Below are 461,373 nucleotides of genomic sequence, written 5' to 3'. Positions count from 1 at the left end.
AACTCGGACGGGTCGGCGTCGAAACCGGCCTGATCCAGCAGTTCCCGCAGTTCCGTCAGGTGCTCGTCGCGCATCTCCTTCTTGATGCAGTCGGCGCCGAGGGAGGCGACGGTGCCGCGCACGTAGATCCGGGCCTCGTACAGCGAGTCGCCGAGGGCTTCGCCGGCGTCGCCGAGGACGACGAGACGTCCGGCCTGACCCATGAACGCGGACATGTGCCCGATGTTGCCGCCGACGACGATGTCGACGCCCTTCATCGAGATGCCGCAGCGGGCGGCGGCGTTCCCGTCGATCACGAGCAGTCCGCCGTGGGCGGTGGCGCCCGCGGACTGCGACGCGTCGCCCTTGACGCGCACCGTCCCCGACATCATGTTCTCGGCGACCCCGACGCCGGCGTTGCCGGTCACGGTCACCGTGGCCTGCTGGTTCATGCCGGCACAGTAGTAGCCGACGTGGCCCTCGATCGTGACGTCGATGTCGGAGTCGAGGCCGCAGGCGAGAGCGTGCGCACCCTGCGGGCCGGTGACGGTGACCGTCCTCGGCGCCTCCGGGGAGGTGAGCCGCTCGTTGACGGTCCTGGTGCTCGACGACGCGAGGTCCAGGACAGTTGCTTCGGTGGTGGCTACCGGTGCCATACGTACACCTCTTCCGGTTCGGGCTCGAAGATTCGGGCGTTGTCGACGCCGGGCAGGTTCGCCAGGGCGCGGTATTCGGAGGCCATCGCGACCCACTGGTCGGTCTCGGCGATGACGGCGGGCTTGCAGGAGATGGCGTCGCGGACCACGGCGAACGAGTCGGCGGTCGAGACGAGCAGGGTGTAGAAACCGTCGAACGTCTCGTTGAGCATGAGCAGCGCCTTCTCGAGGTCGACGCCCTCGGCGAGTTGCTTGGCGACGAACCGCGCCCCGACCTCGGTGTCGTTGGCGCTGTCGAACACGACGCCGTCGCGCTCGAGTTGGTGCTTGATGCTCATGTGGTTCGAGAAGGACCCGTTGTGCACCAGGCACTCGTCGGGGCCGACGGAGAACGGGTGCGAACCCTCGGCGGTGACGGCGGATTCGGTGGCCATCCGGGTGTGGGCGACGCCCTGCCAGCCGGTGGCGGCGGGCAGCCCGAACCGGTTCGCCAGATCGACGGGGTTCCCGACGCCCTTGAGTACGGTGAGATCCTCGCCGAAGCCGATGACCCGGGCCGTGGGAACGAGGCTGCGCACGGCCGCCGCGAGGTCCTCCGCGCCGACCACGCCGTGCAGGATCGCGGTCGGGTTCAGGTCGAGCCCGGTGATCGTCGTGTCGAGGGTGGACGACAGCGTCGCGGCGAGATCCACTGCGGGGATGGGGCAGTCGAGCAGCGAGACCGTCGACTCCCCTTCCGGCGACCAGGTCCGGTCACCGTAGATGGCCATCCCGGCCGAGTCCGGTCCACGGTCGCACATCTGCGCGAGCATGTCGGTGAGCAGGGCGCCGAGTTGTGGGTAGAGGGACGGCTCACGCAGGTGAAGTCCGACGATTCCACACATGGATGTCTCCTTTCGGGAGGTCTGTCAGAACGCTGTCAGGTAGTGGTCGAGTTCCCAGGGGGAGACGGTGTTGTGCCAGGCGAAGAACTCCTCGCGTTTGAGTTTCGCGAAGTACTCGGCGACGCCGGGGCCCGCGACGTCCAGGGCGCCCGTCACGATCGGATCCGATTCCAGCGCGTCCATCGCGTGCAGCAGCGTCATCGGCAGCATGTCGCTGGGGCTGTCGCCGGATCCGGGGGTGCCGGGGTCGAGGTCGCGGGCGATGCCGTCCAGTCCGGCGGCGATGGCGGTGGCGGCCGCGAGGTACGGGTTGGCGGAGCCGTCGCCGCCGCGCAGTTCCACCCGGTTCTTGTCCGGCACCCGAAGGTAGTGGGTGCGGTCGTTGCCACCGTACGTGGCGTACCGCGGCGACCAGGTGGCGCCGCTGCTCGTGGAGGTGGCACCGGTTCGCTTGTAGGAGTTGACGGTCGGGGCGATCACACCCTGCAGGGCGCACGCATGCTCGAGAATGCCGGCGATGAACGCGTACGCGGTCTTCGACAGTCCCAGCCCCTTCGGGTCGTCACCGTCCGGGAACACCGAACCGCCGTCGTTCCACAGCGACAAGTGCAGGTGCATGCCCGACCCGGTGCGGTCGGAGAACGGCTTCGGCATGAACGTGGCCTTCATGCCCCGCTTCTCGGCGATCACCGACAACAGGTACCGGGCGGTGATCACCCGGTCCGAGGTGGTCATCGCGTCGGCATAGTCGAAGTTCTGCTCGAACTGCCCGTTGCCGTCCTCGTGGTCGTTGGCGTAGTTGCCCCACCCCAGCGTGTTCATGGCCTGCGACACCTCGGTCAGGTGGTCGTACATCCGGGTGACGTCGCGGGCGTCGTAACACGGCTGACGGCTGACGTCGTCGGTGTCCGCGGTGGTGAGGGGACCGTCGCCGGTCCGGTTGACGAGGAAGTACTCGATCTCCGCCCCGACGTTGACGGACAGGCCGAGTTCGGCCGCCTTCTTCAGCGTCTCCTTCAGGATCACCCGCGGCGCATACGGCCACGGTGCGCCCTCCACGTGGGGGTCGCAGTGCACGATCGCCAGGCCGGGCTTCACGAAGGGGATCGGCGTGAACGACGAGACGTCGGGCACGGCAACGAGATCGGAGTCCTTCGGCTCCTGCCCCATGTGCCCGGCCGCGTAGCCGGCGAAGCCCACGCCGTCGTCCTGAAGTTGCTCGACGGCCTCGATCGGGACGAGTTTGGCGCACGGTTTCCCGGACAGGGTGACGAACAGGGCGAGGATGAAGGTGGTTCCGGTGGCCCGGGCCACCTCGGACAAGGTCTGCGGTGGGGATGTCACGATGTTCTGCGCGGTGAACGCGTCAGCAGTGTCGACAGCCATGGGGAGCTCCTGAACTGGTGGTCTACGGGTGAGGTGGTCTGTGGGTCAGCGCATCTCGCCGGCGCCCTCGTAGGGGTGCAGGCTGAAGAGGAGATCGCCCTCCTCGAAGCGCGAGTAGCGGAAGTCGGACGGCTCGACGTTCGGGAGGGTGGTCTTGCCGTCGTCGAGCAGCATGTCGGCGACGAGGCGCCCGACCGCGGGTGAGATCTTGAAACCGTGACCGGAGAACCCGGTGGCCAGGAACAGTCCGTCGACGGGTGCGGGCCCGATGATCGGGTTGTAGTCGGGGGTGACGTCGTACGCCCCGACGTACGACGACGTGATGCGCGGGTCCGGCATGTCCGGCAGCCGGTTGCCCAGCTTCATGATGTTCTTCTCGATGGTGCTGTCGTCGGCGCGGTTGCTGTACTTGTCGGGGTCGATGTATTCGGGTGCGGCGTGGTCGCTGTTCCCGACGAGCAGTTCGCCGTTGGGTTCGCGGCAGATGTACTGCAGTCCGGCGAGGTCCGACAGCACCGGCACCTCCGGCGTCGGGACACCCTGGTCGATCAGAACGAGTTGCGCGCGTTGGGCTTTCACCGGGATGTCGACGCCGACTCCGGCACCGAGTTCGGGCGCCCACGGGCCGGTCGCGAGGATCACGTGCTCGGCGTGCACCTCGTCGCCGGTTCCCAGGGTGACCCCGTAGACGCGGCCGTAGGCGTTCTGCAGCAGCGACGCCACCGGCGTGCTCTGTCGGATCGTGACGCCCAGCTTGCGGGCGGACGCGCCGAACGCCATACCGGCCATGTACGCCTCGCCGCGGCCACCGAGTGGCTCGTACGCGAAGGCGGCGAAATCGTCGAGGTGCAGGCCCGGCCACAGCTCGGCCATCTTGTCGTGGCCGATGTAGTCGACGTCGATGCCGAGGCCCTGCATCATCGCGACGTTCGCCTTGAGCGGGTCGATGTTGTTCTCACCGACGCCGACGACGTACCCACACTGACGGAACGCCATGTCGTCGCCGAAGATCTCGGTGGCCCGGGTGAAGATGTCGACGCCGTACCAGGACATCGCCGCCAACGACGGCGTCCCGTAGTGGCACCGGACCACGCCGGACGACTTTCCGGTCATACCCGAGCACAAGGTGTCGCGCTCGAGGACCAGGACATCGGTCTCGCCTCGGTCCGCGAGCGACCACGCGATGGCGAGACCCTCGAGTCCTCCACCGACGATCACGAACTTTGCTGTCTCTGTCACGTTGCTTCCTTCATTCGGCCGGAGGGTCGGGCTCTGGTGGCTTCGGTAGCGGTTCGTTTCACCTCATGAATCGCTGTTGTTCACTATGAAACAGTTCTACTATGTCCATCGCGTTACGGCAATGTTGTGGCCGAATCACCAAAATCCGCCGCTCAGCTAAGCCTTCCGCGCGATAATGCGGTCCTGAACTGCGCACTTTCCGGAAAGCCGGCGAGATTTACGCCGTGGAAATATGCAATGTGGTTTCCTGTTGCTACCCCAAGTTTCACGAAGGGGATTCGCTCTTCAGCACCCTCATCGCCTCTCACAGGAGACTCCATGACCACGACCGACAAGCCCACCGCCGTTCCGTTCCGCGTCACCGCCGGATTCCACGAGAACCTGCCGCAGATGCCGGTTGCCGAGTACCCGGGCACCAAGGGATACATCGACGACGTCTTCGCCAACCCGGACGGCTCCGAGATGTCGGCCGGCTACTTCGAACTCCAGCGCACCGACGCCCCGCTCGACTACTACTACGCGTACGACGAGATGAAGGTCGTCCTCGAAGGCGAGTTCACCCTGGAGAACCTCGACACCGGCCAGGTCGAGGTGGCAAAGGCGAAGGATGCGATCTTCTTCCCCAAGGGGTCGCGCATCCGCTTCACCACGCCCGACCGCGCGCTGGCCTATTTCGTCGGCCACCGTTCCTTCGCGCCCTGATCCGCGATGGCCGTCTCGATGAGGTCGACGAGCGTCCCCCGATGGCGGTCCGATTACTCGGCCGTCGACGACCTGGCGGCCGGCGCTCGCGTCACCTGCTACGTGCTCGTCTCGGACGGTTCGGTCAGTGATCGAGCGCTGAGCGAACTGTCCGAGCGGGTCGCCCCGGTGCCGACTCGCACGTTCATCGTCGGAAAGGTCGGCGGGTCCGGGCTCGACGACCTGCTGTCCGAGGCGCGTATCGGATGGCGATTCGTGGTGGCGGGTTCCGAGCGGACGGTGGGGGCGGTGCGCTCCCACCTGATCTCCGCGGGTGCGTTGCCCGCGGAGATCGCCGCCGTGATCAGCGACGGGGACACGCGCGTGCGCGACGTGTACTGCGCGCACTGCCACACGACGTCGCCGAACGTCCCGGCGGCCGTCGGCGGGCAGACGCCGTGCACGGGGTGTTCCGAAGAGCTGACCGTCTATTACCACTTCTCCCGGCGCCACAGCGCGTACCTGGGTTACCGAGCCGACGCGGAGGAATTGCCATGACCATGGTGCTCGAAACGGTTGCGGGCGCGGGAGTTACCGGCACGCTCACCCTGACGGTGCGCGAGGCCCGACTACTGTGCCCGGGCGTCCGGCACGTCGTCCTCACGGACGAGGGCGGCCGCGCCCTGCCGACGTTCACCCCGGGCAGCCATATCGCGGTGAATTGGGCCGAGGGCCGGCACAACTCGTACTCGCTGACGGGGCCGTCGATCGAGCCGGACCACTACGCGATCTCGGTCCGGCTCGACGAGAACGGCCACGGCGGTTCGCGCTGGGTCCACGACCTGCAGCCGGGGCAGACCGTCCGGGTGAGCCGTCCGCGCAGCGCGTTCGCGCCGATTCTCAACGCCCGGCACCACATCCTGGTTGCGGGTGGGATCGGCGTCACCCCGATGCTGTCGCACGTGCGGGCCGCCCTCGAATGGGGTCGGTCGTTCGAGGTGATCTACTCCTTCCGCGACCGTCAGGGGGCGCATGCCGACGAACTGGCGGCGCTGTGCGGCGACCGGATCGTCACGGTGTCCACCCCCGAAGAACTGCGCGAAGCCCTGCTTCCCAAGCTGGGGGATCAGCCCCTCGGCACCCACGTCTACACGTGCGGACCCGCGCCGATGATCGCCGCGGTCGCGGAGTGGGCCCGCGAGTGCGGCTGGCCACCGGGCCGGGTGCACTCGGAGGCGTTCGGTGCAGGCCCGCTGCCCGAAGGAAACCCGTTCGCCGCCAAGCTCGGACGCACCGGGATGATCGTCCCCGTCCCGTCGGGCACCAGCCTTCTCGAAGCCTTGCTGGACAAGGGAATCACCGTCCCGAACCTGTGCCGTCAGGGCGTGTGCGGCGAATGCCGGCTGTCGGTCCGCGGCGGCGAGGTCGAGCACCGCGACCTGTTCCTCACCGACGAGGAGAAGGCGTCCGGAGATTCGATCATGCCGTGCGTGTCACGGGCCGTAGGAGACCGATTGGAGCTGGAACTGTGACCTCGACCGACTCGCGTATCGCGCGTTTTCCCTTCCCCTTTCCCCGCGACCAGTACCGCTACAGCACCAACGTCGAGCCCGCCGGGAACCCAGCTACGACCGTGGCGGGCCGTTGGGGCACCACGCACTTGGAGATCGATTCCCGGTACCACGAGGAACTCGCCGAGCGCGAACGAATCCTCACCGCTGACCCGTCGCGGCACCAGTGCCTGCCCCACATGGTCCCGGCCGCCTGGGACGCGATGCTCACCCTGATGCGCACCCTCGCCGCCGAATACCCCGACACCATGGCCCTCGATCGTCGTGGTGACAGCTGGTTCTGGCGGAACGACCTCCTCGGGATCGAGCACACCTTCGTGTTCGGCGACCTCGCCACGCTGCCGGCGCCGCCACTCGTGTACATCTGCGGCCAGATCCAGGAAGACGTCGTGCTGCTCGACCAGCGTGAGGGACAGCTGTGGGGCGACGCCGGACTGGTGACGTTCGCGGCGGACTGGTCCTTCGGATTCGACGTCGGGATGAGCTTCCTCGAGATCCACGGCCCCGTCCCGCGGGTCCACAGCGAGAAGATCATCACCCGCGCCCACAACTTCCTGATGCGGCTCGAACCCGGCCAGAGCTACCGGCGCACCAACTGGACGCTGACCGTCGACGGCAAACTCGACACGTCGACCGAGACCTATCCGGAGTGGGGGAAGGACCGTCGCACTCTCGCCGACGGACCGCTCGACGAGGTCGGCGACCGACTGTTCCTGAGAACCGAAGTGCAGCACCTGATCCGGCTCGCGCACTCCGGCGCCGTCATGTTCCTCATCCGCACCTACCTGTTGCCGCTCCGCGATGTCGCGTCGGTCCCGGAATGGGGTGCACGGCTGTACAAGGTCCTCGAGGACCTTCCGGTGGACATGGCCGAGTACAAAGGAATCAGCCGCACCCGCGAGCCCGGAATGAGATGGCTTGCCGCGCACGGGAACGTCGAGCCGTGACGCTCACCGACCGGCGACCGCGCACTGCGGCGCTCCCCGGCGATCCGGGGCTCTACACGGTCCTCGCGACAGTCTCCGTGATCGCCCGCGACGGCCTGCGCGGCCTGACCTTCCGGGCCGTCGCGGCGGAGGCGGGCATCACGGACGAGGCGGTCCGGCAGCGTTTCGCGTCGACGGACGCCCTCGTCGACGCCGCGCTCCGGTACGCGCTGGACAAGAGCGCGAGCGTCTTCGCCGACATCGCCGACGGGTCGTCACTCGACCACTTCGTCGAGCACCTCACGGACCTCGTCGCCCGCGACCCCGACCTGCAGGTCTTCCAATACGAACTGATGCTCGAATCCCGGCGGACACCACGCCTCGACCCACATGTGAAGTTGCTCTACGCCACGTACATCGAGGCGACGTCCCAGGCCCTGACCCGCCTGGGCATCACCGCCGACGAAGATCTGACCCTGCTGGTGTACTCGGCGATCGAGGGCTTCATCATGCACCAACTCATCGCGAAGGATCGCCCCGCCACCGAGCGCGCCATCGAGCGCCTGCGCCGGATTCTGTCGACGGCGAGGTGACTCCCCCAGGTGAGTGGCAAAGTGTGCTCCGGCACGCTTTGCCACTCACCTGGGGATCCGGGCGAGAACCCGTCCGTCATCGTCCGTCGACGCCGCTGTCGTGGTCGAGGTCGCCGGGCATCAGTTCGGATGCGATCTTGCGGGCCGCGGACAGGATTTCGTCGTCACTGGCGTCGATGGTGTTCGCGGCGATGCCGGCCATGTTCATCGACATCAGGGCGAGCCGGATGCGTAGTCGATCTTCCACCGTCGCATCGGTGGGGGTGAGGATGTCGTAGAGGTCGGCGAGGTGCCGGGTCATGCTGAGCTTGTCCGGGCCTGCTTCCTTGAACACCCGGTTGTTGGCGACCGCGAAGCGGAACAGTGCCAGGCCGCGCGCCTGCATGATGTCGTGCCATCGTGAGAGCACTTCCATCCGCAGGTCCGAGCCGCGCTGTTGCGTGCGGGCCCAGTCGACGAGTTCAACGATCTGCTCGAGCAGACCGGCCACCAGGACCCGGACGATGTCTTCCTTGCTGTCGAAGTGGTAGTACAGCGCCGCTTTGGTCATGTTCAGCTGCTCGGCGATCTCGCGCATCGAGGTCGCGTCGTAGCCCTTCTCCGCAAACAACTTCAATGCGACGGCAGGGATCCGCTCACGGGTGCCGGTCCGGCTGGAATCCTCCGGTGCATTCACAGTGACCTCCTCTCGCGTTCCCGGATCGGACCAGGGTTGCTGACCGATCGGTTAGTGAGTAGCGTGACTTACCGATCGGTTAGTGACCCGGGTTCAGGGTACTCGACCACATACACGTGATCCGGAAGGCCATCGACATGCCCGAGGCAACCGCAGCGCTGACGCCGCGTCAGATCATCACCGCCATGAGCGGACTGGTCATCGCGATGCTTCTGGCGATGCTCGACAATATGATCGTCTCCCCGGCCCTACCGACCATCGTCGGCGATCTGGGCGGGTTGGACCACCTGTCCTGGGTGGTGACCGGCTACATCCTCGCCTCGACGGTGGCCACCCCGATCTGGGGCAAGCTCGGCGACCTGTTCGGCCACAAGGCGACGTTCATGGCCTCGATCACGATCTTCCTGATCGGGTCCGCGTTGTGCGGGATGAGCCAGGACATGCTCCAGTTGATCCTGTTCCGGGCCATCCAGGGGCTCGGCGCGGGCGGTCTGATGGTCGGCATCATGTCGGTGATCGGACTGATGGTCTCGCCTCGTGAACGCGGCAAGTACCAGGGCATCATGATGGCCGTGATGCCGGCGGCGATGATCGGCGGACCGCTGATCGGCGGTTTCATCACCGACAACCTGTCCTGGCGGTGGGTGTTCTACGTCAACCTCCCCCTGGGTCTGCTGTCGTTGGTCGTGGTGTGGGCCACCCTGACCCTGCCGGGCGAGGTCACGAAGAAGGCCGCCCAACTGTCCATCGACTGGCTGGGCGCGAGCGTGCTCAGCGTGTGGATCACCGCGCTGGTCCTCACGGTCACCTGGGGTGGCAGCCAGTACGCGTGGGGCTCGTGGCAGATCATCGGACTCGCGGTCGTGGCCATCGCCGGTTTCGCCCTGTTCCTGATCGTCGAACGCCGGGCCGCGGAGCCGATCATCCCCCTGCAACTGTTCTCCAACAGAAACTTCTCCGTGGCCAGCGCCCTCGGCTTCGTGGTCGGGTTCGCCATGTTCGGTGGAGTCACCTTCCTGCCGCAATTCCAGCAATTCGTTCAGGGCCAATCCGCCACCAACAGCGGGCTGCTGCTGATGCCGATGATGATCTCGGCCATGGTCGTCTCACTCGCCGGCGGCCTGCTCATCACCAAGACCGGGCGTTACAAGGCGATCCCGATCGTCGGCGCCGCCATGCTGGTGGTGGGCCTGTGGCTGTTCTCCACCATGGACGCGAACACCTCGATCGCGCAGACCGGTCTCTACATGGTGGCACTCGGCGTCGGAATGGGCTGCCTGATGCAGACGACGAACCTGATCGCGCAGAACAGCGTGCCGATCCGAGACATGGGCACCGCGACCGGCACCGCCACCTTCGCCCGCAACATGGGCGGATCGATCGGAGTCGCCCTGCTCGGTGCGATCTACGCCAACCAGCTCACGTCGTCGCTGGGCGACACCGGCGGGCAGGGAACGCCCAGCGCATCCGGGATGACCCCGGCGGCCTTGCACCAACTTCCCGAGGCCGTGCAGATCGTGTTCAAACAGGCCGTCGTCAACGGCACCCACGCAATCTTCCTGTGGGGGGCCGTCATCGCCGCCGCCGCGTTCGTTCTCGCCTGGCTCATCAAGGAAGTGCCGCTCCGGGAGACCCTCACCCCGGACGACGTCGCCGAGCCCGCCGACAGCATCGGACACTGACCGCCGGCCGCCCAAATCTTGGGCGGCTGAAGTCGTGCTCTCGAGCTATGGGTTTGAGATGGTCGAGACGAAAGCACAGAAGCGACAACGACGTATGCTGCTGTTACCGTCGCACGCAGGGAGACGACCATGGGCATCGACCATGACCCCGGCGCGGAACTCCGTGCCCTGCCCGACGGTGCCTCCGTCGCCTCGGCGGTGCCCGCGCACGTCATGACGGAGTCGATCGCGCGGGCCCGGATCGAGACCACTGCAAGACAGGCGATTTTCGAGCATCCACATCTCGAAGCGAGCGATGTCGCCGATGTCCTGCGCTCCCGCGACAGCAACCGACACAGCCCCGCCAGCCGGTTACGCGAACGGGGCGACGTCGTCGGATACGAGATCGGCGGGCGCTACCTCTACCCCAGCTTCCAATTCGACACGGCGACCGCGAAGGTCCGGCCAGTCGTCGCGGAGATCAACCAACTCCTGAACGCCAAGCACGACCCCTGGGGAGTGAGTTCCTGGTGGATCAGCCCATCCGGGTGGCTCCCGGACGGGCGATCGCCCGCCGACCTCGCTCCGGAGGGCGGGCAGGACGATCGGATCCGCGCCATCGCCCACGACCTGCTGGCGGACTGAACCGGTCCTGCGGCTGGGCCGCGCGCCACCATCCACCCCGAGGTGAATCCCCCAGGTGAGTGCCAAAGTGTGCCCCGGCACGCTTTGGCGCTCACGTGGGGAGGATCTGGGCGAGCACGACCGACGCCGGGCCCGACAGGTGGACGGACCCCTGTTCGACGAGCAGGCAGTCGCCGGGTTCGAGCGGGCCGAGGTCCGTCGTGAGGCCTCCGCTCAGGACCAGGGCGAGGACGGCGACCCGCCCGTGGGCTGCTATCTCGTTTGCCGTTCCGATCTCGATGATGTCCACCGAGGCGGCGGTCGTGGACCGGTGGACCATGACGTTGAATGCCTCGGTCGCCCCGGCCGCCACACAGGCAGGGCCGTCCTCGCCGGCGAAGGGGGTCGGGCTGAGGCGCGGGATCACCATCGGGGCATTGCCGAAGTCGAGGGACACCGGATGGTCGCCGATCACCGTGAAGATGCGGTCCACCTCGGGGAACGCCGAGAACGTCGAACTCCCGTCGAGCGTCGCGACGCTGAACCGCCACCGGGACGCGGCACCGGCTGCGATCTCCGCGGTCGTCCCCGCACCGTTGGCCCACGGCGTGACGTGACGATCCGCGCGACGGACGATCCGTGCCTCGCGAGCTGTAGTCACCGATCCCCCTCAACCCCATCTCGTCTACTGTCACGATACCTGGTCTCCCAAAAGCACTCTTAACGCATTCGTCACGCAACGCACTATTCTCGCAATCTCAGCTTTGGTTCACTGTCGATAGACATTGATTCCCATCGGCGGACACTGCGAGTGTCCCGCCATCTTCGATCAAGGTGGACGACTATGAACGAAGCAGTCGCTGCGGCCGACACCGCCTGGATTCTGGCGGCCTTCACGGCGGTGAGCCTGATGGTGCCGGGCCTGGCCATGTTCTACGGCGGGATGGTCAGCGTGCGCAACACGCTCAACATGGCCATGATGACGTTCGGCGCGTTCGCCGTCGTCGGGGTGCTGTGGATCGTGTTCGGCTACTCGGCCGTGCTCGGCAATTCCCTCGGCGGCCTCGGCCTCCTGGGCGACCCACTCGAGTTCTTCGGCTCCAGTTCGCTGCTGGAGGCCCCCTCCGAACCCGGACTTCCACCCGCGCTGGTCTCCGGATTCCAGCTGCTGTTCGCCGCTATCACCGTGGCGCTCATCTCGGGTGCGCTGGCCGACCGGATGAAGTTCGGCGCATGGATGTTGTTCGCCGGACTGTGGGCGACGTTCGTCTACTTCCCCGTCGCTCACTGGGTCTTCGCGTTCGACTCGGCGGACGGATCGGTGATCGGCGGATGGATCGCCAACACCCTCGGCGCCATCGACTTCGCCGGCGGCACGGCGGTGCACATCAACGCCGGCATCGCCGCCCTCGCCGTCGTCCTGGTTCTCGGGACCCGCAAGACGTTCCCCGTCTCGCCGCGCCCGCACAGCCTTCCCCTGACAATGCTGGGCGCCGGCATCCTGCTGTTCGGCTGGTTCGGGTTCAACGGCGGCTCGGCACTGTCCGCCGGAAACAGCGCGTCGGTCGTCATCCTCAACACCGTCGCCGCGGCGTGCGCAGGCATCTGCGCGTGGCTGGCCGTCGAGAAGCTGCGAGAAGGCCGCGCCACGTCGCTCGGCGCGGCATCCGGGCTGATCGCCGCCCTGGTCGCCATCACGCCCGCCTGCGGCGCCGTCTCACCCCTCGGCGCACTGGCGGTCGGCGCCGCGGCCGGCGCGGTCTGCTGCTTCGCGGTCTCCTGGAAATACCGGCTCGGCTACGACGACGCGCTCGACGTCGTCGGCGTACACCTGGTCGGCGGCATCCTCGGCACCGTCCTCATCGGTTTCCTCGCGGATCCGGCCGCCCCCAACGGCGCAGCGGGACTCCTCTACGGCGGCGGCTTCGACGTGCTGTGGCGCCAATGCGTCGCCGTGGCAGCCGTTCTCGCCTACTGCTTCGTCGTCACCCTGGTGATCGTCCTGGCGCTGAAGAAGTTCATGGGCATCCGGGCCGACCAGGACAGCGAATACGACGGCCTCGACGTGTCCGTCCACGGCGAGACGGCATACGTGCTCGACGCCGTCGGCCTCACCGGCGCATCCAAGCACGGCGCGGACGCGGTGCTCGGCGCGGAAGCCATCACCGCCGAAGCGGTGGGAGACGCCGCGAAGGCCTGATCCAGCGCCCCAACGCAAACCGGGCCCTGTCCGCAGCATTCCGCGGGCAGGGCCCTGTTGCGGCGCCGACTACGTCAGGCTCTGAGCCAGACTCCGAAGCCGGTCGCTGTAGTTGTTCGGCTGGGCGGACAGGAACTGGGTCAGCACGATTCGATCGAATTCCTCCATCGCGGCCGAATCACCCGTTATTGCTGCATGATTCGCGACTTCGTGTTCGAGCAGTTCGACCGCCTCACGCCACCTGCACACAGCGGGGCTGCCGAGTTCCATCTGCGGCTCGAATCGCAGCGGTTGCTCGAGCGGGCTCCCGAGAATTTCCTGCAGGTGCTCCTCGAGGGTACGGCGCGCCAGTCGGACGATCAACTGAGAATGCCCTTCGTGCCACTCCATGGTCGCGGGGCGCCCCGGCGACAAAATCGACGCGATCGTCATGGTCGAGTCGAATTCTTCTGCACCGCACGTAATTCGGGCCGTGCCCGACAAGGGGATCTGAACGACGTAGAAGTCGCCGTGATCATCCGCATTCATCCGCGCATCGGTGCCGTAATCGAAATAGTAGAGACCGATCGCCCCCGCGGTGGCCAGGCTGACCGGCTCGGCGGGATCGAAGGGCAGCGCCGCTTTTCCGCCGGACGCTATCTGAACTGTCGCCAACATTGCTACCACGACCTTTCGACCACCCGCCACTCTACGCCCGGCACACGGCGTGGAGGAAGGACGAAATCGTGCGGGTCACCCCACCTGTCCGTGCCCTCGGCAGTCACCTCGTTTTCAGTGAAAGGCGCGCATGGTGCCGGTCGCGAGGTACCGCTGATGGAACGAGAACGCCTCCCCGAGCAGATGCGGCGTATGGCCGGCGGCCCCCGGAGCGGCCTGCGCCCGCTCGACGTAGTCGGTGAGCAGCGGCCGGAATTCGGGATGCGCGCAGCGCTCGATGATCACCCTGGAGCGGCGACGTGGCGACAACCCCCGCAAGTCGGCCAGGCCCTGCTCGGTCACCACTACCTGGGTGTCGTGCTCGGTGTGATCGACGTGCGGGGTCATCGGGACGATCGACGAGATCGCCCCGTTCTTCGCCGTGGACGGGCTCAGGAACATCGACAGATAGCCGTTGCGCGCAAAGTCCCCCGACCCGCCGATGCCGTTCATGATCTTGGTCCCCATCACGTGCGTCGAATTGACGTTTCCGTAGATGTCGGCCTCCAGCATCCCGTTCATCGCGATGATCCCCAGCCTGCGTACCACCTCGGGGTGGTTGCTGATCTCCTGCGGGCGGAGGCGGATGTGTTCGCGGTAGAAGTCGATGTTGGACGTCAACTCGGCGATCCCGGCCTCCGAGAGCGCCAGCGCCGTTGCCGACGCGAACCGGACGGTGCCGTGTTTGATCAGGTGCAGCATGCCGTCCTGGATCACCTCGGAATAGCAGGTCAATCCCCGATACGGGCCACGGTCGAGACCACCGAGGACGGCGTTGGCGACGTTCCCGATGCCGGCTTGCAGCGGCAGCAACGTGCTCTCGGGGAGGCGTCCACGCCGGACCTCGTGGTCGAAGAACTCCAGCACGTGGGCCGCGATCGCTTCGCTGACCGCGTCGGGGGCCGTCAGCGGGCTGGCGCTGTCGGGCGCATTCGTTTCCACGACCGCGATCACCTTGCCCGGGTCCACCCGGTAGTGGGGCTGACCGATACGGTCCTCGACGTCGGTGAGCTCGATCGGTCGGCGGTGCGGGGGCAGTGCGGTGCCGTAGTAGATGTCGTGAATGCCGTCCATCGCGTCCGGGACCCACGAGTTGACTTCGAGAATGACCTTCTCCGCGACATCGAGCCAGGTCTTGTTGTTTCCGACGGACGCGGACGGAATCAATTCGCCGGTCTCGGTGATGCCGGCGACCTCGACGACGGCGACGTCCACCGGGCCGTAGTAGCCTTCCCACACCTGCTGCGCCACGTGCGACAGATGTATGTCGACGTAGTCCATCCGCCCCGCGTTGATCTTCTGCCGAGCCGTGGATTCCGCTTGGTAGGGCATCCGCAGCGCGATTCCGTCGACCTCGGCAAGCATGCGCTCGGTCTCGGTCGAGACGGACGCCCCGGTCAGCAGGTCGATGGTGAAGTTCGAGCCGGCCGCGCGGGCAGCGTGAATTCGGCCGACCAATGCCGGGATGATCGCCTTCGGTGTGCCTGCACTGGCGAAGCCGCTCACCGCGACGGTGTCACCGTGACCGATGACCTTCACCGCCTCCTCCGCCACAGTCACCTTCTGCCGGAATACCGAGTTTCGAATCCGGCTCGACTGCGACGCGGGGGCACTGATCTGGATGTTCACGGCGGCCAGTGTAGGAGCGCGGGATGTGATGCGGACACCCCGAAAAGGGGGGATGTTCGCCAGGTCATAGGGGTAACGCGCCGGCGACGGCGACCCTCTACCGTTCGTCGCGAGCGGCGCGCCGCTCGTCGGCGGAGTCGGCACGCCCGTCGAAATAACGCTGAACGTCTCGCCGACGCGTGATCCTCGTCACCACCACGCCTCTCGGTGCCGCGAGCGGGGCGCACAACGATCCTCCCCCTTCTTCCGACGCTCGGTCACAAGCAGCAGCGCAGGCCGCCGTTCTGGTCGTCACTCCTCGTGATGGTCCGGATACGCGGTGACGGCGAGGAACCGGATGGGCAACCGCACGAGGTCGTTGGGACCGTGCAGGCCTTCGCCGTCGAGGAGCAGCGAGTCGCCCGGCCGCAGCGTGTACTCGGCCTCGCCGTGCCCGTAGACCATGACGCCTTCGAGCATGTACAGCAGTTCGGTGCCCGCGTGCTGGAACAGCGGAAACGTCTCGCTGGCGTCGGTGAGCGTGACCAGCACCGGTTCGAGTCGCTTGTGCTGCCCGCGGAGGGCGCCGAGAAGTTCGTAGTGGTGCCCCACCCGGGTGCCGCGTCCGACGATGACCGCACCGTGGCCCGCCTCGACGTACACGGCGTCGCGGGCGGTGTCGGCGCCCCGGAACAGGGAGGTCACCGGCACGTCGAGTCCGGCGGCGAGACGCGCCAGCGTCGACAGACTGCACGAGGTCTGCGAGTTCTCGATCTTCGACAGCATCGCCTTCGAGATCCCGACCTTGGCCGCCATGTCCCCGACGGATAGTCCGCTGGCCTTGCGGAGCGCCCGGACCTGCCTGGCGATCACCTTCTCCAGATCGGGCCCGGTCGGCGTGTCGGACGGCACCTCCCGCTCGACGGGCGCGGGGTCTCCCGTGTCGCGGTGAACCTCGGTCTCGGGTCGAGTCGTCACGTCCGCATCGTAACAGCGCTGTTTACTGCCAGGAAACCGCGACTCAGCGGCCCTGGACGGCGAATCGGTGCGCATACGAGCAACAACCATGCGCGTGCGTGCAAGACGGCGCCGCCCCCTCGCCCGCATGCTTGTGACAGCCATCACAACACCACCGGGAGAGTTGACGCCATGACCGCAGTACACGAGAACGTCAGTGCCACAGGGCTTCCTGATGGAACCGCCACGCAGCTGTTCATCGGCGGGCAGTGGCGTCCGGCCTCGGACGGCGGAACGTTCACGGACCTGAACCCGGCCACCGGCCGCCCCCTCGTCGACGTGGCCGCCGGAACCGGGCAGGACATCGACGACGCCGTCCGGGCCGCCCGCGCCCAGCTGAACGGTGAATGGGGATCACTGCCCGGCGCCGCCCGCGGACGGATCCTGAACAGGGTCGCCGATCTCATCGAGCGCGACGGCGAGATCCTGGCCCGGCTCGAGGCCCTCGACGTCGGCAAGCCCGTCGGCCAGCCCACCATGCTCGACATCCCGATGGCGGCGGGCACGTTCCGGCACTTCGCCGGCTGGGCCGACAAGATCACCGGCCAGTCCATCCCGACCGCCGGGTACTTCGGTCAGCCCACCCACTCGTACACCGTCCGGGAACCGGTCGGCGTGATCGGCGCGATCGTCCCGTGGAACACCCCGCTGATGATCTCGGCGTGGAAGATCGCCCCCGCCCTGGCCGCCGGGAACACCCTGGTGGTGAAGCCGCCGGAGGACGCACCGCTGTCGATCCTGCACCTCGCGACGCTGCTCGAGGAGGCCGGACTGCCGGCAGGCACCGTCAACATCGTGCCCGGCCTCGGCGAGATCGCCGGCGACGCACTCGCCGCTCACCCCGGCGTCGACAAGATCAGCTTCACCGGCAGCCCTCGCGTCGGCCGGATCATCGCCAAGCGCGCCGCGGACACGTTCAAGCGCACCACCCTCGAACTGGGCGGCAAGTCCCCGCAGATCATCCTCCCGGACGCCGACCTCGAGGCCGCCATCAACGGCACCGCCATGGGACTGTTCTTCAACCAGGGCGAGGTCTGCGCCGCGGGCACCCGCATCCTGGTGCACCGGTCGCTGTACTCGCAGGTCGTCGACGGTCTCGCCGCCGCCGCGTCCGCGCAGGTTCTCGGCGACCCGTTCGACCCGGCCACCACGATGGGCGCCCTGGTCAACGCGAAGCAGCGCGACACCGTCCTCGACTACATCGCGGCGGGACGCAGCGAGGGCGCTCGCGTCGCCGCCGGCGGTGGCCGCCCGGACGGGGACGGGTTCTTCGTCCAGCCGACCATCTTCGCCGACGCGAACAACGACATGAAGATCGCGCGGGAGGAGATCTTCGGACCCGTCGGCACCGTCATCGCGTTCGACACCACCGACGAGGCGATCGCGATCGCCAACGCCACCGACTACGGGCTCGCCGCCTCGATCTGGACGCGCGACGTCTCCCACGCCCACATCCTCGCCGGCAAGGTCCGGGCCGGAGCGGTGGCCGTGAACGGCTGGGCACCCATCGATCCCGCCCTGCCCTGGGGCGGCATGAAGACCAGCGGCACCGGACGCGAACTCGGCTGGGCCGGAATCGAAGCCAACACCGAGGAGAAGGTCGTCACCATCATCCTCTGATCCCGTACACCATCGACGTCGTCGGACAGGAGCAGTAAACATGAAGACCCAGGCCGCCGTACTGTGGGAGCCCGGTCAGCCGTGGCAGATCGAAGAACTGGAACTCGACCCGCCGAAGCACGGGGAGGTGCTGCTGCAGTTGGCGGCGTCGGGGATGTGCCATTCGGACGAACACGTCAGGGACGGCAGCCTGCCGCTCGAGTACTACCCGTTCATCGGTGGGCACGAGGGTGCCGGTGTCGTGCTCGAGGTCGGTCCCGGGGTCACCAGCGTCGAGAAGGGCGATCACGTCGCACTCGGATTCATCCCCGCGTGCGGGCGGTGCCGGCAGTGCGCGACCGGACAGTCCAGCATCTGCGATCTGGGTGCCCACCTGCTCGAGGGGTGGCAGATCTCGGACGGCACGGCGCGGCATCACGTTCGCGGCAAGGACGCTGCCATCCAGTGCCTGATCGGGACGTTCTCGCCGTACACGGTGGTCAACGAGGCGTCGTGCGTCAAGATCACGAAGGACATCCCGCTCGACAAGGCGGCGCTGGTCGGCTGCGGTGTCACGACCGGCTGGGGGTCGTCGGTGTACGCCGCCGGCGTCCAGGCCGGTGAGACCGTCGTGGTGATCGGCATGGGCGGCGTCGGGTGCGGGGCGGTTCAGGGCGCCGCGCTCGCCGGCGCCCGGCACGTCGTGGTCGTCGACCCCTCGGAGTTCAAGCGGGAACAGGCCAAGATCTTCGGCGCGACCCACACCGCGGCGAGCATCGACGAGGCACTCCCCCTCCTCCAGGACCTGACGTGGGGCCAACTCGCCGACAAGGTGCTCATCACCGTCGCGAATGCGAGTGGCCGCATCATCGCTCCGGCGATGAGCCTGGTGGCGAAGGGTGGCACGTGCGTCCACGTGTCGGTCGGCGACGTCACCCAGAACGACGTCGATCTGAACCTGTTCGATCTGACGGCGATGCGCAAGACCCTCAAGGGCGCATGGTTCGGGAACGCGAACATCCGGTTCGACATTCCGCATCTGCTCCGTCTGTACATGGAGGGTCAGCTGAAGCTGGACGAGATGATCACGAGGACATACACACTCGACCAGATCAACGACGGCTACGAGGCCATGCGGAAGGCCGAGAACGTCCGCGGCGTCATCATGTACTCGTAGGTGCTCGCACCGGGGGCGGTGGGGCGGCGTGCGCGCCGCCGCTCCCGGCGTGGTTCTCTGTCACGGACGCCCGATATGTCCGTTGATTCGTGATGGAGTGCCATGCCGTACGTGTTCCTGCTCGCCGCGATCGCCGCCGAGGTGTTCGGCACGAGCCTGCTGAAGTCCACCGAGGGTTTCACCCGGCTGTGGCCGACGGTCGGGTGCCTGGCCGGGTACGTCGTCGCGTTCCTGTTCCTGTCGCAGGCGGTCAAGACGGTGCCGGTCGGGATCGCCTACGCCCTGTGGTCGGGGCTCGGGACTGCGGCAATCGTCGCGATCGGGGCCGCATTCCTCGGTGAACCGCTGACCGCGACGAAGATCTTCGGACTGGGTCTCGTCGTCTCCGGAGTGGTCGTGCTCAATCTCGGCGGAGCTCATTGATACCGTGGTCGCATGATCGCTGGTGGGACAGGTACACGTCGTGCCTAAGCTCGTGGATCACGACGAACGTCGGCGAAGCATCACCGCCGCCGCCTGGCGGCTGATCGCGGCCCGCGGCATCGAGGCCGCGAACATGCGCGACATCGCCACCGAGGCCGGGTACACCAACGGCGCCCTGAGCCACTATTTCGCCGGCAAGGACGAGATCCTCCGGACGTCGTACGAGCACATCTCCGAGGCCACCGATCGCCGGATCACCGAGGCACTCGGCGACGCGACCGGCCTGGACGCCCTGCGCATCCTGTGCCGCGAGGTGATGCCGATCAACGAGGAGAAACTCCTCGAGGCCCGGATCGCCGCCTCCCTGTGGCCGCGGGCCATGTACGACGAGCAGATGGCCGCGACCAACCGGCGGACGATGGACCGCTGGCGTGAGCAGATGGCGATCTTCCTCGAACAGGCCCGCGAGGAGGGCACCGTCGGCGACATCGACGTCACCATCGTGGTCGAACAACTGCTCAACATGATGATGGGCATGCAGATTCTGGGTGTCCTCACGCCGGGCGAGACGTCGTCGGAGCGTCAGCTGGAGATGCTCGAGCGGTTCGTCACCACTCTCTGATTTTTCGTACGCTCGTCCAATTCCGTTGCTGCGGAGTCCGATAGCGCACCTTTGACCGGACGCCCAGTATGTCCGGATCCGAAATTCACTGTTTACACGAGGGCACCTCGGCTGTAACGTACGTCACTAAGCTTTTTATTCAACACCCGTAGAACCAAAGGATCGCGACATGCCCACCCTTTCCCCTGCGCGTATCGACCACCCGCTGTCGCTGCCGACCGTCGAAGAGATCGCATCGCTCCGCGAGATCCTCGAGGCCGCCGACGCGCTGACCGAGCAGACGCGATTCGTCTACGTCGGTCTCGAGGAACCGGACAAGTCGACGCTGTACCCGGCCGAGACCAACGAGACCGATCGCCGATTCCGCGTTCTGCTGCACGACATCTCGTCGCCGAACGCCGTGGACGTCGTGGTGTCCGTGACTCAGCGGTCGGTGATCAGCTCGGTCACCCTCGACGCCACCCGCGACGGTCAGATGCCGGTCCTGGACGAGGAATTCGAACTCGTCGAGCAGGTGCTGTCCGCCGACGAACGCTGGCTCGCCGCGCTCGCCGCCCGCGGACTCGACGTCGCCGACGTCCGGGTCGCTCCCCTCTCGGCCGGCGTCTTCGACTACCCCGGCGAGACCGGCAAGCGGATCCTCCGCGGGCTCGCGTTCCGCCAGGACCACCCGAAGGACCACGCCTGGGCCCACCCGATCGACGGGCTCGTCGGCTTCGTCGACGTCATGAACCGGACCGTCACCGACGTTCTCGACCTCGGCGCCGTCCCGATCCCCGAGGAGTCGGGCAACTTCGACGACCTCGCCGTCACCGGCCCGCTGCGCACCACTCAGAAGCCCATCGAGATCACCCAGCCCGAGGGCCCCAGCTTCGTCGTCGACGGCAACCGCGTCGACTGGGAGAAGTGGTCGTTCCGCGTCGGCTTCGACGCCCCGCGAGGGACTGGTCCTCCATCAGCTCGGATTCGCCGACGGCGACCACATCCGCCCGATCATCCACCGCGCGTCGATCGCCGAGATGGTCGTGCCCTACGGCGACCCCTCACCGGTCCGGTCGTGGCAGAACTACTTCGACACCGGCGAGTACATGGTGGGCCGCTACGCGAACGCCCTCGAACTCGGCTGCGACTGCGTCGGCGACATCACCTACTTCGACGCCGTCATCGCCGACGAGTTCGGCAGTCCCAAGACGCTGAAGAACGCGGTGTGCATGCACGAGGAGGACTTCGGCGTGCTGTGGAAGCACACCGACCTGTGGGCCGGCTCGGCCGAGACGCGCCGCCAGCGCCGCCTGGTCGTCTCCTTCTTCACCACGATCGGCAACTACGATTACGGCTTCTTCTGGTACCTCTACCTCGACGGCACCATCGAGTTCGAGGTCAAGGCCACCGGCGTCGTCTTCACGTCGGGTCACCCGGGCGGCGACTACCCGTACGCCTCGGAGATCGCCCCCGGCCTCGGCGCCCCGTACCACCAGCACCTGTTCAGCGCCCGCCTCGACATGATGATCGACGGCGACCGCAACTCCGTCGAGGAGGTGCAGACCAAGCGGGTGAAGATGGGCCCCGGGAACGTGCACGGCAATGCGTTTACCCTCGAGCGCACACCCCTGACGAAGGAATCCGAGGCACAGCGCCTCGCGGACAACAGCGTCGGACGGGTGTGGCACATCAGCAACCCGAACAAGCTGAACCGTCTGGGCAAGCCGGTGGCGTACGCGCTGCACCCGGAAGGGCAGCCGATCCTGCTGGCCGACGACGACTCGTCGATCGCGGCGCGGGCGACGTTCGCCACCAAGCACCTGTGGGTCACGCAGTTCGACGAGAAGGAACGTTACGCGGCAGGCGATTTCGTGAACCAGCACTCCGGTGGCGCCGGACTGCCCAGCTTCGTGGCCGGCGACCGCGATCTGGAGAACGAGGACCTCGTCGTGTGGCACACGTTCGGTCTCACCCACTTCCCGCGACCGGAGGACTGGCCGATCATGCCCGTCGACTACACCGGATTCACGTTGAAGCCCAACGGCTTCTTCGACCGCAACCCCTCCCTCGACGTGCCCCGTACGACGTCGAAGCACTGCTCGACCGGAGGCAGCAGCTGCCACTCGGACGGAGGCACTCATGTCTGACACCACCACGGGTTCCGGAGCCGGCAAGCTGCGCGGATCCATCGGCGTCGTCGGGATCGTCTTCCTCGTCATCGCCGCCGCCGCTCCCCTCACGGCGATCGGCGGCGCCCTGCCCGTCATGATCGCGATCGGTAACGGCGCGGGCGCCCCGACCGCCTATCTCATCGCCGCGCTGGTACTGCTCGTCTTCAGCGTCGGATACGCGGCGATGAGCAGCCACATGGTCGACACCGGCGCGTTCTACGCCTACGTCGCCAAGGGTCTCGGCGAATCCTGCGGACTCGGGGCCGCCGGCCTCGCGTTGCTGACCTACACCGCCATCCAGGCCGCCGTGTACGGCCTGGCCGCCGCGACCATTCAGGGACTGGTCGTCCAGTACGGCGGACCCGACCTGCCCTGGTGGATGTGGGCGCTGGTCCTCATCGCGCTGGTGGCCGTGCTCGGGTACCGCAGCATCGATCTCGGCGCCAAGGTGCTCGGCGTCCTCCTCGTCCTCGAGATCGGCATCATCCTCGCGCTGTCGTTCGGTGTCCTGGTGCGGGGCGGGGCCACGGGTATCGACTTCGCGTCGTTCACCCCGACGTCGTTCTTCAGCGGATCCCCCGGTGTCGCATTGATGTTCGCGATCGCGTCGTTCATCGGCTTCGAGGCGACCGCGATCTACGGCGAGGAGGCCCGCAACCCCCGGCGCACGATCCCGATCGCGACATACGCCGCCGTCATCGTCATCGGACTGGTGTACGCCCTGGCCAGCTGGGCCGTGGTGCTCGCGTTCGGCAGCGACAACGTCTCCGCGGCCGCCGCCGCCGACCCTGCCGGGCTGACATTCGCCGCCGCCGCGCAGTTCCTGGGCGGACCCGCCGCCGACGTCATGGCGATCATGCTGGTCACGAGCCTGTTCGCCGCGCTGCTCGCGTTCCACAACGCCATCTCTCGGTACGTGTTCGCCCTGGCCCGCAAGGGTGCGGCCCCGCGGGCACTGGCCCGCACCCACCCCAAGCACGGTTCCCCGCACGTCGGCTCGATCGCCCAGACGATCTCCGCGACCGTGGTCGTCGGTGTGTTCGCACTCGCCGGCGCAGACCCGGTGCTGCAACTGTTCACCTGGATGGCGGGTCTGGCCACCGTGAGCATCCTCGTGCTGATGGTGCTCACCAGCGTCGCGATCATCGCGTTCTTCGCCCGCACCCGGCTGGACACCCGGCTCTGGCACACCCGCATCGCCCCCGTGCTCGGATGTGTGGGCCTGGTGGCCGTCACCTGGTTGGTGCTCGACAACTTCACCACCCTGATCGGCGGGTCGGCACTGCTCGCGGACATCCTGCTCGCCGTGATCGCACTGTTCTTCGTCGCCGGACTGGTCGTCGCCCGGGTCACCCGGCAGAGCCGCGCCGACGTCGGGCAGCACCGCGAACTCACTCCCACGATCTGAGTCCGACGATGTTCGAGATCCCTGCCGTGCACGCGGCGATGTTCGTCGGAGCGGTCGGGGCCCTCGTCCCGATGTGGCGATCGCACGGAACCGACTGCCGGGTTCGGATCGCGCACGGCGCGATGGCGCTGTCCATGGTCGCGATGATGATCCCCGGCATGCCGGCAGGGATCCACCTGCTGGAGGGCGCCGTCCTCATCGGCCTCGCCGTATTCGTCACCGGTGAGACGATGCACCGCCGGACCGCGATTCCGTGCGCGGTCGACCTCACGGCCATGGGGGTGCTGCTGCTCCTGGCGCCGATGTCCGCTGCCACCCCGGCGGCGTCGGCGCCGGCACCCTCCGGCCACCACCACGGTGGCGCAGGAATCTCGACGGGCTGGCTTCCCCTCGTCGTGCTCGTGTGCTGGGCACTGTCGACCCTGTATCTCTTCCGCTCCACCCCGCGCCGCGAACGCTCCGGCGTCAAGACCGCGGCAGCGGGATCCGCACTGATGATCCTGGGCATGGCTCCGATGGCCGTCTGACCGCCCTCCCACCGACAGCACCCTGGAGGAACCGATGAGTTACGCCGATGCCGTCTACACCCGCGGCAAGGTCTTCACCGTCGACGAGGACTTCACGATCGCCACCGCCCTCGCGGTCCGTGACGGACTCGTCCATGCGGTGGGCACCGACGCGGAGATCGAGGCCCTGATCGGACCGGACACCGTGGTCACGGATCTCGAAGGGAAGACGATCCTCCCGGGGATCAACGATTCGCACCTGCACGCCATCGCCTACGGACTCGACACGCCGCCGCTGTCGCTCGACGTGTCGTTCCCGGCCGTCCGGTCGATCGCCGACGTCCGCGAACGCGTGCGGGAGGCCGCGTCGGCCGCCGAGGACGGCGCCTGGATCATCGGAACGGGCTGGGACGACGGCTATCTCGACGAATGCCTCGCCGAGGACGGGCGGACGCCGACCCGCTGGGACCTCGACGAGGTGTCCCCGAACAATCCCGTGTTCCTGCAGGACTTCTCCCGGCACACGTCGTGGGTGAACAGCGCGGCGCTCGCCCTCGCCGGCGTGGACGAGACGACCCCGTTGCCGCCCGGCAGTCTCATGCCCACCGGCGAGGACGGTCTGCTGACCGGCATCGTCATGGAGGGGGCGCAGGCCCTCGTACAGCGGGTTCTGCCGGCCCTCACCCGGGATCGCCGGGAGGAAGCACTCCGCTCGGCGATCTCGATCCTGCAGAGCGAAGGAATCACCAGCTTCACCGACCCCGCGATCGGCCCCGGCGGCGAAGCGCTCGCCGGCGGCGCGATGGGCGCGGAGGGCCTGTCGGTGTACGCCGACCTCGCCCGCCGCGGAGAACTGGGCGCCCGCGTCAACCTTCTCCTCCTGCCCACCGGAATGTCCGGTTCCGCCGAGGATTTCGGGAAGAACCTCGCCGGCATCGACGTCCCGGACACGGTGGACCCGCGAATGTTCCGGGTCCTCGGGGTGAAGGTGTTCGCCGACGGCATCCCGCCGAGCAAGACCGCGTGGATGCACGAGGAGTACGTCGGCGGCGGCTGCGGCTCCCTGTGCGTCGGCGGCGACACCGACGAACGGCAGGTGTACGAGGTGACCGAGATGGTCCGCATCGGCCACGATGCCGGCTACCAGATCGGCGTGCACGTCACCGGCGACCGCGCCATCGACACCGTCGCCGAGGCGATCATCGCCGCACAGAACGCGCACCCCCGCGCGGATGCCCGGCACTACCTGATCCACGGCGACTTCATCAGCGAAGCCACCCTGAAGCGACTGGCCGACAACGATATCGGCGTCAACATGAACCCGACGATCAAGTGGACGATCGCCGACCTCGAGGTCGGTGTGGTCGGAACCGAACGCGCCGCCTACGAATGGCCGTACCGCAGCGCCGTCGAATCCGGGGTGCACCTGATGAGCAGTTCCGATGCACCGGTCACACCGCCCGACTGGCGCCAGGGCATCTCGACGATGATCCTGCGGGAGAGCAAGGCCAGCGGCGCGGTGAGCGGACCCGACCAGACCATCGGACTCGCCGACGCCGTCCGAACCTACACGATCAACGCGGCCTGGCAGGACTTCGCCGAGGACTGGAAGGGGTCACTCGAGGCCGGCAAGGTGGCCGACCTGTGCATCCTCGACGGCGACCTCGAGACCATCGACCCGCACGACATCCCCGCGATGCAGGTCGTCACGACCGTGCTGGGTGGGAAGGTCGTGTTCGAGCGCGTCACGGAGAGTGTCGCGTAGGCCCGATACCGACGACATCCGAACGGCCGGTTCACCACTGCTGTAGGTGAACCGGCCGTTCGGCGTCCGGGCACGTCACTGCGCCCAGGCGGCCTCCGCGATCCAGTACTCGCTTCCGTCGGCGCTGATTCCGCGTTGCCAGTCGGTGGTCCGCCGCAGGTTCGGCTCGACGCGCGCGGTGGCCACGTCGGCGCCGTCCGGCCCGTCCTCCCGCACCTGCCAGTGCACCCAGTTCACTTCGTTGCCGTGCTCGTCGTGCACGAACAGGTCGACGTGATGCCAGCCGTAGCGGTGGGTGTCGGCGTAGCAGGTCAGGAACGTGCGATGGTGATGCGAATAGTCCACGAGGTACCTCCGGGGCCGCGGTGGTTTTCCCATAACGCTAGAACCGGATCGTGCTCAACGGAATCCAAGAAACCTTTACCCCGGCGAGTCGTGGCCGCTCAGAGGTTCGGGTCGACCGGCAGCGTGAACGTGAAGACCGCCCCGTGCGGATCGTTCTCGCGCGCGGTGATCGTCCCGCCCTGGCGGGTGATGATGCGGTGGCTCAGCGCAAGTCCGATTCCGTGACCCGTGGACTTCGACGTGAACGCGCCGTCGAAGATTCGGCCGTCCGGGACGTGCGAGAGACCCTTGCCGTGGTCCTCGACGCTCACGACGCCCTCCGTCGCGGTGGCCTCGGTGCGGACCGTCACGATGCGGTCGGCGGCCGGCCATTCCGCCATCTCGTCGATGGCGTTGAAACACAGGTTCAGGATGACCTGCCCGGTGAGCACCCGTTCGCACACGACGGCGACCGGTTCGGGCGCGCGGAGATACTCGACGTGAACGCCCTTCTGCCGCGCGCGGATGTCGGCGAAATACGCACATTCGTCGACGATGTCGTTGAGGTCGACGATCTGCTGGGACTCCTCGAGTTGCGTCACGTATTCGCGCAGGCTCCGGACGATCTGATTGGCCCGGTCGATCTGCTTGCGCGCCTCTCCGAGGCCCCAGCTCACCTCGTCGCGACTGCTCTGCCCGTCACCGAGGCGGCTCTGCGTTCCGGCGATGAAATTGGTGGCGGCCGCGAGCGGCTGGGCCAACTCGTGCGCGATGGCCATGGCCATGTCGCCCATCGCGTTGTAGCGGGCCAGATAGTTGAGGTATTGCGAGTCCCGTTCGTGCTCCTGTTCGGTGCGGACGTGCTCGGTGACGTCGTGGAAGAGCAGCAGGTGCCCGCTCAGATCATTCTCGATCGCAATGTGCTGGCAGCTTCCCGCGTGCCAGCGGCGCTCCTCGGCCGTCAGTTCCACCTCGTAGCGCAGGCTCTGCGAACCCCCGTCGGCGGTGGTGAGGTCCAGGGCCCGCCGCACGCTCTCCCGTGACTGCCCCGCCCGGCAGAACTCCGTGAAACGTTCGCCGACAAGCGATGCCACCGGGACCTTCAGGAGTTCCGACGCCGCCTCGCTCGCATACGTGATGCGGCTGTCGTCGTCGAGGACGAGGATGCCTTCGGCCATGTTCCGCAGGAACGCGGCCAGCCGGGCCTCGGTGCGGCTGAGGTCGGCCTCGGTGCGCGTGAGGTCGCGGCGCATCGACGTTTCCTGCTCGATGTCGCGGAACTGCACCATCACCACGGTCCGGGCGCTCAACTCGACCCGGATCGCGATCGCCTCCGTCAGGACCTCCCGCCCGCTCTTCGCCCGATACGCCCATTCGGTGACCGCCGCCCCGTTGTCGACGGCCTCCTGCAGCCACCGCCGTCCCACCGACCGCCGGTAGCGCTTCGCCGGGGAGCTCATGTCGGGGGCCTTGAGCGGTTTGAGTTCCTCGACCGTGAACTCGAGCAGTTCCGACGCAGCCCTGTTGGCCCAGAGGATGTCCTTGGTCGCCGCATCGTGGACCAGGACGCAGTAGCGGAGCGACTCGACGAGTTGTTCGTAGTCGGACGGCGCGAGATCGGACAATGCGGCCTCCTTGGGCTCACGTCGAGTCTACTGAGCGTGCAGACCGCGGACACGATAGGGAATTCCTTTACTCCGAGGCGACATCTCTGCACGTGTGCGGGAGGAAGCACCGATTGAGTGATGCCCGCCACCGCAATAGCGTGGAACTCGACACGAAACACGCCCCACCCCTTCTACTTCGCGTCGATCGGAGTATTTGATGACCACCACCGCACCGACCCTCGACACGACGGGCACCGCCGCGAACGGGACGCTGTCGTTCGAGGACGTCCTCGAGCACGTCGCACTGCGGCGGGAAGAGTTCGCACGCCAGAAGTTCGTGCCTCGCGACATGATCGACGAGTTCAAGCAGGTCGGCATCTACCGCGCCGCGACCCCCCGGCAGTTCGGCGGCGACGCACTGCCCCCGAGCGAGTTCCTGCGGATGATCGAACGAATCTCCGCGGTGGACGCGTCGGCGGGCTGGGTCGCGAGTTTCGGCTCCGCCCTGGTCTATCTGGCGGCGCTGCCCCTCGCGACGCAGGCCGAGTTGTACAAGGACAGCCCCGACCTCGTCTTCGCCGGCGGCCTGTTCCCGGTGCAACCCGCCGAACAGGTGCCGGGCGGCCTGAAGATCAGCGGGCAGTGGAAGTTCGCCAGCGGATGCAAGGGCGCCGACATCCTCGGCGTGGGCATCCGCGGCGGCGACTCCACCGCGGGCAAGCCCCGCACCGCCCTGCTGTGGCCGAAGGACGTCGAGATCGTCGAGAACTGGGACGTGGTCGGCCTCTCGGGTACCGGTAGCCACGAACTGAAGGTCGACGGCGTCGTCGTGCCCGAGGACTGGACGTTCATCCGCGGCGGAACCCCCACCGTCGACGAACCCCTCTACCGCTATCCCTCCATCGCGTACGCCGCGCAGGTGCTGGCCGTCGTCAATCTCGGAGTGGGACGCGCCGCGCTCGACTACGCGATCAAGGTCGGTGCGGGACGCACCGGAATCACCGGGGCGCCCAAGCTCGCCGACCGCGCCTACTACCGCATCGACCTGGCCAAGGCGGAGGCGACGCTGCGGTCCGCCCGCGCCTTCTTCTACGAGGTCACCGACGAGGCGTACGCCACGGTGGTCGCCGGCGATCCCGTCCCGGAAAAGCTTGCGGCCCTTCTCCGCCTGTCCTCGACCCACGTCGCGAAGGCGGGAGCGTCCGCCGTGCACACCGCATTCCAGTTGTCGGGCACCGGCGCCATCTACGACGGCAACGCCATGCAGCGGTACATGCGCGAGGCCCTGGTCCCGCCGCAGCACGCCTTCCTCGGCGACGGCATCTACGACAGCGCCGGTGCCGTGCTCATGGACATCCCGCCGTTCCCCGGCTTCATCTGAGCACCGACCGCACCCCGACCACCGACCCTTCAGGAGTACACCCATGACCGCACCACTGCGAGTGCTGTTCTGCATCGGCATCAACCAGAACTTCTTCGACCTCCCGACCGGCCAGGGCGGCCTGGTGTGGAAGGCGTTCTCCGGGATGATGGACGCGCTGGCCGAGACGCCCGGCGTCCGAGTGATCGGGGACATCGACGACGACAGCCACATGGTCGGACCGTCGGACGGCTGGCCGTGGACGTGCTACATCCTCGCCGACGTCGACACCCAGCAGACCGTCAAGGACGTCTGCAACCTGTTCCGCACCACCACGGTCGGCGAGTACACGCTGTGGCGTTACGCGAAGATCGAGGCCCGCATCGGCCGCGCGCTCACCGTCCGCGAAGACGTCGACCTCGGCGTGTGAGCGACATGCACCGTGCGAGCGCGACCGAGCGCATCGAGACGCGCGAGGCCGTTCACCGGGTGATGTGCCGCTACATGGAACTGTGTGACGTTCCGTCCGTGCAGTTCTCGGCCGAGGAACTCGGAGCCCTCTTCACTCCCGACGCGGTGTGGGAAGGCGTCGGCAGCGACTACGCGCACAAGTTCGGCAGGCGGCAGGGCCGCCGGGAGATCGTCGGAATGCTCACCGCGTACCTGCCACCGAGCTCCCATTTCCGGGGAAATGCGCACCTGCTCGGCAACGAGCAGATCGACGTGGACGGACCCACCGCGCAGGGGCGGTGGGTCATGCAACAGCTGTCGCGGTACGAGGACGAATCGGCCGAACTGCTCGTCGCCCGCATCACCGCCGAGTGCGAAGTCCGGGACGGCACCGCCCGGATCAGCCACTTCACGACCGAGAAGCTGTTCGCCACCCGCCTCGACGAGGCACCGCGACTGCTCGAATCGAATTGAAAGAGACACCATGACCACTTCACTGGATCCGACTTTGTCGGAGACCAACTTCGCGGACCTCGCCACCGACGACCGCGTGGACGGATCGCTGTACACCGACCCCGACATGTTCGAGGCCGAACTCGAGCGAATCTTCTATCGCACCTGGGTGTGGGTCGCCCACGAGAGCGAGATCCCCGAGGCCGGAAGCTTCAAGATGGCGACCATCGGCAGGCAGCCGGTGATCGTCAACCGCGACCGCAAAGGAAATTTCAACGTCCTGCTGAACCGATGCCGCCACCGCGGGGCCAGCGTCTGCGAGGTCCCCAAGGGCAAGGCTAACGGGTTCACCTGCCCGTATCACAGCTGGTCGTACGCCCTCGACGGGCGGCTGCGCGGAATCCCCTACCCCGACGGCTACGACGAGGACCTCGACAAGAAGGACCTCCCGCTGCAGAGCCTGCGGGTGGAGTCGTACGCGGGCATGATCTTCGCCAGCTTCAACCCCGACATCGAGCCCCTCGACGAGTTCCTCGGTGACGCGAAGGTGTGGATCGACCTGTTCATGAAGCAGGGCGCCGGCTACCCGATCAAGACCCAGGGCGAGCACTGCTTCCGCTTCCGCGGCAACTGGAAGATCCAGTTGGAGAACACCACCGACGGCTACCACTTCCCGATCGTGCACCGATCCTGGATGTCGTCCGTGGATGCCGAAACCGCCGACATGCTCTCCTTCATGACCGACGACAACGCCGTCACGCACGCGCTCGGCAACGGCCACAGCGTCGCCATCATGGTCCCCGAACACGTCGACCTGGACCACGACGACGGCACCGAGAAGATTCAGGCCCGCTTCGACCACATCGTCGAGGAACTGTCGAAGACGATGCCCGCCGACCAGGTCCGCCGCATCGTCCGGTCCATGCACGGCGCCGGGTTCAACCTCAACATCTTCCCCAACGTCGCGATGTCGATGTCGTTCTTCCGGGTACTGCGGCCGATCGCGGTCGACGAGACCGAGATCCGACACATCGCCCTCGGCATGGACGGCGGACCCGAGATCGTCAACCGCGAACGTCTCCGCATCCACGAACACTTCCAGGGCCCGTTCGGGTTCGGCAGCCCCGACGACTCCGAGGCCTGGGACCGGGTGCAGCGCGGCTCCCGCGGCGCACCCGGAATGCCGATCATGGTCAACCGCGGCCTGAACCGCGAAGCACTCGACAGCGACGGGCACCGCACCTCGCACGTCACCGACGAAACCGGAATGCGCGAGGCCTACGCAATGTGGAAGAGGATGATGACCGATGAGCACTGACCTCCTGACGATCGCACTGTCCGACACCCGGGTACTGCAGGCGATCGAACTCGTCTGGCACGAAGCGGCCCTGCTCGACGCCAAGGACTACCAGACCTGGGACGCCCTGTGGACCGACGAAGGCCGGTACGTCATTCCCATCGACCCCGACACCGACGACTTCGACGGATCGCTGAACATGGTCAACGACGACACCCGGATGCGGCGCATGCGGATCGAACGATTGACCTCGGGGTATTCGATGTCCGCGCTCGCCGCGGCCCGCACCGTTCGCACCGTCTCCCGCTTCACCGTCGAGGACCGCACCGAGGACTCGATCACGCTGAAGTCCGCGCAGATCCTCGTGGGCTTCAAACGCGACGACCAGCAGACCCTCGCCGCCGACGTCACGCACCGCATCCGCGACACCGAGGCCGGGCCGCGGCTGGACCTGAAGGTCATCCGGCTCGTCAACTCGCAGGCCGCGGTCAACGCCTCCGGCTACCTCCTCTGACCTTTCCACCCAGAAACAGGAGTTCGACATGGACCACGTCGCAGTAGTCACGGGCGCCGGACGCGGACTCGGTGCCGCCATCGCCCGCGCGTTGCACGACCGCGGATATCGTGTACTGGTCGCGGACATCGACGAAGCCGCCGCGAAAGAGACTGCGGTGAACTTGGATTCCTCCGGGAACACCGCCGTCGCCGCCGTCCTCGACGTTCGGAAGAGGACCGACTTCGAGTCCCTGCGCGACCGGGTCGTCGACCTCTGGGGCGGGGCGGACATCCTCGTCAACAATGCCGGCCGTTCCCAGACCGGCTCGTTGATGGACATCAGCCCGGAGGAATTCTCGGACATCGTCGAGATCAACCTCAACGGCGCGTTCCTCGGCTGCCAGGTGTTCGGGAGCCACTTCGCCGAACGCGGCTACGGCCGCATCGTCAACATCGCCTCGCTCGCCGGCCAGAACGGCGGGACGGCGACCGGAGCCCACTACGCGGCCGCGAAGGGCGGCGTCGGAACGCTGACCAAGGTCTTCGCCCGGGAACTCGCACCGTCGGGTGTCACCGTCAACGCGGTGTCCCCCGGACCGCTGGACCTGCCGGTGGTGCGCGAGACGGTGCCCGCGGACAAACTGGCCGCCATTCTCACCACCATCCCCGTCGGCACACTGGGGTCGCCCGAATTCATCGCCGAGACGGTCGCCCTCCTCGCATCCCCGGCCGCCGCGTCGGTGACCGGAGCCTGCTGGGACGTCAACGGCGGCCTGTACATGCGCTGACCCCGCTCGAGGGCGACGGGTCGCAGCACCGGAGGAAGAATCACCATGAGCATGTTCACTGTCAAGGTCGCGGAGATCGTCGAGGAAACGCCGGACATCAAGTCGTTCCGGCTCGTCCGCACGGACGGTTCACCGTTCGATCCGTACCCTGCGGGCGCCCACATCGACATCCTCGGACCCACCGAGGTCCTCACCCAGTACTCGCTGTGCAGCCCGCCGCACGAGTCCGAATCGTATGTCGTCGCCGTCAAACGCGAGACCGGTCCGCGCGGTGGCTCGGCGGCGCTACACGATCACGTGACGACCGGCAGCGAGTTGCGGATCAGCGGGCCGCGGACACTGCTCACGCTCGCCGAGGACGCCGATCGGCACATCCTCGTCGCGGCGGGGATCGGGCTGACGCCGATGCTGAGCCTGGCGTTCGCGTTGCATCGGCAGGGGCAGCGATTCGACCTGCACTATTTCGCGCGGACGCGTGAGCAGGCCGCGTTCGTCGACCTGCTGGAGAATTCGGACTTCCGGCAGGACGTGCACCAGTACTTCGGCCTCACGCGGGACGACCAGTTCTCGGCGCTCGAGAAGATCCTGGCGGACGCGTCCGCCTCCACCCACGTCTACACGTGCGGCCCCGAAGGTTTCATGGATCGGGTGCGCCTGCTGGCCGAACCGGCGGTCGGCGAGGACGCGGTCCACTTCGAGCACTTCGAGGCGGCGACGCCTGTCGCGACCGAGTCGGACACGGCGTTCGAGGTGGAACTCGACACGGGCGAGGTGTTCGAAGTGCCGGCCGGAAAATCCATCGCCGACGTACTCGAAGAGAACGACATCGACATCGACACCTCGTGCCGGGAAGGGATCTGCGGCACGTGCGTCCTGGACGTACTCGAGGGCGAACCCGACCACCGCGACAATTGCCTCACCAAGAGTGAGAGAAAGGCGGGAGACAGAGTTGCCGCCTGCGTGTCGCGCGCGAAATCCGCGCGACTCGTCGTCGAGCTTCCCTGAACACTGTCAGGTCACGGAGAGTCCGGCCTGCAGAATGTCGCGCACGAGTACCGCAATGCTTTCTGCTCCGGTCTTCTCCTTGATCCGCGTGCGATGCACGTCGACCGTCTTCACGCTGATACCCAGCTCTTTGGCGATGTTCTTGCTCGGCAACCCGTCGAGCACGAGTGCGAGAATTTCCCGTTCCCGCACCGTCAGCGCGTCGATCCGACCCTGCAATTCCGTTCGGTTGCGACGCTCGCCGAATCGTTGCCGCGCGACCCGGAGCGCATCCTGGATCACGTCGAGCATGTGCTGCGGATCGTAGGGCTTCTCGATGAACGTCAGCGCACCCCGCTGCAATGCCCGCACCGACATCTTGATGTCACCGTGCGCCGACACGAAGATGATCGGAATCGGGGATTCGTCGGCGAGGAGTGTCTCCTGGAGCTGGAATCCCCCGACCTCCGGCATCCGGACGTCCAGGACGAGGCAGGCCGGGATGTCGCGGCGGTACTCCTCGAGAAACGACTGCACCGAGAAGTAGTACTCCGACGTGATGTTGACCGAATCGAGTAGCCACGCAAGCGATGCGCACAACTCCTGATCGTCGTCGACGATGTAAACCCGTGTTTCCTGCTGCTCCATCGAATCCTGCCTCGCACAGATCGCTTGCTTCCCCGTCCAGTCAACACCGACCGTAACGGAAGCGACAGCCAACTGAAGAAATCCCCTAGCCGGGTACGCGACTTACTGCGAGAAAGTAGCGTCGCCGCCAATGTTCCAGCGCACGAGCGCGTCATATCCTTCTTTACAGGATCGCCGGCGCCACGTGGTGACACGACTTCCCGTTCCGACTCACGGAGGCTGAAATGCCCGAACTCACTCCCATGCAATTGAACTTCCGCACCGCCATGGCGAATCTGCCCGCCGCGGTCAACGTCGTGACCACCGACGGCCCCGCCGGGCGCTGCGGAATGACCGTCACCGCCGTCTGCTCGGTCACCGACTCCCCGCCCACGGCGCTCGTGTGCGTGAACCAGAACAGCGCGATGCACAACGTGTTCCGGGAGAACGGCCGCGTCGGCATCAACGTGCTGTCCGGCGACGACGAAGAACTGGCCATGCATTTCGCGGGCGCGACGAAAGTGGCGATGGCGGACCGCTTCCAGTGGGACATCTGGGAGGAGGACACCGGTGACGGTGTCCCGATCCTGCGCGCCGCCCACGTGGTGCTCGCGGGCCGGATCGCCGACATCAAGACAATGGGATCGCATTCGGTGATGTTCATCGAACTCGACCGCGTCCGGACCCGCGAACAGGGCGACAGCCTCGTCTACTTCCAGCGCAAGTTCCACCGTTTGTCGGTCCCGGTCGAGTCTCCCGACTGGCTGTTCTACGACGAATGGTCCGATCCGATCACCGTGACACCCGCCCTCGTTCCCGCCGCAGCCGGAGGTAGATAGACATGGACACCTCGTCACCACCCGAACGCCTCCCGCAGGATTCCGACCTGCAGGAGCTCGCAGATACCCGCGCCGCCCTGACGTTTCGTCTCAGCGCCCTGGTCCTCGCCCTGTTCCTGCCACTGCCGATTCTCGGCGGGTTCACCTCGCTGCTGGACGGCGTCGTGTTCAGCGGTGTCACCGTGGCGTGGCTCTACGCCGTCGCGCAATTCGCCGTCGCCATCGTCGTGGCCCGGTACTACATGGCGCGTGCCGCCGAACTCGATGCCCAAACCGAACCGCGGACGAAAGGATAACGCGCCGTGAACCTCGTCTCTGCGTCACTCTTCGCGGCGCTCGTCGCCGTCACCCTGATGATCACCGCGTGGGCGTCCAAGCGGAACAAGTCGGCGGCCGATCACTACGTCGCGGGCGGCAGCCTCACCGGTCGCCAGAACGGTGTCGCGATCGCCGGCGACTTCATCTCTGCCGCCTCGTTTCTCGGCGTCACCGGTGCGATCGCCCTCACCGGTTTCAACGGGTTCTACCTCGCGGTCTTCGTGCCCGTCGCGTTCGTACTCGCGATGCTGCTGATCGCCGAACCGCTGCGCAACCTCGGCCGCTTCACGCTGGCGGATGTCCTCGCCACCCGCTTCCCCGGCAAGGACGTGCGCTCGATGATGGCGCTCAGCACGGTGGTGATCAGCGTGGTCTACCTCGTGTCGCAGTTGGTCGGCGCCGCATTGCTCGTGTCGCTGCTGTTCGACCTCGACTACGCGGTGGCCGTGCTGATCATCGGAACACTCACCACCGCATACACGCTCGTCGGTGGGATGCTCGCCACCAGCTGGATCCAGATCATCAAGACCGGTCTGCTCATGGTGTGCGCCGTCGTCCTGTTCGTTCTCGTGCTGGTGCGCTTCGACTTCAACCCCTTCGGCCCGTTCAGCACCGCGCTCGCCGAGTTCGGTCAGTCGTTCGTCGCACCGCAGCGGACGTCGGGCACGGCGTCGTTCGACCAGTTGTCGCAGACCGTCGGACTCGTTCTCGGCGTCCTCGGCCTGCCGCACGTCATGATCCGATTCCTCACCGTCCCGGACGCGAAGCAGGCGAGAACGTCCGCCTACACGGCGATCTGGATCTTCTTCGCGTTCTACCTCCTCGTTCCCATACTCGGCTACGGCGCCGCCAAGCTGGTCGGGGTCGAGGTGATCAAGTCCGAGAACCGCGGCGGCAACCTCGCGGTCGCCCAACTCGCCGAAACCGTCGGCGGCGGCGTGCTGCTGGCATTCGTCGCGGCCGTGGCGTTCGTGACCATTCTCGCCGCACTGTCCGGCCTGGTGATCGCGACGTCGGGTGCGATCGCACACGATCTGTACGGGCAGGTGATCCGCAACGGATCGGTGTCCGCGAAGGCTCAGCACCGCGCGGCCCGGGTGGCCACCGTGGCGACCTGCGTCATCGGTGTCGCCATCGCGTTCGCGGCGCAGAAGCAGAACGTCGCGTTCCTCGCGTCGCTGGGAATGTCCATCGCCGCATGCGCGAACCTGCCTGCGCTGCTGCTGACCATGTACTGGAAGCGCATGACGGCACGCGCCGTCATCTCCGGCATCGTCGTCGGGCTGGTGCTGTCGATCACCGTCATCCTCCTCAGCCCCGTCGTCCAGGGGCCGGGCTCCATCCTCGGATTCTCGAACCCGGCACTCGCCGTGGCACCCCTCTCGCTGGCGGTGTCCGTCGTGGTCGCGCTGCTGTCGGCGCCGTCAGGAGAAACCAAGGCACGGGCCGACCGCCTCTTCTCGATGATGCGCACCCGGGCGCTCACCGGACAGACCGAGACGAAGAACGACGACACGATGGCGGCGATGCAATGAAGACGGAAGTGCAGTCTCCCAGCCCACTCCGGGACCTGACCGAGCAACTGGCGTCGGGCGGAACGACGCCGACCGCGGTGGCGGAGTCGGCGCTCGCGCGGATCGCGGATCTGGACCCGGCGATCCACGCCTGGGCCCACCTCGATCCCGACGCGGTGCGGTCTGCGGCCGCCCGGATCCAAACCAGCGATCCCGGCGGGGTGCTGTGGGGTGTTCCCGTCGGCGTCAAGGATCTCATCGACGTCGCCGGCATGCCGACGCGCTGCGGCAGTGAGCTGCGGAGCGCGGAACCGGCGTCGACGGACGCCGACTGCGTGGCCCGTGCGCGCGCACTCGGCGCACTCCCCGTCGGCAAGACCGTGACCACCGAGTTCGGGTACTTCAAGCCAGGGCCCACCCGCAATCCACGCGCCGTGGACCACACCCCCGGCGGGTCGTCGAGCGGTTCGGCGGCAGCGGTGGCCGCGGGCATGGTGCCGCTGGCGTTCGGCACGCAGACCGCGGGATCGCTGACCCGGCCTGCGTCGTTCTGCGGAGTCGCGGGTTTCGTCACCGCCCACGGCGAACTCCCGACCGCCGGCATCACCGGATTGAGTCCCCGTCTCGACACGGTGGGGCTGCTGGCACGCACGGTGTCCGATCTGCACTTCGCGTGGACGGCGCTGCGCGACGGCACCCGGGCGCCCGTACTCGAGCCTTCCACTCCGCGCCGGCTCCGCCTGTGGAGTGGGTTCGAACTCGGCGAGGTGTCCCCGGACATGACGGCGGCGCTCAGGACCACCGCGGGTACCGCGCAGTCCGCGGGTGTCCGGTGCCGTGAGGTCGATGCCGCCGCGGCCGTCGTGGCGCTGACGGAACACCACCACACGGTGATGGCGTACGACGCGGCCCGGGAACGCGCCGTCGAGGCGGCGCAGCCCGAGAAGATCAGTGCTCCCCTCGCCGAGTTGTTCGCGGCGGGGGCCCAGACCACCGAGGCGCAATACCGTGCCGCCCTGGCCGGAATCGCCGAGACCCGGCGGTTGCTGCTCGCGGCGCTGGACGAGGACGAGGCCATCCTGGGACCCGCCGCGCTCGGTGCCGCTCCCCGCGGCCACGACGCGACGGGGACGCCGGTGCTGAGCCGACCGTGGCAGGCGATGGGCCTGCCCGTGGTCACCATCCCCGGCAAGCGCGACAGCGCGGGCCTGCCCCTCGGATTGCAGCTGATCGGGCGCCCGGGCGCCGAACAACGCCTATTCGAGACGGCGGCGTGGCTGGAATCCGTTCTCTGACACCGCTCGCGGGTCGTCTGTGGGTGGCTCGCCGGGAACTCTGTCAGATGGTGTCGACACTCAGTAGGTGTTCGATACCGCGGAGATCATCCGCGTTGCGGGTGACGAGTCGGGCGTTGTTGGCGTGCGCGGTGGCGGCAATCATCAGATCGAGGGCTCTGGGCTGCGGTTTGCGGCCGTACGCTCGCACCGCCGCGGCCAGCTGTCCGTAACTTCGAGCGACACCTGCGTCGACGGGGAGTGGTTCGAAGCTGCGTTCCACGGCGATCAGCCGCTGCAACCGTTGAGCCCGTTGTTCCGCGGTGGCCGCGACCAGGAGTCCGAAATGCAGTTCTGCCAGGCTCACCGCACTGATTGCGATCTCCCCGTCAATGGAGGGGACATCGTTCGCGATCAGGACGCTCGTGTCGAGCACCGTTCTCACCGCGGGGTCCACGGGTCTGCGATCGGGTCGTCGATCAGATTGCAGTCGGCCTCCCACGTCGGATCGGTGTCCGTACGAAAGACGTCGGCGATCTCGTCGAAGGCACACCACGTCTTCCGACCGGCCGGGCCGAGGATCGCGCTCGGCCGCCCGGCGACCGTGATCAACATCGTCTCCCCAGCTTCGGCACGCTTCACATAGTCACTGGCGTGCTGGCGCAGTTCCTTCAAGCCGAGACGCTTCACATCGCCTATGGTAGCACTAATGCTACCTCGGTATCGGCGCGAAACCTCGACCGCCTGTCCTTCCGTGGTGCCCCGCGCGACCGAATTGTGCGCCGATCTCACACGCTGATCGGCAGGAGTTCCTGTTCGCGGAAGGCTCGCGGCGACACGCCGTACGTGTCTTTGAACAGCCGTGAGAAGTGCGAAGAGTTGACGAGACCGTGCCGGGCGCAGATGGTTCCGATGCTCTCGTCGCGGAAGCGGGCGTCCTTCAGATCGCGGCGACTCTTCTCGAGCCTGCGGTGACGGATCCACCCGGCCACCGTGTGCCCGTCGGCCTCGAACATCTTCTGCAGGTGCCGCGTCGACACGTGGTGGTGGGACGCCACGGTGGCGGTGTCGAGTGCAGGGTCGTGCAGGTGCGCGTCGATAAACGACTTCACCCGGAGCAGCAGTGTCGCGCCCGGAGCGGTGGCGTCGGCGGGTGCCTCGGCCTGCACGGCGGCACTGAGCAGGTCGACGACCGCGTCCTCGACGAGCGGGGTCGTCGGCATCGTGCCGGTCACGACGGAGTGGTGGAGGTTCGTCAGGAACGGTGAGACGAGCGCGCCCATCCCGCTGCTGCCGCGGATGCGGCGCGCCGACACGGTGCCCAGTTCCCGCGAGGCGATGCGCAGCATTTCGCGGGGAAACATCAGCACGAACATGCTGAAGTCGCCGGCGAAGTGCAGGTCGTACGGCTTGCTGGTGTCGTAGACGGCGAAATCACCGGGCCCGAGCACGGCCTCACGGTCGTCCTGGACGATGACGCCGCGGCCCGACAGTTGCAGACCCACCTTCACCAGGCCCGGGTCGGACCGCTTGATGGACGTGCGGGTCCGCCGGACGTCCACCGCCCGTCCCCCGACCTCGCTGAGCTGCAACCCGCCGAGCGCGGTGCTGCGCAGGGTCCCGGTGAACCTGGCCTCGCCGTCCTCGGCGGTGGACACCACGGCGAGCGGGACGAACGCCGTGGAGACGGCCTGCCGCCAGTGCTCGAACTGCCCGTCGTCGTCACGCGCGTGTTCACCACCGAGACGCACCTTCGATCACCTCACAGAGCGGAGCGGTTGTCGATCAGTCGCCGTGCCTTGCCGAGCGACCGCTCCAGTGCGCCGGACGCCACCACGTCCACCTTCACGCTCACTCCGATGCGGTTCTTGACCAGCTTCTGGAGTTCGGCGGCGGAACGGGGATGATCGGTGGCGGACGCGTCGGGGCGGGCTTCGACTCGTACGGTCAGTTCGTCCATCCTACCGGGGCGGTCGAGGATGCACTGGAACTGCGGGGCCAGCGCGGAGACGGTGAGGATCAGTTCCTCGATCTGGGTGGGGAACAGATTCACCCCGCGCAGGATGATCATGTCGTCGGTGCGCCCGGTGACCTTCTGCATCCGCCGCACCGACCGTGCCGTGCCCGGCAGCAGGCGGGTGAGGTCGCGGGTGCGGTAACGGATGATCGGCATAGCCTCCTTGGTGAGCGAGGTGAAGACGAGTTCGCCCTCCTCGCCGTCGGGCAGCACGGCACCGGTGACCGGGTCGATGATCTCCGGGTAGAAGTGGTCTTCCCAGATGTGCAGGCCGTCCTTGGTGTCGACGCATTCCATCGCCACACCGGGGCCCATCACCTCGGACAGCCCGTAGATGTCGACGGCGTCCATGTTCAGCTGCTTCTCGAGTTCGGTGCGCATCTCCTCGGTCCACGGTTCCGCCCCGAACACCCCGGTCCGCAGCGACGTCTTCGACGGGTCGATGCCCTTCTTGATCATCGCGTCGACGATCGTGAGCATGTACGACGGGGTCACCATGATCGCGTCGGGTTCGAAGTCCTCGATCAGCTGGATCTGGCGGTCGGTCATGCCCCCGGACATCGGGATCACCGTGCAGCCCAGCCGTTCGGCACCGTAGTGCGCGCCGAGGCCGCCGGTGAACAGGCCGTACCCGTACGCGACGTGCACCTTGTCGGAGGGCTTCACGCCACCGGCCCGCAGGCTCCGGGCGATCAGGTCTGCCCAGTTGCTGATGTCGTTGGCGGTGTACCCGACCACCGTCGGGCGGCCCGTGGTGCCGGACGAGGCGTGGATGCGGGAGACCTTCTCCTGCGGCACCGCGAACATCCCGAACGGGTAGTTGGCCCGCAGGTCCGCCTTCGCGGTGAACGGGAACTTCGCCAGATCGGACAGGTCCTTCAGGTCGCTCGGGTGAACACCCGCGTCGTCGAACGCCTTCCGGTAATGCGGAACGTTGGTGTACGCGTGGAGAAGTGACCACTGCAGACGTTCGAGTTGCAGCGTCGAGATCCGGTCGCGCGTGGCGAACTCGATGTCCTGCGAGGGCGTGGCGATACTGGTCATTCTAGTCTCCGGGGTGGGCGGGCTGGGTAAGGTCAGGCGTCGAAATCGACGGTCACGTTGTCGCTGACCGGGAAGGTCTGGCACGTCAGCACGAAGCCGGAGTCGACCTCGTAGTCCTCGAGCGCGTAGTTGCGGCGCATGTCCACGTCACCGCACGTGATCTTCGCGCGGCACGTTCCGCAGACGCCGCCCTTGCAGGCGAACGGAAGGTCGGAGCGGTACTTCTCGGCGGCGTCGAGGATCGACTCGTCCCGCGGCAACGTCGCGGTGGTCGAGCGGCCGTCCAGCACGAGGGTCACTTCGCTGCTCGGCCCGGTGACACCGGGTTCGCGGTGCTTCTCCATCGGCGGCGGGACGTCGTCGACGAAGAACAGTTCGTGGTGCACGCGGCTCTTGTCGATCTGCAGTTCACCGAGCACCGTCTCGGCGTCGGTGACCATCCCGAACGGGCCGCACAGCCAGAAGTGGTCGATGTCGGCGAGCGGCACGATGGACGTGAACAGGGCGCGCAACCGGTCGGCGTCGAGGCGCCCGGTGAAGAGTTCCACCTCGCGGGGCTCGCGGGACAGGACGTGCACCACGTCGAAGCGCGACCCGTACATGTCCTTGAGGTCGGCGATCTCCTCGGCGAACATCACCGTGCGGGTGCGCCGGTTTCCGTACAGGAGAACGACTTCGGCCTCGGGGTTGGCGAGCATCGACGCGGCGATCGACAGCATCGGCGTGATGCCCGATCCGGCGGCGATCAGCACATGGCGACCGCCGGCCTCGGGGTCGGCGACGAACGTTCCGCTCGGCCCCTGCACCTCGATCCGGTCGCCGGGCCGGACGTCGCGGACGAGCCACGTCGAGAACAGGCCGTCGGACACCTCGCGCACACCGACCCGCGGCGCGGAACCGGCAGGCGCGCAGATGGAGTACGAGCGGCGGTGCTCGACGCCGTCGATCGTGCGCCGCAGGGTGAGCGACTGGCCGGGGCCGAACGCGAACTCGTCGGCGAGGTCGGCGGGAACGTCGAACGTGACCGCGACCGCGTCGTCGCAGAGGGATTCGACGTCGGCGACGGTGAGCGTGTGGAACGCCCTGTTGCGCAACGCCGCACCGGGCTTCGGGGACACCGCTGTGGTCATGATCAGATTTCCTTCACGTGATCGAAGGGTTCGAGGCAGTCGAGGCACCGGTACAGGGCCTTGCACAGCGTCGCCCCGAATTCCGAGTCGAGACGGGTGTTGGCGGAGTGGCACACCGGGCACGTGACGGCCCGCGGCTTGACGGTGAGGGTCAGCGGGACGGGACCGGACGTGCGCAGAGGCGCGGGCCCCGGCGTCGAGTAGCCGTTCTCGCGCAGCTTGCGCCGGCCGTCGTCGCTGATCCAGTCGGTGCTCCACGGCGGCGTGAGGACGGTCCGGACCTCGACGCTGCCGAAGCCGGCGTCCTGCAGGGTGTGCTCGATGTCGTCGCGCATGGTGGCCATGGCGGGGCACCCGGAGTAGGTGGGGGTGATGGTGACGACCACCGATCCGTCGGCGTGTTCCTCGACGTCGCGGAGCACTCCCAGATCGGCGAGCGTGAGCATCGGCATCTCCGGGTCCAGGACGGACTCGGCGAGGCGGCGGGCGTCGGTGCGTACTGCGGTGGTCATGTCACCACACTCCTTCCGGATGGGCCCGGGCCACGCTCTGCATCTCGGCGAGCAGCAGTCCGAGGGCCTCGGTGTGCAGGCCCTGACGTCCGGCCCGGCCGCCGACGGTGCCGACGGTCCGGCCCTCGGGGGCGGTGAGTTCCGCCGCCTTCAGCACCTGGGCGAGCACGGTGTCGAACTCCTCACGGAGGTCCCGCGGGTCGACGCCGACACCCACACCCGCGAGGGCGAGTTCCTCGGCGGTCGGGGTGAAGAGTTCCTCGACGTACGGCCACACCCGGGCGAGGGCGTCCTCCATGCGTGACTTCGACTCCGCCGTACCGCAACCGAGCGTCACCACCCACCGGGCGGCGTAGTCGCGGTGGTAGGTGAGTTCCTTGACGCCCTTCACGGCGACCGCCGCGAGAACGGGGTCGCGGGAGGTGCGCAGGCGGTCGAACAGGGCCAGCCGCCACGTGGCGAAGACCAGCAGTCGCGTGACGGTCTGCGCGAAGTCGCCGTTGTCGAGTTCGGTGAGACGGGTGTTGCGGAACCGGTTCTCGTCGCGGAAGAACGCGAGCGCGTCCTCGGCGGGAATCGGGCTCGTGTCCGAAATGAACGGCACCACCGACGCGTCCGCGGCGGCCGCCCGGGCGAGCAGCAGCCGCGCCTGACCGAGCAGGTCGAGGCCGACGTTCGCGAGCGCCACCTCCTCCTCGAGTTCCGGTGCGCGCGTGCTCCACTCGGCGAGCCGCTGCGAGCTGATCAGCGCGTCGTCGCCGAGCATCAGGCAGTAGCCGGCCAGTGCGGCGAGGTCGACGTCACCCGGAACCGTGGTGTCGACGCCGGCCAAAGGGTCGTCGAAGCTGGTGCCGAAAGCCCACTGGCCGTGGCTGTCTTCGTCGACGAGGCCGTCGTAGGCGTTGTCGTGGTCGGTCATCGGTACATCCTCGGAATTCTCGTCGGCCTGCGAAACGGTCTGGGCCGGATCACATGTGGGGAACGTTGTCGGGGATCTCGTAGAACGTGGGGTGCCGGTACACCTTGTCGCCGCTCGGCGCGAAGAACGGGTCCTTCTCCGACGGACTGGACGCCACGATCGCACTGGACCGCACCACCCAGATGCTCACACCCTCGTTGCGGCGGGTGTAGACGTCCCGCGCGTGGCGGACGGCCATCTCGTCGTCCGCGGCGTGCAGGGATCCGACGTGGACGTGGTTGAGTCCGCGCTTGCCCCGCAGGAACACCTCGTACAGGGGCCAGTCCGCGCGCACCGCGGTGTCGTCCGTGCTCATCGTGCGTTCTCCTTGTTGCTCTCGCGGCGGGCGAAGGCCGTTGCGGCCTCCCGCACCCACGCCCCGTTCTCGTGTGCTGCCCGCCGGTTGGCGACGCGCTCGACGCTCGAGGCGCCGTTGCCCTTGATCACCTGCATAAATTCGCTCCAGTCGGGTTCCCCGAAGTCGTGGGCGCCGCGCTCGGCGTTCCACTTCAGGTCCGGGTCCGGGAACGTCACGCCGAGGACCTCGGCCTGCGGGATGGACATGTCGACGAACCGCTGACGGAGTTCGTCGTTGGTGTGCCGCTTGATGCGCCACTTCATGGACTGCTCGGAGTTCGGCGACTGGTCGTCCGGCGGTCCGAACATCATCAGCGCCGGCCACCACCACCGGTTCACCGACTCCTGCACCATCTCCCGCTGGGCGTCGCTGCCGCGCATCATCGTCATCAGCAGTTCGAAGCCCTGCCGCTGGTGGAAGGACTCCTCCTTGCAGACCCGGATCATCGCGCGGGCGTACGGCCCGAAGGAGCTGCGGCACAACGGCACCTGGTTGCAGATCGCGGCGCCGTCGACCAGCCAGCCGATGACGCCCACGTCGGCGTAGGTGAGCGTCGGGTAGTTGAAGATCGAGGAGTACTTCTGCTTGCCCTCGATCAGCTTCTCGGTGAGGTCGGCGCGGTCGGCTCCGAGCGTCTCGGCGGCCGAGTACAGGTACAGGCCGTGCCCGGCCTCGTCCTGGACCTTCGCCATGAGGATCGCCTTGCGACGCAGCGACGGCGCGCGGGTGAGCCAGTTGCCCTCCGGCTGCATGCCGATGATCTCCGAGTGCGCGTGCTGCGCGATCTGCCGGATCAGCGTCTTGCGGTAGCCGTCGGGCATCCAGTCCCGGGGCTCGACCCTCTGGTCGGCTGCGATGGTGTCGTCGAAGAGCGTTTGCAGCTCATCGGAAGCGTGTGACGTGGTCATATGTCCTACCTCTATTACCGAATGATCGGTTGGTATCAAGTATGCATGTCAGCCCCCTCCCACACAAGGGCGGGAGCCGAATTACGTCAGTGTCCTTCGAAGGTGGGCGCGGTTTTCGCGAGGAACGCGTCGACCGCACTGCGGTGATCCTTCGACTGTCCGAGCGCCTCCGCGGCCGCACGCTCCCGCTCGAGCGCCTCCGACAGCCCGGTGGACGCCGCCGAGACCAGCGACTTGACCTGCGCATACGCGGCCGTGGGACCGTCGGCGAGCTGCCGCGCCAGGGCGGCGGACGCGTCCCCGAGTTCGGCGTCGGGCACCACCCGGTGCACCAGCCCCCAGTCCAGCGCCTGCGCCGCGGTGAACCGGTCGCCGAGCATCATCAACCCCGTCGCACGGCTCGCCCCGAGCGCCTCGACGAGCGTGTGACTGAGCCCGGAGTCGCCTGCCAGGGCGATGCCGGTGAACGCGGTCGCGAACTTGGCGCCCTCCCCCGCGATCCGGATGTCCCCGGCGAGGGCGATGCCGAGTCCCGCCCCGACGCACGCCCCGTTGATCGCGACGATCACCGGCACCCGGACCCCGGCCAGGGCCCGGAGCAGCGGGTTGTAGTGCTCGGCGACGGTGTCCATCGCGTGTGCGGGATCGGCCTCGAGGCCGGCCACGTGCTCGGCCAGGTCCTGGCCGACGCAGAAGTTCTTCCCCTCCGCCGCCACCAGCAGGGCACGCACGCTGTCGTCGGCGGCCACCTTCTCGACCGCGGCGAGCAACTGTTCCTTCACCGCGCGGTCCAGCGCGTTGGACGCGCCCGCCCGGCGCAGGGTGATGGTGGCCAGTCCCGCGTCCACGGAAAGTCCGATCACGTCGTTACTGCTCATGAGAATGCGCCTCCTGCTGGTTGTGGTGGGGTGGCCTCTCAGGACCAGGTATAGAAGCCTTGGCCGGTCTTGCGGCCGAGTTCGCCGCGGGCGACCTTCTCGCGCAGCAGGGCGGGCGGCGCGAACCGCTCGCCGAGGGTCTTCGCGAGGTGCTCGGCGATCGCGAGCCGGACGTCGAGGCCGACGAGGTCGGTGGACCGCAGCGGCCCCATCGGATGCCGGTATCCCAGCTCCATGGCCCGGTCGATGGACTCGGCGTCGGCGACGCCCTCCTCGAGCATGCGGATGGCCTCGAGCCCGAGGCACACCCCGAGCCTGCTGGTGGCGAAGCCCGGGGAGTCGTTGACGAGCACCTCGGTCTTGCCGAGCAGGGACACCCACTCGCGCACCTTCTCGACCACCGCGGCATCGGTGGCGGGGGCCCGCACGATCTCCACGAGCGTCGACGCCGGGACCGGGTTGAAGAAGTGCATCCCGATCAGGCGGGCCGGATCGTTCAGCGCGGCACCGAGTTCGGCGATGGAGATCGAGCTCGTGTTGGTAGCGATCACGGTGGCGGGCGACACGGTCTTCTCGACCAGCGCCAGCACGCCGAGCTTGAGGTCGACCAGTTCCGGCACCGCCTCGACCACCAGATCGAGGGCGGACGGCAGCGCGTCGGGCGCCTCCACCGTCGACACCCGTCCGAGGATGGTCGCGGGGTCGGCGTCGCCGAGCTTGCCGCGTTCGTGCGCCCGGTCGAGTCCGTCGGACACCCGCTGCAGGGCCGCCTGCCGGTCGCCGCTCTCGGCGATGGTGACGGTGGAGCCGAGGGTGGCGAAGACCTGCGCGATGCCCGCGCCCATCCGGCCGCCGCCGACGACGCCGACGTTCTTCGGTGCTGTGTTCGTCATTTTTTCTTCTCCAGGAAGGCGGTCATGCGGTCGTGTTTGTCACTGCTCTCGAACAGCACCGCCTGGGCGATGTCGTCGGCGAACGGGTGCGAGCCCGGTGCGTCGACGATGATCTTGGTGAGCTTCAGGGCCAGCGGCGCCGAGCGGGTGATGCGGTCGATCGCCTTCTCGGCGGTGGCGACGTGCTCGCCGGCGGGGACGACGTCCATCACGAGTCCGTGCCGCAGCGCCGCGTCGGCGTCCAGGTTCCGGCCCCCGAGCAGGACCTGCTTGGCGACGGACTTGCCGACCAGTTCCGGCAGCCGGTAGCTCGCGCCCGCCGCGGCCATGATGCCCAGGCCGGGTTCGGGGTTCCCGAACACCGCGGTCTCGGTGGCGATGCGCAGGTCGCAGGCGTAGGACAGTTCGGCGCCGCCGCCGAGCGCGTATCCGCTGACCGCGGCGACGGTGGGCATCGGCAGCTTCGCGATGCGGTCGAACAGCGTGCGGTTGATGCCGGCGAACGCCTCGTCGCGGCCGCGCTCGCGCAGTTCGGCGATGTCGGCGCCACCGGCGAAGTGGTCGCCCTCGCCGGTCAGCAGCATCGGCTTGGGCGTCGCCTCCAACACGGCGCACACCTGGTGCAGTTCGGCGATCATCTCCGCGTTGATGGCGTTGCGCTGCGCGGGCCGGTGCAGCGTGACCACCATGCGGTCGTCGCGGTCCTCGACCTTCAGCGTGTTCACGGCGCCTCGATCAGCATCGCGACACCCTGGCCGACGCCCACGCACAGCGTGGCCAGCCCGCGGCGGGCGCCTTCGCGTTCCATCCGGCCGAGCAGCGTCAGCAGGATCCGCGCACCCGAGCAGCCCAGCGGGTGGCCGAGCGCGATGGCGCCGCCGTCGGCGTTGACGATCGACTCGTCCAGCTTCAGCTGCCGGATCACTCCGAGCGACTGCGCGGCGAAGGCCTCGTTGAGTTCGGCGGCGCCGAGGTCGGACACCGACCAGTTCGCCCGGGCCAGCGCCTTCCGCGTGGCCGGGACCGGGCCGAGACCCATGATGTTGGGGGCGATGCCCGCGCTCGCGCTGGTGACGATGCGGCCGCGGACGGTCAGGCCGTACCGCTCGACGGCGGCCTCGCTCGCGACGACGAGGGCCGCAGCGCCGTCCGACAGCGACGACGACGAACCGGCGGTGACGATGCCGTCCTTGCGGAAGACGGGTTTGAGCTTGCCCAGCTTCTCCAGGGTGGTTCCCCGGCGCGGGGTCTCGTCGGCGGTCAGTTCCCCGTCGCGCAGCGGCACGGGGACGATCTCGCGGTCGAACCGGCCTGCGTCGACGGCGGCGATCGCCCGCTCCTGGCTGCGCAGCGCGAACGCGTCGCTCTCGGCGCGGGTGATGCCCTCGAGCGCGGCGACCTCCTCGGCGGTCTCGCCCATCGACAACGTCACCTTGCGGACGTCCGGTCCGGCGCCGGCCGGAACGTCCGCGTCGGTGGCGGTGAATCGCGGGTTCGTGAAACGCCAGCCGAGCGAGGTGTCCGCCACCTCCCCCGGACGCGCCCACGGGGTGCCGGGCTTGGCCATCACCCAGGGTGCGCGGGTCATCGATTCGACGCCGCCGGCGATCACGAGGTCGGCCTCGCCGCTGCGGATGGTGTGCGCGGCCGACGCGACGGCGGTCAGACCGCTCGCGCACAGCCGGTTCACCGTGTAGCCGGGGACGCTGTCGGGCAGGCCGGCGAGCAGCACGGCCATGCGTGCGACGTCGCGGTTGTCCTCGCCGGCCTGGTTGGCGGCACCGAGGATCACCTCGTCGACGGCCTCGCCCGGGATTCCGGCTCGGCGGGCGGCCTCGGCCACGACGAGACCCGCAAGGTCGTCGGGGCGCACTCCTGCGAGCGCTCCGCCGTACCGACCCTGCGGGGTACGGGCTCCGTCCACCAGAAACACTTCGGCCACAGTCTTCTCCTTCACGGGGGTGCCGTCTATTAATAACCGAATCTTCGGTCGGTACGCAAGGGCAGGTCGCGATGGGAAACTTCACATCCGCCCTTGACAACCAGCGGCTAGAGCGACGATTGTGTTAACCGACCGAACGTACGGTGAAATGGAGTTGTCGTGAGCAAGTTACTGGAAAGCTACGCCGCCGGACGCTGGCACACCGCGCCGGACGAGGGAACCCCGCTGCTGAGCGCGGTCGACGGCTCCGAGGTGGCGCGCATCTCCGCGACCGGTCTCGACCTCGGCGAGATGGTGACCTACGCCCGCGAGGTCGGCGGACCGGCCCTGGCGAAGCTGACCTTCCACGAGCGCGCCGCCGCCCTCAAGGCGCTCGCCCTCACGCTCATGTCGGGCAAGGACGAGTTCTACGCCCTGTCCACCTCGACCGGCGCCACCAAACGCGACTCCGGCGTCGACATCGACGGCGGCTTCGGCACCCTCCTCAGCTACGCGAGCAAGGCCCGCCGCGAACTCCCCAACGACACCGTCTACCTCGACGGAGCGTTCGAACAGCTCGGCAAGAAGGGCACGTTCCTCGGCCAGCACGTCTACACGTCCCGCCGCGGCGTCGCCGTCCAGATCAACGCGTTCAACTTCCCCGTATGGGGCTTCCTCGAGAAGCTCGCCCCCGCGTTCATCGCCGGCGTCCCGTCGATCGTGAAGCCCGCGAGCCAGTCGGCGTACCTCACCGAACTCGTGTTCCGTCGCATCATCGAATCCGGGCTGCTGCCCGAGGGTTCCGTCCAGCTGCTGTCCGGGAGCGCCCGCGGGCTCCTCGACCACCTCGGCGGTCAGGACTCCGTCGCGTTCACCGGCTCCGCCGACACCGCCGCCACCCTGCGGGCGCACCCGAACGTCGTCGGTGAGGGCGTCCACTTCAACGCCGAAGCCGACTCGCTCAACGCGTCCATCCTCGGCGCCGACGTCGAACCGGGCAGCGAAGAATTCGACCTGTACGTCAAGCAACTCGTCACCGAGATGACCGTGAAGGCCGGCCAGAAGTGCACCGCGATCCGGCGCGCCCTCGTGCCGTCCGCGCTGATGGACGACGTCATCGCCGCGGTCGAGGCCCGGCTGTCCCGCGTTGTGGTCGGCGCCCCCGACGCCGAAGGTGTCACCATGGGTGCGCTCGCCAGCATCGAACAGCGCGACGAGGTGCTGAAGTCGCTCCGCGGACTCACCAAGTCGGCGCAGATCGTTTTCGGCGACCCGGAGAACTTCGACGTCGTCGGCGCCGACAAGACGACCGGCGCGTTCCTGCCGCCGATCCTGCTGCGCTCCGACGACAAGGACGCCACCGAACCCCACGACATCGAGGCCTTCGGCCCCGTCAGCACCGTCATCGGATACGACGGCACCGACGAGGTCATCGCACTCGCCGCCCGCGGCAAGGGCAGCCTCGTCGCCTCCCTCGTCACCCGCAACTCCGCACTCGCCCGCGACATCATCCTGGGCCTCGCCCCGTTCCACGGCCGCGTCCTCGTCCTCAACCGCGACGACGCCAAGGAATCCACCGGCCACGGCTCACCGCTGCCGGTCCTCGTCCACGGTGGACCCGGACGCGCAGGCGGCGGCGAGGAACTCGGCGGCATCCGCGGCATCCTGCACCACATGCAGCGCACCGCGGTCCAGGCCACCCCGGACATCCTCACCGCGGTCGGGAACAAGTGGGTGACCGGCTCGCAGCGCAACGACGACGGCATCCATCCGTTCCGGAAGAACCTCGCACAGTTGCGGATCGGCGACACCATCGTCGGCGGCCCCCGCCAGGTCACCCTCGCCGACATCGACCACTTCGCCGAGTTCACCGGTGACACGTTCTACGCGCACACCGACCCCGAGGCCGCCGCCGCCAACCCGCTGTTCGGTGGGATCGTCGCGCACGGGTACCTGGTGGTCTCCCTCGCCGCCGGCCTGTTCGTCGAACCGAATCCCGGTCCCGTCCTCGCCAACTTCGGCGTCGACAACCTGCGGTTCCTCACCCCCGTCAAGGCCGACGACAGCCTCACCGTCACCCTCACCGCGAAGCTCATCACCCCGCGCAGCAGCGCGGACTACGGTGAAGTCCGTTGGGATGCAGTCGTCGTCAACCAGGACGGCGACCCCGTCGCAACGTACGACGTTCTCACCCTCGTCGCCAAAGGAGAAGATGCATGAGCTTCAAGGTCGCCGTCTGTTACGGCCAGCCCGATGACCCCGACGCGTTCGACGCCTACTACCGCGACACCCACATGCCGCTGGCACGCAAGGTCCCCGGCCTGTCCGACTTCACCTGGGGCAAGTGCAGCGCCCTCGACGGCGGGAAGCCGCCGTACTACGCCGTCGCGAGCCTCGTCTTCCCCGACGCCGAGACCATGAAGTCCGGGCTGCAGTCCGAGGAGATGAAGCAGGCGGGCAAGGACGTCCGCAACTTCGCCACCGGCGGCGTCACCATGTACGTCCAAGAAGAAGAATCCGTCTACAACCAGTAGGAGAAACATGACTGTCGACGCGTCCGCGGAATGCCGTATCGCGCGGGAGATGTTCGAGGCAGACAACGCGTCCCGCGCGCTCGGCATCCAGATCCTCGAGCTGAGCCCCGGTCACGCGGTCGCGTCGATGGTCGTGGGTGAGACCATGGTCAACGGTCACGGCATCACCCACGGCGGCTTCGTGTTCACCCTCGCCGACACCGCATTCGCGCTGGCGTGCAACGGGTACGACACTGCCGCGGTCGCCGCCCGCGCCGACATCCGGTTCCTCGCGTCCACCCGCCTCGGCGACACCCTCGTCGCCGAGGCCGTGGAGCGGGCCCGCTACGGGCGCAACGGCCTCTACGATGTCACCGTCCGCCGCGGCGACGAGGTCATCGCCGAGTTCCGTGGCGACAGCCGATGCCTCCGGCCCGTGAGTACTTATTAACGTTCCGCGGTTAATAAGTACTCACGGGTGCGAAGCGCATACTCGCCCGATCTCCAGCGCAACCCAGACCGCGCCGTCCGGCCCCACGGCAAGTCCGTGTGGTTCCGAAGACGGTGTCGGCAGGTCGTATTCGGTGATCTCACCACCCGACCCGATGTGCCCGATCCGGTTTGCGCCCCATTCGGTGAACCAGCAACCGTCGTCGGGGGCGGCGACGACGGCGTGAGGTCGGGCCGAGCGGTCCGGTAGCGGGAACTCGTCGATCCGGCCGTCGACGGAGATCCGGCCGATCTGGCCGGCGCCGATCTCGACGAACCACAGTGCGTCGTCGGTTCCGCGGGTGATCCCCACGGGCCCGGCGGCGGGCGTCGGCAGAGAATGCACCGCGACGTTGCCGTCGACGTCGATGCGGCCGATCGCGTTCGCCTGGTTGAGGGTGAACCACAGCGCGTCGTCCGGGCCCGCCGTGATCGCCGAAGGGAACCCGCCGTCCGTGGGCAGCGGAAACTCGGCGATCTGGCCGTCGGTGGTGATCCGGCCGATCCGGTCGGCGCTGGTCTCGGTGAACCACAGGGCGCCGTCCGGGCCCGCGACCATGCCGAACGGGCCGCTGCCCGCGGTCGGGGTCGGGAACGACTCGGTGGTGCCGTCCAGCGTGATCCGCCCGATCCGGTGATCACGGAATCGCGTGAACCACAGGGCGCTGTCCGGGCCCGGCGTGATGATCGTGGGTCCACAATCGGCGGTGTCGAGCGGGTACGTGGACACGTCGCCCTCGACGGTGAGGCGCGCGATCCGGCCGGCGTGGACGAGCGTCAGCCAAAGGGCGCCGTCGGGTCCGCACGTGATTGCATACGGTCCCGACTTCTCGTCGGCGACGGGGAACTCCATTTGCCTACGGCCCGTGAGCACTTATTAACGTTCCGCGGTTAATAAGTACTCACGGGCGCGAAGCGCTTACGGGCGCAGCATGCTTCCCGCGCTCGGTGGCGGCCGCCGCGTCGCGCGCGGCGCGTTCGGTGGCGGCCGCCTCGATGGCCATCGCGTGATCGACCGCGTGCGGGGCGATGCCCAGGTTGTCCAGCGTCTCCCACAGGCTCGACAGGGCGGCCTTCGGGTCGAGGTAGTACTCCGATTCGCGGACGCGCCAGAAGGTCCAGCCGCACCGTTTGAGTTCCTGCTCGCGTTCGAGGTCCGCGATCCGTTGTTCCTGGGTGGTCGCGAAGGCGTCGCCGTCGCATTCGACGGCGAGTCTCATGGTGCCGCCGGTGACGACGAGGTCGATGCGCCGATTGTTCACCTCGACTTGGGAATTGACGTGGTAGCCGCGTTCGGCGATGTCGTTGAACACCCGCTGTTCGAGGAGGTTGTCGAACGGGGGGATCCGCACGTCGCGGTCGACGTCCTGCGGCATCGGGTCGGCCGGCGCCGGTGACGTCGACATCATGTAGCTGAGCAGGGAGTTGCGCAGGTCTGCCCGCTTGAGTTCGTCGACGGTCACGGAGTGGAACAGCCACAGCTGATCCTGTGCCCGTGTCGCCGCGACGTTGAACCGCCGCTTGTACTGGTTCGCGGTCAGCGGTGCGAAGTTCTGCTCGGGTCCCACGACCATCGACAGGAACACGACGCTCCGTTCGTCGCCCTGGAAGTCCGGCGGCGTCCCGACGCGCAGTCGCCGCTGCTCCCACTGTTCGATGCCGATGCGTTTGACGAGTTCGGTGCGGATGGCGTCAACCTGGGACTGCCCCTGCAGCACGACGATTCCGAACGTCTTGCCGTCGTAGCGGGGGTCGACGAGGCATTCGATGAGCTGATCGACGAGGGCGGCAGCCTCGACGTGGTTGGTCAGCGTCGCGTCCTTGCCCGATACGAAGGCCTCAGATACATACGTATGTTTCAGCGGCGGAAGCCGATCCGCGCCGAACTGCCGCACCGGGACCAGCGGCAGTTCGCCGTAGAACTGGGTGCTGGACCAGTTGATGATCTCGGGCATCGAGCGGAAGTGCTCACGGAGCCGGACCACCTGTCCGAAGCTGGTGCGCAGAATCGAGAACAGACTCGACCGTGGTGTGAGCGTCGCCTGGACGTACTCGGGGAGGTCGGGCAGGTACGCGTCGAGGCGGGTGAACACGTCGTCGAGGGTGCCGCTGGTGGGGATGTCGGCGGGGGCGCACTGCTTGTCGTCGCCGACGACGATGACCCGCGGTGCCAGCCACAGCAGGAACAGGTTGGTGATGTCGGCCTGGCTCGCCTCGTCGACGATGACGACGTCGAAGCTGCCCGGCACGGGCGGGATGGACGCGAGGACCTGCTGCAGCGGCATCACCCATGCGGGCACGGCACCCTGCGCCTCCCCCATCGCGGATCGTGCTGCGCTGCGGTACTTCTCGGCGTACTTTCCGGCGCCTGCGCCGATGCTCGAGATGTGCTCGCGGTACGTCTGCAGTGCCCGCACCTGGTCGGCCGTCAGATGTTCGAGGCAGTCGCGCCACGCGGTGGCCGCCGCGAGCCGCGCCGTCAGGTGCGCGAGATCCGCGTCGACGGCGTTGAGTTCGGCTTCGAGTTCCTGCTCACGACCGGCCCGGTGCTGTTCGGTGACCCATTGGCGGGCGCGGCGCCACGCCCAGGCCTCCGACATCTGCCAGCTCATCTCGTCCCACTCGGTGAGCGCCGCCGTCCTGCGCACCAGGTCGTACAGTGCCGGGGCGACGGGTGAGAGCCGGTCGGACAGCTCGTCGAAGAGCCGCTGATCCTGCTGTTCGACGCGGGCGATCGCGTACCGCGTGAGCGCCTCGGAGAGCGCAGCGTTGTCTGCCTGGTCGAGCGCCGCCACCAGGGCAGTTCCTTCCGGCGACGGTCCCGCGTCGACCTCGGTGGAGACGGCCGAGACGATGGCGTCGAGTTCCGCACGCGCACTGTCCACGTCGGCGCGGGTGGTGATGGCCTCCGCGGCCCCGGCCACCGCGGTGGCGTCCGCGAGGTTGCGGATCCGCGGCGCGTTCGGGGACAGCGCGAACAGTTCACGGGCCAGCGCATCGCGGGCGACGAGGAGGGCGCGCACGCGGGCCACCCGGCCGACGATCATGTTGAGGCTGTCGACCTGAACGGCACGAGACCCGTTCATGTCCACCGGAATCCGCAGATCGGCCAGCAGGGTGGCGGCGGTCTGCGCGGCGTCGTAGGCGCGCAGGTGCTCGGTCACCAGTCGCACCGTGGCGGCGGTCGTGGCAGGGACGCCGTCGACGGTGGCGTCGAGGCCGAGTTCCTCGACGGCCTTCTGCTCCTCGCTGCGACGGAAGCGGGCCTTCCATTCGACGGTGCCGGTTTCCATGGCGACGGCGAGCGCACCCACCGCCTGCAGGGCGGGTCGGGTCATGACGGCGCACTGGACGTCCTGCGCACCGATGTACCGGTCGGCGGCGGCGGCCGCCTCGACGATCGCGGGCAGCGCGTCCAGCCGACCCCACAGGTGGGTGGCCCGGCCGGACAGCACGGTGTCGGCGAGGCTCTGGAACTGACCGTCCAGGTCGAGGACGTCGTGCGCGCGGGCCTGCAGTTCCTTGCAGTGTCGGCGAATGGTGTACGCGGTCTCGGGCTCGACGCCACCGAGGACCTCGAGCAGATGCGCCGACTGCGGGGTGTCGATCGGGATGCTGGTCGACGCGCGCGAGCAGAGCCGTTCGAGTTCGGCCCGGTTCGGCAGCAGGGAATCCAGCGCGGGAAGCGTCTGGCGTGCACGCTGCGCGCGCTCGGGGGACGCGGTCACGCACAGCCGGCGCAGGGTCTCGACCTCGGTGCCGGTGAGGGGCGGTTGCTCGCTCAGCAACGGTCCGGGAAGCCACTCGAACGCGTCCTGCAGGCCCATGACCTTGCGGACGATGGTGGCGGCGGTGCCCTCGTAGCCGTCGGCCACGGCGTCGTGCTGGTAGGTCTCGGACTCGCGCAGCGCCTTCACCTGCTCGAGCACGACGGCCCGCTTCTGCACGGCCTCGTCCCGCTGGGCGCGGAGGTCGGCGATCTTCTGGCCCTCGCTGTGCGGGTTGAACGACGACTTGCGTTCGGCGATGGTCGCCACACTGCGGGTGAGCTCGTCCGAGCCGCCGCGGGACAAGTCGGTGATCGAGACGCACAGTTCCTGCATCTCGGGCGGGAGCTTGTCCCTCAGGACGCGGAGCGCCTGCGCCTTCTCGCTCGTGACGAGCACCCGCTGTCCGCGCGCGAGCAGCGCCGACACCAGGTTGGCGATCGTGTGGGTCTTGCCGGTCCCGGGTGGGCCCTCGACCACCACTCCGCTGTCGCCGCCGAGCCGCTCGATGATCTGCGACTGCTCGGCGTTGGCCGGAAGCGGGAACAGCGGGTCCTCGGCGAGGGTGGAGGACGTGGCGGCGCCGGTGCGCTCGAGCCACGACAGCCGGTCCGCCGGTTCGATCGCCTCGACCAGCTGGGCGAGCCCGAGCGGGACGGTCGCGCCGTCGCGGTCGAGGTGGGAGATCATCTGCTCGTAATACTCGACCAGGGCGAACGCGCTGCGCTTGCGCAATACCAGGGCGGGCGACAGCGTGACGGTGCCGTCCGCGTCTTCGGCCGGTTGCCGGACGTCGTCGCGCACGTCCACGTACGCGGTGAGCGATTTCGGCGCCCACTCCGTGAGCAGTGTGCGGACGCCGTCGCTCAGCGGCGACGTGGCGGTGTCCTGCAGTTGCTTCTGCAGCGGCATCGCGTGCGCGCTGTCGTAGACGTCCAGTCCGGTGAACAACTGGGAGTCTTCGAGCCGGGGCTGGGAGCCCGCGATCAGCCGCACCAGCAGGTCGCCGGTCCGCGGATCGCGGTGGATGCTCGCGGACTGGGTGACCAGGTGGGTTTGGACACCGTCGTCGGGGCCCGCACCGGCCAGGGTCAGCAGACCGGACGCGAGCACGAGTTCGATCGACTCGGGGCGGGCGTTCAGCTCCTGCAGCATCCGCTGCAGCGACTGGTACAGATCGGCGTGCGGGCGACGCTCCCGGTCCGCCTTCGCCCATGCCTGCCACCGCGGGACGTAGGCGTCGAACGCCTGCCGGACGTCGTACGCGCGGCGCACGTCGTATTCCTCGTCGGAGTCCTCGGCGTACGCGTCGGACGCGTTCAGCTCGAGGTCGGACCGCGAACTGTCGGCGCGGGCCGACGCGTCCACCCAGCCGGCCAGGACGGTGGGAAGGTCCGGCGGATCCTCGACGCCGATGAGGGGCACGCGCAGGACGATGTCGCCCTGCGCGGCGTCGGGATCGAGTTGGATCGTCCGGCCGTCCTGATGCAGCCATTCGACCTGTTCGTGCTGGTCGACGCGGAGAACCGGCTTCGTGCGAGCCCGGACGATCTCACGCAGGAACTGCAGCAGGCGCTGGACGCGGCCTGCGAGCTCGGCGTCGTTTTCGGGACTCGACAATGTAAACCTCTGCGAATTCTCGGTGATGACGTGCGCTTGCCCCCGCCGTGCACACTATCGGGTCGAGGGGGTGAAGTTCGAGGCGTCGTCCCCTGTCAGGGGGACTGGACGGTCGCTCGAGGCGCGAAACGAGCCTCCATTCGTACCGACTGGTCCCTACTATTCATTCATGACGGTGACGCGCATCACGAAGCTGGCCGCGGTGATCGCGACCGTCGCTCTGACGGCACTGGGAGGAGGATTCGTGTCGGCTGCCGCTCCCGCGCCCGGCGCCAGGGTCACGGCCTCGGCGGACGGGTTCGCACTCGACGGGCAACCGTGGTGGCCGACCGGGTTCAACGCGTACCAGTTGGCCACGAACTGGTCGGTCAATTGGGGTTGCGGCGCAATGGTCGACCTCGACTCCTACTTCTCCGCGCTGCCGCCGCACTCACTCACCCGTTTCAACCTCTTCCAGGCGCTGGCGACCAACCGCTTCACCGGACAACTGGACTTCGGGCCGATGGACGCCGTGTTCGCGGCGGCCGAGGCGCACGACCAGATGCTGATCCCGGTTCTCGCACCCCAGGACGGGGCGTGCGAGGACGGGGTGTTCAAGGGCAGGCAGTGGTACGTGGACGGCTGGACGACGATGACGCCGGGCGCGCCCCGCACGCTGATGAGCTTTCAGGAGTGGACGCGGACCGCCGTCGACCGCTTCCGTGGTTCGCCGTCGCTCGCGGCGTGGGAACTCGTCGGGGAGCCGGAGACGAGCACGTGCACCGACGCCGACTGCTCGTGGTGGACCCGGTCGTGTGAGCCCGGTGCGGCGCAGGTGCTGCGTGATTTCTTCGATGCCGCAGGCGCCGAGGTGCGGGCCCGCGATCCGCGCACGCTGATCACCGCGGGATTCACCGGCGGTGGCCAGTGCGGAACCCAGGGCGACGAGTACCAATTCGTTTCGGCGTCACCGTATGTCGACGTCGTGCAGTACCACGATTACGGCGCCGACGGGGTTCCGCTGCCCGGCGATCGGTGGAACGGACTCGGGCGGCGCCTCGAACAGGCTGCGGCACTCGGCAAACCGCTCCTGGTGGGCGAGATCGGCGAACTCGCCGGATCGTGCGCCGCCATCACGGACCGGGCGTCGCACATCGGCGCCAAGATCCAGGGGCAGCGGGACGCGGGGGCGGCCGGGGCGCTGCTGTGGGCGTTCGTGCCGGACCCCCGGCCCGCCGAGTGCACGTACGACATCGGCCCCACCGACCCGCTGTGGGGCGTCGTCGAGCAGTTCGGAAGCTGGGGTTCGGGCACCGCGCCGGCCGCCACGTAGACCATCCCTCGCGACGCTCCATGTACATGTAACTCCGAGTGCACTACACTTTCGCAAAACATTCGCTGATGCATGATTTGTGCCGAAAGTGCGTCACTCACGAGGAGCGTGAACATGGCAGCAGAGCTGGAGTCCCGGTGACGACCGAGCCGCGCACCCTGACCGTCCGGACACCGGAGCTGACCCTGCGGGCCCTCACGTGGGGTCCGGAGGACGGGCCGCTCGCACTGCTGCTGCACGGGTTTCCCGACTCCGCCACCACCTGGCGGCATCTCGGACCGCTGCTGGCCGCGCAGGGGTGGCGAGTGGTCGCGCCGTACAACCGCGGGTACGCCCCCTCCGACATTCCCGCCGACGGCAGCTATCAGCTCGGCGCCCTGATCGGTGACGTCGTCGACATCCACGACGCGCTCGGCGCCGACGGCCGCGCCGTCCTGATCGGGCACGACTGGGGCGCCGCGATCGCCAGCGGTGTATCGCACCATGCTCCGCAACGGTTTTCGTCGGTCGTCCTGCTCGCGGTTCCGCCGCTGCCCGCGGTCGTGTCGCTGTTCCGGACGCCGCGGCCGAAGAATTTGCCCCTGGTGTTGCGGCAGCTGCCCCGCAGCTGGTACATGAGCGTCGCGCAGATCCCCGTTCTCTCGCAGCTGTTCGGCGAACGCCTCATCCGCCTCCTGTGGGCGCTGTGGGCCCCGGGGTACGACTACCGGCAAGACTTGGACGCCGTCCTGAACTCGTTGCCGGACAAGGCACATCGCCGGGCCGCCCTGTCCTACTACCGGGCACTGTGGAACCCCCTGTACCGCCGCCGCAAGTACGCCGAGGAACAGCGTGCCGCGTTCGGCCGGGCGCGGGTGCGCACCCTCTGCGTGCACGGGGCCGCCGACACCTGCGGACTGGTCGACCTCGGCGCGCACGCGCTGGCCTTCCTCCCCGCCGAGAGCCGGGCGTGCGTCGTGCCCGGCACCGGACATTTCCTCCACCTCGAAGATCCCGACACCGTCAACCGGCACGTCCTCGAGTTCGTCGGCCCCGCGCCGACGGCACAGCCCGCATCCCCCAGGAGAATTCATGGCACTCACACGCCGTAAGAACACCCTGCCGCCCGACGCGGTCGATCCGGGCCCCGTCTCCCTGCGGGCGCGCAACGTGCAATTCGACCTGTCGCGCAGTCCGCTGCACTGGATACCGGGTCACCCCGTCGCCTCCCACGTCGTGAGCGCCTATCACATGCTCTTCCCCGAGGTGGAGCGCTTCTTCATCACGGCCTTCGAGGAGGCGCTGCCGTTGGTGGACGACGAGCGCCTCCGTGAGGACATCCTCGGATTCATCGGACAGGAGTCGATCCACGCCGACGCCCACGACCGGGCGGTACGCGACTTCCTCCTCGCACACGGCATCGACGCCTCCCCCGTGCTCGCCCAGGCACAGTGGATACTCCGGAAGTCGATGGGACCGCGGGACCTGAAAGACCCGGTGGCGCAGCGGCAGTACCTGATCGAACGGCTCGCCGTCGTCGCCGCACTCGAGAACTTCACCGCGTTCCTCGGCCACTACGCCCTCAACAGCACGTGGGAGGAGTACGGCGCCGACCCGAACGTCGCCGACCTGTTGCGGTGGCACGGTGCGGAGGAGATGGAGCACCGGAACGTGGCGCACGACGTCGCACTGTACTTCGATCCCACCTACCGGCGCCGGTTACGCGCGATGGCGGTGACGGTGCCCGTCACCGTGCTGTTGTCGGCCCGGTGCATGTGGTTCGTGATCAAATCCGATCCGCAGGCGCCACATTCACGGCTGCGGACCGTCCGCGACATTCTGCGCGGCGGCAAGGCAGGGCTGCTCCCGACGTGGCGGGAAGTGCTCGGTGCGATGACCGGCTACCTGAAGCCGTCGTACACCCCGGAGCAGACGGGGTCGATGGCGCAGGCCCTGGCCTACCTCGCCCGGGTCGATGCCCGGACGGTGACCCCGTGACCGCCGCCGGCACCATCCCACCCGACATGTGGGGGCGACGCAGACACGACCGCCTAGTGACGACGCTCGACCGCCTCTCCCTCCCGTACGTGCGGGTGTTGCGGCACCTCCACCTCCCGTCGCCTCGCCGGCAGGCCTCCGACGACTCCCTCCGAGTGGTGGTGACCGACCGGCGCATCGAGGCGGTCGACGAGAACGTCGTCAGCTTCCGGCTCGAACCGGCGGGCGGCGGCACCGTGCCGCCCTGGTACCCCGGCGCGCACCTCGACCTGCTGCTCCCCTCCGGCCGGCTGCGCCAGTACTCGATCTGCGGGGACCCGGCCGACCGTTCGCACTATCGGATCGCGGTCCGGCTGATCCCGGACGGCGGCGGCGGTTCCCGCGAGATTCACGAATCCCTGCACGTGGGAACGGAACTCACCATCCGGACGCCCCGCAACGCCTTCCCCCTCACGCTCGGCGGGCACAACACCCGACCGCAGACGGTCCGCTTCGTCGCCGGCGGCATCGGCATCACCCCGATCCTGCCGATGATCGCGGCGGCCGACCGCGTGGGAGTCGACTGGTCGCTGCTGTACTGCGGCCGGTCCCGCGAATCACTCGCGTTCACCGACCACCTCGCTGCCTTCGGCGACCGGGTGCGGCTGCGCCTCGACGACGAGCACGACGGACCACCGACCGCGGACGACCTTCTGGGAACCCTGCCGGACGACTCGAGCGTGTACTGCTGCGGGCCGGCGCCGATGATCGAGACGCTCCGGACGGCGCTCGGGCCGCGCCGGACGGTGGGCCTGCACTACGAACGTTTCGCACCGCCACCCATCGTCGACGGGACGGCATTCGAAATCGAACTCGCCACCGACGGCACGGTCCTCACGGTCGCCGCGGATCGCACTGCCCTCGACGCCATCCGGGACGTGCGCCGCGACGCCACCTACTCCTGCCGGCAGGGATTCTGCGGCAGTTGTCGCGTCACGCTTCTCGACGGCACACCCGACCACCGCGGCGGCGCGCTGTCCGAACGGGAGCGTGCGGACGGGCAATTCCTGCCCTGCGTGTCGCGGGCCGACGGCGGCCGACTCGTCGTCGACCTCTGACGCTCGCGGGCGCGGCGTTACCGGCTGTCGTGCGGTTCGAGTGTGGTGTCGATCAGTTCGGCCCACCGCTGCACGACGCCCTTGCGCCTGGCGCGGTCGTCGCCGAGGAAACTGGCCAGCCCGAGCCCACGGGCGGAGTCGAGGAAGGCCTGGATAGTGGTGCGTACCTTCGAATCCCGCGGATCGAGACCGAGCAGCTCGACGGCGGCGAAGTACACCTGCTTGCCCATCTGCTCCTCCATCGCAGCGACCTGCGGGCGCAGCACCGGGTCCGCGGAGGCCGCCACGCACAGCTGCAGGGTGGCACCGAACAGCTGCCCGAGGTGCAGATCGACAAACCCCTCGACGATCGCGAGCGTGCGGCCCTTCCCGGTCGGGAAGGACGAGGCCCGGCGGCGCAACTCCGCCAGCCGGGTGTCCGCGACGTGCTCGATGGCGGCGGCGAACAGTCCGTCGCGGTCGGTGAAGTAGTGCTGCACCGCCCCGCGGCTCACCCCCGCCCGCTTGGTGACGACGGTGACCGTGGTGTCGCGCCAGCCCAGTTCCGAGAGGCATTCGATGGCGGCGTCGAGGAGTTTCAGGCGCGTGGCGATACCGCGATCCTGCTGCGGCGCGCGTGCCTTCGTCGCGCTGATGGGCCGGTCCGTCGTCACAACGAACCACTGTGCATGGGCGGGACCCGGCAATCAAGTCGCCCGCGAGCACCGACACGTTCGATCACCCAGACCACGATAACCATGCACAAACGAATGGAAAGTTGTCCCATGACGTACACACAGGTGCTGTACACCGTGAATTCCGGAATCGCGACGGTGTCCATGAACCGGCCCGCCGCCCGCAACGGCTACACCATGACCATGGCGGACGAACTGTCGTCGGCACTGACCGAGGCCGATCAGGACCCGGACGTCCGGGTCGTGGTGCTCACCGGCGAGGGCACCGACTTCTGCGTCGGCGCCGACCTGTCCGGCGGCTCGACGACCGACGGCGTCGCAACCGATGGCAGCTGGCAGGAACCCGCCGGTCGCTGTTCGCGACGCATCTACGAGAGCAGCAAGCCGGTGATCGCAGCCATCCGCGGCGCCGCGGTCGGAGCCGGCTCGACCATCGTCCTGCCCGCGGACTACCGGCTCGCGGCAACGGATTCGAGGTTCGGTTTCGTCTTCACCCAGCGGGGATTCTTCCCCGAGGGCGGATCCGCCTGGTACCTGCCGCGCCTCGTCGGCATGGGCACGGCGTCCGACTGGATGATCTCGGGCCGGGTGTTCGGCGCCGAGGAGGCACTCGCGGCCGGGCTGGTGCACCGACTGTTTCCCGCCGACGAGGTGTATCCCGCGGCGATCGCCCTCGCCGAGGAACTGATCGCCACCACCGCACCGGTGTCGGTGGCCGTCACCCGGCAGATGCTGCTCCGGATGAGCGCGATGGATTCGCCGCACCCGGCACACGACCTCGATTCCCGGCTGATCGCCGGGATCTTCACCAGCCCCGACGCCGCGGAGGGCATCATGTCGTTTCTCGAACGACGCCCGCCGCGTTTTCCGGGGACGGTGCCGGCCGATCTCCCGGAATTTCTTCCGTGGTGATCCGGGAGACCCTGGTCCGTACACCCACTTCACCCTGGACGGATGACGCGGCCCACCGGTCCGGCCCTCGAGGATGGGGGTAGAACACTTCTCCTGGAGGGAGCTGAACGGATATGGCGCCGGACTTCTCCGATCGCACCGACTTCGACAACGCTGAGCGCGGCTTCATCGCCACGCTGGATCCGTTGACCATCACCGCTGCCGACGGACGAGTGGTGTTCGATATGACCGGATACCGCTACCTCGACGGTGAGCGGCCCGAGACGGTGCACCCGAGCCTGTTCCGCCAGGCCCAGCTCTGCTACAAGAACGGACTGTTCGAGGTCACCGACGGGATCTATCAGATCCGGGGCTTCGACATCTCCAACATGACCCTCGTCGAAGGTGATCGCGGCGTCCTCGTCATCGATCCGCTGATCTCGGCCGACTGCGCGGCCGCCGGCCTGGCGCTGTACCGCACACATCGCGGCGACCGACCGGTCACCGGCGTCATCTACACCCACTCCCACGGCGACCACTTCGGCGGCGTGATGGGCGTACTTCCCGACGGCGCCGGGGACGTCCCGATCATCGCCCCGACCGGGTTCCTCGAGCACGCGGTGTCCGAGAACGTCTACGCCGGCACCGCGATGGTCCGCCGCGCGGACTACATGTACGGGTCCACCCTCGACGTCGGCCCCCACGGCCACGTCAGCTCCGGGCTGGGCATCCGCACCTCGGCCGGATCGCTCGGCCTGCTGCCGCCCACCGTCGACATCACCCACACCGGGCAGGAGGAAACCGTCGACGGCATCCGGATCATCTTCCAACTCACCCCGGCACCGAGGCCCCGTCGGAGATGAACTTCCACTTCCCCGACCACCGCGCACTCTGCGCCGCCGAGAACGCCACCCACAACCTGCACAACCTGCTCACCCTCCGCGGGGCCCTGGTACGCGACCCCAGGATCTGGTCGCGCTACCTCGACGAGATGATCGAACTGTTCAGCACCGACAGTGACGTCGTGTTCGCCTCACACCACTGGCCCACCTGGGGAACCGCCAACATCGTCCGGTTCCTCTCCGAGCAGCGAGACCTCTACGCGTACCTGCACGACCAGACACTGCGCATGGTCAACACCGGAATGACCGGCACCGAGATCGCCGAGGAAATCACCCTCCCCCCAGCCCTCGACGACGCCTGGCACGCACGCGGCTACTACGGGTCGGTCAGCCACAACGTCAAAGCGATCTACCAGCGCTACATGGGCTGGTTCGACGGACATCCCAGTTCCCTCTGGCAGCACCCGCCACAGCAACTCGCCACCCGCTACGTCGACGTCATCGGTGGCGTCCCCGCCGTGCTGGACAAGGCCCGCGCCTACACCGAGGCGGGCGATCTGCGATTCGCCGCCGAACTGCTCAAACACGCCGTGTTCGCCGAGCCCGGCAACCAGGACGCCAAGAACGCCCTCGCCGACGTCTACACCCAACTCGGATACGGCGCGGAAAACCCGACCTGGCGCGGCTTCTACCTCACCGGGGCCAAAGAACTACGCGGCGAAATCCCACCACCCGCGATCGACACCGGATCCGGAATGGCCACCGCACTCACCGTCGAACAACTCCTCGACACACTCGCGATCCGCATCGACGGACCCCGAGCGGCCCGCGAAAAGCTGTGCATCGAACTCCGATTCACCGACTCCGACACCACGATCCGGCTCACCCTCACCAACGGCGCCCTCATCCAGACACCGAATCCGCGAACGGAAACCACCGCCGACCTCACCCTGAGCCTCACCAAACTGCAACTCCTCGGCATCCTCGCCGGCTCCGGACTCGACGACGTCGAGCACAGCGGAGACCCCAGCGCTGTCCAACGACTCCTCGCCCTGCTCGACGCTCCCAACCCCGCCTTCCCGATCGTCACCCCCTGACCACCCGATTTCTCTCATGCGGGTGCGGCGGCACCTCGGCGTGCGGTGCGCGGCCGGTACTCCACCACGGTCAAAGCCAATGAGACGTACCGTTCGATGAGCATGTCCTCGGTCAGTTCACCACCGGGGCGATACCACTGGGCGACTGCGTTGCACATGGCGATGACGGCACGGCGGGCATCGTCGGGGTAAGGGGTCTGGAACAGACCGATCTTGACGCCGGCTTCGATGACGTCCTTGAACTGCTGGCTGCCGCGGGCTTCGCTGCGCTCGTAGGCGGCCAGATCTCCGGCTCCAGACTGCGAGCCTCGGTTGCCACGATGCTGCTCCTGGCCGGGTGGCGGACCCGGAACCGGATCGATGCGGAGACCAGCGCTACGAGATGCTCGGCCGGGTCGTCACCGGCGTTGGCGAGCGCCTCGTCGCGATACTCGATCGACACTCTCCGTTGCCGAGACCAGCGCTCCCGACGAGTTCCGCCGAATCAGTCAGGTCGCGATTTCTCTGCCGCCGGTTCAGGCGTGCCGCACCGACATTCCCGGCGTCATCGCCACGAGGAGCGCGAAACTCCCTGAACACGGTGCCACGTATTTGACCCCCGACGCCGTTGCCGCCCTGGCGGATCGGCGCTACTCCGGGAACTTCGTGGAACTGCGGACAACACTGGCCTGCGCGGGTACACGCCGCCCGCGAACTCGGCATCAGCCGCTCGACCCTGCAGCGCAGGCTGAAAGCGTACCGAATCCAACCCTGATTTGTGCCGCAGAGTGCGGTCAGCGCCCGCCGCGGCGCAGGGTGACGCGATAGGTGTAGTGCTCGGGCAGGAAGTAGCTGACCGCCAACTCGACGGTCCGCCCGTCCGAATCGGAGTAGAGGCGGTCCACCCGCAGCATCGAGTGGCCCTCGGAACAGCCGAGTTCGCGGGCCACGTCCGCCGGCGCCGGCGCGACGGTGATCGATTGCGCGGCCTCGGTGATGGGGCTCCGCAGGTGCGGTTCGAGCAGACCGATGATCGTCTGCGAGGTGACGGCGCCCTCGGACATCTCGGGTGCGTCGGCGACGAACCGGGCGATCTCGTCGGGCAGGTAGACGGTGGTCAGCACGAACGGGGTGTCGTCGTGGCGCCGCCGGAACACGACCGTGTTGACGAGGTCGGTGTCGAGGCGGAGCCTGCTTGCGGCCTCGATGTCGACCCGCCGTCGCAGGGGCGTGACCACCTCCATGGTGGTGTCCGTGGACAGGTTCATCAGATCCTCGATCGACCCCAGCTGCCGCAGGTATCGGCCGTCGGACTCGGCGGCGAACGTGCCCCGGCCCGGGACCCGGTAGACGATGCCCTCTGCCACCAGGTCCTGGAATGCGCGACGAACGGTCTGCCGGCTGACACCGTACTGGTCCGCGAGCTCGAATTCGGTGGGCAGCTTGATCCCGCCGCTGTACTTGCCCGCAGCAATGTGCTCGCGGAGCTGCCTCGACACCAGCTGGTACGCCGGCTCCGTGTCTCGTTCTCTACCGTTCATCGCGCACCGATCCTACGTGCAGGTTGCCGACTAGATGCCGCCTCGCGACACCAACTGCGAGACGATGACGTTGCGCTGGATCTCGTTGGTGCCTTCGCCGACGATCATCAGCGGGGCGTCGCGGAAGTAGCGCTCCACGTCGTACTCGGTGGAATAGCCGTAGCCGCCGTGGATACGGACGGCGTTGAGGGCGATGTCCATCGCCACCTCGGACGCGTACAGCTTCGCCATGCCCGCTTCCATGTCGCACCGGTCGCCGCTGTCGTACTGCTCAGCCGCGTGCCAGGTGAGCTGCCGGGCCGCGGTCAGCTTGGTCGCCATGTCGGCGAGGTAGTTGCCGATCGACTGGTGCTTCCAGATCGGCTTGCCGAAGCTCTCGCGCTGCTGCGCGTAGGCGAGGGAGTCCTCGAGCGCCGCCGTGGCCACGCCCAGCGCACGGCAGGCCACCTGGATGCGCCCGGTCTCCAGGCCCTTCATCATCTGGCCGAACCCCTTGCCGGGGGTGCCGCCGAGGATCGCGGAGGCGGGGACGCGGTACCCGTCGAACGACAGCTCACACGTCTCGACGCCCTTGTAGCCGAGCTTCGGCAGATCCCGCGACACCGTCAGGCCGGGGCCGTGCTCGACGAGGACGATGGAGATGCCCTTGTGCTTGGGGGTCGCCTGCGGATCGGTCTTGCACAGCAGCGCGATCAGCCCGGACCGGCGCGCGTTGGAGATCCACGTCTTGGAACCGGTGATCACCAGATCGTCACCGTCCGCCTTGGCGTTGGTGGACATGGCCTGCAGATCCGAGCCACCGCCGGGCTCGGTCAACGCCATCGTCGCACGGATCTCGCCGGTCGCCATCTTCGGCAGGTACTGCTGCTTCTGCTCTTCCGTGCCGTACAGCGACAGCAGTTTCGCGACGACGGTGTGCCCGCCCATCGCACCGGCGAGGCTCATCCAGCCGCGGGCCAGTTCCTGCGTCACCTGCGCGTAGCAGGGCATCGACACCGGTGATCCGCCGTACTCCTCCGGGACCGCCAGACCGTAGATCCCGATCTGCTTCATCTGCTCGATCCACTTCTCGGGGTACTCGTTGGCGTGTTCCACCGCCTGCACGGTCGGCTTCACGTCGCGATCGATGAACGCGCGCACCGTCTCGACCAGGTACGACTCTTCCTCGTTCAGCTTGGCCATGAATCCACCTCACACTTTCCGCAACATTTGTACGGCCATAATCCGACATTGTCTGCCTAAAGTCAACGATCGGTCTTGACATGACCGCTGCGTCGCTGCCAGCATCAGCAGCGCAGCCGCATCAGGCTGGCCGTACATATCCAGCCCGACCCGGGCTCCCGGACCCTAGGAATGAAGCATCGTGCAGACCCTCACCCGCAGGCGCGCCGTTCTGGTGGCCCCCGGATCCGACGAGCGCAAAGCCGTCAAGGCGCTCCGGTCGACTGCCGACGAGGTGGTCCTCGACCTCGAAGACGCCGTCGCCTCCGCCAGGAAGGCCGAGGCCCGCGACCTCGTGCGTCGCCTCGTGCTCGAATCGGACGGCTCCCGGGCCGTCGCGGTCCGCATCAACGCGCTGACCACGCCGTGGGCCGAGGACGACCTCGCCCTGTGCGCCTCCCTCGGCGCCGCGCTCACGAGCATCGTGGTTCCCAAGGTGGAGACGGCGCAGGATCTGGTCCGCGCCGATCAGGCGCTCGCCGGTACCGGCATCGGGTTGCAAGCTCTCGTCGAAACCCCGGTCGGCGTGCAGAACATCGCCGACATCACCCGCGCCGTCGACCGGCTCGAGTCCGTCATCATCGGCTACGCGGATCTCGGGGCTGCCCTGGGCCGGTCCCGCTCCGCCCTCCCCGAGCACTGGCTCGCGATCCAGGACGGCATCCTCGTCGCCGCCCGCGCCGCCGGAATCCAGGCGATCGACGGCCCGTTCCTCGGCATCGCCGACGACGACGCCTTCCGCCACTCGGCCGCATGGACCAGCGCGCTCGGCTTCGACGGAAAATGGGTCATCCATCCCGCCCAGGTCGAGTCGGCTGCCACGGCCTTCACCCCCACCGACACCGCGGTCGAGGACGCACGACGCGTCATCGACGCACTCGCCGCCGCCGAGGCCGCGGGCGCCGGGGCGGCGCAACTCGACGGGCAGATGCTCGACGAGGCCGTCGCAGTCGCGGCACGCCGCGTTCTCGCCCAGGTAGGTGCACAGTGACGATCACGCAGACTTATGTCGGTGGACCGTACTTCGACGAACTCGAGGTCGGGCAGGCATTCGACACCGCCCCCGCCGTCACCCTCACCAGCGGTCTCGCCGCCGCCCATCAGGCCATCCTCGGTGACCGCCTGCGGCTGCCCCTCGACGCGCACCTGTCCCGGGCCGTCACCGGGTCCGCGGAGGCAGTCGCGAACCCCGGCCTCGTCACCGACGTCGCCATCGGACAATCCACGCTGGCTACCCACCACGTGAAGGCCAACCTGTTCTACCGCGGCCTCCGTTTCCACCACTTCCCCCATCTCGGCGACACGCTCTACACGCGCACCGAAGTGGTGGGACTGCGGGAGAACTCGGCGAAACCGGGGCGCAAACCCACCGGGCTGGCGGCACTGCGGATGACGTCCACCGACCAGGACGGCCGCACCGTCCTCGATTTCTACCGCTGCGCGATGCTCCCGTTGAGCGAGAACCCCGACGAGGACCGCGTCCGTAAGTCCGACGACCTGTCCGCGATCGGGCCGCAGTCCGAGCAGTCGTTCGCCGCCCCCGAGGGCTGGGACCTCGCCCGCTACCGCGACAAGGTTCCCGGACAGCACTTCTCGGCCGACCTCGCCGGATCCGTGCTGCGGAGCAGCGGCGACGTGGTCTCGAGCGCCCCCGAACTGGCGCGCCTCACCCTCAACATCGCGGCCACCCACCACGACGAACGGGTCGGCGCCGACGGACGACTCGTCTACGGCGGGCACACCATCGGCATCGCGCTCGGGCAGGCCACGCGCGCCCTGCCGAATCTCGTCACCGTCCTGGGCTGGAAGTCCTGCGACCACACCGGTCCCGTCCACGAAGGCGACACCCTCACCAGCGAACTCGAAATCGAGAGCGCCGAGGAGTTGCCCGGCGGCGGCGGAGTACTGCATCTGCGTTCACTGGTGTTCGCGCACAACGCCACAGCGTCCGACGTCCCCGTCCTCGACTGGCGCTTTACCGCCCTCATGGCCTGACCTCCACCATCAAGGAGCATCTCTCGTGACCGCCCACACTCCCCTTGCCGGACTTCGGATCGTCGAGGTCTCCAGCTTCATCGCGTCCCCCCTGTGCGGACTGACCCTGTCCCAGCTGGGGGCCGAGGTCATCCGGATCGACCCCATCGGCGGCGCCGCCGACTACAACCGCTGGCCGATCACGGGCGACGGCGAGAGCATCTACTGGACCGGACTCAACCGCGGCAAGCGGTCCGTGGCCGTCGACATGCGCAACCCGGAGGGGCAGCGGCTCGTCCAGCAACTGGTCGCGGCCCCCGGAACGGGCGGCGGAATTCTCGTCACGAACGCGGGAGGTCGTGACTGGCTCTCCCACGAGACGCTGAGCGCGCTCCGCTCCGATGTCATCACCCTCGAAATCCTCGGTGGCCGTGACGGTTCCCCCGGCGTCGACTACACGGTCAACGCCGGGCTCGGATTCCCGTCCATCACCGGTCCCGCCGATCACGCCGGCGTCGTCAACCACGTCCTCCCTGCCTGGGACGTGGCGTGCGGGCTGTACGCCGCGCTGGCCGTCGCGTCCGCGGCCCGTCACCGCGACGCCACCGGCGAGGGCACCCGCATCTCCCTGCCGCTCGAGGACGTCGCGCTCGCCACTGCCGGCACCCTGGGATACCTCACCGAGGTGCAGATCAACGGCACCGGCAGGCAAGGCACCGGCAACTCCGTCTACGGCACGTACGGAACGGATTTCACCACGAGCGACGGCGCCCGTTTCATGATCGTGGCCCTCACCCCGCGGCACTTCCGCGACCTCGTTGCCGTCACCGGAACCACCGCCCCGGTGGAGGCACTCGCCACCGCACTCGACGCCGACTTCGCGCGCGAAGCCGACCGCTTCACCCACCGCGACGTCCTCACCGCACTGTTCACACGCTGGTTCCGCGAACACACCGCAACCGAAGTGGCCGAGGCACTCTCGAAGACGTCCGTCCTCGCCGAGCGCTACCGCACGTTCGAGGAACTCGTCAAATCCGGCGAACTCGAGAACAACCCGATGTTCACCCCCCTCGACCAGCCGCGGGTCGGCACCTACCTCGCCTCCGGCCACCCGGCATCATTCGACGGACACCACGCCACCGTCGCACCCGCCTCCGCCGTCGGCGACGACACCGGCAGCGTCCTCCGCGACCTCCTCGGCAGCTCCGACTCCGACGTCGCCAAACTCCTCGACAGCGGCATCGTCGGGGGGAAGTGACCGTCGGGGGACCTTTCAGTCGTCGCAGCAGTCGCAGGTACGACCGCAGCCGGCGCCGGGGGTGGTGACCGGCGCCGGGCAGCAGGTGTCGCCCTGCCAGGCGTTGATGCCCTCCTTGACCGCGATCGCGGCGATGACCAGGGCTGCGATCGGGTCGGCCCAGGACCACCCCAGCAGGGAGTTGAGCAGCAGCCCGACCAGCAGGACGGCGGACAGGTAGGTGCACAGCAGGGCCTGTTTGGAATCGGCGACCGCCGAGAGGGACCCGAGTTCGCGTCCCGCGCGCCGCTGCGCCCACGACAGTACCGGCATGATCGCGAGACTGACTGCCGCCAGGGCGATCCCGACGATCGAGTGCTCGGCTTCGCCGATGCCGAAGAGGGAGCGGATCGCGTCGACCGTGACGTACACGGCCAATGCGAAGAACGAGAACGCGATGATCCGCAGCGTCACCCGCTCCCGCGATTCCGGGTCCTTCCCGGCGAACTGCCAGGCCACGGCCGCCGCGGAGGACACCTCGATGACCGAGTCGAGACCGAACCCGATCAGCGCGGTCGACGACACCCGGGCGCCCTCGCTCAGCGCGATGACCGCCTCGAGCACGTTGTAGCTGATCGTCGCGGCCACGAACCACCGGATCCGCCGCGCCAGGACCTGCCGGCGCCCCGCGGTGAGAGCCGGACGCGCGGCGGGCATTCCGAGTTCCGACGCCATCAGCAGCAGCCGTCGGTCTCGGCGTCCGGGCAGCAGGACGGATCGACGGCCAGCACCAGACCGATCAGGTCGTCCAGCGCGCGCCCGATCCGCGGATCCGCCAGTTCGTACCGCGTCCGCCGCCCCTCCGGCGCCGCGACGACGAGTCCGCAACCACGCAGGCAAGCCAGGTGATTCGACAGGATCTGGCGCGACACCCCGATCTGTTCGGCCAGCTCGGACGGATACCCGGGACCCGACCGCAGGCTCAGCAGGATCTGCGTGCGCGTCGTGTCCGACAGCGCGTAGCCGAACCTGGCCAGCGCGTCGCGATGGATCAACATCTCCATGGCCCGACGATACAGCGATTCCTGTATTCAGGAAACCCTGAACTCTTGATCCTGTCGTTGCGGCGGCTGGGCGGGCCGGTGCCGGCGCCCCATCGTCATCCGGCCGAGAATCCGGTCACGCAGGACGAACGTGTGGAACAGGATCGCGCACAGGTGCGCGGTGAACGCTGCGAAAAGTAGGTACCCGAGCACCGTGTGGGACTGCCGCAACACCGAGTACAGATCAGGATCGCGGGGAGCGATCGCGGGCAGACTCAGCTGCGCGGTGAGGGCGATCGGGAACCCGCCCGCCGACAGCATCGCCCACCCGGTGACCGGTTGCAGCACCAGGAGTCCGTAGAGCAGGCATTCCGACCCGGTCGCGACCATCCGCTCGGCGGGCCGCATCCCGGCAGACGGCGGCGGACGGTGGAGGACCCGGTTGCCGATCCGCACGACCGCGAGGACGAGAATCGCGAACCCCAGCGGTTGATGCACCGTCCGCAACAAATGGTAGGCGTCCAACGACGCCACCATCGCGACGCCGAGGAAGAGTTGTGCGATCACCAGGATCGCCATCACCCAGTGCAGCACCCGCGACGTGAACGCATACCGTGTCGGGCTATCGCTCATCGGGCACCTCCGAAACGTTGACTCGACTCGGCGATTTCGGCTCACCGGACCGCCGGTTGAACGATTCCGCGTAGACCGCGGACCGTGCACTGAGCAGTGGATCATCCGACGGCGCAATGCCATTCGGCAGTACGAGCGGATCGAAGTTGACGTCCCGCGCATTGTCCGGCGCTTCGGTGTCGATCGCATCGACGGTCAGCGTGCCGACGTCGAGGGACTTCCTGTCGGCCGGCCACGGTCTGGTTGCATCGTCCGTCGGGTCCCCCGCCTCCCCGATCGTGAGGATCATCCGCCAGCGCAGGGGTCCTCGCGTGACGTCCCGGACGAGTGCGTCGAACAGGTAGTCGCGGCCGGACGCCTCCTCGGCGCCGGGATGCCGGACGGGTTGCTCCGGCACCAGCTTCCAGCGCACCGGAACCGTGGCCCCGGACCGGTCGGCGCACCGAAAGGCATTGAGTCCGTGAAATGTGCTGTCCCCGAACCCGGAAGTGCGAGGCTGTCGCCGGATGATGTCCATCGCCGCCGCCGTCTCGGGATGGCGTGCCAGGAACGAGGCCATCGCGGCCGGCTCGGGTTTGCCGGTGTCCGGGATCTTCTTCGAGGCGAGCAGCCGATCACGGAAGCCGTCCGGCGTGCGGTCGGGAAACACCGGACTGTCGATCATCGCGGTCCGCCATTGCTCTCCCTCGGGCAACCGGAAGACCAATCCCAGACCGCGCACGGTGTCGGCGGCGTCGACGGCGTCGGGCAGCCCGCCCGACAACGAGAACCGCCCGGTGACGGGGTGGCGGCCGCCGGCCCGGAAGACGCTCGCCGTGGACACCGCGGACCCGGCGCCGGTCGGCGTGAACCACCCCGTGGCACTCACGCCCTTCGCGTGGTTCCGCCGGAACCCCTCGTGCCGACCGAAGACCTGCTCGAACCGATCGACGAACCGCGACGGGGTGACGGTGTGCGGGGTCAGCCGGCCGCCGGCGAACAGGAACCCACCGACGTCCACCGCGGCGATCGCACCGACCGCCGCCAGGCCGATCAGGGCGCTACGCCGGGTGACGCTTGCCCCTGACCGACCACCGACGGAGGGTTCGTGACCGTCACCCCTGCGCGGCATCGACCGTCACCACGTGCCACGTCCCCTTGACCCCGTCTCCGCTCGTCACTCCGGGGGCCGTGTCCTTGGCGAACCGGTAGAGAGGATGACCGTCGTAGGTCGCCTGCTCGACGCCGTCGGGACGCGTCGTGGTGCCCACCGTGCCCGGCACGACGGCGTCCGGGTGGGGCAACGGTGTGCCTTGTGTCGGCGGCCAGATCTCGGCACACGGGCCCACGCACTTCACCAGGTCGGCGGTGTCCTCGTCGAAGCGGTAGAGCGTGAAGCCGTCGCCGTCGGTCAGCACGGTGCCCAGCGCGGTCTCCCGCGTGCCGAGCGTCGCCGCAGCATCCGCTGCGCCGGTCGTCGGCGCTGCGTCTTGCATGCTGGTCGTCTGCGCATCCGCCGGGGCCTCGGTCGCCTGGCTGCAGCCCGACATCAGGGCAACCGCAGCGCCGGCGCAGGCCACCGCAAGAATCGCTCGCTTCGCGATCATCAGATCTCCGTTCTCTCCTCTGAAGCCGCCCGCCGATCGCGGACGACGCCGGGGAGTACGGACCGCCGGCCGGCCGCGTTCACGGCGGCCGCGAATTTTCACGAAGACGCTGGTGGAGAATCGACGGTGAACGCCGCGGCACTCCCGTCCGTACACCCTGGCGGACGTCGGGCGGGCCGACGACATTTCCGGTGTTGCAGGAGGTGAGGTCGTGCGGCTACGCATGGCGCGCAAGCGGGCGGAGGAGTCGGTCGGGAATTTGGCCGACAACGCTGTGTTGCGGACCGTCTACGACGATCACGCCGGCGAACTGTTCGCCCTCGCCTACCGCTCGCTCGGAGACCGGGGACGCGCGGAGGAAGTGGTGCAGGAGACGTTCCTCCGCGCCTGGCGCGGCGCGGACCGGTACGACCCGCAGCGTTCCACCGTCCGGACCTGGCTGTATGCCATCTGCCGCAACGTGGTGATCGACGCGAGCCGGGCGCGGGCCTCCCGGCCCCAGCTCGCCGACACCGAGCCGCCCGACGTTCCGGTGCCCGAGCGCCCGCTGGAACAGTTGCTGGTGGGACTGCAGGTCGAGGAGGCCTTGCGGCGACTGTCCGAACAGCATCGCGTCGTACTCGTCGAGATCCACTTGCGCGACCGGTCCACCAGCGAGGTCGCGGCGGAACTCGGCATCCCCGTGGGCACCGTGCGCAGTCGGGTGTACTACGGGCTGAAGGCGCTCAAACTCGTACTGGAAGAAATGGGGTGGCACGGTGACCAGTGATCGCTGCCGACAGATGCACACCTTGCTGGGCATGTATGCGCTCGGGCGCCTCGACGACCACGAAGCGGTGGCGGTACGCGCCCACCTGGACGGATGCGCGGACTGCCGGGCCGAGTTGAACCAGCTGACCCCGGTGGCCTCGGTCCTGGGGCAGGCGGACCCGGACCGGCTCCTCGAGCCACCGCCGGCGCCGTCCCCCGCGCTGCCCGGCACGATCCTCGCGACGCTCGACCGCGAACGCAGCCGGCAACGGCACCGCCGGGTCGCGGTCGTCGCCGCGGCCGCCGTCACCGCTCTCGGACTGCTCACCGGCGGATTCTTCCTCCGCACCCTCGTCCCGAGCACCCCGCCCGGACAGCCGGTGGCCTTCACCGCGCCCGCCGCGGGCGTGGAAGCGTCCGCTCGGGTGGAGAACCGCGCCTGGGGAACCGGAATCAGCCTCGACGTCACCGGACTCCCCGAGGGCAGCACCTACAACGTCTGGCTGCAACGACCCGACGGAAGTCGCATGAACGCGGGAAGTTTCATCGCCGGCGGCGACCGGAAGATGTCGATGAACCTCGCCGTGGCGCTACCGATGTCCGACGCCACCATGCTCGGCGTCAGCGCACCCGGGGACGACACCGCCATACTCCAGGCGCCGCTGCACTCGTGACGGTGCCGCGGCCGTGTGTCAGAAACTGGTGAGAGCAGCGATCTTCTGCTTCGCGGACCGTTCGACGAGCAGTGGAACGAAATCGCGCACCGCTCCCACGTCGAACGTCGCATGCACGTCGTGCACGATCTGCTCGACAGTGTGGCGTGGTACGCCGACGTGCTCCACGGCAAGCCGGTCGACGACCAACTCGACCTGGCGTCGTTCTTCGTCTACGGACATGATCGCCCTCCCCTGGGAATTCCGGGGCCACTCCATCTCGCGACCTCCGTGTCACTCGATCTTCACACGACTAAAGTTGAAAATTAAACTTAGGCGACTGTGAGATAGGCGACCCTCACCGGCGCGAGGCGCGCTTCGCGCCTCAGCTCGCCGCGTTCCAGGCGGCCGCCGCGGCGAGCAGTGCCCGGACCCCGGTCTCGAGGGTCGGGTCGATGACCGGGGCGAACTGCGGCGAGTGGTTGGTCGGCACTCCCTCGGGCAGTGCCAGGGCCGCCGTGGCGGTGAGGTCCAGGTGGGCGAACGCCGCGGGGTCGGCGCCGCCGAAATGCCAGAAGACGGAGGGACATCCGGCGGCGGTGGCGAAGACACCGAAGTCTTCGCTGCCGGCGAGTGGACGTGGCATCGGCAGTATCCGGTCCGAACCGAAGGTGTCGGCAAGTGCCGCGACGACCCGCTCGGTGGCGGCCTCGTCGTTGACCGTCAACGGGAAGTCGTTGAGCGGGTTGAACTCCGGCTCCTTCGGCGCCCCGGATGCGGCGGCTTCGGCGTTGACGACGCGGCGGATCGCGGGCAGCACCCGGTCCCGCACCTGCGGATCGAACGTGCGGACGTTGACCTTCAGTTCCGCCTCGTCGGGGATGATGTTCTCCTTGTGGCCGCTGTGGAACGAACCCACGGTGACCACCGCCGAATCACCCGCGGCCACCTCACGCGACACGACCGCCTGGAGTCGCCCCACCACGGCCGAGCCCATGACGATGGGATCGACGGTGTGCTCGGGCGCCGATCCGTGTCCGCCGCGCCCGAAGAGCCGGATCCGGAAACTGTCGGCGGCAGCCATCAATGTTCCGGGGCGGGTGACGATCACCCCGGCGGGGAACGGTCCGACGTGCTGGCCCAGGCACACGTCCGGTCGGGGGAAGCGCTCGATGAAGCCGTCGTCGACCATCGCCCGGGCGCCCTGCGCGGTCTCCTCGCCCGGCTGGAAGACCACCACGAGGGTGCCGCGCCACAGGGAGCGATCCGCGGCGTACAGCGCGGCGGCGCCGAGCAGGCAGGTGACGTGCACGTCGTGACCGCACGCGTGCATGACCGGCACCGTCACCCCGTCGGGATCGATCCCGGTGTCGGTGGAGGCGTAGTCGAGTCCGGTGTCCTCGCGGACCGGCAGTCCGTCCATGTCGGCGCGCAGCAGCACCACGGGGCCGTCGCCGTTGTGGAGCACCCCCACGACGCCGGTCCGGCCGACGCCCTCGGTGACGTCCCAGCCCTGTGCACGCAACACCGCCGCGACGATGTCCGCGGTCCTGTTCTCCTGCATGGACAATTCGGGGTGTGCGTGCAGATCGCGGTAGAGGTCGGTGAGCGCGGGCAGCAATACCTCCAGCCCGGCCTGGGCGGGAGTACCGGTCGGCAGAACGACGGTCTGGGAGAACTCGGTCATCGTGGGGTCCTTACATTGTCGTGGCTGGGTGAGTTCGGGCGTTGTGGCTCGCGGGACGCAAGGGCTGCACTGAAAGTCTTGGGACGCTGCGGTGTTCCCAGCGCGAACGCGCCGGCGAGGACGGCGCCGACGACGAGGAAGCCGAACGCGGCGGTGTAGGAATAGCGATCGACCAACGCGCCCATCACCATCGGGGTGATGAACCCGGCGGCCTGACCGCCGAAGTTGATCATCCCCGACCCGGTGCCGACCAGCCCGGCAGGCAGGGTGCGCAGGGGTATCGCGAAGATCGGCATATAGCACAGCGTGGCGGACGCGGTGGCCAGCGACAGGAGCGCGACGAATTCGGTCAGCGACGTCACCCGGTTCAGGAAGAGGATGCATACCGCGCAGACCGTCATCGCGGGAAAGACGATCACCCGGTGCCGGCCGCCGAGACGGTCGATGAGCTTGCCGCCGACGATGATCGCGACGCCACCGACCAGGGCGGGTATCGCGGACAGCAACCCGGACCCCGTGAGCGAAATGCCGCGCTCGGTCTGAAGATAGGACGGGATCCAGGAATTCAGGCCCCACACGATGATGCCGTAGCCGAAGAACATCAGCGTGAACCGCCACATGACGCCCGAGGCCAGAACGGTGCGCAATCCGCCCTGCGCGTCCGGGCGGGGTGAAGCGTCATCGGACTGCGGCAACGTGGCGGGCAGCCACAGTTGGATCGCCGCCCAGACCAGGACCCCGAGACCGGCGATCGCGAAGAACGACATCCGCCAGCCCCACACGGCAATGATCGGCGCGGCGATGAGCGGGGCGAGTACCGCGCCGAAGGCGTTCGAACTCTGCGCCCACCCGGTCGCCGTCATGCGCTGGCCCGGCGCGGTGCGCTCGGCGACCGCCTTCATGGCCGCCGCGGGATACACCCCCTGTCCCACCCCGAACACGAACCGAATCGCCAGCAGCACGGCGAACGCCCAGGCAGTCCCGGTCAAGGCAGTGAACAGGGACCAGATCAGCAGTGACCAGCAGACCACCCGTCGCGAACCGAACCGGTCGGCGAGCAGTCCGCCGGGGATCTGGCACAGCGCGTAGGAGAGGAAGAACGCGGAGATGACCATGCCCTGTTGAGCGTGGCCGAGACCGAACTCCGCACCGATCGAGGGCAGCGCGAGATTGATGGCGAGGCGATCGATGTAGTCGACGACCCACGCGGCGAACAGAAGAATCACCGTGATCCGCGCGGCCCGGTCCAGCGGGGTCCGATCGGCGGCGGTGCGGTGCGCTTCTGGTGGATGTTTCACAGTTTCTCCCGGATGACAGGGTCGGCGAGTCACCGACACACCAAGTCGACGCCTCGGCACAGGCCTCGCCGTGCCGGTTCTGACGATGCTGCGGACACCGCCTCCGACAACGGCCGCCGCGCACTGGGTGAAGACTAGGAACCATGAGGGTCACGAGAACGAATACGCAGGATTCCGTCACCACACCGTCCGACACGCAGGAATCCGACAGCCGCGGCGGCGACGAGGAATTGTCGACGGGTGGGCGTCCACCGTTCGACGAGCTGGACCTGGCCCTGATCGATGCCCTGCAGACCAGTCCACGCGCCCCCTGGTCGCAGGTCGGCACCGCGCTCGGCATCGGGGCGACCACCGCGGCCCGCCGCTGGCACCGCCTGACGGAACACGGGCTGTCCTGGGTCACCGCGTACCCGGCGCCGTCGGACGATCATTGCGTCGCGTACGTGGAAGTCCGCTGCAGCCCCGGCGCGATCGAGCCACTGATCGACCAGCTCGTCGCCGATCCACGGGTGTTCAGCCTCGAGCAGGTAGCGGGAGACTTCGATCTGTTCCTCAGCGTCGTGACGCGCGGACCTGCCGCGCTCGCACGCTTCCTCAGTCACGACCTCGGCGCGCACGACGGGGCGCTGTCGGTGAACACCCGGGTGTCTCTGCGCGGGTACCGGGAGGGCAGCAGTTGGCGCGTGCGCGCATTGGACAGGGACCAGCGCGCCCAACTCGGCACGCGTCCGGCGTGGACGCACCCGGATACGTCGTCGAGCCCGGACCTCGTCCTGCTCCGGGAACTCGGCGGTGACGGCCGCCGCAGTTACGCCGAACTCGCCGCCGTCACCGGCATCGCCGAGCCGACCGCGCGGCGCCGGCTACAGCGGATGATCCGCCAGGGCGAAATCCTCTTCCGTTGCGACTTCACCCAGCAACTCGCGGGCTGGCGGCTGCTCGCCACCTACCGGCTGAATGTGCCTGCCGAACGTCTCGACGACGCCGCCCGCGAGCTCTCCGCCCTCCCCGACGTGCGCCTGTGCGCCGCGGTGACCGGGAACTGCAACCTTCTCGTGTCCGTGTGGTCCCGCTCGGCGGAGGAGATCGCCCGGCTCGAGGGTCACTTCGGTGAGCGGATCCCGGGCCTGACCATCACCGCACGCACCGTGACCCTGCGCACCGTCAAACGCATGGGGCAGCTGCTCCACCCGGACGGCACCGCAGCCGAGCACATCCCGCTGGAGATGTAGACGCCGGGCTCACGACCGGACACCGGGAACCCCGCATAACCAATGCCAACGTTGCTAACCGGTCAACACATCGCAGTTCGCCCGAGCTTGTGAAAGTGCAATAATGGATATGACATCAATATCGGAGGATTTCGGGAAGGGACCGATTGTGGCTACTCGTCGGCCTCGCGACCGCAAGCAGCAAATCCTCGCTGCCGCGAGTGAACTGTTCCGCGAGCAGGGCTACCACAATGTATCGGTCGCCGACGTCACCACCAAGGTCGACATCGCGGCGTCCGCCCTGTACCGCCATTACCGGAACAAGCACGACCTGCTGTATTACGCCGTTCTCGCCGGCCTGGATTCCCTCCAGGAATCGGTGGACGGTGCGACGGACCTGGACTCGCTGTTGTCGACGCTGTCGGTGACGTCGACAGGACGCCGGGGTCTTCCCGTGCTGTGGCAGCGCGAGGCGCGCTACCTGGGGGACGAACCGCGGGCGGAGTTGCGTACCCGGCTGCGAGAGGTGACCTCCCGGGTGTCCCGGTTGGTTGCCGGCGACCGGGCGGACCTGTCCGCCGCCGACTGCGAGTTGCTCGGGGTGTCGGTCCTGGCCGTGTTCGGCAGTGTCTCGGGCCACCGCTTCACGTTGCCGCGCCGCCGCATGGAAGCGCTCCTGCTCGGACTGTCCGAACGCGTCGCACGGTGTCCCCTGGGCACCGGCGCACCGGATGCGGTCCGACCGGACGCGGGAATGGCGATTCCCTTGTCGCGGCGAGAACAACTGGTGACCGAAGCGACCCGGCTCTTCGACGAACGCGGCTATCACACCGTGAACAACGAGGACATCGGTGAGGCGTGCGGGATGAGCGGTCCCAACGTGTACAACCACTTCGACGCGAAGATCGATCTCCTCGTCACGGCGATCACCCGCGGTTTCGATCGCCGGGCCCTGGCCGCCCGCCAAGCCTTGACGCGTGCCGGCGACCCGCGGCAGGCGCTCACGTACCTATTGGGCGCACATATCGCCTTCGTGCTCGAGGACGATCATCTGATCGGCGTGATGGCCACCGAACTCAGCCACCTCCCGGACAACGTCCGCAGGGCCTGCGTGCAGGAGCAGCGTGACTACCTCGATCTGTGGGCGCGGGTCCTCGACGCGGTCCGCCCCGGACTGGACGAGGCGCAGGCGCTGATCACGATCAGCGCGGTGATGACCGTCGTCGCCAACGCCGCCCGAACCGGCCGTTTCCGCAGTCGCGCCGATCTGGCGGATCGGCTCGCCGAGATCGGCACGGCCATGTTGCTCGACACCTCGGCACCGGACGACTTTGCCGCCGTTACGGGACCAGCACAGGTGCCGGCGACGTAGTCGGTCGACGCGAACGGAGAAGCACCTCCTGGTTGACGGTGGCGACCAGGGCGCCGTCGCGGGTCCACACCTGAGCGGTGGTCAGTCCTCGGCCGTCACCGGAGGTCGGGCTGTGGTGGACGAACAGGAGCCAGTCGTCGGCGCGGCAGGGCCGGTGAAACCAGATCGCGTGATCGAGTGAGGCGAGGTACAGGGTCTGTGCCGGGGTGCCTGCCGTCCCGGTGGCGCGGAGGTGTCCGAGCGCGGCCGTGCGGGCCACCGTCAGATCGGAGCAGTACGTCAACGCCGCGGCATGCAGGGCGGGATCGTCCGGCAGGTCCGGGCGGATCCGGAACCACATGCGCCGGCGTTGCCCGCCGTGGTCGACGGTACCGATGTCGTCGTCGGTGTCTCCCTGGACGGGACGTACGTCCACCACTCGCCGGATCGGTGAGGAGGGGTCGATGCCGGACCACAACCGGTCCGCAGCCGCGCTGCGCGGGGGCAGCGTCGCCGGGTCGGGCGCCGGTGGCATTTGCACGTGCCGGTCCGTGTCTGTCTCCGGCGTCTTGAAGGATGCTGTGAGCGTGAATATTTCGTTTCCGTGCTGGCGTGCGCTCACCTGCCGCAACGCGTAGGTGCCGCCTTCGCGCACGGGGTGCACGTCGTACTGCACCGGTTCGCCGGGGCGCCCCATGCTGAGGAAGTAGCCGTGCAGTGAGTGCACGGCCCGGTCGGGTGCCACGGTGCGGTGCGCGGCGAGCAACGCCTGCGCCGCGATGTGCCCGCCGTAGGCCCGGCCGCGGCCGCCGGCGGAACAGATGCCGAGAAACGTGTTCGGGTGTGGATTGTCGAGGTGCAGGACGTCGTGCATGACGTGTCGTCTCCTACAGTCCGAGAGACTTGGCGATGATCGTTTTCATCACTTCGCTTGTGCCGCCGTAGATCCGCGATACCCGGGTGTCGGCATACAGGCGGGCGATCGGGTATTCGAGGATGTATCCGTAGCCGCCGTGCAGTTGCAGGCATTTGTCGATGACGCGGCCGGCCATCTCGGTGCTGAACAGTTTGCAGTGGGCGGCGTCGACGGCGGACAGTTGGTGCGCGTCGTCGAGTTCGATCGCCTGGTCGACCATGGACTGGGCTGCCTCGAGTTCGGCCGCGCATTCGGCGAGCACGAACTTGGTGTTCTGAAACGCGGCGACGGGTTTGCCGAACACCTGCCGGTCACGGGTGTACGCGAGGGTGTGCTCGATCGCAGCGCGGGCGGTGGCACACCCGCCCGCCGCGATGGCGAGGCGCTCGCGGGGCAGGTTGTTACCGAGGTAGGAGAACGCGGCGCCTTCCTCGCCGAGCAGATCGGACGCGGGAACCCGGACGTCGCTGAACGACACCTCACAGGTGTCGCTGAATTTCAGGCCGATCTTGTCGAGTCGGCGGCCGACCTCGAAACCGTCCGAAGTGGTGTCGACGACGAACAGGGACAGACCACCCCGCCGATCGTCGGCGTCCACGGGAGCGGTGCGCGCCACCACGACCATGAGGTCGGACTGGGATCCGTTGGTGATGAACGTTTTTGCACCGTTGAGGATGTAGTGGTCGCCGTCGCGCCGCGCGGTGGTGCGGATGGCGGCGAGGTCGGATCCGGTGCCGGGCTCGGTCATCGCCACCGCCAGCACCGTCTCGCCGGCGGCGCAGCCGGTCAGCCAGCGCCGCTTCTGCTCGTCGTCGGCCAACTTCAGCAGGTACGGCAGGACGATTCCGGTTGTGACGCCGTAGTTTCCGAGGGAGACACCGGCGAGGGCGGCTTCTTCGGTCATGATGGTGATGAATTTATAGCTGGTGGGCCCGGCTCCGCCGTACTCGACCGGGATGTCGAAACCCATCACGCCCAATGCCCCGAGCTTGCGGTAGAACTCGTGCGGTGCGAAACCCTGTTGCTCCCACTTGGGGAACTCGGGCACCACCTCCCGGTCCAGAAAATTCCGGAACATTCTTCGGAAGTCGTGATGCTCGTCGTTGAAAATTGTGCGCTTCATGGGAAAGCTCCTCGGCCGACGACGTCGGCTCCTCAGGTGTGGTGGTGGCGGAGTGCGCGCTTGTCGACCTTGCCGGTGGCGGTGGTGGCCAGTGCCTCGACGAGTTCGATGGTGCGCGGCGCTTTGAAGCCGGAGAGGCTGGTCTTGACGTGTGCACGGATGGCCTCGATCGTGACGCTCCGCCCGGGCGCCGGGACGATGATCGCGTGGACGCGCTCCCCCCATTGCTCGTCCGGAACGCCGATCACGGCGCAGCGCAGGACCGCAGGGTGGTGACAGATCGCGTTCTCGACCTCCGTCGAATAGACGTTCTCGCCACCGGTGATGATCATGTCCTTCGCCCGGTCGACGATGAAGAGGTAACCCTCGTCGTCCATGTAGGCGAGGTCGCCGGTGTGCAGCCATCCACCGCGCAACGCCGCCGCGGTTTCCCCGGGCCGGTTCCAATACCCGAGCATGATGTTGTCGCCGCGGGTGAGGATCTCCCCGACGGTCCCGCGGGGAACCTCGTGTCCCGCTTCGTCGCCGATGATGATCTGTGCGTGCAGCGTGGCGCGGCCGGCCGACTTCAGGCGGGGTCCCCCGACTCGGTGGTCGATACCGAGCAGTGAGGCGATGACGGCGGTTTCCGTCATCCCGTAGCCCTGCACGAACTGGGCGTTCGGGAAGGCCGCCATCGCCCGGGTGAGGACGGCTTCGGGCATCGGAGCCGCCCCGTAGACGATCGTGGAGATCGAAGTCGTGTCGGCGGTGGGGAAATCGGGGTGGGTGTGCAGCAGTTGCAGCATGCCCGGGGTCGAGGTCATGGTCGTGACACGGTGCCTACCGAGCAGTCGCAGCACTTCGCCCGGTTCGAACCGATTCGCGAACACCAGGGTGCCGCCGACGAGGGCCTGCGCCATCATGCCGAGCAGCGCCGCGATGTGGAACAGCGGGGCCATCACGAGTGTGGAGCCGTCCGGTTCGCTGGATCGGGCGTACCCCATGCTGCCGAGGATGGAGGTGGACAGTGAGCGGTGGGAATGCATGGCGGCTTTCGCTGTGCCGGTGGTGCCGCCGGTGTAGATGAGGGCGGCGAGGGTGTCGCCGTCGGCCCGCACGTCGTCCACCGCCGGGCCGGCCGCGATGAGATCCTCGTAGCCGACCGTGCCGGCGGGTGCCGGGCCGTCACCGACGTGGACGATCACGGGGCCTGTTTCCAGGCCGGCGATCAGCGGCATGCAGTCGTCGTCGACGAGGATGCAACGACTGCCCACATCGGCGACGGCATCGGCGACCTCTCGCGGGGACCAGCGGCAGTTGAGGAGGGTGACCACCCCACCGAGCCACCAGGTGGCCATCAGTGCCTCGAAGTAGCGGTCCGAGTTGAATGCGAGAATGCACACCCGGTCTCCCGGTTGCACCCCCTGCTCCCGCAACGCACCGGCCAGGTGCGCCACGCGCTCGGCGACCTGACCGGCGGTGCGTTCGCGTGCACCGTACACGGTCAGCGGTCGCCGGGGTTGTTGCTGAACCGCCTTGTGCAACAGGTGTGTCAGGTGCATGGATCACGTACTCCTCGGCAGTTGTGTCGGTGGGGTCGGGTGCGCGGCGCGAACCGTGGTCAGTCGAGCAGGAACTCTGCGTCGCCGACCAGTGCGTTCACACCGGTCTGACGTGCACAGGTCATCTCGATCCGCACCCGGCGTCCGTCCTCGGCATCGAAGACGTCGACGATCTTCGCCGAGCACGTCAGTTCGTCACCGGGCCAGACCTTCTCGGCGAATCGCACCTTGAATCGGCGCAGGTTCTCCACCCCCAGCCAGTCGGTGACGTAGCTGGCGAGCAGGCCCGCCTGCAGCATGCCGACCGAGAACACCGACGGGAAACCGGTCTCCAGTGCATAGGACTCGTCGTGGTGAAGCGGGTGGAAGTCGCCGGATGCACCCTGGTACTTGACGAAGTCGGTGCGGGTCAGCGGCGGGTACGTCAGCGGCGGGGCCTGGTGGCCGATCACCGGTGTGGTCGTCACGGTAGTCATCATTTGCTCCCTTCCGAGTTGCCCGTGGTAGCGGTCTGGATGATGGTGCTGTTCTGGGTGGCCACCAACCGGCCGCTGTCGTCCCGGAACTCGGTGATCATCTTCGCGAACGTCATCACCCCACCGCGTTTGCCGGGCTTTTCGAAGCTCTCGCCGATGCGGGTGTCGGCCGTCAGGGTCTGTCCCGCGCGGGGCAGCGGACCGTGGAATACGTACTCCTCCTCGCCGTGGAGGATCCGGCGGCGGTCGAATCCGAGTTTGACGAAGCCCGACTGCTCGGCCGGTTCCCAGATCATCCGGCCGCTGGTCAGCATCGTCGGCGGGATCACCGGTTCGGTGCCGGTGTGGGCTGCGTCGTCGGTCATGACCGCCCGCGCGAACTCACGGATCTTGCTGTAGTCGAGGGGAAATTCGTAGCTCATTTGGTTGCTCCTTGCACCGGGGGGATTCCCGCGCGACGGGTTTCGACGGACCGGGGGAACGTGTCCGAACCCAGGACCGTCGCGAATTCGTCGACGTCCCACTGCCGGTCCGCGCGGACCTCGTGCGCGATCGAGTAGCCGGCGTACAGCCCGACGTATCCGCCGTAGACGCCGAAGGTCTGACCGGTGAAGTCACAGGACTCGGTGGCCAGGTAGGCGACCAGCGGGGAGATGTTCTTCGGGTTGTAGCGGTCGAAGACGTCTTCGTCGACCGGCTCACCGACGAGTTCGCTGATGCCGGGAGTGGCGGCGACCGGTGCGGTACGCGCCACGGGTGCAATCGCATTGGCACGAACCCCGAACTTGCCCAGCTCGCGGGAGGCGTTCACGACCTGGATGGCGAGGCCGGCCTTGCACGCCGAATAGTTCCACTGCCCGAAGTTGCCGTGCAGGCCGGAGCCGGAACTGGTGTTGACGATCGAGCGGTCCGCCGTGACGCCTTCCTTCGACCGGGCGCGCCAATAGCGTGCAGCGGCCTGGGTGGCCGAGAACGTGCCCTTCAAGTGTACGTTGACCACGGCATCGAAATCGCGTTCGGTCATGTTCCAGATCATCGCGTCGCGAATGATGCCGGCGTTGTTGACCAGTACGTGCAGATCACCGAAGGAGTCGACCGCGGCGTCGGTGAGCGCAGCGCCGACGGCCATGTCGCCGATGTTGCCTTCGACCGCCACGGCCTGACCGCCGTTCGCGAGAATTTCGGCGACCGTGCTGTGGGCGTCGGCGAGGTCGTTGCAGACCACCTTCGCTCCTTCGGCTGCCATCAGCAGGGCGTGCTCGCGGCCGATGCCGGCACCGGCGCCGGTGACGATCGCCACGCGTCCGTCCAATTGTCCCATTGTCTTGCCTTTCAAAAGAGGGTGCGGAACTGACCGGGGCTGGTCAGGAAACCTTTTCGTAGAGGGTGACGACCCCGGCCCCACCGAGCCCGAGGTTGTGCTGCAGGGCCACGGTCACGTCGTCGACCTGACGGGCGTCGGCGGTACCGCGCAGCTGCCAGACCAGTTCGGCGCACTGCGCGAGCCCGGTCGCACCGAGGGGATGGCCCTTCGAGAGCAGCCCGCCGCTGGGGTTGACCACCACGCGGCCGCCGTAGGTGTTGTCGCCGTCGAGGATGAACTTCTCCGAGCCGCCCTCCTCGACCAGGCCCAGCGCCTCGTAGCAGAGCACCTCGTTGATCGAGAAGCAGTCGTGCAGTTCCACGACCTTGATGTCGCGGGGATCGACACCCGCGGTTTCGTACACCTGGGCGGCTGCCGCCTTGGTGATGTCGGCACCGACGACCTTGAGCATGTCGTCGGCGGTGAACAGGTCGGGGAAATCCGTCGACAGGGCCTGCGCCGCGATCGCGACGGTCGGCGTGATGCCGTGCTTGCGGGCGAACTCGTCACTGCACACGATCGCCGCGCCGGCCCCGCACGTGGGCGGGCACGCCTGAAGACGGGTGAGCCCGCCGTACAGTGCGGGCGAGTCGAGGACCTCCTGCTCGGTGACCGGGTCCCGGAACACCGCGTACGGGTTGTTGGCGGCGTGTTTGCGGGACTTGACCGAGATCTTCGCGAACAGGTCCGGGGAAACACCGTAGCGCTTGCAGTACTCCTGCGTCGCGCCGCCGAAGAATTGCATGGCGTTGGACGGGTTGTCCCGGTCGACGCCGTACGTGCGGTCGAGCACCTCGAGGTGCCTGCCCATCGGAACGGGCCGATCGCCCCACGCGTTGAGCAGCGGTCCGGGCCGCATCTGTTCGAATCCGACGGCCAGGACACACTCGGCGGCACCGGACTCGACGACCTGCCGTGCCAGCCACAGCGCCGAAGATCCACTCGCACAGTTGTTGTTGACGTTGACGATCGGGATGCCGGTCATTCCGACGTTGTAGATCGCGCGCTGCCCGCTGGTCGAATCGCCGTAGACGTACCCGGCGAAGGCCTGTTCGATCGTCTCGTAACCGAGACCTGCATCCGACAGGGCGGCGCGGATCGCCTTCTCGCCCATGTCGAAGTAGTCCTCACTTTTTCCCGGTTTGGCGAACGGCACCATGCCGACGCCTGCGACCAAGACTCTGCGACTCATTTCTGTACTCCAGTTCGTTGGGGAGGTAGGGGTTTCACGTGTCAGAGCAGTTCGAGGATGGTGGCGTTGGCCATGCCCCCGCCTTCACACATCGACTGCAACCCGTAACGGAGGCCTTCGGCGCGCATGTGGTGGACCATCGTCGTCATCAGCCGCGCACCGGATCCGCCGACCGGGTGCCCGATTGCCATGGCCCCGCCGTTGGGGTTCATGCGGGCGTAGTCCGCGCCGGTCTCGCGCAGCCACGCCAGCGACACCGACGCGAACGCTTCGTTGATCTCGAAGGTGCCGATCTCGTCGAGCGTCAACCCGGACTTCTTCAGTGCGAGGGCCGTCGCCGGGATGGGGCCTTTGAGGATGGTCACCGGGTCGGTACCGGTGACCACCGCGGTGTGGATGCGAGCCATCGGACGCCACCCGTGCCTGCGGGCGATCTCGCTGGTGGTGACGAGCAGTGCGGCCGAGCCGTCGGACACCTGCGACGCGTTGCCCGCGGTGATGTCACTGTCTTCGGCGAACGGGGACGGCAGCGTCGCGAGCTTATCGAGGGTGCCTCCGCGGCGGATCCCTTCGTCGGTGTCGAAGATCCGCGTGCTGCCGTCGGCGTCGACGACCTCGATCGGAGCGATCTGGCCGGTGAACCGGCCCGCGTCGGTCGCGGCGGCCGCCCGGGCATGCGAATCCAGGCCGTGCCGATCCATCTCGGTGCGGGTGATGCCGTACTCGTCGGCGATCATCTGGGCGCCGCGGCCCTGGTCGTAGCGGTCGATGTTGTAGCGGCCGAGAACCTGCGGTCCGTAGATGGGTCCGTAGTCACCGGCGCGGGCGGCAGCGCCGAGGGGAACGACGCTCATCATTTCGACCCCGCCCGCGACGGCGATGTCGTACTGGCCCGAGATCACCCCGGCGGCCGCCTGGTGTACGGCCTGCTGCGAGGAACCGCATTGCCGGTCGACGGTGACTCCGGGGACGTGCTCGGGCCATCCCGCCGCCAGCACGGCCGAGCGGGCGATGCATCCGGCCTGCATGCCGAGTGTTCCCACACAGCCCCAGATGACGTCGTCGACGAGACCGGGTTTCAGTCCGGTGCGTTCGGTGAGGGCGCCGAGCACGTGCGCGGACACCGCCACCGCGTGCATCCGTGACAGGGCCCCGTCGCGCTTGCCGACCGGTGTGCGCACCGCGTCGACGATCACTGCATCACGCATGAATCCTCCTGCGGGGAGCATGGTTCGGGGTCTACAGACCCAGGTCCTTGGCGATGATGGTCTTCATGACCTCGCTGGTACCGCCGAAGATGCGGTTGACCCGCGCATCGGCGTACAGGCGGGCGATCGGGTATTCGAGCATGTAGCCGTAACCGCCGTGCAACTGCAGGCACTTGTCGATCACACGCCCACTCATTTCGGTGCAGAACAGCTTGATGCGGGCAGCATCCGCCGGGGTGAGTGCACCGGCCTCGTCGAGATCGAGTCCCCGGTCCACCAGTGCCTGCCCGGCGGCGACCTCGGCGGCGCACTCGGCGAGCACGAACTTGGTGTTCTGAAAATGTGCGACCGGCTTGCCGAACACTTGCCGTTCCCGCACGTATTCGCGTGCGAAGTCGATCGCCGCCGTCGCGGTGGAGACGGCGCCGACGCCGATCGACAGCCGCTCGCGGGGCAAGTTCTGACCCAGATAGGAGAAACCCTGATCCTGCTTGCCGAGAAGGTTTTCCACGGGCACCAACACGTCGGTGAAGGAGATCTCGTTGGTGTCGCTGGCCTTCATGCCGATCTTGTCGAGCTTGCGTCCGAATTCGAAGCCGGGGCTGTCCGTCGGTACGACGAGCAGGCTCAGGCCGAACCGGCGGTCGTCGTTGGGTGCGGAGGTGCGGGCCGCGACGACGCACAGTTCGGAATTGCGGATTCCGGTGATGAACGTCTTGGCGCCGTTCAGGACGTAATGGGTGCCGTCCTCGGACAGCCGGGCGGTGGTGCGGATGCCTGCCAGGTCCGAACCGGTGCCCGGTTCGGTCATCGCGATGCACAGCACCGTCTCGCCGGTGGCGACACCGGGAAGCCAGCGCTTCTTCTGCTCCTCGTTCGCCAGGCGCAGCAGGTAGGGCAGCACGATGCCGGTACTCACGGTGAAATGCCCGAGAGTGACTGCGGCGCGGGCGGTCTCCTCCTGCATGACGGCCTGGAATTTGAAACTCGTGGGCCCGGGCCCGCCGTACTCCTCGGGAATGTCGAAGCTCATGGCGCCCAACGCTCCGAGTTTGTGGAACAGTTCACGCGGAGCCTGGTTCGCCTTCTCCCAGTCGGGGTAGTACGGCGACACCTCCTTGGCGATGAAGGTGCGGATGGTGTCGCGGAATGCTTCGTGCTCTTCGGTGTAAACGGTGCGCTTCATCGTCTCTCCTGACGGGTTGGGCTGTTGGTTCGGTGCGGGATCAGACGCGGCCGGCGTCGACCACGAGGCACTGGCTGTTGACGTAGTCGGATTCGGGGGTGCACAGCAGGTAGACCGCCCCGGCAGCTTCGGTCGGGGTGCCGCCGCGCCCGAACGGGATCATCCTCGACGACATCGCCATTCGATCGGCGTTGATACCGACGCGGATATCGCGGCCGTCGATGTTCAGGGTGGTGTCGGTGTCGGCGGCGACCTCGGTCATCCGGGTGAGGATGAGACCGAAGGCCACCGCGTTCACGTTGACCTTGTAGCGGCCCCACTCCTTGGCGAGGGTCTTGGTGAGCCCGAGCAGGCCGGCCTTTGCCGCGCCGTAATTCGCTTGGCCCGCATTGCCGTAGAACCCGGACACCGAGGAGATGTTGACGACCTTGCGGTGATAGTCGGTGGGCGCGGACTTGATGAACGGCTGTGCCGCCCGCAGGATCCGGAACGGCGCCTTCAGGTTGACGTCCAGGATGGTGTCCCACTGTTCGTCGGTCATCTTCTGGATCACCGAGTCCCACGTGTAGCCGGCGTTGTTGACGATGATGTCGAGACCGCCGAACGTGTCGACCGCGGTCTCGACGAATCGCTCGGCGAACCCGTCGTCGGACACCGATCCGGTGCAGGCAACGGCACGGCCGCCGGCCGCGGCGATCTCGTCCACCGTCTGCGCGGCCGGTTCCGGATCGAGGTCGTTGACCACCACCGCCGCGCCCTCGCGGGCCAGCTTCAGGGCGATCTCACGTCCGATGCCGCGTCCCGAACCCGATACGAGGGCGGTCTTGCCGCTGAGTGTTCCCATCGTGATGCCTTCCAAGAAGTCTGTCTGAATATTCCGACTCACGCTTGATCCGTTCGGCCATAAACCGGCTTCTTACTGGTGTTATGCCCAAGATAGGGATGCGGATCAATTCGATGTCTTCGGTTACTGATTATTCACATTGCCTCGGTTGTGCGCGCTTGTCAACCCCCGCACGGCGCGCTTGTCCCGTTCCGGGTTCGCGAAGACGAGAGCGCCGAGCGCGAAGACCAGCGCGACCACTCCGAAGACCTGGAACGCGGTCGCGTATCCCGCTGCCGGGCTGTCCGCCGCGTCGACGATCAGTCCGGTGATGTAAGGCCCCACCAGTCCGCCGATCCCCATCATCGCCATGAACACCCCGAGGGTGCCCGCCGTCTGGCGCGGCGGGCACAACTCCGTGATGGTCGCGATGATCAGCGGGTAACCCGAGGCGAGGAAGCCGTAGCCGACCGACACGATGAGAACGGCGAGTGCGGGCACACCGACGTAGGGCAGTGTCACCAGAATCGCCGCGCTGATCATCACGCCGGCCACGGGAATGATGATCCGCACCGTTCGGGACGTCGCGCCGCGGGAGGTCAGCCGGTCACCGGTTGCGCCCAGCACCAGCATGAGGGTCAGACCCGCGATGCTGGGGAACGCGAACATCGACCCGGCCTGCAACCTGCTGTAGCCCAGTGCTACCTCGAAATACGACGGGAGCCACGTCAGAACGATCGCGACCAACGCGTAGATGGCCATGATCAGCAGCACGCAACTGAGGAAGGTCGGGGTCCGGAAGATGCGGATCCACGGCACCGCGGGCTCGTCTGCAGCGGTGCCGGACTCGGTGCCGGCATGCCCATTCCCGCTTCGGATGTGGGGCCCCTCGGACCACGTCGACAACCACAGCACGCACCACAGCACTCCGAGGACGGCGAGGCAGACCAACGCGGCCCGCCAGCCCCAGGACACGGTGACGAAAGCCAATGCCGGCGCGACGACGATCTTCGCCAGCGAGGCGGAACCGGCGAGCAGAGCACCCGGCAAGGCCCGCTTCGCGGGTGGATGCCACGAGAAGGTCGCGGTGTGCGTCAGCGGGCCGCTCGGTCCTTCCGACAGTCCCAGTAGAAGTCGGCTGGCCAGCAGCACCGTGAAACTGGCAGTGAACACCATCGGCAGCATCGCCGCCGACCAGGCCAACGCCAGCACGGCAAGGGCCCACCGCAGCGACAGCAGCGTGTTCACCGCGCCGGAGAAGAAGCCGCCGATGGTGAAGGTGAAGAAGAACAGGCTGCCGACGAGACCGATCTGCGCCGCCGCCAGGTTCAACTCCTTGGCGAGCGGCTGCGCGATGATCCCGAGAACAGCCTTGTCGCTCCAGTTGACCACCGTCAGCAACACGAGCAGGGAGGTGAAACCCCAAGCCCGCATCGGACGATCGGAAGTGCTCGAATGTGTCGGCAATGGGTGTCGAGAAGTGTTCTCGCGTGTTGTCACCGTAAATCCCTTTCGGAAAATTGACGAGCATGCTTACGGGTTGAGACAGGAGTCGAGCCGAGCACGAAGGGCGTGACTGCACCGGCGTCGGTGCGCGGGAGCCCTGCATCCGACCGCACTCGGGGAACGCGTCCAGGACCGCTCCGACCGCGCAAGACTGCAGTCTTTGGTTGCCCGAAATTCTTGCGCCGGCGGCGTGGATACATGGTAATCCCAGATATATAGGCGATCTTGCGCACTTTCGGGTCGGGACGGCCGCGATCGTGTAGCTCGATGTAGTTATTGCAGATTCACATTCGATCATTTGGGGCAAAGTGTCAAGAGTCACTTCGCCCCGCTGTTGACGAGACCCTCCCGGGGACCGAAGTTCGCAGTCGTCAAATGACAAAAAGGCGTCGTCACATGGCAAGACTTCTGAGAGCTGCGCCACATACCGTTTGGGGTATCTCGACGAGCCGCCCTTCGAGCGGCGCACCAGGAACGGATGAGCCCATGCGCGCAGTTGTCATGCAGGACAGCGATCTCGACGTCACCGACATCCCGATACCGGAGCCCCACTCCGGGGAGGTTCTGGTCAAGACGCTGGCCAACGGAATCTGTGGATCGGATCTGCACTGCGTCAGTCATGGACCGGAGTTCGTGGCCGGCGTGAAGGCTGTCACCGGCAGTGATCTGCTGGATGTCAGCAGACCGGTCGTCCTCGGGCACGAGTTCTGCGCCGAGATCGTCGCGCACGGACCGGGCACCCAGGGGATCCTGGCGCCCGGCACCCGGGTGGTGTCTCCACCTCTACTGCTCCGCGAAGTCCCCACCCAGCTCGGCTTCGGTGGAATCGACACCCCGGGCGGCTATGCCGAGTACATGGTGCTGTCCGAGGCACTGCTGATGCCGGTGCCCGACGCCCTCGACACCGCCACGGCGTCGTTGACCGAGCCCCTCGCCGTGGCGCTGCACGCGGTCAATCGCGGCGCGGTCGGCGCCGACGACGTCCCCCTGGTGATCGGCTGCGGTCCGATCGGCCTCGCGACGATCGCGGTGCTGAAGATGCGCGGCGCCGGGCCGATCGTCGCTGCAGACTTCTCCCCGGCCCGCCGCGCTCTCGCCGCGAAACTCGGCGCCGACGTCGTGGTGGACCCGCGGGAGTCGTCACCGTACGAGTCGTGGCACCAGGTCGCGGCGACCTCCGACCCGGCGCGGGTCGGCCGCCGGACGGCACTGTTTCCCGAGCTGTCCGTGCGGCCCTCGGTCGTGTTCGAGTGCGTCGGCGTTCCCGGGGTCATCCAGCAGATCCTGGCCGGCGCGTCCGCGTGCTCGCGGGTCGTCGTCGCCGGATTGTGCATGCAGGAGGACCGCTTCCAGCCGACCTTCGGCGTGCTGAAGGAGATCGACCTGATCTTCTCGATCTATTACACGGTCGACGAATTCGCCGAAACCCTGGCATATCTCGCCGCCGGCGAGCTCCAGGTCGATCCGTTGATCACGCGCAGCGTCGGCCTCGGCGAGGTCCGGCAGGCGTACGCAGATCTGGCCGACCCGGAGAGGGACGCCAAGATCATCATCGACCCCACCCTGGGCTGACATCCCGCCCGACACCCCCGTTCCGGCGCACCCTCGCCGGAAACGTTCCGCCATCCGAACCCCATTCGGGGTCTCACATCGACAACAGGAGACTCGACATGACCGCCCAGCCCTTCACGAAGGCACCCGTGTTCTCACTCCCCCAGGACGAACTGCTCACCCTCAACGCCGCGGACATTCCCGTCATCAAGGACGCGCTCGCCCCCGGTGTCAACTACCAGCCGCTGTTCCTCGATCCCGAGGTCGGGATCTGGGTGGTGCTGGCGCATTTCGCCCCCGGCGCCGAACTGCCCGTGCACCTGCACACCGGCGCCGTGCACGGCTACACCCTGTCCGGTAAGTGGGCGTACCGCGAGTACCCCGATCAGCCGCAGACGGCGGGCAGCTACCTCTACGAGCCCGGGTCGTCGATCCACCAGTTCTACGCCCCCGAGGACAACACCGACGACACCGTCGTCCTGTTCATCGTCTACGGCGCGAACATCAACTTCACCCCGGAGGGCCAATTCCACTCCGTCCTCGACGCCATCACCATCAAGACACTGACCGAACAACTCTCGGAGGCGCAGGGCCTCGGCAAGGTCAACTACCTCACCGGCGGCAGCGCCCGCTACACCGCCAACTAGTTTCACCCCGAAACACGAAAGGGGTTGCCGGCATGACCGCAACCATCCCCCGCCCCGCACCGGCACTGCCGGGCAAGGTCTTCATCACCGGCGCAAACGGATTCATCGGCGCCGCCCTCGCGCGGCGGATGCGGGCACTCGGCGTCGAAGTCACCGGCGTCGACCTGACAGCCGACCCGGCCAACGGGATCGTCGCGGGAAACACCACCGACCCCGACTCCTGGTCCGCCGCCCTCCACGGCGTCGACGTGGTGATCCATACCGCGGCGCTCGTGTCGAATGTGGCCTCCCTCGAGGATGCGTGGACGGTCAACGTGCTGGGAACGCGGCGGGTGCTCGACGCCGCCATCGGTGCCGGCGTGCGCCGATTCGTCCACCTGTCGTCGATCGCCGCGTACGGCTTCGCCTACCCGGACGGGGTGGACGAGAAGTACCCGGTTCACGTCAACGGGCACAGTTACACCGACACGAAAGTGAACTCCGAGGCCGTCGTGCTGACCGCGCACGCCGCCGGCGAAATCGACTGCACCGTCATCCGGCCCGGGGATGTGTACGGGCCGGAGTCTCGCCCCTGGGTGATCCTCATCCTGCAGATGCTCGCCGCCCGGCAGCTGATCCTGCCGAACGGCGGAAAGGGAACGTTCACACCGGTCTACATCGACAACCTCGTCGACGGCATACTGCTGGCGATCGCCTCCGACGCCGCTGCCGGGCAGATCTTCAACATCACCGACGGCGACGGCATGAGCTGCGCGCAATACTTCGGCCGGCTGGCCCGGATGACCGGCGGTCCTGTCCGCACCCTGCCTGCCGGACTCGCCATCGCCCTTGCGAGCACCGTCGGTGCGATCCAGCGGCGGCTGGGCCGGCCCAGCGAGCTGAGCCCGGGAACCATGCTGATGCTCAACCGGCCCGGCGCCTACTCCATCGACAAGGCCCGCACGGTCCTCGGCTACGAACCGCTGGTGTCGTTCGACGAGGGAATGACGCGGGTCGAGGCCTGGGCCCGAGAGGAGGGCCTGATACCCGCCTGAAGTCACCCCCGCGCCGTCGAAAAGCAGCCGTGCACTTGACTGGGCGCGGCTACTTTTTGACAATTGACGACTATGGTCGACCTCATCCGAGCATCGGCGCTGGCGAACTTCGGGGATCTTGTCACCGACTTGGGCGGCGACCCCGACGCGGTGCTGCTCGCGCACGGGGTCGACCCTGTCGTCGCCGGCGACCACGAACGCTTCCTCACCTATACCGCGGTCGCCACCGTCATCGGCGGCGCAGCGAAAGAACTGGGCCACCCCGACTTCGGGTTGCAGCTGGCGCGCCGTCAGAGCATCGACATCCTCGGCCCCATCGCGGTCATCGCCCGCCACGCCGACACGGTGGCCGACGCGCTCGACGGTGTGTCCCGCTATCTGCACACCTACAGCCCCTCCATTGCCACCGAACTGCGGCGGGATGCGGCGGCCTCGGAGTTCACCTTCACCGTGTTGCTTCGCCAGCTACCGCACCGGGACCTGATGGTCGAACTCAGTCTCGGTATCGGACTCGGGGCACTCCGGCTGCTCGTCGCCCCGGACTTCGTACCACTCCGGGTCACCGTGCAGCACGCACGATCCGCAGAGCCGGAAGCCTACGAGAAGTTGTTCGGTTGCCCGATCGAGTTCGAGGGCACGCAGAACTGCCTGACATTGCCCAATAGTGCACTGAACCAGCGAATTCACGGTTCGGACTCCGCGGCCCGCGCTCTCGCCGAGAAATACCTGGCACCGATACGTCCCGATCTCGCCGTCGCCGACCACGTGCACGACCTGATCCAGCGGCTCCTGCCGCTCAACCAGGCGAGCCTCGTCCACGTCGCCCGGGAGATGTCGCTCCATCCCAGGGTGCTCCAACGCCGCCTCGCCGAATCGGACACCACATTCGAGGCCATCCTCGACGACATCCGACGCACCTCCGCACAACGCCTGTCCGCCACCGGGCTCCAGGTAGCCCAGATCGCACGCATGCTGGGCTACACCGAACAGAGTAGTTACACCCGCGCCTGTCAACGCTGGTTCGGGCAGTCCCCACGCCAACTGATCTCGGCCCTGACGCCCGGACCGTGACGCGGTCCAGACGCTCGGCCGTGAGTACCGGCTCGGCAATCACTGCTGCATCCCAACGCGACCCATCAGTCCGGCCGATCACTCGGGGAGGCATTTGGTCTTGGACGCATGCCCCGCGATCACCGAGTGTGAATGTACGTGCCACACGCGCGTCACGGACGATTCACAGGAGGAACAATGGGGCCGCTCGACGGAATCAACGTGCTCGATCTCGGCGGGGTACTGTCCGTCCCCTACGCGGCCACTCTGCTCGCCGAACTCGGAGCGGACGTGATCAAGGTCGAGAGTCGCGACGGCGACCAGCTTCGTGGAAATCATCCGATGCACTGTGGCATGTCTGCGATGTACTACAACGCCAATCGCGGCAAACGCGGAATCGTGCTCGACCTGAAATCGGACGAGGGTATCCGGGCCGTTCACGCTTTGATCGCGAAGGCCGATGTGGTGATGGAAAATTGGCGTCCAGGTGTCGCCGAACGGCTGGGCCTCGGATTCGACGAGCTTCGTGCCCGGCATCCGGCGCTGATCACAGCATCGGTGCGGGGCTTCGGGTCGGCGGGCCCCTATGCCGGACAACGCGTGTACGACCCGATCATTCAGGGTGTGTCGTCGATGGCCTCCACGCAGGACGAAGACACTCCCCAGCTGGTGACGAACCTTCTCCCCGACAAGCTGACATCGATGTCGCTGGCACAGGGCATCCTCGCGGCCCTCGTCCAGCGTGGCCGCACCGGCCGGGGCGACCACGTCGAAGTCACCATGCTGGACACCGCGATCTCCTTTCTCTGGCCGGACATGATGCAGGCCGACACATTCGTCGACGCACCGCCCCCCGCGGGTAAGGTCGAACGAAACACTCGGGTGGCGCAGATCCTGCGCGCCGGTGACGGCAAGTGGCTGATTTGCACGGCCACCACCAACTCGCAATGGGCACAGCTCTGTCGGACGATCGGGCAGCCGGAGTGGATCGAGAAGTTCCCCGGACTGGACGATCGCCGCGAAGCACGCACAACGATCAACGATCAGCTGACCGCGATGTTCCAGGATTCGACTCGCGACCAGGTGCTGACACTGTTTTCGGACGCCGACATTCCCTGCGGGCCGCTCAACACCGTCGAGGAGATGCTGACCGATCCCCAGGTGCAGGCCAACGACGTCATCCGTGAGGTCGAGCGACCGGGCCTGGGGATCGTGCGTGAACCCGCACCGCACGTCCGAATCGGGACGGAGCCTTGGCAACCGACCCGCCTCGGAGCACCACGTCTCGGCGAGCACACCGAGGAAGTGCTCGCCGAACTCGGGCTGAACGTCTCGTGACGGCCCCTGCCTCGAGCAGGGAAAGCCTCTCGACCGGATGCGGACGATCGTGACCGGTGGTCTCGATGTCGACGCGCGGACCACGCCGGATCACGCGTCCCCACGGAGACCTGCCTGGGTACTCCTGATCGCATCGTTCACGGCGTTCCTCGGCGGTTTCAACCAGAGCGCTCTGAACGTCGTGCTGCCGGTGATCGCCGGCGACCTCCGGCCGAGTGCGGTGGCGACCAGTTGGATCCTGCTGGCCTACCTGGTGACGATGTGCTCGTTGCTGGTGGTGTTCGGCCGGATCGGCGATCTGGTCGGCCGCCGGCGTCTCTTCCTGTCGGGAGTGGGCCTGTTCGCACTGTCGAGTGCGGTGTCGGCCGCGGCGCCGACGGCCGGAATACTGATCGTGGGACGCGGTTTTCAGGGCGCGGGCGCCGCGATGATGTTCGCCACCGGCGCCGCTCTCATCGCCTCCGCATATCCGCCGAAACAACTCGGCGGGGCAATGGGGGTGTACTTCGCGGTCAATTCGCTCGCTCAGTTCCTCGGACCCGTCATCGGTGGCGTCATCGCGGCGCAGCTGGGATGGCACTGGGTCCTGTGGCCGAATGTCGCGGTCGCCGTTTGCACCGTGGCCACCGGTTTCTTCGTGCTCCCACGCGATGCGCCGAAATCTTCCGGACAGCGGCTCGACCTGCTCGGCGCCGGACTGAGCATCGGCGCCATCACCACCGCCATCACGGCGCTGAGCCTCGGGAGCGGAACGGGCTGGACGGATCTGCGAATCGTCGGACTGTTCAGCGCCTCCGCGAGCAGCGCCGTTGCCTTCGTCTGGTGGGAACGGCGAGCGGAGTCTCCGCTGGTAGACCTCTCGTTGTTCGCCGAGCGGATATTTCGCTGGGCGAATGCATCGAGCTTCCTGAACTGCGCGGCGCGGTTCCCCCTTGTCCTGCTCATCGCACTGATGTTTCAGACCGTGCACTCCTCCGGTGCCGCGATCGGCGGCCTCGCGGTCGTGCCGGTCTCGATCGGCACAATGCTCGCCTCGCTGAGCTACCGCCTGCTCGAGCGTCGATTCGGCGCCTACCTGCTCGGAATCGTCGGCTCTCTCATGACCGGTCTCGGAATCCTGATCGTCCTGCTGTCCGTCACGGCTCACCCGTATGCGCTGTTCGCGGGGTGCGGTGGGCTGATTACGGGAGCAGGCGCCGGAATCCTTGTCGTTGCCAACGGCGCGACCATCCTGCGCCGCTGTGATCAGGCCGCGCTCGGTTCGGTCAGCGGCATCCGATCTCTCGTCCAGATGCTCGGCAACACGGTCGGAACCTCACTGTGTCTGGCGGTGGTGACGGCACCCCTCACGGGTGGCGACAGGTCCGCGATCTTCGGCGGCCACGCCGATTCGCTCGACCCGGCAGCCTTCGGAGACCTTCGTCAAGGCTTTCATGCCGCATTCGGCCTGCTCGCGGTTCTGGCTCTCGTCGGAGCCGTGGCCGCCGCGCGTGCGCGCGACGGCCACCGGAGGCGGAGGGCGAAATTCACGAGAAGCCCGGCCCGTGAGGACGGGCCGGGCACCCCACTCGGAATCGGTTGAACCTCCCGACCGAGGGTGCTCGACTGGCCAGGATTGCCACGAATCCGACGTTCGCGGACATCGGCAACGGATTCATCGGTCACGCTCGTCGGGAGGCGGTTCGCGGATCACGTCGGTCCTCGCAGCCGTCGCGAGCGTGACGAAAGCACGGGCAGCCGGTGACAGCGGACCCGAGCGGAAGACGAGACCGAAGTCATGGCCAAGCTCCGGCTCCGTTCGCACCACCCGCACCCCGCGCCGCTCGGAGCGCCGGGCTTCCGGCTCCGTGAGGAAGGCGGCACCGGCACCGGCCGCAACAAGGAGATACACGTTGTGCTCGTGCTCGACCTCCACTACCACCCGTGGCGTGAATCCTCTCTCGGCACAGACGCGTTCGACCTCGTCACGGACAGCGGTCCCCCTCGGACCCGCCACCAACGGCAGATCGGCGAGACCATCGATCGGGAAGTTCACGGACTGGGTGCGGGAAGCCTCTGGAGGCAGACCCAGCAGGAGACGGCGCCGGCCGAGGCCATACGTCGACAGCTTGTCGTCGTCAGCGGGGAGGTAGTCGACACCTACCTCGCATCGGGCGTTCCTCAGGAGGCTCTCGACGTCGGCGTTCGGCCCCGGATCGATCAGGTTCACCCACACTCCGGGATAACGCGCCCGAAAGCGCGCCACGAGTGAGACGAGCGGTTCGACCGCGAGGTCCGGCGGGCTCGCCACGTCGAGCCAGCCCTGTTCCAACGTGGCGATCCCCCGCACGACATTGTCCGCGTGCTGCGACGACTGCATGACCTGCCGGGCCGGCCCCAGAAGCGCCACACCGGCGTCGGTCAACTCCATTCCGCGCGGCACACGTCGGAACAGTTCGACACCCAGCTCGCTCTCCAGACCCCGCAGCGACTGCGACAAGGCCGGCTGGGCGACGAAGAGAACCTCAGCCGCCCTGGTGACGCTGCCGTGCTCGACCACTGCGAGGAAATACCGAAGCTGACGTGAGTCCACTGCCCGAGAGTAGCCAATGAATCCGGACGATAGGCTGGTGCACGCGAGAAGCACACGCGCTTCGCGTCCGGAGCGGTCGACCGTCCCGGGGGCCACGGCAGTGACGAGGTGGGCATGGAGTTCCGGCAGGCCGAGCACTTCCTCGCCGTGGTCGAGCACGGTGGTGTCGTCCGCGCCGCCGCCGCCCTCCACCTCGCGCAGCCGTCACTGTCCCAGTCCATCCGCGTCCTCGAACGTGAAATGGGCACGCCCCTTTTCCACCGGGTCGGCCGCGGGTTGGTCCCTACACCCGTCGGCGCTGCGCTGGTGGATCCGGCCCGGCAACTCCTCAGGGATGTGGCCACCGCGCAAGCCTCCGTCGCCGAACTCTCCGGGCTTCACGGCGGACACGTGGACCTCGGCGCCACCGCGGGCCCCTCCGAGTCGCCGCTTCCCCATCTGATCGGCGAACTCCGGCTCGCCTACCCCACCGTGAGCGTCCGCCTCAGCGAGTTCGAATCCGAGGCGGATGTCGCGCGCGCAGTCCGCGACGGTAGCGTCGAACTGGGTTTCGGCTACCTCGACGCCGCCGACACCGCCGAGAGGACCGCGTTCCGCCTCGAGTCCCACCAATTGCAAACGGACGAACTGTGTGTCGCGCTCCGACAGGAGACCGCCGACGCCTTGCCCGATCCTCTGCCCTTCGCACTTCTTCCCGATCTGCCGGTCATCGCCGTCACCAGCGGTGCGCTCGGTCGAGTCACCATCGAGGCCGCGTTGCGACGGGCTTCTCGGCGCACGAAACTGGGTGCGGTCACGGCGCACCGGCAGGCGGTGGTTCCGCTGGTCGCCGCGGGTGTCGGCATGGCGTGGACCACCGCCGCCGTCGTCGCCAACTCCGGGGAGCCCGGTGTCGTTCCCCGGGCGATGGAACCACCGGTACTCGTCGACCTGGCGATCATGCATCGACCGGGCGTGCTGTCGCCGGCGGCGCGTGCGCTCCTCGAGATTGCTTTACGGTGGCGTGACCGGCAGGTCTGAGGCCGCCGCACTCCGGTGTCAGTTGAAGGTCTTGCCTTCCTTCGCCAATCGCGTCAGCAGGGGTGCGGGTTCGATGCCCGCGTCGAACGTCCGCAGAGCGTCCTCGACCGTGGCGAGCCCGACGGTGTCGGCGTAGAACATCGGCCCGCCGCGATGCCGGGGGAAGCCGTATCCCGCCAGATACACCACGTCGATGTCGGAGGCGCGCAACGCGATTCCCTCGTCGAGAATTCTGGCGCCCTCGTCGACGAGCGCGAAGACCAGTCGTTGCACGATCTCCTCGGGAGAGAATTCCTGCCGCCGAGTGCCCTTCTCCCGGTGGTAGGCCTCGAGCACTTCCGCCACGACGGGGCTCGGGATGGCGTTACGACGACCGGGCTCGTAGTCGTACCATCCGGCTCCCGCCTTCTGCCCGAATCTTCCCATCTCGCACAGCCGGTCCGAAATCTCGTCTCGCGGCATGTCCGGGTTCTCGGCGTAGCGGCGCTTGCGGATCGCCCACCCGATGTCGCCGCCGGCCAGGTCGCCTACCCGGAACGGTCCCATCGCGTACCCGAAACCCTCGATGGCGGAGTCGATCTGTTCCGGGGACGCTCCCGCCTCGAGAAGAACGTTGGCGGCCCGCCGATACCGGGCCAGCATCCGATTGCCGATGAACCCGTCGCACACTCCGGACACGACCGTGACCTTGCCGATCCGCTGCCCGACGTCCGACGCGGTCGCGAGAACCTCGTCGGCGGTCTTGTCTGCGCGCACGATCTCGAGCAAGGTCATCACGTTCGCGGGGCTGAAGAAGTGCATCCCGACGACATCGGCAGGCCTGGACGTAAATTCGGCGATGGTGTCGACGTCGAGCGTCGACGTGTTGGACGCGAGAATCGCACCGGGCTTCAGCACCTGGTCCAGATTGGTGAATACCGCACGCTTGACGTCCATGTCCTCGAACACGGCCTCGATGGCCAGGTCGCAGTCCGCGAGATCGGCGTAGTCGACGGTGGGGCGGAGCAGCCCCATGCGCGTCTCCATGGCCTCGGGGGTCAGCTTCCCTTTGTCCACCTGTGCCTGATAGTTGCGGCGAATCGTGGCGAGACCGCGGTCGAGCGGTTCCTGCGCGGTCTCGAGCACGGTGACCGGGATACCTGCGTTGAGGAAGTTCATGGCGATGCCACCGCCCATGGTGCCGGCACCGACCACCGCCACCTTCTGCACCGGCCGGGCCGCCGTGTCGGCGGCAAGCCCCGGAATTTTCCGGGCGGTCCGTTCCGCGAAGAACGCATGCCGCAGCGCTGCCGACTGATCGCCGCCCACCAATTGGAGGAACGCGGTGTGCTCGGCGTCGAGGCCCTCGGCGAATGAGACGGAGCGTGCCTTCTCGACGAGGTCGAGCGCAACCAGCGGGGCGGCGAACCCGCGGCTCCGCTTGGTCAGCTGCGCGCGCAACGCTCCGAGGTCCTCGCTCCCGGCCACCTCGAGGTCCCGGATCCGCGGACGCTTACCCGACGGAACCGTCTCGTCGGCGAACTGCATTGCAGCGATTACGGTATCGGAATCGACCACACGATCGAACAACCGCTGACCCGGTTCGGCGGCCAGCGCACCGGCCGTGCGGGGCGATCCACCGGTGATCATGTCGGCCGCGGTCCGCACCTTCAACACCCGAGGCAGTCGCTGTGTGCCACCGGCGCCGGGCACCAACCCCAGCTTCACCTCCGGCAGGCCGACTTTCGCGGACTTCGCCGCGACCCGGTAGTGGGCGCCCAGCGCGAGTTCGAGACCACCGCCGAAACACGTCCCCTCCAGGGCCGCGACAACCGGTTTGGTCGAATCCTCCAGCGCCTCGATCACTGTGCGCAGCGACGGCTCTGTCGAGGACTTGGATGTGCCGAATTCCGAGATGTCGGCACCGGCGGAGAAGAACTTACCGTTGCCGGTCAACACGATCGACTCGACCTCGGGGGCGTCGAGAGCGCGCGTGAGGTCACGCAGGATCCCCTGCCTGGTCGAGAGTCCGAGTCCGTTCACCGGCGGATTGTCGAGGCGGATGATCGCGACGCTGCCGGCGACGCTGTACTGGGTGGACATGAAAACCTTTCGAGAAGAAGGAAACGGAGGGGGTATCGAGCAAGCGGGGCCTCGGCTCACAGGCCTTCCGGTCCGCGTCCGGAGTCCTCGTCGCGCGCCACCGCTAGCAGCTCCTCGTCCTCGGCCTCACCATCGGCGTTGGTCAGTGGATCGATCGCCGCAACTCGCGCACGATCGCGCTCCGGGTCGACCGTCAGGAACATCACCACGGCACCGGCGATCGCCACCACGCCGAAGATCTGGAAGGCCGTCGTGTACCCGTCGATCGGACTCGATGCCGCGTCCACGAGGTGGCCGGTGAGCCAGGGGGCCAGAATTCCGGAGGTCTGAAACAACGCGACGAACACACCCAGGGTCGACGCGACCTGGCGCTCCGGGCTGATGTGGGTAACGGCGACGAACATCAGGGGGAAGGTCGCCACGCCGACGCCGTAACCCGTGACCACCAGAACCACGGCGATCCAGGAACTGGTCGCGTACGGGATCGCGGCCAGGCAGGCACCACACACGAACAACGCGACAGCGGACACGAGACCGCGCGAGACACGCACCGTGGTACCTCGTCCGGCCAGACGGTCCGTGACGTAGGAGCTCAACAGCATCGCTGCCATGCTCGTGACGCTGGGCAGCGCGAAGAGCAGCCCGGAGTTGACCCTGCTGTAGCCGAGGCCCTGCTCGAAATACGACGGAAGCCAGGTCAGGATCACCGCGACCATGCCGTAGATGGCGAACATGCCGAGCACCCCGCCCCAGAAAGTCGGCAGCGCCGCGATCCGGAGGATGCTCACCCGCTTCACCCTGTCGGTGTCGGCCGCCTTCGCACGCTCACGGGCCGTGTTGACCGAGTAGGGGCCGTCCTTGCCGACCACCAGCCACACCGCCGCCCAGACCACGCCGACGACCATCATCGTGAAGAACGCCGACTTCCAGCCGTACGCGGCAACGACGAGCGTGAGTGCGGGCGCCATGAGAATCTTGGCCAGCGACGAACCGGACGTGACCACGGCGGAGGGCAGTCCGCGTTTGCTCTTCGGGAACCATCCGAACACCGCCACGTTCGCGAGCGACGAAGCCGGACCTTCGGCGGCACCCAGCAGTACCCGGCTGACGATCAACGCCCCGAACGTACCGACCAGCAGAATCGGGATCTGCACCAGCGACCAGAGCAGAGCCATCGCCAGGAGTATCCAGACGATCTTCACCCGATCGGCGATGAACCCTCCCAGCAGGCCGGTCACGACGAACAGAACGTAAAAGGTGCTGCCGAGCAACCCGATGTCGGCGTTCGACAGGCCCAGGTCCTCCGAAAGCGGGCGAGCGACGATGCCGAGCACCGCCTTGTCGGCGAAGTTCACCGTTTGCAGGATCATCACGAGAAACGTGATGCTCCACGCGGTACGTGCTGTTCGGGTTCCCACCGGATGGGTTGCCTCGGTCATTTCAACCTCGGATTTGCCCGCACGATTCGGGCCGTTGGTGACAGTCATGAGGAGATCTCCATCTCGGCGGCTGTGATTGCACTCATGAGAGTCAATTCAAATGGCATGGGTCACAGAGAGCAAAGACTGGACCCCTATTCCGGCAATCGACAGATCATATGCCTGGCAGTAGACAAGTGAACTTCCGAACGCGTCTGCCCATCAACGCATCTCACGACGAAGAATCTTTCCACTGGCTGTCTTCGGCAATTCCTCGAGCACCTCCACCGACCGTGGCGCCTTGTACGCGGCCAACCGCTCCCGGCAGAACGACATCACCTGTTCAGGCTCGACGGCCTGCCCCGGCCGCAGACTGACGAACGCCGCGACAGTTTCGCCGCGGTAGTCGTCCGGCACTCCGACGACGGCGGCCTCCCGCACCGCCGGATGCTGGTAGAGCACGTCCTCGACCTCACGCGGCCACACCTTGAACCCCGACGCGTTGATCATGTCCTTCTTGCGGTCCACGACGTACAACCAACCGTCCGCGTCCATGAAGCCCACGTCACCGGTATACAAACGGCCGTTCGGTATCGACTGCGACGTCGCGTCCGGCAGATTCCAGTACGCGGGCACCACCATCGGCCCCTCGACCGTGATCTCTCCGATCTCGCCGGGCCCCAGATCGTGACGATGCTCGTCCACGATCCGTACCAGCGCGGCCGGAAGCGGCAACCCGACGGACAGCGTGCCCGAGTCCGGATCGACCGGAGCTTCGCCTCCCAGGGGTACGACCGACGTCGCCGCGGTCGATTCGGTGAGGCCGTAGCCGTTGCGGAGGTAGAGCCCGGTCGCGTCCCGGAAACGTTCCACCACCGTGGGCGGCAAGGGGGCACCACCCGAGGCGACGGTCCGGAACGAGCTAAACGCGTCGCGCGAGAACGCTGGATGCGACATCAGGGCCATATAGGCGGTTGACGGTCCGACCATGTAGGCGGGACGCTCACGCCGCAGGACGTCGAGCACCACACCCGGCTCGAAGCGGTACGCCAGCACGAGTGGGCTCGCCAGATCGACCGCGTTCAGCAACTGACCGACCATGCCGGTGATGTGGAACAGCGGAGCCAACGCGAAGATCGGCGCACCGGAGGGAACACGGGACAGTAGGCGCAGGTTGGAACCATTGGCGGTGAGGTTCCCGTGCGTGTTCGTGGCCCCCTTGGAACGTCCGCTGGTCCCGGAGGTGTACGAGACGAGCGCAACGCTGCCGGGGTGCAGCCCCGGGTCGACGATCTTCCTGCCCGCCCGCGACGTCGCCACCTCCAGCAAGTCGGCGATACCCCGGCTGCGGATGCGTTCGCGGCCCGCGAACAACCGCGGGTCGTCCGTCGTCTGCAGATCGAGTTCGCTCGCGGTGAGAACTATCCGAACGCCCGCCTCCCCGGCGCGCAGGCCGACGCGGTCCGCCCACTCGCTCTCCCCGCAGACCAGCGCCGTCACCTCCGCATCGGCGAAGATGTGAACGAGTTCGTCCCGATACATCGGATTGAGAGGGACCACAACGCCGCCGGCCTTCCACGCCCCGAAGACGGCGAGCACGAACTGTGGGACGTTCTGCAGATACAGGCCCAGCCTGTCGCCGGGACGGAACCCCCGCTCACACAGGTAGTCGGCGATACCGTCGCTGAGTTCGTCGACATCCCGGTAGGTCAGGGTCGCCCCGAGATAGTTCACCGCCGGACCGTCCGGCGACGACGCCACCGCCTCTGAGAGCATCTGCGTCGTGGTACGCGGCGGCGCCACCGGCTGCGCGATATGGTCGTAGTGCTTCAACCACGGCCTGTCGTCGTACCAGCTCATCGCCCGCACCTGCTCTCTCGATCGATGCCGTCAATTGTGCCCGCTGTGCGGTAGACCGGAAATGCCCGGATCTGCGGCTGGACTCACTGTCGGTGCGGGCGAGGTTACCGGCTACCGAGGCAACCCCAGGACGCGCTCGCCGATGATGTTTCGCTGAATCTGATTCGACCCACGGGCAATCCGGCGGCCACGGCTCTCGAGGAACACGCGCTGCAGCGCATCGAGCGGGTAGCCGTCGCCCTCGGGACGAATCAGGGCGGACGCGCCGATAAGCTCGAGGGCCGTCGAACCGAAGGTGCAGTGGTATTCCGACCAGTTGACCTTGTCGATCGCCAGCAACTCCTCCACAGATTGCCCCACCGCGACTCGGGCACCGATCACGGAACCGACGGCGCGCATGAGCTCGACTTCGATCGCGAGTTCCGCGAGCCGCTGCCGGACGATCGCATCGCCGAGCCGACCGACTTTCTCGAGTTTCTCCACCAGCACACCGAGTTCGTGGCGATATCCGACGTACTGCGTCGCCGCCTGGCCCGCCCGTTCGGCGCCGAGTGTCGTCATCGCGACCTTCCAGCCGTTCCCGAGGCCGCCCACAACGTTGCTCAGTGGCGCGCGGGCGTCCGCGATCCGTTCCTGCGCGAACCCGCTGTCACCCGACGGCCTTTTGATGGGATCCACATCGATGCCGTTGTCCGTCATCGGAACGAGCACGTAGGAGATGCCTCGGTGCCTCGGCGCCTCCCGATCGGTGCGGCACAGGAGGAACATCATGTTTGCCTGGTCACCGTAGCTGGTCCAGATCTTCTCGCCGGTGATCCGCAGCTCGTCGCCGACCACGGTTCCACCGGTACGGAGCGAGGCCAGGTCGGATCCGCACTCGGGTTCGGAGAACCCCTGGCACCAGGTGTCCTGACCCGACAGAATGCGCGGCAGGAACCGTCGCTTCTGCTCCTCCGTCCCGTGCTCCAGCAACGCGGGCGCGAGCAGGCTCTCACCCATCCCGAGATGCGGCCGCCGGAGGCGCGCGCGGGCGAACTCCTCCTCCACGACCAGGTTCTCGACCGGCCCCAGCCCCCGGCCGCCGTGTTCCACCGGCCACGACAGGCACAGCCAACGGCCCTCGCGCAGCAGATCGATCCAGCGCCTCTCCGCATCGGAATCCTGGTGGCCGAACGGTTCCTGCGCATATTCGAGTGGCATGCCCTCGGCGTGGTGCTCGGCAAGCCAGGCCCGAACCTCGGCCCGCAGTTCCGCGAGTGGCGCGGGCTCGTCGGCACGCGCCGGCGCCTCGGCCCCAGTGTGCGTGGTCGCCAGAACTCCGTCGAGCAGACGCTCGCGGTGCCAGGTCGAGGACCCGAACATGAGTTGATCCGTCTTCGCCCGCTTGAGATGCAGGTGCGTCTCGTGTTCCCAGGTGAAGCCGATCGCGCCGTGCAGTTGAATGGATTCTCCGGCGATCTGCAGATACCGCTCACTTCCCGCGACGGACAGCAGGCTCACGAGTGCCGGCAGCTCCGAGGCTCGGGTATCGGCGGCGTGCGCGGCGACACCGACGGCAGCGGCGATCGGTTCGAGTGCACGGAACAGGTCCGCCAGTCCGTGCTTGACCGCTTGGTTCGCGCCGATTGGCCGGCCGAACTGACTGCGGGTCTTCGCATAATCGGTGGTCAGTTGGACGCACCGGCGAGCCCCACCGACCCTCTCCGCGGCCTGCACGACCAGTGACTTGTCCAGTGCGCCGGACAGCGCCTCGGACACGTCGGTGTCGCCGCTGATCCGATGCGCCTCGGCGCCGTCGAACGTGATGGTCGTGAGCGGGCGCGTCAGATCCAGCACCGGCTGCCTGGTCCGACGAACACCCCGGTCCGCTGGATCCACCAGAAACACGCCGATACCGTCGGCGGCGCGGGCCGCGACCACGACGAAGTCGGCGCAGTGACCGAAGATCACATGGTGGGCGCGACCGTCCAGCCGCCAGCTTGAACTGTCCCGGTGAGCGCGCACCGGCTCCGAGCCCTCGGTCCACCACCCGTCGGCGTCCGCGAACGCCAGGCAACCGATGCGAGCGCCCGACGCGAGGCCGGGCAGAAGCTCCGTGCGCCACTGCTCCTGGGCACAGTCCGCGATCGCCAGCGTGGTCAGCACCGAACTGGAGAAGAAGGGACTGCACGCCGCGAAACGGCCGAATTCCTCGGCCACCACGACGAGATCGCCGATGCCGGCGCCCGAACCGCCGTGCTTCTCGTCGACGAGCATCCCTTGCAGTTCGAGTTGCTCCGCCATCGTGGCCCACATCCCGGTCCGGTAACCGAGTTCGGTTTCCTGGACGGCCAGCACCTCGGCGGGTTCACTGGTCTCGGCGAGGAACTGCCGAACCGCGTCGCGGAGCGCACGATGTTCCGCCGTCGTCGTCAAGCTCATAGATCTTCTCCTTGTAGTATCAGCTGTAGCGCAGCATCATTCACGAATCTGGAATCTGTACCACCACACGCCCGACGACCGTTCGTTCACCGAGCCGGCGAACCGCCTTCGGGACACCGTCGAAGTCGACCGTGTCCACCAGCGGAGACACCAGCCCCCGAGAATGAAACTCGCACAGCGCGTCATGCACCTCACGGACGTACACCGGATCGTCCCGGAAGGGACGTGTACGGAACCCGACCACCGAATAGTTCTTCAGCAAAGCATGATTGACTGCGAACTGCGGAATGGTTCCGCCCGCGAAACCGACCACGAGCAGTCGACCCTCGACGGCGATGCACCGCCGGGATCGGTCGAACACATCCCCACCCACCGAGTCGTAGATCACGTCGGCGCCACGCCCGTCAGTCAGGTTCTTCACGGCCGCGACGAAATCTTCCTCCCGGTGGTCGACGACCTCGTCCGCGCCGAGCCCGCGGCACACCTCGGTCTTCGCGCGGCCGCCCGCGACGGCGATCACCCGCGCCCCGACCGCCTTGCCCAACTGCACGGCGGCGCTCCCGATCCCACCCGAAGCCCCGTGGACCAGTACCGTCTCGCCGCTACGCAACCCGGCTCGACGGAGCAGCGCCATGTACGACGTCTGGTAGGCGACGAAGAAAGCCGCCGCCTGCTCGAGCGGCATCCCGTCCGGCGCCGGGAGTATCCGATCCACCGGTACCACGAGCCGATCGGCCAGCGCGCCGCCGACAGTCTCCCCGGCAGTGACGATCACCCGGTCGCCCACGTCGACACCGTCTACATCCGGGCCGACCTCGACGACGGTGCCCGCCGCCTCCCCGCCGATGGTGAAGGGCAGCTCCGGCTTGTCGTGGTACTCGCCACGGCACAGCAGCAGATCGGGAAACCCCAACGCGGCAGCAGCCACCCGGACGGCGACCTCACCGGCCGCAGGCGCCCTGTCGGGGGACTCGACAAGTTCGAGGGCATCCTCGGGTTGCCCCAGCCGGGTGATCTGCCATGCACGCATCTGCGCTCCTTCGACGACGGAAATGGTGAGGTAGTACACCAATTCAAGAGCGGCAGCCGAGTACTGTCCAAGACGCCTTGTCGTACGTTGGAATAGGTCGCGACTATGGGCCGCACCTTCCAGCCGGTTCCGCACAGCGGATTCCGCCGTCACCCGACGCCCGTGACGGCCGTCGCCGACTCCGCCCGAAGAGCCGCTCGATCAGAGCAGCGGCGGAATCACGGCCTCGATGAGGTGTGGGCCGGGCTCGGCGAGCGCGGCGGAGAACTGCTCCGCCAACTCCTCTGCGGTGGTAGCACGCGAGGCCGGGACGCCGAGTCCTTCGGCGATCTTGACGTAGTCCATGTTCGGCGCAGACAGGTCGAGCATCGAATTGGCGGCGGCGCCTGCGCCTTCCGCCCCGACCCGTTGCAGTTCCATGCGCAGGATGGCGTACGCGCGATTGTTCAACAGGACCGTGGTGACGTCGAGCTGCTCGCGTGCCTGCGTCCACAACGCGCTGATCGTGTACATCGCGCTTCCGTCGGCCTGCAGGTTCACGACCGGGCGGTGCGGCGCCGCGACAGCGGCACCGGTGGCCACGGGGATTCCCTGCCCGATCGCGCCGCCGGTCAGCATCAGCACGTCGTGTCGTGGTGCCCCGGACAGTGCCGCCGCGAGGCCACCACCGGACGTATTCGATTCATCCGAGATGATCGCGTTGTCGGGGAGCAGCGCGCCGATGACGTCCGCCCAGTTCCGGACGTTCAGTGGACCACTCGGCAGCGGTGGGCGAAGCGGCGCCCGCACCGTCGGCTCCGCTCCCGGCGCAACCGCGTCGGCAACCGCCTCGAGGGCACCCGTCACGTCATCCCCGACCTCCGCGAGGGTCGTGACGGTGACACCCGCGGGCACCAGGTCACCGGGCCTGCCCGGATATGCGAAGAACGAGACCGGCGATACTGCGCCCGCCAGGATCAGGCGGGCAGCGCTCTGGAGTTGCCGGGTGGCCTGTTCGGCAAGATATCCCAATCTGTCGAACGCCGGCAGGCCGGCCCCTCGCTCGAGCCGGGCCGGGAAGGTCTCGACCAAAACCTCTGCGCCCGTTGCGTCCGCGATCCTGGCGGCGGCCCGGAGCCCGCGCTCGCGGCACGCCTCGCCACCGAGCAGTATCGTGGTGCGCCCGTCCGCGACGACATCCGCCGCGACCGCACGCACCGTCCCGGACGCGACACTCGGACGCGCAGAGCGCGCTGCCGGCGGGGAGGAGACACCACCCTCGCCCCACGACACGTCCGCGGGGAGGATCAGCGTCGCACAACGCCCCGGTGAATCCATCGCCGCAGCAACGGCATCTGCCGCATCCTTGCCCGCCGATTCCGTGTCGACCGCCCGGCGCGACCACCCCTCGAGCCAGCCCGCGAGTGCATCGATGTCCGATTCGAGGGGAGCGTCGAGCCGATGATGGTACGTGGCATGGTCACCGACGACGTTCACGATCGGCGTGTGTGCGCGACGTGCGTTGTGCAGGTTCGCCAACCCGTTGGCCATCCCCGGCCCGAGGTGCAGCAGCGTCGCTGCGGGCTTACCCGCGATTCGCGCATAACCGTCCGCCGCACCGGTCACGGCGCCTTCGAAAAGCCCCAGGATGCCCCGCATCGCGGGTACCGAATCGAGTGCGGCCACGAAATGCATCTCGGATGTTCCCGGGTTACCGAAACACACCTCCACCCCCGAGTCGACGAGCGTGCGGATCACGGACTGCGCACCGTTCATGTGCGGGCCACCTTTCGTCGATGCGGACCACCCTCACCGGCATTCACCTTCGCATGAATCCGGCGAAAGCCGCTTGCGCTTCCTCGGATTGCCGCCGCCTCCCGAAGTGTACGGCCTCGACGTCCAGCGTCTCGAGCACCGCATCTCGGATCGGCCGCCGCAGCAGCATCTTCGTCAGTTCCACGGATTCGGCGGGCGCCGCGGCGAGTCCGGCAGCCCGCTCGAGCGCGACCTCGAGGGCGTCGCCATCGGGGACGACACGGTTGATCACACCGGCTTCCGCCGCGTCATCGGCATCGAACTGATCGCCCAGCATCAGCAACTCGGTGGCCCGCTTCAGACCCGCGACCTGTGGAAGCAGGTAACTCGACCCGCCCTCGGGACACAGCCCCAACGGAACGAAGGGGAGCCGGAATCGGGTGGCCTTGCCGGCGAAGGCGAAATCGCAGTGCAGCAGCATCGTCGTTCCGATGCCGATCGCGAATCCCTCGACCGCGGCGATGATCGGCTTGCGCGCACACACCAGTGCACGGAGGAGAACCATCCCTGCGGCGCCGCCCTCGGTCCGCGACTCCTGGAAGTTCTCGATGTCGTTCCCGCTGGTGAAGACACCGCCGGCGCCGGTGACGACCACTGCGCGCACATCGGGATCGCTGTCTGCGTCTTCGATTGCCGCCGCGAGAGCCTGATAGTCGGTGGAATCGAGAGCATTGCGGCGGTGCGGGCGGTCCATCGTCAGCAGGCGGACGCCCTCGGATACGGTTTCGGTCCGAATGGTCATGTGTACCTTCGTGTCGTGCGGCACGGGGCCGGCTGTGTGTTGGAGTGCGCTGGTGCCCGACCTCAGGCGTGCTGGGTGTCGTGCGCCAGAATCGCGTGCTTCATGGCGGTTCCACCGCCGTCGGGGTAGGCCGCCATCTTCTCGGCGAGTTCCGTCGCCCTGGAAAGGACGTGCTCGTCCGGCTCCATCGCGTACGCGATTCCGCGGCGCAGGAGGTCCGGGCCGTATTGACGTTCACACGCCAACGTGAGTTGCAGGGCCTGATTCACGCCATATTTCGCGAGCAACCATCGCAGGTTGTTCGGAGCCGCGACACCCATCTCCGCCTCGCCGACCAGGAGGAATGACTTCTCGCCCACCACCAGCAGGTCACACGCCAGCGCGATCGCCGCAGCGCCGTTGACCGCGGCTCGTTCCAGCGCCCCGACCAAGGGCTTCTCGAGTGCCGCCAGACGCGCATGCAGTTCGGCAATCGCCGCCGAGATCGCAGGCTCACCCGGGCGGACCTCGGCGAGATCCAGTCCGGAGCTGAAGCATCCGCCTGCGCCGTGCAGCAGCACCGCAGTCACGGCGTCGTCGTCCTGGGCGTCACCGAGAGCGTTCGCGAGTTGGGTCACCATCGGGATCGTCAGGGCGTTCTTGCGGCCGGGACGGTTCAATTCGATTTCTATACGGCCACTCCCGTGGCGGCGGACGCGCACGACGTCTGTGCCCTCGGGTTGAGATGATGCGCTCATCGCGTTCCTTTCAGAATCGGTAACCGGCGCCGGGAGGGGCCTGGCTCCTCCCGGCGCCGTCGCACGAAGCGGTCCTCGATCAGGAGCCGACGAGGACGGCGTCACTCCCCGCACACAGACCGGCAAGGCGGCCCTGGATCAGGTCGGCGGCCTCCGCGACGATCCGGTCGACGAGTTCGGCAACCGTGGGGACGTCGTGAATGAGGCCCTGCGACATGCCCGCCGCCCAGATGCCGGCCTCGGGGTCGCCGAGTTCGTACACCTTCCTGCCGCGCGCACCGGCGACCAGGTCACGAACATCGTCGAACGCTCCTCCCGCGGAGAGCACGCTGACCACCTCACGGCTGACCGTATTGCTGGCGACGCGCGACGTGTTGCGCAGTTGCCGGAAGATCAGCTCGGTGTCGAGTTCGGACGCGTCGACGATCTGTTGTTTGACCGTCTCGTGGATCGGCGACTCGGCCGTGCACATGAACCGGGTGCCCATATTGACGCCCTCGGCGCCCAGTGCCAACGCTGCGGCCAGCCCGCGTCCGTCCGCGAATCCGCCCGACGCGATGAAGGGAATCTTCAGTGCCCGCGCCGCGGCGGGGATCAGGATGAGTCCCGGAACGTCGTCCTCACCGGGGTGTCCGGCGCATTCGAAGCCGTCGATGCTCAGCGCGTCGACGCCCACCGCCTCCGCTTTCAACGCGTGCCGGACGCTCGTGCACTTGTGCAGCACCTTCACGCCTGCCGCGCGGAAGGCCGGCATGTGCGGCTCCGGGTTGTTCCCGGCCGTCTCGACGATCTTCACACCCGACTCGATGATCGCATCGCGATACTCGGCATACGGCGGCGGGCTGATCGAGGGCAGGGTGGTGAGGTTGACGCCGAACGGTTTGTCCGTCATTTCACGGCAACGCGCGATCTCCACCGCCAGCGCGTCCGGGCTCGGTTGGGTCAACGCGGTGATGAATCCGAGCGCACCCGAATTCGCCACCGCGGCCACGAGCTCGGCCCGTCCCACCCACTGCATTCCGCCCTGCACGACAGGGTGCGTGACCCCGAACAGCTCGGTAAATCGTGTCTTCAGCATCAGCCCTCCTACAGACCCAGCGACTTGCTGACGATCGACTTGCACACCTCGGTGGTGCCCGCGAAGATCCGGGTGACGCGGGCGTCCGCGTACATTCGAGCGATCGGATACTCCATCATGAACCCGTAGCCGCCGTGCAGCTGCAGGCACCGGTCGATCACCCGGGCCTGCAATTCGGTGGTGTACACCTTGACCTTCGCCGCGTCCGCGGCCGTGAGCGTGCCCTCGTCGAGTTCTTCGAGCGCGCGGTCCACCATCGTTCGTCCGGCTTCGATTTCGATTGCGCACGAAGCCAATTCGAACTTGGTGTTCTGGAAGCTGCTGATCGTCGTGCCGAAGGCTTTTCGTTCCTTGACGTAGTCGACGGTCATGGCCAGTGCCGCCTCGGCGCTGGCCTGTGCGTTGATCGCGGTGGCCAGCCGTTCCTGCGGGAGGTTGAACCCCAGGTAGCCGAAGGCCTTGCCCTCCTCACCGAGCAGGTTCGTCACCGGAACCCGAACGTCGGTGAAGGACAACTCCGCTGTGTCCTGCGCTTTCAGCCCGAGCTTCTTCAGGTTGCGGCCGCGGTCGAAGCCCGGCATTCCGTCCTCGACGACCAACAGGGACAGCCCGTCCCGACGGTCCTCACCCTTGCCGGTGCGCGCGACCACCACGACGAGGTCGCAGTTGATCCCACCGGTGATGAAGGTCTTGGCGCCGTTCAGAACGTAGGCGTCGCCGTCACGCACCGCCGTGGTCGCCATGCCCGCCAGATCCGAACCGGTACCCGGTTCGGTCATCGCGATGGACCCGACGATGTGACCGGACACAATTCCCGGGAACCACCGCTTGCGCTGTTCCTCGGTCGCGTACTCCAGGAAGTATGGGAGCAGCACGTTCGTGTGCAGCATCAGCCCACCGAGGCTCGCGCCGGAGCGAACGAGTTCCTCGGTGACAACCGCGTTGAACTTGAAACTTTCGATGCCCCCGCCGCCGTACTCTTCGGGGATCTGCAGGCCGGTGATGCCGATCTCGCCGGCTTTGTGGAACACCGTCTTGTCCACGACACCCGCCTCGGCCCACGCCTCGTAGTGGGGTTCGACGTCCCGGGCCAGGAACTCATGGACGACCTTGCGGAAGGTCTCGTGGTCCTCGTTGAACACTGTTCGCTTCATGTCGAAATATCCTTCTGTTCAGTGGTCGTTCAGAGCAGTTCGAGGATCGTGGCGTTGGCCATGCCGCCGCCCTCGCACATCGTCTGCAGGCCGTATCGAATGCCGTTGTCCCGCATGTGGTGCACGAGCCGTGTCATGAGCACCGCGCCGGAACCGCCGAGCGGATGGCCGACCGCGATCGCGCCGCCCAGGGGATTCACGAGAGCCGGATCGGCTCCCGTCTCCGCGAGCCAGGCCAGTGGAACCGAAGCGAACGCCTCGTTGACCTCGAACGCGCCGATGTCGGAGATGGACAGGCCGGATCGTTCGAGCGCCTTCGCGGTCGCCGGGATGGGCCCGGTCAGCATGATCACCGGATCGTCGCCGGCCATCACTGCGGTGTGGATTCGGGCGATCGGGGTCAGACCGAGTTGGCGGGCCTTCTCACTCGTGGTCACCAGCAGCGCGCCGGAGCCGTCGGAGATCTGCGAGGCGTTTCCGGCGTGAATGACGCCGTCCTCCTTGAAGGACGTCTTCAGCCCGGCCAATGTGTCGACGGTGGTCCCGCGCCGAATTCCCTCGTCCGTGTCCAGCACACCGGGCAGCGACGCAATCTGGGCTGTCAACGCGCCCGAATCGACGGCGGCGGCGGCCTTCTCGTGGGAGCCAACGGCAAATTCGTCGAGTTGGCGGCGGGAGAAGGCCCACTTCTCGGCGATCATCTCCGCCCCGACGCCCTGATTGAACGTCTCGACACCGAACCGGTCCAGCACGGTGCGGCCGAACGGTTGCCCGGATTGGCGACTCGATCCCATCGGTACGCGCGACATCGACTCCACACCGCCTGCGACCGCCACGTCGTACTGACCGGCAATGACCCCGGCGGCCGCGAAGTGCAACGCCTGCTGACTCGAACCGCATTGCCGATCCACGGTCGTCGCCGGCACGGACGTGGGCCAGCCCGCGGCCAGCACCCCGCTTCGGCCGATGTTGTTCGCCTGATCCCCGACCTGTCCCACACAGCCCCACACGACGTCGTCGACCACTGCCGGATCGATGCCGGTCCGCTCGGCCAGCGCCTTCAGCACGTGCGCCGACAGGTCCGCCGGATGAATGTCCGCCAAGGATCCGTTGCGTCGGCCGACCGGAGTTCGTACCGCATCGACGATGACTGCATCCCGCATTTGTGGCTCCTTCGCGCCTCGGTTCAATTCACACTCAAATCAATCAGCGCGCGGCGTCGCGCACAAAGACGCGAATACGAACGGTGCGATCGGATGGGGCTATGGGTACTCGGACGGCCCGTCGCAAGGGGCCGCGGACCGACCCGTCAGACTGTGGCTTCCCGGACGGCATCCGGTTGTGCGACGATCCCGGCCTCGATCAGCGCATCGATCTCGGCACTATCCACGCCGGCGTCCCTCAGCACGGCACCGGAATGCTCGCCCAATTCGGGCGCGGGATCCGAGACCGAACGCGGCAACCCGCCGATGCTGTACGGCAGTCCGACGTATTTCCCGGTGCCGTCCGTGCGGAAGATGCCACTCGCGTGCACGTCGCCGGATTCGAGAACCTGCGCGTACCCGCGAACCGCACCCACGACGATGCCGTTGTCCGACAGCCACTTCACACAACTCTCGGTGCTCATGGCGGACAGCGCGTCGGAGAGAATCTGCAACAGCGTCGAACGATTTCGGACCCGAGACGGATTCGAGTCGAAGCGTGGATCGGTGAGCAGATCGGTGCGATCGATGAGGCGGCAGAGGGTGCTCCAGTGCTCATCCGTGTACGCGGACAGCACGATGTGCCCGTCGACCGTCCGGATCACATCGGCCGCGGGCGCCACCGTCGGCTGCCCGTTGCCCATCCGCATCGGTTCGCGACCGGTGCCGAGGTATTCCTCCCAGTTGGCTGCCTGAAGATGAATCGCCACCTCCAGCAGCGAGATTTCGATCTCGGCGCCTTCCCCGGTGCGTTCTCGACGAAACAGTGCGGCCAGGATGGCCTGAGCGAGCGAGCTTGCCGTCGAGGCATCCACGACCGGAAGCCCCACCCGAAGGGGATCGCCGTCCGCTTCGCCGGTCACCGACATGATCCCGCCTTCCGCCTGTGCCGCGATGTCGAGTCCCGCCCGATTACGGGACGGACCGTGCATGCCGAACCCGGTGACCGACGCGTAGATCGCCCGCGGGTTCACCTCTCGCACGGCCTCCGGCCCCAGACCCAGCCGCTCCATAGCACCGGGTCTCATGTTCTGCACCACCACATCCGCATCGGCCACCAACTGCAGAGCAAGTGTCCGTCCGCGTGCGTCGCGCAGGTCGATGGCGAGCGACCTCTTGCCTCGGTTGTACGCGCGGATCATCGCGTCCCCGAACGCCCCGACCCGGCGGGCCTGGTCGCCCTGCAGCGGTTCGACCTTGACGACCTCGGCGCCCAGTTCGGCGAGCACGGCCGTCGCAGCCGGTGCGGCGATGTACTGACCGAAGTCGATCACCTTGATGCCCTGGAGGGGGTGCCCTCCCTGGGTCGCGGGCCGCGTCGGGCGGATCTCCATGCTGCGTTTCTCCTCACTACGGACTGCCGCGGTCCCTCGTGGAATCCGCTCCCCCGATCGTTGTGCGCGGATGCTCACGGTGGAAGGTCCCATTTGCGATGGCAGCAATAGGTTCGGCCGATCAGTTGACTCACGTTCCGGCGGCCCCGACATCGACTACCGTTCCCCACCGGACAGAAGCACCTCGTCGTCGACGGATCCGTCTGCATGGGTCAGTGCGTCGAGGGCGGCGATCCGAGCCCGGTCCCGCTCGGGGTCGACGGTCAGTGCGATGAGCACGGCACCGACGATCGCGGTGATTCCGACTGTCTGGAATGCGGTCGCGTACCCCTCGGCGAGGGTGGGAGCGGCGTCGATGATGCGGCCGGCCAGCCACGGAGCGAGCAATCCCGATGCCTGGTAGATGGCTACGGACACGCCGACGGTCGAGGCCACCTGTCGCTCCGGGCAGATGTGGCTGACGGCGATCTGCATCAGCGGGAAGGTGGCCAGACCGACACCGTAGGCGGTGACCACGAGAAACACCGCGGTCCAGCTATTGGTCACGTAGGGCAGGACCAACAGCATGACACCGCAGAGTACGAACGCGACGACTGCGACGCCCCCGCGGGCGGCCCGAACCGAGCGACCGCGGCGGATCAGCCGGTCCGAGACAATGGAGGAAAAGAGCAGAGCACCGACTCCGGTGATACTGGGGAGTGCGAACAGGAACCCGGAGTTCAGTCGGCTGAATCCCAGACCCTGCTCGAAGTACGAGGGCAACCAGGTGAGAACCACCGCCACGAAGCCATAAATGGCGAGCATACCGAGCGAACCGCCCCAGAACGTCGGTCGAATAGCGATGCGCCAGAATGCGACCCGCGCGACCTTACCGGTCCCACTCGACGCCTGCGCGCGCTCGCGGGCCCGGCTGACCGAATACGGCCCGTCCTTGCCGACGACCAGCCACACCACCGACCACGCCAGACCTAGCGCACCCAGAGCGAGAAAGGCTGCCTTCCACCCGCATGCCGCGACGACGATCGCCAGGGCAGGGGCCAGCATGACCTTCGCCAGCGAGCCACCGGTGGTGACGATCGCAGCAGGCAGTGCGCGCTTGTCCTTCGGGAACCATCCGAAGACCGCGACGTTGTTGAGTGAGGCCGCCGGACCCTCGGCGGCGCCGAGCAGAATGCGGCAGACCAACAGCGCCCCGAAGGTGCCCATCAACACGATCGGAACCTGCAGCACCGACCACAACACCACCATGCCCAGCAGCATCCACACGATCTTGATGCGGTCGGCGACGAAGCCCCCGATCAGTCCCGTCACCGAGAACAGGATGAAGAAGGCGCTGCCGAGAAGTCCGATATCGGCGTGTGAGAGGCCGAGATCCTCTGACAGGGGCCGCGCGACGATGCCCAATACGGCTTTGTCTGCGTAATTGATCATCTGGAACAGCATCACCATGAACGTGATGCCCCAGGCGGTGCGCGCCACCCGGCGGGCACCGGCCCCGGATCCGCTCCCTGCGGCCCCGACTACCGCAGCCTTGGTCTCCGCTGTGCTCATGTCCGGCGTCTCCTTCTCAGACCTGAACCGACGAACGACGGGTCAATGCGGCGAGTGCGTCATCGGCTTCCCCGGTCAGGCGAGCGATCACGTCCGCGACCGTGGTCAACTCGTTGAAGAATCCGACGCTCTGACCGGCCTCGGACTTGAGCAGCGGTTCGATCTCGTGTCGTTCCACGGCCCCCAGGAAGTCTCCGACGAGGATGTCCTGATACGGCATCTTCAGTGGAGTCGGCGCGGTCGGGCGTTCCCACTCGTCACTCCATGCCGTCTTGATCTGACGCAGCGTTTTCCCGCTGTCCGCGCGCAACCGGGTCGTATCGCTCGACGAGGCCCGGATGAGTTTGTCGAGCACGACGGGATGCGTGGCATGTTCTTTCGTGAACAGCCACGCCGTCCCCAACCAGACTCCCACGGCTCCGAGAGCGAGAGCGGCCGCCACTTGCGACCCACAGCCGACACCGCCTGCCACGACCACCGGCACGTCGCCCGCCTGGGCGATGATCTGGGGCGCGAGGCTGAAGGTGCCGATCTCGCCGGTATGTGCGCCCGCGTCATAGCCCTGCGCCACCAGGATGTCTGCCCCCGACTCCACAGCGCTTCGTGCGTGCTTCGGGGCGCCGACAAGGGCGACGACGCATTTTCCACGGTCCTTCGCGCCCTGCACCGCCGCTGCGGGACTTCCGACGCCCATAGCCAGAATGGGCACCTCCGAATCGAGAACCGCCCGCAACTGCCTGTCTGCCATCTGCTGGGAACGTACGAAGCGGGACCGCGTGCCGGGCAGACCGTCGTCCGGAACGCCGTACTTGGCTCGCAGAGAAGCGACGAACGATGTGTGGTGGTTCGGGATCTGCGCCTCCAACGCCGCCCGGTCGTCCCGCTCGGGCATGCCCGAGGGAAGGACGAGATCGATCCCGAAGGGGGCGTCGCCCAGCCGATCCCGCAGCCAAGCGAGACCGTCGATTATCTCCTCCGGGGTGTTACGGGTGGCGCCCCAGATCCCGATTCCGCCTGCCTCCGTGACCGCGGCCACGACTTCGAGCGAGTGCGCGAACCCGAAGATGGGCACTTCGGCGCGGAAACGGTCACAGATTGTGGTGTGCAGAGCGAGATTCACAAGTTCCTCCAGTCGACGAGACGCTGGTCACAGCATGGCCCGACCGCAGCTTCGTGTTCTAGAGGCTGTCCTTGCAAAACTCCATACGGAACTCTTATGTTTACCGGATGCAGGAACGCCACCTGGAGCACTTCCTGGCGATTGTGGACGCCGGATCCATCTCGGGCGCCGCCATCCACCTCGGTCTGACCCAGCCCGGGCTGTCACAGTCGATCTCGGCGTTGGAACGTGACCTGGGTGTCGAATTGTTTCGGCGGTCCGCCCGGCACACCGCGCTGACCCCGGCGGGACGCGAATTCATGAACACTGCGCGCCGAGTAGTGCACGAACTCGCGCACAGTCGCTCGATGTTGATGCGGGTAACTCGCAATGAGGCAGGCACCTTGCGGGTGGCGTGTCCGTCCACGCTCGCCGTAGACCCACTGACGTATCTCTTCGGGGCGTTCCGACGACGGCATCCCCGGATCTGGCTCGAGATGCGGTCGGTTGCGGCGGGAATCGACGGCGCGGACCTGATCCGGGACGGTTCTGCGGATATCGCGCTCGACCTCGGCTCACCGTCAACCCAGGACATGTCCGTTACTCCGCTGGGCGACCGGGGGCTCTTGGCGGTGCTACCGGACACGGAAAGGAACGAAGACACCGGGGTGATCTCGATTCCGAACTTGCTCGAACGCGGACTCGTGACATCCCTGCGCGGCGGTTCCATTCGCCAAGCCCTCGAAACCATCTCCGGCGCAGACATAGTCGCCCGGTCCATCGCCGTCGAGACCGAACACGAGGAGTCCGTGTTGCCGCTCGTACTGGGTGGCGCCGGCGCCGCCGTACTTCCGGATCGTCAGGCACTCCTCGCACGAGACACGCTGGGGTTGAGGGTTGTTCGTTTGGACCCACCGATCACCCAGCCGTTGGTGCTGCTGCGGCCGCCGGATGCCGAATACGCATCGGCGCTCGCGTTCGTCGAGATCGCCCGGGATGCAATGACCGAACGGACTGCGACAGGGTTCGGGCATGGATAGCGCCGCGAGCCACACCCGCCTCTTCGAGGTATTCCTCGAGGTCCTCGACAGTGGCGGTGTCGGTGCGGCGGCCACACGACTCGGGTTGAGCCCGTCCGCGGTGTCCCAGGCGCTGCGCAGGCTGGAGGAAAGCCTGGGCGTCGAACTGTATCAACGGCACTCGAGGCCCCTTCGTTTGACAGAAACGGGCGAGACGATGGAACCGGTGATCCGAGCGGCTCTGAATTCTGTGGCACTCGTTCACGCGACCGCAGCGGACCTGCGCGGAGTGCTCGCCGGCGAACTGACCATTGCAGCACTTCCCACCCTGGCCGTCGAGCCGCTTGCCGGCTTGGTCGCCGAGTTCCGCACAGCACACCCTGGAGTCGTGGTTACAGTGGATCAACCACGAACACGCTCGATCAGAGGCGTCGCTGACTCCGTTCGGGAGGGGCGCGTAGACATCGGCATCACCGAACTCCCCTCAAGTTTTGGTGGCCTCGCGTCGCTGCACCTGGAGGAGCAAACGTTCTTTGCGGTGTTCCCCCCTGATGCCGAGGTCCACACATCCACCGTCCGCATCGAAGATCTGCTCGAATACGGACTGATCGTCGGGCCTTATTGGGAGGAATCCACGGTGTATCGCCAGTTACGTAAGCTCGATCAGCGCATCGACGACGCCATCACCGTGCGAACCGAACACCGCGAAACATTCATATACCTCGCCGCGCAGGGGCTCGGGGCGGCCATCGTCCTACCGGATCGGGCCCGAATCGCAGCTCAACTCGGTTGCCGCATTGCCCAGTTCGGCCCACCCATCGTGCGGCAAGCAGTAGTGATCAGTCAGTCGAACCGCCTCTCGCCCAGCGTGCGCGCCTTTCTGCGGATATGCAGAAGGCACGCCGCCCACAGTCACTGACGTCGAATTTCACTCGCCGGCTCGACTGCGGATTACCGCTTCGCTCGGACCAACCCGCCGCCACCACGATTCAGATGAGGGTGGCGAATATCTGCTGGGCGCCGTCGTCCGGACCGTCGAGGAAACTCGGCCCGCCGATCGCCAGGCCGAGCCCGGTGAGCACCATGCTTGCACCACACAGTGCAGCGAGCCAGAGCAACGCCCGCGCGAAGCCCGCACTCCCGCGCGTCTCGTGTGAATTTCACCGCCCCCCGAATACCCCCGATGAGTACGGAGGGCCGTACGTGTGCCGTGCTGCTCGGTCGAGTTTCATCTCCTCTGGGTGAATCGACCGACCGCGGTCGTCCGTAGCGTCGTGACTGTTCGCCTGTAGTCGATGCGCGAGACGGAGCGATGTATGTCTGGGATGGATCAGTTCAGCCGTTCGAAGATGACTGCCGAGTACGCCCGGTCGGTCGGCAGAGCCGCGTATTTATGGGGTTGGCCGCTGGTGAACCTGCACAACCGGCGAAACCTGATGGCGCAACTGCCGGAGCCCGGTCTGCTGGCGGGCATCGTTCCGGCGGGACCGCCGGGGACGATCGGGATGCTGCGCGACTACATCCGGCCGGAGGAGCGGGTGGTTGCGTGCCCCAACCAGGACGTCGCATACGGATTCGGTGTTCTCGATTCCGTTCGCGGGCCGTCGGTGGTCCAGGTTCCCGATTTCGGTGACCGCTTCTGGGTGTACCAGGTCGTCGACCAGCGCACCGACTCGTTCGTGCGGCTCGGCCAGATGTATGGAACGACGCCCGGCTTCTACCTGCTCGCACCCACCTCGTGGGACGGTGACGTGCCCGACGGCATCGCCGACGTGTTCCGGTACGACACCCGCGTCGGCGTCGTGATCCCCCGGGTGTTCATGGACGACACCGCGGAGGACCGGGAAGCGATCGCACCGCTCGTCGACCGCATCAGCGTGTATCCGTTGTCGGAGTTCGACGGCACGGTCAAGGTGAAGGACTGGGCGGAAGTCCCGTCCTTCGGCGGTGGTGATGCCACCGGCGATCAGGCCGAAACCCAATGGGTCGACCCCGAGAAGTACTTCGAGGTGTTCGGCGACGTGCTCGACGAGGTGCCTGCGTTGCCCGGCGAGGAGGCGATGTACGGGTGGTTCCGTTCGGTGCTCGCCGCCGCCGGCGACAACCCGAGTATCGCCGAAGCACTGCGACAGTCGGCCGTGGACACGGATGCCGTCGTCGGGGAACTGTTCGAGTTCCGCAACATCGGTATTCCGGTCGCGCACAACTGGACCACGCAACGCAACGGCGCCGCGTTCGGCACCGACTATCTGTCGCGCACCGCGATCGGCAAGTCGAACATCTTCGTCAACACACCGAACGAAACCGTCTACTACTACCAGGATCTCGACGACACGGGTGACCGCCTCCACGGTTCGCGCACCTACACCGTGGCGTTCCCGGCGGGTCAGCTGCCGCCGGTGCGCGGGTTCTGGTCATTGACGGTCTACAACAAGCACCACTTCTTCCACCCGAACGACCTCGACCGTTTCTCACTCGGCACCAAGAACCAGAACCTCACCTACGGAGACGACGGTTCGCTGACCCTGACCGTGGGCGGCGCGGCACCCACCGACCCGGCACGGCTGGCGAACTGGCTGCCGGCACCGGACGACGAGTTCACGATCTACCTGCGCGGGTACTGGCCGGATCAGGCAATCCTCGACGGGACGTGGGAGCCCCCTGCCGTCACACGGTCGAGTGCACAGGGCTGAAACGCATTACGCAGACGGTCAGACCTCTCGATTGCCCCTTCGGGCGTGGATTTCGTCGTCGGCGAGCAGCGCCGCCTCGAGTAGCGAAGCGCCGGATTCTTGATGCTCGGTGATCAGTCTGTTCCACTGCGCCAGGTCTGCGTGACTCTGGATCACGAAGCTCTTCGCTGCCGGATTCAGCGCTCCAGGGCGGTGAACGATACCGAACGGGGTGCGGATCGCCGGCCGCGTCTCCGATACGTGGGCGCCCAACCGGTGTGCTGCCGTGGCCATTCTCAAGGGAAGGAACGCGCTGGCCGAACCGTTGAGGACCAGCGTCAGCTGGGCGTGCCGGTTGGGCACCCGGGCGCTGATCCGGGGCACCACCGATTCGCGGCGCAATATCGTTGCGACGATGTCGTTTTCCCGCAGTGCCGCGCTGCTCGTCACGAGTGGGATCTGCTCGAGGCGTGCGAGATCGAACGGCGCCGCCTCGCCGTCGGCCTGCGTTCCCGGCGGCCTCACCAGGAGCAGCCGCTGGACACCGAGCTGGACGGTTTCGAGATTGTCGGTCGGCACGGGGAACGTCGTGAATCCCAACTCGCACTGACCGGTGAGCACCTCGTCGCACAGGTCCGCGGCACTCGCGTACTCCGACAGATCGATACGGATGTCGGGATGGAGACGGGTGAAGGTCCCGCTCCACGCCGCCACCGCCTCGCTCGACATCTCGGGCATCGTTCCGATGGTGATCGACCCGACGTGGAGTTCGCGAGCACCCCGCATGATGTCCTGGGCCGCGAGAAGGTCGTCGAGCACCTTGCGCGCGGGCTCGACCAGCAGCTGCCCGGCCGGGTTGAGGACGAGATTGCGGCCCGTGCGATGAAACAAGGTCAGCTTCAGCTCCCGTTCGAGCTGACGAATGCCTTGCGACAACGACGCCTGCGCCACATGGAGGTGTCCGGCCGCACGGTTGACGCCGCCGTGCTCGACCACGGCGAGGAAATACTCGAGTTGGCGGATGTCCATGTCCCCATCATTCCCCCGGCGGGCGGCCGGTAGGAGGATCTCCCTCCTCGAGTCAGACTCGGTACGAGTTCGGCAGCGTGCCGTCGGCCGACACCTGACGGATCATCGCCTTGGCCAGGTTTCGCTGGTGCACCGGTGACGAGCCCTCGTAGATGCGCAGGGCTCGCACGTCACGCCACATCCGCGGGACAGGGTGTGGTCCGACGATGCCCTCGCCGCCCAGCAGCTGGACGCAGCGGTCGGCGACTCGGCTCGCCATCTCGGAGTTGTACAGCTTGGCTGCGGCGATGCGGTGGCGCGGGATCTCGCCGCTGTCGAAGGTCCGTGCGCTGTCGACGGTGAGGGCGCGCCCCGCCTCGAGTTCCGCGAAGCTTTCGCCCAGCGTGGCCTGCACCGCGCCGAGTTCGGCGAGAGGAGCACCGAACTGCCTGCGGCCGTTGACATGTGCCACCGTCTCCTCGAGCATGCGGGTCGTCTGCCCGACGCAGGTCGCGGCGACGTGCAGGCGCGCGTGGTTGATGCCGCGCAACGCCATCGTCAGGCCCTGACCCTCGACCCCGCCGAGCAGATTCTCCGCGGGCACCTCCACACCGTCGAAGTAGATCTCGCCCACCGGCGCTTCCGCGTGCCCGTTCATGATGGTCGGCAACGCCGTCCGCACGCCCGGCGAGGCCGCGTCCACGATGAGCGCCGACACCCCGCCCGCGCCGGGGTCGGATGGGTCGGTGCGGGCGAAGACGATGAACGCGTCGGCCCATGCCGCGTTGGTGATGTACCGCTTGCTCCCGTTCAGCACGTAGACGTCGCCGCGGCGCTCGGCCGTGGTCTGCAGGTGCGCCGCGTCCGACCCGGCCTGGTCCTCGGTGAGCGCGAATGCGGTGACCAGTTCGCCCGCCGCCATGGCCGGCAGCATCCGCCGGCGCTGCTCGTCGGTGCCGTGGTCGAGGATTGCCTGGGAGCACAGGCCGATCACCGTCGAGAAGCGTGACCGGTAGACGCAGGAGGCGCGCGTGAACTCGAACGTGAGCTGGACCTGCTGCTCCATCGACCACTCCAGGCCGCCGAAGGCGCGCGGGATCGAGATGCCGAACAGTCCGAGAGATGCCATTCGTTCGAGGACGCGGGCTGGGACCTCACCGGCCTCGACCATCTCGTTCTCGGCGGGGACGAGTTCGTTCTCGGTGAACTCGGCGATCGTCTTCAGGTAGGTCGGGAAGTCGTAGCCGAGGATGTCCGGGTCGATCATGAGGAAGCCCTTTCCGGGGTGAGTGCGGGGTGGGAGGCGGTGACGACGCCGCTGTCGATCAGCGCGGTGATGTCGTCTTCCGGGAAGTCGAGGTCGCGAAGTATCGAGACGGTGTCCTGTCCGACCGCGGGCGCGGACGTGGACACGGTGCGGCGGTGGCCGTCGAGGGTGAAGGCCAGGCCAGGACTGGTGAACGACGCCCCGCCGGGGCCGGCGACGTCGACGAGGATCTCGGAGGCGAGGACGTCCTTGTCCTCGGCGATCTCGTCGAAAGAGCGGATCGCGCCGCACACGATGTGCGCGGACTGCAACAGGGCGACCGCCTCGTCCCGGGTCATATTCCCCAGCGCCTCGTCGAGGGCGGCCAGCATCTCGGTCCGGTGCGCTACCCGCGCAGGATTGTCGACGAACCGCGGGTCATCGATCATGTCGGGTCTGCCGACGAGATTGCAGAGCGCGGACCACTTTTCGGCCGTGTACGCGGAGAGCACGATCATTCCGTCGGTTACCCGGATGACGTCCGCCGCCGGAGCGGCGAGCGCCTGGCCGTTTCCCTTGCGCCGCGGCGCACGACCGGTGAGCGTGTACTCGCCCCACGACGCGGCCTGCATCGACAGCACCGCTTCCATCAGCGAGGTCTCCACGTGCGCGCCCCGGCCGGTCGACTCCCGCTCGTAGAGCGCCGCGAGAATCCCGGTCGCGAGGGCATTGGCCGCGGTGACGTCCGCGGCGGCAAGCCCGAGACGCTGTGGCTCGCCGTCGGTCTCGCCGGTGGCGTGCATCAACCCGAACTCCGCTTGGGCCGCGATGTCGAGGCCGGGCCGGTGCCGGGACGGTCCGCGGGATCCGAATCCGGTCACGTTGGCGTAGATCAGGCGCGGATACCGGCTGCGTAGGTCGTCGGGTCCGAGGCCGATCCGGTCGGCGGAGCCGGTCCGGAAGTTCTGCACCAGGACGTCGGTCTGTGCCAGCAACCGATGCAGAATCGTCTTCGCCTCGGGCCGGGCGAGATCGAGTCCGATGCTGCGCTTGTCGCGGTTGTAGGCGCGGACCATGGCCTCGCCGAACGTTCCGATGCCGCGGGCCTGATCACCGCGCAGGCTCTCGACCTTGATCACGTCCGCACCGAGATCCGCGAGGGTCTGGGCCGCGCTCGGACCGGCGATGTACTGGCCGAAGTCGAGAACCCGGATGCCCGAAAGCGGTCCACCCATCACACTCACCGTCCTTCCTTGCTCGCGTACTCGGCCGTCATGCGCTCGAGTTGGGTGCGGGCCTTCTCCGGATTCAGCATCACGCCACCGATGACGCCGAGGACGCACACCACGGCGCCGACGAACATGAAGCCGGTCGAATATCCGGCCGCGGCGGTGGCCGCGTGTTCGACGATGAGCCCCAGCGCATAGGGCGCGACGATCCCCGCGACGCTGTACGCAGCGATGATGCACCCGAAGAACGCCACCCGCTGGTGTGCGGGGAGAAAGTCCGACGCGCCGGCGAAGGCCACCGAGAAGGCCACACTGTTGACCGCGAACGCGCAGACCACGAACACCAACTGCACCGGTCCGGGCTCGAGTTGACTGAAGATGATCATGGAGAGACCGCCGAACAACAGGAACGCGCCAGTGAGGTAGCCGCGGGCCACCCGCGACGAGCGGCCTGCCCGCAGCAACCGGCCCGACAGCATGCCCGCGCTCAGCAGGAACACGACCGCGACGACGTACGGAATCGTCACCAGCGTTCCTACGGTGCTCGCGGAGTATCCGAGCCCTTCGTTCATGTAGGCGGGCAACCAGGACACCTTCAGCGAGGAGATCAGGTACCCGGCGAACGACAGCAACACCAGTCCCCAGAAGCTTCGCAGCATCAGCAGGCGGTGGAAGGGCACCACGATGTCACCGTTCGGGTCGTCGACCTTCGTGCCGTCGCCGGTCTTCGGCTCGGGCTTGCGGAACGGCAACCGGTCCGAGTACCAGAGCCAGCCGATCAGCCACAACACACCGGTCACCACGAGGACGGCGAAGGCGGCGTGCCACGACCACGTGAGGATCACCCATGTCAACGTGGGTGCGGCGATCAGCGGGCCGACCGAGGAACCGGCGTTGACGACGGCGCCGGCCGTCGCGCGCTTGTCCGGGGCGAATCGATCGGCGACGATCGACTGGCACAGCGCATGCGCGGGTCCTTCGAAGAACCCCAGCGCAATTCGGCAGGCGATGAGAACTCCGAACGAGGTCGGAATCGTCAGCGGGGCCATGCTCACGATCCACGTCACCATCAACAGGGCGGCGCCCCACGTGTACGAGATCTTCCGCAGAACGGCGGAGAGCGTGACCGCGCCGATCGCGAAGAGCCAGAAGAAGGCACTGCTGAGCAACCCGTACTGACTGGCCGTGAGACCTAGATCGGCACGAATCGGCTTGCTGGCCAATCCCACTGCCGCCTTGTCGGCGAAATTCAGAGTGAAGAAGAGGAACAGGAAGAGGACGATGCCCCAGGCGCGCCGATCGACGGCCCCCTTGGGGCGCTGCCCGATGCCGCGTTCTCGGGACTGCGTAGTCACCATGACGACCTCCGGGAATGTCTCGGCTGATTGAGGGGCACCACCGGTAGTGACTGGAACCACAGGGTGCATGCCCTCATCAGACCGGTTCGCCCGGTGCCGATCAACCAGCAGAACGCGGTCGGACCGTACGGATTTACCTATATCCGCAGGTCACGGTCGCGTCCCTTCGGGTCCGGCGCCTGTGTTTCTTCGGTGTCGAGGAGTTCCGCCAGCGCCGCGAGAGCCGGTAATGCGGCGCCGATCGCAGTACGGTGGTCCGCATCGAGGCGCCCGAACGCAGAAGAGATGCGGCGCTCGTTCGCCCGCATCCACGCGTCGAGGCGTTCGCGGCCTGCGTCGGTCAGTTCCACCTGCACGGCCCGGCGATCCCGGGGATCGGGTGAGCGAACAACGAGACCGGTCTCGACCATCTGCTGCACGAGGGTGCTGACGGTGTTGGTGGCCATTCGGTGCTTGCGTGCCAATTCGACGATCCGCAAACCTGATTCGGAGGAGAGTCGCTGGAGGAACTCGACCTGCGCCATCGGCAACGACTCCCAGGCGAACTCCTCCCGGACGCTCGACCGCAAGGCCCTCCGCAAGCGGGTGATGACCTCGGTGAGGGCCCATCCCTCCCCGCTCCCGGCCGCTCCGGCGGAGAGCGGAATCGCTCGACTGTCGTCCATCCGTTAACCTACTTCTGTTACAGAACTATCTGGTGTCAGATCATTATCTCATCGACACCGACCCCAACCTGCAGGGAACACTCATGAACAGTGACGTAGACCTTCCCCAGCGCCGTCCGGTCGCCGTCTACTCCGTGGGCGAAGAACCGGATGTCCGATTCTCGCTGGCCAACGAACGCACCGCACTGGCCTGGGTGCGCACTGCCCTGGCACTGGTCGCCGGCGGCGTCACCCTCACCACCTTGGCCAGCGTGACCGGCGCCGACCTGGTCGTCCATCTGGTCGCGATCCTCGCGTGCGGCACCGGCGGGGTTCTCGCGGCCGTCGCCCTGTGGTCGTGGAAGCGCAACGAGCGAGCCCTGCGACTACAGCAGCCCCTCCCCGCACCGATCCCCCTCGCCTGGCTGGCGGGAGGACTTGTCGTCCTCTCGATCGGATTGGCAGTGTTCGCCGTCGTCACCACCGTCAACTCGCGATGACGCACGACCCCGGTCTCCAACCACAGCGCACCGCACTGGCCTGGCAGCGCACCGGCCTGTCGGCGCTCGCGGCGTCCGCGGCGATCGGGTTCGCGGCGTACCGCCTGGGCGCACCGATGCTCGCGCTCGGCGCCGTCGTCAACAGCACGATCGTCGGCTATCTCGGCATCCGCCATTTCCCGAAGGGCACCGCACGGGAGACCTCGACGAACGACACCTGGCCCACGCTGCTGCGCACCGCGGCCGTCGTGGCGTTCACCGCCCTCCTCGCGGCCGGAGTCTCCGTCGCCGGGATGCTGCACGCGTAGCAACCCGCGGGGTTCCAACCCAGGTCCGGCCTCCTCGTCCGCGGCAGGCCGCTAGCTTTGCTTCATGGACCTGCGTCAGATGGAGTATTTCCTCGCCGTGGTCGATCACGGCGGCGTCAACCGTGCAGCGGCGGCACTGCGGGTTGCACAGCCGTCGCTGTCTCAGGCGGTGCGCAAACTCGAGAAGGATCTGGGCACCGAACTGTTCCACCGAGTGGGTCGCGGCCTCGTCCTCGCTCCCGCCGGGGAGGCGCTGATCGGACCGGCTCGCATGATCCTGCGGGAGACGGAGGCCGCGGAGAACGCCGTCCGAAGCGTCGGGCAGGTGCGCGGCGGACGGGTCGACATCGCCACCCTGTCGGACATGTCGATGGACCCGCTGTCGGTGTGGGTGGCGAGGTTTCGCACGCGTTTCCCCGACGTCCGGTTCCACATCGAGGAGCGCGACGACGCTTCGGACGTGGTCACCCTCGTCCGATCCGGCTCCTGCGAGGTCGGGTTCCTCGCGTCGCCACCGCCGGGCGAGGATCTGATCAGCGAGCATCTGGTCGAGCAGAAGTTCGTCCTGGTCTGCCCACCCGGAACGGAGGCGTACTGGCCGGACCTCGTTCCGATCGAGTCCCTGTCCCAGGTTCCATTCGTGATGGGTGAACACGGCACCGCGACCCGCGATTACATCGAGAAGTCACTGCGTGCACACGGAGTCGAACCGCGCATCGTGGTGGAAGTACCCCAGCGCGGGGCCGTCCTGCCGATCGTGCTGGCCGGGGGCGGAGCGGCCATCGTCCCGCTGCGAATCGGCCTCGACGCGCGACACCGCGGCGGGGTCGTGCGCGAACTGGTGCCGGGGCTCGCCCGCCCCCTCGAAGTGGTGTATCGGGAGGGCCGAATCACCCCGGCGACCACCGAGTTCCTGAATTACTCCAAGCGGTCCCTCCGTGCCTGGGTCCGTGCCATTGCCGGCCACCGGAGCGAGGGTCACTCGTTGGTGGAGGCGGCCGCGATGGCGGCGCTGGCGGCCGATCACCGAATCCGCGATCGCAGCCGCGTCGACACCGAGGTCCGCCCCAACCTATAGGCAATTACACTCAATTCGGGTGATTTCTGGACTTTGACGTAGTCATTCCTCACACCTTCAATGGAAGTGCGCCACCTCACAGGCGCAACCCATTCGAGGAGGACTTCATGACCGGTTGTGTCCACGTCACCGTCGACGATGCCGTCGCACACGTGGTGATCGACAACCCCGGTCGGCGCAACGCTGTGTCCCACAACGTCTTCGACGAACTCGGCTCCGCGATCACCGACCTGTCCTGCGCACCCGACGTACGCGTGGTGATCCTGGCGGGGCAGGGCACGGACTTCAGCGTCGGCGCCGATCTGGCCGCGCCCGCCGGTGCCCGCACCTTGCGCGGCGACTCGATCGCTGCCGACACCGCGCGACTGCGGCAGGTCAGCTCCACCCTGCACCGGTTCCACCATCTACCGCAGGTGACCATCGCGGCGATCGACGGCGCCTGCGCCGGAGCAGGGTTGTCGCTTGCGGCCGCCGCCGACTTCCGGATCGCCTCCGATCGTGCCGTGTTCAACACGGCCTTCGTGAACGCCGCCCTCTCCGGTGATCTCGGCGGTATCTGGCTGATCACCAAGCTGCTCGGTGGGGCCAAGGCCCGCGAATTGTTCTTGACGCCAGGCAAACTCACGGCACAGGACGCACTGGATCTCGGGTTGGTCACCACGGTGACCGGCACGGAGTCGCTGCACGCGGAAGCCCGGGACCTGGCCCACCGGCTCGCGTCGTCGGCTCCCCTCGCTCTGCGGGCGATGAAGCAGAACCTGCTCCAGGCGTCCACCACATCGCTGAGCGATTATCTGCTCGCCGAGGTGGACCGAATGGTGCAGTGCTTCCACTCCGGCGACGCGCGCGAGGCCGCCGACGCATTTCTGAACAAACGCGTGCCGTCGTTCACCGGCCGCTGACCCGACGCCACCCTGTCCACCTCGCCCGTTCGGAGCCCGCCCATGTCTGAAACACTCACGCGGAACACCGCGGCCGTCGCACCGCCGTCACGGTCGCGCGCCTGGCTCGTCACCACACTGCTGTTTGCGTTCCTGGTACTCAACTTCGCCGACAAGGCCGTGCTCGGCTTCGCGGGCCTCCACATCCAGAAGGATCTGGGCATCACCCCGCAGCAGTTCGGACTCGTCCAGAGCGCCTTCTTCTGGCTGTTCGCCGTCGGCGCGATCGTGCTCGGCGCCCTCTCCTCACGTATCGGGGTGCGCTGGCTGCTGGCAGTGCTGATGCTGATCTGGATCGTGACGATGGTGCCCCTGCTCGGACCGGTCAGCTTCGGCGTCCTGCTCGCCTGCCGGATCGTCCTCGGCTTCGCCGAGGGCCCGGCGTACGCGCTGGCCACGCACTCGGTGCACTCCTGGTTCCCGCCGGAGAAGCGGGCCCTGCCGGGCGGGATCGTGACCGCGGGCGCCTCGGTGGGGCCGCTCCTCGCAGCGCCGGTCCTCACCTGGGTGATCGTCACCTGGTCGTGGCACGCCGCGTTCGGCGTTCTCATCGTCCTGGGCGGGGCCTGGGCCGTGGTCTGGTTGATCTTCGGTAAGAATGCACCCGCGCACACCGCCGCAGCCGACGGCGCCGTGGAACTGGCCGACGCGTCGTATCGAACGCTGCTGACCACCGGAACCGTCGTCGGCATCGCCCTCCTGACCTTCTTCTCGTACTGGTCGACGACGTTGAAAGTGGCCTGGCTCCCTGTCTATCTCTCCGACGGATTGGGGTACGACACGATCACGGCAGGCCGGCTGATCATGCTGCCGTACGCTTTTGCCGCTGCAGGCGCGATCGGCGCCGGGTTTCTGTCGAACTGGCTCACCGTCCGGGGCGTGTCCCGGAGGGTCTCCCGGGGATTTCTGGCGGGCGGGCTGATCGTCGCGGCCGGCGTCTCGATGGTCGCATTCACGCTGTTGTCCGCCGGCCTGCCGCAGATGGTGTTCATCACGCTGGCGTTCTCCCTCAACACCGCTGCCTACGCGGTTGCGTTCACCGCGATCGCCGACATCGTGCACCCGAGCAAGCGCGGACCGATCCTCGGATTCCTGGTGGCGTTCTACAGCATGGCCGGGGTGCTCGCGCCCCTCGTACTCGGCTATTTCGTCGGCAACGCCTCCGACAAGATCACCGGCTACGGCCACGGCTTCGCACTGACCGGAATCCTCATGACCCTCGGCGGCGCCGCCGCCACCTTCCTGGTGCGTCCCGAACACGACGCCGCCAAGCTCAGCGCTCGAACGAAGGAGAATGCAGCATGACCGGACCGTTGAACGGCGTTCGCGTCGTCGATTTCGGACAGTTCATCGCCGCCCCGGCGGCCACCCAGATTCTGGTGGACCTCGGCGCCGACGTGATCAAAGTCGAACCGGTGCACGGCGAATCGTCGCGACTGATCGGCACCTACGGCGAAGCGATCCTGCGGAACTACAACCGCAACAAACGCTGCATCGCACTCGACCTGAAAGACGAGCGCGGACAGCAGATCGCCCGGGATCTGATCGCGTCGGCCGACATCGTCGTGCAGAACCTGCGCCCCGGAGTGATGGAATCGTTCGGACTCGGAGCCGAGGACGTCCGCACCGCGCATCCGAGCATCATCTACGCCACCGTGAGCGGATTCGGCTTGCAGGGACCATCGAAGTACCGTCCAGGACTCGACATCGCGGCGCAGGCCGAGAGCGGCATCATGTGGGTCACCGGCGAGGCGGACGGAGAGCCGCAGCGTGTCGGCTTCCCCGCCGTCGACGCCGCTGCCGGGCACGTGTTCGCCCAGGCCATCCTCGGCGCGTACATCCGACGCCTCCGCACGGGTGACGGCGACACCGTGGAGACCTCCCTCCTCGAGGTCGCCGTGCACCTGCAGGGACCGAACTGGGGCGAGTACCTGCTCACCGGCAACGAACCGATGCGCAAGGGCAACGGACAGCCCACCGTGGCGCCCGCCGCGGACGTGATGCCCACCCGGGACGGCGCCATCGTCGTATCCGCCTATTCGGTGGTACATTTCGCCCGGCTCTGCACCCTGCTCGGCCGACCCGAACTCGCCTCCGACCCACGATTCGCCACCAACGAAAGCCGGGTCCACCACCGCCCGGCGCTCCTGACCGCATTGCGAGCCGAGTTCGCCGAGATGACCAGCGACGACGCGATGGCACTGCTGACCCCGAACGGCGTGGTCGCGGGCCGGATCAGCTCCTACGGCGAGGTCCGCAAGAACCCCGATGTCGAGGCAACCGGCATCTTCATCGACGTCATCGACCCGGACGGCGTCGAGCACACCACGCTCGGCTCGCCCTGGCACCTCGGCAGCGTCCCCCGATTCTCGTCCGCCGGCGCTCCCGCGCTGGGCCAGCACACCACCGAAGTGCTCACCGAATTCGGCTACGCCACCTCCACCATCGACGCCCTCACCGACGCGGGCGTCGTCCACTGCCGATAGAACACGGCACTCGCGGCGCCTGGATGCGCGCCCGCTCGATCACTGCAAAGGATTGGTACAACCATGCAACGCAACATCTTCGACTCCGACCACGACGCCTTCCGGGATACGGTGAGGCAGTTCATCGGCAAGGAGGTCGTGCCCCACATCGGGGAGTGGGAGGCCGCCGGGCTCGTCCCCCGCGAGCTGTTCACCAAGACCGCCGAGATCGGGATCAACGGCCTCCAGGTACCCGAGGAGTTCGGCGGCGGCGGAATCGACAGTTTCCTGTTCAACGCGATCGTCATCGAGGAAATCGGATACGCCGCAGCCACACTCGGCGGCCTGCAGGTCCACCTCAGCACCGTGCTTCCGTACTTCTTCGAATACGCCGACGCCGATCAGAAGTCGAGGTGGTTCCCGGGATTCGCGGACGGCACCCTGGTGTCGTCGATCGCGATGACTGAACCCGGCACCGGATCGGATCTGGCCGGCATGGCAACCAGCGCCGTGCGAGACGGTGACGACTGGATCCTCAACGGAGCCAAGACGTTCATCACCGGCGGCATCAACGCCGACCTGATCATCGTCGTGGCCCGCACGAACCGCGACGTCGCCAACCGGCGTGACGGGCTGTCGCTGCTCGTGGTCGAGGCCGGTATGCACGGTTTCACCCGCGGCCGCAACCTCGACAAGCTCGGCCTCAAAGCCCAGGACACGGCCGAACTGCTGTTCGACAACGTCCGGGTCCCTGCCCGCAACCTGCTGGGCGAGGAAGGCGCCGCCTTCTCGATGCTCGCCCGCAACCTGCCCCAGGAGCGGCTGACGATCGCCGTGAACGCACAGGCCACGGCGACGGCCGCGCTGAACCTCGGCTCCGACTACGTCAAGGACCGCAAGGTCTTCGGGCAACGGGTCGCCGACTTCCAGAACACCAAATTCGTCCTCGCCGACTGCGCGACCGAACTCGAAGCCGGGCAGGCCCTCGTCGACCGAGCGCTCGTCGCCCTCGACGACGGCACCCTGTCGGTGGCCGACGCCGCGAAGGTGAAGCTGTTCTGCACGGAGATGCAGTCCCGGGTGATCGATCGATGCCTGCAACTGCACGGCGGATACGGCTACATGCGCGAGTACCCGATCACCCGGCTCTACGCCGACGCCCGGGTCACCCGAATCTTCGGTGGTACCAGCGAAGTGATGAAGAGCGTCATCTCCCGATCCCTGGGCCTGTGACCGTGGACATCAAGGGAATCAATGCCGTCGTCACCGGCGGAGCCTCCGGTCTCGGACTGGCCACCGCCACCCGCCTGATCGACGGCGGCGCCACCGTCACACTGGTCGATCTGCCCACCTCGGACGGTGCGGCCCGCGCCGAAGAACTCGGCCCCGGTGCCCGATTCGTCGCGGCAGATGTCGCAGACGCCGACAACGTGTCCGCGGCCTTCGCCGCCGCCACCGAGCAGGGACCGTTGCGGGCCGTCGTCCACTGCGCCGGACGTGGCCGTCCCATGCGGGTGCTGGACAAGTCGGGCACGGCCGCCGAGCTCGAGCCGTTCGAATCGGTGATCCGGCTGAACGTGATCGGCAGTTTCAACGTACTGCGGTTCGCCGCCCAGGCCATGGCAGGCAACGAGCCTCTCGACGGTGACCGCGGCGTGTGCGTACTCACCGCATCCGTCGCCGCGTTCGAGGGACAGATCGGCCAGATCAACTACGCCGCAGCCAAGGCCGCCGTCGTGGGGATGACGTTGCCCGCGGCACGGGACCTCGCCGGCGTGGGAATTCGGGTCTGCACCATCGCCCCCGGCACGTTCGACACTCCCCTGCTGGCGAGGGCACGCGACGATGTCCGGGCGTCGCTCGCGGCCTCGGTGCCGCATCCGCGCAGGCTGGGCGACCCCTCCGAGTTCGCCGCCCTGGCCGCGCACATCGTCGAAAACGGCATGCTCAACGGAGAAACCATTCGCCTCGACGGCGCCATCCGAATGGCTCCGCGATGAACACCGGTCCGGCGAGCCCGACCACCCACCGACCATCCAGTAAGGGCAACTGTCATGCGTGACGCAGTCATCGTCGAAGCCGTACGCACACCCGTCGGACGCCGCAACGGCGCCTTGAAGGACATCCATCCCGTGGACCTGTCCGCGATGGTGCTCACCGCGCTGGCCGAACGCACCGGACTCGACGTCGCTGCCGTCGACGACGTCGTGTGGGGATGTGTGGGCCAGGTCGGGGAACAATCGGCGAACATCGCCCGCAGCGCGGTCCTCGCCGCCGGCTGGCCGGAACAGGTTCCTGGCACCACCGTCGACCGTCAGTGCGGCTCGAGCCAGCAGGCGATCCACTTCGCGGCCGCCTCGGTCATCGCGGGCCACGCCGACGTGGTCGTCGCAGGCGGCGTCGAATCGATGTCCCGGGTGCCGATGGGCTCGGCCCGGAAGGCCGGACCGGGCGTCCCGTTCGGCCCCGCGGTGTCCCGTCGCTACGACAACGTCGATTTCAATCAGGGCACGGGCGCCGAAATCCTGGCGAAACGGTACGACCTCAGCCGCGCGCGACTCGACGAGTACAGCCTCGAATCACACCGTCGCGCAGGACAGGCCGTCGACGACGGCCGATTCGTCAAACAGATCACCCCGGTCGGGCTGCCCGACGGCACCACCCTCACGGTCGACGAGGGCATCCGGCGGGACTCCACCCTCGACGCACTCGGCTCCCTCTCACCCGCCTTCGCCGCCGACGGCCGCATCACCGCAGGCAACGCTTCCCAGATCTCCGACGGCGCCGCGGCACTGCTGGTCACCACCAGTGAGCGAGCACGACAACTCGGCTTGACTCCCCTGGCCCGCGTACACACCGCCACCGCCGTCGGCGACGACCCGATCGCCATGCTGGCCGGACCCATCCCGGCAACGCGGAAGGTGCTGGAGATGGCCGGACTGGATCTCGACGACATCGACGCGTTCGAGGTCAACGAGGCCTTCGCCAGCGTGGTCGAGGCCTGGCTCGCCGCGACCGGCGCCCGCCGCGAACGGGTCAACCCCCTCGGCGGCGCCATCGCCCTCGGGCATCCCCTCGGCGGTTCCGGTGCCCGGCTTGCCACCACTCTCGTGCACCACCTGCACACCGAGGGCCTGCGATACGGGTTGCAAACCATGTGCGAGGCCGGTGGCATGGCCAATGCCACCATCTTCGAATCTCTCCCGGCGTAACCGGCAACGCACCGCATCCGGGGCGGCGCCGTCCTCGATGGCACGGCGTCGCCCCGCGTTTCCCGACACTCGAGGAGAATTCCCTGTGACCTTGCCCCCGATCCTGCAAGACCGGCTCCGCCTGCCCGTCGTGGCATCGCCGATGTTCATCGTCTCCGGCCCCGACCTGGTCATCGCCCAATCCACCTCCGGCGTCGTCGGATCCTTCCCCTCCCTCAACGCCCGCCCCCAACCCGTGCTGCGCGAATGGCTCACCCGCATCACCGAAGAACTCGCCAAACACGACGCCAACAACCCCGAAACACCCTCCGCCCCCTACGCCGTCAACCTCATCGTCCACAAGAGCAACGACCGCCTCGACGAAGACCTCGCCACCATCGTCGAATTCCAGGTCCCCATCGTCATCACCTCCCTCGGCGCCCGCAGCGACGTCAACGACGCCGTCCACAGCTACGGCGGCATCGTCCTCCACGACGTCATCAACAACAAGTTCGCCAAAAAGGCCGTCGAGAAGGGCGCCGACGGACTCATCGCCGTCGCCGCAGGCGCCGGCGGACACGCAGGCACCCTCTCCCCCTTCGCCCTCCTCCAGGAAATCCGCGAATGGTTCGACGGACCGGTCCTGCTGTCCGGCTCCATCGCCCACGGCCGCTCCGTCCTCGCCGCCCAGGCCGCAGGCGCCGACCTCGCCTACATCGGCTCCGCGTTCATCGCCACCGAAGAAGCCACCGCCGACCAGCGCTACAAGCAGATGACCGTCGACTCCACCGCATCCGACATCGTGTACTCCAACCTCTTCACCGGAGTACACGGCAACTACCTGCGCGGCAGCATCGAAGCCGCCGGACTCGACCCCAACAACCTCGCCGTCTCCGACCCGACCGCCATGGACTTCGGCGTCGGCGAAGACGCCGACACGAGCACGAAAACGGAAGCCAAGCCCTGGCGCGACATCTGGGGCGCCGGACAGGGCATCGGCGCCGTCGACGCAATCGTCCCCGCAGCGCAGATCGTCGAACGCCTCGATCGCGAATACACCGACGCGCACCAACGCCTGCGCCGCATGTGAAGTCCCGCCGGTGCCACCATCACCGGGCTTCTCGCCGTCGGCCGGTTCATCCGCGCCGGGTGAGGCCACGGACGGTCGGTAACCGGCAGTATCGAAGACGGGCGAACACACGTGCCTGCCGTCGCACGGCGGCTCCGGACAGGAGTGGATTCGCGATGTTGGTTCCGGATACGCAACGGCGAACGTCGGCTGAGCTCGATGAGCGTTTCAACATGTTCACGGGTGACCGCGAGGCGAAGCGGTCCGCGTTCTGGGTGATGTTGACCCTGTCTGCGCTCATCGCGGTGTCCGGCGTCGTCGCGGACTCGACCGCCACGGTCATCGGTGCCATGATCGTCGCGCCGCTGTCGACACCGATCCTCGGTGTCGGGCTGGGCATCACCACCGGGCGGGCCTCGCTGATCGGGAAAAGTCTCCTCGTGGTGGCGCTCGGCGCGGTACTCGTCGTCGTCCTCGGGGCCGGGATCGTCCAGCTGGTGCCCAACACCACCGACGTGCTCACGAACTCGCAGGTGCTCGGGCGGACGTCACCGACACTGATGGACCTGACGGCCGCACTCGCCACGGGACTCGTCGGCGCCATCGCTGCGGCACGCCGGGACGTCGGCGACGTACTGCCCGGCGTCGCCATTGCGATCTCCCTGGTCCCGCCGCTGGCGGTGGTCGGGGTCTGTCTGGGCTCCGGTGCACCGGCCCTCGCGGCAGGCGCTGCGGTGCTGTTCGCGTCGAACGTCCTGGCGATGATCATCACCGCCAGCGTCGTGTTCGTCGCCGCGGGGTACGCGGCCGAGGCCGAGTCGACGGCCGGCAGCAGTCGGGTCAGGGCGTACACGGTACTCGCGGCGGCCTTGGTGGCCGTGGCCATCCCGATGGTCGTCAACTCACTGGCGTCGGTGTGGGCCGGGCAGATCACGACAGCGGCGCAGCAATGGCTCGAGGACGTACCCGGCGCCCAGGTGACCGACGTGTCCTGGCAGGGTCATACCGCGTCCGTCTCCGTCCTCGGCCCGGCCGAACTGCCCCCGATCAGCGCACTCGAGAACTCCGTCGACGCCCTCGTGCCCTGGCACCCCCGCCTGCTCGTCGTCCACACCGTGGGTGCGCGGATCTCCGCCGAATAGCGACCTCGCCTCCGCGGCTGGAGGGTCACATCCACCGCAGGTTACGGAACTCGATGCCGGGGTCGAGGTGCCGCTGAGCGGGAGAGCGAGACCACACGAACGAGTTGTGATCAGGGATCGGGTGCAGGATCCAGCGCCGGTGCGTATCGATTCCCCACCCGCTGTCGGCGGAGGCGGCATGGGGATCCGTTTCTGCCGCAACCGACGTCGCGACGAGCAGCGTTGACCGGACGGGCGAATCGAGGGCGGTGTCGGTGACGATCGCGGCAGTGCGGACCGCCGCGACCAGAGCAGCGAAGCCGACCGGGGCCGCTGTGGCGGCAGGGACGAAGACCGTGTAGCCGGCGGCGTTGACGGAGTCGATGGTGATTTCGCGGGTGTGGCGGTCCGAAACGAGCACGAGGACGCCCGCGTCTCGGCCGACGCCGACGAAATCCAGGTGGTCGGCGATGTCGTGTGCAGGGATTGCCTGGGTGAGGTTTTCGGGCACTGTGCTGTCGAGCATGTCCAGCTCCTGAACGTCCGGCGATTCGACATCGAGGCAGTACGCGCAGCGTCGGTCTATGGAAGAGGTGACGTGCGCGAGATCGGCTGATCGGATGCGGGCGCTACCGATCTCGTCGCACGTCACCCCCGTTGCGACGCCGGACGGCGAAGGAAAGATGGTTCACTTCGCCGCCCGGCGGGTTCGGGCTTACTTGCCGAATTCGGCGGTTCCCACGGTCCAGGCGCGGGCCTGGTCGCTGAGGGTGAAGCCGAGGCCGGGACGGTCGGACAGGTGCATGCGGCCGTCACGGATCTCGAGGTGTTCGTTGAACAGCGGATCGAGCCAGTCGAAGTGCTCGACCCACGGCTCGTAGGGGTAGACCGCGGCGAGGTGCAGGTGGATCTCCATCGCGAAGTGCGGCGCGAGCTGCAAATGCTTCTGCTCGGCGAGGGTGGCCAACTTCAGGAACTGGGTGATGCCACCGATGCGCGGTGCGTCGGGCTGGATGATGTCGACCGCACCGGCCTCGATCAGGCGCACGTGCTCGCCGACGCTGGCGAGCATCTCACCGGTGGCGATGGACGTGTCGAGGCTGCGTGCGAGGTGCGCATGGCCTTCGGCGTCGTAGGCGTCGAGGGGTTCCTCGATCCAGATCAGGTTGAACTTGTCGAAGATTCGACCCATCCGCATCGCGGTGGGGCGGTCCCACTGCTGGTTCGCGTCCACCATCAGCGGGACCTCGTCGCCGAGGTGCTCGCGGACCTTCTCCAGCCGGGCGATGTCCTGCTTCCAGTCGGGCTGGCCGACCTTGATCTTGATGCCGCCGATGCCGCTGGCCAGCGACGCCGAGGCGTTCTCGAGGACCTGCTCGATCGGGGTGTGGAGGAAACCACCGGACGTGTTGTAGGTCTGCACCGAATCACGATGGGAGCCGAGCAGTTTGGCGATCGGCAGACCGGCGCGCTTGGCCTTGAGGTCCCACAGTGCGATGTCGACGGCGGCGATGGCCTGGGTGGCGACGCCGCTGCGACCGACGGACGCTCCGGCCCAGACCAGTTTGGTCCAGATCTTGGCGATGTCGTTGGGGTCCTCACCGATCAGGACCGGCGCGATCTCCTGCGCGTGGGCGAACTGGGCGGGGCCGCCTGCTCGTTTGGAGTAGCTGAATCCGATGCCCTCGTGGCCCTGCTCGGTGCGGATCTCGGCAAACAGGAACGCGACCTCGGTCATCGGCTTCTGCCGGCCGGTGAGCACCTTGGCGTCGCTGATGGGGTTCTTCAACGGCAGGGTGATCGAGGACAGCTTCACCGACTCGATGCGGTCGAGCGTGGCCGCACCGGCCGCCAGTGCCTTGATCGCGGCGTCGGGTGCTGCCAGCGCGCTGGTCGGGCGGCTCGCGAGGGAATTGGTGGACATCGGTGATTCTCCTTCAAGGGGTGGCGTCGTTGCCGGGGTTGGGGAGCGTTCGGTCAGCTCTGCGTCACGGCGCCGTCGATGCGCCGCCAGATGCCGAGTGGGTTGTCGGTGCGCAGTTCGTCGGCGAGGAGTTCCTCGGGAACGTTCTGGTAGGCGACCGGGCGCAGGAAGCGTTCGATGGCACGGCTACCGACGGACGTCGTCGACGGCGCGGTGGTGGCGGGGAACGGCCCGCCGTGCACGATGGCGTGGCCGACCTCGACCCCGGTGGGCCACCCGTTGAACAGCACCCGGCCTGCGATGAGTTCGAGCCGGTCGACGAGGGCGCGCGCGTGCGCGTGATCGGTCGGGGCGGCCTGGATCGTGGCGGTCAGCTGCCCCTCCAGGCGGTCGATGATCGCGGTCAGTTGTGCCACGTCGGCGACTCGGACGATCACCGAAGCCGGGCCGAAGACCTCGTCCTGGAGCTGATGGTCGTCGAGGAATTGCTCGCCGGTGGTGACGAACAGGTGCGGCACCCCGGAGCACCCGGCCTGAGCGGGAGCGGTGTCGGCGACAGCGACTGTGTCGATGTTCTCGTTCGCCGTCAGTCGGCGGGCGCCGTCGGCGAACGACGTCGCGATTCCGGGGTAGAGCATCGGTGCCGGGCTGGCAGCGCGCACGGCGTCGGCGGCCGCCCGGACGAACTGGTCAGCGCCGGGAGCATCGACGAGGAAGACGAGGCCGGGGCTGGTGCAGAGCTGACCGACGCCGGTCGTCATCGACGCGATGAACTCCGAGCCGAGTTCTTCGGCCCGGTCGGCGAGGGCACCGGGCAGGACGAAGACCGGGTTGATGCTGGACATCTCGGCGTACACCGGGATGGGCACCGGACGCGCCGCCGCGGCTGCGGTGAGGGCGATCCCGGCCTGCTGGGACCCGGTGAATCCGACTGCGCGGATGCGCGGGTCGGTGACGAGTGCGATGCCGACGGTCTGACCCGAGCCGAACACGAGGGAGAAGGTGCCCTCGGGCAGGTTGTGAGCGCGAACCGCGTTGCGGATCGCCCGGCCGACCAGTTCCGACGTGCCGGGGTGCGCCGAATGCGCCTTCACGATCACCGGTGCCCCGGCGGCGAGCGCGGAGGCGGTGTCGCCGCCGGCGACCGAGAATGCGAGCGGGAAGTTGCTGGCGGCGAACACGGCGACCGGGCCGAGCGGCACCTTGCGCTGACGCAGGTCCGGCTTCGGCAACGGCGTGCGGTCGGGGTTCGGGGTGTCGAGGCGGGCGCCGGTCCAGCTGCCCTCCCGGACCACCGCGGCGAACAGTCGAAGCTGGCCGGTGGTGCGGGCGAGTTCACCTTGCACCCGCGCGGTGGGGATACCGGTTTCGGCGTGAACCCGGTCGATCAGCGCCGAACCCAGGTCGTCGAGTTCGGCTGCGATCGTGTCGAGGAACGCGGCCCGCTGCTCGAAGCTGGTGTGCCGGTAGCTGCCGAAGGCCTCCCAGGCGAGTTCGGCCGCCCTCGCGACAGCCGCCTCGTCGGCCTCGTGGTAGATCGGCCCGAGTGCGGCGCCCGTGGCCGGGTCGGTGGCCTGGAACGGGGACCGGGTGCCGGGAATGTCGTCCGCACCGATGAGCGAGGTACCGGTGAGTTCGATTGTGTGCGAGGCGGTCACGATCAGCTCACCTTCTTGATCAGGTCGGCGAGTTCGGCGAGTTCGACGTCATCGAGGTCGGTGAGCGGGCTGCGGACGGGGCCGGCAGGCCGACCGATGACCTTCATGCCTGCCTTGATGATGCTGACGGCGTATCCCTGCTTCTTGTTGCGCAGGTTGCAGTACGGGATCACGAACTCGTTGAGGGCGTTGATGACGAACGCGTTGTCCCCGCTGCGGAGGGCGTTGTAGAAGTCGAGTGCGAATTGCGGGACGAAGTTGTAGATCGCCGACGAATACGTCGTCACACCGAGTGCCAGATACGGCAGAGCGAACATCTCCGCGGTCGGCAACCCGCCGACGTAGGTGAGGCGGTCGCCGATGCCGGCGTAGATGCGGGTCATCTGCTCGATGTTGCCGACCCCGTCCTTGAATCCCACCAGGTTCGGGCAGCTGTCGACGAGTTCGGCGACGGCCGCCTCGGTGTAGACGGCGTTGGCGCGGGAGTAGATGGTGACACCGAGATCGGTGGCGGCGCAGACCTGCTTGACGTGCGCGACCAAACCGTCCTGGCTGGCCTCGGTCAGGTAGGGCGGAAGCAACAGGATTCCGTGCGCGCCTGCACGTTCGGCGGACCGGGCCATCTCGACCGCGGTCGCGGTGCCGTAGCCGGCGGGGGCGATCACCGGCAGACCTTCGGGAGCCTCCCGGACCGCGGCGGTGACGACCTGCTCGACCTCGGCCGGGGTGAGGGAGAAGAACTCGCCGGTGCCGCCGGCCGCGAACAGTCCCGACGCGTCGAACTGGCTGAGCCAGCCGATGTTCTCGCGGTAGGCCGCCTCGTCGAACGATCCGTCCTCGTGTAGGTGCGTGACCGGGAACGACAACAGACCGGAGCCGAGCTTGCGTGCGATCTCCTGGGGCGAGGCGGTGGTCATGGCGTGTGGGTCTCCTCATCGACAATCGTGCGCTTCGTGTGCACTGATCCACAAGGCTAGGAACTAGGTACTATTCAAGTCCAACACTTCTTTAGAATCATTTGATACAGGAAAGGTATCGGATGTTTTCTCTCAATCAGCTGACGCAATTCGTGGCCGTCGCCGAGGAAATGCACTTCGGGCGGGCCGCGAATCGGCTGCGCATGACACAGCCACCGCTGAGCCGGCAGATCCAGCTCCTCGAGAAGGACCTCGACGTCCTGCTCTTCGACCGCTCGAGCCGGGCGGTCAAACTCACTCCGGCGGGCAAGGCGTTCCTGGCCGATGCTCGCAGGCTGCTGCAGCAGTCCGAGCGCGTCGCGCTGTCGGTGCGCAAGACGTCCCAGGGCCGGACGGGCATTCTGCGGGTCGGATTCACGGGCGGCAGCGTCTACTCGGGCCTCGAGACCGTGCTGACTTCCGCCCAGGCGACCATCGAGGACGTCGAGGTCGAACTGCGGGAGTTGGTGACCATGGATCAGCTCGAGGCGCTGTCGGAGGGCTCGCTGGACCTCGGCCTGGTCCGTCCACCGGTGACGCGGCCCGACCTGGCCTCACACCCGCTGCTGCGTGAACCGCTCGTCGTCGCCATTCCCATCGAGCACGAGTTGGCCGCCCTGACCAGGCCCGTCGACGTCACCGACCTGCACGGGGTCGACGTCGTGATGTACACGCCCATCGAGTCGCGGTACTTCTTCGAACTGCTGTCCTCGGTGTTCCACGAGGCCTCGGTTGCCCCCGTCGTCGTCCAGTACATGCACCAGTTCCACAGCATGCTCGCCCTGGTCAACCTCGGCTGGGGTCTCGCCCTCGTGCCGGAATCGGCGAGCAAGATGCACTTCGACGGTGTCACGTACCGGCCGTTGACCACCCCACGCCCGGCCCAGGTGGAGTTGGACCTGGTGTGGCGGATCGACAACGAGAATCCGGCCCTGGCGCGCCTGCTCGCGAAGTTGGTTGCCGAGACGCCCGTGGACCCGGCGCCACGAGGCGCCGAGTCTGATACCTAACTTGGATGACTTGATGCGATTTCGGGCTTGGACGCGCATACGTCGGCGTCTGTACATTCGGTTCATTCGCGGATGTGACTCACGACACGGTCGATTCGCCGGCACCATTCTTCACGCCCCTCCGAAGGAGCCCTCAGTCATGACTCTCAGTCGATCGGTCGAACAGTCGACCATCGCCTCGACCTTGAAGATCGGCAAGGTCCGATACACGATCCTGGCGATGATCTTCGCGGTGACCGTGATCAACTACGCGGACCGCGCGACCATCTCGATTGCCGGCGACTCGATCCAGGACGAATTCGGTATCAGCTCGGTCACCCTCGGGTACATCTTCTCCGCCTTCGGGTGGGCGTACCTGATCGGGCAGATTCCGGGCGGCTGGCTTCTCGACCGCTACGGCGCGAAGAAGGTGTACGGCTGGGCGATCGTGACCTGGTCGACCTTCACCGTCCTGCAAGGATTCCTGGGCAGCTTCAGCATGGGCACCGCGGTGGGTCTGCTGGTCGGCCTCCGCTTCCTCGTCGGACTCACCGAATCCCCTGCCTTCCCCGGCAATTCCAAGATCGTCTCCGCCTGGTTCCCGGCCAAGGAGCGCGGCACCGCCGCCTCGATCTTCAACTCCGCGCAGTACTTCTCGACCGTCGTCTTCGCCCCGATCATGGGGTGGCTCGTCACCGCCATGGGCTGGGAGCACGTCTTCACCGTCATCGGCGGCATCGGCATCGCCCTCGGATTGATCTGGACGAAGGTCGTCTACAGCCCCCGCAGGCACCCGCGCCTGAAGCAGCCCGAATTCGAGTACATCGAAGCCGGTGGCGCGCTGGTCGACATGGACCAGCCGGGCCAGAAGCAGCAGGCCGGATCCGATCAGCTTCGCTATATGAAACTCCTGCTGACCAACCGGATGACGCTCGGCGTGTTCGTCGGCCAGTTCTTCATCACCACCATCACCTGGTTCTTCCTCACCTGGTTCCCGGTCTACCTCGTCCAGGAACGAGGCATGAGCATCCTCGAGGCGGGCTTCATCGCCGTCCTCCCCGCGATCTGCGGTTTCGTCGGCGGCATCAGCGGTGGCCTGATCTCCGATGCGCTGCTGCGCCTCGGCTGGTCCCTGACCAGGGCTCGCAAAACCCCGATCATCACCGGTCTGCTACTCGCCACCGCGATCATCGGCTGCAACTTCGTCGACGCCTCCTGGCTCGTCGTCGTCCTGATGTGCGTGTCCTTCTTCGGCAAGGGTCTCGGCGCGCTCGGCTGGGCCGTCATGGCCGACATCTCGCCGAAGGAAATCTCCGGCCTCGGCGGCGGCGTCTTCAACACCTTCGGATCGGTCGCCAGCATCACCACACCGATCGTCATCGGCTACATCGTCGACAGCTACGGCTCCTTCGAACTCGCCCTCGTCTACGTGGGTGTGTGCGCACTGCTGACCGTCGTCTCGTACATCTTCGTCGTCGGCCCGATCAAGCGCCTCGACCTCGCCGAAATGCAGGCCCGCGCCGACCGCAAGCGCGCCCAGCGTCAGCACTGACCCCGTTGCACCCCGTCGCGCGACGCGACGATGATGGGACGGTGATCATCGAACGCAGCTCGGTCGTCGGCGCGCCGATCGGGCAGGTGTGGGCGAGGGTCGTCGACCCGGAGGGGATCAACGACGAGATGCGTCCGTGGATGACGATGAGCATCCCGCGTGGTCAGGAGTCGATCAGCATCGACTCGGTCGCGGTCGGTGAACCGCTCGGGCGGGCGTGGCTGCGACTGTTCGGGCTGGTCCCGTTCGATTACGACGATCTGACCATCGCGGAGCTGGAACCGGGTCTGCGGTTCCACGAGAAGTCGACGATGCTCAGCATGCGCCGGTGGGAGCACGAACGCACGCTCCGGCCGTTCGACGACGGCAGCACCGGCGTCCACGACCGGATCACGTTCGAGCCGAGGCTTCCGCTGGTGCCGCTGACGCCGGTGCTCGCCCGCGTTCTGGGCGCGTTCTTCGGGCACCGGCACCGGCGTCTGGCGCGGCACTTCGGCTGACGGCGTCAGTGCGCCGTGTAACCACCGTCGACGACGAGTTCGGTGCCGGTGGTGAAGCCGGACTCGTCCGAGGCGAGGTAGAGCACCCCGTACGCGATCTCGTCCGGTTCGCCCTGCCGCGGAAGGGGGTTGCCCGAGACGAGTTGGCGGTAGTACTCCTCCGGCCCGAGCGCGCTGCCCTCCGCCGACCGCCGGCTCATCGCCGTTCGCATCGACCCGGGGTGGATCGAGTTGACGCGAATCCCGTCCGGCCCGTAGGTGACGGCGTCGGATTTGCTCAGCAGCCGCACCGCGCCCTTCGACGCGTGATACAGCGGGACGTTGGAGCCTCCGGTCAGCCCGTGGATCGACGAGAAGTTCACGATGCTGCCCTTCTTCCGGCCGATCATGTGGGGCACCACGTGTTTGGTCATCATCCAGACACCCTTGACGTTGACGTCGAAGATCTGGTCGAACTCGGCGACCGACGCCTCGTGTGACGGTGCGGGCCTGCCGATGATGCCGGCGCAGTTGACGAGAACGTCGGGGACGCCGACGGTCTCGACGATCGCCGCGACGGCGTCGGCGACGCTGGTCTCTTCGGTGACGTCGACGGCGAACGGCGTGATCGCCTCCGAATCCCAGGGTGCATCGGGGAGTTTCAGGTCGAGCGCGGCGACCCGCGCGCCCTCCTTGGCGAGCTTCCGGGCGGTCGCGCCGCCCAGATCGCCGTTCGCCCCGGTGACGACGGCGACCTTCCCTGCCACTCGACCTGTCATGACCTGCCTCCCACTGCTGCGACGGCCCACGGGCCGATCATCGGAATCCATTCGGTGATGTCGTACGACGCGACGTGCCCATGCTTTGTGAACGGGTCGCCCTCGACCACGTCGACGACGTCCTGCCGGTCCGCGGCCTCGTAGACCATCGCGGCACCGGGATCTTCTCCCGCCGCGAACGGTCCGGACCCGAGGATCAGTCCGCGGTCGGCGGCGGCCTGCAGGTGACTCTTGTGTTCGGGACGGTGTGTGTCCCGGCCGGCGGTGTCGCCGCTGTATGTGTAGCGGACGAGGTAGAACGGCACGTCAGACCTCTTCCAGGACAGTCGGTGTGGCGGATTCGCTGCGCAGCGACGCGAGGATCTCGGCGTCCCGGCCGATGGTGTATCCGAAGACGAGCGCGGGCCCGATGTTGGCGCCGTAGCCCGGGTAGCCGCCGCCGAAGATGCTGACGGCCGCGGAACCGGCCGCGAACAGACCGGGGATCGGCTGGTTGTCGTCGTCGAGGACCTGGCTGTGCCGGTCGACGGCGAGGCCGGAGTAGGCGCCGAGGTCGCCCATCTCGATCTTCGCCGCGTAGTACGGCCCCTTGTCCAGCGGCTCGAGGTTCGGGTTGGGCTGGTGCTCCATGTCGCCCTTGAAGTGGTGGAACCAGTTGGATCCGCGATTGAACTTCGGGTCCTCCCCCTTGGCGGCGCCCGAGTTGAACTCGGACAGGGTCTTCTTCAGCCCGGCGGCGTCGACACCGATCTTGCGGGCGAGTTCCTCGACCGTGTCGGCCTTGTGGAGGAATCCGGTCTTCTTGAAATAACCCTGCGGGATCGGCCACGGCTTCGCGTAGCCGATTCCGTACTTGTTCATGGCTTTCGAGTCGGCGATGATGTAGCCGAACGTCTCGTCCTGACCGGCGTTCTCCTGAATCATCGCCATCCCGAAGTCGTGGTACGAACTCGACTCGTTGGCGAAACGTTCACCCTTGCGGTTCACGGCGATCAGTCCCGGGAGCCCGAACGCCCGCAGGTGCGGGAAGATCCGCTGCTGTCCGCGCAGACCGGTGAACACCGTGACCGGCGCCCAGGCGGCCGGCTCGTGGACGTCGGTGTCGACGTGCCCGCCGAGCGGTGCGGCCAGCCGCACATTGTCACCGTCGTGCCCGACCGTCGGCGTGAAGTGGTTGTCGCCGTGCGGATCATGACCCCAGTACTCGGCGCGCAGGGCCGCGTCCGAGGAGTAGCCGCCTGCCGCGATGACGACACCGAGCCGCGCCTCCACCGTTCCCGCGTGCACGCCCCCGAGCACGGCGCCGGTGACCACCCCGCTCTCCGATTGCAGGATCTTCGTGACGGGTGTCTCGGTCCACATCCGAATGCCGAGCTTCGCGGCGGACGACACCATCCGCACCATCAGCGAATTGCCGTTGGTTCGGTCGAACGACCGGCGGCAGAGCACCGTCTCGACCCACGTCTTGAGGAGCTTCTTCGACACGTAGGCAAACGATTTCAACGACTGGTTGGCGTGCAGGAACTGCGCGATGTCGGGTCCGACCTCGGGCATGTAGCCGAAGACGGTGTACGTGTCGAGGTAGGGGCGCAACCGGAGCCGATTCTCGCCGAGGGTGCGCGCGTCGACGACCTTGCCGGAGATCGCGCGCCCCGACGGCTTCGCGCCCGGGGCGTCCATCTGGTAGTCCGGGGCCATTTCCGGATAGACGAATTCGACGTCGGTGTCGCGTTCGAGCCAGTCGATCGCCTCGGGGACCTCGTCGAGGAAGGTGTCGACCATCTCGGCCTTGTAGCAGTCCTTGGCGAGTGCCCGGATGTAGGTTTCGATCTCGTGACGGGTGTCGCCCTGCGCGACGCCCTGCTTGTTGCCCGGCACCCACGCCCAGCCGCCCGAGATGGCGGTGGTGCCGCCCAGCCACTGCGACTTCTCGGCGACAATGACGCTGTGGCCTTCGCTCGCGGCCTTGAGCGCGGCGGCCATGCCCGCGGCCCCGGACCCGATGACCAACAGGTCGCATTTGACGGATTTCGAGCTCATGTGTGGACCTTCCCTGGAGAGTCGGCACTCGATGGTGGTGCGCGAAGACGATGCTGTGCAGCATGTTTCGAGCCACAGTGCGCGATCGGTGACGGTGTGTTCGTGTCACCCACTCTGGTCGAGCCGAGACTCGGGTCACAGCCCGACTCCAATGGATGGAAAGGTTTCTGTCAGTGCCGCGATCCGCGCGTCATCGCCCGGGTGATGCCGCGCGACGCCGTCGTCAGCGCCGCCACCACCGACTGCGGGTTCGCCTGATCGTGCGGGATGACGACGGACAGCGCGGCGATCACCTTGCCACCGTCGCTGTCCCGCACGGGCACAGCGACTCCCGTCGCGCCCGGGGTGATGAGACCGGCGGCCACCGCGAAGTGCTGGTGCCGCACCTCGGCGAGGAGACGCCGCATCTGGTCGGGATCGGTGACGGTGGCGTCGGTGTACCGTTCGAGCGGCTGCGACAGCAAGTCGTCCTGCACGTCCCGGGAGGCGTTCGCCATCAGGACCAGGCCGGACGAGCAGGCGTGCACCGGCAGCCGTCCGGCGATCTTGGTGACGTTGACGACGGACCCGCGGGTGGAGAGCCGTTCGACGAACAGCACCTCGTTGCCGTCGAGGACGCCCAGCTGAGTGTGTTGTTTGATCGCGGCGTTCACGTCTTCCATGAACGGCATCGCGGCCTCGCGCAGGCTGAGCGTGTGCGAACCGCGGGACCCCAGCTCCCACATCCGGACCCCGATGCTGATCCGGGTGTCGTTGCGTTCGAGGAGGCGGAATTTCACGAGTTCGCCGACGATGCGGTGCGCCGTCGCGACGGGGAGGTCGGATCGGCGCGCGATGTCGGACACCGACAGGGACGGTGTGTCCGCGTCGAAGGAAGACAACACCCTCACGACGCGGGCAGTGACCGATTCTCCTGTCGGTGTCCGTGACATCGCCCTATTGTCCTCCGGCTACTCCCGCGAGGTCGACGGTAGCCCGAGTTCGGCCAGCGGCACCCGGTACGTCTCGCGGGCGGTGAAGGCGGCGACGGACGAGACCAGCATGCACAGCGCCGTGAACACCGCGACCGGGACCCACGCGTTCACCCCGGTGCCCAGCAGCGCCCAGCCGATCGCCCGGGGCGAAACCGGCGATGAGGAAACCGATCTGCGTGCCGACGGCGAAACCGGAATAGCGCACGGGCGCAGCGAACATCTCGGTGAAGAAGCTCGGCCACAGGCCGTTCACCATCGAGTAGAACAGCGTCATCGTGAGCAGAGCGGCGACGAAGATCAGCGGAACGGAGCCGACCGAGATGGCCCAGAAGTAGCCGAAGATCGTCACGGCGCATCCGAGAGTGCCGGTGATCCACACGGGGCGGCGTCCGACGCGGTCCGACAGCTTGGCGAGCAGAGGTATCGCGACGATGGAACCCGCGATCGACGCCGACGACGCCCACAGCATCGTGGTGCGGTCGATGCCGACGTCGGGTCCGGTGGCGTAGGCGAGCCCGAAGACGGTGAACACGGTCTGCCCGACCGCGAACAGGGAGCACAGGGCGATCCGCAGGACGTCCCGCCACTGGGTGGTCACGACCGTGACGACGGGCAGTTTCTGCACCTCCGCGTGCTCGCGCGACTCCTCGAACACCGGGGTCTCGTCGAGCTTGGTGCGCACGAAGTAGGCGACCACGAGCATCACGGTGCTGCACCAGAACGGGATTCGCCAGCCCCAGCTGTCGAGTTGCTCCTTCGGCAGCGCGGCCACCGGGATGAAGACGAGGGTCGCGAGCACCATCCCGGCCGCGTAGCCGGTCATCGTGAAACTGGTGAAGAACGCCCGCCGCCCCTCGGGTGAGTGTTCGAGCGTGAGCGTACTGGCGCCGGCCGCCTCACCGCCCGCGGAGAACCCCTGCGCGAGGCGGCACAGGACGAGCAGGATCGGGGCGGCGATGCCGATCTGCTCGTAGGTGGGCAGGAACCCGATCGCGAGACTCGACAGTCCCATGATGAGCAGCGTCAGCAGCAGAATCTTCTTGCGGCCCAGCTTGTCCCCGAAGTGGCCCAGCACGATTCCGCCGACCGGGCGGGCCACGTAGCCGACGCCGAACGTCGCGAGCGCGGCGACCGTGCCGATCGCGTCGTTGCCGGCCGGGAAGAACGTGTGCCCGAAGACGAGGGCGGCGGCGGACCCGTAGATGAAGAAGTCGTAGTACTCGAGCGCGCTCCCGAGGAACGACGCAAGCGCCGCCTTCTTCGGCGTCTTCGTGACTGTGGGCATCTCGGACGTCGGGCTGTCGTGCGTCACGGCGGATACGTTCATCGACTCTCCTGCGATCGGGCCTGGCGTGGTGTGACTCAACGTGCCAACCACGACCCCGCGTGCGCAACGTCACATCCATCCATTGGAAAGCCGGCGCTACGCCGGGGACAGCTCCCAGCCGGTGCTCATGTCGCGGGCGAGGTCGGGCAGTCGTCGCAGCACCCGCTGGCTTTCGACGAAGTCGCGGAACGGGATGGCGAGCAGGGCCCGCAATTCGCCCGGACGACCCTCGGCGAGCCGCTGGTAGGACGACGCGATGTCGCTGACGATGTACTGCCAGCGCGGTTCGCGGTCGGCCCAGTTGAAACCGGGCAGGGGTGTCCGCAGCCGGTAGTCCGAGCCGTTGACGTCGCCCGTCACCGACATCGGCGCGACCTGTCCCGGTGCCCGCGCGCCCGGGACCGAGGGTTGCGCCGCGAGGGTGGTGGCGTAGGTGAGCGCCCGGCCGACACCGTCGCGTGCCGCCGCCGTGACGTCCCACTGGTCGGCGATGATCTGATTCTGCTCACGCGACGCCATCCGGAACAAGGCGTCCGCGTATCCCGCCGGGGTGCCGGAGAAGATGCCGTCCCAGGCGATCTCGGCGTTCTCGTCGAGCAGTCCCGCGGCGGCCATCTCCTCGACGGCGCCCCTGCCGTCGTTCAGGTACGCCTCGTGCATCGGCACCATGTCGAAGTAGATGTGTTTCTGCATCATCAGCAGGCGCTTCTGATACCAGTCCAGGTCGCCCGCCGTCATCGCCGGACCGACGGTGGCGAGAGTTCTCGGGTCCGGGGGCAGGAGCGTCGTCGCCTCGCCGGGCAGTCCGCGGATCGTGGACGCGACGGTGTTGCCGAGCGTGTGGACGGCGTCGACTCCGAGCACGGTCCGGCCGAGGTCGAGGTCCCAGAAGCCGGCGGCGAACGAGCCTCCCGCAAGCCCGGCCATACCGGACCAGTAGAGCTCGGCTCGTTGGAGTTGATACCGGCCGTAGTTCTCGTAGACCCGGTCGACCACCTCCGCGTTGGCGATCAGCCCGGCGTTCGGATCCCATCCGGCGAGGTCGATGCCGGACGCCTCGGATCCTCGCGCCAGCCAATATTGCTGCAGCAGAGCGGAATACCTGGTCGGCGCGACACCGTCGGCGCGGGCGGCGGCCAGCGCCGCACCGAGTACGGCGGAGTCGGTGGGGAGCCGGGGGTCGAGCCCGCCGATCGACTCCGCCGCCGCGTTCGCGGGCGTGATGTCGAGGAGGCCCGCGTAGCCGGCGGCGTGCGCGACGTTCGGCGCCGGACCGGTCAACGCGAGGACCCCGAGCAACGCGACGAGCACCCCACGGATCGTCGTGTTGCGGACCCGAGGTGATTGGCAGTGCACAGCACCGGGCATGTCAGGTATTTAACAACATATATGTGATGGCGTCAGGGTTTTCCCTGGATTCCCCCACGTGAGTGCTAAAGCGTGCCCCGGCACACGACGCCACTCACGTGGGGTCGAGTTCACCCAGGACGGCCGAGAGAATGGTGTGCGCGCTGGCGATGACGGTCTCGATCGGCTGACGGTTCTCCGACAGCACCCACTGCTGGGCGATCATCAGCACCGCCCCGACCAGGCCGGTAGCGAGGGTGCGGAGGTGAAACTCCGGGAACGCGGCGCGGTCGACGGCCGGACCGATGACGACGAGCACCGCGTCCACGAACGACCGGGTGACGCGGCGGTAGGCGTTGTCGACCTCCGGGCCGACGCCGAGGACCTCCTGGAATGCGATCCGCGGGATCCGCGGGTCGTCGGCGACGGACCGGAAGAACGCGGTCAGCGCGCCGCGCACCCTGGCGTCCAGATCGGCGCCCCCGTCCCCCGCGCCGCGCAGGACGCTGTCCCGGAGACGGTCGGTCACGCTCGCGTACGCCGCCAGCAGCAAGGCCTCGCTGTCGTCGAACGACTCGTAGAAGTAGCGCTTGGTGAGCCCGGCGGTCGAGCAGATCTTCTCGACGGTCGCGGACCGGTATCCGCTGGTCCCGAACACCTCGACGGCGGCGTCGACGAGGCGCGCGCGGCGCTCCTCCTGACGTTGGCGAGGGCCCGCACCACGGTAGGTGCGGCCCGTCTCGTCGAGCCTGGGCGAACTCACTCCCCAATATTGACACCGCACAGTTCCAGATACAAACTGACACTGAACGGTGCCAGATCACACGCCAGGAGATCGCATGCCCACGCTCAGGAACAAAGTCGCGCTCGTCACCGGGGCCGCTCGGGGTATCGGAGCCGAAACGTCCCGCGCCCTTGCCCGCAAGGGCGTCAAACTGATCCTGATCGATCTGGACGCCGAACCGCTGAAGGCCCTCGCGACCGAACTCGGTGACGACGTCGCGCTCGCCGTGGCCGCGGACGTCTGCGATCTGCCCGCCATGCAGAAGGCCGTCAACTCCGGAGTCGCGAAGTTCGGGGGCATCGACTTCGTTCTCGCGAACGCCGGCATCGCCAGCTTCGGCTCGGTGATGCAGGTCGATCCCGCCACGTTCAAGCGGGTCATCGACATCAACATCCTCGGCGTCTTCCACACCGTCCGGGCCGCGCTACCGTCCGTGATCGAGCGGAAGGGCTACATCCTGGTCGTCTCGTCACTCGCCGCGTTCGCACCCGCAGCCGGTCTCACCGCCTACAACGCCAGCAAGGCCGGGGTCGAACATTTCGCCAACGCCCTCCGTCTCGAGGTCGCGCACCGCGGCGTGGCCGTCGGTTCGGCCCACATGTCGTGGATCGACACCCCGCTCGTGCAGGACGCGAAAGACGACCTCGCCTCGTTCAACCAATTCCTCGCCGCTCTGCCGGGACCGCTCGGCAAGACGACCTCGGTCGACGCGTGCGCCGCCGCGTTCGTCGACGGCCTTACGGGACGCAAGCGCCGGGTCTACGTGCCGCGGTGGGTCGGGATCTTCGCCTGGCTGAAGGCGGTGGTGACGTCGCGGATCGGGGATCGCACCCTGCTCCCCCCGGTCCCCCGGATCCTTCCGCTGATGGACGAGGAGGTCGTGAAACTCGGCCGCTCCACCAGCGCACGTAATGTCGCTCTCGACGACGTCGCCGTCGACCCGAAATAGCCACCCGTCCCACCCAGCGAGAGAGTGTCCATGTCACACACCGATACCGCCGCCGACACCACCGGCGCGAAGGCTCCCGTCGAACATCTCGACGTGCTGATCATCGGGGCCGGACTGTCCGGGATCGGTGCCGCGTACCACCTGCAGGACAGCTTCCCCGGCCGGACCTACGCGATCCTGGAGAGCCGCGAGTCGATCGGCGGCACGTGGGACCTGTTCCGCTACCCCGGCATTCGGTCCGATTCCGACATGTACACGCTGGGCTACCGCTTCCGGCCGTGGGAGAACGACAAGTCGATCGCCGACGGTCCCGCGATCCTCGAGTACGTCAAGGACACGGCGGCCGAGCACGGGATCGACCGGAACATCCGGTTCCGGCACAGGGTCGTTCGCGCCGAGTGGTCGACCCCGGACGCCTGTTGGACGATCGACGCCGAGCGCACCGACACCGGTGAGACGGTCCGGTTCACCGCAGATTTCCTGATGTCCTGCAGCGGGTACTACCGCTATGACGAGGGCTACACCCCCGAGTTCCCGGGCATCGACCGCTTCGCCGGGCAGGTCGTGCACCCGCAGACGTGGCCCGAGGACCTCGACTACGCGGGTAAGCGGGTGGTCATCATCGGCAGCGGGGCCACCGCGGTGACGCTGGCACCCTCGATGGCCGCCGAGGCGGCGCACGTGACCATGCTGCAGCGCTCACCCACGTACATCATCTCGATGCCTGCCAAGGACAAGCTGGCCAACAAGTTGCGGCGCCACCTGCCCACGCGGCTCGCCTACGCGCTGACACGACTCAAGAACGCGTCGGTGGCGACGGCGATCTACCAACTGTGCCAGCGGTACCCGGAATTCATGAAGGGCCGCATCCGGCAACTACAGGAGAAGTGGCTGCCGAAGGGCTACGACATCGACAAGCACTTCACGCCCCGGTACAACCCGTGGGATCAGCGACTGTGCCTCGTGCCCAACGGGGATCTGTTCCGCTCCATCCGCAACGACGAAGTGTCGATCGTGACCGATCACATCGACACCTTCACCGAAACCGGGATCACGCTGAAGTCCGGCGACGAGCTGCGCGCCGACGTCGTCGTCACCGCAACGGGTTTGAACCTGCTCGCGTTCGGCGGGATGACACTCGCCGTCGACGGCCACGACATCGACCTCACCGAGACCATGGCGTACAAGGGGATGATGCTCAGCGGGGTACCCAACTTCGCGTTCGTCATCGGCTACACCAACGCGTCCTGGACGCTGAAGGCCGACCTGGTGTGCGAATACGTCTGCCGACTGCTCGCGCACATGGACGCGAACGGATTCGCACAATGCTCCCCGGAGCGGGACAGTGAGGTCGACGAGGAGCCGTTCCTCGACTTCGCCGCCGGCTACGTGCTGCGGTCGGTGGAGTCGTTCCCCAAGCAGGGCTCGAAGGCACCGTGGCGGCTGCGGATGAACTACTTCCGCGACCTGGTCACACTGCGGCACGGCAAGATCGTCGACGACGCTATGCGCTTCGCGCCCGTGAGTACTTGTTAACCGCCGGCGGTTAACAAGTACTCACGGGCGGAGCCTTCCGACATTCGGAATCGGAGTTGGAAACGGGTGACCTGTCCGCCACGGTAGGTGAGTCGTGAGCCACATCACAGGCCATCTCCGAGGAAGAGCAGGTCCCGCGCATGCAATTCGACCTACGCGAACGCATCGACAGCAGTCCGATGACGCGCTACCAATGGGGCGCCATCGCCATCTGCGGTCTACTCAACGTGCTCGACGGCTTCGACGTCCTCGTCATGGCGTTCACCGCACAGTCGGTGTCGCAGGAGTGGGATCTGTCCGGCTCCGTCGTCGGCCTCCTGCTCAGCGCCGGACTGTTCGGCATGGCCGCGGGGTCGCTGTTCCTGGCGCCGTGGGCAGACACCATCGGTCGCCGCGCCATGATCCTGCTGTGCCTGGCGCTGGCGTCGTCCGGCATGCTGTTGTCGGCGGTCAGCCAGAACGCGCTGCAACTCGGTCTGCTCCGCGCGCTCACCGGCGTCGGTATCGGCGGAATCCTCGCCAGCAGCAACGTCATTGCCAGTGAGTACGCGTCGAACCGCTGGCGCGGGCTGGCCGTGAGTCTCAATTCCACCGGGTACGCCGTCGGCGCCACCCTCGGCGGCATCATCGCCGTCGTGCTGCAGAACTCGCTCGGCTGGCGCTCGGTGTTCCTGTTCGGCGGTCTGTGCACGGCCGTGATCATCCCCGTCGTCTACGCCCGGCTCCCCGAATCGATCGACTTCCTGCTCGTCCGTCGCCCGGCCAACGCCCTCGACCGGATCAACGCGTTCGCGCGACGGGCCGGACAGCCGCCCCTCGACGAACTGCCCGCACCGCGCGCCGCCGCCGCTGCGGACGCCGGATTCGCGGTGCGCGTGCTCCTCTCCCCGGAGCGGCGCCGCAGCACCCTGCTGGTGTGGTTCGCGTTCTTCATGGCGATGTTCGGCTTCTACTTCGTCACCAGCTGGACCCCGAAACTGCTGGTCGAGGCGGGCATGTCCGCGAACCAGGGCGTCACCGGCGGTGTGCTCCTCAACCTCGGTGGCATCTTCGGCGCCACCCTGCTCGGCGCACTGTCCGCCAGGTTCGCCCTGAAGCGGGTGCTCATCGCATACCTGGCGATCGCGGGCGTGCTCCTCGTCGTCTTCGTCCCCGCCACCGCATCCATCGTCGTCGCGTTCGGACTCGGCGCCCTCATCGGCGTCTTCGCCAACGGCTGCATCGCCGGGCTGTATGCGATCACCCCGTCGGTCTACTCGCCGGCCGTCCGCGCCACCGGAGTCGGCTGGGGCATCGGCATCGGACGCGTCGGCGCCATCGCGTCCCCGATCGTCGCGGGCGCCCTCCTCGACCGCGACTGGTCGCCCACGCAGCTGTACATCCTCGTCGCCGCATCCTTCGCCCTCGCCGGAATCGCCGTGTCGCGGCTACGGTTCGAGAAGACCGGCGGCTCCGCCACCCGTGAGCGGTTGACGAGTGCAGAGACTCGTTAACCACTCACGGGCCCGGAGGGCCTAGGCGTGCACGTGGAGAGGTTTGCCTGCCACCGCCAGCAGTGCCTCGCCGAGGGCCTCGCCCTGGGTGGGGTGGGCGTGCACGAACTTCGCGGCCTGGGCGGCGTCGACCTCGAAGTTGTACAGCAGCTGTGCCTCGCCGATCAGTTCGCCGACGCGGTCGCCGACCATGTGCACGCCGACCACGACGCCGTCCGGCGCCACGACGAGTTTGACCGCCCCCGACGTCTTGAGGATCTGACTCTTGCCGTTGCCGGCTAGGTCGTAGACGACCGTCCGGATGTCTTCGCCGAACTTCTCCCGCGCCGCGGTCTCGGTCAACCCGACCGACGCGACCTCGGGGTGGGAGTACGTGACGCGGGGAATGCCGGTCTCGTCGATGACGTCCGGACGGAGCCCGGCGATCTCCTCCGCCACGAAGATGCCCTGCTGGAAGCCGCGGTGCGCGAGCTGGAGTCCGGGCACGATGTCGCCGACCGCGTAGACGTTCGGCACGGTGGTACGCAGCCGGTCGCTGGTGACCACGAATCCCCGGTCGAGGACCACGCCGGTCTCCTCGTATCCCATCGAGGCGGTGTTCGGGCCGCGTCCCACCGCGACCAGCACGACGTCGGCGTCGAGCACGTCGCCGGAGTCGAGGGTGACGGTCACCGCGTCCTCGTCCTGCGCCACCTCGGTGACCCGTACCCCGGTCTTCGCGGCGATCTTGCGGCGACGGAACGCCCGCTCGAGGTACTTGGAGACCGTCTCGTCCTCGTTCGGGACCAGCCTCGGCATCGCCTCGACGATCGTCACCGACGCACCGAACGACGCCCACACACTGGCGAATTCGACGCCGATGACGCCGCCGCCGAGGATGATCGCCTTCTTCGGCACCGTCGGCAGCACCAGCGCCTGGTCGCTGGTGACGACCCTGCCGCCGATGCTGATGCCCGGCAACGTCTTCGGGGACGAGCCCGTCGCCAGAACGACGGCCGCACCGGTGATCAGCTCGCCGTCGACCTCGATACCGTTGGGCCCCACCAGCCGCCCGCGGCCGTTGACGACGGTGATGCCGTGGGAGTCGACGAGGCCCTGCAGGCCCTTGTGCAGGCGGGTGACGATGGTGTTCTGGTAGCTCAGCACCTTCTCGAGGTCGACGCCGCCGAACGTGACGTCGACCCCGAACTGTGCGGCCGTGCGGGCATTGTCGGCGACCTCGGCGGAATGCAGCAGCGCCTTGGTCGGGATGCACCCCTGGTGCAGGCAGGTGCCGCCGAGTTCGTTCTCTTCTATCAGAATGACCGAACGGCCCAGTTCGGCCGAGCGGATCGCGGCCGCGTAGCCGCCGGAACCGCCACCGAGGATGACGACATCTGCAGATCGGGACATGGGAACTCCTTGCTGGAACGGAAGTGGAAGAAAATCAGAGAGCGGCGACGGCTTGTGCGTGCAGGCGGCCCGCCCGGTAGGACGACCGGACGAGGGGTCCGGACAGGACGCCGAGGAATCCGATCTCGCGGGCCACCCCGTCGAGCATCACGAACTCCTCCGGTTTCGCCCACCGCTCCACCGGATGATGCCGGGCCGAGGGCCGCAGGTACTGCGTGATCGTGATCAACTGGCAACCGGCGTCGTGCAGGTCCCGGAGTGCCTGGATCACCTCGTCCGTGGTCTCCCCCATCCCGAGGATCAGGTTCGACTTGGTGATCAGACCGTCCTCCCGCGCGCGCGTGATCACGTCGAGGGAACGCTCGTAGGTGAACGCCGGCCGGATGCGACGGAAGATCCGGGGAACGGTCTCCACATTGTGCGCCAGTACCTCCGGCCGGGTGTCGAACACTTCGCGCAACTGTGCGGCGTCGGCATTGAAATCCGGGATCAGCAGTTCGACGCCGGTGCCCGGGCACAGTTCGTGAATCTGCCGGACCGTCTCGGCGTACAGCCAGGCGCCGCCGTCGGGCAGATCGTCACGTGCCACACCCGTGACAGTGGCGTACCGGAGGCCCATGGTCTGCACCGATTCCGCGACCCGCCGGGGTTCCCCCCGATCGAGGGCCGCGGGACGTCCGGTGTCGATCTGGCAGAAATCGCACCGCCGGGTGCACTGGCTGCCGCCGATGAGGAACGTGGCCTCGCGGTCCTCCCAGCATTCGAAGATGTTGGGACATCCGGCTTCCTGACACACGGTGTTCAGGTTCTCGCGCTCGACGAGGGCGGCGAGGTCCCGGTATTCGGGACCGGTCCGCATCTGCACCTTCATCCACGACGGTTTGCGTTCGACCGGCGTCTGGGCGTTGCGGACTTCGAGGCGGAGCAGGCGCCTGCCTGCCGGGGCGAGCGGAGCGACGGGGGATGGTGCCGGGGCGGCCGGAGATGTTTCAGAGGTTGTAGTCATGGAGGAACTCCTACGACCGGACGAGACCGATCGGTATGCGACGACCCCCGGCAGCGCGGCACGGGGGAAAGTGAAGGGGAAGGCGAGCACACGACGACAACCGTTGCACTCGAGGCTGTCTGGGCTCTCATCGATCGGCGTGTGCGGTCACGTCCGAGCGAGGATCAGTCGAGGATGCCAAATGACGAGGCGTTTTGGCAAGATCGTCGCCGCTTGGCGACCGCGAAGGAATCCGGGGGAGACAAACCCGCAACGCCTGTGTACTGTTTGGCCAACCACAACTGAAGACGCCGTTGACGCGCAGCGGGAGAACCTCCTTTTCGGAGGCGCCGTAGGAGCAACTTCCTCCCCGGGAATCTCTCAGGCCCCAGTACCGCAGCGTAGAGGCAACTCTGGAGAACAGAATCGGCCGTAAGGCCGGTACTTACCGAAGGTGAAGAGCACGCCGCGCAAGCGGTACGCCCAAACTCTCAGGTTTCAGGACAGAGCGGGGAGGTGCCCCCTGTCGATGTCCGGTGCGGTCCGGACTCAACGAAACCGGAGTCACCTCGTGTCAGTCGAATCCCGTCACGCGCATCGCAGCGCGCCCCTCACCAGCGATTTTCCGTCACGCCACATCGGCCCCGACGCTTCCGCCAGCCAGCGCATGCTCGGCGCTCTCGGTTACGACACGCTCGATCAGCTCATCGATGCCGCGGTGCCTGACCAGATCCGCAGCGCGGAGGCCATGGACCTGCCGGTGGCGCGGTCCGAGCAGCAGGTGCTCTCCGACCTGCGGACGCTGTCGGAGCGCAACGAGACCCGCGTCCAGATGATCGGCCTCGGGTACTACGACACCATCACGCCCGCGGTTCTGCGCCGCAACATGCTCGAGTCGCCGGCCTGGTACACCGCGTACACGCCGTACCAGCCGGAGATTTCCCAGGGCAGGCTCGAGGCGCTGCTGACGTTCCAGACGGTCATCGAAGACCTCACGGCCCTCCCCCTCGCCGGTGCGTCCCTGCTGGACGAGGCCACCGCGGTGATGGAGGCGGTGCTGCTGATGCGGCGCGCGAACAAGGCGAAGTCGGGGACGCCCCGCGTGGTCGTCGACGCGGACTGTCTGCCGCAGACCCTCGCGGTGGTGCGCGGCCGAGCCAAGTCGGTGGGCATCGACGTCGAGGTGGCGGACCTGACCGGCGGACTCCCGGACGGTGACCTGTTCGGCGTCGTGTTCCAGGCGCCCGGCGCCAGCGGGCACGTGCGCGATCTGGCCCCGCTCATCGCCGCCGCCCAGGAGCGCGGTGCCCTGACCACGGTCGCCGCCGATCTGCTGTCGCTGACGCTGCTGACGCCGCCCGGTGAGCAGGGTGCCGACATCGCGGTGGGATCCGCGCAGCGTTTCGGTGTGCCGCTGTTCTTCGGTGGGCCGCACGCCGGTTACATGGCCGTGCGCGGCGGGCTCGAGCGCATGCTCCCCGGCCGGCTCGTCGGCGTGTCCGTCGACGTCGACGGGAAGACCGCCTACCGGCTGGCACTGCAGACCCGCGAGCAGCACATCCGGCGCGACAAGGCGACCAGCAACATCTGCACCGCGCAGGCACTGCTCGCGAACGTCGCCGCCATGTACGCCGCCTATCACGGTCCGGAAGGGCTGCGCGCCATCGCGACTCGAGTCCACGGACATGCGACGGCCGTCGCGGGCGGCCTCCGCACGGCGGGACACTCGGTGGTCCACGACAGCTTCTTCGACACCGTGCTGGTGCACGTTCCGGCCGGGGCCCGCGACGTCGTCGACCGCGCCGACCGCGCCGGCATCAACCTGAGGCTGGTCGACGCGGACCACGTCGCGATCGCCTGCGACGAGTGCACCACCGACGAGATCGTCGACCGCGTCCTGTCCGCGTTCGGCGCGCGAGTCGAGAAGGCAACGGTCTCCGCGCTGCCGCAGTCACTGCTGCGCACGTCGAACTACCTGCAGCACAACGTGTTCCACGAGCACCGGTCCGAGACGGCGATGCTCCGCTTCCTGCGCGCGCTGTCGGACAAGGACCTCGCACTGGACCGCACCATGATCCCGCTCGGCTCGTGCACGATGAAGCTCAACTCCGCCGTGGAGATGGAGCCGATCAGCTGGCCCGGGTTCGCCTCCATCCACCCGTACGCCCCGGTCGAACAGACCAGCGGCTACCTGCAGCTCATCCGCGGCCTCGAGCGGTGGCTCGGTGAGATCACCGGATACGACCGGGTGTCGTTGCAGCCCAACGCCGGATCGCAGGGCGAGCTGGCCGGACTGCTGGCCATCAACGGCTACCACGAGAGCCTCGGTGACCACGGACGCGACATCTGCCTCATCCCGCAGTCCGCACACGGCACCAACGCCGCGTCCGCGGTGCTCGCCGGCATGCGGGTGGTGGTGGTCGCGACGGCGTCCAACGGCAACATCGACTTAGGCGACCTGCGCGCGAAGATCGCGGCACACGAAGGCAAGATCGCCGCGATCATGCTCACCTATCCGTCCACCCACGGCGTGTACGAGAACGACGTGCGGACGGTGTGCGATCTCGTGCACGAGGCCGGCGGCCAGGTGTACGTCGACGGCGCCAACCTCAACGCGCTCGTCGGCCTGGCCCAGCCCGGGAAGTTCGGCGGCGACGTGTCGCACCTGAACCTGCACAAGACGTTCTGCATCCCGCACGGCGGCGGCGGCCCCGGCGTCGGACCGGTCGCGGTGCGCAAGCATCTGGCGCCGTTCCTGCCCGGCAACCCGCTCGGCGGAGACCAACTCGGCACTCCGGTATCGGCGGCCAACTACGGCTCCGCCGGCATCCTGCCCATCACGTGGGCGTACATCGCGCTGATGGGCCCGGACGGACTGACGGAGGCCACCAAGTCCGCCGTGCTGGCCGCCAACTACGTCGCGAAGTCGCTCGACGCGCACTTCCCCGTCCTGTACACGGGACCGTCGGGTCTGGTGGCGCACGAGTGCATCCTGGACCTGCGTCCGGTCACGAAGGCGACCGGCGTGACCGCCGAGGACGTGGCAAAGCGGTTGATCGACTACGGTTTCCACGCTCCCACCCTGTCGTTCCCCGTCAGCGGCACGCTGATGGTGGAGCCCACCGAATCCGAGGATCTGGCCGAACTCGACCGCTTCATCGAGGCAATGATCTCGATCCGCCGCGAAATCGACCTGGTCGGCGAGGGTGTGTGGCCGCTCGAACGCAGCCCGCTGCGTCAGGCCCCGCACACCGCGGATCAGGTCACCGCCGACAACTGGGATCTGCCCTATCCGCGGCACCTGGCCGCCTTCCCGGTCGCGTCGCTGCGTGCCGGCAAGTACTGGCCGCCGGTTCGCCGCATCGACGGCGTCCACGGCGACCGCAACCTCGTGTGCTCGTGCCCCGCGCCCGAGGCCTTCGAGAACACCACCGACATCAATTCCCCGGCCTTCGCCGAGACCCCCGAGGAGGCCTTCGCATGACCCTCACCACGACGCCCACGTCCCCGCTGCTCGGCGAGCACAATTCTCTCGGAGCGCATTTCACCGACTTCGCCGGCTGGCAGATGCCGCTGAAGTACGACAGCGAACTCGCCGAGCACCACGCCGTCCGCACGTCCGCCGGACTGTTCGACCTCTCACACATGGGTGAGATCGCCGTCACCGGAACCGAATCCGGCGCACTGCTGGACTACGCTCTGGCCGGCGAGCTGTCGAAGATCGGCGTCGGCCGGGCCAAGTACTCGCTCCTGTGCAACGCGGACGGCGGCGTGATCGACGATCTCGTTGTCTACCGGCTCGCCAACGAGCACTTCCTGGTGGTCGCGAACGCGTCGAACGCCCCGGCCGTGTACCGCGAACTGGCGGCGCGCGCCGAAGGTTTCTCGGCGAAGGTCGACGACCAGTCCACGGAGACCGCGCTGATCGCGGTGCAGGGACCGGCAGCACAGGACATCGTGCAGTCCCTCGTTCCCGCCTCGCAGGTGGAGACCGTCGCGGAACTGAAGTACTACGCGGTCACTCGCGCGGTCGTCGCCGGCATCGACGTCCTCCTGGCCCGCACCGGTTACACCGGCGAGGACGGCTTCGAGCTGTACGTGCCGAATGAGCAGTCCGTGGCGTTGTGGCGCGCGCTCCTGGCCGCCACCGCGGCGCGTGGCGGCGTCCCCGCGGGTCTCGCGTGCCGCGACACGCTGCGGCTCGAGGCCGGGATGGCGCTCTACGGGCACGAACTGACGCTCGACACGAACCCGTACGAGGCCGGTCTCGGCAAGGTGGTCCGGCTGAACAAGGAGTTCGTCGGCCGCGACGCCCTGCAGGCGTTGTCGGAGCAGGCCCCAAAGCGGGTGCTCGTTGGCCTTGCAGGCACCGGGCGCCGCGCCGCCCGCGCCGACTACACCGTCCACGACGCGACCGGCGGAGCGCCCGTCGGCACGATCACGTCCGGCGCCCTGTCTCCGACACTGGGACATCCGATCGCGCTGGCATTCGTGGACATCGCGTTCCGCGAGCCCGGCACCGAGCTGACCGTCGACATCCGTGGCAAGAAGGAACCGTTCGTGGTCACCCCGTCGCCGTTCTACCGCCGTTCCTGAACCCTCCCCCTCCCTTCAGCCCCGAAAAAGGTACAACCATGTCTTCAGCAGCCTTTCCCGACGACCGCAGCTACACCGACGACCACGAATGGGTCCTGATCGCGCCGGGCGCCGAACTGCCCGACGAGCCCGTCCGCGTGGGCATCACGTCCGTCGCCGTCAACTCGCTCGGCGAACTCGTCTTCGTCGATCTGCCGGAGGTCGGGACGACCATCGTCGCCGGCGAATCGTGCGGCGAGGTCGAGTCCACCAAGACCGTCTCCGAGCTGTACCCGCCGGTGAGCGGCCGGGTGACCCTGATCAACACTGCCGCCGTCGACGACCCCGGCCTGGTGACGTCCGACCCGTACGGGGAGGGCTGGCTGTTCGCCGTCCAGCCGTCCGCCGCCGGAGAGCTCCTCACCGCCGCCGAGTACGCCGAGAAGAACGGAGCGAACGCATGAGCGTCCTGAACCGCGACCTCGCGGACTTCGACCCGGACATCGCCGCTCTGATCGGCAAGGAACTCGAGCGTCAGCGCACCGGCCTGGAGATGATCGCGTCGGAGAACCACGCGCCGCTCGCGGTCATGCAGGCGCAGGGCTCGGTGCTGACCAACAAGTACGCGGAGGGCTACCCCGGGCGCCGCTACTACGGCGGCTGCGAGCACGTCGACTCCATCGAGCAGCTCGCCATCGACCGCGTCAAGGCCCTCTTCGCCGCGGAATACGCCAACGTGCAACCCCATTCCGGCGCCACCGCGAACGCGTCGGTGATGCACGCGCTGATCAAGCCCGGCGACACCATCCTCGGCCTGTCCCTCGCCGACGGCGGCCACCTCACCCACGGCATGCGGCTGAACTTCTCCGGCAAGCTCTACAACGTGGCAGCGTACGGGGTGTCCGAGAAGGACTACCTCATCGACATGGACGAGGTCGCGAAGGCGGCGCGTGAACACCGGCCGCAACTGATCATCGCCGGCTGGTCGGCCTACCCGCGCCAGTTGGACTTCGCCCGGTTCCGGGAGATCGCGGACGAGGTCGGCGCCTACCTGATGGTCGACATGGCCCATTTCGCCGGCCTCGTCGCCACCGGGTACCACCCGTCCCCGGTGCCGCACGCGCACGTCGTGACGTCGACGACCCACAAGACGCTCGGCGGCCCCCGCGGCGGGATCATCCTGACGGGCGACGCGGCGATCGCGAAGAAGATCAACTCGGCAGTCTTCCCCGGCCAGCAGGGCGGGCCCCTCGAACACGTGATCGCCGGTAAGGCAACGGCATTCAAGATGGCCGCCGAACCCGAGTTCGCCGAACGCCAGGAACGCTGCCTCGACGGGGCGAAGGTCCTCGCCGAGCGCCTCAGCCGTCCCGACGTGAAGGAAGCCGGAATCAGCGTCCTCACCGGCGGCACGGATGTGCACCTCGTCCTCGTCGATCTCCGGGACGCCGATATCGACGGGCAGCAGGCCGAAGATCGCCTCGACGCGATCGGAATCACCGTTAATCGCAACGCCGTTCCGTTCGACCCGCGGCCGCCGATGGTGACGTCCGGCCTGCGGATCGGCACGCCGGCACTCGCGGCGCGCGGTTTCGGCCGGGACGACTTCGTGACGGTCGCCGACCTGATCGCGCAGGCCCTCGTCGCTGCCGAAGGTACCGACACGTCGGCACTCGCGGCCCAGGTCCGGGCTCTCGCCGACAAATACCCCCTCTACCCGGAGCTGTAGGGATGACCATCAGCGTCTTCGACCTCTTCTCCGTCGGCATCGGCCCCTCCAGTTCGCACACGGTCGGGCCGATGCGGGCGGCGGGGACGTTCGTCGACGACCTCGGCGCACTCGGCGTTCTCGGGGACGTCGCCGATGTCCGTGTCGACCTGTACGGTTCGCTCGCGGCCACCGGCGCCGGGCACGGAACCATGTCGGCGATCCTCCTCGGCCTCGAAGGGTATCGGCCGGAGACCATCGCCACCGAGGAGATGGAGACGCGGCTCGCGGCGGTGCGGGCGAGTCGGCGGATCCGCGTCGCCGGCACGGTCGAGATCCCGCTCGCCGAGGACGAGATGGTGCTGCATCCGTTGACGGTGCTGGATTTTCACCCCAACGGGATGACCCTCACCGCTACCGCCGTCGACGGTCGCGAACTGCACGCTCAGACGTACTTCTCGATCGGCGGCGGATTCGTCGTCACCGGCGCCGAACCGGCGGTGTCCTTCGGCGCCGGCGCGAACTCGCTGTCGTTCGGGTCGGCTCGCGAATTGCTCGAACTCAGTGAGCACTACGGGCTCGGCATCAGCGAGGTGATGCTCGAGCACGAACGGACCCTCCGGCCCGAGTCGGAGGTCCGGGAGCGACTGCTGCACATCCGGGACGTGATGGTCGAGTGTCAGCAACGCGGCATCAGCCGGGACGGGTATCTGCCCGGCAATCTGCAGGTGCGCCGACGCGCCCGCGGCTGGTACGAGCGACTGAACGCGGAAGACCCGCACCGCGATCCCGCGTTCGCCGAGGACTGGGTGAACCTGGTGGCCCTCGCCGTCAACGAGGAGAACGCGTCCGGGGGGCGGATCGTGACCGCCCCCACCAACGGCGCAGCCGGCATCATCCCGGCGGTACTGCACTTCGCGCTGCACTACACCCCGGCGGGGAAGGCGGATCCGGACGACACGTCGGTGCGATTCCTGTTGGCGGCAGGCGCAATCGGATCCCTCTACAAGGAGCGGGCCTCGATCTCCGGGGCCGAGGTGGGCTGCCAGGGCGAGGTCGGCTCCGCGGCGTCGATGGCCGCCGCCGGTCTCGCCGAGATCCTCGGCGGCACCCCCGCGCAGGTGGAGAACTCGGCGGAGATCGCGATGGAACACAGTCTCGGTCTGACGTGCGATCCCATCGGGGGGCTGGTGCAGATTCCGTGCATCGAGCGCAACGCCATCTCGGCGGGCAAGGCGATCAACGCCGCCCGGATGGCACTGCGCGGCGACGGCACCCACCGCGTCAGCCTCGATCAGGTGATCGAGACGATGCGGGCCACCGGCGCCGACATGAGCTCGAAGTACAAGGAGACGTCCACCGGTGGTCTGGCCGTCAACGTGTCGGTGAACCTCGTCGAATGCTGACGCGGGACCACCTCATGGACGCGATGCCGGGGATCCGATCGGGATCCCCGGCACCGCGGTCATGCGGGTGCGGGTTGCAATAGACCGATCCGGTCGAATCGCGCCGCACGTTCGGAGAGTCGCTGGGTGGTGTCCGCCGCATCGAGGAGCGCCAGCTCGCGGTGGAGCACCGCACCGACCCGGGTGCAGAATGCCGTGGATTCCTCGGCAGCGTCGGGGAATTCGGGGATCACCTCGTCCACGATGCCGCTCGCGAGGAGATCGGAGGACCGGATGCCCTGCCGGGCGGCCATGTCCGGCGCGTGCGCGATGTCGTGGTGCAGGATCGCGCTCGCACCCTCGGGCGGCAGGGGTGACAGCCAGCCGTGCTCGGCCGCGAGCACCCGGTCGGCCGGAATCAACGCGAGCGCGCCGCCGCCGGTGCCCTGCCCGAGCAGCAGGGAGATCGTGGGAACGTCGAGCGAGACCATGTCGGCGATGCAGCGCGCGATCTCGCCGGCGAGCCCGCCCTCCTCGGCCTCCTTCGACAATGCCGCTCCCGCGGTGTCGATGACGGTCACCAGCGGCAGGTTCAGTTCCGCCGCCAGCCGCATTCCCCTGCGCGCTTCCCGCAGGGCGGCCGGGCCGAGCGGCGACCGCGTAGTCTGCCCGCGGCGGTCCTGCCCGAGCAGGACGCAGGGCATGTCACCGAATCGGACGAGCGCGAGGATCAGACCCGGATCGATCTCCCCCTGACCGGTTCCGTTGAGCGGAAGCACATCCGAGGCGGAATGGAACATCACGTCGCGTACCCCGGGCCGGTCCTCACGTCGCGAAGCCAGCACCGACTCCCACGCGGGGACGTCCGGCAGACTCTCGCGCACGACGGGGTCGGCGGGCGCCGGCCGGCCACCGCGGCTGGACGTGATGATGCGCAGCGCGCGGTCGACGATCTCGGCGAGCTGTTCCGGCGGCCGCACCGCGTCGATGAGTCCGTGCGCGTGCAGGTTCTCCGCGGTCTGGACACCGGTGGGGAACGGCGCGTCGTACAGCGCCTCGTACACGCGCGGTCCGAGGAAGCCGACGAGCGCTCCCGGTTCCGCGATGGTGACGTGGCCCAGCGACCCCCAGGACGCGAACACCCCGCCGGTCGTGGGGCTCCGGAGGTAGACGAGATACGGCAGGTGCGCCTCCTTGTGCTTGATCACCGCCGCCGTGATCTTGACCATCTGCAGGAACGCGGTCGTCCCCTCCTGCATACGCGTCCCACCCGAGGTGGGGAGGGCGAGCAGCGGAAGCCGCTCGTGGGTGGCGCGGCGGATCGCGGCGACCAGACGCTCCCCCGCCGCCACGCCGATGGAGCCGCCGAGAAAACCGAACTCGCAGACGAGGATTGCGGTTCGACGGCCGCGGATGGTGGCGACTCCGGTGAGCACCGCCTCGTCGAGGCCGGTCTTCTCCTGCGCGCGGAGAAGCTCGTCGGCGTACTCGGAGTCCGCCGCGATCTGGATCGGCGGGGTGTCCCACGACTCCCATGTGCCGGCGTCGACCACCAGATCGAGCAGTTCGGGAGCGGTCAGGCGCGCCATCAGCTGCATTCCTTCAGCCACGACAGCACGCTCTCGTTGTCCGCGCCCAGGACCGGCGGTGCGGTGTGCCGGGTCTCGGTGACCTCGGTGCCGTCCGGTTCGAAGAACCGCAGTGGCGGGCCGGGCAGCGTGATGTTGCCGAGTGTGCGGTGGTCGACGTCGATGAGCAGCCCCTGCGACTTCGTCTGCTCCCATTCGTACACCTCGGAGATGGTTCGGACGCGTCCCGCAGGCACCCCGATCCGGTCGAGTTCGATCAGGAGTTCGTCGCTCGTGTACGCGCCGAACGCGTCCTCGACCAGTTCGAGGACCTGCTTGTGGTTCTCGACGCGTTCGGGATTGGTGGCCATGCCGGGGGCGTCGGGGTCCAGGTGGAAGCCCGCGCAGAACCGCTTCCACAGCCCTTCGCTGCCGACCGAGATCTGCACGGCGCCGTCGGCGGTGCGGAACAGTCCGTACGGGGAGATCGAGGGATGGTGGTTGCCCTGCGCCTCACCGACCTCGCCGGCGACGGTCCACTTCGTTCCCTGGAAGGCGTGCACGCCGACGACGCTGGCCAGCAACGACGTTCGCACGACCCGGCCCCGTCCGGTGCGTTCGCGTTCCTGCAACGCGGCGACGACGCCGAACGCCCCGTACATGCCGGCGAGCAGATCTGCGATGGGGACGCCGACACGCTGGACGTCGTCCGGATTCGGTCCGGTCAGCGACATCAGTCCGGCCTCGCCCTGTGCGATCTGGTCGTAGCCTGCGCGTCCACCTTCGGGTCCGTCGTGGCCGAAACCGCTGATGGACAGGACGACCAGGCGCGGGTTCAGTTCGGCGAGACGCTCGGTGGTGAACCCGAGCCGGTCGAGGACCCCGGTGCGGAAGTTCTCCATGAGGACGTCGGCTCGCCGGACGAGGGACTCGAGGGTGTCGCGTCCGTCTTCGGCCTTGAGGTCCAGGGTGATCGACTTCTTGTTCCGGTTCGTGGACAGGAAGTACGTCGATTCGCGCGGCGCGTCGGCGGGTTCGACGAACGGCGGCCCCCACCCGCGGGTGTCGTCGCCGCCGTGCGGGGTTTCGATCTTGATGACGTCCGCACCGAGGTCGCCGAGCATCATCGCCGCGTGGGGACCCGCCAGTGCGCGCGTCAGATCGACGACGACCACTCCTTGCAGCGGACCCGTGCGCTCCATCGTTTTCGTGGACATGTGAAACCACCGTTACTTCCTGGCGAGAGCCGCGAGAGCTGGACTGTTGGTGCAGTGACCTAGTGGACTAGCCAATTAAATGAAACATCTGATCCGACCGATGTCAAGAGCCGAGTTTTCGAGGTGGCGGGCCGGACGCCTACCCGCCGACGATCAGAGCCAGCCGGGCACCACGAGAATCGCCCAGGCCGCGAGTGGCCCGATGGCGACGACAAGGGCGCTGTACTTCAGGATCTGCTTGTAGAAGCGGTCTCGATCGACGTTCTGCGCGTTCGCGAGGACCAGCGCTCCGTTGGTCGAGAACGGGCTGACGTCGACGATGGTCGAGGAGATGGCGAGGGCCACGATGACGCCGACCGCACCCACCTCACCGGCGAGAAGGAACGGAACGGCAAGGGGAATCGTCGCTCCCAGGATCGCCGTGGACGAGGCGAAGGCGGAGACAATGGCCCCGATGTAGCAGAGGAGCAGGGCGACGAGAAGAGGCATGCCCAGGCTTGCCACGGCGTTGCCGACGTACTCGACGGTGCCCGCCTCCTGCAGGACGCCCACGAAGGTGAGGACGCCGCCGATGAGCAGCACCGTCGACCAGCTGATCTGCGCGATCGCACCCTTCTGCGCCTTCGGCGAGGCGAGCGCCAGGACGACGGCCACCGTCATCGAGATGAACCCCACGTCCAGATCGAGGATCAGCGAGAACACCGCGAGGGCGGCGAGACCCACCAGGGTGATGGCCTGATCGAACGTGACGCCGGAGCGCGCGGGTGAGCCCGCGACGGTCTGCGCCGGACGCACCTTGGTGGCGGTGGCCCCGCCCGACCCCGGGTCGCCGCCGGTCGTGGGCGCTCCCCCGCGCGAGCCGCCGGCACCCGTTCCCGCCGTGTCTTCGACACCGTCGTCGTGCACGCTGCGACCGATCAGGTCCCGTCCGCCGAGGAACACGAATAGGAGCACCCCGATCGCGGCATTGAACAAGAGACTTCCGAGAAAGAGCGTGAGCGGGCTGTTGGTCAGTCCCGCCTTGGACGCGATGTCGTTGACCGTGACGCCGTAGATGCTGATCGGCGAGAATCCGCCGGCCTGGGCTCCGTGCACGACCATCATGCCCATCAGGAGTGCGTTGATCTTGTACCGCGCGGCGAAGCCGAGGGCGATCGGCGCGACGATCGCCACGGCGGCGGGGCCGAGCGCGCCGATCGCGGTGAGGACCGCCGTGATCCCGAACATCACCCAGGGGATCAGGGCGACACGACCGCGGACGAGCCGGACCGCCCCGCGGACCATCAGGTCGACGGTGCCGTTGTTCTGGGCGATCGCGAAGAGGTAGGTGATGCCGACCAGCGTCAGGAACAGGCTGCTGGGGAATCCGGCGATGATGTCGTCGCTGCTCATGTGCAGCGACAGGGTGCCGACGAAGAAGGCGGCAACGAAGCCGAGGGCGCCCATGTTCACGGGCAGCACGGTCGCCGCCAGGAACATGACGGCGAGCGCGAGGATGGGGATCAACTCGGTCGACATGAAAGTCTCCGGTTCTGTGGCAGTGGCAACTGGTCTCAGCCGGCCCCGAGAATTGACTCAGTGGCAAATTGGCCTAGCCACTTCATCGAAGCAGTGTCGTGGCTCACTGTCAACAGCAACTGTGCGTGCGGTTACCTGCCTCCGGGAGATACCGTGGAGTAGTTTCAGTGGAATGGAGAGTGGGTGGCCCAGTGGCTGAGCAACTGCGTCCGGTAGCGCGACCGCGGCTGTACGAGGTGATCGTCGAACAACTCTGCGCCCACATCGCCGAACACGGGATGACGCCGGGCGACCGCCTCCCCGCCGAGCGTGAACTCGCAGCTCAACTGGGCGTGTCTCGCGCGTCCCTGAGCCAGGCGCTCGTCGCGCTCGAGGTGCAGGGCGTGGTGTCGGTGCGGCACGGCGACGGCGCCGTCCTCGTCCGGCAACCCATCGAGGAACGTGCGGTCAAGGCCCTGCGGGAACACGCCGACCGGCTCCCCGAGGTGATCGAGGCCCGCGAGGCACTCGAGGTCAAGCTGGCGGGGCTCGCCGCCGAGCGCCGGACCGACGCGGAGATGGCGGCGATCGATTCCGCACTCGCGACGATGGAATCCGAGATCGCCGCCGGTGATCGCGGCGTCGTCGGCGACGAACAGTTCCACGAGGCCATCACCGTCGCCGCGCACTCGTCACTGCTGGCCAAGCTGATGCACGAGATCTCCGGGCTGATCCGGGAGACCCGGATCGAATCCCTCTCCCAAGCCGAACGCCCGCGGGCCTCGCTCGAAGGGCACCGTCGCATTGCGACGGCGATTCGAGACCAGGACTCCGCGGGCGCCTCCCGTGCGATGGCCGATCACATCCGGATGGTGTCCGACGTCGCGCTGCTGCGCGAGGGCAGCTGACCGGATCCGGGACTACCCGCCTGCCATCGAGTGCGGGCGGTGGGCACCGACGATCGCGTCGGTGTCGGCGCCGAGCACCGGCGGCGCGGACGTCAGGTGCGGGCGTTCGCCGGAGAAGCTGACCGGGAACGCGATCTGCCGCAGGCTGCCGATCGTCGGGTGGTCGACCGTGCCGATCATGCCGAGCGCCGCGGTGTGCGGGTCGGCGTAGATCTCGTCGAGGTGCCGGATCGGTGACACGGGCACGGCGTGCGCGGCGAGCGTGTCGCACCAGTGCTCCACGGTGCCCGGTGCGAAGGCCGCCGACAGTTCCCGCTCGAGATCGCCGCGATTCGCCACCCGGTCCCGGTTGCGCTCGAACCGCGGATCGGCCGTCAGGTCGTCCCGCCCGATCGCCGAGCACAGGCTCGCCCATTGCGTGTCGTTGCCCACCGCGACGACGAAGTACCCGTCTCTCGCGGGGAACGCTTGATAGGGAGCGAGATTCGGGTGACCGGAGCCCAGCGCGCCGGGACGCTCCCCGGTGGCGAAGTAGTTCGTCGCCCAGTTCACGTGCAGCGCGAGTTGGCATTCGAACAGCGATGTCGTCACGTACTGCCCGCGGCCGGTCCGCGACCGCTCCACGAGGGCAGCGAGCACGCCGATCAGCCCGAACAGCGCCGCCCCCAGATCGCCCATCGCGAATCCGGCCTTCATCGGCGCCCCACCCGGCTCACCGGTGAGCGACATGAGGCCGCCGGCGGCCTGCGCGATCATGTCGTAGCCGGGTTCGTCCCGCAACGGACCCTCCTCCCCGAACGCGGAGATGTGCAGCACGACCAGGTGCGGGTACCGCTCGGACAGCGTCCGGTAGTCGAAAATCCGCTGCAACCCGCTGCCGGGTTTGAAGTTCTCGACGACGACGTCGGTCTCCTCCAGGATCCGGTGGATGAGGTCCTGTCCCTCTTCCGATTTGAGGTCGACGGTCACCGACTTCTTGCCCCGGTTGATCGCAAGGTAGTACGTGGCGTCGGCGCCGACGAACGGCGGCCCCCACGACCGGGTCGGGTCGCCGCCCTCGGGATGCTCGACCTTGGTGACGTCGGCGCCGAGGTCCGCGAGCGACATGGTGGCGTACGGTCCGGCGAGGATCTTGGACAGGTCCAGCACCCGCACCCCCGCGAGGGGTGCCGGTCCGGTGTGGGTGGCGCTCACAGCAGAACTCCTGTCGGAGAGTCGGATCGGGGTGCGGCGGCCTGCGCGACGTCCGCGGCGACATCGGTGCCGTCGACGACGGCCGCGAGGTGGCGGAGGGCGACGCCCGGGACGTCGCCGGAGTCGCTCGACAGGTACGCGTTGGCGACGAGCAGCGACCGGTAGCCGCGACCCGACGTGACGGCAACATCGGCGAGATCGTAGAGCAGGGTGGCCATCGTCGCGCGGGCCAGATCGTTGGCGTAGCGCGCGCACCCGGCCTGCGCGGTGTCCTCGTCTCCGGCGACCAGCAGGTCGCCCTCGTCGACGAGGTCGTCCCACCGTCGACGGAGCACGTCGGCGCCTGCGTCGCAGTCCGGTCCGAGCCCGGCGAGGATGCCGCGCATCGTGTCCGCCAGCTGACGGTGCGCACCGAGTTTGCGCATGCACCGCAGCACGTCGAGGGCGATGACGTTGCTCGATCCCTCCCAGATCGACCCCAGGTGGGCGTCGCGGACCAGGCGGGCGTGTGCCCATTCCTCGATGTAGCCGTTGCCGCCGCGGACCTCCATCGCCTCGCCCGTGACCACCCGGGCCCGCTTGCAGACGTAGTGCTTCGCGAGCGGGGTGAGGACCCGGATCAACCCCCGCGCGGATTCGTCTCCGGCGTCGGCGGCCTGCAGACACTGCGCGCTGTACGCCACCAGGGCGAGCGCCGCCTCGGCGTCGAGCGCGAGCGGCAGCAGGGTGGCGCGCATCAGCGGCTGGTCGAACAGGTTCTTGCCGAACACGACCCGCACCCGGGTGTGGTCGACGGCGTCGCGCACCGCCCGTCGCATCAGGGCGCTCGACCGCATCGCGTTCGACAGCCGCGAGGTGTTCACCATCTCGGCCATCTGCCGGAACCCGCGGTCCAGTTCGCCCACCTGCAGGGCGTACGCCCCGGCCAGCGACACCTCGCCGCTGGGCATCGAGCGGGTACCGAGCTTGTCCTTCAGCCGGTCGATCGTGTAACTGTTGCGCTCGCCGTCCGCGAGAACCTTGGGCACCATGAACATTCCGACGCCGCGGGTGGAGCCGTCGGCGCCGCCGGGGAACCGGGCGAGGGTCACGATGACGTCGGCGTCGGGATTGGACGCGAACCACTTCTTCCCGGTCAGCCGCCACGCGTCGCCGTCGCGTTCGGCCCGGGTCTCCGTGCGGGCAATGTCCGTGCCTGCCTGCGGCTCGGTCATGAACATCGCGCCGGTCATCGCACCCTCGGGGTCCGTCGAGGTCAGCGCGTCGATCCACGGCCCGAACACGTCCGGGTCACCGAACATGCGCAGCGTGCGGGCAGCGGCGTCCGTCATCGACACGGGGCACGCCAGCCCGAACTCGGCCTGCACGAAGACGTACGACGCAAGGTACTTCACCAGGTGCGGCGGGACCGCGTCCCAGCCGTGCAGGCCGCCGCGGTGCGACAGCGCGGACAGTCCGTATTCGCTGTAGGCGGCGCGGCACAACTCCTGGTAGGCCGGGTGGTACGTGATCCGGTCGATGCGTTCGCCGTCGCGGTCGAACTGCTCGAGCACGGGCGGATTCTTGTCCGCGGTGGCAGCGAGTGCGTCGAGTCGGCCGGCGGCGTCTGCGCCGAGCCGGCCGAGCAGGGCGTTCAGCGTGTCACGGTCCGACGGTGCGGTCCAGCGGTCGACGACGGCACGCAGGGCGGGATCGGTGTGAGCGAAATTCATGAGTGGGCAGCATCTTTCCGGGTCGAGGTGTGGGCGGGGAGGGGCTCGGTATCCGATTCTCGCCGGGCCTCACCCCTGCGGAGCAGCAGCGTCATGCAAGCGAGCGAGAGCACGACGTAGCCGAGTCCGAGGGCGACCACCGGCCAGATCGAGTCGGTACGGGTGAGCAGGAACTGGCACAGCATCGGGGCGGTTCCGGCGAAGATCGCCGTGGACAGCTGATACGACAGCGAGATTCCGGTGTAGCGGACATTGGTCGGGAAGACCTGGGCGAGGATGCCGGCGAGCGCCGCGTAGTACATCGCGTGCGGCGCGGTAGCGAGCACCATGCCGAGCATCGCCAGCGGCACCGACCCGGATTGGACCAGGAGAAACATCAACGGCAGCAACACGAGTTCGGGCAGCAGCATCCACCGGATCGCCCGCGACGGATCGATCTTCGTGGCCAGCACGGCGCCGAACGGCTGGACGAGTACCTGTGCGACGAGCGCGATCGTGATCACGAGGAGGAAGTCGCCGCGGTCGAAGCCGAGATCGGCGGTGGCCCAGGCGAGTGCGAACGTGGTCTTCACGTAGGTGATCGCGACACCCGCGACCACCGCGCCCACCCCGAGGAGGAGTTCGACGGGGTGCGAACGCAGCACCTCGACGAGCGGCATCCGGGTGCGCTCCTGCGCGACAACGGCCTTCTTCATTTCCGGGGTCTCGGAGATGCGCAGCCGGATGTACAGCGCGACGACGACGAGTGCGGCGGACGCGAGGAACGGCAGACGCCAGCCCCAGGATTCGAACACGCTGTCCGACAACAACGTCAGCGCGAGGAAGGCCAGGGTCGCGAGCAGGTTGCCGACGGGCGATCCCTGCTGCGCGAACGCGCCGTACAGCACCTTCTTGTTCGGTGGCGCGAATTCGGTGGCGATGAGCACGGCGCCGCCCCACTCACCGCCCATGGCGACACCCTGGACCACGCGGAGCGCGACGAGAAGCACCGGCGCCCAGATCCCGATCTGCGAGTAGGTGGGGAGGCAGCCGACGCCCACCGTTCCGATCCCCATCAGGATCAGCGTGATGATGACGGCGTTCTTGCGTCCGAACTTGTCACCGAAGTGACCGAACACGATCCCGCCGAGCGGGCGGGCCACGAAGCCGATCGCGAACGTCGCGAAGGCGGCGAGAGTGCCCACCGCGGGCGAGGCGTCGGGGAAGAACAACCGGCCCAGCACCAGCGCGGACGCGGTGCCGTAGATGTAGAAGTCGAACCACTCGATGGTGGTGCCGACGAAGGCGGTGACACCGGCCTTGCGGGCCTGCCGGGTGCTGTATTCGGGTGGTGCCGCGTCGCGGCCGGGATTCGGATTCACGGTTCTCCCTGACTTTCGTGCTCGGGGCGTCACACCGAGGTTGAGGTGGTGTGCATCACTATGGCCGGGATTCCGTGTAGAGTCCAAGACTTAATTCAGCTTGTTTAGGTGATCCAGACACATAGTCCCCGAGGAGCGTCATGGAACTCCGTCACCTGCACGCCTTCCTCGCGGTGGCCGAAGAACTGCACTTCGGGCGGGCCGCCGAGCGTCTGCATGTCGCGCAGTCCCCACTCAGCCAGACCGTGCGGGCTCTCGAACGGGAACTGGGCACCGACCTGTTCGTCCGCACCACCCGCTCCGTGCGCCTCACGGCCGCGGGCGAGGCACTGGTGGGTCCGGCCCGCACCATCGAGGCACAGATCGGGATCGTGCGGGGCATCGCGCAGGCGGCGGCCGCCGGGGAGACCGGCCGCGTGACCGTCGGGTTCGGCGGCGCGGGCGGCTACACGGTGCTGTCCATGCTCGCCCGCTCCCTCGCCGACACCTACCCCGGCATCGAACTCGACCTCCGCCCGCAGATGTACTCCGGCGAGGTCCTCGACGCCCTCTCCCGCGGAACCCTCGACATGGGCATCGTCGGACTGCCGGTCCCGCGGGGTTTCGCGACGCACACCGTGCTCGAGGAGGCACTGATGGTCGCGGTCCCGGCCGGCCACCGCCTCGTCGCGGCGGGCGCCGTCGTGCCGCAGGAACTGGCGAGCGAACGGTTCGTGATCTACCCCGCCGAACACGGTTCCGTGGTCCGCGACGCCACGCTCGCGCTGTGCGCGGCGGCAGGGTTCGCCCCTGTCGTCGCGCACGAAGCCCCCGACCCGTACAGCCTGCTCGCGATGGTCGGCGCCGGGGTCGGGGTGGCCGTCGTGGTCGATTCGACGGCACACCTGACGATGGACGGTGTCGAATACCTGCCCATCGCGGGTGACGCCCCGACCCTCCCGATCGCCATGGCCTGGCAGGACGCGAATCCGTCGCCCGCGGTGCAGACGGTCACCCGGGTGCTGCGCGACGTGATCGGAAATGTCGGCCACGTGGGGGCTTGACCGAATTTACTAACGCCTATAGTTTATTTCTCGTGAGACAAGTCACGCTCGATGTAGCGTTGTCTCACACCACGGACACGCGCTTCACCAGCCCGAGGAGGCCTGGGATGTCTTCACCGCCGATCGCCCGCCCACCGATCGACTCGACCCGGAGTCGGACCGCGGTCAGTTACCTTCGACGTCGACACCGACCAGGAACGCTCTGAGCATCTCGACGAACAGCGCCTCGTCGGCGTCCCGAACCGCGACGGACGTTCCCTCGGACGGTTCCACCGAACCGTTCGGCGGCAACTCCACGAGCGCGGGTCTGCCGGTCGCGGTGCACATCGCGGATCCCACCGTCATGCGGTGGGTGGCCTCGAGCAGAAACAGCTGACGGGACAACGGAACTCCCTGATCCCCCAACAGCCTCGAATACTGCGCGTACAACTTGTGCAGGAGGTTCTCGGGAAACCAGGTGAACACCACCGGAACGACATTCGGGTGGCGGAGCAACGAATTCCGGAACTCGAGGGACTCGGCGATCAACCAGTCCCGCCACTGCCCTGGTGCCGGGTCCGGAATCCGCGGAGTCTCCAGGACCACCGCACGCGCCACCTCCGACAGGATCTCGGTCTTGTCGGCGAAGTGGTTGTACAGGGAGGGTGCCCGCACATTGAGCGCCGTTGCGATCCGTTCGAGGCTGAATCCGTCCATGCCGTCGCGGTCGATGATCTCGATCGCGGCAGACACCACGGCGCTCCGCGTGATCGCCGGCTTGCGTCCCACTGATCCTCCTCAGGTCCGCGCGAATCGTACCCCCGACCGCGTCACCCCTTCTGCCCGCAGATCCCGCCCGCACACACCACCAGCCCACCACCCCGAGTCCTACAAGGAGCACGTCGATGCGTGACACCACCATTCTCCGCGCCATCCAGGCCTGGACGGTTCGCCAACCCGACGCACCGGCGTTGATCTGTCACGACCTCTCGCTGACCTGGAGCGAACTGAGCGTCGCGATGGATCGGGCCGCCGCGCATCTCGTGTCTTCGGGCGTGCGGCCCGGCGACCGGGTGGGGGTCCTCGGCGGCCTCTCCGTGGAGTGGGCGATCGCCGCTCTGGGGGCGATCCGGGCGGGAGCCCTGCTGTGCCCACTGAACGAGCGGCACAAGGCCGTCGAACTGGGCGAGGTTTATCAGAAGCTGACCCCGAGAGTCGTGGTCACCGCGGCGGCCAACCGCGAGACCGCGGAAGCGGCCTGCACCGGCATCACCGAGCCGCCCCGGATCCTCGATGCCCGGACGATGTACACCACCGATCTGGACGCGCCCCTGCCCGCTCCCTCGACCGATCCGGCCGACGCGGTGTGCATCATTCCGACGTCCGGGTCGACCGGACTGCCGAAGGGCGTCGTCTACACCCACGAATCGCTGCTCGGCGCGTTCTTCGAGTGGTCGCTGCAGGCGCCCGAACTCATGGGCGCGCGCACCCTGAACCTCAGCTCGATGTCGTTCGCCGCAGGCCTGCTCAACGGATTCCTCGCACCGCTGGTTCTCGGCGGCAGCATCGTGATGCTGCCCAAGTGGGATCCGCAGGTCGCGATGTCGCTCATCGCGTCCGAAGGTGTGGCGACGATGGCGGGCACCACCATCTTCTTCGAGCAGATGGCAGCGCTCCCATCGTTCGAGTCCACCGATCTCTCGTCGCTGAAGGTGGTGTTCATCGGCGGAAACCCGGTGACTCTCAGTCTCATCGAATCCTGGTCCGCGAAGGGAGTCGGCCTGCGCCAGGCGTACGGGCTCACCGAGTCGCTGTCGATGGTCACCTTCCCCACCGTCGAACTGTCCATTCGCAAACCGGAATCGGTCGGCTTCGGCGGCATCCTCACCGCCGTCGAGATCATGGGCCTCGACGGGACACCCTGCCCTGCGGGAACACCGGGTGAGATCTGGGTCTCCGGCCCCGGCGTCGCCCGAGGCTACTGGCAGGACGACGCGCTCACCGAGCAGACGTTCGCAGGGGGATGGCTGCGCACCGGCGACGTCGGCGTCAAGGACGACGAAGGCGCGATCCGGGTCGTGGGCCGCACCAAGGACGTCATCATCTCGGGCGGGATGAACATCTACGCCGCGGAACTCGAACGCGCCGTCCTCGAACTGCCTGCCGTGCTCGAGGCTGCGGTCATCGGCGTCTCCGACGACGAATTCGGTGAAACCCCGGCCATTCTGATTCGCACGGCCGGTGAGGTCCCCACCGGCGAGATCGTCGAACACTGCCGGAATCGGCTCTCGAACTACAAGGTGCCCCGTTATGTCGTGTTCCGGGACAGCCCGCTGCCGCGCACATCGAGCATGAAGATCGACAAACGGATCCTGCGAGCCGAATACGCCGACCTGTCCGAGCACCACGATCGCATCGGACGAACCGCGTCCTAGAGCCGCCTCGCACCACAAGTGTCCATCGCGAACGAGTTGGAGTTATTCATCATGACCATCGACAACGACATGCAGACCGTGCGGGACCGCGCACTGCGGAAGCTGCTGACGCACCTCAGCGATTCCGTCACCGACCAGTGGGACGAGATCGCACCGTTCCAGTCTTCCGACTACCACGATCCGGCGCTGGCCGAACTCGAACGGGACCGCATCTTCGGTGAAGTGCCGTTCATCGTCGCGCACAGCACCGAACTCGCCGGCAAGAACGATTTCATCTCCGTCGAACTGCCGCGCAACAAGGCCATCGTCATCCGGCAGAAGGATGGCAGCGTCAAAGCGTTCGTCAACGCGTGCCGGCATCGCGGCGCCGAACTGGTGACCGAGGAATCCGGCAAGTGCCGGATCTTCTCGTGCCCGTATCACCGGTGGTCGTACGATCCGGACGGCCGGCTGCGGAACGTGACCCTCGACAACACTTTCGGTGACTTCGACCGGTCCCGGTTCGGCCTCGTCGAGCTTCCCGTCGAGGAGCGTCACGGCTTCGTCTGGATCATCGACAACGCCCGACGGGAAATCGACGTCGCGGCGTGGCTCGGCCCCGAGATGGACGGGATTCTCGCCGGGTTCGGCATCGACCGTCTGGTCAGCATCGATCCGCACACCTATCGCCGCCCGACCAACTGGAAGATCATGCAGGACGGGTTCCTCGACAACTACCACGTCAAGTATGCGCATCCCAACACGGCAGGAAAGATGCTGCACACCAACGCCGTTGCCATGGAGGACTACGGCCGGCACTTCTGGTTCCTGACCAGCCGGAAGAGCATCGACCAGTTCATCGGCCAAGACGTGACGTGGGATCCGTCGATGGTGAACCACACCATCGAAAGTTGCTTTCTCGCACCGAACACCATGCTGCTCAAGCACGCGACCCACATCGAGCTTCTCACGTTCCGTCCGGTGGGGGCAGATCCGAACGAGTCCATCATGCAGATGCGGGTGATGGCCCCGACGGTCGAGGACAGCGGGCTGGCCGAGGAACACTGGGAGAAACGGTGGAAGAAGAATTGGGACATCCTCATCTCGATCCTCCACGACGAGGACTTCCCCATCCTCGACGGTTCGCAACGTGTGCTGTCGAGCATGGATGCGGGAACGATGTTGCTCGGCCGGAACGAACTGGCCAGCCACCTCTTCCGGCGGGAAGTGCGCCGGCTCGTCGAGACGGCGCCGGAGGTGTGAGGATGCCCGCCGCGTTCGAGGACACCGAGCCCGACCTGATCTCGCTCCGCAGCTACGACGGTCCCCCATCACAGGGCACCGCCCCTCTGTTCCGGGCGGCGCGCGACGCCGATGCGGAGATGGGATTCTCCGCACCGGACCAGTCCTTTTCGGGGTCCTCGGCGCGCTACCTGACCGCCGAGGTCCGCACCCTTCTGCATCGGTGGACAACCGCCGCGCCGAGTGCACCCGTGCTCGCCGCGGTGGTCACCGCGCGGGAACTGGGATCGTCGCTGTGGGCCGTGGACATCGTGGTCGACCCGCAATTCCGGTCGATGGGCGTCGCCACCGCCGTCTTCGAGACCGTCGGTGCCGACCTGTCGGGGCTGCCCGCACCGTTCGGGACCACCGACGGTGCAACGTTCGTCGGGTGCTCCTACGGCTCGCATCCGGCGTCCGGCCGGCTGGCGCGACGATTCGGCGCACAATTCGGGGGCCGGCGCGACAGGCTCCTCCTGCCGTCCCGTTCCGACTACGCCGCGTCCCGCATGGCCCGCGCCCCGCAACCGCCGTTCGTAGTGACTGCGGACGCCGGCCCCGACACCGGTACGCCGTCCGTGTGGCGGCACTTCGAGGAGGCCGACGCCACCGACACGAGGCTGTGCATCACCGACGCCGACGGGTCAGTCGCAGGCCACGTCCGGGTCGGCCTGACCGACGAACCGCATCGCGCCGGCCTACTTCGCCTCGACGTCGACGCCGACAGTCGGGACCGGTCGGTGGGCGTCGTCCGGACCGCGATCGAGCACCTCTGGGCACGCGGCTGTGTCTCCATCGAAACCAGCGTCGACGCAACCGATGCCACCACACTCGACGTGCTCAGGTCCGCCGCCTTCCAGCACGACCGGAGCGACGCCCTGTTCATACTCGGGTAGGCCGGCACAGCTGACCGCAGAAAGCGGTGCCCCGTCGCCGGGGCGCCGCTTCGTCAGCACGTTCGGTGGTTCAGGGTGGTCAGTAACTCGGCACCGAGGCGCCGATGGCTTCGGCCGCCGCGGCGACGGTGTCGCGCTGTGAACCGGCGACCATGAGCGACACGAGGTCGAACACCACGGTAGCGGCTGCGACACAGGTGATCTCGGCATGGTCGTAGGCCGGGGCCACCTCGACGACGTCGGCGCCGACGACGTTGAGCCCGGTCAGCTGACGCAGCATCCGGAGCAGTTCGCGGGATGTCAGGCCACCCGCTTCGGGTGTGCCGGTTCCGGGGGCGAACGCGGGGTCGAGGACGTCGATGTCGATCGACACGTACACCGGGACGTCACCGACGCGCCGGCGGACCACGTCGACGGCCGCCTCGATGCCCATCACGTCCAGATCGCCTGCGCGGATGATCCGGAATCCCATCCGCGCGTCGTCGTTCAGGTCGGCCTGGTCGTAGATCGGACCGCGGATTCCGACGTGAATGGAGTGGTCCTCGACCAGAAGACCCTCTTCGAACGCGCGCCGGAAGATCGTCCCGTGCGTCACCGGCTGACTGAAGTAGGTGTCCCAGGTGTCGAGGTGAGCGTCGAAGTGCACCAGGGCAATCGGTCCGTGCTTGGCGTGCAGCGCCCGCAGATTCGGCAGGGCGATCGTGTGGTCGCCGCCGATCGAGACGATCTTGCGGTCGCCGGCGCCGAGAATCTCGGCGGCGTGTGCCTCGATCTGCCGACAGGCCTCGCCGATGTCGTACGGCGTGACCGTCACGTCACCGGCGTCGACGACCTGCACTTCTTCGAGCGGTGCGACGCCGAGTTCGACGTGGTAGCCGGGACGGAGTGCCCGCGCCGCCTGCCGGACGGCCATGGGGCCGAACCGGGCGCCGGGCCGGTACGACGTGCCGCCGTCGAAGGGGACACCGAGGATCGCGATGTCGTAGTCGTCGACCTCGTGGATGTCGGCGATGCGGGCGAACGTGCCCTTGCCGGCGTAGCGGGGAACCTGGGTTGCGGGCAGTGCACCGACGAGGGATTCTCTGGGCTGGGGCATGGCTGTCTCTCCTGTACTCGGGAAGGTTCTTGTCAGGTCAGGCGCGGGTCACGGGCGCCGGGTCGGGATCGTCGGATTTCTCTACTTCTGACTCGGTTTTCGATGCGGTGTCCGTCAGCGACGCGCCGCGGGTTTCCGGTGCGAGGAAAATGGAGGCCACGAGCCCGATGAGCGTGACAACCGCTCCGATCATGAGTGCGCCGCTCGCGCCGAAGCTGATCAGCGCCATCGGCATCAGATAGGTGCCGGCGGCGGACCCGATTCGGCTGATCGCGGTGCCGACACCGACCGCAGTGGCTCGAACCTCGGTGGGGAACAACTCGTTCGGGTAGACCACCTCGAGGAAGCTCGAGGCACCGGAGCCGATCGCGAAGACTGCGAGGGCCAGGAAGAAGATCTCCGCCGGAACGTCCGGGATCAGGGCGGGGACGGCCAAAGTGACACCGATGACGGCGAACGACCCGATCAGCAGTTTGCGTCGTCCGATCTTCTCGACCAGCCACAGACCGGGTATGCCGCCGACCACGAACAGGACCGCGATGATGAGGGAACCGCCGTAGAGGTTGGCGTCGCCGTACAAACCGAAGGATTCGAGCAGGTCGGGGGCGAACGTGTACACCGCGAACAGGGGGATCACCTGGGCGGTCCAGAAGATCGCCACGAAGATGGTGCGCTCGAGGTACGGCTTCTGGAACACCCGCATGAACGACGTGCTCACCACTGGCTCTTCGGGCAGGTCCGCGACACCGTACTGCTCGCCGTAGACGAGCTTGATCGACTTGTCGGCCTCGGCCATGCGCCCCTTGCTCATCAGCCACCGCGGCGACTCGGGTGTACCCATCCGGGCGAGCAGCGTGATGACGGCGAAGATGGCGGGACTCGCGAGGAGGAAGCGCCAGGCATCCGGGCCGAGATCCTTCGCCAGGTAGCCGACGATGTAGGCAGCGGCGGCACCGACCGCCCACACCACGAACATGGCACCGAGCAGCCGGCCGCGCTGCCGTTTGGGCAGGAATTCCGCCAGCAGTGACGTGGCGATCGGGTAATCGGCGCCGATCGCGACACCGAGCAGGAAGCGCAGCAGAATGACCTGCCAGGCCTCACCGCAGAACGCGGAGAGGACGGAGAACACCGCGAGCGCGACCAGGTCGGCGATATACATGAAATGCCGGCCGATCTTGTCGGTCACGTAGCCGAACACTCCGCCGCCGACGAAGATCCCGACCAAACTTGCCGCACCGATCAATCCGATCTCGGTGGTGCTCAGGCTCATCGCCGGTTCCATGGTGATGAGCGCGACGCCGATGATCGACAACGCGAATCCGTCGATGAACGGCCCGCCGGAGGAGAACGCTGTCAGCTTCTTGTGGAAGGAGGTCAACGGTGCATCGTCTATGAGATGACCGGTACTAGTCATTGGGGCTCCTGGACTGGATGAAGTGCGGGTGTTGCCGTTTGTGACGTCCAACACAGAATGCCTGGCCGTTTGGGCGGAACACGAGTAGCCAATGCGCAAAACCAGTGGTTACGCTTTATTCGATCGCACAAACCTGATTGGGCATTGACGCAGAGGAGGCTCCGTGGCTGTCACGGTCGGTGAGCTGGTGGAGATCCCGCATCTGCGCCTGGAGGTGTATTCCGGGGCGTCCGGACTCGGTCGCGAGGTCACCTGGACCCACACCTCCGACCTGCCCGAACCGTGGCGATGGGTCACCGGCGGCGAGTTCCTGATGACCAACGGCATGTCGTTCCCGAAGTCGGCGAAGGAGCAGGCCGACCTGGTCCGGCACCTCGCGGACGCCGGTGTGGCCGGGCTGGGCATCGGCGAGAACATGTACTGCCCGCGACTGACGGCCGCGTTCACACGCACCAGCGACGAACTGGGCTTCCCGGTCCTGTGGATCCGGTATCCCCTCCCCTTCGTCGCCATTTCCCGGTCGGTGGCCGAAGCCACCCTCCTCGACCAGTCGCATCGCCTCGCTCGCACCGTCCGGATCTACGACCTGATCCGCAGGCACACCGCCCGCGGCGCGGCGCCCGCCGACCTTCTGTCCGCACTCGCACGCGAACTGGGTTGCGAGATCCAGGTGTGCGACCGCGCCACCGGGGAGCCCTGGTTTCCGGGCACGACCCCGCTGGACCCGACAATCAGCGACGCCGTGGTGGCGTTGTCCGAGGCGTCGAAGAACGTGGCGGGCGGCGCGTACGGACTTCCGTCGGTCGGCGACCGGGCGGCAATGCTCACCGACATCCCACGCCACGCCGGCGCCGCACTCGTCACGCTCAGCGATCCGCGGGTCGGTGTCGACCCGATCCAGCTTCAGCACGCTGCCACCGTCGTCGCCATCGAACTGTCCCAGACACAGTTGATGCTCGAACACGAACGCCGGTACGGTTCAGGGCTTCTCACCCAGATGCTCGAAGGGCGCATGGACATCGCCGGGGTCACCGCCCAACTCGCCGATCTCGGCTTGAAACCCGAATCCGCCGTGTTGGTGGCGGCGCGCAGCGAAGAGCCGGAGCGCATGCTCGAACTGCACAATTCGCTGTGGCGGCACACGCTCCCGTACCTGTGCCTGGTGCGTATGGGTACCGCGCACGTCCTGGTGCCCGACGGCCCGGGCACCGACTCGGTGCTGTCCCGCGCGCTGGGCCCGACCGCCCGCATCGGTATCAGCCGAACCGTCGGGTCCCTCGCGCGTTTTCAGGATGCGGCCCGGGAGGCCGCGTGGGCGCTGTCGATCGCCGAACGACGCGAGACGGTCGTGTCCCGGTACGGCAGCGCCGTCCCCTGGGTCGGGCTGTCGAGCGTGGCCGACGCACAAACCCTGGTGGACAGGATCCTGCGCCCGGTTCTGGACTACGACGAACAGCACAACTCGAGGCTCGTCGAAACGCTCGACGCGTTCCTGCAGAACCAGCGGTCGTGGCAGCAGACCGCGCAGGCAATGCACATTCACCGGCAGACGGTCATGTACCGCATCCGCAAGGTCGAGGCGCTGACGTCCCGCGACCTGGCGGACACCAATTCACTGTCGGAACTCTGGCTCGCCGTCCGCGCGGCGGAACTGCTCTACACCCGCGACAGCGACCGGTCGGAGTCCAAGCCGGCGACGTGACCAGCGCCTATTCTGTCAATACATACGTACGTATTGTCAGGCGAGCCGCACCCGCACCGGCACCGATTCCCACGACCGCAGTGTGTTGTTGAGGTGCCGGCGCACCGGCCCGGCGATCTCCAGCGACTCCACCCGGGATGCGAGCGCCGTCAGCAGCGCCTCCGATTCGAGGCGGGCGACGTGCTGGCCGACGCACTGGTGGATGCCCATCCCGTACCCGACGTGCCCGGACGGATTCCGGCCGAGATCGAACACGTCCGGATTGTCCCACCGGCGCGGATCGCGGTTCGCGGCGCCGAGGAACATCAGGATCTTCCTGCCGTCCGGGATCACCGTGCCGCCGATCTCGGTGTCACTCGTGGCTGTGCGGAAGAACGTCTGGACCGGCGACTCCCACCGGACGGCCTCGTCGAACGCCGTCCGGGCCAGCGTGCGATTCTCGCGCAGCCTCGCCCACTGCTCCGGATGCCGCGCGAACGCGTAGAGCACGGCCGCGAGCCCGTTGACCGTGGTGTCCACCCCTGCCGTCAGCAGCGAGCGCACGGCGAGGGGCGCCTGCTCGTACGTTATGTCGCCGCGGTCCGCCGCCGCCCAGATCTGCGCACCGAAGCCGTCGCCGGTGAGCGCGTCGCGCGCGCACTGCTCGCTGACCCAGCCGGACAGTTCGGCCACCCGGGGCGCACCCTTCTCCACCAGGCTGTTGACCGGACCGAACGCGTTGAAGGCGTGGTCGCCGTACGGCAGCAGGTTCTCCCTTCCGGTGCGGGAGATGCCGACGGCATCCGGGAAGACTCGCAGCGGAAACGCGGCAGCGAGGTCGGTGACCGCGTCGAATTCGGTTGCGTTCGAGAGCAACTGGTCGACGAGGACATCCGCGTCCTGAATCCACGACGCCCTGAGCTTCTGCAGTGCGCGCGGACCCAGGATCTTGCTCAGCACCGCCCGCGGGGCGTCGTGGTGCGGCGGGTCGGCCTCGAGCAGGATGCTCGGGGGACGCCACGGGGTCTCGTACCGGAAGTTGCTCAAACCGACACCGGCGGCGGATTGGAACGACTGCCAGTCGGTCAGCGCGGCATGAACCTGCTCGTAGCGGCCGAGCGCGAAGACGTCGTAGCGCCGCAGGTACACGACCGGGCCCGCATCCCGCAGGTCCGCCTGGAATTGCAGCGGATCCTGCAGGACGTCGAGGGCGAACGGGTCGGCGTCGCTGACGGGCAACGTGGGGGCGGGGGCGAACATCGTCACGGGAAATCCCTTCGCTGGGTGTGTCACGTCTGGGCGTGTCAGAGATCGAGCACGAGGCGGTCGGAGCACGACCGTGAGACGCAGATGAGCATGCAGTCGCCTGGGGATCGCTCGTCGTCGTCGAGGACGGAATCGCGGTGGTCGGGGGCGCCGGCGAGGACGGTCGTCTCACAGGTGCCGCACGTGCCCTCGCGGCACGAGGACAGGACGGTGACCCCGGCCGCCTGCACCGCATCGAGGACGCTGGCGCCGGGAGTCACCGTCACCGCGAGGCCGGAGCGCGCGAGTTCCACCTCGAACGATTCGTCGCGCAGCGGAGCGCCCCGGTCCTGCGGCACGAAACGCTCGGTCCGCAGCGAGCCCACACGCCATTCGGCGCAACATTTTTCGACGGCCGCGAGCAGCGGCCCGGGTCCGCACACGTAGACCTTCGCGTCGGCGGCGGCCGCGTCGGCGAGGTACGCAGGCAGGTCGGGATGGCCCTGCTCGTCGCGGGGCACGACGACCACCCGGTCGCCGTAACCGGCGAGTTCGTCCCGGAACGCCATGGACGTCCGGGTGCGGCCGCCGTACAGGAGTTGCCAGTCGATTCCCATCAGTTCCGCCTGGCGGATCATCGGCAGCAGCGGGGTGATTCCGATGCCGCCGGCGACGAACAGGTACCTCGGCGCGGGAACGAGCCGAAAGTTGTTGCGCGGACCACCGACCCCGACGAGATCGCCCTCGGCCAGTTCGTCGTGGACGTACGCGGACCCGCCGCGGCCTGCGGGTTCCCGCAGCACCCCGACCCGGTAGGTGTGCGCGTCCCAACGGTCACCGCACAGCGAGTACTGGCGGGTCAGCCCGTTCGGGAGCATCAGGTCGATGTGGGCGCCGGGCGCCCAGTCCGGCAGCCGCCGGCCGTCCGGATGCCGCAAGGTCAGCGCTACGACACCCTCCGCGACAACATGTTTGGCGACAACTCGCAGCGCCGCGTCCGCTGGCGTACCGGAAGAAACCGGGTTCTGTGGCATCTCGACTCCTCGATCTCGCGTTTGTTCGAGGATCTTCCGAGGGGGGTCCGAGCCGCCAGAGCATTTTCAATAGTTGAAAGTCGAGACCGTAATCAGGGTCACTTCCCCGGGCGAATTTCCGGTGCCGTCACACGCTCGAGCCCGTCCAGAACGAGATCGAGCCCGGTCTGCGTGACCGGACTCCCGTACCCGTTGCGCCTCGCCGGGTACGGCTTCCGCAGGCCCAAGGTCGCCGTTCCCGGGATGGACCTCGCCGGGCGCGTCGAGGCGGTCGGCGACGGCGTCAGCGGATTCCGGCCCGGCGACGACGTCTTCGGCATCGGCACCGGGACGTTCGCGGAGTACGCGTGCGCGCCCGCGGCCAAACTCGCACACAAGCCGGCCGACCTGACGTTCGTGCAGGCCGCGGCGATCGCGATCTCCGGCCTCCCGGCGCTGCAGGCGGTACGCGACCACGGCAAGATCGCGGCGGGGCAGTCGGTGCTGATCCTCGGCGCCTCCGGCGGCGTGGGCACGTTCGCCGTGCAGATCGCCAAGGCGTACGGCGCGGAGGTCACCGGCGTATGCAGCGCCGCGAAGGTCGACCTGGTCCGGTCGATCGGCGCCGACCACGTCGTCGACTACACCCGCGAAGACGTCACCCGGCTCGGGCGACGCTACGACGTCGTCCTCGACATCGGCGGCAACACGTCCCTGTCGCGGTTGCGCCGGGTCCTCACTCCGCGCGGGAGACTTGTCATCGTCGGCGGCGAGACGGACGGACGGTGGCTGGGCGGCACGGATCGCCAACTCCGCGCACTGGCGCTGTCCCCCTTCTCGCGTCGGACGCTGTGCGTGTTCGTCTCGAAGGAGGACGGCGCCGACGTGCGCGTGCTCCGTGACCTCGTCGAGTCGGGTGACGTCACACCGGTGGTCGAGCGGACCTACCCACTGGGCGAGGCCGCGACGGCCCTCCGCCGCCTCGTCGACGGGCAGGTGCGCGGAAAGGTCGTACTCTCGGTGTCTGCCGACTGACGTCCTAGGTGTGCGCCCGTCGGCTGATGTCCTTGTCGACCGCGGTGGCGATGTCGTGCACGAGCCGGGAGTGCCAGTGTTTGTGGGCCTCGAGATCCGCGGTGAGGGCGTGGCAGTCCGGGCATTCCAGCGGGTTGGGTTGTGCGGTGCTTTCCATGGCGCTGCGCTTTCCGGGAGAAGTGGTTCCGATTCCACCGTGGCACGGGCGGGTCGGATAGTCCACCGAGCCGGCGGGCTACTTCGACGCGGTCGCCATCACCCGGGTGATGCCCTTCGCCGCCGCCTGCAGCGCGGGGATCTGCGCGTACGCCTTCTCGTCGTTCGGCACGACGACCGACAGCGCGGCGACCACCTTGCCGGTGCCGTCCCGCACCGGAACCGCGACACCCGTCGTGTCCGGGTACAGGTGACCGGCACAGAGGATGTAGCCGTGCCTGCGCACGTCCGCCAGCACTCCGCGCAACTGTCGTGGGGTACGAATCGTCTTGTCGGTGAACACCTTCAACGGCTCCCCCAGGATCCGCTCCTGGAGCTCCGACGGTCCGTGCGCGAGCAGGATCAGCCCGGACGAGGAGACGTGCAGCGGCATCCGGCCGGCGATGCGCGTGTAGTTGACGACGGCTCCCGGCGCCGTGAGCCGCTCGATGAACAGCACCTCGTCGCCCTCGAGGACACCGAGCTGCGTGTGCTGCCCGACGACGGCGTGCAGGTCCTCCATGAACGGCATCGCCGCCTCCCGGAGCCCGAGGGTCGGGGACGCCCGCGACGCGACCTCCCACAGTCGGACCCCGATCCGCACCTTCCGGTCCTCACGCTCGAGCCAGCCGCACCCCACCAGTTCGTCGATCAGCCGCGACGTGGTGGAGATGTGGAGACCGGACCGCCGGGCGATCTCGGACACCGTGAGCAGCGAATCGTCCGAACGGAACGATTCGACGATCCGCACCGTCCGGGCCAGGACGGACTCGCCGGTGTGCACACGTGCCATGCCTTCAGTGTGCACACCGGCCGGGGCTCAGCGCAGATCGCGCCGCCGGAACGCCGCCACACCTACCGCGATCAGCGCGGCCGTGATCAGCAGCAGCCACCCGATCGGCGCCCATTCGAACTGGCCGCCCGGCAGCTTCGGGGCGTGGCTGAACGGCTCGAGATTCAGCACCGCCTGCGGGAACTGCGCGATCGACCCCACCATGAAGATCAGCAGGAACGCAACGAGCACTCCCCACGCCACCGGTGTGAACCGCGGAACGACACCGAACAGCAGGACCGTCACTCCGGCCAGCATCCAGATCGCGGGAAGCTGCACGAGCGCCGCCCCGACCACACGTGGCAGGGCCCCACCCACATCGCCGATGGATGCACCGTAGGTGAGTCCGGCGGCCACCCCGGCCACCACCATCGCGACCGCCGGACCCAGCAACGCGAACAGGATGTGGCTCGACGCCCACCGGACCCGGCCGACGGAACCGGCGGTCACGGGTTCGAGACGCTGGGCGTTCTCCTCCGAATACAGGCGCAGCGACGCGGAGATCGCGTAGGCCGCGGCCGCGATGGCGAGCATGGTGAACGCGTAGCCGATGAACGATTCCTCCAGCGACTGCGACCCACCCATCCGCAGGATGATGTCCCGGATCGTCTGACTGTTGCCGACCTGGCCGCCGACGCCCTTGGCGGCGCTGCCTATCAGCAGGCCGTACAGTCCGAGCCCGGCGGTCCAGGCCGCGAGCGTGCCGCGGTGCATCCGCCACGCCAGTCCCAGGGTTCCGGCGAGCGCAGGCGATGCGTCGGTGGGTCCGGGTCGTTCGGCGATCAGGCCGGCCCCGACATCGCGTCGGCGCAGGAGAGCGTATGCCGCCCAGGTGAGTACGGCCGCCGTGACGAGGCTGGGGATGACGACCCACCAGCGTTCGTCGGCGTACGGACGGATCTGCAGTGCCCAGCCGAGCGGCGAGAACCACGACAGGGTGCCGCTGCCGGCGTCACCGACCGCGCGCAACGCGAACGCGACGCCCAGCACCGTCAACGCGATGCCGCGCGCGACGCGGGCGCCGGTACTCACTTGCGCCGCAACGGCCGCCACCGCTGTGAACACCAGACCGGAGCAGGCCAGCGACGTCCCGAAGGCGACCGAGCCGCCCACCGGAAGGTCGCGGGCGAGTAGCGCTGCCGCACAGAGAATCCCGGTGACCACGGAGGCACCGCCGGCGAGGATCAACGCCGCGGTCAGACCCGAATACCGTCCGACGGCGGTGGAGTCGAGAAGCTCGGCCCGGCCGGTCTCCTCCTCGGCGCGGGTGTGCCGGATGACCGTCAGGATCACCACCAGCCCGATCAGCGTGTAGTAGATGCCGGCCTTCCAGACCCCCACCGAACCCAGGCTGGAGTTGAAAATCGGCCCGTACATGGCGATCTGCGCGGGGCTGGCCGCAGTGGTGGCCGCGAACTCCGCCAGGTCGGCCGGCGAGGTGTAGATGTCGGCGATGCTCGCGACGTACAGCGCGGGCGCGAACGCGAAGATCAGCACCCACAGGGGCAGCGCGATCCGGTCCCGGCGCAGGAACAGCCGCAGAAAGTGCAGCGTCCCCTTGAAATCCGAGGTAGATACCGGCGCCGGTTCCACGGGCCGGAACCGGGACACCGTTGCGGTAGTCATGCCCGCACCTTCTCCGCCGTGTCGGACGACGCCGTCGGGCCGTCGTCGATCTCGTAGTGCCGCAGGAAGAGTTCTTCGAGGGTCGGGGGCTTGCTGACGAGGCTCCGCACCCCGGTGTCGCCGAGCACCCGGATGAGTTCGCCGAGATGTTCGCTGTCGACCTGACAGTGCAGCGTCGACCCGTCGAACTGGATGTCCGCCACGCCGTCGATGCGACTCAGATCGCCGGGATCACCGAGAAGTTCGGCGGTGATCGACGTGCGGCTGAGGTGCCGCATCGACGCCAGCGTCCCCGATTCGACCGTCCGCCCCGACCTGATGATGGTGACCCGCTCGCACAGCGCCTCCACCTCGGACAGGATGTGACTGGACAGCAGCACGGTGACCCCGCGGTCGCGGGCCTCGCCGACGCACTCGCGGAACACCTGTTCCATCAACGGATCCAGCCCGGAAGTCGGTTCGTCGAGCAGCAGCAGGCGGGCGTCGGACGAGAACGCCGACACCAGGGCCACCTTCTGCCGATTGCCCTTCGAATACGCCCGCCCCTTCTTCCGCGGGTCGAGGTCGAAACGCTCGATCAGATCCTTCTTGCGGGTCTCGTCCAGTCCGCCGCGCATCCGCGCGAGGAGGTCGATGGTCTCGCCGCCGGACAACGACGGCCACAGTGTCACGTCGCCGGGGACGTACGCCATATCGAGGTGCAGGGCGACGGCGTCGCGCCACGGATCGCGGCCGAACACGGTGGCCTCACCGCTGTCGGCGTGCAGGCTTCCGAGGAGGACGCGGATGGTGGTGGACTTGCCTGCCCCGTTCGGCCCGAGGAACCCGTGCACTTCCCCTTCGCCGACCTCGAGGTCGAGTCCGTCGAGCGCCCGGGTTCGTCCGAACGTCTTCACCAGGTTGCGCACTTCGATGATCGCGCTCATAGCTGCTCCTAGTTCGGGGAGTCGGTATGTTCTGGGGCTGCCGCGCCCGCCTGCGCGGCGCCGTCTTCGGTGGCCAGATATGCCTCGAGCATCGACGAATCCGGCAGCAGACCCTCCGTGTACATCTCGAGGGCGGGCAGCGTGACGTCGGTGGCGAGGTCGCGGATGGCGGTTGCGTAATCGAGCGGAACTTCCTTGTCGGCGCGCATCTGCAGGTACAGCAGCATCGCGCCGACGTTGTAGAGCGTGAGGTAGCGGGCCCGCGCCGCCGGATTGCGGCTGGGCCGGACAGCCCCGGTCGCCACTCCCAGTTCGAGGTACTGGCTGGTGTCTTCCACCATGTGCTCGAAGAGGGATTCGCCGAGACCGCCGCCCGCCTGGAAACTCCGCACGATATACGCGACGAGTGGGGCGTATTGCTCGATGTCGGCGAGGGCCTGCATCGCTCCCGCGGGCCCGGGCGTCGATATGGCCTCCGCCTTCTGCTCCCGGATGATCCGCAGGACGTGCTCGTCGCATTCGGCGCGCAGGCCGTCCTTCGAACCGAAATGGTGGATGACCAGGCCGGGTGACACCCCGGCGGCGGTGGCGATCGCCCGCACTCCGGTGCCGAAACCGTGGTTGCCGAACACCGTGATGGCCGCGTCGCGCACTCGGGCGCGGGTGGTCATGTCGGGCTGCGGGACCCCGGAAGCGGCATTGGTTGAACGCATGTTTAATACGCTAAACGCGCGTTCAACCGGGCGCAAGGGGTGACGGCGTCAAGATTTCATCAAGGCGGACACAGCCGGGCGCCCGGTGAACACGACGCTCGGGCGGGGGAACCGGTTCCGGGCGCAGGCCTCGTCCAGGGCCTCGTCGACGGCCTCGCGCAGATCGACCCGATCCGCGTCGGCCAGGACCAGCTCCGTCAGGATCACCCCGTAGTCGCGGCGGACCCGTTCCATCAACCCGATCGCGTCGTCGATCGATCCCAAACGGGCGGGGCATCGGAATCCGACCAGCCGCGGTTGTGGCTGTTCCATCACCGCACGCAGCGCGTCCTCGATGCCCGGGCCGTCCGTGCCGAGGGCCGACAGGTCGAGCAGCGTGTTCTGCCGCGACTGTTCGTGGGCGAACTTGTGGGGAAGATGAAGCGTCATCGGAACCTCCTCGATCCCTCGGCGGCCGTGGGTGGGCCGACTCGGGATTCAGTTCCAGATCTACCCCCGTCGAACGAGGTTTCGACCGGTCTTGACACCGATCTGACTCCGGCGACCGCAATCCTGACGCGGTGTTGGCGCGGGCCCTATGCCGTGCCGGCTTTCGCGACCGCGTCCCGGGTGAGACCGGTCAGCTTGTCGACGTTCTCGGGGGTGGCCGGATAGCCGGCCGACGTCACCCCGACGACATATGCGCCGTCGAGTGCGCCGTACCCGATGTGCGTGTCTTCGCCCTGCGTGACGGAACCGGCGAACGCCTTGTCGCCCACATCGGCCGGCGCGGGCAGCGCCACGAATCCCGGGACGACTTCACTCTTGTCGATCGCCTGCTCGAATGCGGTGGAGGCCGCGTCCGGGCTGGGGTACTGATCCACCGAGATGGTGACCCTTCGCCCGTCTCCGTCTTCGTAGATCACCATTCTCGTCGCATCGGGGGCACCGGCCGCGGTGGAGTTCTCACTCGTCGCGGTCTGTCGCTCGATCTCCGGGAAGTAGTTCTGCACTCCGTCCAGCGCGACGACCACGTCCTCGGGCAAGAGGTTCGCCGCGGACGTCGTCTGGTCCTGCTGCGAGTCGCCATCGGACCCGGAGTCCTGCTGCCCGCACCCGGCCGCAAGCAGGACTCCTGCCAGGACGATCGAGAGGAAGGCAAGACCGCCACGCCAACGCACACCGTGCCGCTCCGTCGATTGCACCACGCCGGATACCCCTAACCGCTCGGGACGAACCACCCGTCGAGCCTAGTATGGAGAAGTTCGGAGTACCTGCAGTTTCGACGCCGCCCACCCAGTTTCGGCGTCCGGCCAACACTGTGAGGAGTCCACGTGACGAGCGAGGGAAGCATCCGGATCGGCAGCCGGACCATCACGTATCTCGAAGCCGGTGACCCGCGCGGTCCGCTCGTGCTGCACAACCACGGCGGACCGTCCAGCCGATGGGAGGCCGCGCTGTTCGATTCGTACGCGAAGGCCAACGGATTGCGATTCGTGTGCGCGGATCGGCCGGGCATCGGCGGGTCCGATCTCCAGCCGGGCCGCACCTTCGAAAGCTGGACCGACGACCTCCTGCTGCTCGCCGACTCGTTCGACGCCGACCGGTTCGCGTAACCGGGTGGTCCGAGGGCGGACCGTGGGCCCTGGCGGCGGCCGCGTATCTGGACCCGATGCGCCTCGCCAACGTCGTGTGCATCGCAGGCGGAAACTACGGAACGTTCGGCGCAAACTGGGCCGCGAAGTATCTGAGCAGTGTGGACGCACTGGACGGTCGCCTGGCGCTGCACTTCCACCCGGGTTTCACGCTCATGTACGAGCTGCTCGGCATGAGTGCCACACATTTCGAGGATCGCTACGGGCAGGCGATCACGAAGTCGGCGTGCGCGGCAGATCAGGAGGTACTGGCCGACGAAGACGTCCTCAACGCCTTTCTGAGGGCAAGCCGCGAGTGTTTTCGCCACGGCGCAGACGGACTCGTCGTCGACGCCACCATGCTCTACGAGGCATGGCCGTTCGACATGACCAAAGTGACACGCCCGGTGCACTTCTGGCAGGGCAGCGCAGACACCCTGGTCCCCGAGATCATCAACAAGACTGTGGCCGACAGGACCCCGGGCGCCGTCTGGCACCCGGTCAGCGATGGTGGTCATTTCATCGCCGTCAGCCACGCCGACGACATCCTGGCGCTGACAGCGAACGAGCTTGCGTCGGCATCCAACTGAATGCTCGGTCGCAAACTCCCACACCGGCGTCCAGGTCCGGCCGGGACCGAAATTCACTGGGCAATGGTCATGCTCCGAGTTACCTTGAGGGAATGCCACCCCGCTACCACGTCACCTCGGTGTTGAATCGTGCGTCCATTTCCCGATTCGGGTTGGACTGGACTCGGATGGGTGCGGCCCGCGGTATCGCAGGGAGCTACAGCCCCGAGCAGCAGGGCTGCTTCCTCGCGGCAGGCGAGTGGGAACGCGACTGGTTCGTGCGGATGAACAACACCGGTGGAGCGGTGGACGTGTGGGAGGTCCACGGCATCGACGACGCCGATCTGGTCCAGTCCCCGGAGGGCCACTTCTACTTCCCCGGTGTCATTGCGCCCTCGGAAATACTTTTGGTGCAACGCGACCTGCCGCCGGCCCGGAACTACTGACTGCACGGGCGTAAGAGGTGCCCAACCCGCACGCTCTGTAACGAATTCTTGTCTGCCGCCGAAATTCCAGGGGGCGAGGTACGTCTCGGGTCTCGGGGAATGAGGAAATGGGAGGGCTCATGAGCAACCAGTTGGGGCGCCGCGCATGCGCTGCGGTACTCACTGCTGCCGGGTTGGGAACCGCTGTCGTGGCAGGAGGGGGTGCGGTCGCACATGCTCAGCCCGCACCGCCGACGTCGACGACGATGACGTGCTCGAGCGCGAATCCCCTCGTCTGGGCACCGCCGTTCACGTGGACCGTCAACGCGTCGTCCGGGGAGTCGCTGCGACCGGGTGGGTCGGCGCTGGAGCCGGCGATCCTGCTCAGCGGTGGGAACGAACTGCCCGCGCCGCCCGGCGGTCTGATCCCGAGCATCGGAATCAACTGGTACGGCACGCGGGTGTCGGTCGACTGGCACAACACGACGACGGGCGCGACCGGCCACAGCGTCAGCGACGAGGCTGCGTTGCAGCAGAAGCCGGGAATCCCGATCAACCGGACCTGGACGGGAACCGGGACGGTGTCGTTCACCGTCACCGTCCAGACCGGCGCGGGATGGTGGTTCGTCAATTCTCAGAACGCCGTCTGCCAGGGAACGATCTCCGTCGTCCCCGGTCGGTAACTCGGAGCCGTCGGCGGCGTGGCACAGTGCGCGCCGCCGACAGTCCTCGGCTGTCAGGCGGGAGGTTGCCCGTCGTTCGCCTCGGCGAGTTCGGCAAGCCGGTCAGCGGACGCCAGTAGCCAGTCGGACGTGGTGATGCGGGCACGCTGTTGGCGTTTCGGGTCGGTCAGGCGCGACCAATCATAGGTATGCGTGACGCGAACGCGGTTCTCGTCGAGCGGCTCGAGCTCCCAGCGCCACAGATGCCCCGGCGGTGGATGGCCCTGCTCGGACGGCGTCCAGGCGATCAGCCACCCCTCCTCGAATTCCACCACGTGGTTGTCGCGGATGCCTGCGTTGGTCAGCGTCATGGTGAACACGTCACCCACGGCGCGCACCCGCTGTCCGGGGGCGGCCTCGGCCAGGTTGTCGTTGCCGTCCCAGCGCGGCTGTTGCGCCGGGTCGGCGATCAGTTCGAAGATCGCCCGCGCCGGAGCGGCGATGACACGACTTGCGGTCACGACGGTGGGAATCCCGTTCTCCTCGGTCATGACTCGATCAAACCACGAGGCATCACTCGTGGCGTGTTTCCGAGGTACCGTCAGGACCATTGACCGACAGCGATCTGGAGCACCATGTCTCTTCCTACGCTCGGCAAGTCGATCGCGATCACCGGACTGGTGCTGGCCGGATTGTTCGGTGCCGCCGCCCCGGCCGCGGCGGATCAGACCCAGGACAGGTGGGTGAACATTCCGGACACCGCGACCGTCGCTCACGGACTTGCCTGTGGCGGCCGGATCGGAGGAGTCACCGTTGCCACCGACGCGCTGCCCGGCCTGGTCTACGTTCGGCTGAACGGGACGTTCGTCGGTGTGTCGTCGACGCCGGGAGTGCTGTGCTCGGTATTCGCGACGCTGCACTGGCGCAACCTGGAAACCGGTGCTGCGGGTTCGTGGTCCGCCGAGGTCAGTGGCGGACTGCTCGACTTCCCGGCGGAACCGTGGGCCCACCTCGAGACGGGATCCGGCCGCGTCGAGGTCACGCTGACCACCGACCGCCCGCACATCCCCAGCACCACGCAGATCAACGTGTATTGAATACCGGACAACCGAGGAAAGGGCACAACATGCGCAACCTTCGACGTACGGCAGTGGCGGGGGCCATGATCACGGGACTGATGACCGCCGGAACGGCAATGGCGTCCGCCGCGCCGTTCGGATCCCTCGGCGACGGCCCCGATCTCGCGATCACCCAGGCGAATACCGAAGGCGTCAACGCGTGCGCCGTGCGCGTCACCAACGAGGGCGGCGGCACCGCCACCGGCGTCACCGTCCACACCCCGCTCGTGTACGAGAGCACGAACCTCGGCACGCTCGCTCCCGGCGAATCGAAAATCGCCCAGTACTTCGACTGCGGATTCTCCGACCGCATCTTCTACTTCGCCACGACCGCCGGCGAGACGAACTGGGCCGACAACTTCCTGTACCTCGAGCTCTGACCCCCCGCGGTCCCCCCGACCTCGACAATCGCGGATCCGATGAAGGTCGAGAGCGCCACGCCCACTCCCCCGCCACGGGTTCCCTGTTGACGACCGGCGGCAACAACTTTCGCCTATTCGCTATGAGAAGGGCCCTACCCTTGCGCAGCTCTCGGACATCACGGGAGAGAAAAGAAAATGCCGCGATGCGTCATACCGTTCGATGAAGTGTGAGGTTATGTCCCGCTTCATCGAGCCACTACCTTGCGGTGGTGGCGTTGAGTCCTGTGCGGACTCTTCCCGTGGCGGTGCGACTGCGGAGCGTGCGAGCACGCCCGTCTGACATCGCTTCCATCGGGCAGCTCCCGGCGCAACTCGCCGGTGTCGACCGCCAAAGCGGCCAAATTCCGGGCCGCGTTCTCATCCCGATCAAGGACGATCCCGCAGGCCAGGCACGCGAACACCCGCTCATTCAGGGGCAGCTTGGCTTTCGCTGTCCCGCACTCCGAGCACGTCTTGGAAGAAGCGAACCAACGGTCCGCCACCACGAGCCGGACCCCGGCCCGTTCGGTCTTGTAGGTGAGCTGACGGCGGATCTGCCCCCACGACACACCGGCGATGTGCCGGGCCAGACGCCGGTTCCGCAGCATCCCGGCCACGTGCAGGTCTTCGATCACGATCGTGTCGAACTCCCGCACCAGACGGGAAGTGAACTGGTGGGTGTCGTTGCGCCGCAGGTTCGCCACGCGGGTGTGGATGCGGTCGGCGCGGGCGCGGGCCTTCTTCCACCGGTTCGACGGCGCGGCACCGGTTCTGCGGTCCGGGCCGCGCCGGCGAGCGCAGGCCCGTTCGGCGCGGCGCAGGTTCGACAACTCGGCATCGAGGCGACGCTGGTTCGGCACCTGCTCACCGGTCGAGAGGGTAGCCAGATGCGCGATACCGAGATCGACGCCGACCACCCCGCCACCGGTGCGTTCTTCGGGTGCGGCGTCCGGGAGGTCAACGGAGAACGAGACATGCCAGCGGCCACGCTGGTACGACAGGGTGGCCGACCGGATACGCGCAGTGCCTGCTTCGATCTTGCGGGCCAGCTTGCGGGTCGACTCACCGGTGCGCACCACCCCGATCACGGGCAACTGCACGTGCCGGCGGTCGCGGACCAGACCGAATCGGCCGGTGGTGAACTTGCACGACATTCGCGCGGTCCGCTTGGACTTGAACCGGGGCATCTTCGCTCGGCCCGCCGTGCGGTTGGCGAGCGCGGCGGCGAGGTTGGCGCAGCCCGAGGCGTACGCCTCCTTGCTGTTCTGCTTCCACCACGGCGCCACCTCATCCTTGGCCGCGTTCCACGCCTTCCGAAGACTGTAGGCGGAAGAGGCCATCCATGGGGTGAGTTGATCACCGGTCAGGCCATAGGTCTGCTCCGCAGCACGCTGCGACCAGTTCGCCTTCACCTGGGCCAGGCACCAGTTGTAGGCGACCCGGGTGGCACCGCAGTGCGAGGCCATCGCGTCGGCTTGCGCCTCGGTCGGATCGAGGGCGAACAGATACGCCCGGATCACGTCGACTCCTCGGGCTCGGCTTGCGCTGCACGCACCCCCGCCACCGCCCTCCGAGAGGCGGAGCGACGGCCGTACAGGCGCGCGCACATCGAGGTCAGTACCTCGGTCATCTCGCGCACCAGGTCGTCGGCGACCCCAGAATCATCAACGACCTCGGAATCATCCAGCACGACAATGCGTCGCCCCTGCGCGGACAGCGCGGCTTCGAGGTACTCCACTCCGAAACGAGTCAGTCGGTCGCGGTGCTCGACCACGATCGTGGTCACGGCCGGGTCGGCGAGCAGCGTCCGCAGCTTCCCGGGCCGCCCGCCCTGCCCGGACCCGATTTCGGTGATGGTGCGGTCGATCGACAGCCCACGCTCCCCTGCGCCGGTCACGACCCGCCCGGCTTGGCGTTCGAGGTCCGGCTTCTGCTCGTGCGAGGAGACTCGGCAGTACGCCACCGTCACACCGGTTTCCCGAACGGGCGAGTCGATAAGGATCGTGCCGGTCGGGAGCTGCCGGGCGGGCACGGGGAGCTTTCCGGCGTGGAACCAATTCAGCGCAGTGCGGTACGAGACCCCCTGCTCCTTGGCCCACGCACTCAACTTCACGTGACTATTCTGACACAAAATGACATGTTCTTACAGATTTACGGCTTACAACCACGCGTGGAACGTCAGACTGCCTGCCGCCGCGCGCAGCTCCTCAACGGTCCCGGGCCCAGACCGGGCGCGGCGGCGACCCTGGGCGCGGACGATCTCGCGGCAGCATTCGACATCCTGCTCCGCCCGCACCACGCACTCGTCTCGACCGTCCTCCCCGGCATGCGGGAGCGCCGCTGGGGCCGGGTTCTGGCCATCGGCTCGTCCGGAGTTGCTGCGCCCCTGCCCAATTTGGCGATGTCCAACACCGGTCGCGCGGCTCTGGCGGGCTACCTCAAGACCCTCGCCGCCGAGGTCGCCCTCGACTGCGTCACCGTCAACCTGCTGCTGCCGGGTCGGATCGCCACCGACCGGGTGGCCGAACTGGACGCGGCCGCCGCCAAGCGTCGGGGTGTCACCGTCACCGACATCGAAATCGAATCGCGCAAGACGATCCCGGCCCGCCGCTACGGCGACCCCGACGAATTCGGCGCCGCCGCTGCGTTCCTGTGCAGCGCCCCGGCGTCGTACATCACCGGCGTCGCACTCCGCTGCGACGGCGGCCTGATCCGCAGCCTGTAGAACCCGAACCCTGCCCTCCACCTCCCGAGGAGACACGATGACCACGACCGTCACCGAGCCCACCGGCTCACCCGTCCGGAACGACGTCCCGACCGCACAGCACCTCGTGAACGGCGAATGGCTGGGTGGCGCCGACACCGAGCGCTGGAACCCGGCCCGCCCGCACGAACTCGCCGCCTACTCGCCGAGTGGTGGTACCGCCGAGGTGGACGCCGCCGTCACGGCCGCCGCCGCGGCACAGCCGGCCTGGGCCGCGCTCCCCGCACCGGCCCGGGGCGCCATCCTCATCGCGGCCGCAAACCTGCTGCAGGAACGGGGTTCCGCGGTGGCCGCGGACCTCGTCCGGGAAGAAGGCAAGACCCTCGCCGAGGCTCGGGGCGAAGTCACGCGCGCCGTGGACGTCCTGCGGTTCTTCGGGTCCCTCGGATGGGCGGCCACCGGCGAAGTGCTCCCCAGCGGGATGCCCGGAACCAGCATCACCACCCGCCGCGAGCCCCTGGGTGTTTTCGCGCTCATCACGCCGTGGAACTTTCCCATCGCCATCCCGGCGTGGAAGACGGCACCCGCGCTGATCTCGGGCAACACCGTGGTGCTCAAACCGGCCGAACTCACGCCCCTGTCGGCCACCCACCTCGCCCGCGCCCTCCACGACGCCGGGCTCCCCGCCGGGGTCTTCAACGTGGTCCACGGCAACGGACGGGTGGTCGGCGACGCGCTGGCCCGCGACCCCCGCGTCGCCGGGCTGTCGTTCACCGGCTCCACCACCGTCGGGTTGGGGCTGCAGGACATCCTGAACTCGCGCCGGGCCCGGGTCCAGCTGGAGATGGGCGGCAAGAACGCTGTGCTGGTGCTCGACGACGCCCGGAACGCCGCACAGGTGGTGGCCGCGGGCGCGTTCGGGCTCACCGGGCAGGCCTGCACGGCGACGTCCCGCGTGTATGTCACCCCCGGGATCCGTGATGCGTTTCTCGAGGCACTGGTCGAGGAGGCCGCGCGGTACGTTCCGGGTTACGGTTCGGCGGACACGACCCGTATGGGCGCGGTGGTGAGCCGCGCGCAGTTCGAGCAGGATCAGGCCGCGGTGCGCTCCGCAGTCGAGCGCGGCGCCACATTGCGGCACGGCGACTACGCCGGCGACCCGTCCGACGGGTTGTTCTTCCCGGCCACCGTGCTCACCGATCTGCCGCTCGACGATCCGGCGGTCACGGACGAGATCTTCGGGCCGGTGGTCGCGGTGCTGGAGGTCGCCGACTACGAGGCCGGGCTCGCCGCCGTCAACGACTCCCGCTACGGACTCACCGCGGGCATCTGCACCGACAGCCTGGTGCGCTCGACGGACTTCGCCGCCCGGGCGCAGGCCGGCGTCGTCAAGATCAACCGTCCGACGGCCGGGCTGGACCTGAACGTGCCGTTCGGCGGGGTGAAGGACTCGTCCACGAACACGTTCCGGGAGCAGGGCCGCAGCGCCGTGGACTTCTACACCTGGGGGAAGACCGTGTACACGGGCGTCTGATCGCGGTGTCCGTTTTGTGTGTGTGGCGGAAACGGTGACTGTGCTGTACAACTAAAACAGCGAGACCGGTTTGTGACATGAACCACACCTAAACGTTACTTTTACATACGGCAACACCGATATGAACGACAGTTCCGGGGGGAATCGGATCCGCGCAGGCAGATCCGGTTTCGGGAACAGTAAGGACACCACATGCTGTTCCCGATGGCGCCGACGGACTCGCTGTTTCTGCTCGGCGAGTCCCGCGAGCATCCGATGCACGTCGGCGGCCTGGCGGTGTTCACGCCGGCCGAGGGATCGTCCGCGGCCGACGTGCGAGCGATGTTCGATGCGGCGCTGGTCGGCGACCAGGTGGCGGCGCCCTTCCGGAAGCGGGCCCGTCGCTCGGTGACGTCGCTCGGCCAGTGGGGCTGGGACACCCTTCCGCACGACGAGGTCGATCTGGAGCATCACGTCCGCCGTGACGCCCTGCCCCAGCCGGGCGGAATGGCCGAGCTGATGACCCTGGTGTCACGGCTGCACGGCACCCTGCTCGACCGCAGCCGGCCGTTGTGGGAGATGCACCTGATCGAGGGACTCGCCGACGGCCGCTACGCGGTGTACACCAAGATCCACCACGCCCTCGCCGACGGTGCGTCCGCGATGCGACTGCTCCGCGACAGCATGAGCGAGGACCCGAACCGCCGGAACATGCCCACGCCCTGGCAGCCGCGGAACACGCTGTCGGCAGTGCCGGACGCGCGGATGGCCGTCACGAGCGGTCCCGGTTCCGCGCTTCCGGCGATGGCATGGGACGCCGCCCGCTCCGCGGCGGGCGAGGTGGCCGGACTGCTGCCCGCGGCATTGGGCACCGTGGACCGCGCCCTGCACGGCAGGGGTGGTGCGTTGTCGCTCACCGCGCCGCACACCCTGTTCAACGTGCCGATCAGCGGGGCCCGCCACGTCGCCGCCCGGTCGTTCCCGATCGAACGGATCCGGCTGCTGGCCAAGCATGCCGAGGCCACCATCAACGACATCGTGCTGACCATGTGCGCGGGCACCTTGCGGGCCTACCTGCACACCCGCGACGCATTGCCGGACAACCCACTGATCGCGATGGTCCCCGTGTCGCTGCGCGCGCCGGAGACCGGGACCGGCGACCGCGCGCCCGGAGGCAACCGGGTCGGGGTGCTCATGTGCAACCTGGCCACCCACCTGCCCGACCCCGCGCACCGCCTCGAGACCGTGCGCAACTGCATGAACGAGGGCAAGGCCGCGCTGCAGGCGATGAGCCCCGCCCAGGTGCTCGCGATGAGCGCCCTCGGTGCCGCCCCGCTCGGAGTCGAGATGTTCCTCGGTCGGCGGGGGCCGCTGCGTCCGCCGTTCAACGTCGTCATCTCGAATGTCGCCGGACCCCGAACCCCGTTGTACTGGAACGGTGCCCGCCTCGAATCCCTCTACCCGCTGTCGATCCCCACCACCGGGCAGGCCCTCAACATCACCTGCACCAGCAGCGACGACCAGATCGTCTTCGGCCTCACCGGCTGCCGCCGCACCGTCCCGGATCTGCACCCCATGCTCGACCACCTCGACGCCGAACTCGATCTCCTCGAAACCGCGGTCGGACTGTGAGGCGTAGTCCGTAAACTCTCACTGCCTTCCGGGGCGGGGGTGCCGCGGTGAGATACGAAGTCTCTTGGCCGGCTTACGATTTGCCTGTGGATTCAGCTGGGGCCGATCCTGACCGAATCGCCGATCCGATTCGGTCATCCCGCCCCAGACGCCGTAGGGTTCGCCGACGTCGAGCGCGTGGCGCAGGCATTCGTGCCGGACCGGGCAACTCCGGCAGAGTTCCTGCGCCTGCCTCTCCCGGCGAATTCGCGTTGCTCTGCTTTCGCTGTCCGGCCCGAAGAAGAGATCCGCCCGGGTGGTTCGGCAGAGCGCGCGGGTCTGCCAGTCCCACAGATCGGAGTGGGGTGTCAGCAGACGAACGGTGAGCGTCAAAGATGGCATGGGATAGTCGTTTCCGAGGCTTAGTGGTCGTCTTCGCCTCCGAGGCCTAGTGGTCGTCTTCGCCGATTCTGTGGACGTGGATCAGGTTGGTCGAGCCTACGGTGCCGGGCGGCGACCCCGCCACGATCACCACCAACTCACCCTTCTGATACCGGCCCAGCCCCAGCAACGCGTTGTCGACCTGCCGCACCATCGCATCCGTGCTGTCCACCGGATCGACGATGAACGTCTCCGTCCCCCACGTCAACGACAACTGCGACCGCACCTCCGGCAACGGCGTGAACGCCAGCAACGGCAACGGCGTGTGCAACCGCGCCAACCGGCGGACCGTGTCCCCGGACTGCGTGAACGCCACCAACGCCTTCGCATCCAACCGCTCCCCGATGTCGCGGGCCGCGTACGAGATCACCCCCCGCTTGGTGCGCGGCACATGCGTCAGCGGCGGCACCTGCGTGGACTCGTTCTCCACCGCCTCCACGATCCGCGCCATCGTCCGCACCGTCTCCATCACATACTTACCCACCGACGTCTCACCGGAGAGCATCACCGCATCCGCACCGTCGAGGACCGCGTTCGCCACATCCGAGGCCTCCGCACGCGTCGGCCGCGAATTCTCGATCATCGACTCCAGCATCTGCGTCGCCACGATCACCGGCTTCGCGTTCTCCCGCGCGATCTGAATCGCCCGCTTCTGCACCAGCGGCACCTGCTCGAGCGGCAACTCCACCCCCAGATCACCACGCGCGACCATCACCGCGTCGAACGCCAGCACGATCGCCTCGAGGTTGTCGATCGCCTCCGGCTTCTCCAGCTTCGCGATCACCGGGATCCGCCGCCCCACCCGGTCCATCACCGCGTGCACCAACTCCACATCCGCCGGCGACCGCACGAACGAGAGCGCGATGAAATCGACGCCCAACCCGAGCGCGAACTCCAGATCCGCGATGTCCTTCTCCGACAGCGCCGGGACCGACACGTTCATCCCCGGCAGCGACACACCCTTGTTATTGGACACCGGGCCGCCCTCGGTGACCCGGCAGATCACGTCGTTGCCCTCCACCCCGGAGACGACGAGACCGACCTTGCCGTCGTCGACCAGCAACCGGTCACCCGGCTTGGCGTCCTCGGCGAGCTGCTTGTACGTGGTCGAGACCCGGTCGTGGGTGCCCTCGCACTCGTCGACGGTGATCCGCACCTCCTCACCGTTGGCCCACGTGGTCCGCCCCTCCGCGAACCGGCCCAACCGGATCTTCGGGCCCTGCAGGTCGGCCAGGACACCGACCGCCTTACCCGTCGCGTCCGAGGCCGCCCTCACGCGTTTGTAGTTCTCCTCGTGGTCGGCGTGCTCGCCGTGGCTGAAATTCAGCCGCGCCACGTCCATACCGCTTTCGACGAGCTCGCGAATACGGTCACCGGTGGCGGTAGCAGGTCCAAGTGTGCATACGATCTTCGTGCGCCGCGACGTGTCGAGCAGACTGGGCTGTGCGGTGTGCGACGCGGACCGTTCGAGATCGATGGTGGTCATGTGACTCCTCGCGGTTGAGTTGAGAGTGGTTGTGTGACTCGGCAGGTTCATCACGACGGACTGTCCGCGGTCACCCGCAAGTGCGTCGGCGCGGGGCGGCTCCACTGGCTGTCGATCAGTCCGACGACCTGAGCGGTTGCCTCCTGGAGGAGTTCGGCGGTGTTGTCGAGCAATTCGTGGAGTTCCGCCGGTCCACGGGCGATGGAGAACGCGGCCGCGATCCGGGCGGCGCGAATCTCGGCTGCGGACAGGCGAACCGTACCGGCGATCACGATCACAGGGCACTCCGGCGGCGTCTGACGGACGACGCCCTGCACCACCTTCCCCTGCAGCGACTGCGCGTCGAACGCCCCCTCCCCCGTGATCACCAGGTCTGCGTCGGCGCACAGAGACCGCAGTCCCACCGTTTCCGTGACGAGGTCGCTGCCGGGCACCAGTTCCGCGGCGAGGATCGCGTTCAGGCAGGCCGCCATGCCGCCGGCCGCTCCCGCTCCGCGCAGGGCCAGAACGTCGGCGCCGTACGCCGTGCGGAGAGCGATCGCCAACTGTCCGAGTCCGGAATCCAATTCGCGGACCTGGTCGGCCGTCGCGCCCTTCTGCGGCCCGAACACCGCGGCCGCCCCGTTCTCCCCGCAGAGGGGATTGTCGACGTCGGTCGCGACGCGCCAGCGCACCGACCGCGCCCGGGGGTGCAGTTGCGACTCGTCGATGGCGACGATGTCACCGAGCCCGGTACCGCCGGGTTCCACGTCGCGACCGTCCTCGTCGAGGAATCGCACACCGAGTGCGCGGAGCATCCCGGTGCCGCCGTCGGTGGTTGCGCTGCCCCCGATGCACAGAAGGATTTCGTCGACGCCGTCTTCCAGTGCGCTCACGGCGATTTCGCCGACGCCGAAGGTATCCGCCCGCAACGGTGCCGGTGGAACGTCCGCGACGTGCGGCAGACCGTTCGCTTCCGCGGCCTCGATGATCGCGACCCTGCCGTCGTTGGACAGTCCGTAGCGGGCGTTCCGCGGGCGTCCGAGGGCATCGTGAGCGTGGATCACCCGGGGCTCGGCGTTGCCCGCCGAGAGGAAGGTCTGCAATGTTCCCTCACCGCCGTCCGCGAGGGGGCACTGCACGATCCGGACGTCGGCGCCGAGCACTGCGCGGACACCGGCGGCCATCGCGGCTGCGACGTCAACGGCGGAGAGGCTCCCCTTGAACGAGTCGGGAGCGAGGACAACGGTAGGTGTGCGCTTTCGCATGAATAGAGCGTAGGTCGCCCACGCTCCGCATCATATGTGCATTACACACAGATTCTTGCCCAATTCGGACCGCCAAATATGTGCACATTGTCGACGCCCTGGACTACTCGGCAGCGCTTCACGCTCCGGGGTACGGATCCTCCAGCGCCGCGGCCGCGAGGAGTGCCAGCCGCATGGCGACGGCGTGGTCGAAGGTGCGCAGGTTCAGTCCGGTCACGTGCTGGATCCGATCGAGTCGCTGGACCAGCGTGTTGCGGTGCACCTCGAGCGCGGTCGCCGTCGCCGCGATCGACAGATCGTGGTCGAGGAAGGCGCGAGCGGTCTCACGCAGGGTCGCGGACAGCGGCGTGAGGACACGCTCCACGGTGTCATGGGAAATCTCCCGGGACTGCTGTGCGACAGCTGTTTCGGGCACCAGCGCGAAGAGTTCCGTCTCCTCCCCCGCGGGCAGCAGGTGCGCCCGGGCCAGGAGGAGGCCCAGCCGGGCAGCGTCCACCGACAATTCACGAGACGAAGCGGCATGTCTGCCGGTGACGAGACGGACGTCGCCGGTACGCAGCCGCTGCCGGGTCGCGGCGAGGGTGCGGTCTGTCACCGAACCGCTCAGAACCCACACCGCGCCCTGCAATTCGGCCGCAACCACACCGGAAATCCCCTGGACCCGCCGAAGCAGGGCCACCGACGTGGATGAGGGAAGGGACCACGATCCACCGCCCGCAGCGGGGACGACCGCCGCGATGTTCCACGGCGGGGCCATCGGTGAACCGATGTGGCGCAACGCTTCCAGCAGGCCGTTCTCGGTGACGGTTCCGTTCACCAGGCCGAGGAGCAGTTCGCGCACGGCCGCTTCCCGCCATCGTGAACTGTCCCGGTGCTGCTCATTTCGCAGCAACAGTTCCACGGTCAGCGCGAGGACGTTGCACACCGACTCGACCTCCGCGGGTTCGCCCGTGACCCCCACGGCACCCACGATCCGCCCGTCGAGCGTCAGAGGAATATTGATCCCGGCTCGGACATCCGCAGATTCTTCGTCGGCGTCCACGAGGACTCGCCGGCCGTCGCGGATGGCCTGGAGCGCACCGGCGTGCACGGTACCGATACGCGTCCCGTCGACCGACCCGATGATTCGGCCGTTGCGGTCCATCAGATTGATGTTGTAGTCCAGGCGAGGGCTCACCTCGTCCACCACACGCTGAGCGAGTTCGCCGGTGAACACGTACGCGAATTCGTCCTCGTCGCCGTCCCGCACCGCCCAGGTCATGCAGCAAGACTAAACGTGCGCGGTCGCGCCGGGACTGCCTGAGCACCCGTAGTGAGTTCATCCGGCCGTATTTTCCGATCTTGATTGTACGTACAGTACGTATGAGCTAGACAATACGAACACATCGCTGTAATGTCCGTCACAGCGCTGGTGAGTCCGACAGACGGGCACAGACCGAACGGCGCAGAAGCGAGGAGGAAGCGACATGCGCGCAGTGGTGCTCGACGGGCGAGGGAATCATCAGCTGGTAGACACGTCCGCACCGGTGCCCCAGGTCGGCGAGGTCGTCATCGAACCGGCCGCGGTCGGTGTCTGCGGGACGGACCTGCACCTGGTGATCGGCGACTACCCGACCGGACGGTTCCCGGTGGTGCCCGGTCACGAGTTCGCGGGCCGCATCGTCGAGGTCGGGCCCGGTGTCGACAACCTGACGGTCGGGCAGCACGTTGCGGTCGATCCGAACGTGGCCTGCGGCAAGTGCGCGGACTGCCTGGCCGGCGCCCCGAACCTCTGCGACTACCTGGTGCCGATCGGCGTCACCTCGGACGGCGCGTGCGCCGACCTGGTGAGCGTGCCCGCCAAGGTGGTCTATCCCCTACCGGACGGCATGAGCATGGCCGCCGGGGCGCTGATCGAACCGCTGTCCTGCGTACTGCACGGCCTTTTCCGGTCCCCGTCGCTGACCGACCGCCGGATCACCGTTTTCGGCGCCGGGTCGATCGGACTGCTGGCGGTCGTCGTCGCCCGCGCCGCCGGTGCTCGCACGATTCACGTCGTCGAGCCCAGCCCGGCCCGCCGCAAGGCCGCCCTCGATCTCGGCGCCGACGCCGCGTTCGCACCGGACGAGAACCTGCCGGCCCGCAGCGCCGACATCGCGCTCGAGGCCAGCGGGCACCCGGCCGCGGTGTCCGCCGCGATCGACCTGCTCGACAAGCGCGGCACCCTGCTGCAGATGGGTGTGGTCAGCTCCGAGAAGACGATCCCCCTGCGGCCCTACGATCTGTTCGACCGCGAGCTGACGTTCGTCGGCTCACAGTCTGTCGCGAATTCCTTCGCCGACGCCGTCGCGATGATGCCGTCCATCACCGAGACCGCAGAAAAGCTTGTCACACACACATTTTCACTCGCCGAATACGGCGAAGCCATTGCCGCCGCACACAGCGACTCGGCCCTCAAAGTCCATATCCTGCCCCACTCCTGATCGGACATTTCGATGCAACATCAAATCTCCGAAGGCAGATTCGCCTCGTTCATCGAACGGATCGGCCTTCCCCCGACGCTGTTCCTCGGCTTCGTCGGCCTGCTGTTCTTCATGATCGGCGACGGCGTCGAATCCGGCTACATCGCACCGTATCTGGCCGACCACGGCGCAGGCAGCGACTCTCGGGCCGCGATCGTCATCAGCGTCTACGGCCTGATGGTGACCCTCGGATCCTGGCTGTCGGGGGCACTGTCGGAAACGTGGGGGCCCCGCCGGGTGATGTGGCTCGGTCTCGCGATCTGGGGCGTCTTCGAGGTACTGTTCCTCGCCGTCGCCCTGGGCACCGAGAACTACGTGCTGATGCTGATCTGCTACGGCATCCGCGGTCTGGGATACCCCCTGTTCGCATACGGCTTCCTGGTGTGGGTGCTCGCCGCCAGTCCCGCCCGCCGCCTCGGCTCGGCCGTCGGCTGGTTCTACTTCGCCTTCACCGGCGGCCTGCCCACCCTCGGTTCGCTGCTCGCCAGCGGCACCGAGCCCATCATCGGCGAATACACCACCCTGTGGCTGTCGTTCGGTATCGTGATCGCCGGCGGCCTGCTCGCCCTGCTCGGACTGCGCCGCGTCGCCGGCGGTGACCGGTTGGCCCCACACTCGACCACCACCGGTCAGAGCCTGGTCGCGAGCATCGCGATCGCCTTCCAGAACCCGCGGGTCGGGCTCGGCTGCGTCATCCGGATCATCAACACCGCACCACAATTCGGGTTCCTGGTGTTTCTGCCCAAGATCTTCTCCGACGAACTCGGCTTCGGCACCAGCGGCTGGCTGCGCCTGGTGTTCATCGTCGGCGCCTCCAACATCTTCGCCAACCTGATCTTCGGCATCGTCAGCGACAAGATCGGCTGGCACCGGACCCTCCGGATCTTCGGCTGCCTCGGCTGCGCGGTCAGCAGCCTGCTGCTGTACTTCCTGCCGCAGACCTTCGGGGCGTACTGGGTGGCCGCACTGTGCGCCGCACTGTTCGGCATCACCCTCGCCGGATTCACCCCCATCTCGGTGCTGATGTCCCTGATGGCCCCTGAGAAGAAGGGCAATGCGATCGCCGTGCTCAACCTCGGTGCCGGTGCCGCCACCTTCGTCGGCCCGCTGATCGTCGCGGTCTTCCTCGACCTGATCGGCGCCGGCGGTGTCACGATCGTCTTCGCCGCGCTGTACGTGGTCGCCGCCCTGTGCGTGCACTGGCTGACCCTGCCGCCCGAGTCGCAGGAGATCGTCGAGAAGGGACTGAGCCTGAGCGACCTGGACGTCGAAACGCACCACGTCATCGACCACCACGACAACAACACCGCGGTGACCGGCGACGCGAGCCGGTAACCACACCCGGTCCGCGGTCCCCCCCAGACAGCCGGGCCGCCTCCGCCCAGGGGGCGGCCCGGCATTCCACCCCACGACATCCCACCCGTGCCGCGCAGCGGCGCACCGCAGTACTCGATTTCGAAGGAGCCGCCGCAATGAAACGGCAGATCATCAACGATCCCGGCGCCGCCGTGACGGAGGCGCTGGAGGGCATGGAACTGTCCTTCCCCGACCTGGTGTCCTACGACACCGACCGTCAACTGATCGTGCGGGCCACTCCGGCCCGCGACAAAGTCGGACTCGTCTCCGGCGGCGGCTCCGGCCACGAACCGCTGCACGCCGGGTTCGTCGGCCGCGGCATGCTCGACGTCGCCGTCCCCGGCGCAGTCTTCGCCAGCCCCACCGCCCTGCAGGTCCACGAGGGCACCCTGGCCGCCGACAGCGGTCGAGGAGTTCTGCAGATCGTCAAGAACTACACCGGCGACGTCCTGAACTTCACCATCGCCGGCGAGCTGGCCGGCGATCATGCCGTCGACACCGAGATGGTGGTGGTCGACGAACGACCTCGCCACCGACACCGACACCGACGACGGGGACGGGGACGGGCCTGGCCGCCGCGGCACCGCGGCAGTGGTCGCGGTCGAGAAGATCGCCGGCGCCCGCGCCGAACTCGGCGGCTCGCTCACCGAGGTGGCCGACGCCGCTCGCCGCGTCGCTCGCACATCCCGCACGATGAGTCTCGCCCTGCAGGCGGGCACCCACCCCGGCCAGGACCGCCCGGCGTTCGACCTGGCCGCCGACGAGGTCGAACTCGGGGTGGGCATCCACGGCGAACGCGGCATCTCCCGCGCCCGGTACGCCTCCGCCGACGAACTGAGCGAAATGCTGGTCACCCCGCTGGTCCGGGATCTGGGGCTGGGGCGCGGCTCCGCCGTGCTGGCCATCGTCAACGGGCTCGGCGGCGCCTACCCACTGGAACTGTCGATCGCCGCCCGCGGCGTGCACCGACTCCTGACTGCGCAGGGCATCACCGTCGCGCGCACCCTCGTCGGCACGTACGTGACCTCACTCGACATGCACGGCTTCTCGGTCACCCTGACCCCCGCCGACCCCGATCTGCTGAAGCTGTGGGACGCACCGGTGCGGACCCCTGCGCTGAATTGGTAAGGAGCCCAACACATGACCTCGACGACAACGACGGCACTGCCGACGACTTTCGCGCCCCGCTGGGTGGCCGCGATGCTGACCACGGTGCTGGGCACCTCGGCCGGTGGCGGCGCTGCCACCTCCCTCGGTGAACTCGACCGCCAGGCCGGCGACGGCGATTTCGGCACCAACCTCACCTCCGCATTCACCCGGGTCCAGGACGAGATCGCCGCGACGTCGCCGCAGACGTTCACCGCCTGGCTCACCGCCGTCTCGCGCGGGTTCCTGGGCACCGGCGGCACCAGCGGCCCACTGTTCGGAATGTTCTTCCGGGACATCGCCCGATGCGCCGCCGGGGACTCCCCGACCCTGACCGAACTCGCCGACGGACTCACCGCGGCGGTGGCGACCGTGCAGCGGTACGGGAAGCCGCAGGTCGGGCACAAAACCATGGTCGACGCCCTGGTTCCCGCCGCGCAGAAGCTGAGCGAACAGGCGGCCGCCGGCGTGGACCCGGTCCGCGCCCTGAACGCCTCGGCCGAGGCCGCGCGAGCGGGTGCCCTGACCACCCGAGACATCGTGGCCCGCCGCGGCCGCGCGTCCTACGTCGGAGAGGTCGCCCGCGGCGTGCTCGATCCCGGCGCTGCCGCCGTCGCCCTCATGATCCAGTGCGCCGCGGCCGCGGTGGCCGGGCACGACGGACCCGTCGACACCGCCTGGACGCACTAACCGCTGTCGTACCTGAAAACCACTGTCGTACCTGCACACCACTCGAACCCACAAAGGAAAGTGAACTGACAATGAGCATGGAATACCGGATGCGCCGCACACTGCCGAACGACCGGGCGGCGATCATCATGCCCGTCGATCACGGACTGATCTTCGACCGCATCAAGGGCCTCGAAACCCCCTCGGCACCGTTCGCCGCCTGGGCCGACACCGACGTCACCGGCTTCATGATGACCCCCGGCCAGGTCAAGCAGACCGAAAAGTTCTTCGCCGAGCACCCGCACCTGAGCCGCGTGCTGACCATCGACACCTACTACGACGTCAGCACCCTCGACGGCGGCGGCTCCCACGAACTGATCACCACCGTCGACGAAGCCGTCCGGATGGGCGTCGACGCCGTGAAGATGCTGTTCCCGTGGAACATCTCCCGCAGCGAACGCGCCGCCATGTGCGCCCGCGTCGGCAAGGTCGTCACCGCCTGCGACGCCTGGGACATCCCCCTCGTCCTCGAACCGGTCATCATGGGCGCACCCCGCACCGACGACGTCGCCGTCGAAGAGGAGAAGGTCGCCCGCATCGCCTACGACCTCGGCGCCCACATCATCAAGATCGCCTTCCCCGGCGAGGAACGCACCGCCCGCCTCGTCGAAGAACTCGGCGTCCCCCTCGTCATCGCCGGCGGACCGCTGGCCGGCGACGTCACCGAGACCGTCGACGCGATCGGGCAGACCCTGCGCGCCGGCGCCCGCGGCATCATCGTCGGCCGCAACATCTGGCAGCGCGAACGCAGCGAAGGCGAGCGCGTGCTGAAGGAGATCGGCACCCTGACCCGGAAGGTGAGTTTCCCCGCCTGAGCGGGTACTCCGACGGCACGACGACGAGGACAGGACAGATGACACGAGACCGCAGCGGGCGCTCACCGGTGGTGTGCGGAGTCGATATCGGGAGCACGAACACGAAGGTCGTGGCGCTCACACCTCAGGGGGCGGTCGTCGCCAGGCGGCGGCGCACCACTCCCCGGGGTGCGGTCGACCTGTCCGTCGACGCACAGCATCTGCTGTTCGCGATCGAGGAGATGATCCTCGACATCTGCTCGGACACGTACCGGGTGCACGCGGTGAGCGTGGCCGGGGTCGGCGAGGACGGCGTGCTCGTCGACGACGCCCTGACCCCGCTCACCCCGGCGCTGGCCTGGTTCGACACCCGGCGCGCCGACGTGTTCGCCGACCTTGCGCCGCGGCTACGGCCGGACGCGGCGCTCTGCACCGCCGACGACGCCGCACGCACCCTCGTCGGATGGCGTTGGGCAACAGAGCAACCCGGTGCTGCACAGGCACGGTCCTGGGTCGCGCTCACCGACTACCCGTCGAGTGTGTGGACCGGCACGCCGTTCTTCAGTGACACCCTCGCCGCCCGCACCGCCGCGTGGGACGGTCACAGTCGGCGGTGGATCGAGGACCGGGTGGCCGCCGGCATCGGCACGGCCGCCCTGCTGCCGCCGATGCGCCGGGCCGGTGACGTCATCGGCGGATTCCTCTCCGACCGCCTCGTCACCGCGGGTGTCATCGACCCCGACGCCGTCGTCGTCGCCGGCGGCCACGACCACCCGATCGGCGGCTGGGGAGTACATGCCATGGATCCCGGCGCCGTCCTCGACTCGATGGGCACCGCCGAGGTCGTCGTCGCCCAGGCCCCCGAGGCGGGCATACCCCGCAGCGACGACCTCGATGTCGCACCCGGAATCCTTTCCGCCGGAACCACTGTGCTGTCCGTCGAGGAACTGGCCCGCAACGTCGAATGGGCGTCCCAGGACGCCGCCGTCGGCGCCCGCCTGCAGGAGATGATCTCCGGCGACACCCCACCCGACGACTACCTGCACGCGCCGGTGTTCGTCCCCGGCAGCCGAGGCGGCGCGCTGCCCCGCTACACCCCCGACGCCCCCACGTCACCGCTCTCGCGTGCCTCCGCGGTTCTCGGTGCCCTCGCGCGGATCGGTGCCCGCGCGCAGGACGCAGTCGCGGCATGCCTACCCGGGCAGCCGGCCATTTACGCCGCGGGCGGCTGGTCCCGATCCCCCGGATGGGTCGAGACCAAGAAGGCGGTCACCGGCCGCGACCTGACCGTCATCCCCGAACCCCAGGTCACCGCGACCGCGGCGGCACTGCTCGCGGCGACCGCCATCGGGTGGGACACCGATCCCGCCACCGCGATGGGCATGACGGCGCACCTCGACGACATCGGCGCACACGCGTAGGCGTCGGCGAACCGGGGGCCCCCGAGATTCAGTCACATGGAGCGAGAAAGGAATTCACATGGCCGCGTCGTTGTCGATTCCGGACGTGCGATCGTTCGACACGGTCACCGAGTGGTGGGACTGGCAGAAGAACGCCGCATGCCGCGGAATGCACTCCTCGATCTTCTTCCACCCCGACCGGGAGCGGGGACCGGCGCGTGAACGACGAATCCGAGTCGCGAAGTACATCTGCCGGCAGTGCCCGGTCCTGGACAACTGCCGCACGCACGCTCTCACCGTTGTCGAACCGTACGGAATCTGGGGCGGACTGTCCGAGGCCGAGCGGGCCGGCGGACCCTCCTGACCGAATCTACTTTGTGTTACAGGCGCTTTCGTTCGTCAGGAGAAACGTCGGGAGAGTGGTGAACACCGCTGAGAGTGATCGCCCGGCGCGCATGACTGTCCGGTCGGGACGCACGATCGCCGCGACGGCGTGCCCGCGGGCAAGCCACCGGCCGAGTTCGGACTCGGGTGCGGCCGTCACGACGACGGCTCCGCGTCGTTCGATCTCGTACCGCTGACCGGGGGTGGGCGGAGTCGACGTCACCACGAGAAACAGTCCGGGTGCCTGCGCGTCGAGTCGCCTACCGTCGACGTCGAGGACCGGGTTGGGGCACAGCGTGCCGGCCAGTCCCCGGCGCAGCCCGGGCTCGACGAAGCCGGAGGGCCGCAGTGGCGGCGTCACGCTGTCGGTGACCTTGGCGTTCAGACCGGGAATCCACCGTGCCATCGGGGCTACCCGCCTGCGCAGAACGTTGCCGAATTCGCCTCCCTCGGTCATCGCCCGTCCGACGCCGACCGCGAGCCGGATCATGGACTTCGCGTGCGACTTTCGTTCGCGCTGATACGTGTCCAGACAGGATTCGGGCAGGGTTCCGCCCAGGACGCCGGCCAGTTTCCAGGTCACGTTGCTCGCATCCCGCAGTCCGGCGCCCATGCCCTGGCCGATGAACGGTGGCGTCAGATGCGCCGCGTCGCCCAGCAGGAATACTCGCCGGTCGCGCCACCGGTCGGCGAGCTGCGCGCGGAAGGTGTAGTCCGCCACTCTGATCAGCTCGAGGTCGGTGTCGGCGACATTCGCCGTCCAGGGCGCGATCAGCGGCCGCAGGGTGTCGAGGTCGGCGTAGGTCGCCGCGCATTCGCCGGGACGCAGCCGAAACTCCCACCGGTAGCGGGTGTCACCGATCCGCATGTAGGTCGCCGCCCGCACCGGGTCGCACACCTGGTGCACGCCCTCCCACTGCGCGAGGTCCGCGTCGGTGGCGATGTCGACGACGAGCCAACGTTGCTCGAATCCCAGATCCTCCATGGCCGACCCGATCGAGGTTCGCACGGTGCTGTTGGCGCCGTCGCACCCCAGTACGTAGTCGGCGCGGACCGTCCGCTGTTCGCCGCTGACCCGGTCGGTGAAGTCGACCCGCACGTGGTCGCGGCCGTGCTCGACGCGCGTGACCACACTGTTGCCGCACATGCTGACACCGTCGTGGCGCGTGAGCCCCGCGCGGAGAAGTGTCTCGAGTTCGGGCTGATCGAACATGTTCGCCTGCGGGAAGCCGTGCGGATTTCGAGCGTTGTCGCGGCGGAACTCGGCCAGGATCGTCATGTCCCGGTCGACCAACCGCAGACCGCGGGCCGGACGCGAGATCTCCGCGAACTCTTCGGCCAGCCCGAGCCGGGCGAGGATGCGGTACACCTCGTCGTCGAGGTGGACGGCCCTCGGTTGCGGGTAGACACCGTCCCACCGATCCAGCACCAGGCACTCGACGCCGTACCGGGCCAGCAGTATCGCGGCCGTCAGTCCGGTGGGCCCGGCGCCGACGATGACGACCGGATAGTGCGGGGCGATCACGACGTCGTCCCGAGCCGCCAGGTCACCGGTAACCGGTCGAGCGCCGCCTTCACCCCGGTCGTGTCGCCGCCGGCACGTGCCGTGACGAGGACGACGACGGTGCCGCCCTCGACGACGGCGTGAACGCTCTTCTCCACGCCGGCCACGCCGACGACAGCGTCCTCGGCCACACGACGGGCCGCGTCGGCGCGGAGGGCGAGCTTGTACGGTTTGCCGACGTCGGTGACCGGCAGGGCATCGATCACGGTCACCGACTTCGGGGTGGCGGCCGACTCGACGACGTGTTCGGCGGCCCAGGAAAGCAGTTGCTGCTCGGTCACTTCGGCGCTCGCCGTCACCGTCACGTAGGCGACCGGCACCTCCCCGGAGTGGATGTCGGGGCTCGCGACGGCGGCCGCGCCGGTCACGGCAGGGTGTGCGAGCAGTGCGTCCTCGATCACTGCCGGGTCGATGTTGTGGCCACCGCGGATGATCAGATCCTTCGCGCGCCCCGTCAGGTGCACGAAGCCGTCGGGGTCGACGCGGCCGAGATCGCCGGTGTCGAGCCAGCCGTCGACGAGCGCACCCTTGCCGTCGAGCACGAACCCGTCCGCGTCCCGGCCGACGACGTAGCCGGCGAAGACGGTGGGACCGCTGATCGCGATCGTCCCGACCTCACCGTCGGGCAGGTCGACCCATCGGCCGTCCGGTGCGACCCGCACGGTCTTGATCTGCTGGTACGGCATCCGTTGCCCCACCGACCCCGGGCGGGGCGCCGTGGAAAAACTGCGGGCGCTGGCGCAGGTTGCCTCGGTCAGGCCGTACCCCTCCAGCAGCCGGACGCCGGTGTGGGACTCGAAGCCGTCACGCACCGCCGGGGGCAGCATCGACGCCCCCACCATGCACACGCGCAGACTCGAGATGTCCGCGTCGACGGGGCACTGCGCGAGCACCGAGTACACGGTGGGCACCGCGCTCATCGCCGCGAGGCTGTAGTGCTCGACGATCTTCCAGAATTCCCCGTAGAGTTCGGCGTCCCGGTACCCTGCCGGCCCGGCCCAGATCACGGACTGTCCCCGCAGCATCGGCGCGAGCACCGTGACGATCAGGGCGTTGACGTGGAACAGCGGCAGGGCGGCGAAGACGCGGGAATCGTCGTCGAGCACCGAGTTGGCCGCGATCATCCACGCGTCCGTCACCTCGTTCGTGTGCGTGTGAGCGGCCAGCTTCGGGGCGCCCGTGGTGCCGCCGGTGTGGAACAGTGCCGCCAGGTCGTGCCCCGTCGGGGCGACGCCGGCGAAACCGGTCGCGTCCCCGCCCGCCGCGTCGAGGTAGGAGACCCGGACCCCGTCGATGACCGGTGGGTCCGAAGACACACGGGTGCCGGTCGGGCGGAGCAACAGGAGGGTGTCGATCGCACCGGCAGCGGCGAGAGCTCTTGCGGTCGACCAGATCCGGGCATCGAGGTCCGGTCCGGCGGTGACCATCACGCGCGCTCCCGATCGGCGCAGCAACTCGGCGATCTGCCCGGTGGACAGGCCCGCGTTGATCGGCGCGGCGATCCCCGCGACCTGCGCCGCCAGGGTCGCGGTGATCAGTTCGTCGCAGTTCGGGGACATCAGCGCCACGGCGTCGCCTCGCCCGACACCGGCTTCATGAAGAGCGTTGGCGGCGCGGTGCACTTCCGCGAGGACCTGCGCGTACGTCCGGCTCACGGGTTCCCGCCAGCGCGCTCCGTCGGGGAGGACGGTCAGCGCGGTGCGCTCGGGCCACAGGCCCGCCGCCCGAACCAGCAGATCGTACGTGGAGGTGGGCAGTCCCCGGTCCTCGAGCGGAACCGTCTCAATCGCCGCGAGGTCGCTCGGGTGGTCGTAGGCCGGCCACAGCATGCGGTTGCTCACCGGGCGTACCTCACGACCGTGCGTTGGATGCCCAGATCCAGGGCTCCGTCGTCGGTGGCGATCGACAGTTCGACGACGTCGCCGTCCTGCAGGTACTTCGGATTCTTCGATTGGGACGCGAAGAAATTCTTCCACTTCACCGCCGGGGGCAGGAGTGAGCCGAGGATTTGGATCGGCTTGGCGGGAGCCTTCAGCGCGGTGCCGCCCGGGGTGCCGGTGAGCAGCAGGTCCCCGGCGTCCAGACGCTGGAACCTCGTGAGCGCCCGCAACGCCTCGACGGGACGGTAGATCATGTCCGACACCGTCATGTCCTGCCGGACAACTCCGTTCACCCGCAGCGTCAGCCGGAGATCCTCGAAGCGCTTGAACTCCCCCGCCTCCAGCAGCACCAGCGCCGGGCCGACCGGGGTGAAGGTCGGGTACGACTTCGCCTCGTAGAACTGAGTTTTCGGCAACTGGATGTCGCGGGCCGAGACGTCGTTGGTGACGACCAGACCGGCGACGACGTCGGCGACATTGTCCTCGTCGATCGCGGTACCCACCGGCACGGACCGGCCGAAGACCAGCCCGATCTCCACCTCATAGTCGAGGAACCGGACGTGGCCGGGTTTGATCACGTCGTCGTAGGGACCACTGATCGACCCGGATGATTTGCGGAAGAAGGTCAGCGGCACGGTGTCGGGGTTCATGCCCGAGTCCTTTACGTGCGAGACGAAATTGGTCATCTGCGCCACCACCCGGCACGGTACGGTGACGGGAGAGATGAGGTCGAGGGTTTCGACCGGGACCGTCCCGCCGGCGGCCGCAGCGGTCTCGATCGCAGCCCGGTCGGCCAGCAGTTGCGCCGTGGTGGTGGCAGCCGTGTCGATCTCGACCGCACCCGAAGGGGTCTGCACCCACCAGCCGGCGGAGGTACGGAGGACGGAAATACTCATGAGGAAGCCACTTTCAGCAGGCCGCGAAGGCGTTGGAAATCGAACTCGTTGTCCTCGCGGAGCGAGGTGATCATGGCGCGCAGTTCCCGCAGCGACGCCCGGTCGGGTGAGACGCCGAGAAAGTCCTTGGTCGCCGGCGGCCCCCATTGAGCCAGCCCGGACGCGCTCATCGGTGCCCACCCGGGTTCGAGAGAGCAGTCGAACAAGTCGCCGTCGCTGAAGTGCTCCACCAGGAATCCGTCCGGGTCGCGCCAGTAGTCGAAGATCTGGCTGCCCTGGATGTGACGTCCAATTCCCCACGAGCGGCGGTATCCCCGGTCGAGCAGGTATTCACCGCCCGCCGCGAGGGTGTCGAGGTCGCAGACCTGATACGCCGAATGCACGTACCGGTTGCTCGGACCGAGGGTCATCGCCACGGTGTGGTGGTCGCTCGGGGTGTCGCCGCGATCGCAGCGGATGAAGCTCATCACCGGGCCGCGCTCGCGCTGGTCCGGGTAGTACAGGAAGTCGCTGACGATCAGACCCAGGTTCTTCAGGTACCAGTTGAGGTTCTCCAGGTAGCGGGTGCTCTGCAGGACCACGTGTCCGAGTCGCTGCACGCGGGCCGGTTCCCGCGGTGGTCGCTGGGTGGCGTTCTCCCGGACCCGGTCGTGCCCGAAGTTGTAGGTGCGGGGCGACTGGGTGGGAAGCGCGGGGAGCTGATGCACGTCTGCGACCACTTGCACCGAGGCGCCGCTCGGATCGGTGAGATCGACCGCGACGCCGCCGAGGCTCTCCGGCAACCGCTCGACAGTACGGCCGGTCGCCTCCGCCAGCCGCAGGACGTCGGTGGCGTCCGCCGCGAGAAACGCCGCACCGGCGAACGCCGATCGCGGTCCCCGACGGATGATCACGCACGGCGCCCCGGCGTCGGTTCCCCGCAACTGCAGCTGGTCGGCGGTGCGCAGCGCGGTCGTGAAACCAAAGGCGTGCGCGAAGATCTCCGCTCGGTCGAGATCCGGCTTCCGGAACTCCAGCCACGCCAGATCCTGCACCTTCACGACCGGATTCGGCGCCCGGCCGGGGTGTTCACCGCGCAGCGCTCCGTGCTCGCTGTGCAGATTGCGGTGGGCGTCGGTGTGATGACTCGTCATGTGCCGCTCCTCACTAATTGACGATATCGTCACTCATGAGGGATAAGTCAGTCAAGAGTCTTGATGAAATCGTCACCACTGAGGGTGTGTGCTACGTTGGCTGCGCCGATCGACGGCTGAGAGGTGGTGCCCGAGGAGATGGCCACGCAAGAGCGTGCGGCGGAGAGCCGGCTCGAGCGCAGGAAGGCGCAGACTCGCGCGGCGTTGGTCCGGGCGGCACAGACGTTCATCGCCGACGGGAAGCTCAATGCGCCGGTCCTGGAGATCACCCAGGCGGCGGACGTGGGGATGGGCTCGTTCTACAACCACTTCGAGAGCAAGGACGACCTCTTCCGCGCGGCGGTCGACGACGCGCTGGAATCGCACGGCAATATGCTCGACAGGCTGACCGGGGATCTCGACGACCCCGCCGAGATCTTCGCGCAGAGCTTCCGGTTGACCGGCAGGTTGTTCCGGAACGAACCGGAGCTGAGCCTAGTCCTCCTCAACAACGGGCCCGCGCTGATCACCGCCGATCGCGGCCTGGCGCCCCGAGCCCAACGGGACATCGAAACAGCAGTCGCAGCAGGCCGTTTCACCGTTCGCGATCCCGAGTTGGCGCTCGTCCTCGCCGCCGGCGCCATCGTCGGCCTGGGCCAGCTCTTGCACGATCAACCGAATCGCGACGCCGCCGAAGCGACCGACCGGATCACCGAGGACATCCTTCGCACGTTCGGTCTCTCGGCCGCCGACGCACACGACGTCTGCACCCGGCCGCTTCCCGAACTCGACTAGGCGCGGTCGCGACTCAGTCGCGGTGCGCCGACAGCAGCCACGCAGGCAGCATGGCCCGGCCCTTGTCGTCGCGCTGCCAGTTCGCAGCCTCCTCCGGCCCGAACAGCGCGTGAATGAACGCCGGGCGAAGGTCGTCGATGGTCCAGTATTCGGCGACGGCCTCCCGTAGCTCGTCGTCGGTCACCGGGTTCGGGCCCTGGCCCTCGGGGAAGGCGCCCTTCGCGAACACCAGGATGTAGTAGGACGCGCCGGGCGCGGCCGCCCGGGCGACGGCCTGCAGGTAGTCGCGCCGCCGGTCCACGGGCAGCGAATGAAAGAGGGTGCTGTCGACGATCGTGGCGAATCGGCCGTCGAAACCCGTGAACGAGCTGATGTCCGCCACCTCGTACGTGGCCGTCGTCAGGCCACGATCGGCCGCTGCCGCCTGAGCTGCCGCGATGGCCGTCGGCGACAAGTCCAGACCGACCACCGTGTACCCCTGCGCCGCCAGCTGCAGGGATGTTTCGGCGTGTCCGCACCCCGCATCCAGCACGTCGCTGCGGAATTTGCCTTCCGCGATCAGCGCGGCGATCTCGGGCTGCGGCTCACCGATGTTCCACGGCACCGGCCCCGGAAATATCTCCGCATTGCCTCGATAGATGTCGTCCCACGGCGCAACCTGGTTGTCCTCGGTCATGACTTCGACCGTACGCCCGCGCACGCATCTGCATGCCGGTCCATCCGTCCGGTGTAACGATCCGGGCAGTTCCAGACACTGTTGCAATAGCGGCAGACGCTGGGTCTGCGGAACTCAGGAGGCGCTCTCTTTTGAAGAAATCGATACCCACGATGGACTGTGAGGAACTCGTCGAACTCGTCACCGTCTACCTCGAGGATGCGTTCGCCGCGCAGACCAAGGCCAGGTTCGAGACGCACGTGGGCGCATGCGGCGGCTGCGCCTGCTACGTCGACCAGATGAAACAGACGGTGCGCACCCTCGGAGAACTGTCGATCGAGGAACTGGACCCGGCCCTGCGGGACCGCATCCTCACCGACTTCCGGCGGCGATGCTGAGACAATCACGGGAAACCGTTTCGTGACAGAGCGATTCACCGATTCCGGGATATGGCCTCGCGGCGGCCCACGGCGGAGGGTGACATCCCGAACTCGTGGCTGAACGCGTACGGCGACGCGTAGCCGGGAGTCGCCGCGACCCGGGTCACCGGTTGCGAGCGCAACATCGGGATGGCCGCCAGCAAACGGGCCCGCAGCCGCCACGCTGCCGGACTGATACCTGTCTCGCGGACGAATTTTCTCGTGAAGGCACGTTCGCTCATCGACACCCGCCCCGCCCATTCGGCGTTCGTCACACGTGTCTCCGGTGTGCCGAGGTAGTCCGCGCACAGCGCGACCAGATCGGGCGACGCCGGCAGCGTGAGATGCAGCGGCAGCGACCCGAGGGTCGAAAGCTCGAACAGCAGCAGCGCCGCGATGGCGCCGTCGCGTCCACCCGGGTCGTACGCGGCGGGCAGATCCGCAGCGACGAGCAGCAATTCGCGGAGCAACGACGACACCTCGACGACAACGCACGACGGGGGCCACCACGGCACCGCGACCGGCTCGATGTACAGGCTGCTCGTGGTCGCGGCGAGCATCCGCACCCGATGCCGAGTGGCGGGCGGGATCATCACCCCATGAGCGGTGGGAACCGTCCACGTGCCCTCTGCCGTGTCGACGATCATCGTTCCGGTGGCGCCGTACAGGAACCGAGCACGGCGATGCTCGTGCCAGTTCGCCCAGCTCGACCAGCCGCGCACCGTCGCCGTACTCGTGTTGCACCGCCGCCGCGACCCGCATCGCCAGCCGCGTCTTGCCGACCCCGCCGATCCCGGTCAGCGTCACCAGCCGCGACCCGGCGAGCAGGTTCTTCGCCTCGGTGAGCTCGTGCCTGCGGCCCACGAAACTGGTCAGCTCCAGCGGGAGACTTCCCGTCGCGCCCAGCGTGGACGGGCCGTGCAAAGACCGTCCAGGATGCGAGGACGGTTGCTCGCCGTTGCCCTGCGCATCGGGTTCGGTGCGCAGAGCCATGTCGTCGACGGGGAGGTCGTGGCTACGTTGCAGTGCCCGCAGTTCCTCGCCGAAGTCGGCAACGGTCTTCGGTCGCTGATCGGGCTCGCGGGACATCGCCCGGGCGATCACGTCGGACACGTCGTCCGGGATTCCGCGCTCCCGCAGATCGGGCACCGGTTGGGTGGTGATCCGCAGGAACTGCGCGACCACCTGTTCCCCGCTGCGACGCTCGAACGCGGCATGACCGGTGAGGGCACTGAACAATGTGGCCCCGAGCCCGTAGACGTCGGCGGCCGGGCTCGGCGGGTCACCGGCGAGGACCTCCGGTGCGGTGTAGGCCGGGGATCCGGTGACGACGCCGGTGGCGGTCTCGAAGCCGCCGCTGATGTGCGCGATGCCGAAGTCCGTCAGCTCCGGTTCACCGTAATCGGAGAGCAGGATGTTCGCGGGTTTGATATCGCGGTGCAGGATCCCGAGCCGGTGCGCCGTCTCCACGGCGCCGGCCATCTTCACCCCCAGCCGCAGGGCCTCGGTCAGCGCAACGGCCCGCTGTGGCGGATGAGCGCGTCGAGAGAATCCTGCGGGTGATACGGCATCACGATGTAGGGAAGACCGCTCGCGGTCGCGCCGACCTGCAGGATGTTCACGATGTTGGGGTGACCGGTCATCCGGCCCATCGCCCGCTGCTCCCGGAAGAACCGGGCCTTGTTCTCCTCGTCGAGATCGACGGTGAGCACCTTCACCGCTACCGTGCGATCCAGGTCCGCCTGCGTGCAGCGGTAGACGACGCCGAAACCGCCGCGCCCGATCTCCCTGGCGTCGTCGAAGCCGGTGCCTGCCAGCTCCGCGGCCGGGGAGGGCGGGTACCGCTGCGTATCGACCGGGTCACCTTCACCCATCGGACGGTCTACTCACTCCGTCGGCTCGTACTGCCGTGCGCTGGTTCCGACGGCATGACCAGCGCGGATACAACCGTGGACTCACCTCTCGATGGCGTGCTCTCAAGGATATCGCTGACGCTGTCCGCTGCGAGCGATCCTGCGGTGGCCGATGTGAGCCTCCCCATTTAGACAACTAGATTGATCAATTTGGTTGTACGCTTCGCTCATGATCACCGAACAGGCCACCGCGCAGGTCCTTCGCGAAGCCCTGCGCCCGATCTGGCGACAGCTCACGTCGGGCAGGACGATCTCGGTGGGAAAGACAGGTGTGCTCGCGTACCTGTCGAAGCACGGACGAACGTCGGCCTCGACCCTCGCGTCGGCCGAAAAGATCACGCCCCAGGCGATCGCGACGGCCGTGCGCGAGCTCGAAGGCCTCGGCCTGGTGGCGCGCACCCCCGACGAGCAAGACCGGCGCCGCATCTGGATCGAACTCACCGATGCGGGGCGGGAGCGACTGGCCCGGGAGCGGTCGGAAGGTCTGGACTGGCTGAACCACGCCATCGCGGAGCGACTGACGGCCGACGAGAAGCGAACACTCGACTCCGTCGTCCCGATTTTGCGCAAGTTGGTGGACGATGCACCCGTCGACTGAATCCGTGACCCGTCCCCGGTTGCTGCCCGCCCTCGCCTATGCCGCCCTGACCACCGCGGTCGTCAGTTCGCTCGGCATGCTGCTGGTGCCCACGATCTCGCAGGACATGCACGTCGAGGTGAGCACGGGCCAGTGGATGCTCACCGTCAACCTCCTGGTCGGGGCGATCGCCACGCCGATCATGGGCCGGCTGAGCGACGGACCCCACAAGAAGCGCCTGCTCCTGTGCTCCCTGGCGACGATCCTCATCGGTTCGATCATCGCCGCGTCCGCTCCCAACTTCACCGTGTTCCTGATCGGACGCGCACTGCAGGGACTCACGTACGGGATCGTTCCGGTGACGATCGCGCTCGCCCGCCGCTATCTCCCCGACAGTCAGGCGCGCGTCGGCATCTCGAGCCTGTCGGTGACCGTGACCACCGGCCTCGGGCTCGGTTACCCCCTGACCGGCATCCTCGCCGACCTTCTCGGGTTCCGCTTCGCCTTCTGGTTCGCGGCCCTGTTCCTGATCACCACCATCGTCGTCGTCTGGCGGGTGATTCCCGCGGGACCGGACGAGCGGGCACCTCGCTGCACTCTCGACGTCCCCGGCGCGCTGCTGGTGGGAACGGGTCTCGCGGCACTGCTCGTCGGCGTCAGCGAGGGCTCGCGGTGGGGATGGACCTCGCCGTGGACCGTCGGATTCTTCGCCGCGGCGGCGATACTGCTGACGCTGTGGTGCGTCGTGGAACTGCGCACCGCGAATCCGCTGATCAACCTGCGGGTGCTGCGCAACGGCGACGTGCTGGTCGCGAACAGCACCGCGATCGGTCTCGGCGCCACGATGTACATCGGACTCTCGATCGGCAGTCTCATCGCCCAGGCGCCCGCCTCCACCGGATACGGCATCGCGCTGCCGCTGTTCTGGGCCGGATTCGTGATGCTTCCGCTGTCGGTGGCGAGTTTCAGCGCGAACCGACTCGTGCGCGTGCTCTCGCAGCGGGTGCGTATGCGGACGCTGCTGCTCTCCGGCGCGGGCCTCGTGACGGCCTCGAGCGTGCTCCTCTGGTTCGCCCACGACGAACTGTGGGAAATCCTGACCGGCATGTTCGGGTTCGGGTTGGGAATGGGTATGACGTACGCGGCGATGCCTGCCCTGATCGCCCGCAGTGTCGCGGACACCGAACTCGGCAGTGCCGTGAGCTTCAACCAGGTGCTGCGCACCGTCGGCGGCTCGTTCGGCAGCGCGGTCGCGGGCGCGGTGCTCGCCGCGAACCTGGCACCGGACCTGCACCCCACCGAGGGTGGGATCAAGACCGCTCTCGCCGTCGGCGCCGTCGGCTGCGCGGTCGTCTTCGCGGCGCTGCTCGTCAACAACGTGATGTCGCGTCCGCCGGCCCCGGCATCGGAGCCGGCGGACGCCCGGTTCAGCCGGGGTTAGACACCCTCGACGACGGCGGCCATTCCCTGCCCACCGCCGATGCACATGGTGACGAGCGCCTTGCCGCCGCCACGCCGCTTCAGCTCATGCAGCGCGGTGGTCGTCATCCGTGCGCCCGTGGCGCCGATCGGGTGCCCGAGCGAGATGCCGGACCCGTTGACGTTGAGGCGGTCCCGGTCTTCGAAACCCCACTCCTTCAGGACCCCGAGCACCTGACAGGCGAACGCCTCGTTCAGCTCGATCAGCGTGAAGTCGTCGAAACTCGCACCGGTGCGGCGGAACAGCTTCGACGCGGCGGCGACCGGGCCGAGTCCCATCAGTGCCGGTTCGCACCCGGCGGCGGCCCACCCGGTGAGGAAACCCATCGGCTCGAGCCCGAGTTCGTCGAGTTTGTCCTCGGCGACGACGAGCATCGACGACGCCGCGTCGTTCTGCTGACTCGCATTGCCCGCGGTGACGACACCGTCCTTGACGACACTGCGCAGCCGCGCCAGCGATTCGGCGGTGGTGTCGGGGCGGATGCCCTCGTCACGCGCCACCACGGAGACGTTGCCCTTGCGGTCGGTGATCTTCACTTCGATCACCTCGTCGTCGAACTTGCCTGCCTCCCACGCGGCGTGGGCCTTGGCGTGACTGTCGGCGGCGAACGCGTCGGACTCCTCGCGGCCGATTCCGCACCGTGTCGCGACGTTCTCGGCGGTCTCGATCATTCCGCTGATCTTCCCGAATCGCCATTCCGGCTGGGAGCGCTCCCGGCCGCGGTCCAGGCGGTCGTAGAGGTTCAGCGATCCGGCGCGGGTGCCCCAGCGGGCCCCGGTGGTGTAGTGCTCGATGTTGCTCATCGACTCGACACCGCCGGCGAGGACGACGTCCGCGGCGCCGGTCTGCACCATCATCGACGCGGTCACGAGGGCCTGCAGTCCGGTGCCGCAGCGGCGGTCGGTCTGCAGTCCGGCGACGGAGATCGGCAGTCCCGCTTCGAGTGCGGCCCACCGTCCGATGCACGGGGCCTCGGAGTTGGCGTACGACTGCCCCATCGCGACGTCCTCGATGAGTTCGGGGTCGATGCCCGACCGTGCGACGGTCTCCTTGATGACGGCCGCCGCGAGGCTCTCGGCGGGTACGTCGCGCAGTCCGCCGCCGAAGCGGCCGACGGCGGTGCGGACGGGGGCGACCAGTGCTGCTCTTCGCATGTTGTTCCTCGTTTCAGGCGACCAGGACGCGGACGGTCTCGGCGACGCACGCCGGCTTGTCCTCGCCCTTGATCTCGATGGTGTATTTGACGACGACCTGCGCGCCCTGCTTGGTGTGCTCGAACGCCGCGATCTCGCCGCCGACCCGGATCGACGCTCCCACCTTCACGGGCTTCGGGAAGCGAACCTTGTTGAGGCCGTAGTTGATCGTCAACTTGGTGCCCTCGACCCGCATCAGGTCGGCCCCGAGCTTCGGCAGCAACGACAGCGTGAGATAGCCGTGGGCGATGGGGGCGCCGAACGGGCCCTCGGCGGCCCGCTCGGGGTCGACGTGGATCCACTGGTGATCGCCGGTGGCGTCGGCGAACACGTTCACGCGGTCCTGCGTGATCTCGAACCAGTCACTGTGGCCGAGATGTTCACCGACTGCGGCTTCGACGTCGTCGATGTTCTGAAATACGCGCATGAGCTCTCTTCGGGTCGGCCCGGTACCGGGCAGGGTGGGGACGGTCAGATGTTCACGTTCTCGAATACGGCTGCGATACCCTGGCCGCCGCCGATACACATCGTCTCGATGCCGTAGCGGGCCTGGCGACGGTCGAGTTCGCGAACCAGGTTGGCCAGGATGCGGCCACCGGTGGCGCCGACGGGGTGACCGAGCGAGATACCGGATCCGTTGACGTTGAACCGGTCTCGCATGTCGGACTCGTCGAACTTCCACTCCCGCGCACACGCCAGCACCTGCGCCGCGAACGCCTCGTTGATCTCGAGGAGATCGATGTGATTCAGCGTGAGCTTCGCCCGGGTGAGCGCCTTGTCGACGGCCGGGACCGGGCCGATGCCCATCCGGTTCGGCTCGACGCCGGCGACGCCCCAGCTGACGAGCCGGGCGAACGGGCGCAGTCCGAGACGTTCGGCGTTCTCGGGGGTGGTGACGATCGCGGCTGCGGCGGCGTCGTTCTGGCCGCACGCGTTGCCGGCGGTGACGGTCGCCTCCGGGTCGACGCGCGACCGGATGGCCCGCAGCGCCGACAGCGATTCGACGGTGACGTCGCGGCGCGGGTGCTCGTCGGTGGTGTGGACGACGGGGTCCTTGCCGCGCTTGCCGGGCACCGTCACCGGGATCGTCTCGGCGTCGAACAGACCACCGTCCTGCGCGCGGATCGCACGGGCGTGGGATTCGGCGGCGTACGCGTCCTGCTCCTCGCGGGTGATCGAGTACTCGCGGCGGAGGTTCTCCGCGGTTTCGATCATGCCGCCCTCGACGGGGAAGTTCACACCGCCGGAGTTGGTGCGAGGCTTGGCGAGTCGATCATGGAACTCCACCGACGCGCCCTTGACGCCCCAGCGCATCCCGGTGCTGTAGAACTCGGTCTGGCTCATCGACTCGGCGCCGCCCGCGATCACCAGGTCGCTCATCCCGGTCTGCACCTGCATGGCCGCGTAGATCACGGCCTGGAGCCCGGAGCCGCATCGGCGGTCGAGCTGGATGCCGGGCACGGTGACGTCGAGACCGGCGTCGAGCGCAGCGATCCGGCCGATGGCCGCCGCCTCGCCGTTGGCGTAGCCCTGACCGAAGATGACGTCGTCGATGTCCTCGGACGTCAGCGACGTCCGCTCGATCAGGCCCTTCAGCACCGTCGACGCGAGGGTGGTGACGGGGACGTCGCGGTACATGCCGCCGAATCCCCCGACGGGGGTGCGGACGGGTTCACAGATCACTGCGTCGTACATGGGTCAGAGCGCTTTCTTGGCTTCGCGGACGAGGCCGCCGCCGATGATCAGGCGCTGGATCTCGCTGGTGCCCTCGTACAGGCGCAGCAGCCGGACCTCACGGTAGATCCGTTCCACCGGAACGTCTCTCATGTAGCCGGTTCCGCCGTGGACCTGCACCGCCAGATCGGCGACCTTACCGACCATCTCCGTGCAGTACAGCTTCGCGACGGACGGGGAGATCCGGCGGTCCTCGCCGCTGACGTACTTCTGCGCCGCGTCCCGGACCAGCGCGCGGCCCGTGGACACACCCACCTGCTGGTCGGCGAGCATGGCCTGCACCAGCTGGAAATCGCCGATCGGGGTGCCGCCCTGCTTCGTGACCGCCGCGAACGCGACGGACTCGTCGAGCGCACGCTGGGCGCTGCCCACCGAGAGCGCCGCGATGTGGACGCGACCGCGGGCGAGGGACGTCATGGCGGCGCGGTAGCCGGCTTCCTCACTGCCGCCGACCAGCGCGGATTCGCCGACGACGACGTCGTCGAACGCCACCTCGGACGTCCAGGCACCCTCCTGGCCCATCTTCTTGTCCTTCGGCCCGACCACCACACCGGCGGTGTCGGCGGGGACCAGGAACACCGCGATGCCGGTGCCGGTCTCGTCGGCGGGACGGGTGCGCGCGAACACGACGAACAGATCGGCCAGCGGCGCGTTGGTGATGAACCGCTTGGTGCCGTTGATCGTCCACTTGCCGTCCTTCAGGACGGCGCGCGTGGTCAGGCCCGCCGGGTTCGATCCGGCCTCCGGCTCGGTCAGCGCGAACGAGGCGACCACGTCGCCGGACGCGATGCGCTCGAGCCATTCCGACTTCTGCTCGTCCGTACCGAAGTTCACCAGCACCTGGCCGGCGATCCCGTTGTTGGTGCCGAACATCGACCGCAACGCCAGGCTCGTGTACCCGAACTCCATCGCCATTTCGACGTCCTGCGTGAGGTCGAGTCCGAGCCCGCCCCACTGCTGCGGGATGGCGTACCCGAACAGACCCATCTCCGCCGCCTTGCGGCGAATGTCGTCCGGAATCAGATCCTTTTCCGCGATTTCATTTTCCCTGGGAATTACTTCCTTCTGAATAAAGGTCCTCGTCTGCGCGAGAATGTCCTTGAAGTCTTCGTCACTCACTTCACGTTCAGCCATGAGGTGAATATCCAGCAACCGGGCCGCGCTGTCAAGCGCGCCCTCCGAACGAGAACTCGCAGCACAGAGGCTATTTATGACCCATAGGAAGAAGGCAACTGTCGGTTTCCCTCAGCGTCTTTGACCACGGCCGTCCGAGGCACTTGAATAGATGTCGACCGCCCGGATTTCATTTCGGGCATATTCGCGAACAAACAAACTCCCGGCGAGATGGAATTCGATATTCGACATGGTTGGCAGACCCGAGGATGCACTCCTCTACAAGGGCTACACCGTCGATCCGCAGGAACTCGAACAGTTGCTGCTGTCACGGCGGGGCGTCCTCGACGCCGTCGTGGTCGGCCGCTCCGTCCCCGGGGTCGGGGAGATGCCGGTCGCGTTCGTGGTGGCGGACACCGCGGCGCAGCCGACCGCCGAGGAACTGATCGAGTTCGTGGCGGCCGCGGTGCCGCCGTACAAGAAGGTGCGGGAAGTGGTGTTCGTCGACGAGTTGCCCCTGTCCCCGCGGGGTGCGGTCCTGCGGTCCGCGCTGCGCGACCGCCTGAACCCGCACGCCGAAGACGTTCGTACAACTGAGGAAGGAACACACACATGACACTTCTCGAGGGACGGGTCGCCGTCGTCACGGGCGCTGCCCAGGGCATCGGTTTCGAGATGGCCAGGAAGTTCGCGAGCGAGGGCGCATCGGTCGTCCTCGGCGACATGCACGCCGAGAACGTGAAGGGCGCCGCCGCCAAGCTCGAGGCCGACGGCTTCCAGGCCGTCGCCGTGGCCTGTGACGTGACCGATCCGGAGCAGATGCAGAACCTGGGCAAGACGGCGCTCGACAGTTTCGGCGCGATGGACGTGTGGGTCAACAACGCCGGCATCACCCGCGACGCGACGCTGCGCAAGATGTCGCTCGCCGATTTCCGCTCCGTCATCGACGTGCACCTGCAGGGCGCGTGGCTGGGCACCCAGATCGCGTCGATCGCGATGCGTGAGGCGGGCAAGGGCTCCATCGTGAACATCTCGTCGATCTCGGGCAAGGTCGGGATGGTCGGGCAGACCAACTACAGCGCCGCGAAGGCCGGCATGGTGGGCCTGACCAAGGCCGCCGCGAAGGAGGTCGCTCACCTCGGGGTCCGGGTCAACGCGATCCAGCCCGGCGTAGTGAACACCGACATGATCCGGGCCCTGCGCGCCGACATCATCGAGGCGAAGCTCAAGGAGGTCCCGATGGGCCGCGGCGCCGAGCCCGAGGAGATCGCGAACGTTGCACTGTTCCTCGCGTCCGACCTGTCCAGCTACATGACGGGCACCGTCCTCGAAGTCACCGGCGGACGTCACATCTGACAACCGGCGCGTCTCCGCGCAGTAGTCTTCACTGGTGGAGTCGCGTCACGTGGAGTACTTTCTCGCCACCGTCGACAACGACGGCCTTGCGCTCGCGGCCGAGGCCCTGGGCGTCACGAAGCCGTCGTTGTCGAAGGGGCTGCGCAATCTCGAGCGTGACCTCGGTGTCGACCTGTTCCATCGCGTCGGCCGCGGCCTGGTGCTGAGCGCGGCGGGAAAGGCGTTCGTCGGCCCTGCCCGGCAGATCGTGCGCGACCTGGTGGCCGCCGAGAGTTCGCTCGTCGACGTCTCGGGTCTGCCGCGCGGCCGCCTCGACATCTGCGCGTCGGCGCACGTCGCGGAAGGCCCTGTCACGGAACTGATCGGGTCCTTCCGCAAGCAGTATCCGGGTGTCGTCGTCCGGCTCGCCGACCTGCGTCCCGTCGACGTCGTCGCGTCGCTGATCCGGGACGGGCACTGCGAGATCGCCTTCAGTCATTTCCCTTTTTCCGCACCGGGATTGACGACGCGCGTCCTCGGAATCCACGAATACTGGCTGGTGGTTCCGCACGACGCCGAGATCGTGTGGCGAGATCCGTTCCCGCTCGGTGATCTTCCGGACATTCCCGTGGTGGGGTTACCCAAGGAATCGTCTTCGCGGACCGTCATCGAGAAGGCGCTGCAGGCCGCGGGGAGCCGGACGACGCTGTCGGCCGTCGTCGAGCAGCGGGAAGCCGTCGGCGCGTTCGTCGTCGAAGGTGTGGGAATGTCGTTCATGGAACGCACCCTTGCGGAGCGGGCCGCCGGCGGCGGCGCACGGATCTGCCCTCTCGACCCGCCGATCACCGTCCCGTACGGGGTGATCTACGACGAGGCCAGACTGTCGCCCGCCGGACGCGCGTTCCTCGGCACGCTTGCGCCGTGAGTCTCGTCGAGCGCAGTGATGAACGCCGCCGCTGCAGGCGGAAGCGGATCCGGCCGATGGACGAACCCGACGGTACGCACCTCGGGCGGCGCGAGCGAGCGGACCACGACACCCGGCAGTTCCTGCTCGGCGACGCGCCGCGGGAGCAGGGTCGCCCCCGCCCCCTGGACCACCAGTTCCCACATCGACTGGCGATGCGCACATTCGACGGCGATGTTGTTCACCGGCAGTCTTGGGCGCGAACCGATCTCGACGATCATCGGAATGTCGGCGAGCAGGCCGACGGGCACCGGATCGGGGAGTTCGATCGCCAGATCGGCGTGCAGTGCGAGCACGATCTCCTGGTCGCCCACTGTCCGGAACTCGAGGCCCTGCTGGTCGACGAGCAGTTCGGTGAGCCCGAGGTCGCACTCCCCCGACCGGACCGCGCGGCCGACGCCGTCGGGACCGTCCGCCGACACCGTGGACAGGACCACCCTCGGGAACTGCCGGTGGAACCGGCCGACGAGACGGGGAAGCGGATCGGCGGCAAGCGAATTGAGAACCGCGATCGTGAGCGTTCCGGACCGTAGTTCGGCGACGTCGTGCACGACGGCCCGCGCCCGCTCGACATCCGCGAGCACCTGGCGCGCCGCGTGCGCGAACGACGCGCCTGCCGGGGTGATCCGCAGTTTCCGTCCCCCGCGATCGAACAGTTCGACACCGAGATCGCGTTCGAGAGTGCGGATCGCCTGCGACAGCGACGGCTGCGCGATGAACAGCGCCCGCGCAGCCTCGGTGACGCTGCCGTGATCGGCAACGGCAACCAGGTATTCGGCGTCCCGGATGTCCATCACCCGAGTCTAGCGACCACGAGGTCCGGGACCTAGACGACCTGCCGTCCGTTGGCGCGGAGGCGGTTCCAGTCGTCGATGTCGTGATTGACCACCCACGCCGTCGCGACCATCGAGGAGGGAGCCGAACTCGCAAAGCAGTACACCAACGGTCAGGGCGCGGACGCCCTCGTCATCACCGTCGGTGTGCTCGAACCCGAGCACGTCGCCCAGGCACTCACCTCGGTGCGCAAGGCGGGCACCGTCGTCGTCACCGCGGTCGGTGAGCATTCCCGGATCGGTCTCCCGATTCCGGTCGCCGACCTCACCCTCTCGCAGAAGCGTCTGCAGGGCTGCGTCTTCGGCTCGACGAACGGCACGTGGGACGTGAACCGGCTGCTGAACATGTACAGGGCCGGACAGCTCAACCTCGACGACATGATCACGCGCACCTACCGGCTCGACGACATCAACCAGGGCTACCGGGACCTGAAGGACGGCAAGAACATCCGCGGCGTCATCCTGTTCGACTGACCACCCGCACACAAAGAAGGGCCGCCCGGGAACTCCCGAGCGGCCCTTCCTCGTCCCGCGCCTACTCGGTCGTGGCGAGCGCCGGGGCCGTCCGGCTCGACTCGCCGACGACCTGGTCTCGGGTGATGCGGGTGAGAGCGATCGCCGCGACGGCCGCGAGCACGAGAGGCACGATGACCGCGAGGTACATCGCCCGCGGAGTCATGACGCTGAGCGCGTACCCGGCGACGATCGGCGACAGAATCGCACCTCCGCGGGCCACACCCATCATCGCTCCGTAGCCCTTGGCGCGCGCGAGCACCGGGTACGCCGCCGTCGACGTGGAGGTGAACCCGGACATGGCCGCGAAGGTGCCTCCGCCGAGAAGTCCGGCCATGGCCAGTGCGAACGGTCCCTGCAGCGTGAGTGCGAACCCGGCAATTGCCACGGCGGACACGGCCGACGTGATCACCGCGATCTGCGCGCCGGGGAACCGCAACCCGAACGCGCCGAACAGGCATCCTCCGACCACCGCACCGAAGCTGATCATGATGCCGGCCAGCGCACCGCTCCCCGCGTCACCACTGGCGTCCTTGATCAGTTGCGGCGTCCAGGTGCCGACGAAGTAGTACCCGGCGGTGAGCATCGAGTATCCGAATGTCAGGAGGACTGTGCGCGATCGCAGTTCCCGGCCGAGCAGACGGACCTCGCTCTGCGGCGCGGGGATCGCCCGATCAGCTTCCGTCGTCGTTCCCTTGCGGGCCAGGAAGTCGTCCGATTCGCGGAGGAACGCAGCGGTCACCACGAACGATACGACGCCCAGCGCGGCGCCGATCCAGAACATGCCCTGCCACGCCCCGCCTGCCAGTGCCACGAGTCCGGCGCCCGCGAAACCCGCGAGCGTCGTGCCGAGCGGATAGCCGACCATGACCAGGCCGAGCGCCACACTTCGCCGATTGGCCGGGACGACCTCCTGGCACAGGACGATGATGACGACGCTGATCGTGCCGATCGCGATGCCGGTGACGAAGCGGGTCGCCAGGAGCATCGCGAAACCGTTCGAGAGCGCCGACGCAGTCAGGCCCAGGGTGTTGGCCGCGAGGCCGACCAGCAGGATGCGCCGCCTGCCGATGACGTCGGCGAAGCGGGCGAGGCCGATCGCGCCGACCGCCATCCCGGCGAGGGCGGCACTGATCAGGTAGCCCTTCTCCGGATTGGTCGCGAAGCCCTCCGGCAGGTGCGGCATCGCGAAACCCATCACGAGGACGTCGTATCCGTCCAGCATGTTCAGGAACATGCAGAAGACCACGGATGCAATCTGATACGGGCGCATTCCCACGCGCGACGCCCAATCCTTCGTTGTGCTCATCAGGTCCCTCTCGCTCGTCGCACCGACAGTCGGTGCGACACAGATCACACTCGGAGCAATATATGATGTGTCGTGGATTATGTCGACTTCGAATTGTGATCGACTCGACTCGCGAGATTGCGGCGGGAAGTACGAGCGCTTTCACGCCCGGGAATCGGCAATCTCCGGCCGCGGCTCCGGGCTGCGGTCGACCACGCGGGCGCGGATGGTACATTATGTCGAGTCTTTCGAATCCGGGAAGGTGCGACCGACGATGCCCCTGAATGACAGGTCAAGACGACAGCAACTGCCCGAGGAAGTTGCCACGTACGTCCGCGAGATGATCATCTCCGGCGAGGTGCGTGCCGGCGACTTCCTCCGCATCGAGCGGATCGCCGAAGCCGTCGGAGTCAGCACGACACCCGTCCGCGAAGGACTCCTCGCCCTTCGGAGCGAAGGCTTCGTGGAAATGGTCCCCCGGCGCGGCTTCGTCGTGGCCCCGTTCACGAAGCAGGACGTGCGTGATCTGTTCTGGGCCCAGGCTCAGCTGGCCGCCGAACTGGCCGCACGGGCCGCCAAGAACATCACGCCCCAGCAGATCGCCGAACTCGAGGGAATCCTGAAGGAGCACGAGGACGCCATCGCACAGGGCGACACGGAGCGAATTTCCTCCCTCGGGCACGCGTTCCACCGAAAGATCAACCTGATCGCGGACTCACCGCGCCTCGCCCGCCTCCTCGGTTCCGTCGTCACGAATCTTCCGAACCGCTTCTACGCCACCATCGAGGGTCACGTCACCACGACCCAGGAGGAACACCCCCTCCTGCTCGATGCGTTGAAGAAGCACGCAGGCAAGCGGGCGAAGACGATCATGGAGTCGCACATCCTGGACGGCGCGGATCACCTGATCGACGAACTCGAGCAGCGCGGGCTGTGGGACACCGACGCCGAGGCCAACGCGGGCTGATCGCCCACTTTCTCGCACCATTCAGCTGTTCACGACAGCCCGGCGCACCCGGCCGACGAAAAGGCCCCATTACTTCGAGCGCCGTAGCCGCTCATCTTGGTGCCGCCGAATGGCGCGTGACAATCTGCGCAGGACGAGGGTCGGGACTGCCCCGAGTCGCTCGAGACACGCTCGATGCCCCAGGAGTTTCGATGCCCACTCGCGGTGAATCGATGATCGAGCGGGTCGTCGAGGTGCTCGAGGCGTTCAAGGGGGCGGGCGGCGCCCTGACGGCGTCGGAGATCGCGCGCAGGACCGCGATCCCGATGCCGTCGGCGCATCGGATCGTGGCCGAACTCGTCGACGTGGGATTCCTCGAACGCGACCCCGACCGCAGGCTTCGCATCGGCACCCGACTGTGGGAGGTGGTGGCCCGGTCGTCGAGCGCCCTCACGCTCCGGGAGGTCGCCCTGCCGTACATGGAGGACCTGCGGTCGGCGGTGCAGGCCCCCACGCTGCTGTCGGTACTCGACCGCAACGACGTCCTCAACCTGGAAACGCTGACGACGCGGCAACCGGGTGTCACCAACGTGACTCAGCCGGGGGTGCGGCTTCCCGCGCTGGCGTCGTCCCCGGGGATCGCGCTGGTGGCGTTCTCTCCGCCGGAGGTGCGGGAGCACATCCTGGCGACCGGCAAGATCACCCGGTTCACCGAGCACACCGTCGTCGACCGGACCGAACTACTGCGGATCGTGAACGAGACCCGGCGCACCGGTTACGTCGTCGCCCGCCGCTGGATCTCCCCCGACTCGACGGCGGTCGCCGTGCCGATCCTCGCCGACGACGGCACCGCGATCGGCGCGCTGTCGGTCACCACCGCGTTCGGCGCCGATGCGCCGTCGACCCTGCTGCCCGCGTTGCACGCCACCGCTCTCGGCATCTCCCGCGCAACACGCACCGCCGACGGCCCACGGTTGACGCTGCTGAAGCAGCAGATCCGGCACGCGACCGAGGTGCCCTGACCGGACTCGCCTTCTCGGTAGGCGAGAATCCCCCTATCCCCGAGCCGGGACATACGCGACCTTCTGACATGAAGCGGAACGCCGACTTGCGTTGCCGACAGCGATATCTCGACGCGGAAGAGGGACGACATGACGAAGTTCGCGATCCAGAACTCGGAAGATCCGATGAGCACCCTGTGCCGGATGGCGGTGCAGACCGACTACGACGATCTCCCGGCCGAGGTCGTCCGGCATGCCAAGCACACCCTGCTGGACTGCATGGCCGTGATGATCGGCGGCTCCGGGATGGATGGGATTCCGGCGATCGTGGATCTGGTCAAGGACAAGGGCGGCGCACCGCAGTCGGTCCTGCCCTTCTACGGTGGCCACGTCCCCGCCGCCGAGGCGGCACTGGCGATCGGCCCGATGCCCCGCGCGATGGACTGCGGCGATCTTCACGAAGAAGCAGGGCACATCAGCGAATACATCGTGGCCAGCCTGCTGGCAGCCACCGGGCTGCGGCCGGACGTCACCGGGAAGGAATTCCTGACGGCACTGGTCGTCGGGCAGGAGACGCTGATCCGCGTGGGCTCGGCCTACAAGGTCATCAGTACCGCCGTGAAGTCCCACGATTGCGGCGGCCACTACATCTTCGGTGCTGTCGCGGCCGTCGGTAAACTCCTCGGCTTCTCCCAGGACCTGCTCGAGAATGCCCAGGGCATCGCCCGCACGATGACGCAGCCGCACACGATGGCGATCTACGCACCGCCCACCCTGATGGTCCGGGTGCACCACGGCCTCGTCTGCCAATCGGCGATCACCGCCTGCCTCCTCGCGGAGAAGGGCATCACCGGCCCCCGCCGGGAAGTGCTGACCGGCCCCAACGGATACCTGCGCACGGCCCGCTGGGAGACGGACCCCGCGCTGCTCACCCGGGATCTGGGTGAGCGCTGGGAGACGACGAACATCACCACCAAGGGGTACAGCGCCTGCTACTTCTCGCACTCCTCCATCGACGGCATCCTGGATCAGATGCGCACCCACGATTTCGGCCCCGACGACATCGCCACCGTCCACATCGACGTCTCCACGTCCGGCTGGCGCGCCGTGTGCGAACCGACCGACGTGAAGTGGCACCCGCGGACGGTCCCCGAATGTCAGTTCAGCCTCCCGTACGCCGTCGCGACCGCCGCGATCGACAAGAGCGTCTTCGTGCAGTCGTACACGGACGAGGCACGGCAACGTGAGGACGTCCGAGAGCTGATGTCCAGGATCTCCGCCGCCGAGGACCCGTCGGTGTCGGACTGGGGTGCACGGCTCACGACCACGCTGGGCGACGGCCGCACGATCACCACCGAACACGTCTACGTCAAGGGGCACCCGAACAACCCGTTCAGCGAGCAGGACTTCGTCGACAAGTTCCGCAAGTGCGTGCCGTACTCGGTGCATCCGCTGGACGAGCAGGTGGTCGACACGATGATTCACGACGTGCTGTACCTCGACAAGGTGGACGACGTCGTCGCCTCCCTGCTCCTGCCGCTGACACCCTGACCCTTCCCGGCGCCGGGTGCCGGGCCTGCGGCGTGAAGAGGTCGCGCAGTTGGCCCGAACCTCGTCCGGTTCATCTTCTTCGACCCGCACGCCGACGACGTGTTCCCGGAATGGAGCACCGCGGCGGACGACGCCGTGACCCTGCTGCGGGTGGAGGCCGCACACTCACCCCAGTCGACGGTCGTCACCGGACTCGTCGGCGAACTCGCCACGCGGAGCTAGGAATTCCGCACCCGCTGGGCCGCCCACAACGTGAAAGCCCATCGGCACGGTGCCAAACAGTTCCGGCATCCGGACGTCGGTGACCTGTCGCTGACCTACAACGTCTTCGACATCACGGGTGCGGGCGGATTGTCCCTCGTCGGGTACACCGCGGAACCGCAGTCACCGTCCGAGCAGGCCCTGCGCCTGCTCGCGATCGTGGCCGCGACCGATCACACCCCGACCGATACACCCTCCACGGCAACCGAATAGGCGGGGTCTCCGACGCTACCGGTCCTGCCAGCTGACGACCTCGTCGAGCGTCGCGCGTGCGGTCCGGTAGCTGTTCGCCGGGTGGTCGAGGTCGGCGTAGCCGAAGGAGATCCCCACCAGAATCTTGCGGTCGTCCGCGATGCCGAAATGCTCACGGATGAAGGGAGACTGGCTCGCCAGGGCGGCCTGCGGGATCGTGGCGATCCCCAGGCTCCGCGCCGCCAGCAGGAGGGTGCCGAGGTACAGCCCGGAATCCACCGCGCCGTACACGCCCTGCTCGGCATCGGTCGTGATGATCGCGACGTGCGGAGCGCCGAACAGGCGGAAGTTCTCGAACGACTGGCGCGCGGACGCGGCGCGGTCACCGCGTTCGACGCCCACGGCCTGATACAGCTGCCATCCGCTCGCCCGGCGCCGGTCTCGATAGACGTCGCGGTACTCCGCGGGCGGATCGATTTCGAACGCGGCACTGTGCTGCTGCGCGTACTCCGCGAGACCGTCGCGGAATCGCCCGGTTCCCGCACCGCTGGTCACGATGACCTGCCAGGGCTGCGTGTTGCACCACGACGCGGACCGCTGCGCCAGCGTGAACATGCGCTCGATGAGCGGTCGCGGAACGTCGCGCGGCTCGAACGCGCGGCAACTCCACCGTGTCGCCAGCAGGTTCTCCAGCACTGCGGACTCGTCGTCGACCGGACCCATCACGATCCCCTCGGTCGATACATCGGCAGACATCGATTGCTCACCCATCGTCGTTCGAATACGGAATATGTGCGCCTACGGAATATGTGTGCGTCGGGCGCGATCAGACTGAGGGTTCGACGAACAGAACGTCCGCCTGCACCAGATCGTCGATCTGCTCGGCGGAGTACACCTCCGAGGCGACGTCGCGGCTGTCGGCGCCGACCCGCGGCGCGGTGCCCGCTCGATCGGGGCGTTCGCCCGCGAACCGCCACGGCGGCCGGATCAGCGCCAGCCCGTCCTGCTGCCGTTCGACCAGTTCGAGCCATTCCACCTGCTCGTGCTCGACGAATCCGGTCATCGACAGCACCGGGGCGAACGGCACGTCCGCAGCGGAGAGGGCGTCCTCCCAATGCTGCAGCGACTGCTGCTCGAATTCGGCTTCGACGATCTTGGCCAGTTCGTGGTAGTTCGACTCCCGGGGGCGGTACTCGGCGAAGCGGGGATCCTCGGTGAGATCCATCCGGTTCATCGCCGTGCACAGCGAGCGCCAGAATTTCTGCGAGGACGACAGGTGGACCGCCAGGTACTCCCCGGAGACGGTCTTGACGCAGAAGTTCTGCGCCTGCGGGTGCCTGCTCTGCCTGCTCGGGTCGTATCCCAGTTCGAAGGACTGCGTGATCCCGTCGGTCGCCAGCACGCTGACGGCCTCCATGATCGACGTCTCCACGTGTTGCGGCGAGCCGGTACGCAGCCGTCCGACCAGCGCCGCGAGGACGCCCGTGGCCGTACTCAGACCGGTGATCAGGTCCGCACTCAGCCCGCCGGCCAGCTGTGGCCGGGCGTCGTCGCCGAACAGGGAGTAGAGACCGCCGAACGCATGCCCGATCGTGTCGTAGGCGGGGCGGCTGGCCAGCGGGCCTCCGGAGCCGAACCCGGTCACCGACCCGTAGACGAGGTCGGATCGCAGTGCGCGGCACTCGTCGGGCCCGAGGCCCAGCGCCGCCAACTTGCCGGGCCGCAGGTTCTCGAGGACCACGTCGAATTGCGGTACGAGGGCCTTGACCAGCGCAACGCCTTCGGGCCGCTTCAGGTCGATCGACAGGCTCCGCTTTCCGGTGTTGTACTGGCGGAAGTAGGGGCTGCCGTCGTTCTGGTGGCGGCGGAAGTCCTCCCCGACGACGGGCTTCTCCACCTTCACGACCTCTGCGCCGAGCGCGCACAGGATCGACGTGGCGAACGGAAGGGCGATGTACCCCCCGATCTCCAGGATGCGGATCCCGTCGAGCGGCTTGTGCTGCATGGGCATGCCTCCATGTGTCGCGAGTAACAATATAATACATTATCCACCATTCGATGGATGTCAAGGTGGGGTCGCCGACACCGCCGCCGAAACGACCGTCCGCCTCGACGCCGCCGGATAGGATTCTGGGCGCCGAGGAGGAATCCATGATGATCGGGCAAGCCCGCAGCACCCACCGTGAGGTTTCGCCGCTCGAGCTGTTCTTCGACCTCGTGTTCGTGCTGGCGATCGGTCAGCTCACGCACCATCTCGTCGACCACCTGACCTGGCACGGCGCCGCCGAAACCCTCGTGGCGCTCGTTGCGGTGTGCGGGGTCTGGGCATTCACCACGTTCGAGATCACCCTCCTTGACATCGAACGCACCGCCACCCGCGCCGTGACGATCACGGTGATGGGCCTCGGCCTGTTCATGAACGCCGGCATCGGACACGCGTTCGACGAAAGCCCTTGGCTCTTCGTCGTTCCCATGCTGCTGGCGTTGATCGGCCCCGCCGTCTACGCGGCGGCCACCGCCCCGACACCCCGCCTCCGCACGCATTTCCTGCACGTGCTGATCTGGTTCGCGGTCTCGGCGCCGTTCTGGGTGGCCGGCGCCGCACTCGACCCGGAATGGCGCCTGTGGCTGTGGGCGGTGGCCGCGCTCGTCGACCTCGTCGGCACCTGGAGCGCGCACCCGCTGCCGAGCGGACGCACACAGACGCAGCAACTTCCGTTCGACGCCGAGCACATGCTCGAGCGGATGCGACTGTTCCTCATCATCCTGCTGGGCGAGACGGTCCTGACCCTGGGACGCGTGATTGCCGCCCATCATTCCGACGCACTGACGCTGGCGCTGGCGGCGGGGTGCTTCGTCGCGCTCGTCTGCCTGTGGGCCGTCTACTTCGGGCGCGCCGAACAGATCGTGGAAAGTCATATCGCCGCCACCGAGAACCCGATCCGATCCGTGCACATCGGGATCAACGTGATCTACGGCGTCGTCACCGGCCTCGTCATGTTCGCCGCGGGCAGCGAGTTGGTGCTCGCCCACGCCGGCGACGACCGGGCGGGGTTGGGCGGCGTGCTGATGCTCGCGGGTCCGGCGATCTACCTGCTCTCGCACGCGATCTACTTCCGGCTCACCACCCACACCGGCTGGGTGCCGCGCGCCGTCGGCGCCGCCGTGCTCGCATCGGCCTCCGTCGCGGCGTACTGGCTGCCGTCCTACGCCGTCGTCCTCGCACTGGTCCTCATCCTCCTCGCGGTGGCCGTTGCCCTCACCAGAGACGTGTCTGCGAGCGAAACCTGAACTCACGGTAAACAATTGCCCGCTTCAGGAATGCTGATGTGCGGCGCTGTCGGTCGCGATCCAGCTGGACAGCAGGCGGAGGGCCTCCTCGGAGGAGGAACCCGCCGCCGCGGTGAATCCGTACAGGGTGAGACCGGCCGCGCTGGTCACCTCGAGCGCCTCGAAACGCAACGTCAGGTCGCCGACGGCCGGATGATGGAACCGCTTCGTTCCGCGCCGGTGCGCCTTGATGTCGTGAGCCGCCCAGCGAGTGCGGAACTCGTCGCTGCGGGTGGCGAGCTCGCCGACGAGACCGGTGACCGCCGCCGAGTACGGCGACCGCGCCGCCTCGACCCGCAGCATCGCGACGGCGTCGTCGGCCGCGTTGTTCCAGTCGGGGAACGTCTCGTCGGCGCGGCGATCGAGGAAGATGAACCGGGCCAGGTTGGGCGGGCCGTCCACGCGGTCGTACACGTCGGCGTACAGCGCGCGACCGAGCGCGTTGGCGCCAACGATGTCGAGGTGACCGTTCTGCACGACGGCGGGGGCGGTGATCATCGCATCGACGAGCGCCTGGACCGGCTCCGGCATCTCGACGCGCGCCCGGGCGGGCTTACGCCTGCGGGGCTTCGTGGCCGCGGCGCGGGCGAGGGTGAACAGATGCTTCGTCTCCTCGTCGTCGAGTCGCAGCGCCGTCGCGATGGCGTCCAGCACCTCGTCGGACACGCCCGACACGCCGCCGCGTTCGATCTGCACGTAGTACTCTGCGCTCACTCCGGCGAGCAGTGCGACCTCCTCGCGACGTAACCCGGCGACCCGACGTCGGCCGCCGGCGGGCAGGCCCACCTGGTCGGGCGTGATGCGTGCGCGACGGGTCGTCAGGAAGTCCTTGATCTCCTTGGCGATCTCCATACCTGCAGCCTAGGGACCTCCGACGGTCCAAGGGAGGGGCTGCCGGTACCCCCGATAACCGGCCTCTGGTAGGGCCCCGCGGATCGCAGCAGAGTGATGAGTGCGGGTCGAGGACATCGTTCACGACGCAGTGACATTCAGCGTCCACGACGCAGTGACATTCAGCGTCCACGACGCAGTGACATTCAGACCGTCGGGCTCCGGCGGACGACGAAGGGAAATCAATTCATGGCCACGGACAGGATCGAGACCGTCAGCGTCAAGACCCCGTACTGGGACATCGCGGCGGACATATACTTCCCGCCCGGATTCGACCAGACCAAGAAATACCCGGCCATCATCAGCGCACACCCGATCGGCAGCTGCAAGGAGCAGACCTCCGGCAACGTGTACGGCACCGCCCTCTCCGACGCCGGCTACGTCGTGATCGCGTTCGACGCCAGCTACCAGGGCGCCAGCGGGGGCGAACCCCGATTCATCGAAGACCCCGCGCAGCGAGTCCAGGACTTCAGCTACGTCGTCGACCACCTCGTCACCGTCCCCTACGTCGACGCCGACCGGATCGGTGTGCTCGGCATCTGCGGCGGCGGCGGATACTCCATCGCCGCCGCGAAGACCGACCGTCGCATCAAAGTCGTCGGCAGCGTCGTCGGCGTCAACTTCGGTCACCTGCTGCACGAGGCCTTCAGTGCCTACGACCCGATCGCCACACTGGACGCGATCGCCGCGCAGCGCACCGCAGAGGCCCGCGGCACCGAACCGAACGTCGAGAATCTGCTGCCGCCCACGGTGGACGCGGCAGCCGGGATGGGACTCGACGTGGCCGAGGCCACCGAGTACTACAAGACGTCCCGCGGGGAGAAGCCGAACGGCGCCACCCGCAGCCTGATCTCACGACGGGCCGCGGGATACGGATGGGACGCCTTCACCCACGCCGAAGTGCTTCTCACCCAACCGCTGTGCGTCGTCGTCGGCGACAAGCCCGGCGCGTTCGGCTCCTACCGCGACGGCCTCGAGATCTACCGCCGCGCCCGCTCCGAAAAGAAACAACTCGTCGTGGCCGAAGGCTTCTCGCACTACGACCTGTACGACCAGCCCGAGCCCGTCAAGATCGCCCTCGCAGCCCTGATCCCGTTCTACGACACCAACCTCTGACCACGCACCATCAGAAAGAGACACAGCAATGGACAGCATCACCTTCCCCAACGGCCCGATCGCCATGGCAGGCAACCTGTTTCTCCCCGACAACTTCGATCCGCAGAGCAGCTACGCGGCCGTCGTCACCGTGCACCCCGGCGGCGGTGTGAAGGAGCAGACCGCAGGTCTGTACGCCGCGAAGCTCGCCGAGGAAGGCTTCGTGACACTGGCGTACGACGCTTCCTTCCAGGGTGAGAGCGGCGGCGAACCCCACCACCTCGAGGACCCGGCAGCGCGAGTCGAGGACGTTCGCGCCGCCGTCGACTTCCTGCAGAGCCTGGGCTACGTGGATGCCGAGCGGATCGGTGTTCTCGGTGTCTGCGCCGGCGGCGGATACGCCGTGAACGCGGCCCTGACCGACTACCGGATCAAGGCTGTCACCACCGTCAGCGCCGTGAACATCGGCACCTCGTTCCGACGTGGTTGGTACGGAACCGATTCCGACGCGGCCGCGGTGCCCACACTGCAGGCAGTCGCGCAGCAGCGGACCGCCGAGGCGCAGGGCGCCGACCCGGCGTACATCCCGTACGTTCCGGAACAGCCGGACGACAGCACTCCGCGCGACCTGGTCGAGGCACACGACTACTACCTCACCCCGCGGGCGCAGCACCCGAACGCGAAGAACAAGCAGCTGTTCACCAAGAGCATCTCGCGGATCTTCACGTTCGACGCGTTCAACCTGGTCGAGGACCTGTTCACGGCACCGCTGCTGATCGTCGCGGGCAGTGAAGCCGGTTCGCTGTGGATGTCCACCGAATTGCACAGCCGGGTGCGCAGCCCCAAGAAGCTGGTGGTCGTCGACGGCGGCGCCCACATGGACTTCTACGACGTGCCGAAGTACGTCGATCACGCCGTGGCGGAGGCGACCCCGTTCTTCCGGGAGAACCTCGCCGCTCACCCCGACGAGAACTGATACACCGGCCGATCAGACCCACCCGAGCTCCTGGATCCCCAGGGGCTCGGGCGGTCTCGGCTCAACCCACGCTGACGGCCTGCCGGTTCCGGCTCCGGTCCTTCGCCGGATCCGCAATCACCACGGCGAGCAGCGCCAGAACCGCGCTGGCGGCGCCGATCAGCTGAAACGCCAGTTGGTATCCCGCGACCGGCGTGGCGGCCGCGTCCAAAATGATGCCGGTGGCCAACGGCCCGACGACGCCGCCGATCGACTGCATCGCGAGGAACGCCCCCAGGGTCCCGGCCAATTGCCGGGGCGGGCAGATCTCCGACATCGTGGCCGTGAAGAGCGGGAACACCGCGATGGTCAGGCCGTAGGCTAGGGAAATCGCGGTGACGGTCAGCATGCGCGACGGAATCGCCGGCAGCGCGAGCAACAGGCCTCCGGCGATTATGATGCCGATCGCGGGAGCGACGACCCGGACCGCGCGCACCGACCTGCCGCGTGCCACCGCACGGTCACTGAGGAACGAGCCGCCGATCAGTGCCGCGAAACCGACGAAGCTCGGGAACGCGAACATCCAGCCGGACTGGAGCTGCGAGTATCCGAGCCCCTTCTCGAAGTACGAGGGAAGCCACTGCAGGACAACGCTGATCAGCATGTACGCGGGAATCACCGCGAGGAGTCCACCGAGGAACGTGCGCGACAACACGATGCGGCGCCACGGCACCGCGGGTTCGGCGGTGCCCTGATCCGCACCGGGCTTGCCCACGCCGAGGTACGGGCCGGGACGCCACGTGAGCAGCCACGGAGCGACCCACAGCGCGGATGCCGCGGCGAGGACCAGGACGGTGGCCCGCCAGCCGTAGGCGTGCATGACGAATGCCAGCGCGGGGACGACGACGATCTTTGCGATGGTCGTGCCCGAGGTGATCATTGCGCCCGGTAGCCCGCGCTTGGCCGGGGCGTGCCACGAGTACGCGGCCGTGTGCTGCAGGGCCGAAGCCGGCCCCTCCGCCATTCCCAGCAGCGTGCGGCTGATCAGGAGCGCGACGAACGTGGCCCACACGATCAACGGCAGCAGCACCACGCTCCACAGGATCGCGATGAGCGCGATCGCCCACTTGAGGGTCAGCATCCGGTTCAGCGGTCCGGCGAGAAACCCGCCGAGCGAGTAGGCGAGAAAGAAGATGCTGCCGGTCATGCCGATCTGGGTTGCCGACAGGTGCAACTCCTCCCGGAGCGGCACCGTGATCAAGCCGAAGACGGCTTTGTCGGCCGAGCTGAGGACGTACAGGGTGACCAGGAGTCCGGTCAACCCCCATGCCCTACGACGAGATTCGGATCGGCTGCGCGCGCGCTGTGGCGATTCAGCCGCCGTCGATGGTGCCGTTGGTGACATGTCGGGTTCCAATCTGATCGTGTGCGGATCCGCACTTGCCGCAAGCTGCACATCGCGTGCGAGACCGGCTGTCCGGCGAGGTCGTTCGTCCGGAACAGCCGCGCGATAATTGTGTATCACACATAATCGATTTTATGAACTGGATCGCAGCGGCAGTACATTGAGACCAGCCTCACTCTTTGCCTCTCGGTGGCCGAGAAGCTACTTCGCCGGACACCGCCGGCAACAGCGTCGTGCTGATAGTCGACGAGAAGACACCGAGTTTCGCCCTCGAACTGGCGGCGATTCTGCGCGACGCGGGCCTGCCCGACGGGGTGCTCGACGTCGTCGTCGGCGACGGTCCGACTGTCGGTGAGCACCTCGTCAAGCATCTCGATGTGCGGCTCGTGTCCTTCACCTGATCGACCGCCACCCGCCGCCGGGTGATGGCGAATGCGGCCGACACGATCAAGCGCGTACTGCTGGAACTCGGACTTCGGACCGGTGCTGTCGATTATCGCCTACGACTCGGTGGACGAGGCCGTCAAGATCGCGAACGACACCGAATACGGCCTGGCCGTGGGAGTCTGGAGCCGGGACAACCGGAGCGCACTGGACGTCGCAGACCGACTCTAGGCCGGATCGGTATGGATCAACTACTAGCGCAACATGTCTCAGCACCTCCCGTTCGGTGGCTACAAGCAGAGCGGGATCGGTCGCGAGCTCGGCCCGGACGCACTCGCGGAGTTCACCCAGGAAAAATCCATCACCGTCGACATGTCCGGCGACCTGAGCCGTCGTGCCTACGGACTGGTTCTCGGGACACCGCCGAAGCACTGAACAACCGACAACCCATGCAGAACGAGAGAAGGGACAATCAGATGCCGAGACTCGAAGGAAGTGTCGCATTCGTCACGGGGGCGGCGCGCGGCCAGGGGCGGGCGGAAGCGCTTCGGCTGGCACAGGACGGAGCCGACATCATCGCCGTCGACGTCGCCGCACCCGTCGAGACCAATGGGCCCCGCCGTCGACACCAGGAGACCTCGAAGAGACCGAGCGGGGCGTGAAGGCGCTGGGCCGCAACGTCGTCACCGCTCAGGTCGACGGGCGTGACTACGACGCCCTGAAGCGTGCGCTCGACGAAGGATGTGCGGCGCCGCGATCCCGATCCTCGAGCGCCAGGGAACCGGCGGATCGCTGATCTTCACCAGTTCGACCATGGCGATCAAGGGGATGCAGAACCTGTCGCCGTACGTCGCCGCCAAGCACGGCGTCGTCGGGCTGATGAAGTCGCAGGCGCTGGAGTTGGCCCCGTTCGGGATCCGGGTCAACTGCGTCGCGCCGACGTGGGTCAACACGAAGCTGATCCACAATGCGCCGACGTACGCGTTGTTCGCGCCCGACATCCCCGAGGCGGAGCGCACCCCCGACAGCGTGGCGGACCGGTTCGCCACCATCCGCGTCATGGACGTGCCCTGGGTCGAGCCCGAGGACATCGCCAACGCGGTCGCGTTCCTCGCGTCGAAAGATGCGCGCTACGTGACCGGCCTCGAGAAAGGCGAAGCCTCGCATCCCACCGGATGCGAGGCTTCGCCGCGATCGGTGCGGGACGCGTCAGGCGTGGGCCATGACGGCTTCGGCCTGAGCGATGATGCCCTCGGCGGTCTTCACGTGGGCGATGTCGATGTGCTGGCCCTCGAAGTCGACGGCCGCGCTGCCGGCGGCCTCGGCCACCTTGAACGCCTCGATCATGCGGCGGTAGAAGTCGACCTGCTCGGGGGACGGCGTGAACACCTCGTTGGCGATGGCGATGTGCGACGGGTGGATGCACACCATGCCGCGGTAGCCGAGCTGCTTGTTGTCCAGGCAGAACTGACGGGCGCCGTCGAGGTCCTTGATGTCCTGCCACACGCCGGCGACGGGGTGGTGCAGGCCCGCCGCGCGGGCGGCGAGGACAAGTCGACTCCGCAGGTACAGGGTCTCCAGGCCGGCCGGGGTGAATTCGAAGCCCAGTTCGCGTCCCACGTCCGCGCTCGGGCCGGTCGCGCCCAGCAGGCTGGAGATGCGCGGGGTGGCGGCGGCGATCTCCTCGCAGTGCGCCATCGAGACCGCGGTCTCGTAGCTCACGATGAGTCCCACACTGCCCGCCTCGAGTCCCTGCCGGGCCTCGATGTGCGACACCACGGCGTCGATCCGCACGAGTTCCTCGGCGTCGAAGACCTTGGGCAGGAACAGACCGGTCAGCCCCGGCCGGATCACCGCCTCGAGGTCACTGCCCTGGATCCCGGTCACGAACGCATTCGGCCGCACCCACACGTCGGCGCGAACACCCTCGGCGTGCAGACGGTCGATGGTGGTGGCGGTGACGCCACGCGCCTCGTCCTTGTCGGCGACGGGAACCGAGTCCTCCAGGTCGAGGATCAGGGCGTCGGCGCCGGAGGCCAGCCCCTTGTCGGCCCAGGAAGGCTTGTGACCGGGCACGAACAGCATGGAACGGTACGGATTCATGAACTCTCCTCAGTAGTGAGTACGGGAAGTAGCGGGTGTGGGGAACGGTGGGTATGCGAAGTAGTGGGTCAGGACTCGTCGGCGTAGAGGACGCCGGACGCCAGCAGCTCGTCGATCTTCTCGGCGGGGAGCACCTCGCCCGCCACCGAACGGGTGTCGGCGCCGACCTTGGGAGCACGGTTACCGCGGTCCGGGCGCTCGCCGTCGAACGTCCACGGCGGCCGGATCAGGGCCAGGCCGTCGGATTGCCACTCGACCAGGTCCAGGTGCTCGACCTGCTCGTGTTCGAGGTAGCCGGTCATCGACAGCACTGGCGCGAACGGCACGTCGGCCTCGGTGAGGACCTTCTCCCAATGGTCCTTCGACTTCGTGGCGAACTCCGCCTCGACGATCGGCACCAGCTCGAAGTAGTTCGACTCCCGCGGGCGGTACTCGGCGAATCGGGGGTCCTCGGCCAGGTCCATGCGGTCCATAGCGCGGCACAGCGACCGCCAGAACTTCTGCGAGGACGACAGGTGGACGGCCAGGTACTCGCCGGTCGACGTCGGGACGCAGAAGTTCTGCGCCTGCGGATGCCGGCTCGTGCGGGCCGGGTTCCTGCCGAGTTCGAAGGACTGCGTGATGCCGTCGATGGTCAGTGCGCTGACGGCCTCCATGATCGACGTTTCCATCCGCTGCGGCTGACCCGTCTTCAGCCGCCCGACGAGGGCCGCCAGGACGCCGGTTGCGGTGCTCAGACCGGTGACGAGGTCCGCGCTCAGGCCACCCGCCAGTTGCGGGTGATCGCCGTCGCTGAACAGCGAGTACAGGCCGCCGAAGGCGTGGCCGATCGTGTCGTAGGCGGGACGGTTGGCCAGCGGGCCGCCGGCGCCGAATCCGGTGACGGACCCGTACACGATGTCGGGGCGCAGCGCGCGGCACTCCTCGGGGCCGAGCCCCATGGCCGCCACCTTGCCGGGGCGCAGGTTCTCGAGCACGACGTCGAAGTGCGGCACCAGCGCCTTGACCAGCGCGACGCCCTCGTCCGACTTCAGGTCGACCGACAGACTGCGCTTGCCGGTGTTGTACTGCCGGAAGTAGGGGCTGGCGTCGTTCTGGTGGCGGCGGAAGTCCTCCCCCACGACGGGTTTCTCCACCTTCACGACCTCTGCGCCGAGCGCGCACAGCATCGACGTCCCGAACGGGAGCGCGATGTACCCCCCGATTTCGAGGATCCGAATACCGTCGAGCGGCTTGTGCTGCATGTTGCCTCGCCTTCGTCTCAGCAAAATATTATATATCGTTTACAGTGGGGTCAAGCCCCGCCGGATCGGGGTACCCCATCGAGGCGACTCCCAGTCGGGTGGATCACGGCAAGGCACTTCCATGGAGCTATGCAACATTATATACTTTGCATGGTGCAGCTCACATATCGAGCAGAAGGCTCCGCCCACCAAGCCGGACACTTCGGTCCCGCCTGCGATCCGGACCACTTCCACCCCTTATCGACAGCAGAAGGAGCAGCACCGTGAGTGTGCAGACAAAAATTTGGCAGGGACAGTACGACAAGCTGTTCATCGGCGGACGGTGGGTACAGCCGGCCTCCGAGCACACCTTCGACGTGATCTCGCCGGCCACCGAAGAGCTCGTCGCGCGCGTCCCGGAAGGCGTCGAGGAAGACATCGACGCGGCTGTGAACGCGGCCCGCGAGGCGTTCGACAAGGGGCCCTGGCCCCGGATGGCACTCGAAGAGCGGATCGCGGTCCTCCGGAAGCTCAGCGCGGAACTCGCCGCGCGCGAGGCCGACGCCGCCAGACTCGTCAGCGCCGAGATGGGATGCCCGATCACGCTGTCCACGAAGATGCAGTCCATCGGACCGCGCCTGCTCCTGGACTCCTTCCTGGACCTCGCCCCCGCCTACCCGTGGGCCGACACGCGGTCGTCCGCGACCGGCAGTGCGCTGGTGACCCGCGAACCGGTCGGGGTCGTCGCCGGCATCGTGCCGTGGAACGCCCCGCTGCTCATCACCATGATCAAGCTCGCGCCGGCGCTGCTGGCGGGTTGCACCATGGTCATCAAGCCCTCCCCCGAGACCCCGCTCGACGCGTACCTGCTCGCCGACATGCTCGACGAGATCGGTCTCCCCGCCGGCGTCGTGAACATCGTCCCCGCGCAGCGCGAGGCCAGCGAATACCTCGTGCGGCACCGCGGCATCGACAAGGTCTCCTTCACCGGATCGACGGCCGCGGGCCGGCGGATCGCCTCACTCTGCGGCCAGGACCTGCGCCGCGTGACCCTGGAACTCGGCGGCAAGTCCGCCGCGGTCCTGCTCGACGACGCCGACCTCGACGCCGCGGTCGCCGCCATCCGCGCGGTCTCGCTGCGCAACAGCGGCCAGGTGTGCAGCAACAAGACCCGGATCGTGGTGGCGCGCTCGCGGCGCGACGAACTGCACGACCGGCTGGTGGACCTGATCGAGTCGATGCCCGTCGGCGACCCGTTCGACCCCGCCACCGAGATCGGCCCGATGGTCAGCGCCAACCAGCGGTCCCGGGTCGAGGGCTACATCGACGACGCGAAGGGATCCGGCGCCTCTCTGCTGGTGGGCGGCGGACGTCCCGACGGTCTCGACCGCGGCTGGTACGTCGAGCCCACGATCTTCACCGACGTCGACCCTGCCGCGAAAATCGCACAGGAGGAGATCTTCGGCCCGGTTCTCACGGTGCACACTTTCGACACCGAGGCCGAGGCGATCGACATCGCCAACAACTCGGAGTACGGCCTCAACGGATCGGTGTTCGCCGCCGACCCCGAGCACGCGCTGGCAGTGGCACGCCACATCCGCACCGGCACAATCGAAGTCAACGGAAACCCGGCCGGCTTCAGCGCCCCGATGGGCGGTTTCAAGAACAGCGGCATCGGCCGCGAGGCGGGCCTCGAGGGCTTCGACGCCTACGTCGAGCTCAAGTCCTACGGAATCCCGGGCGGCCTGCTCGGTTCGCTCTCCTGACCCAGATCTACCGAAAGGCAACACACATGGGCACCATTCCCCCCGTCGAAGAAGCTGCCGCCCGGCTCGTCACGGATCTGACCTTCGACTCCATCCCCGCCGACGCGCTCGCCGGTGCGCGCCGCCTGATGCAGGATCAGCTCGCCCTCCAGGTCGGAAGCGCCTCGCTGCCCTGGAGCAAGGCACTGCTCGAGCTGACGCGCGCGGCGCACGTTCCGGGCAAGGCACACGTCGCCGCGACAGGCGACGAGATGAGCGCCGCGGATGCGGCATTCGTCAACGCCTCCTTCGGCCACGGCTTCGAATACGACGACGCCCACCGCGCCAGCTCCTCGCACCCGGGCAGCTGCGTCGTGTCGGCCGCACTGGCGGTCGGTGAGGAACTCGGCGCCACGATGCGCGAGGTGATCACCGGCATCGTCGCCGGCTACGAGGTCTACACCCGCATCGGCAACCTGGCGGCGCCCCAACTGCTCGAGCGCGGCTTCCACCCGCACGGGTTGCTGTCGAATTTCGGTGCGGCAGCCGTCGTCGCGAAGATGCGCGGCTTCGACGTCGAAACGACCGTGCATGCGCTCGCCATCGCCCTCAGTCACGCCTCGGGCACCACCGAGTACACGTCGTCCGGTGGCTCGATCAAACGCATCCACTCCGGCATCGGCACCCGCAACGGGATCCGCGCCGCCGAGATGGCCGCCGCGGGCATCACCGGCCCGACGACGTTCCTCACCGGCGGGAAGGGCTTCTACCGCACGTTCGTCGGACGCCCCGTCGCCGACGACGCCACGGCCACGTTCGGCCTCGACAATACGTTCGAGATCACCCGCGTGTGGGTCAAGCCCTACTGCTGCTGCGGCATCAATCACGCCTACATCGACGGCGCCCGCCAACTCGCGGCCCGCGCCGCGGACGTCGACTCGGTGCTGCTGGGCATCCAGACCGGCGGCGACGTGGTGATCGGCAACAAGAACGCCAACGCCTACGCACCGAAGATCATCGAGCACCTGCAGTACAGCCTGCCGTTCCAGTTCTCGCTGTCGCTGCTCGGCAAGGGCAACGGCTTCCGCACTCACAACGAGTACATGGCCGGCCGGCTCGACCTCGGCTCCGGCAGCGACGTCGCCGCCCTCGCCCAGAAGGTGAAGATCGAGGTCAACCCCGAACTGGACACCGCCTACCCCGGCCGATGGGTCGGCGACATCACCGTCAACTACACGGACGGCACCAGCGAGAGCCTGTTCGTCGACAACCCCACCGGCACCGCCGAGAACCCGATGTCGCAGGAAGACCTGGACGCGAAGTTCCGCGACCTGACGGCGACCGCGATGGGCACCGAATCCAGCGAAGCCCTGCTGCACGCCATCCAGGACGGTGATCTCGACCAGCCCGCGTCCGACTTCGCAACCCTGCTGAAGGTCTGATTTCCGCTGGCCCCGACCCCACCGGCGCCTTCGGCCGATGACGAGAAAGGAAACTGATGGGCACCCGAACCACAGCCCGGCCCATCCCTGTCGAGTTCACAGGATCCGGTGGGGTCCGCCTTGTCGGTGATCGGTGGGAGACCGACGATCGGCCGACCGGTTCGACAAGGGGGACGGTCCTTTTCCTCCACGGCGGCGGCCAGACCAGGCACTCGTGGGATCGAACGGCGGCGCGACTGGCCGAGCACGGCTGGTGCACGGTCACTCTCGATGCGCGCGGCCACGGGGACAGCGAGTGGGCCGCCGAGTATTCGGCCGAGATTTTCGCGGCCGACCTCGAGGCGGTACTCGCCGAACTCGGCGGCCGGGTCGTCGTCGTAGGCGCCTCACTGGGTGGCAGAACGGGTATCGTCGTCGCGGGTGAAAGCGCACGTTCCCTCGCCGGGTTGGTGCTGGTCGATATCACGCATCGGATCGACCGCACCGGCCAGCGGAGAGTCCGCGACTTCCTGGGCGCGGCGCCCAACGGGTTCGCCTCGCTCGACGACGCGTCCGCGGCCATCGACGCCTTCCGCGGCACGCCACCCCGCCCTCGCCGCAGCGACGGGTTACGAAAGAACCTGCGTCTGCGCGGCGACGGCCGCTGGTACTGGCACTGGGACCCGGCGTTCGTCAGTTATGCGGACAATCGCGGCAATTCCGACGAACGACGACTTGCCGACCTTGCCACCCGAATCACCGTTCCCACCTTGATAGTTCACGGAACGCGATCGGAGATCGTCTCGCGGCAGGCGGTCGACGAGATGCTCACCCTGGTGCCGAACTCCGAGGCCGTCGAGGTGGACGCCGGGCACATGATCGCGGGCGACGACAATGAGGCGTTCGCCCTGCACCTCGAAGATTTCCTCGATCGGGCGCTCCCGCCGTGCTGAGGCCGAACGTCATGTCGTGCCCGCGACCATCACGGCGACCATCATCACTGGCTTGTCTGTGCGGTTGCTCCATGCATGCTTGATGCCGCGGTTGATCACCGTGTCACCCGGCCTGAGCAGGGTCTCCCCCGTCTCGTAGATGGCATAGATCTCCCCGTCGATGATAGTCGCGATATCGACAGTCTCGGTGGCGTCCCTTTCCTTCGATCACGACGACGCCCACGATGTGATGCGCGTCTCACTTGACAGGCTATCATATATAATGTTGCCAGACGCCTTGTGGCAGGCACGCAGGGCTGTCCAAGTAATTGGACACTTTCACCCCCGCTCCCGGGCCTACGTTCAGCGTGGCGAACTCGCCGAATCGAGGAACCACGGAGGTTGCATTGACGACTCGAAATCCACCGGCGACCGGACGAATGTGGTTGACCCGGCGAATGCTGCAAGCGCGAATACGCAGGACCGCCATAGCACTCGGCCTTGCCGCGGGCATGTCCGTCGGCACCACCATTTCACCCTCCGTAGGCACAGTCCTCGCTGATGACGTGGCGGGACCTAGCTACCTTTTGGTCGGTGGCACAGGCTCGTCGAACATAGGAGTGTTGCGCGAATCGAACGGCCGGTTGACGCCCGTCGGGCAGCCGGTGCCCACCGATACGGGCACGCTGTCGGTCGCGGTCACCCCGAACAGCCGATTCGCGTATGTCGCACACACTGTTTCGAGAACGCTGCAGGGATTCCGCGTCGGCGACGACGGCGCCCTCGTGCGTCTGGAAAACGCCCGGCTGTCTCCCGGGCAGCCGATCGTGGGTGCGGTCGTGAGCCCGGACGGGAAGTGGCTGTTCGCAACCGTCGGCTCGATCACCAACGAGGTGCAGACGTATGCCATCGCGTCGTCCGGAGCGTTGTCGCTGGTCGATTCGGTGACCATTCCGGGTGCGACGAGCGGCCTGTCCATTCCGGTGGTCTCACCCGATGGTCGATTCCTGTTCGCACCGAGCTTCATCGGCGCGACGATGGATTCCTACGCCATCGGAGCCGACGGGAGGCTGACGCCGACGGGACCGCAGGTGCCGACGGGCGACCGTCCGGCGCTGCCGTCCGTGACGCCGAACGGCAAGTACCTGTACATCACCAACGAGGGAACCAATGACGTCTCCGGCTACCGCATCGCCCCCGACGGCGCCCTGACCCCGATCGGTCGCTTCCCGACCAAGGCGATTCCGCACGGTATGGCGATCACTCCGGACGGCAGATTCCTCTACCTGCCCCAGACCGGTGGCCCCGGTGTGAACGGTTTCGAAATTCGGGACGACGGTGCACTGGTTCCCCTCCCGGGCGCCGACGCACCGGCCGCACCGGGACACTTCCCCGGCCGCGTCGTGCTGAGCCCGGACGCACAGCGGCTCTACGCCATCGACACGCTCACGACGACCGGAACCGCGAAGGTGTTCACGTACCGGGTGCAACCGAACGGCGCACTCGCGGCCACGGGAGAACCGCCGGTCGACACGGGCGTGACGTTCTCCGACGGCGCCACCGGCGTGTTCGCTTCTCCCGGTCCTGCATGAGCCACCCCCATCCCGCACTACCCCGAATGAATTCTGGAAAGGACATCGACATGGGACTACTCGACGGCAAGGTCGTCTTCATCACCGGCGCCGCACGAGGGCAGGGTCGAGCGCACGCGGTGACCGCGGCGAAGGAAGGGGCCGATGTCATCATCACCGACATCTGCTCGCCCGTCGACGGAATACGCTACGAACTGGCGAGCAAGGACGATCTGGCCAAGACGCAGGCGCTCGTCGAGCAAACCGGCCGGCGTGCAGTCAGCGCCATTGCCGACGTACGCGACCAGAGCGCACTCGACGCGGCCGTCGCACTCGGACTCGACACGTTCGGCCGCCTCGACGCGGTCATCGCCAACGCCGGACTGTGGGACCTCGGACCCAAGGCCTGGGAAATCACCGAGCAGATGTGGACGACGGTCACCGACGTCGTCCTCGGCGGAACGTTCCGGACCATCAAGGCCACCGCGCCGCACCTCGTCGAACAACGCAACGGTGCGATCGTATGTATTGCCTCGGTGGGCGGCCTCGAGGCTACCGCCGGCTACACCCACTACATCACCGCGAAGCATGGCGTTCTGGGCCTGATGAAGAACACCGCCTTGGAAATCGCGGACTACAACGTGCGATGCAACGCCGTCTGCCCCGGCGCGGTGGACGCGAAGATCTGGGACAACCCGATGGGCCACCAGTTGTTCGTCGCACCGGGCGAGAAGGCCGACCGCAGTGTGGCGATCGCCGCCACCTACGGCTACGCACCGCTGGCCGGCAGGCCCGCGCTTCCGCCGAACGCCACCAGCAACGCCGCGTGCTGGCTGCTCTCCGACTACGCCGAGCACATCACCGGTGTCGCCCTGCCTGTCGACGCCGGTCACCTCCTGCTGCCCGGTGTGAACTTCGCACCGCAAACCGAGGGCCCAGAAGCCGACCGCTACCGTTCACCGGCCCAGTCGCCCGACGATCTGTGACGGCCTGGCGACGCCGGCCCCGACCGCCGCACGCGGTCGGGGCCGGTGTCTGTGCGCCTCCCCTCACCCGTCCCTTGCCTCAAGGGCAACATATATTATATTGTGTTCTCGCTCACATGTGATGCGAGTCCGTCGTCATCGCAGCTGGCCCAAAGGTGGTGTCGGAGTGCTTGGTAGCTCAGCGCATTCCACGGTCGACGCTCGGCCGGAGATCGCGTCGTCATGGATGCGTTCGCAACTGTGTGGCGTCGACGGCGATACCGCGCCGAAGCTGGACCGGATCGACGTCGCATCGGACGGGTGTCTCCGACGCGCCGCGGCGCCAGTTCTGGATCGCGTCTGTCGCGAGTTCGAAGGTGCGCCACTGGTGTTCGTTCTCGCCGACCACGACGCCCGGATCCTGGATATCCGGCACGCCAGTCCGGCGGTCCGCGACGCGGTCGACTGGATGGGCATCGAGCCCGGGATCCGGCTGGCCGAGGACGAGGTGGGAACCAACGCAGTGGGCACCGTCCTGGAAGCCCGCCAACCGCTACTCGTCCACGGCCCCGAACACTTCATGTCCGCGTTCCACGAGTTCAGCTGCTTCGGCCAGCCGATCATTCATCCGATCACGCGACGACTCGAAGGCGTTCTCGACGTCGGAGGTGGCGCACGCGAGGATCACCGTTACTTCGCGCCGATCGCCCAGCGGTTGGTCGGGGAGATCGAGAACCGGCTGGCGCTGAGCACACCTGCCACGCAACGAAACCTGCTGGCGACCTTCCATTCTGCGGCACGGCGGACGAAACGGCCGGTAATGGTGCTCGGCGACGGGATGGTGCTCGCAACCCCGGAGGCCCTCGACCTCCTCGATCCCGCCGACCATGCGGCCGTCCGAGCCAGCGCCGACACCGCTCGCACGACTGCCGTCACCAATCGACTGACGCTCGAATCCGGCCGCGAAATGGAGATCACCTGCACTCCGGTCGAGGGCGGAAACGGTGTCCTGGTCGATTTCGCCACGGCGAGAACGAACCCGAAGCCGCAACTACGAACACCGGTCGAGGAATGGCCGCTCCTCGTCGTCGGAGAAACCGGCACCGGCCGGACGACCGAAGCGGTGCGCGTGGCCGGACCGGGCGGGGTTATCGTCGACGCCACGGACGTCGTGCACACGGGTGAGCAGGCCTGGGCCGTCGGGCTCGACCGGCTGCTCGAGCAGGATCGTGCCGTCGTCATCATCGAGAACGTCCACTTCCTCACCGATTCGATGGCCACCCTGGTTGCCCGCCTCATCCGGGGAACGCGGCGACACGTCGTTCTGACATCGACGAGCGCGGAGGACGACGCGGGAATCCACCCCGCCCTGGTGGGACTCTGCGCCGCACGACGTGAACTCGCTCCGCTCCGTCGGCGCCGCCACGAGATCCCCGGGCTGGCGCGTCAGATGCTGTCCGAGGAGGCCGCGACGTCCGACCTACGACTCACCTCGGCGACACTGCAGGTCCTGGCAGCACATTCGTGGCCCGGCAACCTTACCGAACTCCGGCGGGTGATTCACGCCCTGGCCCGGACCCGCTCGGCCGGAGACATTGTTCCGACCGACCTTCCCGCACCGTACCGGGAAGTCGGAACCCCCCTGTCACCCATACGACATGCCGAGCGGGAAGTAATCGTCGCGGCGATCGAAGCGGCGGGCGGAAACAAGCTCAAGGCCGCGCAGTCGCTCGGGGTGAGCCGGTCGACTCTGTACAACCGGCTCCGGGTCCTGAAGATCGCGTGACCCTCCCGCCAGTACATCCGTCGCATCAACGACGTCGGCGCCGGGCGCGTGATCAGCACGCACCCGGCACCAAGGTCTAATCGAGCTACTACCCTTCGAGGGACAGCGTTTTCAGGGCTGGATGCCCATCTCCGGGCCGATGTACTCCCGGACACTCACCGCCTTACCGTCACGCGCCTCGACGATCTGCACGAGGTGCAGCTTGACCGGCTGGCCGCCCATCTCCAGTTCGACTGACGCCTCGTTGAAGAAGCCCTTTTCGGTGAAAGTGATGCCCTCGGGACGGAAGTCCGGAACCGGGCCGTCCCCGGCGCGCTCATAGACCGCGGCAACGGCCTCGGACACCGAGACCCACTTGTCGTCGGCGCTGTGCCACACCGGGCAGTCCTCGACGCAGATCTCGAGGAAAAGGTCTATATTCGCCAGGGCTTTCACCCAGTTCTCGGAAAGTTCAATGGTTGCCTGGTCTGGGGTGCTGCTCATCTGTGATCGGGCCTTTCTGTCGGGGTTATTACGCGTGACCTGCATCACCCATGTTGCCCGCACGTGAGCCGATCGAATGTCCAGATATTTGGACACTGCGCGAAAGACTTTCACGCAGAGCCACTCCGTCAGGGCACCCGTTCGATGAGGTTCACTTTGACGTGGTCCGGTCGCGCAAGGGTGAGTTCGGGCACGAGTTCGACCACCGCCTTGACGCCCAGCGCCGACCGAACGCGCTGCTCGATCGACGACCGCAGTTCGTCCTGCTGCTCGGTACGGAGTCCGTCGGCGTATTCCACGACGAGCACGAGCGGCTTCTGGGTGGAGTGTCCCTCGAAGTCGACGCGGATACGCATCTCGCCGGTGGTGGCCGGCGCCAGCTCCGACACCAATTGTTTGACGGCGGACGGAAAGAGGTTGATTCCGCGCACGATCAGCATGTCGTCGGTCCGGCCGACGCACCGCACCTTGTACCCGGTGCGGCCACACGCGCAGTCGGTGCCGGTGACCACCACGTGGTCGCGGGTGCGGAACCTCAGCAACGGCGACGCCTGGCGGCGCAGGGCCGTGTACACCAACTCGCCCTGTGCACCAGCCACCGGCGCGACGACATCACCCGTCGACGGGTCGATCAGTTCGGCAACCATCAGGTCCGGGGAGAGGAAATGCATGCCGTCGACCTCCCCGCATTCGCCCCAGTAGATGCACGCGATGTCGGTGCCGCCGAGCATCTCCCGCGACGTCGCTCCCCACAACGACTCGAGCTTGCCGCGGACCGCGGGCAGACCGCCGCCGGGCTCGCCGCCCACGCTGATCGCCCGTACCCCCAGATCGCGGGCTGCCACGCCGAGGATGGCCGGGGCCTGCTCGGCCAGATACGCCAGGAAGTTCGGCGTGCCGATCAACGCGTCGGGTCGCTGATCGGCCTGCACTCGCAGGAGTCGCTCCGCTCCCGCCTCCGCGCCGATCGGGATGTCGACGATGCCCATGTACTGCGCCATCTGCACGACGGGGATTCCGCCGACGAAGCCCTTGCTCATCCCGAACCCGTGCAGCAGCCGGTCCCCGGGCCGGAACCCGTTGGCGTACAGGGCCCGCGCTCCGAGCTCGGACCAGACGTCGATGTCGCTGCGGGTCAATCCGACGTACGACGGGCTGCCAGTTGTACCTGACGACGCCTGGATCTGCACGATGTCTGCACGGTCGGCGGCGACGTGGCTGCCGAGCGGCGGCGTCGCCGCGAGACTGTCCCGCAGTTCCTGCTTCTCGGTGAACGGCAGCCCGGCGAGGTCCGCGACCGTCTTCACTCGGGTGACGTCGACGGAATGCTCGGCGAACTTTTTCCGGTAGAAGTCGCTGCGCGCCGCGAGATAGTCGAGTTGCTCACGCAGACGAGTGTTCTGCAGCGCCGCAGCATCGCCGGGTGCGAGCGACTCGACCTCGCTCCAATGCCGTGCCGAATGGGGAACAGCCACCGCACTCACCGTCCTTCTACTCGAATTCGGCGCGGATGGCGTCGGTGTGCGCGCCCAGTGCGGGCACCGAACCGTTGCGCACCGGCCACCCGTCCGCCACCGCGGGCGGCAGCAGCGCCGGCACCGGGCCGGACGGGGTGCCCACGTCGCGCCACCGTCCGCGCTCGACCAGTTGCGGGTGCTCGGCCAGGTCGCGCACGCTGTTGAGCCGCGCGTTGCCGATGCCCGCGGAGTCCGCCGTCTTCTGGATCTCCGCCAGCGTGTGCTCCGCGCACCACGCGGCCACGACCGCGTCCAGTTCGTCACGCGCCGCGACGCGAGTCTCGTTGTGCGCGAACCGCGGTTCGTCGGCGAGTTCGGGCCGGCCGATCATCTCGGCCAGGCGCCGCCACTCGCGGTCGTTGGTCGTCCCGAGCACGGCGGTCTGGCCGTCGGAGGTGGGATACGCGCCGTAGGGCGCGATCATCGGTGAGCCCATACCGACGGGCACCGGCTCGGTACCGGCGTGGATCACCTGGTTGAGGGCGAACCCCATCATCTCGGCGACGGTGTCGAGCATGGCGATCGGGATGACCGCTCCCCGGCCGGTCCGCTCCCGGTCGTAGAGTGCGGCGAGCACCGCGGAGTACGCGTACAGCGCCGTGCCGACGTCGGCCACCGGGATGCCCGGCTTGGCCGGCTGTCCCGGTGTGCCGGTGATGCTGCAGGAGCCGCCCTCCGACTGGATGAGCAGGTCGTAGGCCCGCTTGTGGTCGAGCGGACCACCCGTCCCGTATCCGGAGATGTCGACGACGATCAGGCGCGGGTAGGTCCGCGTCAGTTCGCCTGTGCCGATTCCCAGCCGATCGAGTGCGCCGGGCGCAAGGTTGCTGACGACGACGTCGGCGGTGGCCAGAATGTTCCGGAAGATGCTCATGTCGGATGCGGACTTGAGGTCCAGCGCCGCCGACTCCTTGCCGTGGTTCAGCCACGTGAAGTGCGCCGACATCCCGCCGACGACGGAGTCGTACGCGCGCGTCGAGTCGCCGTAGCCCGGGGCCTCCACCTTGATCACCCGGGCCCCGAGGTCCGCGAGGTGGCGCGTGCACAGCGGCGCCGAGATCGCCTGCTCCAGCCCGACCACGGTGATGCCGGCGAGCGGGCCCTGCGTTCGTTGTTCGGTTGCGGTCACGAGAACTTCGGCTCCCGCTTCTCACGGAACGAGGACACGCCCTCGACCACGTCCGGACCACCGAAGCCGAAGAACTCCAGGCCCAGCGACGCGTCGAAGATCGGCATGGCCTGCCGGTACCAGCCGTTGAGGGCCATCTTGGTGCCCTGGATCCCGGCCCGGGAGCCGGCAGCCAGCTTCCGCGCAATCTCCATCGCCCGGTCCTGCACCGCGTCGTCGTCGACGCACAGCGACACCATGCCGATCCGCTCGGCCTCCTCGCCGGTGAGCACCTCATTGGTCAGCAGGTGGTACTTGGCCTTCGCCATGCTCGTCAGCAGCGGCCAGCAGATCGCCGCGTGGTCGCCCGCGGCGACACCCAGCCGGACGTGACCGTCGACGATCTTGGCGCGGCGGCCCGCGACCGAGATGTCGGCCAGCAGCGCGGCCACCAGACCGGCGCCGGCAGCAGGTCCGTTGATCGCGGAGATGATCGGCTGCGGGACCTCGATGATGTTGCGCACCAGGTCGCGGGCCTCACGCATCACCCGCGACCTTGACGCGTAGTCGCCGATCATGTCCTCGACGAGGTCGAAGCTGCCGCCCGCCGAGAACGCCCGATCGCCTGCTCCGCGAATCACCACGGCGCGCACCGACGGGTCGAGTCCGATCACCGGCCAGATGTCGGCCAGTTCGCGGTGCGCGTCCGGGCCCACCGCGTTGAGGTTCGGCCCGTCCAGCACGATGCGGAGAATGCCGTCTTCGGGGCGGTCGACCTTCAGTGAGGTGAAGGCCTCGTAGCTGGTCACCATTACTTCCTTCCTGGAATTTCTCGGTTCGAGTGGTGCGACGGCGGCCTCGTCAGTCGCCGACGCCCCACCGAGACGCGACGTCCGCAGGCGCGACGGTGCCGACCCTCGGCGTCGCGGGTTCGCGCGCGGGTGTGCCGCTGAAACGCGGCGCGGGCATCGGATGCAGGACGCCGCCGACGGTCCGGTACACGCCCCGCTGGGTGTTGTGGGGGTCCACCGCGGCCTCGTCGAACGTGAGCACCGGGGTGACGCAGGCATCGGTACCGGCGAACACCTTCTCCCATTCGTCGCGGGTGCGGCGCTCGACGGCGTCGCCGATGAGCTTGCGCAGGTGCGGCCACGATTCGCGATCGTTCTGGTCGGGCCAGTCACCGGTGTCGGGGCCGAGGCGCGACGTGAATTCCCGATAGAAGTCGGGTTCGAGCGCTCCGACGGCGATGTACCCGCCGTCGGCGCACCGGTAGGTGTCGTAGAACGGTGCCCCGGAGTCGAGGAAGTTCGTCCCCGGGTCGTCCGAGTAGAGGCCGGCCGCGCGCAGGCCCTGCAGCTTGGCGGTCAGGGCCGCGACACCGTCGACCATGGCGGCGTCGATCACCTGGCCTCGCCCGGTGCGGGCGGCGGAGACGAGGGCGCACGCGATGCCGTACGCCCCCATGGCACCGCCTGCCGCGTAATCGCCGAGCAGGTTGATCGGCGGGCGGGGCGCGCTGTCGGACCGTGCCATGGCATGCAACGCGCCGGACTGCGCCACGTAGTTGATGTCGTGTCCGGCGTCCCGTGACCGGGGACCGGTCTGTCCGTAGCCGGTCAGCCGCACGTAGACGAGACGCTCGTTGCGGGCCATCACGTCGTCCGGTCCGAGACCGAGCCGCTCGGTCACTCCGGGGCGGTAGCCCTCGATGAAGATGTCCGCAGAAGCGGCCAGACGCAGCACACTCTCACGCCCGGCCGGGTCCTTGAGGTCGACGGCCACCGCGTCGACGCCGCGATTGACGACGTCGACTTCCTCGGTCAGACCGTCCGTCTGGCTGAGCGCGCGCGCCGACCGGTTGGGCGGTCGCACCACCCGCACCACGTCGGCTCCCATGTCGGCGAGCAGCATCGAGACGTACGGCACCGGGCCCATTCCCGCGAGCACCAGTGCCCGGACTCCAGCCAGCGGACCGGTCATCGTCACACTCCTTCGTCGGTGGGCTCAGTACGACCGCGGCAGGCCGAGGACCTGCTGCGAGACGTAGTTGCGCACCATCTCCTGCGAGAACGGCGCGTTGCGCAGGAGTCGCACCTCACGCCACAGCCGCTCGATGTGGTACTCCTTCGCGTACGCGTACCCACCCAGCGTCGAGAACACGCGGTCGCACGCTTCGAATCCGGCCTCGGCACCGAGGTACTTCGCCGCGGCGGCCTCGTGACCGCACTCCTGCTTGTCGTCGAACAGTTTCGCGGCGTGCATCGCCATGCGCTCGGCCGCCTCGAGACGAATCCACGAGTCCGCGAGCGGATGGGCGACGGCCTGGTTCTGGCCGATCGGGCGATCGAAGACCACGCGGTTCTTCGCGTACTCGGTGCCGATCTCGAGTGCCGCGCGGCCGAGGCCGATGCCTTCCATCGCGACCACGATGCGTTCCGGGTTCAGCCCGTCGATGATGTAGTAGAAGCCCTTGTCGACCTCGCCGACCACGTCTTCGTCGGACACGAACAGGTTGTCGATGAACAACTCGTTGGTGTCGATTGCCGCGCGTCCCAGCTTGTCGATCTCGCGGATGGTGACGTGCTTGCGGTCGAGTTCGGCGAAGAAGATCGTCATCCCGTGCAGCGGCTTGTCGTCGCGCCGCGGCGACGTGCGGGCCAGCAGCAGGATGCGGTGCGCGTTCTGGGCGTTGGTGATGAACACCTTCTGGCCGTTGATGACCCAGCCGCCGTCGACCTTGGTCGCCTTGGTCTTGATGCGCGACGTGTCCACGCCCGCAGTCGGTTCGGTGATGCCGAACGCGGTGAGCATCTCACCCGACGCCAGCTTGGGGAGATACTTCTTCTTCATCTCCTCCGAGCCGTACCGGACGATCGGCGCCGGCGGGAACACGTAGAAGTGGATCGCCGAGCCACCGCTCATACCGCCGCCGGAGGACGCGATCTCGCCCATCATCACCGCGGCCTCCTGGAGGCCCAGGCCGATTCCGCCGTACTCCTCGGGGATCATCGCGCCGAGCCAGCCGCCGTCCGCGAACGCCTTGATGAAATCCCAGGGGTATTCGTGCTTGCGGTCCTTGTCCAGCCAGTAGTCGTTGTCGAACTTCCGCGCCAGCTCGCGAGTCGCCTTGCGGACGATCTCGATGTTGCTCTCGGTATCGAAGTCTGCCATCTCAACTCTCCTAGTCTTCGCCCGCGTACACGGGGATGTCCTCGAGCGGCGTCGCCGGATCGAGCGACGACATGTCGCCGATCGGGCCACCGATGAACCGCGACCGGATGGCGCGGCGCATGATCTTTCCGTTCTTCGTCTTCGGCAGCGTCGGCACCGCATACACCTCGGGTGCAAAGGATTTGCCCGCGTTCGCCAGCGCCGTCGCCTGCAGGTCGTCGTTGTCGACGCCGTCGGCGCGCAGCACCGCGAACGCCACCGCCCGCTGACCGCGCATCTCGTCCGGCACGCCGATCACCGCGACCTCCGTAATCCGGTTGTCCCGCAACAGGGCGGCCTCGATCTCGGCCGGCCCCACGCGGCGTCCGGACAACTTGATGGTGTCGTCCGAGCGGCCGTGGATCCGCCACATGCCTGCGGTGTCGATGCTCGCCAGGTCGCCGTGTACCCAGATGCCGTCCCAGCGGCTCCAGTAGGTGTCCAGGTAGCGGTCCCGGTCCTGCCAGAAGGCGTGCGTCATCCCGGGGAACGTGTTGAGCACCGCCAGTTCGCCGATCTGACCGACCACGGGCCTGCCGTCGTCGTCGAGCACCGCGGCGTCGACACCGGGCAGCGGTCCGGTGAAAGCGGCGGGCGCGGCGGGCAGGAACGGGTAGCCGACGAGGATGCCGCCGCCGACCTCGGTGCCGCCGCTGTAGTTGACGATCGCGCGCTCTCGCCGGCCGACCTCCTCGAACAGCCAGAACCACGTCGGCTCGTCCCAGGCTTCACCGGTCGAGACGAACGTCTTCAGGGTCGGCATCTCCGGGGCGGTGCCGTCGCCCGCCGCCTTCAATGCGCGTGCCGCCGTCGGCGCGATGCCCTGCACGGTGACGCCGTTGCGGTTCACGATCTCCCACATACGATTCGGTGCAGGATGAGTGGGAAGACCCTCGATCATCACGATGGTCGCGCCGAGCTGCAGCGGACCGGTCATGAGCATCGGGCCGACGAGCCACCCGAGGTCGGTGATCCAGGAGACCACGTCGTCGGCGTGCACGTCGAAGCCGTAGGCGAAGTCGACCGCCGTCTTGGCCGCGAAACCGCCGTGCGAGTGCACGATTCCCTTCGGACGGCCCGTGGTGCCGGACGTGTAGACGATCGTCAGCGGGTCGTTCGACTCGGTGTCCGCCACATCGACGGGGGCCGGATCGGCGGGCAGTTCGTCGTAGTAGACGTCGCGGCCGGCCTGCATCGGCACGTCGGTGCCCACATGCCGGATCACCACGACGGAGCGGACCGACGGCGCCTGGGTCAGCGCGGCGTCCGCGGTCGCCTTCATCTCGACGACCTTGCCGCGACGGGTCGTGCCGTCGGCGGTCACCAGGAGCACGGCGTCCGAATCCTGCAGTCGCGTGGCCAGGGCGTCGGGCGCGTAACCACTGAACGTGGGTACCGCGACCGCGCCGATCATCGCGATGGCGAGGAAGGCCACAGCTGCCTCGGGCACGACCGGCATGAACAGCACCACGCGATCGCCGCGGTGCACGCCCAGCCCCGCGAGGTGCGCCGCGAACCGGCTCACCTCCGCCGCGAGTTCCGCGAAGGTCAGCGTGCGCCGCTGTCCCCCGTCGCCCTCGTAGACCACCGCGGGCTTGCCTGCGAGATCGCCGCGGGCATGCCGGAGGGCCGCCAGCTCGGCGACGTTGATCCGGCCGCCCGGGAACCATTTCGGGAACTCCCGGCCCTCGGACTCGTCGAGCACCCGGTCGAACGGCGCCGAGAACGCGACGTCCAGGTCGGCCAGCGCCTCACGCCAGAACCACTCGGGGTCGGCGACGGCGCGACGGCCCAGTTCGGCGACAGCGGTGGCATCGTCGCCGAAGCCCCAGCTCTTCATCGCCGCGAGCAGCCTCGCGCGCTCGCGCACCGCGGGGCCGGGAACCCAGGCCATCTCCTCGGGCTGGCTACTGATGCCCATTTCCGTGTTCTCCTCGTCTGGGGCTGTCGGTCGTCGGGTCGGGGTGAGCGGTCAGGCCTGCTCGCCGGCCGACTTCTTGAGCATCAGGCCGACGCGCGTTGCGTCGCAGACGATCTCGTCGCGCTGGTTGAGGCCGTAGTGACGGAACGTGACGATTCCGGAGTCGTTGCGGCTCTTGGACTCCCGGGCCGACACGATCTCGGTGCGCACGTGGATGGTGTCACCGTGGAACACCGGCTTCGGGAACTTGATCGAGTCGAAGCCTAGGTTTCCGAGGGTGGTGCCGTACGTGGTGTCGTGCATCGAGATCCCGGAGACGAGGCCCAGGAGAAACAGGCTGTTGACCAGGCGCTGCCCGTGAATGGAGTCCTTGCTGTATTCCGCGTCCAGGTGAAGCGGTGCCATGTTCAGGGTCATCGTGCTGAACAGGACGTTGTCGGTCTCGGTCACGGTCCGTCGGACCTCGTGATCGATGACCATTCCCGGTACGAATTCCTCGAAGTACAGACCCGGCATGTGACGTCCTTTCTCTCGAGCGACGACGAGTCCGATGCTCGGTCGCTGCAGTACGTGAGGCCCATTCTAGAATAAATATATTATGCATGCAAGGGATCACGTTTGATGTCTGATGTATCCGCCATCTCTTGCGAGTTGGAAAAATAGTATATGATGTATGCCACATGGTGCTGATGATGTGATCTCACGGACAAGACCGAAGGGCACCCTCACGTAAACAGGACGGGACGTCCTGGCGCTGTACCTCATGAACGCGTCCGACAAGGCAGCGTTCGGGCTCAGCGCCTCCCAGATCGGCTTCACCGGCAGCACGTCCTCTGATGACCGGTCGCGGTAGACGACCTCGTGCCGCCGGAACCAGTAGTTCTCCTCGTCGTGCTCACCCGGATGGCCTCCTACTTCGAGCAGGGCCTCGGGTACTCGTGCCTCGAATCGGGCACGCTGTTCGCCGCGCCGAACTGCCGGCGTCATCGGCGCGTTCTTCGCGATCCAGGCAATCGGCGGAATCGTCGGACCGTGGTCGATGGGGATCGCCGCGCTCGTCCTCGCCGACCCGGTGCGCGACCGCGAACGCTTCCTCGTCTCCCGCTGACCCGCAGGCTTGCCGCTGTGAAACGTACGCAGTAGGCCCAGCACTTCCGGCAACCGTCGGCAGTTCTGGGCACACGCCTGCTGTCCGGACAGCGATCGTTCCGGAGGTTGATCCACTTCCACACGATATATATTATGTTTTACACCCGGGCACGGGGCAATGACTCCTACGACGAACGATCGGAGCGCGTCCACATGACTGCATCACACGCCGTCCCGGATGTCAGCCCCGAAGAATGGCGACTGCGCGCACGTTGCCGCGGCATGGACATCACCGTCTTCTACCTCGATGACGACACTGCGAAGCCTCAACCGCAGCGCCTGCGCACCGCGAAGAATATTTGCCGACGATGCCCGGTGATCAATGAATGCCGCCAGTACGCCATCCATTTCGGCGAACAACACGGAGTGTGGGGCGGACTGACTCCAAGGGAACTCGGTGCTGCCAGAAAATGGAGCCGCTGGCAGCGGAAGCCTGGGTAAGTCTGTAACGAGTGCCTACACGAAGCCGCGCTGCTTTTGCCGTTGGAGTCTCCGGCAGAGCGGCGCAGTGGTTCGACCCGGTCGGCGACATGCCCTGCATCGAGAGCTTCCGGTCGTGACTGTCACGTCCGGCGGGGCATCGAAGGTGGCCGTTTGCCACAGCCTCGACTCCAATTTCGATTGGGCGGCGCCGATCAGGTCGAGCATCCACCGGACACGAATATCGATGTCGCCGAACCCAAGCGAGGCGCCGGTCGCGTCGTCGACCGCCGCGCACGGGCGGGTCGTGTACGAGAACCGGGTGGCACGATATATCCGCCCTCGGCCTCGGCAACGGTCATGTCGCTTCGCCGAGTAGAGGAGTCAGCGATGCGCGCGGTGCCTCGCTCTTCGGATAGCCACAACCTCCTGTTCCATCGCAAGGTCCAGCAGCTGCTCGACCGGGTGGCGCCGGCGTCGATTCACCGGTCCCGGTTGACTCCTCCAAGGTATCATGCATAATGTTCGATGTGATGTAGGTCGCAATTCAAATCGGCAACCTACGCAGCACACGTCGTCGCCCGCAGATGCAGCATGCTCGCACACTGCCCATTCCCCCGGAGGATTCCGTGCCCAGACCTCAGAGCCGACCCCGAAGCGGTTTGACTGTCCTGATTCTGTGCTTTCTCACGATCGTTGCCGACGGCTACGACATGGTCGTGTACGGGGCCGCGCTCCCCAAGATCCTGCACGAACCGGGCTGGAATCTCACCCCCGGCACTGCGGGTCTCATCGGCACCTGGACGCTGGGTGGCCTCATGGTCGGATTCGTGACCGCCGGCCCACTCACCGATCGGATCGGCCGCCGCAAGCTCATGCTCGTCGGAGTCGTGTGGATCTCGGCGGGCTCACTGCTCTCCGCGCTCGCGATGAACGTCGAGGTGTTCGGGCTCGCGAGGTTCCTCACAGGCGTCGGTATCGGCAGTGTCGTTCCCTCGGCGGTCGCGTTGACCATGGAATACGCACCGCGGAATCGGCGACTGCTGTACAACGGTGTGATGCTCACCGGCTTCTCCGTCGGTGGTGTCCTCGCCTCCTTGGCGGCGATCTGGCTTCTCCCCCATCATGACTGGCGAGTCCTGTTCGGTCTGGGCATCGTCTTCGTGCTGCTGATGCCGATCATGTACTTCCGGCTGCCCGAATCCGTGGACTACCTCGACGCGCGCGGTCGCGAAACCGAGGCACGTGCACTGGCCGAGGCCTACGGGCGAGACTACGACGCCATTGCCGCATCGGCCGCCAGCAACCGAATGGAGTCCGCGTCGAGCCCACAGGGAGTTCGTCGGTTGCTTGCACGTCCGTGGTTGCTCCCGCTCATCGTATTCGTCGTGATCAGCGTCTGCGTGAATGTTGTCGTCTACGGACTCAACACCTGGGCACCGGCGCTGATGCACGAGCAGGGCTATGCGCTCGGCTCGGCATTGACCTTCATGCTCGTGCTGCAGGCCGGGGGCGCAATCGGCTCCGTCGCCGGCTCGTACCTGGCTGATCGTGTCGGGTGTGCGCGGGTCGTCATGGTCCTGTTCGTCGTGGGCGCGGCCTCCCTGCTGGCTCTAAGCAACAAGCTCGACACCGGATGGCTCATGCTCGCGATCTTGGGCGCCGGGATCGGTGGCACCGGGACCAATTCGGTGCTCTACGGCTACGTCGCCAGCAACTTCCCGGTGGCCAACCGCGGGTCCGCAGTTGGTGTCGTGATGGGTCTCGGCCGTATCGGTGCACTGGTGGGGCCGGCGATGGCCGGCTGGATTCTCGACGCCGGTTTGGGTGCTCGGTGGAGCTTCTACTCCTTTGCCATTCCTGCGATCGTCGGTGCGGTGCTCGTCACCCTCGTTCCCGTGATCACCGCTTCCCGCCGCACGGAGGAAGAACCTGCCCTGACCACGGCGTAACGCGGCCCACCGCAGCCGGGGTTCCGGGGAGGATGATTGGGCTGGTGGGTGTGTGATGTGTCGGGTTGGGTACATCCCAACCCGACACACCGTGCCAGATGATTCCGCGAAAAGCGCGCCACTCGATCTCCCTTCTCGCAGCGCCTCGTTGCCACGGGTCGCGGGCTCAGCGGGTTCATACCCGTTGCGATGATTTGGTGTCGCAAAGGGCCCGGGTGGCTTTCGGGCAGGCCGTCTGCACCACCTGACGTGTCGGACGAGGCCGCCCGGCTTCGTCGAGAAGTAGCCGAATTACGCAGGGCCAATGAAATATTGAAGACCGCGAGGGCGTTTCGCGGCGGCGGAGGTCGTACCCGGCAAGCGGGAGGTGCCCCCACACCAACTGCGGTGATCGTCGACTAGGTCGACGCTCACCGCTCCCACTTCGGGGTCGACCCGATCTGTGCCGTGCTCACCGAACCCGGCATCCGGATCATCCAGCCGACAAACAGGATCTCGACGGGTGCCATCGGGTGACTGACCCAGCCGGTCGACATCTACTACCTTCGGCATACATCGATATAGTTGCGGTGCCGCACAGTTGACACCGGCGATCAGAATTCGATTACCGCCTTGCCTCCGGTTTGCAGATCGAAGTTTCGGTACGCGTCTACCGCGTCGTCCAGCCGCCAGTGGTCGGTGAACACTTTGTCGACCTCGACACCATGGCGCGCAATGAATTTCGCACAGTCGGCCTGGCCCACCGTGGAGAAGGTGTACGAGCCCATGATGGTCAGCTGCTTCCGAATCATGTCAGGGCTGACGTCCAGGGTAACCGTGCTACCTTCGCCGACGAACGCGACGCTGCCCCATTTCGCGGTGGATTTCACGGCCGCCGCGCGCGCGGCGGGCGCCCCCGAGCAGTCCAGCGCCTTGAGCACACCCTTGCCGCGTGTGAGTTCCTTGATCGCCACGACCGGGTCGGTCTCGGCCGAGTTGATGGTGTGTACCGCACCGAACTCCGGTGCCCGGGCCACCCGCGCGGCTGCAACGTCCACCGCGATCACCTCGGCGCCCATCGCGGAGGCGAGTTGCACCGCCGCCTGGCCGACCGGCCCCTGCCCGAATATAGCCAGCGAATCCTTCGCGTTCACGTTCAGCCGCACCAGCGCCCCGAAGGCGGTACCGGTGCCGCACGAGATGGCGGCGCCAGCCGCGAAACTCAGCTCATCGGGCAGCCTGATCAGGGTGCGAGCGGGCACTTTGATGTAGTCCGCGTGCCCGCCATGGGCGGTCGCGCCGTAAATCACGTTGCCGCGATCGCACAGTTGAGGCCATCCGGTGCGGCAGTTGTCGCAGAACCCGCACCCGTCATAGTGGTGCACCATCATCCGGTCACCGATACGGATCACGCTCGGATCGATGGCGGCACCGACCTCGACGACCACCCCGCACGGTTCGTGTCCCCCGATGAATCCGGCGTCGTCACCGGCCATCCCGAACGCGGCGAGCGCCTGCCCAGCGAGTGCCCGGTAGAAATGCAGGTCGCTGCCGCACATCCCGGATGCCTTCATCTCGAGCACCACCTCGTCGGGGCCGGGGTGGGGATCCGGGAAGTCCTGGATCTCGAGCACCCGCTCGCCTTTGAAGATCACTCCACGCATCTGGTACTCCTTCAAGTTCTGTAATGAATTGGTTTCTGTCACCGAAGTGATTGCCGGACTACCGCTAATGCGCTGCGGCGAACATCAGGCTCTCCTCGTCGGCCTCGTCCGGGGAGAATTCGGCCGCAATGCTGCCCCCACGGGCGACCAGCACGCGATCGGAGAGGGCCTGGATCTCTGGGATGTATGACGAAATCACGATCACGGCAACACCTTCGTCGGCAAGGGCACGGATCATGGCATGAATCTCGGGGATGGTACCCAGGTCCACACCGCGGGTCGGCTCGTCGATGATCGCCACCCGCGGCTTGCGCGTGAGCCCCTTGGCCAGCACGACTTTCTGCTGGTTTCCGCCGGAGAGCTCCTCAACCACGGCCTTGCTCGGAGCCAAGGTCCGGACTTCGAACTGCTCAACGAGTTTCTTCGCGATCGCCCGGCCCAACCGGGGACGGAACAGCAGCGGTAGGCGCAGCGCGCTGCACAGATGCCCGAGGAAGATGTTTTCCGAGATGGTCAGGTGACCGAAGAAGCCTGATGCCTTCCGATCCTCAGTGATGTACACGATCCCAGCTTTCCGAGCGTGCCGTGGGGTGCGGAAACGGACCCGCTGCCCACCCAGCCACACAGTGCCGCCACGCATGCGCCGCCGCTTCACCACACCGCTGATGATTTGCGCGACCTCCGAACGCCCTGCCCCGACCAGACCGTACAAGCCGAGGATCTCGCCGCCGTAGGCGGAGAAGGACATACTGCGAACCGCCGGGAGCAGGGTAAGGTCCTCGACCTGGAGGGCAGGAATGATGTCGGGCCTCCGGCTCGGTGACTTTCTGCCCATCTCGACGGTGCGGCCGACCATCATCTTCACAACCCGGTCGTGACCGAACTCTGAGCGATTCAGAGTGCCCTGGACCACCCCGTCCCGCAAGACGGTAATCCGGTCCGCCTGCTCGAATGCCTCATCCAACATGTGGGTGATGAAAACCACCCCGATGCCGCGTCGACGAAGACTCTGCATCGACATGAACAACTGCAGGCGTTCCTCCGGGGTCACCGAAGCGGTGGGCTCGTCCAGGATCACCACTTTGGCATTGCGGTGCACGGCCCGCGCGATCTCCACCATCTGCTTTTGGCCGATGCCCAGCGCACCGGCCTCTGCGTCCGGCCGGATGTGGAAGTTGTGCGATTCGAGCAGTTCGCGGGCGACCACATTCAAAGTCCCGAAGTCGTTGAATACCCGCTCGTCACCGAGGAACAGATTTTGCGCCACTGTCATGGATTCGACGAGCGAACCCTCCTGGTAGACCATCGCCACCCCGGCCTCGGTGGAGTCCCGCGGCGCGGCGAAGCGACGCTCGGCACCTTCGACTTCGAGAGTTCCCGCATCTTGGGTGATAGCTCCCGAGATGATCTTCACCATCGTGGACTTGCCGGCGCCGTTCTCACCCAGCAGCGCGTGGATCTCACCAGGCCGCACGTCGAAGTCGACACCCTGAACTGCGAAGGTTCCGCCGTAGCGTTTGCTGACACCGGTCAGTCGGATGACTGGGGTGATGTCGACACCAGTGCTGTGCTCCGTCATGAGCGCCCCTCCTGTGCAATCTCGTCGGTGTGCAGTCGCAGAACCGAGCCGTGACCCTGCAGTGCGGTCACGACCCGGCCGTCAGCGACGGCCACGCCGGTGACTCCGTGCCGCGGGCTGTCCACCCGGGCATGTGCGCTCTCCGCAATGCGCCCGGTGTCGTCGAGCCGGAACAGCACGCCGCAGGACCTCGCGGGTGCCCAGCTCTTGACCTGGCCGAACACCCGCAACTGCCCCATCTGCATCGCTTCGGTGAACAGATTCCCGCTGCGCAACTGCGGGACGAACCACTCCTCCCGATCGATCGTCTCGACCATCTCCGAAAGCAGTGACCGCTCATCGAGGAGCATCTCGGTGATCCGATTCCGCGGGTACGGCGCAACCACCCAGTGGCCATTCGGCACGGCGACGATTCGTCCGGGGTACACCGGTAGGTTGGTAGCTATGGATCGGACCGGCTCGCTCGGATCGTTCAGCGATCGGATCTCCAGGCGGTGAGTCAGGCTCGTTGCCACAATCACCTGACCATCGCCGCTGAGGGCAATTCCGGATGGCCAGGCCAACCCCTCGGCGACCACAGAGGCAGCGCCGTCCCGCACCCGCACGATCCGTCCCGACGCGTCGCCGGCGAGCAAGGCACGCGCCCAATCGCCGCGCACATCGGTGGTAGTGGAGCCGACCGTGACCAGCAGGTCACCTCCGGGTACGCCGGTCAGCGCGGTGACACCGCGTGCGACCGCTGGGTCGGCACACAGGGGGGTCACCGCTCCGCTCGCGTCGACCGTGACCAGACCGGTGCCTTCGACGGCCGCGACCACCGCGTTCCCGACCGTCGTGACCGCTGCGATGCGCGCGGCACACCGGGCGAACAACCGGATACCGCCTCGCTCCACACGCAGCAGCTCACATCCGCTGGAAAGTATGACGGTGCCGTCCGCGGTGACCGTGATGTCGTCCGGAGTGTGCACACCGGCGGCAAGCAACTCCTCGGCCTCGTCGAGACGCAGGTTCGGGCGGAGCCCGGTCTCCATCCGGGGCACAGAGCGATGCCGCACCTTGCCCGGATTGATCCACTCTCTGACGGTGTCCAGGATCGAACTCATGAGCCCACCTCCGCGGCGGTCCGGGTGCCGAACGTGCCGGGCACCAGGTTGGTGTCGATAGTGCCGACCTCGTCGGGGTCGAGCTCGAGTCGGCCCAACCGGTTGTTCGAAACGCCGGCGAAGTAGAGGTAGCCGTCCCGCTCGGTCGCGGCTGTCACCATCGGATAGTTCTTCAGGCTCTTGTCCCACTTGACGGCAATGATCTCTCCGTTGTCGGAGAACTTGACGATGCAGGAGACGTTGAGCTGCGGCACCATCCAGTTGTCCAGCGAGACCTCGCGCGTCATCCGCCGCCGCACCTCCGGATAGCGGTTGAGCAGATCCGACATCGGAGTCCGCAATGCCACCAGGGGCATCCAGTAATTTCCGTCCGACGAACGGTGGATGTTGTCCGGATAGCCCGGCAGATTCTCCAGGACCGGCTCGAGCTGGCCCTCCTTCGGGCCGGAGATCCACAGCCGATCGACCCGGCACAATCCCGTGCTGGAGACGAGAATCGATTCGCCGTCGTGCGCGGTGCATACACCGTTCGGGAACACAAAGTTCGAGGCCACGACCTCCGCCTTCCCGTTCGGAGCGATTTTGATCAACCGGCCGTTCGGGCGGAACTCCACCAGTTCCAGGAGGAAGTCGGTGGAATTGTTGCGGATAGAAAAGTCCGAGGCGTAGATCGCTCCGTCGGGTGCCACGTCCAGGTCGTCGACAGCACGCAGACCGGAGTCGTCGACCAACGACAACGGGCTCCGTGAGACTCGGTTCGCCACCATCTGCGGCTCCCCGTCAGCGTCGATGCGGTAGACGCCCATGCCGCCGACCGCCACCAGCATCCGTCCCTCCCGGTCCCATGCGTGCCCGCAAGGGAAGCCTCCGGTGCGCGAGAAGATCTCCCCCTCGGTGTCCTCCGGTCCCCGGAAGCGCCATATCCAGCCGCGCTGGTCACCGGCGTAGATGTTGCCCTCGGGGTCGACGGCACACGCCTCGGCGCCCCGGATTTTGCCAAGTCCCACAGGCGGTGCGTCGGTCAACGCGCAGTTCGGAGTCCAGACGGTGCCTGGCGCTGTGACATCGGTCAGCGGGCCGAGTCGCACGCGCGCCGGATCGATCTTGAGCTTCTCCACCGCACGTCGGCGGTACTTTCCCCACTGCAGGTCGAGGATGGTGAAGGCGAGCAGCGCTGCGGCGAGGATCACCGTGTAGTAGTTGAAATCGAGTCCTTCGGCGATGGTTGCCTGCCGGATGACGGCCACGACGATGACGCCGACGGTGGCACGCAGGACCGACCCGCGACCGCCCTTGAGGCTGACTCCGCCTAGTACGACCGCGGTAAGCACGATGAGTTCCCAACCGCGTCCGATCGCCGCATCCGTGCGACTCAGCCGGGCGGTGGTCAGGATGGCGGCGCTGCCTGCCATCGACCCGGAAAGCACGTAGGCCCAGAACGTCACCGCGCGCACGGGGATGCCGTTGCGGCGGGCGGACCGGCGGTCGGATCCGGTAGCGGTGACCCACCATCCCCAGCGCGAACGAGTGAGCATCACGTGTGCGACCACGAGCACGCACAGGAAAGTGAACCACGCTGTCGGGATGCCAATGATCTTGCCGTAGGGGATGGCGTCCCACACCAGCGCCGGGCGCGCGATCCCAATCCGAGTGGTGTGCGCGTTCTGCAGGGCCACTGCTGCACCACCGAATGCAATGAGCGTTACCAGGGTGGTGATGAACGGCCGCATACGCAGGAAGGCGATGAGATACCCGTTGACCGAACCGAGCAACGCACCGAGAATCACGGTTGCAGGGATCACCCATCCCGGCGGCCAGTACCAGACCCGGTCGGAGATCAGTGCGAACATCGAGCACAGACCGACTATGGAACCGATGGAAAGATCGATGCCGCCGGCGACCAGCACCACCGTCAGACCGATGGCGAGCAATCCCCATTCGGCGACGTCGTCGATGGCGAGCGGTGCGTTCGCGGTGCCTACATCGGTCGTGGCGATCACTGTGAAACACAGCAGCAGTGCCAGCACCAACGGCACTGCGCCCTCCATCCAGCGTTTCTCGAACAGATCGGATACGGCGCGGTAGCGGGCGATCCGATCGAAGGCCCGGCCCCCGGTCATCCGGTAGGCGTCGATTCCCCGGCGAAGCGGATTGGGTCCGCGGCGGAGTGTGGTCGTCGTCATTCGTCGACTCCTAGTTGGACCGGTAGCAGGCGATGGTCGTCTCGTCGGCGGTCTTGCCGTCCACCACGTGGTACGAGACGTAGCCCACGTCATGGCGGCTCCCCGCGGGCGCGCCGTTGATGAGGAGGTTCTGCACCGCCACCGCGCCTGCAGCCCCGATACCCTGAACGTCGTACGCCGCTGTGGCGGTAACCGTGCCGCGTTTGAGTTCCTCGCAGGTCGCCGAGTTCGCGTCCAGGGTGTACACCCCGATCGCGGCGGGCTGAATCTGCCCGCGGCTCTCGGCGGCCTTCACCGACTGTCCGACCGATACCGCGTTCAGGTCGAAGGTGACCAGGAAGCCGCACAGATCGTTGCCGTTCTGCTGCATCGCCGCCTCGGCCGCCGCCTGTGCCTTGGAATTGTCGAACTGCGAATGGCTGATCTGTACCTCGTAGCCCTCGTGCTCGGCGACATCCTTGATACCGGCGTTCCACAGCAGGGACGCCGGATCATTGCCCATGCCGTCGATGATCGACAGCTTCTTGGTGGTGCCGCGGGCGTTACAATCCGCGACGGCCCGCTTGGTGATCGCTTGGGCTGCACCGTATACATCGACGCCGACGAACGCGTCGCTGAGCCGGGTGGACATCATGTTCAACACCACGGTGTAGATACCTGCCTGCGCTGCACGTTCAATGACGTTGTCCAACAGTCCCTGCGCCGAACTCTGCAGCACCAGCACATCGGCCTGTTTCCGCGCGATTATGTCGTTGAGGATCGCCAGCATGCGATCGGGGTCGAAGTTCGGATCGTGGATGGTGACCTGGGCTCCGGAGGCCTCGAGCGAACGTGTGAGCGACGTGCCCCAGTTTTCGGTGAGCTGATACCCCTTGTAGAGCATCGGAACGAATGCAACCCGTTTGCCCTGCATGATGTCCTGTACTTTCTGCCGTGCCGGCAGCAACTCGACGTTGGCGCCGAAGCCCTGCCCGTCGCCTCGCTCACCGCCGGTTCCGGCTTCGGCGCCGGTGTTCACTGTGCAGCCGGCGATCATGCCGACTGCGAGCAGTACCGCACCGACACCTGTCCACTTCCTGTGTGATGACATGTGGTTCTCCTACGTTGGGATGATTTTCGGGGAGCGACGCCGGCGCGGCGTCAGAGCTCACCGGACTTGTCGGTCTCGTCGTTGCGTGGATGCAGCCAGGCGTCGAAGCCGATGGCGCCGAGCAGAACCGCTCCCCGGATGAGGTCCTGCACCGCGGTGGACAGTCCGTGCATGACCAGCAAGCTGTTCAATATGCCGACGAATAGCGCACCGGCCAGTACTCCGAGGACAGTTCCGCGACCACCCGACAACGAGACACCGCCGATCACCACCACCGTCAACGCGGTGAACAGGATCGGGTCGAACGAGCTGGATGTGGTCTGGATACTGCCCTGGATTGCGACGGTGACGAATCCGGCCAACGCGGCCAGGAGCGCGGACACTACGTAGGTGAGCACCTGCAGAGGACGTACCGGGGCGCCGGAGGACCGGGCAGTGGCGAAGTTGTCGCCCATCGCCCGGATGAGCCGGCCCGGTGTAGTAAAGGTGATGAACAGCCATGCCGCGAGGAAGATGATCGCCGCAATCAACACTGGCCGCGGAACCGACCAGAACGCGGTACCGCTCAGCTCGGCCAGCACAGAGTCCGCCGGAACTGAGTACACGTTCTGGTCGAGGATCAGTATCCCGATCCCCCCTATCGCCAGCATTCCGGTGGCCAGCGTGACGAACAACGCCGGAACCTCGACAAAAGCGATGATTACACCGTTGACCAATCCGATGAACGCCGCGAGCAAAATCATCGCCCCGACGGCCTCCCACTGTCCCCACCCCTGGTTCATCAGCGCGAGGGTGGCCTGGGCGCAGCCGAGACCGATTCCAGCGATCGACAGGTCGAGACCCTTTCCGATCACTACGATCGCCTGCCCGACTGCCATGATGCCGAACGCAGCGGAGAGATTGAGGATGGTGCTCAAGTTCCCTGTGGTAAGGAAGTTCTCGGTGGTGGCACCGCCGACAAGTACCAGTACCAAGGTGATCGCCAGGACCAGGTATGCCTGGTCGAACGACCCGATCCTGGCCCGGAGCGAGACCCGGGGTCGCTCGGTAAGGGCTGCGGTCATGTCATCTCCTGGTCTGTGGGTGGGGCGTGGCTCAGCGACAGCTGTTCATCGGTCATGTCCGTCTCCGAGTCCGGCGACGGCACACCCTTCGGGTTCTGGCGGGGAGTGCGCTGTGGCGGCCGGAGGGCCAAGTGGTGACAATCAGTGTGAAGCCAGACACATCGGGCGACATCTGCCGTGGGTTCGATCTTCAGTACGACCTACGGACGATGTTTTAGATCGCGTATAGTATATTATCTGTGATATGAAACACGCCCTGAGGCGACGTGGAGGCTGTGGTCATGCGATCGAGTGATAACCACCCCGTGCACGACGGCATACTGTCTCCGGACCTGTACGCAGAGGTCCGGTCAGTGGGCATGCACGCCGAAGCGGTCCTCGACCGCCCCTTCATCGAATACGGGGCGATGTCCACAGAGTCGGCGAAGCGAATACTCGATCGTGTGTGGACGGTCGCTCTCGGCGAGCTCACCCAGCTTCCGCCCACGACTACTCCTGGCCGAATTAGTTGCTTGACTTCACTGCTCGGCTCCGTCCGCAATCTCGAAAGCCGCGTCAACGAGTCGCGCGTGGCGGCGAGCGTCGAAGTGATGCGGTCGATCCACCGCTCCCTCGTACGATTACAGTCCGCCAAGACAGTCGACGAGTTACTCGGAAGCGCCGCTGAGGAAGTAATCACCATCGGTTTCGACCGCGCCCTGATCTCCACTGTGGAACGCGGGCGCTGGAATCTGCACACGATGGTAATCGAGAAGGACCCTCGCCTCGCCGACGAAATGGTGGCCGCCGGAAGAGAACATCCGCCGACCCTGGACGGCACTCTGGTGGAGTCGGACGTCGTTGACCGTGGTGAACCCGGTCTCGTCTACGACGTACAGGACAACCCCAGGGTGGATCGCACACTCGTGGCGATATCCGGGTGCACGTCCTACGGGGTCGCGCCGATCAACGTGGGCGGGCGGGTCATGGGTTTGGTCCATGCCGACGCTTACTATGCACGTCGTCCAGTCGACAACACCGATCAGTCAATCCTCAACCTTTTCGGCGAGGGTCTCGGCCACGCACTGGCCCGGGCTACCGTGCTGGAACGAGTGTCGGCGCTCACCACCACACTGTCCGACCTCACCGGAGGCGCAGTCTCGCCGACTGTACACAATTCCTCATACGGTCTGTCCGGCCGCGAAGTCGAAGTACTCGAGCGGATGGCAGCCGGCGACAGCAATCGCATGATCGCCCGCCGCCTGACGATCTCCGAAGGCACCGTCAAGACCCACATCACGCATATCCTGCGCAAGCTGGATGCCGGCAACCGCGCCGAAGCGGTGGCGTATTGGCTGCGACGCTGACGCGTGTGCACGGCTCCGAAGCATCCCGAACGACGGTGGAGGCGAGGTCGATCGCCCCCCGCCGCATCGTCACTTGGCGCGGAACAGGGTCTTGTACTCGAGATAGGCGTCGAGCGCCTGTGGGCCGAGCTCGCGCCCCATCCCGCTATTCTTCACCCCACCGAACGGGGTTTCGATCGGCAGTGTCGAGGTATTGATCCCCACGCTGCCGCTCACAATCCGCCGCGCCACCTCGGTGGCCTTCTCACGATCTGCGGAGAACACCCCACCGCCCAGGCCATACTCGGAATCGTTGGCGATCGCCACGGCTTCGTCGACCGTCTCGTACGACATCACTGCCAATACAGGGCCGAAAATCTCCTCACGCGCGATGCGCATGTTGTTGGTGACGTCGGTGAAAATGGTCGGCTCCACGAAATAGCCCCGCTCCAGACCTTCGGGTCGTCCACCACCCAAAACCACAGTGGCGCCCTCCGCGCGGCCGAGGGCAATGTACGACTCGACCCGTTCACGCTGGGGAGCATTGACCAACGGCCCGAACATGTTCACCGGATCGCTGGGATCGCCTTGAGGGATCGAGCTCAGCGTCTCCTTCAGCATTTCGACGATCTCATCGTGACGGGACGAGGGCACCAGCACTCTGGTCAGTGCGCGGCAGGTCTGGCCGGTGTTCGGCGAGCACGCCGACATTACGAGCGGCCGGAAAACATCGAGGTTGACATCATCCAGAAGAATTCCGGCGGACTTGCCGCCCAGTTCCAGAGTCACGCGCTTGAGTTGAGCTGCACATTCGGCGGCGATTGCCCGACCCGCGCGGGTGGAACCGGTGAATGCAATCTTTCGAACGCCTTGATCGGCAACCAAGGCCGCGCCCGTTTGTCGTCCTCCGGTGACGATGTTGACCACACCGTCGGGAACGTTCGCCTCGGTCAGAATCTGGGCGAGAATGAACGCATCGAGCGATGTCTCCTGCGCCGGCTTGATCACCACCGTGCAGCCCGCCGCCAATGCCGGACCCAGCTTCCAGGCGGTCAATGGCTGCGGACCGTTCCACGGGATGATCGCGCCGACCACGCCGACCGGCTCTCGCCGAACGATCGCATCACCACTGGCGGTTTCCACCAGTTCTTCTGGTTCGAAGGCGTCGGCGAGATCGGCGAAGTAGCGGTAAACCACGGGCACCTGGGACTGCATGGCTCGGGCGATCGAGATCGGCGTTCCGTTCTGCCTGGTGACCAGTGCCGAGATCTCATCCATCCGCAATTCGAAGGCATCGGCGATCGCCCGCAACACGGTCGCGCGTTCGGCGGGGCTCTTCGCCGCCCAGGCCGGGGCGGCCGCTTCGGCTTCTCCGACGGCTGCTGCGATGTCACTGCCGTCACCGTCGGCGATCACCCCGATGACCTCTTCCGTGGCCGGGTCGATCACTGTGATGCGACCAGCGGAGCGTGAGTCCACTAGCTTCCCACCGATAAAATGCTGATGGTGCTCGATCATCATGTGATAGTTACCTCATTCCGGTGAACAGAATCTGGGGTCGTAGCTGTGAAAATCATCGTCGGGCTGTTTGACAGTGAATCTCATCGCTGTGTTGCCGTGCATCTGCCGCTGCTCGTATTGCGCATCGTCCGAAAGGGGGAGTTTGCGCCCGCGCTTCGATGAAGTCAGACCCGCCGACGGCGCGTGCGTCGGCGGGTCTGACTCCTCGGAAGAATCCGCAGCCTGATCGGACTACACCCTTACCCCATCAACCGAGGTTGATGTAGACCGCTTGCGGATAGAGGTAGCTTTCGACATGCTCCTTGGCGCCCTTCCAGCCGTACCCGCTCATTTTTGTGCCGCCGAATCCGACGGCCGGATCGAGTACGCCGTAGCAGTTGACCCATACCGTGCCCGCATTGATTCCGCGTGAGACCTTATGCGCAGTAGCCAAGTTTTGCGTCCACACCCCACCCGCCAGTCCGAAGGGTGTGTCGTTGGCGATGCGCAGCGCGTCTTCGGGTTCGTCGAATGGGATCACCGATGCGACGGGACCGAAAATTTCTTCCTGCGCGATCGTCATCTCGTTGGACGCACCCGCGAATACGGTTGGCTCCACGAAGAAGCCGTTCGCAAGTGCTCCACCGAGTCGGCCACCGCCGCTGGCCAACTGAGCGCCTTCGCCTCCGCCGATGTCGATATAGTTCATGACGCGGTCGAGTTGCCGTTGTGAGATGAGTGGGCCGAGTTGCGTGTTCGGGTCCAGTCCATCTCCGACCTTGATCGTTTTCGTGAATTCTGTCATTCGCTCCACGAATTCGTCGTGGATCGAGCGCTGAACGAGTATGCGTGTGCCGGCGACGCATACCTGGCCGCTGTTGGTGTACACGCCCATGGACGCACCTGGAACGGCCTTGTCCAGATCGGCATCCGCGAAAATGATGTCCGGTGATTTGCCTCCCAGTTCCAACTGGAGACGCTTGAGGTTGCCTGCAGAGGCTCGGACGATCGACTGGGCTGTGCCGATGGACCCCGTGAACGCGATTCGGTCGATGTCCTTGTGTTCCGCCAATGCCTGTCCCGCGTCTCGACCGAATCCGGTCACAACGTTGATCACGCCGTCGGGTAGACCGGCTTCCGACATCAACTCCGCCACGCGTAGCACCGACAGTGATGCGTCTTCGGCGGGCTTGAGGACCGCGGTACAACCGGTGGCGAGCGCCGGCCCGAAGATCCACCACAGACCGATCAACGGCCCATTCCAGGGGATGATGCCACCCACCACACCTACAGGGGCAAGACTTCGCAGTGTGAGAAAATCACCTGGCAGCGAGTTCTCCGGAGTCGCTACGGTTCCGGCGCCACACTGTGAAGCGAAAAAGTGCAGAACTTGCGAGGTCCACTCTGCGAGCCCCTTCGTTCGCGACAGCGGAGCACCCATGTCGAGGGTTTCGATCAGAGCCAGTTCCTCGAAGTTCTCCAGAACGAGATCGTGAATCTTCAACATCAACTTGCGGCGCTGATGCGGAGTCCACCGGCTCCACTCACCTTCGAACGCCGACCGCGCCGCCGATACTGCGAGATCGATGTCGGTGCTGTCACTTGCTGCGATCTCGCACATCTTTCCGCCGGTAGCGGGATTGACGACATCTATTTTTCTTCCGGATGTAGCGTCGACCCACCTTCCACCGATCAGGTTCTTCTTTCTACCGGCGATGAAGTCGGGCCGGGGAGGTGAAAGCACTTCTTGTGTAGTCATAATGACTCCTTCTAGGTCTACCGCGTTCGCTCGTGATGTCACGTGAGTACGGACGGGACGTATCAGTCGAACTCGAAGACACCCTTGCCCGCGTCTTGCCTGTCGAACCACTCGTAGGCCTCGGCTGCCTGATCGATCGTCCAACGGTGCGAATACAGGTCGTCGACCGGCAGGTTGTGGGAGACCACGAAGTCGGCGCAGCGCGCTTGTTCGATGGACGACATGGTCCACGAGGTCATGACCGTCCACTGCTTCTTGTATACGGCCTGCGTCGTGAATTCCACGTCACCGGGCAATCCTGAGAAGCATGCCCGGCCGAATGTCCCCAGTACGCTGAAAGCGTCTTTGGTCGCCCGCCCAGACGTCTCCATCACGACATCAGCCAAACGCCCACCGGTGTAGTCACTGACAACGTCGAACAACGATTCCTCACGAGAGTTCACGACGACGTCCGCACCGAAGTGTTTCGCGCGCTCCAACCGCGTCGCATCGATGTCCACGCCGATTACGGTCGCACCCATGGACGACGCGAACATCGTGGCGGAAAGTCCGACTGGACCCTGGCCGATAACAACGGAGACGGTGTCACCGACTCCGCCGAGTCGCTTGATCGCACCCCAGGCAGTTCCTGTACCGCACCCGATCGCCGCGCCGGCTTTGAAGGACAGTTCGCTGGGCAGCGGCAGTATCGAAGTAACCGGTACGACTGCGAACGGTGCATGTCCCCCGTTGGCGTGGACAGCCATCGTCTTGCCTTGACCTGTTTCACACATCTGTGGCCAGCCTGCGCGACAGCGCCTGCACATACTGCAACCGAAGTAGTGGTGGATCATGACGCGGTCGCCGACGGTTGCGGCGGTGGGCGCGACACCTTCACCGATTGCGTAGATCTCTCCGCACGGCTCGTGTCCCTGGATTACAGAGTGGTCGAAATCGAAATTGCCGTGATAAAAGTGCAGATCCGATCCGCACATCCCCGAGGCCCGGATCTTGACGACCACCTCGCCAGGGCCGGGTGTCGGCTCCGGCACGTCCTCCAGCACGGTAGTGCCATCACCTGGAAAAAGTACGCTCTTCATCACTGTGCCTTTCCACGGAGCGCATCGGTACCGGCAACGTCGATCCGCAGACCTTCCGGGTCGTTGCGTGGGTCACCGACGACGACGACGCCGTATTGTGTTGCAGCAGCCTCGATGCTGACGTACTCGTTGCGTACGTCGGCCAGTACTCGTTCGGGGTCTCGAGCGAAGGGATCACCCCAACCCCCACCTCCGTTCGTCAAACAGCGCAGGATGGTGTTCGGTGCGGTCGTCCATACCTGCTGACGTGCGAAATAGTTGTACTCGCCGTTTTCGGGATCGAGCGCATGCGTCGACGGATCGAGAACGCCGGCGACCGGTTCGCTGTGTTCGTAGGCGCTGTCTGCGGTATCGACGAGGCCTTGCACCGGGGCATCGGTCGTCGGTGGAAATAGCCACATCGCCCCGTTCGGTCCTGCATCGCCCCCGTTGGCGCCGACACCACTCGGCTTCTTCGTCCGGAAAGGCGACAAATAGTGCTGGCCGGCAGTCAGCCATAAGGTGTCTTTCAGATTCGCCGCTCCACCTCGGAACGTACCCGCGCCACCCGTGTCGATCGCGTGCTCTTTCCGCAGAACGACGACCGGTGAGTCGTGTTCGATCGTTTCGGTTGCCGGGTCGAGGTTGTTGAGGGTCAGGAGCACGGTGTAGCTGTCGCCGTCACCGGCCTTCGATGCACCCCACGGGCCGTGCTCCCCTCCACATTGGGTCGCGCTCGTCCATGGTGTGCCGTCCGGCCGCACGCCCGAGGCATTGTGGGTATTGGTGGAACCGTAGTCTCCGCCCACACCCTGCACTCCGAGAACAGGATTGAGCGCATCGAAGATTGCCGATGCGATCGCGCCCGAAGCCTCCCAGAACATCATGATGCCGCCGTCCGGGGGCAGCGAGGAGACGATAGTCCCAGCGGGAGCGGCGATGTCGATGTTTCGCCAGGTTCCGGATGTGAACGGAACTTTCGGATCCAGCAGGATGGTCAAGGCGACACCCACCGCAGTCTTTGCATCGAGTACCCCGCAGTTAATGCATGTCCGCGCTTGAGCCGAGGTCCCTGACAGATCGACCTCGATATCATCTCCTCGTTTGCGCACCAGCACGCGGACCGTGTAGTCGAGGGTGTCGTCCAATCCGTCCGCATCGATCAGCGCAGACCCGGCGTAGTCGCCGTCGGGAACGCGTCCGATAGCGTCGCGCATCCGTTCGGCCGACGTGTCGCACGAATAGTCGAGTGTCCCGAGGTAGGAGTCGAGTCCGTAGCGGTCGATGTTTTCCAGGATCAACCGCTCCCCGAGCTTCAGTTGCTGATAGATGCTCTTGAAGTCCGGGAGCAGCATTCCCCCCCATCGGGTGTTGTCGAAGATCAGGCTGAAGGTGGATCGGACCGGCTTGTCTTCCGACCACAACAACATCGGTGGGATGACGAGGCCATTCTCGTAGACGTTCGACTTGGTGGCCGAAAATCCGCCCGGTACCGTGCCACCCATGTCCAACTGGTGGGCGCACAGGTTGACGTAGGACACGATCTTTCCGTCCACGAAGACCGGGCGCGTGAACGCGACATCGTTGACGTGCCTGCCTCCGCGGTACGGGTCGTTGCAGATCAGAACATCTCCGGGGCGCAGATTTTCGGGGCCGTACTCCTCGACGGCGTTGCGAACCGCGTCACCCATGGTTCCCAGGAAGACGACGAGGCTGTTGCTCACGACGGCCATCGGGTAGTCCCGGTCCGCCGGGCCACTGATGGTGCACGCGAAGTCGTACCAATCGCGGATGATCGGAGAGAACGCCTCTCGCATGAAACCGGTGGACATATGCTCTACGGCGTATCGCAGCCGGTTCAAGATTACGGATGCGCTGAAGCGGTCGCACCCGTAGGTGTCCTTGAATTCGCTGTCGCTGAGGTCGCGAAGTCGCCGAGTCGATTCCGGCGACACGGCCGGGACGGTCAGAGTGGACATAGCTATTTCCTCCGAATGATCAGTTCGCCGTACTCGCCGACGGTCGCCTGCTGGCCGGCGCCCACATGGGTGGTGGACAGTCCCTCGTCGATGATGATCGGGCCGGGAAGCACATCACCCGCGCGCAGCGTCGACCGCTCGTATACGTGGGCCTCCTGAGCGCCGTCGCCGTCACAATCGATGTCGCCGAGGAAACGCAGTGTGGTTGTGCGCACCGGCATCAGGGGCTCGTCGGCTCGGCGAACGGGGACATGTGGGAACTCGATTTTCGACGTCTCGACCACGGCGCGTATCCGAAATGTCACGCCTTCGACCGGCATGGCCTCGAAACGGTTGCCGGAACGACTCTCATACGTGTCGTGGAACGAGGTCACCATCGTCGCTACGGCGTCTGCGTCGATCACGCCGTCGGGTACCGGCACGAACGGTGTATCCCAACTTTGACCGACGAGATGCGCGTCCATGCTGCGGAGGAAGGTCACCGCGGTGGTATCACCTACCTGTTCGCGGAGCTGAGTCTCCATTTCGGTGAACACCGCGTCGATCGACGGTGCCTCGTCCGGCGACAGCAGCAGGTATGCGCTTCGGTTGACCGTGAACACCTGGTCGGCGGCCAGCAGACCGATAGCCGAGAACAGACCGGGATTCGGCGGCACGATCACCTGCTTGCAATGCACGGTGTCGAGAACGGCGGGTAACAACATCGGTCCGGCTGCACCGAAGGCGACGAGACTGTAGTCACGCGGGTCGACGCCGTTCTTGATGGCGACATTGAACACGCCTTCGGCCATGTTGTTGACCGCCATCTCGTACGCGTAGCGGACTCGCTGTGCGAGGCTGAAGTCGGTGTCGAGCCCTTCGAACGCACGCTCGGAGGCCGTGATGTCAAGATCGAGTTCACCGCCGGCAAAACCTTCCGGTTCGATGATTCCGATCATCAGACACGTGTCTGTGGTCGTGGGTACGGTACCGCCGCGCCCGTAGCACGCGGGGCCCGGCTGTGCCCGTGCACTGTCGGGACCAACCAGAATTTCCCCGGACTGGCCGATCGCGACGATGCTTCCGCCACCGGCGCCGATGCTGGAGATGTCGTTGGCGAGTGCGTTGACGACCAGATCGTGTTCCAGTTCGAAACTGGTGTTGACGAACGGAGCCCCGCCCGTTACTACGCTGATGTCGCACGAGGTTCCGCCGACATCGGCACACAGTAGGTCGGTTTCACCGATGAGGTCGCCGAAGTGAGCGCATGCGACTGTGCCTGCGGCCGGTCCCGAGAACACGATCCTGAACGGCAGGTCCATTGCGCGCGAGGCGGGAACGAGGGTTGCCGCGCAGTCTGCAAAGTTGAGTTGTCCGGTGAAGCCGAGTTCGGTCAACCCTTCTCCCAAGCTCGCCGAGTACTTGGTGTAAATGATTTTCATCAAGGTGTCGATAACGGTCGTCGATGCGCGTGCGTACTCTTTGGCGAGAGGCGACACCTCACTGGAGATGGAGCACGGGACGTCGCCGAGCACCTCGGTGACCAGCTCGCGTAGCCGGATTTCGTGGACGGGGTTGACGTACGCGTTGATGAGGCAGATCGCCACCCCGGTCACATCGCACCTGCGCAGAACTTCCAGCTCCGCACGGGCCTGCTCCTCGTCCAATTCGAAAAGCACGCTTCCATCGGAAGTGAGCCTTTCGCGGATGCCTCGGCGGAGGTAGCGATCGACGATCGGCCTCGATGCGTCGCCGAAACTGCGGCGCCAATGCGGATCGAGTATCGCTTCCGTGGGTCGCCAGACCCGTCCCATGTCGAGAATGTCGCGATGTCCCTCGGTGGTCAAGAAACCGATTTTGGGTAGCTTTCGAGTGATGACCGCGTTGAGGCCGTGGGTGCTGGCGTGGTTGAAGACGGCCGAGCCTTCGACTCCGAGCAGCTGCGCGCCCTTGAGCACCGGTCCTGCGACCTCGGTGTAGTCGGTAGACACCTTGGTGGTCAGAATCTTGCCGTCGCGCCATGCGACGACATCGGTGAAGGTGCCCCCTACGTCGACTGCAATCATATTGTCGTACTCCTCGATGGTTGGCGATTAAACGAGATCGGCGAGCAGCTGGATGTGTCCAAGACGCGACCACCGCTCACGCTCGACGGAATGGAGACAGTTCTGACACTTGACGACGTGGAGCCAGCCGGTCTCGGCGACGACGGGATACGCGCGCAGCTTCTCCTGCCCGCATCGGGGGCACGCCCCTTCTCTCGGGATCCTGTCGACTTCAAGCCGTGGGGCTTCGTGCGTGGGTTCTGACATTGATCGAGTCCTCCTGTGGCAGCGACGGTTTAGTCGCAGAACGCTGATTCACAACGTTAAGCAGGAGAGATGCGGGTCACAATCCTCAGAGCGAAGCCGCGGTGTCCACGATGCGAAGGTGGCGCATTCCGCTGGTAAGGCATAATATATTTATCAGGTGTGATACGGGTCACCACAGGAAGGAAGGGTCTTGCTACAGGTAGCAGCGGCGTCGAGCCTCCAAAAGTTTCGAACCGGCGATGCCGACGTCGCCCACCGACACGTAGCCACGACCTTCGCGAACCACGAGTTGGAATTGGACGATCGGCAGCCGGTCGACTTTCGTCTCGACACGATTTCGCCGGGACGCCTGACGCTGGGTCGCATGTCCTACGGGGCGGCGGCCATTCTCAACGGTCCGCCGATGCGATCCTGCTATCACGTCAACTTCTTGATAGAGGGCAGCAGTGTCGTCGAGCAGCGGGGCGTCCGGAGGAACTTGGATGCGAGGCGAGATGGCGTTGTCTTCGTACCCGATGCGCCCGTGATGATCAATTGGAGCGCGGACGCAACGCAATATCATCTGAAGCTGCCCATCGACACGCTGGAGACCCATGCGGGTACATTGCTCGGCCGACCGGAGAAGCAGGAAGTCAGCTTCGACTTGACCTTCGATACGGCTGCTGGAGCAGGTAGGTCGCTCCTCGCCGCCGTGAAGTTCCTCTACCGAGAACTCGCGCGTGAGGGAGGGATAGCCACGATGCCTCTCGCACGTCACGACTTCGAATCGTCGCTCATGACCCAACTGCTGCTCACCGTTCCGAATCAGCTGACAGAAGCACTGGTCGGGCCGTCCCCGCGCGCTGGGTCGCCAACGGTGCGCCACCTGATCGACTTCATCGACGCACACCCCGACGAGGCTATTACGACCGCCGACCTTGCCGCCAAGGCAGGCGTGACCGCACGGGCCTTGCAACTCGGATTTCAGCAGGCCGTTGGAATGCCGCCCAGTGAGTACGTACGTTCGGTGCGGCTCGATCGAGTCCGCACCGATTTGGCGACGGGTCGATCGGAATCGGTGAGCGCTTCTGCCGCACGGTGGGGGTTTTTCCACCTCGGCAGGTTCGCCCGGCAGTACCGCGAAAAGTTCGGCGAATTACCCTCCGAGACACTGAACCGCTCGAAAAGGTGATCGGAGAACGGAACGGCCGGAAGCACCCGCCGGCAGAGGGAGCCCGGGTGAAGACTGTAACGAGTGCCTGCACAGAACCGCGCCGCTCTCGCGGTCGAAATCTCCCACAAGAGCGGCGCAGTATTCCATCCGATCAGTCAGCGGAGTTGGGCTGCAGTCGGTTCAGGATCGTCGAGATGTCGTCGACGTTCTCGAGGTCGTATACGGCCTCGACGACGGCGGCCGCGTCTGCGTCGCTCACGACGCCGTCGACGTTGTGCCGGAATTTCGCGATCAGTTCGTCGTCGGTCATGTACGTGACCGGGTCGGGGGACGGACTTCCCTTGGGGTAGCCGCGTTCACCGGAGAACGTGGTGCCGCGCGCGTGGACCTCGACGCGCGAGCGGCGCGCGGCCGGGTTGCTCGCCAGCGCCGCCGTGTAGTCGGGGTGTTCCTGGAAGGTCGTCTTCGTGGTGAGCGCGAGGACGGACGGATCGAGGACCGCTTCCTGTGTCTGCCAGTCCTTTCCGGGCGGAATCCGGTGGGCGGCGAGGGCGAGGCCGTGGGTCATGCTGAACTGGGCGTCGCGCGGATTGCGGATGGTCTCGTTGACCCACACCGGCTGCATCACGAAGCTCTCACCCCAGGCGTCGATGGCGTCGATCTCGCCGGGCGCGAGGTCGTTGGCCTCGACGATCTCGGTGAGGGCGTCGAACAGCGCGTGCATCACCCGGCAGTGGGGATAGGGCTTGAACGACTGGAACGGGGTGAAGGTCCAGTCCGTCCCCAAGCCTGCCGTGATCGGCGCCGGCTCCCACCGCGAGGTCCCGATGAACCGGGGGAAGCCGTACTCGCGGTCGTCGAGCGTCTGGCGGTCGCCGGTGTGCCCGAGTTCGGCCAGGTTCGCGGCCGTCACCGCGGACAGGGCCATACCCCCTGCGAGCTGGTATTTGATGGTGGTGGACGGCGCGTGCATCATCCACGCGCGCTGGGTGTTGGTGGGCATCGTCGAGCCCATGATGCCGAGCGCATCGGCCAGCGTCTCGCCGGAGAATCCCTTGACGACGCCGATCGCGGCCGCGGCACCGAACAGCGTGCTGCTGTAGCCGATGACCTTGGGGATGGTGACCACGCCGTCTTTGATGTCGCGCAGATAGTCGGTGGCCTTGCCGATGCGGTACGACATCTCGTGCGCGACCGCTATCGCCGTGAGCAGCCGCTCACCCGAGGAGTGCAGGGCCTCGGCGGTCGCCAGCGCACCGGGGACGACGTACGGCGTCACGTGGCCGGGCGGCAGCACCGCGTCCTGGTCGAGCGCGTTGACCAGTTCGGCGTTGGCAAACGCCGCGCCTGGCACCGACGTCTTCGTGCCCGTCCCGAGGATCGACGCCGAGCCTTCCGAACCGCCCAGGAACCGGCCGTACTCGACCCCTCGTTGCGCACCCGCGTCGCCGAGCGACGCGACCGCGCAGCCGAGGGTGTCCAGCAGAATGCGCTTGGACTCGGAAACCACGTCCTCGGGAAGTGACCGCCCGTCGGCGGCGGCGGCGAAATCCGCGAGGTGTTCGACAATTGTTGGCATCAGGTTCGTCCTCTTCGTTTCTGTTGCTGGGTTCTTGACGTCGGTGCGGTTACAGGGGCCACTGGAGGTGTTTGACTTCGAAGAACTCGCGCAGGCCTTCCTCGCCGCCCTCGCGGCCGATGCCGCTGTGCCCGGGACCGCCCCACGGGGCGTCGGCCCGCATCCCACCGCCACCGTTGATGGTGACGGTCCCCGACCGCAGCCGACGCGCGAACGCCAACGCCTCCGCAGTCGGGCCCCACACGTTGGCGTTGAGGGCGTATCGGACACCGTTCGCCATCCGCACCGCCTCGTCCAGATCGGTGTACGGCATCACCACCGCGACCGGGGCGAACAGTTCCTCCTGCGCGATCTCCGCCTCGTTCGTCACCCCGGTCACCAGGGTCGGCTCCAGGAAGAATCCGTCGTCGAGACCGGCAGGCCGGCCGCCACCGACCGGCACCCGGGCACCGCGTTCCACGGCCCGCGCCAGGAACCCCTCCACGTTCATCCGATGCTCGGCGGTGATCAGCGGCCCCAGCACCGTGCCCGGCAGATGCGGATCACCGACCGTCAGGCTCTGCAGGAACTGCCCCGATCGTTCGACGTACTCGTCGAACACTGCGTGGGGCACCAGGGTGCGGGTCGTCGCCCCACACGCCTGACCACTGTTGCGGGTGAACCGCAACGCCGACGCCGGCACCGCCGCCGCGAGGTCGGTGCCCGGCAACACGATGTTCGGGGACTTGCCGCCGAGTTCGAGAACGACCTTCTTCAGCGTCGGAGCGGCAAGGGTGAGGATCTTGCTGCCGACGGCGGCGGACCCGGTGAACGTCACCATGTCGACCTCCGGGGCGGCGACCACCTGCGCGGTCACCTCCGGCGGGCCGAACACCAGATTGACCGCACCCGGCGGGAATCCCGCCTCCTCGATCAGCCGCACGATCGCCGCCGTGAGCAGCACCGCCTTCGGTGAGGTGACCAGGACCGTCGAGCACCCCGACGCCAGCGCGGGTCCGAGTTTGTAGGCGCACATCATCACCGGAACGTTGTAGGCGACGATCGCGGCGACCACCCCGGCCGGATCCCGCACCAGCAGGCTGCTCGAGGTGATCGGGTCGTGGTGCAGTGGCAGCGGCTGCTCGTAGCCTTCTCGCGGTCCGCGGGCGGCGGCATCGGCGAACCACCGGAAGAACCGCACCGGCAGATCCACGTGCAACGTCGCGGCGCTGCTGACCGGGGTGCCGATCTCGGTGGCGGCGAGGTCGACGATACGGTCCCGGTCCCGCTCGAGCAGATCCGCCAACCGGTGCAGCAGGACACCCCGTTCACCCGGTGTGAGGCGACTCCACGCGCCGCCGTCGAACGCCTCCCGCGCCGCGGACACCGCCGCCGCGACCTGCCTGCCGCTCGTCGCCGGGGTCAGCGCCAACTGCCGGCCCGTCGACGGGTCGACCGAGGCGAACGGCTCCCCCTCACCCGCCAGCCACCGCCCCCCGATGTGGCATTCGGCGTCGACTATCACTGCGGTCATGACAATGAACCTCTGTCTCTCGATCTCGCACGGCGTCTTGCACGGCTCGACGCCGGACAAGGACACACCATACTCAATATATTATGTTCTTACCTGTGTTTGCGCGGCTATCCCGCCATGTATCCGCCGTCGACGACGAACGAACCGCCGGTTGCGTAGCCGGCGCGATCGGAGAGGAGCCAGCACGCCATCTCGGCGATGTCGTCGGGCTGGGCGAGGGCGCCGAAGGGAATTCGGGCCATGATGGTGGCCCCGCTGCGGCGCTTGGCGTCCTTCATCAGATCGGTGTCGGTGTAGCCCGGGCACACCGCGTTGATCCTGATCGTCGGCGCGTATTCGATTGCGGCAGTCTTGGTCAGGCCGACGACGCCGTGTTTGGCCGCCGCATATCCAGCCGTGGTCTTGAAGCCGGTGAGGCCCGCGAGCGACGCCGTGTTCACGATGGCGCCCCCACCCTGCGCCACCATCTGCTTCAACTGCGCGCGCATACAGAGCCATACGCCCTTGAGGTTCACCGCGACCGCGCGGTCGAACGCCTCCTCGTCCCACTCGGCAACGGATCTGCCTCCCTGGCCTATCTGCCCGCCGCTTACCCCGGCGTTGTTGAACGCGCCGTCCAGGCGGCCGTAATGGTCCACGGCCGCGGCGACCATCGCGTCCACGGAGGCTCCGACCGTGAGGTCGGCGGGAAGCGCGATCGCCTCGCCGCCGGCAGCGCGCACGAGTTCTACCGTCGCCCCGACGCCCTTCTCGGACACGTCGGTCGCCGCGACCCAGGCGCCTTCCTTCGCCGCCAGCAGGGACGTCGCGCGCCCGATCCCTCCCGCAGCGCCGGTGACGAGTACTACTTTCCCGTCGAGTAATCCTGACATTTCCGTCCTTCTTCCGAGCAGATGAGGTGGTGGCGATCTATCCGACGCGGGATGCCGGCCAGTCGCGTGCCGGCGAACGCCACGCGGGCCAGTTGTCCTCCGGCTCCGGAACTGTCACCGACACGTGGTGAAAGCACTCCTGACACTTGACGACCATGCGGGGGCCGAGATGGTTCGCCACGGGGTAGCGGGCGAGACTCGTTGCGCCGCAGGACGGGCAAGCACCGTCGACGGCGGTGCGTTCGACGTAGACACGGTCGGTCTCGGGGCGGGGGAACAGTAGCCGGTCGACAGCCATGGGGTTTCCTTTCTCAGAGATTCCAGTTGCGGGGGTTGGCCACCGGCACACTCCAGCGGCCCTGTTCGCGCTCGGCGGCCAGCTGTGCGCGTCGTGCGGTGGTGGCGGCGGCGTCGATGTCACCGTTCGCGATCACGACACCGTGCGCGTCGGCCGCGAACTCGGGGCTGACGAGTCCGCTGCGGACGTCCTGCAGCACCTTCGCCGGGACGCGTTCCAGAGGGTCACCCCAGCCGCCGCCACCGCCGATGACGAAGCGGAGTGCGTCGCCTGCTTTGAGGATCAGCCCGGAGAACTTGCCGGTCTGATAGCGGGCACCGCGTCCGAACTCGCCGTTGTTCGGGTCCGGTCTGCCCTGTTCGTCGAACATGCCGAACAGCGGTTCGGCCCCACGCAGATCGAGGGGGTCGACGTGCTCGGCGAGATCGAAGTTTTCGATGTACCAGCCGAAGGCGGGCGAGCCTGCGCCACCTCCGTTCGAGCCCGGTGCGCCGAGGCGGACCCGGTCGGCGGTGATGGTGACCATCGTGTCGGACTCGGCGAAGATCGAGTAGACCGAGCCGAGACCGCCACGGAACTCGCCGGCGCCGGCGGTATCGATCACCATCTCGTGCTGGACGATGACGAGCGGGCTCTCGATCTCGACGTGCTCCTGTACCGACGTCCGGCAGTTGCCGATCGGGATCACGCAGAAGGAGACGCCGTCGTCCTTCCAGGTGCCGCCCCAGCCGCCGCCTGCGAGCGCGAACGCACCCCACGGCGTGCCTTCGTGGCCGGGCCTTGTGTCGATGCCGCCGAGGCTGACGACAACGGCAGTGCCTGTGTCACAGGCGAATGCCTCGTCCATGGCCTGGCTCAGCGCCTGCGTCACCACGTTGATGCCCCGCGCGCCGATGTCGGCGTGGTTGGAGCAACTCGACGGCGGCAGCACCTGCACCACGCTGCCCGAGGGCAGCAAGGTCTCGATCGGCCGCAGCGTGCCGCTGTTGACCGGGGTCGACGGGTCGACCATCAACTTGACCGCTTCGATGCAGCGGGAAGCCTCGCACCAGGCGGTGCCGCAGTTGCCCAGCGGCTGCCGACCCGAGCCGGAGAAATCGATCTCCATGGAATCGCCGCGCACCTTCACGGTCACGTTGACCGGAATCGGCTCGTCGGTGACGCCGTCCTCGTCGAGGAAGTCCTCGGCGGTGTAGTCGCCGTCCGGGATGCTCGCGATGCCGCGCCGCATGCTGGCCTCGGTGGCTTCGATGGCGTAACGACCGGCCGCGCGGACCTTTTCCAGTCCGCCGCGGGCGATCAGGGCCTGGAGCTGGCGCTCACCGACCACCAGGCAGCCGTGCAGGGCCCGCAGGTCCCCGAGCACGAGTTGCGGCACCCGGTTGTTCTCCAGGATGAAGTTGAACAGCGGCCGCACAGGAACGTCGTTGGCGTACAGCAGTGTCGGCGGCAGCTTCAGCTGCTCCTCGAAATGCGTCTGGGTGCCGTTGGAGAAGCCACCCGGGATCGCCCCGCCGAGGTCGACGAGGTGAGATGTCGAGTGCAGCAGGAATTCCACTCGGCCGTCGACGAATACGGGCCGGAGCAGATTGACGTCCGACTGGTGGATGGTGCCGCGCCACGGGTCGTTGACGAAGATGACGTCTCCGGGTTGCATGCTGTCGACGTCCCAGTCGTCCATCACGAAATTCGCGATGTGCGGGGCGGTGAACGCGTGCTGCATGCAGCCCTCCCACAGCGCGACGGTTTCCCAGCCGTCGTCGGTGCGCATGTGAATGGCGCTGGTGCAGTCCAGGATGTCGCGGCAGACCGGGGAGAAGGCGCTGCGCATCAGCGAGTCGAGCATTTCCCGGGCGACCTCGGTGAGGCCGTACCGGAGGATGTCGAGTTCGACGTCGACCGCGGGGCCTGCGTCGGGGGTGGTGATCGTCATGGTCTGCTCCTCAGCTCTGCGGCTCGATGATGAGATTCAGGTCGCCGTCCACGTAGGCCGTCCGGCCCGGAAGGACGAGGGTGGTCGCGAATTTCTCGGCGACGAGGGCGGGGCCCGGCACCCGCTGGAAGGGTTCGAGGCGCTCGCGGACGTGGATGGCGACCTCGACCTGCTCGGTCGTTCCCGGCAACGTGATCTCCGCCGTGCGGAGGAACGCCTCCCCGTCGTCGGGGGTGAGATCGGACTTGTGCTGTTCGCGCGGGATGATGGCCGTCACCTCCACCGTCGAGATCACCACGGGGATCTCGGTCGCCGCGAAACCGTAGGATTCCCGGTAGAAGTCGTGGAACTGCGGCACCAGATCGGTCACTGTGTCGGCGGTGAGAGCTCCTGTGTGGATGGGCATCCGGTTGTCCCACGTCTGGCCGCGGTACATCGCGAAAACCGCCCGCTCGAAGCGGATTCGATCCACGTCGGCACCCTGGCCGGCGAGTTCGCCGCGGATCCGATCCTGCAATGCGGCGAACGCGGCCTCGATCGCCTCGGCACTCTCCGGTGCGAGCGGGGTCATGATCGACTGCGCCCGGGTGACCATCAGGTCGCTGCGCAGCAGTCCCAGAGCCGAGAACTGGCCCGGATTGCGCGGCACGATCACCTTGTCCAGGCCGAGGATCTGCCCGACGCGGTCGGCGAGCATCGGGCCCGCCGAACCGGAGGGCTGCAAGGCGAACTCGCGGACGTCGAGACCTCGGTAGACCGAGATCGTGCGGACCTTCGCGGCGATGTCCTCACAGGCCACCTCGTAGGCGGCCGACGCGAGTTCGAGGGCCGTCATGCCCCACTGCTCGCCGGTCTTCCGCAGGGCCTCGAGCGACGCGTCGACGTCGAGTCGGATGGAGCCGTTGGCGAACAGGTCCGGTTGCAGGACCCCGAGCGCCGCGCACGCGTCGGTGAGGGTGGGTTCGACACCGCCGCGCTGGTAACACACCGGTCCGGGATTCGATCCGGCCGACGCCGGACCGACCGCCACGTTGCCGAGCGTGTTGGGCAGGATCAGGCTACCGGCGCCCGAACCGACACTTTCGACATCGACGAGCGGCATCGTCAGTGTGAGTCCGGTTTCCAGTGTCCACAGATCGGTGAGCGGCGTCTTGCCGTGCACGATGGCCGCGACGTCGGTGCTCGTGCCGCCGACGTCGATGGTCAGCAGGTTCGGCGAGCCGCTCTCGTTGGCGAGCTTGACGCTGCCGCTCACGCCGCCGACCGGACCGGAGACCAGCTGGAACACCGGGGCGCGGCCCGCGTCGGCGAACGTCGCGACGCCGCCGTTCATCATCATGATCCACAGCGTCCCGGCGTAATTGCGCTCGGACAGCTCGTTCATCAGACGGTCGAGGTAGCCGACCACTGCCGGGCCCACGTAGGCGTCGAGGGCCACCGTGGTGGTGCGCTCGTGCTCCTTGGTCACCGGGTAGAGCGCCGAGGTCTGAATGTAGGCGTCCGGCAACTCTTCTGCGACGATCTGGGCCGCTCGCCGCTCGTGGTCGGGGTTGGTGTACGAGTTCATCAGGCACACGGCCACCGACTTCGCGCCCTGGCCCGCGAGCGCACGTGCGGCCTCGCGAACGGCGTTCTCGTCCAACGGCAACAACTCGGAACCGTCGTACCGCAGTCGCTCCGGGATCCCGAAGCGCGACTCGCGCTGCACGATCGGTCGTTCCTGGTGCGGCCGCAGCCAGGTGGGGTCGTAGAACCGGTCACCGAACTCGCGGTGCATACGACCGATGTCCAGGAGATCCCGGTGACCGCGGGTCGCGATCAGGCCGGTGCGCTCGCCGGTCCGGCTGAGCAGGGCGTTGATGCCCACCGTGTGCCCGTGGACGATCTCGGCGACGTCCGGGATCTCGACGCCGATCGCCTCGATGCTCAGCAGCACCCCCTCCTCCTGCTGGAGGGTCGACAGCACCTTGCCGTCGCGGGTCTCACCCGTCTTACGGTTGAGCGCAATGATATCGGTGAAGGTGCCCCCGACGTCGATGCCGACTATCCAGTCGGCTGCCCGCTCACTCTGCGTCATATCTCGGCCTCCGTGCGGTGTGCTTCAGTGACGTGCGCAGTGGGTCTGCGCCACTCGTTTGTGTCGTGAGTCACTCTTCCGCACGGAGGGTGCGGGAACATCTGACGGAGGTCGTAGTTTCGTACGACTTTCGGCTGGTGTCAGCCTTGCGGTGCAGTGTGCGTGCGGTCGGCGTTGCGCAGCCAGATCGACACGGCCTCGGCCCGATTGGATGCGCCCAGCTTGCGCAGGATCCGGGTGATGTGGGTTTTGACGGTCCCCTCGGAGATGACCAGTCTCCGGGCGATCCTGCCGTTGGAGTCGCCGTCCGCCATGAGTCGGACGATCTGCACCTCCCGGCGAGTGAGGACGGAATCGTCGTCGCGTCCGAGCGCGACGGACTTCGCCACCCCCGGTGCGGTGGCCTTGTTCCAGCGTCCGAGCCCGTCCAGCTGCGTGCGCACGGCTGTAAGCCCCTCCAACACAGTGACTCTCGACAGGTTCTGACTCATTCCCTCCGCGAACGTCGATAACAGCGCCTGATCGACGGCCGTGAGATTGCGTTGCTGGTGATAGCAGTCGCCGTGCACCAGGCCGACGACGTCGCCTTCGACCACCAGCGGCGCGATGCCGTACGACGAAGACTTGGTGATCTCGGCGAGTGGGCGGTTGACGCGCGGGTTGTCCTGCACCTCGTGGACGAGCGTCGCGCGGGCGCCGGTCACCGTGTCGTTCTCGACGAGCGTGCGGTCGAGCACCGGCGGGTTCTCCCTGCCCACCGCGACGATCTCCTCCGCCCAGCGCGGGTCCCGGACGACATGCATCGAGTGCAACCGCCACGCCCCATCCACCGTCGACAGCAGCGCACGATCGAAGCCGAGGCTGCACACCGCCTCGGGAGCCCGCGCCAGCAGCGCGTCGACGGTCTGCGCGTCGCCGACCCGTGCCAGCGCCGACTGCACCCTGGCAAGCACTTCTGCGGGGTCGGTCGGCCCCCACCGTGCCACCGCCGCCTCCGCCTCGCGTATGCGGCCGAGCATCTCCGTCAGGGAAGTGAGGACGTCCGACGACGAGCCGCGATCGCCGATCGCGCGCAGCATCTCCGCGGTCACGAGGTCCCACAGCCGACCCAGCGTCTGCCGGTCGGAGCATGCGCCCGTCGGCTGCGGAGCGCTGAGATCGCGGTCCAGCAGCACGCCCACGTCGTGGGCGATCGCGGCGACCGCATCCTGCACCGCGGCACCGTTCTGCCGGCTCGACGAGTTGCGCATCTTCGACTCCCTCGGTGGCCTACGCTCGCTGTGCATCCTGGTGCGCCACGACAGTGTCCCCAATCGGCGCCGGGACCGGCGAGGTTGCGGGATCCAGGGCCTCCGCCGGTACGTTCGCGTCGCGTGTCAGCCGACGGGACTGATCGAACAGCCCGCCGCCGATCACCAGCACCGCGCACCCGATGATCAGCAGCGATACACCCCACGTCGAGTGCGTGGGCGACACGGTGACCATGGTCAACGCGAGAATCGGGGCCAGGCCTCCCGCGGCGGCGCCGCTGACCTCACGGCCCGTGCCGATGCCCGACGCGCGCAACTCGGTGGGGAACTGCCGGGCCATGTACGGGCTCGCCGCGACCATGATCATCGGTGCCAGGACACCCGTGGTCACGACCATGACACCCCAGATGAGCGGGGATCGGCCCGTGTCGAACAGCCAGAACGCCGGGAAGGCCATCAATGCGACCCCGATCGCGCCGCCGATCATGACCCTGCGGATGTCCACGCGGTCGGACAGTCGCCCGATGAGCGGACACGCGGCGATCGCCGCGATGCTCGCGAACGTCACCCCGAGGGCGCCGACGTTCTTCGCCACGCCCTGAAATTCCGCGAGGTAGGACAGCGAGAACGTCTTGAAGGTGTACGAGATGGCGGAGTACCCGCCGTACACGGCCGCGACCACGAGAAGGCCACGCCAGTTGCCGCGCAACAGATCTCGCAGGACGTCGAGGCCCTTGCGTTGCCGCGCCTCGGTTGCCACGCGTTCGAATTCCTCCGACTCGGGCATCGTTCGGCGAATCCAGTAGCCCACGATGACGATCGCGAAACTCGCGACGAACGGCACCCGCCATCCCCAGGTGTACAGGGCTTCGTCGTCGAGGCTCGTGATCCCCGCGACCGCGAGCGACGCCGCCAGCAGGCCGATCTGTGCGCCCATCACCGGGTACGCGGCGTATTTGCCCTTGCTCTTCTCGTCGGCATGCTCGTACACCGCCGTGATGGCACTGCCCAGTTCGGCGCTCGCACCGAAGCCTTGCAGGATCCGCAGGATGATCAGCAGCGCCGGCGCCGCCACACCGATCGCCGCGTATGAGGGCACGAGTCCGATGAGCCCCGACGCGATACCCATGATCAGCAGGCTGATCGACAGCACCGCCTTGCGACCGATGCGGTCACCCAGAATTCCGAACAGGACGCCACCCAACGGCCGGGCCAGGAATCCGACCGCGAACGTGGAGAACGCCGCGAGCGTGCTGGCCGACGAATTCGCCGACGGGAAGAACACTTTGCCGAACACCAGTGCCGCCATCGATGCGTACAGGTAGAAGTCGAACCACTCCAATGTGGTTCCGACGACGACGGCCGCTCCGACCTTCTTCGCACTCTTGGGGGTCCCCCGCCGAACGGGTAACTCGCGTTTCTGCGCCACAGTCAAGCCCTCTCCATCGCCACCTTGTCGCGCAAAACTATTATGTATTATCTTTAAAATCAAGTGGTGGGGGTCACGAGCGGATCCGAGTGAGACTCGGGACACCCGGCCATGGGATCGTTCGTCCGGGATCCTGCCGACACGCTCCGGCGGCATGCCCGACGCCTTACGCTGAATGGCATGGCCGCTCTTCGTGCGGAGTGGATCAGAATCTGGCGCAACCCGGCAGACACGCTCGCGACCGTTGTGTTCAATGCCGTCCTGATGATCGGGGCCTGGTTCCTGCTGCCGCGGAGCTGGTTGTTCGAGTGGACCGGGCCGTCGGGTTTCGCGTTGGCGCTGGCCGGCTGGATGTACGCCGACGTCACCGCCACCAACGTGCTGGCGCCGGATCGCGAGCGGGTTCTCGCCGCACTCGACGACCGGGACGCGCTGGGTGCGATGCTCGGCGCGAAGGCGGTGGCGCTGTGGATGCTGATCGCCCCGATCTGCGCGACCATCGCGATCGCGGTGGGTTTCGCCGACCAGGACTGGCTGTTCACCGCGGTCGTGGTGGTTGCGGTGGCGCTGTGCCCGTTCGGTGCGCTCGCCGGGTCGAGCCTGGTCGGGGTGTACTTCCCGTATCACCAGCGGCCGCTGCGGTGGCGATGGGAACAACGTGCCCGGTGGCGCACCGTCGTCGTCCGGTGGATGATCCTGCTGGTGGTGCCGTACGGGGTGTTCCCCGCGTTCTCGGCGGCCATCGCCGTCGTCCCGGTCGTGCTGTGGCACCTCGTGCGTCCGGACGACGTGCACACGCGGATGGGCACCGCGGACTTCGCGTTGTGCGTCGTCCTCGCCGTCGTCATCTCCGCGCTGATGTGGGTGGTGGCACGGCGAATCGCCCTGTCACGCATACAACGCCACGCACCGCTGGCTGCCTACCTGCGTGACCGGGACAGGGGCTGACCCGGATCTCCCGCGTACGTGAGTGGGAATGCGTGCCCGAGCACACTTTGCCACTCACCTGGGCAGGTGAGTGGGAAAGCGTGCCGGGGCATACTTTGCCACTCACGTCAGGAGAGGTGCTCCGGCTGGGGGTGCGACTTGTGGACCTGGTCCGATCCGACCTCGTCCTGACCCGCCCCGGGTGGGCATTCGGCGCTGTACTTGCCTGCATGCTCCAGGGAGACGACGACGGACTTCGAGGTGGGGCAGTTGCTGCCGGTCGCCGTGGAATCGAGCGGCACCAGCGGATTGGTCTCCGGGTAGTAGGCGGCGGCGGAGCCCCGGGGGGTGTCGTATTCGACGATCCGAAAGTCGTGGGCGCAGCGGACGCGGTCGTCGCCGTCCCAGTGGGTGAAGAGGTCGACCATGTCGCCGTCGTCGAACCCGAGGGCCGCGATGTCGTCGTGGTGCAGGAAGATCACGCGGCGCCCGCCCTCGATGCCGCGGTACCGATCGCTGAGCCCGTAGATCGTGGTGTTGAACTGGTCGTGGCTGCGGATCGTCTGCAGGATCACGTGCCGCGGGGGCACCTGCAGCACGTCGATCGGGGACACCGCGAATTCGGCGCGCCCCGAGTGGGTGGGGAACGTCCGGGAGTCGCGCGGCGGGTGCGGAAGGACGAACCCGCCCGGCTTGCGGACGTTCACCTCGTACCCTTCGCATCCGGGCACCACCCGCGAGATGTGCAGGCGGATGTTCGCGTAGTCGTCCCGCATCTTCTTCCACTCGATGCCGTAGCGGTCGCCGATCGTCGCCTCGGCGATGCGCGTGACAATACCCACCTCCGAATCGAGTTGGGGACTTGCGGGTTTCAGCGGACCCCGGGAGGCATGAACCGAGCACACCGAGTCCTCGACGGAAATGAACTGCGGCCCACCGGCCTGGACGTCCTGCTCGGTGCGTCCCCGCGTCGGCAGGATCAGGGCCGTGTCACCGCACACGAGATGCGAGCGGTTGATCTTCGTCGAGACGTGGACCGTCATCCGGGTCTTGCGCAGGGCGGCGGCGGTGACGTCGGTGTCCGGGGCCGCCTGGACGAAGTTGCCGCCCAGCCCGAGGAAGAAGTGGGCCTTGCCGTCGCGCATGGCCCGGATCGAATCGACGGTGTCGTAGCCGTTCTCGCGCGGCGGGTCGAAGTCGAACTCCTTCGCGAGCGCATCCAGGAAATGCCGCGGCGGACGCTCCCAGATCCCCATCGTGCGGTCGCCCTGCACGTTCGAGTGCCCGCGCACCGGCAGCAGCCCGGCGCCGGGTTTCCCGATGTTGCCCTGCGCGAAAGCGATATTGGCGACTTCCTTGACGATCGCCACCGAGTTGTGGTGCTGGGTGAGCCCCATCGCCCAGCAGAACACGGTGGCATCGGAATCCCGCAGCAGCAGGGCCGCGTCGGTGATCTGTTCCCGCGACAGTTCGGTCGTCCGGGTGACGACGTCCCAGTCGAGATCGGTGACGTGCTGCTTCCACAACTCGAACCCGATCGTGTGCCGGTCGATGAATTCGTGGTCGAGGGCGTCCCATTCGACGAGCAGTGATCCGAACGCCTGGAGGAGGGCGAGGTCGCCGTTCAGCGCGATGGGCAGATGCAGGTCGGACAGGTCGGTGCCGGGACCCACCATGCCGCGGGGTGTCTGCGGATTCTTGAAGTTGACGAGCCCCGCCTCGCGCAGCGGATTGATCGACAGGATCTTCGCGCCGTTCTGCTTGGCCTTCTCCAGCGCCGACAGCATCCGCGGATGGTTCGTTCCCGGGTTCTGACCCTGCAGGACAATCAGTTTCGCCTGATACACGTCGTCCATCGTGACGCTGGCCTTGCCGATGCCGATCGACTCCTGCAGCGCGATGCTGGTCGATTCGTGGCACATGTTGGAACAGTCGGGCAGATTGTTCGTCCCGAACGCGCGGACGAACAGCTGGTACGCGAACGCGGCCTCGTTGGACGCCCGGCCGGAGGTGTAGAAGATCGCCTCGTCGGGACTGTCCAGGGCGTTCAGCTGGTCGCCGATCAGCGCGAAGGCCTCGTCCCATTCGATGGGCTCGTAGTGGGTTTCGCCGGGCCGCTTCACCATCGGATGGGTGATCCGGCCCTGCTGCCCCAGCCAGTGCTCGCTGTGGCAGTCGAGTTCGGCGATACTGTGGCGGGCGAAGAATTCGGGGGTCGCCCGGTCCCGCGTCGCCTCCTCCGCCACCGCCTTGGCGCCGTTCTCGCAGAACTCCGCGGCGTGGCGGTGCCCCGGGTCGGGGTCGGGCCACGCGCAACTCATGCAGTCGAAGCCCTCGGCCTGGTTCAGCCGCAGCAACGTCTCGGCGGTGCGGACCACACCCATCTGTTCGAGCGCGCGTTTCATCGACACCGCGACAGCGGTCGGCCCGGCCGCATGATCCTTCGGGTGCCCGACCTCCAGGTCGGCCTCGTCGTAGTCGAGTTCCTCGTCCTTGTGACGCATCGTTCAGCCTTTCGTCACGATCTCCCCACCAGGCAGCCGAGGTAGTCGATGACGTCGTCGGTCGCGGTGGCCGGGGCGGTGAGCGCGACGTAACCGTCGGGGCGCACCACCACCAGCGTGCCACCGTGTGGCCCGTAGGCGCTACGCGCGAAACCGCGGTCGTCGACGACGTCCACGCCGGGGCCGCGGGAATCACCCACCACCACGTATTTCACGTCGTCGGGCGCGTCTTCGGCCAGGGTCTGCAGGGCGTGCCGGGGCCCGCCGTCGAACCCGAGAACCGTGAAGTGCGTCCCGCGGAAGACGTCGAACAGTCGCAGCGGGGTGCCGTCCGGGCTCAGGCACGGCGCGTCGGGTGCGCGGTCACCGGCACGGACGCCCGTCGTCACGTCCCCGTCCCGGGACAGCGAACTCCACGGGTAGCCGAAACCGAGTTGCTGGCCGTCCTCGGTGACCGCGACGCCCAGGCCCTGCGAGTCCTCCTGCCCGAGGCTGGCGGCCACCTTCTGCAGGCCCTCGCTGCTCACCCCGAGCGTCCAGCGGGCGAGCGGAAACCGCTCCTCCTGATACGTGTCGAGGAGCGACGGATCCGCGGACCCGGCCAGGACGAGCGCGAGTTTCCAGCCGAGGTTGTAGGCGTCCTGGATTCCGGTGTTCATCCCGAGCCCGCCGGCGGGTGGATGCACGTGCGCGGCGTCCCCGGCGAGGAACACCCGGCCGTCGCGGAAACGGTCCACCATGCGCACGTTCACATGCCAGGTGGACAGCCACGTCGGCGCGGACAGTCGCACGCCGGGATCGCAGGCGACGTCGTCGAGAACGCGCTGGAAGTAGTCCAGCGACGGCGCGGGCAGGTTCCCCTGCTCGTCGAAGTCCGCGAACGGCACCCCCTGGAACTGCCAGGAGTTGATGCCGCGGAACGGGCACAACGCGACGAATCCCTTCTCGGGGTGCGTCCACTGGTACCAGCGATCGGGGACCAGACCGTCGACGGCCACGTCGCCGAGAAGCATGCCCTCGATGCCGCCCGTTCCCTCGAACGACACTCCGAGCGCCTTGCGCACCGCGCTGCGCCCGCCGTCGCAGCCGACGAGGTAGCGCGCGATGATGGTCCCGCCGCCGGCGAGCCGGACCGTCACCTTGTCGGTGGTCTGCTCGAATCCGACCACCTCGACGCCACGCTCCACGTCGATCCCGAACTCCGAGAGCCGTTCTCGCAGAATCCGCTCGGTCTGCCACTGCGGGATCATCAGCCCGCTGTCGTAGGGCCGATCGGGCGTGGGGCTCAGGTCCGCGTGCGGGTCGCCGTCGCTCACCACCTGTCCGCGGACCGCGACCCGGCTGGGGAGGTGACGGAACCCGGCCGCTTCGACGTCGTCGACGATGCCGAGATCGTCCATCACCTCCTGGCTGCGCGCGGTCAATCCCTTTCCGCGCGAACCCGCGAACGGCTCGGGCGACTTGTCGAGGATCCGCACCTCGACGCCACGCCGCGCCAGTTCCAGAGCGAGCGTGAGACCGGTCGGCCCGGCCCCGGCCACCACTGCCTCGGTAGGGCTCATGGCGTCATCGTATTCTCGACGGCACCGATCCCGCGGGAAAGTCGCCGCACCCGCTCATCGGCTCTCGCTCAGAAGTTTCCGCGGGCGGCTTGTTCGCGTTCGATGGCTTCGAAGAGGGCTTTGAAGTTGCCGATGCCGAAGCCGAGGGAGCCGTGGCGTTCGATGAGTTCGAAGAACACGGTGGGCCGGTCGACGAGGGGTTTGGTGAAGATCTGCAGCAGGTAGCCGTCTTCGTCGCGGTCGACGAGGATGCCGCGTTTCTGCAGTTCCTCGATCGGGGCGCGGACGTTGCCGATCCGGGCCCGCAGTTCGGGGTCCTCGTAGTAGGAGTCGGGGGTGGCCAGGAATTCCACACCCTCGGCGGTGAGCCGGTCCACGGCGGTGAGGATGTCGTTGGTGGCCAAGGCCAGGTGCTGGGCGCCGGGGCCGCCGTAGAAGTCGAGGTATTCGTCGATCTGGGAGCGTTTCTTCGCGACCGCGGGCTCGTTGAGGGGGAACTTGACCCGGTGGTTGCCGTTGGAGACGACCTTCGACATCAGTGCGGAGTAGTCGGTGGCGATGTCCTCGCCGACGAATTCGGCCATGTTGGTGAAGCCCATGACCCGGTTGTAGAAGTCGACCCAGTGGTCCATCCGGCCGAGTTCGACGTTGCCGACGACGTGGTCGAGGGCCTGGAACAGCCGTTTGGGGGCGCCGTCGCGTCGGGTGTGGGTGGAGGTCCGCGGCTGGTAGCCGGGCAGGTAGGGGCCGGTGTAGCGGCTGCGGTCGACGAGGGTGTGGCGGGTGTCGCCGTAGGTGGCGATCGCGGCGAGGCGGACGGTGCCGTGCTCGTCGGTGACCTCGTGCGGTTCGTCGAGGACGGTGGCGCCCTGGGCGCGGGCGTGGGCGATGCACTTGTCGACGTCGGGGACGGCGAGGGCGATGTCGACGACGCCGTCGCCGTGGGTGCGGTGGTGTTCGATCAGCGGGCTCTGCGGGTCGACGGCGCCGTTGATGACGAAGCGGACGGCGCCGGATTCGAGGACGAAGCTGTGGTGGTCGCGGTTGCCGGTGGTCGGTCCGGAGTAGGCGACGAGGGTCATCCCGAATGCGGATTGGAAGTAGTGGGCGGTCTGGGTGGCGTTGCCGACCACCCAGACGACGGCGTCCCAGCCGCTGACCGGGAACGGGTCGCGGGTGCCGTCGTATTCGACGAGCCCGACCAGCTGTTCGAGCTGGCCGAGGTCGAGACCTGCCAGGCGTTCCTTGTCGGTGAGAGTCTGCTCGAGCGTCATCGGTGTCTTCCTGGTTCGGGGACGGGGACTTGGGCCTGTTGCCTGGGTCACTACGAAAACCCACCCTGCTCACGTAGGCAACCGAGCCAGCAGAACCTAGCCGCACTGCCACCTTCGGCGGCCTCCGAGTCACATTTCTTATACAGTCGGACTAGTTGAATTCGCTCGGAGAGGTCTGGCCATGAAGGACGCTGTGCAGTTGGACGAACTCGACTTCGCCCTCCTCGACGCCATGCACGACGACCCGAAGGCCGGCGTGCTGGAACTGTCGCGCCGGCTCAAGGTGGCGCGGGCCACCGTCCAGGCTCGGGTGCGCAAACTGGAGGAGTCGGGCGTGATCGCCGGATACGAGCCGCGCCTCGACATCGCCGCCGCGGGGTTCGACGTGCAGGCGTTCGTCACGCTGGAGACGGCGCAGGGCGCACTCGACTCGGTGACCTCGGAACTCGAATCGATCCCCGGGGTGCTCGAGGCGTTCGCGACCACCGGTTCCGGGGACATCCTGTGCCGTATCGCCGCCGGTTCCCATCTAGGGCTGCAGCAGACCCTGATCGACCTGAACAAGTCGAGCGTCGTCGCACGATCCACCAGCGTGATGGTGCTGTCGGTGATCGTCCCCTACCGGTCGATGCCCCTGCTGCGGACGCTGGACCGACCGCGTTCGGCGAAGGCCCCGGCCTACCGCACGACGCCCGCGGAACCGGATTAGCACCACGATCACCGGCTCTGCTGCACAAACTGAATAGAAAATTCTGGAACTTCTTTCCCGGTGGTGTTCACCGCGGCTACCTGCCGGCCGCCCGGTTGCGGCGCACGAGTGGCGGCCACCACAGTGATCGCCGTAACAGCGCGGGTACCGGCCGGATTCCGACCGGATCGCCCCGAGTCCGGCAGTCGAGAAACCGAGAGAAGCCATGAAGAATCTGCTCACCCGATTCGAAGAGAAGGCCCCCGAGATCGTCTTCGAGTGGCACGACACGGAGACCTCCGCCCGCGGGTGGACGGTGATCAACTCGCTACGCGGCGGCGCTGCCGGCGGCGGCACCCGGATGCGTCGCGGTCTCGATCGGCGCGAGGTGGAATCGCTCGCGAAGACCATGGAGGTCAAGTTCACCGTCTCGGGTCCTGCCATCGGCGGCGCGAAGTCGGGCATCGACTTCGACCCGACCGACCCGCGCAAGGACGAGGTGCTGCGCCGCTGGTTCAAGGCCGTGACCCCGCTGCTCAAGTCGTACTACGGCACCGGCGGCGACCTGAACGTCGACGAGATGGCCGAGGTCGTGCCGATCACCGAGAGCTACGGGCTGTGGCATCCGCAGGAAGGCGTCGTCAACGGGCACTTCGCGGCCAGCGACCGGGAGCGGGTGCAGCGGGTCGGGCAGCTGCGGCTGGGTGTCGCGAAGGTCGTCGAGGATGCGCGGTTCACGCCCGATCCGCAGGCCAAGTACACGGTGTCCGACCTGATCACCGGCTGGGGCGTCGCCGAATCGGTGCGGCACTACTACCGCGTGTACGGCGGAGAACTGGCAGGCAAGCGGGTCATCATGCAGGGCTGGGGCAACGTCGGCGCCGCGGCCGCGTACTACCTGGCGCAGTCGGGTGCCCGGATCGTCGGGATCCTCGACCGCAACGGCGGGCTGTCGAACACCGACGGCTACGACTTCGAACAGATCCGCGCGCTGTTCCTGGCGAAGGAGGGCAACGAACTCCGCGCCCCCGGCATGGTGCCGTTCGAGGAGATCGACGAGACGATCTGGGGTTCCGGCGCCGAGATCTTCCTGCCCTGCGCCGCGTCGCGTCTGGTGACCCGCGAGCAGGTCGACCGGTTGATCGAAGGTGGCCTCGAAGTGGTCGCGAGCGGCGCCAACGTGCCGTTCGCGGACGACGAGATCTTCTACGGCCCCACCTACGAGTACGCCGACAAGAGCGTCGCCGTCGTCCCCGACTTCATCGCCAACTGCGGCATGGCCCGGGCGTTCGCGCTGCTGATGGAGGGCGACGTCGAGGTGTCGGACGAGGCGATCTTCGGTGACGTCTCCGCCACCGTCGCGACGGCGCTCGAGCGCTGCTTCGCCCGTTCTTCGCAGCCGACCGGGATCGCCGGTACCGCGTTCGAGATCGCACTCGATCAGCTCGTCTGACGGCACGGGAGACCCCATGAACACAGTTCACGACCCACCACCCGCGTCCACCACGCGCCTGCAGCAGGCGATGAAACCGCGTCAGCTGGTGATGATGAGTCTGGGCGGTGCGATCGGTGCCGGACTGTTCGTCGGCTCCGGTGCGGGCATCGCCGTCGCTGGGCCCGCCGTCCTCGTCTCGTTCCTCATCGCCGGGTTCCTCGTCGTCCTCGTCATGCGGATGATGGGCGAGATGGTGGCCGCCGACCCCGACAGCGGCGCGTTCTCCGTGCACGCCGAGAAGGCGATGGGCCCGATCGCCGGCCGGACCATCGGCTGGCTCTACTGGGTGCAGGTCGTCATCGTCGTCGCCGCGGAAGCGACCGCGGCGGCGGCGATCACCGCCGCATCCATCCCGGCGGTGCCGCAATGGGTGGCGGCCCTGGCGTACATGAGTGTGCTGACCGCGGTGAACCTGGCGGGCGTCTCCCGGTTCGGTGAGTTCGAATTCTGGTTCGCCGCACTGAAGATCGTGGCGATCGTCGTGTTCCTGGCGGTCGGCTGCGCAATGATCCTCGGCTGGGTCCCGAGTTTCGGCACCCCGGGCCTGTCGAACCTCACCGGCCACGGCGGGTTCGCCCCCACCGGTGTCACCGGCATCGCGGCGGGCCTGCTGATCGTGGTCTTCGCGTTCGGCGGCACCGAGGTGATGGCCATCGCGGCCGCCGAGACGTCGGATCCGCGGCGCAACGTGAGCCGCGCGGTGCGGTCCATCGTGTGGCGGATCCTGGTGTTCTACATCGGTTCCGTCCTGATCATGGTGACGGTGCTGCCGTGGACCGCGGGCGAACTCGCGACGGGTCCGTTCGTCGCCGTCCTCAACGCCGCACACGTGCCGGGCGCCGGCGCCGTCATGACCGTCGTCGTGGTCATCGCGCTGCTGTCGTCGTTGAACGCCATGCTGTTCAGCGGTTCCCGGATGATCTACTCGCTGTCCGAACGCGGCGCCGCCGCGAAGGTGTTCGGCCGGGTGTCGGGCAACGGTGTTCCCCGTGTGGCGGTGCTGGCGTCGGTGGCGTTCGGTTTCGTCACCGTCGTCCTCAACTACCTCGCCCCCGATCGTGTTCTTCCGCTGCTGCTCAATGCGGTGGGCTCGACGATCCTGGTGTTGTGGACGTTCGTCGCCGTCTCGCAGATCGTGCTGCGGCGGCGCGCCGAGAAGTCGGGCCGGACGGATCTGCCGCTGAAGATGTGGGGTTTCCCGTACCTGTCGTACGTCGCCCTCGCGCTGCTGGCCGCGGTCGCGGTGCTCGCCCTGTTCGACGACGCGGCGCGCAACCAGCTGTTCGCGACGCTCACCTTTACGTGCGCGATCACGCTGGCCTGCTGGGTGCTCGGGCGCAGGCAACGCGGCGCGGCCACCGGTGCCGAGCCGGAGAAGACACCCGAGACCGTCGGCTGAGACGTCGCTCCGCGGTCTCACGGACGTCGAGGGGTCGTCCGTGAGGCTGCGGCGGTGTCTCCCGCTGAGCGGACACAATCCGGTCGTCGAACCGCCCCGTGACCTACCGTCGAGCGCACACGACGAAGGGCCGGAGAATGACCACACATCCAGACGTTTTCGCTCCGGCCACGTTGGGCCCCATCACGTTACGCAACCGCATCATCAAATCCGCCACGTTCGAGGGCCGCACGCCCGACGCCCTGGTCACCGACGAACTGATCGAGTTCCACCGCCGGCCCGCGGCCGGCGGCGTCGGGATGTCGACGGTGGCCTATTGCGCCGTCGCCCCCGAGGGCCGCACCGAACGCAGGCAGTTGTGGATGCGTCCGGACGCGGTACCCGGGCTGCGCAGACTCACCGACGCCATCCACGCCGAGGGTGCGGCCGCGTCCGCCCAACTCGGTCACGCCGGACCCGTCGCCAACGAGAAGTCCACCGGACTGCCCGCGCTCGCGCCCTCGCGATCCTTCAATCCGCTGAGTATGCGGATGATCCGCAGCGCCACGGCCGCCGACATCAGCAGGATCACCGCCGCCCACGGCACCGCGGCACGGCTGGCGGTCGAGTCCGGCTTCGACGCGGTCGAGATCCACTTCGGCCACAACTACTTCGCCAGTTCATTTCTCAGTCCGAAACTGAACCGTCGCAAAGATTCCTACGGCGGATCGCTCGAGAACCGGGCCCGGGTGGTGCGCGACGTCGCCCGCACCGTGCGCGACGCCGTCGGCGGCCGGGTCGCGATCCTCGCCAAACTCAACATGGACGACGGCGTCCCCGGCGGCTTCTGGCTCGACGAGGCCATCCAGGTGGCCATGATGCTGGAGCTCGACGGCAGCGTCGACGCCCTCGAACTCACCATGGGCAGTTCACTTCTCAATCCGATGTATTTGTTCAAGGGCGACGCGCCGGTCCGCGAGTTCGCGGACGCCATGCCGCAACCGGTCCGCCTCGGCGTCCAGTTGGCCGGGAAGTCGATGATCCACGCCTACCCCTACCGCGACCTGTTCATGCTCGAGCACGCCCGCCAGATCCGTGCTGCGGTGACGCTGCCGCTCGTCCTGCTCGGCGGGGTCACCGACCGGGCGGGGATGGACACCGCCATGGCGGAGGGCTTCGAATTCGTCGCCATGGCCCGGGCCCTGCTGCGCGAACCCGACCTGGTGAACCGCATCCGGTCCGAATCCGGCACCCGGTCACTGTGCATCCACTGCAACAAATGCATGCCCACCATCTTCAGCGGAGCCCGCTGCGTGCTGGTCGAATAGTCGGCGAACTACCAGCTCGTCTGCGCCAGAACTGCATCCAGTGCCGCGTAGCTTTCATTCATGCCGCTTTCCATGCCGGTCTGCAGCATGCCGTCGCGTTCTTCGGGGGTGTGGAACTGGCTGACGACGGACAGTTTGGTGCGTCCGTCGCCGAGGTCGGTGTAGGTGTTGTTCTCGACGATGACGTGTCCGGGCATGCCGTCCCATTCGAATGTGTACACCAGGCGCTCTTCCGGGGTGATCTCCCGGAACCTGCCCTCGAATCCGTGTGCGTCGCCGTCCGCGTGTTCGACGAAGCGCCAGTGCCCGCCGCGCTCGAATTCCCAGCGTTCGACGTCGAGTTCGTTTCCGCGACCCCACTACTGGGCGAGAAGTTCCGGTCTGGTGAAGGCGGCCCACACGCGGTCGCGTGGGGCGTTGAAGACGCGTTCGACGTGGATTTCCCGGTCCGTCGGCGTCGAGACGGTGGAGGTCGTGGGAGTCTGCGAGGTGCTCATGACGTGCCTTCCGTTCGGTTGAGGAATTCGTCCAGACGGTCCAGGCGCCCTTCGAGCGACAGCTGGTAGTCGCGGATCCAGGCCACCTCGCGTTCGAGGGAATTGGTCCCCAACATGCAGTACCGCACCCGGCCACGTTTCTCGGTCACGACCATCCCCGCGTCTTCGAGTAGCCGCACGTGCTTCTTGATGCCGGTGAGCGTCATCTCGAAGAGTTCGGCGAGGTCGCTGATCGAGCAGGCGCCGTCGCCGAGCCGGCGGAGGATCCCACGCCGTGTGGGGTCTGCCAAAGCGGCGAATGTGGCGTCGAGAACCGAATACTGAACCATACAGTTCAGTGTTGCACGTGTGCGGTGCTCCGTCAACGATTTTCGGTACGGATCGGTAGCGAATCCGGACACCCGCGTACCGCAGAGGTGGACGTCCTACCGACGCCGCCAGTGTCTAATCCGTCGGTGCACGTCCGCGCCGGAGAGAGGCGGGAATGACACCACACCTTTCCTCGAGGCCTGATGAGGTGTTCACCCATGGGCCTGTTGCGCTCACCTGTGTGCCCGCGGTCCGACTCGGACGCGGCGTTCTCACCCAGCGAGGTGCCGTGCTGGAACGGCTGACCACAAGGCTCGCCGGATGCCGGGTTGTACGCTTCGCGGGCCGCGATCATCTCACCTCGTTCGACCGATTCTTGGTCTCCTCGATGCGTTGCCGCTGCCGGACCCCGTATGCCGCCTCCTTGACGGCGGCGTCGTCCTCGAGACCCGACCCGAGGGCCCCACCGACGGTTGCGATGGACGCCAGCAGCCAGGTGAGCGTGAGGTAGTCGGAGAAGTTCACCGCGCGCCCGAGAACGGGGGACAGCAGTTCCGGGGGAAGAGCGAGGCACGTGGTGAACAGGAGCAGGCAGAACAGGGCCACGTGGAGGATGACGACGCCGATGACCAGGGTGGCCACGGTCGCGGTGTTGTACAGCACCGATCGATCGCGTTCCGTCGGCGACTTCGGCCGCTCCCAGAGTTCGTGGTCGAGGATCAGCCAGAGAATCATCGCCACGATCGACAGGATCGTCGCCGCACCCATACGCCATGGACCCATCGTGTCGGCGAACAACCAGATCGTGTCGGTGGCCAGGGCGATCGCACCCGTGGCGAACGCGCCGACGAGGACCTTCGACAGTCCGGTGACCAGTCGCCACGGCCGGTTGGCCCGCACCATTCCCGACAGCAGCCGCAGCCGCCGCAGCCCCGAGGGCGCGAAGTACCGGATACCGTCCTCAATCTGCGCGGACCGGAACCGTCGCGCCGCGCCGGGGGGGATGAGTTCCGGTTCACCGAGGACGCAGGCGATCGCGAGTTCGGTGACGGTGCGGACGCGGCGCTCGATGTAGACGCCGCCCACCCCGGGGACGGAGATGAGCGCGAAGAGGTGGTGGGCGCTGACGTCGGCCACCACCGGCAGGGTGTTCTCGCGGTGTGGTAGATCGGTGAGGTACACGACGATGTCCTCCGCCTCGGAGGACGGATCGACGGTGTCGATGACATCTGCGAAGTCTGCTTGCTCGTCGGGGAGGTACGGTTTTCGGCGCACGCACGTCGTCCACCGGCGCCCGGGGCGATCACGGCTCTGCAGGCGTTGCGGCAGGTACTCCGCGATGCGTTCCGCGAGAGCCGCAGGCGTGCCCGGATCCGCGATGAACAGCACCGAGACCTGCTCACCCGCGGCACTGGATTGCACTCCCTGCAGGTGCTCGTTCACCGCCTTCGCGTACCCGCTCGGTCTGCCCCCAAACTCCAGCCAGTGCGTGCGAGTCCACTACAGCGCCGCCGCGGATCTCCGCCGCCTCTATCCCGTAGACACCATGAGCGGCCGAGGATGCATCGTCGACACGACTACAATCGGCTAGCCAACGCAACGCGCCGGGCCGCAGCACCGATTCCGTCCACGCGCGTTTCGGTCGCGCTTGGAATCGTCGTTCAGCCGGCGGGGCGGTCTGTCACGGTAACCGAGATCTGCTGGGTCTCGCCACCGCGGAGCACGGTCAGTTCGACTCGATCGCCGGGGTCGACGGCACGGATCGCCGCGATGAAGTCCTCCGCCGACTCGGTGTCGTGGCCGTTGACCGCGGTGATGACATCGCCGGGGCGGATACCCGCGGTCGCTGCCGGACCGAGCGGGACGACATCGAGGACGACGACACCGCTGGTGCGGTCGACTGCCAGTTGTTCGCCGATCTGCGGGGTCAGTGTGCCGGGCTGAATGCCGACGTACGCATGCTGGGCGGTTCCGGAGGCCAGCAGCTGGTCCGCGATGTCGACGACGTTCGCCGCGGGGATGGCGAAGCCCAGAGCCACCGCACCCGCCGACGGGGGAATGTAGGCCTGGCTCATCCCCACGACCCGGCCTTGGCCGTCGATCAGCGCACCCCCGGAGTTACCCGGCGAGATCGCGGCGTCGGTCTGGATCAGGTCTACCAGCGGCGCCCCGGTGGAGGCCGACCCGGGGATCCGGCGGTGCAGTCCTGAGATGATGCCCGAGGTGACCGTGGCTTCGAACCCCAGCGGACTGCCCACGACTACGGCGAGCGCGCCGACCTCTGGCAGCGCTGTCTCGAACGTCGCCGCAGTCAGATCCGTGCGGTTCACTTGAAGGACCGCGACGTCGGTCACGCGATCGACGGCCCGCACGTTCGCGGACACCTGTTGCCCGTCCGCGAAGGCCACACTCACCTGCCGGGCACCCTCGATCACGTGGGCGTTGGTGACGATGGCGCCGTCGGTCTTGTAGACGATGCCGCTGCCCACGCCGGACTCGGTGAGCACGGTGACGACCGAGGCCTCCACCTGCCGGACCAGTGCCGGCAGGTCTACGGCGGGCCCGGCTGAGGGCGTCGAGGTGGTGGGAGCCGAGGCGCCGCATCCTGTGAGGAGGAGGGCCACGATCGCGACCAGCGGCACCCAGATCGAGGAACGTACGGTCGACGGAACGCGCATCAGCGACCGGTCCCGTACGACATCGGTCTACTACATGCACCTACTGCGAGTGGGCCCACCCGATCAACATACCCCTGCCTCCTCCCGTGGTCCGCGACTCCCGACCCGCGTCACATACCCAATAGAAATCTACATCGACGATTACAGTGGCGTTTCTCAACTGCGACGGCGACGAGTCGTATATTGTTGTACTACTTTCACTTTCAAACCAGATCCCCCGTTTAGGCCACGTTTAGGCCCGATTCGGTTGCCGTACAGAGAAATCAGAGTTTGTTGACTCCACCGAATGGGCTGATCCAACAGCTGAAAAGTAGATTTCGCCGCTGTTCGATTCTGCGCCAAGTAATTAGAGCCCACCGTCGGGGGCCTGATCCTCTACGTGAGGATGAAGCAGCTGTCTTTTCACGATTCCGGAGACTGTCCTGCTAGGATGGAATCGCCGTCCTACTTTGGACTTACCGGAACCTTGTGACACAACGTGTCGGCTGCGAGAATGCTCTGTATCGGGAGTTTTGTTCGCGCCCGCACCGGACTGGGTGTGGTCGCCACCGACCCCCGGTTTTTTCGTATGCCCACAGGCGGATGAAGATTCTCATTGCGGATGAGCCGTCCGTGAGCTCGACCCGTTGACCGACCGACCGGAGCCGAACCGGTACCCGCGGGCTCGGCGCACCCCACATCATCGACGCCCAGGGGGCGTGATGTCAGAGTCCAGTGGCGGAACCTCCGCCGTAAGTCCACACCAACCTGCACGCCAGGTAATTGCAACGTTCGACAACTACGCCGACGCTGAAAGCGCCGTCGACTATCTCTCCGACCAACATTTCACGGTAGACAATCTGGCCATCGTCGGTCGCGATATCGAGCTGGTCGAGCAGATCGTCGGCCGATTGAACTACGGCTGGGCCGCTCTGCGCGGCGCCGCCGCGGGCGCGCTGACGGGTGCGCTGTTCGGCTGGATCTTCGGGTTACTCGACTGGGTCCAGCCTCTGCTCACGGGCCTCGCGCTCGCCTTCTACGGGTTGGTATTCGGTGCCGTTGTCGGCGCTCTACTCGGCCTGCTCATGTATGCGCTGCAGGGCGGCCGGCGCGACTTCACCTCAATCCAGTCATTACAACCACGTCACTACGAAGTCCTCGCCGATGTCGAGGTCGCGGACGAAGCCGTCCGCTTGCTCACCGGCCGGACCGATCGAAAGGAATGAGTCATGGCGACTGCTGTGGGGATAGACCTGGGCACCACCAACTCGGTCATCGCAAGCTGGCAAGGCGGCGAGCCGGTGGTGATCTCCAACGTCGAGGGAGCGCGGACGACGCCGTCGGTGGTGGCGTTCACCGAGAGCGGCGAGCGCCTGGTGGGTCAGCTTGCCCGACGGCAGGCGATCTTGAATCCGAAGGGCACGATCTATTCGGCGAAACGCTTCATCGGACGTCATTACGACGAGATCTCCGAGGAGGCCAAAGCGGTCAGCTTCGACGTCGTGCCGGGTGACAACGGTGAGGCCCGATTCGACGTGCGGGGAAAGAAGTACGCGCCGGAGGAGATCAGTGCCCTCGTGCTGCGCAAGCTCGTCGACGACGCGAGCAAGTTCCTCGGTGAGAAGGTCAAGGAAGCGGTCATCACCGTTCCGGCCTACTTCAACGACGCGCAGCGCAACGCCACCAAAGACGCCGGCCGGATCGCAGGCCTCGAGGTTCTGCGGATTATCAACGAACCGACCGCTGCGGCACTGGCGTACGGCATGGACAAGCAGACCCACGAAACCGTACTGGTCTTCGACCTCGGCGGCGGCACCTTCGATGTGAGCCTGCTCGATGTCGGCGAGGGAGTGGTCGAGGTTCGTTCCACGGCCGGCGATTCCCACCTCGGCGGCGACGACTTCGACCGACGCCTGGTGGACTACCTCGCCGACGAATTCCAGCGTGCGGAGAATATCGATCTGCGCAAGGATGCGCAGGCGTTGCAGCGCCTCTTCGAGGCCGCGGAGAAAGCCAAGGTCGAGTTGTCCTCGGTCACCCAGGCCCAGGTCAACTTGCCCTTCGTCACCGCAGACGCGAACGGTCCCAAGCACCTCACCACCACGATCATGCGATCGAAGTTCGAGGATCTGACGGCGGATCTGGTGGAACGCTGCCTCGACCCCGTGAAGCAGGCGATGAGTGACGCCAAGGTCACCGCCAACGACATCGACGAGGTGATCCTGGTCGGTGGTTCGACACGTATTCCGGCGGTGCAGGCGCTGGTTCGCCGGCTCACCGGCGGTAAGGACCCCCACATGGGCGTCAACCCGGACGAGGTCGTGGCGCTCGGTGCCGCAGTCCAGGCGGGCGTGCTCAAGGGCGAGGTCTCCGATGTGCTGTTACTCGATGTCACCCCGCTGTCCCTCGGCGTCGAGACGCAGGGCGGGGTGATGACCAAGATCATCGAGCGCAACACGACGATCCCGGCCCGGCGCAGCGAAGTGTTCTCCACGGCGGAAGACAATCAGTCCGCCGTGGACGTCGTGGTGCTGCAGGGCGAACGCGAACGGGCCGCCGACAACCGGGTGCTCGGCCGGTTCCGGCTGGAAGACATCCGTCCCGCGCCACGCGGCGAGGCCCAAGTTGAAGTCACTTTCGATATCGACGCCAACGGCATCCTCAACGTCACCGCCCGCGACAAGGACACCGGCAAGGAGCAGAGCATCACGATCAGTGAGCAGGGCAACCTTGACCAGAGTGAGGTCGAACGCATGCTCGCCGAGGCCGAACAGAATCGGGGTGAGGACGAGGCGCTGCGCAAGGCGGTCGACGCACGCAACGCGCTCGATTCGGTTGCATATCAAGTGGAACGGCGACTCGCCGAACTCGGTGACAGTGCGCCACCGCACGACAAGGCGCGGGCCGAGATGCTGATCGCCGACGCCAGGAAGGCCGTGAAAGACGGTGCTTCACCCGCGGAGGTAGAGCCACTGACCTCGGAGCTCCAGCAGTTGCTCTACGGGCTCGCGCCGGTCCAGGACGGCGGCGACGGACACCAGGCCGGCGGCGCAGACGCTGCGTCGTCGGATGACGACGACGTGATCGACGCCGAATTCGATCGAAGCTGAGGCACACGATGGAAAGGTCTGCAGATCATTCGACGACCGAGCCCGCTACCGACGCTACCGACGGGGATCAGACCGAGACGGCGCCGGATCGCACCGACACGGGGGCCGAGTTGGCTCAACTCGAGGACCGCTGGCGCAGGGCCCTCGCAGATCTGGACAACCTGCGCAAGCGGTATGCCAAGGATCTGGATCGTGAACGCGCCGCGGAGGTGGCGAAGGTTTCCGCGGCGTGGCTGCCGGTACTGGACAATTTGGAGCTTGCGCTGGCCCATGCGGGCAGCGATCCTCAGACCGTCGTCGAGGGTGTGAAGGCGATCCGGGATCAGGCGGTGCAGGTGCTGTCACGGTTCGGCTTCGAGCGCCACGACGAGGTCGGTGTGCCGTTCTCCCCGGAGCTCCACGAAGTGGTCAGTGTGGTGGCCCAACCCGACGTTCCCTCCGGGACCGTGATCGAGGTCTTGCGCCCGGGCTATGGAGAGGACGGGCGGCAGTTGCGTCCCGCCGCGGTGGTAGTCAGCCGCCCCGAGGGGTGAGCACCGATGGCGCGTGACTACTACGAAGTGCTCGGGGTCCCGCGGGGCGCCGGCACCGACGAAATCCAGCAGGCCTACCGCAAGCTGGCCCGCAAGTACCACCCCGACGTGAACAAGGACCCCACTGCGGAGGACAAGTTCAAGGAGGCCAACGAGGCCTACCAGGTGTTGTCCGACCCGGACACCCGGAAACGCTACGACCGATTCGGTGACGACTTCCGGCGTGTGCCCGAGGACTACGACGAACGGGTCCGGGCAAGCGCCGGTGGGTACGGCGGCGGTGGGTACGGCGGCGGTGGCGGAGGCAGAAGGGTGCACTTCGGTCAAGGATTCGGTGGCGAGGGCGCCGTCGACTTCGAGGACCTCTTCGGGCAGATGTTCGGCGGCGGTGGCGGGTACGGGCCGATTCCCGGCGCCGATCAGGAAGCGGAACTGGAATTGACCCTGGAAGAGGCGTATCGGGGTGGCAAACGCACTCTCCGATTGGACGGACGCCAGTACGACGTCGACATTCCGGCCGGTGTCCTGGACGGCCAGAGAATCCGGCTGGCCGGGCAAGGTGGCCGGAGCAACGGCGACGCGCCGCACGGGGATCTGTACCTCGTGGTGCGGATCAAGCCGCATTCCCGGTTCCGGGTACGAGGCCGGGACATCTACGTCGATCTGCCCGTATCGCCGTGGGAGGCGGCACTGGGGGCGAGCGTCGTCGTTCCCACCCCGGGTGGCGAGGCGAAAGTCAAAGTGGTACCAGGCTCGTCGACGGGAAGGAAGCTGCGACTGCGCGGGGAGGGAATGCCCAATCCGCGGGGCGCCAACGGCAACCTCTACGCCGAGATCAAGGTGATGGTGCCGTCGAAACCGACAGCACGCGAACGCGAGCTGTTCGAGCAGTTGGCCGCCGAATCGAACTTCGATCCGAGGAAAGAGAAATGAGCACCCCGACCCCGGTCACCCAGTACGTATTGGTTCGCCGTACCGGGTTGTCGCCCGATGCCTTCGCACAACGTACCGGTCTGCACCCGGATCTGGCACGAAAGCTTGTGGCTCTCGGCCTGCTCGACGCACGCCGCGACGCCGGCGGCGAGATGTCGTTCGAACCATCCGAAGTGGCCCACGCCGCCCGTATCCAACGGCTGCGGACCGGTCTGGGCCTGAACTACTCGGCAATCGGGCTCGTGCTCGATCTGCTGGATCGAATCGAGAAACTCGAAGCAGCTTCCCGCAGAAGGAGGACACCCCCATGGACACCGGCAGCCTGACTGAAAAGTCACGAGAAGCCCTGCAGGAAGCCCAGAACGTCGCGACCAGAATGGGTCACACCGAGGTCGACGGAGAGCACCTGCTGCTCGCGTTGGTCGATCAGCAGGAAGGGTTGGTCCCCCGACTGCTTGAGCAGGCCGGCGCGAACGTCGATGCCCTGCGATCCGACCTGGAACGTGAACTGTCGCGCAGGCCGAAGGTCAGCGGCCCCGGCGCGACGCCCGGTCAGGTGATGATCACCCAGCGTTTGGCCAAGCTGCTCGACGCCGCGGAGCGGGAGGCGAAGCGACTCAAGGATTCCTACGTGTCGGTGGAGCATCTCGTGATGGCCCTCTCCGAGGAGGGGTCGGCCAGTGCGGCGGGGCGGGTCCTCGCCAGTCATGGGGTCACACGAGAGGCCTTCCTCACGGCGCTGACGAAAGTGCGCGGCAATCAACGCGTCACCTCGGCGACCCCGGAGGGGGCGTACGAGGCTCTGGAGAAGTACGGACGCGACCTCGTCTCCGAGGGTCGGGCAGGCAAACTCGATCCGGTCATCGGCCGAGATGCCGAGATCCGCAGGGTAACGCAGATCCTGAGCCGGAAGACGAAGAACAATCCGGTGCTGATCGGCGACCCCGGCGTCGGCAAGACCGCGATCGTCGAGGGCCTCGCCCAGCGGATCGTCCGCGGCGACGTGCCCGAGGGCCTGCGCGACAAGACGATCTTCTCGCTCGACATGGGTTCCCTGGTGGCCGGCGCGAAGTACCGCGGCGAGTTCGAGGAGCGACTGCAGGCGGTGCTGTCCGAGGTAAAGGCGGCCGAGGGGCACATCCTGTTGTTCGTCGACGAGTTACACACAGTGGTCGGTGCGGGATCAGTCGGCGGCGAGGGATCTCTCGACGCCGGCAACATGCTCAAGCCGATGCTCGCCCGCGGCGAACTGCACATGATCGGTGCCACCACTCTCGACGAGTATCGCAAGCACATCGAATCCGATGCCGCACTGGAGCGTCGCTTCCAGACCGTTCTCGTCGACGAGCCCAGCGCCGAGGATGCGATCTCGATTCTGCGCGGACTTCGAGAACGCCTCGAGGTGTTTCACGGCGTGAAGATTCAGGACGGCGCACTGGTGGCCGCCGTGACCCTCTCGCACCGGTACATCACCGACCGCTTCCTTCCGGACAAGGCGATCGATCTGGTGGACGAGGCGTGTGCCCGGCTACGCACCGAAATCGATTCGATGCCCGCCGAACTCGACGAGCTCACCCGGAAGGTGACCCGGCTGGAGATCGAAGAGGCCGCGCTGTCCAAGGAAACGGACGCGGCCAGCAAGACGCGCCTCGACGAGCTGCGTAAGGAGCTGGCCGATCTACGGGCCGAGGCCGACGCCCGGCACGCTCAGTGGGAGGCGGAGCGGCAGGCGATCCGGCGGGTGCAGGAGCTGCGGGGAGAGCTGGAACGATTGCGCCACGAGGCCGAGGAGGCGGAGCGTAACTACGACCTCAATCGGGCCGCCGAGTTGCGATACGGCGAGATCACCGAGTTGGAACGCAGGCTCGCGGCGGCGGAGGAGCAACTGGCCACCAGGCAGGGACAGAATCCGTTGCTGCGTGAAGTGGTCACCGAAGACGAGATCGCAGAGATCGTGGCCGCATGGACGGGTATCCCGGTCGCCCGGCTGCAGGAAGGCGAGCGGGAGAAGCTGTTGAAGCTCGACGAGATTCTGCACGAGAGGGTCGTCGGTCAGGACGAGGCCGTGCAACTGGTCGCAGACGCGGTGATCCGGGCGAGGTCCGGTATCCGTGATCCGCGCCGGCCGATCGGTTCGTTCATCTTCCTGGGCCCGACGGGCGTGGGAAAGACCGAGCTCGCAAAGACGCTGGCCAGTGCCCTCTTCGACAGCGAAGACAACATGGTGCGCCTGGACATGAGCGAATACCAGGAGCGGCACACGGTGAGCAGGCTCATCGGTGCGCCCCCCGGGTACGTCGGGTACGACGAGGGCGGCCAGCTCACCGAGGCGGTACGCCGCAAGCCGTACTCCGTGGTGCTCTTCGACGAGATCGAGAAGGCCCACGCCGACGTCTTCAATACCCTGCTGCAGGTGCTCGATGATGGCCGGATCACCGATTCTCAGGGGAGACAAGTCGATTTCCGGAACACGGTGATCATCATGACCTCCAACATCGGATCCCAGCATCTCCTCGACGGAGTCACAGCCGACGGCGAGATCAAGCCGGACGCCCGGGAGCGGGTGCTGGCGGAGCTGCGCGGGCACTTCCGTCCCGAGTTCCTCAACCGGGTCGATGACATCGTGTTGTTCACTCCGCTCACGCTGCCCCAGATCGAGCACATCGTCGAGCTGCAGCTCACCGATCTTCGGAACAGGTTGTCGGAGCGCCAGATACACCTGGATATCACCCCGGAAGCACGCCGGCTCATCGCCGAACACGGTTTCGACCCGGTCTACGGTGCGCGGCCGCTACGGCGGTACATCGCCCACGAGGTCGAAACGAAGATCGGTCGCGCGCTGTTGCGCGGCGAGATCGAACCAGGTGGCACCATCGCTGTCACGGTGGACGGCGGCGAGCTCGCCGTCGCGTACGCCGAACCCGCCGTCGCGGCGGCCTGAGAAGAGGTGTCTGGTCATGGGATCCGTCAAGGTGAGGTGCCCGAACTGCGGCAAGGTCAACAAGGTGCCGGCGGTCGGGGAAGGACGACCGCGCTGCGGGAACTGCCACGAGCCGCTGCCGTGGATCGCCTCGGCAGGGGACGACGACTTCGCAGAGGTCGCCGAGAAGTCCTCGGTGCCTGTGCTCGTCGACCTGTGGGCGACGTGGTGCGGCCCGTGCCGCATGGTCAGTCCGGCGCTCGAGCAGCTCGCCAGGGAACGCGCAGGTCAGATCAAGCTGGTCAAGGTCGACGTGGATGTTGCTCCCCAGACGGCCGAACGGTTCACCGTCCGCGCCGTGCCGACTCTGCTGGTGATGGACCGGGGTGAGGTCCTCGCTCGGCAGGCGGGCGCAGCTCCGGTACCCCAGCTGCGCACGTGGCTCGATCAGGCACTCTCGGAAAATGCAGGCAAGGAGGCGAAGTCATGACCTTTGTCCATGCGGATCCGCACGTGACCGCGATCCGGGCCGTGGTGCCCCGGACCCCGCAGGGTTGCGAGGAATGTCTTCGCCTCGGCACCCCGTGGGTGCATCTGAGGCTCTGCCTGACGTGCGGACACGTCGGTTGCTGCGACTCCTCGCCGGGCAAGCACGCGAGCGCGCACGCTCACACCATCGGCCATCCGATCGTCCAGTCGATGGAACCCGGTGAAGATTGGCGCTGGTGTTATGTCGACCAGAACTTCGTCTGAGGACGCCACACCCGTCGGCGACGTTCCGTCGGTCGACGACGAGACTCCGGATGCGGTCGGAGCATTCCCGCGGCTGACGGACGACCAGGTCGCAACGCTCGAGACCGGTGGCACGCGTCGATCGGTTCGCGCCGGCGAGGTTCTGATCCGAGAGGGCGAGCACAGCAACGACTTCTTCGTCATCCTTTCCGGCAAGGTCGCGGTCGTCGACGAGGGCGCCGGGGACGGCGAACGCCGGATACTGCGACTGCACGGTCCCGGCCGCTTCCTGGGCGAGCTCGGACTGCTGGAAGGCCAGGTGGCGTTCTTCACCGCCGAGGCGATCGAAGACGGCGAGGTGCTCGTCGTCCCAGCCGAGCGGGTGCGCGAACTCGTTGCCCACGATCCCGTGCTCAGCGATCTGATCCTGCGCGCCTACCTGGTGCGCCGGCACCTGCTGATCGGGCTCGGTTCGGGGTTCCGGATCATCGGCTCCTGCTATTCCCCGGACACGTTGCGGCTTCGCGAGTTCGCGATGCGAAACCGACTGCCCCACAGATGGATCGATCTGGAGCAGGATGAACGGGCGGAGCAGCTGCTACGCAGCCTGGACGTCGCCCCCGAGGACACTCCCGTCGTGATCTGGCACGGCGAGAAGGTGCTGCGCAATCCGACGAATGCCGAACTCGCCCGCATCGTCGGGCTTCCGGTCCCGGACTCGGTCCCCGACGCAGCCCAGGACGTATGCGATCTCGTCGTGGTAGGTGCGGGACCGGCCGGTCTGGCCGCGTCCGTGTACGGCGCCTCCGACGGGTTGAACACGGTGACGCTGGAGTCGATCGCCTCCGGCGGCCAGGCGAGTACCTCCTCCCGGATCGAGAACTACCTGGGCTTTCCGGCCGGGATCTCCGGCTCCGAATTGGCCGAGCGGGCCGTGCTCCAGGCCGGGAAGTTCGGCGCCCGCATCCTGGTGTCGGCGGAGGTGACCGGTCTGGGATCCGAGGACGGGAACCATGTGCTCCGGCTGGCGGACGGCGGCGCGGTCCACGGCCGGGCCGTCGTGCTCGCCACCGGGGCGCGGTATCGCAAGTTGACGGTTCCGGGGATCGAGGCACTGGAGGGGACGAGCGTGTACTACGCCGCGACCCATCAGGAAGCGCGGATGTGCGGCACCGACCCGGTGGCAATCGTCGGTGGCGGAAACTCCGCCGGACAGGCCACCGTTTTTCTCGCGGACCATGTTTCCCACGTTCACCTGCTCATCCGCGGCGGTGACCTCGGAAAGAGCATGTCCCGGTACCTGGTCGACCAGATCGAGCGCCATCCCCGGGTGACCGTGCACCGGCACACCGAGATCCGCGAAGTTCACGGTGAGAAGTACCTCGAAGAGATTGTGGTCGAGGACAATCACACGGGGGAACAGGGCACGATCCGGGTGCACGCCCTGTTCGTCTTCATCGGGGCGATGCCGCACACCGGGTGGCTGGCCGACGCGATCGCGCTCGACGACCACGGCTTCGTCCTCACGGGCGTGGACGCGGTCCACGCCCGAGGGGACGGCAACCGGCGGCGGATCGGCGCCCAGGTGTCGAGGACGCTCGAAACCAGCCGGCCGGGTCTGTTCGCGGCGGGCGACGTCCGCAGCGGCTCGGTGAAACGGGTCGCATCCGCTGTCGGTGAAGGAGCGATGGCGGTCCGCCAAATCCATGAATACTTCGAGAGGAGCTGACGACATGCCAGTGATGGGCACCGTGAAATTCCAGCGGTTCTTCCGGGCAGCGGCCGGCCTGCAGGTCGACCGGAACGATCTCAAGCGCTATACCGATTTCATCGACGACAAGATCTACGACTTGATCCTCATCGGCAAGGCCTCGGCAAAGGCAAACTTGCGGGACGTGATCGAACCGTGGGACCTGCCGATCACCAAAGGACTGCAGGAGAGCATTCACCGGTTCGAGAAACTGGACGAGGAGATCGAACTACAACCTCTGCTCGATCAACTGACGGCCCGGCCACCGTTGGACATGGCCCTCTCCGAGCAGACCGAGCAGCGACTGCCGCTGATCGCCGGAGGCCTGAGCGTGGCGCTGGCACATACCTTCGTCACGGTCGAGCCGGACCGTAAGAACCCCGGCACCGCCGAATGGAACGTCGCCTTCGACATCTTCCATCTACTGCTCTGACCCCGGACCGGCGGTCCGGGGTCAGAACAGTAGATCGCCGGGACGCGAAAGGACTCGTCCGAGGTCACGTATTGCCGGTCGTCGACCACCACACCGTGTGATCGTACGGTGCAGATTTCCATAGATGATTGAGCATCAGCGGCCACCGCGCTGTCTGTCCTTCCTCGTTCTGGACGCTTCCGGTCATGGTTGCGGGGTCCGTTCGGGGGCGTGGTGGTCACAACACCGTGAACCGTGCCGGATTCTTGTCGTGTCGGAACGACCCAAAGGGCGCTATCGGACCTCGTCCACGTGGAGGCGGCGGTGGCGGGGCCGGGCTGGTCGATGATCGTGTGGAACACGCCGGCGACCATATTGGCGTGCGACTTCAAACCCCACCACTCCACGGGACGCCTCCCCCGGCTCTGCAGGATGTTCTCCTCCGGCTAGATCGACTCCCGCGCCACCCTCTGATACTCACCCTGCGACACTCGCAACAAGTGCTGCAACAGGCCGCCGCCCAGCAGGTGCACCGCTTTGGGGCCATTGTCGACGAGCGGCCGCCGGACGGTTGTCAGGCCGACGACTCGCGCGCGTCATCAGGACAGTGTGAATGCCTTGTACCCGGCCGCGACGTTTTCCTCCCAGTGGTCGAAGTAGGAAGGTAGGCCGCCGGAGTAGTTGAGCATCTGGCTCGGTTTACCGGGAATATTTGCCCCGTGATACCAAGACTTGGCCCGCGGAAAGAGCGACATGTGGAAGACTTCCTCCACGTGCGCCGTCCATGATTGCTCAGCGTCCTCGCTGGTCTCGAACCGCTGGTATCCGCCGTCGCGAACGTGGGTCAGGAAGTCGACAACGATCTCTCCCTGTACCTCCGCGCACGTGGGCCCGTTGCAGAATCCGGCTGGGCTCTGCGGGCCGTACACGAACATCAGGTTGGGGAATCCCGCAGTGGTGAGTCCCATGAAGGTATCGAGCCGCTCGGACCACTTGTGGCTCAAAAGTTGATCATTGGTTCCTCGGATATCGATCGACGTGATGCCACCGCGGTTCGCGTCGAAACCAGTCGCGAACACCAGGATGTCGAACTCGTGCAGACCGGACTTGGTCTGGACACCCGCCGGGGTGATCCGCTCGATCGGATCCTCGTTCACATCGACGATGTCGACGTTGTCCTGGTTCACCACATCATAGAAGTTCTGCTCCAGCGAGGGTCGCTTCGTCCCGAACGGATGGGGCGGATCCATCGGGGCAAGCTTCTCAGCCTTGACCGGATCGGTGACGCGCTGACGGACCTTGTTGCGCCAGAAGTCGTACATGATGCGGTTCGCGCGTTCATCGAGCAAGATGTCTTGATAGTTGGCGAGCCACAGTTCGAAACCGCCGGTAGCCCACATCCGTTCGTAGGTGTCAGCTCGCTCCTCGTCCGAGACTTCGAACACGCTCTTCGGGATGAAGTCCATGTCGAACCCGGCAAACGACCTCCGGCGCTGGGCGAATCGCTCGGGAAGGTTTTCCTTCAGCTTCTCTTTGAGCTGGCCTGTCAACTGTTGCTGCCGCATCGGAAGCGCAAGGTTGGGTGTCCGCTGGAAGATGGTGATCTGTTCGGCGTCCGCGGCGGCCTCCTGGGTGACCTGAACGCCGCTCGACCCGGTGCCGATGATCCCCACGCGTTTGCCGGCCATGTCCAGACCTTCTTGGGGCCACAACGCGGTGTGGTGGGATTCGCCTGCAAAGCTGTTGAGCCCGTTGATGCTGGGAATGTGCGGCTTGGCGCCGAATCCAGTGCAGATCACTACAGACCTGGCACGCAGCATCCGGCCCGTGTCGGTGCGCACTGTCCATTGGTTTCGCTCGCCGTCGAAGTCCGCAGACGTCACCCGGGTACTGAAGATGATGTCTCGAGACAGATCGAGCTTGCGGTCGACATAGGCAAAATAGTCGCGCACACCGGACCATGACGGGTAAAGCTCGTCGTAACTCCAGTCCTTCCAGAGGTCCTCGCGTGAGTACTGATAGATCTGCCCGGTGCTGTCGGTTCGAGCGCCCGGGTAGCAATTCCAGTACCAGATGCCCCCAAGCGAGTCACCGGCTTCAACGACCTTCACCGAAAATCCGCGTGAACGAAGTTGATCGAGTTGATACAGACCAGCGAAGCCGCCTCCGACTACGAGAACGTCCAAGACGCCGTTCGTCTCGTCGAGCTCCCTCGGATCGATCGATGCCGTGGTCATGCTGCCTCCTTGAGTGAAATGCCTGGGACCCGCGCCGAGGAGCAGATCGATGTGTGCCAAACCGGTCCGTTCGTATGACCGACATCACATACGCTAGGGCCGTTCGAGAACCCGGGACTGTCCGATATCGATCCACCGGACACGCGACGGGCGGCGGGCACACGTGCACGCATGCCTCGCGTGGCGAACGGTCAGTTCATCACCGGCATCCACCATTCAACTGCAGCAACATTTGTTGACCGGAAGAACGGCCTGTAGGAGTCCGGTTACTCCTGCACAACTCTGCACGTTGAGCGTGGCGCCCGGCTCCGGTGTCGGCATCCGCGCCGACGGCGTGGCACCGTCCCCCTGTCCTACGCACAGTGAGGAGCAGAACAGCGTCGGCTCCCGAGGTTATGGAGTGGCGAGGTGCTCGCTGCGATCCGATGTGAAGGGCTTCTTCCACCTGATGACGTACTCGCAACACGAGCGACTCGGGTGCGCCATCGGCAACCTCGACCGCGCAGCGCAGACCCTCGACGAGACCGTGGTATAAATCAAGAACCACAAAGCTTTTGGTCATTCGATCGGTCAGTTTCAGCACAATGGGTTGCCCCTCGCCGATCTCGTTACTCGGATCGAAGTCGCCCGAGCATTCATCGATCAGTACGCAATTGCCCACGTGGGCGCTGAGTTGACGCCAATTGACGCTGCCAATGCCAATGCCGAATCGTGTTTCTCGCAGGTGCAGAACGACGTGATCGCCCACTGCGTCGAAGTCCGAGGCGGCAGGGCTATATGAACGAGTACCGGTTTCTTCCACCTGCGCAGCCGTCGTTCAGTTGGCCGGCCGTGCAGGTGCGGTGATGATCTCGGCGGGCACCCCCCGAACCAGCACCCTCGACCGCAAGAGAGAAGCGCCGGGTTCACGCGGCCATCGGACTGCGAACTGTCCCGATCACACCGATTGGCCAACCGTGGGCTCGTCGACACTGATGGGATTTCATTGGCCGGTAGGCAGTGACGATGAAAGGTGCTACCCGTATTCCGCGAGTGGACATCACAGCTATGTCTCAGCGACGCTACCGCTCTATCCAGTCGGTGTAGAAGTCAGGAAGGTCGGTTGATACGCGCCCCTCGAACTCGGGCTTCCTCTTCTCTCGGAATGCTTGGACACCTTCTCTTCCATCTCCGATACTGGTGTAGAACATTGCGAGTGAATCGATGCGGTGAGCCTCGGCGGGGTGATCGAGAAGCGCGTTGCGGTACATCATCTGCCGGGTCAGGGCGGTCGCGACACGCGACCGCCCGCGAGTGAAGCGATGTGCCAGTGCAAGCGCGGCATCGAGAAGTTCGTCCGGCGAGTGGACCGAGCGAACCAGGCCAATGTCGGCCGCGTCGGCCGCGCCGAGGATGTCGGCGGAGTACACGAGGTCGAGCGCGGTGTCGAGTCCGACGATCCTCGTCAGGAACCAGGTCGAGGCTGCTTCGGGTGTGATCCCGAGGCGGCCGAAGACAAACCCGAATCGTGCTGCTGTGGAGGCGAGTCGGGCGTCCATGGACAAGGTCAGGGTGGCTCCGATGCCCACGGCGGGACCGTTGACGGCGGCGATCACGGGTTTGAGGCAATCGAACACCGCAAGTGTGACCCGACCGCCGGTGTCGCGGACGCCGCGGGCAATGACCGGGTCCTGCAAGTCCCCCATATCGTGGAGGGTCGGCTCCAATGTCTCGTCGAGGCCGAACACGTTGCCGTCGGTCGTGAGATCCATACCGGCGCAAAAGGCACGGCCCGAGCCGGTCACCACCACGGCGTTGACATCGTCGTCGTCATTGACGGCCCGGAAGAGGTGCTCGAGCTCATCAGCCGTGGTGATGGTGAAGGCGTTGAGCGACTCCGGTCGATTCAGCGTCACGATGAGCACGCCGTCGCGCAGCTCGACGGCGATCGTCTCGTACTCGGCATCCACGGTGCGGATCATCGGATGGCACCCGTAAGTTGGGGAAGTCTGTTCACGATCAGATCATGGGCCTGGCTGACCGTGCTGGTCACGATCTCCTCGCAGGTGAGGATCTCGTCGATCAGTCCCTGTGATTGCCCGGCCCACCACAAGCCGGCATCCACGTCACCGCCGGCCAGAACCTTCTGGCGACCGCGCACCCCGGAAGCCAGATCGGCGACGTCGTCGAATGTTGCGTTCGGAAGCGCGGAGATCTCGGAGATTCTCTCCGAGATGGAGTTGCGGGCGACGCGGGCGGTGTTGTTGAACTCTCGGAACACCAGTTGCGTAGATCGTTCGTCGTTGACGGTGATCTGGCGTTTGACGTTCTCGTGGACCGTCGCCTCTGTGCTGGCGACGAATCTGGTTCCCATGTTGATTGCGCTGGCCCCCAATGCCAGAGCCGCCGCCAGGCCGGCACCGTCGGCGAATCCACCGCTGGCGATGACGGGGATCGACAACTTGCGGGTGGCGGCAGGGATCAGGACGAGACCGGGAACGTCGTCGTTTCCGGGATGGCCTGCACATTCGAACCCGTCGATGCTGACCGCGTCGACTCCAAGCTTCTCCGCCTTCAGCGCGTGGCGCACGGAGACGGCCTTGTGGATTACCTTGATGCCGGCGGCGGCGAAGGCGTGCAGATGGGGGGCGGGGTTGCTACCCGCCGTTTCGACGACGCCCACGCCGGAGTCGATGATGGCAGCGCGATAGTCTTCGTAGGGAACAGGTTTGAGGGTTGGCAGGATCGTCAGGTTGACACCGAAGGGTCGGTCGGTCATGGACCGACATCTTGCGATCTCCTCGGCCAAGGCTTCGGGTGTCGGCTGGGAGAGAGCGGAAAGGAATCCGAGAGCACCCGCGTTTGCGACGGCGGCGATGAGGTCGGCAGTGCCGACCGCAGTCATGCCGCCACAAACGACGGGATGCTCCACGTCGAAGATCCGTGTGAAGGAGGTAGTGAACACCCCGGGGCTCCTTGGTCAGTTGAAATGTGAGAACAACGCCGGACCCGCTGTGGGAGACGGTTCCGCCGCGGGATCCGGAGGGTCAGGGGCGGCCGGCGTGTGGTACGTCCACTTCGGTGGCGAGCATGCGCCCCAGCCGGGTTGCGGTGCGTTCGGTCTCGTCGAAATTCGGTGCGACGCACAAGAACAGGGTGCGCCCGTCGTCGCCGCCGAGCGCGACGGCGAACACCCCGTCGGGTGCGGTGCTGACCTCGTCGAGGATTTCGCCGCCCTTGGCGATCCGCACCGCTCGGTTGTTCCCGGCATCGGCAATCCACACGGCGCCTTCGGCGTCCAGGGTCAGACCGTCGGGCACGATCGTGGCGGCCTCGAGTCGTGTGCCGACGTCCGGCTCGGCACCGAGATCTCCGTAGCCGGCCCATTCGATTCGCTCGCCGAGCGTGCCGTCCGGGTGGATGTCGAATGCCGAGATCCGATTGCCGAACAATTCGTTGACCAGCAGGGTTGAACCATCGGGAGTGATGACCATGCCGTTGGGGAATGACAGTCCGTCGGCGACGATCGAGGCGCTTCCGTCGGTGTCGACGAGGACGACAGTTGTGTGCTCGTGTGGCGCCCCACCCATGAGGTCGAATCCGAAGTTGCCCACGTAGGCCCTTCCCTGGGCGTCCACGACCATGTCGTTGGCGTGGCCACCGCATAGGTTGCGGATGTCGGCATGCTCGACGAGTGTGCCGTCCGACTCTTGACGCAGCACCTTGCGGTCCTTCATCGACACGATCAGCAGCCGCCCGTCCGGCAGCCAACCGAGCCCAGAGGGTTGGTGCGGGACCGTCGCGACAAGTTCGATGCTGCCGTCGGCGTTCACGGCATTCACGGTGTGGGTGTAGAAGTCCGCAAACCAGAGACGTCCGTCATGCCAGCGGGGGCCCTCGAGGTACGAGTAGCCGTCGACAATGGTTCGCAGCGTGTATTCGGTCATGGTTGTGCCCCTTTAGATTTGGAGTCGTTTCGGGCTCGGCATTTCAAACCCGCGGTTTCCACCACTGTTGTCGGCTGAGTGATCAAACGGATGTCCGAAAATGCAACACCACGTTGGGGCAAGGGATGACTCGTTATAGGACACCTTGTGCCTGACGGGGGGTACAGGATCGGCCTATTACGTGGTCGCAGAGTTGGCATCCATCGAGGACCCGACTTGGAGCGATCTGATGAAAGGCGGTAGGACCGGTGGATGGGCTCATGATGAGTAGTCAATTGTCGGTGGCGAGGCTGCTGTGGCGCGCCGAGAACGTGAATGGCGCTCGGATCAACACGGCCTGGACTTCGGACGGGGTTCGCAGTTTCACATACCGGGACCTGGTCTCCGACGTGAGGGATCTGGCCGGTGCGCTCGCATCGATCGGCGTGAAACGCGGGTCCCGAATCGCAACCATGGCGTGGAATACCCGTCAGCACCTGGCGGCATACTTCGCGGTCCCAGCGCTCGGGGCCGTCCTGCACACGGTAAATCACCGCATGCCGGTCGAACACATGGCCTATACGATCAACCATGTTTCAGATGAGGTTCTGATCGTCGACGAGGATCTTCTCCCGTTGGTAGAGGCGATGCGTGGTCGGATTCCCACGGTTCGGCACCTCGTCGTTGTGGGCCAACCCGGTGCGATCGATGGCTTCGACCAGGTCATTCCCTATGATCAGTTCGTTTCACGTGCATGCACCCTCGGGTCCTTCCAGGAGGTCGACGAAAACACTGCGGCGTCGATCTGCTTCACCTCGGGCACGACCGGGTTGCCCAAGGGCGTCGTCTACAGCCACCGGAGCATCGTGCTCCACGCCATGGCGATCAGCACCAAGGGCGGAGTCGAGATCGACGCGGAGCGGGCCTACCTGCTCGCCACCCAGATGTCGCACGTCAACGGCTGGGGTGTCCCCTACGCGGCGGCGCTCCAGGGCGCACGTCTGGTGCTGCCCGGACCGCACCCCACACCCGAGCGGTTCCTGGACTTGATCCATGGCGAACGGCCCGACACCTTCGTCGGCTCGCCGACGGTCGCCGCCCTCATGCGCGACGAGCACCTACGCCGTAACTGTGGCTACGACCTCTCGGAGCTGAAGACGATGTGGCTCGGAGGGCAGGTGCCGCCGGTCGCGCTGGCGCGGTGGTGGGCTGAGCAAGGCGCCCGCGTCGTAAATGGATGGGGAATGACCGAGACATCTCCGATGGGCACGTTCTCCCCCGGCGGCTCGATGCAGGGCAGGCCACTGCCGTTGTTCGAGCTCCGCGTCGTGGACGAATCCGGCTCACCGCAACACTGGGATGGTCAGACCGTCGGCGAACTGGAAGTACGTTCGCCGTGGGTCGCCCGGGAATACCTGGACGATCCACGAACGCCGGACAGCTTTCGAGACGGCTGGCTGCGCACCGGCGATGTGGCGACCGTTCACCCAGATGCCGGCCTGCAGATCAAAGACCGCGAAAAGGACCTCGTCAAGAGCGGTGGGGAATGGATTTCCTCGGTGGACCTCGAGAATGCGCTCATGCTTCATCCTGCTGTCTCGGAGGCCGCCGTCATCGCCGTGCCGGACGACACATGGCAGGAACGCCCCCTCGCGTGGCTCCGGCTGGACGCCGACGTGACCGACGAGGAGCTTCGGACGTTCCTGGCGACAACCCTCCCCCGGTTCTGGCTGCCCGATCGTTTCGTGAGAGTCGATGAGATCCCCAAGACTGCAATGGGCAAGATCGACAAAGCCGACATCAGACGACGGCATCGGGAAAACACAGGTCAGCCCGCATCGACAGACCAGGCGAGCACAGTCTCCGATGGTGTCGACCACAACGTTGCAGTCATTCCCACCAGGTCCGGTACAGCGAGCGGACTGTAGCAAAACGGGACACACCCAAAGATGTGAGCCAGGTTACATTTGGGGGAGGGTCAGCTCGGAAAATCCCCTGACCAGTGATGTAAGGTGGCTATGAGTATCGACAAGGCGGGCCGCGAGCCATTGAACGAACGTGAACGATTCTGGATATCAGCGCCATCACGAGAGAGCCAGGAGTTGAGCACCCTCCGACCCGAGATCGAGGCGTCATGGCGGCGGTGTGAAGTTATCGGCGTCTCGGCCGGCGACGGCGACCTTCCCTACACGCCGGACGTGGATCGTGACAGCCGGTTGAGGAGAGCCGCCGATCCCGTGATCGACAACCTCGTCCTACACCTGCAGGACGCGCCCGCGACCATCCTGCTGGCCGATTCCGCCGCTCAGATCGTCGACCGCAGGGCGGGCGACGCAGGGTTGCGAGCGCGTTTGGACCGCGCCTACGTGGCACCCGGCTTCCGCTATGCCGAGGAGGACACCGGCACCAACGGGATCGGCACCGCGTTGGAGGAGCGACGACCGTTCCAAGTCAGCGGTGGTGAGCACTTCCGTGAGGCGCTGCAAAGCCTGGCGTGCGTCGGTGTTCCTATCATCCATCCGATCACCCGCACAGTGGAGGGGATCCTCGACATCACTTCCAACCTGTCGGACTCCAACGCGCTGATGGGTGCCCTGGCGCAATCAGCCGTTCGCGAAATTCAGTCGCGTCTCTACGCCGAGTCCTCCGATCGCGAGCAACTGCTTCTCCAGTCCTTCCTGCAGGCCTCTCGACGCGGCTCCTCTGCAGTGGTGTCCTTGAATCAAGATGTCATCATGACCACTCCGATGGCCGCGCAGATCATCGACACGTCCGACCAGGCGCTCTTGTGGGATTGGGCATGCCGAATGCTGGCCGGCCGCGACGAGTTCATCGGGGAAGTCAGACTCGCCGACAACGTCACGGTTTCCGCAACTGCACGCAGAGTCGGAGACTCCCGAACGCCGGCGGGCATCGTCATCGAGATGCGGCCACATCCCCGCGATACGAAGAAGTCGCCCGCCCGTCAATTGGCGTCGGCCTCCACCGTCGAAAGACGCACGGAGACTGTCAAGGTTCCCGGCCGCAGTTTGTCGACGAAGCGACTGCAGACCGAACTCGAGCGACTCGTCGCGATCGACGCACCTGTGCTCGTCACCGGAGAACCCGGCGCCGGCAAGTTCTTTGCCGCGAGCGCCCTCCACCGGATGCAGGATGCCGACGGCCATTTCACCGTGTTCGACGCTGGTACCGCCTCCGTCGACCCCGTCGCGTGGATTGCCGGACTGGTCAATTGGAACAAGGTCGACGGAGCCCTCATCATCCGGCATCTCGATCTCCTGCCGGAACAACTGGTCTCCAACGTCTGCGCGATCCTCAGCGAGGCCGTCGACAATCGCGCTCACATCATTGCCACCGCCGGCGAAGGGATCCGTCAAGGCCCCGCCGGTCGACTGTGCGATCACTTCATGCGCCGCATAGAGATCGATCCACTGCGACATCGGTCCGAAGATATCGCCGACATCAGTGTCGCCCTACTACGTAAGCACTCCCCGGACCGCACCGGCCTGCGACTGCAACCCACTGCTCTGCAACTGCTGGTCGCGCGGGACTGGCCGGGAAATGTCAGAGAGCTCGAATCGGTTCTGGCGTCCTCGCTCCTGCGTTCGATGGGCTCCGACATCGGAGTGCAGCATCTGCCCGACGGATACCGCGACGGTGATCTACGCCGCCGAAATGCCTCGACCTCACTCGAATTGGCGGAGCGTGACGCGTTGCTCAGGGCACTCGTCGAGACCGACGGCAACAAACTACTGGCTGCGCAACGCCTGGGGGTAGCTCGCTCCACCCTCTACCGCAAAATGCGTGCCCTGGGAATCGACGGAAGCCGGTTCCTTCCGCAGTAGTGCCAGTCGAGGAGGGGACCGTGCCGATCGAGACAGAGTGTCAATCACTGGCTCGCGCCCAGGCCTCGAGCATGCGCCTCGCAATCGAGACTGCGCCGGGCAACAACACGTGCGCATCCGCCGAGCTCGTCCAATCCCCTGCAGCCAGAGCCTCCCGTACCTCCGCGCGGGTGCACCAGTGAGCTTCGCCGATCTCGCCATCCATGAAGACGAGCTCGTCTCGGGGATCTGCCGTGGCATGGAATCCGAGCATGAGGGAGCGCGGGAAGGGCCAGGGCTGACTTCCGACGTAGACCACGTCGGAGACGAGGAGACCGACCTCCTCCGCAACTTCCCGTGCCACACAGCTTTCCAGAGACTCGCCCGCCTCGACGAAGCCCGCCAGCGTCGAGAAGTTCCGTGCCGGCCAGTTCGCCTGACGCGCCAGCAGTACTCGGTCTGCCCCGTCGTGCACCAGACAAATGATCGCGGGATCGGTACGCGGATATTCCTCCCGGCCGCACGCCGTGCACACGCCCATCCAACCACCCGAGGTGATCGTTGTCGGCGCCCCATCCCGCGCGCAGAAATGGGCGTCGTCCTGCCACGTCAGCAATGCCAACGCTGTGACATACCGGTCGGCGTCAGCAGCATCGAGGAGTGCTCCGTGTGAGCGCAGGTCACCGAGTTCGACCTTGGTTCCCGCAGAGGAATTGTCAGCGAGGAACTCGTCCCGCACCGCCCACTCGTGAACCGTGCCACAGACGCCGAGCAGCACGGCGCGCGCGGGAGGCTCGGAGTAGAGGTCGGCGGCCGGTTCCAGCATCAGTTGTCTGTCGACAAGCCGGACCTGACCGCGACCGTTCACGCGAAGTATTCGGGCATCCGGCCACGCCTCCACCCACGCAGCCGCGTCGTCACGCACCGAGACGGGACGGCTCAGGGCACCACGTGACGGGGCCTGCCCGGTGTGTTCGACACTCACCACTGGATCACAACTTTCGGAAACGAGCGACACTGTCGACCGGACCGTCGTTCGACGAACGACGGTCCGGTCGCGCCTATCGCGAGGCGAATTCGATCTGAACGGACGAATACGATTCGGCCATCACCGAGATGAATTCCTGGACGAGGCGCACATGATCGGGATGTGCCAGGTATGTGCGAAAGTCGGGAACGTCTTCGAAGGTCGCGGAGATTGCGTAGTCGCCGCTGCCGGGCTTGAGGGCCAGATCCCTTCCGTAACGGTATTCCACGACCTCCGGAATCTTCTCCGAGACTGCGCTCAGAGCTTCGTGAAAGGACTCAATGTGCTCGTCACTGACGTCCTGCTTCCATTTGAATGTCACAACGTGATTCAACATGGTGAGAATCCTCCCTGGATTCGTGATTCGAACGTGGCATGGTCGGAACCCGGATTGCGTTCCCGGTCAGATCAGTACAGAGATTGCTCCGACAACGCCACCGTCTCCGGAGCGTTCTCCACCATGGGGTAGTGCCCGGCTTTGCCCCGAACGGTCTTCAGGTTCCCGTTCTTCAAGGCCGCCAACGTGTCCCCGAGGTACTCGGCGGTGACGAACGGGTCGCTCTCACCCACGATCAGGGTGGTAGGCCCTTCGTAGGTGCCCATCTGGTCGAGGAAGTCGGGACTGGTCCAGTTCTTCAGGTAGGACTCCCAGGTTGCCTGGTCCATCGTCGAGCGGTTGCGGTCGACGAGGTTCTTCAGATCTGTCTCGTCGATGTGTGGTGCCAGTGCGCCACGGATGGCTGCACCCGGGTCTGCCCAGGCCCCGGCGAAGGAACCGTAGGTCGCTTCGTCGAGAGGGGTACCTGCCGGGGAGACGGGCGTCAGTGCGACGACCGAGGTCACGCGTTCAGGTGCGAGGGTCGCCACCCGAAGCGCTGTGGTGCCCCCCATCGAATGTCCGAGAACGGAAAAGGTCGACCATCCGAGCTGATCGGCGGCGTCGAGGGCGACCGCGGCCATCCCGTCGATTCCGTCGGCCGGTGCTTCGGGCCGGTTGACCCCGTATCCTGGAAAGTCGAGGTACGCGTAGGTGAAGCGGGACTGATCCGTCCGGGCTCGGGCGGTGAGCCATACGCTGCTGTCCAGCGCCCAGCCGTGCAACACCAGGACCCGATGGTCACCGCTTCCTTCGATCGCTGCAATCGCGTTCACTGCCGTTCCTCTCTGTCGGCGACGCTGAAATTCCAGCCGTCTGTTGATCACTCCGAATCAAACTAGAACCGCAGGGCGTCGGCGTGTCCGATTGTGAAACACACGCCTGTAACACCGGGGGGCGGATGCGTGTGTGATTTTCGGACACTCCCCGCGCCGAACGCACCCATAGTGTGGCTCCACCTGCCGGCTGAACAGACTTGCTCATGACATGAAGGAGAACACCATGGCACTCGATCCTGCGGTCAAGAATTTGATAGATACTTTGAACGAGCAGGGACTGAAGTCGTTCGAGCAGATGAGCATTGCTGAAGTCCGTGAGGTCGTCGAGTCCTTCAGCGGCCTCCAGGCACCGAAGGCGGACGTCGCTCGTGTCGTCGACACGGTCTACCCCGGCCCCGGTGGCGACCAGGCAGTGCGTCTCTACATCCCGGAGTCCGAAACACCTCTGCCGATCGTGGTGTACATCCACGGCGGTGGCTGGGTCGCCGGCAGCCTCGACGTCACCGAGCAGCCATGTCGCGCACTCGCCGCCGATGCGAAAGTCGTCGTGGCTGCACTGAGTTACCGGCTGGCTCCCGAGCACAAGTTTCCTGCCGCACCCGAAGATGCGTTCGCCGGACTGAACTGGGTCGTCGAGCACGCAGCCGACTTCGGTGGCGACGGCACGCGCGTAGCCGTCATGGGTGACAGCGCCGGAGGCAACCTGGCCGCGGTCACAGCCCTCCGGGCACGCGACACCGGCGCCCCGGCACTGCGCGCTCAGGTATTGATCTATCCGGTCATCGACGGCACGGCACGATTCCCGTCGCGCGAGGAGAACGCCGAGGGGTACTTGGTCACCACGGCAGCCATCGACTGGTTCTGGGAGCAGTACCTGGCCACCCCGGAAGACGCCGAGAATCCGTATGCCTCCCCGGCCAAGGCCGCGGATCTGTCCGGGCTTCCCTCCACTCTGCTGTTGCTCAACGAATACGAGGTCACTCGGGACGAGGGCGTGGACTACGGCCGGAGGTTGGCCGACCAGGGCGTCCCCGTGCAGGTCGAACTGTATGAAGGCCTTGTCCATGCCGTGTACTGGATGACCGGTGCCATTCCGCGCAGCGCTGAACTGCACGGTGCCGTCGTCGAATTCCTCGGCAAGCAGTTCTCCGGCTGACCACGGTGCCCCGGGTCGGCTGCATTACGGTCGTACGCTGCGATCGGACCAACTCCGGGCACCTTGCTCCAAGAGCGCGACCAGCCTGTCGCGTTCCTTCGTGATCACGGTGTGTGGTGCGATGACACCGACGGCGGCGACGGTCTTGCCGTTCTCACGAACCGCGACCGAGACACCGTCGCCGTCCGTCGACTCGTTGGGGGAGGCGCAGATTCCGGTCTGTTCGATCTCCGGCAGGGCAGCGAAGAACCGCTCGACAGTGTCGCGATCCTCGTCGGGCAGAGACTGGATGTACGCCCAGAGGTCACGCTTCTCCATCCCGGCAAGCAGTATCCAGCCGCCGGAGGTACGGATGAGCGATCGCCTCACGTAGTTCTCGGCGAGGTACGCGAACCGTGGGTCGGAAGAGCAGTAGTCGACGTAGAAGATGTTCGGACCGACGGCGATCGACAGCACGGTCGTCAAGCCGGAACTCGCGTGGACGTCTTCGAGGTCGGCGTGCGTGACCGTCGAGACGGGCTGCCGCCCAGCGAGGCGGTTGAGTAGATACGGGGCACTGCCGAGCGAGTACCGTCGCTCGTGCTCCTCGAGATAACCCGTCGCAACGAGGCCGTTGACGAGACCTTGCGTCGAACTGATCGGCGCGTCGAGCTCTTTGGCCATCCCACTCAAGGTGAGTCCGGTGCGGGATCGGGCTACGAGCTCGAGAATCGCAGCAATGCGGTCCACGGTTCGATGGCGACTGCGGCCTCGAACATTGAGGGCGTCCTCTGGTTGCATCACGGCACATTCTCCCTACGGGCACTGCTCCATCCGAGCGGTCACCACCACTCTATCTTACTTATATATGTATTCAACTCTTTTATTGCGGAAACCTGCTCCGGCTGACATAGTCCTTGAAGTGCTTCCTGTCTGGTGAACAACCCCCGCTACGCCTCGGTGGACGACCGCCACACCCGCATGGGCGAACTTCTCTCGGCGATCCGTGAGGCCGTCCCCAGCCGGACCACGCGGGTTGGTTGGACTTGTGTCAGACACAGGGAATTCCCGCGTCCGACCTACTCGATCTCGCCCACGCACACGAGAACGCCTACGTCCTGGACCAGGGATTGATCACCAAGCGTGAACACCCCACCGAAGGCGAGTATCACGCCACCCGCACTCCGTTCGCGATGTCGCGCACACCGATTTCGCTCAGCCGACACCCTCCCCTGCTCGGTGAGGACACCTTCACGATCCTCGAAGATCTCGGTTACTCCGCCGACCGCGTCCATGCGCTGGCCGATGCATCCGTCGTGACGGCGACCTCGCCTCAGGCCACCTCCTCCTGAATGGAAGAACCATCATGACCAACCTCAGACTGGTGCCCCCGGTCTCCAGTGACCCACACGCCATGGACGACTTGCGGACCGAAGTCCGTGAGTTTCTTGCCGAGCAACTCAGTGAAGGCAAGATCGGCCGACAGGTCGACTCCTGGTTGACCGGCTGGGACGAAGACTTCACACGTGCATTGGCCGCCCGCGGATGGCTCGGCATGACCGTGCCGGCCGAGTACGGCGGCCACGGCCGCCGCCACCTCGAACGGTTCGTCGTCACCGAAGAGTTGCTCGCCGCTGGCGCCCCCGTCGCCGCCCACTGGATCGCCGACCGGCAGATCGTCCCGTCGCTGCTGAAGTACGGCACCGAAGTCCAGAAGCACAAATTCTTGCCGGCGATCACGCGCGGAGAATGCTATTTCGGTATCGGTATGAGCGAGCCGGATTCCGGGTCCGATTTGGCCAGTGTGCGCACAAAGGCCACCCGCGTGGCCGGAGGGTGGTCCATTACCGGAGTCAAGGTCTGGACCTCCGGTGCTCATCGCGCTGACGCGTTCATCTGCCTTGCCCGCACCGCCCCACTCGATCCGGCGCACCGGCACGACGGCCTCAGCCAGTTCATCGTCGATCTGCGCGCCCCCGGAGTCGGCATCAGACCGATCGTGTCGATGAACGGGCAGCACCACTTCAACGAGGTCCTCCTCGACGAGGTCCTCGTCGTGGACGAGATGGTCTTCGGCACCATCAACAACGGGTGGCAGCAGGTCACCTCGGAACTCAGCTTCGAACGCAGCGGCCCGGAGCGATTCCTGTCGACATTCGTCCTGCGCGCCGAGACGGCCGAACAGATGAAGCAGGGAACCTTGCCGCGGCATTCGAATCTGGGCCGGTATCTCGGACGGATCGCCGGGCTGCACCACATGTCGACTGCAGTGGCGGGCGCACTCGAGTGCCACGAACCCGCCGACACCGCCGCCGCCGTGGTCAAGGTCCTCGGGACGTCCACCGAAGGCGACGTAGCCGACTTTGCCGACCTCCTCACCGATGAATCTTCGCCTACTCGTTACGCCTCGATGCTCGAGGACGCCATCGTCCAACGCCCGGGATTTACTCTCCGGGGCGGCACCAACGAAGTTCTGCGCGGCGTGATCGCGCGGGGATTGGGGATGCGCTGATGCACGCACCAACCACGGTCGACGCGAACCTGACCGACATGATGTCCGCAGTCTTTTCCGATCACCGGGAACGGAACGGGCCCGAGAACGGTATCGCCACGTGCGATCTTGCACTGTGGGCACAACTCGACGAACTGGGTCTCGCCCGGCTGACCGGCCGCGAAGAGACCGGCGGCAGCGGCGCAGGTTGGTACGAGGCAGCGCAACTCTTGCGCGCCGCGGCGTCGCACCGAGTCCGGATTCCCCTCGCCGAACACGACCTGCTCGCCGGTTGGCTCCTCGAAGAGGCCGGTCTACCGATGGACAATGCGCGCCTCACCGCATGCGTACTCGACGAGAACGGCGTCGCCCGCGGCGTGCCGTGGGCGTCCCAGGTAGACAAGATCGTCACGGTCTGGCGGAAGAACGACACGTACGTCGTCGCCGACCTCGAGACAACAGTCTTCGACATCACCTCCGGGTCCAACCTCGCCGACGAACCCCGCGACGTCGTATCCGCTGACACGATCGCATTGTCGGGCACCGCAGTGTCGGACTCGGTGATCCGACAACTTTTTCTACGGGGCGCCCTCATCCGGGCGCTGCAGGCGTGTGCCGCCCTCGACCGCATCCTCGATCTCTCCGTCGCCCACACCACCGAACGAGTGCAATTCGGACGCCCCCTGGCCAGGTTTCAAGCCGTGCAGAACCTGGTGGCCGATATGGCCGCCGAAGGTTCCCTCGCCCGAACAGCGACCGAAGCAGCACTGACGGAAGCGGTCCGCACACAGTGGTCGAGTGAGAACCTCGAACTCCCGATTGCCGTCGCCCGGTCGTGCGTCGGACACGCGGCATCGGTCATCGTCCGTAACGCCCACCAGGTACACGGGGCGATCGGCACCACCCGCGAGCACAGGCTGCACGAATTCACCAAACCCGCACTGGCGTGGCGCTCGGAATTCGGATCCGTCCACTACTGGGACGAGATCTTGACCACCGCCGCACTCGAAGCAGGATGCGAAAATATCTGGGGCCTCATCACCCGCTGAAGTGCCAGGCGCTACCAGAACTAACACCAGTTTCGCGAGCAGAACTGAAGGGAGAACTCCGTGGAAGCATCAATTCGCATCCACGGAGTTCTTCGGTTCTCGGGCACGTCACTCGCCGGTGAAGGCGGCAGTTCTCTTCTCCATGAAGGCGTTGACCGCCTCGGTGTGATCGGTCGTCTGCTGAACCAGCGCCTGCATGGCAGCGGACAATTCGAGGAGACTGTCGAGGCTTTGGTGCTGCCCCTCGCGGAGGAGCCTCTTGGCCATCCGTACCGTGTGTGGCGGATTGGCGGCCACCCGGCCGGCGAGCGCGCGAGCTTCGTCGAGCAGCGTCTCCGGCGCAACGACACTGGAGACCAATCCCCACTCGAGTGTCTTCATCGCGTCGACACGGTCGCCCGTCAATATCACCTCTGCGGCCCGCGCCATCCCGACGGCCTTGGGTAGCAGCCACGCGCCACCGTCACCCGGGATGATTCCGAGCTTGACGAAGCTCTCTGCAAAGAATGCCGTTTCGCTGGCAATGCGGAGGTCGCACATGAGGGCGAGGTCGCATCCGGCACCGATTGCGGGACCGTTCACCGCTGCGATGAGAGGCACGTCGCAGTTGTACATGATTCGCGGAATCCGTTGTATCCCAGCTCTGTAGCCATCCCGTTGTTCGTGAGGCTTCCCCCCGAACAATCCGCGACGATTCGCCATGTCCTTGACGTTGCCGCCGGCGGAAAACGTCGCTCCGGCGCCGGTGACGATGACAGCTCGCGCGCCGTAGTCGGCGTTGACGGCATCGACGCAGGCGACCAATGCGTCCACAACGTCCATCCCGGAAATGGGATTGCTCTGCGCGGGTCGATTAATCGTCCATGCCTCGATGAACCCGTCGCGTTGGACGAGGATTGGACCATCCATGGGTGTATCTCCCTCGCTTCACTGCGGATCGATCGTTCGACTGGTGCCCGACCGACACGCGAACGAACTCGTCGTCGGTCCAGACCCGTGTAGACCGCCGCCGACGAACACCTTCACCTCCTGCCGCCGAGCACCTTCGCGTTCATACGCACGCTGCGTATGGCAGAGTTCAGACGAGACCCAACTTGGGTCGCAGCCACCGGGCAATCCGGCTCAACGCGTGATCGGCCTCGGGCGCCCGCCCCGCGTTGAAGTGAAATACATGCTGTTGCTCATCGACCACGTCGAGCACGACCTCGCCGCTCACCTTCTCGATCAATTCGGCCAACCGACGTGAGTCGTCCAGCAGCGTCTCATAGCCTCCGACCGATACGTACACCGGAGGGAAATCGGTGAAGTCGTTGAGCAGTGGGTTCGCCCGCGGGTCCGTTGCATCTGCGGGTTCTGAGAGAAACATCTCCCGCATCATTTCCAGAACCGCCCTCTTGGCCAATACGTCGACCGCGTCGTTCGATTCGACCGTCAACCCCTTGATCTCCATATCCAGCCACGGCGAAAGCGTGACGACGGCAGCCGGAGTGGGAAGTTCCAAGCTCGCGAGTTCGAACGCTGTCGAGATCGCGAGGTTGGCACCCGCCGAGTCGCCGACAGTCGCCGTGTACTCCGCCTTGTAACCTTGCGTGCGGAGCCACTTGTGGACGGCCATGCAGTCTTCGAGTTGGGCCGGGTGCTTGTGCTCCGGCGCGAGCCGATAGTCCACGATCAGGGCGTGAACACCCGCCAGTTTGGCGAGGTGTGCCGCGAGCTTGCGGTGTGAGAACCGTGAACCTGTCACGAACCCGCCACCGTGGGTAAAGACGATCACGCGGTCCTCGGCGGCCCCCAGAGGCTTCGCCCAAGTTGCCGGCACACCGTTGGCTGTCACTTCCTCATAGGTGACGTCGATGGGTTCGATGGTCGGAAGATGCCACTCTTCGAACATATCTCGCTGACTGGCGAGGTCCATTCCTTCGGACCGGGTAAGCCACGAAGCGTACAGGTCGTTGAGGAACAGGGATTCTTTGCTCACGGACACGTGTTGCTCACTTTCATCACTAATCGAGGGAGGCAAATTGACTGTTCAGGAAAGCGTGAAGCCCTTGTATCCCGCACACACGATCTCGTCCCACTTGGCCAGGTAGAGGGGAAGACCACCGGGGTAGTTCAGCAACTGCCGCGGTTTACCCGGGACGTTGGCACCCATGTACCAGGAGTCGGCTTTGTCGTAGAGCGCCGCGGTCGTCAGCTCGGCGACGTGATCGGACCAGGCAGCATCCGCGTCCGCCTCGGACTCGATACGGTTCAATCCGTTGTCCCGCATGTAGTCGATGGTGTCGACGATGAGGTCACCTTGGATCTCGGCGCAGCTTGGCCCGTTGCAGAAGCCCGACGGGCTCAGTGGTCCGTAGAGGAACAGCAGGTTGGGGAATCCTGCCGTTGCGACCCCGAGGTTTGCCCGCACACCGTTCGACCACTTGTCCCTGAGCAACGTACCGTCGGTGCCGCGAATGTCGATGGCGGTCAGGCCACCGGTGACGGCATCGAAGCCCGTTGCATAGACGATGATGTCGAACTCGTGCTCTTCCGATGTGGTCTTCAGTCCGGTGGGCGTGATCGTCTCGATCGGGTCCTCGTGCAGATCGACGAGACGCACGTTGTCCTGGTTGAAGATGTCGTAGTACGTCTGCTCCAGCGAGGGGCGCTTCACGCCGAAGGGGTACGCCTTCGTCGTCGGCGCCAGCTTCTCGGCGATGACCGGGTCCTTGATCCGGGCACGCGTCCGGTCCCGCCAGAACTCGTAGGCCGTGTCGTTTGCGTCATCGTCGACGAAGACGTCTTGGTACGTTCCGAGCCAGAACTCGAAACCGTACTCCCACAGTCGCTCGTAAGTGGTGGTTCGCTCCTCGTCGCTCACCTCGAGGGCTGACTTGGGAATGAAGTCGAAGTCGAAGCCGGAGAATGACGCCGCACGACGACTGAATCTGTCCGCCAGATCGGACTTGATCTTCGCGTTGTCCTCGTCGGTGAGCTGGCGCTGTCGCATCGGGAGCGCCTGAACGGGGGTGCGCTGGAAGATGGTCAGCTGTGCGGCTTCCTTCGACGCCTCCTGAGCGACCTGCACACCGCTGGCGCCGGTACCGATGATGGCGATTCGCTTTCCTGCGAAATCGATTCCGCCTTCGGGCCACAAACCGGTGTGGTGGTTGATCCCTGCGAAGCTGTCCATTCCCGGGAGCTTCGGGAAGATCGGCTTTGCCGCGAATCCGGTGCAGAGAACGAAGTACTTGCAGACGAAAGTGCTTCCGTTCTCCGCGGTCACGATCCAGGTGTTCGTCTTATCGTTGAACTCGGCGGAATCGACCCGGGTGTTGTAGTAGATGTCCTTGCTCAGATCGAGCTTCGCGTCGACGTACTTGAAGTAGCGGCGCAGTTCGTCGCCTCCGGGGTAGAGCTCGGAGAACGCGAATTCATCCCATAGGTCGGGGCGCGTGAACTGGTAGATGGGACCTTCGCTGTCCACTCGGGCGCCCGGGTAGCGGTTCCAGTGCCAGATTCCGCCCAGGTCCTCACCCGCCTCGACTACTTTCACCGAGTACCCTCGACTCCGCAGATTTTCGAGCTGGTACAGCCCGGCGAATCCTGCTCCTACGACGAGAACGTCGAGTACTTCGGTCACGGCTGGTGCGGCAGTGCTCACTGTTGTCTCCTTTGATACCGAGTGTTGCTTGGGGTTTGTTGATTGCGCTCTGTGTCGCAGACTGTGATGAGCTGATTACGGGAAGGCCGTCCGGCCTGGCTTCTAGGTCCAGCGGACATACGCGGTCTTGGTGGTTGTGAAGAAGGTACGTGCGGCCTTTCCCTGTTCTCTGCTCATGCTGCTCGAGCCTTTGAGCCCCCCGAACGGCACATGTGGCTCGACACTGCTGGTCTCGCGATTGATGTGCACCAACCCCGATTGTGTGCGCCGGATGAAGGTCATCGCGGTCGCGATGTCTCTGGTGAACACTCCGGAGGACAAGCCGTAGTCCGTGTCGTTCGCGACCTTCAGCGCATCATCGAATCCGTCGACTTCCTGCACGGTCACGACTGGTCCGAAGATCTCCTCCCGGACGAGCCTGCTCTTCTCCGACACTCCGGTCAGGATGGTGGGTGCGATATAGCAAGTGTCGGAATCGAACTCCCTGCCCGTCAGGAACTCGGCGTTCTCGTCGCGGGCGAGTTGCAGGTATCCGGCCACCGTGTCCCGTTGCTCCACCGAGGCAAGGGGCCCGACGTCGGTGGCTTCGTCGTACGCATCACCGACGACGAGCGCATCGGCGTGCTTCACCAGCAGTTCTCGCAGCCTGGGAGCGACGGTGCGGTCCGCGTAGACCCGGCTCGTCGCTGTGCAGCGCTGTCCGGTGTGGAGCATCGCGCTCTTCACGATATGTAGCGCTGCATCCTCGACATCGGCGTCGGCAAGAACGATGGACGGGTTCTTGCCGCCCAGCTCGAGCTGGACCTTGACGTTGCGATCGGCGACGGCCTGACGTAGTCGCGACCCGACTGCACCCGAACCGGTGAAGGTCAAGGCTGCGAGTTGCGCGTTCCCGGTGAGTGCCGCCGAAAGCTTTCTACCGCTGCCCGTCACCAGATTGAGGACCCCCGCTGGCAACCCGGCTTCTGCGAGAATCCGCGTCAGGAACACGGCGGATCCGCAGGCCGGTTCGGCGGGCTTCCACACAACTGCGTTCCCGAAACCTATTGCCGCCGCGATCTTCCACGCCGGAAGCGCGAAGGGGAAGTTCCACGGTGTGATTGCACAAACGACACCGAGCGGCTCCTCTACCGTCATCAGCATCGTGTGTGAATCAGCACTGGGGTATGTCTCTCCACTGGGCTGCAGGATCTCACCCGCGTAGTAGCGGAGAATGGCGACACCTCGCAGGACCTCGGCGCGTGCGTCGCGGATCGCCTTCCCCATGTCCGCAGTGATCGTCAGGGCAGCGTCGTCAACGCGGCTTTCCAGAAGGTCAGCGGCAGAACGAAGAAAGTCCGACCGCTGAATCGCCGTTGTCTCGGACCACGCTGGTTGAGCACCGGCGGCGGCCGCATACGCACTCTCGACATTGCCGGGAGTTGCCGAAGCGTAGATTCCCGTCACGCGGCGGAGATCGGAGGGATCTACACGCTCGAAAGTGTCGGTGGCAGTACTCCATCGACCTGCGATAAACAACGTTCTCCCGTCGGCGATCGACGACGACAATGCTGGGTGGTCCACGTTTATGGACATCTTTGTTCCCCGATCTGTGTAGGCGCAGAATTGGTTTGGAAGTTCACCACCCGGCGCGGAGTTGACTTGCCTGATCAGTCGTCCGCGCTGTGCGGCAGGCGTGCCAGTACGAAAACCGTTCTCGGCAGTTCTGTAGTCGAGAGGAATTGGGAAAATTCGCTCTCTGGTCCTCAAAAGTCCTGCACTCATCGCGTTTTGAAGACTTACAGGCATCAGACTCGCTGCTGACTGACGCCTTTGGCCGGCACCCCGGACTGACATCGCCCACCCAGCGACTCGACCTTCACGACATCCGCTCCCTGTTCGCAAATCTACTGCGGCGTAGGGAATCGAATCGCTGCGATGGCGATGGCGATGGCCAGCGGGCCGTCCGACGGTCCGGCCACCTTGCAACCCACTTCAGAAACGACTACCCAAAGTGACCTGGAACACCTCGCAGGGCAAGCATGACACCCAAACTCTAAAACCACAATAGAGTAATAGTTTGCTTATATAAGCAAATTCGGGCTTGTGTCGAGCGAGAAAATGCACGACACAACCTAGCGGGATCGAGGTGATGGGCGGCGTAGATGGTCGACCTGACGGCATACCCGGGCTCCCCTTACAACCTTGCGTAACATATCCCTGGGGACGCACGCGCGCCAATCTGCCTTGACCGCAGAGACTTCGAAGTCTGGACTTCACATGCAGGCATGCCCGTCACCGCAGTTCCGACGTCGTTTGTCAAGCGGGAAGGGTGCGGGTTGGCAGCGGTCACCTTCGCGGGAGCTACAGCACAAGTCGGGAGCGTGGGTTGAGAGATCAACCGTCATAGAAGTATGAGGTAACTTTACTGCCGCGGCTTGAAACTCACTGTTCGCAGTTGAACGCAATCGTGCTTGTGTGGACCACATATCGCAGATTCAGGCCCTGGATCGGACCACACCGACGCTGTCGATGCGGATCGCTCGGGCGGGAAGCACACTCACGACTACGCCCGACACCGCACCTTCACCCTGTTCTCCGTCCCGGACATCACCACCGGCACGGTCACCGAGCTGCGCAGCCCGCGACTTCACCGTCAGGTTTCCTCGTCCTCAAACACATCGCCGGCGCCCGGCCGAAGCGAGAGCTGCATCTGGTGACGGACAACTACGCCACCCACGAGAAGTTCGAAGTCCGGGCGTGGCCGGCCGAAAGTCTTCGTATTCATGGCATCTCACCCCCGCCCCGGCATCATGGATGGGGCTTGTGGAGGTGTTGGTTCGGAATAAGAACGGCAGGCCATCCACCGCGGACTTTGCGGCTCCGTCACGGAGCTGAACACCGAGATCCGCGCCTTCATCAACGGATGGAGCACCCGCTGTGCGCCGTTCGTCTAGACCAACACCGCCAACCAAGTACTTACCGAAGGAAAACCGTGAAGATACCTCGACAACGAGCCACCAAGGACTGAGCGGGCCGCATTGTCATTAGATGCCGACGAGAGGGCCTATGACTGGATTCCATTGGTAAATGCGCTGCTCTACGACCACACCCTGCTTGACGTAAGGATCCTCCGCAAGCAAGGAACGCAAAGCGTCTTCGCCGGCCGCTTGGAATACCAGTAGGGCTCCGGCGCCGTCGGCCCAGGCGCCGGCCTCCTGCAGCATGCCTCGGGCAGCGGCATCCTTGACGAAAATCAGGTGTTCGGCATGCGCAGCCTCTTTGACAGAGGCATCGGTGGTATACGACCAGATCACAGCAAACAAGGCCATGGTCACTCCTCGAGCGGGGGAAAGAAACGGTTCCGAACATGCACACGGATTGCGCACCTGCGAAGGTTAGAAGTACGGATGAGGTGACTCGTGTCCCATTTCGCAACACTAGGTCTTCTTGAAGATGATTTTTAAATCGGAATCGGATCTGACCGGCGTGTCGTAAACCAATGAAGGCGGCCATCGCATGACTCTTCGAGAGACCTGCCGAAGTCGCCCAGCCCACGGAGATAGCTGGCCGGGACGCCGTAAGACCAGTCCCCATCCCCCGCCCAGCGGCGGACGGGTCAGCGTGAGGCGGGCGCGCAGGTCATCGAGGACTCGCCGGACGGAGGGCTGGCAGTGGGCTCCAAAAGGGAAGGCATGTGGGGTAGTCACGGCGTGGTTCCCTACGAAGTGAGGCAAGGTGCCGTCAGCCCTGTTGGCTGCGACTCGACCACCTTGGCACCGGCCGGCGGTGAGCAGACTGTGTCGCTCGGTAGTAGGGGAATACGGCCCAGCTGTGAGCAAGCCAGTTCCCCGGCAGACCTGGGATCGACACAAGACAACTCCCGCAGCCGGACCCCACAAGATTTTGTCAGCACGTCTTGAAAGATCACGAATCCCGTCTGCGCGGCGACCGGACCGATCGCATTCCGGGCTCCAGCAATCTGAGCTTCTCGGATGCTTTGCGGCGCCTCGTGCAGTGGAAACGTTTATGTTACGCGCCGTACGATGCGTAACTTCGAGAGCAACGACATTTGGATCTCGTGCATAGGCGCCGATTAAGATTCTGCGGCAGAGCGCCGAACTATCTTGTATCGTTTCTATGCGGGTCGCATTCTGCCGGCCCCGAGAAGCCTGAGGAGAACCGACAGTGGCTGCGCCTGTGCGATTGATCATCGATACAGATCCAGGAATCGACGATGCGCTGGCGCTGGCGCTGGCGGTGACGAGCCCGGAGGTCGATCTGCTTGCCGTCACCACGGTCGCGGGAAACGCTCCGGTCGAGGAAGCGACCGACAACGCGCTGCGGCTGCTGCGCGCACTCGGGAGGGAAGACGTTCCGGTCGCGGCAGGCGCAACGCGCGCGCTCGTTCGCATCGGGATGCACAACCAGCCGTCACCGCACGGCGAGAACGGGCTGGGCGGCGTCGAACTTCCTGCGCCGACCCGATCGTTGTCCGAGGAACACGCCGTCGGACTCCTCGCGTCGGTGCTCCGTGAGGCCGCACCCCGGTCCGTGACGATCGCGGCGATCGGTCCGTTGACCAACATCGCCCTGCTCGTCGCCATGCACCCCGAGTTGATCGACCGGATCGACAAGCTGGTGATCATGGGAGGGAGCACCGGCCGGGGCAACATCACGCCGGTTGCGGAATTCAACATCTGGTCCGACCCCGAGGCAGCGCAACGTGTCTTCGCATGTTCACACCTCGAAACCTGGCTGCTGGGACTCGATGTCACGCGACGTTCGACCCTGGACGAGACAGCGCTCGCAATACTCGAGGCGCGGTCACATACCGGGTCACTCCTCGCAACGATGATCCGAGGCTACGGCGACATTCAGCCGGACGGCTGGCCCATGCACGACGCCTTGGTGATCGCAGCGATCGTCGACCCGGCGATCGTTCGATTGCAGACCGCGGTAGTCGAAGTAGAGACCGGTGTCGGTGTCGGTCGCGGACAGACGGTGTGCACGCTGTCAAGCTCCCTCACCGCGTCCGTAGGGAGTGCCGCGCCGGGTACCCGTCTGGCTGTCGATCTAGATGTCGGCCGATTCCGTGACCTCGTGCTCACCCGCGTTGCGGGTCTCGCTGTGGCACAAGCCTGACGAGGCCGAACGGCGGCGCAGCGGACACCGCAAAAGGCTGCCGTTAGGCAGTGCGTTAGTGCGAACTCACAATTCTACGAGCGCACCCGCGACATCTGCGGGCGGACGGAGATGCCGCGGTCGTGTGGGGTAGCCGATCGCCACGGCGCCGAGCGGCTTCCAGTTCGACGGCACACCCAATTCGGTGCGGACGATCTCCGGCGCAAAGATGGTGGATCCGATCCAACAACTGCCCACTTCCCTTGCGGCGAGGGAAACCAGGAGCCCTTGCACCGCCGCGCCGACGGCCACGGTGAACATCGTCGACTCAGCGCACCGACGGTGGGCGTCCGGGTAGTCGTGGGCGCCGTCCGGTACACAGAAGGGGACGATAACTTCCGGGGCGCCGAACAAAATGTCGCCGCGGGCGATCCGCCGCTCCAACTGTTCCGGGGGTAAGCCGTCGACGGTCAGATCGATCCGCCACTGCTCACGCATCGCGGCGAGGAGTCGCGTGCGTACCTCACGCGACCGCAGCCATACAAATCGCACGGGACGTGTGTGGTGCGGGGTTGGTGCCGTCAGGGATTCGGCGACCGCCTGCGTGATCAGCTCTGGGTGAACCGGCCTGCCGCTGAAAGCGCGGACCGAATGTCGCAGCAATTGAGCCTCACGGCGGCCCTGTGCCAGCGCCTCAGCGGTGCCGAGCCAGAACAAGTCCTCTTGACCGGAACGCAGTAGATCGGCTGCACCTGACCCGTCGTCGTATGATTTCAGTCCCCGAACTACAGCGACGGGGATTCCCGCCACCTTGCCTTTGACCAGATCGCGGCAGCCGCGAGTTCGTCGGCCACTGCTACCTCGGTTACCTCCAGCACGTTGCCCTGCGCGTCCCCGGTGCCGGCGTAGCCGTGGAGGACCGCGATCCCTGCGCTGCCGATCGCTGCGTCGGTTTGCCCCCGGCGCCACGCGCGGCCCATCGTGTCCGTGATGATCACCGCCACGCTGACACCGAGCAGTTGCTGCAACCCTGTTCGAATCGACTGCGCGCTCTCATCGGGGTTCGTTGGCAGTAGTGCTAATTCGTGTGTGAAGACGTTGGAGCCATCGATTCCCGAAGCGGCCTGCACGATCCCCAGACGGTTCTCGGTGATGACGGTTGGCCCCTTGCGGGCAACGACGCGAACGGCCTCCTGCTCGACCAGAAGCGCCCGGAACGCCTCACGATCCTGAGCTCCTGTTGGCGCATCGACGATTCGGCCCTCCGACTTGGATACAATCTTGCTCGTGATCACGACGATGTCGTTGTCAACCAACCAAGGCGCCTGATGCGCGATCTGTTCGGCAACGTCGTCGCCCGGCCGGAACTCCGGAAGACCTGTCACTGGAAGGACACGGAGTCCGCTGACAGAACCGTGGTCGGGGAGGTCCGGGTCTTCCGAAGCCTGAGGGGCCGACTTCATCGCTGGTTCTGCAATCGAGGAGTTCGGATAATCCGAGCCTCTTCGGCAAGTCGCAGCTTCGCCTGTTGCAGTAGTTCTTGCCGCTGACTCTCCGCGAGTTCAGGAGTCACGTTCGACGACAACAGTGTGGTCAATTGCTTGAAGTATGGGCACGGAGGCACGCCGAAGGTAATGAATATGTCATCAGCGGTTCCGCCACCGAAGGGCTGCCAGCGGCGGGCGAAGTCGATCATCGCGGCCTCGTGTTTGTCCAAGAATGCGAACTCGCGCGCCGATCCCAGAGTAGCCATACGTGCGCCGAGCCCCAATCCCCGGACCGTGCGCAGGTCGGAAGCGGTGTCCACGTCCGACCTCAGCGAAGGCCATTCACCCTTGAGAACTATGGCACCCGACGCCTGGTGAGCGAGCGCCGAATCGATGCCGAAGGCCGGGAAGAGCCCTTCGCCCGCCGCCGATAGCAGCAACGTGGTGCCCTGTCCATCCCGGTCGGCACAGAATGCACGCCTGCCGGCGGCAGCGGAGATGAATGAGGACAATTCGCGATGTCGAAGCGCCGGAAGATCTGCGGGCAACGCCCCTACCACTCGAGCCGGGCGTTCCCGCTCCAAGAGGGCCGCGCCGTGGTTCAATGCCGCGTTTACTCCCCCGGCTGGCTCGTTTCCCAGTACGCGTGCACCCAGGCGTTCGACGCTGCGGGCTACGACAGGGTCCGCGGTGACGACGAGCACCGAGTCGACCGCTCGTGCCCGCAGCGCAGCGCAGACTGTGTCCAGCACGATCGCCAAGACCAGCCTCTTGTGCGCGTTCATCTTTCCGGTACCGCCGTCGGCCGCGCCCCGGAGTCGTGTTTTCGCCTCGGAGAGTAACTTGACCGGAATTATCAGGTCGATTGGATGCGGGTTCGTCATTATAAGACTCGGATTCTCGGGTGTGTCTTTCACATCGTCAGTTAGCGCGCCGAGGCGCTGAGGTCTTCGCAGCTGGACAGCCGGCTCGCTGCGGCGGCGTCCAGGAACACCCGAGTCGCGCGCGAACCCAGCGCCCCCGCTGCCGGAAGTTGCTGAGGGGTCAACCCCTCCTCCATCAGTGTCGCGACTGCAGACGCCTTGGTTTCGCCGGTAGTCATCAGCCACACTTCGCGGGAGCGCGTGATCGCCGACAGAGTCAGCGAAATGCGGGTGCTCGGCGGCTTCGGGCAGTTGTACACCGCCACCACTTCACGTTGCTCGTCCAGCACTGCCGGTGAGTCCGGGAAGATCGACGCGACGTGACCTTCCTCGCCCATCCCGAGGAGGCAGATGTCGAACAGAGGTGTTCTGTCCAGGCGCCCGTACGCGCACAGTAGCGCCTGGTAGGCGTTTGCCACTGCGGTGGCGTCGTTGCCGAAGCCGCCGTCGGAGGGCGCCATGACGTGCACACGGCTCGGGTCCACGGGCAGGTGGTCCAGCAGGGCCTCGCGCGCCTGCTTCTCGTTACGGTCGGGGTGATGTCGGGCGACGAAGCGCTCGTCGCCCCAGAAGAAGTTCACTCGGTGCCAGTTGACGAAGTCACGCTTCGGGTCGGTGCGTAGTCGCTCGAGCACCGCTGTCCCGGTTCGTCCTCCGGTGAGCACCAACGATGCGTAGGCGCGCTCGTCCTGTGCCTGGGCAAGAGTCGAAAGCAACCTCGACGCGACCTCACCGGCGAGCTGCTCGTCGTTGTCGTAGATATAGGGGATCGGCTTCGAGAGAGTGGAAGCGCTTCTTGTTGTGGTCATCTGAGGATCACCTCTGGTGAGTGTGTGGGCGCACCGTGCAGGGCGAGCTGGTGGGTGGGAGGCGTCATGTAGTTGGTCGTGCGCTGTCGCAGGCGGCGGCCGATTCCCTGCACCACCGCGTCCAGGTCTGTCTCGTCGAGCTGCTGGCCGTGGGCTGCGCCGGCGGCGCGGCTGATGTTCTCGTCCATCAACGTCCCGCCGATGTCGTTCACTCCGGCCTGGAGCAGTTGGCGAACCCCGTCGAGTCCGAGCTTGACCCACGACGCCTGCACGTTGTCGATGAGCCCGTCGTAGACGATTCGCGCAATCGCGTGGACCAGCACTACTTCTCGCCAGGTCGGCCCGCGGCGTGCACCACGCTTGAGGTAGAGCGGAGCCGCCATGTGCACGAACGGAAGACCGACGAACTCGGTGAACCCGCCCGTCTCACGCTGGAGTTCTCGGGTGCGGAGGAAGTGCCGCGCCCAGTGCACGGGCTCCTCGACGGTTCCGAACATCATCGTCACGTTCGACGTCAGGCCCATCGAGTGGGCGACGCGGTGACATTCGAGCCACTCCTCGGTGTCGATCTTGTCCGGGCAGAGGATTGCCCGGACGTCGTCGTCGAGAATTTCGGCGGCGGTGCCCGGTAGCGACTTCAGTCCTGCGTCGACTAATCGCTGTAGGTATTTGTCGAGGGGCTCCCCGAGCCGTTTGGCTCCTTCGGTGACCTCGAGGGCAGTGAAGCCGTGCACGTGGATGTCGGGCGCTGCTTCCTTCGCCGCGCGGCAGACGTCGATGTAGTAGTCGCCGTCGAAGGACGGATGGATGCCGCCCTGCAGGCAGACCTCGGTACACCCGAGATCCCACGCCTCCCGAACACGGCCGGCGACTTCCTGCAGCGTCAGCAGATAGGGCTTGCCTCGCAGGTTCAGCGACAACGGCCCCTTGGAGAACCCACAGAAGGTGCACTTGAAGGTACAGACATTGGTGTAGTTGATGTTTCGGTTCCGCACGAATGTCACGTCGTCACCGACCGCCTTGGAGCGGAGGTGATCGGCGAACTCGCCGATCTCGGCGACCTCTCCCCCGCGAGCTCGGAACAACGTGACGATCTCGTCCACTCCCGGTTCCTGCCCTGAGGTGATTCCGTCGAGGACATCCGTGACGGGGCCGCCGACCCCTCGCGTGCGGCTCGGCACCAGATCGGTGGGCGCGAACTCCGATCCGGAGCTCCAGACGGTCGAGCGTCGACCGATCTGGACGACTTCCGCCCCGGTGCCGACGTTCTTCGCGTCGGCGTGGCTCTCGGGGAACATCGCACCTGGGTCGTCGCGGCCGAGCGACTCGGCATCCGACCGGTCCATGATCGCGAAGCGGAGACCGGGGTCGATCCAGTGGTCGGGGCGGCGTGCGAACTCGGGGTACACGGTGAGGCGGGGTGTGAGGAATTTGCCGTCACGTTCGGTCACCTCGCGGAGCCGGTCCAGCGAGGGCCACGGTCGTTCCGGGTTGACGTGGTCAACGGTCACCGGGGACACACCACCGAAGTCGTCGATCCCCGCATCGAGCAGCGCACCGACGTCTTCCGACAGGTTGGGGGGTGCCTGCAGGTGCACATCCGGCGGCAGGATCAACCGCGCCATCGCGATTGTGCGCAGGAAGTCGTCCTGCGGGCAGGCGGGTTCGTTGCGCATCACGGTGTCCGGTTTGGGCATGAAGTTCTGCACGATCACTTCTTGGACGTGCCCGTAACGTCTGTGCAGGTCAGCGATGGCGTGCAGCGCCCTGACCCGGTCCTGCGGGGACTCTCCGATGCCGACGAGGATCCCGGTGGTGAAGGGAATCGCGAGTTCGCCCGCGGCTTCCAGCGTGGCCAGCCGGCGTTCCGGTGTCTTGTCGGGCGCACCGCGGTGGGCCATCAGCGCTGGGTTCAACGACTCGATCATCATGCCCTGGCCGGGGCTGACCGTTCGCAGCAGCGACAGAGCATCCGGCGCGAGAGCTCCGGCGTTGGAGTGCGCCAGCAATCCCGTCTCCGCGGTCACGAGCCGGCACATGGCGGCCAGGTATTCGACGGTGGAGCCGTAACCCTGATCGGCCAGCCATTCGGCCGCGACGTCGTATCGGTCTTCGGGCTGTTCCCCCAGTGTGAACAGCGCCTCGTGACACCCTGCCTGAGCACCCTGCACCGCGATCGCGAGCACCTGATCGGGCGTGAGGTAAGGCGCCTCCGCGCGTGCGGGTGAGCGGGAGAACGTGCAGTAACCACACCCGTCGCGGCACAGTGAGGTCAACGGAATGAAGACCTTCGGTGAGTACGTCACCCTCGTGCCGAAGAGCGAGTCGCGTAACGCGGCTGCCCGTTCCATCAGCTCCGGGAGTGAAGGGGTGAGAACGGCCGCGTCATCGACGGGCTGTGCATCGAGGCCGTTCCTCGTGGTGCCGAGCTGGTGGATTGTTGACTTCGTACCTATATCGAGACTCATGGTGGGATGCTCTCTACGCCTCTACCGGTGTGACGAGAACCCCCGAGCGCGGCTCGGCGGCTCCCACTTCTATCGATCAGAACAACTGGTACTCACTGCCGAATACTTCGCTGACGGATCCGCCTCGGAAGACCTGGCTGATCGAGTCGGCGAGGACGCTGGCGCAGGACAGCACGCGCACGTTGGCCGGTGCCTGGGGCGACAGTGCGATCGTGTCGGTCACGACGATCTCTTCGAACGGCGATGCGGCGAGGTTGTCGTAGGCGTGGCCGCTGAACACTGGGTGGGTGGCTGCAGCGAACACCCTCGACGCTCCTGCCCTCATCACCATCTCCCCCGCAGCGCGGAGGGTGCCGGCGGTGTCGATCATGTCGTCGACGACGATCGCGGTCTTGCCCCGAACATCTCCGATCACGTGTCCTATCTCGGCGACCTGATGTCTCGGGCGTTCCTTGTCGAGAATCGCGAGATCGGCGCCGACGCACTTGGCGAAACTCTTGTTCAGTTTCACTCGGCCGGCGTCGGGTGCAACTACCACGAGATCTTCCATCTCGAGATCGATAAAGTATTGAGCGAGCAACCTCATTGCCGTCATGTGGTCCACCGGGATCTTGAACATGCCCTGGAGCTGGCCGGCATGCAGATCCATCGTCAGGAGACGGTCTGCTCCGGCCGATTCGAGCATTCGGGCGACCATCCGCGCGGAAATCGGCTCACGCGGGGCGCTCTGCTTGTCCTGCCTCGAGTACCCATACCACGGAGTCACGGCGATGACGCGGTGTGCACTGGCCGCGACCGCGGCGTCGATCATCACCATCAGCTCCATCAACGCGTCATTGGTGGTGACTCCGGTCTCGGGATTGGTACATGTCGGCTGAACGATGAAGACGTCGGCGTCGCGGATCGATTCTTCGAATCGGCAATACACCTCACCGTTCGAGAAGGTCTTCAGCACAACCGGACTCAGACCCACGTCCAGATCGGCGCCGATCGCCTTCGCGATGTCGGGATTAGCTCGACCGGAAAACAGTTTCAACCGCTTGCCGTAATTCATCGGCATGCTCGTGGCGGTACCCGCGGACGTAGCGCTGTCCGCACCACTACGTGTCGGGATGCTTCTCAAGGCGGCCACCGTTCATGGACCTCACTGTCGTATTGGTGGAAGGTAGTACTGGTGCGCCTGTCTTCGACGAGCGGCGGCGGTCAGAGCAGTCCGCGGCCGAGGACGTATGCACCGCGGAGATCTGACCCCTCGTACTCGATCGTCGCAAGCTCACGGACCCGCGCGCTCGCATTGACGGCCACCGTATTCGGAAGCTTGCCGAACAGCGGGATGTCGGACGTGGAGTCGCCGTAAGCAACGCAGTCCCCTTCGGCGAGCCCGTACTCCGCAAGTAATTTGCTGACAATCGCGACCTTGTCTTCGGCACTGAGGAGGCACTCAGGGCCGACCTCGCTCCTCAAGGCCACCTGCGCGCCGAACGCCGAATCAGCGCCCAAACCGGTCAGGCGTTCTACGAAGAACTGGGGTGACTGAGAGATGACGGTGCTGAATTCGCCACGGTTGCGGATGTCGGCGAAGACTTCGACTACACCGCCGATCCACGGGGAGGCGGTGAACGCCTCATCGATGTCTGCCTCGCTGAGTCCTTCCCATAGTGGGAGGCAGAGTTCCCAGAAACGCACATCGCTGATCTCCCCCTTGAGCCAGGATTGCTCGATGAGCTCGCCTGCAGCGAGTTCTCCGACCGCTCTCGAGATCTCGATCGAAGCAGTGGACTGGAGGAGTGTGCCGTCCATGTCGAAGACGTGCAGCTTAGTCATCGTGCTGTGAACCTAACTGTGTGTGGAACGAGTTACAAGCCTGCCCGGGGAGGCCGGCGACCAGGACGCGGTAACCACGCCGGTCGCCGGCAGCTCTCAGGACAGCGCGAGTTCGGCGTCGTTGTGCAGGGGTGCGATGGCGTCGGAGTAATAGCTCGCCGGCACCTCTTGCTCACTACGCTCGATCAGCTCGGTGAAGTCCCATTTCCGCAGCAACTTGCCGTTTCGGAACACCGGCTGCAGGATGTTCTCCTCCTGCGAGATCGACTCCCGCGGCACCGTCTGATATTCACCCTGCGACAGTCGCAATCCGAGTCGGCCGCGCTTGGACGCCTTCATCGCATCCCCGGTCGGCGCCTTCGCAATGCCCCGCCACTCACCGTTGACACACACCGCGGACGCCTTCTGCCCGAAGTTCATCGTGTCCCGGTTGCAGTGCTGCAACAGGCCCCCACCCATCCCGAAGATCGCGTTCTCCGCCGAGAAACCGCGGCGTTCGAGTTCGGCATACACCAGCGGGAGACTGACACGGTTCACCCCGTCACCCTGGACGACCCGCACATAGTCGGGTAGCACCTTGAAACCCTTGCTGTTGGTGGTGAACCCGAAACTGTCCATCAACCACTCGGTCGTATCCGCGGTCACCTGCACCACATCACCCGAGTCGGGACGTACCCCGACCAATCCGGGAAAGTTCCGGACCACGTCGGCAAGCTCGCGTCCGATGATGTTCTTGACCGCGTTCTCATGGTCGTACGTATCAGTCAGCAGCAACGCCACCCCACTCTGCGCGTGCACCTCGAGCATGTTGCGCATCGCCGCGGCCTCGTTTTCCCGGCCCCACGCACAGAAGCTCGCATGCTCGGAGTTCGGGCCTGAATTCGACGGCGACACCGCGTTGTAATACTCTTTCGCCGCGAGAATACCTGGCACAGTGTCACTCTGGTCGAAGTTGACCAGATGCGCCAATCCGCCGAGCGCGGCCGACTGCTGCGAACTTACCCCGCGGGCACCGTAGTCGTGCAGACAGTGCCGCAGAACTTCCGGATGATCGGAGGTCCGGCCCAACGCCTCCTTGATGACCTGCTTCGCCAACCAGCTGATGGTGCCAACCGTGGTCGGGTACCACACACCCCGCAGCAGGGCAGTCTCGAAGAAACTCGTCACCCAGAAGTACTTTGGGTCGGTGTTGATGATCTGCACGAGCACGTTGCGGGTCGGCATCACCAAGCCCTCGGGCACCGCCTCGATCTCCACCGGCAAGTACCCACCGTGGTCGTTGAGGATCCCGAGCCAATTCTCCCGATTGAAGTGCATCCCCTGTTCACGGCTGATGCACTCCGCCTGATCGATGTCCTCGAGCGTGATCGGGTGCAGCAGGTATTCCCTGATGAAGGCCTGCAGCCCCACGAACATCGTCACCGGGAATTCCCCGCCCCGAGACTCGATGTAACTGGACACATACTCCGTCCCCGCCGGATACAACGGGTAATGGCAATGCTTGTAACTGTCGGTGTTGATGATGATGTTGTCGTAACTCCGGCCCAGTGCCATCGCAATTTCGCCTTTTCTCGTGGTGGGTGATCGTTGCTACTTCTCTGTTGTCTGGATTTTCCAACTCCAGGAGAGTTGCCGCGAATGCGGTCGAACCTTCGCCTTCGAGGTGCTGCGTCGGATTCAGTACTAGATCCTGTACGACGTTGGTTACCAACATGTTTCGGACCATTACGTCTAGCGAGCAGGGACCCGTCATACGGGCGACACGCAGCGGGTACGCCGTCTCAGTGCGCTGCATCACACCTACTATTAACGTTTATAGTCTCGCAGTCAAGAGGTTCGCGGAGAACAATTCTCCGCTCGCATCCTTTGCTCAGGAATCCGGCTCGCGGAGCCTTCTAGGCTGGTCAATCCCCGTCAACTACCGGCACGTCCATATCCCGCTTCCGTGCTCGGCCTACGGGCACCGCCGAACCCAAAGACCCGATAGAAATGCCAGAAATTAGAAACGGTTCTACTCCTGGTCACGGATGCCTGAGCTACCGGCAAACACCCTGCCGACCGGCCGCGTGACAAATCGAACCAGGCAATGAAACATATACCTGGACAGACGAATGCGGTCATTCACACCTGTGAATGACCGCATTTTCGCAGCCGAAGCCGAGGGGATCGTGGGGCCGAACGCCGGCACGGCGACGCGACCGGTCGGTGCCGACTCGACGAAGCGACCATGCGATTCTCCCGCTTGTTTGCGGGACGGTCGCCCTATCTACCCCAATCCCGGGGCTGCTTGTCTGCGCTCCGAAACTTGCCGTTGGCGTCAGAGTGATCACGTTGCGGTATCCGACCCGCAACCCCACAACATTCGGTTAGGTCTTATGCACCCCTTCTAGGAAGCACTAACGGGAGTGGAATTCTTGCGGTAGGTGTCCTTACGCCTGATGCGGTCGCCTTCGAACTCGAACACGTCGCAGGCAAGTGTTTGCAGAACGGTCCCGTCCTCCCGCCTCTGGGTGGTAGTCCACCGGGTTACCGCAAAATTCATACTTACAAGCGGCTTCTCCATCACGGTTTCAGTCGCCGAACCGCTTGGTCGAAGATACATTTCGAATCCGCGACGAACATCGGTACGGCCTTCGAACCGGACTCCCGGATCGGGGCCGACCGAAGAGTGGAAGGTGCAATTGTCGGTCATCAGGTTCATCAGTGCGTCGACATCCTTGGTGTTCCAGGCGTAGATGAACTGGTCGATCAACGTTGCACGGTCGTCAATAGTCATGGTTGCTCCATATGCTCCGGTTCGGGAAGCCTCCGGTTGCGCCGATGATCGCCGCGCAGGGGCCTCGAAGGGGGTTACGCCCGGCTGCCGGCCTCGATGTCCGTGGCGCGAGGCATCCCTGCGCGGGCCCCGACGTGGGCAACAGACAGCGCGGCGGCAACATTCGCGGCTCGGGCAGCGTCGTCGAGTTCGTCTCCGCCTGCTAGCCGGGTGATTAGAACGCCATTGAAGGTATCGCCTGCGCCGGTGGTATCGCGTGCGACGGTCGGCCGTGGCCGAACGTGGTCGATGTTCCCGTCAGGCCGGAGTACCAGGGCACCGTCATCTCCCAGAGTGACCACGACCGGCGCTCCGGTGCGTGCCATGATCGCGGCGGCAGCCTCGCGGGCATCGGTGTGCTCGTCACCCAGCATCTTGGCGAGTTCGACACACTCACCCGCATTGGGCGTCAGGATCGGCCCGTACCCGAGGAGATCGGCAACCCCGGGAATGGGAGGGGCCGGATTCAGGACACAGCGTGCACCCGCCGAAGCGGCAGCGACCACTGCGGCCTCCACCGCGGCATCGGGTATTTCCGTGCTGACCAGCACTGAATCCGAGGGTCTCAGGACGGAAGCGAGGGCCCGCGTCACGTATGCGGCGCTCAGAGCTGCATTGGCTCCCGCACCGACTGCGATCTGGTTTTCGGCGCGGGGGTCGACGACGATCAACGCGACCCCGGTGGCTTCGTGCTCGAGAACGGTGACACCGTCTACCCAGATGCCTTCAGCGGTCAGTTCATCGAGCGCCTGGGTGCCGTTGGCGTCCGCTCCTACCGCCCCGACGAGGTGCACTTCCGCGCCTGCTCGCGCGGCCGCGACCGCGGCGTTGGCGCCTTTGCCGCCGCCATACCGTTCGACGCGGGTTCCTACGACGGTCTCACCCGGACCGGGCAGTCTCTCAGCGGCGACGACCAGGTCGACGTTGATCGCTCCGACGACGATCACTCGCCCCCGGCTGGTACCCGCGTTCAGCGACGTACTCATGAGCTACCTAAGGGTGTGGCCACGGAATCTCTTATCTGTAGCAGGGCCGGGAATGGCTCGGGAGCGGGCACGTCGACCTTGTCGTCGATGAGTTCGAACAGCAGGTTTGCCGCTCGTTCCCCCATGTCCCGAGCCGGTTGGCGGACGGTGGTCAATCTCGGCGTGAGGAGCGAGACCAGCGGTAGGTCGTCGAAGCCGACGACGCTGAGCTCTTCGGGCACGCTGATACCCTCGGATCGGCAGTACTCGAGCACTCCGATGGCCATCAAGTCGTTCGCGCACAACAACGCTGTCGGGCGCTCCGCCGGTGGCCCGGACAATGCCTTCGCCGCGAGTTCCGTACCTGACTCCTGCCGGTAGCTTCCCCCGAAGACCGGAACGGCATCGGGTTCGATTCCTGCAGCTGCCAACGCTTCCCGATATCCGGCGAGTCGTTGCTGCGACGTCCACAGACCCTCGGGACCGCCGATGACGGCGATCTTGCGATGGCCTGCTTCGAGCACATGTTGAGCGACTTGCCGGGCGCCGCGACGGTTGTCCGACACGATGGCTGGCAGGTCGAATCCGGGGACCTGCTCGTCGACCAGAACGATCGGTCCGAGTCGCATGAGTTCGAGGAGCGACGTAGGCGACGTCGACGCCCCCGACAGATAGATGATCCCATTCAGCCTCTGGCTTCGGAGCAGCCGCCCGTTGAGCGACTCTCCTCCGTCGGTGGCTTCAGGGGCGCACAACACGACGAGCACTCCACGAGCAGCTGCGGCCTGTTCGACGCCTTCCACGAGGAGTGCGAAGAACTGATTCGACAGTTCGGGGACCACGAGTCCGATCGTGGGCGCCGAACGTCTCTTCAACCCCCGCGCAGCCTCGTTGGGTGCGTAGTTGAGGACCCGCACAGCGTCGAGGACGCGGGCTCGGCGTGCGGGCGCAACCGATCCACTGTCGTTCAAGACGTAGCTGACCGTGCTCACGGACACACCCGCGTGCCGGGCCACGTCTTTCATCGTCGGGGGCTGACCATTGCTCATAAAATTCTCAATCTACCGCAGCAATTGCGTGCACCGGCGACGGAAGGCGCGTGTCGCGGCCCGCAGCCCAGTTCACGATCGACGTCCACAGCGCCTGATAATGCTGCCACTGCACGAATTCCGGTGGCGCCCAATGGGGAGCCAAATCGGACGCGAAGGCCACCGTGCGGCCGACGCCGGCGGTTCCGACGACCAGCAGCGGGTCTTCGCCGAAGCGCGCGACAACCGTCGCGTCGGACTTGGCGGTGACCCGGTTGTAGCCGAGAAGCATCGGCCATTCCGCGGGGGTCCCGCCGAGGATCTCGTGATTGGGCTCGTCGAATGTGGCGTCGAGCCCTTCGGGAACTTCGATACGGTCGTCGTAGTCGAGCATGGTGACCGGAAGTACTGGTGCAAGCGGACTCATCCCGTAGCGGGCTTTGCCGTCGATGCCCGCGAACGACATGTAGCCGCCCACCATGATCAGGCCTCCGCCGGCTTCGGTGAAGTCCGCGAGCAGCGACAAACGGTTGACGCTGCGTTCGGATCGCAGAAACGTCTCGTCGGCCAGCAGGAAGGAGTTCGCTCCGATGTCGCTGAGGACCACGACGTCGAACTGCTGCAACTCTTCGAGCGTCTTCGGGAACTGCCCTGATATTTCGTGGGCGCGCATGTATGTCACGTCGATGCCGGATGCCTCCAGCGAGTCCAGGAAGACACCGCCGCCTTCCTCGTACTCGACGGTGCGGAATTCGTCGAAGCCCTTGATGTGCACTGTGTGTTTGATCCATGATTCGCCGACCACGAGCACCCGGGTGGCGCCGTCCTTAGTCGAAGTCATACCTACTCCAAATTTCAAAGAATGTGTGTGTGCAACTCGAGCCGTCGCCCGCGGTCGTCCTTGTCGGGAAACAGGCGGACCGGCGTCTCCGTCAGCGACGAGGCGATGCCGGTCCGCCGTGATCTGCGGCGATGACCGGATCGGTCAGCGCGTGGGCAGCGGCCGGTCTCCCACAAAGTCCGGCAGCACACGAGCTTCCGGAACCTGCGGCATCGTCGTCTCACGTGAATCCCAGCCGATCATCTTGTCCGGCACCAGTTCCAGGTAGCGGCGGTCGGCGAAGTCACCGAACTCGAAGTACTGCTCGGCGTAGGGGTGACCCGTGCCGAAGTACTTCTCGAAGACTTTGTCCTGGAGCTTCTTCACGAGAACCTCGTCTGTGGCTTCGACCAGCGTTCCCAGGATGCGCACACCACTGACGGTGGCGTACTCGTCGCCCGAATCGACCAGCGCGGCGATATTCCGGCCCTCCTGCGAGTTCGCACCGTGGCGGCTGCCGGCGTCGATCGGGAGGAAGATCCTCTTGTCGTCGACGACGAACCACAGGGGAGTCAGGTAGATGCTCCCGTCGGCATTCACACTCGCTACACGGATGCTCTTGGCCCTGTCGAGGTAACCCCACCTCTTGTCGCCCCGCAGGGGGGCGGTCTGGCTTGCGGTCACGGCCATTGCTCTCTCACTTCCTCAGTTCTTGGAGGGTCTTGTGGTAATCCGGCACCTCGACGAGTCCCACGCGGGGAGACGGGCCGCTGGTCCAGAAAAAGACGGTCCGCACACCGGTGTTCTCGAGGGTGTAGGTGTATCCGGCCGGGAGGTAGATATGCTCTCCCGGGCCGGCTTCGAGTACGACCTCTCGGTCATTCGCATCCTTGACCCGCAGCTTGATGTGCCCCTCGAGGCAGTAGTGCGTCTCGTCGAAGTTGGGCTGCTCCCAGTTGTAGGGGGCGTGGTCGGGTTCCTGGTAGCAGTAGCCCTGGCGGAAGTAGCGTGCGTCGTCGCGCTCCCGCGACAGGAAGATCGCGGTGTCGATGCCGGTGTTGAATTGCAAACGCGGCATGCTGCTGATCTCGCCTTCGGTGATCACCCGCGGGTAACGTCGCGCGTTCGGCGCTGACGGATCGAAGTCGGCCATCCGGGTCTTCCCTTCATTTGGAGTCGGTCCGGAAGCATCCACGACGGTGGCCGGGCAGCCTGAGCGCAGTGGACTCGTGCTGGATCTGCGGGTGATTCCCGTGACGACCACCGCGATTGCTATCCGGTGTGAATCGTTTCCACTTTGGAGATCTAATCTGGCATTCGACCTGTAGTAATGCCGACTGGATTCGTTTCTAATCTACAAGAGCAGTTGTGGAGCGTCAAGCGTTCTGGAGGATTCTCGCGTGCCTGTCGCCGACGCCGCCCCACGCCCGGGACCTGCACACCGCACAGTGGCGTGGCCCGTCCTTCTTGCTCAGCGCACGGCGGCACCGTCTCGGTCTCCGCCGGGCCGCGGCCGCACCCGCCGGGCCGCGGCCGTCCGGTACATCGAGACCAGGGAGTTCGTCGATTCATCGTGACCGGGCGCGGGCGGCTCGTCCTGAGAGAGCTCGTCGAAGATGCGGTGGGCGAGCACTTTCCCCAGCTCCACACCCCATTGATCGAACGAGTTGATTCCCCACAGAACCCCCTGGGTGAACACCTTGTGTTCGTACAGCGCCACCAGCTGACCGAGCACGAACGGGTTCAATCTGCCTGCCAGCAGCGTGTTCGTCGGTCGGTCCCCCGCGAAACTTCGGTGCGGGACCAGGTCGGCCCGCACCCCGGCAGCCGCCACCTCCTCCTCGCTGCGACCGAAGGCGAGTGCCTCGGTCTGAGCGAAGAAGTTCGCCATCAACAGATCGTGGTGCTCGTCAGGACCGTCGACGGGACGAAGAAAGCCGATGAAGTCGCAGGGGACCAGGTGGGTCCCTTGATGCAGCAGCTGATAGAAGGCGTGCTGGCCGTTCGTGCCGGGTTCGCCCCACACGACCGGGCCGGTACGGACCCGGACCAGCCGTCCCTCGGTGTCCACTGATTTGCCGTTGCTCTCCATGTCGAGCTGCTGCAGGTACGCCGGAAAGCGTGCGAGGTACGTGCTGTACGGGAGGATGGCATGGGTCTGAGCGTCGTGAAAATTGTTGTACCAGAGTCCGATCAGTGCGAGGAGCACGGGCATGTTGTGGGCGAGCGGCGCCTCGCGGAAGTGGGTGTCCATCGCACGGAAGCCGTCGGTCATCGAGGCGAAGTTCTCGGGCCCGATCGCGATCATCAACGACAGTCCGACCGCCGACTCGACGGAGTACCTACCGCCGACCCAGTCCCAGAAACCGAACATGTTCTCGGTCTCGATCCCGAAGTGACGCACCTGTTTCGCATTGGTGGAGACGGCGACGAAGTGTCTGCGAACCGCATCCTCGTTGCCGAGTGCGTCCACCAGAAGCCGGCGTGCGGTGCGCGCATTGGTCAGTGTCTCGACAGTGGTGAACGTCTTCGAGACGACGACGTACAGGGTTTCGCTCTGATCGAGACCTCGGAGCGCCGACACGATGTCCGAGCCGTCGACATTGGAGACGAACCGGACGTTCAGTCCCGGATCCGAGTAGGCCGACAGCGCCTCGGCGGCCATCACGGGACCGAGATCCGACCCGCCGATCCCGATATTCACCACGTTCTTGATGGCTTTGCCTGTGTATCCCAGCCACGCTCCCGACCGGATCCGGGTTGCGAAGGCCCCCATCTCGTCGAGTACGTGGTGCACCCTTGGGACGACATTCTCTCCGTCGATCACCATTCGCTGATCGCGCGCGGCGCGCAGTGCGACGTGTGCCGCGGCGCGATCTTCGGTCGTATTGATTCGCTCCCCCTCGAACATCGCCTCGATCCGCCGGTGCACCCCGGTGGCGTAGGCGAGGTCGACCAACGCGCCCATCACCTCGGCGTCGATGAGGTTCTTCGAGTAGTCCAATAGCAGTCCGTCGACGCCGAGGGTGAACTCGGAAGCACGACCCGGATTTTCGGCGAACAGTCGGCGAAGCGATACTCCGTCGAGGCGTGCTCGGTGTTCCGCGAGCGCGGCCCACTGCGGCCGCTGATCGACCGGGGTCTGAAGGAGTTCCATCATCGCCTCACACTTCTCGAGTCTGGACCGCCGATACGGGGAACGGCGGCGGTATCTGTGCTGGGGTTATGAAATCGGTCGACCCGCGCGCGGGCGTCGTCGAGAAGCAGCGCGACGGTCGAGGTGAGTTCGTTCCAGGCGACCTCGAACTTCTGCAGTCCCTCCACTTCGAGCACACGGACGACGTCGTCGTAATCGACTCCGGCGAGTGCGAGCCTCTCGAGGACCGTGCGCGAGGTGTCATATGTTCCGGAGATGCTGTCGCCGTCCACGACGCCATGATCGGCCACGGCGTGCAGCGTCTCCTCCGGCATCGTGTTCACCGTTCGGGCGGCGATCAACTCGGTGACGTACCGGGTGTCGAAGTACGCGGGGTCCTTCACGCCGGTGGAGGCCCACAAGAGACGCTGAGGGTGGGCGCCGCCGGCCTCGAGCGCGCGCCATCGAGGAATGCGCAGCATCGTCTCGAACTTCTCGTAGGCGAGCCTGGCGTTTGCTGTCGCCGCCGTCCCGCGCAGGTAGTCGCGAGCGTCCTCGCCGAGGCGCCGGTCTACTTCTGCGTCCACTCGGGAGATGAAAAATGATGCCACAGATTGGATGCCGGCCAGGTCGTGACCGTTCGCCCGGGCCTGCTCGAGACCGGCCATGAACGCGTCCTGGACGGCTTCGTAACGTTCGAGAGAGAAGATCAGCGTCACGTTGACGCCGATGCCGGCCGCGAGCGTCTGCGTAATGGCGGGAAGGCACTCGGCCGTCGCCGGAATTTTGATCAGGACGTTGCGGCGACCGATCAGCCGAAAGAGGTCGCGGGCCTCGGCGACGGTGCCCGGCACGTTGCGCGACAGGTACGGGTCCACCTCGATCGAGACATAGCCGTCGGCGCCGCCGGATCGTTCGTACGTCTCCCGCAGAATCTCGCAGGCCCAGCGAACATCGGTGGTGGTCAACGCTCGTACAGCCTCGGCGGCATCCGCCCCTGCGATCGCCAGGTCACGGATCTGCTCACCGTAGGCAGCCTCGCCCGACCGCAGGGCGTTCTCGAAGATCGACGGGTTGGTGGTCACGCCGCACACGGGCCAGTTCTGCACGAGTGCGGCGAGGCTCCCTGACGCCAGGCGGTGACGAGACAAATCGTCGAGCCACACTGCTACGCCGGCGGCGGACAGCCGCTGGAGCGGGCCGGACGCGGCCGGGGATTGCGAGGAGTTGCGCTCCTCCCCCGCCGGCCCTTCGTTGGTGTCGAGGTACTCGTGGGGGCGAACAGTGCGCCCTCGATCGTTTCTCATTCGAAGTCTCCTTGACCGTTCCGGCGTAGCCACTTATTGTCATGTAAACGTTTCTATTCGGGAGGTCATCCCATCACATGCCGAATGCCCTTGACAACCTCATCACCCACGATTCCCCCAGGACCTCGATCGGCCTGATCGCCGCGATGACGCTCCGGCTCGGACACCCCCGCGAGCCGGCCGGACGCACCACACTCACTCTGATGCCTTCACACTCCATCAACGCAGGTGAAAGACCTGCAATCCCCCGTTCGACTCCCTCCATGCCCCAGGTCAGGTGACCATGTCCAACACCCCCGCGTCTGCAACCCTCCTCGAGGACGCCGCGACACTGTTCATCGATGGCGAGTGGTGCACCTCGGAACAGACATATAATCGATTCGAACCTTATGAGACAGGTCATTTGTCGGGCATCTTCGCGTCGGCGACGCCCGCTCACGTCCGCCGCGCCTACGACGCGGCTGAGAAGGCCCAGCCGGGTTGGGCCGCCATACCTGCCGTCCAACGCGCCGACGTCCTGCGCCGAGCAGCCGACCTGCTCGAGGCCAGGGTCGAGACAGCCGCTCGGCGGCTCACCGCCGACATGGGCAAGGCCATCCGCGACGCCCGCGGCGAGGTGCTGCGCAGCGCTGCGATCCTGCGCTACTACGCCGGCGATCTGCTGCAGCCTTCGGGCGAGACCTACCCGAGCGCAGACCCCGAGACCGTTCTGCTCACCGTCGAGCAACCCCTCGGGATCGTCTGCGCCATCACGCCGTGGAACTTTCCGTTCGCGATTCCGACGTGGAAAATCGCTCCCGCAGTCGCATTCGGCAACTCCGTGGTGTGGAAGCCGGCCGAAGGGGCCTCAGGCAGCGCGGTATTGCTCACCGAGATTTTCGCCGAGGCGGGTTTGCCGACCGGTGTGCTCAATCTGATCACCGGTAAGGGCCGTTCCCTGTCCGGTTCGTTGACCGGGGACAACCGCTTGGCGGCGTTGACCTTCACCGGATCCAACGGTGTCGGTGTTCGCCTCCGGGAGGCGGTCGCAGACCGTAACGTCAAGGTGCAACTCGAACTCGGCGGCAAGAACCCCGCCATCGTGCTGGCGGACGCCGAACTCGAGGATGCGGCCGTGCAGGTCGTTCGCGGAGCCATGCTGGCGGCCGGACAGCGGTGCACGGCCACCAGTCGCGTCTACGTTCAGCGCCAGGTGGCAACGGAATTCCGCGAACTGCTGCTGGCCCAGGTGAACCGACTGGTGGTGGGCAACCCGTACGACGAGGCCACCGATATCGGGCCGATGTCCTCACCGGAGCAACGCGACACCGTCGTCGAGTACCTTCGGCTCGCGCACGAGGAGGGTGCGGACATCCTTCTCGGCGGCAAGGCAGACGGTGAGGGTTGCTTCCTCGAACCGACGGTGCTGACCGGTGTGGCCCCGTCCAGCCGACTCGTGCGGGAGGAAATCTTCGGCCCGGTGCTCGTCCTGACCGAGGTCGAGGATTTCGACGAAGCGCTGGCCGCGGCGAACGACACCGTGTTCGGCCTGTCGGCCTCGCTGTTCACATCGAACATCTCCAAAGCCATGCAGTTCGTGCGCCGGATCAATTCCGGCCTGGTGCATGTCAATCGGGAGACGGCGAGTGTGGAGCCACACGTCCCGTTCGGCGGAGTCAAGGCCTCGAGCAGCATGAATCGCGAGCAGGGAAAGGCTGCCCGCACGTTCTTCACAACCACCAAAACGGTCTATCTCAGATCGCCGAACTGACGGGGGCGATCGCACATTTTCGAGATCAATCGCTTGGCCCCAGCACTTTTCAGCACCACCAACGCTTCGACGGAGGAAAATAATGGACCACACTCAGAAGTTCTACATCGGCGGCGCCTGGGTAGGCCCGATCGGCTCGAAGACGCTCGAGGTGATCAACCCGGCGACGGAGAAGCCGATCGCCACCATCGCGATGGGCAACGAACAGGACGTTGACCTCGCAGTCACCGCCGCACGCACGGCGTTCGACAGCTTCGCGTCGACCACCCCGGCCGAGCGCATCGCCCTGCTGGAGAAGATCATCGAGGTGTACAAGCGGCGTATGAAGGACCTCGCGGCCGCCGTCACCAGCGAGATGGGAGCGCCCACCGGCCTCGCGGAGGCCGCTCAGGCACCGGCAGGTCTCGGGCACTTCATGGCGACGCTCGACGCCCTCGAGAACTTCACGTTCGAGGAAAAGATCGACACCACGACCGTGGTGCGCGAGCCGGTCGGCGTCTGCGCCTTCATCACCCCATGGAACTGGCCGCTCAACCAGATCGTCGCCAAGGTGGCACCCGCCCTGGCAGCCGGATGCACGATGGTGCTCAAACCGTCGGAGATCGCGCCCCTCAACGCAATCATCTTCGCCGAGATCCTGGACGAAGCCGGTGTTCCCGCAGGCGTCTTCAACCTCGTCAACGGTGATGGCCTGACCGTGGGAACGGCACTGTCCGCGCACCCCGAAGTCGACATGGTCTCGTTCACCGGGTCGACGCGGGCCGGCATCGAGGTCGCCAAGAACGCGGCCCCGACGGTCAAGCGCGTCGCCCAGGAACTCGGCGGCAAGTCGGCGAACATCGTGCTCGACGACGCCGACTTCGAAGACGTCATCACTCGCGACGTCACCGGCATGGTGGTGAACTCGGGCCAGTCCTGCAACGCCGGATCCCGCATCCTCATCCCCACTGATCGCATGGACGAGGCTGTGGAGATCGCGAAGAAGGCCGCGGCCACCATCGTCGTCGGAGCTCCGGATGCGGAGGGCACGACCGTCGGTCCCGTGGTGTCGCAGGCACAGTTCGACAAGATCCAGGGACTCATCCAAAAGGGCATCGACGAGGGCGGCACGCTCGTCGTCGGTGGCACCGGCCGCCCGGACGGGCTGCAGGAGGGTTACTTCGTCAAGCCCACCGTCTTCGCCGACGTCACCAATGACATGACGATCGCGCAGGAGGAGATCTTCGGGCCTGTGATGATGTTCATCGGCTACGAAGACGAGGACGACGCGGTGCGCATCGCCAACGACACGCAATACGGGCTCGCCGGCATGGTGTCTTCCGGAAACCCCGAACGTGCTCGGAAGGTCGCTCGGCGGATGCGGACCGGAATGGTGCACCTCAACGGTGCCCCGCTGGCCGCCAATGCGCCGTTCGGTGGATACAAGCAGTCCGGCAACGGGCGTGAATTCGGCAAGTTCGGTTTGGAGGACTTCCTCGAGGTGAAGGCCATCTTCGGGGACAACCAGAACTGACACACCCACGGGGGGGCGAGCACGCGTGCCCACGGGGCTCGGCCTCCCCCACCGGTTGTGCTCTGTCGATTCGGAAAGGCTCCACGCTATGCAGATCGGGCTTATCGGGCTGGGAAAGATGGGCTTCAACATGTGCGAACGGCTCCGCCGTTCGGGCACCGAAGTTCTCGGTTACGACCCGCACGTCAACAGCTCCGACGTCTCGTCCATCGACGCGCTCGTCGAGGCACTTCCCCCACCGCGCATCGTCTGGGTGATGGTTCCGGCGGGTGTGCCGACGCAGGAGACGATCACGCACCTGTCACAGGCGCTTTCTCCGGGCGACCTCGTCATCGAAGGAGGCAACTCCCGCTTCAGCGAGGACATCCACCACGCGAAGGCGCTCGACGCGCGAGGGATCGGGTACATCGACTGCGGTGTGTCCGGTGGAATCTGGGGTCTCGAGAACGGCTACGCGTTGATGGTGGGCGGATCCGAGGAACACGTCGACAGGGCGATGCCGCTCTTCGACGCCCTCCGCCCGGAAGGCCCGCGTGGCGAAGGATTTGTACACGCGGGACCCATTGGAGCAGGCCACTATTCAAAAATGGTGCACAACGGAATCGAGTACGGCCTCATGCAGGCGTACGCTGAGGGCTTCGAGCTGCTCGAGGCCACGGAACTCGTCGAGAACGTCCCGGCAGTGATCGAGGCCTGGAGCCGTGGCACCGTGGTGCGATCGTGGCTCCTCGACCTCCTCGTGCGCGCCCTCAAAGACGATCCCGAGCTGTCCGGGATCTCCGGCTGGACCCAAGACTCCGGAGAAGGCCGGTGGACCGTCGAAGAGGCCATCCGCAATGCCGTTCCGGTACCGGTCATCTCGGCTGCACTTTTCGCCCGGTTCGCCAGCAGGCAAGAGACCTCACCGTCGATGAAAGCGATCTCCGCCCTGCGGAATCAGTTCGGTGGACACTCCACGAGCAGGGCAGACGCTGCACTCGATCAGGTGAAGGCAGCGGCCCGATGACAGTGAGCCGCCGGGAGAAGCCGGACCGCAATCTCGCCCTCGAACTGGTCCGTGTAACGGAAGCAGCCGCGATGGCCGCTGGACGCTGGGTGGGACGGGGCGACAAGATCGGCGGCGACGGCGCCGCAGTCGACGCAATCCGGCAGCTCATCAACTCCGTGACCATGCGCGGAGTCGTCGTGATCGGCGAGGGCGAGAAGGACAACGCCCCCATGCTCTACAACGGCGAGTGCGTCGGCACCGGTGACGGTCCCGAGTGCGATGTCGCGGTCGACCCGGTGGACGGCACGACGATGATGTCCAAGGGAATGTCCAATGCCATCGCCGTGCTCGCGGTATCCGAGCGCGGAACGATGTTCGATCCGTCCGCGGTGTTCTACATGGAGAAGATCGCAGTCGGTCCCGATGCCGCCGACGTCATCGACATCACCGCGCCGGTCCACGAGAACATCCGACGTGTGGCACGAGCGAAGAAGTCGTCGGTCTCGGACGTGACAGTGGCCGTACTCGACCGGCTCCGCCACGGCGACCTCATCAATACCGTGCGAGACGCCGGAGCCAGGGTCCAACTGCTGGCGGACGGAGACGTCGCCGGTGCCATCGCAGCCGCGGATCCACGTTCGGCACCGGACATGCTGCTGGGGATCGGCGGCACCCCCGAGGGCGTGATCGCAGCAGCGGCACTGCGATGCATGGGAGGCGCGATCCAGGGCCGGCTCGCCCCCACCAACGATGCCGAACGCCGGCGAGCGATCGACGCGGGCCACAACCTCGACCGGGTGCTTCATACAGAGGATCTCGTTTCCGGAGACAACGTGTTCTTCTGCGCGACGGGTGTCACCGACGGTGACCTGCTCCGCGGGGTGCGATACGCCGCCGGCGGAGCCACCACCCAGTCGATCGTCATGCGATCAAAGTCCGGCACGGTCCGGATGATCGACGGACGACACAGTCTGAACAAACTCCGTGAGTACTCCGCGGTGGACTTCCACGGCTGACGACCCACTTCGTACACACACAGAAAAGCAGGAAACGCACATGACCGCAGAACTCAAGCTCGGGTACAAGGCGTCGGCGGAACAGTTCGGCCCACGTGAACTGGTCGAACTCTCAGTGCTCGCCGAAAGTCATGGACTCGACAGCGCCATGGTGAGCGACCACTTCCAGCCGTGGCGGCACAAGGGTGGCCACGCCCCGTTCTCCCTGGCGTGGATGACGGCCGTCGGTGAGCGGACCACGAGGATCCAGCTCGGCACTTCGGTTCTGACACCGACATTCCGGTACAACCCCGCAGTCATCGCTCAGGCGTTCGCCACGATGGGCTTGCTCTATCCCGGACGGGTGATGCTCGGGGTCGGCACCGGTGAGGCGCTCAACGAGATCGCGACGGGGTTCGAAGGCGATTGGCCCGATTTCAAGGAACGCTTTGCCCGCCTGCGCGAATCCGTGCAACTCATGCGCGAACTGTGGAAGGGTGGCCGGGTCGACTTCGAAGGTCAGTACTACCGCGCCACCGGGGCCTCGATCTATGACGTTCCCGTAGAGGGCCTTCCGGTGTACATCGCGGCAGGCGGTCCGGTCGTCGCCCGCTACGCCGGTCGTGCAGGTGACGGATTCATCTGTACCTCCGGTAAGGGCATGGAGCTCTACAACGACAAGTTGATGCCAGCCGTCGCCGAGGGCGCACAGAAGGCCGAACGGAAGCTCGAGGACATCGATCGTCTGATCGAGATCAAGATTTCCTACGACACCGATCCCGCACAGGCACTGGAGAACACCCGATTCTGGGCGCCGCTGTCCCTGACACCCGAGCAGAAACATGACATCACCGACCCGATCGAGATGGAGGCCGCCGCGGATGCGCTCCCCATCGAGCAGGTCGCGAAGCGGTGGATCGTGGGCGCCGACCCGGACGAAGTGGTCGAGGCGATCAAGCCCTACATCGACGCAGGGCTGAACCATCTGGTCTTCCACGCTCCCGGTCACGATCAGAAGCGCTTCCTCGAGTTGTTCGAGCGTGACCTGGCACCCCGGCTTCGCAGGCTCGGCTAACTCACCCCAACCCGTCACCGCACCGTCCAGCCAGACACCGCGGTGACCGTCACCACACACGTCCAGCCATAGACAGTGTGATGACCGTCTGCGGCGCACCAGGTGTTCGGCCCTACGATGTGGCTGGAAATTCCCACCACTCACCCGGGCCGTTCGCCATCGCCTGGTGCGCCGCCGTACGACTTTTCACCGGGCACCCAACTACTCTGCCCGAGAGCCGATCCAGTCGCTCGACCAGCCTGATGCCCAAGGAGATCACGTGAAGAAGGTGGGCGTCATCGGCGGCGGAATAATGGGGAAGGGATGGCGGAAGTAGTTGCACGAGCCGGTGTTTCAGCGACCATTTTCGAGCGCGACATCACCTCGGCCAATGCCGCAACGGACCGTACCCAGTCGTCCCTCGCCCGTGCCGTCAAGTCTGGACGACTCGACAGCAATGCCAGCACAGCCCGCCGCCGTTGTTACACCGCATGGTCGATGCCGGTCGTCTGACTGAGAAGACCGGCCAGGGATTCTACTCCTACACATAGTCCAGACCGCCCGTCGAGAAATGGACGGCCAGAATCAGTCCCGGCACCGGCCGCGATCGAGTGCCCATATTTCCCACCCCGCAATAGGAGACTTCTGCCCGTGTCGATCACAGACGACATCCACGTCCTCACGCAACCGGTTCATCCCGCCGACTGGACCGAACTGGACACCAAGGCCGTCGACACCATCCGGGTGCTCGCCGCCGATGCAGTGCAGAAGGTGGGCAACGGCCACCCCGGCACGGCCATGAGCCTCGCTCCCCTCGCCTACACCCTCTTCCAGCGCGTCATGCGTCACGATCCCACGGACGCCGACTGGATCGGCCGCGACCGGTTCGTGCTGTCCTGTGGACACTCCAGCCTCACCCTCTACATCCAGCTGTACCTCGCCGGCTACGGGCTCGAACTGGAAGACCTGGAAGCGCTGCGCACCTGGGGCTCGAAGACCCCCGGCCACCCCGAGCACGGCCACACCCGCGGCGTCGAGATCACCACCGGTCCGCTGGGTCAGGGTCTGGCCTCCGCCGTCGGCATGGCCATGGCCGCCCGCCGTGAGCGCGGCCTGTTCGACCCCGAGCCCGCGCTCGGCGAGAGCCCGTTCGATCACCACATCTACGTGATCGCCTCCGACGGCGACATCGAGGAGGGCGTCACCTCCGAGGCGTCGTCGATCGCCGGTGTGCAGCAGCTCGGCAACCTGACGCTGATCTACGACGACAACAAGATCTCCATCGAGGACGACACCGCCATCGCGCTGTCCGAGGACACCGCCGCCCGCTACGAGGCGTACGGCTGGCACGTGCAGATCGTCGAGGGCGGCGAGAACGTCGTCGCCATCGAAGAGGCCCTGAACAAGGCCCGCGAGGTCACCGACAAGCCGTCGCTGATCCTGCTCCGCACGATCATCGGCTTCCCCGCCCCGACCAAGATGAACACGGGCGCGGCGCACGGCGCCGCCCTCGGTGCCGACGAGGTCGCGGCCGTGAAGAAGGCGCTCGGTTTCGATCCGGACAAGACGTTCGAGGTCGCCGACGACGTCATCGCGCACACCCGCAAGGTCGTCGAGCGCGGCGCGCAGGCGCACAAGGAATGGCAGGCCCAGTACGACGAGTGGACGCAGCGCGCCCCCGAGGGCAAGAAGCTGCTCGACCGCCTGATCGGGCGCGACCTGCCCGCCTGCTGGGCCGACGTCCTCCCGACGTGGGAGCCCGATGCGAAGGGTCTCGCCACCCGTAAGGCGTCCGCCGCCGTGCTGAACGCCGTCGGACCGGTGCTGCCCGAGCTGTGGGGTGGCTCCGCCGACCTCGCGGAGAGCAACAACACCACCATCAAGGGCGCCGACTCGTTCGGTCCCAAGTCCATTTCCACCAGCATGTGGAACGCCCAGCCGTACGGTCGCACCCTGCACTTCGGGGTCCGCGAACACGCGATGGGCTCGATCCTCAACGGCATCGCCCTGCACGGGCCGACCCGCCCCTACGGCGGCACGTTCCTCGTCTTCAGCGACTACATGCGTCCCGCCGTGCGGCTGGCCGCGATCATGAAGACCGCGGTCACCTACGTGTGGACGCACGACTCCATCGGACTCGGCGAGGACGGTCCCACCCACCAGCCGATCGAGCACCTCGCCGCGCTGCGCGCGATCCCCGGCCTGTACGTCGTGCGGCCCGGCGACGCCAACGAGACCGCGCACGCGTGGCGCGCCGTCCTCGAAAAGGGCGCCGACGAGGCCACCCGCGCTCCCGCCGGTCTCGCCCTGACCCGCCAGGACCTGCCGGTCCTCGAGGGCACCAGCTACGAGGGTGTCTCCCGCGGCGGGTACGTCCTCGCCGACGCGTCCACGGGGGCACCGGAGGTCGTGCTGATCGGCACCGGCTCCGAGCTGCAGCTGGCGGTCGCCGCCCGCGAGGCCCTCGAGGCCGACGGCATCCCCACCCGGGTCGTGTCCATGCCCTGCGTCGAGTGGTTCGACGCCCAGGACCAGGCCTACCGCGACGGTGTGCTCCCCCCGACGGTCAAGGCGCGGGTCGCCGTCGAGGCCGGCATCTCCATGCCGTGGTACCGCTTCGTCGGTGACGCAGGGGAGATCATCTCCATCGAGCATTTCGGCGCCTCCGCCGACCACAAGACCCTGTTCCGCGAGTTCGGCTTCACCGCCGAAGCCGTCACCGCCGCCGCACAGCGCTCACTCGCACACGCCAAGCGCTCTCTGCACGCTCCGCCTCCGCTGACGCGCAGTTCTACCGCAGCGACCGGAGCGAACTGACTACGCACACAGCGCCTGACTCCACACGCAAACCTCTCAGTTCTGGTCCGTTCCGTCGTGAATGTGACTTGGTGGAGCGGGGCTCCATCGAGATGCTCGGGGCGGAATCAGAGGTGATGAAGGGCCCTCGAGCGTGACTACCTGCCCGTTCAGTTCGTGGAGGTACCAAGGACCACATCATCGCTCGCCATAGGGTGAACACCCCTCGCACTGGTTCCGGACCCGCCGGGAACCCGGGAAGGCCGGCCCGTTGTTCCGTACCCTTCGCGCACCGTCAGGAATACCCTGGCAAGTACACCCCCATGCACCTCCCGGAATCCGCACCGCCCGGAATCGGACCGCCATGAACGATCGCCCGCCGAGTGATTCGACGGTCGCGTCTGGGCCGCCCGCCGAACTGGGTCAGGACACCCAGCTGCCGCTGTCGACGACGTCGGGCGCCGAATCGGTGTTCGTCGTGGAAAGCGGGGTCGAGCGCCTGGTCGCGGATTGGGAGTCTTCCGGTTCGCCGGCCGAGCTCACCGAATATCTCCCCGACACGGCTGCTATCAGGCGGGCCGCGCTGATCGAGCTGATCAAGGTCGACCTCGACTACCGGTGGCTGCGGTCGGGGAGCCCGAAGCGCATCGCCGACTACTGCCTCGAATTCCCGGAGCTGCTCGCGGAACCACTGCCACCGGAACTCGTCTATCTGGAGTACCGGGTCCGCCGTCAGAGTGGCGCCGACGTCGATCCCGCCGAGTACGTCGCCGAGTATCCGCACCAGGCGGCCCGGTTCGAGACCCTCCTCGAACACGACCGCCGCATGGACCGGAGGACCATCACCGCGGAACTCGGTCCGGGCGACGACCTCGACGTCGGTGAGCGCCTCGACGATTTCGACCTGATGATGGAACTCGGTCACGGCGCGTTCGCGCGGGTGTTCCTCGCACGGCAGCGTTCGATGCAGCGGTGGGTGGCGTTGAAGATCTCCCGGAACATCGGCAACGAGCCGCAGACCCTGGCGCAGCTCGACCACCCGTACATCGTCCGCGTCTACGACCAGCGGGTGCTGGAGGACCGCCGGCTGCGGGTGCTGTTCATGGAATATGTGCCCGGCGGCACGCTCCTCGACGTGGTGCGGCTGGTCCGCAAGACCCCGCCGGAGCAGCGATCCGGACAGCTGCTGCTCGATTCGGTCGACCGGATCCTTGAGGAGAGAGGCGAGATCCGGCCCGAGTATTCGAGTGTTCGAGACGAGATCGCCGCGCTGTCGTGGCCGGAGACGGTCGCGTGGATCGGGTTGCGGCTCGCCGACGCGCTCGACGACGCCCGAAAGCACGGCGTCCTGCACCGCGACATCAAACCGGCGAACGTGCTGCTGGGGCTCGAAGGAATCCCCAAACTGGCCGATTTCAACGTCAGTTCGAGCGACAGCGTCGAGAATCGCGGAGCCGGCGGATTCATCGGCGGATCCGTCGCCTACATGTCGCCCGAACAGCTCGAGGTGATCGACCCGAGCATCCACCGGACCGCCTCCGACCTCGACACCCGCAGCGACATCTTCGCGTTGGGCGTCATGCTGTGGGAACTGCTGACCGGGGCGCGGCCCTTCCCGGACGACGACGGGACCACGTCACCGCCGACGCCTCAGGCTCTTCTCGAGTCCCGACGCCGGGGCGTGGACCCGGAACGATCCGCGCTTCCCGAGGACTGTCCCGCCGCACTGCGGCGCATCCTGGTGAAATCGCTCGCGCCCGACCGCGACGACCGGTGGTCGAGCGGCCGGAAGCTGACGCGGCAGTTCGCGCTGTGCCTCGACCCGCACGCCCGCGATCTCGTCGACCCGGCACCGGGAAGCGTGCGGTCCACGATGTGGCGGTGGGCGCTTCCGATCGTGATCGCCGCCGTCGGCATGCCGAACCTACTGGCAGCCGGATACAACTACTACTACAACAAAGTGCTGATCATCGCGACGCTGCCCGTCGAGGCGCAGCAGGATCTCGAGTTCGTGCACCTGGTGATCGGCGGGATCGCATTTCCGCTGGGCGCAGTGCTCATCGTCTACTGGTGTCGACTCGCGCTCACGGTGCCGCGAGGTCTCCGAAACGGCAGAACCTACAGTTCCGAGGTGCTGGAGAAGGCACGAGCCACGACGCTCGGACTCGGCCATCGCGCGGTCGTGGTCAGCTTCGGGTTGTGGGTCGTCGCCGGCGTCGCCTACCCGGTCGCCCTGGAGATCACCGCCGGCGGGATTTCGTTGGGCGCATACACGCAACTCCTCGCGTCCCTCGCCGTGTGCGGGGCGGTCGCGCTCGCCTACCCCTTCTTCATCCTGACGTTCTACGCGGTGCGGTGCCTCTACCCGATCCTGCTGTCGCACGGCGAGTTGCGCGGAAGCGACGGCCGCAACATCCGGGCCCTCGGCCGAAGCATGCCGCGGTACCTCGCCGTCGCGGCGGCCGTCCCGTTGATCGGGGTCGCCGGACTCAGCTTCGTCGGTGGAACCACCGGCGACGCCGTGAACGCGACGGTGCGCGCGCTGTGTCTGGGCGGCATCTTCGCCTTCATCGCCGTGTACCAGTTGTTCCGGCGGATCGAGAGCGATCTGCGTGCGCTCGAAAGGGTCGTGTGGCTGGAGGTGCCGGGTCGCCGACCGAGCGGCGGCGGTAGGAACGCAAAAAGAAGGCCCCTGACGCTGCCGGGTCGGGGTCCGACAGCGCCATGGGCTCACTAGGTATTTCTCCCGAAGCCCCCTCCGCGTTACACCGCGCGTGTCGCGTGCCCGGCGAGGCCGCCCATCGTCATGTCGTAGAGGACGGTGGCCAGCTCGTTTCGCCGGTCGCGGAGGTCGCGGCGGAGGTATTCGAGGCTCACCTCCCGGTAACTGACGGTGAGCACCAGCAGCAGCGCGTCGAGGTCGACCCCCGGACCGATCGCGGACGGATTCAACGTCACATACGTACGCAACAGGTCGCGGCACCGTTCCTCGATGCGGACCGAACGGTGAGCGGTGAGGGCCAGGTGCGGCGCGTCGTTGAGCAGCGAACCGAGGATGTCGCGATACCTGTCCAAGACGGCGAGAAGCTGGGACTGAAGCGCCGCGTCCTTCAGGAACGTGCCCTTCGCGACGGCCTGCTCGAGCTGCGTCCCGAACGTGGCGGTGGTTTCTTCCATGATCTTGTCGATCAGGACCTCGATGATCTCGTCCTTGTTCGCGAAGTACTGGTACACCGATCCCTTCGAGATGCCGGCGGCCTCCGCGATGGCGTTCGTGCTGCAGCCGGTGTACCCCTTGGCCCGCAAAACCTGACCAGTTGCCGACAGGATGCGCGCGACCGTCTCCTGCGACCGCTGCTGGGAGGGGTCTTTCCGCTGGCCAGTGCCCATTCGCTGAACCCTCCCGATCTGCCTCACAATGCGACTTGTACCCGTCCGATCAGGTGGGGTGAACTGTAACTCACAGCCCCTCCACCGGGGGCTGAGGCACAAAGACGCCCCCTTCTCGACTACCGAATCGAGTGCACCGCAATGACAGAAACCCAGTCCCGGGAGTCGGCGCCCGGCTTCTCCGACTTCACGCCGCCGCGGCGGTTCGACATGGACTCGGAGTGGGGTCGCCGCTCGATGCGGACGCTGTCGCGATTCGTGCACGGCGACCCGACGCCCACCCCGGCGGAGCGGGAACTTCACGCCCGTGCGGTGGTCCGTCAGGACGAGATCGGTGCCGCACTGGCGCGGGCCGTCCTCGTCGACAAGACCGTGACGATGGCCCAGTTCTCCCGGGCACTCTCCGACGGCATCGACAGCGTGCCCGACGCCGCGACGCCGCTGGTCGCCTTCTTCGACGCAGTGGACAGTCGGCCGTCGTGGGTCGACGACCGCCGCCTCGAGCACGGGGCCGCCGTCTGCCTCCGCAGCGGCATGACCGGACTCGACCTGCTCGCGACCGGTTCCCTCATGAACGGCTACCGCAGCGCCGCCACCTCCCGCCAACTCGTGGCCACCGGCAGGCTGGTCGGGGAGGGCGCCGGTCAGCGCGTGGCCGAGACCGTTCGGTGGTGGTACGAGTGTGTCCTGCCCGGCGGCATGGATCGCGACCGCCGGGGCTGGCAGTTGTCCGTCCACGTGCGGTTGATGCACGCGTTCGTCAATCTGACCCTGCTGCAGGACGAGAGCTGGGACGTGTCCGACTGGGGCATGCCGATCAACCAGTCGGATCAGGCCGGGACGCTCGCCCTCTTCTCGACGACGTTCCTCGTCGGACTTCGATCGCTGGGGGTGTGGGTCTCCGCCGACGAGGGCCGCGACGTCATGCATCTGTGGCGGTACATCGGCTGGCTGATGGGCATCGACGAGCACTGGCTGGTCGACGACGAGAACACCGGACGCCGCACCATGTGCCAGATCGGGATGTTCGCTCCCGGCCCCGACGAGAACTCGAGGGTGCTGGCCGACTCACTGCAGAAGTCGTGGGCCACGTTCCACTACCCGCACGCACAGTCCCTGCGCCGCCGGCTCAACCGCCAGCGCCTGCTCAGCATCCAGCGGATGTTCTCCGGCAAGCGCGGCATGCGAGAACTCGGGTTGCCGGTCGTGCCCGCCTGGTTCGCTCCGCTGGCGCTGGTGCGGAACGGGACGCTGCACGGTGCGGCCCGAGTGAGTCCGGCCGTCCGCGAACGCGTCGGCCGACGCTCCCGGCGGCGAGTGGAGGCGTGGCTCGCCGCCAACGAGACGTCGTCGCGGGTTCAGCGGCGCTCGTAGATGCCGCGGACGTACGCCGCCTGCCCGGCATGCTGCAGATCGTCGGAGACGACGCTGATCAACCGGACACCGAGAGTGACTGGCGGATCCCAGTTCTCGTCGACGATCCGGTCGAGGTCGTCCGGCCCGATCGTCTGGACGTAGTCGACGGTGCGGTCGTGTACGGCATCGTGATACTCCCGCAGGAGGTCGGTGCCGGTCCGCACCTTCGCGACCTCGTCCGCGGAGTGCCCGTAGCCGATGTCGGCAACCGGGAACGGGAGGTCGAGGCGCTCCACCCACCCGCCGGACGTCCACACCTGCGCGGTGCCCGCGACACCGGCGACGTGGTCGTCCTGCACTCGCGTCAGATGCCAGATCAGCCAGGCGATCGTGTTCGCCTTCGCGTCCACCCGAAACGTGAGGGCGTCGGCGGGGAGATCGGCAAGCGTGGAATGCACGGTCTCCTGAATGCGATCGAAGGCGTCGGTCAACAGCGCGCTATGGTCCACGATCTTCCTTTCGTCGTGTTCACATCACGTTCCACTATGACCCCCGCGGGCTCACAGAACCGGCACGACATGTCCCCAGTACCCCGTGCGGCCGCTGACCACCACGGCCGGGCTACACCGGTGACGACCGCCGAGCGTCACGGCTTCCGGAGATCGCGGTATGCGTGAACTCGGGTACTGATCGTCTCGGTCAGGTCGGTGACCGTGGCCGCGGGTATCCCGTCATGTTCGTCGATGCCATCCACGTCAAGATCCGCGACGGTCAGGTCGCCAACCGGCCTTTCTATGTCGCGATCGGCGTCACCACCGCCGGAGAACGCGAGATCCGCCCCCGCGAGCGGGAGGTACCCGCAGGATTGTGGGCCGGAGTTTCGTGCTGCTGCCTGAGGTTTTCCCACTGATCGGCGTGTCGTTGATCTTCGACGTGTAAGCCCGCTGTCGCCGTGTCCGCGGGGGTCGATGTGCAGATCCCGAAGGCAACCCCGGCACCGGGTGTGGTGACGTGGTGTCGGCGATCGATGTCGCGGCTGCCGCGGTGGTGGATCGGTTCGGTGTGGGCGGAGGTGTGAGGGTGTCGGCCTGTGGTCGGCTTCTGTGTTCGGCCTCGAGTAGGGAGCTGAAGGCTCGGCTGCGGAAGAGATCGTGGCGGTTCCGTTTTCATGACACGGACCTTGCGATCACGGCGTCGAGGTACCGGCTCGCGGCGTCCTCGACGCGGGCGCCCTCGGCGACTATCGGCCACGCACCGTCCATGCCGCCGAGAATGGCCGCGCGGGAGAGGAACCCCTCCCAGAACGCCGGTGCTCCGAACTCGCCGCGCCACTGCAGGGCGGGAAGGGTGACCCGGTGCAGGGTGTGCTCGTGGGTGGTCCCGATCGCGCCGTGCACCTGGTGGACGTTGCGCACCGCCACGGCCAGGGCCTGCGAAACGACGCTGCGCGCGACCGCAACGCGGAACTGGGACAGCTCGCCGTCGAGGTCGTCGGTGAGGGCGTCGGCGAGCGCGGTGTCCACGGCAGCGCGGGCCAGCACAAACTCGGCGGCGATGTCGACGACGAGGTTCTGCACGGACTGGAATTTCGCCAGGGCGCGACCGAACTGGCTGCGGGCGGTGGTGTGCTCAATCGCCGAGGCGAGCATGCCGTCCATCGCGCCGACGCACTGCAGTGCGCGGGCGAGCGCGCCGCGCAGGACGTACGCCTCGACGGCCGCGGCGGATACGGGTGACCAGGAGATGCCCTCACCGACGGTGACAGAGCCGGTCGGCACTGCCGAGATGCCCTCAATGGTAGTGATCGTCAACCGGTCGGTTGGCACGTCCGCGAGCTCGTGGGTATCGCCGGCGGGGCGCACGCACACGACGGTGGCGGTGGCACCGGCCCACGGGACACCGTGCGCGGTCCCCGAGGAATCGAGCAGCGCGACGGTGGCGGTGGAGTCGGACGAGTCGTCGATCCCGGCGGCGCGCCGGAGCGGCCCGGCCAGCAGGTCAGTCTCGGCGTACGGGACGGCCACACCGGCGGCAGCCGCGGTGCGCAGGAGCGCGGCGGCTTCGGCCCACCCGGCTCCGCTGCCCCCGGCGTCCTCGGGTGCGGTGAGCCGGGCGACGCCGACCTCCCGCAGAGTCGACCACACGGCGTCGGCGTCGTGCCGGACGTCGGGGCCCGAGAACCCGGAGACGACGTCGGAGAGCATCGTCTGCAGGTCCTCGTCGACGGAGAGGTCGACGGTCGTGGCGGTGGTCATCAGCGCATCCCCAGTCCCCGCGCGATGACGCCGCGCAGAATCTCGTTGGTGCCGCCGCGGAGCGTGAAGCCCGGGCGCTGGTGGAGGCCCGCGCGCAGCAGGCCGTGGATCTCGGCGACCGCGGCGGTGCCGTTCGTGCCGGCGAAACCGGGTGCAAGCTCGTCGCCGAGCCGGGTGGAGACGGTGTCGACGATGTCACCCTCGGTGGCGGTGCCGAGCAGCTTGACGAGGGCTGCCGGGGTGTCGGCGGGTTCACCGCGCTGCAGCGCGCCGGCGATGTTCTGGCTGAGGTTGTGCAGTCCGGCCATCCGGGCCACGGTCCGGCCGAGGTCGCTGCGCTCGGGCAGGGCTCCGGTGGAGATCGCACCGATCTCCGCGGCGAGCAGGCGGAACGAGGAGAGGAACCGTTCAGGGCCGCTGCGCTCGAAGGCGAGCTCGGAGTTGACCTGTTCCCAACCGTTTCCGAGGGTGCCGAAGACCATTGAGTCCGCCACGAAAACGTCCTCGAGCACGACCTCGTTGAAGTGGTGATCCCCCGAGAGGGAGACGATCGGCCGGATGGTGACGCCCTCGCTGCGCAGGTCGACGATGAACTGACTCAGACCCGCGTGACGGTACGAGGTGTCGAGCGGTTCGGTGCGGCACAGCGCGATGAAGGCCTCCGCGTGCTGGGCCCCGGAGGTCCACACCTTGGTCCCGGTGATCCGCCAGCCGCCGTCGACCTGAACGCCCTTGGTGCGGACACTGGCCAGGTCGGAGCCGGAGTCCGGTTCGGACATGCCGATGCCGAAGCAGCACTCGCCGGCGGCGATGCGGGGCAGGTACTCGTGCTTCTGCTCCTCGGTACCGTAGCGAAGCAGGGACGGGGCGATCTGTCGGTCGGCGACCCACTGCGCGGCGACAGGGGCGCCCACGGAGAGCAGTTCCTCGGTGACGACGAAGCGCTCGAGGTGGGTTCGGCCGCGGCCACCGAACTCAGTGGGGATCGTCATCCCGACCCAGCCGCGTTCGGCGAGGCGTCGGGTGAAGTCCTCGTCCCAGCGGGTGAGCCAGGTGTCGATCCAGGGTATGAGCCGCCCGGCGTCGACCTCCTCGGCGAGAAACGCGCGCACTTCGGCACGCAGGGCGTTCATCTCATCGGTCGCCACCGTGGTCGGTGGCGCGAGAGTCGAACTCATGGGGCCTCCTGATGAGTCCTGCCCGGGCGGCGCCCGGGCGATCGGGGGTCGACGGTGCCGCTGTTCGGAGAGTGCGCACAGTCAGATCAAGGGTCAGTCCAGACCGCGGGGTCGCCCTGCCGCGGAGGACGCCCCGCATCACTTGGCAAGTGTCACAGAAACACCCTAGATACACAATAGTGAAGCAGATTACGTATATACGCTATCTGTTGAGCGCGGAGGCCGTTGCTACGCTTTCGCAATGACGGAAACTTCTCCGGCCGCCGGAGCCGTACCTTTCGAGCAGGTCCCCGAGCGCCCCCGCCATCGCATGATCGACCGGGTCGCGGCAATCCTCGAACTCGTCGCCCGGTCCGGTGCCGGTCTCACCCTCACAGCCGTGGCAAAGGCTCTCAACGCCCCGGTGAGTTCGGTGCATGGGCTGCTCAACGGTCTCGTCGCCGTCGGCTACCTCGACGAGCGCGACCGTATCTACACCCTCGGTACAGCTCCCTACCTGCTCAACGTCATCGCCGGACGCCCCCCTGTCACGTCGATAAGTCACGAACAACTCCAGCAAGTGCACGCCGAGGCCGGACTGACCATCGCGCTGTCCACCTCGGTGGGCGACGACCTGTTCTACGTTGACCACGTCTCCTCTGAACCGGAGTACGCGTACCTGGCAGAGAACCGCCTGCGGCGCTCCCTGCTGCGCACGTCCGCGGGGTGGCTGCTACTGGCCGACCGCGAGCAGCGCGACATCTGGGCCTACCTCAACTCCCGCCCAGTGGCCGACGCCGATTACATCGAGCAGTTCCTCTACGCCCTAGAGGCACTACGGGCCACCGGCGTGTGTGCAGCCCCGGGCGTGGCTGTCGAACGCGGTGACGGCGTGTCGGTGGCTCTCCGGGAACGCGGCCGAACCATCGCCACACTCGGTGTGGTCGGCGTTCGCGAGACGATCATAGAGCGACGCGACGAGCTCGCTGAGATATGTCTCCGGCACGCCGAGGAGTGGGGCTTTCGCTGACCTCTAGGCGCGCGACTCCGTGCAAATGCCGAGTGCACGAACGTTCTCACAGATGTAGGACGAACGCGATCTCCCGTGTCAACGCCCCTGATACTTGTTGGCGCGTTTGCCCGCGAACGCCGCCAGCGCCTCACGGTGAACCTCGGTGTGATGCGCGAGCGCCCACAGAGCGGCCGACAGCTCGAGAGCAGTGACTCCAACGGCTGGTGCTGGGACTCCCGCAACAGGAGAGCTTCGTGCCACTGGGGTCGTTCCCGGTGCGGCGAAGAACGCGCGGGGCGAGGCGAGCCGCAGGTTAGTCGAGCACGGAGTCGCAGGTCCGCGCGGGCGGGGATGCGGTGGTGCGCTCGCACTCCAGCGAGGTCCTGTGGGCCGACCTGGCCGGGACGCACTAGGCGCTGGGGTTCGATGAGATCGGCGATGAGACATTCAAAGTCGCTAGACTAGTGTGCGCCCGACTGATCGAGCCGAATAGCAAACTCGACACGACCGGGCGCTCCAAGACATCGGCGTCCAGGCACCCCCCCAAAACACGATCAACGCCAACCCGCGGGGCTGTCGTTCATCGTCGCCTCCCGAAACTCCAAGGCCCCCAAGGAACTCGAGGATCACTTCGGCCGCTGCGGTAACACTATCGCCGAAGGTGACACCGCGGAGCCGACCCGCTCGATGGGCCAGGGCCCTGACCGGCGCGACCGCAGGGTGGTGTGGCACTGAAGTGGCAGCGCGCCCAACGCGACCGGCGCACCACTAACGCGCAGATCGACCGCACCCAGCGCGTAGGCGACCGGGCAGAACCACTACGAAGGTAACGATCCGTCGAGGTCACCGGACAGAGCGTCATCCTGGATGAGGCATCAATCGAGCGGGCCCGCCAGTCCGCCGGCCACAAGGGCTACGTCACCGACATCGAGCCGACCTCGATGGTCGGAAAGGCGGTCGTGGCCGCCTATCACAACCTGCAGACAGTCGAGCAGTTCTTCCGCCTCGCCAAGTCCGAACTGGAGGCCTGACCGGTCTTCCACCGCACCCGCGAGTCGATCGAGGCGTACCCGACCATCGTGCTCGCCGCTCCAGCCATCGCCCGCCCGCACCGCGCGGCCAACGCAGCGAAACACTACTGAAGCGCCCGTGTTTTACGTAATTATGAATTATTCTCTTTAGTTGCGGACTTGAAGCCTGAAGCCTATGGTGTACACCACATCCCAAGCGAGACTCGGTCGCAGTCACACAGGTTCCAGGTCTCGCTCCCCTCCAGCTCGTTCGGCCCTCTAATCACCTCTGATCAGAGGGCTACAGCGAGCGGCAACCCTGCCCCATCTCAGCGTTCGAAAGGTCCAAATCGATGACCGCAATCCACGCTCCAAAGAACGACCCGGCACAGTCTGCAGAAACACCTACCTATGACGTCATCGTTGTCGGTGGTGGTTTCGGTGGCATCTATCAGCTACGCCATCTTCGGGACCGGGGATTCTCTGTGATCCTCCTTGAAGCCAGTGGCGGTTTCGGCGGGGCATGGAGTCTCAATCGCTATCCGGGAGCAAGGGTGGACAGCCACGCACCGGTATATCAGTTCACTGACGAATACCTCTGGAAGGATTGGGACTTCTCGCAGATGTACCCCGATCATGAGGAAATGCGTAGCTATTTCAATTATGTTGATTCCAAACTGGACCTGAGCAAGGACAGTCGATTCAACACTAAGGTCGTGGGCGCGACGTTCGACGAAGAGCAGCGGATGTGGAACCTCGAAACACAGGACGGAGCCACTTTCCGGGCAAGGTTTGTGGTGTTCGCGACAGGGTCGACCACGGAACCCTACACACCATCCATCCCAGATATGGATACGTACCAAGGAGAACTGGTTCATACCGCCCGATGGCGTTCCGATCTGGACATGACGGGAAAGCGCGTCGCGATTATCGGAACTGGCGCAAGCGCTGTTCAGGTAGTGCAGGAAGCAGGCCCAGTAGTCGAAAACCTCACGGTTTTCCAGCGCACTCCGAATATTTCGTTGCCTATGCAACAGAAGTACTTGGATGATGAGGAACAAGCTGCCCTCAAGAGCAAAATGCCCCATGTTGCCGCGAAATGTCGCGAAACCCACGCAGCGATCGACTACGACTTTGACCCCCGGAGCGGTGTCGAAACCCCAGAGGACGAGCGCAATGCTGTCTTTGAGCGCCTATGGAATCAGGGCGGATTCGCATTCTGGCTGGGAAATTTCTCGGACTATCTATTCAATGACGAAACAAATGCGCTGACATATGAGTTCTGGAAGAACAAGATCAAGCCCCAGATCAAAGACCCAGTCAAAGCAGAGCTGTTGGTCCCAGAAATCGCCCCTCATCCCTTCGGAGCCAAGCGGCCGGCCCTCCATCAAAACTATTATGAGGTGATGAATCAGACGAACGTCGCTCTTGTCTCCACCAAAGAGACCCCGATCGTCGGATTCACCGAAACTGGGATTCGCACAGCCGACGGAGTCGAGCACGGCGAGTTTGACATTATCGTTCTCGCCACAGGCTTCAACAACAACACCGGCGCACTAACCTCGATCGACGTTCAGAACGCGAATGGCGTCACTTTACGTGACAAATGGAGCCAGGGCGTAGACGCGTACCTCGGAGCAGTCACAGCCGGGTTCCCGAACGCCATTTTCGTCTACGGTCCCCAGAGTCCTGCTGCATTTGCGAACGGGTCCACGAACGCCGAGCTTCAGGGCGAGGTCATGGTCGACTTTTTCGAATTTCTTCGGACAAACGGACTCACCCGTTTCGAATCGACAGTTGAAGCGGACAAAGCTTGGACCGCGCACATCAACGAGACCGACGACACGGCGCTATTCAATCGGGCGAAGTCTTGGTACAACGGGGGCAACATTCCGGGCAAGAAAATGCAGATGCTGCAGTATCTAAACGGCGTGCCGACATACTTGCAGTTCTGGCAGAAGGAAAAGGAGTCCGGATATACCGATGGGCTGACCGTGTCATGACTTTTCATCACTTGGTCGCTATATCATGGACCCGGTCGATCGATGACTCGAATATATCGGCTTTCGCAATTGCGCTTGATCAGCTGTCCGCCGAATGTACAGAACTGCTACATGCCTACGCTCATGGAAGAGACATCAGTTCGCGCGACGTGAGCAGCGACTACGGGATTTCCGCTGCGTTTCATGATCCAACAGGCTATGCCGAGTACGACGTGCATCCTGCTCATATTCGCGCAAAGGAGCTGCTCTCCAAGTTCGCGGCGAAATACACCGTAGTGCAATTTGAGGCGTGACTAGCGCCTAGGATGCGTTAACCCGAAGCTGCAATCGCCATATCTACCACCGAAAGGGCAGGCAATGAAGAACCATTCACTGCAGACAATATCCAGTGGGCATGGCTACCTCGAAGCACCACGCTGGCACGATGGTCGACTATGGGCCAGCGACTTTTTTGGCAAGCACGTCCTACATTTCGAAGAGGACGGCAGCCACACTGCATTCGCGACGCTCGAAGAGTCACCGTCTGGGCTCGGTTTCCTACAGGATGGATCGGTCTTAGTGGTCCTCTTGGATCCGACGAAGAAGAAAGTTGTGCGAATCGCGTCCGACGGATCCGTCAGCGAGTACGCCGATATCGCGCATATCGCCCGCGGAATGGCAAACGACATGCTGGTATCGCCGTCCGGACATGCCTACATTGGTAACTTTGGCTTTGACCTCGGGGCTGAGGATCCGAAGGCAACAACTTTGGCCCACGTAACACCCGAGGGCAACGTAAGCAGAGTTGAAGGCGATGCGATATTCCCGAACGGAGCTGCTCTTAGTGCGGACGGTCGAACTTTGCTCCTCGCAGAGACTTTCGGTCACCGGATTGATGCTTTTGACGTAAACGCCGATGGTTCCTTGACTAATTTCCGAGTGTGGGCACAACTCGACGAGAGCATGCACCCTGACGGGATTGCACTGGACACCGAAGGTGGCGTCTGGTTCGGCAATGGCCTGACCAACGGTCCGGAGAGCGGCTTCTATCGCGTTGAGGAGAACGGCGAGATCACCGATTCCGTTCTCGTGCCTGACGCCTGGGCTGTTGCGTGCACGTTCGGCGGATCAGACCTGGATGTGCTGTACATGTTTTGCAATGCGACCACTCTCGAGCAGTTCGGTGAAGGTAAGTCACAAGGCACCGTCCGCACCGCGCAGGTGAATCGACGTGGCGTCGCACAGTAGGCCGGCCTGATCTCCCTAGATGTGGGTCGTCCGTACGGAGTTCGATCGGGCCCGAGACGGCCCGATCGGTACGGTGCCGAGCAGTCATCTAGTCATTCGCTTCGACTGTAGACGCTCCAGCGCTTTGCCCTTCGTTTTGGCTGCGGCAGCGTATTGACCGTAATCGTCTTTCGTAAGCAACCTTGGAAGACAAGGTATATAACCACTTCAGAGAGGTTACATTATGCCCCCAGCCGGTGGCGCCGACCGCAGACAGTTTTATATTAACGGGCAGTGGCGAGAGGCTGTCGACCCAGAATTATTTACTATTGTAGAAGCAGCAACCGAGCGGCCGCTGGGCGTTGCCGCAATGGGTGGTTCTTCGGAGATTGACGAAGCTGTTTTGGCCGCGCGGGCGGCACTCGACAACGGCCCCTGGGGGCGTTCCACCCCGCACGAACGGGCCGAGACTATGCGGCGGTTCGCCGATAGCCTCGAGCGCCGAGGAGAATCCACCGCGCGCTTGGTCAGTCAGCAGAATGGCATGATTAGGCCTTTATCGATTATCAGTAACGCTGCGGCCCCGGTAGCGATACTGCGTTCGATGGCTGAGCTCGCCGAGGCACGGACTTTTGAGACTCGCCGCCCCAGCAAGAAGGGGCACACCATTGTGCGGCAAGAGCCAGTCGGTGTTGTTGGTGCAATCGTTGCGTGGAACTATCCTCAGTTGCTGGCTATGGCCAAGATCGCTCCTGCTCTCGCCGCTGGGTGCACTATCGTTTTGAAACCAGCCCCCGAAACTGCGCTTGACGCCTACGTGCTCGGGGAAGCGGCGGAAGATGCAGGTCTGCCGCCTGGAGTCCTCAACATTGTTGCTGGTGGCGTTCGCGCGGGCGAGGCCCTTGTGGCCCATCCGGGTGTGGACAAGATTGCATTTACCGGGTCAACGGCTGCAGGGCAGGCGATAGGCGAGGCGGCAGGCCGGTCCCTCAAAAGGGTATCGCTCGAGCTCGGTGGCAAGTCGGCGGCCGTTGTGCTCTCTGATGCGGATCTGGATGTCTTCGCTAGGAGCCTGGACGACGCTGTGTTCAAGAACGGGGGACAGACGTGCACCACAAACTCCCGTATCTTGGTTCCCCACGGTCGTTCCCGGGAAGTTCTAGATGTCCTGGCTGCCTACGTGGATGATCTGGCGATGGGGGACCCACTTGACGACGCGGTCACTTTGGGCCCTATGGTGAGCGATCAACACCGAGAGCGAGTTAGAAACTATATCCGGCTCGGGGAGTCTGAGGGATTCCAGCTTGTCCGTGGCGGCGCCGAGCCGCCTGATGGGCTGACGCGAGGGTGGTTTGTTTCGCCTACTATTTTTGGAGGCGTGGACAATGACAGTCGACTGGCACAGGAGGAGATATTCGGTCCTGTCATCTCCGTTATCCCGTACGGGTCGGAGGATGAGGCCGTTCGTATCGCAAATGACACCGTCTTCGGTTTGGGCGGGGTCGTCTTTACTGAGGATCACGAGCATGGCCTAGATATCGCGTCACGTATCAGATCTGGCACAATGGGGATCAATTATTTTTCGATAGACATGGGCTCCCCCTTCGGTGGCGTGAAGCACAGCGGAATTGGGCGGGAATTCGGCCCTGAGGCGCTGGATTACTATCTTGAATACAGGTCCATCTATGTCTAGTCGCCTCGGAGCCTTCCGACCCCACTCCCTGTTCAATTGGATGCCTAGAGGCTTCATGATTTACCTTCCCCCTCGGCCGGCCCGACCCCGTCAATACCCACCAGAATGAGCAGCCATGACCAACTCGACAATCAACGCCCTTTCGGCCGACGCCTGGGACGCCTCTTCCAATTCAGCCGCGCTGCCTCCGCGGACTGGCGCGCTCACAGACATTCGCGTCGTCGACCTGTCGCGGGTGCTCGCCGGACCACTGTGCGGGCAGATGCTCGCCGACCACGGTGCGGACGTAACGAAAGTAGAGCCACCAGCTGGCGACGAAACCCGCGGTTGGGGCCCGCCGTTCGTCAGAGAAAACCACAGCACGTACTTCGACGGGCTCAACCGCAACAAGCGCAACATCAGCGTCGACCTACGAATCGAGGAAGGACAGCAACTCCTGCGCCGAATGCTCGCCGAGGCCGACGTCGTGATCGAGAATTTCAAGGCCGGGACGCTCGAGAGGTGGGGCCTGGGCGACGACGTACTCGCCGCGGAGTTCCCGCGCCTCATACACTGCCGGATCACCGGGTACGGCACCGACGGGCCGCTTGGTGGCGCGCCCGGCTACGACGCAGTGCTTCAGGCACTGTCCGGGCTGATGAGTATCAACGGCGAAGCTGACGGCGAGGCGATGCGGATCGGGATCCCGCTGGTGGATATCATCACCGGCCTCAATGCAATGAACGGCATCCTCATGGCGCTGCACGTGCGGCGAGAGACCGGGCGCGGGCAGCTTGTCGACCTCGCGCTGCTCGACAGCGCGGTGTCGATCCTGCACCCACACGCCGGCAAATGGTTCGCTACCGGCGTCGCGCCGGAACGCACCGGCGTCGCCCATCCCACCATCTGTCCTTACGAGACGTTCGTCTGCAGTGACGGACCGTTCTTCATTGGTGCCGGCAACGACCGGCAATTCCGCTCGCTCGCCAAGGCGTTGGACGCGCCCGGGCTCGCCGAGGACCCGCGGTTCAGGACGAATACCGATCGTATGGCGAACGCAGTACAGCTGCGGAAGGTCCTCGGCGGACTCATCGGCGGTTGGCAGCGCGAGGCCCTGGCCACCGCACTTCGACTGGCCGGTGTTCCCTCGGGGGCCGTGAACAACGTCGGGGAGGCACTCAACCTTCCCCAGGTGCGGCACCGAAAAATGGTGATCGAATGCGACGGGTACCGAGGCGTCGGCGTACCGGTAAAGCTGTCCGAGTCCCCCGGTTCGGTGCGATTCGGCCCTCGCCACCGCGGCGCCGACACCGATGATGTTCTCGCCGAGCTCGGATTTTCCGAGAACGAGGTTGCGTGTCTACGCGGCTCCGGGGTATTGCCGGAGTAGCGGGGCCGCGACACCCGTGAATTCCGTCATTCAGGAGCGTTCCGAGGACGGAATACCGATTGCAGCACAGTGGATACGAACTCCGGTCCGTTGTCCATCCGCAGCACCAGCGGCGGTCCACCCCACAGCGCGAACGCCTTGTCCAACTCGATCCAAGCGAGCCATCGAACCGGTCTGGAAGTAAGCGATCATTGAAACCTTCGTCGTTCCACACTGCCATTCGTGGTCCCCGTCCAAGACACCGAGCAGCACCGCATACTCGGGAGGCTCGAAGTAGCGGCCGGAGTACGGTTCCAGCAGCACATGCTTCTCCGTGAGACGGACCTGCCCGAGCCCGTCGACTCGCAGAAGTCGCGCCGTCGGCCACCCCTCCCGCAGCTTCTCGGCGTCGTCTCGCAGTGCGGCGGGGCGGTCGAGGCCACCACGCGACGCCGGGCCAGTCGTGATCGAGTTCGATCATAGAGTCACGCCCAATCTCGTAATGGTGCTTCACAATTGCTCAGACGACTCATGTTCGTACCCGCGCGCTTTAGCCCCTGGCACCGTACTACCGGCGTCATCAACGCGGTTATTCCACAGATGATCTTATCTACAATGAAAAATGGCTGTCTGAAACTTACTTGACTGCAAGCTAAGTGACACGGCAAACCAACTTTGTATCATCATATTCGTTGCACCCCAACCTTTTTAATCGATACCCAAGACTGTTACCCTTGGCCGTGGCACGGTTCTCGCCGATCAACTGATCTCGATTAGCGAAGTGGCTTGTCGAGTGCCTTTCCCCATCAAAAAACCCTCGAGGAGCACGCTATGCCGCTGTTGCATGTGACCCAGACCCCCGGCCAATCCGCCGAAGCGAAGCGTGAGCTATTGAAAAAGCTGACTGCTGCATACGTGGACGCGACAGGAGCGAAACCGGCAAGTGTCTGGGTGACGATCGAAGAAGTGTCGAAGGACGATTGGGCCATCGGCGGTGAGACTCTGACCGAACGAGCCTTGAAGCCGGCCTGACCGACTTTCGGCGAGCGACTCCGACTTCTCGTTCGGCCACCTCGGTCGCGCGAGAGGCCGGAACCCACCCTCGGTTCTCACCGAACGTCGGCGCCCTCGACCAACTGGACGTGGTGCCCTCCGCTCACCTGCTGAGCGGAGGGCACCACGTCGAGAAACTCGTCGATGCCATCAAATGTTGCGGAAACGGCGTAGTCGGCGTTGCCGTCCTTGATTCCGAGATCTCGGCCGTGGCGATACTGAACAACCTGCGGACTGCAGCCGAAGTCGGGACCGACAACTATAAGTCAGTCATCATGACTGATTGACCCTCACACAAGGAGCAACTTTCATGGATGATCCCGTTCTCGTCCAGCGCGACGGTGTTATCGAGACCTGGACAATCAATCTGCCCGAAGAACGCAACCCGATCTCCGGCGAGGACGTGATCGACGCGCTCGTAGCGTGCGTGGCCGCTGTCAATGCCAGCCATGAGACCAGAGCAGTCATCGTGACGGGCGCCGGTTCCGCGTTCTCGTCCGGCGGTAACGTGAAGGACATGGCGGAAGGCCGCGGGCTCTTCGGAGGCAAGCCTCACCAGCAGCGCGAGGGGTATCGGAAGGGAATTCAACGTATACCTCGGGCCATGTACAACTGCGACGTCCCCCTGATTGCGGCAGTGAACGGCCCCGCAGTCGGCGCCGGCTGCGATCTCGCGCTCATGTGTGACATGCGGATCGCCTCCGACACGGCCTTTTTCGCAGAAAGCTTCGTCAAGCTGGGTATTATTCCCGGGGACGGTGGAGCGTGGTTGCTGCCACGCGCGATCGGCGCGGCCCGCGCCGCCGAGATGACGTTGACCGGGGACCGCGTCAACGCGGCGACTGCACTGGAATGGGGGCTGGTCTCCCGGGTCGTCGCCCCGGAGCAGCTGCTCGACGAGGCGCGCGGGCTGGCGGAGCGCGTAGCGGTCAATCCGCCGAACTCGGTGCGGATGGCCAAGAAGCTTTTGCGTGAATCACAGCATCTGAGTCTCGATAGTTTGCTCGAGTTGTCTGCTGCCATGCAAGCGCTGTCCCATCACACCGCCGACCACCGGGAGGCCGTTAGCGCGTTCATGGAGAAGCGTCCGGGTTCCTTCACAGGTAAGTAGCAACTGAATCGCTCGAGGCTGGGTCGGTATTACCGGAGAATGACCGCTCAGCCGCCCGCGAGCTCAGTACGAGAACCACGAACGAGCAGATCTATCACCGCCTGACCCACTGACATGCGCTGGCCGTGGAGGCAGTCGTTCACGGGCGTTCACGTGCGCGCCGCCCAAGTCGCCCCACCGGCCCGCGAACCCGCGGATAGACAGCGCAGTGAAACCGTGGCTACATCACGGGGGTGGAACGGATACCGGCACCCGAGCAGCGTCTCGACGAGTGGGTGATGCTCGCCTACCGGATCCCCCGTGAGCCGTCGACACCGCGAATAGCGTTGTGGCGCAAGCTCCGCAAGTACGGGGTGTTCCAGCTCGCCGACGGGGTGGTCGTGCTACCCGCCTCTCCGCGCACCCGGGAGCAGTTCGACTGGGTCGCCGAGGAAGTCGTCGAGGCGGGCGGTCAGGCGGAGGTGTGGACCGCCGCCCCCACCACCCAGAACCAGCAGGACCGGATGCGGGCGCAGCTGTCGGCGGACCGCGCCGCCGAATACGACGAGCTCACCGACGCCGCCGAAGCGGCACGATCGCTGCCCGACACCGACGGACGGACCAGGAAGCTCACCCAGCTGCGCCGCCGGATGCGGGAGATCGACAAGCGCTCCTTCTTCCCGACCGCGCAGCGGGACGGTGCGGAGGCCGCGCTTAAGGAATTAGCCGGCCGGCCCGCGGAAACGCAGGTGCCGCAATGAGGTGGGCGACCCGCGCCGGGATCCACATCGACCGCGACGCGTGTGCGTGGTTGATCCGCCGCAACATCGACCCGGATGCCGAGTTCGTGTGGGTGGCCGATCCGGCGGACGTCCCGGACGATGCGGCCGCGTTCGACATGCGCGGGGTGGAATTGTCGCATCACCACGGGGATTGCAGCTTCGAGACGATCCTGCGCCGCTACGAACTCACCGACCCGGTGCTGTGGGCGCTCGCCGAAATCGTCCACGAGGCCGACATCGACGACGGCCGCTACGACGCCCCCGAAGCCCCCGGACTGGACTCGGTGCTGCGCGGGCTGTCGTTGACCGGCACCGACGATCAGACACTCGCGGTGGCGACCCGCATCTTCGACGGGCTCTACGAATTCCATCGCCAACGTGTCCTGTCCGGCCGCGAACCGTCCTGACCCCGAGTGCGGCCCGACCACCCTGCCCCGCCCTGACTTTCATGTTTCGGAGACCGACGTGAGCAGTAGCGAACCCACCACCGACACGCCCGCGACCGGCCCGTCGCGCCGCCGGGATCTGATCCCGTTGCGGAAGGCGAGCTGGGCGTGGTTCCTGATCTCCCTGCAGACCTTCGGCGGACCGGCCGGGCAGATCGCCGTCATGCAACGCACCCTCGTCGACGAGAAACGTTGGATCGGGCAGAAACGGTTCCTGCACGCCCTGAACTACTGCATGCTGCTGCCCGGCCCGGAAGCCCAGCAGCTCGCAATTTACACCGGCTGGCTGCTCAACGGCACCATCGGCGGCCTGATCGCCGGGGTGCTGTTCGTGCTGCCCGGGATGATCGCAATGCTCGGACTGGCCGCGATCTACGTCGCGTTCGGCATCACCACCGTCGTGCTGGCCATCTCCGCCGGCATCGCCCCCGCCGTCCTCGCCGTGGTCGTCCAGGCCGTCACCCGCGTCTCGAAACGGGCGCTGACCCGGCCCGCCCACTGGGCGATCGCGGTCTGCGCCTTCCTCGCGCTGGCCTTGTTCGCGGTCCCGTTCCCGATCGTCATCACCGTGGCCGGGTTCGCAGGCTGGCTCATCGGCCGACGCACGCATGGCGCCGACACCAGCAGCAAACCCGAGAAGGACACCGACGAGACGCCGCCGCTGATCGCCGACGACGCCCTGCACGCCGACGCCCCCAGCCTGCGACGCACGGTCCTCGTCCTCGGTGTCGGCCTGATCGCGTGGGCAGTTCCGATGGTCGCCGTCGTGGTGTTCACCGGCCGGCACAGTGTGTTCACCGAACAGGGTCTGTTCTTCTCCGGCACCGCGTTGGTCACCTTCGGCGGCGCCTACGCCGTCCTCGCCTACGTCGCGCAGAAGGCAGTGGAAACCTACGGCTGGCTCACCCCCGGCGAGATGGTCCGCGGTCTCGGGCTGGCCGAGACCACCCCCGGGCCGCTGATCATGGTGGTGCAGTTCGTCGCGTTCCTCGGCGCCTACCGCAACCCGGGTGATCTCGACCCCTGGGTCGCCGCGACGCTCGGCGCGCTTCTGACCACGTGGGTGACGTTCGTGCCGTGCTTCGTGTTCATCTTCCTCGGCGCTCCCTATGTCGAGCGGCTCCGCACCAACACCCACGTGACCGCGCTGAACGGCATCACCGCATCGGTGGTCGGAGTGATAGCGAACCTGGCCCTGTACTTCGTCATCCACACCCTCTTCGCCGACGCCTCCCTGCTGCACTGGGGCCCGATCCACCTGCTGGCCCGACCTGAGCACGATCCGCCCGGTCGCCCTGGTCATCGGCGTTCTCGCCGCGGTGATGGTTTACCGATTGAACTGGTCCGTGCTGCGCACCCTCGAGGGCTGCGCCCTCCTCGGCCTCACGGCCGGCCTGGTCGGGCTCCCCGTCGCCTGACCCTGCGTCCGAAAGGTATTTGTGTTGATAGCTTTCTCGTCCACCGTGCTGCTCGCCGTCCCCGCCGGGGCATCGGATGAGGGCGAGTTCCCCCTGTTCGTGGTGCTCGCGATCCTCGCCCCCCCTCGCGGGCATGGCCGTCGTCGCCGCACACCACCGCGCCGACAACCCCGACGAGTCTCCAACTCGAACCGACACGAAACCCCAGCCGGAATCGCTCGGGCCACCCCCTCGATCGAATCGACACCTACTGACCGGCGATCCGGGGGCGTGGGCGGCGGTGGGCCTTGAGTGAACCCGGTGGGTATCGGGGGCTTGCACACCGAACCCGCACGAGTTCATCGTCATGTATGACCAGAATCCGGGAACTCGCACGCATTTGACGACCGGTGACACGGTGATGCTGCACCCGCAAGGGGTCTCGAAGTTCAAATCCTCTACATCGATGAGGATGGTCATGCGCTCATCGAATCCTTGTTGGACAACCCGGGCACCTACCCGTACAACGTCCAGGTGAAGTTTCTCGTGCCGGCCGCCTAGCGTCAGTACCCCTCGCCGGATTTACCTCATCGCTTCCCGTCGCGCTCTTGGATGATCCGATCGGCCAGCCGATACACCGCGCGCACGCCGGGGGAGATACGTCGGGTACGGCTCGGCCTGCGGCAGCAGTGTCGGAATCCCCAGGGACATCCCCCTCCAGCACGACATACCAATCCCGAGCTATCACATCTGGCCTGCCCAGATGTAGCTACGCCGACCTTGTTCCACCGCAGGAACCCATACCGCGGATAGCACTCCCCGCCCGGGCCGCAGCGACTCGCAATGGACCCAGGTCTCTGAAGGTTTAGGACTGTATTCCGAAGGCGGCCGGCCCACATTGCCGGCCGTGGCGGGGCCACATGACGTCAGCTCAGCATCATTACGCAGGGCGTTCGCGCGGGCACCGGAGTTCGAGTCAACAACCAGGTATGCGGACGAGTCGGGAAATGAACCGTAGTACTTGGCGTACACGATGGTGTCGTCCTCCGTCAGGTGCAGGCCCAGGTCTGTAGCCAGCTCCGCGGCGGCCTTCTCGTCCGATCGTGCGCCGTACCAGTGGTAGAGCCGAGGGCCACCGAACCAGAGAACCAGCGCTCCGATCACGACAACCGCAACAACGATGCCAGTCCACATTCGCCGTGATGGTTTCGGGAAGAACGTCATTCCTTGATACGACCACAACCGCCACCTCGTCAGGGATACCGACCATGGTGGCGCATTCGCGGGCCGAGATGAACACCGTACCTGCGGCGCCGTCATCCAGCGCGCGGTCCCGGGTACAGGAAGCGGCGCCGTACGTCCGCGAGGCCCTCGTGGTGACACCCTCATATCCCGAGATCGCCGAAGCGTTGACAGCGGCATTCTGCGGCCGCGGACGCATCGTTCTCGACGGCGAGGTCGTCGTACTCGATCACAGCAAGCACTCGTTCGGCCTGCTCCAGCGGCGCATGGGGATTGCACACGCGACGAAGCCGTCACAACGACGAATCCCTGTGACATTCTCACCCTTTGACGTCCTGGCGTTCGACGACCTGGACCTCATGAGCGCGTCACACCTGGATCGGCGGGCGGAGCTTGCTGAGCTGGATTCGGTCATCCAGAACGTTGGCGGCCTGCCCATCACCGTTTCCCGCATTGGGAAAATCAGAGCAGCAGAATCATGCTGAATGCCTCGAAAAGTGCTGAATGGAACGAGTTTTGACCAAACGGTCGACATCAATCTTCGGTTATTCATCACGCCGCCGACCCGATCGTGCCGATGGCATCGGGGTATTCAAAAGAGCATTCATCGAGCACGCAACAAGCTCGTCGGGGAACTCGGCGTGTCGTGAAAGGTGCGGAATACGGACAAGATCGTTGAGTGCTGTGCGAACCGCATTGACCAGCGCGAGTGCGTCTGCCTCGGTGACTTCGGAACGCGAGACTCGTAGCCATTTGACCCATTCGGCGAGGTCGTCCTGGCGGATTCGGCGATCACGCTCGGCAGCACTAGCGGGGAGGTTGAGGGCTTCGGTAACTGACACCGCGAACAGATCCGTTGCTTCGGTTGCAATACGAACATAACCTCTCACAAGGCCTTCGATGACCAGTTCATCGGAGGCGCTGTGATGCAAAGATGTTTCGGTAATAGGGTGAGCACTGATCATAAGGAAAGGCCGGTGTGGTCGAGGAAGCCGTGGCACAGGTCGTAGTTCGAGCCGATCCGGGTCAGGCCGGCCTCGGTCGCGATGCGGACCTCGTCGAGGATGTCGGGGCAAAGGTTGGCGAGTTCGGTGGATTTCATGTTGCCCCAGACTTGTTCGATGGGGTTGAGCTCAGGCGCATACGCAGGGAGGCGTTCGACGTGGAGCCAGTCGCGTTGGGTGGCCAGCCACGCGGTCATCGCCTTGGATCGGTGGGCCATGAGCCCGTCCCAGATCAGGATGACCTTCTCGCCGGCGAAGTGGGTGCGTAGCTCGGTGAGGAATTCGATGAGCTTGTCGGTGTTGTAGGCGCCGTCGGTCATGGAGAACACGAACGCGCTGCGGCTGCGGTCAGGGCGATAGGCCAGGACCCCGGCCATGGACATCCGTTTCCAGGAGAATCGGTGATGCAGAACCGGTGTCATACCTTTGGGCGCCCAGGTTGCACGGACCACCGGGAGTAGCGACACACCACTTTCGTCCTGGAAGCAGATCCATGCACCTCGGCGCCGCGCTATTTTTTTATCCGCGGCCACTCGTTCTCGCGCCAGGCGACGATGGCGTCCTCGTCGCGTTCGACTGCCCGACGTGCGGGCCGCTGTCGGCTCCACCCGAGCCGGGTCCGCAGGATCGTCCACGTCTGGGTGGGTCCGTAGGTCACGCCGGTGAGCCGCTCGATGACGATCGCGACCCGGCCCAGGGTCCACACCCCGGTCGCGAAGCCATGCGCTTGCGGTCCTTTGAGCAGTTCCTCTCGGATCGCCTCGATCTGGGCGTCATCGAGCCGGGGCCGGCGCCCCGCGCGACCGGCACCTTCCAACGACTCACTGCCTCCTTCGGTCCACTGTCGATGCCAGCGTGAGGCGGTCTGCTGGGAGACTTCCAACTCGACCGCGACATCGATCTGCCGCCGACCTGCGGCGAACATCTCCGCCGCCCGCATCCGCCTGTCACGCAACGCACCGAGATCACGGCGAGTACCGCGCTGCTTGACTTTCCGGGCGTCGGGCTCCTCGCCGGAACCGGTTTCCTTACCTGCCATTCATCAATGATCCAGCAGCACAGTGGGAATCCCGTGCAATGACACACCCTATTACCGAACCATCTTTAATCGAGCCAGGCTCGGCTGCGCGACCATGAGCGAACAGGCAGGCATCACGCTTGCGGCATTCGCCGAGCGCGCTCACATACGACTCGAATCCAATTCCGGCTCCGCAGAGACGTTCTCGTCGGGTTCCGATGCCGACGCGAGCTTGCTCGGCCACCAGATCTTCGGCCCGATGTCGACGGCGAGGGCGGGCACGAGGAGTGACCGCACGAGGAGTGCGTCGAGGAGAACACCGAAGGCGACGATGAATGCGATCTGTGCGAGGAAGATGAGCGGAATGACGGCGAGCGCCGAGAACGTCGCCGCCAGAACCACTCCCGCCGACGTGATCACACCACCGGTGACGGTCAGACCGCGCAGCACGCCGCGGCGGGTGCCGATGCGCTGGGCTTCTTCCCGGACGCGGGTCATGAGGAAGATGTTGTAGTCGATTCCGAGGGCGACGAGGAACACGAACGCGAACAGCGGGACGACGGGGTCGGCGCCCGGGAATCCGAAGATGTGCTCGAAGACCAGGGACGAGATGCCCAGGGTCGCAGCGAAGGACAGCACCACCGTCCCCATCAGCAGCAGCGGTGCGAGCAGCGACCGCAGCAGCAGGCACAGGATCGCGAACACCACGAGGATGACGACGGGGATGATCAGGGTGCGGTCCCGCGTCGACGTCGTCTTCGTGTCGAGATCGGTGGCGGTGTTGCCCCCGACGAGGGCGTCGGCGCCGTCGATGGGGTGGACGGCGTCGCGGAGCGCGACGACGGTGTCTTCCGCCTCGAGGGAGTCGGCGGGATCGGTCAGGGTGGCTTCGATCGCCACCCGGCCGTCCACCACCAGCGGGTCCCGGGTGCCGGGGGCGGTCAGCACGGTGAGGTCGCCGACGCCGTCGACCCGGCCGGCGTCGAGTACCGCGTCGAGAGCGCCCTCGTTCGCGATGATCACGGCAGGCGAACCGGAGCCGGCGTCGAAGTGGTCGCCGAGGACCTGCTGGCCCGCAACGGAATCGACGTCGAGCAGGAACGTCTCGGACTCCGCGACGCCGCTGGCCTTGAACTGAGGGATCAGGAGCGCGAAGAGCACCAGCACCAGGCTGGACGCCACCCAGAATCGGCGCGGATGTGCGCCGATCCGCGCCGCGAGCGCGGCCCAGAACCTGTGGTCGGCGGCCTCGTCCTTCTCGGCGTGCTGTGCGTCGAAGGCGGGTCTGCTCGGCCAGTACGCCGCCCGGCCGAGGAGCACGAGCACCGCGGGGAGGTAGGTCATGGAGGCGACGAACGACGCCGCGATGCCGATGGCCGCGACCGGTCCGAGACCGCGGTTGGAGTTGAGATCGGACAGCAGCAGGCAGAGCACACCGGCGATGACGGTGCCCGCGGAGGCTGCGACCGGTTCGAGTGTCGCCCGCCAGGCGGTCCGCATGGCGCGGTACTTGTCCTGCTCGATCCGCAGTTCCTCGCGGTAGCGGGACACGAGCAGCAGGGCGTAGTCGGTGGCGGCGCCGAACACCAGGATGAAAAGGATCCCCTGACTCTGGCCGTTCAGCGCGATCACGCCGGCATCGGCGAGCACGTACACGAGCAGACTCGACAGTCCGAGCGCGAAGACCGCGGACGTGATCACGGCGAACGGGAGGATCGGGCTGCGGTAGACGACGATGAGGATGAGGATCACCACGACGCCCGCCACCAGGAGCAGCAGTCCGTCGATGCCGGCGAACGCCGCCGACAGATCCGCGACCTGCCCGGCGGGCCCGGTGACGAGGACGGTGAGCCCGTCCGGTGCGGCGCCGAGCGCGTCGCGGAGTTCGGTGACGCTGTCGCCGACCTCCCCGGTGCTGTCGACGGGCACGAACATCTGCAGCGCCTGCCCGTCCTCGGACGGGATCGGCGGGGACACCTCGTCGCCGAATCCCTCCGACCCGGCGAAGGAGGCCGCGGTGCCTGCGAGGAATTCGGTGTCGGCGGCGGTGATCCCCGACGTCCGTTCGGCGACGACGATCGCGGGCACGAACCGGGTGTCGGTGAAGCCCTTCTGCAGCGCCGACACCTCGGTGGCCTCGGCCGACGCGGGCAGGAAGGACGTGCTGTCGTTCTGCTGGACTGCGGAGAGTTTGCCGGCGAACGGGCCGCCGAACCCGCCGACGGCCAGCCAGACGATCACCAGCAGGGCTGGCAGAATCCATCGCAGTCGACGAATCGGGCGTGGGCGGGCGGTTGTGGTCACGTGCTCTCCAATGCGGGACGATTCGACGACCGGATGTCCGGATTGCGACGTTCCTATTTTGTTCAGCATGCTGAGCAAATTGCAAATGGAGGCGAAGAAATGACGAGCGACGGCATGGACCAGTGGCCTACCGGACGCCTGCTGTCGACGGCTGCGCGACTGGTCGAGCACTCGTGGGAGGACATTCTCCGGTCGCAGAACATGACCCATGCGGGACTCATCTCACTGCACACGATCGCCGACCGGCCAGCCTCGCAACGGGACATCGCGAAGGCCTCGCGCGTGACGGACCAGACCATCAGCCGCACCATCGACCGTCTCGAGCGCGGCGGGTACGTCACCCGGGAGACCGATCCGAACGACGAGCGCCGCAAACGGGTCGCGATCACCGAGTCGGGCCGCGCGATCTACCGGCACCTGCTGACCCTGGAGAAGGAGGACGCGGCCCTCACCGCCGCCGTCGGCGATGTTGGGCCGCTGCGTGAGCAACTCCTCCACCTCGTCCGGTCGCTGGGACTTCCGCCCCGGGACGAGGACTGATCCCCCGTCACACATTCGCGGGCAGGGCGATGACGACCTCCTGCTCGTTCCCCGGCAGATAGTGGACCGTCACCACCCTGCCGACCTGGACGTACCCGACGGTGCGCGGCGGCATGAACTTCTCGACGCGGGTGGTGAACGTCGTGCCGTCGGGCCGGGTGACCGCCAGCCCGAGTTCCACCTTCGAATTCCCGTTGCGGATCTCCCCGGGCACACTGAGCGACTGCACCACCGCCTGCGCGGGGATGCCGCGGGCCGCGATGTCGAGCTTGCCCGGGGTGGTGACTCCCTGCCGAATCATGGATCGGTTCAACGCCTCCTGCGCCGACGCCGCGTCTCCCGAGCGGTCGATCTCGACCTTGTCGGTGCGGCCGGGAAGGTAGCGGACGGGGAGCACGACACCCGGGCGGAGAAGCGCCAACTCGGTCAGCGGCACGATCATCCTGGCGTGCGACTCGAACATCTTGCCGTCGTCGCCCTCCACGGCGAGGTCGATTCGCACCTCCGGTTGGTCGTTGAGTGTCATGCCCGTCTGATGCACCGACCGCACCGTTCCGATCCCGACGGCTCCGTCGCGGAACGCGGCACTGTTGCGCCCCGTGAACGCCGCCAGCACGCTGTCGCCGGTGACGGCGAAACACACCACGACCACGCTGACCGCGACGATCGGCCAGATCATCTGCGGGCCGACCCACGACAGCGCGTCGATTCCGTAGTTCGTCCGGCCCCGATCGCCGAGGCCGTACCAGAGGTAGTAGCCGACCGAGCCGACGAGAAACACCAGGGCGGCGGTACGCACGATCTTCTTCACGAGATGTCCTTTCCGTGCCTGAACTGGGGGTGAGATGGGACGCGCGCGAACTCCGGGTGCGGTGACTCCGCGCGCGTCCCGGGGTGGGCCGGGCTCAGCCGCCCACGACGGTCGAGCATGCGAACGTGATGTCGAACTTCGCCGAACTCGGCGCGGTCGGGTTGCTCATGTCGGGCGCCCCGACGCCTTCGCCGGTGACCGTGTAGGTGTCGCCGTCCTTGACAACCTTCGCGGAGCCGCCGGGCATGCCCTGCCCGAAGCCGAGGGCGTACGGGAGGCCGTTCGACCCGCCCTTGCTGCCGGCGATCCCGACCGCCTGCACGGTGTCGGTGCCGGTGATCGTCGCGGAGACCGCCAGGTCGCCGTATGTCGCGTTACCGGTGTCCGCGAGCGCCAGGGCCAGGGTGTCGCCCTGCTTGGCGCAGGTCGCGTCGAAGTTCGCGTCCAGCGCCTTGCCGTCGACCGCGGCCGCCGACGCACCCGCCGGGCTCGCCGCGGTCTGGTCGGAGCTTCCGCCGCCGGAGTTGTCGCCGGTGTCGCTGCAGCCCGAGACCAGCAGGGCGACGGCGGCCGCCGCGACGATGCCTGCGGTGTAGACGCGCTTCTGAGTCCGAATGATCTTGTTCATGATCCGTCCTTCACGTTTCGTGAGGGGCGCTCGGCGCCCATCGTCGATTCCTTCGGCTCGCGGTCTGGAGCCGATGTGAGAAAGGTAGGAACGTCTCGCGCCCTACCGATCCCAGATTTCTCGCGGCGTCGATAGGCCGCGCCTGCGGTAACCTGCTCGAATGCGGACGGGACCGAGGGGCTCAGCGCCTGCTCGGCGACCGCGCGCGATGGTCCTCGACGAGGTGTGGCGCGAACTGGACGGCGTCGAACCGCTCAGCGGGCCCGACGGCGGGCCCCTGAGCCGTACGGTGAAGCTGATCCTCGATCCGCTGGTCATCCGCCCGGTGCAGAACCCACTGTGCGCCGGTCCGATCGTCACGGCCGACGGGGCGCAACTGCTCGCCACCCGGGTGCACGCCTCCGCCGACGTACTGCGGGCCACCGCGGCCTGGTTCACGCTGCTCAAACGGATCCGCCGGGCGCTGCGCATCACGGAGGGCAACCCGCAGGACCTGTACTTCCAGCGGTGTTTCGAACTCGCGACCGGGTCGGGCGCACCCGATCCGCTCCGCGACGAGTCCGTCGCCGCGGACACGCTGCGCGACGTGCACGATGTCGCCGCCGGCCGCACCACGCAGGCGTTGAAGGTCCACGTCACCGACCCGGCCCGGGCGCGGGAACTGACCGCTCTCATCGACCTCGCGTGGGGGCGGCGACCGCTGTCGGGCGCCGCGACGGGCGACCACACCGCCGCCGTGACCGTGGTCCTCGACGCCTGCCCCGGCGCACGACTCGAGCAGGACGGCGACGACGGACGGCACGCCCTCGACGGCCTGGTCGCCGGCCACGCGGGGACTCACCACGGAATTGCGTTGTGGACGAACGAGGTCTCGGCTCACCGGTTCGGCCTGACGGTGCATCCCCTCCCCGCGCCACCGCGCCTGGGGACGTCGGCGTCCACCTCGGCGCTCGGGCTCCCCTTCGACCGGTCCGTCCACGAACGCGTCTTCACGGTGCTCCGCGCGTCGACCGACCGTGCGGAGCTACCGCCGATCCACGAACTGGTCACCACCGAGATCGCCCGAAGTTGCTCGCCCTGGGCACTTCTCGACGAGTCGTTACGGGTCGCGGCGACGACGGGTGCCGCACTCGCGACCGGTCTCCGCCCGATCGGGACGGCCTCCTCCCCCGCTGCCACGGACACGACCGCCGTCCGAGTGATCAACGGTCGCTGGCAACGCGAGGCGTACGTCCTGCAGGCGCGGCGCCTCACCGTGAACGCCGACGCGGCGACGCTGCCCGACGCGAATCCGCTGGCGATCATCGCCGCCGAACTCCGCGAGCCGTGGCGGCCCTACCTCCGCCGCCTGTGGGTCCGCCTGCACGGCCGCGACGTCCGCGAGTTCTCCGTCCACGAACCAGGCGAACTGTGGGATCTCCTGGACGGGGTGGCGCGGTCGGTCATCCTCGACCACCGGATGCGGGTCAAGCAGGCGCTCAGCGCAATTCCGCTCGCGGACGCGGCGGATGCTCCCGAATCGAGGGCGAGTTGACCACCGGCACCGTGCGGATCGACCGCGCCCCCGACGGTGTCTGGATCATCGCCCCCGGGAACGCACCGAGCGTCCTCGACGACGCAGCAGGCATCGACGTGGCCGTGCTGGAGGTGCTCGGTGGGCACCTGTCGTGGAGTGTGCTCGCCGAACACGCCGTCCCGGTCGCGGTGATCGACGACGTCGACTCGGCGCAGAACTGGGTGTGGGCGGTGTTCGGCGAGGAGGTGGCGCTCGCCGTGGCCGCCGGCGATTCCGGGAGCGACGTCGCGGTCGAACCGGCGCGGCCGCGGGTGGCCGCGGGCGCTCGACGCCTCGCGTTCGCGCACTGGGCGGCGCGGTGGTGGCCGACGTCGACGGTCGACGGTATCCCGGCGCTCGACGCGGGATTGTTGAACCGCGAGATCGCGGCACTCGTCGAGGACTGCGATCTGCTCGTCGACGGGGACGACGCGCTCGCACCGACCGGACCCACACTCGCCGACCGTCCCGGGCGGGCCGGCGACTACGCGCTCGCCGCCGGCGCCGCGACCGCGACGCTGCCGAGCACCCTCGTGCTGGCGCGCGGTGTCACGGGATCCAACTGGCGCCGATACCCGCCCGGTCTCGTCGACTGTTCCGAGCGCGCGGTGTCCTGGGAGGTGGTGCGCACCTCCGGGAGCACCGCGGTGCGCGTGAGTGTCGTTGCGGCACCCGATATCTCCGGACCCGTCCCCGAGCACGTCCGCCCCCGTGCACTCGTCGGCACCGCATCGGGCGCCGCCGACGTCGCGCTGCACCTGTCGGGAGACGTCTGGTTCGGCGAGTCGGACGCACCACCCGGTGCGGAAGCGGGGGTGTCGGTGGACGTGTATCTGCCCGGGTTCGGTGTGAACGGCTCCGCGGACGGTTTGGCGGACGTCGGAGGTCCGGACGTCCGGGAGCGGGTTCGGGCCCTGGCCCGCCTGCGGCTGCGACGTGCCGCAGAGCCGACTCCGGACGACGGGCCTGACGCGCCGCTACTCGCCGAGATAGACGCGGCCGTCTCGGATTCGGACTTCTGACGTGGACGACCAGACCGGCCGCGACCTCCTCGCCGCGGGAGCCGTGGCCTACTCGCGGGGCGACGTCGCCGAGGCGCTCCGGACGTTCGAGCAGGTCGCCTCGGCGGCCACCGGCGATCTCCGGACGAGCGCGATCATCAACGCGGCCAGCATGTCCGACGAGCTGGGCGAGCACGCGAAGGCCGTCGACCTGTACCGGGAGGCCCTCGCGGTGATGCCGGCCGACGCGATCCGGATGCGTCCGGCGGCGCTGGTCAACCTGTCGCAGGCACTGCAGCACATCGGCGACCTCGACAGCGCCCAGGACGCGCTCGAGCAGGCACGGGAACTGCTCGCGGCCGGCGGCGCAGACCAGGGCGATCTGCGGGTCGCATGCCTGTTGTCGCTCACCGCGGTCGCGATGCACCGGCAGCAGTGGGCGCACGCGGCCGACGTGGCCACCGAGTCCCTGGACGCGGCAGTGCGTTTCGCCCCGGGTCTCGCGGGCCATCCGTTGATGAATCTCGCTGCCATCCACTTCGAGACCGGGCGTTTCGACCTCTCCGACGACTTCGCCGGGCAGGCGCTCGCCGCATTCGAGACGGCGGGCGACGTCAACGCGGTCGCCGAGACGCAGCAGAACCTGGGCATCATGCGTGTCCGCACGGGGCGCCTCGACGATGCGGAACCGCTGCTGCTGTCGAGCCAGACGTATTTCGAGCGGTCCGGGATCGGTCACCGGGCGGGCATCGGATCGAAGGTGCTGGCGTTCCTCGCCGAGGGCCGCGGCGATGCCGAACGCGCGTCGGCGCTCTACCGCCGCAGCCTCGACTACTTCCGGGGGTCCGGAGCGGTGCTCGACGTCGCGGACGTCGAGACGCGCCTCGCCACCGTCTCCTTCGCCGAGGGCCGACCGGACGAGGGCGAAGGGCTGCTCGCCGCCGCGTTCGCCACGTACCGCGGCCTGGGGCTCGGACTGCACTGCGCGCAGGTCGACTTCTGGCACGCCACCCTCCTCGACTCCGCGCTCACCGCCTCCGGCACACCGGATGATGCGGCGCAGGCACGGGCCACCGCGCTCGCCGTGCCCGCGGCGATCGCCATCGACGCCGTGCGATACACACTCCCCAACGGCCGGCAGCGCGAGCAGTGGAACCGCGAGATCGCCGATCCCGCGATGCAATTGGCGTTCCGCCTCGCCTACGCGTCCGGCGAGGCCCGGCTGGTAGCCGATCTCGTCGAGGCACAGTGCGCGGGAACGACGGTGGACATCGGCCGCGCCGGGCACGGCGCCGCGCCGCGGCTGCCCCTGCAGTTGCCCGACCCTCCCCCGGTCGGCGCGGCCGACCACGACGGCTCCTTCCTGCTCGGCGCCGCTCTGGCCGGAGTCGCGGCCGGCGCCGGTCTGCCGGTGCCCCTCCCCCCGCGGCTCGCCGTGACGGCGGACGGGCGGATCGTGCTGGGCTCCGCGATCGCGGCCGCCGAGGAACGCTACGGGCGCGAGGTCCGCGGCAGCCGCGTCGTGCCCGCCTGGTGATCCCGCTTTCCGTTCCCTGCGAGGAGATTCAGGGCCGCAGGGTGTCACGGTCGTCACACCGCACGTCCGGCGACCACCCCGGGCCCCTTGGGTGAATGTCCGCACTGACCTGCAACGCGTCCGATTCGGCGGTCATTGATAGCCCCATCCAATCTATGGAATAGGTCTCATAGATTGGACCTATTCCAATCTGCTGGATAGCCTCGTCGCTGTCGGCTTCCAGTCTTACGAATAGAGGTTCCAATGGCCCTGATCAACACGCAGATCAAGCCCTTCGCGGCGTCCGCTTTCAAGGACGGCGCGTTCATCACCGTCTCCGCGGACGACATCAAGGACAAGTGGGCGGTCTTCTACTTCTACCCGGCCGACTTCACCTTCGTCTGCCCGACCGAGCTCGGCGACCTCGCCGATCACCACGAGGAACTGCAGCGTCTCGGCGTCGAGGTCTTCTCGGTGTCCACCGACACCCACTTCACGCACAAGGCGTGGCACGGATCCTCCGACACCATCGGCAAGATCAAGTACGCCATGATCGGTGACCCGACGCAGGAGATCAGCAAGAACTTCGAGGTTCTGCGCGAGAACGAGGGACTGGCCGATCGCGGCACCTTCCTCGTCGACCCCGACGGTGTCATCCAGTTCACCGAGGTCACCGCGGAAGGCATCGGCCGCAACGCCGCCGAGCTGGTCCGCAAGGTCAAGGCCGCTCAGTACGTCCGGTCGCACCCGGGCGAGGTCTGCCCGGCCAAGTGGGAAGAGGGCGAAGAGACCCTCGCTCCGTCGCTCGATCTCGTGGGCAAGATCTGACGTAGCCCAGTCGACCGTAGGCACGGGCTCAGATCTTCTGAGCCCGTGCGCGCGGTTCCCGGTGCTCCGCTCCCGTGGGGGGCAATCGGTGTCGCACCAACACTTTCCGGACCGCCCAGAGCTGGTTTCCGGTTTCCGATCCCTTTCCTCCCCGATCGATGGAGTAGATCCGCATGCTCGAAGCCTCGCTCGCCGGCCAACTGAAGTCCCTGCTCGAACGGCTGACCCTGCCGATCGAGCTCGTCTCCTCACTCGATGACGGCCCCAAGTCCACCGAACTCGCCGAACTGCTCACCGAGATCGCGGCGATGTCGGACAAGGTCACCTACGAACGCCGCGACGACGACGCGCGACGCCCGTCCTTCGCCGTCCGCCGCAGTGGCACCGACACCGAGGTCCGCTTCGCCGGGATCCCGCTCGGCCACGAATTCACCTCGCTCGCACTCGCTTTGCTCCAGGTCGGCGGTTACCCGTCGAAGGAGTCCCCCGAACTGCTCGAGCAGATCCGCGACCTCGACGGCGACTTCCACTTCGAGACCTACTTCTCGCTGTCCTGCCAGAACTGCCCCGACGTGGTGCAGGCGCTGAACCTGATGTCCGTGCTCAATCCACGCATCAGCCACGTCGCGATCGACGGCGCGCTGTTCCAGGACGAGGTCGACGGCCGCCAGATCATGGCCGTGCCGACCGTGTTCGTCAACGGCGAACTCTTCGGCTCCGGCCGGATGGGCCTCGAGGAGATCATCGGCAAGCTCGACGTCGGCGCCGCCGACCGCGCCGCCACCGCTATCGCGCAGAAGGACCCGTTCGACGTGCTCGTCGTCGGCGGGGGCCCGTCCGGCGCCGCGGCCGCGGTGTACGCCGCGCGCAAGGGAATTCGCACCGGCATCGCCGCCGAACGCTTCGGCGGCCAGGTGCTCGACACCATGGCGATCGAGAACTTCATCTCCGTCCCCTACACGGAGGGCCCCCAGTTCGGGTCTGCGCTCGAGAATCACGTCCGCCAGTATGGCGTCGACATCATGAACACTCAGAAGGCCGCGAAGCTCGTGCCCGCCGCCACCGAGAACGGTCTCGTCGAGATCGAACTGGAAAGCGGTGCTTCCCTTCTCGCGCGGACCGTCATCCTGTCGACGGGTGCGCGGTGGCGCTCGATGAACGTGCCCGGCGAGGACCAGTACCGGAACAAGGGCGTCACCTACTGCCCGCACTGCGACGGACCGCTGTTCAAGGGCAAGCGCGTCGCCGTGATCGGTGGCGGCAACTCCGGAGTGGAGGCCGCGATCGATCTCGCCGGACTCGTCGAGCACGTCACGCTCATCGAGTTCGACTCGGTGCTCCGCGCCGACGAGGTGCTGCAGCGCAAACTGCGCAGCCTCCCCAACGCGGACATCCTCCTGAGCACGCTCACGACGGAGGTCGTCGGGGACGGCAACAAGGTCACCGGTCTGGCATACAAGGACCGCACGACCGATGCCGCGCACACGCTCGACGTCGAGGGTGTCTTCGTCCAGATCGGTCTCCTGCCCAACACCGAGTGGCTGACCGGCAGCGTCGAATTGTCCGATCGCGGCGAGATCGCGATCGACGACCGCGGCCAGACGTCGGTCCCCGGCGTGTTCGCCGCCGGCGACTGCACCACCGTGCCGTACAAGCAGATCGTCATCGCCGCCGGTGCCGGCGCCACGGCAGCGCTGAGCGCATTCGACCGGCTCATCCGCACGGGCGTGCCTGCCGAGGATTCCGCCGCCGCAACCGTCGGCTAGTTCGGACGCCCTCCGCTGAACCCCTGCCCACCCGGGTGCGTGGCACACACGCCACCGCCCGGGTGGGTAGGGAATGCTGGGTCGGTGCCGACCCACCTGTCCCACCCGCCGACCTCGCACGAGCAGCCCACCGCGATCGTGCGGATGGCCGACGCCGGCGACCTGTATACGTCGTGGCGGTGGACCCAAGACTCTCACCCCGGCGGTGTCGGTGTCGCCCCCGCCGCGCAGGTGGACGACGCCGTCGCCGCGCTGGCCCGGGCCCTGCCCGACCTCACCGACCCGCAGGGGTTGCACCGTTCACTGACCACGGGCGCGTTCTCCGGCTACGAGTCCGAACACGATCTGGCTCAACTCCTCTCGCGCACGTTTCTCCCGTTCGGCCTCGCCCGGCAGTTGCACGAACTGTTCACCCGCGGCGTGCGCCCCCACCTCCGGATCCAGCCGTCACCCCGAGTCGCGCAGGTGCCGTGGGAACTGATCGCCCCCGACGCCGGGCTACGTCTCGTCGACATCGCGGATGTCAGCCTGCTGGCCCCGCTCAGCATCGTGCACTCGCCCGGCCGTCCGGTCCGAACCTGGACGGACTGCCACCGGCTCCCCGTCGTCGCGGTCCTCGACCCCCGGGTGCCGGGCTTCCGCGCCGATTCGGTTCTCGGTTCCGTCCTGGGTCGGATGGCCGAGGACAGTCCGCTGTCGCAGCGGTTCGCGACGTACACCGACGACGACCGGTTGCTTCCCGCCGTGGACCGGCCGCTGGACGTGTTCCGCCGCGAAGACGTCGACCGGGCATGGCTCGGCGCAGCGTTGCGCGAGGGCGCGGGCCGGCTGGTGTACGTCGGGCACGTCACGGCGGCGGCACCCGAATCCGGCCAGAGCGAGCACGCCGAATTGCACCTCGCCTGCGCCGCCGACGCCGTCGGGTTCGCGGAGCCGACGCGCGCGCACCGGCCGTTGTCCGCGAAGGACCTCCTGCTGGGGACGCACACGCTCACCGAGGAACCGATCCGCGGCGCCGACCTGTGGCCGATCCCGAGCCGGGTTGCGCTCATCGCCTGCGAGAGCGGCGGCGATCTGCGGTTCAGCGAGGCCCTCGGACTGGTCTCCGCGATGATCGCCGGCGGGGCGGAACTCGTCACCGCGAGCCGCTGGGCCCTTCCCACGGACCTCGCGTTCCAACACATCGCCGGCGCCGCGCCGCACGCGCGCCCACTGCAGGACGCCATCTGTTCGATCGACGCGGCACACGAACTGCCCGACGCGGTCGGCGCGCTCTGCGCGTGGCAACGCGACCGGGTCGCCGCATGGCGGGACGAGAGGACGATCGAGCATTCACCGGTCCTGTGGGCAGCGTTCGCAACCGTCGCGGTGCCCTGAAACAGCTGGTGCTCTGAAACACCGGGTGCCCCGATTCACCTGGTGCCCCGATTCACCTGGTGCACTGTCGAGGTTTCCGTTCCCCACATCGTGTCGGTCGGTCGTTGTACCGTCGTTGCTGTCGGTTCCGGCACCTAGAAGGAGCATGCCCCATGACCTCTCGTCTCAACCCCTACATCAGCTTCGACGGCAACGCGCGGCAGGCAATGGAGTTCTACAAGGACGTCTTCGGTGGCACCCTGGCGGTGAGCACGTTCGGTGAGTTCGGTGCCCCGGACGCCGAGGGAGCCGACAAGATCATGCACGCCATGCTCGAATCCGACAACGGGTTCACGCTCATGGGGGCAGACACGCCGCCCGGCATGGAACACAACCCGGGCACCAACATCGCGGTGAGCCTGAGCGGCGACGACGGCGACCTGCTCCGCGGGTACTGGGCCAAGCTCTCCGACGCCGGCTCGGTGTCGGTGCCCCTCGAAAAGCAGATGTGGGGAGACGAATTCGGTGCCTGTACCGACCAATTCGGCATCTCATGGATGGTCAACATTGCCGGGACGCCCAGCTGATCGCAGCGCCGGGTAGTCCTGCAGGTCGATGCCGGTAGCGAAGAAGTCGGTCAGCTTCATCATCAGGCCGAACAGGGCCCTGGACTTGAACGTCCAATTCCGCATCCTGATGCGAGTCGCCGACTTCGGCGCGAGAAACGGTCCGGCGCTGCCCTTGCGGGCAATCTTCGCATACCGGTGCATCTGCTCGTTGTAGCGTCCGAACGCCACGCGGTAGTCGCCACCGGCGGCGGCGAGTTCGCCCGCCAGCACATATGCACCGACGAGGGCGAGACCGGTCCCGAAGCCGCCCAGCGTGTTTCCGTACGCGGCATCGCCGAGTAGGGCCACGCGTCCCGCGGTGTAGGTATCGGTCTCGACCCGTGCGATCGAGTCGAGGTAGAAGTCGGGCGCGTCGTCCAGGTGCGCGAGCAACTGGGGCACTCGCCAGCCTGCACCTGCGTACGCGGCGGCCAGCAGTCGCTTCTGCTCGGCGATGTCGCCACGGTCGTAGTCGATGGGGTCGGACGCGAAGACGAACAACTCGGGAGCCTTCGGCCCACCGACGACGGCCATCCGTCCCGGTTCGTTGTACATCCAACCCGTCGCGCGTTCCCTGTCGGGCGACTCCGCGGTCACCGCGTCCGTGGTGCCGACGACAGCGTAGTAGTACCCGAGGAATCGGACGAAGTTCTCCTCCGGCCCGAATCGGTGTCTGCGCACGGCCGAGTGGATGCCGTCGGCGCCGAATACGAGATCGAACCGGCGTGCGTGCGACTTCTCGAACGTGACCTCGACACCGGCCTCCGTGTCGGTGAGCGCGGTGACGGAGTCACCGAACAGGTACTCGCATGAATCCGCGGTCCGTTCGTAGAGGATCTCGGTCAGGTCGCCCCGCAGGATCTCGACGTCGCCGCCGATGAATTCACCGGGCATCGTCGCCAGGTGTTTGTCGTGTTCGTCGACGATCCGGAGGTCGGTCTTTCCCGTCTGCCTGCGGTGCACCTCGTCGAGGATCCCCATCTTCTCCAGCACCTGCCGGTGCACCTCCCCCTTGAAGTCGACGGCCTGACCGCCGCGCCGAAGGGCCGGCGCCTTCTCGACGACGGTGACGGCGTATCCGCTGCGAGCGAGCCAGAACGCCAGGGCGGGCCCGGCGATGCTCGCACCGGAGATCAGGACGGTTTCGTTCGACATGGAACTCCTCCGAGAATTAATTGTGTCTGACGGACACAATTCAGTGTATGGTAGACACTATTCCGGATCAAGAGTCGGCCGGAGGAGCGCAAAGATGGTCACCCAGCCCCGTACCGCCGAGCTGCTCTGGGGATCTCCGGACAGACCGAAGCGCGGTCCGAAGCCGGCGCTGAGCCTCGAGCAGATCGTCGCCACCGCCATCTCCATGGCCGATGCGGAGGGCCTCGCCACGCTGTCGATGCAGCGCCTCGCGGAGGACCTCGGGTTCACCAAGATGTCCCTCTACCGCTACACCCCCGGGAAGGCCGAGCTGACCGCGCTCATGCTCGATGCCGCTCTCGGACCCGCACCCGACCTGTCCGAGATCGACGGCGGCTGGCGCGCAGCGCTCCACGAGTGGGCACTGCGCATGTGGGCGGGTCTGCGACGGCATCCGTGGGTCGTGGACGTCGCCGTCGGCCCGCGTGTGATGGGACCGAACGAACTGGGCTGGCTCGAAATCGGCCTCTCGGCGCTGAGCGGCACCGGACTCACCGGCGGGGAACGACTGGATTCGGTCGTCCTGATCACCGGCCACGTCCGCAGCCTCGCTCAGCAGTCGACGGCCCCCGGCGCCGAAACCGACACACCCGAGAAGGCCCTGAGCGCGATCATGACGGGAATCCTCACCGACAACGCCGAACGCTATCCCGAGGCGGCGGCGGCCTTCGCGTCGGCGAGTTCGTCTTCCAGGCAGGACGATGCGCTCGAATTCGGCCTGTCCCGGATCTTCGACGGCCTCGCCGCACTCGTCGCGGAACGCGCCGAATAGCGGAGCCGCGGACCGATCAGGTGGATCGAGGCCTCAGCACCACGGCGATTGTCACAGCCAAGACGCTACCGCACAGAAGCCCGGCAAGCGCTGTGGCCCAACGCTGTCCCATCGATGCATCCGTGGAAGTCAGCGCGCACGCCAGCATCGTCGCCGCACCCGTCAATGACAGGGTGACATTCCAGCTCAGAAGCTGACTGGTTCCCGTGTGGAATCGCAGAAGGGACGGGGGGATCAGTACGTTGGAGACAATCAGAAGCACAATGCCGGGGTAGAGCAGAGCGTTCATTGCTGTCCTATCACAGAGCGGTGGACGGTGGGGACGAGTTCATATCGTGCGGATCGGTCACAGACCCTCCATCTCCACTACCCTCAGTGCGAGCGCGACATCCAGGCGCAGAATGGGATCCGTCGTGAACGGGCCGACGATGCTCTCCAACTTGCCGATCCGGTAACGCAGCGTGTTGTAGTGGAAATGCAGTACGCGTGCAGTCTCAGCCACGTTGCAGTTGGTGTCCAGGAGTGCCTGCATCGTCTGGCGGAGGTCGATCGCCTCGTCCGCGTCGCCCGCCAGCGAACCGAGGATCTCGGTGGCGAACGATCGGAGTTCGGCGCTGTCGTCGACCAGGGAGAGCAGTCTGTGGACGCCCAGGCTGTCGAAGTGTGCGACAGAACCGTGCCCGCGCATGCGCCGCCCCACCGCCACTGCCCTACGTGCCTGGTCGTACGCCTGCGGAAGGTCGGCAGCCGAGCCGATGACCCGGCTCACGCCGGTGCAGAACGAATGCCTGCCGCCTCCCCGGTCACCGGTGACGGCCGCAATCAGATCGTCGACAACAATTCTCGAGTTCTCGTCACCGACCGGCATCAGCACCACCACCTCATGGCTGAACCCGACCACCGGTGCGTACCGGTCCCTGCGCCGGACCACTTGTTTCCAGGCAGCGGTCAGTCTCTGTTGCGGCATACGTCCGGGAACCGGCAGCCGTCGCGCAGGGCCGGCGGCCGAGCGAGCGGGGTCCGGGTCGAGCTCCGCAACGACGACCACCATGGCGCGGTTCACGTCCCATTCGAGCTGCGCGCAGTGCTCCGTAATCTGTTCAACCGTACCGGCATTCCCGTTGAGTACGTCGCGCAGGAAGTCGCCGTGAAACTTTGATTCGACCGCCGACACGGCGAGTTGCTTGGTCACCGCCAGCGCGACCACGGTTGCGGCTCGCTCCAGCGCCTGCACGGTGACGGGACCCAATGCGCCGTCTCCCACGAAGGCGAGGATGACGCCGTGGTCGGTCCCGCCGGCATGAACCCGGGCAACGGCGATCTGGCCGGCATCCGTGCCCGGCGCCGGCTGCAGGCCGTGGTGCAGGCGCTCGGTGCGAAGCCGGCCGGACGGGTCGAACAGCGGCAAGTCTTCCAACGCCTGCAGATTGGCCGGCGAACCCGCTGTCGCGTTGACCCGCCCGTCCGGTGTGCAGATCAGCACCGAAGCGTCGAACAGCGCGGCGACCTCGTCCGCGATCTGCGGCAGGTCGCCACCTTCGAGGACGATCTTCGTCAAGGCACGGTGCATGCGATCGGCGACGTCGAGGGCGAACGCCTGCCGATCGACGAGGTGTGTGAACACCTCCGACATCACCTCGTCGAAACCGATGTCGTGCGGAATGAGAAACAGCGGAATGTCGAGACGGTCCGATGCCTCGAGCATCGCGGCAGGGAGATCGCCGAGGTACCGGCCCTCCTTGACACCGAGTGCGGCCGCGCCGCACCGGGCGAGGCCCTCGACGAGTTCGACCAGCGCGCGGGGGTCGAACGGCTCACCCGAATCTGCATGTCGCAGAGGGAACCCCGTGGTGATCAACAGTTCGTTGGGTTTCACCCACGGCAGGATGTCCGGTACCTCGATGACGTTGACTCGCAGAACGGTCTGGTCCAGTCCGCCCGCCCCCGCGAGGAGCGTGGAGCCGGCCAAGCTGGGGAGAGTCAGCGCCTCCCGAATCGTCAACGCGTAACCGGCAGGTGACGGCAGATCGACCGCGTCCACGTGCAGCTCAGCTCGGGAGGAGTGCCGGCGGAAGCACGCGCTGCGTCCACTTCGTCTTCTGCTCGTACGCGTGGGCGAGTTGGAGGACGGCTCGGTCGGCGCCGTGTCGTCCGATTATCTGAATTCCCATCGGGAGCCCCCGGTCGTCGAAACCGACCGGCATCGCGGCGACCGGGAGGCTCGTCATCGTCCACGGTGCGACGGTCTCCATCCACCGGTGATAGGTATCCATGGGCCGGCCGTCGATCTCGGTGGGCCAGTGTGTGGACTTGTCGAACGGGAACACCTGAGCGCTGGGCGCGAGGATGTAGTCATACGTTTCGAACATCTTCGTGAGGGCAGCCTGCCAGTCGTTGCGGGCCGCCGCAGCCTTCGTGACGTCGAGCGCGGACAGTGCGATTCCGTGCTCCATCTCCCACACGAATTCGGGCTTCATCTGCTCGCGTGTCTGTGGGTCGTCGTAGAGGTCGACCAAGCCGAGCTGTGCCCACCAGCGCCATCTCAGGAACAGCTGCCAGATGTCTTCGGGCTTGTAGTCGGGGAGCGCCGCCTCGATGCGGCAGCCGATGTTCCGGAATGCGTCGAACGAGGACTCGCACAGCTCGAGAACTCCGGGTTCCGTCGCCAGGTACCCGTCCCAGTCACCCACCCACGCGATCCGCGTTCCGTGGAAGTCCCGCTCGAGGTTCCGTGTGAATACCTCGGGGTCCTCGTCGATGCCGAGCGGGGCGCCGGCGTCGGGCCCGGCCATCGTCGACAAGAGCTGCGCCACATCGGCCACCGACCGTCCGATCGGGCCGACCACCGCGCCCTGAGCGATGAAGCCTGCCTCCGGGATGCGTCCCCAGGACGGGCGAAATCCCACAACGTTGTTGAAGGCTGGTGGATTTCGCAGTGACCCCATGTAGTCGCTGCCGTCGGCAACCGGGACCATCCGCAGTGCCAGGGCCGCGGCGGCGCCGCCACTGCTTCCACCTGCGGTGCGTGATGTGTCGTACGGTGTCGCCGTCGTGCCGTACACCGGGTTGTACGTCTGGGATCCGAGTCCGAATTCGGGCGTGTTCGTCTTGCCGATGACAATGGCACCCGCTGCCTTGATCCGCGCGACGAACAGGTCGTCCGCGTCGGCGATCCGGTCGGCGAAGATGGGTGATCCGGAGGTGAACGGAAGCCCCTTGGCCGCGGAGAGATCCTTGACGGCGTGCGGGAACCCGTGCATCCAGCCGAGGTAGTGCCCGTCGGCAAGCTGATGGTCCCGCTCGCGCGCTTCGGCCAGCAACTCGTCCCGGTCCCGCAGGGCAACGATGGCGTTGACACTGCGATTGTGCCGTTCGATGTGGTCGAGATAGGCGGTCATGACGTCGACGCACGACACCTCGCGGGTCTTGATCAAACCGCTGAGCGTGAGCGCGTCACACATGACGAGATCTTCGTATCCTCCTGGCCCGCCCAAAGGTTCGACGTCAGTCAGGGGCGAATCACCTGCGTCGACGGGATCGATGACGTGTGACACTTGTGAACCTCTCCACGGTTTCGGATGCGATTGCCGGCGATCGAGGGTGCGCAGCGCCCGGTGGCGGCCACGCACCCTCGTTCACGGTGCGACCAGGAACTATTGACCGAGGTCGACGATGGCGGCGACGGGGCCGCCACCCTCCGGGCCCTGGTGCGCGGCCGACACGGACACGAACACCGCCGGGTCACCGGTGACCGACGCCGCGACACCGCCTACGCACGACTTGATCTGGCGGTGCCAGTGCACGTCCGAGTCGTCGAGCATCGCGTTGCGGCGGCCGCGCACCGTCCCGTCCTGACTCGCCTCACACTTGAGGAAGACATTGACGAGCCGGCCGTCCAGGTCGCTCGTGTGGGGCCGCTCGGGCAGTTCGAGTCCCGCATCCCGGATCGCCGACCAGATGCCGTCCTGATCGAGCGGATCCGTCATCACGCTGTGCCCGATCCGGTAGCGGCCGCCGACACCGCGTGCGTTGCCCACCACCACGATCTGAGCCCGGTCCAACTCGACACCCGAGGAGCAGGATGCGACCGACGAGTAGAGGTCCCGGCTGTGCATGACATCGTCATCGCCGGGCATCTCGATCTCGCCGAGGGCGACGGCAATCCCCAGTGCCGTACCACCGTTCGACAGGTCCATCGACTCGTGCGTCTGCTCGGTCCACACCGTCTCGCCGCGGCTCTTGGCGTCCCGGATGGTGTGGATCGTCAGCAACGGCGTCTTCGTCTGCACGTAGTGCACGTCGGCGGGGTCGGTGATGCCGGCGTTGTCCATCGCCATCTTCACCGCCGCTGCCACCTTGGTGATCATCGCCGTGCGACCGATGTCTTCGGGGAGAAGCTGCTCACTCATCGCGACACCGACGGTCAGTCGCGGCTCGTCGGTCTTCACCGCCTTCTCCGCGGGCACAGTTGCGAAGATCGTTGCGTGCGGGCTGATCACACCGTCGGTACCGCCGGACCAGACGATGGGCACCCCGGCCACCTCGTCCGCGCTTCGGCTGCCCTTGGCAGAGAGGACCTCACGGAAAGCCCGATCCGCGATGATGCGCGTGTAGTCGTTGACGCCGCCGTTGCCCTCGGTCTTGCCGATGACTGCGATGACGCGGTCCGCTTCGAGCACACCGTCGTCGATGAGCTTCGCCAGCTCGCCGGCGTCGGACACGCTGTGCAGGGGAACCTTGCGGACCTCGATTGCTTCGGGCATTGACATCTCCTCTATACGTGGCTTGCGGGGTAGTCGAGATCAGCTTTTGGCGATCGGAACTCCAACGCAGCCCACGCTATGAGGACGAGCACGTTCGGACATTGGCAAAGTTTGCCCAAACCAGAACTCACATTGGGCAGAGTTGACCAGTGCCGCTGGCGACAGCGTGCCGACTCGACCCCGGCACGCGGGATCAGAGGGTGCTTGTCTGAGCTACCTGGCTGGTCACGTGATCGGAGTGACCGGCGCCGAGGGGGTCGGGCCACCCCGACCACGTGTCGGGGCCGGACTCGATTTCCGCGGTGGTGAGGAGACAGATGTCGAGCTGATGCCGAAGTACGTCGGCGTCGATGCCCTGGCCGATGAAGACGAGTTCCTGTCGGCAGTCACCGACCGGTTCTTCCCATTTGTCGAGGATTCCCTGGCGGCGATAATCGTCTTCCGGCCAGTAGTTGTCCGGGAGGAACTTCCACCACCGTCCGACGTACCGGTGCCGGATCACGTGACCGGCTTGGGAGATGCTGCCGATCTCGGTGAACCGGCCGGCGTTCCAGAAGTACCCCTTGGCGCGGAGAAGTCTGCCGTTCGTCCATTCGCCGGTGAGGAACTGGTGTAGCCGCCCCGGGTGGAAGGGGGCGCGTTCGCGGTAGACGACCGAACCGATTCCGTACTCCTCGGTCTCGGGGGTGTGCTCGCCCTGGAGTTCCTGCAGCCAGCCGGGTGCCTGGGCTGCCCTGTCGAAGGAGAACAGGCCGGTATCCATGATGGCGTCGAGTGGGACGTGGCCGTGAGATATCGCGTGGATGTCCGCGGTCTTGTTCAGCGATCGAATCAGCGCGGTCAGTTCGGCGAGGTGCTCGGCGGAGATGAGGTCGGCCTTGCTGATCAGGACCACGTCGGCGAATTCGATCTGATCGACCAGAAGATCGGAGATGTCGCGTTCGTCGTCGGGAGCGTCGGCCTCGACGGGGCCGCCGGACCGGTAGTCCCGGAGGAAACTGTGACCGTCGACGACGGTCACCATGGTGTCCAATCGCGCGATGTCGGCCAGCGCATGCCCGTCGGTGTCGATGAAGGTGAATGTTTCGGCGACGGGCAGGGGCTCGGAGATGCCGGACGATTCGATCAGGAGGTAGTCGAACCGTCCGTCGGCGGCCAGGGTTCTGATCTCGTCGAGAAGATCCTCCCGCAACGTGCAGCAGATGCACCCGTTGGTCATCTCGACGAGCTTTTCCTGCGATCGGCTCAGCGAGATCTCTCGTTCGACCTCGGCACTGTCGATGTTGATCTCGCTCATGTCGTTGACGATCACCGCAACACGCCGGCCTTCACGGTTGCGCAGGATCTGGTTCAGGAGTGTCGTCTTTCCTGCACCGAGGAATCCCGACAGCACGGTGACGGGGAGGCGCGTGTCATTCATTGGTCAGTTCCTTCCGGAGAACCTTGTTGTACTCGACGACAGACCGGCGGCGGAGGCACGGATTTCCGGGCAGGGTTTCCACCGCCGGTCTGTGTTCATCGTGTCGGATGCGCTCAGGCGGCTACCTTTTCGAGGTATCCCTCGAAGAGGTCGACCACGACACTGCCGGCGTCGGTGTTCTCGCCGAAGAGGTCTTCCGCCGCGAACTGGACGTGATAGGTGGGTTCCGCACCGGCGTCGTCGCGCCCGTGGCCTATCGCGTCGGGGAACGGCCAATTCTCGGTGGTACGGTGGGTGATCGTTCCGACCCGGCCGCGGCAGTATGCCGGCATCCGGATGTGCCCGGGCACGTGCTCGTCGCGGACCCGAACGCGCTCACCCACCTCGAAGGTGATGTCCTCCGTCCGCGCCGGCCTGCCTTCCGACTCGGCAGGAAGGGACAGCGGGAACGGGCCGCCGGCGAGGGCCTCCAGTTCGTCGTGGGTCAGGATTCCCTTCTCCACCATCAGGGTTGCGACTCCGATGACGTACCGCTCGTAGTACGGCGTCATCATGTAGTGGCGTGGTTCCATTCGTTCGACGACGTGCCGGACTTCGTCGACACTGAACGCCCCCAGGTCTGCGGCGCCGAGGAACAGCAGACTGTAGGGAAGGTGCTCCCACTCCGCGTGAAAGGGTCCGCCGATGTCGGCGTCGACGGTGTGCGGGACCTTACCGAACCCCTGGACACCGGCGAGATCGTGTACTCCATCCATGGATCTGTTCCTTCTCTTCGGTTGCTCAGGCGCTCGGAACCTGCGGGATCGCGACCCCGATCAGGCAATCTTTGGTGACGATCTGCTGGAGTTGCTCGCGGCTCCATCCTTCGGTGCCTGCCGGCCGTTGGGGCAGGACGATGTAGCGCGTTTCCGCGGTGGTGTCGTACACCCGGATCTCGACGCCCTCCGGAATGTCGGTGCCCATCTCGGACAGCACTTTCCGCGGTTCCCGAACCACGCGGGCCCGGTACTCGAAGCTCTTGTACCAGGTCGGCGGCAGTCCCAGGATGGGCCAGGCGGTGCACGAGCACAGCGAGCACACGATCACGTTCTTGAGTGTGGGCGTGTCCTCGAGCGCCACGATGTATTCACCCTGCGGCCCCAGGTACCCGTACCTGCCGACAGCTTCGGTGCCGTCGGTGAGCAGAAGTTGCCGGAACTCGTCGTCGGTCCATGCCCGGGCGACCAGTTCTGCGCCGCGGTGGGGGCTGAAGTCCTCTTCGAAGGTCTTCTTCCAGCCTTCGACGTATCCCTCGGGAACCAATCCCTTTCCGTCCAGCGCCCGGAACAGCGCCCAGGCGCGGTCGGCGGCCGGTGCCTGTGCGGGAGTCGCGTTCTCTGGTGTGTGTTCGATCGTTACCGACATTCTTCACCTTCTCTGTAGGGGCTGAAAACTGCGAATAGCTCTACTGCGGCGGCTGCGCGTCACGCAGCATGCCGGTCTGCGGATGGCAATTGATGTACTCGTATCGCTGGTCGCGCGCGTCGAATACCGAGACTTCATGGTAAAGGCGAAGTTTCGACAGGCTGGCGGCGACGCGGAAGAAGGTGGTGAAGATTCGCAGGTGCGTGGGATGAGATTCCGCCCAGCGCTCGAGCTGGTCCAGCGAACCCCAGTGGCCGATGTTGTAACTCAGGTCGAGAAAGTTTCCGTCCAGATCGATGTTGCGAACGAATCTGTTGCTGTAGCAGCCCACCGATTGTCCGTTGTCGCGCAGAAAGTCCATGCCGTCCTGCAGCGTCGGCAGGATCTCGTCGAGGTACAGGTTGCGTTCCGCCGTTTCGGCGTCGGCCCAGTCCTGCCCGGAGCGGATCAGTGCGATGTTGTCGTGACCCTGAACGATCACGCGGCCACCTGCGGCGGGATCGCCGCTGAGTACGCGCAATTCACCGGACGGCTGCATCCAGTCGGTCTGGGAAATCGGGAAGCGTTCGCGCATCGAGCCCCAATAGCCGTGCTCGTTGATCTCGCCACTGATACCGCCCATGACGGCACCGACCCCCGGAAGGGCATCCTGGAACGCGTACAGCGTTTCGAACTGCTCGGCGCGCGGGGCCACGATCTCACGGAAGTACCCCAGCCCCTCCGACAGCCGTTCGTCCGATGCCCACCAGTCGGCCACCGTCGGCAACTGGAGCCAACGGTGATGGGCAGCAATATCTTTCCAGTATCCCACGATCATCAAATTCTCATGACCCTGATTGTCGACGTGATGGGTCAGGTCATAGTGCAGCGGGCCGTCGGGCAGATCGAAACCGGCCACCATGTCGCGCATGGCGCGCAACGCGGCCGGGCGTTGCGCGTCACCGCGGAACTGCACACCGAGGTATCCCATCACCACCTGCTGCACTTCTTCGTCGGCACGTCCCACCCACATGGGAAAAGGTGGCTGGTAGCCATCCGGGACACGTCGGGTCAACGTGCGGGGGCATTTTAGGTGATCACTGATTGCAGATTCCATGAGGACTCCTGGTTCTGGTACATCGCGTGCGGGCTGCCTCTTCGGCGGTTGAAGATCCCGGCAACGCAAAAGTTACCTCCCCGATCGACGGCAAATCTGACGGAGAAGGACAGGTATTTGGACGAGAGGGACAACTCGAGTTGCGTCCCGACGTCAGGTTGCTGCCGCCGTCGCCCGGTACTGGCGCGGGCTCATCCCGTATTCGCTCTTGAACGTGCGGCTGAACAGCGAGGGGTCGGCGAAACCCCAACGGCGAGAGATCTGGCCGAGCGAGCGATCCGTGGTCGTGCTCAGCGCCATGTCGCGGCGACACTGCTCGAGTCGCCGCACGCGGATGACGCGTGACACCGTCGTGTCCTGCTCGGCGAATACCCGGTGCAGGTGCCGGGTGGAAATGCCGAGGGCCGAAGCGATCACGGACGGCGAGAGCGATGGGTCTCCGAGGCTCTCGTCGATCATCGCCATCGCTGCGCGGTAGGTGCTCGAACGTGGCGCACCGAGCGGCCGGCCAACGGCCCGCAGGACGGCACCGACCAGGTCGCCGACCTCGTCCACGATCGCGTTCCCGGCCCCGGCATCGGATGCGATCCGGCTCGTCACGATGTCGTGAAGAAACCGGCCCAGGAGCCCGCTGGCTCCGGCGCGGCCGTCGAAGGTTATTGCGGTGAGGTCGTGAATCTCCGCTTCGGTGAACGAAAGTGAGCCCCTCGGCCACGTGAAGACCTCGAGCACCCAGGAACCGTCATCCGGATGCCCGTCGAACCGCCACTCGAACGGGCGAGTGGTGTCGTACAGGACGAAGTCGTCGTGGTCGAGTACGCACTCCCGGTCATCCTGGGTGACCACGGCACGCCCACGACGGATCCGCCCGATCTGGAGGTAGTCGGCACGGTCGGCTCGGGCGAGGCTGCCGCTGCGGGCGATCCGTTGTTCGGTCGATTGGACTGTGGACACCTTGAGATGAGCAAGTTCGGAGGACCGCACTGCACCGGTGAACCGGGGGCCGTCCTCGATGTCCGAGACGCTGAGGGCAACGAAGTGCTCGCGCAGCATGTCCTCCCAATCGGAGGCCCGTGTCGTCCGCACGGGTAATGCAAACCCGGACCTGACAAGCATGGCTACCTCTCTTCGGTCTGATTGCGCAACGCTCCCCCGGGAACGGTTCGGCTACCGGTGCAATTCTCGGTACCTGCTCGGGCTGACGCCGTAGCGGGCGGCGAACGCTCGGCTGAACACCGACAGATCGATGAATCCGAACTGCGCGGCGATATCGGTCAGCGAACGGGAGGCGTTGCGGGGTGACAGCATCGCGTCACGGCAGACCTCGAGCCGGTGCGCCCGGATCGTGGCTGCCACAGTGTTTCCGAATCGAGCGAACACTCTGTGCACGGTTCTCGTGGAGATGAAGAACGCGTGGGCGATGCGCTGCGGGGACAGGTCCGGGTCGTCGAGATTCCGCTCGATATACCGCAGCATGTTCGCGTACAGATCGCGTGCGGTGACATCGGGATCGTCCGGCTCACCCTCTTCCTGTGCGGCTGTGATTGCCAGGTCTGCGATTCCGTCCGCCAGCCGCATCGCACCGCCCGGCGACGGGTCCTTCTCGACTGCGAGAAGTCCGGCGAGCATCGGCGACAGCAGCTGTCCTACTGCCGAATTGGACCGCACGGTCCGTGCCGTCAATTTCTGCGACTCCCCCTCGGTCAGCGAGACGGCACCACGCGGCCACGTGAAGACCTGAAGGTGCCATTCCGGTCGCAGGTTCCAGGTGAACGGGCGGGAGGATTCGTAGATGGCGAAGTCGCCCGGCCGCAGTGTGCAGGTTCGCCCGTCCTGGACGAGTTGTCCCTCACCGGCGACGACCATGCCGATCTGCATGAGGTCGAGCGGATGCCGGTCGGTCAGCTGCGGCGTCCGGTGAAAAGTCTGAGGTGTGGCCAGGACGTCGGCCGCCAGCAGATGCGCGAATCGCCGGGTGTGGACCGCCCCCGCGAAGCGATCGGATTCGCCCGGGCTGATCTTCAATGCCACGAAGGTCTCGCTGATCACCTCGACCCAGTCGCGGAGGGCAGCAGTCCGGATCACCTCGGTGCGGCGGTGCTCGCCACCCGGAGCGAGCGACAACGGCATGAGCAGCCCCTTTCCCTCGCCTGCACGTCACGCTATGAGCACTCCGGCGTAACTGTCAATGACAGCTGACCACTGTTTCCGCTGAAAACATGCCTCGGCGGCGAGGTTGGCGCTGAGCGCAAAGCGGGCTGTCACTCTGAGACAAACGCTGCGGTTCGCCTGCTTCTACGGTTCGTAGAACACCGGGAAATGCCGGCGGGTCCCGCGTTGCATCCGGACCGGCAGCCGGCCCTCGACCAGGTGCCCGCGGGCGCCATCGTACAGCTGAGGAGCGCACCTTCATGACTTCGTTGCCTGCACCCGATTCCGCCCGATTGGCGGCGTTGAACGAGCATTTCCGATTCGGGTTGTCCGCCGCCGACCTCGACGAGTTCGCCCCCGCGGTCGAGGCCACTCTCACGGCACCGATCGCGGTCGAGCAGCTCTATCGGCGTGCGGCGCCACCGGCCCCCGAGCGGTCCTGGGCGCCGCCGGCACCGGAGCACAACCGTCTTGGAGCGTGGTACGTCACCACCTCGATCGACGGTTCCCCCGGCGGTCCGCTGGCCGGCCGCACCGTGGCGGTCAAGGACAACGTCGCGGTCGCTGGGGTTCCGATGATGAACGGATCGCGCACCCTGGAGGGGTTCGTCCCGCGGCAGGACGCCACGGTCGTTCGCAGGCTGCTCGACGCCGGTGCCACGATCGCAGGAAAATCGGTATGTGAGGATCTGTGTTTCTCGGGCGGGAGTTTCACGTCGCAGCCGGGACCGGTGCGCAATCCGTGGGATACGACCCGCAATTCGGGTGGATCTTCCAGTGGCTCCGGCGCTTTGGTCGCCAGCGGTGAGGTCGACCTGGCCGTCGGCGGAGATCAGGGCGGCTCCATCCGCATTCCGGCCGCATTCTGCGGGATCGTGGGTCACAAACCGACGCACGGGCTGGTCCCCTACACCGGCGCGTTTCCGATCGAGAGGACCATCGACCATCTCGGCCCGATGGCCCGGACCGTCGCCGACGCAGCCACCATGCTGAGTGTGCTCGCCGGCACGGACGGGGCCGATCCGCGGCAATCACGTCAGGTCGAGCCGGTCGACTATCTGGCTGCGCTCACCGAACCGGCCTCCGGGCTGCGAGTCGGTGTCGTGACCGAGGGCTTCGGCACCGCAGTGTCCGATCCGGAGGTCGACGCCGCCGTCCACGCTGCGGTCGACGTGCTGCGCAGCGCCGGACTCACGGCGGAGCAGGTGTCGATTCCGTGGCACCTCGACGCGATGCACGTCTGGAACGTGATCGCGACCGAGGGCACCGCGTACCAGATGCTCGACGGCAACGCCTACGGCATGAACACCGACGGGTTCTACGACCCGGAACTGATCGCGCATTTCGCCGCTCAGCGCCTCGAGCGCGGTCACGAATTGTCCAAGACGGTCAAGCTGGTGGGGCTGTCGGGCCGGTACACCTTCGAGGTCGGCGGCGGAAAGTACTACGCAATGGCGCGCCAACTCGTCCCGGAACTGCGCGCGGCCTACGACGCCGCGCTCACCGACTACGACGTGCTGGTCATGCCCACGGTCCCCTACACCGCGAAGAAGATCCCGCCTGCCGATGTGGCATTGGGCGACTACCTCGACGTCGCGCTGTCGATGGTCGGCAACACCGCCCCGTTCGACGTCACCGGTCACCCCGCCTGCTCGGTTCCCGCGGGACTCGTCGACGGCCTGCCGACCGGGCTGATGATCGTCGGCAACACGTTCGACGACGCCACGGTTCTGCGCGTGGCACACACCTATGAACAGGCCGTCGGCGGTTTCCCCACCCCGCCGGCCCTGATGAGTTCCGCGCGATGACAGCACCACGGTTGTCTCTGGACGACGAGATTCTCGATCTCGCCGTCATGTGGCTTCCCATCGGGGATCCACCGGCCGACAAGATCAAGCGCGACTTCGGCGTCGAACCGGCCGAATATCGCGTGCGCCTGGCCCGCGCCATCGACCGTTACCTGCAGACGTCGAACGCGGGAGCCGTCGCACGACTCGACCGATTCTTCGAGACGTCGATGCTGACAGCCCTGAGACCGAAGTAGTCACCAACAGGCGACGAACGGTCCAGTCGCAAATTGGGTCAGAGGGGTGGTGGTCAGCCACTTGACGCTCGTAGCGTCGTAGGTGGGTGTACGAGAGTCGGAACGAACGAGGAGGAGACATCGTGACGATCGACAGAGGAATTCTGGCACTGCTCGAGGCCAAGCCGGGCAAGGGCGAGGAACTGGCTGCGTTCCTGGAGCAGGGACGCGCCCTGGCGGCGGCCGAGGAAGGCACCGTCACCTGGTACGCGTTCAAGGTCAGCGACACCACGTACGGCATCTTCGACACGTTCGAGAACGAGGAAGGTCGGCAGGCGCACCTGAGCGGAGCCATCCCCGCCGCTCTGGCCAACGTCGGCCCCGACCTGCTCGCGAGGGACCCCGACATCCGTCCGGTCGACGTGGTCGCTGTCAAGTAGGGCGCCCGCCGGGTTTCCTACCGTACGGTCAGTCGAATCCTGCCCGTAAACCTACCCGATCGGGTAGGGCCCCGACCGACCGTTGCACGGCATACTTGCCCGGCTCGGGGGTTTCCGAACACGATACGGAGAAACTGATGCTCGACCGGCTGTACGCCGCTGTCCTCGCCGTCGCCGGCCTCGGCTACGGCGGTTACATCCTCCTCGACGAACTGACCGGAGGGTCGGACACCCCAGGCGAGGACGACCATCATCTCCACGAAGTCCCCTCGGGAGCAGATGCCCACGCTGCGACGTCCTTGTAGCACTGACGTCAGGTTGGCGAAGCGCAAGGGATGCGGGGACTAGCGGCTCACGAGTTTGATCGCCGCGGCCTCGATGGTGTCCTCGGACAGCAGCACCTCGAGCGCGGCGTCGCCGAGTGGGATGAAGCTGTTCTCGCTCGTCACCCGCGCGAGCGGCCCGGTGAAGCCCTCGTCGACCAGTGCGGCGACCACCCCCTCGGACACACCCCCGGACTTGCGGGTCTCGTCGACCACGAGCACCCGGCCGGTGGCGTGCGCCTCCCGGACGACGTCCTGCACCGGCAGCGGTGCGAGCCAGCGCAGGTCCACCACCCGGGCTGCGATGTGCGCCCGCTCGAGCCTTCGCGCGACCCGCAGGCTCATCCGCACACCGTTGCCGTAGGTGACGATCGTCAGGTCGGTGCCGCCGCCGTAGGTGCGGGCCGAGCCGATCGGCACGTGACTCTCGGCCTGCGTCGCGGGATCCGGATACGGTGCCAGCCACAGGCCGTCGCCGTCGTCGTACAGATCCCGGATGTGGTACAGCGCAATCGGTTCCAGGTACACGCACACCGCGCCGGCGGTCCGCGCGGCCGCCACACAGGTGTGCATCATGGCGGCGGCGTCATCGGGGCGGGACGGCGACGCCACCACCACACCGGGGATGTCGCGCAGTGCGGCGACGGCGTTGTCGTTGTGGAAATGCCCGCCGAAGCCCTTCTGATACCCGTACCCGGCAACCCGCACCACCATCGGGTTGCGGTACTGCCGGTCGGAGAAGAACTGCAACGTCGCACCCTCCCCGCGGATCTGGTCGGCCGCATTGTGCAGATACGCCAGGTACTGGATCTCCGGGATCGGCAGCAACCCGGTCACCCCCGCTCCCAGCGCGAGACCCAGGATCGCCTGCTCGTCGAGCAGGGTGTCGAATACGCGCGCCGACCCGGCCTTCTTCATCAGACCCCGGGTCACCCCGTACACCCCGCCCTTGCGGGCCACGTCCTCACCGAACACCAGCGCCTCCGGGCAGCGGGCGAGCACGTCGAGCAGGGCACGGTTGATCGCCAGGGCGAGGGTCAGCCTGCCTTCTTCCTCCGGGAGCGGGGATCCGAGAAATTCCGCGCGCTCGGCCGGGTCGACGCGCTCCGGCACCGCCGCGGCGGCCTGCTCGGCGGTGTCGGTGAGGGGCCTCATCACCGCCGCGGGACTGTCCAGTTGAGGTAGCTCGGCGACTTCCCGGGCGAGTCCGAGGATCTCCGCGCGTGTGTCCTCGTACCGCGCGAGGACCTCGGTGGGACTCAGGTGTCCGCCGCCGATCAGAAGACTTGCGGTGCACAGCACCGGGTCCCGGTCGAAGTCGGCGGTGATCTCGGTGGACGTCCGGTACGCGGACTCCAGATCGGATCCGGCGTGACCCATCAGCCGGACGGTCCGCAGGTGCAGGAACGCCGGCTTGCGGTGACTGCGCACCCAGTCGGCGGCGCGCTTCGCGGTGGCGTACGCCGCAGGCAGGTCGGAACCGTCCGCCTCGAAGTACTCCAGACCCGCCCGCTCACCGAAATTCGCGGCGATCCACCCCGTCGGAGTCCTGGTGCTGATCCCGATCCCGTTGTCCTCGCAGACGAACAGCAACGGGAGCGGCAACCCCTGGTAGGCCGAGTGGACGGCGGTGTTGATCGCACCGACCGCGGTCGAGTGGTTCGCGGACGCATCCCCGAAACTGCACACCGCCACCGCGTCGGCCGGCCACGGCGAGACCAGGTGGAGCTTGTGGGCGCGGGCGATCGAGAACGCGACACCGACCGCGCGCGGCAGATGCGAAGCAACGGTGGAGGTCTGGGGAATGATGCAAAGATCGTGGCGGCCGAACACCTTGTGCCGGCCACCCGAGATCGGCTCCTCCGTCGCGGCCACGACACCGAGGAGGACGTCGCGCAACGGATCCGTGCCGTGCACCTGCTGCGCCCGCGCGAGGAAGAATCCGCCGGAACGATAGTGCAGCAGAGCGGGATCGGTCGGACGCAGCGCCGCCGCGACCGCGGCATTGCCCTCGTGCCCGGAGGAGCCGATCGTGTAGAACCCCTTACCCTGCGACCGCAACCACCGGGCCGCCAGATCGAGATGCCTGCTGCCGAGTTGGGCGTCGAAGAGGTCCAGCGCGCCCTGCACCGACAACGGGGACGGCGGCCGGATCGGGTCCTCCGGACGAACACTCGAGCGGCCGCGCTCCAGCGCCGATACCACGGAGGTGAAGTAGTCGTCGATCTGTTCGGCCATCACCCGATCATCCTGTGACGCCGGGCGGCGGGCAAGGGTCGCGTGCTCCACTCACCTTCTCGACCAGTGTCCGGTCTTATCCGGACAGGAACGTGTTTCGGCGTCAGAATGTCAGGACGGAGGTGGGGCCATGGAGTTGGACGTGACCGGGGTGCCGGAACGGGTCTCGACGGGAGCTCTGCCCGGCTGGGACGATGTCGAGTCGCTACTGCACGGCGCGTACGAGCGCGCTGCCGCCGCGACGGGCGGAGTCGTGGCCGATTACATCCCGATTCTCGCGGCAGTCGACCCCGACCTGTTCGGGATCTGCGTCGCCGAGGTCGACGGGGGTGTGCACGCCGTCGGCGACTCGTCGCACGAGTTCTCGATCCAGTCCATTTCCAAGGCCTTCACGTACGCGCTCGTCTGCCAGGAGATCGGCCACGAGGTGGTGGGCGAACGGATCGGGGTGAACAACACCGGCCTGGCGTTCAATTCCGTCGTGGCCCTCGAACTCAACGACGGCCACCCGATGAATCCCATGGTCAACGCCGGCGCCATCGCGACGACCGCACTCGTTCCCGGGGTCACCCCCACCGCGAAGTGGGAGTTCGTCCAGGACGGTCTCTCCCGCTTCGCCGGGCGCCGGTTGGCGCTCGACGTCACCGTCTACGAATCGGAGGCGGCGACGAACCTGCGCAACCGCGGAATCGCCCAGCTTCTCGAAAGCTACGGCCGCCTGGACGTCGACCCGCTGGACGCCGTCGACGTCTACACCAAACAATGCTCACTCCGGGTGAACACCCGGGATCTCGCAATCATGGGCGCCACTCTCGCCGACGGCGGCGTCAACCCGGTGACGGGAGAACGAGTCGTCGACGAGTCGATCTGCCGCGACACGCTGTCGGTGCTGGCCGCCACCGGATTCTACGAACGTTCCGGGGAATGGCTGTTCGAGATCGGTGTGCCCGGAAAGAGCGGAGTGTCCGGCGGCATCGTCACGATCGCCCCGGGCAAGGCCGGGCTGGCCACGTTCTCCCCGCGACTCGATTCCGCGGGCAACAGCGTTCGGGGGCAGCGGGCGACTGCCTACCTGTCCCGGACTCTCGGATTGAACGTCTTCGCGTCCGGGCCCCACCCTCCGCGTGAAAGCAGGTCAGCATGACGATCCCCGCCGATACGTCCCGCCCGCGTGATCCCAGCGAGCAGGTGAAGGCGTCGTGGCGTCCGATGATCGGACTCGCCCTGGCGCAGGTGCTCATGTCCTTCAACGTCGCGGCGCTGCCGGTTTCGCTGGGCGGCATGGTCGAGGATTTCGGTGTTCCCCCGACGACGGTGAGCACCGCGATCGTCACCTACGGTCTGGTGGTCGCGGCGCTGGTGATGGTCGGCGCGAAGCTGGGACAACGAGTCGGCTGGGTGCTGATCTTCCGCGTCATGGTCGCCGTGTTCGCGGTCGCGGAACTGATGATGGTTCTCTCGCCGAGTATCGGCTGGGTGATCGCGGCGCAAGCGCTCGCAGGGGCGGCGGCAGCGATCATCGTGCCCGCCCTCGTCGCCCTCATCGCCGAGAACTATCGCGACGCCCAGCAGGCGACCGCGATCGGATCACTCGGATCGGCGAGGGCCTTCTCCGGGCTGTCCGCGTTCCTGATCGGTGGTGCACTGGGAACTCTCGTCGGCTGGCGGCCCGTGTTCGCCATCCTCATCGTCGTCGCCGTCGCAGTGTTCCTGCTGAGCTTCACGCTTCGCTCCGATCGCGGCAACGACGCCATCAGCATCGACATCGTCGGCGCGTTCATCATCGGTATCGCCGTCATGTCCCTGACGCTGGGTTTCAACAATCTGAACTCGTGGGGTCTGCTGACGGCATCGCCCACCGCACCCTTCAGCGTGCTCGGCGTCTCCGGCGCCCCGGTCCTGATCGTGCTGGGAATCATCCTGGGGCAGGCGTTCTTCGTCTGGACCCGACGGCGCGCCGACAGCGGCCGAGTTCCCCTGATCAGCCTCGAGGTGGTGTCGGCGTCCACCGAGCGCGCGGCCGTGTATGCGATGTTCGTCGTCGTCGCACTCGAAGCGGCCCTGAACTTCACCGTGCCCCTCTACATTCAAATCGTCCAGGGCCGAACCCCGTTCGACACCTCGCTGGCGATGATGCCGTTCAACATCACCGTGTTCGTCACCGCCATGCTCGTCGTCCGCTTCTACGGCCGGTTCAGCCCCCGCGTCATCGCCCGCTTCTCCTTCGCGCTGACCACCGGCGCCTTGATCTGGCTCTCGTTCGTGGTGACCAACAACTGGGAGACCGTCCCGACCATCCTCGGGCTCATCGTCTTCGGCATCGGACAGGGCGCCCTCGTCACCCTCGTCTTCAACGTGCTGGTCACAGCCGCCCCGAAGGAACTCGCGGGCGACGTCGGGTCGGTACGCGGCACCACCCAGAACCTCGCGTCCGCCGTCGGCACGGCCTTCGCAGGCGCGCTCCTGGTGACGCTGCTGTCGATCGGCGTCGGACAGGCAGTCGCCAGTCACGTCGACCTACCCGAAGACCTCGTCGCACAGGTCGACCTCGACAACATCAACTTCATCAGCAACGACCGGCTCGAGGAGATCCTCGACACCACCACCGCCTCCGATGTGCAGGTCGACGCCGCCGTGCAGATCAACATCGACGCCCGACTCGACGCCCTCAAGATCGGGCTGCTCACCCTGGCCGGGCTCAGCGCCATCGCCATGGTGCCGGCGAGCAGGCTCCCCAACTACCGCAGGGACGAGATCCCCGACCCCTCCCCTCACGAGGACTAGACCCGCCCCGCATCGGGGTTGTCCCCCGATCGGGGGACAACGCATTCACCCTCGAGAAGGCCCCGTCGGCGGACAGACGTCCGAGCGGCGAGAAGCCATTGTTGTCCTATGCCGCACACACCCGGACGGCAGACAACGAGGGAGCACCATGCAGAACACCCGCAAGTTCTACATCGACGGCGAGTGGGTCGAGCCGATCGGCACCGACACACTCGACGTCGTCAACCCTGCGACGGAGAAGGCCATCGCCTCCATCGCGCTGGGCGACGAGAAGGACGTCGACCGAGCCGTCACGGCCGCACGCACAGCCTTCGACAGTTACGCGTCGACGACACGCGCCGACCGAATCGAGTTGCTGAGCAGGGTCATCGAGGTCTACGGGCGGCGAATGAACGACCTCGCCACGACCATCACCCGGGAGATGGGCGCACCGGCGGGACTCGCCGCGACCGCTCAGGCGCCGTGCGGCATGGCACACCTCGCCGCGGCCCTCGATGCGCTCCGCGGGTACGAATTCGAGGAGAAGGTCGGCACCACAACCGTCGTGCACGAACCGGTCGGCGTGTGCGCGTTCATCACACCGTGGAATTGGCCCGTCAATCAGATTGCCGCGAAAGTCGCACCCGCGCTGGCGGCCGGCTGCACGATGGTGCTGAAGCCGTCCGAGATCGCGCCACTCAATGCGATCATCTTCGCCGAGATCCTTCACGAAGCGGGTGTCCCGGCCGGTGTGTTCAACCTTGTTCACGGTGACGGACCTACCGTCGGCGCCGCCCTGTCGAGGCACCCGGACGTCGACATGGTGTCGTTCACCGGATCGACCCGCGCCGGTGTCGACGTCGCGCGGAATGCCGCACCGACCGTGAAACGTGTCGCGCAGGAACTCGGCGGCAAGTCGGCGAACATCGTGCTGGTCGACGCGGACTTCGACGAGGTCATCACCCGGGACGTGATGGGCGTGGTCGTCAATGCGGGCCAGTCCTGTAACGCGGGCTCTCGGATCCTGGTCCCGTCGGACCGCATGAACGAAGCCTGCGCGATCGCGAAGGCGGCTGCCGAGAATATCGTCGTCGGGCCTCCCGACGCCGAGGGAACGACCGTGGGTCCCCTTGTGTCACAAGCACAATTCGACAAGGTTCAGCGTCTGATCCAGACGGGCATCGACGAGGGCGCAACGCTCGTCGCAGGCGGTGTCGGCCGCCCGGACGGACTCTCCGCCGGATACTTCGTCCGGCCCACCGTCTTTGCGAACGTCACGAACGACATGACCATCGCACGGGAGGAGATCTTCGGTCCCGTGATGATGTTGATCGGCTACGAGGACGAGGCCGACGCAATCCGCATCGCGAACGACACCACGTACGGGCTCTCGGGCATGGTCTCCTCGCGCGATCCACAGCGCGCACGGAACGTCGCCCGGAAACTGCGAACCGGGATGGTCCACGTCAACGGGGCACCGCTGGCCTTCGATGCGCCCTTCGGCGGCTACAAACAATCGGGGAACGGCCGCGAGTTCGGCAAATTCGGCCTCGCCGAGTACCTCGAAGCCAAGGCCATCTTCGGCGACAACGAGGACTGAGCGGGAGCGTTCCGAATTCGGCACGACAGATGCACTGGAGGGACGGATCGTGAATCCGATCATGTGGATGGGCATCGCCGGGATAATCGGCACGGCTGTCTCACCGTGGATCGCGGAACGCCTGCGCAGCAAGAATGCGCGGAAAGACCAGCTCATGAAACTGCGGCTCGCCATCTATGCAGAACTGCTGCGAGCGACGTCCCGCCTCGCAGCACAAGCACATTCGGGGGCTCCGAATCTCGCTGCGGAGGTGGAGGCAATCGGAACCGAGGAATTGGACGGCCTGCTCAGCCAGGCGAAGGTCGTCGCGGGCCCGGACGTGTTGCGACAACTCGAGGAGCTGTCGCAACACACCGAGTCGTTCAACCGAAGCGCAGATCTCGCCGCGATGGCGGGCAGCATCGCTGCGACTCGCGGGAAGGTCCAGGACGCCATCCGGAGCGAGATGATGCGCTGACACTCATCGGAGCACCATCGATCACGTCCGCGGGGAGCCGTCGCGGATTGCCCGGTACCACTGCACGATCGATTCGGTGGAACTGTCCACTCCCTCGGCGACCCCGTCCCCACCGACTGCCCGGTGTAGTTGCAGGGCTTGATCCTTGCCGAGTTCGACGCCCCACTGGTCGAACGAATTGATGTTGGCCAGCACACCTTCGGTGAAGACCTGGTGCTCGTAGAGCGCGATCAGCTGGCCGAGCACGCCGGGACTCAGCTCGGGCGCGAGAATTGTGGTCGACGGACGGTTCCCCGCCATCACCTTGTGGGGAATCAGGTCTTCGCGGACCCCGTCGGCGGCGAGATCCGCGGGGGTACGGCCGAATGCGAGTACTCTGCGCTGGGCGAGCAGGTTACTGACCAGAACGTCATGCATGCTGCCGCTGCCGTCGCTCAGCGGCAGATCGCCGGCCGGTTCGGCGAATCCGAGGAAGTCGACCGGGACCAGGCGGGTGCCCTGGTGCAGGAGCTGGTAGAAGGCGTGCTGCCCGTTGGTGCCGGGCTCACCCCACCAGATCGCCCCGGTGGAGACGTCGGTCGGCGTTCCGTTCAGCTGCACGGACTTGCCGTTCGATTCCATCGCGAGTTGCTGCAGATACGCGGGCAGGGCTGCGAGGTCGTTGGCGTAGGGCAGGACCGCCCGGGTCTCGGCGACGAAGAAGTTCGAATACCAGAAGCCCAGCAGAGCGAGCAGAACCGGTGCGTTCGACTCGAGCGGCGTCGTCGCGAAATGCCGGTCCACGGTGTGCATGCCGGCGAGGAAGTCGCCGAACGCACCTCGTCCGATCGCGAGCATCACCGGCAGGCCGATTGCCGAGCCGATCGAGTAGCGGCCGCCGACCCAGTCCCAGAACTCGAACATGTTGGCCGGGTCGATGCCGAACTCGGCCACCTTCGCCGCGTTGGTGGACACGGCGACGAAATGCCGGTCGACCGCATCCTCCCCGAGCGCGCCGGTGACCCAGGACCGGGCCGCAGTGGCATTGGTAAGGGTCTCGATCGTCGTGAAGGTCTTCGACGCGACGACGAACAGGGTGGTCGCGGGGTCGAGGCCGTCGAGGGCAGCCAGCAGGTCTGCCGGATCGACGTTGGAGACGAACCGCACCGACAGATCGGGGTGGGAGTAGGGGCGCAGCGCCTGGCACACCATCCGCGGGCCGAGGTCGGAGCCGCCGATTCCGATGTTGACGACGGTGGTGATGCGCCGGCCGGTGGCACCCCGCCACCGGCCGCTGCGCACCCGGTCGGTGAAGTCGGCCATCCGGTCGAGCACCCGATGCACGTCGGCGACGACGTCGCGCCCATCCACAGACAGTTCCGCAGATGGCGGCAGCCGCAACGCGGTGTGCAGGGCGGGCCGGTTCTCCGTGGTGTTGACCTGGTTTCCGCGAAGCATGCAGTCGCGGTGGTCCTCGAGGCCGGCGGCACGAGCCAGCGCGGCGAGCAGCGGCACCGTGTCGCGGTCGATGCGGCTCATGCTGTAGTCGATGAACAGATCACCGGCGGTGACCGTCAGATCCGCGCCGCGCCGGGGGTCGGTGCCGAACAATTCCCTCAGATGCACCGAGGCGATGTCACTGTAGTGGTCCTGCAGCCGTTGCCATTCGAGAAACGCTGTGATGCTCGGTGATACGGACGTCGCGGTCACGGGTCACGCGACCTCGACAGGCTCGGCGCTGCGGACGGCGTGCCCACCGAACTGCCGGCGCAGCGCGGAGACCGCCTTCATCGCCGGGGAGTCGTCCTGACGGGACGCGAACCGGGAGAACAGTGCCGCGGTGATCACGGGGGCGGGGACGGCGTGGGCGATCGCCTCCTCGACGGTCCACCGGCCCTCACCCGAGTCCTCGGTGTACCCGGAGATCGAGCTCAGCCCCGGGTCTTCGGACAGGGCCTGGACGAGGAGGTCCAACAGCCAGGAGCGCACCACGGTGCCCTGCGACCAGGCCCGCAGCACCGCCGGGACGTCGGCGATGGATTCTTCGGCCGCGAGGAGTTCGTAGCCTTCGGCGTACGCCTGCATGAGCCCGTATTCGATCCCGTTGTGCACCATCTTCGCGTAGTGCCCGGCGCCGATGCCGCCGGCATGGACGAACGAGTCCGCACGGTCCCCGTCGGGACGGAGGGCGTCGAAAATCGGTAGCAGCCTTGTGATGTCCTCTTCGTGGCCACCGGCCATCAGGGCATACCCGTTCTGACGTCCCCAGACGCCGCCGGAGACGCCGCAGTCGACGTAGCGGACGTCGTATTCGGCGAGCAGGGCTGCGTTCACCTTGTCGTCGGTGAACCGGGAGTTGCCGCCGTCGACGACCACGTCGCCGGGGGCGAGGAGCCGGGAGAGGTGCTCGATCACCTGACGGGTGGGCGCGCCGGCAGGCACCATCACCCACACAGCCCGGGGTTCGGGAAGGGCCTCGACGAGTTCCTCGAGGCTGCGGACGTCGCTGACGTCGGGATTCGGATCGTAGCCGAGGACGTCGTGCCCCTTCTCACGCAGACGTTCGCGCATGTTCGATCCCATCCGACCGAGCCCTACCAAACCGAGTTTCATCGTCACCGTTTCACTTTCGCCGTCGATCCGTCGAGTACCTGCTCTATGTGTAGTACCGTGCGACGCCCGGTTCACCTGACCGGATGGGGAGCCGCTACTGGTCGCCCGGCCAAGTGCTTTCGCGGCTCGCCGCTCCGACACTGATAGCCGACGCATTGTCTGAATGCGCCTGTCGAGGAGCGAATGTACGGAGTGCAGCAGAAGTGACCGTGTCTGAAGTGCAGCAGAGCGTCCCGCTCGCAAGCGAGGTCGGTGGCCGCGTCGGCGGGGAACTGGTGATCGGTGACATCGGCCCCGTGGCCGACTTGTCTTCGCTGGTGATCTTCGGCATCACCGGTGATCTGGCCCGCAAGAAACTGGTTCCCGCCATCTACGATCTCGCTCATTGTGGTCAGCTACCCGCGGGGTTCGACCTCGTCGGATTCGCCCGCGACACCTCGCGGAGCGAGCCGGTGTTGCGGGAGTCGGTGATCGCTCACGCGCGGCGGCCGTTCGACCCCGCGGTCTGGCAGGCCCTGACGCAGCGGATCCATCTGGTCGAGGGGTCGTTCGACGATCCGGGCGCATTCACGCGGCTGGCTTCGCTGTTGACCGTCCTCGATCAGCGCCGCGGCAAGCCGGACAATTACGCCTTTTACCTGTCGGTCCCGCCCTCCGCGTTCGCCACCGTGTGCGGCCAGCTTGCGGTCGTCGGGTTGAACCGGCCCACACACGGGTGGCGACGGGTGGTGGTCGAGAAGCCGTTCGGTCACGACCTGCCGAGCTCCCGGGCGCTCGAGGTCGTACTGGCCCAGCATTTTCCGCCGTCGTCGATCTACCGCATCGACCACTACCTGGGCAAGGAAACGGTACAGAACATCCTCGCGCTGCGGTTCGCGAACGGGATGTTCGAACCGCTGTGGAACAACCGGCACATCGACCACGTGCAGATCACGATGGCCGAGAGTGTCGGCGTGACCGGACGGGCCGGCTATTACGACGGCGTCGGCGCCGCCCGCGACGTCATCCAGAACCACCTGCTCCAGTTGCTGGCGTTGATCGCGATGGAGGAACCCGTCGGCTTCGACGCCGACAGCATCGCCGCCGAGAAGGTCAAGATCCTTTCCGCCACCGAGCTACTCGGCCCCCTGGATGAGACGTCGGCCCGCGGCCAGTACGGGCCCGGCATCGACGACACCGTTCTGGTTCCGGGTCTGACGGAGGAGGACGGGTTCCCTGCCGACTCGGCGACCGAAACCTTCGCCGCCCTGACCGTCGGGATCACCACCCGCCGCTGGGCGGGGGTGCCGTTCTACATCCGCACCGGAAAACGGCTGGCGCGCAGGACCACCGAGATTGCGGTCACGTTCACGCCGCCCGCTCACGGGTCGCCCGCGGCCCGCGCCGCCGGGGTCTCGAACGTGCTGGTCTTCCGCGTCCAACCCGACGACGGGATCGAATTGCACATCGGCGCCAAGCGCCCGGGCGGTGGCATGCAGATCCAGCCGGTGAGCTTGGGCATGGACTTCCGGTCGGTGTTCGATCCGGCGCCGGAGGCATATGAGCGGCTGATCGGTGACGTCCTCCGCGGGGACGGAACACTGTTCCCCCGCCGCGCGGAAGTCGAGCACTCCTGGCGGATCATCGACCCCCTGCTGCAGCACTGGGCCACGCACGGCGGGCCGGATACCTACCCGGCGGGCACCTCGGGCCCCGCTTCCGCCGACGACATCCTGAGCCGCTCCGGCCGGGTGTGGCGCACGCTCTAGGTTTCAGCGCACTGGTCCGGTCGACCCGATGAGGGTCGACCGGACCTTGTGCGCCCCACGTGCGTGGCAAAGTGTGCCCCGGCACGCTTTGCCGCTCACCTGTCTTTTGTCGTTCCCGGACACGCGAAATACCCTGAGCAGCGATCCTGCTCAGGGTATTTCGGGTGTCGGAAGACTACTTGGTGAGTGCGTCCTTGAGTGCCTTCGCTGCAGCGGCCGGGTCGGCAGCGCTGTAGATGGCGCCACCGGCGACGGCGACATCGGCACCTGCATCGCGCACGGCCTTGATGGTGTCGACCTTCACGCCACCGGCGACCGAGAACGGGACGCCGGCGATCTTGCCGTCGTCGAGCAGGGTCTGGATGGAGTAGCCGGGCTGGGCCTGCTCGTCGAGACCGGCGTGGATCTCGACGAACGCGACACCGAGCTTGGCGATCTCGCGGGCCCGCTCGACACGGTTCTCGACACCGATCAGGTCGGCGACGACCTTCTTGCCGTGCTTCTGACCGGCCTCGACAGCACCCTTGATGGTGGCATCACCAGCGGCACCGAGGACGGTGACCAGGTCGGCACCGGCGGAGAACGCGAGGTCGGCCTCCAGGAAACCGGCGTCGGCGGTCTTGAGGTCGGCGAAGACCTCCTTGTCCGGGTGCGCAGCCTTGATCGCGCTGATGGCACTGAGGCCGGCGCTCTTGATCAGCGGGGTGCCCAGTTCGATGATGTCGACGTACGGGGCGACCTTGTTGGTCAGGGCCAGCGCGTCGGCGGTGGTGAGAAGGTCGACTGCTACCTGCAGCTTCGTCATGTATTTCTCCTGTTTCTTTCTTTGGGGGTTCAGAGGGTGGTGCTGGTTCAGCCGATGTTGGCGTGGCGTTCCCACAGCCGTTCGGCGGTCTGGTCCGCGTGCGACCACAGCGCCTGGAACAGCGCGTCGAAGGCGAGGAGGACGGACTGCTCGAACAGGCTGCCCGCGTACTGCGCGGTGATGGCGGCGCTGTGGTCCTGCTTGTCGGCCGCCGGGAGCACGAGGATCTCGTCGGCCCGCTGCGCGAGCGGCGACTCGGCGGCGGTGGTGACCGCGACGACGGAGGCGCCGACCTTCCGGGCGGTGTCGGCGGCGCCGATGACCGAGGCGGTGGTCCCGGACCCCGACACGGCAATCAGGACGTCGCCCGATCCGACGGCGGGGGCGGTGACCTCACCGGCCACGTGGACGCGCAGGCCGAGGTGCATCAGGCGCATCGCGGCCATCTGCACGGCCAGGCCGCTGCGTCCGTTGCCGATCACGAACACCGCGCTGGCAGAGGTGATCAGCGCGCCGGCACGGTCCCACTGTTCGGCGGCAACGGAATTGAGCAGCCGCTCGTTCTCGTTCAGCACGATGCGACGCCCATCGTCGAACCGTGTTCGAGTGTCTTCGATGGTGACGGTCATGATCCTCCTCGGTATAGCGGGTCCGGTCGTGGAGACAAGATTGCCGAGCCCGCACCGCGACGGCACCCGGTCGCTCGACGAGTGCGCGCTGGCCGGATGGCCAGTGCCGCCGCACACCGATCGGCCCTACGGTGGATCCCGTGGTAAGCGTCGAGGACACCGATCGGAAGCAAGCGCAGTCGTGGGCGGACATGCGCGCGGTGATCACGGGCCCGCTGCCGGACATCGCGGCGCGCTTCTCCCGGTATCTGACCTCGCTGTGGTCCCATGAGGCGCTGGTGATCTTCACGTGTGAATGCACCGGGCGACCACGGAAGGTCGCCGGGAACCGGGAGATCGTCGACCGCGTCACCATCGACGAACTCGACGCCCTGAAGAAGTCGACCGACCTCGGCACGGTTGTCGACGGGGTCCACATTCTCGGAGGGGCCCGGCGCCCGCTCTGGGTGGTGCGCGATGCCACCGACACCTTGCTGGTCATCGTGCCGAAGAGGGTGCAACCGGAACCGCCCGACCCGGACCTGATCGTCGCCCTGTTCGGGTTCGTCGCCACCTCGATCCGTCAGCAGGTCGCGCAGGCCAGCCCCGACTACCTCGCCGAGTCCCGCGCCGCGTCCAGTGAACGGGCCCGCACCATCGCCGAACTCACCGAAATTCACGACGCCACCCTGTCCTCGATCCTGGGGACACTGCGATCCAACGACCTCGACGATCGCCGCTCCCGCATCACCGCGAGTGAGACGGCGTCGGCGGCGTTGATCGCGCTGCGGTCGGCGGGCGACGCCGACCGCGCCCTCTCCGAGGAGGCGGTGACCACCGCGTTCGCCCGGTTACAGGGAGAGCTACGTCCGCTGCTGCGGCATTGCGAGGTCGAGATCGACTACGTCGAGCCCCCGGCGGACGGGCGACCGCTCCCGGGCGAGATCGCGCATGCGGCCAGGGCCATGGTCCGCACCATCGTCCTGGCGTTCGGGGCGCAACCGGTGCTGGCCCGGCTACGGGTCGCATGGGACTGCGACGGCGACAACGTGCTGCTCGAAGTTCGCGACCAGGGCTCCGGAGCGATCGACGGCAGCGCCCTCACCAGGCAACTGGCCGGGCGACTACACACCCTGCGCGGCCGCGTCGACATCGAGAGCATCGCCGGGTGGGGTAGTCGGGTGTCGCTCGTGATTCCGCTGGATCCCCCGGCCGCTCGCCCGGACGAGCACCTGTTGTCCACCCTCAATCCCCGGGAACTCGAAGTCCTCGCGCACCTGACGGTCGGCAAACGCAACAAGGCCATCGCCTCCGAACTGGGCATCAGCGAGAGCACGGTCAAGTTTCACGTCGCCAGCGTGCTGCAGAAACTCGACGTCACCAACCGCGGCGAGGCCGGTGCGATCGGAATTCGCGCCGGCATTTCGCCCGACGCGACGATGGTCACCGGCGCGCGCCGCTAGGCGACGCGTCAGCGTAGATCGCGGTGAGGGTGTCGATCAGCGCGGCGAGCCCGGTGGGTGGCAGAGGCGTCGGATTCAGTTGGCCACCGACGCAACCAGATAGCTCGGCGGCGCGATTCCGTCCAGCGCCAGTGCGACCGCGGCCCGGGCGGCGACGGGCCCGACCAGGTTGCCGGTTCCGTTGTACCCTCCGACCGCGAAGACGCCGGAACGCACCTCGCAGCACAGGGGACGACCGTCGGGAGTGAAGCCGACGGACGCCGCCCATCTCCGTGTCACCGACACCGGTCGGCCGGCCATCCGTTCGGCCACCCTCTCGATGTGGGACTGCACCGGCCGGGTCGGCTCCGTGTCGGACGTCCACTCGGCGTCGGCAAACAGGTCGCGGCCACCGCCGACCAGCAGTCGGCCGTCGGCGGATTGCTGGGCGTAGTCGTATCCCCACCGCCCGTACACAGGGCACGGCAGCCGCGGCGGCAGTCCGGGTGCGGTGCCGAGCATCTGCAGTCGCGCGGTGCGGACTCGGCCGGCTAGTTCCGGAAGTACCTGCTCGAGCCTCCCGTCCACGGCCACCAGAATCACCGGTGCGCTCACCGTGCCGTGCGCGGTGTGCACGACTCCGGGCTCGAGTGCGGTGACCGGCGAATTCTCGTACAGACTGGCCGAATTCCGCAGTATCGATGCGAGACCCAGTACTCGGCGCGACGGGTTCGTCGCCGCGTCGTCGGGCAGGAATATCCCCTGCCCCAGTTCCCCGTCGTAGGTTTCGACTGCGATGTCATTGTCCCGCAGTGCCTGTGCGAGGTTGGCGCAGTCCTTCAGTTCTGCTGCCCGCTCGGCGGCCTCGGCGTCGTCGACGGGATCGCCGGGGAGTCCGGCCAGCCGGATCGACCCGGTTCGCGTGATCACGTCGGGGCCCAGGACGTCGGCGAGGTGGTCGAGTTCGGCGAGCGTCGCCCGGTACAGGTCCACCGACGCCGCACCCCACTCGGCGACCGACGAATGCAGGAACACCGCCGGACCACCCAGCAGGAATCCGCCGTTCCGTCCGGCCGCGCCCGAGGCAACGCGACCGGAATCGAGGCCGACGACCGTGAGTCCGCGGGCCGTCAGTTCCTCGACGGCGGCGAGACCGGAACCACCGAGCCCGACGACGCACGCATCCGCGGTCACGCGTGATTCCAACCGCGGCAACCCGGCCCACGCCGCCACGACCGGGTCATCGTCCCACGCGCACCGTGAATCCACGACGGACACGGCAGCTTTCAGTCGGTGAGGTCGAGGGCGGCGCGGACGATGCTGTCGGTGTCGATACCGTGATACCGGTACACCTCGTCGAGGGACCCGACCTGCCCGAACCTGCTGACCCCCAGCGCCGCCCCGGGCACCTGGTTGATGCCGGTCAGGAACGCCAAAGTGTGCGGGTGCCCGTCCAGAACGGTCACCATCGGCGCCGCCCGCCCCGCCGGGAACACCTGATCCAAAATCCACGACGACCCCTCGGTCAGACCACGCCGCGCCTGCACCGCCTCGAACAACAGTCCCGCACTGGTCACACACACCACATCCGCAGCAATGCCCTGCTCCGCCAACCGGTCCGCCGCAATCAGGGTTTCGGTGATCACCGCACCCATCCCCACCAACGTCACCACCGGCCGCTCCGCATGCCGCAGGCTGTACGCCCCCGCCACCACCTGCCGGCGGCGACGCTCCCGCGCCGCCGGATCCGACGGCACATTCGCCAGGGTCTGATCCACCGGCCGGGTCGAGAGCCGCAGATACGACGACGACCCATCCGGGCGACCCAACCGGCCAATACCGTCGAGCAACGTCCATTCGGTGTCGATCGCGAACGCCGGCTCGAAACTCACACACCCCGGCTGCTCGAGCCCGATCGACGGCGTCTTGATCGACTGATGCGCCCCACCCTCCGCGGCCAGGGTCACACCGGAGGGGGTGCCGACCAGGATCGACTGCCCGCCCGCATAAATCCCGTACGACCACGGTTCGAGGGCCCGTTCGACGAACGGGTCGTACATCACCCCGATCGGGAACAGCGGCTGCCCCCACCGGCTCCAGGTGGCGCCGAGCTCGCCCATCAACCCGACCAGGTTGGTCTCGGCGATCCCCAACTCCATGTGCTGCCCGGTCGGCTTCTCCCGCCAGTGCATGATCGTCTCGGCGTCGTCGTCGAACCAGTTGCGCCGCTCGTTCGGTGACCACACCCCGACCTTGTTCAGCCAGCCCGCCAGGTTCGTCGTCGACGACACGTCCGGGCTGACCGTGACCACCCGCTTCGCCGCGTCCGGGGCCTGACGGGACAGATCCAGCAGCGCCCGCCCCAGCGCCGCCTGCGTCGTGGACGTCCCCGACGGGGTGCGCCCGATGTCCGCGGGGACCGACGGCGGGGTGGCGAGTTCGACCTTCTTGCGCGTCAACGTCTCCGCGGTGGCCGCGCACACCCGACCGGGCACACTATCGGCGGCGAACCGCGCCCACGGATCGTTCGGGTCCATCCCCAACTCGGCCGCCAACTGCTGGTATTGCTCCACCGTCAGCAGCGACGAGTGATTCTGCGGATGCCCCTGCGTCGGCAGGGCGCGGCCCTTGATGGTGTAGGCGATGATCACCGTCGGGCGGGTGTCGTCGATCCGCGCGTACGCCGCCCGGAGGGCGTCGAGATCGTGCCCGCCGAGGTTGCGGATCGCCCGCAGCAGGGTGTCGTCATCCAACTCGGCGATCAGGGCCGCGATCGCCGAAGCGTCAATGCCGTCGCCGGGCAAACGACGGCGCAGTTCCTCGGCGCCGCAGCGCAGCAGCCGCTGATACTCCGGGTTCGGCATATCCAAAATCCGCGACCGCAGCGCCGGACCACCCGCCCGGGTGAACAACGACTCCAGCAGCGTCCCGAACTTCACGGTCAGCACCTGCCACCCGGCGGCGGAGAACATCGCCTCGAGCCGGCCGGCGGCGATGTTGGGGACCACCCGGTCCAGCGACTGCCGGTTCAAATCGACGATCCACACGATCTCCCCGAGTTCGGCGACCGAGGTGTCGAGGATCGCCTCCCACACCGCGCCCTCGTCCAGTTCCGCGTCCCCGACCAGGGAGTACTGCCGGCCCGTGCCGGCGCCGCCGATGGTGGTGTCGACGTACCGTCGGGCGATGGCACCCCAGATCGGGGCCGTCGCACCGATCCCGACGGAGCCGGTCGAATAGTCCACCGGATCCGGATCTTTCGCCCGCGACGGGTAGGACTGCAGGCCACCGAACTCCCGCAACGTCGTCAGGTACTTCTCATCCAACTCCCCCAGCAGGTAGTTGATGGAGTGCAGCACCGGCGATGCGTGCGGTTTCACCGACACCCGGTCCCCCGGCCGGAGTTGTTCGAACCACAGCGAGGTCATGATCGTCGCGATCGACGCACACGACGCCTGATGCCCACCGACCTTCAGCCCGGTCGGGTTCGGGCGAACCCGGTTGGCGTGGTGGATCATCGACGTCGCCAACCACAACACCCGCTGCTCGATCTCGACGAGTGCTTCCGGAGTGATCGAGCGCGGGGCGAGTTGGTTCGTGTGGGCATCGATCGTGCGGGCGTCGTTCATGGTTTCGTCCTTGCCTGTGAGTTCCTGGCACCGGATCCGATCCTCCTCGGCCCAGTTCGTGAGCGAGGCGGATCGGCGGTGACGGGCAGGCGGACCTGTGGGAACCAACCTCACCGCATCTTCGAGGTCCTGTGTGCAGATCTCTCACAACAGTCGAACATCGGAACGCACTTTGAGCAATACCAATGCTCAAGTTTGAGCATCCTGCGCATTTTCGGAGCCGACGCCGCGGCCGACGGTTGGCAAAATGCCCAGCACGACCGCCGTCGATACCGCCCGGCGCTACCCTGACCGGGAGGGCTGTTCACCGCGCACACCAACTCAGGGGGATCGATTTGACCACCACACCAGACCGCGTTCGCACGGCGTTCCCGGACATCAGTTCGCGCGCGTGGGAGCACCCCGCGGACCGGGCGGCGCTTGTCACCCTGCGCACGCTGAAGGGGTTCGACACCGTCTTCCGGACCATCTCGGGTCTGCTGCAGGAACGTCAGCACCGGCTGATGTACCTGGCCACGTCGGTGCGCGTCGACGAACGGCAGTTCAGCGATCTCCACGACCTCCGCAGCGACTGTGTGCGGATCCTCGGTGCCGACGAGACCCCTGAGCTGTTCGTGCTGCAGACCCCGGTGGTGAATGCCTTCACCATCGGCATGGACCGGCCGTTCATCGTGGTCACCACCGGGTTGCTCGACGCGATGAACTACGAAGAGCAGCGGTTCGTCATCGGTCACGAACTCGGTCACGCGCTGTCCGGGCACGCGGTGTATCGCACGATCCTCATGCATCTGATGCGGCTGGCCGGGACCATCGGCTGGATGCCCATCGGCGGGTGGGCGTTGCGCGCGATCATCGCCGCGCTCATGGAATGGCAGCGTAAGTCCGAACTGTCCGGCGACCGTGCCGGATTGCTGTGCGGGCAGGACGTCCACACCGCACTCCGCGTGCAGCTGAAGCTGGCCGGCGGTTCCCGGGTGAGTGAGATCGACACCGACGCGTTCCTGGCCCAGGCCGCCGAATACGAGGCCAGCGGTGACCTCCGCGACGGCGTCCTCAAGCTCCTCAACATCGAACTGCTCGCCCACCCGTTCTCGGTGCTGCGGGCCGCCGAGTTGAAGAAGTGGGTGGACAGCGGCGCCTACGCGGCGATCCTGCGCGGCGAATATCCGCGCCGGCACGAGGACGACGACGCCAAGATCAGCGAAGAGTTCCGCAAGGCAGCGAAGACGTACAAGCAGAATTTCGACGCGTCCAACGACCCGCTGATCCGCATGCTTCGCGAGATCGGCAGCGGACTGGGCACCACCGTCGACGCCGTCGGCAACGGTGTCGGCGACGTCGCGGCCGATATCAAGGATCGGTTCACCCACTGGCGCCGGAACTCCGACGGCAAGAGGGACTCCGAGGGCAACAACGACAGCGACAACTGACCGGAAGCCGCCGGTCGGCCGGGCGCGATTAGTGCGCGCCCGGCCGACCCCTCAGTCGGCCATCGCCTCCGCCAGTTCCTCGACCTCCTGGATGACCGGTTCGGGCACCCGCACCGGTCCGGGGGTGTAGGTGACCGACTGCAGTCGGCCGGTGAACCGGAACGTCCCGCGCCGTTCCCGCAGATCCCACACCACCGGTCCGCGGGCGTCGACACCCACCGAGATCCCGGTCCACGGCGCCATGCCGACGAGCTGAAACTGGTCGTCGAGGGTGGCGACGTCGGTGGTCACCCCGGCCGCGTCGGTGAGCGCGACGGTGAAGTTCCACCGAACGGATTCGGTGGCCTCGGCCCGCACCTGCACGCCGACCACACCCTCGCCCAGGGGCGCCGACGTGTACGCGATGCGGCCGTAGCTGTTGACCGCGAACACGATTCGACCGTCCTCGACGTAGAGCACGTAACCGCCGTGCGGATCGCCGTGCGCGACGAGCACACCCTCGTCGCCTGCGGCGATCTCGTGGGTGGCGACGTCGATGGTGAAGTCGCGGTACTGGACCAGCACACTGGACCGGTAGCGTTCCAGCGTGGGTGTGCCCGCGAGGATCTTCACCGGTTCCGCGAGCCGGCGCTCGTCGGGCCGGCGCTGCACGGCCTTGCGGTCGTTGAGGATCGGGAACACGGTGTTGTGCCAGGCCGCGCGATCCCACGCCTCGGCGAGTTCCTGCACCTTCTCGGGGAAGAGGTGCGCGACGTCCGTGGTCTCGGCGGGGTCGGATTCGACGTCGAACAGTTGCCACTGCGGATCGTCGACCCGGGTCGGATCCGTGTGCAGCGACAGCAGTTTCCAGCCGTCCCGGTAGAACCCGCGGTGACCGCCGAACTCGGCGTACTGCTCCGTGTGCGGGGTCGGCTGCGCGGCGTCCCGGAGGATCTCGGCGATGCTGACGCCGTCCCGCTCCTGGGCGGGAAGCCCGTTCCGGTGGGTCGGCGTCTCCAGTCCGGCGAGGTCCAGGAGGGTCGGGGTGATGTCGGTGACGTACGAGTAGTGCTTGCGCAGCCCGGTGTCGCCCTCGTCGCGCCGGAGCCCGGCAGGCCAGGACAGCAGGAACGGCACCCGCACACCGCCGGCGAACGTCTGGCCCTTGTAGAACCGGAACGGCGTGTTCGACGCCTGACCCCAGCCGCGCGGGTAGTGGACGCCGATCTTCTCCGAGCCGATCAGTTCCTCGTCGTGCGGGACGTCACGCACCCAGTCATTTGGTACCGGCCCGTGCACGAATTGACTGAAGTACGAACGGGTCCCCGCCGCACCACCTTCGGCGGTGCCGCCGTTGTCGGAGGTGAACACGATGATGGTGTTGTCGGTTTCACCGAGTTCGTCGAGGGTGTCGAGGACCCGGCCCACGCTCTGGTCGATGCTGTCGACCATGGCGGCGTAGACCTCCTGGTACCGGACGAACCGTGACTGCTCCTCTTCGGTGAGTTCGTCCCACGGCGGGGCGTCGTAGCCGGGTTCGGTGTTCCGCTCGGCGATCGGCGTTCCGGGAGGGAAGAATCCGGCCTCGACCTGCGCGTCGAACCGGTTGCGTCGCACGGCGTCCCAGCCCTCGGTGTAGCGGCCGCGATACTTCGCGAGGTCTTCGGGCTTGGCCTGGTGCGGCCCGTGCATGGCGATGTGCGAGAAGTACAGGAAGAACGGCTTGTCGGCGTCGTGGGCGCGCAGGCTCTTGATGCGGGCGACGGCCTTGTCCGTGATGTCGTCGGTGACGTAGTAGTCCGACGGATATTCCTCGACGTCGACCACCGAGTTGTCGGAGATCAGCTCGTTCGGGTAGTAGAACGAATTCATCCCTTCGAGCGACCCGTAGTAGCTGTCGAATCCGCGCTGCAGCGGCCAGGAGTCGCGGGTGCGTCCCGGCGCGAGGTTGGTGTCGCGCGCGAGATGCCACTTCCCGACCGCATGCGTGGCGTACCCGTTCGCGCGCAGAATCTCGGCGAGGCTGAGCGCGTCGTCGGCCAGTTCCATCCGCAGTCCGGGGAAGCCGGGGTCGAAGTTCGCGACGCTGCCGTACCCGGCACGGTGCGGGTTCAGGCCGGTGAGCAGCGCGGCGCGGGCCGGTGAGCAGACCGAGGTGGTGTGATAGTTCGACAGCCGGTAGCCGCTGTCGGCGAGACGGTTGAGGTTGGGGGTGTCGATCTCGGAGCCGAACGGCCCGATGTCCGAGTATCCCATGTCGTCAATGAGGATCACCACGATGTTCGGCGCGCCGGCCGGGGCCTTCGCCTCCGGCTTCCACCACGGCGTCGACTCCGCACTGGTCCGCCCGACGTGTCCGCCGAATCCGTCGTACCCTCGCGCGCCCGACGGGATCTGCTGTTCGCCGGAACCCTGCCTGTTTCCGATCGCTGTCGAATCCGTCACAATCACAATCCCTTTCACTACCCGGGGCGTGTTTCCCCAGAGAATCGGAGAAATATTTCCCCGTTCAATCCGGGAAATACTACGGTCGCTCGCGGGCCCGTCGAGTACTTAGAATCATGAAGATTTCAACCACTGTGCGAGCTTGGTCGCGCGTCCGGGCCGGTGCTAGCTTCGATCCCATGGGTACTCCGACCAGCTGTGACCGCGCCTGCGTGCGGTGTCGCTGCCGTAGCTGAACGTCCCCTCACGCCTCTCGTCGTCCGGACTTCTCGGTCCGGGGTGTTCACGGGTCCCGCGTATCCCTGCCTTTCCATTTCCCTTCGGGTGACCCTTAGGACACAGCTATGTCTTCTCGTTTCCCCACGTCGACCGCGCGCCGGCGGCGAGGCGTTCTCGTCACGGCGGTGGTCGCCGCGCTCGTCGTGCTGGCCTCGGGCTGCACCTCGGCGGTCGGCCTGCAGCGGTCGGGTACGGCAGCGGAACTCCAACCGGGACAGGACGTGCCCACCGGCGGGACGGCGCGGATCGGTGTCGGCGCCGACCTGATCCCCGCGACGTTCCTGTCGCTGGGCAACAACCCGACCAACGGCGGGGTGTCGGCCAACGTCTTCGACACCCTGGTCCAGTACCCGCACGACAGTCTCGATCCGGAGCCCCGGCTGGCCACGTCGTGGCAGTTGTCGGACGACGGACGCCGGCTGGAGTTGGCGCTGCGTGACGATGTCCGTTTCCACAACGGCAAGGAGTTCACGTCGAGGGACGTCGAATTCACGTTGCGGACCTACACCGATCCCAGTTGGAACGCGCAGTTCCGGCGCACCGCCGCAACGATCACCGGGTTCGACACCAGCGACCCCCACCGCATCGTGCTCACCCTGTCCCAGCCGACCGGGAACATCTTCGACCTGCTGGCCGTCGCGCCGATCCTCGACGGCGACACCGTCGACGGCCTGAAGGAGGGGCGGGTGTTCAACGGCACCGGGCCGTTCACGTTCGTCTCCTGGCAGCCGAAGGTCGCGCTGTCGCTGGCCCGCAACGCCGACTACTGGGGTGGTCCGCCCCACCTGGACGGTGTGACGTTCGCCGTCGTGTCCGACGATCAGGCGCTGGTGACCAAGTTGCGGACCGGTCAGATCGACGCCGCCTACGGCCTGCCCTCCCTCGACGCCGAACTCGCCGTCTCCCGCGGCGGATTCCGGTCCCACGTGCTGGAGGGGGCCGAGTCCGATCAGTACATCGGGATCAACGTCTCCGCACCGCCACTGAACGACGTCCGGGTCCGGCAGGCGATCGCCTACGCGATCGACCGGGATCGCATTCTCACCGACGTCTATCGCGGGAAGGGTTACGCGTCCAGCCTGCCGTGGCCGCGGACCTCGCCCGCCTACGACGACCAGACCGCGAACACGTACGGCCGCGACGTGGACCGGGCGCGCGCACTCGTCGCCGAGATCGGTGACGTCCCGGCCATCCCGCTGAACTACCCCGCCGACCGCACGTCGCGGATCATCGCGGAGATCATCCAGGCGAACCTGCGCGACGTGGGTATCGACGTCGACCTGATCCCCACTGACACGGCCCAGATGACCAGTCTGCTGGTGGCAGGGCAGTTCCCGGGGCTGTGGGTCACCCAGCACGGATTCGCACAGATGACCCCGTCCACACTGGCCGTCGCCGCGTTCCCGTTCAACGCGGTCAAGAACGCCTCCAACTTCCTCGACCCGGACTACCAGGCGCACGCGGTGGCGGCGTGGCAACAGCAGGACCCCACGTCACCCGAGGCGATCGCCGCCTACCGGGAGTTGAACGCCGACCTGCTCGATTCGCTGTTCCTGGTGGAGATCGGGGTGGTGCAGACCGAGGTCGTGGTGTCCACGAACCTCGGCGGGTTCGACTGGTCCCGCACCAACGATCCGCGCTTCGACTCCACCTACCTGCTCCGCACGTGATCCGACGACCGCCCGCACACCCACCGACCCAGGACTCGACATCATGGTGACCTATCTGGCCAGGCGGCTCCCGTCGGCCGTCCTCGTGCTCTTCCTCGCTTCACTCCTCATCTTCGCCATCCTCCGCCTGGTGCCCGGCAGCCCGGAGGAGACACTCGCCGGTGCGGACGCCTCGCCGGAACAGTTGGCGGCGGTACGTGCCGATCTCGGTCTCGACCGGCCGCTGGTCGCGCAGTACCTGTCGTGGCTCGGATCCCTGTTCCGCTTCGACCTCGGCAAGTCCTACATCGTCGGCGGCTCGATCGGTGACCTGATCGCCTACGGCGCCCGGAACACGGTGGTGCTGGCGGCGTCCGCCCTGCTGATCGCGGTGGTGTACGCGCTCGTCGTCGGCACCGCGTCGGTGATCTTCCGCAACCGGGTACTCGACGCCGTTGTGACGGTCAACAACTCGATCGCGGCGGCGCTGCCCATCTTCATCACTGGGACGCTGCTGGTGCTGCTGTTCGGGATCCTGTGGCCGATCCTGCCGTCGGGCGGCACCCCACCGGACGGGTTCCTGACCCGGCCCGACATCGCCGCGCAGTACCTGCTCCTCCCGGCGGTCACCCTGGCGATTCCGGCCGGCGCCGCCCTGACCCGATTTCTGGTGGAGTCGTTGCACACCGAACTGCGGCAACCGTATGTCGTGACGGCCCGGTCGATCGGCGTCAGCCGTCGCCGCGTCGTGCTGGCGCACGCGCTGCCGAATGCCCTGCCGTCGGTGCTGACCGTGCTCGGGCTCACCGTGGGCGGTCTGCTCGGCGGGGCCGTGCTCGTGGAATCGATCTTCGTGTGGCCCGGGCTCGGACTGCTCACCGAGGAAGCGATCAACAGCCGCGACTACCCGCTCGTGCAGGTGTTGCTGGTTCTGTCCGTCGCGGTGTTCGTGGTGCTGCAGTTGCTCACCGACGTGGCCCACGCGTGGCTGGATCCGCGTATTCGTCTGGGAGGACAGGCATGAGCGAGTTGGTCGATCGTGACGTGACGGCACCGGCGGTGCCGCCATCCGAGGGTCCCGCGGACCTTCTGCCCGGTCTGGTCCCGGAAACCGCGGCCGATCGGGATCCACGCCGCAGCACCGAGTCGCTGTGGCGCAGTGTGACACACGGCCGAGGGCTGGCCGGCGCAATCCTCGTCGGGATCGTGGTGCTCCTCGGGGCGCTCGCCCCGGTGCTCGCGCCGTTCGCACCGGACGAGCAGTTGGACGCGTCGTTCCTCCTCGGCCCGAGTTCCGCGCACTGGCTGGGCACCGACGACGTGAACCGTGACGTGTTGTCCCGGGTGTTGTTCGGGATCCGCGCCGACCTGCTGATCGTGTTCGTCGCGGTGCCCGTCGGTGCGATCCTCGGATCGGTGATCGGTCTGATCGCCGGCACCCGCGGCTACACCGATGTTCTCGCCCAGCGGGTGTTCGACGTGATCCTCGCGTTCCCGGCGCTCGTTCTGGCGATTGCGCTGACCGCCGTGCTCGGGCCGGGCGTCCAGGCGGTCGTGCTGGTGATCGTCCTCGCCGAGATACCCGTGTTCGGCCGGCTCATACGTACGTCCGTATTGAAGGTGCGCGAACTGCCCTACGTCGAGGCCGCCGTGGTCTCGGGCGCGAGCACCGGCTGGATTCTGCGGAGGCACGTGTTGCCGAACTCGGTCGAACCACTAGGAGTGCAACTGGCACTGTCGATGTCGATCGCCGTGTTCATCGAGGGCGCGATGAGCTTCCTCGGCATCGGCGTGGTTCCGCCGACTCCGTCGCTCGGCTCCATCCTCAGCGACGGCAACCGCTACCTCGAGACCAACCCGCTGTTCGCCGTCGGACCCCTGGTGGTCGTGTCCCTGCTGACCCT

At 66.7% G+C, this 461,373-nt stretch carries 399 protein-coding genes, 17 pseudogenes and 1 riboswitch (2 of these 417 running past the window's edge); of the genes and pseudogenes, 195 read left to right on the top strand and 221 right to left on the bottom strand.

Going from position 1 to position 461,373, the window contains the following annotated elements; translation table 11 throughout:
- The 4 genes in view from JWS13_RS30045 to JWS13_RS30030 are tightly spaced (at most 45 nt apart) and all read right to left on the bottom strand, a layout consistent with a single transcriptional unit that may run on beyond the window.
- Positions 1 to 635 carry the 5' portion of a GltB/FmdC/FwdC-like GXGXG domain-containing protein gene (locus JWS13_RS30045; RefSeq protein WP_206009016.1) on the bottom strand. The gene continues 64 nt to the left of window position 1, outside the view, so the window shows 635 of its 699 coding nt (coding positions 1–635); its start codon is at positions 633 to 635; its stop codon lies off the left edge, out of view.
- The gene (locus JWS13_RS30040; RefSeq protein WP_206009015.1) at positions 623 to 1,519 is read right to left on the bottom strand and encodes a class II glutamine amidotransferase; all 897 of its coding nucleotides are present in this window, start codon (positions 1,517 to 1,519) and stop codon (positions 623 to 625) included. Before JWS13_RS30040 ends, JWS13_RS30045 begins: the two co-directional genes overlap by 13 nt.
- Before the next feature lie 24 nt (positions 1,520 to 1,543).
- Positions 1,544 to 2,905: a type III glutamate--ammonia ligase gene (gene glnT, locus JWS13_RS30035; protein WP_206009014.1), complete on the bottom strand. Its 1,362-nt coding sequence runs from the start codon at positions 2,903 to 2,905 to the stop codon at positions 1,544 to 1,546.
- Between the two features lie 45 nt (positions 2,906 to 2,950).
- Positions 2,951 to 4,144, bottom strand: coding sequence for an NAD(P)/FAD-dependent oxidoreductase (locus JWS13_RS30030; protein ID WP_206009013.1), 1,194 nt, complete (start codon positions 4,142 to 4,144; stop codon positions 2,951 to 2,953).
- Positions 4,145 to 4,462: 318 nt separating this feature from the next.
- Here JWS13_RS30030 and JWS13_RS30025 point away from each other — a divergent pair, with 318 nt between their 5' ends.
- The 5 genes from JWS13_RS30025 to JWS13_RS30005 are packed head-to-tail and all read left to right on the top strand — an operon-like array spanning position 4,463 to position 7,915.
- Entirely contained in the window at positions 4,463 to 4,846 is a 384-nt protein-coding gene (locus JWS13_RS30025) for a cupin domain-containing protein (protein WP_072937021.1), read from the top strand.
- Between the two features lie 18 nt (positions 4,847 to 4,864).
- Complete coding sequence (locus JWS13_RS30020) at positions 4,865 to 5,383, top strand: dimethylamine monooxygenase subunit DmmA family protein (protein WP_241032394.1); 519 nt, start codon at positions 4,865 to 4,867, stop codon at positions 5,381 to 5,383.
- Positions 5,380 to 6,357: a PDR/VanB family oxidoreductase gene (locus JWS13_RS30015; RefSeq protein ID WP_206009011.1), complete on the top strand. Its 978-nt coding sequence runs from the start codon at positions 5,380 to 5,382 to the stop codon at positions 6,355 to 6,357. Before JWS13_RS30020 ends, JWS13_RS30015 begins: the two co-directional genes overlap by 4 nt.
- On the top strand, positions 6,354 to 7,343 hold the full coding sequence (locus JWS13_RS30010; RefSeq protein WP_206009010.1) for a heme-dependent oxidative N-demethylase family protein: 990 nt from the start codon (positions 6,354 to 6,356) through the stop codon (positions 7,341 to 7,343). Before JWS13_RS30015 ends, JWS13_RS30010 begins: the two co-directional genes overlap by 4 nt.
- Positions 7,340 to 7,915, top strand: a complete 576-nt coding sequence (locus JWS13_RS30005) for a TetR/AcrR family transcriptional regulator (protein WP_206009009.1) — start codon at positions 7,340 to 7,342, stop codon at positions 7,913 to 7,915. The genes JWS13_RS30010 and JWS13_RS30005 overlap by 4 nt, the downstream gene beginning before the upstream one ends.
- Before the next feature lie 76 nt (positions 7,916 to 7,991).
- Here JWS13_RS30005 and JWS13_RS30000 read toward each other — a convergent pair whose 3' ends face one another.
- Positions 7,992 to 8,591 (bottom strand): TetR/AcrR family transcriptional regulator, encoded by a 600-nt coding sequence (locus JWS13_RS30000; RefSeq protein WP_206009008.1) that lies wholly within the window; start codon positions 8,589 to 8,591, stop codon positions 7,992 to 7,994.
- Positions 8,592 to 8,728: 137 nt separating this feature from the next.
- Here JWS13_RS30000 and JWS13_RS29995 point away from each other — a divergent pair, with 137 nt between their 5' ends.
- A complete protein-coding gene (locus JWS13_RS29995; protein ID WP_206009007.1) occupies positions 8,729 to 10,273 on the top strand; it encodes an MDR family MFS transporter in 1,545 nt (514 codons plus the stop codon).
- Between the two features lie 129 nt (positions 10,274 to 10,402).
- On the top strand, positions 10,403 to 10,897 hold the full coding sequence (locus JWS13_RS29990; RefSeq protein ID WP_206009006.1) for a hypothetical protein: 495 nt from the start codon (positions 10,403 to 10,405) through the stop codon (positions 10,895 to 10,897).
- A gap of 91 nt (positions 10,898 to 10,988) precedes the next feature.
- Here JWS13_RS29990 and JWS13_RS29985 read toward each other — a convergent pair whose 3' ends face one another.
- Positions 10,989 to 11,537, bottom strand: coding sequence for a HutD/Ves family protein (locus JWS13_RS29985; RefSeq protein WP_206009005.1), 549 nt, complete (start codon positions 11,535 to 11,537; stop codon positions 10,989 to 10,991).
- Between the two features lie 183 nt (positions 11,538 to 11,720).
- On the opposite strand from JWS13_RS29985, the gene JWS13_RS29980 reads away from it, so the two are divergent.
- Positions 11,721 to 13,076: an ammonium transporter gene (locus tag JWS13_RS29980; protein WP_206009004.1), complete on the top strand. Its 1,356-nt coding sequence runs from the start codon at positions 11,721 to 11,723 to the stop codon at positions 13,074 to 13,076.
- Positions 13,077 to 13,145: 69 nt separating this feature from the next.
- On the opposite strand, the gene JWS13_RS29975 is transcribed toward JWS13_RS29980, so the two are convergent.
- The 3 genes from JWS13_RS29975 to JWS13_RS29965 all read right to left on the bottom strand — a co-directional run bounded on the left by JWS13_RS29975 (position 13,146) and on the right by JWS13_RS29965 (position 16,358).
- Positions 13,146 to 13,733: a cupin domain-containing protein gene (locus tag JWS13_RS29975; RefSeq protein ID WP_206009003.1), complete on the bottom strand. Its 588-nt coding sequence runs from the start codon at positions 13,731 to 13,733 to the stop codon at positions 13,146 to 13,148.
- 114 nt (positions 13,734 to 13,847) lie between these two features.
- The gene (locus JWS13_RS29970) at positions 13,848 to 15,410 is read right to left on the bottom strand and encodes an acetyl-CoA hydrolase/transferase family protein (RefSeq protein ID WP_420855056.1); all 1,563 of its coding nucleotides are present in this window, start codon (positions 15,408 to 15,410) and stop codon (positions 13,848 to 13,850) included.
- Between the two features lie 282 nt (positions 15,411 to 15,692).
- Positions 15,693 to 16,358 carry a helix-turn-helix domain-containing protein gene (locus JWS13_RS29965; protein WP_012689757.1) on the bottom strand — a complete coding sequence of 222 codons (666 nt, stop codon included), beginning with the start codon at positions 16,356 to 16,358 and terminating at the stop codon, positions 15,693 to 15,695.
- A gap of 171 nt (positions 16,359 to 16,529) precedes the next feature.
- On the opposite strand from JWS13_RS29965, the gene styD reads away from it, so the two are divergent.
- The 8 genes and pseudogenes from styD (at position 16,530) to JWS13_RS29925 (ending at position 26,050) form a co-directional block, all read left to right on the top strand.
- Positions 16,530 to 18,017 carry a phenylacetaldehyde dehydrogenase StyD gene (gene styD, locus JWS13_RS29960; RefSeq protein WP_206009001.1) on the top strand — a complete coding sequence of 496 codons (1,488 nt, stop codon included), beginning with the start codon at positions 16,530 to 16,532 and terminating at the stop codon, positions 18,015 to 18,017.
- A gap of 40 nt (positions 18,018 to 18,057) precedes the next feature.
- Positions 18,058 to 19,173, top strand: a complete 1,116-nt coding sequence (locus tag JWS13_RS29955) for an NDMA-dependent alcohol dehydrogenase (RefSeq protein WP_009475608.1) — start codon at positions 18,058 to 18,060, stop codon at positions 19,171 to 19,173.
- 102 nt (positions 19,174 to 19,275) lie between these two features.
- A complete protein-coding gene (locus JWS13_RS29950) occupies positions 19,276 to 19,596 on the top strand; it encodes a DMT family transporter (RefSeq protein WP_206009000.1) in 321 nt (106 codons plus the stop codon).
- A 52-nt stretch (positions 19,597 to 19,648) separates the two neighbouring features.
- On the top strand, positions 19,649 to 20,218 hold the full coding sequence (locus JWS13_RS29945; protein WP_087559832.1) for a TetR/AcrR family transcriptional regulator: 570 nt from the start codon (positions 19,649 to 19,651) through the stop codon (positions 20,216 to 20,218).
- A gap of 169 nt (positions 20,219 to 20,387) precedes the next feature.
- A pseudogene (locus JWS13_RS29940) lies at positions 20,388 to 22,347 on the top strand (primary-amine oxidase).
- Positions 22,340 to 23,779 carry an APC family permease gene (locus JWS13_RS29935; RefSeq protein WP_206008999.1) on the top strand — a complete coding sequence of 480 codons (1,440 nt, stop codon included), beginning with the start codon at positions 22,340 to 22,342 and terminating at the stop codon, positions 23,777 to 23,779. Before JWS13_RS29940 ends, JWS13_RS29935 begins: the two are co-directional and overlap by 8 nt.
- 8 nt (positions 23,780 to 23,787) lie before the next feature.
- Positions 23,788 to 24,306 carry a DUF5134 domain-containing protein gene (locus JWS13_RS29930; protein WP_206008998.1) on the top strand — a complete coding sequence of 173 codons (519 nt, stop codon included), beginning with the start codon at positions 23,788 to 23,790 and terminating at the stop codon, positions 24,304 to 24,306.
- 34 nt (positions 24,307 to 24,340) lie between these two features.
- Positions 24,341 to 26,050, top strand: coding sequence for an amidohydrolase (locus JWS13_RS29925; RefSeq protein WP_206008997.1), 1,710 nt, complete (start codon positions 24,341 to 24,343; stop codon positions 26,048 to 26,050).
- A 75-nt stretch (positions 26,051 to 26,125) separates the two neighbouring features.
- Here JWS13_RS29925 and JWS13_RS29920 read toward each other — a convergent pair whose 3' ends face one another.
- Both JWS13_RS29920 and JWS13_RS29915 read right to left on the bottom strand, forming a co-directional pair.
- A complete protein-coding gene (locus tag JWS13_RS29920; protein WP_083395744.1) occupies positions 26,126 to 26,395 on the bottom strand; it encodes a hypothetical protein in 270 nt (89 codons plus the stop codon).
- Positions 26,396 to 26,493: 98 nt separating this feature from the next.
- On the bottom strand, positions 26,494 to 27,999 hold the full coding sequence (locus tag JWS13_RS29915) for a PAS domain-containing sensor histidine kinase (RefSeq protein WP_206008996.1): 1,506 nt from the start codon (positions 27,997 to 27,999) through the stop codon (positions 26,494 to 26,496).
- Positions 28,000 to 28,198: 199 nt separating this feature from the next.
- Here JWS13_RS29915 and JWS13_RS29910 point away from each other — a divergent pair, with 199 nt between their 5' ends.
- The 7 genes from JWS13_RS29910 to JWS13_RS29880 are packed head-to-tail and all read left to right on the top strand — an operon-like array spanning position 28,199 to position 33,829.
- A complete protein-coding gene (locus tag JWS13_RS29910) occupies positions 28,199 to 29,362 on the top strand; it encodes an acyl-CoA dehydrogenase family protein (RefSeq protein ID WP_206008995.1) in 1,164 nt (387 codons plus the stop codon).
- Positions 29,363 to 29,405: 43 nt separating this feature from the next.
- A complete protein-coding gene (locus JWS13_RS29905) occupies positions 29,406 to 29,771 on the top strand; it encodes a hypothetical protein (protein ID WP_072937004.1) in 366 nt (121 codons plus the stop codon).
- Between the two features lie 5 nt (positions 29,772 to 29,776).
- A complete protein-coding gene (locus JWS13_RS29900; RefSeq protein WP_206011791.1) occupies positions 29,777 to 30,265 on the top strand; it encodes a nuclear transport factor 2 family protein in 489 nt (162 codons plus the stop codon).
- 10 nt (positions 30,266 to 30,275) lie between these two features.
- Positions 30,276 to 31,562: an aromatic ring-hydroxylating oxygenase subunit alpha gene (locus JWS13_RS29895; RefSeq protein ID WP_206008994.1), complete on the top strand. Its 1,287-nt coding sequence runs from the start codon at positions 30,276 to 30,278 to the stop codon at positions 31,560 to 31,562.
- Entirely contained in the window at positions 31,552 to 32,055 is a 504-nt protein-coding gene (locus tag JWS13_RS29890) for an aromatic-ring-hydroxylating dioxygenase subunit beta (protein ID WP_206008993.1), read from the top strand. Before JWS13_RS29895 ends, JWS13_RS29890 begins: the two co-directional genes overlap by 11 nt.
- Before the next feature lie 28 nt (positions 32,056 to 32,083).
- Positions 32,084 to 32,824 (top strand): SDR family NAD(P)-dependent oxidoreductase, encoded by a 741-nt coding sequence (locus tag JWS13_RS29885; RefSeq protein WP_206008992.1) that lies wholly within the window; start codon positions 32,084 to 32,086, stop codon positions 32,822 to 32,824.
- A gap of 45 nt (positions 32,825 to 32,869) precedes the next feature.
- Positions 32,870 to 33,829: a PDR/VanB family oxidoreductase gene (locus tag JWS13_RS29880; protein WP_206008991.1), complete on the top strand. Its 960-nt coding sequence runs from the start codon at positions 32,870 to 32,872 to the stop codon at positions 33,827 to 33,829.
- 6 nt (positions 33,830 to 33,835) lie between these two features.
- On the opposite strand, the gene JWS13_RS29875 is transcribed toward JWS13_RS29880, so the two are convergent.
- Positions 33,836 to 34,456 (bottom strand): response regulator transcription factor, encoded by a 621-nt coding sequence (locus JWS13_RS29875; RefSeq protein WP_072936999.1) that lies wholly within the window; start codon positions 34,454 to 34,456, stop codon positions 33,836 to 33,838.
- Between the two features lie 224 nt (positions 34,457 to 34,680).
- Between JWS13_RS29875 and JWS13_RS29870 the strand changes: the two genes are divergently transcribed.
- From JWS13_RS29870 to JWS13_RS29855, 4 genes are read left to right on the top strand one after another with little or no spacing between them, the layout of a single operon-like run.
- Positions 34,681 to 35,274, top strand: a complete 594-nt coding sequence (locus JWS13_RS29870; protein ID WP_160094675.1) for a flavin reductase — start codon at positions 34,681 to 34,683, stop codon at positions 35,272 to 35,274.
- Between the two features lie 2 nt (positions 35,275 to 35,276).
- Entirely contained in the window at positions 35,277 to 35,570 is a 294-nt protein-coding gene (locus tag JWS13_RS29865) for a DUF485 domain-containing protein (RefSeq protein WP_206008990.1), read from the top strand.
- Between the two features lie 6 nt (positions 35,571 to 35,576).
- The gene (locus JWS13_RS29860; RefSeq protein ID WP_206008989.1) at positions 35,577 to 37,127 is read left to right on the top strand and encodes a solute symporter family protein; all 1,551 of its coding nucleotides are present in this window, start codon (positions 35,577 to 35,579) and stop codon (positions 37,125 to 37,127) included.
- A complete protein-coding gene (locus JWS13_RS29855) occupies positions 37,124 to 38,401 on the top strand; it encodes an amidase (protein WP_206008988.1) in 1,278 nt (425 codons plus the stop codon). The genes JWS13_RS29860 and JWS13_RS29855 overlap by 4 nt, the downstream gene beginning before the upstream one ends.
- A 43-nt stretch (positions 38,402 to 38,444) precedes the next feature.
- On the opposite strand, the gene JWS13_RS29850 is transcribed toward JWS13_RS29855, so the two are convergent.
- The 13 genes from JWS13_RS29850 to JWS13_RS29790 all read right to left on the bottom strand — a co-directional run bounded on the left by JWS13_RS29850 (position 38,445) and on the right by JWS13_RS29790 (position 49,020).
- A complete protein-coding gene (locus tag JWS13_RS29850; protein ID WP_241032393.1) occupies positions 38,445 to 38,816 on the bottom strand; it encodes a type II toxin-antitoxin system VapC family toxin in 372 nt (123 codons plus the stop codon).
- A 5-nt stretch (positions 38,817 to 38,821) separates the two neighbouring features.
- Positions 38,822 to 39,070 (bottom strand): type II toxin-antitoxin system Phd/YefM family antitoxin, encoded by a 249-nt coding sequence (locus tag JWS13_RS29845; RefSeq protein ID WP_241032392.1) that lies wholly within the window; start codon positions 39,068 to 39,070, stop codon positions 38,822 to 38,824.
- A 98-nt stretch (positions 39,071 to 39,168) separates the two neighbouring features.
- Positions 39,169 to 40,131, bottom strand: coding sequence for an AraC-like ligand-binding domain-containing protein (locus JWS13_RS29840; RefSeq protein ID WP_206008986.1), 963 nt, complete (start codon positions 40,129 to 40,131; stop codon positions 39,169 to 39,171).
- An 11-nt stretch (positions 40,132 to 40,142) separates the two neighbouring features.
- Positions 40,143 to 41,441 (bottom strand): phenylacetate--CoA ligase PaaK, encoded by a 1,299-nt coding sequence (gene paaK / locus JWS13_RS29835; RefSeq protein WP_206008985.1) that lies wholly within the window; start codon positions 41,439 to 41,441, stop codon positions 40,143 to 40,145.
- A gap of 32 nt (positions 41,442 to 41,473) precedes the next feature.
- Complete coding sequence (gene paaE, locus JWS13_RS29830; protein ID WP_206008984.1) at positions 41,474 to 42,571, bottom strand: 1,2-phenylacetyl-CoA epoxidase subunit PaaE; 1,098 nt, start codon at positions 42,569 to 42,571, stop codon at positions 41,474 to 41,476.
- A 2-nt stretch (positions 42,572 to 42,573) separates the two neighbouring features.
- The gene (gene paaD / locus JWS13_RS29825; protein ID WP_160094681.1) at positions 42,574 to 43,083 is read right to left on the bottom strand and encodes a 1,2-phenylacetyl-CoA epoxidase subunit PaaD; all 510 of its coding nucleotides are present in this window, start codon (positions 43,081 to 43,083) and stop codon (positions 42,574 to 42,576) included.
- 1 nt (position 43,084) lies between these two features.
- The gene (paaC, locus tag JWS13_RS29820; RefSeq protein WP_206008983.1) at positions 43,085 to 44,002 is read right to left on the bottom strand and encodes a 1,2-phenylacetyl-CoA epoxidase subunit PaaC; all 918 of its coding nucleotides are present in this window, start codon (positions 44,000 to 44,002) and stop codon (positions 43,085 to 43,087) included.
- 49 nt (positions 44,003 to 44,051) lie between these two features.
- Positions 44,052 to 44,357 carry a 1,2-phenylacetyl-CoA epoxidase subunit PaaB gene (gene paaB, locus JWS13_RS29815; RefSeq protein WP_073362060.1) on the bottom strand — a complete coding sequence of 102 codons (306 nt, stop codon included), beginning with the start codon at positions 44,355 to 44,357 and terminating at the stop codon, positions 44,052 to 44,054.
- Entirely contained in the window at positions 44,354 to 45,307 is a 954-nt protein-coding gene (gene paaA, locus JWS13_RS29810; protein WP_087559856.1) for a 1,2-phenylacetyl-CoA epoxidase subunit PaaA, read from the bottom strand. The genes paaB and paaA overlap by 4 nt, the downstream gene beginning before the upstream one ends.
- 86 nt (positions 45,308 to 45,393) lie before the next feature.
- Positions 45,394 to 46,185 carry an enoyl-CoA hydratase-related protein gene (locus JWS13_RS29805; protein ID WP_206008982.1) on the bottom strand — a complete coding sequence of 264 codons (792 nt, stop codon included), beginning with the start codon at positions 46,183 to 46,185 and terminating at the stop codon, positions 45,394 to 45,396.
- A 38-nt stretch (positions 46,186 to 46,223) separates the two neighbouring features.
- Positions 46,224 to 47,078: a 3-hydroxyacyl-CoA dehydrogenase family protein gene (locus JWS13_RS29800; RefSeq protein ID WP_206008981.1), complete on the bottom strand. Its 855-nt coding sequence runs from the start codon at positions 47,076 to 47,078 to the stop codon at positions 46,224 to 46,226.
- Positions 47,075 to 47,803, bottom strand: a complete 729-nt coding sequence (locus JWS13_RS29795) for an enoyl-CoA hydratase/isomerase family protein (RefSeq protein ID WP_206008980.1) — start codon at positions 47,801 to 47,803, stop codon at positions 47,075 to 47,077. The genes JWS13_RS29800 and JWS13_RS29795 overlap by 4 nt, the downstream gene beginning before the upstream one ends.
- On the bottom strand, positions 47,800 to 49,020 hold the full coding sequence (locus JWS13_RS29790) for a thiolase family protein (RefSeq protein ID WP_206008979.1): 1,221 nt from the start codon (positions 49,018 to 49,020) through the stop codon (positions 47,800 to 47,802). The genes JWS13_RS29795 and JWS13_RS29790 overlap by 4 nt, the downstream gene beginning before the upstream one ends.
- A 159-nt stretch (positions 49,021 to 49,179) precedes the next feature.
- Here JWS13_RS29790 and paaZ point away from each other — a divergent pair, with 159 nt between their 5' ends.
- The 3 genes from paaZ to paaI are packed head-to-tail and all read left to right on the top strand — an operon-like array spanning position 49,180 to position 51,963.
- Positions 49,180 to 51,219, top strand: coding sequence for a phenylacetic acid degradation bifunctional protein PaaZ (paaZ, locus tag JWS13_RS29785; RefSeq protein WP_206008978.1), 2,040 nt, complete (start codon positions 49,180 to 49,182; stop codon positions 51,217 to 51,219).
- Positions 51,216 to 51,533 carry an EthD family reductase gene (locus tag JWS13_RS29780; RefSeq protein ID WP_072936983.1) on the top strand — a complete coding sequence of 106 codons (318 nt, stop codon included), beginning with the start codon at positions 51,216 to 51,218 and terminating at the stop codon, positions 51,531 to 51,533. Before paaZ ends, JWS13_RS29780 begins: the two co-directional genes overlap by 4 nt.
- 7 nt (positions 51,534 to 51,540) lie before the next feature.
- Positions 51,541 to 51,963, top strand: a complete 423-nt coding sequence (gene paaI / locus JWS13_RS29775) for a hydroxyphenylacetyl-CoA thioesterase PaaI (protein ID WP_206008977.1) — start codon at positions 51,541 to 51,543, stop codon at positions 51,961 to 51,963.
- 21 nt (positions 51,964 to 51,984) lie between these two features.
- On the opposite strand, the gene JWS13_RS29770 is transcribed toward paaI, so the two are convergent.
- Positions 51,985 to 52,854 carry a Vgb family protein gene (locus JWS13_RS29770; protein WP_206008976.1) on the bottom strand — a complete coding sequence of 290 codons (870 nt, stop codon included), beginning with the start codon at positions 52,852 to 52,854 and terminating at the stop codon, positions 51,985 to 51,987.
- Between the two features lie 49 nt (positions 52,855 to 52,903).
- Positions 52,904 to 57,388 carry an AAA domain-containing protein gene (locus JWS13_RS29765; protein WP_206008975.1) on the bottom strand — a complete coding sequence of 1,495 codons (4,485 nt, stop codon included), beginning with the start codon at positions 57,386 to 57,388 and terminating at the stop codon, positions 52,904 to 52,906.
- A 169-nt stretch (positions 57,389 to 57,557) separates the two neighbouring features.
- Here JWS13_RS29765 and JWS13_RS29760 point away from each other — a divergent pair, with 169 nt between their 5' ends.
- The 4 genes from JWS13_RS29760 to JWS13_RS29745 all read left to right on the top strand — a co-directional run bounded on the left by JWS13_RS29760 (position 57,558) and on the right by JWS13_RS29745 (position 61,774).
- Positions 57,558 to 58,700: a beta-mannosidase gene (locus JWS13_RS29760; RefSeq protein WP_206008974.1), complete on the top strand. Its 1,143-nt coding sequence runs from the start codon at positions 57,558 to 57,560 to the stop codon at positions 58,698 to 58,700.
- A 137-nt stretch (positions 58,701 to 58,837) separates the two neighbouring features.
- Positions 58,838 to 59,791 carry an alpha/beta fold hydrolase gene (locus JWS13_RS29755; protein ID WP_206008973.1) on the top strand — a complete coding sequence of 318 codons (954 nt, stop codon included), beginning with the start codon at positions 58,838 to 58,840 and terminating at the stop codon, positions 59,789 to 59,791.
- Positions 59,772 to 60,677: a metal-dependent hydrolase gene (locus JWS13_RS29750; RefSeq protein WP_206008972.1), complete on the top strand. Its 906-nt coding sequence runs from the start codon at positions 59,772 to 59,774 to the stop codon at positions 60,675 to 60,677. The genes JWS13_RS29755 and JWS13_RS29750 overlap by 20 nt, the downstream gene beginning before the upstream one ends.
- Before the next feature lie 26 nt (positions 60,678 to 60,703).
- Positions 60,704 to 61,774, top strand: coding sequence for a PDR/VanB family oxidoreductase (locus tag JWS13_RS29745; protein WP_206011789.1), 1,071 nt, complete (start codon positions 60,704 to 60,706; stop codon positions 61,772 to 61,774).
- Between the two features lie 17 nt (positions 61,775 to 61,791).
- Here the strand turns inward: JWS13_RS29745 and JWS13_RS29740 are convergent, their stop codons facing one another.
- Positions 61,792 to 62,427 carry a TetR/AcrR family transcriptional regulator gene (locus JWS13_RS29740; protein ID WP_241032391.1) on the bottom strand — a complete coding sequence of 212 codons (636 nt, stop codon included), beginning with the start codon at positions 62,425 to 62,427 and terminating at the stop codon, positions 61,792 to 61,794.
- Positions 62,428 to 62,538: 111 nt separating this feature from the next.
- Here JWS13_RS29740 and JWS13_RS29735 point away from each other — a divergent pair, with 111 nt between their 5' ends.
- A complete protein-coding gene (locus tag JWS13_RS29735; protein ID WP_206008971.1) occupies positions 62,539 to 63,360 on the top strand; it encodes an enoyl-CoA hydratase-related protein in 822 nt (273 codons plus the stop codon).
- A gap of 113 nt (positions 63,361 to 63,473) precedes the next feature.
- A pseudogene (locus JWS13_RS29730) lies at positions 63,474 to 65,278 on the top strand (alkyl/aryl-sulfatase).
- A gap of 14 nt (positions 65,279 to 65,292) precedes the next feature.
- Here JWS13_RS29730 and JWS13_RS45640 read toward each other — a convergent pair.
- A complete protein-coding gene (locus JWS13_RS45640; protein WP_259375296.1) occupies positions 65,293 to 65,562 on the bottom strand; it encodes a TetR-type transcription factor C-terminal domain-containing protein in 270 nt (89 codons plus the stop codon).
- Positions 65,563 to 65,885: 323 nt separating this feature from the next.
- Between JWS13_RS45640 and JWS13_RS46525 the strand changes: the two genes are divergently transcribed.
- Complete coding sequence (locus JWS13_RS46525; protein ID WP_206008970.1) at positions 65,886 to 66,032, top strand: helix-turn-helix domain-containing protein; 147 nt, start codon at positions 65,886 to 65,888, stop codon at positions 66,030 to 66,032.
- A gap of 19 nt (positions 66,033 to 66,051) precedes the next feature.
- Here JWS13_RS46525 and JWS13_RS29715 read toward each other — a convergent pair whose 3' ends face one another.
- A complete protein-coding gene (locus tag JWS13_RS29715; RefSeq protein ID WP_206008969.1) occupies positions 66,052 to 66,798 on the bottom strand; it encodes a GntR family transcriptional regulator in 747 nt (248 codons plus the stop codon).
- A 30-nt stretch (positions 66,799 to 66,828) separates the two neighbouring features.
- Complete coding sequence (locus JWS13_RS29710; protein ID WP_160094691.1) at positions 66,829 to 67,980, bottom strand: acyl-CoA dehydrogenase family protein; 1,152 nt, start codon at positions 67,978 to 67,980, stop codon at positions 66,829 to 66,831.
- A 181-nt stretch (positions 67,981 to 68,161) separates the two neighbouring features.
- On the opposite strand from JWS13_RS29710, the gene JWS13_RS29705 reads away from it, so the two are divergent.
- Genes JWS13_RS29705 through JWS13_RS29695 form a run of 3 tightly spaced genes read left to right on the top strand, consistent with a single transcriptional unit; the run spans position 68,162 to position 71,251 of the window.
- The gene (locus JWS13_RS29705) at positions 68,162 to 69,010 is read left to right on the top strand and encodes an HpcH/HpaI aldolase/citrate lyase family protein (protein WP_087559867.1); all 849 of its coding nucleotides are present in this window, start codon (positions 68,162 to 68,164) and stop codon (positions 69,008 to 69,010) included.
- Entirely contained in the window at positions 69,007 to 70,014 is a 1,008-nt protein-coding gene (locus JWS13_RS29700) for a MaoC family dehydratase (protein WP_206008968.1), read from the top strand. The genes JWS13_RS29705 and JWS13_RS29700 overlap by 4 nt, the downstream gene beginning before the upstream one ends.
- 25 nt (positions 70,015 to 70,039) lie before the next feature.
- Positions 70,040 to 71,251 carry a CoA transferase gene (locus tag JWS13_RS29695; RefSeq protein ID WP_206008967.1) on the top strand — a complete coding sequence of 404 codons (1,212 nt, stop codon included), beginning with the start codon at positions 70,040 to 70,042 and terminating at the stop codon, positions 71,249 to 71,251.
- Between the two features lie 15 nt (positions 71,252 to 71,266).
- Here JWS13_RS29695 and JWS13_RS29690 read toward each other — a convergent pair whose 3' ends face one another.
- The 5 genes from JWS13_RS29690 to JWS13_RS29670 are packed head-to-tail and all read right to left on the bottom strand — an operon-like array spanning position 71,267 to position 74,492.
- On the bottom strand, positions 71,267 to 71,965 hold the full coding sequence (locus JWS13_RS29690; RefSeq protein ID WP_206008966.1) for a cation efflux transmembrane domain-containing protein: 699 nt from the start codon (positions 71,963 to 71,965) through the stop codon (positions 71,267 to 71,269).
- Positions 71,965 to 72,294, bottom strand: coding sequence for an ArsR/SmtB family transcription factor (locus JWS13_RS29685; RefSeq protein WP_160094696.1), 330 nt, complete (start codon positions 72,292 to 72,294; stop codon positions 71,965 to 71,967). The genes JWS13_RS29690 and JWS13_RS29685 overlap by 1 nt, the downstream gene beginning before the upstream one ends.
- A gap of 27 nt (positions 72,295 to 72,321) precedes the next feature.
- Positions 72,322 to 72,906 carry a cytochrome b gene (locus JWS13_RS29680; RefSeq protein WP_206008965.1) on the bottom strand — a complete coding sequence of 195 codons (585 nt, stop codon included), beginning with the start codon at positions 72,904 to 72,906 and terminating at the stop codon, positions 72,322 to 72,324.
- Positions 72,896 to 74,017: a catalase family peroxidase gene (locus tag JWS13_RS29675; RefSeq protein ID WP_206008964.1), complete on the bottom strand. Its 1,122-nt coding sequence runs from the start codon at positions 74,015 to 74,017 to the stop codon at positions 72,896 to 72,898. Before JWS13_RS29675 ends, JWS13_RS29680 begins: the two co-directional genes overlap by 11 nt.
- Entirely contained in the window at positions 74,001 to 74,492 is a 492-nt protein-coding gene (locus JWS13_RS29670; RefSeq protein ID WP_241032390.1) for a COG4315 family predicted lipoprotein, read from the bottom strand. The genes JWS13_RS29675 and JWS13_RS29670 overlap by 17 nt, the downstream gene beginning before the upstream one ends.
- 211 nt (positions 74,493 to 74,703) lie before the next feature.
- Here JWS13_RS29670 and JWS13_RS29665 point away from each other — a divergent pair, with 211 nt between their 5' ends.
- Positions 74,704 to 75,261: a sigma-70 family RNA polymerase sigma factor gene (locus JWS13_RS29665; RefSeq protein ID WP_241032389.1), complete on the top strand. Its 558-nt coding sequence runs from the start codon at positions 74,704 to 74,706 to the stop codon at positions 75,259 to 75,261.
- Complete coding sequence (locus JWS13_RS29660) at positions 75,251 to 75,916, top strand: zf-HC2 domain-containing protein (protein ID WP_241032388.1); 666 nt, start codon at positions 75,251 to 75,253, stop codon at positions 75,914 to 75,916. The genes JWS13_RS29665 and JWS13_RS29660 overlap by 11 nt, the downstream gene beginning before the upstream one ends.
- Positions 75,917 to 75,934: 18 nt before the next feature.
- Here JWS13_RS29660 and JWS13_RS29655 read toward each other — a convergent pair whose 3' ends face one another.
- The 3 genes from JWS13_RS29655 to JWS13_RS29645 all read right to left on the bottom strand — a co-directional run bounded on the left by JWS13_RS29655 (position 75,935) and on the right by JWS13_RS29645 (position 78,880).
- On the bottom strand, positions 75,935 to 76,138 hold the full coding sequence (locus JWS13_RS29655) for a three-helix bundle dimerization domain-containing protein (protein WP_206008963.1): 204 nt from the start codon (positions 76,136 to 76,138) through the stop codon (positions 75,935 to 75,937).
- Between the two features lie 142 nt (positions 76,139 to 76,280).
- A complete protein-coding gene (locus tag JWS13_RS29650; protein ID WP_241032387.1) occupies positions 76,281 to 77,582 on the bottom strand; it encodes an amidohydrolase in 1,302 nt (433 codons plus the stop codon).
- A complete protein-coding gene (locus JWS13_RS29645) occupies positions 77,579 to 78,880 on the bottom strand; it encodes an MFS transporter (RefSeq protein ID WP_206008962.1) in 1,302 nt (433 codons plus the stop codon). Before JWS13_RS29645 ends, JWS13_RS29650 begins: the two co-directional genes overlap by 4 nt.
- Positions 78,881 to 79,023: 143 nt before the next feature.
- On the opposite strand from JWS13_RS29645, the gene JWS13_RS29640 reads away from it, so the two are divergent.
- Positions 79,024 to 80,112 (top strand): Lrp/AsnC family transcriptional regulator, encoded by a 1,089-nt coding sequence (locus JWS13_RS29640; RefSeq protein WP_206008961.1) that lies wholly within the window; start codon positions 79,024 to 79,026, stop codon positions 80,110 to 80,112.
- Positions 80,113 to 80,260: 148 nt separating this feature from the next.
- Positions 80,261 to 81,463, top strand: a complete 1,203-nt coding sequence (locus JWS13_RS29635) for a TetR/AcrR family transcriptional regulator (RefSeq protein WP_241032386.1) — start codon at positions 80,261 to 80,263, stop codon at positions 81,461 to 81,463.
- Here JWS13_RS29635 and JWS13_RS29630 read toward each other — a convergent pair.
- The 11 genes from JWS13_RS29630 to JWS13_RS29580 form a co-directional block, all read right to left on the bottom strand.
- Positions 81,432 to 82,316, bottom strand: a complete 885-nt coding sequence (locus tag JWS13_RS29630; protein ID WP_206008960.1) for an acyl-CoA thioesterase — start codon at positions 82,314 to 82,316, stop codon at positions 81,432 to 81,434. The two genes, JWS13_RS29635 and JWS13_RS29630, sit on opposite strands and share 32 nt — an antisense overlap.
- A 13-nt stretch (positions 82,317 to 82,329) precedes the next feature.
- Entirely contained in the window at positions 82,330 to 83,481 is a 1,152-nt protein-coding gene (locus JWS13_RS29625) for an acyl-CoA dehydrogenase family protein (protein WP_206008959.1), read from the bottom strand.
- 32 nt (positions 83,482 to 83,513) lie between these two features.
- Positions 83,514 to 85,025, bottom strand: coding sequence for an AMP-binding protein (locus JWS13_RS29620; protein WP_206008958.1), 1,512 nt, complete (start codon positions 85,023 to 85,025; stop codon positions 83,514 to 83,516).
- A 59-nt stretch (positions 85,026 to 85,084) separates the two neighbouring features.
- Complete coding sequence (locus JWS13_RS29615) at positions 85,085 to 85,501, bottom strand: MaoC/PaaZ C-terminal domain-containing protein (protein ID WP_206008957.1); 417 nt, start codon at positions 85,499 to 85,501, stop codon at positions 85,085 to 85,087.
- Positions 85,501 to 85,923, bottom strand: a complete 423-nt coding sequence (locus JWS13_RS29610) for an FAS1-like dehydratase domain-containing protein (protein WP_206008956.1) — start codon at positions 85,921 to 85,923, stop codon at positions 85,501 to 85,503. The genes JWS13_RS29615 and JWS13_RS29610 overlap by 1 nt, the downstream gene beginning before the upstream one ends.
- Positions 85,920 to 86,822: an SDR family NAD(P)-dependent oxidoreductase gene (locus JWS13_RS29605; protein ID WP_206008955.1), complete on the bottom strand. Its 903-nt coding sequence runs from the start codon at positions 86,820 to 86,822 to the stop codon at positions 85,920 to 85,922. Before JWS13_RS29605 ends, JWS13_RS29610 begins: the two co-directional genes overlap by 4 nt.
- 43 nt (positions 86,823 to 86,865) lie before the next feature.
- On the bottom strand, positions 86,866 to 88,056 hold the full coding sequence (locus JWS13_RS29600) for a lipid-transfer protein (protein WP_206008954.1): 1,191 nt from the start codon (positions 88,054 to 88,056) through the stop codon (positions 86,866 to 86,868).
- Positions 88,057 to 88,097: 41 nt separating this feature from the next.
- Positions 88,098 to 89,264, bottom strand: a complete 1,167-nt coding sequence (locus tag JWS13_RS29595) for a thiolase family protein (RefSeq protein WP_206008953.1) — start codon at positions 89,262 to 89,264, stop codon at positions 88,098 to 88,100.
- Positions 89,265 to 89,295: 31 nt separating this feature from the next.
- Positions 89,296 to 90,450, bottom strand: coding sequence for an acyl-CoA dehydrogenase family protein (locus JWS13_RS29590; RefSeq protein WP_206008952.1), 1,155 nt, complete (start codon positions 90,448 to 90,450; stop codon positions 89,296 to 89,298).
- A gap of 40 nt (positions 90,451 to 90,490) precedes the next feature.
- Positions 90,491 to 91,294, bottom strand: coding sequence for an SDR family NAD(P)-dependent oxidoreductase (locus tag JWS13_RS29585; protein ID WP_206008951.1), 804 nt, complete (start codon positions 91,292 to 91,294; stop codon positions 90,491 to 90,493).
- A gap of 123 nt (positions 91,295 to 91,417) precedes the next feature.
- Positions 91,418 to 92,707 (bottom strand): MFS transporter, encoded by a 1,290-nt coding sequence (locus tag JWS13_RS29580; RefSeq protein ID WP_206008950.1) that lies wholly within the window; start codon positions 92,705 to 92,707, stop codon positions 91,418 to 91,420.
- A 558-nt stretch (positions 92,708 to 93,265) separates the two neighbouring features.
- Here JWS13_RS29580 and JWS13_RS29575 point away from each other — a divergent pair.
- From JWS13_RS29575 to JWS13_RS29550, 6 genes are all read left to right on the top strand, one after another.
- Positions 93,266 to 94,351: a zinc-binding dehydrogenase gene (locus JWS13_RS29575; RefSeq protein WP_206008949.1), complete on the top strand. Its 1,086-nt coding sequence runs from the start codon at positions 93,266 to 93,268 to the stop codon at positions 94,349 to 94,351.
- A 98-nt stretch (positions 94,352 to 94,449) separates the two neighbouring features.
- Positions 94,450 to 94,977, top strand: coding sequence for a 2,4'-dihydroxyacetophenone dioxygenase family protein (locus tag JWS13_RS29570; protein ID WP_206008948.1), 528 nt, complete (start codon positions 94,450 to 94,452; stop codon positions 94,975 to 94,977).
- 32 nt (positions 94,978 to 95,009) lie between these two features.
- Positions 95,010 to 96,011 (top strand): NAD-dependent epimerase/dehydratase family protein, encoded by a 1,002-nt coding sequence (locus tag JWS13_RS29565; protein WP_206008947.1) that lies wholly within the window; start codon positions 95,010 to 95,012, stop codon positions 96,009 to 96,011.
- A gap of 72 nt (positions 96,012 to 96,083) precedes the next feature.
- Positions 96,084 to 97,082 carry an AraC family transcriptional regulator gene (locus JWS13_RS29560; RefSeq protein WP_206008946.1) on the top strand — a complete coding sequence of 333 codons (999 nt, stop codon included), beginning with the start codon at positions 96,084 to 96,086 and terminating at the stop codon, positions 97,080 to 97,082.
- A 177-nt stretch (positions 97,083 to 97,259) separates the two neighbouring features.
- Positions 97,260 to 98,399: a CaiB/BaiF CoA transferase family protein gene (locus tag JWS13_RS29555; RefSeq protein WP_206008945.1), complete on the top strand. Its 1,140-nt coding sequence runs from the start codon at positions 97,260 to 97,262 to the stop codon at positions 98,397 to 98,399.
- A 37-nt stretch (positions 98,400 to 98,436) separates the two neighbouring features.
- Complete coding sequence (locus JWS13_RS29550) at positions 98,437 to 99,981, top strand: MFS transporter (protein ID WP_206008944.1); 1,545 nt, start codon at positions 98,437 to 98,439, stop codon at positions 99,979 to 99,981.
- Positions 99,982 to 100,053: 72 nt separating this feature from the next.
- On the opposite strand, the gene JWS13_RS29545 is transcribed toward JWS13_RS29550, so the two are convergent.
- Positions 100,054 to 101,130: a LysR family transcriptional regulator gene (locus JWS13_RS29545; protein ID WP_206008943.1), complete on the bottom strand. Its 1,077-nt coding sequence runs from the start codon at positions 101,128 to 101,130 to the stop codon at positions 100,054 to 100,056.
- On the opposite strand from JWS13_RS29545, the gene JWS13_RS29540 reads away from it, so the two are divergent.
- Positions 101,086 to 101,991 (top strand): LysR family transcriptional regulator, encoded by a 906-nt coding sequence (locus JWS13_RS29540; RefSeq protein WP_241032385.1) that lies wholly within the window; start codon positions 101,086 to 101,088, stop codon positions 101,989 to 101,991. The genes JWS13_RS29545 and JWS13_RS29540 overlap by 45 nt on opposite strands.
- A gap of 18 nt (positions 101,992 to 102,009) precedes the next feature.
- Here JWS13_RS29540 and JWS13_RS29535 read toward each other — a convergent pair whose 3' ends face one another.
- The 14 genes from JWS13_RS29535 to JWS13_RS29470 all read right to left on the bottom strand — a co-directional run bounded on the left by JWS13_RS29535 (position 102,010) and on the right by JWS13_RS29470 (position 121,514).
- Positions 102,010 to 104,073: a 3-hydroxyacyl-CoA dehydrogenase NAD-binding domain-containing protein gene (locus JWS13_RS29535; RefSeq protein WP_206008941.1), complete on the bottom strand. Its 2,064-nt coding sequence runs from the start codon at positions 104,071 to 104,073 to the stop codon at positions 102,010 to 102,012.
- Positions 104,074 to 104,129: 56 nt separating this feature from the next.
- A complete protein-coding gene (locus tag JWS13_RS29530) occupies positions 104,130 to 105,560 on the bottom strand; it encodes an MFS transporter (protein WP_206008940.1) in 1,431 nt (476 codons plus the stop codon).
- A 153-nt stretch (positions 105,561 to 105,713) separates the two neighbouring features.
- Positions 105,714 to 107,351 carry an AMP-binding protein gene (locus JWS13_RS29525; protein ID WP_206008939.1) on the bottom strand — a complete coding sequence of 546 codons (1,638 nt, stop codon included), beginning with the start codon at positions 107,349 to 107,351 and terminating at the stop codon, positions 105,714 to 105,716.
- A gap of 111 nt (positions 107,352 to 107,462) precedes the next feature.
- Positions 107,463 to 109,772, bottom strand: coding sequence for an acyl-CoA dehydrogenase family protein (locus tag JWS13_RS29520; protein WP_206008938.1), 2,310 nt, complete (start codon positions 109,770 to 109,772; stop codon positions 107,463 to 107,465).
- Positions 109,773 to 109,812: 40 nt separating this feature from the next.
- The gene (locus JWS13_RS29515) at positions 109,813 to 110,802 is read right to left on the bottom strand and encodes an NADPH:quinone oxidoreductase family protein (protein ID WP_206008937.1); all 990 of its coding nucleotides are present in this window, start codon (positions 110,800 to 110,802) and stop codon (positions 109,813 to 109,815) included.
- Positions 110,803 to 111,003: 201 nt separating this feature from the next.
- Entirely contained in the window at positions 111,004 to 112,557 is a 1,554-nt protein-coding gene (locus tag JWS13_RS29510) for an acetolactate synthase large subunit (protein WP_206008936.1), read from the bottom strand.
- Between the two features lie 43 nt (positions 112,558 to 112,600).
- Positions 112,601 to 113,338 (bottom strand): enoyl-CoA hydratase-related protein, encoded by a 738-nt coding sequence (locus JWS13_RS29505; RefSeq protein WP_206008935.1) that lies wholly within the window; start codon positions 113,336 to 113,338, stop codon positions 112,601 to 112,603.
- A 62-nt stretch (positions 113,339 to 113,400) separates the two neighbouring features.
- Positions 113,401 to 114,075 (bottom strand): enoyl-CoA hydratase/isomerase family protein, encoded by a 675-nt coding sequence (locus JWS13_RS29500; protein WP_206008934.1) that lies wholly within the window; start codon positions 114,073 to 114,075, stop codon positions 113,401 to 113,403.
- Positions 114,076 to 114,154: 79 nt separating this feature from the next.
- The gene (locus JWS13_RS29495) at positions 114,155 to 115,153 is read right to left on the bottom strand and encodes an NAD(P)H-dependent flavin oxidoreductase (protein WP_206008933.1); all 999 of its coding nucleotides are present in this window, start codon (positions 115,151 to 115,153) and stop codon (positions 114,155 to 114,157) included.
- An 8-nt stretch (positions 115,154 to 115,161) separates the two neighbouring features.
- Entirely contained in the window at positions 115,162 to 116,307 is a 1,146-nt protein-coding gene (locus JWS13_RS29490) for an acyl-CoA dehydrogenase family protein (protein ID WP_206008932.1), read from the bottom strand.
- 29 nt (positions 116,308 to 116,336) lie between these two features.
- Complete coding sequence (locus JWS13_RS29485; RefSeq protein ID WP_206008931.1) at positions 116,337 to 117,470, bottom strand: thiolase family protein; 1,134 nt, start codon at positions 117,468 to 117,470, stop codon at positions 116,337 to 116,339.
- A gap of 146 nt (positions 117,471 to 117,616) precedes the next feature.
- Positions 117,617 to 118,843 (bottom strand): CaiB/BaiF CoA transferase family protein, encoded by a 1,227-nt coding sequence (locus JWS13_RS29480; protein WP_206008930.1) that lies wholly within the window; start codon positions 118,841 to 118,843, stop codon positions 117,617 to 117,619.
- Positions 118,844 to 118,999: 156 nt separating this feature from the next.
- Entirely contained in the window at positions 119,000 to 120,394 is a 1,395-nt protein-coding gene (locus JWS13_RS29475) for an MFS transporter (protein WP_206008929.1), read from the bottom strand.
- 16 nt (positions 120,395 to 120,410) lie between these two features.
- The gene (locus JWS13_RS29470) at positions 120,411 to 121,514 is read right to left on the bottom strand and encodes an NAD(P)H-dependent flavin oxidoreductase (protein WP_206008928.1); all 1,104 of its coding nucleotides are present in this window, start codon (positions 121,512 to 121,514) and stop codon (positions 120,411 to 120,413) included.
- Between the two features lie 107 nt (positions 121,515 to 121,621).
- On the opposite strand from JWS13_RS29470, the gene JWS13_RS29465 reads away from it, so the two are divergent.
- From JWS13_RS29465 to JWS13_RS29450, 3 genes are all read left to right on the top strand, one after another.
- Entirely contained in the window at positions 121,622 to 122,533 is a 912-nt protein-coding gene (locus tag JWS13_RS29465) for a LysR family transcriptional regulator (RefSeq protein ID WP_206008927.1), read from the top strand.
- Positions 122,526 to 123,431 (top strand): LysR family transcriptional regulator, encoded by a 906-nt coding sequence (locus JWS13_RS29460; protein ID WP_206008926.1) that lies wholly within the window; start codon positions 122,526 to 122,528, stop codon positions 123,429 to 123,431. Before JWS13_RS29465 ends, JWS13_RS29460 begins: the two co-directional genes overlap by 8 nt.
- A gap of 397 nt (positions 123,432 to 123,828) precedes the next feature.
- Positions 123,829 to 125,205: a DUF1214 domain-containing protein gene (locus JWS13_RS29450; protein ID WP_241032384.1), complete on the top strand. Its 1,377-nt coding sequence runs from the start codon at positions 123,829 to 123,831 to the stop codon at positions 125,203 to 125,205.
- An 18-nt stretch (positions 125,206 to 125,223) separates the two neighbouring features.
- Here the strand turns inward: JWS13_RS29450 and JWS13_RS29445 are convergent, their stop codons facing one another.
- The 5 genes from JWS13_RS29445 to JWS13_RS29425 all read right to left on the bottom strand — a co-directional run bounded on the left by JWS13_RS29445 (position 125,224) and on the right by JWS13_RS29425 (position 130,690).
- On the bottom strand, positions 125,224 to 126,213 hold the full coding sequence (locus JWS13_RS29445; RefSeq protein WP_206008925.1) for a LysR family transcriptional regulator: 990 nt from the start codon (positions 126,211 to 126,213) through the stop codon (positions 125,224 to 125,226).
- Between the two features lie 52 nt (positions 126,214 to 126,265).
- On the bottom strand, positions 126,266 to 127,459 hold the full coding sequence (locus tag JWS13_RS29440; protein ID WP_206008924.1) for an acyl-CoA dehydrogenase family protein: 1,194 nt from the start codon (positions 127,457 to 127,459) through the stop codon (positions 126,266 to 126,268).
- Complete coding sequence (locus tag JWS13_RS29435) at positions 127,456 to 128,673, bottom strand: CaiB/BaiF CoA transferase family protein (protein WP_241032604.1); 1,218 nt, start codon at positions 128,671 to 128,673, stop codon at positions 127,456 to 127,458. Before JWS13_RS29435 ends, JWS13_RS29440 begins: the two co-directional genes overlap by 4 nt.
- A 5-nt stretch (positions 128,674 to 128,678) precedes the next feature.
- Positions 128,679 to 130,025 (bottom strand): MFS transporter, encoded by a 1,347-nt coding sequence (locus JWS13_RS29430; RefSeq protein WP_206008922.1) that lies wholly within the window; start codon positions 130,023 to 130,025, stop codon positions 128,679 to 128,681.
- 137 nt (positions 130,026 to 130,162) lie between these two features.
- Positions 130,163 to 130,690 (bottom strand): MarR family winged helix-turn-helix transcriptional regulator, encoded by a 528-nt coding sequence (locus tag JWS13_RS29425; protein WP_241032383.1) that lies wholly within the window; start codon positions 130,688 to 130,690, stop codon positions 130,163 to 130,165.
- 83 nt (positions 130,691 to 130,773) lie between these two features.
- On the opposite strand from JWS13_RS29425, the gene JWS13_RS29420 reads away from it, so the two are divergent.
- The 11 genes from JWS13_RS29420 (at position 130,774) to JWS13_RS29370 (ending at position 141,363) form a co-directional block, all read left to right on the top strand.
- Entirely contained in the window at positions 130,774 to 131,169 is a 396-nt protein-coding gene (locus tag JWS13_RS29420) for a YidH family protein (RefSeq protein ID WP_206008921.1), read from the top strand.
- Positions 131,166 to 131,477 carry a DUF202 domain-containing protein gene (locus JWS13_RS29415; RefSeq protein WP_206008920.1) on the top strand — a complete coding sequence of 104 codons (312 nt, stop codon included), beginning with the start codon at positions 131,166 to 131,168 and terminating at the stop codon, positions 131,475 to 131,477. Before JWS13_RS29420 ends, JWS13_RS29415 begins: the two co-directional genes overlap by 4 nt.
- Before the next feature lie 64 nt (positions 131,478 to 131,541).
- Entirely contained in the window at positions 131,542 to 132,555 is a 1,014-nt protein-coding gene (locus JWS13_RS29410) for a LysR family transcriptional regulator (protein ID WP_241032382.1), read from the top strand.
- Positions 132,556 to 132,662: 107 nt separating this feature from the next.
- The gene (locus tag JWS13_RS29405; RefSeq protein WP_206008919.1) at positions 132,663 to 133,457 is read left to right on the top strand and encodes an enoyl-CoA hydratase/isomerase family protein; all 795 of its coding nucleotides are present in this window, start codon (positions 132,663 to 132,665) and stop codon (positions 133,455 to 133,457) included.
- A gap of 42 nt (positions 133,458 to 133,499) precedes the next feature.
- Positions 133,500 to 134,801 carry an MFS transporter gene (locus JWS13_RS29400; RefSeq protein ID WP_206008918.1) on the top strand — a complete coding sequence of 434 codons (1,302 nt, stop codon included), beginning with the start codon at positions 133,500 to 133,502 and terminating at the stop codon, positions 134,799 to 134,801.
- Entirely contained in the window at positions 134,798 to 135,982 is a 1,185-nt protein-coding gene (locus JWS13_RS29395) for a CaiB/BaiF CoA transferase family protein (protein WP_206008917.1), read from the top strand. Before JWS13_RS29400 ends, JWS13_RS29395 begins: the two co-directional genes overlap by 4 nt.
- A gap of 63 nt (positions 135,983 to 136,045) precedes the next feature.
- On the top strand, positions 136,046 to 137,194 hold the full coding sequence (locus tag JWS13_RS29390) for an acyl-CoA dehydrogenase family protein (protein ID WP_206008916.1): 1,149 nt from the start codon (positions 136,046 to 136,048) through the stop codon (positions 137,192 to 137,194).
- 2 nt (positions 137,195 to 137,196) lie between these two features.
- A complete protein-coding gene (locus tag JWS13_RS29385) occupies positions 137,197 to 137,961 on the top strand; it encodes an SDR family NAD(P)-dependent oxidoreductase (RefSeq protein WP_206011779.1) in 765 nt (254 codons plus the stop codon).
- A gap of 54 nt (positions 137,962 to 138,015) precedes the next feature.
- The gene (locus JWS13_RS29380; RefSeq protein ID WP_206008915.1) at positions 138,016 to 139,173 is read left to right on the top strand and encodes a thiolase family protein; all 1,158 of its coding nucleotides are present in this window, start codon (positions 138,016 to 138,018) and stop codon (positions 139,171 to 139,173) included.
- A gap of 85 nt (positions 139,174 to 139,258) precedes the next feature.
- A complete protein-coding gene (locus tag JWS13_RS29375; protein ID WP_206008914.1) occupies positions 139,259 to 140,242 on the top strand; it encodes an NAD(P)H-dependent flavin oxidoreductase in 984 nt (327 codons plus the stop codon).
- 212 nt (positions 140,243 to 140,454) lie between these two features.
- Positions 140,455 to 141,363 (top strand): DUF389 domain-containing protein, encoded by a 909-nt coding sequence (locus JWS13_RS29370; RefSeq protein WP_241032381.1) that lies wholly within the window; start codon positions 140,455 to 140,457, stop codon positions 141,361 to 141,363.
- 25 nt (positions 141,364 to 141,388) lie between these two features.
- Here the strand turns inward: JWS13_RS29370 and JWS13_RS29365 are convergent, their stop codons facing one another.
- From JWS13_RS29365 to kdgD, 4 genes are all read right to left on the bottom strand, one after another.
- Positions 141,389 to 141,868 (bottom strand): hypothetical protein, encoded by a 480-nt coding sequence (locus JWS13_RS29365; protein WP_206008912.1) that lies wholly within the window; start codon positions 141,866 to 141,868, stop codon positions 141,389 to 141,391.
- Positions 141,869 to 142,057: 189 nt separating this feature from the next.
- Positions 142,058 to 143,266 carry an L-talarate/galactarate dehydratase gene (locus tag JWS13_RS29360; RefSeq protein ID WP_206008911.1) on the bottom strand — a complete coding sequence of 403 codons (1,209 nt, stop codon included), beginning with the start codon at positions 143,264 to 143,266 and terminating at the stop codon, positions 142,058 to 142,060.
- A 53-nt stretch (positions 143,267 to 143,319) separates the two neighbouring features.
- Positions 143,320 to 144,924 (bottom strand): aldehyde dehydrogenase (NADP(+)), encoded by a 1,605-nt coding sequence (locus JWS13_RS29355; RefSeq protein WP_206008910.1) that lies wholly within the window; start codon positions 144,922 to 144,924, stop codon positions 143,320 to 143,322.
- A 2-nt stretch (positions 144,925 to 144,926) separates the two neighbouring features.
- Entirely contained in the window at positions 144,927 to 145,841 is a 915-nt protein-coding gene (gene kdgD / locus JWS13_RS29350) for a 5-dehydro-4-deoxyglucarate dehydratase (protein ID WP_206008909.1), read from the bottom strand.
- A 122-nt stretch (positions 145,842 to 145,963) separates the two neighbouring features.
- Here kdgD and JWS13_RS29345 point away from each other — a divergent pair, with 122 nt between their 5' ends.
- From JWS13_RS29345 to JWS13_RS29335, 3 genes are all read left to right on the top strand, one after another.
- On the top strand, positions 145,964 to 146,890 hold the full coding sequence (locus JWS13_RS29345; protein WP_206008908.1) for a LysR family transcriptional regulator: 927 nt from the start codon (positions 145,964 to 145,966) through the stop codon (positions 146,888 to 146,890).
- A 139-nt stretch (positions 146,891 to 147,029) separates the two neighbouring features.
- Entirely contained in the window at positions 147,030 to 148,421 is a 1,392-nt protein-coding gene (locus JWS13_RS29340; RefSeq protein WP_206008907.1) for an MFS transporter, read from the top strand.
- A 41-nt stretch (positions 148,422 to 148,462) separates the two neighbouring features.
- On the top strand, positions 148,463 to 148,921 hold the full coding sequence (locus JWS13_RS29335; protein WP_087559920.1) for an SRPBCC family protein: 459 nt from the start codon (positions 148,463 to 148,465) through the stop codon (positions 148,919 to 148,921).
- A gap of 5 nt (positions 148,922 to 148,926) precedes the next feature.
- On the opposite strand, the gene JWS13_RS29330 is transcribed toward JWS13_RS29335, so the two are convergent.
- The 7 genes and pseudogenes from JWS13_RS29330 to JWS13_RS29300 all read right to left on the bottom strand — a co-directional run bounded on the left by JWS13_RS29330 (position 148,927) and on the right by JWS13_RS29300 (position 156,130).
- Complete coding sequence (locus JWS13_RS29330) at positions 148,927 to 149,679, bottom strand: SDR family NAD(P)-dependent oxidoreductase (protein WP_206008906.1); 753 nt, start codon at positions 149,677 to 149,679, stop codon at positions 148,927 to 148,929.
- A complete protein-coding gene (locus JWS13_RS29325; RefSeq protein WP_206008905.1) occupies positions 149,676 to 149,984 on the bottom strand; it encodes a YciI family protein in 309 nt (102 codons plus the stop codon). Before JWS13_RS29325 ends, JWS13_RS29330 begins: the two co-directional genes overlap by 4 nt.
- Before the next feature lies 1 nt (position 149,985).
- Entirely contained in the window at positions 149,986 to 151,719 is a 1,734-nt protein-coding gene (gene chcC2, locus JWS13_RS29320) for a 4-oxocyclohex-2-ene-1-carboxylate 5-dehydrogenase (protein ID WP_206008904.1), read from the bottom strand.
- 170 nt (positions 151,720 to 151,889) lie between these two features.
- Positions 151,890 to 152,651 carry an IclR family transcriptional regulator gene (locus JWS13_RS29315; RefSeq protein ID WP_206008903.1) on the bottom strand — a complete coding sequence of 254 codons (762 nt, stop codon included), beginning with the start codon at positions 152,649 to 152,651 and terminating at the stop codon, positions 151,890 to 151,892.
- Positions 152,652 to 152,669: 18 nt separating this feature from the next.
- Positions 152,670 to 154,020 (bottom strand): annotated as a pseudogene (locus JWS13_RS29310) (MFS transporter).
- 96 nt (positions 154,021 to 154,116) lie between these two features.
- Positions 154,117 to 155,388 carry a hypothetical protein gene (locus tag JWS13_RS29305; RefSeq protein ID WP_206008902.1) on the bottom strand — a complete coding sequence of 424 codons (1,272 nt, stop codon included), beginning with the start codon at positions 155,386 to 155,388 and terminating at the stop codon, positions 154,117 to 154,119.
- A 94-nt stretch (positions 155,389 to 155,482) separates the two neighbouring features.
- Positions 155,483 to 156,130 carry a TetR/AcrR family transcriptional regulator gene (locus JWS13_RS29300; RefSeq protein ID WP_206008901.1) on the bottom strand — a complete coding sequence of 216 codons (648 nt, stop codon included), beginning with the start codon at positions 156,128 to 156,130 and terminating at the stop codon, positions 155,483 to 155,485.
- Positions 156,131 to 156,206: 76 nt separating this feature from the next.
- Between JWS13_RS29300 and JWS13_RS29295 the strand changes: the two genes are divergently transcribed.
- From JWS13_RS29295 to JWS13_RS29285, 3 genes are all read left to right on the top strand, one after another.
- Positions 156,207 to 157,100: an SDR family oxidoreductase gene (locus JWS13_RS29295; RefSeq protein WP_206008900.1), complete on the top strand. Its 894-nt coding sequence runs from the start codon at positions 156,207 to 156,209 to the stop codon at positions 157,098 to 157,100.
- A 30-nt stretch (positions 157,101 to 157,130) separates the two neighbouring features.
- Positions 157,131 to 158,636 carry a flavin-containing monooxygenase gene (locus JWS13_RS29290; RefSeq protein WP_206008899.1) on the top strand — a complete coding sequence of 502 codons (1,506 nt, stop codon included), beginning with the start codon at positions 157,131 to 157,133 and terminating at the stop codon, positions 158,634 to 158,636.
- A gap of 140 nt (positions 158,637 to 158,776) precedes the next feature.
- Positions 158,777 to 160,129, top strand: a complete 1,353-nt coding sequence (locus JWS13_RS29285; RefSeq protein WP_206008898.1) for an MFS transporter — start codon at positions 158,777 to 158,779, stop codon at positions 160,127 to 160,129.
- Between the two features lie 21 nt (positions 160,130 to 160,150).
- On the opposite strand, the gene lpdA is transcribed toward JWS13_RS29285, so the two are convergent.
- Positions 160,151 to 161,521: a dihydrolipoyl dehydrogenase gene (gene lpdA, locus JWS13_RS29280; protein ID WP_206008897.1), complete on the bottom strand. Its 1,371-nt coding sequence runs from the start codon at positions 161,519 to 161,521 to the stop codon at positions 160,151 to 160,153.
- A gap of 34 nt (positions 161,522 to 161,555) precedes the next feature.
- A complete protein-coding gene (gene lipA, locus JWS13_RS29275; protein WP_206008896.1) occupies positions 161,556 to 162,527 on the bottom strand; it encodes a lipoyl synthase in 972 nt (323 codons plus the stop codon).
- A gap of 294 nt (positions 162,528 to 162,821) precedes the next feature.
- A riboswitch (glycine riboswitch) is annotated at positions 162,822 to 162,913 on the top strand.
- A 122-nt stretch (positions 162,914 to 163,035) separates the two neighbouring features.
- Between lipA and gcvP the strand changes: the two genes are divergently transcribed.
- Genes gcvP through JWS13_RS29250 form a run of 5 tightly spaced genes read left to right on the top strand, consistent with a single transcriptional unit; the run spans position 163,036 to position 170,195 of the window.
- Positions 163,036 to 165,990 carry an aminomethyl-transferring glycine dehydrogenase gene (gene gcvP, locus JWS13_RS29270; RefSeq protein WP_241032380.1) on the top strand — a complete coding sequence of 985 codons (2,955 nt, stop codon included), beginning with the start codon at positions 163,036 to 163,038 and terminating at the stop codon, positions 165,988 to 165,990.
- Positions 165,987 to 167,102, top strand: a complete 1,116-nt coding sequence (gene gcvT / locus JWS13_RS29265; protein WP_206008894.1) for a glycine cleavage system aminomethyltransferase GcvT — start codon at positions 165,987 to 165,989, stop codon at positions 167,100 to 167,102. The genes gcvP and gcvT overlap by 4 nt, the downstream gene beginning before the upstream one ends.
- Positions 167,103 to 167,140: 38 nt before the next feature.
- Entirely contained in the window at positions 167,141 to 167,545 is a 405-nt protein-coding gene (gene gcvH / locus JWS13_RS29260; protein WP_124394764.1) for a glycine cleavage system protein GcvH, read from the top strand.
- Positions 167,542 to 168,810 (top strand): serine hydroxymethyltransferase, encoded by a 1,269-nt coding sequence (glyA, locus tag JWS13_RS29255; protein ID WP_206008893.1) that lies wholly within the window; start codon positions 167,542 to 167,544, stop codon positions 168,808 to 168,810. Before gcvH ends, glyA begins: the two co-directional genes overlap by 4 nt.
- 2 nt (positions 168,811 to 168,812) lie before the next feature.
- Complete coding sequence (locus tag JWS13_RS29250) at positions 168,813 to 170,195, top strand: L-serine ammonia-lyase (RefSeq protein ID WP_206008892.1); 1,383 nt, start codon at positions 168,813 to 168,815, stop codon at positions 170,193 to 170,195.
- Positions 170,196 to 170,254: 59 nt separating this feature from the next.
- On the opposite strand, the gene JWS13_RS29245 is transcribed toward JWS13_RS29250, so the two are convergent.
- The 3 genes from JWS13_RS29245 to JWS13_RS29235 all read right to left on the bottom strand — a co-directional run bounded on the left by JWS13_RS29245 (position 170,255) and on the right by JWS13_RS29235 (position 174,477).
- Positions 170,255 to 171,763 carry a carboxyl transferase domain-containing protein gene (locus JWS13_RS29245; RefSeq protein ID WP_206011778.1) on the bottom strand — a complete coding sequence of 503 codons (1,509 nt, stop codon included), beginning with the start codon at positions 171,761 to 171,763 and terminating at the stop codon, positions 170,255 to 170,257.
- The gene (locus JWS13_RS29240) at positions 171,763 to 172,959 is read right to left on the bottom strand and encodes a CaiB/BaiF CoA transferase family protein (RefSeq protein WP_206008891.1); all 1,197 of its coding nucleotides are present in this window, start codon (positions 172,957 to 172,959) and stop codon (positions 171,763 to 171,765) included. Before JWS13_RS29240 ends, JWS13_RS29245 begins: the two co-directional genes overlap by 1 nt.
- A 153-nt stretch (positions 172,960 to 173,112) precedes the next feature.
- The gene (locus JWS13_RS29235; RefSeq protein WP_206008890.1) at positions 173,113 to 174,477 is read right to left on the bottom strand and encodes an SLC13 family permease; all 1,365 of its coding nucleotides are present in this window, start codon (positions 174,475 to 174,477) and stop codon (positions 173,113 to 173,115) included.
- 191 nt (positions 174,478 to 174,668) lie between these two features.
- Here JWS13_RS29235 and JWS13_RS29230 point away from each other — a divergent pair, with 191 nt between their 5' ends.
- Positions 174,669 to 175,364, top strand: a complete 696-nt coding sequence (locus tag JWS13_RS29230; protein WP_206008889.1) for a FadR/GntR family transcriptional regulator — start codon at positions 174,669 to 174,671, stop codon at positions 175,362 to 175,364.
- 12 nt (positions 175,365 to 175,376) lie between these two features.
- On the opposite strand, the gene JWS13_RS29225 is transcribed toward JWS13_RS29230, so the two are convergent.
- From JWS13_RS29225 to JWS13_RS29215, 3 genes are read right to left on the bottom strand one after another with little or no spacing between them, the layout of a single operon-like run.
- Positions 175,377 to 176,558 (bottom strand): CaiB/BaiF CoA transferase family protein, encoded by a 1,182-nt coding sequence (locus tag JWS13_RS29225; protein ID WP_206008888.1) that lies wholly within the window; start codon positions 176,556 to 176,558, stop codon positions 175,377 to 175,379.
- A complete protein-coding gene (locus tag JWS13_RS29220) occupies positions 176,555 to 178,270 on the bottom strand; it encodes an acyl-CoA dehydrogenase family protein (protein ID WP_206008887.1) in 1,716 nt (571 codons plus the stop codon). Before JWS13_RS29220 ends, JWS13_RS29225 begins: the two co-directional genes overlap by 4 nt.
- On the bottom strand, positions 178,267 to 179,631 hold the full coding sequence (locus tag JWS13_RS29215; protein ID WP_206008886.1) for an MFS transporter: 1,365 nt from the start codon (positions 179,629 to 179,631) through the stop codon (positions 178,267 to 178,269). Before JWS13_RS29215 ends, JWS13_RS29220 begins: the two co-directional genes overlap by 4 nt.
- Positions 179,632 to 179,771: 140 nt before the next feature.
- On the opposite strand from JWS13_RS29215, the gene JWS13_RS29210 reads away from it, so the two are divergent.
- Complete coding sequence (locus tag JWS13_RS29210) at positions 179,772 to 180,674, top strand: LysR family transcriptional regulator (protein ID WP_206008885.1); 903 nt, start codon at positions 179,772 to 179,774, stop codon at positions 180,672 to 180,674.
- Between the two features lie 165 nt (positions 180,675 to 180,839).
- On the opposite strand, the gene JWS13_RS29205 is transcribed toward JWS13_RS29210, so the two are convergent.
- Positions 180,840 to 181,442: a TetR family transcriptional regulator gene (locus tag JWS13_RS29205; protein WP_206008884.1), complete on the bottom strand. Its 603-nt coding sequence runs from the start codon at positions 181,440 to 181,442 to the stop codon at positions 180,840 to 180,842.
- 116 nt (positions 181,443 to 181,558) lie between these two features.
- Here JWS13_RS29205 and JWS13_RS29200 point away from each other — a divergent pair, with 116 nt between their 5' ends.
- From JWS13_RS29200 to JWS13_RS29190, 3 genes are read left to right on the top strand one after another with little or no spacing between them, the layout of a single operon-like run.
- The gene (locus JWS13_RS29200) at positions 181,559 to 183,088 is read left to right on the top strand and encodes a class I adenylate-forming enzyme family protein (protein ID WP_206008883.1); all 1,530 of its coding nucleotides are present in this window, start codon (positions 181,559 to 181,561) and stop codon (positions 183,086 to 183,088) included.
- A 51-nt stretch (positions 183,089 to 183,139) separates the two neighbouring features.
- Positions 183,140 to 184,330, top strand: a complete 1,191-nt coding sequence (locus JWS13_RS29195) for an aromatic ring-hydroxylating oxygenase subunit alpha (protein ID WP_241032379.1) — start codon at positions 183,140 to 183,142, stop codon at positions 184,328 to 184,330.
- A 2-nt stretch (positions 184,331 to 184,332) separates the two neighbouring features.
- The gene (locus JWS13_RS29190) at positions 184,333 to 185,244 is read left to right on the top strand and encodes a GNAT family N-acetyltransferase (RefSeq protein WP_206008882.1); all 912 of its coding nucleotides are present in this window, start codon (positions 184,333 to 184,335) and stop codon (positions 185,242 to 185,244) included.
- A 79-nt stretch (positions 185,245 to 185,323) separates the two neighbouring features.
- Here the strand turns inward: JWS13_RS29190 and speB are convergent, their stop codons facing one another.
- Both speB and JWS13_RS29180 read right to left on the bottom strand, forming a co-directional pair.
- Complete coding sequence (speB, locus tag JWS13_RS29185; protein WP_206008881.1) at positions 185,324 to 186,340, bottom strand: agmatinase; 1,017 nt, start codon at positions 186,338 to 186,340, stop codon at positions 185,324 to 185,326.
- 37 nt (positions 186,341 to 186,377) lie between these two features.
- Positions 186,378 to 187,757 (bottom strand): MFS transporter, encoded by a 1,380-nt coding sequence (locus JWS13_RS29180; RefSeq protein ID WP_206008880.1) that lies wholly within the window; start codon positions 187,755 to 187,757, stop codon positions 186,378 to 186,380.
- 163 nt (positions 187,758 to 187,920) lie between these two features.
- Between JWS13_RS29180 and JWS13_RS29175 the strand changes: the two genes are divergently transcribed.
- Entirely contained in the window at positions 187,921 to 189,459 is a 1,539-nt protein-coding gene (locus JWS13_RS29175; RefSeq protein ID WP_206008879.1) for a PucR family transcriptional regulator, read from the top strand.
- 36 nt (positions 189,460 to 189,495) lie between these two features.
- Here the strand turns inward: JWS13_RS29175 and JWS13_RS29170 are convergent, their stop codons facing one another.
- Positions 189,496 to 190,698: a cytochrome P450 gene (locus JWS13_RS29170; RefSeq protein ID WP_206011776.1), complete on the bottom strand. Its 1,203-nt coding sequence runs from the start codon at positions 190,696 to 190,698 to the stop codon at positions 189,496 to 189,498.
- Positions 190,699 to 190,742: 44 nt separating this feature from the next.
- The gene (locus JWS13_RS29165; RefSeq protein WP_206008878.1) at positions 190,743 to 191,717 is read right to left on the bottom strand and encodes a PDR/VanB family oxidoreductase; all 975 of its coding nucleotides are present in this window, start codon (positions 191,715 to 191,717) and stop codon (positions 190,743 to 190,745) included.
- A gap of 171 nt (positions 191,718 to 191,888) precedes the next feature.
- On the opposite strand from JWS13_RS29165, the gene JWS13_RS29160 reads away from it, so the two are divergent.
- Positions 191,889 to 192,731, top strand: a complete 843-nt coding sequence (locus JWS13_RS29160) for an NAD(P)-dependent alcohol dehydrogenase (RefSeq protein ID WP_241032378.1) — start codon at positions 191,889 to 191,891, stop codon at positions 192,729 to 192,731.
- A 4-nt stretch (positions 192,732 to 192,735) separates the two neighbouring features.
- Here the strand turns inward: JWS13_RS29160 and JWS13_RS29155 are convergent, their stop codons facing one another.
- From JWS13_RS29155 to JWS13_RS29125, 7 genes are all read right to left on the bottom strand, one after another.
- A complete protein-coding gene (locus tag JWS13_RS29155; protein ID WP_206008877.1) occupies positions 192,736 to 192,888 on the bottom strand; it encodes a hypothetical protein in 153 nt (50 codons plus the stop codon).
- 78 nt (positions 192,889 to 192,966) lie between these two features.
- The gene (locus tag JWS13_RS29150; protein WP_206008876.1) at positions 192,967 to 193,719 is read right to left on the bottom strand and encodes an IclR family transcriptional regulator; all 753 of its coding nucleotides are present in this window, start codon (positions 193,717 to 193,719) and stop codon (positions 192,967 to 192,969) included.
- A 27-nt stretch (positions 193,720 to 193,746) separates the two neighbouring features.
- Positions 193,747 to 195,384 carry an ABC transporter permease gene (locus tag JWS13_RS29145; RefSeq protein WP_206008875.1) on the bottom strand — a complete coding sequence of 546 codons (1,638 nt, stop codon included), beginning with the start codon at positions 195,382 to 195,384 and terminating at the stop codon, positions 193,747 to 193,749.
- Positions 195,381 to 196,310, bottom strand: a complete 930-nt coding sequence (locus JWS13_RS29140; RefSeq protein ID WP_206008874.1) for an ABC transporter ATP-binding protein — start codon at positions 196,308 to 196,310, stop codon at positions 195,381 to 195,383. The genes JWS13_RS29145 and JWS13_RS29140 overlap by 4 nt, the downstream gene beginning before the upstream one ends.
- Positions 196,311 to 196,318: 8 nt before the next feature.
- Positions 196,319 to 197,023 (bottom strand): TetR/AcrR family transcriptional regulator, encoded by a 705-nt coding sequence (locus JWS13_RS29135; RefSeq protein WP_206008873.1) that lies wholly within the window; start codon positions 197,021 to 197,023, stop codon positions 196,319 to 196,321.
- Between the two features lie 48 nt (positions 197,024 to 197,071).
- Positions 197,072 to 197,452: a decarboxylase gene (locus JWS13_RS29130; RefSeq protein WP_206008872.1), complete on the bottom strand. Its 381-nt coding sequence runs from the start codon at positions 197,450 to 197,452 to the stop codon at positions 197,072 to 197,074.
- Positions 197,453 to 197,598: 146 nt separating this feature from the next.
- Positions 197,599 to 198,210 (bottom strand): hypothetical protein, encoded by a 612-nt coding sequence (locus JWS13_RS29125; protein ID WP_206008871.1) that lies wholly within the window; start codon positions 198,208 to 198,210, stop codon positions 197,599 to 197,601.
- Between the two features lie 126 nt (positions 198,211 to 198,336).
- Here JWS13_RS29125 and JWS13_RS46225 point away from each other — a divergent pair.
- The 3 genes and pseudogenes from JWS13_RS46225 to JWS13_RS29110 all read left to right on the top strand — a co-directional run bounded on the left by JWS13_RS46225 (position 198,337) and on the right by JWS13_RS29110 (position 200,313).
- Positions 198,337 to 199,226, top strand: a pseudogene (locus JWS13_RS46225) (alpha/beta fold hydrolase).
- A 92-nt stretch (positions 199,227 to 199,318) separates the two neighbouring features.
- A complete protein-coding gene (locus JWS13_RS29115) occupies positions 199,319 to 199,651 on the top strand; it encodes a hypothetical protein (RefSeq protein WP_241032375.1) in 333 nt (110 codons plus the stop codon).
- A 119-nt stretch (positions 199,652 to 199,770) separates the two neighbouring features.
- Positions 199,771 to 200,313, top strand: coding sequence for a hypothetical protein (locus JWS13_RS29110; protein ID WP_206008870.1), 543 nt, complete (start codon positions 199,771 to 199,773; stop codon positions 200,311 to 200,313).
- A gap of 53 nt (positions 200,314 to 200,366) precedes the next feature.
- Here JWS13_RS29110 and JWS13_RS29105 read toward each other — a convergent pair whose 3' ends face one another.
- Complete coding sequence (locus tag JWS13_RS29105; protein WP_206008869.1) at positions 200,367 to 200,843, bottom strand: SRPBCC family protein; 477 nt, start codon at positions 200,841 to 200,843, stop codon at positions 200,367 to 200,369.
- A gap of 84 nt (positions 200,844 to 200,927) precedes the next feature.
- On the opposite strand from JWS13_RS29105, the gene JWS13_RS29100 reads away from it, so the two are divergent.
- Positions 200,928 to 201,389: a hypothetical protein gene (locus tag JWS13_RS29100; protein ID WP_206008868.1), complete on the top strand. Its 462-nt coding sequence runs from the start codon at positions 200,928 to 200,930 to the stop codon at positions 201,387 to 201,389.
- A 29-nt stretch (positions 201,390 to 201,418) separates the two neighbouring features.
- Positions 201,419 to 201,790 carry a hypothetical protein gene (locus tag JWS13_RS29095; RefSeq protein ID WP_206008867.1) on the top strand — a complete coding sequence of 124 codons (372 nt, stop codon included), beginning with the start codon at positions 201,419 to 201,421 and terminating at the stop codon, positions 201,788 to 201,790.
- 227 nt (positions 201,791 to 202,017) lie between these two features.
- Here JWS13_RS29095 and tnpB read toward each other — a convergent pair whose 3' ends face one another.
- Together tnpB and JWS13_RS29085 are read right to left on the bottom strand one after the other, a co-directional pair.
- Entirely contained in the window at positions 202,018 to 203,331 is a 1,314-nt protein-coding gene (gene tnpB, locus JWS13_RS29090) for an IS607 family element RNA-guided endonuclease TnpB (RefSeq protein ID WP_206008866.1), read from the bottom strand.
- Positions 203,328 to 203,924 carry an IS607 family transposase gene (locus tag JWS13_RS29085; RefSeq protein WP_206008865.1) on the bottom strand — a complete coding sequence of 199 codons (597 nt, stop codon included), beginning with the start codon at positions 203,922 to 203,924 and terminating at the stop codon, positions 203,328 to 203,330. Before JWS13_RS29085 ends, tnpB begins: the two co-directional genes overlap by 4 nt.
- A gap of 57 nt (positions 203,925 to 203,981) precedes the next feature.
- Between JWS13_RS29085 and JWS13_RS29080 the strand changes: the two genes are divergently transcribed.
- The 3 genes from JWS13_RS29080 to JWS13_RS29070 all read left to right on the top strand — a co-directional run bounded on the left by JWS13_RS29080 (position 203,982) and on the right by JWS13_RS29070 (position 207,660).
- Positions 203,982 to 204,536: an SDR family oxidoreductase gene (locus JWS13_RS29080; protein ID WP_241032374.1), complete on the top strand. Its 555-nt coding sequence runs from the start codon at positions 203,982 to 203,984 to the stop codon at positions 204,534 to 204,536.
- Between the two features lie 37 nt (positions 204,537 to 204,573).
- Entirely contained in the window at positions 204,574 to 206,049 is a 1,476-nt protein-coding gene (locus JWS13_RS29075; protein ID WP_206008864.1) for an aldehyde dehydrogenase family protein, read from the top strand.
- Between the two features lie 192 nt (positions 206,050 to 206,241).
- Positions 206,242 to 207,660 carry a WS/DGAT/MGAT family O-acyltransferase gene (locus JWS13_RS29070; RefSeq protein ID WP_206008863.1) on the top strand — a complete coding sequence of 473 codons (1,419 nt, stop codon included), beginning with the start codon at positions 206,242 to 206,244 and terminating at the stop codon, positions 207,658 to 207,660.
- A gap of 18 nt (positions 207,661 to 207,678) precedes the next feature.
- On the opposite strand, the gene JWS13_RS29065 is transcribed toward JWS13_RS29070, so the two are convergent.
- The 4 genes from JWS13_RS29065 to JWS13_RS29050 form a co-directional block, all read right to left on the bottom strand.
- The gene (locus JWS13_RS29065; RefSeq protein ID WP_206008862.1) at positions 207,679 to 208,041 is read right to left on the bottom strand and encodes a WhiB family transcriptional regulator; all 363 of its coding nucleotides are present in this window, start codon (positions 208,039 to 208,041) and stop codon (positions 207,679 to 207,681) included.
- A gap of 46 nt (positions 208,042 to 208,087) precedes the next feature.
- Positions 208,088 to 209,566, bottom strand: coding sequence for a pyruvate kinase (pyk, locus tag JWS13_RS29060; protein WP_225929450.1), 1,479 nt, complete (start codon positions 209,564 to 209,566; stop codon positions 208,088 to 208,090).
- A 50-nt stretch (positions 209,567 to 209,616) separates the two neighbouring features.
- Entirely contained in the window at positions 209,617 to 210,813 is a 1,197-nt protein-coding gene (locus JWS13_RS29055; protein WP_206008861.1) for a glycerate kinase, read from the bottom strand.
- 118 nt (positions 210,814 to 210,931) lie between these two features.
- A complete protein-coding gene (locus tag JWS13_RS29050) occupies positions 210,932 to 212,074 on the bottom strand; it encodes a sugar diacid recognition domain-containing protein (protein ID WP_206008860.1) in 1,143 nt (380 codons plus the stop codon).
- Positions 212,075 to 212,279: 205 nt separating this feature from the next.
- On the opposite strand from JWS13_RS29050, the gene JWS13_RS29045 reads away from it, so the two are divergent.
- The 8 genes and pseudogenes from JWS13_RS29045 to JWS13_RS29015 all read left to right on the top strand — a co-directional run bounded on the left by JWS13_RS29045 (position 212,280) and on the right by JWS13_RS29015 (position 219,103).
- Positions 212,280 to 213,275 carry an alcohol dehydrogenase catalytic domain-containing protein gene (locus JWS13_RS29045; protein ID WP_206008859.1) on the top strand — a complete coding sequence of 332 codons (996 nt, stop codon included), beginning with the start codon at positions 212,280 to 212,282 and terminating at the stop codon, positions 213,273 to 213,275.
- A gap of 12 nt (positions 213,276 to 213,287) precedes the next feature.
- Complete coding sequence (locus JWS13_RS29040) at positions 213,288 to 214,649, top strand: MFS transporter (protein ID WP_206008858.1); 1,362 nt, start codon at positions 213,288 to 213,290, stop codon at positions 214,647 to 214,649.
- Between the two features lie 137 nt (positions 214,650 to 214,786).
- Positions 214,787 to 215,140, top strand: a pseudogene (locus JWS13_RS46035) (dihydroxyacetone kinase subunit DhaK); the annotation flags it as partial.
- Between the two features lie 16 nt (positions 215,141 to 215,156).
- On the top strand, positions 215,157 to 215,798 hold the full coding sequence (locus tag JWS13_RS45625) for a dihydroxyacetone kinase subunit DhaK (protein WP_241032373.1): 642 nt from the start codon (positions 215,157 to 215,159) through the stop codon (positions 215,796 to 215,798).
- A gap of 12 nt (positions 215,799 to 215,810) precedes the next feature.
- A complete protein-coding gene (gene dhaL, locus JWS13_RS29030; protein ID WP_206008857.1) occupies positions 215,811 to 216,506 on the top strand; it encodes a dihydroxyacetone kinase subunit DhaL in 696 nt (231 codons plus the stop codon).
- Positions 216,507 to 216,577: 71 nt separating this feature from the next.
- Positions 216,578 to 217,360: a class I fructose-bisphosphate aldolase gene (locus JWS13_RS29025; protein ID WP_206008856.1), complete on the top strand. Its 783-nt coding sequence runs from the start codon at positions 216,578 to 216,580 to the stop codon at positions 217,358 to 217,360.
- A gap of 38 nt (positions 217,361 to 217,398) precedes the next feature.
- Entirely contained in the window at positions 217,399 to 218,760 is a 1,362-nt protein-coding gene (locus JWS13_RS29020; RefSeq protein ID WP_206008855.1) for an FGGY family carbohydrate kinase, read from the top strand.
- A 58-nt stretch (positions 218,761 to 218,818) separates the two neighbouring features.
- A complete protein-coding gene (locus JWS13_RS29015; protein ID WP_206008854.1) occupies positions 218,819 to 219,103 on the top strand; it encodes a WhiB family transcriptional regulator in 285 nt (94 codons plus the stop codon).
- 6 nt (positions 219,104 to 219,109) lie between these two features.
- Here the strand turns inward: JWS13_RS29015 and mhpA are convergent, their stop codons facing one another.
- The 4 genes from mhpA to JWS13_RS28995 are packed head-to-tail and all read right to left on the bottom strand — an operon-like array spanning position 219,110 to position 224,596.
- The gene (mhpA, locus tag JWS13_RS29010; protein WP_206008853.1) at positions 219,110 to 220,648 is read right to left on the bottom strand and encodes a bifunctional 3-(3-hydroxy-phenyl)propionate/3-hydroxycinnamic acid hydroxylase MhpA; all 1,539 of its coding nucleotides are present in this window, start codon (positions 220,646 to 220,648) and stop codon (positions 219,110 to 219,112) included.
- Complete coding sequence (locus tag JWS13_RS29005) at positions 220,645 to 222,516, bottom strand: acyl-CoA synthetase (protein WP_206011773.1); 1,872 nt, start codon at positions 222,514 to 222,516, stop codon at positions 220,645 to 220,647. The genes mhpA and JWS13_RS29005 overlap by 4 nt, the downstream gene beginning before the upstream one ends.
- Positions 222,517 to 222,524: 8 nt before the next feature.
- Complete coding sequence (locus JWS13_RS29000; RefSeq protein ID WP_206008852.1) at positions 222,525 to 223,463, bottom strand: fumarylacetoacetate hydrolase family protein; 939 nt, start codon at positions 223,461 to 223,463, stop codon at positions 222,525 to 222,527.
- Positions 223,460 to 224,596, bottom strand: a complete 1,137-nt coding sequence (locus JWS13_RS28995) for a VOC family protein (protein ID WP_206008851.1) — start codon at positions 224,594 to 224,596, stop codon at positions 223,460 to 223,462. Before JWS13_RS28995 ends, JWS13_RS29000 begins: the two co-directional genes overlap by 4 nt.
- Before the next feature lie 138 nt (positions 224,597 to 224,734).
- On the opposite strand from JWS13_RS28995, the gene JWS13_RS28990 reads away from it, so the two are divergent.
- The gene (locus JWS13_RS28990) at positions 224,735 to 225,370 is read left to right on the top strand and encodes a TetR/AcrR family transcriptional regulator (RefSeq protein ID WP_206008850.1); all 636 of its coding nucleotides are present in this window, start codon (positions 224,735 to 224,737) and stop codon (positions 225,368 to 225,370) included.
- A 13-nt stretch (positions 225,371 to 225,383) separates the two neighbouring features.
- Here JWS13_RS28990 and JWS13_RS28985 read toward each other — a convergent pair whose 3' ends face one another.
- Positions 225,384 to 226,046 (bottom strand): class I SAM-dependent methyltransferase, encoded by a 663-nt coding sequence (locus JWS13_RS28985; protein WP_206008849.1) that lies wholly within the window; start codon positions 226,044 to 226,046, stop codon positions 225,384 to 225,386.
- A gap of 152 nt (positions 226,047 to 226,198) precedes the next feature.
- Here JWS13_RS28985 and JWS13_RS28980 point away from each other — a divergent pair, with 152 nt between their 5' ends.
- Entirely contained in the window at positions 226,199 to 226,423 is a 225-nt protein-coding gene (locus JWS13_RS28980; RefSeq protein WP_206011772.1) for an anti-sigma factor family protein, read from the top strand.
- Between the two features lie 35 nt (positions 226,424 to 226,458).
- Here the strand turns inward: JWS13_RS28980 and JWS13_RS28975 are convergent.
- Positions 226,459 to 227,142, bottom strand: a pseudogene (locus JWS13_RS28975) (AraC family transcriptional regulator); the annotation flags it as partial.
- Positions 227,126 to 228,318: pseudogene (locus tag JWS13_RS28970) on the bottom strand (serine/threonine-protein kinase); the annotation flags it as partial. The pseudogenes JWS13_RS28970 and JWS13_RS28975, both read right to left, overlap by 17 nt.
- Positions 228,319 to 228,526: 208 nt before the next feature.
- Between JWS13_RS28970 and JWS13_RS28965 the strand changes: the two are divergent.
- Entirely contained in the window at positions 228,527 to 228,955 is a 429-nt protein-coding gene (locus JWS13_RS28965) for a MarR family winged helix-turn-helix transcriptional regulator (RefSeq protein WP_206008848.1), read from the top strand.
- Positions 228,939 to 230,375 carry an MFS transporter gene (locus tag JWS13_RS28960; RefSeq protein ID WP_206008847.1) on the top strand — a complete coding sequence of 479 codons (1,437 nt, stop codon included), beginning with the start codon at positions 228,939 to 228,941 and terminating at the stop codon, positions 230,373 to 230,375. The genes JWS13_RS28965 and JWS13_RS28960 overlap by 17 nt, the downstream gene beginning before the upstream one ends.
- Here JWS13_RS28960 and JWS13_RS28955 read toward each other — a convergent pair.
- Genes JWS13_RS28955 through JWS13_RS28940 form a run of 4 tightly spaced genes read right to left on the bottom strand, consistent with a single transcriptional unit; the run spans position 230,372 to position 234,475 of the window.
- Positions 230,372 to 231,568 carry an acetyl-CoA C-acetyltransferase gene (locus JWS13_RS28955; RefSeq protein ID WP_160097446.1) on the bottom strand — a complete coding sequence of 399 codons (1,197 nt, stop codon included), beginning with the start codon at positions 231,566 to 231,568 and terminating at the stop codon, positions 230,372 to 230,374. The genes JWS13_RS28960 and JWS13_RS28955 overlap by 4 nt on opposite strands.
- A 13-nt stretch (positions 231,569 to 231,581) precedes the next feature.
- Positions 231,582 to 232,034 carry a MaoC family dehydratase gene (locus JWS13_RS28950; RefSeq protein WP_206008846.1) on the bottom strand — a complete coding sequence of 151 codons (453 nt, stop codon included), beginning with the start codon at positions 232,032 to 232,034 and terminating at the stop codon, positions 231,582 to 231,584.
- A 44-nt stretch (positions 232,035 to 232,078) separates the two neighbouring features.
- Positions 232,079 to 233,302 carry an acetyl-CoA C-acetyltransferase gene (locus JWS13_RS28945; protein WP_206008845.1) on the bottom strand — a complete coding sequence of 408 codons (1,224 nt, stop codon included), beginning with the start codon at positions 233,300 to 233,302 and terminating at the stop codon, positions 232,079 to 232,081.
- A gap of 3 nt (positions 233,303 to 233,305) precedes the next feature.
- The gene (locus tag JWS13_RS28940; RefSeq protein ID WP_087559374.1) at positions 233,306 to 234,475 is read right to left on the bottom strand and encodes an acyl-CoA dehydrogenase family protein; all 1,170 of its coding nucleotides are present in this window, start codon (positions 234,473 to 234,475) and stop codon (positions 233,306 to 233,308) included.
- Positions 234,476 to 234,704: 229 nt separating this feature from the next.
- Here JWS13_RS28940 and JWS13_RS28935 point away from each other — a divergent pair, with 229 nt between their 5' ends.
- The 3 genes from JWS13_RS28935 to JWS13_RS28925 are packed head-to-tail and all read left to right on the top strand — an operon-like array spanning position 234,705 to position 236,714.
- On the top strand, positions 234,705 to 235,070 hold the full coding sequence (locus JWS13_RS28935; RefSeq protein ID WP_087559373.1) for an AMP-binding enzyme: 366 nt from the start codon (positions 234,705 to 234,707) through the stop codon (positions 235,068 to 235,070).
- A complete protein-coding gene (gene fabG / locus JWS13_RS28930; protein WP_087559372.1) occupies positions 235,067 to 235,810 on the top strand; it encodes a 3-oxoacyl-ACP reductase FabG in 744 nt (247 codons plus the stop codon). The genes JWS13_RS28935 and fabG overlap by 4 nt, the downstream gene beginning before the upstream one ends.
- Before the next feature lie 34 nt (positions 235,811 to 235,844).
- Entirely contained in the window at positions 235,845 to 236,714 is an 870-nt protein-coding gene (locus JWS13_RS28925) for a LysR family transcriptional regulator (protein WP_206008844.1), read from the top strand.
- Here JWS13_RS28925 and JWS13_RS28920 read toward each other — a convergent pair.
- Positions 236,654 to 237,547: a LysR family transcriptional regulator gene (locus JWS13_RS28920; protein ID WP_206008843.1), complete on the bottom strand. Its 894-nt coding sequence runs from the start codon at positions 237,545 to 237,547 to the stop codon at positions 236,654 to 236,656. The two genes, JWS13_RS28925 and JWS13_RS28920, sit on opposite strands and share 61 nt — an antisense overlap.
- Positions 237,548 to 237,634: 87 nt before the next feature.
- Here JWS13_RS28920 and JWS13_RS28915 point away from each other — a divergent pair, with 87 nt between their 5' ends.
- Positions 237,635 to 238,060: a zinc-binding dehydrogenase gene (locus JWS13_RS28915; RefSeq protein ID WP_241032372.1), complete on the top strand. Its 426-nt coding sequence runs from the start codon at positions 237,635 to 237,637 to the stop codon at positions 238,058 to 238,060.
- Between the two features lie 61 nt (positions 238,061 to 238,121).
- On the opposite strand, the gene JWS13_RS28910 is transcribed toward JWS13_RS28915, so the two are convergent.
- Positions 238,122 to 239,408, bottom strand: coding sequence for an MFS transporter (locus tag JWS13_RS28910; protein WP_206008842.1), 1,287 nt, complete (start codon positions 239,406 to 239,408; stop codon positions 238,122 to 238,124).
- A gap of 253 nt (positions 239,409 to 239,661) precedes the next feature.
- Between JWS13_RS28910 and JWS13_RS28905 the strand changes: the two genes are divergently transcribed.
- The 4 genes and pseudogenes from JWS13_RS28905 to JWS13_RS28890 all read left to right on the top strand — a co-directional run.
- Entirely contained in the window at positions 239,662 to 240,354 is a 693-nt protein-coding gene (locus JWS13_RS28905) for a GntR family transcriptional regulator (protein ID WP_206008841.1), read from the top strand.
- A 191-nt stretch (positions 240,355 to 240,545) separates the two neighbouring features.
- Positions 240,546 to 241,355, top strand: coding sequence for an IclR family transcriptional regulator (locus JWS13_RS28900; protein WP_241032371.1), 810 nt, complete (start codon positions 240,546 to 240,548; stop codon positions 241,353 to 241,355).
- Between the two features lie 129 nt (positions 241,356 to 241,484).
- A complete protein-coding gene (locus JWS13_RS28895; protein WP_206008840.1) occupies positions 241,485 to 242,885 on the top strand; it encodes an MmgE/PrpD family protein in 1,401 nt (466 codons plus the stop codon).
- A 63-nt stretch (positions 242,886 to 242,948) separates the two neighbouring features.
- A pseudogene (locus tag JWS13_RS28890) lies at positions 242,949 to 243,359 on the top strand (MmyB family transcriptional regulator); the annotation flags it as partial.
- A 15-nt stretch (positions 243,360 to 243,374) separates the two neighbouring features.
- On the opposite strand, the gene JWS13_RS28885 reads toward JWS13_RS28890, so the two are convergent.
- Both JWS13_RS28885 and JWS13_RS28880 read right to left on the bottom strand, forming a co-directional pair.
- Positions 243,375 to 244,094, bottom strand: a complete 720-nt coding sequence (locus JWS13_RS28885) for a nitroreductase (RefSeq protein WP_241032370.1) — start codon at positions 244,092 to 244,094, stop codon at positions 243,375 to 243,377.
- Positions 244,095 to 244,164: 70 nt separating this feature from the next.
- On the bottom strand, positions 244,165 to 245,343 hold the full coding sequence (locus JWS13_RS28880) for a CaiB/BaiF CoA transferase family protein (RefSeq protein ID WP_206008839.1): 1,179 nt from the start codon (positions 245,341 to 245,343) through the stop codon (positions 244,165 to 244,167).
- A gap of 53 nt (positions 245,344 to 245,396) precedes the next feature.
- On the opposite strand from JWS13_RS28880, the gene JWS13_RS28875 reads away from it, so the two are divergent.
- Entirely contained in the window at positions 245,397 to 246,629 is a 1,233-nt protein-coding gene (locus tag JWS13_RS28875; protein ID WP_241032369.1) for a low temperature requirement protein A, read from the top strand.
- Positions 246,630 to 246,653: 24 nt separating this feature from the next.
- Here JWS13_RS28875 and JWS13_RS28870 read toward each other — a convergent pair whose 3' ends face one another.
- A complete protein-coding gene (locus JWS13_RS28870; RefSeq protein WP_206008838.1) occupies positions 246,654 to 247,520 on the bottom strand; it encodes a helix-turn-helix domain-containing protein in 867 nt (288 codons plus the stop codon).
- A 228-nt stretch (positions 247,521 to 247,748) separates the two neighbouring features.
- Between JWS13_RS28870 and JWS13_RS28865 the strand changes: the two genes are divergently transcribed.
- Positions 247,749 to 248,675, top strand: coding sequence for an alpha/beta hydrolase (locus JWS13_RS28865; RefSeq protein WP_206008837.1), 927 nt, complete (start codon positions 247,749 to 247,751; stop codon positions 248,673 to 248,675).
- A gap of 28 nt (positions 248,676 to 248,703) precedes the next feature.
- Positions 248,704 to 249,630 (top strand): alpha/beta hydrolase, encoded by a 927-nt coding sequence (locus tag JWS13_RS28860; RefSeq protein ID WP_206008836.1) that lies wholly within the window; start codon positions 248,704 to 248,706, stop codon positions 249,628 to 249,630.
- 61 nt (positions 249,631 to 249,691) lie between these two features.
- On the opposite strand, the gene JWS13_RS28855 is transcribed toward JWS13_RS28860, so the two are convergent.
- Complete coding sequence (locus tag JWS13_RS28855; protein WP_206008834.1) at positions 249,692 to 251,014, bottom strand: MFS transporter; 1,323 nt, start codon at positions 251,012 to 251,014, stop codon at positions 249,692 to 249,694.
- A 221-nt stretch (positions 251,015 to 251,235) separates the two neighbouring features.
- On the opposite strand from JWS13_RS28855, the pseudogene JWS13_RS46520 reads away from it, so the two are divergent.
- Both JWS13_RS46520 and JWS13_RS28845 read left to right on the top strand, forming a co-directional pair.
- A pseudogene (locus JWS13_RS46520) lies at positions 251,236 to 251,833 on the top strand (aldehyde dehydrogenase family protein); the annotation flags it as partial.
- Between the two features lie 41 nt (positions 251,834 to 251,874).
- Positions 251,875 to 252,544: pseudogene (locus JWS13_RS28845) on the top strand (SDR family oxidoreductase); the annotation flags it as partial.
- Positions 252,545 to 252,607: 63 nt separating this feature from the next.
- On the opposite strand, the gene JWS13_RS28840 reads toward JWS13_RS28845, so the two are convergent.
- Entirely contained in the window at positions 252,608 to 253,501 is an 894-nt protein-coding gene (locus JWS13_RS28840; RefSeq protein WP_206008833.1) for an HpcH/HpaI aldolase/citrate lyase family protein, read from the bottom strand.
- Positions 253,502 to 253,569: 68 nt separating this feature from the next.
- Positions 253,570 to 254,745, bottom strand: coding sequence for a CaiB/BaiF CoA transferase family protein (locus tag JWS13_RS28835; protein ID WP_206008832.1), 1,176 nt, complete (start codon positions 254,743 to 254,745; stop codon positions 253,570 to 253,572).
- A gap of 263 nt (positions 254,746 to 255,008) precedes the next feature.
- Between JWS13_RS28835 and JWS13_RS28830 the strand changes: the two genes are divergently transcribed.
- The 3 genes from JWS13_RS28830 to JWS13_RS28820 are packed head-to-tail and all read left to right on the top strand — an operon-like array spanning position 255,009 to position 258,843.
- On the top strand, positions 255,009 to 256,490 hold the full coding sequence (locus JWS13_RS28830) for an aldehyde dehydrogenase (RefSeq protein ID WP_206008831.1): 1,482 nt from the start codon (positions 255,009 to 255,011) through the stop codon (positions 256,488 to 256,490).
- 26 nt (positions 256,491 to 256,516) lie between these two features.
- A complete protein-coding gene (locus JWS13_RS28825; protein WP_206008830.1) occupies positions 256,517 to 257,911 on the top strand; it encodes an MmgE/PrpD family protein in 1,395 nt (464 codons plus the stop codon).
- 56 nt (positions 257,912 to 257,967) lie between these two features.
- Positions 257,968 to 258,843 carry an alpha/beta fold hydrolase gene (locus tag JWS13_RS28820; RefSeq protein WP_206008828.1) on the top strand — a complete coding sequence of 292 codons (876 nt, stop codon included), beginning with the start codon at positions 257,968 to 257,970 and terminating at the stop codon, positions 258,841 to 258,843.
- Positions 258,844 to 258,852: 9 nt separating this feature from the next.
- On the opposite strand, the gene JWS13_RS46220 is transcribed toward JWS13_RS28820, so the two are convergent.
- The gene (locus JWS13_RS46220; protein ID WP_338050760.1) at positions 258,853 to 259,008 is read right to left on the bottom strand and encodes a cupin domain-containing protein; all 156 of its coding nucleotides are present in this window, start codon (positions 259,006 to 259,008) and stop codon (positions 258,853 to 258,855) included.
- 437 nt (positions 259,009 to 259,445) lie between these two features.
- On the opposite strand from JWS13_RS46220, the gene JWS13_RS28815 reads away from it, so the two are divergent.
- From JWS13_RS28815 to JWS13_RS28805, 3 genes are all read left to right on the top strand, one after another.
- On the top strand, positions 259,446 to 260,414 hold the full coding sequence (locus JWS13_RS28815; protein WP_206008827.1) for a lactonase family protein: 969 nt from the start codon (positions 259,446 to 259,448) through the stop codon (positions 260,412 to 260,414).
- 26 nt (positions 260,415 to 260,440) lie between these two features.
- Positions 260,441 to 261,379, top strand: a complete 939-nt coding sequence (locus JWS13_RS28810; protein ID WP_241032366.1) for a mycofactocin-coupled SDR family oxidoreductase — start codon at positions 260,441 to 260,443, stop codon at positions 261,377 to 261,379.
- Between the two features lie 166 nt (positions 261,380 to 261,545).
- Positions 261,546 to 263,144 (top strand): sigma-54-dependent Fis family transcriptional regulator, encoded by a 1,599-nt coding sequence (locus JWS13_RS28805; RefSeq protein WP_206008826.1) that lies wholly within the window; start codon positions 261,546 to 261,548, stop codon positions 263,142 to 263,144.
- Positions 263,145 to 263,255: 111 nt separating this feature from the next.
- On the opposite strand, the gene JWS13_RS28800 is transcribed toward JWS13_RS28805, so the two are convergent.
- From JWS13_RS28800 to JWS13_RS28760, 9 genes are all read right to left on the bottom strand, one after another.
- Complete coding sequence (locus JWS13_RS28800) at positions 263,256 to 263,723, bottom strand: nuclear transport factor 2 family protein (protein WP_241032365.1); 468 nt, start codon at positions 263,721 to 263,723, stop codon at positions 263,256 to 263,258.
- Between the two features lie 32 nt (positions 263,724 to 263,755).
- Complete coding sequence (locus tag JWS13_RS28795) at positions 263,756 to 265,102, bottom strand: phenylacetate--CoA ligase family protein (protein ID WP_206008823.1); 1,347 nt, start codon at positions 265,100 to 265,102, stop codon at positions 263,756 to 263,758.
- Positions 265,103 to 265,118: 16 nt separating this feature from the next.
- Complete coding sequence (locus tag JWS13_RS28790; protein WP_206008821.1) at positions 265,119 to 266,273, bottom strand: CaiB/BaiF CoA transferase family protein; 1,155 nt, start codon at positions 266,271 to 266,273, stop codon at positions 265,119 to 265,121.
- Positions 266,270 to 267,064 (bottom strand): enoyl-CoA hydratase/isomerase family protein, encoded by a 795-nt coding sequence (locus tag JWS13_RS28785; RefSeq protein WP_241032364.1) that lies wholly within the window; start codon positions 267,062 to 267,064, stop codon positions 266,270 to 266,272. Before JWS13_RS28785 ends, JWS13_RS28790 begins: the two co-directional genes overlap by 4 nt.
- A gap of 49 nt (positions 267,065 to 267,113) precedes the next feature.
- Entirely contained in the window at positions 267,114 to 268,235 is a 1,122-nt protein-coding gene (locus tag JWS13_RS28780) for a CaiB/BaiF CoA transferase family protein (RefSeq protein WP_206008819.1), read from the bottom strand.
- Between the two features lie 24 nt (positions 268,236 to 268,259).
- A complete protein-coding gene (locus tag JWS13_RS28775; protein ID WP_087559347.1) occupies positions 268,260 to 269,426 on the bottom strand; it encodes an acyl-CoA dehydrogenase family protein in 1,167 nt (388 codons plus the stop codon).
- A 10-nt stretch (positions 269,427 to 269,436) separates the two neighbouring features.
- Complete coding sequence (locus tag JWS13_RS28770; RefSeq protein ID WP_206008818.1) at positions 269,437 to 271,386, bottom strand: AMP-binding protein; 1,950 nt, start codon at positions 271,384 to 271,386, stop codon at positions 269,437 to 269,439.
- Positions 271,387 to 271,437: 51 nt separating this feature from the next.
- Positions 271,438 to 271,902 (bottom strand): MaoC family dehydratase, encoded by a 465-nt coding sequence (locus JWS13_RS28765; RefSeq protein ID WP_160095292.1) that lies wholly within the window; start codon positions 271,900 to 271,902, stop codon positions 271,438 to 271,440.
- 96 nt (positions 271,903 to 271,998) lie between these two features.
- Positions 271,999 to 272,616: a hypothetical protein gene (locus tag JWS13_RS28760; RefSeq protein ID WP_206008816.1), complete on the bottom strand. Its 618-nt coding sequence runs from the start codon at positions 272,614 to 272,616 to the stop codon at positions 271,999 to 272,001.
- Positions 272,617 to 272,628: 12 nt separating this feature from the next.
- On the opposite strand from JWS13_RS28760, the gene JWS13_RS46215 reads away from it, so the two are divergent.
- The 3 genes and pseudogenes from JWS13_RS46215 to JWS13_RS46515 all read left to right on the top strand — a co-directional run.
- Positions 272,629 to 272,976: a WhiB family transcriptional regulator gene (locus JWS13_RS46215; RefSeq protein ID WP_338050681.1), complete on the top strand. Its 348-nt coding sequence runs from the start codon at positions 272,629 to 272,631 to the stop codon at positions 272,974 to 272,976.
- 641 nt (positions 272,977 to 273,617) lie between these two features.
- A complete protein-coding gene (locus JWS13_RS28750) occupies positions 273,618 to 274,907 on the top strand; it encodes an MFS transporter (protein ID WP_225929001.1) in 1,290 nt (429 codons plus the stop codon).
- Positions 274,908 to 275,129: 222 nt separating this feature from the next.
- Positions 275,130 to 275,393, top strand: a pseudogene (locus tag JWS13_RS46515) (IS3 family transposase); the annotation flags it as partial.
- A gap of 107 nt (positions 275,394 to 275,500) precedes the next feature.
- Here the strand turns inward: JWS13_RS46515 and JWS13_RS28745 are convergent.
- From JWS13_RS28745 to JWS13_RS28720, 6 genes are all read right to left on the bottom strand, one after another.
- Complete coding sequence (locus JWS13_RS28745) at positions 275,501 to 276,550, bottom strand: zinc-dependent alcohol dehydrogenase family protein (protein WP_206008812.1); 1,050 nt, start codon at positions 276,548 to 276,550, stop codon at positions 275,501 to 275,503.
- A 64-nt stretch (positions 276,551 to 276,614) separates the two neighbouring features.
- Complete coding sequence (locus tag JWS13_RS28740) at positions 276,615 to 278,129, bottom strand: sugar ABC transporter ATP-binding protein (RefSeq protein WP_206008811.1); 1,515 nt, start codon at positions 278,127 to 278,129, stop codon at positions 276,615 to 276,617.
- Positions 278,126 to 279,232 carry a hypothetical protein gene (locus tag JWS13_RS28735; protein WP_206008810.1) on the bottom strand — a complete coding sequence of 369 codons (1,107 nt, stop codon included), beginning with the start codon at positions 279,230 to 279,232 and terminating at the stop codon, positions 278,126 to 278,128. The genes JWS13_RS28740 and JWS13_RS28735 overlap by 4 nt, the downstream gene beginning before the upstream one ends.
- Complete coding sequence (locus JWS13_RS28730; RefSeq protein ID WP_206008809.1) at positions 279,229 to 281,415, bottom strand: ABC transporter permease; 2,187 nt, start codon at positions 281,413 to 281,415, stop codon at positions 279,229 to 279,231. Before JWS13_RS28730 ends, JWS13_RS28735 begins: the two co-directional genes overlap by 4 nt.
- A 10-nt stretch (positions 281,416 to 281,425) precedes the next feature.
- Complete coding sequence (locus tag JWS13_RS28725; RefSeq protein ID WP_206008808.1) at positions 281,426 to 282,505, bottom strand: sugar ABC transporter substrate-binding protein; 1,080 nt, start codon at positions 282,503 to 282,505, stop codon at positions 281,426 to 281,428.
- A gap of 50 nt (positions 282,506 to 282,555) precedes the next feature.
- A complete protein-coding gene (locus JWS13_RS28720; protein ID WP_206008807.1) occupies positions 282,556 to 283,569 on the bottom strand; it encodes an ABC transporter permease in 1,014 nt (337 codons plus the stop codon).
- 512 nt (positions 283,570 to 284,081) lie between these two features.
- Between JWS13_RS28720 and JWS13_RS28715 the strand changes: the two genes are divergently transcribed.
- Complete coding sequence (locus JWS13_RS28715) at positions 284,082 to 284,915, top strand: LuxR C-terminal-related transcriptional regulator (RefSeq protein WP_206008805.1); 834 nt, start codon at positions 284,082 to 284,084, stop codon at positions 284,913 to 284,915.
- A 69-nt stretch (positions 284,916 to 284,984) separates the two neighbouring features.
- Here JWS13_RS28715 and JWS13_RS28710 read toward each other — a convergent pair whose 3' ends face one another.
- The 5 genes from JWS13_RS28710 to JWS13_RS28690 form a co-directional block, all read right to left on the bottom strand.
- Positions 284,985 to 286,412: an aldehyde dehydrogenase gene (locus tag JWS13_RS28710; RefSeq protein ID WP_420855055.1), complete on the bottom strand. Its 1,428-nt coding sequence runs from the start codon at positions 286,410 to 286,412 to the stop codon at positions 284,985 to 284,987.
- A gap of 250 nt (positions 286,413 to 286,662) precedes the next feature.
- Positions 286,663 to 288,153, bottom strand: coding sequence for an aldehyde dehydrogenase family protein (locus JWS13_RS28705; RefSeq protein ID WP_206008801.1), 1,491 nt, complete (start codon positions 288,151 to 288,153; stop codon positions 286,663 to 286,665).
- 62 nt (positions 288,154 to 288,215) lie between these two features.
- On the bottom strand, positions 288,216 to 289,232 hold the full coding sequence (locus tag JWS13_RS28700) for an alcohol dehydrogenase catalytic domain-containing protein (protein WP_206008799.1): 1,017 nt from the start codon (positions 289,230 to 289,232) through the stop codon (positions 288,216 to 288,218).
- Positions 289,232 to 291,190, bottom strand: coding sequence for a hydantoinase B/oxoprolinase family protein (locus JWS13_RS28695; RefSeq protein ID WP_206008798.1), 1,959 nt, complete (start codon positions 291,188 to 291,190; stop codon positions 289,232 to 289,234). Before JWS13_RS28695 ends, JWS13_RS28700 begins: the two co-directional genes overlap by 1 nt.
- A gap of 2 nt (positions 291,191 to 291,192) precedes the next feature.
- Complete coding sequence (locus tag JWS13_RS28690; RefSeq protein ID WP_206008797.1) at positions 291,193 to 293,235, bottom strand: hydantoinase/oxoprolinase family protein; 2,043 nt, start codon at positions 293,233 to 293,235, stop codon at positions 291,193 to 291,195.
- Between the two features lie 436 nt (positions 293,236 to 293,671).
- Here JWS13_RS28690 and JWS13_RS28685 point away from each other — a divergent pair, with 436 nt between their 5' ends.
- Positions 293,672 to 294,652, top strand: coding sequence for an AraC family transcriptional regulator (locus JWS13_RS28685; RefSeq protein WP_206008796.1), 981 nt, complete (start codon positions 293,672 to 293,674; stop codon positions 294,650 to 294,652).
- 133 nt (positions 294,653 to 294,785) lie between these two features.
- Here JWS13_RS28685 and JWS13_RS28680 read toward each other — a convergent pair whose 3' ends face one another.
- The 8 genes from JWS13_RS28680 to JWS13_RS28645 all read right to left on the bottom strand — a co-directional run bounded on the left by JWS13_RS28680 (position 294,786) and on the right by JWS13_RS28645 (position 305,585).
- A complete protein-coding gene (locus tag JWS13_RS28680) occupies positions 294,786 to 296,213 on the bottom strand; it encodes an MmgE/PrpD family protein (protein ID WP_206008795.1) in 1,428 nt (475 codons plus the stop codon).
- 49 nt (positions 296,214 to 296,262) lie between these two features.
- Complete coding sequence (locus JWS13_RS28675) at positions 296,263 to 297,726, bottom strand: aldehyde dehydrogenase family protein (RefSeq protein WP_206008794.1); 1,464 nt, start codon at positions 297,724 to 297,726, stop codon at positions 296,263 to 296,265.
- Between the two features lie 107 nt (positions 297,727 to 297,833).
- Positions 297,834 to 298,598, bottom strand: coding sequence for an SDR family NAD(P)-dependent oxidoreductase (locus tag JWS13_RS28670; RefSeq protein WP_206008793.1), 765 nt, complete (start codon positions 298,596 to 298,598; stop codon positions 297,834 to 297,836).
- A gap of 37 nt (positions 298,599 to 298,635) precedes the next feature.
- Positions 298,636 to 298,896, bottom strand: coding sequence for a hypothetical protein (locus JWS13_RS28665; RefSeq protein WP_206008792.1), 261 nt, complete (start codon positions 298,894 to 298,896; stop codon positions 298,636 to 298,638).
- A 13-nt stretch (positions 298,897 to 298,909) separates the two neighbouring features.
- Complete coding sequence (locus JWS13_RS28660; RefSeq protein ID WP_206008791.1) at positions 298,910 to 300,829, bottom strand: hydantoinase B/oxoprolinase family protein; 1,920 nt, start codon at positions 300,827 to 300,829, stop codon at positions 298,910 to 298,912.
- A gap of 10 nt (positions 300,830 to 300,839) precedes the next feature.
- Positions 300,840 to 302,906, bottom strand: coding sequence for a hydantoinase/oxoprolinase family protein (locus JWS13_RS28655; protein WP_206008790.1), 2,067 nt, complete (start codon positions 302,904 to 302,906; stop codon positions 300,840 to 300,842).
- A 140-nt stretch (positions 302,907 to 303,046) separates the two neighbouring features.
- Positions 303,047 to 304,156 carry a LuxR C-terminal-related transcriptional regulator gene (locus JWS13_RS28650; RefSeq protein ID WP_206008789.1) on the bottom strand — a complete coding sequence of 370 codons (1,110 nt, stop codon included), beginning with the start codon at positions 304,154 to 304,156 and terminating at the stop codon, positions 303,047 to 303,049.
- A 19-nt stretch (positions 304,157 to 304,175) separates the two neighbouring features.
- On the bottom strand, positions 304,176 to 305,585 hold the full coding sequence (locus JWS13_RS28645; RefSeq protein WP_241032602.1) for an MFS transporter: 1,410 nt from the start codon (positions 305,583 to 305,585) through the stop codon (positions 304,176 to 304,178).
- Positions 305,586 to 305,765: 180 nt separating this feature from the next.
- Here JWS13_RS28645 and JWS13_RS28640 point away from each other — a divergent pair, with 180 nt between their 5' ends.
- On the top strand, positions 305,766 to 306,533 hold the full coding sequence (locus JWS13_RS28640) for a hypothetical protein (RefSeq protein ID WP_206008788.1): 768 nt from the start codon (positions 305,766 to 305,768) through the stop codon (positions 306,531 to 306,533).
- 107 nt (positions 306,534 to 306,640) lie between these two features.
- Here the strand turns inward: JWS13_RS28640 and JWS13_RS28635 are convergent, their stop codons facing one another.
- The 3 genes from JWS13_RS28635 to hppD form a co-directional block, all read right to left on the bottom strand.
- Complete coding sequence (locus tag JWS13_RS28635) at positions 306,641 to 309,016, bottom strand: FdhF/YdeP family oxidoreductase (RefSeq protein ID WP_206008787.1); 2,376 nt, start codon at positions 309,014 to 309,016, stop codon at positions 306,641 to 306,643.
- 14 nt (positions 309,017 to 309,030) lie between these two features.
- Complete coding sequence (locus JWS13_RS28630; protein WP_206008786.1) at positions 309,031 to 310,578, bottom strand: FAD-dependent oxidoreductase; 1,548 nt, start codon at positions 310,576 to 310,578, stop codon at positions 309,031 to 309,033.
- A gap of 68 nt (positions 310,579 to 310,646) precedes the next feature.
- Positions 310,647 to 311,852 (bottom strand): 4-hydroxyphenylpyruvate dioxygenase, encoded by a 1,206-nt coding sequence (hppD, locus tag JWS13_RS28625; RefSeq protein WP_206008785.1) that lies wholly within the window; start codon positions 311,850 to 311,852, stop codon positions 310,647 to 310,649.
- 181 nt (positions 311,853 to 312,033) lie between these two features.
- Here hppD and JWS13_RS28620 point away from each other — a divergent pair, with 181 nt between their 5' ends.
- The 4 genes from JWS13_RS28620 (at position 312,034) to JWS13_RS28605 (ending at position 316,741) form a co-directional block, all read left to right on the top strand.
- The gene (locus JWS13_RS28620) at positions 312,034 to 312,561 is read left to right on the top strand and encodes an Lrp/AsnC family transcriptional regulator (RefSeq protein ID WP_206008784.1); all 528 of its coding nucleotides are present in this window, start codon (positions 312,034 to 312,036) and stop codon (positions 312,559 to 312,561) included.
- Between the two features lie 205 nt (positions 312,562 to 312,766).
- A complete protein-coding gene (locus JWS13_RS28615; RefSeq protein WP_206008783.1) occupies positions 312,767 to 313,993 on the top strand; it encodes a Glu/Leu/Phe/Val dehydrogenase in 1,227 nt (408 codons plus the stop codon).
- Between the two features lie 16 nt (positions 313,994 to 314,009).
- Complete coding sequence (locus JWS13_RS28610) at positions 314,010 to 315,434, top strand: amino acid permease (protein ID WP_206008782.1); 1,425 nt, start codon at positions 314,010 to 314,012, stop codon at positions 315,432 to 315,434.
- A gap of 137 nt (positions 315,435 to 315,571) precedes the next feature.
- Complete coding sequence (locus tag JWS13_RS28605; RefSeq protein WP_206008781.1) at positions 315,572 to 316,741, top strand: NADH:flavin oxidoreductase; 1,170 nt, start codon at positions 315,572 to 315,574, stop codon at positions 316,739 to 316,741.
- A gap of 8 nt (positions 316,742 to 316,749) precedes the next feature.
- Here the strand turns inward: JWS13_RS28605 and JWS13_RS28600 are convergent.
- The 4 genes and pseudogenes from JWS13_RS28600 to JWS13_RS28585 form a co-directional block, all read right to left on the bottom strand.
- Positions 316,750 to 317,238: pseudogene (locus JWS13_RS28600) on the bottom strand (SRPBCC family protein).
- Entirely contained in the window at positions 317,235 to 317,567 is a 333-nt protein-coding gene (locus JWS13_RS28595; protein ID WP_206008780.1) for an ArsR/SmtB family transcription factor, read from the bottom strand. Before JWS13_RS28595 ends, JWS13_RS28600 begins: the two are co-directional and overlap by 4 nt.
- A gap of 331 nt (positions 317,568 to 317,898) precedes the next feature.
- Positions 317,899 to 318,990, bottom strand: a complete 1,092-nt coding sequence (locus JWS13_RS28590) for a hypothetical protein (RefSeq protein ID WP_206008779.1) — start codon at positions 318,988 to 318,990, stop codon at positions 317,899 to 317,901.
- 218 nt (positions 318,991 to 319,208) lie between these two features.
- Positions 319,209 to 320,225 carry a S1C family serine protease gene (locus JWS13_RS28585; RefSeq protein WP_206008778.1) on the bottom strand — a complete coding sequence of 339 codons (1,017 nt, stop codon included), beginning with the start codon at positions 320,223 to 320,225 and terminating at the stop codon, positions 319,209 to 319,211.
- Positions 320,226 to 320,926: 701 nt separating this feature from the next.
- Here JWS13_RS28585 and JWS13_RS28580 point away from each other — a divergent pair.
- The 10 genes from JWS13_RS28580 to JWS13_RS28535 are packed head-to-tail and all read left to right on the top strand — an operon-like array spanning position 320,927 to position 330,615.
- The gene (locus tag JWS13_RS28580; RefSeq protein WP_206008777.1) at positions 320,927 to 321,430 is read left to right on the top strand and encodes a YflT domain-containing protein; all 504 of its coding nucleotides are present in this window, start codon (positions 320,927 to 320,929) and stop codon (positions 321,428 to 321,430) included.
- Between the two features lie 3 nt (positions 321,431 to 321,433).
- Positions 321,434 to 323,314 carry a molecular chaperone DnaK gene (dnaK, locus tag JWS13_RS28575; protein ID WP_005571962.1) on the top strand — a complete coding sequence of 627 codons (1,881 nt, stop codon included), beginning with the start codon at positions 321,434 to 321,436 and terminating at the stop codon, positions 323,312 to 323,314.
- An 8-nt stretch (positions 323,315 to 323,322) separates the two neighbouring features.
- Positions 323,323 to 323,847, top strand: coding sequence for a nucleotide exchange factor GrpE (locus JWS13_RS28570; RefSeq protein ID WP_206008776.1), 525 nt, complete (start codon positions 323,323 to 323,325; stop codon positions 323,845 to 323,847).
- A 6-nt stretch (positions 323,848 to 323,853) separates the two neighbouring features.
- Positions 323,854 to 324,780: a DnaJ C-terminal domain-containing protein gene (locus tag JWS13_RS28565; protein WP_206008775.1), complete on the top strand. Its 927-nt coding sequence runs from the start codon at positions 323,854 to 323,856 to the stop codon at positions 324,778 to 324,780.
- Positions 324,777 to 325,106 (top strand): chaperone modulator CbpM, encoded by a 330-nt coding sequence (locus tag JWS13_RS28560; RefSeq protein WP_087555154.1) that lies wholly within the window; start codon positions 324,777 to 324,779, stop codon positions 325,104 to 325,106. The genes JWS13_RS28565 and JWS13_RS28560 overlap by 4 nt, the downstream gene beginning before the upstream one ends.
- Positions 325,088 to 327,721, top strand: a complete 2,634-nt coding sequence (gene clpB, locus JWS13_RS28555) for an ATP-dependent chaperone ClpB (protein ID WP_160094394.1) — start codon at positions 325,088 to 325,090, stop codon at positions 327,719 to 327,721. The genes JWS13_RS28560 and clpB overlap by 19 nt, the downstream gene beginning before the upstream one ends.
- Positions 327,722 to 327,737: 16 nt before the next feature.
- A complete protein-coding gene (gene trxA / locus JWS13_RS28550) occupies positions 327,738 to 328,190 on the top strand; it encodes a thioredoxin (protein WP_206008774.1) in 453 nt (150 codons plus the stop codon).
- A complete protein-coding gene (locus tag JWS13_RS28545) occupies positions 328,187 to 328,453 on the top strand; it encodes a UBP-type zinc finger domain-containing protein (RefSeq protein WP_087555151.1) in 267 nt (88 codons plus the stop codon). The genes trxA and JWS13_RS28545 overlap by 4 nt, the downstream gene beginning before the upstream one ends.
- Positions 328,431 to 330,161, top strand: a complete 1,731-nt coding sequence (locus tag JWS13_RS28540) for an FAD-dependent oxidoreductase (RefSeq protein ID WP_206008773.1) — start codon at positions 328,431 to 328,433, stop codon at positions 330,159 to 330,161. Before JWS13_RS28545 ends, JWS13_RS28540 begins: the two co-directional genes overlap by 23 nt.
- A gap of 13 nt (positions 330,162 to 330,174) precedes the next feature.
- Entirely contained in the window at positions 330,175 to 330,615 is a 441-nt protein-coding gene (locus tag JWS13_RS28535) for a DUF1931 family protein (protein WP_179220082.1), read from the top strand.
- A 578-nt stretch (positions 330,616 to 331,193) separates the two neighbouring features.
- Here JWS13_RS28535 and JWS13_RS28530 read toward each other — a convergent pair.
- The 5 genes from JWS13_RS28530 to JWS13_RS28510 form a co-directional block, all read right to left on the bottom strand.
- Positions 331,194 to 332,831 carry a flavin-containing monooxygenase gene (locus JWS13_RS28530; protein ID WP_206008772.1) on the bottom strand — a complete coding sequence of 546 codons (1,638 nt, stop codon included), beginning with the start codon at positions 332,829 to 332,831 and terminating at the stop codon, positions 331,194 to 331,196.
- Positions 332,832 to 333,030: 199 nt separating this feature from the next.
- Positions 333,031 to 333,633: a hypothetical protein gene (locus tag JWS13_RS46625; RefSeq protein WP_241032362.1), complete on the bottom strand. Its 603-nt coding sequence runs from the start codon at positions 333,631 to 333,633 to the stop codon at positions 333,031 to 333,033.
- A gap of 259 nt (positions 333,634 to 333,892) precedes the next feature.
- Positions 333,893 to 334,792: a crotonase/enoyl-CoA hydratase family protein gene (locus tag JWS13_RS28520; protein ID WP_206008771.1), complete on the bottom strand. Its 900-nt coding sequence runs from the start codon at positions 334,790 to 334,792 to the stop codon at positions 333,893 to 333,895.
- On the bottom strand, positions 334,789 to 335,775 hold the full coding sequence (locus JWS13_RS28515; protein ID WP_206008770.1) for an NAD(P)H-dependent flavin oxidoreductase: 987 nt from the start codon (positions 335,773 to 335,775) through the stop codon (positions 334,789 to 334,791). The genes JWS13_RS28520 and JWS13_RS28515 overlap by 4 nt, the downstream gene beginning before the upstream one ends.
- Positions 335,776 to 335,857: 82 nt before the next feature.
- On the bottom strand, positions 335,858 to 336,757 hold the full coding sequence (locus JWS13_RS28510) for an SMP-30/gluconolactonase/LRE family protein (protein ID WP_206008769.1): 900 nt from the start codon (positions 336,755 to 336,757) through the stop codon (positions 335,858 to 335,860).
- Between the two features lie 260 nt (positions 336,758 to 337,017).
- On the opposite strand from JWS13_RS28510, the gene JWS13_RS28505 reads away from it, so the two are divergent.
- Positions 337,018 to 338,664 (top strand): long-chain fatty acid--CoA ligase, encoded by a 1,647-nt coding sequence (locus JWS13_RS28505; RefSeq protein ID WP_206008768.1) that lies wholly within the window; start codon positions 337,018 to 337,020, stop codon positions 338,662 to 338,664.
- Between the two features lie 174 nt (positions 338,665 to 338,838).
- Positions 338,839 to 340,581, top strand: a complete 1,743-nt coding sequence (locus JWS13_RS28500; RefSeq protein WP_241032361.1) for a sigma-54-dependent Fis family transcriptional regulator — start codon at positions 338,839 to 338,841, stop codon at positions 340,579 to 340,581.
- Between the two features lie 40 nt (positions 340,582 to 340,621).
- Here JWS13_RS28500 and nudC read toward each other — a convergent pair whose 3' ends face one another.
- The 3 genes from nudC to JWS13_RS28485 all read right to left on the bottom strand — a co-directional run bounded on the left by nudC (position 340,622) and on the right by JWS13_RS28485 (position 342,739).
- Positions 340,622 to 341,548 (bottom strand): NAD(+) diphosphatase, encoded by a 927-nt coding sequence (gene nudC, locus JWS13_RS28495; protein ID WP_206008767.1) that lies wholly within the window; start codon positions 341,546 to 341,548, stop codon positions 340,622 to 340,624.
- Positions 341,549 to 341,621: 73 nt separating this feature from the next.
- Positions 341,622 to 341,924: a Dabb family protein gene (locus JWS13_RS28490; protein ID WP_206008766.1), complete on the bottom strand. Its 303-nt coding sequence runs from the start codon at positions 341,922 to 341,924 to the stop codon at positions 341,622 to 341,624.
- A gap of 71 nt (positions 341,925 to 341,995) precedes the next feature.
- Positions 341,996 to 342,739 carry an alpha/beta fold hydrolase gene (locus JWS13_RS28485; protein WP_206008765.1) on the bottom strand — a complete coding sequence of 248 codons (744 nt, stop codon included), beginning with the start codon at positions 342,737 to 342,739 and terminating at the stop codon, positions 341,996 to 341,998.
- A gap of 226 nt (positions 342,740 to 342,965) precedes the next feature.
- Here JWS13_RS28485 and JWS13_RS28480 point away from each other — a divergent pair, with 226 nt between their 5' ends.
- Complete coding sequence (locus JWS13_RS28480; RefSeq protein WP_206008764.1) at positions 342,966 to 343,898, top strand: alpha/beta hydrolase; 933 nt, start codon at positions 342,966 to 342,968, stop codon at positions 343,896 to 343,898.
- Between the two features lie 24 nt (positions 343,899 to 343,922).
- On the opposite strand, the gene JWS13_RS28475 is transcribed toward JWS13_RS28480, so the two are convergent.
- The gene (locus JWS13_RS28475; RefSeq protein WP_206011763.1) at positions 343,923 to 344,678 is read right to left on the bottom strand and encodes an IclR family transcriptional regulator; all 756 of its coding nucleotides are present in this window, start codon (positions 344,676 to 344,678) and stop codon (positions 343,923 to 343,925) included.
- Between the two features lie 245 nt (positions 344,679 to 344,923).
- Here JWS13_RS28475 and JWS13_RS28470 point away from each other — a divergent pair, with 245 nt between their 5' ends.
- From JWS13_RS28470 to JWS13_RS28460, 3 genes are read left to right on the top strand one after another with little or no spacing between them, the layout of a single operon-like run.
- Positions 344,924 to 345,229 carry a CoA transferase gene (locus JWS13_RS28470; protein ID WP_241032360.1) on the top strand — a complete coding sequence of 102 codons (306 nt, stop codon included), beginning with the start codon at positions 344,924 to 344,926 and terminating at the stop codon, positions 345,227 to 345,229.
- A 14-nt stretch (positions 345,230 to 345,243) separates the two neighbouring features.
- A complete protein-coding gene (locus tag JWS13_RS28465; RefSeq protein ID WP_206008763.1) occupies positions 345,244 to 346,389 on the top strand; it encodes an acyl-CoA dehydrogenase family protein in 1,146 nt (381 codons plus the stop codon).
- Complete coding sequence (locus JWS13_RS28460; RefSeq protein ID WP_206008762.1) at positions 346,389 to 347,417, top strand: acyl-CoA dehydrogenase family protein; 1,029 nt, start codon at positions 346,389 to 346,391, stop codon at positions 347,415 to 347,417. The genes JWS13_RS28465 and JWS13_RS28460 overlap by 1 nt, the downstream gene beginning before the upstream one ends.
- A gap of 108 nt (positions 347,418 to 347,525) precedes the next feature.
- Here JWS13_RS28460 and JWS13_RS28455 read toward each other — a convergent pair whose 3' ends face one another.
- From JWS13_RS28455 to JWS13_RS28435, 5 genes are all read right to left on the bottom strand, one after another.
- Positions 347,526 to 348,326 carry a crotonase/enoyl-CoA hydratase family protein gene (locus tag JWS13_RS28455; RefSeq protein ID WP_206008761.1) on the bottom strand — a complete coding sequence of 267 codons (801 nt, stop codon included), beginning with the start codon at positions 348,324 to 348,326 and terminating at the stop codon, positions 347,526 to 347,528.
- Positions 348,327 to 348,495: 169 nt separating this feature from the next.
- Entirely contained in the window at positions 348,496 to 349,401 is a 906-nt protein-coding gene (locus JWS13_RS28450) for an alpha/beta hydrolase (protein WP_206008760.1), read from the bottom strand.
- A gap of 45 nt (positions 349,402 to 349,446) precedes the next feature.
- Positions 349,447 to 351,063 carry a flavin-containing monooxygenase gene (locus JWS13_RS28445; RefSeq protein ID WP_206008759.1) on the bottom strand — a complete coding sequence of 539 codons (1,617 nt, stop codon included), beginning with the start codon at positions 351,061 to 351,063 and terminating at the stop codon, positions 349,447 to 349,449.
- A gap of 102 nt (positions 351,064 to 351,165) precedes the next feature.
- A complete protein-coding gene (locus JWS13_RS28440) occupies positions 351,166 to 352,638 on the bottom strand; it encodes an aldehyde dehydrogenase family protein (protein WP_206011762.1) in 1,473 nt (490 codons plus the stop codon).
- A gap of 1,451 nt (positions 352,639 to 354,089) precedes the next feature.
- Positions 354,090 to 354,374 (bottom strand): YciI family protein, encoded by a 285-nt coding sequence (locus tag JWS13_RS28435; RefSeq protein WP_043787215.1) that lies wholly within the window; start codon positions 354,372 to 354,374, stop codon positions 354,090 to 354,092.
- 856 nt (positions 354,375 to 355,230) lie between these two features.
- Here JWS13_RS28435 and JWS13_RS28430 point away from each other — a divergent pair.
- Positions 355,231 to 356,187 carry a nucleoside hydrolase gene (locus JWS13_RS28430; RefSeq protein WP_241032358.1) on the top strand — a complete coding sequence of 319 codons (957 nt, stop codon included), beginning with the start codon at positions 355,231 to 355,233 and terminating at the stop codon, positions 356,185 to 356,187.
- 66 nt (positions 356,188 to 356,253) lie between these two features.
- Here the strand turns inward: JWS13_RS28430 and JWS13_RS28425 are convergent.
- The 15 genes and pseudogenes from JWS13_RS28425 to tal form a co-directional block, all read right to left on the bottom strand.
- A pseudogene (locus JWS13_RS28425) lies at positions 356,254 to 357,629 on the bottom strand (coenzyme F420-0:L-glutamate ligase).
- Positions 357,626 to 358,537 (bottom strand): 2-phospho-L-lactate guanylyltransferase, encoded by a 912-nt coding sequence (gene cofC, locus JWS13_RS28420; protein WP_241032357.1) that lies wholly within the window; start codon positions 358,535 to 358,537, stop codon positions 357,626 to 357,628. The pseudogene JWS13_RS28425 and the gene cofC overlap by 4 nt, the downstream one beginning before the upstream one ends.
- 41 nt (positions 358,538 to 358,578) lie before the next feature.
- Positions 358,579 to 359,385, bottom strand: coding sequence for a 6-phosphogluconolactonase (gene pgl, locus JWS13_RS28415; RefSeq protein ID WP_206008758.1), 807 nt, complete (start codon positions 359,383 to 359,385; stop codon positions 358,579 to 358,581).
- Positions 359,382 to 361,853, bottom strand: coding sequence for a 5-amino-6-(D-ribitylamino)uracil--L-tyrosine 4-hydroxyphenyl transferase CofH (cofH, locus tag JWS13_RS28410; RefSeq protein WP_206008757.1), 2,472 nt, complete (start codon positions 361,851 to 361,853; stop codon positions 359,382 to 359,384). Before cofH ends, pgl begins: the two co-directional genes overlap by 4 nt.
- 76 nt (positions 361,854 to 361,929) lie before the next feature.
- Positions 361,930 to 362,907 (bottom strand): ribose-phosphate diphosphokinase, encoded by a 978-nt coding sequence (locus tag JWS13_RS28405; RefSeq protein WP_206011760.1) that lies wholly within the window; start codon positions 362,905 to 362,907, stop codon positions 361,930 to 361,932.
- A gap of 149 nt (positions 362,908 to 363,056) precedes the next feature.
- Entirely contained in the window at positions 363,057 to 363,653 is a 597-nt protein-coding gene (locus JWS13_RS28400) for an HAD family hydrolase (RefSeq protein ID WP_241032355.1), read from the bottom strand.
- A 120-nt stretch (positions 363,654 to 363,773) separates the two neighbouring features.
- Positions 363,774 to 365,231, bottom strand: coding sequence for a nicotinate phosphoribosyltransferase (locus JWS13_RS28395; protein ID WP_206008755.1), 1,458 nt, complete (start codon positions 365,229 to 365,231; stop codon positions 363,774 to 363,776).
- Positions 365,232 to 366,063: 832 nt separating this feature from the next.
- Entirely contained in the window at positions 366,064 to 366,453 is a 390-nt protein-coding gene (locus JWS13_RS28390; protein WP_206008754.1) for a nuclear transport factor 2 family protein, read from the bottom strand.
- A 74-nt stretch (positions 366,454 to 366,527) separates the two neighbouring features.
- The gene (locus JWS13_RS28385; RefSeq protein ID WP_206008753.1) at positions 366,528 to 367,478 is read right to left on the bottom strand and encodes a PfkB family carbohydrate kinase; all 951 of its coding nucleotides are present in this window, start codon (positions 367,476 to 367,478) and stop codon (positions 366,528 to 366,530) included.
- Positions 367,475 to 368,506 carry a LacI family DNA-binding transcriptional regulator gene (locus tag JWS13_RS28380; protein WP_241032354.1) on the bottom strand — a complete coding sequence of 344 codons (1,032 nt, stop codon included), beginning with the start codon at positions 368,504 to 368,506 and terminating at the stop codon, positions 367,475 to 367,477. The genes JWS13_RS28385 and JWS13_RS28380 overlap by 4 nt, the downstream gene beginning before the upstream one ends.
- Positions 368,507 to 368,513: 7 nt before the next feature.
- Positions 368,514 to 369,326 carry a glutamine amidotransferase gene (locus JWS13_RS28375; protein WP_206008752.1) on the bottom strand — a complete coding sequence of 271 codons (813 nt, stop codon included), beginning with the start codon at positions 369,324 to 369,326 and terminating at the stop codon, positions 368,514 to 368,516.
- A gap of 144 nt (positions 369,327 to 369,470) precedes the next feature.
- On the bottom strand, positions 369,471 to 369,995 hold the full coding sequence (locus JWS13_RS28370) for a pyridoxamine 5'-phosphate oxidase family protein (protein WP_206008751.1): 525 nt from the start codon (positions 369,993 to 369,995) through the stop codon (positions 369,471 to 369,473).
- Positions 369,996 to 370,002: 7 nt separating this feature from the next.
- Positions 370,003 to 370,458, bottom strand: coding sequence for a hypothetical protein (locus tag JWS13_RS28365; RefSeq protein ID WP_005561314.1), 456 nt, complete (start codon positions 370,456 to 370,458; stop codon positions 370,003 to 370,005).
- Between the two features lie 318 nt (positions 370,459 to 370,776).
- Entirely contained in the window at positions 370,777 to 372,465 is a 1,689-nt protein-coding gene (gene pgi / locus JWS13_RS28360) for a glucose-6-phosphate isomerase (protein WP_206008750.1), read from the bottom strand.
- Positions 372,462 to 373,748, bottom strand: coding sequence for a transaldolase (gene tal / locus JWS13_RS28355; protein ID WP_241032353.1), 1,287 nt, complete (start codon positions 373,746 to 373,748; stop codon positions 372,462 to 372,464). Before tal ends, pgi (JWS13_RS28360) begins: the two co-directional genes overlap by 4 nt.
- A 283-nt stretch (positions 373,749 to 374,031) precedes the next feature.
- Between tal and JWS13_RS28350 the strand changes: the two genes are divergently transcribed.
- The 8 genes and pseudogenes from JWS13_RS28350 to JWS13_RS28310 all read left to right on the top strand — a co-directional run bounded on the left by JWS13_RS28350 (position 374,032) and on the right by JWS13_RS28310 (position 385,581).
- Positions 374,032 to 375,498: an aldehyde dehydrogenase family protein gene (locus tag JWS13_RS28350; protein WP_206008749.1), complete on the top strand. Its 1,467-nt coding sequence runs from the start codon at positions 374,032 to 374,034 to the stop codon at positions 375,496 to 375,498.
- Positions 375,499 to 375,580: 82 nt separating this feature from the next.
- Positions 375,581 to 377,011, top strand: a complete 1,431-nt coding sequence (locus JWS13_RS28345) for an aldehyde dehydrogenase family protein (protein ID WP_206008748.1) — start codon at positions 375,581 to 375,583, stop codon at positions 377,009 to 377,011.
- Positions 377,012 to 377,066: 55 nt separating this feature from the next.
- Positions 377,067 to 378,017, top strand: coding sequence for a phosphogluconate dehydrogenase (NAD(+)-dependent, decarboxylating) (gene gnd, locus JWS13_RS28340; RefSeq protein WP_259375295.1), 951 nt, complete (start codon positions 377,067 to 377,069; stop codon positions 378,015 to 378,017).
- Entirely contained in the window at positions 378,014 to 379,015 is a 1,002-nt protein-coding gene (gene glpX, locus JWS13_RS28335; RefSeq protein WP_144288611.1) for a class II fructose-bisphosphatase, read from the top strand. Before gnd (JWS13_RS28340) ends, glpX begins: the two co-directional genes overlap by 4 nt.
- A 40-nt stretch (positions 379,016 to 379,055) precedes the next feature.
- A complete protein-coding gene (fgd, locus tag JWS13_RS28330; RefSeq protein ID WP_206008746.1) occupies positions 379,056 to 380,069 on the top strand; it encodes a glucose-6-phosphate dehydrogenase (coenzyme-F420) in 1,014 nt (337 codons plus the stop codon).
- A 446-nt stretch (positions 380,070 to 380,515) separates the two neighbouring features.
- Positions 380,516 to 380,599: pseudogene (locus JWS13_RS28320) on the top strand (3-hydroxyacyl-CoA dehydrogenase family protein); the annotation flags it as partial.
- Between the two features lie 100 nt (positions 380,600 to 380,699).
- The gene (tkt, locus tag JWS13_RS28315; RefSeq protein WP_206008745.1) at positions 380,700 to 382,865 is read left to right on the top strand and encodes a transketolase; all 2,166 of its coding nucleotides are present in this window, start codon (positions 380,700 to 380,702) and stop codon (positions 382,863 to 382,865) included.
- 343 nt (positions 382,866 to 383,208) lie between these two features.
- The gene (locus tag JWS13_RS28310) at positions 383,209 to 385,581 is read left to right on the top strand and encodes a serine/threonine-protein kinase (RefSeq protein ID WP_206008744.1); all 2,373 of its coding nucleotides are present in this window, start codon (positions 383,209 to 383,211) and stop codon (positions 385,579 to 385,581) included.
- A 26-nt stretch (positions 385,582 to 385,607) separates the two neighbouring features.
- Here JWS13_RS28310 and JWS13_RS28305 read toward each other — a convergent pair whose 3' ends face one another.
- The gene (locus tag JWS13_RS28305; RefSeq protein ID WP_206008743.1) at positions 385,608 to 386,234 is read right to left on the bottom strand and encodes a TetR/AcrR family transcriptional regulator; all 627 of its coding nucleotides are present in this window, start codon (positions 386,232 to 386,234) and stop codon (positions 385,608 to 385,610) included.
- 141 nt (positions 386,235 to 386,375) lie between these two features.
- Here JWS13_RS28305 and JWS13_RS28300 point away from each other — a divergent pair, with 141 nt between their 5' ends.
- Entirely contained in the window at positions 386,376 to 387,608 is a 1,233-nt protein-coding gene (locus JWS13_RS28300) for an oxygenase MpaB family protein (protein ID WP_206008742.1), read from the top strand.
- Here JWS13_RS28300 and JWS13_RS28295 read toward each other — a convergent pair.
- Complete coding sequence (locus JWS13_RS28295) at positions 387,593 to 388,099, bottom strand: mycothiol transferase (protein ID WP_206008741.1); 507 nt, start codon at positions 388,097 to 388,099, stop codon at positions 387,593 to 387,595. The genes JWS13_RS28300 and JWS13_RS28295 overlap by 16 nt on opposite strands.
- Before the next feature lie 215 nt (positions 388,100 to 388,314).
- Between JWS13_RS28295 and JWS13_RS28290 the strand changes: the two are divergent.
- Positions 388,315 to 388,467, top strand: a pseudogene (locus JWS13_RS28290) (transposase); the annotation flags it as partial.
- Positions 388,468 to 388,756: 289 nt separating this feature from the next.
- On the opposite strand, the gene JWS13_RS28285 reads toward JWS13_RS28290, so the two are convergent.
- Both JWS13_RS28285 and JWS13_RS28280 read right to left on the bottom strand, forming a co-directional pair.
- Entirely contained in the window at positions 388,757 to 389,845 is a 1,089-nt protein-coding gene (locus JWS13_RS28285) for an acyl-CoA dehydrogenase family protein (RefSeq protein ID WP_206008740.1), read from the bottom strand.
- Positions 389,845 to 391,023 (bottom strand): acyl-CoA dehydrogenase family protein, encoded by a 1,179-nt coding sequence (locus tag JWS13_RS28280; protein WP_206008739.1) that lies wholly within the window; start codon positions 391,021 to 391,023, stop codon positions 389,845 to 389,847. The genes JWS13_RS28285 and JWS13_RS28280 overlap by 1 nt, the downstream gene beginning before the upstream one ends.
- Before the next feature lie 241 nt (positions 391,024 to 391,264).
- On the opposite strand from JWS13_RS28280, the gene JWS13_RS28275 reads away from it, so the two are divergent.
- From JWS13_RS28275 to chrA, 12 genes and pseudogenes are all read left to right on the top strand, one after another.
- Entirely contained in the window at positions 391,265 to 392,032 is a 768-nt protein-coding gene (locus JWS13_RS28275) for an IclR family transcriptional regulator (RefSeq protein ID WP_087556177.1), read from the top strand.
- 543 nt (positions 392,033 to 392,575) lie between these two features.
- Positions 392,576 to 393,120 (top strand): annotated as a pseudogene (locus JWS13_RS46500) (IS1634 family transposase); the annotation flags it as partial.
- 257 nt (positions 393,121 to 393,377) lie between these two features.
- A complete protein-coding gene (locus JWS13_RS28270) occupies positions 393,378 to 395,027 on the top strand; it encodes a flavin-containing monooxygenase (protein WP_206008734.1) in 1,650 nt (549 codons plus the stop codon).
- The gene (locus JWS13_RS28265; protein ID WP_083849750.1) at positions 395,024 to 395,320 is read left to right on the top strand and encodes a Dabb family protein; all 297 of its coding nucleotides are present in this window, start codon (positions 395,024 to 395,026) and stop codon (positions 395,318 to 395,320) included. Before JWS13_RS28270 ends, JWS13_RS28265 begins: the two co-directional genes overlap by 4 nt.
- A gap of 64 nt (positions 395,321 to 395,384) precedes the next feature.
- On the top strand, positions 395,385 to 396,254 hold the full coding sequence (locus JWS13_RS28260) for an SMP-30/gluconolactonase/LRE family protein (RefSeq protein WP_206008732.1): 870 nt from the start codon (positions 395,385 to 395,387) through the stop codon (positions 396,252 to 396,254).
- Between the two features lie 223 nt (positions 396,255 to 396,477).
- Positions 396,478 to 397,926: an aldehyde dehydrogenase gene (locus JWS13_RS28255; RefSeq protein ID WP_206008730.1), complete on the top strand. Its 1,449-nt coding sequence runs from the start codon at positions 396,478 to 396,480 to the stop codon at positions 397,924 to 397,926.
- Between the two features lie 115 nt (positions 397,927 to 398,041).
- Positions 398,042 to 399,295 carry a CaiB/BaiF CoA transferase family protein gene (locus JWS13_RS28250; protein ID WP_206008728.1) on the top strand — a complete coding sequence of 418 codons (1,254 nt, stop codon included), beginning with the start codon at positions 398,042 to 398,044 and terminating at the stop codon, positions 399,293 to 399,295.
- Positions 399,296 to 400,105: 810 nt separating this feature from the next.
- Complete coding sequence (locus JWS13_RS28245; RefSeq protein WP_087556168.1) at positions 400,106 to 400,306, top strand: tautomerase family protein; 201 nt, start codon at positions 400,106 to 400,108, stop codon at positions 400,304 to 400,306.
- 331 nt (positions 400,307 to 400,637) lie between these two features.
- Complete coding sequence (locus tag JWS13_RS28240) at positions 400,638 to 401,438, top strand: crotonase/enoyl-CoA hydratase family protein (protein WP_206008726.1); 801 nt, start codon at positions 400,638 to 400,640, stop codon at positions 401,436 to 401,438.
- A 233-nt stretch (positions 401,439 to 401,671) separates the two neighbouring features.
- Positions 401,672 to 402,178, top strand: a complete 507-nt coding sequence (locus JWS13_RS28235) for a Chromate resistance protein ChrB (RefSeq protein WP_206008724.1) — start codon at positions 401,672 to 401,674, stop codon at positions 402,176 to 402,178.
- A complete protein-coding gene (locus JWS13_RS28230; protein ID WP_206008723.1) occupies positions 402,175 to 402,606 on the top strand; it encodes a chromate resistance protein ChrB domain-containing protein in 432 nt (143 codons plus the stop codon). Before JWS13_RS28235 ends, JWS13_RS28230 begins: the two co-directional genes overlap by 4 nt.
- Before the next feature lie 58 nt (positions 402,607 to 402,664).
- A pseudogene (chrA, locus tag JWS13_RS28225) lies at positions 402,665 to 404,063 on the top strand (chromate efflux transporter).
- 723 nt (positions 404,064 to 404,786) lie between these two features.
- Here chrA and JWS13_RS28220 read toward each other — a convergent pair.
- Positions 404,787 to 405,266: a hypothetical protein gene (locus JWS13_RS28220; RefSeq protein ID WP_206008722.1), complete on the bottom strand. Its 480-nt coding sequence runs from the start codon at positions 405,264 to 405,266 to the stop codon at positions 404,787 to 404,789.
- Between the two features lie 44 nt (positions 405,267 to 405,310).
- On the opposite strand from JWS13_RS28220, the gene JWS13_RS28215 reads away from it, so the two are divergent.
- Entirely contained in the window at positions 405,311 to 405,769 is a 459-nt protein-coding gene (locus JWS13_RS28215) for an ATP-dependent DNA ligase (protein WP_241032351.1), read from the top strand.
- Positions 405,770 to 405,829: 60 nt separating this feature from the next.
- Here the strand turns inward: JWS13_RS28215 and JWS13_RS28210 are convergent, their stop codons facing one another.
- The 4 genes from JWS13_RS28210 to JWS13_RS28195 form a co-directional block, all read right to left on the bottom strand.
- A complete protein-coding gene (locus tag JWS13_RS28210) occupies positions 405,830 to 406,249 on the bottom strand; it encodes a hypothetical protein (RefSeq protein WP_241032350.1) in 420 nt (139 codons plus the stop codon).
- The gene (locus JWS13_RS28205; RefSeq protein WP_206005831.1) at positions 406,246 to 406,821 is read right to left on the bottom strand and encodes an IS630 family transposase; all 576 of its coding nucleotides are present in this window, start codon (positions 406,819 to 406,821) and stop codon (positions 406,246 to 406,248) included. Before JWS13_RS28205 ends, JWS13_RS28210 begins: the two co-directional genes overlap by 4 nt.
- The gene (locus JWS13_RS28200) at positions 406,800 to 407,327 is read right to left on the bottom strand and encodes a winged helix-turn-helix domain-containing protein (RefSeq protein ID WP_206005830.1); all 528 of its coding nucleotides are present in this window, start codon (positions 407,325 to 407,327) and stop codon (positions 406,800 to 406,802) included. The genes JWS13_RS28205 and JWS13_RS28200 overlap by 22 nt, the downstream gene beginning before the upstream one ends.
- A gap of 141 nt (positions 407,328 to 407,468) precedes the next feature.
- Positions 407,469 to 409,610 (bottom strand): MMPL family transporter, encoded by a 2,142-nt coding sequence (locus tag JWS13_RS28195; RefSeq protein WP_206008721.1) that lies wholly within the window; start codon positions 409,608 to 409,610, stop codon positions 407,469 to 407,471.
- Positions 409,611 to 409,709: 99 nt separating this feature from the next.
- On the opposite strand from JWS13_RS28195, the gene JWS13_RS28190 reads away from it, so the two are divergent.
- Positions 409,710 to 410,150, top strand: coding sequence for a MarR family winged helix-turn-helix transcriptional regulator (locus tag JWS13_RS28190; protein WP_206008720.1), 441 nt, complete (start codon positions 409,710 to 409,712; stop codon positions 410,148 to 410,150).
- 7 nt (positions 410,151 to 410,157) lie between these two features.
- On the opposite strand, the gene JWS13_RS28185 is transcribed toward JWS13_RS28190, so the two are convergent.
- Together JWS13_RS28185 and JWS13_RS28180 are read right to left on the bottom strand one after the other, a co-directional pair.
- Positions 410,158 to 410,961 (bottom strand): hypothetical protein, encoded by an 804-nt coding sequence (locus JWS13_RS28185; RefSeq protein WP_206008719.1) that lies wholly within the window; start codon positions 410,959 to 410,961, stop codon positions 410,158 to 410,160.
- Positions 410,962 to 411,055: 94 nt separating this feature from the next.
- Positions 411,056 to 411,589, bottom strand: a complete 534-nt coding sequence (locus JWS13_RS28180; protein WP_206008717.1) for a lipoprotein LpqH — start codon at positions 411,587 to 411,589, stop codon at positions 411,056 to 411,058.
- Positions 411,590 to 411,797: 208 nt separating this feature from the next.
- Between JWS13_RS28180 and JWS13_RS28175 the strand changes: the two genes are divergently transcribed.
- The 7 genes from JWS13_RS28175 (at position 411,798) to JWS13_RS28145 (ending at position 420,198) form a co-directional block, all read left to right on the top strand.
- A complete protein-coding gene (locus JWS13_RS28175; protein WP_206011757.1) occupies positions 411,798 to 413,123 on the top strand; it encodes a hypothetical protein in 1,326 nt (441 codons plus the stop codon).
- Entirely contained in the window at positions 413,120 to 414,166 is a 1,047-nt protein-coding gene (locus tag JWS13_RS28170; protein WP_206008716.1) for a hypothetical protein, read from the top strand. The genes JWS13_RS28175 and JWS13_RS28170 overlap by 4 nt, the downstream gene beginning before the upstream one ends.
- A gap of 1 nt (position 414,167) precedes the next feature.
- Entirely contained in the window at positions 414,168 to 415,682 is a 1,515-nt protein-coding gene (locus JWS13_RS28165) for a tetratricopeptide repeat protein (RefSeq protein WP_206008715.1), read from the top strand.
- 243 nt (positions 415,683 to 415,925) lie between these two features.
- Positions 415,926 to 416,489: an alkyl hydroperoxide reductase subunit C gene (gene ahpC, locus JWS13_RS28160; RefSeq protein WP_072944388.1), complete on the top strand. Its 564-nt coding sequence runs from the start codon at positions 415,926 to 415,928 to the stop codon at positions 416,487 to 416,489.
- Positions 416,490 to 416,662: 173 nt separating this feature from the next.
- Entirely contained in the window at positions 416,663 to 418,255 is a 1,593-nt protein-coding gene (gene ahpF / locus JWS13_RS28155) for an alkyl hydroperoxide reductase subunit F (protein ID WP_206008714.1), read from the top strand.
- 84 nt (positions 418,256 to 418,339) lie between these two features.
- A complete protein-coding gene (locus JWS13_RS28150; RefSeq protein ID WP_420855024.1) occupies positions 418,340 to 419,632 on the top strand; it encodes a CHAT domain-containing protein in 1,293 nt (430 codons plus the stop codon).
- A 152-nt stretch (positions 419,633 to 419,784) separates the two neighbouring features.
- Entirely contained in the window at positions 419,785 to 420,198 is a 414-nt protein-coding gene (locus JWS13_RS28145) for a VOC family protein (RefSeq protein WP_087556144.1), read from the top strand.
- Here JWS13_RS28145 and JWS13_RS28140 read toward each other — a convergent pair.
- On the bottom strand, positions 420,163 to 421,374 hold the full coding sequence (locus JWS13_RS28140) for an FAD-dependent monooxygenase (RefSeq protein WP_206008712.1): 1,212 nt from the start codon (positions 421,372 to 421,374) through the stop codon (positions 420,163 to 420,165). The two genes, JWS13_RS28145 and JWS13_RS28140, sit on opposite strands and share 36 nt — an antisense overlap.
- Positions 421,375 to 421,468: 94 nt before the next feature.
- Between JWS13_RS28140 and JWS13_RS28135 the strand changes: the two genes are divergently transcribed.
- Positions 421,469 to 422,185 carry a TetR/AcrR family transcriptional regulator gene (locus tag JWS13_RS28135; protein ID WP_206008710.1) on the top strand — a complete coding sequence of 239 codons (717 nt, stop codon included), beginning with the start codon at positions 421,469 to 421,471 and terminating at the stop codon, positions 422,183 to 422,185.
- Positions 422,186 to 422,531: 346 nt separating this feature from the next.
- Here the strand turns inward: JWS13_RS28135 and JWS13_RS28130 are convergent, their stop codons facing one another.
- The 9 genes from JWS13_RS28130 to JWS13_RS28090 form a co-directional block, all read right to left on the bottom strand.
- Positions 422,532 to 424,226 (bottom strand): PucR family transcriptional regulator, encoded by a 1,695-nt coding sequence (locus JWS13_RS28130; protein ID WP_206008709.1) that lies wholly within the window; start codon positions 424,224 to 424,226, stop codon positions 422,532 to 422,534.
- 7 nt (positions 424,227 to 424,233) lie between these two features.
- Positions 424,234 to 425,739 carry an amidase gene (locus tag JWS13_RS28125; protein WP_420855023.1) on the bottom strand — a complete coding sequence of 502 codons (1,506 nt, stop codon included), beginning with the start codon at positions 425,737 to 425,739 and terminating at the stop codon, positions 424,234 to 424,236.
- Between the two features lie 99 nt (positions 425,740 to 425,838).
- On the bottom strand, positions 425,839 to 426,948 hold the full coding sequence (bar, locus tag JWS13_RS28120) for a barbiturase (protein WP_206008705.1): 1,110 nt from the start codon (positions 426,946 to 426,948) through the stop codon (positions 425,839 to 425,841).
- A gap of 193 nt (positions 426,949 to 427,141) precedes the next feature.
- Positions 427,142 to 428,368: a GTP-binding protein gene (locus JWS13_RS28115; protein WP_206008704.1), complete on the bottom strand. Its 1,227-nt coding sequence runs from the start codon at positions 428,366 to 428,368 to the stop codon at positions 427,142 to 427,144.
- Between the two features lie 113 nt (positions 428,369 to 428,481).
- The gene (nthB, locus tag JWS13_RS28110) at positions 428,482 to 429,123 is read right to left on the bottom strand and encodes a nitrile hydratase subunit beta (RefSeq protein WP_206008703.1); all 642 of its coding nucleotides are present in this window, start codon (positions 429,121 to 429,123) and stop codon (positions 428,482 to 428,484) included.
- Positions 429,124 to 429,148: 25 nt separating this feature from the next.
- Positions 429,149 to 429,772: a nitrile hydratase subunit alpha gene (gene nthA / locus JWS13_RS28105; protein ID WP_206008701.1), complete on the bottom strand. Its 624-nt coding sequence runs from the start codon at positions 429,770 to 429,772 to the stop codon at positions 429,149 to 429,151.
- Positions 429,773 to 429,812: 40 nt separating this feature from the next.
- A complete protein-coding gene (gene oxdA, locus JWS13_RS28100) occupies positions 429,813 to 430,868 on the bottom strand; it encodes an aliphatic aldoxime dehydratase (RefSeq protein ID WP_206008699.1) in 1,056 nt (351 codons plus the stop codon).
- 153 nt (positions 430,869 to 431,021) lie between these two features.
- The gene (locus JWS13_RS28095) at positions 431,022 to 431,921 is read right to left on the bottom strand and encodes a helix-turn-helix domain-containing protein (RefSeq protein WP_420855022.1); all 900 of its coding nucleotides are present in this window, start codon (positions 431,919 to 431,921) and stop codon (positions 431,022 to 431,024) included.
- A 114-nt stretch (positions 431,922 to 432,035) separates the two neighbouring features.
- The gene (locus tag JWS13_RS28090; RefSeq protein WP_206008694.1) at positions 432,036 to 432,998 is read right to left on the bottom strand and encodes a helix-turn-helix domain-containing protein; all 963 of its coding nucleotides are present in this window, start codon (positions 432,996 to 432,998) and stop codon (positions 432,036 to 432,038) included.
- Between the two features lie 281 nt (positions 432,999 to 433,279).
- Here JWS13_RS28090 and JWS13_RS28085 point away from each other — a divergent pair, with 281 nt between their 5' ends.
- The 4 genes from JWS13_RS28085 (at position 433,280) to JWS13_RS28070 (ending at position 435,787) form a co-directional block, all read left to right on the top strand.
- Positions 433,280 to 434,827 (top strand): amidase, encoded by a 1,548-nt coding sequence (locus tag JWS13_RS28085; protein WP_206008692.1) that lies wholly within the window; start codon positions 433,280 to 433,282, stop codon positions 434,825 to 434,827.
- Positions 434,824 to 435,063, top strand: coding sequence for a hypothetical protein (locus JWS13_RS28080; protein ID WP_206008690.1), 240 nt, complete (start codon positions 434,824 to 434,826; stop codon positions 435,061 to 435,063). Before JWS13_RS28085 ends, JWS13_RS28080 begins: the two co-directional genes overlap by 4 nt.
- A 122-nt stretch (positions 435,064 to 435,185) precedes the next feature.
- Positions 435,186 to 435,482, top strand: a complete 297-nt coding sequence (locus JWS13_RS28075) for a putative quinol monooxygenase (protein WP_206008689.1) — start codon at positions 435,186 to 435,188, stop codon at positions 435,480 to 435,482.
- A 137-nt stretch (positions 435,483 to 435,619) separates the two neighbouring features.
- Complete coding sequence (locus JWS13_RS28070) at positions 435,620 to 435,787, top strand: hypothetical protein (RefSeq protein ID WP_206008686.1); 168 nt, start codon at positions 435,620 to 435,622, stop codon at positions 435,785 to 435,787.
- Between the two features lie 39 nt (positions 435,788 to 435,826).
- Here JWS13_RS28070 and JWS13_RS28065 read toward each other — a convergent pair whose 3' ends face one another.
- Positions 435,827 to 438,043 carry a thiamine pyrophosphate-dependent enzyme gene (locus JWS13_RS28065; RefSeq protein WP_206008684.1) on the bottom strand — a complete coding sequence of 739 codons (2,217 nt, stop codon included), beginning with the start codon at positions 438,041 to 438,043 and terminating at the stop codon, positions 435,827 to 435,829.
- A gap of 130 nt (positions 438,044 to 438,173) precedes the next feature.
- On the opposite strand from JWS13_RS28065, the gene glsA reads away from it, so the two are divergent.
- The 4 genes from glsA (at position 438,174) to JWS13_RS28045 (ending at position 442,863) form a co-directional block, all read left to right on the top strand.
- Entirely contained in the window at positions 438,174 to 439,187 is a 1,014-nt protein-coding gene (gene glsA / locus JWS13_RS28060; protein ID WP_124391443.1) for a glutaminase A, read from the top strand.
- Positions 439,184 to 440,827: an MFS transporter gene (locus JWS13_RS28055; RefSeq protein ID WP_206008683.1), complete on the top strand. Its 1,644-nt coding sequence runs from the start codon at positions 439,184 to 439,186 to the stop codon at positions 440,825 to 440,827. Before glsA ends, JWS13_RS28055 begins: the two co-directional genes overlap by 4 nt.
- Positions 440,828 to 440,975: 148 nt before the next feature.
- Positions 440,976 to 442,406 carry an aldehyde dehydrogenase family protein gene (locus JWS13_RS28050; RefSeq protein WP_206008682.1) on the top strand — a complete coding sequence of 477 codons (1,431 nt, stop codon included), beginning with the start codon at positions 440,976 to 440,978 and terminating at the stop codon, positions 442,404 to 442,406.
- Positions 442,407 to 442,455: 49 nt separating this feature from the next.
- Complete coding sequence (locus JWS13_RS28045) at positions 442,456 to 442,863, top strand: hypothetical protein (RefSeq protein ID WP_206008681.1); 408 nt, start codon at positions 442,456 to 442,458, stop codon at positions 442,861 to 442,863.
- A gap of 21 nt (positions 442,864 to 442,884) precedes the next feature.
- Here the strand turns inward: JWS13_RS28045 and pgi (JWS13_RS28040) are convergent, their stop codons facing one another.
- Positions 442,885 to 444,552 (bottom strand): glucose-6-phosphate isomerase, encoded by a 1,668-nt coding sequence (pgi, locus tag JWS13_RS28040; protein WP_241032347.1) that lies wholly within the window; start codon positions 444,550 to 444,552, stop codon positions 442,885 to 442,887.
- Between the two features lie 3 nt (positions 444,553 to 444,555).
- Positions 444,556 to 445,611, bottom strand: coding sequence for a phosphogluconate dehydrogenase (NAD(+)-dependent, decarboxylating) (gene gnd / locus JWS13_RS28035; protein ID WP_259375276.1), 1,056 nt, complete (start codon positions 445,609 to 445,611; stop codon positions 444,556 to 444,558).
- 47 nt (positions 445,612 to 445,658) lie between these two features.
- Here gnd (JWS13_RS28035) and zwf point away from each other — a divergent pair, with 47 nt between their 5' ends.
- Positions 445,659 to 447,203, top strand: coding sequence for a glucose-6-phosphate dehydrogenase (gene zwf, locus JWS13_RS28030; protein ID WP_241032346.1), 1,545 nt, complete (start codon positions 445,659 to 445,661; stop codon positions 447,201 to 447,203).
- Between the two features lie 175 nt (positions 447,204 to 447,378).
- Here the strand turns inward: zwf and hxlA are convergent, their stop codons facing one another.
- Both hxlA and hxlB read right to left on the bottom strand, forming a co-directional pair.
- The gene (hxlA, locus tag JWS13_RS28025; protein WP_206008679.1) at positions 447,379 to 448,008 is read right to left on the bottom strand and encodes a 3-hexulose-6-phosphate synthase; all 630 of its coding nucleotides are present in this window, start codon (positions 448,006 to 448,008) and stop codon (positions 447,379 to 447,381) included.
- A 47-nt stretch (positions 448,009 to 448,055) separates the two neighbouring features.
- The gene (gene hxlB / locus JWS13_RS28020; RefSeq protein ID WP_206008677.1) at positions 448,056 to 448,637 is read right to left on the bottom strand and encodes a 6-phospho-3-hexuloisomerase; all 582 of its coding nucleotides are present in this window, start codon (positions 448,635 to 448,637) and stop codon (positions 448,056 to 448,058) included.
- Positions 448,638 to 448,828: 191 nt separating this feature from the next.
- On the opposite strand from hxlB, the gene JWS13_RS28015 reads away from it, so the two are divergent.
- Entirely contained in the window at positions 448,829 to 450,079 is a 1,251-nt protein-coding gene (locus tag JWS13_RS28015) for a helix-turn-helix transcriptional regulator (protein WP_206011752.1), read from the top strand.
- A 75-nt stretch (positions 450,080 to 450,154) separates the two neighbouring features.
- Here JWS13_RS28015 and JWS13_RS28010 read toward each other — a convergent pair whose 3' ends face one another.
- Together JWS13_RS28010 and JWS13_RS28005 are read right to left on the bottom strand one after the other, a co-directional pair.
- Positions 450,155 to 451,327 (bottom strand): NAD(P)/FAD-dependent oxidoreductase, encoded by a 1,173-nt coding sequence (locus JWS13_RS28010; RefSeq protein ID WP_206008676.1) that lies wholly within the window; start codon positions 451,325 to 451,327, stop codon positions 450,155 to 450,157.
- A 17-nt stretch (positions 451,328 to 451,344) separates the two neighbouring features.
- The gene (locus tag JWS13_RS28005) at positions 451,345 to 453,687 is read right to left on the bottom strand and encodes a transketolase-like TK C-terminal-containing protein (protein ID WP_241032344.1); all 2,343 of its coding nucleotides are present in this window, start codon (positions 453,685 to 453,687) and stop codon (positions 451,345 to 451,347) included.
- Positions 453,688 to 454,022: 335 nt separating this feature from the next.
- Between JWS13_RS28005 and JWS13_RS28000 the strand changes: the two genes are divergently transcribed.
- Entirely contained in the window at positions 454,023 to 455,117 is a 1,095-nt protein-coding gene (locus JWS13_RS28000) for a M48 family metallopeptidase (RefSeq protein WP_206008673.1), read from the top strand.
- Positions 455,118 to 455,168: 51 nt separating this feature from the next.
- On the opposite strand, the gene JWS13_RS27995 is transcribed toward JWS13_RS28000, so the two are convergent.
- Complete coding sequence (locus JWS13_RS27995) at positions 455,169 to 457,541, bottom strand: arylsulfatase (RefSeq protein WP_206008671.1); 2,373 nt, start codon at positions 457,539 to 457,541, stop codon at positions 455,169 to 455,171.
- Positions 457,542 to 457,885: 344 nt separating this feature from the next.
- On the opposite strand from JWS13_RS27995, the gene JWS13_RS27990 reads away from it, so the two are divergent.
- The 3 genes in view from JWS13_RS27990 to JWS13_RS27980 are tightly spaced (at most 43 nt apart) and all read left to right on the top strand, a layout consistent with a single transcriptional unit that may run on beyond the window.
- Positions 457,886 to 459,490 carry an ABC transporter substrate-binding protein gene (locus JWS13_RS27990; protein WP_206008669.1) on the top strand — a complete coding sequence of 535 codons (1,605 nt, stop codon included), beginning with the start codon at positions 457,886 to 457,888 and terminating at the stop codon, positions 459,488 to 459,490.
- A 43-nt stretch (positions 459,491 to 459,533) separates the two neighbouring features.
- Positions 459,534 to 460,493 carry an ABC transporter permease gene (locus JWS13_RS27985; protein WP_206008667.1) on the top strand — a complete coding sequence of 320 codons (960 nt, stop codon included), beginning with the start codon at positions 459,534 to 459,536 and terminating at the stop codon, positions 460,491 to 460,493.
- Positions 460,490 to 461,373, top strand: the 5' portion of a protein-coding gene (locus tag JWS13_RS27980; protein WP_206008665.1) for an ABC transporter permease. The gene runs 49 nt beyond the window's last position; 884 of the gene's 933 nt are visible here — the first part of the coding sequence; it begins with the start codon at positions 460,490 to 460,492; its stop codon lies beyond the right edge, outside the window. Before JWS13_RS27985 ends, JWS13_RS27980 begins: the two co-directional genes overlap by 4 nt.

It is taken from the genome of Rhodococcus pseudokoreensis (assembly GCF_017068395.1).
Taxonomy (GTDB): Bacteria; Actinomycetota; Actinomycetes; order Mycobacteriales; family Mycobacteriaceae; genus Rhodococcus_F; species Rhodococcus_F pseudokoreensis.
Note: the sequence above shows the minus strand (reverse complement) of the source record. Positions and strands in the feature narration are given on the sequence as shown.

Excerpts from the sequence above, each read along its gene's own strand:
- JWS13_RS28655 (WP_206008790.1), bottom strand. The coding sequence starts at position 302,906 with ATGACGCAGAGTGAGCGGGCAGCCGACTGGATAGTCGGCATCGACGTC.
- tal (WP_241032353.1), bottom strand. The coding sequence starts at position 373,748 with ATGAGAAACGATCGAGGGCGCACTGTTCGCCCCCACGAGTACCTCGAC.
- JWS13_RS29235 (WP_206008890.1), bottom strand. The coding sequence starts at position 174,477 with ATGTCGACCGAGTTGATCCCCATCCTCGCGCTCGCCGTCATGTTCCTG.
- JWS13_RS29560 (WP_206008946.1), top strand. The coding sequence starts at position 96,084 with ATGGTCGACCTCATCCGAGCATCGGCGCTGGCGAACTTCGGGGATCTT.
- JWS13_RS28545 (WP_087555151.1), top strand. The coding sequence starts at position 328,187 with ATGACCTTTGTCCATGCGGATCCGCACGTGACCGCGATCCGGGCCGTG.
- JWS13_RS29995 (WP_206009007.1), top strand. The coding sequence starts at position 8,729 with ATGCCCGAGGCAACCGCAGCGCTGACGCCGCGTCAGATCATCACCGCC.
- JWS13_RS29170 (WP_206011776.1), bottom strand. The coding sequence starts at position 190,698 with ATGTTCGCCCCCGCCCCCACGTTGCCCGTCAGCGACGCCGACCCGTTC.
- JWS13_RS29400 (WP_206008918.1), top strand. The coding sequence starts at position 133,500 with ATGTCTGAAACACTCACGCGGAACACCGCGGCCGTCGCACCGCCGTCA.
- JWS13_RS29105 (WP_206008869.1), bottom strand. The coding sequence starts at position 200,843 with ATGACCGAGGAGAACGGGATTCCCACCGTCGTGACCGCAAGTCGTGTC.
- JWS13_RS28085 (WP_206008692.1), top strand. The coding sequence starts at position 433,280 with ATGACTTCGTTGCCTGCACCCGATTCCGCCCGATTGGCGGCGTTGAAC.
- JWS13_RS29690 (WP_206008966.1), bottom strand. The coding sequence starts at position 71,965 with ATGGCGTCGGAACTCGGAATGCCCGCCGCGCGTCCGGCTCTCACCGCG.
- dnaK (WP_005571962.1), top strand. The coding sequence starts at position 321,434 with ATGGCGACTGCTGTGGGGATAGACCTGGGCACCACCAACTCGGTCATC.
- JWS13_RS29020 (WP_206008855.1), top strand. The coding sequence starts at position 217,399 with ATGACACGAGACCGCAGCGGGCGCTCACCGGTGGTGTGCGGAGTCGAT.
- JWS13_RS28180 (WP_206008717.1), bottom strand. The coding sequence starts at position 411,589 with ATGAACAAGATCATTCGGACTCAGAAGCGCGTCTACACCGCAGGCATC.
- JWS13_RS28265 (WP_083849750.1), top strand. The coding sequence starts at position 395,024 with ATGACTTTTCATCACTTGGTCGCTATATCATGGACCCGGTCGATCGAT.
- JWS13_RS29315 (WP_206008903.1), bottom strand. The coding sequence starts at position 152,651 with ATGTCACGGACACCGACAGGAGAATCGGTCACTGCCCGCGTCGTGAGG.
- JWS13_RS28820 (WP_206008828.1), top strand. The coding sequence starts at position 257,968 with ATGGGCACCCGAACCACAGCCCGGCCCATCCCTGTCGAGTTCACAGGA.
- JWS13_RS29715 (WP_206008969.1), bottom strand. The coding sequence starts at position 66,798 with ATGAACGGTAGAGAACGAGACACGGAGCCGGCGTACCAGCTGGTGTCG.
- JWS13_RS45625 (WP_241032373.1), top strand. The coding sequence starts at position 215,157 with ATGCCGTCGACACCGAGATGGTGGTGGTCGACGAACGACCTCGCCACC.
- ahpF (WP_206008714.1), top strand. The coding sequence starts at position 416,663 with ATGCTCGAAGCCTCGCTCGCCGGCCAACTGAAGTCCCTGCTCGAACGG.
- JWS13_RS28720 (WP_206008807.1), bottom strand. The coding sequence starts at position 283,569 with ATGACCGCAGCCCTTACCGAGCGACCCCGGGTCTCGCTCCGGGCCAGG.
- JWS13_RS28005 (WP_241032344.1), bottom strand. The coding sequence starts at position 453,687 with ATGAACGACGCCCGCACGATCGATGCCCACACGAACCAACTCGCCCCG.
- gcvT (WP_206008894.1), top strand. The coding sequence starts at position 165,987 with ATGACCCTCACCACGACGCCCACGTCCCCGCTGCTCGGCGAGCACAAT.
- paaK (WP_206008985.1), bottom strand. The coding sequence starts at position 41,441 with ATGACCAGTATCGCCACGCCCTCGCAGGACATCGAGTTCGCCACGCGC.
- JWS13_RS28070 (WP_206008686.1), top strand. The coding sequence starts at position 435,620 with ATGCTCGACCGGCTGTACGCCGCTGTCCTCGCCGTCGCCGGCCTCGGC.
- paaD (WP_160094681.1), bottom strand. The coding sequence starts at position 43,083 with ATGACCACCGCAGTACGCACCGACGCCCGCCGCCTCGCCGAGTCCGTC.
- JWS13_RS28250 (WP_206008728.1), top strand. The coding sequence starts at position 398,042 with ATGACCAACTCGACAATCAACGCCCTTTCGGCCGACGCCTGGGACGCC.
- JWS13_RS28745 (WP_206008812.1), bottom strand. The coding sequence starts at position 276,550 with ATGCGTGGAGTGATCTTCAAAGGCGAGCGGGTGCTCGAGATCCAGGAC.
- dhaL (WP_206008857.1), top strand. The coding sequence starts at position 215,811 with ATGACCTCGACGACAACGACGGCACTGCCGACGACTTTCGCGCCCCGC.
- JWS13_RS29295 (WP_206008900.1), top strand. The coding sequence starts at position 156,207 with ATGCCCACGCTCAGGAACAAAGTCGCGCTCGTCACCGGGGCCGCTCGG.
- JWS13_RS29935 (WP_206008999.1), top strand. The coding sequence starts at position 22,340 with ATGTCTGACACCACCACGGGTTCCGGAGCCGGCAAGCTGCGCGGATCC.
- JWS13_RS28980 (WP_206011772.1), top strand. The coding sequence starts at position 226,199 with ATGGACTGTGAGGAACTCGTCGAACTCGTCACCGTCTACCTCGAGGAT.
- JWS13_RS29390 (WP_206008916.1), top strand. The coding sequence starts at position 136,046 with ATGCAACGCAACATCTTCGACTCCGACCACGACGCCTTCCGGGATACG.
- JWS13_RS28215 (WP_241032351.1), top strand. The coding sequence starts at position 405,311 with ATGGTGGCGCATTCGCGGGCCGAGATGAACACCGTACCTGCGGCGCCG.
- JWS13_RS28480 (WP_206008764.1), top strand. The coding sequence starts at position 342,966 with ATGGCACTCGATCCTGCGGTCAAGAATTTGATAGATACTTTGAACGAG.
- JWS13_RS29955 (WP_009475608.1), top strand. The coding sequence starts at position 18,058 with ATGAAGACCCAGGCCGCCGTACTGTGGGAGCCCGGTCAGCCGTGGCAG.
- JWS13_RS28080 (WP_206008690.1), top strand. The coding sequence starts at position 434,824 with ATGACAGCACCACGGTTGTCTCTGGACGACGAGATTCTCGATCTCGCC.
- pyk (WP_225929450.1), bottom strand. The coding sequence starts at position 209,566 with ATGACCACCATCGATCTCGAACGGTCCGCGTCGCACACCGCACAGCCC.
- JWS13_RS29625 (WP_206008959.1), bottom strand. The coding sequence starts at position 83,481 with ATGAAGCGCACAATTTTCAACGACGAGCATCACGACTTCCGAAGAATG.
- JWS13_RS30020 (WP_241032394.1), top strand. The coding sequence starts at position 4,865 with ATGAGGTCGACGAGCGTCCCCCGATGGCGGTCCGATTACTCGGCCGTC.
- JWS13_RS28835 (WP_206008832.1), bottom strand. The coding sequence starts at position 254,745 with ATGCAGCACAAGCCGCTCGACGGTATTCGGATCCTCGAAATCGGGGGG.
- JWS13_RS29345 (WP_206008908.1), top strand. The coding sequence starts at position 145,964 with ATGTTTTCTCTCAATCAGCTGACGCAATTCGTGGCCGTCGCCGAGGAA.
- JWS13_RS29525 (WP_206008939.1), bottom strand. The coding sequence starts at position 107,351 with ATGAGCTGGTACGACGACAGGCCGTGGTTGAAGCACTACGACCATATC.
- JWS13_RS28955 (WP_160097446.1), bottom strand. The coding sequence starts at position 231,568 with ATGCGAAGAGCAGCACTGGTCGCCCCCGTCCGCACCGCCGTCGGCCGC.
- JWS13_RS29360 (WP_206008911.1), bottom strand. The coding sequence starts at position 143,266 with ATGTCCACCAATTCCCTCGCGAGCCGCCCGACCAGCGCGCTGGCAGCA.
- paaC (WP_206008983.1), bottom strand. The coding sequence starts at position 44,002 with ATGACCGACCACGACAACGCCTACGACGGCCTCGTCGACGAAGACAGC.
- JWS13_RS28370 (WP_206008751.1), bottom strand. The coding sequence starts at position 369,995 with ATGGCCGTGACCGCAAGCCAGACCGCCCCCCTGCGGGGCGACAAGAGG.
- nthB (WP_206008703.1), bottom strand. The coding sequence starts at position 429,123 with ATGGATGGAGTACACGATCTCGCCGGTGTCCAGGGGTTCGGTAAGGTC.
- JWS13_RS29140 (WP_206008874.1), bottom strand. The coding sequence starts at position 196,310 with ATGAGCGCGATCATCGAAGTGCGCAACCTGGTGAAGACGTTCGGACGA.
- JWS13_RS29585 (WP_206008951.1), bottom strand. The coding sequence starts at position 91,294 with ATGGGAACACTCAGCGGCAAGACCGCCCTCGTATCGGGTTCGGGACGC.
- speB (WP_206008881.1), bottom strand. The coding sequence starts at position 186,340 with ATGCCCCAGCCCAGAGAATCCCTCGTCGGTGCACTGCCCGCAACCCAG.
- JWS13_RS29480 (WP_206008930.1), bottom strand. The coding sequence starts at position 118,843 with ATGGAGATCCGCCCGACGCGGCCCGCGACCCAGGGAGGGCACCCCCTC.
- JWS13_RS28540 (WP_206008773.1), top strand. The coding sequence starts at position 328,431 with ATGTCGACCAGAACTTCGTCTGAGGACGCCACACCCGTCGGCGACGTT.
- JWS13_RS29025 (WP_206008856.1), top strand. The coding sequence starts at position 216,578 with ATGAGCATGGAATACCGGATGCGCCGCACACTGCCGAACGACCGGGCG.
- JWS13_RS29905 (WP_072937004.1), top strand. The coding sequence starts at position 29,406 with ATGACCGCACCACTGCGAGTGCTGTTCTGCATCGGCATCAACCAGAAC.
- JWS13_RS29155 (WP_206008877.1), bottom strand. The coding sequence starts at position 192,888 with ATGGAAAGCACCGCACAACCCAACCCGCTGGAATGCCCGGACTGCCAC.
- JWS13_RS29130 (WP_206008872.1), bottom strand. The coding sequence starts at position 197,452 with ATGACGCTTCATCTTCCCCACAAGTTCGCCCACGAACAGTCGCGGCAG.
- JWS13_RS28660 (WP_206008791.1), bottom strand. The coding sequence starts at position 300,829 with ATGACGATCACCACCCCCGACGCAGGCCCCGCGGTCGACGTCGAACTC.
- JWS13_RS28785 (WP_241032364.1), bottom strand. The coding sequence starts at position 267,064 with ATGGTGACCAGCTACGAGGCCTTCACCTCACTGAAGGTCGACCGCCCC.
- lpdA (WP_206008897.1), bottom strand. The coding sequence starts at position 161,521 with ATGTCCCGATCTGCAGATGTCGTCATCCTCGGTGGCGGTTCCGGCGGC.
- JWS13_RS28670 (WP_206008793.1), bottom strand. The coding sequence starts at position 298,598 with ATGTCAGGATTACTCGACGGGAAAGTAGTACTCGTCACCGGCGCTGCG.
- JWS13_RS29450 (WP_241032384.1), top strand. The coding sequence starts at position 123,829 with ATGTCTGGGATGGATCAGTTCAGCCGTTCGAAGATGACTGCCGAGTAC.
- JWS13_RS29925 (WP_206008997.1), top strand. The coding sequence starts at position 24,341 with ATGAGTTACGCCGATGCCGTCTACACCCGCGGCAAGGTCTTCACCGTC.
- JWS13_RS28965 (WP_206008848.1), top strand. The coding sequence starts at position 228,527 with ATGATCACCGAACAGGCCACCGCGCAGGTCCTTCGCGAAGCCCTGCGC.
- nthA (WP_206008701.1), bottom strand. The coding sequence starts at position 429,772 with ATGTCGGTAACGATCGAACACACACCAGAGAACGCGACTCCCGCACAG.
- JWS13_RS28580 (WP_206008777.1), top strand. The coding sequence starts at position 320,927 with ATGTCAGAGTCCAGTGGCGGAACCTCCGCCGTAAGTCCACACCAACCT.
- gcvP (WP_241032380.1), top strand. The coding sequence starts at position 163,036 with ATGTCCGGTGCGGTCCGGACTCAACGAAACCGGAGTCACCTCGTGTCA.
- JWS13_RS29610 (WP_206008956.1), bottom strand. The coding sequence starts at position 85,923 with ATGAGCTACGAATTTCCCCTCGACTACAGCAAGATCCGTGAGTTCGCG.
- JWS13_RS28940 (WP_087559374.1), bottom strand. The coding sequence starts at position 234,475 with ATGGCTGAACGTGAAGTGAGTGACGAAGACTTCAAGGACATTCTCGCG.
- JWS13_RS29420 (WP_206008921.1), top strand. The coding sequence starts at position 130,774 with ATGAACAGTGACGTAGACCTTCCCCAGCGCCGTCCGGTCGCCGTCTAC.
- JWS13_RS29865 (WP_206008990.1), top strand. The coding sequence starts at position 35,277 with ATGGACACCTCGTCACCACCCGAACGCCTCCCGCAGGATTCCGACCTG.
- JWS13_RS29475 (WP_206008929.1), bottom strand. The coding sequence starts at position 120,394 with ATGAGCACAGCGGAGACCAAGGCTGCGGTAGTCGGGGCCGCAGGGAGC.
- JWS13_RS28690 (WP_206008797.1), bottom strand. The coding sequence starts at position 293,235 with ATGATTGCAGTCGACGTAGGGGGCACCTTCACCGATGTCGTCGCATGG.
- JWS13_RS29430 (WP_206008922.1), bottom strand. The coding sequence starts at position 130,025 with ATGGTGACTACGCAGTCCCGAGAACGCGGCATCGGGCAGCGCCCCAAG.
- JWS13_RS29110 (WP_206008870.1), top strand. The coding sequence starts at position 199,771 with ATGAGCAACCAGTTGGGGCGCCGCGCATGCGCTGCGGTACTCACTGCT.
- JWS13_RS28610 (WP_206008782.1), top strand. The coding sequence starts at position 314,010 with ATGAACACAGTTCACGACCCACCACCCGCGTCCACCACGCGCCTGCAG.
- JWS13_RS30025 (WP_072937021.1), top strand. The coding sequence starts at position 4,463 with ATGACCACGACCGACAAGCCCACCGCCGTTCCGTTCCGCGTCACCGCC.
- JWS13_RS29760 (WP_206008974.1), top strand. The coding sequence starts at position 57,558 with ATGACGGTGACGCGCATCACGAAGCTGGCCGCGGTGATCGCGACCGTC.
- JWS13_RS28865 (WP_206008837.1), top strand. The coding sequence starts at position 247,749 with ATGGCCACGGACAGGATCGAGACCGTCAGCGTCAAGACCCCGTACTGG.
- JWS13_RS29180 (WP_206008880.1), bottom strand. The coding sequence starts at position 187,757 with ATGACTAGTACCGGTCATCTCATAGACGATGCACCGTTGACCTCCTTC.
- JWS13_RS29210 (WP_206008885.1), top strand. The coding sequence starts at position 179,772 with ATGGAACTCCGTCACCTGCACGCCTTCCTCGCGGTGGCCGAAGAACTG.
- JWS13_RS28605 (WP_206008781.1), top strand. The coding sequence starts at position 315,572 with ATGACCACACATCCAGACGTTTTCGCTCCGGCCACGTTGGGCCCCATC.
- JWS13_RS28710 (WP_420855055.1), bottom strand. The coding sequence starts at position 286,412 with ATGATCGAGCACCATCAGCATTTTATCGGTGGGAAGCTAGTGGACTCA.
- JWS13_RS29520 (WP_206008938.1), bottom strand. The coding sequence starts at position 109,772 with ATGAGCTTGACGACGACGGCGGAACATCGTGCGCTCCGCGACGCGGTT.
- JWS13_RS29395 (WP_206008917.1), top strand. The coding sequence starts at position 134,798 with ATGACCGGACCGTTGAACGGCGTTCGCGTCGTCGATTTCGGACAGTTC.
- JWS13_RS29440 (WP_206008924.1), bottom strand. The coding sequence starts at position 127,459 with ATGATCGACCCGGACATCCTCGGCTACGACTTCCCGACCTACCTGAAG.
- JWS13_RS28115 (WP_206008704.1), bottom strand. The coding sequence starts at position 428,368 with ATGAATGACACGCGCCTCCCCGTCACCGTGCTGTCGGGATTCCTCGGT.
- JWS13_RS28300 (WP_206008742.1), top strand. The coding sequence starts at position 386,376 with ATGACAGAAACCCAGTCCCGGGAGTCGGCGCCCGGCTTCTCCGACTTC.
- JWS13_RS28565 (WP_206008775.1), top strand. The coding sequence starts at position 323,854 with ATGGCGCGTGACTACTACGAAGTGCTCGGGGTCCCGCGGGGCGCCGGC.
- JWS13_RS28260 (WP_206008732.1), top strand. The coding sequence starts at position 395,385 with ATGAAGAACCATTCACTGCAGACAATATCCAGTGGGCATGGCTACCTC.
- JWS13_RS30015 (WP_206009011.1), top strand. The coding sequence starts at position 5,380 with ATGACCATGGTGCTCGAAACGGTTGCGGGCGCGGGAGTTACCGGCACG.
- JWS13_RS28900 (WP_241032371.1), top strand. The coding sequence starts at position 240,546 with ATGCCCACTCGCGGTGAATCGATGATCGAGCGGGTCGTCGAGGTGCTC.
- JWS13_RS29580 (WP_206008950.1), bottom strand. The coding sequence starts at position 92,707 with ATGCGGGCTTGGGGTTTCACCTCCCTGCTCGTGTTGCTGACGGTGGTC.
- JWS13_RS28770 (WP_206008818.1), bottom strand. The coding sequence starts at position 271,386 with ATGGGCATCAGTAGCCAGCCCGAGGAGATGGCCTGGGTTCCCGGCCCC.
- JWS13_RS29410 (WP_241032382.1), top strand. The coding sequence starts at position 131,542 with ATGGACCTGCGTCAGATGGAGTATTTCCTCGCCGTGGTCGATCACGGC.
- JWS13_RS28885 (WP_241032370.1), bottom strand. The coding sequence starts at position 244,094 with ATGTCTGCCGATGTATCGACCGAGGGGATCGTGATGGGTCCGGTCGAC.
- JWS13_RS29285 (WP_206008898.1), top strand. The coding sequence starts at position 158,777 with ATGCAATTCGACCTACGCGAACGCATCGACAGCAGTCCGATGACGCGC.
- JWS13_RS30040 (WP_206009015.1), bottom strand. The coding sequence starts at position 1,519 with ATGTGTGGAATCGTCGGACTTCACCTGCGTGAGCCGTCCCTCTACCCA.
- JWS13_RS29465 (WP_206008927.1), top strand. The coding sequence starts at position 121,622 with ATGCAGGAACGCCACCTGGAGCACTTCCTGGCGATTGTGGACGCCGGA.
- JWS13_RS28465 (WP_206008763.1), top strand. The coding sequence starts at position 345,244 with ATGACCAACCTCAGACTGGTGCCCCCGGTCTCCAGTGACCCACACGCC.
- JWS13_RS28620 (WP_206008784.1), top strand. The coding sequence starts at position 312,034 with ATGAAGGACGCTGTGCAGTTGGACGAACTCGACTTCGCCCTCCTCGAC.
- JWS13_RS28435 (WP_043787215.1), bottom strand. The coding sequence starts at position 354,374 with ATGGCCTTGTTTGCTGTGATCTGGTCGTATACCACCGATGCCTCTGTC.
- JWS13_RS28385 (WP_206008753.1), bottom strand. The coding sequence starts at position 367,478 with ATGAGTACGTCGCTGAACGCGGGTACCAGCCGGGGGCGAGTGATCGTC.
- JWS13_RS29075 (WP_206008864.1), top strand. The coding sequence starts at position 204,574 with ATGACCACGACCGTCACCGAGCCCACCGGCTCACCCGTCCGGAACGAC.
- JWS13_RS29575 (WP_206008949.1), top strand. The coding sequence starts at position 93,266 with ATGCGCGCAGTTGTCATGCAGGACAGCGATCTCGACGTCACCGACATC.
- JWS13_RS28740 (WP_206008811.1), bottom strand. The coding sequence starts at position 278,129 with ATGACGGAGCACAGCACTGGTGTCGACATCACCCCAGTCATCCGACTG.
- JWS13_RS28510 (WP_206008769.1), bottom strand. The coding sequence starts at position 336,757 with ATGACCGAATACACGCTGCGAACCATTGTCGACGGCTACTCGTACCTC.
- JWS13_RS29750 (WP_206008972.1), top strand. The coding sequence starts at position 59,772 with ATGGCACTCACACGCCGTAAGAACACCCTGCCGCCCGACGCGGTCGAT.
- JWS13_RS29600 (WP_206008954.1), bottom strand. The coding sequence starts at position 88,056 with ATGAGTCGCAGAGTCTTGGTCGCAGGCGTCGGCATGGTGCCGTTCGCC.
- paaB (WP_073362060.1), bottom strand. The coding sequence starts at position 44,357 with ATGAGCACGGACGACACCGCGGTGCGCGCGGACTGGCCCCTGTACGAG.
- JWS13_RS29800 (WP_206008981.1), bottom strand. The coding sequence starts at position 47,078 with ATGACGAACACAGCACCGAAGAACGTCGGCGTCGTCGGCGGCGGCCGG.
- JWS13_RS29640 (WP_206008961.1), top strand. The coding sequence starts at position 79,024 with ATGAGGGTCACGAGAACGAATACGCAGGATTCCGTCACCACACCGTCC.
- JWS13_RS29570 (WP_206008948.1), top strand. The coding sequence starts at position 94,450 with ATGACCGCCCAGCCCTTCACGAAGGCACCCGTGTTCTCACTCCCCCAG.
- JWS13_RS29990 (WP_206009006.1), top strand. The coding sequence starts at position 10,403 with ATGGGCATCGACCATGACCCCGGCGCGGAACTCCGTGCCCTGCCCGAC.
- glpX (WP_144288611.1), top strand. The coding sequence starts at position 378,014 with ATGACAGTGAGCCGCCGGGAGAAGCCGGACCGCAATCTCGCCCTCGAA.
- JWS13_RS29445 (WP_206008925.1), bottom strand. The coding sequence starts at position 126,213 with ATGGACATCCGCCAACTCGAGTATTTCCTCGCCGTGGTCGAGCACGGC.
- JWS13_RS29930 (WP_206008998.1), top strand. The coding sequence starts at position 23,788 with ATGTTCGAGATCCCTGCCGTGCACGCGGCGATGTTCGTCGGAGCGGTC.
- JWS13_RS28395 (WP_206008755.1), bottom strand. The coding sequence starts at position 365,231 with ATGGCACTGGGCCGGAGTTACGACAACATCATCATCAACACCGACAGT.
- JWS13_RS29540 (WP_241032385.1), top strand. The coding sequence starts at position 101,086 with ATGGAGTTCCGGCAGGCCGAGCACTTCCTCGCCGTGGTCGAGCACGGT.
- pgi (WP_206008750.1), bottom strand. The coding sequence starts at position 372,465 with ATGATGGAACTCCTTCAGACCCCGGTCGATCAGCGGCCGCAGTGGGCC.
- JWS13_RS29595 (WP_206008953.1), bottom strand. The coding sequence starts at position 89,264 with ATGCGTGATGCAGTGATCGTCGACGCGGTGCGCACACCGGTCGGCAAG.
- JWS13_RS28875 (WP_241032369.1), top strand. The coding sequence starts at position 245,397 with ATGGATGTCAAGGTGGGGTCGCCGACACCGCCGCCGAAACGACCGTCC.
- glyA (WP_206008893.1), top strand. The coding sequence starts at position 167,542 with ATGAGCGTCCTGAACCGCGACCTCGCGGACTTCGACCCGGACATCGCC.
- JWS13_RS29000 (WP_206008852.1), bottom strand. The coding sequence starts at position 223,463 with ATGAGTATTTCCGTCCTCCGTACCTCCGCCGGCTGGTGGGTGCAGACC.
- bar (WP_206008705.1), bottom strand. The coding sequence starts at position 426,948 with ATGCCCGAAGCAATCGAGGTCCGCAAGGTTCCCCTGCACAGCGTGTCC.
- JWS13_RS28230 (WP_206008723.1), top strand. The coding sequence starts at position 402,175 with ATGAGGTGGGCGACCCGCGCCGGGATCCACATCGACCGCGACGCGTGT.
- JWS13_RS28345 (WP_206008748.1), top strand. The coding sequence starts at position 375,581 with ATGGACCACACTCAGAAGTTCTACATCGGCGGCGCCTGGGTAGGCCCG.
- JWS13_RS28285 (WP_206008740.1), bottom strand. The coding sequence starts at position 389,845 with ATGACCACCGCCACGACCGTCGACCTCTCCGTCGACGAGGACCTGCAG.
- JWS13_RS29380 (WP_206008915.1), top strand. The coding sequence starts at position 138,016 with ATGCGTGACGCAGTCATCGTCGAAGCCGTACGCACACCCGTCGGACGC.
- JWS13_RS28650 (WP_206008789.1), bottom strand. The coding sequence starts at position 304,156 with ATGCGCAACTCGTCGAGCCGGCAGAACGGTGCCGCGGTGCAGGATGCG.
- glsA (WP_124391443.1), top strand. The coding sequence starts at position 438,174 with ATGGAGTTGGACGTGACCGGGGTGCCGGAACGGGTCTCGACGGGAGCT.
- JWS13_RS29195 (WP_241032379.1), top strand. The coding sequence starts at position 183,140 with ATGACCATCGACAACGACATGCAGACCGTGCGGGACCGCGCACTGCGG.
- JWS13_RS29425 (WP_241032383.1), bottom strand. The coding sequence starts at position 130,690 with ATGGACGACAGTCGAGCGATTCCGCTCTCCGCCGGAGCGGCCGGGAGC.
- JWS13_RS29485 (WP_206008931.1), bottom strand. The coding sequence starts at position 117,470 with ATGCGGGATGCAGTCATCGTCGATGCGGTACGAACTCCGGTCGGCCGA.
- JWS13_RS29150 (WP_206008876.1), bottom strand. The coding sequence starts at position 193,719 with ATGGCACGTGTGCACACCGGCGAGTCCGTCCTGGCCCGGACGGTGCGG.
- JWS13_RS29250 (WP_206008892.1), top strand. The coding sequence starts at position 168,813 with ATGACCATCAGCGTCTTCGACCTCTTCTCCGTCGGCATCGGCCCCTCC.
- JWS13_RS28700 (WP_206008799.1), bottom strand. The coding sequence starts at position 289,232 with ATGAAGAGCGTACTTTTTCCAGGTGATGGCACTACCGTGCTGGAGGAC.
- JWS13_RS29305 (WP_206008902.1), bottom strand. The coding sequence starts at position 155,388 with ATGCCCGGTGCTGTGCACTGCCAATCACCTCGGGTCCGCAACACGACG.
- JWS13_RS29145 (WP_206008875.1), bottom strand. The coding sequence starts at position 195,384 with ATGACTACCGCAACGGTGTCCCGGTTCCGGCCCGTGGAACCGGCGCCG.
- JWS13_RS28705 (WP_206008801.1), bottom strand. The coding sequence starts at position 288,153 with ATGACTACACAAGAAGTGCTTTCACCTCCCCGGCCCGACTTCATCGCC.
- JWS13_RS28535 (WP_179220082.1), top strand. The coding sequence starts at position 330,175 with ATGGGCACCGTGAAATTCCAGCGGTTCTTCCGGGCAGCGGCCGGCCTG.
- JWS13_RS29415 (WP_206008920.1), top strand. The coding sequence starts at position 131,166 with ATGACGCACGACCCCGGTCTCCAACCACAGCGCACCGCACTGGCCTGG.
- JWS13_RS29735 (WP_206008971.1), top strand. The coding sequence starts at position 62,539 with ATGACGTACACACAGGTGCTGTACACCGTGAATTCCGGAATCGCGACG.
- JWS13_RS29870 (WP_160094675.1), top strand. The coding sequence starts at position 34,681 with ATGCCCGAACTCACTCCCATGCAATTGAACTTCCGCACCGCCATGGCG.
- JWS13_RS28765 (WP_160095292.1), bottom strand. The coding sequence starts at position 271,902 with ATGCCGGGTCTGTACTTCGAGGAATTCGTACCGGGAATGGTCATCGAT.
- styD (WP_206009001.1), top strand. The coding sequence starts at position 16,530 with ATGACCGCAGTACACGAGAACGTCAGTGCCACAGGGCTTCCTGATGGA.
- JWS13_RS29115 (WP_241032375.1), top strand. The coding sequence starts at position 199,319 with ATGCCACCCCGCTACCACGTCACCTCGGTGTTGAATCGTGCGTCCATT.
- JWS13_RS29950 (WP_206009000.1), top strand. The coding sequence starts at position 19,276 with ATGCCGTACGTGTTCCTGCTCGCCGCGATCGCCGCCGAGGTGTTCGGC.
- JWS13_RS28380 (WP_241032354.1), bottom strand. The coding sequence starts at position 368,506 with ATGAGCAATGGTCAGCCCCCGACGATGAAAGACGTGGCCCGGCACGCG.
- JWS13_RS29165 (WP_206008878.1), bottom strand. The coding sequence starts at position 191,717 with ATGCCACAGAACCCGGTTTCTTCCGGTACGCCAGCGGACGCGGCGCTG.
- JWS13_RS28615 (WP_206008783.1), top strand. The coding sequence starts at position 312,767 with ATGAAGAATCTGCTCACCCGATTCGAAGAGAAGGCCCCCGAGATCGTC.
- hxlA (WP_206008679.1), bottom strand. The coding sequence starts at position 448,008 with ATGACGAAGCTGCAGGTAGCAGTCGACCTTCTCACCACCGCCGACGCG.
- JWS13_RS29650 (WP_241032387.1), bottom strand. The coding sequence starts at position 77,582 with ATGACCGAGTTCTCCCAGACCGTCGTTCTGCCGACCGGTACTCCCGCC.
- JWS13_RS29890 (WP_206008993.1), top strand. The coding sequence starts at position 31,552 with ATGAGCACTGACCTCCTGACGATCGCACTGTCCGACACCCGGGTACTG.
- JWS13_RS28135 (WP_206008710.1), top strand. The coding sequence starts at position 421,469 with ATGGTCACCCAGCCCCGTACCGCCGAGCTGCTCTGGGGATCTCCGGAC.
- JWS13_RS29780 (WP_072936983.1), top strand. The coding sequence starts at position 51,216 with ATGAGCTTCAAGGTCGCCGTCTGTTACGGCCAGCCCGATGACCCCGAC.
- glnT (WP_206009014.1), bottom strand. The coding sequence starts at position 2,905 with ATGGCTGTCGACACTGCTGACGCGTTCACCGCGCAGAACATCGTGACA.
- JWS13_RS28400 (WP_241032355.1), bottom strand. The coding sequence starts at position 363,653 with ATGGACGGCACACTCCTCCAGTCCACTGCTTCGATCGAGATCTCGAGA.
- JWS13_RS29875 (WP_072936999.1), bottom strand. The coding sequence starts at position 34,456 with ATGGAGCAGCAGGAAACACGGGTTTACATCGTCGACGACGATCAGGAG.
- JWS13_RS28695 (WP_206008798.1), bottom strand. The coding sequence starts at position 291,190 with ATGTCCACTCTGACCGTCCCGGCCGTGTCGCCGGAATCGACTCGGCGA.
- gcvH (WP_124394764.1), top strand. The coding sequence starts at position 167,141 with ATGTCTTCAGCAGCCTTTCCCGACGACCGCAGCTACACCGACGACCAC.
- JWS13_RS28240 (WP_206008726.1), top strand. The coding sequence starts at position 400,638 with ATGGATGATCCCGTTCTCGTCCAGCGCGACGGTGTTATCGAGACCTGG.
- JWS13_RS29340 (WP_206008907.1), top strand. The coding sequence starts at position 147,030 with ATGACTCTCAGTCGATCGGTCGAACAGTCGACCATCGCCTCGACCTTG.
- JWS13_RS29880 (WP_206008991.1), top strand. The coding sequence starts at position 32,870 with ATGAGCATGTTCACTGTCAAGGTCGCGGAGATCGTCGAGGAAACGCCG.
- JWS13_RS28675 (WP_206008794.1), bottom strand. The coding sequence starts at position 297,726 with ATGACCGCAGTGATAGTCGACGCCGAATGCCACATCGGGGGGCGGTGG.
- JWS13_RS28390 (WP_206008754.1), bottom strand. The coding sequence starts at position 366,453 with ATGACTATTGACGACCGTGCAACGTTGATCGACCAGTTCATCTACGCC.
- JWS13_RS28905 (WP_206008841.1), top strand. The coding sequence starts at position 239,662 with ATGCCCCTGAATGACAGGTCAAGACGACAGCAACTGCCCGAGGAAGTT.
- JWS13_RS28220 (WP_206008722.1), bottom strand. The coding sequence starts at position 405,266 with ATGACGTTCTTCCCGAAACCATCACGGCGAATGTGGACTGGCATCGTT.
- JWS13_RS28210 (WP_241032350.1), bottom strand. The coding sequence starts at position 406,249 with ATGATCAGTGCTCACCCTATTACCGAAACATCTTTGCATCACAGCGCC.
- JWS13_RS29895 (WP_206008994.1), top strand. The coding sequence starts at position 30,276 with ATGACCACTTCACTGGATCCGACTTTGTCGGAGACCAACTTCGCGGAC.
- JWS13_RS28255 (WP_206008730.1), top strand. The coding sequence starts at position 396,478 with ATGCCCCCAGCCGGTGGCGCCGACCGCAGACAGTTTTATATTAACGGG.
- cofC (WP_241032357.1), bottom strand. The coding sequence starts at position 358,537 with ATGACGAACCCGCATCCAATCGACCTGATAATTCCGGTCAAGTTACTC.
- JWS13_RS29040 (WP_206008858.1), top strand. The coding sequence starts at position 213,288 with ATGCAACATCAAATCTCCGAAGGCAGATTCGCCTCGTTCATCGAACGG.
- JWS13_RS29065 (WP_206008862.1), bottom strand. The coding sequence starts at position 208,041 with ATGCCATCTTTGACGCTCACCGTTCGTCTGCTGACACCCCACTCCGAT.
- chcC2 (WP_206008904.1), bottom strand. The coding sequence starts at position 151,719 with ATGAGCTCGAAATCCGTCAAATGCGACCTGTTGGTCATCGGGTCCGGG.
- JWS13_RS28935 (WP_087559373.1), top strand. The coding sequence starts at position 234,705 with ATGGTTGGCAGACCCGAGGATGCACTCCTCTACAAGGGCTACACCGTC.
- JWS13_RS29365 (WP_206008912.1), bottom strand. The coding sequence starts at position 141,868 with ATGCTCGACAGCACAGTGCCCGAAAACCTCACCCAGGCAATCCCTGCA.
- JWS13_RS28945 (WP_206008845.1), bottom strand. The coding sequence starts at position 233,302 with ATGTACGACGCAGTGATCTGTGAACCCGTCCGCACCCCCGTCGGGGGA.
- JWS13_RS29490 (WP_206008932.1), bottom strand. The coding sequence starts at position 116,307 with ATGAAGCGAACAGTGTTCAACGAGGACCACGAGACCTTCCGCAAGGTC.
- JWS13_RS29550 (WP_206008944.1), top strand. The coding sequence starts at position 98,437 with ATGCGGACGATCGTGACCGGTGGTCTCGATGTCGACGCGCGGACCACG.
- JWS13_RS29630 (WP_206008960.1), bottom strand. The coding sequence starts at position 82,316 with ATGCACGACGTCCTGCACCTCGACAATCCACACCCGAACACGTTTCTC.
- JWS13_RS29330 (WP_206008906.1), bottom strand. The coding sequence starts at position 149,679 with ATGACAGGTCGAGTGGCAGGGAAGGTCGCCGTCGTCACCGGGGCGAAC.
- JWS13_RS28775 (WP_087559347.1), bottom strand. The coding sequence starts at position 269,426 with ATGGCAGACTTCGATACCGAGAGCAACATCGAGATCGTCCGCAAGGCG.
- paaA (WP_087559856.1), bottom strand. The coding sequence starts at position 45,307 with ATGACCACGTCACACGCTTCCGATGAGCTGCAAACGCTCTTCGACGAC.
- JWS13_RS28630 (WP_206008786.1), bottom strand. The coding sequence starts at position 310,578 with ATGAGCCCTACCGAGGCAGTGGTGGCCGGGGCCGGGCCGACCGGTCTC.
- JWS13_RS28870 (WP_206008838.1), bottom strand. The coding sequence starts at position 247,520 with ATGGAGATCGCCAAGGAGATCAAGGACTTCCTGACGACCCGTCGCGCA.
- JWS13_RS28960 (WP_206008847.1), top strand. The coding sequence starts at position 228,939 with ATGCACCCGTCGACTGAATCCGTGACCCGTCCCCGGTTGCTGCCCGCC.
- JWS13_RS28015 (WP_206011752.1), top strand. The coding sequence starts at position 448,829 with ATGCGCGCGGTGATCACGGGCCCGCTGCCGGACATCGCGGCGCGCTTC.
- JWS13_RS28725 (WP_206008808.1), bottom strand. The coding sequence starts at position 282,505 with ATGTCATCACACAGGAAGTGGACAGGTGTCGGTGCGGTACTGCTCGCA.
- gnd (WP_259375276.1), bottom strand. The coding sequence starts at position 445,611 with ATGCGTCGGCTATCAGTGTCGGAGCGGCGAGCCGCGAAAGCACTTGGC.
- JWS13_RS29910 (WP_206008995.1), top strand. The coding sequence starts at position 28,199 with ATGACCACCACCGCACCGACCCTCGACACGACGGGCACCGCCGCGAAC.
- JWS13_RS29370 (WP_241032381.1), top strand. The coding sequence starts at position 140,455 with ATGTTCACGGGTGACCGCGAGGCGAAGCGGTCCGCGTTCTGGGTGATG.
- JWS13_RS28985 (WP_206008849.1), bottom strand. The coding sequence starts at position 226,046 with ATGACCGAGGACAACCAGGTTGCGCCGTGGGACGACATCTATCGAGGC.
- paaE (WP_206008984.1), bottom strand. The coding sequence starts at position 42,571 with ATGACCACAGCGGTGTCCCCGAAGCCCGGTGCGGCGTTGCGCAACAGG.
- kdgD (WP_206008909.1), bottom strand. The coding sequence starts at position 145,841 with ATGACCACCGCCTCGCCCCAGGAGATCGCACGCAAGCTCGGCTCCGGT.
- JWS13_RS29005 (WP_206011773.1), bottom strand. The coding sequence starts at position 222,516 with ATGCTGTGGCCGGCCTACGACCACCCGAGCGACCTCGCGGCGATTGAG.
- JWS13_RS29055 (WP_206008861.1), bottom strand. The coding sequence starts at position 210,813 with ATGCGAAAGCGCACACCTACCGTTGTCCTCGCTCCCGACTCGTTCAAG.
- JWS13_RS29405 (WP_206008919.1), top strand. The coding sequence starts at position 132,663 with ATGACCGGTTGTGTCCACGTCACCGTCGACGATGCCGTCGCACACGTG.
- JWS13_RS28475 (WP_206011763.1), bottom strand. The coding sequence starts at position 344,678 with ATGCAACCAGAGGACGCCCTCAATGTTCGAGGCCGCAGTCGCCATCGA.
- JWS13_RS29460 (WP_206008926.1), top strand. The coding sequence starts at position 122,526 with ATGGATAGCGCCGCGAGCCACACCCGCCTCTTCGAGGTATTCCTCGAG.
- hxlB (WP_206008677.1), bottom strand. The coding sequence starts at position 448,637 with ATGACCGTCACCATCGAAGACACTCGAACACGGTTCGACGATGGGCGT.
- JWS13_RS29530 (WP_206008940.1), bottom strand. The coding sequence starts at position 105,560 with ATGACTGTCACCAACGGCCCGAATCGTGCGGGCAAATCCGAGGTTGAA.
- JWS13_RS29555 (WP_206008945.1), top strand. The coding sequence starts at position 97,260 with ATGGGGCCGCTCGACGGAATCAACGTGCTCGATCTCGGCGGGGTACTG.
- cofH (WP_206008757.1), bottom strand. The coding sequence starts at position 361,853 with ATGAGTCTCGATATAGGTACGAAGTCAACAATCCACCAGCTCGGCACC.
- JWS13_RS29190 (WP_206008882.1), top strand. The coding sequence starts at position 184,333 with ATGCCCGCCGCGTTCGAGGACACCGAGCCCGACCTGATCTCGCTCCGC.
- JWS13_RS29495 (WP_206008933.1), bottom strand. The coding sequence starts at position 115,153 with ATGCTGAAGACACGATTTACCGAGCTGTTCGGGGTCACGCACCCTGTC.
- JWS13_RS28140 (WP_206008712.1), bottom strand. The coding sequence starts at position 421,374 with ATGTCGAACGAAACCGTCCTGATCTCCGGTGCGAGCATCGCCGGGCCC.
- pgl (WP_206008758.1), bottom strand. The coding sequence starts at position 359,385 with ATGACCACAACAAGAAGCGCTTCCACTCTCTCGAAGCCGATCCCCTAT.
- JWS13_RS28405 (WP_206011760.1), bottom strand. The coding sequence starts at position 362,907 with ATGAATTACGGCAAGCGGTTGAAACTGTTTTCCGGTCGAGCTAATCCC.
- JWS13_RS29015 (WP_206008854.1), top strand. The coding sequence starts at position 218,819 with ATGGCCGCGTCGTTGTCGATTCCGGACGTGCGATCGTTCGACACGGTC.
- JWS13_RS28855 (WP_206008834.1), bottom strand. The coding sequence starts at position 251,014 with ATGTCACCAACGGCACCATCGACGGCGGCTGAATCGCCACAGCGCGCG.
- JWS13_RS28895 (WP_206008840.1), top strand. The coding sequence starts at position 241,485 with ATGACGAAGTTCGCGATCCAGAACTCGGAAGATCCGATGAGCACCCTG.
- JWS13_RS28950 (WP_206008846.1), bottom strand. The coding sequence starts at position 232,034 with ATGCGCGTATTTCAGAACATCGACGACGTCGAAGCCGCAGTCGGTGAA.
- JWS13_RS28585 (WP_206008778.1), bottom strand. The coding sequence starts at position 320,225 with ATGCGCGTTCCGTCGACCGTACGTTCCTCGATCTGGGTGCCGCTGGTC.
- JWS13_RS46215 (WP_338050681.1), top strand. The coding sequence starts at position 272,629 with ATGTTTTACACCCGGGCACGGGGCAATGACTCCTACGACGAACGATCG.
- JWS13_RS28920 (WP_206008843.1), bottom strand. The coding sequence starts at position 237,547 with ATGGACATCCGGGACGCCGAATACCTGGTTGCCGTTGCCGATCACGGC.
- JWS13_RS29245 (WP_206011778.1), bottom strand. The coding sequence starts at position 171,763 with ATGGCGCGCCTGACCGCTCCCGAACTGCTCGATCTGGTGGTCGACGCC.
- JWS13_RS28050 (WP_206008682.1), top strand. The coding sequence starts at position 440,976 with ATGCAGAACACCCGCAAGTTCTACATCGACGGCGAGTGGGTCGAGCCG.
- JWS13_RS28175 (WP_206011757.1), top strand. The coding sequence starts at position 411,798 with ATGGTCCTCGACGAGGTGTGGCGCGAACTGGACGGCGTCGAACCGCTC.
- JWS13_RS29685 (WP_160094696.1), bottom strand. The coding sequence starts at position 72,294 with ATGGAGATGTTGATCCATCGCGACGCGCTGGCCAGGTTCGGCTACGCG.
- hppD (WP_206008785.1), bottom strand. The coding sequence starts at position 311,852 with ATGACGCTCGAGCAGACTCTCACCGACAAGGAACGCCTGGCAGGTCTC.
- JWS13_RS29980 (WP_206009004.1), top strand. The coding sequence starts at position 11,721 with ATGAACGAAGCAGTCGCTGCGGCCGACACCGCCTGGATTCTGGCGGCC.
- JWS13_RS28055 (WP_206008683.1), top strand. The coding sequence starts at position 439,184 with ATGACGATCCCCGCCGATACGTCCCGCCCGCGTGATCCCAGCGAGCAG.
- JWS13_RS28990 (WP_206008850.1), top strand. The coding sequence starts at position 224,735 with ATGGCCACGCAAGAGCGTGCGGCGGAGAGCCGGCTCGAGCGCAGGAAG.
- JWS13_RS28190 (WP_206008720.1), top strand. The coding sequence starts at position 409,710 with ATGACGAGCGACGGCATGGACCAGTGGCCTACCGGACGCCTGCTGTCG.
- JWS13_RS29510 (WP_206008936.1), bottom strand. The coding sequence starts at position 112,557 with ATGAACGGTGCGCAGTCCGTGATCCGCACGCTCGTCGACTCGGGGGTG.
- JWS13_RS28490 (WP_206008766.1), bottom strand. The coding sequence starts at position 341,924 with ATGTTGAATCACGTTGTGACATTCAAATGGAAGCAGGACGTCAGTGAC.
- JWS13_RS29435 (WP_241032604.1), bottom strand. The coding sequence starts at position 128,673 with ATGGGTGGACCGCTTTCGGGCATCCGGGTTCTCGACTTCGGCCAGTAC.
- JWS13_RS29675 (WP_206008964.1), bottom strand. The coding sequence starts at position 74,017 with ATGCCGCGCAGGGGTGACGGTCACGAACCCTCCGTCGGTGGTCGGTCA.
- JWS13_RS29240 (WP_206008891.1), bottom strand. The coding sequence starts at position 172,959 with ATGTCCACGAAAACGATGGAGCGCACGGGTCCGCTGCAAGGAGTGGTC.
- JWS13_RS29070 (WP_206008863.1), top strand. The coding sequence starts at position 206,242 with ATGCTGTTCCCGATGGCGCCGACGGACTCGCTGTTTCTGCTCGGCGAG.
- JWS13_RS29615 (WP_206008957.1), bottom strand. The coding sequence starts at position 85,501 with ATGACTACCGTGACGACCACACCGGTGATCGGCCACCAGGCCCCGCCG.
- trxA (WP_206008774.1), top strand. The coding sequence starts at position 327,738 with ATGGGATCCGTCAAGGTGAGGTGCCCGAACTGCGGCAAGGTCAACAAG.
- JWS13_RS29975 (WP_206009003.1), bottom strand. The coding sequence starts at position 13,733 with ATGTTGGCGACAGTTCAGATAGCGTCCGGCGGAAAAGCGGCGCTGCCC.
- JWS13_RS29045 (WP_206008859.1), top strand. The coding sequence starts at position 212,280 with ATGCGCGCAGTGGTGCTCGACGGGCGAGGGAATCATCAGCTGGTAGAC.
- JWS13_RS28095 (WP_420855022.1), bottom strand. The coding sequence starts at position 431,921 with ATGCTGCGCGAGCACTTCGTTGCCCTCAGCGTCTCGGACATCGAGGAC.
- JWS13_RS28560 (WP_087555154.1), top strand. The coding sequence starts at position 324,777 with ATGAGCACCCCGACCCCGGTCACCCAGTACGTATTGGTTCGCCGTACC.
- JWS13_RS29135 (WP_206008873.1), bottom strand. The coding sequence starts at position 197,023 with ATGCGTTCAACCAATGCCGCTTCCGGGGTCCCGCAGCCCGACATGACC.
- JWS13_RS29710 (WP_160094691.1), bottom strand. The coding sequence starts at position 67,980 with ATGGCCAAGCTGAACGAGGAAGAGTCGTACCTGGTCGAGACGGTGCGC.
- JWS13_RS29605 (WP_206008955.1), bottom strand. The coding sequence starts at position 86,822 with ATGGGACAATTGGACGGACGCGTGGCGATCGTCACCGGCGCCGGTGCC.
- JWS13_RS29500 (WP_206008934.1), bottom strand. The coding sequence starts at position 114,075 with ATGAGCGCATCATCTCAACCCGAGGGCACAGACGTCGTGCGCGTCCGC.
- JWS13_RS28810 (WP_241032366.1), top strand. The coding sequence starts at position 260,441 with ATGAATTCTGGAAAGGACATCGACATGGGACTACTCGACGGCAAGGTC.
- JWS13_RS29745 (WP_206011789.1), top strand. The coding sequence starts at position 60,704 with ATGTGGGGGCGACGCAGACACGACCGCCTAGTGACGACGCTCGACCGC.
- JWS13_RS28280 (WP_206008739.1), bottom strand. The coding sequence starts at position 391,023 with ATGAGTTCGACTCTCGCGCCACCGACCACGGTGGCGACCGATGAGATG.
- JWS13_RS28145 (WP_087556144.1), top strand. The coding sequence starts at position 419,785 with ATGACCTCTCGTCTCAACCCCTACATCAGCTTCGACGGCAACGCGCGG.
- JWS13_RS28730 (WP_206008809.1), bottom strand. The coding sequence starts at position 281,415 with ATGACGACGACCACACTCCGCCGCGGACCCAATCCGCTTCGCCGGGGA.
- JWS13_RS28570 (WP_206008776.1), top strand. The coding sequence starts at position 323,323 with ATGGAAAGGTCTGCAGATCATTCGACGACCGAGCCCGCTACCGACGCT.
- JWS13_RS29505 (WP_206008935.1), bottom strand. The coding sequence starts at position 113,338 with ATGACCATTCGGACCGAAACCGTATCCGAGGGCGTCCGCCTGCTGACG.
- JWS13_RS28640 (WP_206008788.1), top strand. The coding sequence starts at position 305,766 with ATGGCCGCTCTTCGTGCGGAGTGGATCAGAATCTGGCGCAACCCGGCA.
- JWS13_RS28735 (WP_206008810.1), bottom strand. The coding sequence starts at position 279,232 with ATGAGTTCGATCCTGGACACCGTCAGAGAGTGGATCAATCCGGGCAAG.
- JWS13_RS28860 (WP_206008836.1), top strand. The coding sequence starts at position 248,704 with ATGGACAGCATCACCTTCCCCAACGGCCCGATCGCCATGGCAGGCAAC.
- JWS13_RS28090 (WP_206008694.1), bottom strand. The coding sequence starts at position 432,998 with ATGCCGTTGTCGCTCGCTCCGGGTGGCGAGCACCGCCGCACCGAGGTG.
- JWS13_RS28245 (WP_087556168.1), top strand. The coding sequence starts at position 400,106 with ATGCCGCTGTTGCATGTGACCCAGACCCCCGGCCAATCCGCCGAAGCG.
- JWS13_RS29200 (WP_206008883.1), top strand. The coding sequence starts at position 181,559 with ATGCGTGACACCACCATTCTCCGCGCCATCCAGGCCTGGACGGTTCGC.
- JWS13_RS29565 (WP_206008947.1), top strand. The coding sequence starts at position 95,010 with ATGACCGCAACCATCCCCCGCCCCGCACCGGCACTGCCGGGCAAGGTC.
- JWS13_RS27990 (WP_206008669.1), top strand. The coding sequence starts at position 457,886 with ATGTCTTCTCGTTTCCCCACGTCGACCGCGCGCCGGCGGCGAGGCGTT.
- JWS13_RS28365 (WP_005561314.1), bottom strand. The coding sequence starts at position 370,458 with ATGGCCGACTTCGATCCGTCAGCGCCGAACGCGCGACGTTACCCGCGG.
- JWS13_RS28375 (WP_206008752.1), bottom strand. The coding sequence starts at position 369,326 with ATGACTTCGACTAAGGACGGCGCCACCCGGGTGCTCGTGGTCGGCGAA.
- JWS13_RS29680 (WP_206008965.1), bottom strand. The coding sequence starts at position 72,906 with ATGAGCGATAGCCCGACACGGTATGCGTTCACGTCGCGGGTGCTGCAC.
- JWS13_RS28270 (WP_206008734.1), top strand. The coding sequence starts at position 393,378 with ATGACCGCAATCCACGCTCCAAAGAACGACCCGGCACAGTCTGCAGAA.
- JWS13_RS28995 (WP_206008851.1), bottom strand. The coding sequence starts at position 224,596 with ATGACGAGTCATCACACCGACGCCCACCGCAATCTGCACAGCGAGCAC.
- JWS13_RS28880 (WP_206008839.1), bottom strand. The coding sequence starts at position 245,343 with ATGCAGCACAAGCCGCTCGACGGGATCCGCATCCTGGAGATCGGGGGG.
- JWS13_RS28680 (WP_206008795.1), bottom strand. The coding sequence starts at position 296,213 with ATGCCAACAATTGTCGAACACCTCGCGGATTTCGCCGCCGCCGCCGAC.
- JWS13_RS28780 (WP_206008819.1), bottom strand. The coding sequence starts at position 268,235 with ATGACCGGTCCGCTGGCTGGAGTCCGGGCACTGGTGCTCGCGGGAATG.
- JWS13_RS29900 (WP_206011791.1), top strand. The coding sequence starts at position 29,777 with ATGCACCGTGCGAGCGCGACCGAGCGCATCGAGACGCGCGAGGCCGTT.
- JWS13_RS29620 (WP_206008958.1), bottom strand. The coding sequence starts at position 85,025 with ATGCACCTGACACACCTGTTGCACAAGGCGGTTCAGCAACAACCCCGG.
- oxdA (WP_206008699.1), bottom strand. The coding sequence starts at position 430,868 with ATGGAATCTGCAATCAGTGATCACCTAAAATGCCCCCGCACGTTGACC.
- JWS13_RS28440 (WP_206011762.1), bottom strand. The coding sequence starts at position 352,638 with ATGTCCATAAACGTGGACCACCCAGCATTGTCGTCGTCGATCGCCGAC.
- JWS13_RS28665 (WP_206008792.1), bottom strand. The coding sequence starts at position 298,896 with ATGGCTGTCGACCGGCTACTGTTCCCCCGCCCCGAGACCGACCGTGTC.
- JWS13_RS28305 (WP_206008743.1), bottom strand. The coding sequence starts at position 386,234 with ATGGGCACTGGCCAGCGGAAAGACCCCTCCCAGCAGCGGTCGCAGGAG.
- JWS13_RS28505 (WP_206008768.1), top strand. The coding sequence starts at position 337,018 with ATGATGAGTAGTCAATTGTCGGTGGCGAGGCTGCTGTGGCGCGCCGAG.
- JWS13_RS29220 (WP_206008887.1), bottom strand. The coding sequence starts at position 178,270 with ATGAATTTCGCTCACACCGATCCCGCCCTGCGTGCCGTCGTCGACCGC.
- JWS13_RS28910 (WP_206008842.1), bottom strand. The coding sequence starts at position 239,408 with ATGAGCACAACGAAGGATTGGGCGTCGCGCGTGGGAATGCGCCCGTAT.
- JWS13_RS29655 (WP_206008963.1), bottom strand. The coding sequence starts at position 76,138 with ATGTCCGTAGACGAAGAACGACGCCAGGTCGAGTTGGTCGTCGACCGG.
- JWS13_RS29535 (WP_206008941.1), bottom strand. The coding sequence starts at position 104,073 with ATGTCCACCCAGTACAGCGTCGCCGGCAGCGTCGCGATCATCCGCCTC.
- JWS13_RS27985 (WP_206008667.1), top strand. The coding sequence starts at position 459,534 with ATGGTGACCTATCTGGCCAGGCGGCTCCCGTCGGCCGTCCTCGTGCTC.
- JWS13_RS29770 (WP_206008976.1), bottom strand. The coding sequence starts at position 52,854 with ATGGAGTTCCCCGTCGCCGACGAGAAGTCGGGACCGTATGCAATCACG.
- JWS13_RS28460 (WP_206008762.1), top strand. The coding sequence starts at position 346,389 with ATGCACGCACCAACCACGGTCGACGCGAACCTGACCGACATGATGTCC.
- fabG (WP_087559372.1), top strand. The coding sequence starts at position 235,067 with ATGACACTTCTCGAGGGACGGGTCGCCGTCGTCACGGGCGCTGCCCAG.
- JWS13_RS29855 (WP_206008988.1), top strand. The coding sequence starts at position 37,124 with ATGAAGACGGAAGTGCAGTCTCCCAGCCCACTCCGGGACCTGACCGAG.
- JWS13_RS28200 (WP_206005830.1), bottom strand. The coding sequence starts at position 407,327 with ATGGCAGGTAAGGAAACCGGTTCCGGCGAGGAGCCCGACGCCCGGAAA.
- JWS13_RS28310 (WP_206008744.1), top strand. The coding sequence starts at position 383,209 with ATGAACGATCGCCCGCCGAGTGATTCGACGGTCGCGTCTGGGCCGCCC.
- JWS13_RS28520 (WP_206008771.1), bottom strand. The coding sequence starts at position 334,792 with ATGATCCGCACCGTGGATGCCGAGTACGAGACGATCGCCGTCGAGCTG.
- JWS13_RS28840 (WP_206008833.1), bottom strand. The coding sequence starts at position 253,501 with ATGAATCCGTACCGTTCCATGCTGTTCGTGCCCGGTCACAAGCCTTCC.
- JWS13_RS28635 (WP_206008787.1), bottom strand. The coding sequence starts at position 309,016 with ATGCGTCACAAGGACGAGGAACTCGACTACGACGAGGCCGACCTGGAG.
- JWS13_RS28825 (WP_206008830.1), top strand. The coding sequence starts at position 256,517 with ATGGGCACCATTCCCCCCGTCGAAGAAGCTGCCGCCCGGCTCGTCACG.
- JWS13_RS29670 (WP_241032390.1), bottom strand. The coding sequence starts at position 74,492 with ATGATCGCGAAGCGAGCGATTCTTGCGGTGGCCTGCGCCGGCGCTGCG.
- JWS13_RS29290 (WP_206008899.1), top strand. The coding sequence starts at position 157,131 with ATGTCACACACCGATACCGCCGCCGACACCACCGGCGCGAAGGCTCCC.
- JWS13_RS28350 (WP_206008749.1), top strand. The coding sequence starts at position 374,032 with ATGTCCAACACCCCCGCGTCTGCAACCCTCCTCGAGGACGCCGCGACA.
- JWS13_RS28530 (WP_206008772.1), bottom strand. The coding sequence starts at position 332,831 with ATGACCACGGCATCGATCGATCCGAGGGAGCTCGACGAGACGAACGGC.
- ahpC (WP_072944388.1), top strand. The coding sequence starts at position 415,926 with ATGGCCCTGATCAACACGCAGATCAAGCCCTTCGCGGCGTCCGCTTTC.
- JWS13_RS29885 (WP_206008992.1), top strand. The coding sequence starts at position 32,084 with ATGGACCACGTCGCAGTAGTCACGGGCGCCGGACGCGGACTCGGTGCC.
- clpB (WP_160094394.1), top strand. The coding sequence starts at position 325,088 with ATGGACACCGGCAGCCTGACTGAAAAGTCACGAGAAGCCCTGCAGGAA.
- JWS13_RS29515 (WP_206008937.1), bottom strand. The coding sequence starts at position 110,802 with ATGCGTGCATGGCAGATCACCCGGCTGGGGCAACCCGAGGATGCCCTC.
- JWS13_RS28065 (WP_206008684.1), bottom strand. The coding sequence starts at position 438,043 with ATGGCCGAACAGATCGACGACTACTTCACCTCCGTGGTATCGGCGCTG.
- JWS13_RS29095 (WP_206008867.1), top strand. The coding sequence starts at position 201,419 with ATGCGCAACCTTCGACGTACGGCAGTGGCGGGGGCCATGATCACGGGA.
- JWS13_RS29590 (WP_206008952.1), bottom strand. The coding sequence starts at position 90,450 with ATGAAGCGCACCGTTTACACCGAAGAGCACGAAGCATTCCGCGACACC.
- JWS13_RS28595 (WP_206008780.1), bottom strand. The coding sequence starts at position 317,567 with ATGGTTCAGTATTCGGTTCTCGACGCCACATTCGCCGCTTTGGCAGAC.
- JWS13_RS28455 (WP_206008761.1), bottom strand. The coding sequence starts at position 348,326 with ATGGATGGTCCAATCCTCGTCCAACGCGACGGGTTCATCGAGGCATGG.
- lipA (WP_206008896.1), bottom strand. The coding sequence starts at position 162,527 with ATGACTACAACCTCTGAAACATCTCCGGCCGCCCCGGCACCATCCCCC.
- JWS13_RS28275 (WP_087556177.1), top strand. The coding sequence starts at position 391,265 with ATGACGGAAACTTCTCCGGCCGCCGGAGCCGTACCTTTCGAGCAGGTC.
- fgd (WP_206008746.1), top strand. The coding sequence starts at position 379,056 with ATGACCGCAGAACTCAAGCTCGGGTACAAGGCGTCGGCGGAACAGTTC.
- JWS13_RS29100 (WP_206008868.1), top strand. The coding sequence starts at position 200,928 with ATGTCTCTTCCTACGCTCGGCAAGTCGATCGCGATCACCGGACTGGTG.
- JWS13_RS29050 (WP_206008860.1), bottom strand. The coding sequence starts at position 212,074 with ATGACCTGGGCGGTGCGGGACGGCGACGAGGACGAATTCGCGTACGTG.
- paaI (WP_206008977.1), top strand. The coding sequence starts at position 51,541 with ATGACTGTCGACGCGTCCGCGGAATGCCGTATCGCGCGGGAGATGTTC.
- JWS13_RS29805 (WP_206008982.1), bottom strand. The coding sequence starts at position 46,185 with ATGAGCAGTAACGACGTGATCGGACTTTCCGTGGACGCGGGACTGGCC.